A 457,558-nucleotide genomic window follows, 5' to 3' on the forward strand; every position below is an offset into this window, starting at 1 on the left:
CGGCGGCTCGACGAACATCGTGCTGCACCTGCTCGCGATCGCACGCGAGGCCGAGGTCGAGCTCACGCTCGACGACTTCAACCGCATCGGCGCGAAGGTGCCGCACATCGGCGACCTCAAGCCCTTCGGCAAGTACGTCATGAACGACGTCGACCGCCGCGGCGGCGTGCCCGTGCTCATGAAGGCGCTGCTCGACGCGGGCCTCCTGCACGGCGACGTGCTGACCGTGACCGGCAAGACCATGGCCGAGAACCTCGAGGAGCTGAACCTCCCGCCGCTCGACGGCGAGGTGCTGCGCACGCTCGACAACCCGATCCACGAGACCGGCGGCCTCACGATCCTGCACGGGTCGCTCGCACCCGAGGGCGCGGTCGTGAAGACCGCCGGGTTCGACGCGGCGACGTTCGAGGGCCCCGCGCGCGTGTTCGAGCGCGAGCGCGCCGCCATGGACGCCCTCACCGCCGGCGAGATCAAGGCGGGCGACGTCGTCGTCATCCGGTACGAGGGCCCGAAGGGCGGCCCGGGCATGCGCGAGATGCTCGCCATCACGGCCGCGATCAAGGGCGCCGGGCTCGGAAAAGATGTACTACTCTTGACGGACGGTCGATTCTCAGGCGGCACAACCGGACTGTGCATCGGCCATCTGGCACCCGAAGCGGTGGACGCAGGTCCCATCGCCTTCGTGCGCGATGGTGATCTGATACGGGTCGATATCGCAGCTCGTTCCATCGATCTACTTGTCGATGATGCCGAGCTGGCTGCCCGCCGTGAAGGCTGGGCTCCGCTTCCCCCGCGCTACACCCGAGGCGTCCTCGCGAAGTACTCCAAGCTCGTGCGCTCGGCTGCCGAAGGCGCCACAACGGGCTGAGTACTGCGCACTCCGTTCACATCGCTCATCAGAACAGGAACCGAATGACCACGGAATCCAGTCCCGTGCCGTCGCCCGCTCTCGTGCCTCCGCACGCCCCGGTGGAGATCACCGGGGCCGAGGGCGTCGTCCGCTCGCTCGAGATGCTCGGCATCACCGACGTGTTCGGACTTCCCGGCGGCGCCATCCTCCCCGTCTACGACCCGCTGCTCGACAGCAAGAAGCTGCGCCACATCCTCGTGCGCCACGAGCAGGGCGCGGGCCACGCCGCCCAGGGGTACGCCTCGTCGACCGGCAAGCTCGGCGTCGCGATCGCGACCTCCGGCCCCGGCGCGACGAACCTCGTCACCGCCATCGCCGATGCGCACATGGACTCGGTGCCGCTGCTGGCGATCACCGGCCAGGTGTTCTCGAACCTCATGGGCACCGACGCGTTCCAGGAGGCCGACATCGTCGGCATCACGATGCCGATCACCAAGCACTCCTTCCTCGTGAAGCGGGCCGAGGAGATCCCGGCGACGATCGCGGCCGCGGCCCACATCGCGTCGACCGGTCGCCCCGGACCCGTGCTCGTCGACATCACGAAGGACGCGCAGCAGGCGAAGTTCACGTTCTCCTGGCCGCCGAAGATCGACCTGCCCGGCTACCGTCCGATCACGAAGGCGCACGGCAAGCAGGTCACCGCGGCGGCCCAGCTGCTCGCCGAGGCCAAGCGCCCGGTGCTCTACGTGGGCGGCGGCGTCATCCGTTCGCGCGCGTCCGACGAGCTCCTCGAGCTCGCCGAGGCGACCGGGGCGCCCGTCGTGACGACGCTCATGGCGCGCGGCGCGTTCCCCGACTCGCACCAGCAGCACCTCGGCATGCCCGGCATGCACGGCACGGTCCCGGCCGTGATCGCGCTCCAGGAAGCCGACCTGCTCGTCGCGCTCGGCGCTCGCTTCGACGACCGCGTCACCGGCAAGGCCGCGCTGTTCGCGCCGAACGCCAAGGTCGTGCACGTCGACATCGATCCCGCGGAGATCTCGAAGATCCGCGTCGCCGACGTGCCGATCGTCGGAGACCTGAAGGACGTCCTCGTCGACCTCCGCACGGCGTACGCCGACCAGATCGCCGGCGGCGCCCCCGACATCAGCGAATGGTGGGCCACGCTCGACGGACTCCGCGCCGAGTTCCCGCTCGGGTTCTCGCCGACCACCGACGGACTGCTGGCACCGCAGCAGGTGATCCAGCGCATCGGCGAGCTCACCGGCCCGGAGGGCATCTACGCCGCGGGCGTCGGCCAGCACCAGATGTGGGCCGCGCAGTTCATCAAGTACGAGCGTCCGAACTCGTGGCTCAACTCCGGCGGCGCCGGGACCATGGGCTACGCGGTTCCCGCCGCGATGGGCGCCAAGGTCGCCGAGCCCGACCGGGTCGTGTGGGCGATCGACGGCGACGGCTGCTTCCAGATGACCAACCAGGAGCTCGCGACCTGCACGTTGAACAACATCCCGATCAAGGTCGCGATCATCAACAACTCGTCGCTCGGCATGGTGCGGCAGTGGCAGACGCTCTTCTACGACGGCCGCTACTCCAACACCGACCTGAACACGGGCCACGACAGCGTGCGGGTGCCCGACTTCGTCAAGCTCGCCGAGGCCTACGGCGCACTCGGCATCCGCGTCACGAAGGAAGACGAGATCGACGCGGCCATCACGCTCGCGCTCGAGACGAACGACCGCCCGGTCGTGATCGACTTCGTCGTCTCGGCCGACGCCATGGTGTGGCCGATGGTGCCGCAGGGTGTCTCCAACAGCTACGTCCAGTACGCCCGCGATCACTCGCCGGCCTTCAGCGAGGAGGACTGACCATGTCGACCCACGTTCTGTCCCTCCTCGTCGAGGACAAGCCCGGCCTGCTCACGCGCGTCGCGGGCCTGTTCGCCCGCCGCGGCTTCAACATCGAGTCGCTCGCGGTCGGCCACTCCGAGATCGAGGGGCTCTCCCGCATCACGGTCGTCGTCGACGTCGAGGAGCTCCCGCTCGAGCAGGTGACGAAGCAGCTGAACAAGCTCATCAACGTCATCAAGATCGTCGAGCTCGACCCCGCCCAGTCGGTGCAGCGCGAGCACCTGCTCATCAAGGTCCGCGTCGACAACTCGACCCGCTCCCAGGTGCTCGAAGCCGTCAACCTCTTCCGCGCACGCGTCGTCGACGTCTCGACCGACGCGCTCGTGATCGAGGTCACCGGCGACTCCGGCAAGACCACCGCGTTCCTCCGGGTGCTCGAGCCCTACGGCATCCGCGAGATCGCCCAGTCCGGCCTGCTTGCCATCGGGCGCGGCGGCAAATCGATCACCGAACGCGTCTTCAAGAACTGACCGACCGGATGCCGCGGCGCGCTGCCGCGGCATCCGTCACCGAACCGCACACAAGGAGAAAGACAGCATCATGGCTGAGATCTACTACGACAAGGACGCCGACCTCTCGCTCATCCAGGGCAAGAAGGTCGCCGTCATCGGCTACGGCTCGCAGGGCCACGCGCACGCGCAGAACCTCCGTGACTCCGGTGTCGAGGTCGTCATCGGCCTCAAGGAGGGCTCGAAGTCGACGCCGAAGGCCGAAGAGGCCGGCTTCCGCGTGCTCAGCGTCGCCGACGCATCCGCCTGGGCCGACGTGATCGTGATCCTCGCGCCCGACCAGTTCCAGCGCCACATCTACGCCGAGTCCGTCAAGGACAACCTCGCCGAGGGCAAGACCCTCGTCTTCGGCCACGGCTTCAACATCCGCTTCGGGTACATCGAGGCGCCCGAGGGCGTCGACGTGATCCTCGTCGCACCGAAGGCCCCCGGCCACACCGTGCGTCGCGAGTTCGTCGCCGGCCGCGGCATCCCCGACATCATCGCAGTCGAGCAGGACGCCTCGGGCACCGCTTGGGACCTCGCCAAGTCGTACGCCAAGGCCATCGGCGGCACCCGCGCCGGCGTCATCAAGACGACCTTCACCGAAGAGACCGAGACCGACCTGTTCGGCGAGCAGTCCGTGCTCTGCGGTGGCGTCTCGCAGCTCGTGCAGTACGGCTTCGAGACCCTCACCGAGGCCGGCTACCAGCCGCAGATCGCCTACTTCGAGGTGCTCCACGAGCTGAAGCTCATCGTCGACCTCATGTGGGAGGGCGGCATCGCCAAGCAGCGCTGGTCGGTCTCCGACACGGCCGAGTACGGCGACTACGTCTCCGGCCCCCGCGTCATCGACCCGAGCGTCAAGGAGAACATGAAGGCCGTGCTCGACGACATCCAGTCGGGTGCCTTCGCGAAGCGCTTCATCGCCGACCAGGACGCCGGAGCCCCCGAGTTCCTCGCGCTCCGCGCCAAGGGCGAGCAGCACCCCATCGAGGTCACCGGCCGCGAGCTGCGCGCGCTCTTCGCGTGGAACTCGTCGGACGACGACTACGTGGACGGCGAGGTCGCTCGCTGACGCGAGCGGACCTGCCGCCCTCTCCGTGACCGGTGTTCATGCCGCGCCGCGCAAGCGGCGGCGCTGACGGCGAGGTCGCTCGCTGACGCGAGCGGACCTTCCGCCCTCTCCGTGACCGGTGTTCATGCCGCGCCGCGCACGCGGCGGCGCTGACGGCGAGGTCGCTCGCTGACGCGAGTCCCACAGCACCACCCGCGAACGGCGGGGTCGGCTTCGGCCGGCCCCGCCGTTCGGCGTCCGGCCGTCGTCCCGCGTTCACACGACACTTCGGTGCAGGTCGCCGCTCGTTCATCCGCTGACGCGAGCGTGAGGGTGTGCGACGCGGAACACGCCAGGTGCGAACCCCACACACCCTGCCGACGGCCTCGGTCATCGGCATCCTCATCGCCTCCGCACTGCTCGGTGCGCTCCCACCGCAGGTCGCGCAGGCGGTCGAGCCCGCTTCGGGCGCGGCGTCCGACGTCGTCATCGACGAGCTCGCGAACGGCGACGGCGCCGACGGCGCGTTCAGCTTCTTCGAGCTGCGCAACGCGGGCGATGTCGCCGTCGACCTGCGCGGATGGAACGTGTTCCGCTGCAGCGCCGAGGGCCTGCGTGCGAATGTCGGCCGGCCGGAGGCGGTGCTGGACGACGTCCTGCTGGAGCCGGGCGAGCGCTTCACGGTCGCGCGCGTCGGCGCGCAGCTTCCCGACGGGCGCACGGCCGACGCCCGGTTCACGCAGCCCTACGATCGCAGCGGCTTCGGGCTGATCCTCGTCGGCCCCGACGGTCGCCGCATGGACGCGGTCGGCGTGTACCCGAGCGACCCCGCGCCCGTCGCGAGCGAGTGCACCGAGGGTGCGAACCTGCCCGAGACGCTCGCATTCACGTCGGCTCCGGGGGAGAGCTGGCAGCGGGTCGCGCGAACGGGCGACGTCGTCGCGGACTTCGTGCGCGCGACGGCGACGCCGGGCGGGGCGAACGTCGCACGGGCCGAGCGGCCGGTCGCGGCATCCGTTCGCATCGACGAGGTGGCCGCAGCCGGGCCTGCCGGTTCGGGCGACGACCTCGTCGAGCTGGGGAACCCGGGCGATACCGCGGTCGAGGTCGGCGGGTGGTCGGTGTTCCGCTGCACCGCCGCAGGGACGGCGTCGCGCGAGACCCGCCAGTACACGTTCCCGGCCGGACACCGGATCGCGGCGGGCGGGCGGTTCGTGATCGGCGGCCCCGGGTTCACCCGGCGTGCGGGCGAGCCCGAGCCAGACGTGCGCGCCGCGACCTCGCTTGCCGACACCACGTTCGGCGTGCTGCTGGCGGATGCCTCGGGGCGCCGCATCGATCAGGTGAGCGTCTCGAACGGGCCGGACACGGCCTGCCAGCTCGACGCCTCGAAGCTGGAGTCGGTGCTCGACGCCAGGGCGGGCGAGTCGTGGCAGCGCGTCGCCGACCCCGTGGCGGGCGGCGCCAGGTTCGTGATCGCGCCGCGGACCCCGGGCGAGGCCAACGCGACGTCGGAGCGCAGCGTCTTCCGCACCCCGTTCGCGTACGACGGTCGGCCGGGCATCGCGGTGAGCGAACTGGCCGACGACCCGAGCTCGATCGAGGGGGCGACGCAGCAGAACTTCGTGGAGCTCGGCAACTACGGCGACGCCACGGCCGATCTCAGCGGCTGGCGGCTCGTGCAGTGCGGCGTCGACGGGGCGCGCGAGCAGGCGACCCTCGTGACGATCGCCGACGGCACCCGTCTCGCGCCGGGCGAGGCATGGACCGCGGCCCTCGACGGAACGGAGGCCGCGGCATCCGCCGATGCGCGCTTCGCGACGGCGTTCGACTTCCTCGGCACGGGGGTCTGGGTCGAGGACGCCGGCGGGCGGCGGGTCGACAGCGTCGGCGTGTACCTCGCGAACGAGATGGACGAGCCGAACGAGCGCCGGAGCCCGTGCACGAAGGGGGTCTCGCTCACGACGTTCCAGCCCGATCGGCTGCGCGGCGAGACCTACCAGCGCAGTCGGTTCACCGGAACGGATGCGGGCGACTTCGTCGTCAAGGGCGCCACACCGGGAACCATCGACCGGGCGGAGTGGGTCGAGGCCGCCGTGCTCGCGCAGGAGGCCGCGGCAGGGCTCGCGGCCACGCTCGGGCGGGAGCGCGAGGACGCGGCGGTTCGGCTCGTCGGCCGGGATGCCTCCACCCGCGTCGGCCTCGACGCCTCGACCGGCGGCGGCGGCACCGCGCGGGCCCGTCGGCTCGTCGGCGACGGTGCCGGGGCGATCGTCCTCGAGGCGGCGCGCGGTGCGACCGAGGGCGGCGGGCTCGTCGAGCATCGCGCCTCGGGCGAGGTTCCGCTGCCGACGCCGGATGCGGCGACGGGTGGAGCAGCCGGCCTCGCGGCCTCCGACGACGCGTTCGCGTTCCCGTACCTCCGCCTCGTCCTCGACGCCACCGATCCGGACCTCGCCGACGGCGGCGTCGTCTCGTGGACGGGTCACGGCGCCGGTCGTGCCGAACTCGCGCTCTCGGTGCGGGACCCCGATGCCGACGTCTGGCGCAGGCTCGACGCCCGGTCGGGCGCGGACGGCTCCACGGTGACGCTGTCGGGCCGGGTGCGTGCGGGAGAGACGTCCGGAGGCCGCGTGGAGCTGCTCGTGCAGAGCGCGCCCAGGCGCGCCGATGCGGCCCGGCACGGCGCCGACGGCGCGTTCGAGGACCCGGACGACTACGACCTCGCCATCAGCCACATCACCGACACGCAGTACCTCAGCGAGGCCTACCCCGAGGTGTACGCCGACGTCGTCGGGTGGATCGCAGCCAACGCCGACTCGCGCAAGATCGCGTTCGCGACGCACACGGGCGACCTCGTGCAGAACTGGGTCGATCCTGGCCAGCGCGAGGATCGCGCCCGTCGCGAGTTCGCGGTCGCGTCGACGATGCAGGCCGTGCTCGATGACGCCGGCGTCCCGAACAGCGTGCTGCCCGGCAACCACGACAACAAGCGCGGCGCGAGCAACGACCTGTTCAACGAGTACTTCGGGCCTTCGCGATACTCGGGGCGGCCGTGGTACGCCGGGTCGATCGCCCCGGACGACAACAGCGGAAACTTCAGCACCTTCGAGCGCGACGGCGCTCGGTTCCTCATGCTCTCGCTGCCGTACGCCTACGGGGAGCGCGAACTCGACTGGGCCGAGGGCGTCGTCGCCGGGCACCCCGCGTACAACGTCATCGTCTCGACGCACGAGCATGTGACCCCCGAGCTCGCGGATGTCTCGGCCGGCCGCTCGACCGGGTCGCGCTGGCTCTCGCGGGGCGGCGAGCTCTGGAGCCGCGTGATCGCGCCGAACCGCAACGTCATCGCCGTGCTCTCGGGGCACTTCCACGGCCTCGGCCGGATCGTGACCGAGGACGCCGGAGGCCTCGACGGCCACACGGTCGTCGAGATGCTCGCCGACTATCAGGAGTTCCGCACGCACACGGGGGAGCGGGCGACCGGGTTCCAGCGGCTGCTGCAGCTCGACCTCGGCGGGGGGAGGATCTCGGTCGACACGATCTCGTCGACCCTCGACGCCGCGGCGAGCCATCCGTACGACTACGAGCAGTTCCGACCGGAGGACGGATCGGAGGGCACGCCGTCGAACTCGCGGCCGTGGCGGATCCTGGCCGACGGACTGCAGGATCGCTACACCGCCGAGGACGACGACTTCTCGGTCGACGTGACCTTCCAGTACCCGAAGCTCGTCGAGACGGAGGCGCTGCTGGTCGCCGGGTGACGGGGCGCCGGCCCGTGCGAGAACTGTGCGGGCAGCACTCTGGACGCCCCACCGGCCCGGTGGTATACAGATCCCGCACATCCGGACCAGGGGGGTCGTCATGCGCATTCGAAGGGACATCGCGGGGCTGACGGTGGGCGATCGGGCCACCGCCGAGACCGGCACGTGGCATCCGATCATGGACGCCTACGCGAGGGGCGTCGAGCGCATGAAGGCGAGGGATGCCGCCGGCCCGCCGCGACCCGATTCGTGGATGTGGGCGGCGAACACGCACGGCGTCGACCAGTTCACGCAGCGCCGCCCGGCGTGGGCGCAGTGCACGCACGCGTCGCTCTTCTTCCTGCCGTGGCACCGGGCCTACCTCGCCTGGTTCGAGCGGAGCATCCGCGACGCCTCGGGCGACGACGACTGGGCACTCCCGTACTGGGACTATTCGGCTCCGGGGTCGACGCGGCGCCTGGCGGTCGAGTTCACCGTCGAGCAGCGCACCGTCGACGGCGAGCTCGTCGACAATCCGCTGTTCTCCCCGGCCCGTGCGTCGCAGCCGATCCCCGCCGACAGCGCGGACATCGTCGAGGCGCTCGCCCAGCCGCACTACCTGCTCGAGCGCGAGCCGGGCTTCGGAGGTGCACTGCCCGACCAGTTCTTCGGCACGGTCGAGGACCGCCCGCACAACTACGTGCACATGGCGATCGGCGGGGTCATGCGCTCGCCCGCGACGGCCGGGCGCGATCCGGTGTTCTGGCTGCACCACGCGAACATCGATCGCCTCTGGGAGGTGTGGCTCTCGCTCGAGGGCTCGGTGCGCCTGACGGATGCTGCAGACACGCCACCCGAGCTGCGGTCGGCCTGGGACTCGTCGACGTTCTGGTTCGGCGACGAGCAGCGGCCGAAGACCTACGCCATGGCGGCGGTCGAGGATCTCGCGAGCGAGCCGATGGACTACGAGTATGAGTCCGTCGTGCTCGCCGACGTGCTCGCCGACGAGGTCGCCGAACGACGTGCGGCGATCATCGCCGCGCGGGGAGGGGGGCTCGGCTTGGACGAGGCGCAGAAATGGCAGCCGGTGGCCGCGACCTTCGATCTCGCGTCGGGGGAGGAACGCGAGATCCCGTTCGAGGGCGGCGGACTCTCGCTCGACGAGGCGGCCCCGACCCGGCTCATGCTCGAGCTCGCCGGCGCGACCGCGCATGAGCCGCATGCGGCGTACGACGTCGAGATCCGTTCGACGCCCGACGCCGAGGCCCATCTCGTCCGCGGCTTCTCGACGTTCGGCCTCGCCGGCACGCCCGACGACGAGGTGCGCAACTACCTCGTCGACGCCTCGCCCGTGCTGCCCGACCTGCTCGCCGAAGGATGGACCGGCGGGGCGCTCACCGTGCGGCTGCTGCCAGCGGCGGAGGCCGCGGGCGATGGCGAAGGCGAAGGCGATGGCGGCGCCGACGAGCGTGCGATCTCGGTCGCCCAGGTCACCGTGTACGTGCAGTCGCCATGAGCCTGCTGACGGGTCGCACCCTCGGATCGCGGCGCCGGACCGGTCGCTCCAACGGCACGCGGGTGGGCGATGCCCTGCCCGTGCTCTCGGGGGCGGCCTGGGCGGTGCTCCTGCTCGGCGCGTTGCCGATCCCGGGACCGCCCGGCGCGGGTTCCGGCTCGCACGGCGGGGCGCACGGGCTCGGGGCCGTCGACCCGCTCGGCTCGGCCACGGGCCCAGCGACGGACGCCGCGGCATCCGTCGCCGTCACGCCGGCGTGGATCGCGGGCTGGCTGCTCATGGTCGTCGCGATGATGTGGCCCCTGCTCGTGCCGCTCGCGAACCGCATCGCCGGCGGATCGTTCCCGAGCTGGCGGATCGGGCTCCCGATCGTCGCGATCGCCGTCTCGACCATGCTCTGGCTCGCGTTCGGGGTCGTCGCGGGCGCGTTCGCCCAGCTCGCGGCGATCCCGGCCGGCAGCCTCTGGTGGCAGCTCGCCGCGTTCACGGTCGCGGGCCTCGCGCGCTGGTCGGCCCGGCGTGCCCGACTGCTGACGCGCTGCGCCGTCACGCCGCCGATCGCGCCCGGCGGCGGTCGCGGCATCCGCACCGCCGCCCGTGCCGGGGCCGTCGAGTGGCGTCGCTGCGCGATCCTCTGCGGACCGCTCATGCTCGCGATGGTGCCGGGCCACAGCGTCGTCGTGCTCGCCGCCGCGAGCCTGTCGGTCTGGTGGGAGGCGCGCCATCCCCGTGCGTGGCGCGACCCCGTGCCGCTCGCGCTCATCGTCGTCGCCGGCATCGGCGCCGTCGGCTCGACCCTGCTGGGCGGGTGAGGGCATGGCACGGAGGGGGCCGATCGCGACGGTGTCGCTGCTCATCCAGGACGGCTCGGTCGACCTCGGCGTGATCGACGGCGAGCAGGCGCCCATCCGCGAGAACCGGGAGCTCGCCCTGCCGGATGACGCGAACGACCGCTTCCTCGACGGTCCGGCCTGCCGCAGGCTCGCGGTCGTCGACTTCGACCCCGAGACCGGGATGCCGCTGCCGCCGCCCGCCCGATTCGAGCCGACCCGCGACGGCGGCCTCGACGGGACGTACCCCGTCGACGACGCCCAAGATTCGGCCGCCGCGCTCGCCGTGAACGCGTTCGGCATCGCGTTCCGGACGATCCGCATGTTCGAGGGGCCCGACGCGCTCGGGCGCCGCGTGACGTGGGCGTTCGGCGGTGAACAGCTCCTCATCGTGCCGCGCGCGGGGGAGCGGGCGAACGCGGCGTACGACCGGAAGACGCGCAGCCTGGCGTTCTCGTCGTTCACGGGCGCGAACGGCGAACGGGTGCACACGGCGCTCAGCCGGGACATCGTCGCCCACGAGTGCGGGCATGCGCTGCTCGACGCCGTGCAGCCCTCGCTCACCGATCGGCCGACGCGCGAGTCGATCGCGATCCACGAGGCGGTCGCCGACGTGATCGCCGTGCTCATGGCCCTCGAAAGCGACCGGCTCCGCTCGAGCGTGCTCGCGCGGAGCGGCAACCGCATCGACGAGCACAACGCCTTCAGCTCCATCGCCGAGCAGTTCGGCGTGTCCAAGCCGGGCCCGGGCGGCGCCGCACGGCACGCGCTGCGCGAGCTCGCGAACGAGACGACGCTCGCCGCGCTCGCCGGGGCCGGTTCGCACGAGCTCAGTACCCTGCTCTCGGCGATCTACTACGACACGTTGCGCGAGATCTTCGAGGCGCGGTTCGCGAAGGAGCGCCGCGTGCGCCACGACGGCCGCCACCTGCGGACCGCGGCCCAGGCGGCGAACCGCGCGCTCGGCACGGCCCACCTGATCTTCCGCAGGTTCGTGCTGCGCGGCATCGATTACCTGCCGCCGGGCGACCTGGGGTTCGCGGACATCGGGCGGGCCGCCTTCGCCGCCGATCGCGCGGTCGACGGGGCGACCGGCCGCCGGGCGAGCGCCGAGGTGCGGCGGCGGCGCGACGCGTTCGCCACGCGGTTCGTCGCCCGCGGCATCGTCGGCGCGGAGGCGCAGCTGCACGGGCGCCGGCCGAGCGCCCTCGACGTGCCGCCCGCGCAGCTCGAGGTGCTCCGCGACCTCGACTACGCGGCCTACGAGTACGTCGCCGGTCACCGTCGGGCGATCGGGATTCCGGCGGGCATGCCGTTCACCGTGCTCCCGCGCATCGACGCGACGAAGCGCGTCGGGCCGGCCGACGTGGCGCCGCAGCGCGAGCTGCTCGTGAAGATCGCCTGGGACCGACCGCCGGAACCGCGCGACGACGGCGCGCGGGGGAGCGTCGTTCCGGTCGGCGCGACGGTGAGCCTGCGCTGGACCGACGGACGCTGCCTGGCCCTCGTGCGGAGCATGGCAGCCGAGCGCGGCGGCCCGGCCCGCGGGGCGGAGTCCGCCGCCGTCGAGACGCCGGTCGAGGCCCTCGGTGCGGATGCCGCGGCCGCCCACGTGCACGGTGCGCCGCCGGCCGGGCGGGCCGCCCCGGCACGTTCGACCGGCCCACGCCCGCTCACCGCGCCGCCGCCGGGCGTGGATCCGGGCGCCTTCTTCGACCTCCTCCGCGCCCGCTCGACGCTCGGCCGCGGATGACCGGATGACCGTTCACCGGTCCGCTACGGTGTCATGGTGCCGAATCAGCTGCAGGTCGAGATCGCCGTCCAGGATGTCGCGGGGGTCCGCATCGCCCTCGAGGAGGGCGCCGCCCGCGTCGAGCTCTGCCAGGCCCTCGGCCTCGGTGGGCTGACGCCGTCGGCCGGGCTGATCGAGGCGGCCGTCGCCGCATCCGCCGCCGCGTCGGCGCCGGGGTTCGTGCACGTGCTCGTGCGGCCCAGAGGCGGTGGATTCGTCTACGATGCCGACGAACTCGACACGGTCGTGCGCGACATCCGCCTGGCCCGTTCCCTCGGTGCCGGCGGCGTGGTCGTCGGCGCCCTGACCGAGAACGGAGCCCTCGACGAGGCCGCGATCGCGGCGTTCGTCGTCGCGGCCGACGGCATCGACGTGACCGTGCACCGCGCGGTCGACGCGAGTGCCGACCCCGTCGCCTCCGTGCTCGCGCTCGCGGGGCACGGCGTCCGCCGCGTGCTCACCTCGGGCGGCGGCGTCGACTGCCGCACGGGCCTGCCCGCGCTCGAGCGCATGGTCGCCGAGGTCGACGGCCGGCTCGAGATCATGTCGGGCGGCGGCGTGCACGTGACCGACATCGCCGATCTCGCCGCCGTCGGCGTCGACGCGGTGCACCTCTCGGCGAGGGGGCGCGACGAGCGCGGCGGGCCGAGCGGCCCCGGCGGAGGCGTCGACGGATTCGACGTCACGGATGCCGCGATCGTGCGCGCCGCGGTGGCGGCCGCCCGCGCGGCCTGAACCGGCGTGCGGCGCCGGAGTCGACGGTGCGGCCGGCCCTCCGCCCGTCGGTAGGCTGGACGGCATGACGCGCGAGACCGACGACGACGCCCTGCGCTGGGAGGGCGACGACGATCCGACGCTCGCACCCGGATGGAAGACGGTCGGCCCGGCCGTCGCGGCGCCGACCGGCGGGTCGGGATCCGACGCGGCATCCGTCATCCCCGAGGCCACCGAGGAGCCCGAGGCCGCCGAGGCCGCCGACGTCGATGGCGACGGCGATGGCGATGGCGACGACGGGGCGGTCTCCGACGGCGACGAGCAGACCACGGCGGCAGGCCAGACCGGCTCCGTCGAGCTCGTCGTGCTCGGCATCCTCGCGGGCGTCTACCTGCTCTACACGATCGGCTGGCTCATCACCGCGTTGCGCACCTCGGTGCCCGGCGTGAGCATCGTGAGCGATGCGATGTACGCGCTGGGGCTCTGGCTCGCCGTGCTCGCGGCGCCGAGCTGGTTCGCGCTCTCCCTGCGCGCCGGCGGGCGCCGGTCCCGCCTGGTGTGGCTCGTCGTCGGGGCCATCGTGCTCGCGCCGCTGCCGTTCATCCTGGGGGTCACCGCATGAGCACCGTTCCCGTCGCACCCGAACCCGGCGTCCCCGCATCGACGGATGCCGCAGCCGCTCCCTCCGCCGACGCCGCGACGCGCGGCCGCTCGCTGCCGACCTGGCTCGACGTGAGCCTCGCCGTGCTGTTCGGCCTCTTCTACGCGTACGACGTGTGGGAGGTCGTCGAGTCGATCGTGCAGCTCCTCGGACTGGGGCTCTCGTTCAGCGGCGGCGGCTGGGCCGTGATGATCGCGGCCCTCGTCGCGCCCCTCGTGTGCTTCGCCGCCGCGTTCGCGCTCGGCCGTCGTCGCGGGGTGCTCGCGCGCATCGCGCTCTACGTCACGGGTCTCTGCGTCTCGGCGGTGCTGTTCCTCAGCCTGACCGTGCTGCTCGGGCAGATCGGCGGGGTCGTCGTCTGACCGCCTCCCGACCGTCGTCCGACACCGTGTCCGGCCGTGCGTCGTCATACGGACGAAACACGGGTCGCGCCTGAAGTAGGCTGAGCGGGTTGCGCCCCCGACGGCGTGTGGCGCATCCCACCCAACACAGTGCTGCGCCTTCGTGCGCGCAAGACCCGAAGGAACCATTCGTGTCAAAGCCGGTCGTGCTGATCGCCGAAGAACTCTCGCCCGCCACCGTCGACGCCCTCGGGCCCGACTTCGACGTCCGCAACGTCGACGGCACCGACCGGGCGGCGCTGCTGTCCGCGCTCTCCGACGCCAACGCGATCCTGGTGCGCTCCGCGACCAAGGTCGACGCCGAGGCGATCGCCGCGGCGCCCAAGCTGAAGGTCATCGCCCGCGCGGGCGTCGGCCTCGACAATGTCGACATCAAGTCGGCGACGACCGCGGGCGTCATGGTCGTCAACGCGCCCACGTCGAACATCATCTCCGCGGCGGAGCTCACGGTCGGTCACATCCTGAGCCTCGCGCGCCACATCCCGGCGGCGCACTCTGCGCTCGCCCAGGGGGAGTGGAAGCGCTCGCACTACACCGGCACCGAGCTCTACGAGAAGACCGTGGGCATCATCGGGCTCGGCCGCATCGGCGCGCTCATCACGGCCCGCCTGCAGGCGTTCGGGGTCGAGGTCATCGCGTACGACCCCTACATCACGGCTGCTCGTGCGCAGCAGCTCGGGGTGCAGACCGTCTCGCTCGACGAACTGCTCGAGCGCAGCGACTTCATCACGATCCACATGCCGAAGACCCCCGAGACGACCGGCATGATCTCGACCGAGCAGCTCGCGAAGATGAAGCCGTCGGCCTACATCGTGAACGTCGCACGTGGCGGGCTCATCGACGAGGAGGCCCTGCACGAGGCCCTCGTCGCCGGCACGATCGCGGGCGCCGGCCTCGACGTGTTCGTCACCGAGCCGCCGCGCGAGTCGCCCCTGCTCGGCCTGCCGAACGTCATCGTCACCCCGCACCTCGGCGCGTCCACCGACGAGGCGCAGGAGAAGGCGGGCATCTCGGTCGCCAAGTCGGTGCGCCTCGCGCTCGCCGGCGAGCTCGTGCCCGACGCGGTCAACGTCGCGGGCGGCGTCATCGACCCCTACGTGCGCCCCGGCATCCCGCTCGTCGAGAAGCTCGGCCAGCTCTTCTCCGGCCTCGCGCAGGGTGCGCTCACGAGCCTCGACGTCGAGGTGCACGGCGAGCTCTCCGAGTACGACGTCAAGGTCCTGAAGCTCGCGGCCCTGAAGGGCGTGTTCACGAACGTCGTGAGCGAGTCCGTCTCGTACGTCAACGCACCGCTGCTCGCCGAGCAGCGCGGCATCGACGTGCGACTGATCGTCGACGCCGAGTCGGCCGAGTTCCGCAACGTCATCACGCTGAGCGGTGCGCTCGCCGACGGCCGCCAGGTCTCGGTGTCGGGCACGCTGACCGGCACGAAGCAGGTCGAGAAGCTCGTCGGCATCAACGGCTACGAGCTCGAGGTGCCGATCGCCGACATCCACATCGTCATGGAGTACGCCGACCGCCCCGGCATCGTCGCGGTCTACGGCCGCGAGTTCGGCGAGGCCGGCATCAACATCGCGGGCATGCAGATCGCGCGTCGCGAGGCCGGCGGCAGCGCCCTCAGCGTGCTCACGGTCGACTCTCCCGTGCCCGCCGACGTGCTCGAGCGCGTGCGCGAGGCGATCGACGCCTCGGTGTTCGTCGAGATCGACATCACCGAGTAGGCACGAGCCTCAACCACGCGGATGCCGCGTGCGACCCGATCGCGGTCGCACGCGGCATCCGTCGTCTCAGCGGGTCGGCCGGCGCGCGCCGCGTGGGCGAGGCTTGACGCCGCGCGGAGCGCGCGGGCGGGCACGGCCTGACCCGGGCGGCGGCGCGAAGGCGAGTCAGCGCCCGGTGGCGGCGAGCCGCTCGAGCAGGGCGACGAGCGCGTCCATCTGCTCGGGGCTGAAGGAGCCGGCGGTCGAGGCGTCGTCGACCGCTTCGGCGCGCAGGGCGGAGTGGTAGTACAGGCCGTCGCCGATGAGGGTGATCGCGATGGCGAGCGCCGGATCGTCGACGTGGCGGCCGAGTTCGACGAGCCAGCGCTCGCGCACCTCCTCGATGGCGCGTCCGGCATCGCGGTCGCCGCCCTGGGCGAGGCGCACGGTGGTGATGAAGCTGCGGTCGAGGGCGGTCTCGATCTCGAGCGACGACCGCACGAAGTACGCGATCGGGCCCTCGGGCGCTTGGTCGATGCGGGCGACGTCGTCGTCGACGAGGCGGTGCAGGCGCTCGATGAGGCCCGCGATGAGGGCCTGGCGCGAGCCGAAGTGGTAGAGCAGCCCGCCCTTCGAGACGCCGGCCTCGCGGGCCGTCGCGTCGAGGGTCGCGGCACGTTCGCCGTCGGCGATGATCAGCCGTTCGAAGGCGTCGAGGACCGCTTCGCGGGCGGCGGGTGGACGGCTCATGACCCCATTGTGGCGGAGAACGAGCGTGGGGCCGGTGATGACAGGCTTCGCGACATCCTGTTACTATACCAACTGGACGGTACAGTAATCGTCCCTTGACACAGAACGAGCGAACGCATGACCGAGAACACCACGACCCCCGAGCAGATCGACCGCCACGAGCCCGCAGCCCATGCGGCGACCACGTCGCGCGCCCCGCGCCGCGCCTGGTTCGCCCTCGCCGTGCTCATGCTCCCGGTGCTGCTCGTGTCGATCGACAACACGGTCCTGAGCTTCGCCCTGCCCGAGATCTCGCTCGCGCTCGAGCCGACGGCGGCGCAGCAGCTCTGGATCATCGACGCCTACCCGCTCGTGCTCGCGGGGCTGCTCGTGGCCATGGGCAGCGCGGGCGACCGCTTCGGCCGCCGCCGCATGCTGCTCATCGGCTCGGTCGGCTTCGCCCTCGTCTCGATCGGCGCGGCCTTCGCGCCGACCGCCGAGGCCCTCATCGCCGCTCGCGCCGCGCTCGGCTTCTTCGGCGCGATGCTCATGCCCTCGACGCTGTCGCTGCTGCGCACGGTCTTCACCGACCGCGAGCAGCGTCGTCTCGCGATCGCGATCTGGGCGACGGGCTTCGCCGCCGGCAGCGCATTCGGCCCGATCGTCGGCGGCCTGCTGCTCGAGCACTTCGCGTGGGGCTCCGTCTTCCTGCTCGCGGTGCCCGTGCTCGTGCCGCTCATGATCCTCGTGCCCCTGCTCATCCCCGAGAGCCGCGACCCGAACCCGGGCCGCATCGACGTCGTCAGCATCGTGCTGTCGCTCGCGGCCATGGTGCCGATCGTGTTCGGCATCAAGTCGATCGCGACCGACGGACTCGGCGGCATCGGCGTGCAGGCGATCCTGTTCGGCGCGTTCTGCGCGATCTGGTTCGTGCGGCGTCAGTTGCGGAGCGAGTCGCCGATGCTCGACGTGCGCCTCTTCACGAAGGGGTCCTTCGGCGGCGCGGTGCTCGTGAACCTGTTCAGCGTCATCGCGCTCGTCGGCTTCCTCTACTTCGTGTCGCAGCACCTGCAGCTGATCGCGGGGCTCAGCCCGGTCAGCGCCGGCCTCGCACTGCTGCCCGGCCTCATCGCGATGATCATCGCCGGCCTCGCCGTCGTGCCGGTCGCCAGGCGGGTGCGGCCGCGCGTGCTCGTGCCGATCGCGCTCTCACTGTCGGCCGCGGGCTACCTCGTGATCGCGCTGATGACGGATGCCTCGTCGATCGCCCCGATCGTGGTCGCGTTCGTGCTGCTCGGCATCGGCATCGGGGCCGCCGAGACCGTCTCGAACGAGCTCATCCTCTCGAGCGCGCCGCCCGAGAAGGCCGGCGCCGCCTCGGCGGTCTCCGAGACGGCCTACGAGCTCGGCGCGGTGCTCGGCACCGCGGTGCTCGGCAGCATCCTCGCGGCGCACTACCGGTCGGCGCTCGCGCTCCCGGCGTCGCTCACCGATGCCCAGGCGGATGCCGCGCGCGAGACGCTCGCCGGCACGACCGCGGTCGCCGGCCAGCTGCCGACCGGCGTCGCCGAAGACCTGCTGGCCTCGGCCGCCGCGGCGTTCGACGGAGGCGTGGTGCTGACCTCGCTCATCGGCGTCGGCCTCATGCTCGTCGCGGCGGTGATCGCGGCGGTCACGCTGCGCAACCCGACCGCCGCGCGCGACTGACCGACGATCGGTCGGCAGCGCGGCTCGAGGGCAGCGCGAACGGGGTCCACGACGCATCGCGTCGCGGACCCCGGATCAGTCGTCGCGCCCTCAGTACGCCGTCGAGTCGGGCGCGCTCGTCTCGTCGCGCCGGACCTGCGTGCCGGTGGCCGGATCGACGCTCGTCTGCGACGTCGAGATCGTGCGGCGGCGCCGGGCCAGCAGGACGATGCCGAGGATGACGACCAGGGCACCGGCTCCCATGAGGATGTAGCCGACCGTGCTGAGGTCGATCCAGTCGAGCGAGACCTCGACCGCGAAGGCGAGGATCGCGCCGATGACGAACAGGACGATTCCGAGTCCGATGCTCACGTGTACCTCCAACCATGCGGGGCGGCCGGATGCCGCGCCCGAGCAGGGGCCGCGAGGCCCCGTACGTCGTCAGGCTAGCCGCGTGAGCCACTACGCTGGGAGGGCTGGCGCACGAAGGGACGTTCATGGTACGCACGGTCAAGCTCGCGGTCATTCCTGGTGACGGAATCGGTCCGGAGGTGGTCTCCGAGGCGCTGAAGGCGCTCGAAGCGGCGGTGCGGGGCACCGATCTGGCCATCGAGCAGACGCCGTACTCGCTGGGAGCCGCACGCTATCTCGAGACCGGCGACGTCCTGACCGACGACGACCTCGGCGCCATCAAGCAGCACGACGCGATCCTGCTCGGCGCCGTCGGCGGCACGCCGGGCGACCCCCGCCTGGCCGGCGCGAACATCGAGCGCGGCCTGCTGCTGAAGCTCCGCTTCGAGCTCGACCACTACGTCAACCTTCGCCCGACCGTGCTGCACCCGGGCGTCGTGAGCCCGCTCTCCCACCCCGGCGAGGTCGACTTCGTCGTCGTGCGCGAGGGCACCGAGGGGCCGTACGTCGGCAACGGCGGGGCGATCCGCGCGGGCACGCCGGCCGAGGTCGCCAACGAGGTGTCGGTGAACACGGCCTACGGCGTCGAGCGCGTGGTGCGCTACGCGTTCGCGGCGGCATCCGCGCGCCCGCGCAAGAAGCTCACGCTCGTGCACAAGACCAACGTGCTCGTGTTCGCGGGCTCCCTCTGGAAGCGCACGGTCGACGCCGTCGCGGCCGAGTTCCCCGAGGTCGCCGTCGACTACCTGCACGTCGACGCGGCGACGATCTTCCTCGTCACGGATCCTGCTAGATTCGACGTCATCGTCACGGACAACCTCTTCGGCGACATCCTGACCGATCTGGCCGGCGCGATCAGCGGCGGCATCGGGCTCGCAGCCTCGGGCAACATCAACCCCGACGGCCGATTCCCCAGCATGTTCGAGCCGGTTCACGGTTCCGCACCCGACATCGCCGGGAAGGGCATCGCCGACCCCACCGCGGCGATCCTCTCCGTCGCACTCCTGCTCCGCCACCTGGGCGAAGCGGATGCCGCGGCCGGGGTCGAGCGTGCGGTCGCCGCTGACATCGCCGAGCGCGGCGACGCGACCCGTTCGACCTCCCAGGTCGGCGACGCGATCGCCGACCGCATCGGCTCACTCGACTGACTCATCGATCGAAGGACCCATCATGACGATCAACCTCCCGCTCCAGGCTCCGTCTCCCGCAGGGCTCATCTGGCAGACCGTGCGCAACGAGCAGGCGAAGTCGCCAGAGGCTCGCGCCGAGATCCTCGCCGACCCCGGCTTCGGCAACCACTTCACCGACCACATGGTCGACGTGTGCTGGTCCGAGAAGGGCGGCTGGCACCGTCCGCGCGTCACGCCCTACGGCCCGATCCCGCTCGACCCGGCCGCCGCGGTGCTGCACTACGCGCAGGAGATCTTCGAGGGCATGAAGGCCTACCGCCACGCCGACGGCTCGATCCGCACGTTCCGCCCGTACGAGAACGCGGCCCGCATGCAGCGCTCGGCCAGGCGCCTCGCGCTGCCCGAGCTGCCGAGCGAGATCTTCATCGAGTCGCTGAAGAAGCTCATCGCCGTCGACGCCGACTGGGTGCCGGGAGCGCCCGAGACGAGCCTGTACCTGCGGCCGTTCATGTTCGCGAAGGAGGCGTTCCTGGGCGTGCGTCCGGCGAAGAAGGTCGCGTACTACGTGATCGCGAGCCCCGCCGCCGCGTACTTCCCGGGCGGCGTCGCCCCCGTGAACATCTGGCTGTCGACGACCTACGCCAGGGCCGGCAAAGGCGGCACCGGTGCGGCGAAGACCGGCGGCAACTACGCGTCCAGCCTGCTGCCGCAGGCCGAGGCCTACGAGAAGGGCTGCCAGCAGGTCGCCTTCCTCGACGACGAGGGCAACCTCGAGGAGCTCGGCGGCATGAACGTCGTGATCGTCAAGCGCGACGGCACGCTCGTCACCCCCGAGTCCGACTCGATCCTCGAGGGCATCACGCGCGACTCGATCCTGCAGCTCGCGGCCGATCGCGGCCACGCGGTCGAGCGACGCCACGTGCCGATCAGCGAGTGGCGCGCCGGTGTCGAGTCCGGCGAGATCGTGGGCGCGTTCGCCTGCGGCACCGCCGCGGTGGTCGTGCCGATCGGGCGCCTGCTCGCCGACGACTTCGAGATCGTGCACGCGCACGCCGAGGCATCCGACCTCGCACTCTCGCTGCGCGAGGAGCTGACCGACATCCAGTACGGACGTCGTGAAGACCGCCACGGCTGGATGCTGCGCCTCGACGCGTGAGCGAACCCGTCATCGACGACGCGGCGGCCGGGTCCTGGCGGATCCGGCCGTTCGCGGTCGCGGACACCGAGGCGGTCGTCGCCCTCTGGCGCGCGGCCGGTCTCGTGGTGCCCTGGAACGACCCGTACCTCGACATCGCGCGCAAGCTGACGGTGCAGCCCGAGCTGTTCCTCGTGGGGGAGTCCGACGGCATGCCGATCGCGACCGCGATGATCGGCTACGACGGGCACCGCGGATGGGTGAACTACCTCGCGGTCGACGGCTCCCATCGCGGCGAGGGCCTCGGCGCGAGCCTCATGGCCGAGGCGGAGCGCCTGCTCGCCGAGCTCGGGTGTCCGAAGCTCAACCTGCAGGTGCGCTCGACGAACACCGGCGTCATCGCGTTCTACCGCAGCCTCGGCTACCAGGTCGACGAGGTGGCGAGCCTCGGCAAGCGGCTCATCCCCGACGCCTGAGGTCCCGTGTCAAGACCACCTCCGTCGGTCCCCTTTTCAGGACCACGCCCGTCATGTGCGCAATATGCAGCCATGACCGGTGTGGTCCTGAAAAGGGAGACGCGGGCACAGGGCTCGGCGAAGATGCGCGGCATGCGCGGCAGCCGCGGCGGCCCGCGGCAGCCGGGGTCGCCCGGCCGGTCGCACCGCCGCCGGTAGGCTGGTCGCATGAAGATCGCGCGCTTCTCGCATGGTGAGTCCATCTCGTTCGGCATCCTCGACGAGGAGGAGGACGAGCTCGTCGTGCTGAAGGCCGACCCCATGTACGCGGGCTACGAGCCCACGGGCCAGCGCGTCGCCCTCGCCGACGCGACCCTGCTCGCGCCGGTCATCCCGCGGTCCAAGGTCGTCGCGGTCGGGAAGAACTATCGCGAGCACGCGGCCGAGATGGGCGGCGAGGCGCCGAGCGAACCGCTGCTGTTCCTGAAGCCGAACACCTCGGTCATCGGCACGGCCGACATCATCGTGCTGCCGCAGCAGAGCGAGCAGGTCGAGCACGAGGGCGAACTCGCGGTCGTCATCGGTCGCGTCGCGAAGAACGTCTCCGAGGCGGATGCCGCGGGCGTGATCTTCGGCTACACGGTCGCGAACGACGTGACGGCGCGCGACCTGCAGCGTCGTGACGGCCAGTGGTCGCGAGCCAAGGGCTTCGACACCTTCTGCCCGCTCGGGCCGGTCATCGACACCGAGCTCGACCTCGAGGAGGGCATCATCCAGACCCGGGTGAACGGCGAGGTGCGCCAGCAGGGAGCCCTCTCCGACATGGTGCACTCGATTCCGGCGATCATCGCCTACGCGTCGAGCGTGTTCACCCTGCTGCCGGGCGACGTGATCCTCACGGGCACGCCGGCCGGGGTCGGGCCGCTCGTCGACGGCGACGTCGTCGAGGTGACGGTGTCTGGTCTGGGCACCCTCACGAACACCGCCCGCCGCATGTAGCCCAGGTCACGCCCGGCCGAGCACGCCCGCCCGGTCGGGGCGCAGGGCACGCACGGCGAGGTCGACGTCGTCGTCGTCGTTCCAGACGTGGAAGGCGACGCGTGCGCGTCCGGCGCGCCCCGACGCGGTGATGCCGGCGGCGGTGAGGGCGGCGAGGTCGTCGCCGTCGGCATCGGTCCACGTCACGATCGCGCTGTCGGACGTCGCGAGCTCGAGCCGGCGGCGGAATGCGTTTGCGAGCCCCACGTCGTGCGCCTGCACCGCGGCCATGTCGAGGGAGGCCGCCAGCTCGAGCGCCGCCTCCGCGCCCGCCCACGCGTGCCAGGCGGGGGAGACGTCGAACCGCGTGGCATCCGCCGCGAGGTGCAGCTCCGGCCCGTAGCAGGAGGTCCAGGGGTCGGCGCCCGAGTACCAGCCGGCGGTGATCGGCGTGAGTTCGGCGAGCGCGCGGTCCGAGAATGCGGCGAACGCGGCGCCGCGCGGTGCGCCGAGCCACTTGTACGCGTGGCAGATCATGAGGTCGGCCTCGAGGTCGGTGGTCGGCATCCACCCGGTCGCCTGCGTGGTGTCGAGCAGCAGGAGTGCGGCGGCTGCCCTCGCCGAGGACGTGACGGCGCCCGCGTCGACGATCTCCCCGGTCGCGGACTGCACGAGCGACGTCGAGACGAGCCACGTCGCCGGCGTGATCTCGTCGGCGAGCACGTGCAACGGCACATGGCGGACGTGGAGGTCGCCGCGCGCGAGGAACGGCGCGACGATGGACGAGAAGTCGCCCTCGACGCAGAGCACCTCGGCGCCTGCGGGTGCGGATGCCGCCGCCAGGGCGGTGAAGACCGAGGCCTGCGAGCCGGTGGCGACCTGGTCGGGGCGTGCGCCGAGGAGCGTCGCGGCGTGGCCGCGGGCGCGCTCGAGGGAGGCGGAGTATCCGGCGGCGTTCGCCGTGCCCGACGCCCAGGCGTCGAGGTCGCGGCGCACCGCGGCGCGCGTGACGTCCGCGGGCAGGCCCAGCGTGCAGGCGGCGAGGTAGCCGCGGCCGGACGGGTATCGAGCGCGTTCCTGGTGCATGCCTCCAGCCTCGGCCGCATCGAGGCATTGCGCAACGGCAACTGTGCAATCGAAGACATGCCATTGCATTATGATTCAGGCATGGCGGACGAATCCTCGATCGAAGCCCTGGCGGATGCGCTCGACCTGCAGACGGTCCGCGTGGTCGGGCGGATCCGCGAGCACGGCTCCCTGACCGCCGCAGCGGCCTCGCTCGGCTACAGCCAGCCCGCCGTGAGCCAGCAGTTGCGCCGGTTCGAGCAGCGCACGGGCATCGCCCTCGTCGAGCGGGCCGGCCGCGGCATCCGCCTCACCGAATCGGGCCGGGTGCTCGCCAGGCACGCGAACGCCGTCGCGACCGCGCTCGAGGTGGCCGCCGGCGAGCTCGCCGAGATCCGCGGGTTGCGGGCCGGCCGGGTGCGCCTGGTCGCGTTCCCGTCGGCGTCGGCCACGCTCGTGCCCAGGCTCATCGCGGGCCTCGCGGCGCGGCATCCGGGCGTGCAGGTCACCTACGTCGAGGCCGAGCCGCCGGAGGCCGTCGCGGCGGTGCGCGCCGACCGCGCCGACCTGGCCGTCACGTTCAGCTACCCGGGCGACCGCGACGACCCGCACACCGAGAGCGCGCGCGGCCTCGACGTGCGCTCGATCGGCGTCGAGCCGATGCGGCTCGTGCTGCCCGAGGCTCACCCGGCCGCCGCGGCCGAGATCGTCGACCTCGCGCAGTTGGCGGGCGAGGACTGGATCGCCGGTTGCCCCCGCTGCCGCGGCCACCTGCTCGAGCTCACGACGAAGGCCGGATTCCGCCCGCGCATCGGCTTCGAGACCGACAACTTCGTCGCCGTCGAGTCGATGGTCGCGCAGGGCCTCGGCGTCGCGCTGCTGCCCGAGCTGGCGCTGGCCGCCTCGCCGCGGCATCCGGGCGTCGTGACCCGCTCGACCGCAGGAGCCGACGTGCGCTCGCTGCATCTCGTGACCGCGCGCGGGGGAGCGCGGGTGCCGGCCGTCGCGGCCGCGATCGCCGTGCTCGAGGCGCTCGCGCCGAACGAGGTTCCCGCGCCGATCGAGACGCCCGCTCGGTACGATTGACGGGATGTCTGAGACAACCCACCCCACGACCACCGCCACCGGCAGCGACGTCCGCGTGCGCTTCTGCCCGTCGCCCACCGGTACGCCGCACGTCGGCCTCGTTCGCACGGCCCTGTTCAACTGGGCGTACGCGCGCCACACGGGCGGCACCTTCGTGTTCCGCATCGAGGACACCGACGCCGCGCGCGACAGCGAAGAGAGCTTCGACCAGATCGTCGACGCCCTCACCTGGCTCGGCCTCGACTGGGACGAGGGCGTGAACAAGGGCGGTCCGAGCGAGCCCTACCGCCAGTCGCAGCGCGGCGACATCTACCAGGACGTCATCGCCAGGCTGAAGGACGCCGGCCACCTCTACGAGTCGTTCTCGACGGCTGACGAGATCGACGCGCGCAACCTGGCGAACGGCCGCCCGAAGCAGCTCGGCTACGACAACTACGACCGCGACCTCACCGAGGAGCAGAAGGCGGCCTTCCGCGCCGAGGGCCGCGAGCCCGCGTTGCGCCTGCGCGTGCCGGAGGCCGACCTGGGCTTCGACGACCTCGTGCGCGGTCGCATCGACTTCCCGGTGGGCTCCACGATCGACTTCGTGCTGGTGCGCCCGAACGGCGCTCCGCTCTACACGCTCGTGAACCCGGTCGACGACGCGCTCATGGGCATCACCCACGTGCTCCGCGGCGAGGACATCCTGAGCTCGACGCCGCGCCAGATCGCGCTGTACCACGCGCTCATCGACATCGGCGTGACGACGTTCGTGCCGCGCTTCGGCCACCTGCCCTACGTCATGGGCGAGGGCAACAAGAAGCTCTCGAAGCGCGACCCCGAGTCGAACCTCTTCCACCACCGCGATCGCGGGTTCATCCCCGAAGGTCTGGTCAACTACCTGGCGCTGCTCGGCTGGGGCTTCTCGGCCGACCGCGACGTGTTCAGTCGCGAGGAGTTCATCGCCGCGTTCGACGTCGCGAACGTGAACCCCAACCCGGCCCGATTCGACCAGAAGAAGGCCGAGTCGATCAACGGCGACCACATCCGGCTCCTCGAGCCCGCCGACTTCGCCGCCCGCACGGTTCCCTACCTCGAGGCGGCCGGCGTGCTCACGGCTCCGCTCGAGCCGGCGCACGCCGCGATCCTCGCCGAGGCGGCGCCGCTCGTGCAGGAGCGCATCGCCCTGCTCGGCGAGGCCCCCGGCATGCTCGGCTTCCTGTTCACGGATGCCGCGAGCCTCACGATCGACGACGACGCCCTCAAGGGGCTGCCCGCCGACGCCGCCGCGGTGCTCGCCGCCTCGCGCGACGCCCTCGACCGGCTGCCCGCCGAGGAGTGGACCCACGACGCGATCGAGGAGGCCCTGCGCGGCGCCCTCATCGACGGCCTGGGCCTGAAGCCCCGCGTGGCGTTCGGCCCCGTCCGCACGGCGGTCTCGGGTCGGCGCATCTCGCCGCCGCTCTTCGAGTCGATGCAGATCCTCGGCAAGATCGACTCCCTGGCCCGGCTCGATGGACTCGCCGCGAAGCTCGGCTGAGCTCCGGTGACGGATGCCGCGGCGCTCGCCTGCGGCATCCGTCCCGCCCGTGCGACCTCCGAGCGAGAGCCCGACCGCCGCCGCGGCGACGCGCTCGGCGGGGTGAGGCCGTCTCAGTTTGGAGGCTGCCGATCCATAGGCTAAAGTCGTATCTCGGCGCGGAACACGGTTTCGAGGCCATTGGGGTATGGTGTAATTGGCAACACGGCGGTTTCTGGTTCCGTTGTTCTTGGTTCGAGTCCAGGTACCCCAGCAGTGAAAAACCCCCGGTTCGCCGGGGGTTTTCGCGTTTCCGGGGCGAGTGCGCCGATGCGCTTTCCGCGGTTGGCCCGTCCGTTACCAAAGGATGAGCACGTATCCTTTGGTAAGGTCGACGCATGGGTGACGATCGCACCGTCGGCGCGGCCTGGCCGCCCGTCGAGTCAGAGGCCCGGCCGTGGGAGCACGATCCGGAGGTCTCGGCCTCGCGGCGAGCACTGCGTCAGGCACGCGGGCCCTACGCCGCCGCCGTCCCGCCGTTCATCGCGGCCGCCGCGGTCGGGGTCTCGCCAGAGGTCGCAGCCCTGGCCGACGACGCCACCGCCGAACTGGCGAGGTTCGACGCCGAGGTCGGCATCATCGCCGCGCCGTTCACGTCGATCCTCCTGCGGTCGGAGTCCGCGTCGAGTTCCGAGGTCGAGCACCTCACCGCGAGCGCGAGGCAGGTCGGCCTGGCCGAGCTCGGCGCCGCCGCATCGGTCAATGCGCGACTCGTCGTCGCCAACGTGCGCGCCATGCAGGCGGCGCTCGACCTGTCCGACCGACTCGACGAGCCGGCCGTCATCGCGATGCACGACGCGCTGCTCCGCGACACGGCGCCGCAGTTCGTCGGCCGCTGGCGCGGCCAGCAGGTGTGGATCGGCGGGGGTTCGATCTCGCCGCACGCGGCGACGTTCGTGCCGCCGCACCACGAGCGCGTGCCGGGCCTCATGCGCGATCTCGTCGTCTTCGCCGAGCGCACCGACGTGCCCGTCCTCGTGCTGGCGGCGATCGCCCACGCCCAGTTCGAGACCATCCACCCGTTCCCCGACGGCAACGGCCGAACGGGCCGAGCCCTCCTGCAGGGCATGCTGCGCCACGGGCGCATCACCCGGAACGTCGCCGTTCCCGTCTCCGCCGGGCTGCTGCGCGACCCGGAGGCGTACTTCACCGCGCTCGGCGACTACCGCGCCGGCAGCATCGACGCGATCGTGACCGTGGTCGCCGACGCGTCGTTCGCGGCGGTCACCAACGGCCGCACGCTGGTCGGCGACATCCGCTCTGCCGGCGACCGCTGGAACGGCGCCGTTCGCGCCCGCGCCGACTCGTCGGTGCACCGCCTGCTCTCGTACCTGCAGAGCCAGCCGGTCGTGAACGCCAAGACCGTGTCCGCGGCGCTCGAGGTCACCGAGGTCACTGCGCAGAACGGCATCGATCGCCTCGTCGAGGCCGGAATCCTGAGCAAGGCGTCGGGCGGCGAGCGCAACCGGATCTGGCACGCGACCGAGATCGTCGAGGCGCTCGATCGCTTCGCGGAACGGGCGCGACGGGGCCGGCTCACGTGATGGGATGGAGCCCGGCCCTCGTGCACGTGGCGGGCGGGTCCCGTGCGACACGCGTGCGACGGGGTCGGGTTCCGGCGCGCCGTCGCCCGGGTGCTGGACATGGATCGCGACCTGATGTTCGATTGAGGGTGACCGAGGTCGTTCGCCCTACCGAGCGGCCAGGTCGGTACTGGGGGTGAGCGTGACGGAACGCAACAAGCGCAATCGCGATTTCGCGGAGACTCGAACGCCGTTGGGCGTGCTCGGCGGGTTCCTCGGGCTCGTCGTGGCGAGCGCGATGGCGGCCGCGCTCATCGTCGTGGGCGTGACACCCGCGCTCGCGACGGTCGGCATGGCCGCATCCGGAACCATCGACACGTTCGAGCGGCTGCCCGGCTACCTCAAGATCGGCGATCTCTCGCAGAAGAGCAACATCTACGCGACCCGCAGCGACGGGAGCACGGTGCTGCTCGCGTCGTTCTACGACCAGAACCGGGTCGAGGTCGGCTGGGACCAGATCAGCCGTTTCGTGAAGGACGCGACCGTCGCCGGCGAGGACCCGCGCTACTACGACCACGGCGGCGTCGACCTGCAGGGCACCATCCGCGCCGCCCTCACCACCGCGGCGGGGCGCGAGACGCAGGGCGGTTCGTCGATCGCCCAGCAGTACGTCAAGAACGTGCGCGTGCAGCAGTGCGAGCGCGAGGCCGACTCGACCGCGTTCGAGGGCATGACCGACGACGAGGTCGCGGCCCTGACCGGTGACGAGCGGTTCGCACTCGTCGAGGAGGAGCGCCTCGCCTGCTACGACAGCGCGACGGAGACGAGCATCGACCGCAAGCTGAAGGAGATGCGGCTGGCGATCGGCGTCGAGAAGCGGTACACCAAGAACGAGATCCTGCTCGGTTACCTGAACATCGCCGGATTCGGCGGCACGGTCTACGGCATCGAGGCCGCGGCCAACTACTACTTCAGTACGAGCGCGGCCAACCTCACGCTGCCGCAGGCCGCCTCGCTCATCGCGATCGTCAACAACCCCGTGAAGTTCCAGCTCGATAAGCCCGACAGCGAGACCAACGGCGCCGCCAACGGATATGCGGCCAACCGCGATCGGCGCGACTACCTGCTGCGGCAGATGGCCAAGGAGAAGAAGATCACGACCGCCGAGTACGAGGCGGCGATCGCGACGCCCATCCAGCCGAGCATCACCGAGCCGAGCACGGGCTGCCAGACCGCCGGCGGCTCGGCCTACTTCTGCGACTACGTCAAGCACATCCTGCAGAACGACCCGACGTTCGGCGACGACGACGAGGCGCGCATGCTGAACTTCCGTCGCGGCGGCTACCAGATCTACACCACCCTCGACCTCGACCTGCAGGGCGCGGCGGAGCGGGCCATCGCCGAGAACGTTCCGTCGACCTACCCCGGGTGGGACGTCGGCGGCGTCATCTCGAGCGTCGAGGTGGGCACCGGCCGCGTGCTCGCGATGGCGCAGAACAAGCAGTACAGCCAGGACCCGGTCGTCGTGAACGGCAACCCCACCTTCACCGGCATCAACTACAACACCGACTACGACTACGGCGGATCGAGCGGATTCCAGCCCGGCTCGTCGTACAAGGTCTTCACGCTCGCCGAATGGCTCGCGGAGGGCCACGCGCTCACCGAGCGCGTGAACTCGAGCCGCAAGAGCAACTGGGGCGCCTTCAACGACAGCTGCCTCGGGACCCAGTACGCCGACCCCGGATGGAACCCGCGCAACGACGCCAACGAGCCCGGCGCCAACTACAGCGCCCTCGAATCGACCATCGGATCGATCAACACCGGATTCCTCGGCATGGCGAAGCTCATCGACCAGTGCGGCATCGCGAACAAGGCGAAGGCCTTCGGCGTGCACCGGGCCGATGGCGATCCGCTCGTGCAGTACCCGTCCGCCGTGCTCGGCATCAACGAGGTCGCGCCGCTCAGCATGGCCGTCGCATTCGCGGGCATCGCGAACGACGGCGTCGCGTGCACGCCGATCGCGATCGACCGCATCGTCTCCGCTGACGGCACCGAGGTCACGCCGCCGAAGTCCACGTGCGCCGCGGCCGTCACGCCCGAGGTCGCCGGAGCGATGCACTACGCGATGTCGCGCGTGATGTCGAGCGGCACCGGTCAGGCTTCGAATTCGGCCACCGTCCCGCGGGTTCCCCTGATCGGCAAGACCGGCACCACCGACGGCGCGAAGGACACCTGGATGGTGGGTTCGAGCACGAGGGTCGCCACGGCGGTCGCCGTGGTCAGCGTGAACGGCGATGCCAATCAGCGCGGCATCTCCTTCGCGTCCGGCCAAGCGGCGACCGCCCGCCATCGCATGTGGCCGATCGTGATGTCGGCGGCGAGTGCGAAGTACGGCGGCGGTGAGTTCCGCATGGACGGCCCGGGGCCGGTCGCCCCGTTCACGTCGCCCGCGCCGTTCAACGACGTGCCCCAGTCCGTCGCGCCCACGCAAGCACCGGCTCCCGCACCGGCTCCCGCGCCGGCGCCCGACCCCGGAACGCGGACCCAGGGCGACGGCGGAGGCCGCACGCTCGAGCCGCGTGACGACGAGGGCCGCGGCAACGGGCCGAATCAGGGCGACTGACGCCGCGAGGTCGAACGCGCTCGAGCCGCGCCGGGGCGTCGCTCAGAAGTCGAGCGTGTCGCCCGGCTCGAGCCGGGCGTACTCGCCGCCCGACTGCTCGACGGCCCAGGCGAGCCGGGCGTGCGAGAGCTCCTTGCCGAACTGCGAGAGCACCATCTCGTGGGTCGCGAAGGCGCGCTTCGGCGCGACGGCGCGCACGTAGTCCATCGACTCGGAGAGCTTCATCCACGGTGCGCCTGCCGGCGCGGCGAGCACGTCGACGGCGAGGCCCTCTGGAATCGCGAACGAGTCTCCGGCGTAGGCGAACGCCTCGTTCACGATGACGCCCACGTTGTCGATGATCGGGATCGACGAGTGGATCTCCGCGTGCCGCCCGCCGAAGAAGCGCAGCCGGAACGGGCCGACCGCGACCTCGTCGCCCGCCGCGACCGTCTCGATCGGGAACTCGGATGCCGCGGCCGCGACGCCGGCGGGCCCGAACAGCCGCGCGTCGGGGTTCGCGTCGACGATGCGACGCAGCTGGTCGGGGCTCCAGTGGTCGGCGTGCTCGTGGGTGATCACGACCGCGACGGCTCCCGTGGCATCCGTGATCGGCGTGGTGTAGTTGCCCGGATCGATGAAGAGGCGGTCGCCCGAGTCCTCGATCACGAGAGCGGCATGTTCGAGTTTCGTCAGGCGCATGCCTCGAGCAAACACCGATGGGCTCGTGCGACGCAAGCCCTCGGCGGCCTGCCAGAATCTCTGCATGACCCGAAGTCCCAAGCGCGTGATCGTCGCGGTGAACCCGGCGGCCTCCTTCGGCCGGCACCGCGAGGTCGGGGCGACCGCGGTCGCGCGCCTGGCCGAGGCCGGCCACGAGGTCACGCTCCTGCAGGAGGCCAACTTCGAACTGCTCCGGCGCGAGGCCGAGCACGCCTTCGAGCGGGGCACCGACGGCCTGCTGGTCGTCGGCGGCGACGGCATGGTCTCGCTCGCCGTCAACATCGTCGCGGGCACCGGGGTGCCCTTCGGCGTGGTCGCGGCGGGCACGGGCAACGACCTCGCACGCGGACTCGGGCTCCCGTTCGATGATCCGATCGCCGGCATCGAGGCGCTGCTCGAGGCGCTCGAACGCGAACCGCGCACGATCGACGCGGGCGTGATCCGACGAGGCGACTCGGAGCCCATCCGGTTCGCCTGCATCGCCTCGGCCGGGTTCGACGCGCTCGTCAACGAGCGTGCGAACCGCATGACGAGGCCGCGCGGGCCGAGCCGGTACACGATCGCGCTCCTGCGCGAGTTGGCGACCTTCCGTCCCCGGGCCTACACGATCACGATCGACGGGGTGCGGCGGGAGCAGAAGGCGATGCTCGTCTCGGTCGCCAACGGCAGGTCGATCGGCGGCGGCATGCAGCTCGTGCCGCACGCCGACATGTCCGACGGACGGCTCGACGTGCTCATCGTGCATCCGCTCTCGCGGGCGCGCCTGATCGCGGTCTTCCCGAAGGTGTTCCGCGGTGAGCACACCGACCATCCGGCCGTCGAGTTCGTCGCCGCGCAGCGCGTGACGCTCGACGCGACCGACGTCGTGGCGTACGCCGACGGCGAGCGCGTCGGAGCGCTGCCGATCGAGGTCGAGGTCGATCCGGGGGCGCTCAGGGTCTTCGTCTGAGGGCGGATGTCCCGGACGTGCGGCGGCCCCGGCTCGATTTGGAGCGCGCGCCGAACGTGTGTCATACTCTTCAAGTTGTCAGTTCGGCCCCATCGTTTAGCGGCCTAGGACACCGCCCTCTCACGGCGGCAGCGCGGGTTCAAATCCCGCTGGGGTCACGTTTCGTCAACTTGCTGACAACACCCGGAATGCCTCCGCTTCGGCGGGGGCATTCCGTCTGTACACGTTGTCAGTTCGGCCCCATCGTTTAGCGGCCTAGGACACCGCCCTCTCACGGCGGCAGCGCGGGTTCAAATCCCGCTGGGGTCACGCATCCGACTTCCTGACAACACCCCGGAATGCCCTCGCCTCGGCGGGGGCATTCCCGTGTTTCCGGGGTACGCGCGCCTGAACGAGGCCGCACGTCCCCGACGAGTGCTCGACATTTCCTGTGCGATCGTCCAAGCGCTCGCGAGGGCCGGACGCCGGGCTTGTCGATGCCCTGCATCGTCGACGCGCGACATCCGGGGTTCGAGTCTGCGCAGCTCACCCGATAGACTCCCCGAAGCGAAGGGGAGTATCCCACGAGGCGTTCACGCGCTTCGAGCCACGATCGTCAGTACGAGTGCCGAAGACGCCGCTCCGGGCGTGGCGGCGCACCACGCGTGCACCGGGAGAGACTTTCGGGTTCCGCCATGCCCAATTCTCCCGAAAGGCCGCACGTGCTGCAGCTTCCCGCCTGGTTCGAAATCGGATCCCTCGTGGTCCTCACCCTGATCCTCGTCGCCGACCTCCTGCTCGTCGTCAAGCGACCGCATGTGCCGTCGTTCCGCGAGTCGACGCTCTGGGTCGTCTTCTACGTCGCGCTCGCGCTCATCTTCGCGCTGCTCATGTACCTGCTGGGCGATGCGGAGCACGCCGGCCAGTTCATCGCCGGCTGGCTCACGGAGTACAGCCTCTCGATCGACAACCTCTTCGTGTTCGTCATCATCATGGCCAGGTTCGCGGTGCCGAAGAAACTGCAGCAGGAGGTGCTCATGGTCGGCATCATCCTGGCCCTGATCTTCCGCGGCATCTTCATCCTGCTCGGCGCGCAGCTCATCGAGAACTTCAGCTGGATCTTCTACATCTTCGGCGTCTGGCTCGTCTACACGGCCTACCAGCAGGCGTTCGTCGAGCACGACGACGACAAGGAGAACCTCATCGTGCGCATCCTGCGCAAGCGGGTGAAGATCTCCGACGACTACGACGGCATCAAGATCCGCACGGTGATCGGCGGGCACCGGGTGTTCACGCCGATCCTCTTCGTCTTCATCGCGATCGGCACGACCGACCTGCTCTTCGCGCTCGACTCGATCCCCGCGATCTTCGGCATCACGCAGAGTCCGTTCATCGTGTTCACGGCCAACGTGTTCGCGCTCATGGGCCTGCGCCAGCTGTACTTCCTGCTCGGCGGCCTGCTCGAGCGCCTCGAGTACCTCAAGTACGGCATCGCGTTCATCCTCGCGTTCATCGGCGTGAAGCTCGTGCTGCACGCGATGCACGTCAACGAGCTGCCCTTCATCAACGGGGGAGAGCCCATCGAGTGGGCTCCCGAGATCTCCACCTGGATGTCGCTCGGCGTGATCGTCGCGGCCATGGCGGTCGCCACCGTCGCCAGCGTCATCAAGGCCAACGTCGACGCGAAGCGCCGCGGCCACACGCTGATGGAAGAGGTGCCGCACTTCACCGACGACGACGCCCGCTGACCCCGGGTCGGCGAGATGCCCCGTGTGTTGCTAGTTTTGGTGAGCGGCGCACGGGGTGCGGCGTCCCGGTCCCTACCGGTGAAGAACGGCGACGAGGAGCACCGTGTCCCCTGATGGCGAAGACGTCGTCGAGCTCGATCGCGGAGCGGCGGTGATCGCGCACAGCGCCCGGACGGATGTCGGGCGCGTGCGCAGCATGAACGAGGACGCGTTCCTCGCCGAGGCGCCCGTCTTCCTCGTGGCCGACGGCATGGGCGGCCATGCCCGTGGCGACGTGGCGAGCCGCACCGTCGTCGAGACGTTCCGCCGGCACCTGGTGCCCGGCGGCCCGTCGTCGCCAGAGCAGGTCCTCGACGCGATCCACTCGTCGAACGACGCCGTGCGCGCACTCAGCGGCGAGGGCGACGAGGGCACGGCCGTTGCCGGCACGACGCTCGCGGGCGTCGCCCTCGTCGACGCCGGCGACGGAGCCGGATTCCACTGGATGGCGTTCAACATCGGCGACTCGCGCATCTACTCCTGGAACGGGCGCACGCTCAGCCAGTTGAGCGTCGACCACTCGGCCGTGCAGGAACTCGTCGATGCCGGGCTCATCCGGCCGGAGGACGCCGAGCGGCATCCCGACCGCAACGTGATCACGCGGGCGATCGGCGCCGACGACGTCGTCGACCCCGACGTGTGGTTGATCCCGGCATCCGGCCGTCAGGTGTTCCTGATCTGCTCCGACGGACTCAGCAAGGAGGTCGACGACGAGTCGATCGCCCACGTGCTCGTCGGCGACACGGGGCACGCGGCGGGCCTGGCCGGCGAACTCGTCGATCTCGCGCTCGAGCACGGCGGCCGCGACAACGTCACGGCGATCGTCGTGGAGTCCGAACTCGGCGCGCTCGACGACGAGACGACCAAGGATCGCGCGGCCACCGTGTCGGCGGTCGAGGACACCACGCCGCGAACGAACGGAGGCGCCGGTGGCGACGTACACGACTGACCCGTCCGGCGCGCATCTGGCCGCGGTGCGGGGCGGCGTCGTGCTCATGCTGCCCGTCGCGTCCGCCGGGCTCATCGTCGACCTGTGGCCGCGGCTCGTCGAGGCCGACCCCGTGAGGTCGGTGCTCGACCGCCTCACCGTCGACGGCCTCTCGTCGACGCCGTCGTTCGGTCTCGTCGTGCGCGCCGACGACGCCGAGGCGGTGCGCGTCGTCGTGCGCGGCGGCTTCTCGGTGCGGCTCGGTGCCGAGCTCGTCACGGGCGAGGGCGTGTCGACCTGGGTCGAGCGTTCCGTCGAGGGCTCGGAGGTCGAGGTCGTGGCGACGGATGCCGCGGCGCGCCCTGCTGCAGTGACCCTGCCGATCATCGAGGGCGTCGTGTTCGCGGCGTCCGTCGGCTCGGACGCGGTCGAGGCGGTCGCTGCGGTGCCCGAGGCGGTCGTGGCCGTCGCGTCCGCGGCGAAGCCCGAGGCGGAGTCCGCGCCCGCCCCGTCGGCGCCCGCGCCAGAGCCCGAGCGGCCCGATGCGGCCGCCTCACCCGCACCGGCCCCCGTGCCGCCGGTCGCCCCGGCCGCCTGGGCGCCGCCCGTGATCGGCCACACGGCCTCCACGATCTCCGGGCCGCCGCCCGCGGAGACGCCGGCCCGCGCGTACGACGCGATCGACGATTCGACCATCGTCTCGCCGGTCGGCGGGGCATCCGCTGCGACGATCCGGCCGTCGGCCTCGTCGTCGGCGGGTTCCGAGCAGACGATCGTCCCGCTCGGCGACACGCTCACCGGAGATCACGACGGCCTCACCGTCGTCGGGGGCGACGTGCAGCGCCTGCGGGCCGAGCGCGACGCGCGCCGCGCCGAGCAGTCGGCGTCGGGGGAGCAGGGCCGGCCCGCGGCATCCGCTGCCGTCGCGTCGCCCAGACTCAGCCTGCGCATGCCCGACGGCTCGCTCGAGCCGGTGACCCACGAGGTGCTGCTGGGCCGCGCGCCGAGCGTCAGCCAGGTCTCGGGCGGACGCCTGCCGCGCGTGGTCGCGATCGGCGCGGGCGACCAGGACATCTCGCGCACCCACGTGCGCGTCACCGTCGAGGGGGACACCGTCGTGATCACCGACCTGCACTCGCGCAACGGCACGCATGTCGCGCAGCCGGGCAAGCCGCCCGTGCGCCTGCGCGCCGGCGAACCGACGCCCGTGCTCGTCGGCACCGTCGTCGACCTCGGCGGCGGCTGGACGATCCAGGTGGTCGCCTCCTGATGCGTCGCGCCACCTCGACACCGCCCGAGCTGCCGGGCTACACCCCGCAGGGCCTGCTCGGCTCCGGCGGCTTCGCCGACGTCTTCCTCTACGAGCAGCGGCTCCCGCGCCGCAAGGTCGCCGTGAAGGTGCTGCTCACCGAGGAGCTCGGTCGCGACACGCGTGCCCAGTTCGTCGCCGAGGCGAACCTGATGGCGCAGCTCTCGACGCACCCCTACATCGTCACGATCTTCCACGCGGATGTCTCCGCCGACGGCCGGCCGTACTTCGTCATGGAGTACTGCTCCGGTCCGAGCCTCGCCGAGCAGTACAAGCGGTCGCCGTTCGCCGTCGAGGACGCGCTGCGCACGGGCGTGCGCATCTCGGGTGCCGTGGCCACGGCGCACGCCGCCGGCATCCTGCACCGCGACATCAAGCCCGCGAACGTGCTCACGAACGACTACGGCTGGCCGGCGCTCACCGACTTCGGCATCTCCTCGAACCTCGACGGCGAGCTGCCGATGCACACGATGACCGTGCGGCCGGGCGACCAGGCGACCGGAACCGCCGGATCGAGCAGTACGGCCGCGGTCGGCATGAGCGTGCCGTGGTCTCCGGCGGAGATGTTCGAGGACGACCCGAGCCCCGACCCCCGCAGCGACGTCTTCTCGCTGGCGGCGACGGTGCACACGCTGCTCGCCGGGCGATCGCCGTTCGAGATCCCCGGGCGTTCGAACGGCACGCTCGACCTCATCGGCCGCATCGAGCGCGGGGCGATCACGCCCATGGATCGCACCGACCTGCCGCGCAGCCTCCAGGCGGTGCTCGCGAAGGGCATGGCGACCTCGCGCGACGACCGGTACCCGAGCGCGGTCGAGTTCGCCCGCGCCCTGCAGCGCGTCGAGCTCGAACTCGGCTATTCGGCGACCACGATCGAGGTGCCCAACCTCGCGGTCGCAGAGGAGCGCGACACCGACGACGCGGCGGATGCCACCAGGGCCCGCGCCGTGCGCACGATCGACGCGCAGGCGGCCCAGCCGACCGCGGCCCCCGGCGCTGCCGCTGCCCGCGTGGTCGTTCCGCCTCCGAGCGCACCGGCGCCCGCGGGGGCCGACGCGACCGTCGCCCGTGCGCCCCAGCCGATCGCGGCGCAACCACCGCTTCCCGACGCCACGATGGTGCGCCCGGCGCGGCCGGCGCCGGACGATGCCCGCACGGCCGGCGCGGTCGCCGGTTCCGCCTCGGCACCGGTCGACGACGGCACCATCGTGCGGCCGACCCGTGCGACGCGCGCGTCGTCGGGCTCGGCTGCCGTCGACGAGACGCGCGCCGCCGCCGCCGGGGCCGCCGAGCCGGTCGCACCGGCCGCAGTCCGTCGCTCGAAGGTCGGCCTCGTGGTCGGCATCGCCGCCGGCGCGGTCGTCGCCGTGGCGGTCGCCGTCGCCGTCGCCCTCTCCGGCACCCTGTCGGAACCGGAGGCCGAGACGCCCGCGAGCACCGCGAGCCAGGATGCCGTCGCGGAGGCGACCGTTCCCGCCCCGGAGGTCGGACCGGGCGTGCCCTCCGCCGACGGCACGAGCGTGGCGTTCGCGGTCTCGCTCGACGCGCCCGAGGACGGCGACCGGTTCCGCTGGGTCCGTTCCGACGGCAGCGGGACCGTGCAGCTCGCCGACGCGTCGCCGATCGTCGTCGACGGGGTCGCGGCGGGTCAGAAGATCTGCATCGACGTGCAGACGCAGCGCGGCAGCCGCACCTCAGAGCCGGTCACGGGGTGCACGCCATGAGGCCGCTCCAGCCGCTCAAGGTCGAGTACTGCGGCGAGTGGTACACCGTCGACGAGGGGCGCACCTTCACGATCGGCCGCGAGTCCGACCTCACGATCGACGAGAACCCGTACCTGCACCGCACGTTCCTCACCCTCTCGTCCGAGTTCGGCCTGTGGTGGCTCTCGAACGTCGGCCAACTGCTCTCGGCCACGGTGTCGGATGCCACGGGCAGCGTCCAGGCGTGGGTCGCACCGGGGGCGAAGCTGCCGCTCGTCTTCCAGCAGGTGCAGGTGCTCTTCAGCGCCGGCGCCACGACGTACGAGTTCTCGATCCACGCCGAGGAGGACTTCTACAACACGTCGCTCACGGCGACCGCGGCCGACGGTGGCACGACCATCATGCCGGTCACGCTGACCTCGAGCCAGCGACTGCTCGTGGTGGCCCTCGCCGAGCGGGTCCTCGTGCAGCCGACCGCCGGGCGCGCCACGGTGCCGACGTCGGCCGAGGCCGCAGCGCGGCTCGGCTGGAGCATGACGACCTTCAACCGCAAGCTCGACAACGTGTGCGAGAAGCTCGACCGGCTCGGCGTCGACGGGCTCCGCGGCGGTCGCGGGAAGCTCGCGACCAACCGGCGCATGCGGCTCGTCGAGTACGCCGTCGCGACGCGGCTGGTCAGCGTCGACGACCTCGCGCTGCTCGACCGGTCGGGCGCGGGAGCCGGCGACGATGCCGCCGCAGCACCCGCGATCGAGCGCGACTGATCGGACTCGAAGCGCATGCGCGCTTCCGGAGGTGCGTCTCCGTATCGCTTCGGCATCGAAGTACCATGGGAAGTCCTGCCCATTCGGGGGTGCCCGCCGTCCGTGTTAGCGTGGGCCGCGGTCCGCCGAGCGCGCGACCCCCGCCGCCCAGACCGACGGATGCAACGAGGAGTAGAGATTGGCCGGCTTCACCTCGTGGCTGCGTGAGCGCAAGACCCTGGCCTCCGCGACGGCGATCGCCGTGCTCGCGGGCGTGCCGCTGACCCTCGCCGTGCTGCACCAGGGCTTCCCGGTGACCGACCCCGACCTGCGTGCGCGCGACGTCTGGGTCACCAACGCCGAAGAGCTGCTCGCCGGTCGCCTGAACCGCCAGATCGAAGAGCTCGACGCGGCCGTCTCGACGGCCTCGAACGAGGCCGACGTCTTCCAGAACGGCGACGACGCCTTCGTCTTCGATCCGGCCATCGGCTCGATCGAGCGCATCGACCCCGCGTTCACGACCCTCGCGCAGCGCATCGACGTGCCGCCGGCCTCGAAGGTGGCCTACGGCGGCGACGTGATCGCGGTCCTCTCGCCGAAGGGCGAGCTCTGGAACGTCCCGGCCGACACCGAGCTCTTCTTCGACTGGCGGGGCACCGATCCCCTTGCGAAGCTCGGCGAAGGCGCCGAGGTCGCGGTCACCGACGCGGGCACGATCCTCGCGACGAACGTGAAGAAGTCCACGCTGATGAGCTTCGAGCGGGGCAAGGAGGCGGAGCCGCGATCCACCCCGGTCTCCGAGCTCGGCGAACACCAGCTCGCGGCCGTCGGCCAGCGGGCCGTCATCCTCGACCGCGACCGCAACGAGGTCATCGTCGACGGACGCGCGACGAAGCTGCCCGATGACGGCGTGCGCCTGCAGCAGTCGAGTGCCGAGAACGACGTGGCCTACGTCGCGACCGCCGCCGGGCTCGTGTCCGTCGGCCTCGACGACGGCGAGGTCGCGGAGCTCTCGAACGATGCCGAGGTGGGGCAGGCCGGCGCCGACGACATCGCAGCACCCGTGTGGCTGAACGGATGCGTGCACGGGGCGTGGGCCGAGACCGGGCGGTACCTCGTGCAGTGCGCCGACGACGAGGAGCCGCGCCTGCTCGACATCGAGCAGCCCACGGCCGGCGCTCGCCTCGAGTTCCGCGTCAATCGCGACGTCATCGCGCTCAACAACCTCACGAACGGCAACGCCTGGCTGGTCGACTCCGAGCTGCGGCTCGTCGACAACTGGGAGGAGGTCACGCCGCCCGAGGAGAGCGAAGACCTCGAGGGCGAGGAGAAGAGCGCCCAGCAGACGTTCGAGGACACCCTCGCCGAGCGCACCGACCAGAACCGGCCGCCCGTGGCCCGAGACGACGAGTACGGCGCACGCCCGGGTCGCACCACAGTGCTCGAGGTGCTCGAGAACGACACCGACCCCGACGGCGACGTGCTGACGATCGCCTCCACGCCCGAGATCTCCGAGGCCATGGGCCGGATCGAGTCCATCGACGGCGGTCGTGCGCTGCAGTTCTCGCCCGCTGAGGGAGCGGCCGGCACCGTCTCGTTCCGCTACACGGCCGACGACGGACGCGGCGGCGTGGCCGAGGCATCCGTCAACGTGCGCATCGTCCCGGAGGCCGAGAACGCCGCCCCGGTGTCCCTCCGCTCCGGCGCGTTGAGCGTCGAGCAGGGTCAGCAGATCTCGTACAACGTGCTCGCCGACTGGAACGATCCAGACGGCGACGACATCTACCTCGTGAATGCGTCGCCCGTCGGCGGGGACTCCGTGCGGTTCAGCCCCGACGGCTTCCTCACCTTCGAGCACAAGTCCGCCGAGCTCGGGCAGAAGGAGGTGCAGTTCACGGTCTCCGACGGCCAGACGGCCGCGACCGGCACGCTGGCGGTCGAGGTCGAGGCGGCCGGAACGCTGAACCCGGTCGGCACCCCCGACTACGTGCAGACCTTCCGCGGCACGCCGGTCGTCATCGAGCCGCTCGCGAACGACCTGACGCCGTCCGGTGCGCCGCTGGCGTTGCTCGGCGTCCAGGAGGCGCCTGCCGGAGCGAGGGTCGACGCGAACACCGAGCGCGGCACGATCACCTTCTCGACCGACACGGCCGGCGAGTACATCTTCCTCTACGACCTCGGCGCCGCCGCGAACGTCAGCGTCGGACTCATCCGCGTGCAGGTCGTCGACCCCCCTGCCGAGGTGCCGCCGCCCATCGCCGTGGCCGACACCGCGTACCTGCGGCCCGGTGAGCCCGTTTCGGTGCCCGTCCTGACGAACGACGTGTCGCCCGCCGGGCGCGTGCTCGCCGTCCAGTCGATCGACGACTCGGCGGCGGAGGGGCTCCTCTCGGTCGAGCTGATCACGAACACGGTCGCCCGTGTGAGCGCATCGGCGGCGCTCGATGAGCAGCTGCAGTTCGAGTACACCGTGTCCGACGGCATCAACACCTCGACGGCGACGGTCACCGTGGTGCCCGTGCCGCCGCTCGTGAAGCACCAGCCTCCGGTCGCGCTCGACGACAGTGCCTTCGTGCGCGCAGGCGACATCGTGACGGTTCCCGTGCTGGCGAACGACTACCATCCCGACGCATCCGAGCTCCGTCTCGCCCCAGAGCTCGACCAGACCGGCGTCCAGGGCGGATTGGCCTTCGTCGACGGCGAGTCGATCCGATTCCAGGCGCCCGACGCGGCCGGAAACCAGACGATCGTCTACACGGTCACCGATGACTTCGACCAGCTCGCCCGCGCGACCCTGACGGTCACCGTCGTCGGTCCCGAGGGCGACAACCGGCCGCCGCAGCCGCTGCCCCTGACCTCGCGGACCTTCGCCGGCTCGGCGGTGAAGATCGACGTCCCGCTCGACGGGCTCGACCCCGAGGGCGACTCCGTTCGGCTCCGCGACATCGTGAGCCCGCCCTCCTACGGCCGCATCGTCGAACGCACGAGCACGTCGTTCACCTACGAGGCGTTCGACGGGTCGAGCGGCACCGACACCTTCGCGTACGAGGTCGAGGACGCCCTCGGCGCCACCTCGACCGGCACGATCCGCATCGGCGTCATCCCTCGGCCCGCGACGCAGCTCCCGCCCAAGGCGGTCGACGACGTCATCGAGATGAAGCCCGGCCGGACCGTCGGCGTCGAGGTGCTCCTGAACGACTCCGACCCCAACGGGTACCCGCTGCGTGTCACCGCGGTGCCCGAGGTCGACGAGGGCCTCGAAGCCGAGGTCCGCGACCGGCGTCGCGTGGTCGTCACGGCACCGGAGGGCGAGGGCGCCTATACGGCGCGCTACGACATCACGAACGGCCACGGCGGCACAGATTCCGCGTACCTGCAGGTCGCGGTGAGCGAAGATGCGGTGATCGATCCGCCGACGGCGGAGGACCAGGTCATCGAGCCAGAGCAGGTGGCGTCGGGCGAGACGATCGTCATCGATCCGCTGAAGGACGCCACGAATCCCGGGGGTCTCGTCGAGGACCTCCTCGTCGCCGCCGAGGGGCCGAACGCCGATCGCGCGGACGTGGCCCCGAACGGCACGATCTCGGTCGAACCGGGCGACAAGCGGTACGCCGTCGCCTTCCGCCTCACGAACGAGCTCGACGATCTCTCGGCCATGGCCTTCATCATCGTGCCCCCGGTGCCGCAGGGCGAGGACGAACCGGTGACCGAGACCCAGCGGCCGAAGACCGAGGAGGAGCTCCAGGCCGAGGAGCGGGCGAAGTTCCCCGCACCGCACCTCAAGGACCTGGGCGAGATCATCGTGCCGATGAACGGCAGCATCGAGTGGTCGGTCGACGAGCTCGTCGAGGTGCCGTCGGGGCAGCCTGCGACGGTCCTCTCGGCCTCCGCGTCGAATGCCAGGTCCAACCCGTTCGTCGGGCCGACCGAACTGAGGTACCAGCCCGAGACCGACTTCCGCGGCCCCGCGACACTGACCTTCGAGGTCACCGACGGCAAGGGGGCCGACGACCCCGTCGGCCGCAAGGCCGTGCTCACCGTGCCCATCACGGTCGGCGACCCGAACTTCAACGACGTGCCGCCGACCTTCACGCCGGTCAGCGAGTCGATCGAGGCCGGCGAGGCACCGCGCGAGTTCGACCTGCGGCAGATGACCGACCAGCCGAATCCCGACAACATCGAGAAGGTGACGTACACGAACCTCGCGGGCGCGACCGCCGACATCAAGGCCCAGATCGTCGACGGTGCGACGCTCCAGGTCTCGGCGCCGCTCGGCGTGCAGCCCGGCACCTCCACGCGCATCACGTTCGACGTCGGGTTCAACGAGTTCAAGGTGCCCGGATACGTGGACATCAAGGTCGTGTCGTCGACCCGCGCGTTGCCGCGCGCCGTCGACGATCCGAACACCGGGCAGATCGAGATGGTCCGCAGCGACTCCAAGGTGATCGACGTGCTGGCGAACGACTTCAACCCGTTCGAGCAGGACGGGGTGCCGCTCCGCGTCATCGGCGCCGAGATCGACCAGGCGAGCGTCGGCACGAGCGCGAGCGTCACCTACACGGCGACGAACGTCACCGTGCGCACCGGTGCCGCGTTCACCGGCAACCTCAGCATCATCTACCGCATCGAGGACGGCACGAAGGACCCCGCGCGGCAGGTCCAGGGACGCATCGACGTCGTCGTGCGCGATCGGCCGGATCGGCCGAACCAGCCGACGGCGACGGCCGGCGACGGCAGTGCGAGGGTCACCTGGAACGCACCCGCGAACAACAACTCCCCGATCACGGGCTACGTGGTGACCTGGACGGGCGGCGGTTCGAAGTCGTTCGGCGCCGGTGCCGCAGGCACCGCCCAGTCGATCGACACCCTCGCGAACGGCACGTCCTACGCCTTCCAGGTCCGTGCGGTCAACGACAAGGGCACGAGCGACGCGTCGGCGGCGTCGGCCGCCGTCACGCCGTGGGGCACGCCGAGCGTGCCACGCAGCCTGAAGCTGAGCAAGGGCGGCGACGCGCCGACCACGATCCGTGCGGACTGGACCGTCCCGTCAGAGACCGGCGGCGGCGGCATCCGGTACGAGGTGAGCTTCGACGGCGGCGGCTGGCGCGACGTCGGCGGCGGCACGAGCGAGTCGTGGGGCGGCATCGGCGCAGGCAATCACACCGTCAGCGTGCGGGCGATCAACGGCGGCGGCAACCGCGGCCAGGCCGACTCCGCGACGATCTCGGTGTCCGACCCGCCCCCGCCCGTCGCCTCCGGGCGCATCGGCAAGGGACCGAGCCGCTCCTGCGACAGCGGCGGCGGCGGTTGCGCCGAGGTGCGCATCACCTGGTCCGACATGCAGCCCGGCACCTACCGCGTGTACGCGACGGCCGGCGGATCGCCGTGTTGCGGCTACCAGCAGCAGATCGCGATCGGTGCGAACGGCCAGCTGCAGCTGCAGAACCACCTCGGCATCCGCAACCAGAACATCGCGGTGCGCTTCGAGAACGTCAGCGGCGGCGTCTCGAAGACGCTCGGCGAGATCAGCGGCGCGCAGTGGAACGCCATTCCCTACAACACCTGGTGATCTCCGGATCCACCACGCAACGACCCACCAAGGAGAACCCATGGCAGTGACACAGGAGCAGGCGGCCTGGTTCGAGGACGCCTTCTCGAAGCTCGTCGACAACATCGACCAGGCGATCCTCGGCAAGCGGCCGACCATCGAGCTGGTGGTCACCGCGCTGCTCTCCGACGGCCACGTGCTGCTCGAGGACTTCCCCGGCACGGGCAAGACGGTCCTGGCGAAGGCGCTCGCGAACACGCTCGACGGCACGCATTCGCGCATCCAGTTCACCCCCGACCTGCTGCCGTCGGATGTCACGGGCGTGACGATCTTCGACCAGGGCAAGGGGCACTTCGAGTTCCACCGCGGGCCGATCTTCGCCTCGATCGTGCTCGCCGACGAGATCAACCGCGCCAGCCCGAAGACGCAGTCCTCGCTCCTCGAGGTCATGGAGGAGGGCCGGGTCACGGTCGACGGCGTCAGCTACGAGGTCGGCAGCCCGTTCATGGTGATCGCGACGCAGAACCCGGTCGAGCAGGCCGGCACCTACTCGCTGCCGGAGGCGCAGCTCGACCGCTTCCTCATCAAGACCTCGCTCGGCTATCCCGACCACGAGACCGCCGTGACGCTGCTCCTCGACTCCGCGAACCGTGCCCGTGCCTCGAAGGTCTCGCCGATCATCGCGTCGAGCTCGGTCACGACGATGGCGCAGCTCGCCTCCGAGGTGTACGTCGACGCGGCCGTGCTCGGCTACCTCAACGAGATCGTCACCGGGACCCGCGATCACAAGGACTCGGCACTCGGCGTCAGCATGCGCGGGGCGCTCGCGCTCGCACGCGCGACCAAGACGTGGGCGATCGCCCACGGCCGCACCTACGTCACGCCCGACGACGTCCGCGAGCTCGCGGTGTCCGTGCTCGCGCACCGCATCATCGTCGACCCCGAATCCGACTTCGCCGGCACGACCGCGGAAGACATCGTCGCCTCCGTCCTGGCCGACGTCGCACCGCCCGCGTACCGAGCCGCATGAGCACTGAGCCGCGCGCGCCCCGACCCCCGTCGCAGGCGCGCATCGCCGCACGGGCCGTCGGGCGTTCGCTCGCGGCATCCGCTCGGTCCGCCGGGTCCGTCACGACGGATGCGGCGCGCCGCGTCCGATCGTGGAGCGAGCCCGTCACCTCGACCGTCTCCACGGCCGGATGGCTCGTGCTCGCGTCCGCGGCGATCTCGTTCCTGATCGCCTGGGGCTTCGGCTGGATCGAGTTCGTCTTCGTCGGCGCCACGCTCCTCGCGGCGTTGCTCGTGAGCATCCCGTTCACGCTGGGCCGCATGCGCTACCGCGTCGAGGTCGCCCTGCAGCCGAGCCGGGTCGTCGCGGGCGAGCGCGCCTTCGGCCGCCTCGGCGTCGAGAACCTGAGCGACGCCGCGTCGATCCCGTCGCGCATGGAACTGCCGGTCGGGGCGGGCCTCGCCGAGTTCATCGTCCCGTCGCTGCCGGCCGGCGGCGAGCACGAGGAGCTCTTCGCCGTGCCCACGAACCGTCGCGCCGTGATCGTCGCCGGCCCCGCCGTCTCGGTCCGTGGCGACCAGTTGGGACTGCTCCGCAGGATCGTGCGCTGGACCGAGCCCGTCGAACTGTTCGTGCACCCCCGGACGGCGCGACTGAAGCCCTCGGCCGCCGGCCTCGTGCGCGACCTCGAGGGCGAGATCACGAAGACGATCACCGACAACGACATCTCGTTCCACGCGCTCCGGGCGTACCAGCCGGGCGACCCCCTGCGGAACGTGCACTGGCGCACCTCGGCGCGCACGGGCACCCTCATGGTCCGCCAGTTCGAGGAGACCAGGCGGTCGCAGCTCGTGCTGCTCCAGTCCACCGAACGTTCGCACTACGCGTCCGACGACGAGTTCGAGCTCGGCGTCTCGGTGCTCGCGTCGATCGCCGTCCAGGTGATCCGCGACTCGACGAGGGTCGACGTCCTGACGGAGGCGTCGGCGCTGCGCACCGCGACCCCGACGGTGCTGCTCGACGACATGAGTCGCATCGAGCCGGCATCCGGCGCCTACCCGTCGCTTCGCGAGTTCGCCAGGGCGGGCACGAGGCGACTCGCGCCCGCCAGCGTGGCGATCATGGTCACCGGGTCCGGGCTGCCGCTCGCGGAGTTCCGTGCAGCCGAGACCGTCTTCTCCTCCGACACCCAGGTGCTCGGCTTCCGCGTCGACGACGGCGCCGTCTCGCGCATCTCGAAGGTCGCCGGCACCACCGTCGTCACGGTCGGAGCGCTGTCCGACCTCGCCAGGCTCGTCGGGAAGGTGCGCCCGTGACCCGCATTCCGCGCTCCGCCGTGATCGATCTCGTCGTGCTGGCGGTGCTGTCGCTGCTCGCCATCGCCGGCTACGAGACGAGCTTCGGAGACCTCGACTTCCTCGTGGCCGCGGTCGCCGGCCTCGTGATCGGCATCGCCGCTGCGGTGGCAGGCACCCTCCTGCGCCTCGGCGTCCTGCCGACGGTGCTCGTCGCCCTGGCCGCGTACTTCCTGCTCGGCACGCCGTTCACGATGCCCGACCAGGCGCTGTTCCTCGTGCTCCCGAGCCTCGCGTCGCTCGCCGGACTCGCGCTGGGCGCGGTCTACGGCTGGGCCGACATCGTCACGATCGGCACGCCCGTCGAGGCGCCGTACTACCTTGCGGCGCTGCCGTACTTCGCCGCCTGGCTGGTCTCGCTCGTCGGAGCGATGCTCGTGCTCCGCTGGCTGCCGCGACGACGCACGGTCATGCGCAGCGCCGTGATCCTGATCGGGCCGGTCCTGCTCTTCCTCTCGGGCATCCTCCTCGGCACCGACGAGGCGTTCTTCGCGGGCGTGCGCGGCGTGGCGTTCGCCGTGATCGCGCTCGTCTGGCTCGCCTGGCGCCGCCAGGCCGACGTCGAGACGGATGCCGCAGGGGCCAGGCGGCTCCGTATGCAGCGACTGCGCGGCTCGGCGGTCGTCGTCGCGGGCGCCGTGGTGATCGGGGCGATCGCCGGCCTCGCGCTCACGCCGGTGTCGCAGGATCGCTTCGTGCTCCGGGAGCAGATCGTGCCGCCGTTCGACCCGCTCGAGTTCCCGAGTCCGCTCGCCGGCTTCCGCACGTACACGAAGACCCTCGCCGAGGAGCCGCTCTTCACGGTCACCGGCCTCGAGCCGGGCGACACCATCCGGCTCGCCACCATGAACGCGTACACCGGCCGGTTGTGGAACGTCGCCGGCCCCGGCGACTCCGACTCGACCGGCGGCTATGCGATCACCGGACCGACGCTGCCCGAGCCGCCCCTCGCGTCCCTCGGGAGCGACCGATCGATCGAGGTCGACGTCGAGGCGTACGACGACGTGTGGCTGCCGACGGTCGGCTACGGCACCGTGCTCGAGCTCGAGGACGCCGGCTCGTCCGACCGATCGGGCGACCTGCGCTACAACGCGGCGGCCGGTACGGCGGTGCTCACGAGCGGCGTCGCAGAGGGGGCGAGGTACCGCCTCGACTCGCGCATGCAGAAGGAGCCCGGCGACGACGCGCTCCTCGACGTGCCGGTGGCACGCGTGGAGTTGCCGTCGGTCGAGAACCTGCCGGACGTCGTCGCGGCCAAGGGCGAGGAGTACGCCGGAGACGCCGCCTCCCCGATCGAGCAGCTGCGCAACATCGAACGCGGGCTCAAGACGAACGGCTTCCTCAGCCACGGCCTCGCCTCGGACTCGGTGGCCTCCCGGGCGGGCCACGGGGCCGACCGGCTCATCGAGCTCTTCACGCGCACGCAGATGGTCGGCGACGAGGAGCAGTACGCATCGGCGATGGCGCTCATGGCTCGCCATCTCGGCTACCCGGCGCGCGTCGTGATGGGCTTCGCCCCCGAGATCTCCGAGGGCCAGGACTCCGTCGAGGTGCTCGGCGACGACGTGACGGCCTGGGTCGAGGTGCCCTTCGAGGGCGTCGGCTGGGTCTCGTTCCGTCCGACACCCGATCAGGTCGACGTGCCCCAGGAGCAGACTCCCAAGCCGAAGTCGGAGCCGCAGCCGCAGGTCCGCCAGCCGCCGCGCTCCGAGAGCGTCGAAGACGACCTGCTCTCCACCGTCGAGATCGACGACACCGACGACGACGAGCGCGATCGCCCGTTCACCGTGCCCGGCTGGGTCTGGGTCGCCCTCGCGTCCATCGGCATCCCGCTCGCGATCGTGTTCCTGCCGATGCTCTTCGTCGCGGCGGCGAAGGAGCATCGTCGTCGTCGCCGTCTCGGCCGCGACAACGAGGTCGCTGCGGCCGCGGCGTGGGACGAGCTCATCGACCGCTACGCCGAACTCGGCTTCGAACCGCCCGAGCGCGCGTCGCGGCTGCAGACGGCCCGTGCCCTCGAGCGACAGGCGGCCGATCAGGGCGTGCTGCCGGACGCGGATCCCGGAGCGCTGCGCCTGACCGCGCTCGCGGCGAGCGTCGATCGGGACGTCTTCGACGGCGAGGAGGTCGCCTCCGAGACCGTCGTGAAGCGCTGGAGCGAAGCGGATGCCGCGGCGGCCGTCGTGTCGGCGGCGGTCGGGCGCTCGCGCCGGCTCATCGCCCGCTACCGACTGCGCCGACGTCGGTAGACTGCCTGCGTGGTCCCTCCGGAGTTCATCGTTCCGCCGCCCGGGTTGATTCCCGAGGCGCCGAAGCCGGACGCGCCCGAGCCCGACGCTCAGACGCCCGACGCGGCGATCGTCGACGTGCCGGGGCCGACGGGGTACACCCGTCCGCCCGCGCAGCCGGCCGAACACGGCGACCAGACCGTTCGGGCGCTGCCAGGGCGCTCGCTGCCGACGTTCACGCCGCTGCCGAGCGGCCCGCCCGCGGCATCCCTCGCCATGCCGGCGGCGCTTCGACCCGCCGCGCCCGTGCCCGAGACCGAACCGTCGTTCAGCCTCGCCTCTGCGGCGGGCGAGACCGTCGAGATCGTCGGCCGCGCCGTCGTCGGACGCAACCCGGCGATCGACGCCGCACACGCGGGTGCCACGCCGATCGCGCTCGTGGACCCCACGCGCACGGTGTCGAAGACGCATGCGCTCATCGAGGTCCGCGAGGGGCGGATCGTGATCACCGACCTGCACTCCACGAACGGCGTCGCGGTGCAGGCCGGCGGCGGCGAACTCACCGTGCTCGACCCCGGGGCGCCCGCCGAGCTCGAGGTCGGGGCGACCGTCCGGCTGGGCGACCTCGCGCTGACGCTGCGCCGGACCCCCGGCAGCACGGTGTAGCCTGTGACCATGCGCGCCACACGACGTCTTCTCCTTCGGTGCCGCGGCGGGGCCTCGTTCTAGGCCGTTCCCGTCGCGGAGTCCGTCGTCGGCCGTTCCCTGTTTCCGAGGAAGACGAACGCATGACCAACAGCAACATCGCAACTGCACGCCCGCGCACCCTGGCCGAGAAGGTCTGGGACGCCCATCTGGTGAAGAAGGGCGAGGACGGCACGCCCGACCTCATCTACATCGACCTCCACCTCGTGCACGAGGTGACGAGCCCACAGGCCTTCGACGGCCTGCGCATGGCCGGCCGGCCGGTGCGTCGGCCCGATCTCACGATCGCGACCGAGGACCACAACACGCCGACCCTCGCGATCGACAAGCCGATCGCCGACCTCACGAGCCGCACGCAGATCGAGACGCTCCGCCGCAATGCGGCCGAGTTCGGCATCCGCCTGCACTCGCTCGGCGACAAGGAGCAGGGCATCGTCCACGTCGTGGGCCCGCAGCTCGGGCTCACGCAGCCCGGCATCACGGTCGTCTGCGGCGACTCGCACACCTCGACGCACGGTGCGTTCGGCGCGATGGCGTTCGGCATCGGCACGAGCGAGGTCGAGCACGTGATGGCCACGCAGACGCTGCCGCTGAAGGCGTTCAAGACCATGGCGATCAACGTCGAGGGCGCGCTCCGGCCCGGCGTGACCGCGAAGGACATCATCCTCGCCGTCATCGCGAAGATCGGCACGGGCGGCGGGCAGGGCTACGTGCTCGAGTATCGCGGCACGGCCATCCGAGCGCTCTCGATGGACGGCCGCATGACGATCTGCAACATGTCGATCGAGGCGGGTGCCCGAGCCGGCATGGTCGCGCCCGACCAGACGACCTTCGACTACCTCGAGGGCCGTGCGCACGCACCGCAGGGCGAGGACTGGGCCGCGGCCGTCGAGTACTGGAAGACCCTCGCCACCGACGAGGGCGCCGAGTTCGACGCCGAGGTGTTCATCGACGCCGATGCGCTCGAGCCCTTCGTCACCTGGGGCACCAACCCCGGGCAGGGCGTCTCGCTCTCCGAGAACGTTCCCGACCCGGCCGCCATCGAAGACCAGCACGAGCGCGCCGCCGCCGAGCGGGCGCTCGAGTACATGGACCTCGAGGCGGGCACGCCGCTGAAGGACATCCGCGTCGACGCGGTGTTCATGGGCTCGTGCACGAACAGCCGCATCGAAGACCTCCGCGCATTCGCCTCGATCATCAAGGGCAAGCAGAAGGCCGACGGCGTTCGCGTCATGGTCGTCCCCGGGTCCGCCCGTGTGCGACTCGAGGCCGAGGCCGAGGGCCTCGACAAGGTCTTCGAGGAGTTCGGTGCCGAATGGCGCTTCGCGGGCTGCTCGATGTGCCTCGGCATGAACCCCGACCAGCTCGCTCCCGGTGAGCGCTGCGCCTCCACCTCGAACCGCAACTTCGAGGGCCGGCAGGGCAAGGGCGGCCGCACGCACCTCGTGTCGCCGCTCGTGGCCGCGGCCACCGCCATCCGCGGCACGCTCTCGAGCCCCTGGGATCTGCAGACCGAAGGAGAGGTGCGCTGATGGAGAAGTTCACGACCGTCACGGGCATCGCGGCACCGCTGCGCCGCTCGAACGTCGACACCGACCAGATCATCCCCGCCGTCTTCCTGAAGCGCGTCACCAAGACCGGCTTCGACGACGCGCTGTTCCACGCCTGGCGTCAGGACCCCGAGTTCATCCTGAACCAGGAGGCCTACCAGGGCGCCCGGGTGCTCATCGCCGGCCCCGACTTCGGCACGGGCTCGAGCCGCGAGCACGCCGTCTGGGCCCTGCGCGACTTCGGCTTCGACGTCGTCATCAGCTCGCGCTTCGGCGACATCTTCCGCGGCAACTCGGGCAAGCAGGGCCTGCTCGCGGCGCAGGTCGCCTACGAGGACGTCGAGCGACTCTGGGAGGTCATCGAGGGCACCCCGGGAATAGCGGTGACGGTGGATCTTGTTGCTCGTACGGTCAGCGTCGGAACGCTGACGGTCCCGTTCGACATCGACGACTACACTCGGTGGAGGCTTCTCGAAGGGCTCGACGACATCGGGCTCACCCTGCGTGACGAAGCGGCGATCGCCGAATTCGAGACGCATCGAGAGGCCTGGCGGCCGAAGACACTCCCCATCCGGGAGCCGGCGGAATCAGGAACTCTGTGAACACACTCGGGCAGGATGCCAAGAACCACGCGACCGCGGTCGGACTGAGCGTCGACCGCATCACGATCAACGGCGGCAAGCCGCTGGTCGGGCGCATCGAACTGAAGGGCGCGAAGAACCTCGTCACCAAGGCGATGGTCGCAGCGATCCTCGGCGATGGGCCGAGCGTGCTGAAGGACGTGCCGAACATCAGCGACGTGCGCATCGTGCGCGGGCTGCTCGAGGTGCACGGGGTGACCGTCACCGACGGCCCGATCGAGGGCGAGCTCATCCTCGACCCGACCGCGGTCGAGACGGCGCACATCGCCGACATCGACGCGCACGCCGGGTCGAGCCGCATCCCGATCCTGTTCTGCGGCCCGCTGCTGCACCGCCTCGGCGAGGCGTTCATCCCCGACCTCGGCGGGTGCCGCATCGGCGACCGCCCCATCGACTACCACCTCGAGGTGCTGCGCAACTTCGGCGCCATCGTCGAGAAGCTCCCGAGCGGCATCCGCATGTCGGCGCCCGACGGGCTGCACGGCGCGAAGGTCGCACTGCCCTACCCCAGCGTGGGTGCGACCGAGCAGGTGCTGCTGACCGCGGTGCTCGCCGACGGCATCACCGAGCTCTCCGGTGCGGCCATCGAGCCCGAGATCATGGATCTCATCAACATCCTGCAGAAGATGGGTGCGATCATCACGGTCGACACCGACCGCGTCATCCGCATCGAGGGCGTCGAGAAGCTCAGCGGCTACACGCACCGGGCGCTCTTCGACCGCAACGAGGCTGCGAGCTGGGCCGCGGCCGCGCTCGCGACCGAGGGCGACATCTTCGTCGGCGGTGCCCGCCAGGCCGAGATGCTGACCTTCCTCAACGTCTTCCGCAAGGTCGGGGGCGACTTCGACATCGAAGAGGACGGCATCCGTTTCTTCCACCCCGGCGGCGACCTGAAGCCCGTCATCATCGAGACCGACGTGCACCCCGGCTTCATGACCGACTGGCAGCAGCCGCTCGTCGTGGCGCTGAGCAAGGCCAAGGGCGTCTCGATCGTGCACGAGACCGTGTACGAGCAGCGCTTCGGCTTCGTCGACGCCCTCGTCGAGATGGGCGCCTCGATCGAGGTGCACAAGGAGTGCCTCGGATCGGCGACGTGCCGGTTCGGCCAGCGCAACTTCAAGCACTCCGCCGTCATCTCGGGCCCGACCGAGCTGACGGGCGCCGACATCGAGGTTCCCGACCTGCGCGGCGGCTTCAGCCACCTCATCGCGGCGCTCACGGCCGACGGCCGGTCGACGGTCTCGAATGTGGGCATCATCGCGCGCGGGTACGAGAACTTCATCACGAAGCTCGAGCTCCTCGGGGCGGACTTCGAACTCGACGCATAATGGGTGAGTGCAACACGACGACCCGTCTCCCGTCCATCCTGTGAAGGCGCGTTCGGAGACCCGCCGCCCGTCGTTCTTCTGGCTGCTCGCGGTGCTGGTGCTGCCCATCATGAACCTGGCGGTGAAGTTCCGCTTCCGCCACCCAGAGCGCATGCCGCAGGCGGGTGCGTTCGTGCTCGCCCCGAACCACTACAGCGAGATCGACCCCGTCGTCATGGGCGTCGTCAGCTGGAAGCTCGGTCGTGCACCGCGGTTCATGGCCAAGGCGTCGCTGTTCAAGAACCCCGTGCTCGGCTGGCTGCTGCGCACCTCCGGGCAGATCCCGGTGGAGCGCGCCGGCAGCAAGAGCCATGCGGCGCTGCGGGCCGCAGAGGAGCTCGTCGAGAAGGGGCGCATGGTCGTGGTCTATCCCGAGGGTTCCTTGACGCGCGACCCCGACCTGTGGCCCATGCGGGGCAAGACCGGCGCCGTGCGCATCGCGCTCGAGCGCGACATCCCGATCGTGCCCGCCGCCCACTGGGGCACGCAGGAGCTCATGGGGCGCTACGGCAAGAAGCTCAGCGTCTTCCCACGCAAGACCATCGACGTGATCATCGGCGAGCCGCTCGACCTCTCGGCGTACCGGGGCAAGCCGCTCGACCAGGCTTCGCTGCTCAAGGCGACCGGCGAGCTCATGGACGCCATCGCGGCGCTGCTCGCCGAGCTGCGCGGCGAGCCGGCTCCCGCCGAGCGGTGGGATCCCACCAAGCACGGCCAGAAGGAGACGGGGCGACTCGATGGCTAGGGCGGTCAAGTCCGTTCGCGGAACGCGGGTCGCCGTGCTCGGCGCCGGCAGCTGGGGCACGACGTTCGCGAAGATCCTCGCCGACGGCGGTGCCGATGTCGTGATCTGGGCGCGCCGGCCGGAGCTCGCCAAGGAGATCCAGGAGGCCAAGCGCAACAGCGACTACCTCCAGGGCGTGAACCTCCCGTTGGGTCTGCGCGCCACGAGCCGCTTGGACGAGGCGCTCGCGGGCGCCGAGCACGTCTTCGTGTCGGTGCCCAGCCAGTCCCTGCGCGAGAACCTCATCGCGGCGGAGCCGTTCCTGCCGGCCGGCGCGACGATCGTCTCGCTCATGAAGGGCGTCGAGAAGTCGACGGGCCTGCGCATGAGCGAGGTCATCGCCGACGTCCTGCCCATCGACGCCTCGCGCATCGCCGTGATCTCGGGCCCGAACCTCGCGCTCGAGATCGCGAAGGAGCAGCCGACGGCGGCCGTCGTGTCCTCGTCGAGCCTCGAGACGGCGCAGGCCGTGGCATCCGTGGCCCGCAACCGGTACTTCCGCTCGTTCGTGAACACCGACGTCATCGGCACCGAGTTCGGCGGCGTGCTGAAGAACCTCATCGCGGTGGCCATCGGCATCGTCGACGGCGTCGGCTACGGCGAGAACACGAAGGCGTCGATCATCACGCGCGGACTCGTCGAGATGACCGACTTCGCCGTCGCCTACGGCGCCCACAACGAAACGCTCTCGGGCCTCGCGGGCCTCGGCGACCTCATCGCCACGAGCCAGTCGCCGCTGTCGCGCAACAACACCGCTGGCCGCCTGCTCGGCCAGGGCTACCACCTCGCCGACGTGGTGAACCAGATGAACCAGACCACCGAGGGCCTCGCGTCCGTCGGCCCCGTGCTCGAACTGGCACGCGCAAAGGGCGTCGAGATGCCGATCGTCGAGCAGGTGCGCCAGGTGCTCGCCGGCACGCTCGCGCCGCGCGACCTCGCCCCTCACCTCACGACCGATGACGAGCCGCAGGGCGAAAGGACGATGGATGGACAAGCTCAGGGTGGTTCTGCTCTTCGGAGGGCGTTCAAGCGAGCATTCGATCAGCTGCGCGACGGCGGGCGGAGTCCTGGGGGCGATCGATCGTGACCGCTTCGAGGTGATCCCCGTCGGGATCACCCGCGAGGGTGCCTTCGTGCTCGAGAGCGACGACCCGTCCCGCTTCGCCCTCGACCCGGGCCACCTGCCCGAGGTCGTCGACAACGGGTCGCGCGTGCGCTGGCCCGAGAGTGCGGCATCGCGCGAGCTCCGCGTGACGACGGTGTCCGCTGAGACAGGCGTCGCGGGCGAGCGTTCGCTCGGCGAGGTCGACGTCGTCTTCCCGATCCTGCACGGCCGCTTCGGGGAGGACGGCACGGTGCAGGGCCTGCTCGAGCTCGTCGGCCTGCCGTACGTCGGCAACGGCGTGCTCGCATCCGCCGTCGGCATGGACAAGCACTTCACGAAGACCGCGCTCGAAGCCGCCGGCATCCCGGTCGCGCCGTGGGTCACGCTCACGCGCGGCGCCCTCGAGCACGACGCCGAGCTGTGGAACCGCCGGGTGCGCGGCCTCGGGCTGCCGGTGTTCGTCAAGCCCGCCCGTGCCGGCTCGTCCGTCGGCGTGACGAAGGTCTCCGACTGGGCGGAGCTCGACGCGGCCCTCGAGGTCGCGTTCGCCGAAGACCGCACGGTGCTCGTCGAACAGGCCGTTCCGGGTCGCGAGATCGAGATCGCCGTGCTCGAGGGGCGTGAGGGCGTGCGCGTGAGCGTGGCCGGCGAGGTCGTCGTCACCGGCCGCGAGTTCTACGACTTCGCGGCGAAGTACCTCGACGCTCCCGGCGTCGACCTCGTCTGCCCTGCAGAACTCGGCGACGGCGAGTCGTTCGAGCTCGAGCGCATCGCCGTGCGGGCGTTCGAGGCGATCGGGGCAGAGGGCCTCGCGCGCGTCGACGTGTTCCTCGGCGACGAGGGCTTCGTCGTGAACGAGATCAACACGATGCCCGGGTTCACGCCGATCTCGATGTTCCCGACCTGCTGGCTCAACACGGGGCTCAGCTATCCCGAACTCATCGGCGAGCTCATCGACGTGGGCCACGCGCGCGGCTCGCGCTGACGCGACGCGCGGGCTTCGACGAATCGGCGCCGGGATGCACCTGCATCCCGGCGCCGTTCTCGTCTCGAGGAGCGGAGGTCGCTCAGTCGACCGGCAGGGCGTCGTCGACGGAGGTGCAGGCGCCCTCGGCCGGGATCACCGACACCGCTGTCGAGAGGTCGGAGATCACGGTGGTGCCCGAGACGACGTCGTTGTCGACGAGCACCTCGACGGCGGGCGTGCGACCGAACGTCGTGAAGAGGTAGCGGGGCGGGTCGGACTCGTCGATGACCCAATCGATGCCGTCGACGCTCACGCAGCGGTCGGTCGTCGGTCCGATCGGCGGCACCCCGCACCGCAGGAGCACGGAGGCCGGGTCGCCCCAGGCCGCGGTGCCCTGCGCGTCGGTCTCGCGCTGCGCCTGTTCCGCGACCTCGTCGGGCAGGCGCACGCTCAGCTCGGCGCAGGAGACGTCGGTCGCCTCGGGCGCGGCCTGCATGTTCACGATCGGGGTGCAGCCCGTGAGGGCGGTCGTTGCGGCCGACGCGAGCAGGGCCGGGAGGATGCCGGCGACCCGGGTACGACGGCGGCGCGACGGGATGACGGGGTGCTGAGACATCCGCTCCAGCGTACCGCGCGGGGCTCGGCGCTTCGGACGCCGGGCCAGCGGGTTCGGGCCCGGATCAGCGCTTCGGACCCCGGATCAGCAGTTCGGGCGGCAGGAGCGCTGCGACAGCGCGTCGGTCAGCACGGTCTTCAGGTCTTCGGGGCGCTCGGCCGAGTACGCGGCGCCGCCAGTGGCCTCGGCGATGAGGCGCATCGACTCGAGGTCGGTGTCCGGGCCGATGCCGACGAGCACAACGGGCACCTGCTGCCCGTCTTCGGCCATGGCGGCGAGCTCGGCGAGCAGTTGGTCGCGGCTGATGCCGTTGTCGTCCTCATTCCGCCCGTCGGTGAGCAGCAGCACCGAGTTCACCGTCTCGGGATCGTAGGCCGCGCGCACCTGCTGCACGGCGGCGAGCGTGGTGTCGTAGAGCCCGGTCGCGCCGCCGAGCCGGCCGGGCAGCGAGGCGAGCACGTCGAGCACCTGCGTGCGGTGCGCCTCGTCGGCGAGCGGCTCGATGGGGGAGAGGTCCTCCCAGTCCTGGTCGCCGACGCGGGCGGTCGAGAAGGCCCAGACGCCGACGTCGACGGCCTCGGAGAGCTGGGAGATCGTGGTCGCCGCGGCCTGCTCGAGCAGGTCGATGCGCCGGAGCCCCGTGATCGTCGGCTCCTCCATCGATCCGGACACGTCGATGACCGAGAGGATGCGCGAACGCAGGCTCACGACGCCCCACGTGCGCAGGATCGAGACCTGGGCGGATGCCGCGGCCGACCCGACCTCGGTCGCGTCGGCGATCACGCCGTCCTGCTCGAGCTCGCCACCGCCGGTGCCGTCGCGGAACCCCTCGGCGGCGAACCGGTCCGAGGCGTCCCACAGGGCGATCTTCAGGGCGTCGAGCTGCTGCGCGCGCTGCTCGAGCTCGGCGCGCCCGCCGTCGTCGTCGTCGGTCGGTTTCCCGTCGGCGCCGAGGTTCTTCGCGAGCTCGGACTCGTCGAGCATGCGGAGGAAGGGGAACTGGAGCGCGAGCGTGCCGTCGGAGGGGTAGAGCGCGAGCAGCGGCGTCGACGCGTCGTCGTGGTTGTGCATCGCGACCTGCTGCTCGCTCGCGATGGCGACGGTGCCGGGAGGGCTCACGGCGAGGGAGCCGAACGCGGCATCGACTCGCGCAGGAGCGCCGTCGCTGAGCCGGATCATCGCGTTCTGGAACTGCTTGGCCTGCCCGATCGGCGTGGCGCGCTCCATGGCCTGCAGACCGTTGAGGCTCGCGGATGAGGCTTCGGGGTCGGCGAGGAGGGCCGGCAGGTCGCCCGTGAGCACGTCGCCCCAGCTGAGCGGGCGACCGGCGAGGGCCTCGGCACCGCTCACGGGTGCGGCGAACACGACGGGGCTCGAGGCGATCGAGCGCTCGAGGGCGAGGTCTGGCACGTCTCGACCGAGCGACCGGGCGCTCGCGGCCATGCGCACCAGCCACACGGGGGAGTCGGGGATCCACGCGTCGATGTCGGAGCCGTTGCCCGAGGCGAGCAGGGCCGCGGTGTCGGCGCTGTCCTGCGCGACCACCTCGGTGAGCGAGCACGCGTCCTCGCGCGCGTCGTACTCGGCTGCGATCGCCTTGACGGGTCGGGCGATCGCCGTGTCGGCGACCACGGTGAGCGCGATGCGCTCGTCGCAGGAGGGTCCGGCGGCGAGCCAGGCGCTCAGCGAACCGCTGGCCCATGCCGTTCCCGCGCCGCCCACGAGGGCCACGCCGACCACGCCGGCGGCGATCATCATGACCACGTGGCGGTGGTGGCGGCGCGATTGCTCGCGTTCGGCTCGTTCGCTTCGTCGACTCACTGGGGCTCCATTGCGGCACGGTGAGCAACGTCTGAGCCACCGCGGTTCGGGTATCGCGGCCTGGGGGAGGCCTGTTCAGCGTACGGCAGGCGGCCAGGTTTTGTAAGCATTCGTTACTTGCCGGACATGTGCCCCGATCGGGGGACAGGCGGAAACATGCGGGAGTCGGGCTGTCCTAGGCTTGCCGCGTGTCCGTCTCACCCGACTCCGTGCCCGCCGATCGAACGGATGCCGCTCGCGACGCCGAGCCGACGCCCGACGACCCGACGACCGGCGAGGTCGGTGAGATCGCGGTGCTCCGCCGCATCCTGCCGCGCCTCGAATCCGGCAGCCACGCCCTGCTCGGACCGGGCGACGACGCGGCGCTCGTCGCGGCATCCGACGGCCGCTTCGTCGTGACGACCGACCTGCTCGTGCACGGGCCCGACTTCCGGCTCGCCTGGTCGATGCCGTTCGAGCTCGGCTGGAAGGCCGCAGCCACGAACCTGACCGACGTCGCGGCCATGGGCGCGCGGCCGACGGCGCTCGTCGTCGCGATCGCGGCTCCGCCGTCGACGCGCGTCTCGGTGCTCGAGGGCATCGCCGACGGCCTCCGCGAGGGGCTCGCGGCGCTCGCGCCCGGCGCCGGCGTGGTCGGCGGCGACCTCTCCGCCTCCGCGGTGCTCACGATCGCGGTCACCGCGTTCGGCGACCTCGAGGGTCGCGCACCCGTGCTCCGCTCCGGTGCGCGGGTCGGCGACGTGATCGCCCACGCCGGCAGGCGCGGCGACGCGGCCCGCGGTCTCGCCCTGCTGTTCGCCGAGGCGACGGATGCCGCGGGCGAGCCCGACGCGACGCTCGCCGCCGTCCTGCGCGAGCGCGAGCCCGACCTGCTTCGGGCGCAGCTCGCACCCTCCCCGCCGGTACTGGCGGGCATCATCGCGGCGGAGGCCGGAGCGACGTCGATGCTCGACGTGTCCGATGGGCTCGCGCGCGACGGGCGCCGGATCGCCGAGGCGAGCGGGGTCGCGTTCGACTTCGACTCGGCCCCGCTGGGCGACGACGTCGAAGGCGTCCGGCTCGCACTCGCGGGCGGCGAGGATCACGGCATGCTCGCGACGTTCCCCGCCGGCGGCGACATCCCGAAGCCGTTCGAGGTCATCGGTCGCGTGGTCGAGGGGGCCGGGCGCATGCTGCTCGACGGTCGCGACATCGAGGCCGATGGGTGGGACCCCTACTCGAGCTGGGACGGACGCTCGGGCTGATCGTCGTCGGCGGCCTCGCCCGACGTGGTCGCCCACCAGAGCGTGGTCTCGCCGTAGTCGCGGCGGCGCTCGAGCTCGATGCCGGCGGGCCATGCGGGTTCGGGCGAGCGCGAGCTCCGTTCGACGACGACGAGCGCGTCGGGCGAGAGCAGCGGGGCGAGCAGTTGGAGGTCCCGGGCGACCGCCCCCTCGTCGAGGTCGTACGGCGGATCGATGAACGCGAGGTCGACCCCGGCGGGAGCGGTCTCGAGGTATCCGGCGACGGGCTTCACGACCACGCGGATGCGGGCCGCGCCACGGCCGATCGCCCGCGCGACCGCGTCGGCGTTGCGCCGGCACACGTCGGCCGCCGGCTTCGCGCGTTCGACGAGCACGACCTCGGCGGCGCCGCGGCTGGCCGATTCGAGGCCGAGTGCGCCCGAGCCGGCGTAGAGGTCGAGCACGACCGCTCCGTCGATCGCGTCGCGGGCCTCGAGCGCCGAGAAGATGGCCTCGCGCACGCGGTCGCTCGTGGGCCGCGTGCCGGAGCGCGGCACAGCGAGGGACAGGGAACCGGCGGCGCCGGCGATGATGCGCGTCATGCTGCTGGCAGCATACCGGGGCGTCGCAGCTCAGCGAGGACGTGACCCCCGCGGCGTGCGCTGCCATGATGGGAGCGTGGAAGCCCCTACCTCCCGCGATCGCGTCGACCCCGTCCGCCTCGAGCCCGTCGACCAGGCCCTCATCGACCGGCTGTGGGACTTCGGCGACGCCGCGGCGAGTGCCGAGCGGTTCCGTTCCGCGGTCGACGATCGGGCCGGCTCGCCGCACGAGCGCGCCGTGATGGCGACCCAGCTCGCGCGCGCACTCGGCCTGCAGGGGCTCGACGACGAGGCGACCGCGGTGCTCGACGACGTGGCGGCGTTCTTCGAGGGCGAGGTTCCGACCGGGATCCCCTCCGAGGTGCGGGCCAGGGTCGCGATCGAGCGTGGGCGGCTGCTCGCCGCCGACCACCGTCCGGCCGAGGCGGTGCCGGAGTTCACGCTCGCGGTGCGCGAGGCGGCGCAGGCCGGGTCGGCGTTCCTCGTGCTCGACGCGCTGCACATGCTCGCGCTGAACGACGCCGGCCACGAGGAGGAGTGGGCGGCCGAGGGCATCGACCTGCTCGAGGACCGTCGCGACCCGCGCACCCTGCGCTGGGGCATCGCGCTGCACCACAACCTCGGCTGGGTCAAGCACGACGGCGGCCGGGCCGCGGCCGCACTCGTCGAGTTCGAGCGCGCGGTCGAGCTCGCCGACCGCTACGGCTCGCCGGAGCAGCAGCAGGTCGCGCGGTGGTCTGTGGGGCGCTGCCTGCGCACGCTGGGCCGCACCGACGAGGCGCTCGACCTGCAGCGCTCGCTCGCCGACCTCCGGCCCGACGACCCGTACGTGCAGGCCGAGATCGAGGCGTTGACGGCGGGGGAGCCTACGATCGAGGCATGACCGCCGACGCGCCAGACGACTCCGCCGCTGTCGGCAGGTACTCGCTCGACACACGCCTCACCGGGGCACTCGGCGGCCGCACGGCGCAGGCGATCGAGCGCGCCTTCGGCTACCGCACGGTCGGCGAGCTGCTGGGCCACTATCCGCGCCGCTACGCGCTCCGCGGCGAGCTGACGGCCCTCGCGAGCCTGCCGCTCGACGAGAACGTCACGATCGTCGCCGAGGTCATCGAGGTGCGCGAGCGGACGATGCGGTCGCGCCGAGGCTCCATCCTCGAGGTGAAGATCTCCGACGGCACGGGCATCCTCACCCTCACGTTCTTCAACCAGGCCTGGCGTTCCCGCGAACTCGTGCCCGGTGCGCGCGGCATCTTCGCCGGCAAGGTCGGCGACTACCGTGGCGCCCGTCAGCTCGCGCATCCCGACTACGAGCTCTTCGACGATGCGACGCCGACGTCGCCGACGGACCCGTCGGTCAAGCGCTGGGCCGAGGCGCCCATCCCGATCTACCCGGCCACGGGCGCACTGGCGAGCTGGCAGCTGGCGAAGGCGATCGCGCTGCTGCTCGACGGACTCGAGGCCACGGATGCCGCGGCCGACCCGATTCCCGAGACGGTGCGCGCCTCGCGCGGCCTCCTCGCGCAGCGGCGTGCCCTCGAGCTCGTGCACCGGCCGGAGGTCGAGTCCGACTGGAAGGCCGCCCGGCGAACGCTGCGCTTCACCGAGGCGCTCGTGCTGCAGACCGCGTTGCTGCAGCGGCGGGCCGAGCTCAGGGCGCACGCGACGACCGCGCGGCATCCCGCGGCCGGCGGCCTCCTCGAGCGGTTCGACGCGTCGCTGCCGTTCGAGCTCACGGGCGACCAGGTCGAGGTGGGGCAGGCGATCGCCGACGACCTGGGCGAGCCCGTGCCCATGAACCGGCTCGTGCAGGGCGAGGTCGGCTCGGGCAAGACCGTGGTCGCGCTGCGGGCGATGCTCGCGGTCGCCGACTCGGGCGGTCAGGCCGCGCTCCTCGCACCCACCGAGGTGCTCGCGGCGCAGCACCTGCGTTCGATCGTGCGCATGCTCGGCCCCGAGCTCTCGGCGACGCTCGTGCCGACCCTGCTCACGGGCCAGCTGTCCGCGGCCGAGCGGCGCAAGGCGCTGCTGCGTGCCGCGGCAGGGCAGTCGCGCATCGTCGTCGGCACGCACGCCCTCATCGGCGAGACCGTGTCGTTCGCCGACCTCGGCCTGATCGTGGTCGACGAGCAGCATCGCTTCGGGGTCGAGCAGCGCGAGGCGCTGCGGCTCAAGGGCCGGCAGCCGCCGCACGTGCTCGTGCTCACCGCCACGCCCATCCCGCGAACCGTCGCGATGACGGTGTTCGGCGATCTCGACATCTCGACGATCCGCGAACTGCCGGCGGGGCGCGCCGGCATCGAGTCGCACGTGGTGCCGCTCGCCGAGCGTCCCGGGTGGCGTTCGCGCGTGTGGGAGCGCCTGGCCGAAGAGGTCGCGGCCGGTCGGCAGGGCTTCGTGGTCTGTCCGGCGATCGAGGCGCGCGTCGTCGAAGAGGCCGATCCGGCGGGCCCCGACGCGGTCGGTTCGGAGGGCGCGGGAGCGGATGCCGCGGCACGGCCGGTCGCCTCGGTCGCCTCGGTGCTCGCCGAGCTCGCCGAGCTCCCCGCGTTCGCCGACATCCGGGTGGCCCCGCTGCACGGCCGCATGTCCGCCGATGAGAAGGATGCGACGATGCGCGCGTTCGCGGCGGGCGAGATCGACGTGCTGGTCGCGACGACGGTGATCGAGGTCGGCGTCGACGTGCCCAACGCGAGCGCCATGGTCGTGATCGACGCCGACCGCTTCGGCGTCTCGCAGCTGCACCAGCTGCGCGGTCGCGTCGGTCGCGGCGGCCTGCCCGGCCTCTGCCTGCTGGTCACGGCCGCCGAGCCCGGTTCCCTCGCACGCCAGCGGGTCGACGCCGTCGCGGCCACGCTCGACGGCTTCGAGCTCGCTCGCGTCGACCTCGAGCTCAGGCAGGAGGGCGACGTGCTCGGCGCGACCCAGTCGGGAGGGCGCTCGTCGTTGAAGCTCCTGCGAGTGGTCAGGGACGGCGACGTCATCGCCGACGCGAGGGCCATCGCCGGCGAGGTGCTCGAGGCCGATCCGGCGCTGCAGCGGCATCCGGCGCTCGCGGCCGAGGTGCGCCGCCGCCTCGACGACGATGCGACCGGATTCCTGAGCAAGGGCTGAGACTCTCCGCGACCCCTTTCGCGGTCGGCGCCGAGCACTACGCTGGTGCGTATGCAGCGGATCGCCGTCGTTCCCGGTTCTTTCGACCCCGTCACCAAGGGGCATCTCGACGTCATCGAGCGAGCGGCCGGCATCTTCGACGAACTGCATGTCGTGGTCGTGCACAACCCCGACAAGAACGCGCTGCTGCCCATCGCGCAGCGCGTCGCGCTCATCGAGCGCGCCATCGCCGACGCCGGCATCGAGGGCCGCATCGTGGTCGCCTCGTGGAGCATGGGCCTGCTCGTCGACTACTGCAGCGATGTCGGCGCCACGGTGCTCGTGAAGGGCGTGCGCTCGCAGATCGACGTCGCCTACGAGACGCCCATGGCGATCGTGAACCGCCACCTCGCGGGCGTCGAGACGGTGTTCCTGCTCCCCGACCCCGGCAACGCGCACGTGTCGAGTTCGCTCGTCCGCCAGGTCGCGGCGCTCGGCGGCGACGTCGCGCCCTACGTTCCGCCGGCCGTCGCCGAGTACCTGCACGCGGCGATGACGCCATGAGCGAGGCGTTCGCGAGTCCGGCGCCGGCCGCGCACCCCACCGCCGTGCACGACGAGGTCGACGACGCGGCATCCGTCATGTCGATCGACGAGGTGGGCGTGCTCGCCGCCCGCGTGGTCGCGAACGTCGAGACCGTGATCGCGGGCAAGCGCGACGCGATCACCGCCGCGCTGACCGTGCTGCTGGCCGAGGGGCACCTGCTCATCGAAGACGTGCCGGGCGTCGGCAAGACGATGCTGGCGAAGGCGCTCGCACGGTCGGTGGGCAGCAGCGTGAGCCGCATCCAGTTCACCCCCGACCTGCTGCCGAGCGACGTGACCGGCGTCTCGGTCTTCGACCAGGCCAGCCGGCGGTTCGAGTTCAAGCGCGGCCCGGTGTTCTCCAACATCGTCATCGGCGACGAGATCAACCGCGCGAGCCCCAAGACGCAGGCGGCGCTGCTCGAGTGCATGGAGGAGCGCCAGGTCACCGCAGACGGCACGACCTACCTGCTCGACCTGCCGTTCACGGTCGTCGCCACGCAGAACCCCGTCGAGATGGAGGGCACGTACCCGTTGCCCGAGGCGCAGCGCGACCGGTTCATGGCCCGCGTGTCGATGGGCTATCCCTCGGCGCTCGACGAACTCGCGATGCTCTCCACGCGCGAGACGTCGAGTCCGCTCGACCGCCTCGAAGAGGTCGTCACGGTCGACGAGCTGCGGGCGATGATCCGCGCCGTGCGGCACGTGTTCACCTCGCAACCGGTCAAGGAGTACGCGGTCGAACTCGCCAGGGCCACGCGCGAAGACCGCCAGCTGCGGCTCGGTGCGAGCCCGCGCGCCACGCTGCAGCTCATCCGCGCGGCCAAGGCGCACGCGGCCATGCACGGCCGCGAGTTCGTGCTACCCGACGACGTCGACGCGCTGGCGGTCGCGGTGCTCGCGCACCGGCTCGTGCCGACCAGCCGGGCCGTCGGCTCCCACGATCGCGACAGCGGCCCCCTGATCGACGCGATCGTCGGTCGCATCATCGCGCAGACGCCCGTGCCCGTCGGGAGCGCTCGAAGGAACTGATCATGGCCCGCAACCGCCTGCGCTCACTGTCGTGGCCGCGCCTCACCCGCCGTGGCATCGCGCTCATCGTGGTCGGAACCGTGCTCGTGGGCATCTCCCTCTGGTTCGATCTGCGTGACGTGCTCCTGCTCGCGTTCGTGGGCCTCGCGATGCCGGTCGTGGCGGCCGCATTCGTCGCGCTGCGGCGTCCGAGCCTCGCCGTGCAGCGCACGTTCGCGCCGGGGGTCGTCACCGCCGGCGAGGCGACGCGGGTCAGCCTCGTCGTGATGAACCGCGGCAGGCGCACCCTCGACGGCGCGCACTGGCGCGACCATGCGCCCGAGGGCACGGTCGGGCCGCCCTCCGCGCTGCTGCCCGCGCTCGGACCGCACGAGGCCGTGCTGCCGTCGGGCGACGATCGGGTCGGGGTCGAGTACCGGCTCCGGATGCCGCGACGGGGCGTGTTCCCGGTGGGGCCGCTGCGCATCGGGGTCACCGACCCGTTCGGCCTCGCGAGCGTCGAACGCGTGGCGGGTGCTGCGCACGAGGTCGTGGTCACGCCTCGTGTGACGCCGCTCGCCGAGGCGCTGGCGACCGCTGCAAGCATCGACGGCGTCGTGCACGGCCTGCAGCGTCGCACGCATCCGAACTCCGATGAGCTCATCGCCCGCGAGTACCGCTACGGCGACCCGCTGCGTCGCGTCAACTGGCCGGCCACGGCGCGCCGCGGCGAGCTCATGGTGCGCGAGGAGGAGCAGCGCGGAGATCCAGAGGCGCGCATCCTGCTCGACCTGCCAGGCGACGGTCGTCACGGTCTCGCCGTGCACCGCGAACGCGACGAGCTGGTCGACGAGCGCGTCGAGCTCGCGATCGAGGTCGCGGCGTCGATCGGCGTGCACCTGCTCGAGAGCGGGTTCCGGTTGCGCTGCACGGGCATCGCCGACCCCGAGCAGGGCCTCGTGCCGACGGCGCCCTACGGCGGCGAGTACCGCATGCCCGGCGGCGATCGCCTGCTGCTCGAGGACCTCGCGAGGGCGAATCCTCCCGTCCGTCGCGACGGCGCCCGTGGCGACGGCCGGCGGCACGAACCCGGTCGCCGCGACCACGGCAGGCGCGACGCAGGCGAACGCGATGCCGGACCCGCCTTCCGCACGCGGGGCCGCGACGCGCGCGAACCGGGGTTCGCGGTGCTCGTCGACCCGGAGCAGGCCGATGCCGCGGCACTCGTCGCGCTCCGCCCGGGATTCGAACCGGCGATCGCCTTCGTCACGGCCTCGGTGAACTCGAGCGTGCGCCGCATGCTCGAGGAGGCCGACTGGCAGGTGGTCGGCGTGCGTCGGGCCGTCGAGATCGGCGGAGCCTGGTCGGCCGTCGCCACGAAGACCACGGCGGTGCACGATGCACCCTGATGCGGCCGCGCTGACGAGGCGGGGGCGGCTCGCGCTCACGACGGCGTCGTTCCTCCTGATGGTCGTGGCGACGATGTCGCTCGGTTCGTTGATCGCCGGTGGCGGCTGGTGGTGGCTCTGCGCGTTCGTCTCGGCCGGCGTGTTCTTCGGCGGCACTGGGCTGCGCGCGCTGCGCGTGCCGTCCGGGCTCGTGCCCGTCCTCGAGGGCGTGGTGCTGGTGTTGCTGTTGACGCTGCTCTTCGGCGGGGCGACGGCGATCGCGTTCATCGTGCCGACGCCCGACACCTTCGCGCTGTTCGGCGAGCTGTTCACGGGGGCGCAGCGCACGATCGCGCAGCAGACCGTGCCGGCGGTCGCGGTGCCCGCCCTGAACTTCGCGCTCGCACTCGGCGTCGGCGCCCTCTCGATCATGCTCGACGTGCTCGTGCAGGTCGCACGGGCCCCGGCGCTCGCCGCCGTGCCGGCCTTCGTGCCCGTGCTCATCCCGGGATTCCTCGTCGAGGACGGCGCCGACATCCCGGTGCTCGTGGGCACCGCGGCCGCATACCTGCTGCTCCTGCGCGTCGACGTGCGCGTCACCCGGCGCGCGCGCATCGAGCTCGGCGACGACGAGGAGGTCGCGACCGTCGCGGCGCCGAAACGGGTGCCGGTCGCGTCGACGCTGGGCGCCTCGGTCGGGGTCGCCGTCACCGGGCTCGTCGTCGCGTCGCTGCTCACCGCCTCGACGCCGAGCATCTCGACGAGCCTGCTGCTCGGCAACGGGTCGCAGGGGGCGCTCTTCGCACGCGGCGTGAGCCCGTTCCTCGATCTGGGTCGAGACCTGCGCAGGCCGGAGCCCCGGCCCGCGTTCCGCTATCTGGCGCGCGACGGCGACCGCCCGAACTTCACGCTGCTCACGCTCGATCGGTTCGAGGGCGACGTGTGGGCCGTGACCGAGCGCCCGGTCGACGGCGACAACACGGTCGACGCGCTGGGGGCGCCGGAGGGGCTCGGCGCGGGCGTCGAGACGTCCGAGCACCCGATCGACGTGCTGGTGAGCGAGGTGCGCACGACGTGGCTCCCGCTGCCGTACCCGTCGACGCGCATCGAGGGGCTCTCGGGGTCCTGGTACTGGGACGACGGATCGCTCACGGTCCGCAGCGTCGACACGAACACCGCCGGCCAGCGGTACGAGGTGACCAGGCTCGAGGTCGAGCCCACCGCCGACCAGCTGCGAGCGGCCGGACCCTCCCGAGCGGCGGATCCGCAGTTCCTCGACCTGCCCGACGACGTGCCGACGGTCATCACCGACACGGCCGCCGAACTCGCCGGATCAGCGGCGACACCGTACGATGCCGCGGTCGCGATCCAGGCCTACCTGCGGTCGCCCGACTTCAAGTATTCGACCGAGGCGCCCGTCGAGGAGGGGTACGACGGCGGCGGATTCGAGGTCATCGCGGCGTTCCTCGAGGCCAAGAGCGGCTACTGCGTGCACTTCGCGTCGACCATGGCGGTGCTGGCGCGGGAGGCGGGCATCCCCTCGCGCATCTCGGTCGGCTACACCTCGGGGACCCCCACCACCGAGCGCGTCGACGGGGTGCAGCGGGTCGAGGTCGACTCGCACGACCTGCACGCGTGGCCCGAGCTCTACTTCGAGGGCGTCGGATGGGTGCCGTTCGAGCCGACTCCCGGTCGTGGCACGGTGCCCGAGTACTCGCGGCCGGGTGCGGGGCAGGCGCAGACCTCGGTGCTGCCCTCGGCTCCGTCGGCGACCGCCCCGGCGACGAGTCGCCCCGAACTCGATCCCGACCGCGGCCTCGCCGGGGGCGCTGGAAATCCACTGCAGGACGACGCTCCGATGCGGGCCGCCGCGCTCCTCATTGCCGTGCTCGCACTGCTCCTGCTGCCCGCCGCCCTGCGCGTGCTCCAGCGGGCGAGCCGCCGCCGACGGATCCGAACAGGCCGTGGGGCCGCGGATGCCGCGTGGGACGAGGTGCTCGCGTCCGCGAGCGACCTCGGCATCGCGGGGGCCGCGTCGACCCCGAGGGTGTTCGCCGCCTACGTCGCCGCGCGACCGGGTTTCCGCGAGGCCGAGGCGCTGGCCGCGCTCACGCGGCTGCGCGATGGCGTCGAGCGGGCGCGATACGGACCCGGCGCCTCGAGCGACGGCTCCGTCGACGCGGCGGCTGGAGCCGGCCCCGACTCGAGGGCGGCGCTGCTGGTCGACCTCGAGCTTGCCCGCCGCGCCCTGTCCGGCGACGCGAGCCGCCGCGATCGCCTGATCGCCGTGCTGATTCCCAAGTCCCTCGCAGACCGCGTTCGGCGCGTGTCCGGCGTTCGCACAGCGGACGGCGCGTAGAATCATCGTTTGTGGCCATTCAGTATTCGCCGTTCCGCGTGAACGTGCGCGACCTCCTCAACCGACCTGGTGAGATGCGCGAGCATCGGTTCCAGGTGCCGGTGCGCGAACCTCTCGGTGAGGGGCTCGTCGCCGTTCGCGAGGGGTCGGAGCTCGTTCTCGACGTGCGGCTGGAGTCCGTGCACGAGGGCATCCTCGTGTCGACGAACATCGATGCAGTTGCCGACGGCGAGTGCAGTCGATGCCTGATCGACGTGTCGCTGCCGGTCGAAGTCGAGTTCCAGGAGCTTTTCGCGTATCATTCTGGAGAAGCTTTCGAGTTTGAGGTTCAAGACGACCACGTGGATCTTGAACCGCTCATCCGAGATGCGGTGGTGTTGTCACTGCCGTTCCAGCCGGTCTGCCGGCCGGACTGCCCTGGTCTCGACCTAGAGACCGGGCTGCGACTGGCTGATCATCCTGAACTCGTCACCCCAACCGAGCACGACCCGCGATGGGCCGCGCTCGCAGGGCTGCAGGCTTCCGAAGACCAGGGCACGGATGTCGCATCCGACGCCGACCCGAAGAGAGATTGAGAGAACGTCATGGCTGTTCCGAAGCGGAAGAAGTCGCGAGCAAACACCCACGCGCGTCGTTCGCAGTGGAAGGCTGAGGCCCCCACGCTGGTGAAGACCGTCGAGAACGGCAAGGTCACGTACAGCCTGCCGCACCGCGCGAAGGTCGTCGAGGACTCCGCGGGCACCCCGCTGTTCCTCGAGTACAAGGGCCGTAAGGTCGCCGACGTCTAGTCGACGCCCCTCGCAGCAGCAACGACCGGTCGTGACGCGCACGGAGCGCACAGGGCTCGTGGAACCGAATCTCGTTGAGCTGCAGCAATTGCTGCAGGTCGAGATCGATCCCGAACTCCTGCTCCTGGCGCTCACGCACCGGTCGTTCGCGTACGAGAACGGCGCGATCCCGACCAACGAACGTCTCGAGTTCCTCGGCGATTCGATCCTCGGCCAGGCGGTCACGGTCCGGTTGTTCCGCGACCATCCCGACCTCGACGAGGGCGAGCTGGCCAAGCGTCGCGCGAGCCTCGTCTCGAGTGCGGCGCTGGCCGAGGTCGCGCGTCGGCTCGGACTCGGTCGCTACATCCGGCTCGGCCGCGGCGAGACCCTCACCGGCGGCGCAGACAAGCCGTCGATCCTCGCCGACACGGTCGAGGCCATCATCGGCGCCGTCTACCTCGACGCGGGCGGCGATGTCGCGACGGCGTTCGTGCTGAGCCTCATCACGCCGCTGATGCGGGAGCCCGAGCGGTTCGGCGCGTCGATGGACCCCAAGACGAGCCTGCAGGAGATCGCGGCCAAGCGCAGCGCCCCTCCGCCCGTCTACACGCTCACCGAGAGCGGCCCCGACCACCACAAGCACTTCGTCGCGACGGTCGTCGTCGGCACGCTGGTCGAGGCCTCCGGCGAGGGATCGAGCAAGAAGCAGGCCGAGATGGCCGCGGCGCTCGAGGCCTGGACCGCACTCACCGCGTCCTGACGTGCCCGAGCTCCCCGAGGTCGAGGTCGTTCGCGCCGGCCTGGCGCCGGCGGTGACCGGTGCGCGCATCGCCGCGGTCGACGTGCTCGACGCGCGCGCGCTCACCCGGCACGACGCGGCAGCCGGCGACTTCGAGGCGCTCACGACGGGCGCGACCATCGCCGCAGCGGTGCGTCGCGGCAAGTTCCTGTGGCTGCCGATCAGCGGCGACGGTGCGCTCGGCGACGACCGGGCGATCGTCGGGCATCTCGGCATGAGCGGCCAGATGCTGCTGCGGTCGCCCGAGCATCCCGGTGCCGATCGGCACGCGCGCGTGCGCATCCACCTCGAGCATCCGGAGCACGGCGAGCTGCGCATCGACTTCCTCGACCAGCGCACCTTCGGCTCGCTGGCCGTCGACCGCATGGTGCCGACGTCCGACGGCGCCGTCGCAGGCTTCAGCGCCGATGTCTCGGGGGAGTGGGCGACGCGCATTCCGACGCAGGTCGCCCACATCGCCCGTGATCCGCTCGATCCGGCCTTCGACGACGACCTGTTCCTCGGTCGGATGTCGCGGCGCGCGTCGGGCGTCAAGCGGGTGCTCCTCGACCAGGGGCTCGTGAGCGGCGTCGGCAACATCTACGCCGACGAGTCGTTGTGGGCGGTGCGCCTGCACGGCGAGCAGCCGGCGTCGTCCATCTCGAGGCGCCGGGCGCGCGAGCTGCTGCACGCCGTGCGCGACGTGCTCGGCAAGGCGCTCGACGAGGGCGGCACGAGCTTCGACGCGCAGTACGTGAACGTCAACGGGGCGTCCGGCTACTTCGCGCACTCGCTCAACGCCTACGGCCGGAGCGGCCTGCCCTGCCCGCGATGCGGCACGCCGATGGTGCGTGAGGCGTTCATGAACCGGTCGTCGCACCGCTGTCCGCGCTGCCAGCGCCTGCGTCGAGCTGCCAGAGCGCGCTGAGTCCGCGAACGGTGAACCCGAGGGCGACGTTGATCGCCAGCATGTGCTCGTTCTCGTCGGCGTTCCAGGTGTAGACGTCGGTGCGTTCCGGTCCGACGCGGCCGAGCAGTGCGAGGTTCGCGAGCTTCATGCGCATGCCGAGGCGGTGTCCGCGGTGCTCCTTGAGGACGATCGTGTCCCATTGGAACGCGGAGGCGGACTCCGAGGGCAGCGAGAGCTCGGTGTATCCGGCGACCCGGCCGACCTCGGAGACGGCGGCCGTCACGAGGGTCGTCCGCCGGCCGTCGAGCGCTTCGTCCTCGGTCGCGCGCACCCGTGCGCCATCCCAGGCCTCCTCGTCGAACGTCGCGGTGCCCGCCGGCGGATCGGTCGACATCGCGGCATGTGCCACCGCGAGTTCGTCGAGGAGCTGGTCGGGGGCGCGGTCGACCCAGCTGACGAGCCGGTACCCGCGCGGGTCCGACTCGTGTTCGGCGGATGCGGCCGCGAACGCCGATGCGCGTCCTTCGACGGTGAGGCCGCTCACGCGTTCGAGCTGCGCGAGCCGGAAGCCGTGGTGCACGGCGAACGCCGCGGCGGGGTCGGATGCGGGGATGGAGCCGCTGCCGTCGCGCGCCTCGAGCCGTTCGCCGGGTGCATCGAGTGCCGAGGCGGGCACGTCGGACATCGTCGTCAGGGTCGGTCGGCCGAGGTCGGCGGCCAACCGCCGCGCCGTGGCGAGCAGGGCGGTGCCGACGCCGGACCTTCGTGCGTCGGGAACCACGCCGAGCACCAGGTCGACGGTCTCGGCGCCGTCGGCGCGCTCCCACTCGCATTCGACACGGCCGACGCAGCGGTCGCCGTCCCACGCGGCGAACGCTCGCATGCCGTGATACGTCTCGTCGTTGTACCGGGGCAGCAGCTCGTACGTGTCCCAGGCGAACTTGCGATGGCCCCAGACCGACTCCTCGACGAGCGCGGCGGTCTCGGCGGCGGCCTCGAACTCGACGGACTCGGGGATGCCGAGCGTCGCGGGCACGGGCACCGGCCTGATCTCGATGGGCATCCGGACCTCCTCACATCGAGCCGCGCAGTGCGGGAACGGTGCCCCGGCGCAGCCGATCAGGCTACCGCGGGGGCTGCAGGCCGGCAACCGGGCGGATCCGGAGATGCACGGCGGGGAAGTCCGATGCACGGGCCGACCTCGACTACGCTCGTCGCAGCGCTCTCGCGAGTCGGAAGGGTGGGACGTGTACCTCAAGAGCCTGACGTTGAAGGGCTTCAAGTCCTTCGCACAGCCGACCACGTTCGCCTTCGAACAGGGCGTGACCTGCATCGTCGGCCCCAACGGCTCCGGCAAGTCCAACGTCGTCGACGCGCTCGCCTGGGTCATGGGCGAGCAGGGGGCGAAGACGCTCCGCGGCGGCAAGATGGAGGACGTCATCTTCGCGGGCACGTCGACCCGCGGCCCGCTCGGCCGTGCCGAGGTGAGCCTGACGATCGACAACTCCGACGGCGCGCTGCCGATCGAGTACAGCGAGGTGTCGATCTCCCGCACCCTGTTCCGCAACGGATCGAGCGAGTACGCCATCAACGGCGAGACGTGCCGCCTGCTCGACGTGCAGGAGCTGCTCTCCGACTCGGGCCTCGGCCGTGAGATGCACGTCATCGTCGGCCAGGGCCAGCTCGACGCGGTGCTCAGGGCCACGCCCGAAGACCGACGCGGCTTCATCGAGGAGGCCGCCGGCATCCTGAAGCACCGTCGCCGCAAGGAGAAGACGCTCCGCAAGCTCGACGCGATGCAGGCCAACCTCACGCGCCTGTCCGACCTCGCCGGCGAGATCCGGCGCCAGCTGAAGCCGCTGGGCCGACAGGCCGAGGTCGCCCGCGAGGCGGCGACCATCGCGGCCGTCGTGCGCGATGCACGGGCGCGCCTGCTCGCCGACGACGTCATCGGCCTGCGCCGCGCACTCGAGGACCACGGCCGCACCGAGCAGCAGCGACACGCCGAACGGCTCGTGCTGCAGGACCAGCTCGATCAGCGGCAGGCTCGCGTCACCGCCCTCGAGCAGTCCCATCTCGGCGACGACGTCGACACCGCGAGGTCCACGAGCTTCGCCCTCGAACAGGCTCGCACGGCGCTGCGGTCCCTCGACTCGCTCGCGAACCAGCGCATCGCGCTGCTCTCGGTCGCCGACGACGCATCGGATGCCGCTCCCACCGTGACCCGCTCGATGATCGACGATGCGCTCGCCGAGCTCGACGAGATCCGCGAGGGCATCGACGTCGCGGCGTCCGCGCTCGACGACGCGCAGCACGCGACCCACGACGCCAGGTCCGAGCTCGACGCGGTCGACGTCGAGATCTCCCGGCGCAGTGCCGAGGTGCAGGCCTACGATCTCGGCCTCTCGAAGCTCACGGGCCAGGCCGATTCCGAGGCGTCCAAGCTCGCGGCCGTCCGGGGCGAGGTGCTCCGGCACGCGAACGCCCTCGAGGCCTCCGCCGAGCGGCGCGAAGCGGCGGCGAGGGCCCTCGCCGAGGCGCAGGCCGAGGCCGAGATCGAGCAGTCCGCCGAGACCGACCTCGACGAGGCCTACGAACTCGCGCAGGCCGCCGTGTTCGAGGCCGAGGCCGAGATGGAACGACTCCGCGAAGAGCTGCACGATCGCGAACGCGAGCAGGGAGCGCTCGCGGCCCGCACGCAGGCGTTGTCCCTCGCCCTCGACCAGCGCGACGGATCCGCGGCACTCGCGGGAGCACGACTCGACGGCGTGCGGGGCCTGCTCGCCGAGTCCCTCCAGGTGCGGCCCGGATTCGAAGCGGCGGTCTCTGCCGCGCTCGGCTCGCTGAGCGATGCCGTGCTCGTCGACGACCTGGGTGCGGCGCACCGCGCGCTCCAGCACGCCGAGCAGGGCGACCTCGGCCGCGTCGCACTCGTGCTCGCCGAGCCGTCGGGCTCGGCCGCGCCGAACGGCGACCGCGTGCCGGACGGCTTCGTCGCGGCATCCGACGTGGTCACCGCTCCGGCGGGCGTGCTCGGCCTGCTCGCCGAGGTGCTCGTCGCCGACGACCTCGACGCCGTGCGCGCCGCGGAGCCGGAGCTCGCGGCACGCCCGGTTCCGGCCACCGTGATCACGCGCGATGGCACCGTCGTCGGCCGGTTCGTCGTGCGCGGCGGCACCGGGCGCAAGCAGAGCCGCATCGAGCTCCTCGCCGAACGCGATCGGGCCGCGGCCCGCCTCGACGAGGTGCGGAGCGAGATCGAACGGCGCCGCGCCGAGCTCGGCGAGCAGCGGGAGCTGCACGCGCGAGCCAAGGAGGCCGCGAAGGCCGCCCTGTCGGCGCTCCGCGAGTTCGACGCCCAGCTCGCCCAGCGCACCGAACGCCTGAACCGCGCGCGCGTGCAGGCCGAGGCGGCCGAGGCGGAGTCCGAGCGACTGCAACTCGCATCCGCGAACGCGGAGGAGCGCGTCGCCACCGCCGAAGGCGCTTCCGCCGTCACGAAGGCGGCGCTCGACGAGGCCCGTGCGGTACCGCGGCCGGTGCTCGACCCCAGTGCGCGAGACGCGGCATCCGCCCGTCTCGAGCGCGCCCGCGAGGCCGAGGTCGAGGCGAAGCTGCGGCTCGAGACCGCTCGCGAGCGCGTGCGTGCAGAGGAGGTACGCATCCGGGCGATGAAGGCCCAGCACGATGCCGAGCGGCATGCGGCGGCCGAGGCAGCCAGGCGTGCCGTGGTGCGCAGGTCGCAGCTCGAGGCCGCGACCAGCGTGGCCGCGTGGCTGCCCGCGGCCCTCGCATCGGTCGACGCCTCGGTCGGAGAGGCCGGACTCGCGCTGGGCCGTGCCGAGGCCGAGCGCTCGGCGCGCAACGAGGAGCTCCAGGCGCTCAGGCGCGACGAGAGCAGCGTGCGCGAGCGCCTGCACACCGTCACCGAAGACGTGCACGGCCTCGAGCTGCGCATCTACGAGAAGAAGCTGCAGGTCGGCAGCCTCGTCGAGCGGGCCGAGTCCGAGCTGGGACTCGAGGAGGCGGTGCTCGTGGCCGAGTACGGCCCCGACGTGCCGGTGCCCGCCGACGACGCCGACGATCCCGATGCCGAGGCACGCCCGTACCGGCGCGAGGAGCAGCAGCGCCGCTACACCGCCGCCGAACGCAAGCTCGGGCAGCTGGGGCGCGTCAACCCCCTCGCCCTCGAGGAGTTCGCCGCGCTCGAGCAGCGGCACAGGTTCCTGACCGAACAGCTCACCGACCTCGCGAACACGCGCAAGGACCTGCTGACGATCATCGAGGAGATCGACGGCAAGATGTCGACGATCTTCCGCGACGCGTTCGACGACACGCAGGAGGCGTTCACGAAGGTGTTCCCCGTGCTCTTCCCGGGCGGCGCGGGCAGCATCTCGCTGACGAACCCCGACGACATGCTCACGACGGGCATCGAGGTCGCCGTGCGGCCCGCGGGCAAGAAGATCGAGCGGCTCTCGCTGCTCTCCGGCGGCGAGCGCTCGCTCGCCGCGGTCGCGCTGCTGCTCGCCATCTTCAAGGCGCGCCCCAGCCCGTTCTACATCATGGACGAGGTCGAGGCTGCGCTCGACGATGCCAACCTCGGGCGGCTGCTGACGACCCTCGAAGACCTGCGCGAGAACAGCCAGCTCATCGTGATCACGCACCAGAAGCGCACGATGGAGATCGCCGACGCGCTCTACGGCGTCTCGATGCGCCAGGACGGCGTGTCCGCCGTCGTCGGCCAGCGCGTGCGGGAGGAGCCCGCCGCGAAGGCGAGCTGAGCGGGTTCCGCCCCGTCAGGTGAGTCGGCGATCGTCCGGCTCGACGACGCGGAACCAGCGATAGCCGTACGCCTCGAGGTGCACGTCGACGCGCCCGCGCTCGTCGAGCGGCGTCGTCGCGACGTCGAACAGGTCGGAGAGCGCGGTGTCGGGCGCCACAGGGCCGAGGTCGAGCGACACCACCGCGGGGGTCGGCGCGAAGTTGTGCACGGCGACGAATCGCCCCACATCGGCGGTGAGGCGATGGGCGAGGATCGCGTCGCCCTCCGTCGCCAGGATGTCGAGCTCGCCCCAGCCGATCTCGGGCGAGCTGCGGTACCGCACCGCGAGTCGCCTGATGAAGGAGAGCAGCGAGTCCGGGTCGTGCATCTGCGCCTCGACGTTGACGTGCTCGGGTGCGAAGCCGCCGACCGGCGGCGCGGCGACGAGCTTCGAGGGCGTGGCCCGCGAGAAGCCGCCGTTCGCACCGCTCGTCCATTGCATGGGCGTCCGCACCGCCTGACGGCCCTCCTGCTCGGCGTTCTCGCCCATGCCGATCTCCTCGCCGTAGAACAGCACGGGGGTCCCGGGCAGCGAGAAGAGCAGGCTGTAGACCATGCGGACGCGACGCGGGTCGCCGTCGAGCATCGGCGGCAGCCGGCGAACGATGCCCCGGTGGTAGACGCGCATCCACTCCTCGGGCGCGAACGCCTCGAAGACCTCCTCGCGTTCCTCCTCCGAGAGCTTGTCGAGGGTGAGTTCGTCGTGGTTGCGCACGAAATTCGCCCACTGGGCCTCCGGCTCGAGGGGCGGACGCTTCGACAGCGCCTCGACGAGGGGACGGGCGTCCTCGCGCGCCAGCGAGAGGTACAGCGCCTGCATGCCGAGGAAGTCGAACTGCATCGTGAGCTCGGCGGGGTCGCCCCTGCGACCGAAGAACTCCAGCTGCCCGTCGTACGGGAGGTTGACCTCGCCGAGGAGCACCGCCTCGCTCGAACGCCGCTGCAGGAAGCGTCGGATGTCGCGGAGGAACTCGTGCGGATCGCCGATGTCCACGCCGTCGGGCGGCTCGATGAGGAACGGCACGGCGTCGACCCTGAATCCCGAGACGCCGAGCTGCAGCCAGTACCCGATCGTCTTCGCGATCTCGTCGCGCACGGCCGGATTGGCGATGTTCAGGTCGGGCTGGTGTCGGTAGAAGCTGTGCAGGTAGTACTGGTCGGTGCGCTCGTCGAACTGCCAGATCGAGTCCTCCTCGCCGGGGAAGACGGCGTTCGGCGTCTTCGGCGGGTCGTCCCGCCAGACGTACCAGTCGCGGTGGGGCGACGTGCGGCTCCGGCGGGCGGACTTGAACCACGGATGCTTCGCCGAGGTGTGGTTCATCACGAAGTCGATGATCACCCGCATGCCGCGGTCCCGGGCGGTGCGCGTGAACTCGGCGACGTCGCCCAGCGAGCCGAGCCGAGGATCGACGCCGAAGAAGTCGGTGATGTCGTAGCCGTCGTCCCGGTCGGGCGTGGGCTGGAACGGCATCAGCCAGATGCACGTGACCCCGAGCTCGGCGAGGTGGTCGAGGCGATGCGCGAGGCCCTCGAAGTCGCCGGAGCCGTCGTCGTTCCAATCCATGTAGGTCTCGACGTCGAGGCAGTAGACGACCGCCGTCTTCCACCACAGGTCGCTGCGGTCGGTGATCTTCATCGTGCGGCCTCCTTCAGCTGGGGGAGCACCCGTTCGCCGAACGTGTCGATGAACGCGTCCTGCTTCGTGCCGACATGGTGCAGGAAGATGCGGTCGACGCCGAGCTCGGCGATGCCGGCGAGGTGGTCGAGGTGGCGACCGGTGTCGGCCGAGGCGATCAGGGTGCCCGCCACCTGCTCCGGCGTGGCATCGGCGGTACGGGCGTCGAAGTCCTGGGGCCGGTCGAGCTCCCAGGCGAGGTGCGGGGGCACGAGGCTCTGCCGCCACTGGTCGTGGGCGATCTCGATCGCCTCGTCGTCGGTGGGCGCCCAGCTCAGGTGCACCTGCACCGCGACGGGTCCCTCACCGCCGGCGTCGCGGTATGCGGCGATGAACGCACGGAGGTCCTCACGTGGCTGGTCGACGGTGATGACGCCGTCGGCCCACGCCGCGACCTCCCGGGCGGTCTCGGTGCTCACCGCCGCGGCGAGGAGCGGGGGAGGGATGTCGGGGAGGCTCCAGATGCGGGCGCGATCCACCGTGACCCGGCCGTCCACCGACACCTCCTCACCGGCGAGGAGCCGGCGGATGACGTCGACCGTCTCGGTCAGCCGCGCGTCGCGCTCCTCCTTCGACGGCCACGGATCGCCGGTGACGTGCTCGTTGATCGCCTCGCCGCTGCCGAGGGCGGCCCAGAACCGTTGCGGGTACATCTCGGCGAGCGTCGCCAGCTTCTGCGCGGCGATCGCCGGGTGGTAGCGCTGTCCGGGGGCGGTCACCACGCCCAGCGGGAACCCGGTGGACTCGAGGGCCGCGCCGAGCCAGCTCCACGCGTACCCGGAGTGCCCCTGCCTGGCGCTCCACGGTTCGAAGTGGTCGCTGCACATCGCGGCGTCGAAGCCCGCCTCCTCGGCCTGCTTCACGGCCCGGAGCAGGCGGCTGGGCGGGAGCTGTTCGTGCGAGGCGTGGAATCCCACGATCGTCATTCGCACTCCTTCCGTCATTCAGAGGCTCGCGTGCCCGGCTCCGGCGGACAACCCCTTGCCCGCGCGCCGCCCGCCGTGTACCGGGCGCTCTAGGCTGGAGGCATGGCAGAACGCGCATCCTGGTCGCTCGGCGCGGCCCTCCGTGGGGTCTTCGGGGCGAAGACCATCGACGAGGACACCTGGGACGACCTCGAGGCCGCCCTGATCCGCGCCGACTTCGGACCGGCGATCACCGAGGAGATCGTCGACCAGATCAAGGCGCAGGTCGAGCGCTTCCGCACGACCGACCCGAAGGACGTGCAGCGCATGCTCCGCGAGATCGTCGAGGAGCGGCTCGTCAAGTACGACCCGACGCTGAAGCTCACCGAGCGCCCGGCGGTCGTACTCGTCGTCGGCGTCAACGGCGTCGGCAAGACGACGACCATCGGCAAGTTCGCGCGCTTCCTCCGCACGTTCGACCGCACCGTGGTCGTCGGCGCGGCCGACACCTTCCGTGCGGCGGCAGTCGACCAGCTGGCCACGTGGGCCGGGCGGGCCGGCGTCGAGATCGTGCGCCCCGAGCGCGAAGGCCAGGACCCGGCATCCGTCGCCTTCCAGACCGTCGACCGCGCCAAGCGCGAGGGCATCGAGATCGTCATCATCGACACCGCCGGTCGCCTGCACACCAAGGGCGGGCTCATGGACGAGCTCGGCAAGATCCGCCGCGTCATCGAGAAGCAGGCCCCCATCAGCGAGGTGCTGCTCGTGCTCGACGCGACCACCGGGCAGAACGGGCTCGCGCAGGCCGAGGCGTTCATCGAGCACGGCGGGGTCACCGGCCTCGTGCTCACGAAGCTCGACGGCAGTGCGAAGGGCGGCTTCGTCCTCGCCGTGCAGGAGAAGACGGGCCTGCCGATCAAGCTCATCGGCCAGGGCGAGGGCATCAACGACCTCACCGGCTTCACCCCCCACGTCTTCGCGCAGAAACTCGTCGGCTGACGCCGGCCACACCAGAGGAGGGCGGCCCATGGCCACCGAGCACGACTACTTCGGCATCGTCGGCGACTACTGGTCCGAGATGATCGAGTACGCCGACCAGCGGGTCGAGGTCGTCCTCGAGACCGAAGACGACGAGGTGCCGATCCCGGCGCTCGACGCCGCGGCGGCCCTCGTGAGCGAGCTCGAGCTCGCCGACGACGAGGTGCGCAACGCCTTCGTCAGCCAGCTCGACTCCGGCAGCTCCCCGGCCGTGCAGTTCCTCAACGTGCTGCTCGACCCCGAGTCCGAGGTCGCCGAGGAGATCGAGGATGCGGTCGGGCGCGACTCGGGCGACCGCCAGATCGACGCGCTGCGCTCGATGACGCTCGTGCGCGTCGACCTCCGCCCCGAGCTGTTCGGCGAGGGCGAGGCGTTCGCGGAGTTCGAGTACGCGCTCGCGCCCGACGAGACCGACGAGCGGCTCATCGCGACGATCGACGTCGGCCGCGACATCGTCGACGCGCGGTTCGAGGGCTGACCCCGCTCCTCCAGGGCGCGCACGGCGAGGCTTCCGCGGTCGCTTAGAATCGAACCACCATGGCTACCTTCGGAAACCTGTCTGACCGCCTCGCCGAGACCTTCAAGAATCTCCGCACCAAGGGCAAGCTCTCTGCGGCCGACGTCGACGGCACCGTCCGCGAGATCCGGCGCGCACTCCTCGACGCCGACGTCTCGCTCGACGTGGTCAAGCAGTTCACGGCGCACGTCCGCGACCGCGCTCTCGGTGACGAGGTCAACAAGGCGCTGAACCCGGCCCAGCAGGTCGTGCAGATCGTCAACGAGGAGCTCGTCGCGATCCTCGGCGGCCAGCAGCGACGCCTGCAGTTCGCGAAGAACCCGCCGACGGTCATCATGCTCGCGGGCCTCCAGGGCGCCGGCAAGACCACGCTCGCGGGCAAGCTCGCGAAGTGGCTCGTCAAAGAGGGCCACACGCCCATGCTCGTCGCGAGCGACCTCCAGCGCCCGAACGCCGTCAACCAGCTGCAGGTCGTCGGCGGCCAGGCGGGCGTCCCGGTGTTCGCGCCCGAGCCCGGCAACGGCGTCGGCGACCCCGTGAAGGTCGCCAAGGACGGCGTCGCCCAGGCCCAGCGCGCCCAGCACGACGTCGTCATCATCGACACGGCCGGCCGCCTCGGCGTCGACGCCGAGATGATGAAGCAGGCCGCGAACATCCGCAAGGCGACGAACCCCGACGAGGTGCTCTTCGTCATCGACGCCATGATCGGCCAAGACGCGGTCACCACGGCGAAGGCCTTCCAGGAGGGCGTCGACTTCACGGGCGTCGTGCTCTCCAAGCTCGACGGCGACGCGCGCGGCGGCGCCGCGCTCTCGGTCGCCTCGGTCACCGGGCGTCCCATCATCTTCGCCTCAACGGGCGAGGGCCTCGACGACTTCGAGCCCTTCCACCCCGACCGCATGGCGAGCCGCATCCTCGACCTCGGCGACATCCTCACCCTCATCGAACAGGCGCAATCGGCCTTCGACGAAGAAGAAGCGCTGAAGGTCGCCGAGAAGCTCGCGACCGAGCAGTTCACGCTCGAGGACTTCCTCGGGCAGATGCAGCAGCTCCGCGGCGCCGGCTCGATCAAGAAGATGCTCGGCATGCTCCCCGGCGCGGGCGGCATGAAGCAGCAGCTCGAGAACTTCGACGAGCGCGAGATCGTGCGCACCGAGGCGATCATCCAGTCGATGACGCCGGCCGAGCGCAAGAACACCAAGCTCCTGAACGGCTCGCGTCGCCTGCGCATCGCGCGCGGTGCCGGCATGACCGTCACCGACGTGAACCAGCTCGTGCAGCGCTTCGAGCAGGCCGCGAAGATGATGAAGACCGTCGCGCGCGGCGGCATGCCGCAGATCCCCGGCATGGGGCCGATGCCCGGTGGCGGCGGCCACGGTGGCGGCAAGCGCCAGGCGGCCAAGGGCAAGAAGAAGTCCTCGGGCTCGCGCTCGGGCAACCCCGCGAAGCGCGCCACCGAGAACGCGGCGATCGCCGAGGGGCGGCCCGCCGGCGGTGTCCAGGCGCCCGCGGGTTCGGGATTCGGCCTCGGGGCCAAGGGCGCCGCGCCGACCCCGTCGGCCGAAGACCTCGCGAAGGTCCAGAAGCTCCTCGGACGCTGATCGGTTCACCCAGTCGGCCGCGTTCGGCGGCGGACCGGGTGAACCGGCCGATCCTCAGTCGTGTCGCGGGCGTGCCCGACCGAGGTAGTCGGCGAGCGACGGCCCCTCGAGCAGCTCGATGCGCCGGTGGGTCTGGTCGATCCGGCGCCGGATGCGGCGGCGAGGCAGGTCGTCGTGCGAGGCCGCGAACACCACGTTGCCGAGGCCCGCGTCGGCGATGACCGTGGGGGAGGCGACGGCCAGGACCTCGTCGAACCCGTCGACGAGCGTGGCGCCGACCTCGCGCGAGGTGCCGAGGCCGGCCGACGCGATGGTGTTCACGACGAGCACCCCGTCCGGTGCGAGCAGGCGGCCGAGGTCGTCGAAGAACTCGGCCGTCGAGAGGTGCTCCGGCGTGCGGCTGCCGGCGAAGAGGTCGGCGATCACGAGGTCGAACGAGGAGCCGTGCGCCACCGCTCGCCCGACGGCGGCGCGTGCGTCGTCGAACTCGAACGTGACCTCGACCGCAGGGTCGAGGGGCAGCGCGTCGAGCACGAACTCCACCAGCGCCCGGTGCAGTTCGACGACGTGGTGCACGGAGGCCGGGCGCGTCGCGCCGAGGTACCTGGCGATGGTCAGGGCGCCTGCACCGAGGTGCAGCACGCGGACGGGTTCGGCCGGCTCGCGGCATCCGTCGGCGATGGCCGCCACGAAGCGCGTGTACTCGAGCTGCAGGTCGCGGGGGTCGGCCGGATTGACGTGCGACTGGGTGACGCCGTCGATGACGAGCGAGGCGCCGCCGTTCGTGCCGCGGCCGGGCAGGAGCTCGGCGTGGACGTCGGGGGAGTCGAGTTCGAGGGGCTGCGCGTCCATGGGATCCACTCTAGGGCGGCTCGTCATATTTACTTACAGACCTGTAAGCAACGCCGTCGGCGCGGTACAGTGATGCGGGCGGCCGACTGCCGCCGTCTCAGACTGGGGAGCAGCACATCATGACCATCGGTTCGGCGGACTACCGCGACTCCGGCCTCGCCTTCGGCCCCGACTTCCTCTTCGGATCGGCCACCGCCTCGTACCAGATCGAGGGTGCGGCCACCGCAGACGGCCGCGGCCCGTCGATCTGGGACACGTTCAGCCACACGCCGGGCAAGGTCTGGAACGGCGACACGGGCGACCGTGCGTGCGACCACTACCACCGCCTCGACGAGGACCTCGACCTCATGGTGCGTCTCGGACTCGAGGCCTACCGCTTCTCGATCGCGTGGCCGCGCATCCAGCCGACCGGTCGCGGCCCCGCGAACGAGGCGGGGCTCGCGTTCTACGAGCGGCTCGTCGACGGGCTCATCGCCCGCGGCATCCGCCCGATCGCGACGCTCTACCACTGGGACCTCCCGCAGGCGCTCGAAGACGAGGGTGGCTGGGCCAACCGCGCGACCGCCGAGGCCTTCGCCGACTACGCGCGCATCCTCGGCGAGCGCCTGGGCGACCGGGTCGCCGTCTGGACCACGCTCAACGAGCCGTGGTGCTCCTCATACCTCGGCTACGGGTCCGGTGCGCACGCGCCGGGCCTCCTGGACGGTGCGAAGGCCCTCGCGGCCGTGCACCACCTGAACCTCGCGCACGGACTCGCGATCCAGGCGCTGCGTGGCGTCGTCACGAACGACCCCGGGTACTCGATCACCCTCAACCTGCACGTGATCCGGCCCTCCGGCCCGACCGGCGCCGAGGCGGCGCGACGCATCGACGGCCTCGCGAACCGCGTGTTCCTCGGCCCGCTGCTCGACGGCGAGTACCCGGCCGATGTCATCGCCGACACGGCCGACGTCACCGACTGGGCCTTCGTGAAGCCGGGCGACACCGAGCTGATCCGCCAGCCGATCAGCCTGCTCGGCGTCAACTACTACTCGACGGTGACCGTGCGCATGTGGGACGGCGAGAGCCCCCGCGTCAACGCCGACGGGCACAAGGACATGGGCGGCACGGCGTGGCCCGGCTCCGAGCAGGTCGAGTTCCTCGAGCAGCCCGGTCCGTACACCGAGATGGGCTGGAACATCGACCCCTCCGGCCTCGAGGACCTGCTCGTCTCGTTGCACGAGTCCTACCCCGAGCTGCCCCTCATGGTCACCGAGAACGGCGCCGCGTTCGCCGACGTCGTGATCGACGGGCCCGACGGCCCGGCCGTGCACGACGTCGAGCGCACCGACTACCTGCGGCGGCACTTCACCGCGGCGCACCGTGCGATCCAGCGCGGTGTCGACCTCCGCGGCTACCAGGTGTGGTCCCTCATGGACAACTTCGAGTGGGGCTACGGCTACTCCAAGCGGTTCGGCATCGTGCGCGTCGACTACGACACGTTCGAGCGACTGCCGAAGGACTCCGCACTCTGGTACGCCGAGCTCATCCGCACGCGCGCGATCCCCGACGCCCCCGTGGCGTCGGCGTCCGCGAGCGAGTGATCATCGCGGGCCGACCGGTCGACCGTTCGGCACGGCCCGCCGCCACCGGGCGGTCGGCTCAGCGGGCGGATGCCTCGGCATCCGCCTTCTGGGCGGGCACGTTGCCGCGAAGCTCCTGCGCGAGGTGGGCGACGACCGACGGGAGGTCGCCGTCGTTCGCCGCGGCGACCGCGAGCTGTCGCTGGTAGCTGCCGCCCCCGTCGAGGATGCCGCGCACGAGCTGCAGCTCGCTCGCGCACCCGAGCCGTTCGGCCACGGGCACGAGCGTCGTGACGAGGTCGCGCAGGTCGTCGGAGACGAGACGCTCGGTGCCCGCGACATCCATGATGACCTCGGCGTCGAGGCCGTAGCGCGCAGCACGCCACTTGTTCTCGCGCACGTACCAGGGCTGCAGCACGGTGAGGGTCTCGCCCTCGTCGAGGCGCGTCGACATCCACTCGACGAGGCACTGCACGAGTGCGCCGATCGCGGCGAGCTCCTCGGCCGTCGAGACGCCGTCGCAGACGCGCACCTCGACCGTGCCCCATTTCGCCGACGGGCGGATGTCCCAGCGCACCTCGCTGTAGTCCTCGATGACGCCGGTGCGCACGAGGTCGTCGACGTAGCGCTCGTAGGCGGCCCAGTCGGCGAGCGGGTACGGCAGGCCGGCGGTCGGCAGCTGCTGGAACATGAGCGCACGGTTCGAGGCGTAACCGGTGTCGACGCCCGCCCAGAACGGGCTCGAGGCCGAGAGCGCCTGCAGGTGCGGGAGGTAGGCGAGCAGGCCGTCGAGGATCGGCAGCGCCTTGGCCTGGTCTTCGATGCCGACGTGCACGTGCACGCCCCAGATCATCATGTTGCGACCCCACCAGCGCGTGCGGTCGACGAGCTTGTGGTACCTGGGCTTGTCGGTCAGGTGCTGGTCGTACCACTGGCTGAACGGGTGCGACCCGCTGCAGATGAGCTCGTACTCCCCGAGTTCGTCGACGACCGTGCGCACCTCGTCGAGTTGCCCCTGGAGGTCGGCGACGGCGTCGGCGACCCGCTCGTGCACGCCGCTGACGAGTTCGACCGTGTTCGTGAGCATCTCGGCGGTGATGCTGGGATGCGTGCCGCCTTCGCTGCGGGCGTGGAGCACGTCGAGCACCCGGTCGCCGACCGAGGCCAGCTCGCCGGTCGCACGATCGACGATCGCGATCTCCCATTCGATGCCGACGGTCGAACGCGCGGATCGGGCGAACTCGATCTGCATGGCTGGCCCCTTTCGCACGGCGCAGCGCGCACCGTCGGCCCATCATGACATGCAGAGGTGGCGATTATCCTTCCGGCGTGAAATCTGCAAGAATGGTCAGTCGAGTTCCGTAGCGCCCGACCCTCTATCCGGCGCGCAGAACTACTCAGAGCTTCCGCCGAGTGTGCACCCCACGCTCACGGCTGTCAGTTCACCCAACTCACAACATTTCAGGAGAATTGTGGCTGTCAAGATTCGTCTCAAGCGCCTCGGCAAGATCCGTGCGCCGTACTACCGCATCGTCGTCGCCGACTCGCGCACCAAGCGCGACGGTCGCGTGATCGAGGAGATCGGCAAGTACCACCCCACCGAGAACCCCTCGTTCATCGAGGTCGACTCCGAGCGCGCCCAGTACTGGCTCTCCGTCGGCGCCCAGCCGACCGAGCAGGTCGAGGCCATCCTCAAGCTCACGGGCGACTGGGGCCAGTTCAAGGGCGACAAGAACGCGGTCTCGACCGTTCAGGTTCGCGAGCCCAAGGCCGCCTTCGTCGCAGACGAGAAGAAGAAGCCTGTGCTCAAGCCCAAGGCCGAGAAGCCGGCTCCCAAGGCCGACGAGGCCGAGGTCGCAACCGACGCGGCGACGGACGAGGCGTAAGTCTTGCTCCAGTCCGCGCTCGAACACCTCGTCAAGGGGATCGTCGATCACCCTGACGACGTGAAGGTCGTCTCCGCGTCGAGCGCACGCGGCGAGGTCCTCGAGGTTCACGTGAACCCCGAGGACCTCGGTCGCGTCATCGGCCGTGCCGGTCGTACCGCGAAGTCGCTGCGCACGCTCGTCGCGGCCCTCGCCGACGGTCGTCGTGTCCGCGTCGACGTCGTCGACACCGACGACTGACGTGTCAGACGCACCTCGAACCCAGTTGCGGGTCGGTCGCCTCACCAAGGCGCACGGCCTGAAAGGCGCGATCAAGCTCGAGCTGTACACCGACGACCCCGAGCGCCGGTTCGTTCCGGGCTCGTCGTTCTCGCTGCAGGTGCCCGCCGATTCGCCGTGGCATGGCAAGCACCTCGTGCTGCGCGAGCTGCGCTGGTACAACGGCATGCCGGTCGGCTTCTTCGACGGCGTCGACGACCGCACCGCGGCCGAGGCGCTGTTGAAGGCCATCCTCTGGGTCGAGAACGTCGACCAGGAGGAGGCCGAGCCCGACGCGTGGTACGACCACCAGCTCGTGGGTCTCGCCGTCGTCCGCGACGGCCGGAAGGTCGGCGAGGTCGTGCGCGTCGACCACTTCCCCGCACAGGACCTCCTCATCGTGCGGACCCCGTCCGGCGAGGTCATGGTGCCGTTCGTGCAGGCCATCGTGCCCGAGGTCGACGTCGCCGCCGGCGTCGTCACGGTCACGCCGCCGGTCGGCCTGTTCGAGGAGATCGTCGACGACGAGCCCTCGACGGACGCGTCCGGCGAGGCCGGCGACGCCTCAGACGCCGCAGCCGAGTAGGACGCATCATGCGGATCGACATCGTCACGATCTTCCCCGAGTTCTTCTCGGTGCTCGACATCTCGCTGCTCGGCAAGGCCAGGCAGGCGGGCCTCATCGAGGTCGTGGCGCACGATCTGCGCACGTTCACGCACGACCGTCATCGCACGGTCGACGACACCCCGTACGGCGGCGGCGCCGGCATGGTCATGAAGCCCGAACCCTGGGGCGAGGCGATCGACTCGATCGTCGGCCCCGGGGCATCGGAGGCCGTGCTCGTCGTGCCGTCGCCTGCGGGTGAGCCGTTCACGCAGGCGGTCGCCCGCGAGCTCGCAGCCGAACCCCACCTCGTGTTCGCCTGCGGGCGTTACGAGGGCATCGACCAGCGGGTGACCGACCACTACGAGAGCCGCATGCGCGTGCGCCTCATCAGCCTCGGCGACTACGTGCTGAACGGCGGCGAGGTCGCCGTCATGGCCATGATCGAGGCTGCCGGCCGGCTCGTACCCGGCGTCGTCGGCAACCCCGAGAGTCTCGTCGAGGAGTCGCACGAAGACGGCCTGCTCGAGTACCCGAGCTACACCAAGCCGTCGGTCTGGCGCGACCTCGACGTGCCCCCGGTGCTGCTCTCCGGCAACCACGGCGCCGTCGCCGCGTGGCGCCGCGAGCAGCAGATCGAGCGCACACGTCGCGTACGCCCCGAGCTCCTCTCCGACTGAGCCGCGCACCGAGGTCGTTGCGGGATCGCTTCGCGTCACCGGGCGAACACCGTGCAGCACCCACGCATCCGAGGCGATCACGGCCCGCGTGAGGTCTTCTTCACGTCCCCGAAACAGACGGGTGTGCGTCGCGAAACACGCCGTTTATAACGTCGATACCGGCGGCATCGAGCGAGCACCCGCCGGAAAGCGCGGGTTGTCGATGGCCGGGCCCAGTGGCATTGACCCCCTGTCCGCACGTGACGAGCGACCCCCGCTGAGGCTCATCGCCGTGACGCACGGGTCGCCCTCCGCCGCGAACCGGAAGGCCGTGATGCGACTGGTGGACCGGGTCGCGATGGTCGAGCCCGGCATCGAGGTCGCGATCGACTTCGTCGACGCGAAGAGCGCCGACGTCGCGGCGGCCGTCGCCGCGGCGGGCGAGTCCGATGCGGTGATCGTGCCGCTCACGCTGTCCGCCGGGTACCACGTGCGAACCGGCCTCGCGTTCGGCCTGGAGCGCATCGGCGGCGGCGTCCGCCTCGCGGCCGAGCTCGGGCCCGACGACCGGCTCGTCGGCATCCTCGCCGAGCGCCTCGCCGACGCCGGCCTCGAGGACGGCGATGCGGTGCTCCTCGCCGCCGCCGGATCGAACGACCCGCGGGCGGTGCGGGAGTGCTTCGAGACCGCGCGCCGCCTCGGCCACCGCCTCGGGCGCCCCGTCACGGTCGGGTTCATCGCGTCGGCGATCCCGCGGCTGCCCGACGCGATGGAGATGATCCGCGAGGTGCACCCCGGCACGCGCATCGCGGTCGCCGCGTACGTGCTCGCCCCCGGAACCTTCTACGACGCCGCCGCCGCGATGGGCGCAGAGCTCATCACCGAGCCGCTCATCGCGCCTGGGAGGCCGGTGCCGCCCGCCCTCGTCGAGGTCGTGCTCGACCGCTACGACGCCGTCGAGGCCGAGCGGCATCACTACGCCTGACCGGCTCGTCCGCGGCATCCGAGCCCTCGTCGCCTCGTTCTGGCCGGCTGCGGCCGGTCGTCGCCGACCCCGGACGCCGGGCGACCCCCGGCGCCGGTCGGTCCGGTGACGCCCGCCGGCGCATGCCGTCCGGACGCGCTCAGACCGTGAGCGTCGGGGTGCCGTCGGGATCGGCGACGTGCGCGAGCACGTCGGCGATGCGGCCGCGGCAGCCGCCGCAGCCGGTGCCGGCGCGCGTGTCCCGGCCCACGCACTCGACGGTCGTGTTGCCGCAGGCGGCGGACTCCTCGATGCGGCCGACCGTGACGGCGTTGCACCAGCAGACCGTGGTCGCCGGTGCGAACGCGTCGGCATCGGCCGCGGGGTCGTAGTCGGGGCCGTCGAAGCGCAGCAGCAGCGAACGATCAGCCGGAAGCTCGCCGCCACGTTCGAAGAGCAGGGTGAGCTCGGCGGCCGTGCGCGGCATCCCGACGCTGACGAAGCCCGTGAGCACGCCCTCCTCGGTGACCATCTTCACGTAGCGGAGGTGCTCGGGGTCGGCCCACTGCGCGATGCGCCGGCGCGGGTGCAGCCCGTCGTCGTCCCACGGATCGCCGGAGATGTCGCCGACGGCGACGACGTCGATGTGCTCGGCCTTGAGCATGACGAGCGGGTCGCGCTCGACGGGCGTCGCGACGGCGTGCACGCGCCGTGCGGCCTCGGCGAGGAACGAACCGGCGAGCCAGGCCGCCTGTCGCCAGCCCGGGCCGATGAGGCCGGACGGCGCCCCGGGGAGCGTGCGCTGGCCGGCCAGCTCGTCGGTGCGCTCGACGACCTGCGCGCAGTCGCCGATCGCGAAGATCGCCGGGTCCGTCCATGAGGCGAGCGTCGGGTGCACGACGATGCCGGCGGCGGTTCGCAGGCCGGCGAGCACCGCGAGCTCGGTGCGTGCGCTCACGCCGCATGAGAGCACCAGCAGGTCGCCGCGGAGCTGCTTGCCGTCGGCGGTCACGAGCATGTCGAAGCGGCGCACGCCGTCGTCGTCGGTGCGGAACGCGACCGCTTCGGCGCGACTGTGCGCGATCACCTGGATGCCGGTGCGTCGCAGCGCTGTCCGCAGCACCTGGCCGCCGCCGCGGTCGAGGTTGCGGGGCATGGGGTGCGGTCCGTGGTGCACGACGCACACTTGGGCGCCGGCGTGCGCGGCCGCGAGCGCGAGCTCGAGTCCGAGCACGCCGGCACCGAGCACGATGATGCGGCGTCGCCCGCGCACGGCCTCGAGGACGCGCTCGGCGTCGGCGAGGTCGCGGAGGGCGGTGATGCCGGGCGGCAGCTCGTCGTCGTGGGCGACCAGCTGCCGCCCGTACTTCTCGAGCGAGGCGAGGTCGCGGCGGTGGCGTTCGACGCCGTCGAGGGTCGGCACGTTCGCACGTGCGCCAGTGGCGAGCACGAGACGGTCGTAGGGGAGGTCCTCGCCCGTGTCGAGGCGCACCGAGCGCGCCTCGCGATCGACCGCGGTCACGGCCACGCCGAGCAGGACCCGGGCGCCGGCCTCCTCGGCGGTCAGCCGGTCGCCGACGAGCATGGTCTCGAGGTCGGCGTTGCCGACGGCGTACTCGGCGACGAGCACGCGGTTGTAGGCCTCGACGTCCTCGCCCGCGAGCACCGTGAGCTCGACGTCGCCGCGCTGCACCCCGGGGAGGAGCTCCTCGACGAAGCGAGCACCGACCGGACCGTAGCCGACGAGGACGATCTTCAGCGGGCTCATGCGAGGACTCCGGTCTCTTCGGCCAGGCGGCGCGGCGCGGCATCCGTCACCCGGCGCACGCGCACGACGTTCGTCTTGAACTCGGGCATCGACGAGATCGGGTCGACCTCGTCGGAGGTGAGCAGGTTGGCGGCCTGGGCGTCGCCGTAGTGGAACGGCAGGAACACCGCGTCGGGCCGGATGTCGGGGGTGAGCCGCGCGCGGCAGCGCACGACGCCGCGGTGGTTGGCCACCTCGACCTCGTCGCCGTCGTCGATGCCGAGCCGCTCGGCGGTGGCCGGATGCATCGAGGCGAGCGCCTCGGGCTGCGAGGCCAGCAGCTCCGGCACCCGCCGGGTCTGCGCGCCGCTCTGGTAGTGCTCGAGCAGACGCCCGGTGACGAGGGTGATCTCATCGGATCCGGGCGCGGGACGCGCGGACTCGCGCACGGTGACGGGGACGAGGCGTGCACGGCCGTCGGCGTGCGCGAATCGGTCGGCGAACAGGCGCGGCGTGCCATGGCTGCCGCGAGGGTACGGCCAGTACGCGGCATCCCCGCGGTCGAGCATCGCGTAGTCGATGCCCGAGTAGTCGGCGATGCCGCCCTCCGACGCGAGCCGCAGCTCCTCGAACACCGTCCCGGGGTCGGTGTCGAACGCGGCCGTGCAGTCGAGGCGTCGGGCCAGCTCGTGCAGGATCCACAGCTCATCGCGCACCCCGGGCGGGGGCGTCACGGCGCGACGGCGACGGATGACGCGGCCCTCGAGCGAGGTCATGGTGCCCTCCTCCTCGGCCCACTGCGTGATCGGCAGCACGACGTCGGCCATCGCCGCCGTCTCCGAGAGGAAGAAGTCGCACACCACGAGGAGGTCGAGCCGGCCGAGGCCCTCGCGCACCTCGCGGGCGTTCGGCGACGAGACGACGAGGTTCGAGCCGTGCACCATGAGCGCCCGGACGCCGCCCTCGACGCCGAGCAGCTTCAGCAGCTCGATCGCCGGCACGCCGGGCCCAGGCAGGTCGGCGGGGTCGACGCCCCACACGCGAGCCACGTGCGCGCGCGCCTCGGGGTCGACGATCTTCCGGTATCCGGGCAGCTGGTCGCACTTCTGGCCGTGCTCGCGGCCGCCCTGCCCGTTGCCCTGCCCGGTGAGCGTGCCGTATCCGCTGCCCGCTCGCCCCGGCAGGCCGAGCAGCAACGCGAGGTTGATCGCGGCGGTCGCGGTGTCGGTGCCGTCGACGTGCTGCTCGACGCCGCGTCCGGTGAGCACGAACGTGTTGCCGCCGGAGGCGAGTCTCCGCGCGAGCCGCTTGATCGTCAGCGCGGCGACGCCCGTCACCGACTGCACGCGCTCGGGCCACCAGGCGGCGACGCTGCGACGGACCCGGTCGAAGCCGACGGTGCGGGCCTCGACGTAGTCGACGTCGACGAGGCGCTCGGCGATCACGACGTGGATGAGGCCGAGCAGCAGCGGCAGGTCGGTCCCGGGGGCCGGCTGCAGGTGCAGGCCCTTGGCGTCGTCGGTCAGCCGCGCGGTCGCGGTGCGACGCGGATCCACGACGACGAGGCCGCCCGCGGCCTGCGCCCCGGCCAAATGGCCGATGAACGGCGGCATGGTCTCGGCGACGTTCGTGCCGAGCAGCAGGATCGTGTCGGCGCCGTCGAGGTCCTCGAGCGGGAACGGCAGCCCCCGGTCGACGCCGAACGCCCGGTTGCCCGCGGCGGCCGCCGAGGACATGCAGTAGCGGCCGTTGTAGTCGATGCGGCTGGTGGCGAGCGCCAGCCTCGCGAACTTGCCGAGCAGGTACGACTTCTCGTTCGTGAGGCCGCCGCCGCCGAACACGCCCACCGCATCGGCACCGTGCTCCGAGCGGATGCCGCGGAGCGACGTCGCGACCAGGTCGAGCGCCTCGTCCCACGACGCCTCGTGCAACGCGCCGTCGGCGCCCCGCAGCAGCGGAGCGCCGAGGCGCGACGGCGAGCGCAGGAGCTCCGCCGAGGTCCACCCCTTCTTGCACAGGCCGCCCCGGTTCGTCGGGAAGTCGCGGCCCTCCACCGTCACCGGCGCGGCGTGGGCGTCGACCTGGGCGCCCGTCGCGGCATCCGTCGTGCTGCTCGTCGTGGTGAGGGTCATCGCGCACTGCAGGGCGCAGTACGGGCAGTGCGTGTCTGCGGGGCTGGTCAAGGGGACTCGATTCAGATCTTGTGGGCGCTGAGTCGACCGTTTCGCACGTACACGGCCCAGGTGAGCACGAGCAGCACGACGTAGGCCGAGATGAAGCCGATGAACGCGGCGCCGTAGCCGCCGGTCGACTGGAACGAGAGGTTCAGCGCCTGCGGGATCAGGAAGCCGCCGTACGCGCCGATCGCGGAGATCAGGCCGAGGGCCGCCGCGGCCTTGCGCTGCGTCGACACGTCGCCCGTGCCGCCGCCGCGGACGGCGAACACGACGGGGACCATGCGGTAGGTCGACCCGTTGCCGATGCCGGCCGAGGCGAAGAGCAGGAGGAAGAGGCCGAGGAACAGCCAGAAGTTGCCGAGCGGGAGGGTGGCGAGCACCGCGATCGTGACGAGGGCCATCGAGGCGAAGGCGCACATCGTGATGCGGGCGCCGCCGAAGCGGTCGGAGAGCCGGCCGCCGTACGGCCGTGCGAGCGACCCGACGAGCGCACCGAGGAACGCGAGCGGCACCGCGGCTCCGCCGATCGCGATCGCGGAGAAGTCCGGGAACTGGTCGGCGATGAGCTTCGGGAAGACGCTGGCGAAGCCGATGAACGAGCCGAACGTGCCGATGTAGAGCAGCGACAGCAGCCACAGGTGCGGCTCCTTCAGCGCCGCAGCCGAGCCCGAGAAGTCCGCCTTCGCGTTGGACAGGTTGTTCATGTACCGGGCGGCGCCGAACATCGCGACGAGGATCAGCGGGATCCAGATCCAGCCGGCCGCCGGCAGGTTGAGCGTCGCGCCCGCACCGATGGTGATCACGATCGGCACCACGAACTGCGCGACCGCGGCACCGAGGTTGCCGCCCGCGGCGTTCAGGCCGAGGGCCCAGCCCTTCTCGCGCTGCGGGTAGAAGGAGGTGATGTTCGACATGGAGCTGGCGAAGTTGCCGCCGCCGAAGCCCGCGAGCGCCGCGGCGCCGAGGAGCACCGGGAAGGGCGTGTCGGGGTTCGACACGCAGAGCACCATCGCGATGGTCGGCGCGAGCAGCAGGCCGGCGGAGATGATCGTCCAGTTGCGGCCGCCGAACTTCGGCACGAGGAACGAGTACGGGATCCGAAGGGTCGCGCCGACGAGGCTCGGGATCGAGATGAGCCAGAAGATCTCGCCCGTGGTCAGCTCGAAGCCGGCGGCGGGGAGCGCGACGGCGACGACGCTCCACAGCTGCCACACCACGAATCCGAGGAACTCGGCGAAGATCGACCAGTTGAGGTTGCGACGCGCGATCGTGCGACCCTGCGATTCCCACTGGTCGGTGTCCTCGGGGTCCCAGCCGTCGATCCAGCGGCCCGGCCTGGTGGTCAGCGCGGGAGCGGCGGTCGTCGCCGGCGCGGATGTCGCGGCGACCGGGGGAGCGGTGCTCGTGGTCTGGGTCATGGGTGCCTCCGAGGTGTCGATCACGTGGATGGAGCCTTCGACTCGAAGCTATTGAGGTCGTGTTTCCGCGGATCGGCCCGGCCGTAAACCCTGCGTCTCCACCTCCTCACCCGATCAGCGACGGGGTGTGAGGCGCAGGTCACACGTCGATGCGGTACCCCCGCTTGACCACCGTGGTGATGAGCCCCGGCACAGCGAGGGTCTGGCGCAGGCGGCTCAGGGCGACCTCGAGGGCGTGCTCGTCGTTCGTGCCGGGCAGCCCGGCGGCGAGCCGGTCGCGGGCGACCACCGAACCGCGTGCGAGCACGAGCGTGCGCAGGATCATGAGCGCGACGGGCGCGAGCGACACCCGGCGGTCCGCGACGTCGACCACGCTGCCGCGGAGGGCGAGCGGACCGTGGAGCGTCTCGAGCCGGATGACCCGCTCCGTCTCGAGGTGTTCGCAGACGAGCCGGATGAGCGCGCCCATGCGGAAGCGATCGGGCTGGATCGGCGTGATGCCGGCCGCGATGAGCGGCATCGCGGTCACGGGCCCGACGGCCGCCGCGACGACCGGACCGCGCATCGCGTCGACGAGGTCGTCGTGGCGCCCGAGCTCCTCCGCGGCGCCGAAGAGCGCGTGCACGGCCGGCGCGCTCGTGAACGTGATGGCGTCGAGGCCGCCCGTGCACGCCGCCTCGATGAGCCGCTCCACGCGGTCGTCGGCCTTGTCGACCTCGACCCATCGGTACGGCGCCACGGTGAGCACGCGGTCGTGCGCATCGCTCAACCGCTGGAGCTGCGACGCCTCGAGGAATCCGTGCAGTTGCACGGCCACCGTGAGCCCGGGCGGGTAGTTCTCGAGCACGTGGTCGATGAGCGACTCGGTCGTCTCCTGGGCGCTCATGCCCACGTCGTTGAGGCCGGCCGCGCGGATGCCGCCGCGCGCCTTCGGCCCGCGAACCAGGATCGAGGTGTCGGCGAGCGCGTCGAGCAGGTCCTCGCCGAGGCCAGCGGCGTCCGCCACCTCGAACCAGCGGCGCACGCCGTACGCGGTGGTCGCGAGCAGCACCTCGGGGCGGGCCGCGATGATCGCACGGGTGTCGGCGATCACCGGGTCGTCGGAGAGCGCATTGGTCATGCGCAGCGTCGGCGCGTGCACGACGGTCGCGCCGCGACGGGCGAGCGCATCGATGAGGTCGGCCGAGCGGCGGTCGCTCGTGACGCCGATGCGGAAGCCCACGAGCTGGTCGACGCGGAACCCGGGTGCGAACTCGAGGAGATCGGTCATCCGGCCACCGCCGCGAAGCCGGCCGCGCGCTCCATGAGCTCCGCGGCGCTCGCATCGCCGTCGTGGGCGAGCCGGACGACCTCGCCGATGACGACGACCGCGGGCGAGGCGACGCGGGCGCGCCCCGCGGTCGTGACGATGTCGGCCAGCTCGCCGATGGTCGTGCGCTGCTCGGACGAGAACCCGCGCTCGACGATCGCCACCGGCATCCCCTCGGCCATGCCCGCGCGGGCCAGCCCGGCGGTGAGCGAGGGCAGCGTGTTCACGCCCATGAGCACGACGATCGTGCCGCCGAGGCCCGCCAGGTGCTCCAGCTCGGATGCCGTGAGCGGCTGGTGCCCGGAGACGACCGTGAAGAGGTGGCTGACGCCGCGGTGCGTGAGGGGGATGCCGGCGGCCCCCGGCACCGAGATCGCGCTCGTGACCCCTGGGATCACCTCGACCGGGACACCCGCGCCGTGGCAGGCGAGCACCTCCTCGCCGCCGCGACCGAGCACGTACGGGTCGCCGCCCTTGAGTCGCACGACCCTGGAACCGGCGAGGGCGTGCTCGACGAGGAGCGCCTCGATCTCGGACTGGGGGATCGCGTGGTGGCCGGGCCGCTTGCCGACGTCGACGAGCAGGGCACCGGGCGCGAGCTCGTCGAGGCGGTCGTGGGGAGCGAGCCGGTCGTAGAGCACGACGTCGGCGGAACGGAGCGCCCGCAGCGCCGCGAGTGTGAGGAGGTCCTCCCGGCCGGGGCCGCCGCCCACGAGCGTGACGCTGCCGGTCGGGACGCCCGGCGCACCGCCCGGCGCCCCGCCGGGCGTCGCGGCGGTCACGCGTCCACCCCGCGAACGGGGATGGTCATGCCGGCCACGAGCACGGCCTCGCCGCGCTCGCGCTCCTCGGCGGTGGCCGGCCGCATCTGGCCGCGTCCGTCCGGCACCTGGGCGACCGACGGATCCGGGATGTGCGGCGCGTTCACGAACGAGCGGAACCGGCGCAGGCGCTCCGGATCGGCGAGCGTCGCCGCCCACTCGTCCTCGTAGCCGTCGACGTGTCGGTCGACGGCCCGCTCGAGCTCCTCGGCGAGGCCGAGGGAGTCGTTCACGACGACGTCGCGCACGTGGTCGAGGCCGCCCTCGATGTCCTCGATCCAGCGGGCGGTGCGCTGCAGCCGGTCGGCGGTTCGCACGTAGTACATGATGTAGCGGTCGATGTACTTCAGCAGTGTCTCGTCGTCGAGGTCGCTCGCGAGCAACTGCGCATGCGCGGGCTGGAACCCGCCGTTGCCGCCGACGTACATGTTCCATCCCTGGTCGGTCGCGATCACCCCGACGTCCTTGCCGCGCGCCTCGGCGCATTCGCGCGCGCAGCCCGAGACGCCGAACTTGAGCTTGTGCGGCGAGCGCAGGCCGCGGTAGCGCAGCTCGAGCTGCACGGCCATCGCGACGGAGTCCTGCACGCCGTACCGGCACCAGGTCGAGCCGACGCAGCTCTTCACGTTGCGGAGCGCCTTGCCGTAGGCCTGGCCAGATTCGAACCCGGCGTCGACGAGCCGCTTCCAGATGTCGGGCAGCTGGTCGAGCCTCGCACCGAAGAGGTCGATGCGCTGCCCGCCGGTGATCTTCGTGTAGAGGCCGTAGTCGGTCGCGACCTGGGCGATGACGAGGAGCTTCTCCGGCGTGATCTCGCCGGCGGGGATGCGCGGCACGACCGAGTAGGTCCCGTCCTTCTGCATGTTCGCCATGGCGCGGTCGTTCGTGTCCTGCAGGCCGCCGCGACCGCCGTCGAGGATGTACGACCCGTGCTGGGTGGCGAGGATGGACCCGACGACCGGCTTGCAGACGTCGCAGCCGCGCCCGGTGCCGAGGCGCGCGATGATCTCGTCGAACGACGTGAGCTCGAGCACCCGGATGGACTCGAAGAGCTCCTGCCGCGAGAGTTCGAAGTGCTCGCAAAGGGCACGCGAGGGCGTGATGCCCGACTTCGTGAGCTCCGCCTCGAGCAGCTTCTTCACGAGCGGCACGCACGAGCCGCACTGGGTGCCGGCGCGGGTGCAGGCCTTCAGCTCGCCCAGGTCGGTGCAGCCCTCGGCGTGCTCGGTGCCGTTCACGGCGTCGCGGATGGTGCCGGCGGCGACGTTGTTGCACGCGCACACGAGTGCGGCGGCGGGCAGTTCGTCGCCGGCCGGCGCCTCCATGCCCGAGGCCGACAGGTACGCGGCGGGCTCGGACGAGAGCTGCATGCCGAGCATCGGGCGCAGCGAGGCGTACGGCGACGCGTCGCCGACGAAGATGCCGCCGAGCAGGGTCTTCGCATCGTCGGTCATGACGAGCTTCTGGTAGAGCCCGCGGGCCGGGTCGGCGTAGACGATCTCGAGGGCCTGCTCGGTGCGGGCCAGCGCGTCGCCGAAGCTCGCGACGTCGACGCCCGAGAGCTTCAGTTTGGTCGCGTCGTCGATGGTCGTGAACTCGGCGGCGCCGCCGAGCAGGCGGTCGGCGACGACCTCGGCCATCGCGTTCGCGGGGGCGACGAGGCCGGTGCATCGGCCCTCGAAGCTCGCGACCTCGCCGATCGCCCAGATGCCGGGGGCGGATGTCGCGCACGCGCTGTCGATCGCGACGCCGCCGCGTGGCCCGAGCTCGAGTCCGAGGTCGCGGGCGAGCTCGTCGCGCGGGCTGATGCCGATCGCGAAGATCACCAGGTCGGCCTCGATGACGCGCTCGTTCGTGAGCTCGACGGCCGTGACCGCGCCGCGGTCGACGCGGACCGCGGAGGGCCTGGCGCCGAGGTGCAGGCCGATGCCCTGGCCGGAGATGATGCGCCCGAGCGCGCGCCCTGCGCCCTCGTCGAGCTGGGCCGACATGAGCCATCCGCCCGAGTGCACGACCGCGACGTGCGCGCCGAGCTCGGCCAGGCCGCCGGCCGCCTCGAGGCCGAGCAGTCCGCCTCCGGCGACGACGACGCGCGCCGGGCGTCCGTGCTGCTCGGCGAGCTGCCGAGCCTCGGCGACGAGGTTGTCGACGTCCTCGATCGTGCGGTACACGCGGGTGCTCTCAGCGCCGGGGATGGCCGGAACCGGGGCGCTCGACCCGGTCGCCAGCACGAGCTCGTCCCAGTGCAGCACCGTGCCGGCCGACGTCGTCGCGGTCTGCTGGGCGGCGTCGATCGCGTCGACCCGCTCGCCGGTGATCAGCCGCACCTGCGACGGGTCCCACATCGCGGTCGGCTGCAGCGTGAGGTCGGCCGTGCCGTCGGCGAGGCGCGCGCTGAGTGCCACGCGGTCGTAGGGCAGGTGGGGCTCGTCGCCGATCACGGTGACGCGCAGCGTGCGCTCCTCGTCGCGCATGTGCAGGCTGTCGGCGAGGCGGTGTGCGGCGGGCCCGCCGCCGACGATGACGACGTCGCGCGTGCGGATGCCGGCCGGGCTGTTCTCGGTCATGGTGCCTCCGTGGCTCGAATGCTGCCAACGTAGGGCGGGGCGGTTTCCGCCCTGTTACGTCGACGTAACCGCTCCGGCAATCGCGTCTCACGTTCGAGGCACCCGCGTGTGAGGCGGGTTTCACGTCGGGGAAACACCCGCAGTCGTGCGCGGAAACACCTGCACCGTACGTTCGGAGCCACCGAACGGGAGGAGCGCGACATGACGATCACGATCGAGGCCACGACCTGGGTTCGAGTCTGCGGGATCCGGGACCTCGAGCAGGGATGGGGCGAGGTGGCGCTGCTCGGAACCGACCAGGTCGCGCTCGTGCGGCTCGGCGACGACGAGATCTACGCGGTCGACCACCACGACCCGCACACCGGCGCTCCCGTCATGGCGCGCGGCATCACGGGATCGCGCGGCGACCGGCTCACGATCGCCTCGCCCCTGCACAAGGAGGTCTACGACCTCGTGACCGGCGAGTGCTTCACGAACGAGGCGCTCTCGCTCCGCACCTTCACGGCGCGGGTCGTCGACGGCATGGTCGAGGTCGAGGTGCTCAGCCCCGCTTCGTGAGCACGATGGGGTCGCCGTCGGTGACGGCGATCGTGTGCTCGGAGTGCGCGCCGCGCGAGCCGTCGGCGCTGCGGAGCGTCCACCCGTCGGGATCGGTGAAGATGCGGTCGGTGGTCTCGAGGAACCACGGCTCGATCGCGACGACGAGTCCCGGCTTCAGCGGCAGTCCGCGGCCCGGGCGCCCGTTGTTCGGGATGTGGGGGTCGCCGTGCATGGTGCGGCCGACGCCGTGGCCGCCGAAGTCGGTGTTGATCGAGTAGCCCTCGGACTTCGCGACCTCCGCGATCGCCCGCGAGATGTCGCCGATGCGGTTGCCCGGCCGGGCGGCGGCGATGCCGGCGTCGAGCGCGCGCTGCGTGGTGTCGATGAGGCGGAGGTCGGCCCGGCGCGGCGTGCCGACGACGATCGACAGCGCAGAGTCGGCGACCCAGCCGTTCACGGACGCGGCGAAGTCGAGGCTCAGCAGGTCGCCGTCGCGCAGCCGGTAGTCGTGGGGGAGTCCGTGCAGCACGGCGTCGTTGACCGAGGTGCAGATGACCTTGCCGAACGGGCTCGCGCCGAACGAGGGGTGGTAGTCGATGTAGCAGCTCTCGGCGCCGGCCTTGCGGATCATCTCGTGCGCGAGGGCGTCGAGCTCGAGCAGGTTCACGCCGACGGCCGCGGCCTTCGACGTCGCCTCGATGACGCTCGCGACGAAGCGCCCGGCAGCGCGCATCTCGTCGATCTCGGCGGGGGTCCTCAGTTCGATCACGGTGTTCCTCTCCTCGTCCATTCTGGCGGCTCCGCCCTGAGTGAACACCCGGCATCCGCGCACGGGCCCGCGTTATCCTGTGACCATGCTCTTCCGGCGCATCTTCTTCAGATGGATCCAGGCCGCCATGATCGTGCTGCCGGTCTGGCTCGTGGTCGGCTGGGCCGTGTTCGGCGGCGGCGGGTGGGGCACGCTGGGCCTGGTCATCACCGTACCGGTCACCTTCGTCTCGCTCGCGGTCATCGCACTGCTCACGTCGATGCGTCCGACGGTCCGCGAGACGCGAGCCGTCTCCTGGGCCGATGTCGGCATCCTCGGCGCGTGGCACGCGGCGATCATCGCGTTCGGCTTCTCCGGGCCCTCGATGGCCGCCTTCGCGGTGCTCTCGATCGCCCTCGCGCTCGTGGCCTTCTGGTACGCGATCGTGCAGCTCGTCCGCGACGGCGCCAAGCGCATGCAGGAGACGATGGCCGAGTACGAGCGGGTCGCGCAGGCCGGGGCGGTGCCCCGAACGGATGCCGGTGGCGGGCCGTCGGTGCAGCAGCCCTACGACCTCGGCGAGGTCATCGTGGTCGAGGAACGCCCGCAGCGCGACTGACGCGGCGCGCGCGTTCGCGGTCTCCGATCGCGCTCGGCGGGAGCGTCGGACAGGACTCGGCGGCGCGGCATCCGACCCGCTTTGGCGCAGCGCAGCAGAACATGGCACAATAGAGGATTGTGCCGCCGCGGGACTCTGCCTCCGGGGAGCATGCACAGCGCGAGCGATCGCGCGGGCGGCACCAGATTCTTCCATTCATTGATCCGCGTTCGACCGGTTGCGGGCGCAGAGAGCGAACCATCATGCACATCCTCGACCACGTCGACGCTGCGAGCCTGCGGTCGGACGTCCCCGACTTCCGCGCGGGCGACACCGTCAAGGTGCACGTCAACATCATCGAAGGTACGCGCTCGCGTATCCAGGTCTTCCAGGGCGTCGTCATCGGCCGTTCGGGCGAAGGCGTCCGCGAGACCTTCACGGTCCGCAAGGTCAGCTTCCAGGTCGGCGTCGAGCGCAAGTTCCCGGTGCACTCCCCGGTCATCGACCACATCGAGGTCGTCACCCGCGGTGACGTGCGTCGCGCGAAGCTCTACTACCTGCGCAAGCTCCGCGGCAAGAAGGCGAAGATCAAGGAGAAGCGCGACGCCTGATCCCGGCTTCGCGGCCCGCGCGTCGCGCGGGCCGCGGCCTTCGACCTGAGCTCCTCACCCCTACACTTGGGGTGAGGAGCTCAGGCGGTTAAATGACAGAAGAAATCAGCACCACTCGTATCGACGGCGAGAGGTCTTCGTCGAACCGCCGCAAGCGAGGGGCCCTGCTCTTCCTGCGAGATCTGCTGGTCATCTTCGTGGTGGCCGTCCTCGTCTCGTTCCTGATCAAGACCTTCCTGATCCGGTCGTTCTTCATCCCGTCGGAGTCGATGGAGATGACCCTCGTCAAGGACGACCGCATCATCGTGAACCAGCTCGTCCCCGGCGTCACGCCCCTCGAGCGCGGCGACGTCGTCGTGTTCAAGGATCCGGGCGGATGGCTGCCGGCGCGCGTCGAGCCCGAGACCCCGCCGCTCGCCGCCGCGGTCGACTGGTTCCTCGCATTCGTCGGGCTCTCGGCCCCCGACTCGAACGACCACCTCGTCAAGCGCGTGATCGGCCTGCCCGGAGATCACGTCACGTGCTGCAACGCCCTCGGCCAGATGAGCGTCAACGGCGTGCCCCTCGACGAGCCCTACGTCGTGCTGCCCGCGGGCGACACCAAGGTCTCGCGCGACGACTTCGACCAGGTGGTGCCCGAGGGCTCGCTCTGGGTCATGGGCGACAACCGGTACAACTCCAAGGACTCGCGCTACAACGCCGAGACGCCCCTCAAGGGCTTCGTGCCCATCGAGAACGTCGTCGGCCGCGCCTTCGTGGTCAGCTGGCCGGTGTCGCATTGGGCATGGCTCGGCAACTACCCCGAGACGTTCGCGGGGGTCGAAGAGGCCGCAGAGGGCGGCGACTGACGTGGCCCCGGCCGCCATCCCGAACCTCAAGGTCGAACGCGAGCTCTTCGAGTCCGGGGCGCCCGTCGTGCTCGCCTGCGACGAGGTCGGCCGCGGGGCGCTCGCGGGTCCGGTCGCGGTCGGCCTGGTCGTCATCGATCCGTCGGTGCGGCGCATGCCCACCGGTCTCCGCGACTCGAAGCTCCTCACCGAGCCCAAGCGCGAGCTCATGGCGCCGCGCGCCGGGGCGTGGGTGCGCGCCTGGGCGGTCGGCGAGGCATCCGCCGCCGAGATCGACGAGCTCGGCATCATGGCCTGCCTCGGCCTGGCTGGTGCGCGGGCGCTCACGGCGCTTCGTGCGACTGAGGAGGCCGCAGGCACCGCCGGCGAGTTGGACGACGCTCCGCTCGTGCTCGACGGCAACCACGACTGGCTGAGCCGGGCGATCGACCACCGCGCGCGCGTGAGCACCCGCATCAAGGCCGACCGCGACTGCGCGTCGGTCGCCGCGGCATCCGTGCTCGCGAAGGTCCACCGCGATCGCCTCATGCACGTGGCGCACCACGAGCTGCCCGTGTACGCATGGAACGAGAACAAGGGCTACTCCAGTCGTGCGCACTTCGACGCGATCACCGAGCACGGGCCGAGCGACCTGCACCGCCGGACCTGGCTGCACGAGCGCGCCGTCGAAGCGCCCGCGCTCTTCGACCTCGGCGTAGGATGAACCCGATGGATGACGACGAATTCGAAGACTACGACCGCGAGGTCGAGCTTGCCCTGTACCGCGAGTACCGCGACATCGTTTCGCAGTTCAAGTTCGTGGTCGAGACCGAGCGTCGCTTCTACCTCGCGAACGAGGTCGAGCTGGTTCGCCGCGACACCGAGCACGACTTCTACTTCGAACTCACGATGAAGGACGTGTGGGTCTGGGACGTCTACCGTGCCGACCGCTTCGTCAAGGCGGTGCGCGTGCTCACGTTCAAGGACGTCAACGTCGAAGAGCTCGCCACGCGGGAGTTCGAGCTGCCGAAGGAACTCGCACTCGACGAGTAGGCCGGTCCGGCAGGGGCGTTCGGCACCCGCCGGGTCGCTCCGCACCTGCCCTCCACAGGCGCGTCGGCCGCGCGTTCGTCCCTGCGCGCGCCGATCGTGAGCGAACCGTCGAGGCATCGCCACCACGCTGGTCGCGGAGGTGGTGCTGGTGGCCCACAATGCAGAACTCGGTCGGCGAGGCGAACAACTCGCGGTCGACCATCTGGAGTCACGCGGACTGCGCGTGATCGACCGCAACTGGCGGTGCACGCTCGGCGAGATCGACATCGTCGCGCGCGACGGCGACGCGACGGTGTTCATCGAGGTGAAGACTCGCACCTCGCACGACTACGGGCATCCGTTCGAGGCGATCACGCCGTCGAAGCTGTCGCGGTTGCGGCGGCTCGCGGTCGCCTGGTGCGAGGCGACGGATGCCGCGGCGCCGCGCATCCGCATCGACGCCGTCGCGGTGCTCGCCCCCGACGAGGCGCCGGCGCTCATCGAGCACCTCGAGGGCATCAGCTGATGACGGTCGCCAGAACGCACGCCGTCGCGCTGCTCGGGCTCACGGGCTCGATCGTCGAGGTCGAAGCCGACCTGTCCGCCCAGCTCCCGGGCTTCTCGATCATCGGCCTGCCCGACGCCGCCCTCGCCGAGGCCCGCGAGCGGGTGCGCGCCGCGGCCGTCAACGCCGGGTGCCCGTTGCCGCAGCGCAAGCTCACCGTGAACCTCTCGCCCGCGGCGCTGCCCAAGCACGGCTCGGGCTTCGACCTCGCGATCGCCGTCGCGTGCCTCGCGGCGGCCGGCGAGGTGTCGATCGACTCCGTCGCCCGCGTGGTGCACCTCGGAGAGCTCGGCCTCGACGGGCGGTTGCGGCCGATCGACGGCATCCTGCCGGCCGTGCTCGCCGCCGTCAGGGCCGGACATCGCACGGTCATGGTGCCTCGTGCGAACGCCGACGAGGCGTCGCTCGTGCCCGAGGTCGAGATCATCGGCGTCGTCTCGCTGCTCGACGCGGCGATCCACCACGGTGGGCGATTCGAGCCGAGCGACGTCGCAGCGGTGCCGATGGTGCGGGGCGAGCAGCCCGGCACCGCCGAGGCTTCCGGCGACCTCGCCGATGTCGCCGGCAACGCCGACGCGATCGACGCGCTGCTCGCGGCGGCCGCCGGAGGGCACCACCTCTCGATGATCGGCCCGCCCGGTGCAGGCAAGACCATGCTCGCGTCGAGGCTACCCGGCATCCTGCCCGACCTCGATGCCGATGCCGCGCTCGAAGTGTCGTGCCTGCGCTCGCTCTCGGGCCGGCCCGTCGGGTCCGGCCTGTCGTTCCGGCCGCCGTTCGAAGCCCCGCACCACACGGCGACCGCCGCGGCGATGGTCGGCGGCGGCAGCCGGCTCATCCGTCCAGGGGCCGCGGCGCGAGCGTCGCACGGCGTGCTCTTCCTCGACGAGGCGCCGGAGTTCCCGGCCGCCGTGCTCGACGTCCTGCGTCAGCCGCTCGAATCGGGCACGATCAGCATCCACCGGGCGAACGCGGTCGCGAGCTTCCCGGCTCGGTTCCAGCTCGTGATCGCGGCGAACCCGTGTCCGTGCGGGCTCGACGGCACCGCCGAGTGCACATGTCCTCCGAATCTGCGCCGCCGTTACCTCGGCCGGATCTCGGGGCCGCTGCTCGACCGCATCGACCTGCAGCTGAAGGTTCCGAGGCTCACCGCAGCGAACCTGCGCGTCGCGCGCGAGCGGCGCGGCATGACGAGTGCCGAGGCTCGGGCGAAGGTGTCGGCCGCACGCGCCGTCGCGGCGGAGCGGCTCCGCGGCACGCCGTGGCGCACCAACGCGCAGATGCCCGGTCCGTGGCTTCGTGGAGCCGGAGGGCTGCATCCCGGCGGTCGCGCCACGAAGGCGTTGGATCGTTCGCTCGAGAGGGGCGGCATCACGATGCGCGGGTACGACCGCGTGCTGAAGACGGCGTGGACCCTGGCCGACCTGGCCGGAGCGGTCGCTCCCGATGCCGGCCATGTCGGCAACGCGCTCTACTTCCGTCAGGGCATCGCACGATGAGCGCGGTGGAGCGAGCCGCGATCCACCTGCGGCAGGAGTTCATGGCGATCCGCCCCGAATCGGCGAAGGCCGATCACGAGGCCGTCGCATCCGATGGCGATACGCAGATCCTTGCCTCCGACCTGGGCGCCGACGCGTTCGCACGAGCCCTGCTCGGCACGCTCGCCGAGCCCGGCGACGGCACGCTCGGCCGCCTGGTCGACGCCCTCGGTGCGACGCGAACCGCGGATCACCTGCTCGGCCACGCCGTCGGAGACGCCGCGTCGGTCGACCGCCTCGCGGGTGAGGCCCGCGACGCGGGGGAGCAGTTGACGGCGAAGGACCTCGAGGTCGGTCTCGCGCGATGGATCCCGCGCATCGACCATGGCGCCTTCGTCCGAGGCATGGCGCAGGCGCGGCGCGTCGGAGCGGTGTTCATCTCGCCCGGCGACGCGTGCTGGCCGATCGGCATCGACGACCTGGGCGCGCACGCCCCGCTCGGGCTCTGGGTGCGCGGCGACCCGGCCCACCTCCGCCCCCGGATCCCCTCGGTCGCGCTGGTCGGGGCTCGCGCCGCGACCGCATACGGCGAGCACATGACGATGGAGCTCTCGGCAGGACTCGTCGACCGTGGGTTCGTCGTGGTGTCGGGCGGCGCCTACGGCATCGACGGCATGGCACACCGTGCCGCCCTGGCGAGCGAGGGAACGACCATCGCGTTCCTCGCGGGCGGCGTCGACCGCTTCTACCCCGTCGGACACGACGGGCTGCTGCAGCGCATCGCCGAGACCGGCGCGGTCGTCTCCGAGCTGCCATGCGGCTCCTCGCCCACGAAGTGGCGTTTCCTGCAACGCAACCGGCTCATCGCGGCGGCCAGTTCGGCCACCGTCGTGGTCGAAGCGGGTGCACGCTCCGGGTCGCTCAACACGGCAGGGCACGCGGCGGCGCTCGGGCGTCCGCTCGGTGCCCTGCCGGGCCCGGTGACGAGCCCGGCCTCTGCCGGATGCCACCGCCTGCTGCGCGAGTTCGACGCCGTGTGCGTCGTGAACGCCGACCAGATCGTCGAGTTGGCCGGTGGGCTCGAGCGATTCGCCGCCGACGGCTCCGGCCTCGCCGGAGGCACGCAGGCGGATGCGGGCGACGGAGCCGGGGCGGGCGGCCTCGAGGGCGCCTCATCCGAGGAGGTCCGGGTGCTCGACGCGCTCAGCACGCGGGCACCGCGAGACGTCGCGGACCTCGCACGGCGGAGCGGACTCACCACCGGCGAGGTCATGGCGGTGCTCGGCGTCCTCGAACTCGACGCGGTCGTCGCGCATCGGGCGGACGGCTGGATACGCCGGCGACGCGCCTCGTGACACGTCGGCGTGGTGACGGAGGCAGGCCGTAGGCTTTCGGCGGAGGTGGCCATGGTCGTACAACTCGGCAGGTATCCCGCGGCGCGGCACGTCATCGCGCACGTCAGCGACACGCACCTGCTCGACGGCGGTGCGTTGCTCGGCGGCGAGGCCGACACGGTCGGGGCCCTCGCGAGCACGGCATCGCAGCTCGCGCTCCTCGGAACGGCGCTCGATGCGATCGTCGTCACCGGCGACGTCGCCGACCTCGGAGAGCCCGACGCATACCGACGCGTGCGAGCGGTGCTCGAACCGCTCGCCGCCGCCGCAGAGGCGGAGCTCGTCTGGGTCATGGGCAACCACGACGAGCGCGACGCCTTCCGGGTCGGCCTGCTCGACGCCGACCCGGCCGGCGATGCGCCCGTCGACCACGTCGTCGACGTCGGCGGCGTCCGCGTCATCGCACTCGACTCGAGCGTTCCCGGATACCACCACGGGGCTCTCGACGGCCGCACACTGGCATGGCTCGATGCGCAACTCTCCGAGCCCGCACCATACGGCACCGTGCTCGCGCTGCACCACGCGCCCATCCCGACCCCGATCGCGCTCATGGACGTGCTCGAACTCCGAGGGCAGGACGCGCTGGCCGAGGTCGTGCGCGGCCGCGACGTCAGACTGATCCTCGGCGGCCACCTGCACTACGCGACGAACGGCAGCTTCGCGGGCATCCCGGTCGCCGTCGCAGGGGCGACCGCATACACCCTCGACGTCGCGGCTTCCGCCCGCAAGCTCGTGGGGGTCGACGGTGGGCGGTCCTTCAGCCTCGTGCACCTCTTCGACGACAGCGTCGTGACCTCGGTGGTGCCGGTCGGCCCGCACCGGGTCGTCGCGGGATTCGCCGAGGACTTCTTCGAGGAGATCGAGGCGCTCAGCCCGGCGGAGCGCCTCGAGCGCTTCTCCCGGAAACCCTCGGCTTGATCGTGCGTTCGGGCGCGTCCAGGCGTTCGTGCCGAGCAGCACAGTGCAGGCTGGGGTGGTGACGGGTCTCGACGTCGTCCTCGAGGACTACCTCGCGCACGTGAAGACGGAGCGCGGGTACTCCTTGCATACGCTCGCCGCCTACGCGTCGGATCTCGCCGACCTCCTCTCCTTCGCCGAATCGCGAGGCGTCGCCGATGCGGCCGGCATCGATCTGGCGCTCCTGCGCGACTGGCTGTGGGCGGCGACCGAGCGCGACCTCGCGCGGGCCAGCATCGCCAGGCGCGCGGCATCCGCTCGGGGGTTCACCTCGTGGCTCGCGAGGCGAGGCATCGTCGACGTCGACCAGGGAACCCGCCTGAAGGCGCCCCGGGCATTGCGCACGCTGCCCCGTGTCGTCTCGCAGACCGCGCTCGAAGGCGCCATCGCACGACTCGAGGAGCGGGCGGCCGACGGCGACCCGATCGCGGAGCGGGATGTCGCGATCGCCGAACTGCTCTACGCGTCGGCGTTGCGCGTCTCCGAGCTCGTCGGACTGGACCTGCCCGACGTCGACCGCGAACGTCGAACGGTGCGCGTGATGGGCAAGGGCTCGAAGGAGCGCGTGGTGCCCTACGGCGCGCCGGCTGCGCGGGCGATCGACCGCTATCTCGAGCACGCGCGACCGACCATCGTGGCCGCACTGGCGGCACGGCGCCCCGAGTCGGATCCGGGCGGCGCCCCGGGCCAGGCCGGTGCGGTGCGCGGTGTGCGCGAGTCGGACCGGACCGCGGTGCTGCTCGGCGCGCGCGGCGCCCGCATGGGGGTCCGGAGCGTGTACCGGCTCGTCGCCGGCATGCTCGAGGAGATTCCCGGCACCGGCCCGAGCGGACCGCACGCGCTGCGGCACACCGCGGCGACGCATCTGCTCGACGGGGGAGCCGACCTGCGCGCCGTGCAGGAGTTCCTCGGCCATGCCAGCCTCGGCACGACGCAGATCTACACGCATGTCTCGGCCGAACGCCTGAAGCAGAGCTATCGCACGGCGCATCCCCGAGCTTGAGTCGAGGCGCGGCGGCATCCTGCACCGGTTCACGGCGTCAGGTCCGATCGGCCCGTCTGGATTCACGGGCCGATCGGATCAGCCGCCCAAGCCGAGCGCCCGCACGGGCAGCCGAGGGCGGGGCGGGGGTCACCAGGGCAGCAGCACCGCTCGCGGCACCCCGCCGAGGTAGAGCATGGGCGAGACGTATTCGCCGTGAAGCCGAACGCCGAGATGCACGCACCGACGCTCGCAGTGGCCGCCAGCGGCGACCATGCCGACGACCGCTCCGGCCGCGACGGCCTCGCCCGCCGACACGCTCGCCTCGACCGGCTCGAGCGAGCTCACGAGCCCGCCGCCATGGTCGATCGAGGCGACGGGGCGCCCGGCGACCATGCCCGCGAAGGACACCACGCCGTCGGCGGGCGCTCGGACGGGTTCGCCGGCGGACGCCCGGAGGTCGACACCGCGGTGACCCGCCGCGTACGGGGTTGCGGGGGCACGGAACGGTTCCTCGACGAGGATCGGCGACGCCGTTGGCCAGATCCAGTCATCGCGCGCGAAGAGCGGGTCGGCACCCGCGATCCGACCGGCTGGGCCGGAGGCATCCGTCGCCGAGGTCGCCGGGATGGGGGAGCCCGCGGCATCCGGCGAACGTGATCGCAGGGCGTCGGCGAACGCCGCACCGCCCGCGGGCAGATCGACCGAGACCGCCAGAACCACGAAGGCGGCGAGCACGGCCGTCCGATGCAGACGGCGCGCATCGGCGCGAACGGGCGATCGGGAAGCGGGATCCGGTTTCGTCATGGCCACATGCTCGGCGATCGCGGCACGACCGACGCAGCAGTCGCGTCGGACTGCAGGGCGTCGGGACCGGCGTCGGGTTGGGGAGGATCGGTGCCGGTGCTAGACTTCCGAGAGCACCCCGCGCGTCGGGGTGACTACGCGTGCCATTTCGGCAGACGACTCCACTCGGTCCGACTTCATGCTCTCACGAGCAGGAGGCGGCGGAGCCGTGCCGGGCACCAGGGCTCCGACCGCCGGTCGGGGCGTCAACTGAGAACAAAGGAGTACGGCTCATGGCCGTCGTCACCATTCGCCAGCTGCTCGACAGCGGCGTGCACTTCGGGCACCAGACCCGCCGTTGGAACCCGAAGATGAAGCGGTTCATCTTCACCGAGCGTTCCGGCATCTACATCATCGACCTGCAGCAGTCGCTCGCCTTCATCGACAAGGCGTACGACTTCGTCCGCGAGACGGTCGCCCACGGCGGCACCGTCCTCTTCGTCGGCACGAAGAAGCAGGCTCAGGAGTCCATCGCCGAGCAGGCGACCCGCGTCGGCCAGCCCTACGTCAACCAGCGTTGGCTCGGCGGCCTCCTCACCAACTTCCAGACGGTCTCCAAGCGCCTCGCGCGCATGAAGGAGCTCGAGGAGCTCGACTTCGAAGGCACCACGAGTGGCTTCACCAAGAAGGAACTCCTCATCAAGAAGCGCGAGCTCGACAAGCTGCACAAGTCGCTCGGCGGCATCCGCAACCTGTCGAAGACGCCTTCGGCGCTCTGGGTGGTCGACACCAAGAAGGAGCACCTGGCGATCGACGAGGCCAAGAAGCTCGGCATCCCCGTCATCGGCATCCTCGACACCAACTGCGACCCCGACGAGGTCCAGTACCCGATCCCGGGCAACGACGACGCCATCCGTTCGGTCGCGCTCCTGACCCGCATCATCGCGGACGCCGCTGCCGAGGGCCTCATCGAGCGCCACCAGAAGCCCGAAGAGGCCGGCAACGTCTCCGCCGTCGAGCCGCTCGCCGAGTGGGAGCAGGAGCTCCTCCAGGCCGGTTCCGCGACGACCCCGGAGCAGGCCTCCGCCGAGACCGAGAAGGTCGCCGAGACCGAGTCAGAGGCCAAGGCCGAGGCTGCCGAGGTCGTCGAGGAGGCTGCTGCACCCGAGGCCGCCGAGGTCGTCGAAGAGGCCGCCCCCGAGGCTGCTGCCGAGTAATTCCGCCGCCCAACTCGAACTCAAAGGAGAATGCCGGAAATGGCAATCAGCATCGCCGACATCAAGGCCCTGCGCGAGCAGCTCGGCACGGGCATGGTCGACACCAAGAAGGCGCTCGAGGAAGCCGACGGCGACCTCGAGAAGGCCACGGAGATCCTCCGCCTCAAGGGCGCGAAGGGCAACGCGAAGCGTGCCGACCGCTCCACCAGCGAGGGCCTCGTCGCCGCCAAGGAGTCGCCCTCGGGCTACACCCTGATCCAGCTCGCATGCGAGACCGACTTCGTTGCGAAGAACGACAAGTTCGTCGCCCTCTCGGAGCGCGTCCTCGACGCGGTCGCCGCAGCCGGCGCCGCCGACGTCGACGCCGCCCTTGCGGCGCCGCTCGACGGCAAGACCGTCGGCGAGGTCATCGACGAGCAGGCCGCCATCCTCGGCGAGAAGGTCGCGCTCACGCGCGCCGTCACGCTGCCGGGCGACCAGTTCGCGGTCTACCTGCACAAGACCTCGAAGGACCTCCCGCCGCAGATCGGCGTGGTCGTGTCCTACTCGGGCGAAGACGCGGAGACCGCTCGTGCGATCGCACAGCACATCGCGATGTTCGACCCCACGTACCTGACTCGCGACGAGGTTCCGGCCGACGTCGTCGAGAAGGAGCGCGAGATCGTCACCGAGATCAGCCGCAACGAGGGCAAGCCCGAGGCGGCCCTGCCGAAGATCATCGAGGGTCGTCTGACTTCGTTCTTCAAGCAGGTCGCCCTGCTCGAGCAGGACTACGCGCGCGACAACAAGCAGCAGGTCCAGAAGGTCCTGGCCGACGCCGGCATCACCGTGTCGTCGTTCGCCCGCTTCAAGGCCACCGCGTAAGTCGTTGTGAAGGAGTCCGGATCGCCTCGCGATCCGGGCTCCTTTGCTGTGTCCGGGGCATCCTGGACGAGCCGTGACTGATCCGTCGCGGAAAGACCCGTGTTCCGGCACTGCGCCGCGGCACGAGAAGCACTAACTTTGACTCCCAAGGGGAAGGAACGGTCGGGGATGACGGAACGTAAGCGCAGGGTCATGCTCAAGCTCTCGGGCGAGGCGTTCGGCGGAGGCTCGCTCGGCGTGAACCCCGACGTGGTGAGCGCGCTCGCACGCGAGATCGCCGATGCCGCACGGACGGTCGAGATCGCGATCGTGGTCGGCGGCGGCAACTTCTTCCGCGGCGCTGAGCTCTCGCAGCGCGGCATGGACCGAGGGCGAGCCGACTACATGGGCATGCTCGGCACGGTCATGAACTCGCTCGCCCTGCAGGACTTCCTCGAGCAGGCCGGTGCGGAGACCCGCGTGCAGTCGGCCATCTCGATGACGCAGGTCGCGGAACCGTACATCCCGCGTCGCGCCGAGCGCCACCTCGAGAAGGGCCGTGTCGTCATCTTCGGCGCCGGCGCCGGACTCCCGTACTTCTCGACCGACACCGTCGCGGCGCAGCGCGCGCTCGAGATCGACGCCGAGGTCGTGCTCGTCGCGAAGAACGGCGTCGACGGCGTCTACTCCGACGATCCGCGGACGAACCCCGACGCGCACAAGATCGATCGGATCACGTACCAGGAGGCGCTCCAGCGCGGCCTCAAGGTGGTCGACTCGACGGCCTTCAGCCTGTGCATGGACAACGGCATGCCGATGCAGGTGTTCGGCATGGAGCCGGGCGGCAACGTCACTGCGGCGATCCTCGGTGCCGACCTCGGCACGATCGTCAGCAACAGCGAGTCCCCGGCGACTCGATAGACTGGTCCGAGCAGCGAACGAAGGAGCCCCCGTGATCGCGGATGTACTGTCCGATGCCAATGCACGCATGCAGAAGGCGGTCGAGGTCGCCAAGGACGACTTCGCGTCCGTCCGGACCGGCCGTGCCAACCCCCAGCTCTTCCAGAAGATCCTGGTGAGCTACTACGGCACCCCCACGCCGCTCGCGCAGCTCGCGTCGCTGGCGAACCCCGAGGCGCGCACGCTCGTCGTGACGCCCTACGACAAGGGCGCCATCCGCGACATCGAGCAGGCCATTCGCGACACGCCGAACCTGGGCGCGAACCCGACCAATGACGGCAACATCGTCCGCGTGACGCTTCCCGAGCTCACCGAGGAGCGTCGTCGCGAGTTCGTCAAGATCGTCAAGTCGAAGGCCGAAGACGCGAAGGTCTCGGTCCGCAACATCCGGCGCAAGGCGAAGGACGACCTCGACGCGCTCAAGGGCGAGGTCGGCGATGACGAGGTCTCGCGCGGCGAGAAGGAGCTCGAGCAGGTCACGAAGTCGAACATCGACGCGATCGACGACGCGCTCAAGCGCAAGGAAGCCGAACTCCTCGAGGTCTGAGAGAAGACGATGTCGGGCGTCCCTGAACATGACGAAACGGACGCCGGTGGGCGGGACCGCAACGCTCGTGATGAGTTCCGGTCGCAGGTGCACGCGAAGCGCGTCGATATCGAGCGGCAGTTCGAGGCGTCGAAGGCGCAGTTCGATCAGGCGCAGGAGAAGATCAACGCCCGTACCGGCCGCAACCTGATCCTCGCGATCGCCATCGGCTTGGGCTTCGGCGGCGCGCTGCTGCTCAGCCTGCTGGTGATCAAGGAGCTCTTCCTGGTCTTCGCGGTGGCCCTCGTGGCGTTCGCGAGCTACGAGCTCGCCCAGGCGCTGCGAAAGGGGCGCTTCTCCGTGCCCCGGATCCCCTCGGTCGTCGTGGCCGTCGCGGTCGTGCCGTTCGCGTACTTCGGCGGTGCGGGCGGGCAGCTCATCGCGGTGCTCGTCGCCATCGCGCTCGTCTGCATCTGGCGACTCTGCGAGCAGGTGTCCGCCAGCAGGCGGACATCCGGCACCATGCTGCTGCGGGACCTCGGCGCGAGCGCCTTCGTGCAGGGCTACGTCACCTTCCTCGCGACGTTCGCGGTGGTGCTCACCGCGGCCGACGGCGGACAATGGTGGACGCTCGCGTTCGTGATCGTCGCGATCTCGGCGGACACGGGCGCGTACGCCTCAGGACTCATGTTCGGCAAGCATCCGATGGCGCCCGTGATCAGTCCGAAGAAGACGTGGGAGGGCTTCGCGGGCGGAGCCGCCGCCAGTGTGATCGCCGGCGTGCTGCTCTCGCTCTTCATGCTCGGCAACACGTGGTGGTTCGGACTCATCTTCGGCGTCGCGATCTTCCTCACGGCGACGCTCGGCGACCTCGCCGAGTCGCTCATCAAGCGCGACCTCGGCATCAAGGACATGAGCTCGTGGCTTCCGGGCCACGGCGGATTCCTCGACCGGCTCGACTCGATCCTGCCTTCGGCGGCGGTCGCGTTCGTGGCGTTCCGCATCTTCGGGTGATGCTCGGTGATAATGGGTCGGTGGACTCCACCTTCCCCCGCACCCGAAAGCCTCAGCGCGGCTACCACACCGAGCAGGTCGACGAGTTCCTGCAGGTCGCACGCCGCGCGTACGACGGTACGCCGCTCGCAACAGATCCGCCGTTGAACTCGGAGCGCATCCGGCTCACGGCGTTCGCCCTGCAGAAGGGCGGCTACGTCACGGCCGACGTCGATGCCGCCATGGAGCGGCTCGAGGACGCCTTCGCGGTCGAGGAGCGCCAGGTCGCCGCGCGTCTGCACGGCGACGAGGTCTGGCTCGCCGAGGCGCGCACCACGGCGCAGGTGATCTCCAACCGGCTCGCGAGGCCCGAGGGGCACCGGTTCGACCGGATGAGCCCGCTCGCGCTCGGCTACCGGGTGCGCGACGTCGACAAGTTCGCCGAGAAGCTCACACGGTACTTCCGTGACGGATGGCCGATCTCGATCGACGATGTCCGGAGCGTCGTGTTCGCCACGCAGCGCGGCGGATATCGCGAATCGCAGGTCGATCTCGTGCTCGACGCCGTCGTCGATGTCATGCAGGCCGTCCGCTGAGCGGGCAGGCAGGAGGACGGCGTTCGCTCCACCGCTCGGACCTCGGATACACTCGACGAATCGTGGGCAGGCATACAGGCATCGAGCAGGGCGAGACGCCCGCGACCGCTCCTCGCACCGCCGTCGCAACGCGCGGCGCGGTCAAGCAGGGCATCACCGTCGTCTTCGCGTTCTGCGCGGCACTGAGCTTCGTCGCGATCAACCTCGTCGATCCGAATGCCGGCGCGACCGCCACCCCCGACCAGGTCGCGGGCGATCGTTTCGGCGGTGCCGCGATCCAGGCCCTCGAGGTCGACGGTGAATACACGCTCGACGCCTCGAAGGAGGGCTACGACGTCCAGGCGAAGCCCGCGTACGTCGAGCCGGCTTCCACGAGCGAGGAGAGCGGATGGGCCCCGCCCGCCGTGACGCCGGATCCCGGGTCGGCGCAGGCGTACGCCGCGACGGCCGTTGCGGCGCGCGGGTGGGCGACGACCGAGTTCGACTGCCTCGTCGCGCTCTGGAGCAAGGAATCCGGCTGGCGGGTCAACGCGTACAACGCGGGCAGCGGTGCCTACGGCATCCCGCAGGCGCTCCCGGGCTCGAAGATGGCATCGGCCGGCGCCGACTGGGAGACCAACGCGGCCACCCAGGTCGAGTGGGGCCTCGGGTACGTGCAGGGCCGGTACGGAACGCCGTGCGGCGCGTGGGCGCACTCCGAGTCCATCGGCTGGTACTGACTCCCGGGAGCCGCCCTCAGGCATCGAGCTCCCACGTCGCGCCTGCGATCCGGCCGGCGGATGCGGCATCCGACCGTAGACTTGTGGCATGCCGCGCTCGAACCGTTCCCATGGTCGCGCGGCGCGGGCCCGCGAACCGCATCCCGAACTCGACGTCGATCGCCTGAGTTCCGGCTGGCGACGCACCCAGACCCGCGACGGTCGGGAGTGGAACGTGCAGCCGGTCTCCGAGGTGCAGGCCGTGAAGCGATACGTGTGCCCGGCCTGCGGGCTGGAGGTCGCGCCCGGCGTGGCCCACCTCGTCGTCTGGCGCGCCGACGGCGTGCTCGGCGATGCGGCAGACCTCGCGGGACGTCGTCATTGGCATCAGCACTGTTGGAGGATCGGAACCAGATGAGCAATCCCGAATCGGCGCCCATCGAGATCCGTGCCGCGGTCGAACTGCCGGCCGTGCGCGAAGAGGTGCGCCTGCACACGGCCGACGGACTCACGCTCGTCGGCGAACTCTCGACGCCGGTCGACGCGGAGCCGGTCGCGACCCTCGTGACGCTGCATCCGCTGCCGACGGCCGGCGGCTTCATGGACTCGCATATCATCCGCAAGGCCGCCGCGCGACTGCCGGCGCTCGCGAACCTCGCCGTCCTGCGATTCAACACCAGGGGCACGACCTCGCCGCGGGGCACGAGCGACGGCTCGTTCGGAGAGGGCATCTCGGAGCGCGAGGATGTCGCCGCGGCGATGGCGTTCGTGGCGCAGCGCGGGCTGCCGAATCCGTGGCTCGTCGGGTGGTCGTTCGGCACGGAGCTCGCACTGAAGTACGGCCTCGAGCACGACATCGCCGGCGCCGTGCTCCTGTCCCCGCCGCTGCATCGCACCTCGGTCGAGGAACTGCGCCGCTGGAATGACGTCTCCGTGCCGGTGGTCGCCCTCATCCCCGAGTTCGACGACTACCTCAGGCCGGATGCCGCGGCCGAGCGGTTCGCGGTGGCGCCGAAGATCGCCCGCATCGACGTCGAGGGCGGCCGGCACCTGTGGGTGGGGGAGACCCAGACGCGCCGCGTGCTCGACGAGATCGTCGCGGCGGTCAACCCGGCGGCGCTGCCGTTGCCGACGACGTGGCCGCCGACGAGGGACGCCCGGAGTGGGGCGGCAACCGCCTGAGCCGTCGCGTCAGAGCTCGTTCTGGCGTGGGATGACGACCTGCTTGATGATGAGTAGGAACGACGCTGCCACGGGGATCGCGACGAGCGCGCCGAGCAGGCCGAGCAGGGTGCCTCCGGCAAGCGCAGCGATCACGACGAGGGCTCCGGGGACCTTCACGGCACGGTTCATGATGCGCGGGCTCAGCACGTATGCCTCGACCTGCATGTACACCAGGTAGTAGATCGCCGCGACGAGCGCCGTGAGCGGGGACCCGAGGCCGGGGATGAGGCAGACGAGCACGATGATGACGGATGCCGAGAGCGTGCCCACGAGCGGAACCAGCGAGAAGATGAACGCGAGGAACGCCAGCACCGCCGGGAACGGCGCTTGGATGATCGACAGGAAGATGAAGCTCGCGACGCCGTTGCAGGCCGCGAGGCCGGCCTGGCCGAGCACGTAGCGGCCGACGGACTGGGTGATCTGCTCGGTGAGGTCGGCGAACCTGGCCCGGCGGGAGGCGGGGACCAGCTGGTATGCGGTGTGCTTCATCGCGCTGAGCGATGCGGAGAAGTAGAGCGTCAGGATGAAGACGATCACGAGGGCGAAGATGCCGGCGCCGAGCGCGATCGCGACCTGCAGCACGCCACCCGCCAGTTCGCTCAGCTTCTCGGGGTTCGTGAAGAAGTCGGTGATCGCGCTGGTGACCTGATCGGTGATGTCGCGGATCGGCACCTGGGGGAACTGCTCGGAGAGCTCCTCGAGCCAGTCCTGGGACTGCACGCGATCGGCGATCGCCGGGATCTCCTCGACGAGCTGGCTGACCTGGTCGACGACGATCGGCACCACGGCGAGCACGAGGGCGGCAAGCAGCAGGCCGACGCCCGTCATGACGATGAGGATGGACGCCCAACGAGGAAGCCCCCGGCGCTCGAGCCAGCCGATGGCGGGCTCGAGGCCGAGGGCCAGGAAGAGGGCAGCGCCGACGTAGGTCAGCACGGTCGACAGGCTCGCGATCGACGAGAGGATCACGATGCCGACGCCGACGCCGAGCGTGCCGGCGAGGCCGATGCGGAACGCGTTCTGGATCTTCATCGAGCCTCGCCGACCCCGGGGCTAGCCGCGGCTCGCCGCTGCGACCTGCTCGGCCTGCGTGAGCACGCCGCGGAGGCTCTCGAAGTAGCCGGCCACCGCGTCGCGCTCGATCTTGATCTGCGAGAGGCGGTCTTCAGCATCGGCGACGAGGGCACGCGTGCGCTCCTCGCCGTCGGCGATGAGCTTTCGGGCCTGCGTGTGCGCGGCGGCGATGCGCTCGCGCGCCTCTTCGTCGGCCTTGTCGCGGAGCGTCGCGATCTCGCCGCGGACCTCGGTCTCGAGGCGCTCGGCCTCGGCGCGGCTCTCGGCGGTGCGAGCGGTCGCCTCGGCGAGCTCGATGTTGGCGTCCTCGAGGAACTTCTGCGTCTGCGAGGTCGCCTCCTGGTGGCTCGCGAGCAGCTCCTGCTCGGCCTCGTCGCGCTTCGCGGCGAGCTCGGCCTCGAGGTCGAGGTGCGCCTTCTCGATCTCGCGGCGCATGCGGTTGACCTCGTGCGTGGTCTTCTTGCGCATCGAGGTGAGCTGGTTGTCGAGGTCGATGCGCGACTGCTCCGACTCGGCGTCGAAGTCGGCGCGAGCCTGCTCCTGCTCGAGCGAGAGGTCGGCCCGCATCTGCTCGAGGTCGGCGGCGTGCTTGGCGCGAAGGCGGTCGAGTTCGCTCTGCAGCTTCACGCGTGCCAGCTCGGCCTCGCGGACGAGGTCGACGTTCGCCTGCTCGCGCTGCTGCTCGAGCTCGGCGCGGCTCGCGACCAGCTCGCGGTCGAGGTCGGTGCGCGCCTGCTCGAGTTCGTGCACGAGTGCGGCACGGCGTTCGGTGATCTCGGCTTCGAGCGAGGCACGGCCCTCGGCGGTCTCGCGCTCGAGGTCGAGACGCGACTGCTCGGTCTCGGAGGCGAGGTCGATGCGGGCCTGCTCGGTCTCCTTCGCGAGCTCGGCACGTGCGCGGTCGAGTTCGATCGCGACCTCGGCGCGGGTCTGCTCGGTCTCCTGCGTGAGGCCGGCCGCGGTCGCCCGCGCCTCGGACGCCTCGTTGTTGGCGGAGACGAGGATCTCGGACGCCTTGCGCTCGGCGGCGGCGACGGCGGCGGCCGCGTCGCGCTTGCCGCTCGAACGCAGGTCGGCCGCCTCGGTGGTGGCCGCACCGCGGATGGCCGCGGCATCCCGAGCGGCGTCGTTCCGCAGCTGCTCGCTCGACTCGTGGGCGCGGGAGACCATGTCGTCGGCTTCGGCGCGGGCGTTCTCGAGCGTGCGCGCGGCCTGCGAGCGCGCCTCGGTGAGCGTGCGCTCGGCGAGCTCGTTCGCGTCTGAACGGAGCAGGTGCACCTCGTCTTCGGCGGCGCGACGGAGCTTCTCGGCGTCGATGTCGGCCTGCGCGATGAGACGCGTCGACTGCTCCTCGGCGACGCGAAGCGTGTTCTCGAGCTTGGTGCCGAGACCCGAGAAGGTCGGGCTGCCGACCTCTTCGAGCTCTGCGCTCAGTTCATCGATGCGCGCGAGCAGGCGCTTGTTCTCCTTCGCCTGCTCGGCCAGCTGGGCGTTCGCGGTGATGATGTCACGACGAAGTCCGTTGATGTTCTTGTCGACTTCGTCTTTGTCGTATCCACGGAACACCTGCGTGAACTCGGTCTCTTCGACGGCCAATTCTTCCTCCGGGCTCTGTCCCGCGTTCGTGGGGGCTCGTGCGGGATTCAACGATTCTACGGGTGCGCGAGGGCCGGTCGGTACGGGCGGTGCAGTGCATCCTCGCGTGACCGGCCGAGTCGCGGCGGAGGCGACTCACAGGCTGATGTCGGTAGGCTTGGTTGTCTTTGTTCAATGCCGCCCAGGGCGGTACCGGAGGTAACGTGCGATTCGTCTTCGCCATCCTGGCGTTCGCCGCCGCAGCCGTGATGATCGGATTCGGCATCGCGCAGCGCACGGTGTTCCTCGAACCCGACCGTGTCTCGCTGACGTCGACGACCGAGTCGGATGCCGCCTACGTCGTCGTCGAGCCGGGAGCGCTCGCAGCGCATCCCGGCAAGCAGACCGTGACCGTCGCCGGCTCCGACATGGTGTTCCTCGCATACGGGCGACTGAGCGATGTCGAGGCCTGGATCGGGGAGGCGCCGCACGTGTCGATCACGCACGACGCCGAGGCCGATGCCCTGGTCGCGACCGATTCGCGCGACGTCGAGGGCGACGACAGCGATGACGGTGCCGCAGACGGCGAGGCCGCCGATGCGACCAGCCGGCCATCGCCGACCGAGACCCCTGCGCCAACCCCCGAGCCGACCCCCGCCGACGGCGATGCGGCCGAGGGCGATGCGACGACGGGCGACGAACTGCTCGAGGCCGTTCCGGAGAACTCGCCGGTCGGATCCGACCTGTGGCTCGACGAGCTGTCCGGCGAGCGCAGCGTCACGACGACCATCGACGTGCCCGACGACATCGCGGTGCTGATCGCCTCCGACGGCACGAACCCGGCCCCGTCGCGCCTCACGATCACCTGGCCCCTCGACAACGCGACCCCGTGGGCCGGCCCGCTGCTGCTCGGCGGCGGCATCCTCTTCCTCGTCGGCATCGCCCTCGTCATCTCGGGCTTCATGCACCATCGCCGCTCGCGAGGGCCACGCCGCAACCTGCCGAAGGGCCGAGGCCGGATGAGCGGCCCGAAGCCCGCCGAACTCCGTCGCGGCCCGATGGGCGGTGGCCGGCGCGCGATCGGGCGATCGAAGCGCGTCGCACTGGTTCCCGTGCTGCTCCTCCCGGCGCTCGCGCTCACGGGGTGCTCGCCCGACTACTGGCCGAGCTTCGACCAGCCGCCGGCAACGACGGCGCCCGCGACGACCGCACCGCCGGTCGAGCCGGCGGCGACCGACGATCCCGACGCCGAGGCGCCCGCCACCGAGCCCTTGATGCCCGCCGTGACGGTTCCGCAGATGGAGCGCATCATGGCTCGGGTGGCCGAGACCACGGCCGCCGCCGACGAGGCGCTCGACGGCGACCTCGCCGCTGACCGCTTCACGGGTCCGGCGCTCGAGGCCCGCCGCGCGAACTACGCGATCCGCACGTCCCTTCCCGATCAGCCGGGGCCGGTTCCGGTTCCCGCGACGACGCCGACGCTGATCCTGCCGCAGCAGGTCGCCGGCTGGCCGACGACCGGACGCACGGTGCTCGTCATCGAGAAGGCCTCCGACGACCCGACCGTGGCACCGACCGCGCTGTACCTGCAGCAGCCGTCTCCGCGCGAGAACTACAAGGTCGTCTACGCGATGGCGCTCGCACCCGACGCGGACGTGCCGGAGGTCGCGCCCGCGAGCATCGGCGCTCCGCTGATCTCGCCGGAGTTCAAGGGCCTCATCATGCAGCCCGACCAGGTCGGCATGGCCTATGCGGACCTCCTGCTGAAGGGCGACGAGTCCGCCTACGCCGAGTTCTTCGACCCCGAGGGCGACCTCCTGCGCGAGCAGCTCGGCGTCGCGGGGCAGCAGGTCATCCGCGACGACCTGAAGGCGACGTCGCCCACGGCGGACATCGCCTTCACGAACGCCGTCGGCGACGGCCCGACCATCGCCCTCGCGACGAACGATTCCGGTGCGCTCGTGACGGCGACCATCGAGCAGACCGAGCGGGTCACGCCGAACGACGGCGGCACGATCGGCTTCCAGGAGGGCGCGCCCGGCGCGGCGCTCTCCGGGTTCACCGGCAAGAGCGCGAAGGGCGTGCAGCGCATCATCGGCATCCAGATGGTGTTCTACGTACCCGCCGTCGGCTCAGACGAACAGATCCGACTCCTCGGGTGGTCCGAGGGACTCGTCGGCGCATCGGAGGTACCGTGACCGACCCCACCCCGCACGCAGCGCTTCGCGGCGCCGTCGACCTCTCGTCGCTCGTGCAGCGACCGCCTCAGTCCGGGGCGCCGGCCGGGGCGGCCTCCGCAGCGCCCGGCGACGGAGCGATCGTCTTCGCGACCGATGACCAGGGGTTCGCCTCGGCGCTCGAGCTCTCGCGAACGGTCCCCGTGGTCGTGGCCGTCTGGGGCTCGTGGAGCGAGCCGTCGATCGAGCTCGTCGTGACCCTCGAGCGCCTCGTTCGCGCGCGTTCCGGCCGCCTCGTGCTCGCGACGGCCGACGCGGATCGCAGCCCGCAGCTCGTACAGGCGTTCCAGGTGCAGTCGGTGCCGACGGTCGTCGCGGTCGTCGCCGGGCAGCCGGTTCCGCTCTTCGCGGGCGTCCAGCCCGACGAGGTCATCGACCAGGTCTTCGACCAGTTGCTCGAGCTGGCCTCGCAGCACGGCGTGACCGGTTCGGTCGAGCCGACGGATGCCGCGGGCGAGTCGGATTCCGAGGTGCAGGCGCCCGTCGAGCCGCCTCTGCCGCCGCTGCATCAGGAGGCGTACGACGCGATCGAGCGCGGCGACTTCGACACCGCCGCCGCGACCTACCGCAAGGCGATCGCGCAGGACCCGCGCGATCATATGGCGGTGGCCGGACTCGCGCAGGCGAACCTGCTCGGACGGCTGAGCGGCAAGACGCTCGACGCGATCCGCAACGCGGCCGCGTCGAACCCCGACGACCTGTCGGCACAGCTCGACGTCGCCGACCTCGACCTCTCCGGCGGCCACGTCGACGACGCGTTCGACCGACTGCTCACGATCTTCGTGAAGCTCGACCCCGACCAGAAGAAGCTCGTGCGCGAGCGCCTCGTCGAGCTGTTCGAGGTCGTCGGTACCGAGGATCCGCGCGTCGCGGTCGCGCGCCGGCGGCTCACGAACCTGCTGTTCTGAGCGACGCGAACCCCTGAATGACGAAGGCCCCGCCGGGACGGCGGGGCCTTCGTCGTTCACTCCAGCGTGAACCAGACGGCGCCGAGCGGCGGCAGCGTGAACTCGGCGGAGGCCGGCCGGCCCGCCCACGGCGTCTCGGTCGCGTCGACCCCGCCGAGGTTGCCGACGCCGGATCCGCCCCACTGCGCGGCATCCGAGTTCAGGACCTCGCGCCAGCGCCCGGCGACGGGCAGGCCGAGGCGGACCCGTTCGTGCGGCACGCCGGCGAAGTTCACGACGCAGAGCAGCGGCCGGCGATCGCGGTCGTAGCGCAGGAACGCGATGAGGTTCAGCTGGGCGGCGCCACCCTCGATCCACTCGAAGCCGGCCGAGTCGTCGTCGAGCTGCCACAGTGACGGCTGCTCGCGGTAGGCGCGGTTCAGGGCGCCGACGAACTCGGCGAGCTGCTTGTGGCTCGGCTGCTCGAGGATCCACCAGTCGAGGCCGCGTTCCTCGCTCCACTCGGAGAGCTGGCCGAACTCCTGGCCCATGAAGAGCAGCTGCTTGCCTGGATGCGCCCACATGAACGAGAGGTAGGCGCGCACGTTGGCGAGCTGCTGCCAGTGGTCACCCGGCATCTTGCGGATCAACGACCCCTTGCCGTGCACGACCTCGTCGTGGCTGATCGGCAGCACGAAATGCTCGCTGAACGCGTAGAGGAACGAGAACGTGAGGTCGTGGTGGTGGTGCGAACGGTACATCGGGTCCTTCGCGATGTACTGCAGGGTGTCGTGCATCCAGCCCATGTTCCACTTGTAGCCGAAGCCGAGGCCGCCGCTCGAGGTGGGCGCCGTGACCCCGGCGAACGACGTCGACTCCTCGGCGATCATGACGATGCCGGGGTTGCGCTTGTAGGCCGTCGCGGTGGCCTCCTGGAGGAAGCCGATCGCCTCGAGGTTCTCCCGCCCGCCGTGGATGTTCGGCTCCCATTCGCCGTCGTTGCGCGAGTAGTCGAGGTAGAGCATCGACGCGACGGCGTCGACCCGCAGCCCGTCGACGTGCATCTCCTCGAGCCAGAACAGGGCGTTGGCGACGAGGAAGTTGCGCACGCGCGGGTTGCCGAAGTCGAAGACGTAGGTGCCCCAGTCCTTCTGCTCGCCCCGTCGGGGGTCGGGGTGCTCGTACAGGGCCTCGCCGTCGAAGCGCGCGAGCGCCCATCCGTCCTTCGGGAAGTGGCCGGGAACCCAGTCCATGATCACGCCGTAGCCGGCCTGGTGCAGGCGGTCGATGAGGTACTTGAGGTCGTCGGGGGAGCCGAACCGACTCGTGGCCGCGAAGTACCCCGTGACCTGGTACCCCCACGAGCCGCCGAACGGATGCTCCGCCAACGGCATGAACTCGACGTGCGTGTAGCCGAGCCATCCGAGGTACTCGATCAGCTCGTCGGCGACGTCGCGGTAGCCGCGCCCCGGCCGCCACGAGCCGAGGTGCATCTCGTAGACGCTCATGGGCAGTTCGTGGGCGTTGGCGTGCGCCCGCCGGGAGAGCCACTGGCCGTCGCCCCACTCGTGCACGGTGGTCGACACGATCGAGCCGGTGGCGGGCGCGATCTCGGCCTGCCTCGCCATCGGGTCGGCCTTCATGATCCACTCGCCGGAGGAGGTGAGGATCTCGAACTTGTAGACCGTGCCGGGCTCGATGCCGGGCACGAACAGCTCCCAGACGCCGGAAGCCCCCATGCTCCGCATGGCGTGCGAGCTGCCGTCCCAGCGGTTGAACTCGCCGACGACGCGCACGGCCCGCGCGCGCGGCGCCCAGACGGTGAACGCCGTGCCGTCGAGCGAACCGGTGACGCCCCAGTGCGCCCGGTGGTGCGCGCCGAGCACCCGCCAGAGCTCCTCGTGCCGGCCCTCGCCGATGAGGTGCAGGTCGAGTTCGCCGATGCTCGGGGCGAACCGGTACGGCTCGTCGCTCGTCCAGTCGTTCTCGCCGTAGACCGCGCGGATGCGGTAGTCGCGGGGCGACTCGTCGGCGACGCCGGCCCAGATGCCGTGACCGACGTGCTGCAGGGGCAGGGCGGGGGCTCCGTCGAACACGGCCTCGACGGCGTCGGCGAGCGGACGGCGGGTGCGGATCACCGTCTGCGCCGCGGCATCCGCCCGCTCGGGAGGCGACGGGAGGGGATGCTGGCCGAGCACGGAGTGTGGGTCGGCGGAGCGGCCCTCGGCGACCGCCAGCAGCACGTCGTCGGGGACCGCCGGGCCGGTCTGCGGCACGCGCTCAGACATTCGGCACCCGCACGACGTGCAGGATGTGGGCCGGGCGCGTGAACGCGTCGAGTCGCACGTAGTTCGCGTCGCCCCACTCCCAGCGATGACCCGTCACGAGGTCTTCGACGGTGAAGCGCGCGCCGGGCGTCAGCCCGATGGTCTCGAGATCGAGGTGCACGGTGGTCTCCCTCACGGAGTGCGGGTCCACGTTCGCGATGACGATGATCGTGTCGTCGCGTCCGTCGGGCGTGAATCGGCCCTCGAGGTGCTTCGAGTACACGAGCACGGCGTCGTCGTCGCTGGCGTGGAACCTGATGTTGCGCAGCTGCCCGAGCGCGGGGTGAGCGGATCGGATGCCGTTCAGGATGCCGAGGTACAGGCCGAGCGAACGGCCCTCGGCCTCGGCGGCGGCGAAGTCACGAGGCTTGTACTCGAACTTCTCGTTGTCGATGGCCTCCTCGGCGCCGGGACGCGCGACCGACTCGAAGAGCTCGAAGCCCGAGTAGACGCCCCAGTTCGGCGCGGCGGTCGCCGCGATCGTCGCGCGCACGGTGAAGGCCGCAGGGCCGCCGAACTGCAGGTACTCCGTGAGGATGTCCGGCGTGTTCACGAAGAGGTTCGGCCGCATGAAGTCGGCGGTCTCCTGCGAGACGCTCGTGAGGAACTCCTCGAGCTCCTCCTTGGTGTTGCGCCAGGTGAAGTAGGAGTACGACTGCTGGAATCCGACCATCGCGAGCGCCTGCATCATCGAGGGCCGCGTGAAGGCCTCGGCGAGGAAGACGACGTCGGGGTCGGTCGCGTTGATCGCGCCGATGATCCGCTCCCAGAAGGCGAGCGGCTTCGTGTGCGGGTTGTCGACGCGGAAGATGCGCACGCCCTGCTTCATCCAGTGGCGGATGATGCGCTCGACCTCGGTGAAGATGCCCTCGGGATCGAGGTCGAAGTTGACCGGGTAGATGTCCTGGTACTTCTTCGGGGGGTTCTCGGCGAATCGGATGCTGCCGTCGGGCAGCACGGTGAACCACTCGGGGTGCTCGGCGACCCACGGGTGGTCGGGGGAGGCCTGCAGCGCGAGGTCGAGGGCGACCTCGATGCCGAGCGCGTTCGCACGGCGCACGAAGGCGCGGAAGTCGGCGAGGGTGCCGAGGTCGGGGTGCACGGCGTCGTGTCCGCCGGTGGTGCCGTCGGGGAGCGGGCCGCCGATCGCCCACGGCGAGCCGGGATCGCCCGGCGCCGGGTCGAGCGTGTTGTTCGGGCCCTTGCGGTTCGTCACGCCGATCGGGTGGATCGGCGGCAGGTAGAGCACGTCGAAGCCCATCGCCGCGACGCCGTCGAGTCGCTTGACCGCCGTGCGGAACGTGCCCGACTTCCAGACGCCGTTCCTCTGCCGCCTGGCGCCCTCGGACCGGGGGAAGAACTCGTACCAGGAGCCGACGCCCGCGCGCCGTCGCTCGACGAGGATCGTGTGCTCCTCCGAGTCGCTGGCGAGCAGTGCGAGCGGGCGGACCTCGAACTCGGCCAGTGCCGGGTGGTCGACGAGCGCGCGACGCTCGGCGACGGATGCCTCGGGGTCGCGCAGCTGGGCGGTGATCGCCGTCAGGCGCCTGCGCACCGCGGCGGGCCGGGACCTCTCGGCGACGGCCCGGTCGAGCAGGCGCGCGCCGATCTCGAACATGAGCTCGACATCCACGCCCGCATCGATCTTCAGCGCGGCGTCGTGACGCCACGTGCCGATCTCGTCGTCGAAGCCGGTCACGTGCCAGCGCCACTCGCCGACCTCGTCGAGGCGGACCGAGGCCTCCCACCGGTCGGTTCCGGGTGCGGTGAGCACCATGCGCTCGCGACGCTCGGCCCCGGAGGGCGCGGTGATCACGAGCATCGCCCCGACCTGGTCGTGCCCCTCGCGGAAGACGTTCGCGCGGAACGGCACGACCTCGCCGTCGAACGCCTTGGGATGCCAGTGCGGATCCGGCACGGCGGGGGAGAGCCGGGTGACGGGGATGCGACCGGCGCGAACGGTACGGGTGCTCACGTGAACGACCGTAGCGCGGAATGCCTCGCCCGAGCGCCCCGACGTTCACACATTCGACATGCACGGCACGTAGGTTGGTGCCGTGAAGCCCATTCGCAAGTTCACCGTCCGAGCCGTCGTCCCGGCCCCGCTCTCCGCACTCGAGGAGCTGGCCGCCAACCTGCGCTGGTCGTGGCACGAGCCGACCCGGCGATTGTTCGAGGCCATCGATCCCGAGCTGTGGCGCGCGTCGAACCGCGACCCGGTGACGCTGCTCGGCGAGGTCGCCCCCGAGCGGCTCGACGAGCTCGCCCGCGACGGAGGCTACGTCGAGTGGGCCGAGCGCGAACGGGCCGGCCTCCGCGAATACCTGGAGCAGCCGCGCTGGTTCCAGTCGCTCGGCGCCGACGTGCCGCGCACGATCGCGTACTTCTCGCCCGAGTTCGGCATCACCGCGGCGTTGCCGCAGTACTCGGGCGGTCTCGGCATCCTCGCGGGCGACCACCTGAAGGCGGCATCCGATCTCGGGGTGCCGCTCATCGGCGTCGGCCTGTTCTACAAGGCCGGCTACTTCTCGCAGTCGATCACCGACGACGGATGGCAGCAGGAGCGCTACCCGGTGCTCGATCCCGACGGGCTGCCGCTGTCGATGCTCCGCCACCCCGACGGGTCGCCGGTGCAGGTCACGCTCGCGCTCCCCGACGACGCCGAGCTGCACGCCCGCGTCTGGACCGCGGCGGTCGGCCGCATCACGCTGCTCATGCTCGACACCGACATCCCCGCGAACTCCGACGCGCTGCGCTCGGTGACCGACCGCCTCTACGGCGGCGGCGGCGAGCACCGACTGCTGCAGGAGCTGCTCCTCGGCGTCGGCGGCGCCCGGGCCGTGAAGCTGTACACCGAACTCGCGTCCCGCCCGGCTCCCGACGTCTTCCACATGAACGAGGGTCACGCGGGCTTCCTCGGGCTCGAGCGCATCTCGACGCACATCGGCGAGGGCCTCTCGTTCGCCGAGGCCCTGCAGGTCGTCCGCGCGGGCACCGTGTTCACGACGCACACGCCGGTTCCCGCCGGCATCGACCGCTTCGACCGCGGCCTCGTCGAGCGCTACCTCACGTCTTCGCTGCTGCCCGGCGTCGAGCTGGCCGACGCGATCGCCCTCGGCGTCGAGCCGGGGGCCGACCCGGCGACGAGCGCCTTCAACATGGCCGTCATGGGCCTCCGTCTCGCGCAGCACGCGAACGGCGTCTCGAAGCTGCACGGCGAGGTGAGCCGGCGCATGTTCGGCGACCTGTGGCCCGGGTTCGACACGGAGGAGGTGCCGATCACGTCGATCACGAACGGCGTGCACGCGCCGACCTGGACCGACCCCGCACTCCTCGCGCTCGCCGAGTCGAACCTCGGCACCGGTGACACCGAGCACGCCGACTGGCGCAGCGACGCCATCTCCGACGCTGAGTTCTGGGGCGTCAAGCGCAGCATGCGGCTGCAGCTCGTCGAGGATGCGCGGCGTCGCCTCGCGACGGCGTGGAGCGAGCAGCACGCCGGCGCCCAGCCGCCCAGGTGGGTCGGCCGCGTGCTCGACCCCGACACGCTCACGGTCGGGTTCGCGCGGCGCGTGCCGACGTACAAGCGGCTGACCCTCATGCTGCAGGACCCCGAGCGGCTGAAGTCGATCCTCACGAACCCCGACCGCCCCGTGCAGTTCGTGATCGCCGGCAAGTCGCATCCCGCCGACGACGAGGGCAAGCGCCTCATCCAGAAGCTCGTGCAGTTCGCCGCGCAGCCCGAGCTCCGCGAGCGCATCGTGTTCCTGCCCGACTACGACATGGGCATGGCCGAGCTGCTGTATCCCGGCTGCGACGTGTGGCTGAACAACCCGCTGCGCCCGCTCGAGGCGTGCGGCACCTCGGGCATGAAGGCCGCCATGAACGGGGCGCTGAACCTGTCGATCCTCGACGGCTGGTGGGCCGAGTACGAGGGCGAGGACTACGGCTGGGTGATCCCGTCGGCGGATGCCGCGGGCGACGCAGGCGAACGCGACGCGCTCGAGGCGGCATCCCTCTACGAACTGCTCGAGCATCGCGTCGCGACCCGCTACTACGAGCGCGACCACGATGGGGTGCCCGTGGAGTGGGTGCGCCGCGTGCGCACCACGCTCACCGCCCTCGCCCCCGAGCTCGGCGCCGATCGCATGGTCAAGCAGTACGTCGAGGAGCTCTACCGCCCTGCCGCCGAGCAGGCCGAGCGGGTCGCCGCCGACAACGACCGCGGGGCGAAGGAACTCGCCGCGTATCGCGATCGGGTGCGCGAGGCGTGGCCGCGCGTGCAGGTCAGGCATGTCGAGTCGGGCGGGGTCGATGCGCCGCACGTCGGCGACGAACTGCAGCTGCGCGCGCACGTCGATCTCGGCGGGCTCGCGGCCGACGACGTCGCGGTCGAGGCCGTGCACGGGCGCAGCCGCTCCGACGAGCGCATCGAGCACGCCGTGCGCACGCCGCTGACGCCCGCGGTCTCGGGAACGGATGCCGGGGCCACCGCTGCCGGTCCGCAGCTGTACACCGGCACGATCGTGCTCGACCGTGCCGGATCGTTCGGCTACACCGTGCGCGTCGTGCCGCGGCACGCGCTGCTCGCCTCGCCGGCGGAACTGGGGCTCGTCGCCGTCGCCGAGTGAGGGCGGTGCGTCGCCGTCGCCGGGTGGCGGCCGGCGGTGCGTCGTCAGCGCGCCCTGGCGATGGGCGCGTAGCGGCCTGCGGTGACGGCGAGGAGGTCGTCGGGCGCGAGTTCGAGGTCGAGTCCGCGGCGGCCGCCCGACACGTAGACGTGCTCGCAGAGGATCGCCGACTCGTCGAGCACGGTCGGCAGCGGCGTCTTCTGCCCGATGGGGCTGATGCCGCCGACGACGTACCCGGTCTTGCGCTCCGCGAGGGCTGGATCGGCCATCTCGGCGCGCTTGCCGCCGAGCGCCTGCGCGAACGCCTTCAGGTCGAGCTGCATCGCGACGGGCACGATGGCGACGCCGAGCGAGCCGTCGACCGTCGCGAGCAGTGTCTTGAACACCAGGTCGGGGTCGAGGCCGAGCTTCTCGGCGGCCTCGAGCCCGTAGGCGGCGGCGCGGGGGTCGTGCTCGTACGTGTGCGCCCGGAAGGCGACGCCCGCCCTGGTCAACGCGAGCGTCGCGGGCGTGCCCGCCGCGGCATCCGACCGCCTGGCCATCAGATGCGACCGGTGATCGCCTCGTGCGCGTCGCCGGGCGCCGCGGCGGGGACGGCACCATGGGCCGTCGGGCTCGAGGCCTCGCCCAGCGCCCGGTAGAGCAGCATCGACTGAGGCGGAACGCCGACGCGCTCGCCCGGGAGGTGCTCGCTCGACTCCGTCACCGGATGCTCGTCGGAGGAGTCCCAGAGCAGCATGTAGCCCGTGACGCCGTCGTGCTCGGGCAGCACCACCTCGGTCGGCGTCTCGTGCGCGTGCACCACGAGCAGGATGCGGTTGAACTCCTCGACCTCAGGCGTCGAGGCCGCGAGGTACTGCAGGGTGCGCTCGGCGGGGTCGTTCCAGTCGTCGATGGTCATGGTCTCGCCGTCGGCGTTGTACCAGTCCATCTGCGACGCGCTCGGCGTGGCCTCCCCGAAGACGCCGAAGCGCACGGGACGGATGGCGGGGTTGTCGCGCCGCAGGTGCACGAGCCGGCGGGACGTTGCCTCGAGCCCGGCGTCGCGGTCGTCGGCGCTCCACGACAGCCACGTCAGGTCGGAGTCCTGGCAGTACGCGTTGTTGTTGCCGCGCTGCGAGCGCCCGTACTCGTCGCCCGCGGTGAGCATCGGCACGCCGGCCGAGAGCAGCAGCGTGCCGAGGAGGTTCCGGATGCTGCGCCGACGCGCTGCGAGCACCTCGACGTCGTCGGTCTCGCCCTCGACGCCGTGGTTGTAGGAGTTGTTGCCGTCGGTGCCGTCGCGGTTCTGCTCGCCGTTGCCGAGGTTGTGCTTGACGTCGTACGCGGTGAGGTCGGCGAGCGTGAACCCGTCGTGCGCGGTGATGAAGTTGAGGCTGGCGAGCGGCCCCCGCTCGAGGCTGAAGGTGTTCGAGGAGCCGGCGAGGCGCGTGGCGAAGCGGCCGATGCCGCTGCCGGCGTCGCCGGTCTCGCGTTCGCGGCGCAGGTCGCCGAGCCAGAAGTCCCGCATGCGGTCGCGGTAGCGGTCGTTCCACTCGATGAACCCCCGCGGGAAGTTGCCGGTCTGCCAGCCGCCGGGGCCGACGTCCCACGGTTCGGCGATGAGCTTCGAGGCGCCGAGCACGGGGTCGGCGAGCATCGCCTGGAGCAGCGGGTGGTCCGGCGTGTACGCGCCGTGGTCGTCGCGGCCGAGGGTCGCGGCGAGGTCGAGGCGGAAGCCGTCGACCTGGAGCTCGTCGGCGAAGTAGCGCATCGAGTCGAGCACGAGCCGTTGCGGCTCGTCGCGGCCGAAGTCGAGCGTGTTGCCGCATCCGGTCGTGTCGACGTAGCGGCCGTGCGCATCGTGTCGGTAGTACGCGGCGTTGTCGATGCCGCGGAACGAGTAGGTCGGCCCCTCCCGGCCCTCTTCGGCGGTGTGGTTGTAGACGACGTCGAGCAGGACCTCGAGGCCCGCGTCGTGCAGGCGGCGCACCATGTCGGCGAACTCGCGTCGCACGGCGCCAGCGCCCTCGGCGCGCGCGGCGGCCGTGGCGTACGGCGCGTGCGGCGAGAAGAAGCCGAGCGTGTTGTAGCCCCAGTAGTTCGTGCGGCCCTGGCGCTTCAGCCGGTGCTCCGACAGGAAGGCCTGCACGGGCAGCAGCTCGACCGTCGTCACGCCGAGCCCCGTGAGGTACTCGATCGAGGCGTCGTGGCCGAGGCCCGCGTAGGTTCCCCGAAGGGCCTCGGGCACGGCCGGATTCAGCTTCGAGAACCCGCGCACGTGCGCCTCGTAGACGACCGTGTGGTCGAGCGGCACCCGCGGCTTCGCGGCACCGCCCCAGTCGAAGGCGTCGGAGGCGCCGGACCCGTCGCCGCCCGTGCCCGAGCCCGCACCCGTCAGCGGGTCGAGCGCGACGCCGTGCCACGAGCCGCCGCCCACGGCCGCGAGGCCCCTGGCGTACGGGTCGAGCAACGTCTGCGCCGCGTTGAACGCGTGCTCGACGCCCGATGGACCGTCGACCCGGAACCCGTAGCGCGCGCCGTGCACGAGCGCCGCCGAGGCGCCCTGCCAGACGCCGTGCTCGTCGCGCACGAGGTCGACGCGGTCGGTCGCCCAGCCGGCGTCGGCTCGATCGAAGACCTCGAGCTCGATCGCGGTCGCATTCGCCGACCACACGCGGACGCTGCCGCCGTCGGGGCCCGTGCGAACGCCGAGGTCGTGCAGGGGATCGCTCTCAGACATGCGTTCTAGAGTAGATCCACACGAGGGACGGAGGGCGCATGGCGGTCTACCTCGACCACGCGGCCACCACGCCAATGCGGCCCGAGGCGATCGAGGCCATGGTCGACGCGATGCGGCTGGTCGGCAATCCCGCCTCGATTCACAGCGCCGGCCAGCAGGCGAAGCGCGTCCTCGAGGAGTCCCGCGAGCGCATCGCCGCGACCCTCGGCGTCGACGGCATCGAGGTCGTCTTCACCGGCAACGGCACCGAGGCCGTCAACCTCGCGATCAAGGGCCTCTGGTGGAGCCGGCAGACATCCGCGCCCGACGGATCGGGCGCGCGGCGCCGCATCCTGGTCCCCGCGGGCGAGCACCACGCCACCGTCGACACGGTCGAGTGGCTGGCGACCCACGAGGGGGCCGTCGTCGACGAGGTGCCGCTCGACGAGGTCGGACGGCTGCGGCTCGACGTGCTCGAGCAGCTGCTCGACGAGCATGCGGCATCCGTCGCCCTCGTCACGATGCTCTGGGCCAACAACGAGGTCGGCACGATCCAGCCCGTCGCCGAGGTCGCGCGCCTGACGGCCGCCGCGGGCGTCCCGCTGCACGTGGACGCGGTGTCCGCGTACGGACAGGTGCCCATCGACGTGCGCGGCCTCCGCCGGGACACGCACGCGCCGCGGGGCGCCGGGCTCGTCGCGCTCAGCGTCTCGGCGCACAAGATCGGCGGACCCACCGGCATCGGCGCGCTCGTGCTCGACCGGTCGGCCGCGCTCGAACCGCTCATCCACGGCGGAGGCCAGCAGCGCAAGGTGCGCTCCGGCACGCAGGACGTCGCCGCGGCCGCGGGGTTCGCCGCCGCAGCCGAGGCCGTGCAGGCATCCCTCGGCGAGGACGCGGCACGCATGGCCGTCCTCCGCGACCGGCTCATCTCGGGCGCGCTCGCCGCAGTGCCCGGCGTGCACCTCTCGGGCGATCGCGCGGCCGAGGGCCGGCTGCCCGGCAACGTGCACCTCTCGTTCGACGGATGCGAGGGCGACTCGCTGCTGTTCCTGCTCGACGCGGCGGGGGTCGCCGTGTCGACCGGTTCGGCGTGCCAGGCCGGCGTTCCGGAGCCCTCGCACGTGCTCATGGCCATGGGGCGCACCGAGGCCGATGCGCGCGGCGCGCTGCGCATCACGCTCGGCCACGACTCGACCGACGCCGACGTCGACGCCTTCCTCGCCGCGCTGCCCGCCGCGCACGCGCAGGCCGCGAAGGCCGGGCTCGCGGCGCGCGCCACGTCGTTCGACCGCTGAGCCGCGCGCAACGCCCACCCGCCTGCCGCGGCCGGCGCCGCCCCGACGCCCGCCACGCGGCATCCGCTCAGGGGCGCCTGCCTACACTGGAGTGGTGAAGGTTCTTGCAGCGATGAGCGGTGGCGTCGACAGCGCCGTCGCAGCCGCGCGCGCCGTCGAGGCGGGGCACGAGGTCGTCGGCGTGCACCTGGCGCTCAGCCGCATGCCCGGCACCCTGCGCACGGGCAGCCGCGGCTGCTGCACCATCGAGGACTCGATGGACGCGCAGCGGGCCGCGAACGTGCTCGGCATCCCGTACTACGTGTGGGACTTCTCGGAGCGCTTCAAGGCCGACGTCGTCGACGACTTCGTGGCCGAGTACTCTGCCGGTCGCACGCCCAATCCGTGCATGCGCTGCAACGAGCGCATCAAGTTCGCCGCGCTGCTCGAGAAGGCGCTCGCCCTCGGGTTCGACGCGGTCGCCACGGGCCACTACGCGAAGATCACGACGGATGCCGCGGGCAACCGCGAGCTGCACCGTGCCAGCGCCGAGGCGAAGGACCAGAGCTACGTGCTCGGCGTGCTCACCGCCGAGCAGCTCGCACACGCCTACTTCCCGCTGGGCGACACGCCCACGAAGGCGCTCGTGCGCGCCGAGGCCGCCGAACGCGGGCTGAGCGTCGCGCAGAAGCCCGACTCGTACGACATCTGCTTCATCCCCGACGGCGACACGAAGGGCTGGCTCGCCGAGCGCGTCGGCACCGCCACGGGCGACATCGTCGACCGCACGGGCGCCGTGGTCGGCACCCACGAGGGCGCGCACGCCTACACGGTGGGCCAGCGCCGGGGCATGCGGCTCGGCACCCCCGCGGCCGACGGCAAGCCGCGCTTCGTGCTCGAGGTGCGCCCGAAGGAGAACACCGTCGTCGTCGGCCCGAAGGAGGCGCTCGCGACCGCGCTCATCGCCGGCTCACGCTTCACGTGGGCCGGGCTCGCCCCCGCGGACCCGTCGATCGAGTTCGCGTGCGAGGTGCAGATCCGCGCGCACGCCGATCCCGTGCCGGCCGTCGCGCAGGTCGTCCCCGACTCCGAGAGCACGCCCGAACTCGTCGTCACGCCCGAAATCCCGCTCGACGGCGTCGCACCCGGGCAGACCGCGGTGATCTACGTCGGCACGCGCGTGCTCGGCCAGTTCACGATCGACCGCACGGTCAGCGCGGTACCCGTCGAGGCGTAGCCGCCCGCCGTTCACCTGGCCCGGCATCCGCCGGCCCGCGTTCGGGTGCCTGCAGACCGAGCTGCGCGTTCGCGTCGGATAGCCGTCGACCGGGCCCGGTGTCAAGGCCCAGCAGTGGCGCCTGCGGCTTCACTAGATTCATCGGACGCCGCTCGACCGAGCGGCGCACCCCGAGGAGGACGACGTGACCACCCCCCGAGTTCCCGAAGAACGAAGCGCCACGCACCCCGCACCCGCCACCGCACCGCACGCACCCGTCGCACCGGCGACCACCGTGATCGAGGAGCGCCCGACCGACGCGCGCACCGCAGACCGGACCGCCGACCGCAGCGCCGACCAGCAGGAGACCGTCGCGTACCCGGCCGTCGAGACGCGTGCGAACGCCGACACCCGCGACGTCGGCACCGCCGGTGCGGGCTCCGTCGACGACCGTGATGCGCGGGCATCCGGCTCCTCCGCGGCCGACGCGCACGATGCCGCCGCGCCCTACGGCGCTGCGGCCCGGCGCGCCGTGGTCGCCCGCCAGCGGGAGGCCTTCGGCGGTGTGAAGCTCGGCTCCGCGCTGTTCGGCTGGCTGACCGCGACCGGCACCGCGGCGATCCTGACCGGAACCGTCGCCGGAGCGAGCACCGCCCTCGGCATCGACACGACGGGCCGGGCGGCCGTGCTCACGGGCGTCCCCTCGGAGAACGTCGGCTGGGTCGCCGTGGCGGTGCTCGCCGCGATCCTCCTCGCGTCGTACTGGTGCGGCGGGTACGTGGCGGCGCGCATGGCGCGGTTCAACGGCGCCGTGCAGGGGCTCGCGGTCTGGGTCTGGGCGCTCGTGATCGCGATCGTCGTGTCGCTCGTGAGCGTCATCATCGGCAGCCAGGTCGACGTGCTCGCCAACGCGAACCTCTACCCCCGCATCCAGATGAGCCCCGAGGAGTTCACGGTCGCCGGGCTCGTGATCGCGGCGATCGTGCTCGTCTCGAGCCTCGCCGGCGCCCTGCTCGGCGGCATGTCGGGCACCCGCTACCACCGCCGCGTGGACCGCGCCGGCTTCGCCGAGGAGGGCTGATCGGCACGATCGACCATCCGCACTCCGGCGAGCTCGCGTGACGCGCGAGCTCGCCGGTGCGCCCGGCGTGGAGACGGAGGCGCCGCAGCCGGTCGCGCGCTTCGCCGCCGGCGCGCCGATCACGCCCGTCTGGTGCAACACCGTGGGCGGGCTGACGTTCCGGGTGGAGCCTCGAGTGGAACTTCGGCGAGGGGCTCGAGCCCGTCTACTTCGAGGCGTACGGCGTCTCGTCCGACCCCGAGCGCATCGCCTACTACCAGGCCCTCTGGGACGCGACCTGACGCCGACGGTCGAACGGTCCGCCGCGGCATCCGCCCGCGTGGAGCACGGTGGCACGGCCGCCGACCCGGCGGCGTCGGATCACGGCCCGCGTCGGAGGTCGCTCATAGGATGATGCTGTGAGCGAGACCCCCGCCGAGACCGACGTGCCCACCGACTTCGCGACGGCCCGTGCCGAAGCCGATGCGCTCACCGCGCGCATCGAGGGCGCGCGGCTCGCCTACTACGGCGACGGCGATTCGCCGCTCTCCGATGCCGAGTACGACGCCGACTTCCACCGGCTCGAGGCGCTCGAGCGCGCGTTCCCCGAGCTCGCGGGGCAAGACAGCCCGACGCAGCAGGTGGGCGCGGCCATCGTCACGGCCGGGTTCCCCGAGCACGAGCACGCCGAACGCATGCTCAGCCTCGACAACGTCTTCTCGATCGAGGAGTTCCGCGAATGGGCCGCGAAGGCCGAGGCCGCGGCCGGGCGTCGGGTGCAATGGCTCAGCGAGCTCAAGATCGACGGGCTGGCGATCAGCCTGGCCTACCGCGGCGGTGTGCTCGAGACCGCGACCACCCGCGGCGACGGGCGCGTCGGCGAGGACATCACCGAGAACGTCGACCTGATCCCGGTGATCCCGCGTCGGCTCGAGGGCTCCGGCTACCCCGACTTCTTCGAGGTGCGTGGCGAGGTGTTCCTGCGAACGACCGATTTCGAGGCGCTCAACGAGCGGCAGCACGAGCTCCAGGCGGCGTTCGAGACCGAGTGGGTCGCGCGGGGGCGCCCGGCCGACGCGATCCCCGCCCGGTACGCCGAGTTCGCGAACGCCCGCAACACCGCGGCCGGCAGTCTCCGCCAGCGGCGCGAGAACAAGAGCGAGACCGACCTCGTGCTCATGCGCGAGCGCCTCGGGCGGCTCTCGCTCTACCTGCACGGCATCGGCGCGTGGGCGCACCCCGACGTGGCGGCCCAGTCCGAGATCTACGGCCTGCTCGCCTCATGGGGGCTGCCGGTGTCGCCGCACTCTCGCGTCTTCGGCAGTGTCGACGAGGTCGCCGACTACATCGCCGATCGAGGCGAGCACCGGCACGACGTCGAGCACGAGATCGACGGCATCGTCGTGAAGATCGACGAGCTCGAGCTGCACGACGAGCTCGGGGCGACGAGCCGCGCCCCGCGCTGGGCGATCGCCTACAAGTACCCGCCCGAAGAGGTGCACACCAAGCTGCTCGACATCGTGGTCGGCGTCGGGCGCACGGGCCGTGCGACCCCCTACGCGGTCATGGAGCCCGTCAAGGTGGCCGGCAGCACGGTGCGGCAGGCCACGCTGCACAACCAGCAGGTCGTGCGGGCGAAGGGCGTGCTCATCGGCGACACGGTCGTGCTGCGCAAGGCCGGCGACGTGATCCCCGAGATCCTCGGCGCGGTCGAGCAGCTGCGCGACGGCACCGAGGTCGAGTGGCACATGCCGGAGCTCTGCCCCGAATGCGGCACCCCGCTCCGGGCCATGAAGGAGGGCGACATCGACCTGCGCTGCCCGAATGCGAAGTCCTGCTCGGCGCAGGTGCGCGGACGCGTCGAGCACATCGGATCACGCGGGGGTCTCGACATCGAGGCGCTCGGCGAGGTCACCGCAGCAGCCCTCACCCAGCCGTCGTTCCCGGCCGACCCGCCGCTCGCGACCGAGGCGCGACTCTTCGACCTCACGCTCGACGAGCTGGTGCCCATCGAGGTCGTCGTGCGCGACGCGGAGACCGGCGAGCCCAAGCTCGACGACGCGACCGGCGAACCGGTCAAGCGCGCGCCCTTCCAGAAGGTTCGCATCACCTACCCGCCCGGCAGCGAGACGATGACGCCCGCCGAGCGCCGCTCCGCCGGCGTGAGGAAGGACCACCGCGAGGTCGGTCCGTCCGAGGCGGCGACCAAGCTCCTCGCCGAACTCGACAAGGCGAAGACGAAGCCGCTGTGGCGCCTCGTCGTCTCGCTGAACATCCGCCATGTCGGCCCCGTCGCCGCCAGGGCGCTCGCCGACTGGTTCGGCTCGCTCGAGAAGATCCGCGCGGCGACGCGCGACGAGCTGGCCGAGGTCGACGGGGTCGGCGGCATCATAGCCGACTCGCTCCTCGAGTGGTTCGAGGTCGACTGGCATCGCGAGATCGTCGACCGGTGGACCGCGGCCGGCGTGCAGTTCGCCACGCCGGGGCATCCCGGGCCGGGCGCCGCCGCGCAAGCCGACGGCGTGCTCGCCGGCCTCACGGTCGTCGCGACCGGGTCGCTCGAGGGGTTCACCCGTGAGGGCGCCCAGGAGGCGATCATCAACGCGGGGGGCAAGGCAGCGTCGAGCGTCTCCAAGAAGACCGATTTCGTCGCGGCCGGCCCCGGAGCGGGCTCGAAGCTCGCGAAGGCCGAAGAACTCGGGCTCCGGGTGCTGAATGCCGCGCAGTTCGCCATACTCGTGACACAGGGGCCCGCCGCGCTCGACGAGTGACGCGCAGGTCGACGACCGGGCAGGAGGGGCCGCAGTCGTGACGGAACGGCAGACGGGGGAGGACATGACCGAAGAGACGCGACCGAGCGCCGGAACGCCCGGACCGGGCGACGCGGCAGAGCCCACGGCGGCGCCCACGTCCGATGGCGCATCGCGTCGGGACTTCCTGAAGCTCGGCGGCGCGGCGGCTGCGGGGGCCGTCGTCGGCGCCGGCGCCGGGGCGTCCGCGGGGCTCGCCGTCGGTCACGCCCGCGGCTTCGCCGAAGGGTCCGACGAGTTCGCCGCGCTGACCCCGCGCGAGCAGGCCGGGTTCGACCACCTCGTCGTCGTCATGGGCGAGAACCGCTCCTTCGACAACCTGCTCGGCTGGCTGTACACCCCCGACGACCTGCCCGATGGACAGAGCTTCGACGGACTCGCCTTCGGCACCTACTCCAACAAGGGACTCGACGGGGCCGAGGTCCCAGCGCACGTCTACGAGGGCACGACCGACGAGATCATGGGCAGGCCCAACCCCGATCCGGGCGAGGAGTATCCGCACGTGAACACGCAGCTCTTCGGCATCGTCGACCCGTCGTCCAACTCCGACGTCGAGGTCGGCGACATGGCTGCGCCCTACAACGCCCCGAAACCCGGCGAGAAGCCGACGATGACGGGCTTCCTCGACGACTACGTCGTCAACTACGAGCGGCTGAAGAAGGGCAAGCTGCCAACGCCAGAGGAGGCCAACCAGATCATGGGGTCGTTCTCGCCCGAGATGCTCCCGGTGCTCTCGACCCTCGCCAGCAACTTCGCCGTGTACGACGCCTGGCACTGCGCAGTCCCGTCGCAGACGTTCTGCAACCGCTCGTTCTTCCACGCGTCGACGTCGCACGGCTTCGTGACGAACAAGCACGACGGCGGCTACGACAAGTGGATCGACGCCGACCCCACCCCGACCGTCTTCAACCGGCTCGAGGAGGCGGGTCTGAGCTGGCGCATCTACTTCGACGAACTCCAGCTCGTCTCGTTCACCGGCGTGCTGCACGCCCCGGTGCTCGAGCGGTACTGGCGCACCGAACGCTTCGCGACCATGGACCGGTTCTACGACGACGTCCGCACCGGAAAGCTCCCCGCATACGCGTTCATCGAGCCGCGCATGGTCTACAACCACAACGACTTCCACCCGCCGTTCGGCAAGCTCCGAGCGTCCGACCTCGACGGCACCGAGATCATCGACAGCGCGGTCTCCGACGTCCGTGCCGGCGAGTTGCTCATCCATCGCATCTACGAGGCCGTGAAGACGAGTGCGAGCCGGAGCGGGTCGAACGCGCTCAACACGCTGCTGCTCATCACCTTCGACGAGCACGGCGGCACGTACGACCACGTGCCGCCGCCGGCCGCCACGCCGCCGCATGAAGACGAGGAGCCCGGTGAGATGGGCTTCACCTTCGACCGGCTCGGATGCCGCGTGCCGGCCATCGCGGTGTCCGCCTACACGCGGGCGGGCACCGTCGTCCACGACGAGATGCATCATGGTTCGGTGATCGCCACGCTCTCGCGCCTGCACGGCCTGAAGCCGTTGACGCGTCGCGACGCCGGGGCGAACAACCTCTTCAACGCCGTCAACCTCGACGCGCCGCGGCATCCGTCGACATGGCCCTCGACGACGCCGCAGTTCCTCCCGCCGAACCCGCAGGCCACGGCGCCGCACCCGGCTCACGCGCACAAGGACAAGCCGCTGAGTCCGCCGGCGCGCGGCCTGCTCGGCATGCTGCTGGCGCGATTCGGGCGGACCGACGAGCCGGAGCCCGAGACCTACGCCGACGCGTACCGGCTGCTGCACAAGTACGGCGACGGCCTCTTCGGAGTGCAGGGGTAGGCCGACGCGCCGCACGGCCCTCCGCCGATAGAATCGAACCATCCCCACCACGAGACGACGGAGCAGCATGTCCGAAATCACTGCGGAGCAGGTCGCGCATCTCGCGAACCTCGCTCGCATCGCGCTCACCGAAGAAGAGATCGCGCACCTCACGACGGAGCTCGGCCATATCATGCAGGCCGTCGAGAAGGTCGGCGAGGTCGCGACCCCCGACGTTCCACCGACCAGCCACCCGATCCCGTTGCAGAACGTGTTCCGTGCCGACGTCGTCGGCGACGACGTGCTGACCGCCGAACAGGCTGTCGCCGGCGCGCCTGCGGCCGACGGCTCGCGGTTCGTCGTCTCGGCGATCCTGGGGGAGGAGCAGTGAGCGACCTCATCCGCCTGACCGCCGCCGAGCTCGGCGAGCGCATCGCCTCGGGCGACGTCTCGTCCGTCGAGGCCACGCGTGCCCACCTCGACCGCATCGCCGCCGTCGACGGCGCCGTGCACGCGTTCCTGCACGTCGACACCGAGGGAGCCCTCTCGGCCGCCGCCGACGTCGACCGTCGCCGTGCCGCGGGTGAGGCGTTCGGCCCCCTGGCGGGCGTGCCCATCGCCGTGAAGGACGTGCTCGTCACCGAGGGCATGCCCTCGACCGCGGGTTCGCGCATCCTCGAGGGGTGGATCCCGCCATACGACGCGACCCCCGTGCGCCTCGTGCGCGAGGCCGGCATGATCCCGCTCGGCAAGACCAACATGGACGAGTTCGCCATGGGCTCCTCCACCGAGCACTCCGCCTACGGGCCGACCCACAACCCGTGGGACCTCGACCGCATCCCCGGCGGTTCGGGCGGCGGCTCCGCGGCATCCGTCGCCGCCTTCGAGGCGCCCCTCGCGCTCGGCAGCGACACCGGCGGGTCGATCCGCCAGCCCGCGCACGTCACCGGCACGGTCGGCGTGAAGCCCACCTACGGTGCCGTGAGCCGATACGGCTCGATCGCCCTCGCCTCCTCGCTCGACCAGATCGGCCCCGTCACGCGCACGGTGCTCGACGCGGCCCTGCTGCAGGACGTGATCGCGGGCCACGACCCGCACGACTCGACCTCGATCCCCGAGGCCTGGCCGTCGATGGCCGACGCCGTGCGGCGAGCGGATGTCGCGGGCGTGCGCATCGGCGTCGTCAAGCAACTCGACTCCGACGGAGTGCAGGCCGGCGTGCGTTCGCGCTTCCACGAGGCGCTCGCGCTCCTCGAGCGCAACGGCGCCGAGATCGTCGAGATCGACGCCCCGAGCTTCGAGCATGCGATCGCCGCGTACTACCTGATCCTCCCGGCCGAGGCCTCCTCCAACCTCGCGAAGTTCGACTCGGTGCGCTTCGGCCTCCGGGTCACGCCCGAGGGCGGCGGCACGGTCGAGCAGGTCATGGCGGCCACGCGCGAGGCGGGCTTCGGCCCCGAGGTCAAGCGACGCATCATCCTCGGCACCTACGCCCTGTCGGCCGGCTACTACGACGCCTACTACGGCAGCGCCCAGAAGGTGCGCACGCTCGTGCAGCGCGACTTCGACGCCGCGTTCGCGAAGGTCGACGTGCTCGCGACGCCGACGGCTCCGACGACCGCGTTCAAGCTCGGCGAGAAGCTCGACGATCCGCTGTCGATGTACCTCAACGACGTGGCGACGATCCCGGCGAACCTCGCCGGCGTTCCCGGCATCTCGCTGCCAGCGGGTCTCGCACCCGAAGACGGCCTGCCCGTCGGCATCCAGTTCCTCGCCCCGGCACGCCAGGACGCGCGCCTCTACAACGTGGGCGGCGCGCTCGAGCGCCTGCTCGAGGCCGAGTGGGGTGCGCCGCTGCTGAGCCGCGCGCCCGACCTGTCTTCTCATGAGATGGCTGCGGCCGAGGAAGGTGCGATCTGATGGCCCGCGCGGCACTCATGGACTTCGACAAGGCGCTCGAGCTCTTCGAGCCGGTCATCGGGCTCGAGGTGCACGTCGAGTTGAACACCACGACGAAGATGTTCTCGTCGGCGCCCAACCCGGCGAACTCCGCCTTCCACGACGCGGCGCCGAACACCCTCATCACCCCCGTCTGCCTCGGCCTGCCAGGGTCGCTGCCGGTCGTGAACGCGCAGGCCATCCGCTCGTCGATCTCACTGGGCCTCGCGCTCGGCTGTGAGATCGCCGCCTCGAGCCGGTTCGCCCGCAAGAACTACTTCTACCCCGACCTCGCGAAGAACTATCAGATCTCGCAGTACGACGAGCCGATCGCCTTCGAGGGATCGGTCGAGGTCGAGCTCGAGAACGGCCGGGTCTTCCAGGTTTCGATCGAGCGCGCCCACATGGAGGAAGACGCGGGCAAGCTGACCCACGTCGGCGGTTCGACCGGCCGCATCCAGGGCGCCGAGTACTCGCTCGTCGACTACAACCGCGCCGGCGTACCGCTCGTCGAGATCGTCACGCGCCCGATCTTCGGTGCCGAGGCGGATGCCCCCGCGCTCGCGCGCGCCTACGTGTCGACCATCCGCGACATCGCGATCTCGCTCGGCATCTCAGAGGCGCGCATGGAGCGAGGGAACCTGCGCTGCGACGCGAACGTCTCGCTGCGCCCGCGCGGACAGGAGAAGCTCGGCACGCGCACCGAGACGAAGAACGTGAACTCGTTCCGCTCGATCGAGCGCGCGGTCCGCTACGAGATCCAGCGACAGGCGGCGATCCTCGCCGACGGCGGCTCGATCACGCAGGAGACCCGTCACTGGCACGAGGACACGGGCACGACGAGCGCCGGTCGTCCCAAGTCCGACGCCGACGACTACCGGTACTTCCCCGAGCCAGACCTGCTCCCGGTCGTGCCGTCGGCCGAGCTCATCGAGGAGCTGCGTGCGGCGCTGCCCGAGGCACCCGCCGCGCGCCGCCGGCGACTGAAGGCCGAGTGGGGCTTCAGCGACGACGAGTTCCAGATCGTGGCGAACTCGGGCATGCTGAACGAGCTGGCCGAGACCGTCGCGGCCGGCGCCACGCCCGCTGCCGCGCGCAAGTGGTGGACGGGTGAGATCGCCCGTCTCGCGAACGCCGCAGACCGCGATGCGACGACCCTGGTGTCGCCGGCCCACGTGGCCGAGCTCGCGGCGCTCGTCGAGGCCGGCACGCTCACCGACCGCCTGGCCCGCCAGGTGCTCGAGGGCGTCGTCGCCGGTGAGGGTTCGCCGCAGCAGATCGTCGACGCCCGCGGCCTCGCCGTCGTCTCCGACGACGGGGCGCTCATCGCGGCGATCGACCAGGCGCTGGCCTCCCAGCCCGACGTGCTGGAGAAGATCCGCGACGGCAAGGTCCAGGCGGCCGGCGCGGTCATCGGTGCGGTCATGAAGGCCATGCAGGGCAAGGCCGACGCCGCGCGCGTGCGCGAACTCGTGCTCGAGCGCGCGACCGCCGAGTAGGCGACCGGCCGGATCCCGACCTTCGGGCGGCACCGACCACGGGTCGGGCGCCGCCCGTCGTCGTCGGTGCCTGCGCCGTCCGCGCCGCGTTCGGAGCGGTCTCGACCGCGGGATCCGAAGCGCGCGTCGCGTCGCGCCGCGCTCACGCGGCAGGGCCGAGCACTCACAGCCTGTTCGAGGCTGGGAATCCTAGGCTGGTCGTCCCCTGAACGATTGGTGAGCACCATGGGTTTCCTGGATCGACTGTTCGGCGCCCCCGACTCCCGTCCCGCCCAGCCGGCGCGGCCGATTCCGTCGGCGCGGCCGTTTCCGCAGGGGCCGCCGTTTCCGCAGGCGCGGCCGCAGTCCGAAGACGAGCGCGCGATCGAGCGCTACCGCTACCTGCTGCGCACGGCGCCGCCCGAGTCGATCGAGGCCGTGCATGCCGAGGCGTTCGCGAAGCTGACACCCGAGCAGCGCGCGCAGGTCTACCGGGCACTGGCCGAGCAGGCGCCGCCGGGCGAGCGGCTCATGTCCGACGACCCGTCGTCGTTGGCCCGTGCCGCGACGCGCGCCGAGCTGCGTGCGCCGGGCACCATGGAGCGAACCTTCCGGGCGACGGATGCCGCGAACGGCCGTCCGGGCTTCGGCGGCCCGTCGTTCGGCACGGTCATGGGCGGTTCGATGCTCGGAACGGTCGTGGGCGTCGTGATGGGGTCGATGATCGCGCAGTCGTTCCTGCCCGGTCCCGACTTCGGCGGCGGCGTCGGCGATTCCGGCACGGCGGCCGACGCGTCGGGCGGTGACGTCGGAGGCGGGGACTTCGGAGGCGGGGACTTCGGAGGCGACTTCGGCTTCTGAGCCCGAGTCGGCGCATGACGGTGGCTGCGGGTAGGGTCGCCACGTGAGCAAGCAGGACGGCTCGTCGAGGCAGGTCACCACGGGGCCGGTCGACGATTCGGCGACCCCGATCCTGCATGTCGACATGGACGCGTTCTTCGTGTCGGTCGAGCTGCTCTCCAGGCCCGAGCTGCGTGGCAAGCCGGTCCTCGTGGGCGGTACTGCGGGCCGTGGCGTGGTCGCCGCGGCGAGCTACGAGGCCAGGCGCTACGGCGTGAACTCCGCCATGCCGATGTCGGTCGCGCTGCAGCGCTGCCCGAACGCGATCGTGCTGCGGGGCGACTACCCGTCCTATTCGAGGTACTCCAAGCGGGTCATGGAGATCTTCGGGCAGATCACCCCGCTCGTCGAACCGCTCTCGATCGACGAGGCGTTCCTCGACGTGTCGGGCGCCCGGCGCCTGCACGGCACGCCGGCCGAGATCGCGTGGACCATCCGCGAGCGGGTGCAGGCCGAGACCGGCCTCACATGCTCCATCGGGGTCGCCGCGACGAAGTACGTCGCGAAGGTGGCCTCCGGGCGTGCGAAGCCCGACGGCATGCTCGTGGTCCCCGCCGACGAGACGGTCGCGTTCCTGCATCCGTTGCCGGTGTCGGCGCTGTGGGGCGTCGGCCGGGTCACCGAGGAGTCGCTGCTGCGACTCGGTCTCCGCACGGTCGGCGACGTCGCGGCCACGCCGCCCGACGCGCTCGAGCGCGCGGTCGGCCCGTCGCTCGCGGCGCGGCTCACGCACCTCGCTCGCGGCGAGGATCCGCGCACGGTGCACACTTCCCGCGTCGAGAAGAGCATCGGGCACGAGCAGACCTTCGGGCACGACCTCGTCGATCCCGTCGAGATCCGCCGCGAGCTGCTGCAGCTCTCGGGCAACGTCGCGGTGCGCCTGCGCAAGGCCGGACTCGTCGCGCGAACGGTCTCGCTCAAGCTCCGATACGGCGACTTCCGCACCCTCACGCGGTCGCGCACCCTCGGGGAGCCGACGGATGTCGCGCGCCGCATCTACGACGAGGCGACGGAGGCGCTCGGCGGGCTCATCGGCGACGGCCAGCGCGTGCGGCTGATCGGCGTGCGCGCCGAGAACCTGCGCGAATCCGGATCGGGTGCGATGCTCTGGGATCCCGACGAGGAGTGGCGCGACGCCGAGCGCACGATCGATCAGGTCTCGGCGAAGTTCGGCCGGGGCGCGCTGCGTCCGGCGTCGCTCGTGCAGCGCGAGCGTGGTCGGCAGCGCGACGTGCGCCCTGCGTCCGACGGCGACCGCGATGGCCGGTCGATCGCCGAGCGCACGGGCACGAGCCGCGATGACGGCGACGGCGACACGCCATTCGATCCGACGGCCGCCGGGTGGGGCTGGTAGCCGCGCCGCCGCACCGGTAGCGTGGCCGTCATGGCTGAACTCGTGCTCGACCTTGCAGAGACCGTCTCCGGCGTCGGAGTGAAGACCTCCTACGGCGAGACGGTCGACATCGACGGCACCAAGCTCGTGCCCGTCGCACTCGGCTACTACGGCTTCGGCGCAGGCAGCGGCAGCGGCGGCTCGACCACCGACCTCCAGGGCAGTGGCGGCGGGGGCGCCGGGCTCTCCGTTCCGCTCGGCGCGTACGTCGGCGAGGCCGGGAGGGTGAGGTTCGAACCGAACGTCATCGGTCTCGTCCTCGTTGCGACGCCCTTCATCTTCGTGGTCGGACACGCGCTCAAGTCGGTGATCCGCGCGCTCAAGCGCTGACCGGGCACGTTCGCCGGCACGTCGTCGCGGGCGAGCGGGACCTCGATCGTCCGGCTGCTCGCGGCGCGCGAGCGCGCGGTGAACCGTGCGTGTACGCTGGTGCACGAACACGGGAGTCCGGTGAGCCGGGCTGAGAGGAAGGTTCTCAACCTTCGACCGTCGAACCTGATCTGGATCATGCCAGCGCAGGGAGGCATCCACATCTCAACAATCCCGTGCCGCTTTCCTTCGAACGAAAGGGCACGCCAGTGCACACGTCCACCAACCCGGCCCCCGCCGCCGCGGCATCCGGAACCTCCGTCACGTCGTCGCACCGCTTCCGCTGGCGCGTCGTCGACATCGTCGTGGCGAGCGTCATCGGCGTCGCCGTCGGCGTCATCTTCTGGGCATGGGGCGTCGTGTGGGGGCCGATCTCGGCGCCGATCGAGGCCCTGCTGCCGGGGCTGCAGGCAGCTCCCGCGGCCGTCTGGGTCATCGCGGGCGTGCTCGGCGGGCTCGTGATCCGCAAGCCGGGCGCCGCGCTCTACACCGAGCTCGTCGCCGCGGTGGTGTCCGCGCTCATCGGCAGCCAGTGGGGCGGGCTGCTCACGATCGAGTCCGGTCTCGTGCAGGGACTCGGGGCCGAGCTCGTCTTCGCGATCTTCCTCTACCGCAACTGGCGGTTCCCGGTCGCGCTGCTCGCGGGCGCCGGTGCCGGCCTCGCGATGGCGATCAACGACCTCGTGCTCTACTACGCCGGCGCAGCGCCGCTGTTCGCGACGATCTACACGATCTCGGCGGTCCTGGGCGGCGCGTTCATCGCGGGCGGGCTCTCGTGGCTCGCCGTGCGCGGGCTCGCGCGGGCCGGGGCGCTCGACCGGTTCGCCGCCGGACGCGAGCTGCGGGCGGTCTAGCCGCCGTGGGCGACGAGACGCTCGCGCCGGCCGCGTCCGTTCGGGCTCGCGGGTGGGGGTGGCGGCACGGCGGTCGTCGCAACCCGGCCGTGCAGCACGTCGACCTCGACATCCGCCCCGGCGAACGCGTGCTGCTGCTCGGCGCATCGGGCGCCGGCAAGTCCACGTTGCTGCACGGCCTGGCCGGCGTGCTCGGCGGCGACGACGACGGCGAGGCGCTCGGCGAGCTGCTCGTCGACGGCCGTCATCCGGCCGCGACGCGCGGCCGAGCCGGGCTCGTGCTGCAGGATCCCGACGCGCAGGTGGTCATGGCGCGGGTCGGCGACGATGTCGCGTTCGGGCTCGAGAACCTCGGAGTCGTGCGCGACGAGATCTGGCCGAGGGTTCGCGCCGCGCTGGACGCAGTCGGCCTGCACCTTCCGCTCGACCACGCCACGGCCGAGCTCTCCGGCGGGCAGCGGCAACGGCTCGCCCTCGCCGGCGTGCTCGCGATGCGGCCCGGGTTGATCCTGCTCGACGAGCCGACGGCGAACCTCGACCCCGACGGCGTCCGCGAGGTGCGCGACGCCGTGGCCGCGGTCGCCTCGGGGTCGGGGGCGACGCTCGTCGTCGTCGAGCACCGCATCTCGACGTGGCTTCCCGTCGTCGATCGGGTCATCGTGCTCGGCGCCGCGGGCGGCGTGCTCGCCGACGGGCGTGCCTCCGACGTGCTCGCCGAGCGAGCCGACGATCTCCGGTCCGCCGGGGTCTGGCTGCCCGACGAGGTGCCCTGGCGCGCACCCGCGCCGGCGGGCGGGCCGCGACATCCGCTGCTCGAGGCCGGTTCGCTCGACATCGGGCGCGCCACCGGCGTTCCGGTGCAGGTCGGCATCGACCTGCACGTCGACGCCGGGCGGGTCCTCGCGATCGCCGGGCCCAACGGCGTCGGCAAGTCGACCCTCGCGCTGACCCTCGCGGGCCTGCTGCCCCCCCTGGGCGGGCGGCTCGAGGCATCCGATCTCCTGAGCCGCGGCCTGCGCGCCGAACCCGGGCTCTGGCGCTCGCGTGACCTCCTCACGCGCATCGGCACGGTCTTCCAGAGCCCTGAGCACCAGTTCCTGACCGGGTCGGTCCGTGCCGAGCTCGAGGTCGGCCCGCGCGCCCTGAAGCTCGGTGAACGAGAGCGACGCGACCGCGTCGACGAGCTCCTCGACGTGCTGCGGCTCGACCACCTCGCCGGCGCGAATCCGTTCACGCTGAGCGGCGGTGAGAAGCGGCGGCTCTCGGTCGCCACCGCGATCGCCACGCGACCGCGCCTGCTCGTGCTCGACGAGCCGACCTTCGGGCAGGACGCCACGACCTGGCGGGAACTCGCGAAGCTCCTCGTCGGGCTGCGCGACGACGGGGTCGCGCTCGTCGCCGTGACGCATGACGAGGTCTTCGTCGACGCCATCGCCGACGACCGGTTCGAGCTGCGCCCGCAGCTGAACGGGCCGAAGCACGATGCGCCGGGCGCGTCGGGGTCGGCCCCGCCGGTCGGGTCGGATGCCCCCGCACGTCGAGGAGGTGCCCGACGATGAGCATCGCGAGCGTCCGGCCCGGACTTCCCCTCGCGACGGTGAATCCGGTCGCGAAGGTCGCGGCCACGGTGCCGCTCAGCATCGTGCTCATCCTCACCCTCGACGTCGTGTCGGCGACGGTCGCGATCGTCTGCGAGCTGCTCGTGTTCACGCTCGTCGGGCTCGGCAGCCTGCTCTGGTCGCCCAGAACACTGCCCGTGTGGATCGCGGCGCCGCTCACCGGCCTCAGCATGGTGCTCTACGGCGCGCCGTCCGGCGAGACCCTCTGGGACTTCGGCCTCATCCACGTCACCGAGGGCTCCGTGCAGATCGGGCTCGCCACGACGGCCCGCGTGATCGCGATCGCGTTGCCCGCCGTCGTGCTCTTCCTCACGATCGATCCCACCGACTTCGCCGACGGACTGGCCCAGACGTTGCGCCTGCCTGCGCGGTTCGTGCTCGGGGCGCTGGCCGCGCTCCGCCTGGTCGGGTCGTCGATCGACGACTGGCGCACGCTGAACCTGGCCAGGCGAGCCAGGGGCATCGCCGATCGCGGGGTGCTCATCCGCTTCCTCGGGCAGGCGTTCGCGATGCTCGTGCTCTCGATCCGCCGTGGCAGCACCCTCGCGACCGCGATGGAGGCGCGCGGCTTCGGCGCCGATGTCGAGCGCACCTGGGCCCGGCCCGCGCACTTCGGGGGCATCGAATGGCTGGTGATCGCGGTCGGATGCCTCGTCGCGGCGTTGTCGGCGACGATCGCCGTCGCGACGGGAAGCTGGAATGTCGTCTGGTCGTGATCCGGCCGGCGCGGAACGACGCGTGCCCGACGCGGCGCTGCGGGCCGTGCGTGCGGCGGTCCGCGGCATCCGGCGACCGCTCGTGCTCATCGACGGGCCGAGCGGGGCGGGCAAGTCGACCTTCGCCGACCTGCTCGTCGCCGGCTGGTCGGGCTGCGCGCCCGACGTGGTGCGCCTCGACGACGTGTACCCGGGGTGGCACGGTCTCGACCGGGCGGTGCTCGACCTCGAACGAGAGCTCGTGCGACCGTGGCTGCGCGCGACCGTCGGGCGCCGGCGGGGATGGGACTGGGAGGCGAACCGCCCGGAAGGGTTCCATCCGCTGCGGCCTGGCAACGCACTCGTGATCGAGGGCTGCGGCGCGCATGGCACCGCGCCCGGCGTGTCATCGGCCGTGCGCGTCTGGGTGGACGCACTCGTCGAGGAGCGCCGCGTCCGTGCGCTGACGAGGGACGCCGGCGCGTTCGACGCCTACTGGGACCTCTGGGACGCGCAGTGGCGCAGGTACGAGCGCCGGTTGCGCGGGACATCCGAACGCGTGCTCACGGTCCGGATGCGCTGACGTCGGGTCGCCCAGATGAGAGGCTGCGGTCGTCACTCGCGCGTAGGCACCGCGTCGCGGCGCTCGGCGGGTCAGCGGCCCTGAGACTCGACGAAGGCGCCGATCACCGCGAACGGATGGGTGAGCCGCCAGATCGGACCGGGATCGCGGATCTCCTTCGACAGCCGGAGCGGTGACGACACGGCGTCGCCGCCCGTCGAGACGGTCACCCGTCCGACGTCGCGCGCGTCGGACGAGGTGGTGAACGGATCGACGGCGACGCTCGCATCGTCGATCGACGCCCCCCACGGGGACTCCGAACGGCTCACCGTGGCGACGACATCGGAGGAGGCGCCCCACGCCGAGGACGCCGTCGCGTAGGCCGTGCCCTCGGCGATGACGGTCACGGGCGCGGCGGCCGCGTTGACCGAGGCCACGGATGCCGCCACGGCGGGGTCGAGCGTCTCGTAGTCGGGCATCAGCAGCATCACGCCGATGACGCGGCGCGGTTCGGCGGCCCCGTCGACGCGGACCTCGGTGCTGAAGACGGACGACAGCCCGGCCTGGTCTGTGTAGCTGCGCGTGATCTCGCGCACGCCGTCGTCGCCAGCGCGGTCGACGAGATCGGGCGCCGCATGAGCGCCGAGGACGGTCTTGTCCGGCTGTTCGAGCATGGCGGCCAGGCTCGGATTCGCGAGCACCAGCGCCGTGAGCTCGGCGAGCTCTTCGGCGCTGCCCACGTTCTCACTCGACAGGCCCGTGGCATCGGCGACCCGGATCGTGCCGAAGCCCTGCTCGGCGAGCCAGGCGTTGGCGCCCGCCACGTAGGCGTCGACGGATCCGAACGCCCAGCGCGCGAGCGTGTCGGCGTGGTTGTTGCTCGAGGTCAGCAGGATCGCCCTGGCGACGTCGCGTTCCGACCAGGAATCGCCGGGGGAGACCTGCACCGCGCGCGAGCCCTCGGACTCGTACCGCAGGTAGTCGGTGTAGTCGGCGGGGCCGATCTTGATCATCGGGCCCTCGCCCTCGCCCGGGGCGGGCAACGGCAGCGAATCGAGGGTCGCCAGCAGCGTCACGAGCTTCGCCGCACCGCCCATCGGCACCGCACCGCTCTCGCCCGCGGTCGCGAGCACGGTCGTCGCGTCCTCGCCGACCACGGCCAGCGCGCTCGCGCCGGCCTCTGGCAGGGCGAGCGGCGTCGACTGGGGGAGGGTCGCCGCGCCGGCGACCGTCTGGACGGAGACCTCGGGAAGCGGGCCGAGCAGCATCGCGGGGGCGTAGACGCAGATACCGAGGATCGCGATCGCACCGACGACGATGCCGAGCGCGCGAGCGGGGGAACTCATGGATTCAGCGTACTGGCGCCGACGTCACGCCCAGCCCAACTCATGCAGCCGGTCGTCGTCGATGCCGTAGAAATGCGCGATCTCGTGCACGAGCGTGACGTGGATCTCGTCGCGGAGTTCGTCTTCGTCATCGCAGATCGCGAGCAGCGGTTCGCGGTACAGGATGATGCGGTCGGGCATCTCGCCGAGCCCGTAGCGGTCGCGCTCGGTGAGTGCGTAGCCGTCGTAGAGGCCGAGCAGGTCGAGCGACCCGTCTTCCGGGCGGTCCTCGACGACGAACACGACGTTCTCGAGGCCGTCGATCATCTCGTCGGGAAGTTCATCGAGCTCGTCGACCACGAGCGCCTCGAAGGCTTCGGCATCGAGCTGCACAGACGACTCCGATCGAGACGCGATCCGCTGGAGCTGGGCCGCGCGACATGTGCGGCCGAAGGATATTGGGGTGAGTAACGGGGCTTGAACCCGCGACCTCCTGGACCACAACCAGGCGCTCTACCAACTGAGCTATACCCACCATGAACCCGACCGCTGAGCGATCAGGCAACTCGACGAGCTTACTACACCTTTGCGTCGAACTCGTTCACGACGGCCTCGGCGATGTCGTGGAGTTCGGCACTCGTGGGGCCGGGGTCGGCGACGAAGACGGCGCGACGGTAGTAGCGCAGCTCGCGGATCGACTCGAGGATGTCGGCGAGGGCGCGATGACCGCCGTTCTTCGCGGGCGACTGGAAGTACGCGCGCGGGTACCAGCGGCGGGCGAGCTCCTTGATCGAGGAGACGTCGACGTTGCGGTAGTGCAGGTGTCCGTCGAGGCGCGGCATGTACTTCGCGAGGAACGCGCGGTCGGTGCCGATGGAGTTTCCCGCGAGCGGGGCCTTCTGCTCCTCGGGGACGTGCTTGAGCACGTACTCGAGCACCTGGTACTCGGCGTCGGCGACGGTCACGCCGTTCGGGATCTCCTCGATCAGACCCGACTCGGTGTGCATGGTGCGCACGAAGTCGCCCATGTTCTCGAGCGCGCTCGCGTCGGGGCGGATCACGATGTCGAGCCCCTCGTCGACGGGGTTGAGGTCGTAATCGGTGATCACGACGGCGATCTCGACGAGCTCGTCGACCTCGAGGTCGAGGCCGGTCATCTCGCAGTCGATCCAGACCAGTCGGTCGCTCGCTGTTGCCATGCCCGCGAGTCTACCGGTGCGCTCCGACACGGCGGATGTCGCACCGTGCCGGACGCGCCCGGTGCCCTTTCTTCGGTGCCCCCGGCAGGAATCGAACCTGCGACCGTCAGATTAGAAGGCTGCTGCTCTATCCGCTGAGCTACGGGGGCCGGCGCGACAAGCTTACCGGGCTTCCGGCCGCTAGCCCTCGACGGGCACCTCGGTGTCGTCGTCGACCCGCCGGTCCGGGGCATCCGATGCGCGCTTCCTCAGCGCGAGGCCGATGAGCGGGAACAGGAGCACCGAGATCATGCCGGCTCCCACGAGCGCTGCGGCGACGCCGGTCTCGAGGTCGCCGGTGTCGGTGCCGATGCCCGTGACGGCGACGATGATCGGCAGGCCGGTCGCGCCGAAGAGCGCGGTCGCCGCCACCGTCCAGCGGTCGGCGCCGATCGGCGCGGCGAGGATCGAGGGGATGCCGCGCACCACGAGCAGCAGCACGACGAACAGGGGCACGAGCGCGAGCGTCGAGGGGTCGCCGAGCGCCTCGAGGTCGAACGTCACGCCCGTCATGATGAAGAACACCGGAACGAGGAACCCGTACCCGACCGCCTCCACCTTCGTCTCGAGCAGTCTCCGGTCGGAATCGGGTGCGCCGGAGATGAGCACGCGGAAGAGCACCCCCGCCGTGAATGCGCCGAGCAGCATGTCCAGGTCGAGCACGATGCTGAGCGCGAGCAGCGCGACGAGCACGAGCACCACGAGGCGAACGCCGAACTGGGCGCTCGTGTGCATGGTCGCCGTGATCACGACGTGCAGGCGGTCGCCGTGGCCCTTCGCCGCGGCGTAGATCGCGACGCCGGCGACGGCTGCGAACACGAGCAGCACGATCGCGGCCAGCCCAGGGGTGCGACCGGTGAGGAAGAGCGAGATCGCGAGGAGCGGGCCGAACTCGCCGATGGCACCGAGGGCGATGACGCTGATCCCGAACGGCGTCCTGAGGTCGCCCGCGTCTCGGAGGATCGGCATGACCGTGCCGAGCGCGGTCGAGGTCAGGGCGATCCCGATGAACGCGGCCGCGGGGATGTCGGGCGCGAGGAGGACGGCGATGCCGAACCCGGCGGCGAGCGAGACGATCCAGCCGATCGCGGCACGGGAGAGCGGTCGCCCGCGGATCGTCCGGAAGTCGATCTCGTTGCCGGCGAGGAAGAACAGCATCGCCAGTCCGAGGTCCGACAGCAGCTCGACGAAGTCGTCGGGGGCGATCCAGCCGAGGACCGACGGCCCGAGCACGATCCCGAGCACGATCTCGAAGACGACCAGCGGCACGGCGACCCAGACCCCGACCGCGCGCACGAGCAGCGGTGCCGCCACCGCCACCACCGGGATGAGCACCATCGTGCCGATCGAGATCTCCACGTCAACCCCCTCGCGCGGGCGGCGAGCGCCCACCCCCGCCCGATGCTATCCAACGGCCGTTCGGCGCACGCCGACGTGGTGTGCGTCGGCGGTGCTCGGCCGTCCCGGCGCGCGGAGGTCGGCCGCCGCCCGCGTAGCGCCGTCGAAACACGCTGGCGGTATCGTCGTCGCATGCGAGACCTCCAGGCGGGCATCATCGCCGAACTCAACGTCAAGCCGTCCGTCGAGCCCGCCGAGGAGGTCAGGGCCCGCGTCGAGTTCCTCAAGGACTACCTGCGCACGACCGGTGCGTCCGGTCTCGTGCTCGGCATCTCCGGAGGCCAGGACTCCTCGCTCGCCGGCCGGCTGTGCCGCATCGCGGTCGACGAGTTGGTGGCCGAGGGCCTGCCGTCGCGGTTCATCGCGGTCCGGCTGCCGTACGGCCTCCAGCACGACGAGGCGGATGCCGCGCTCGCGCTCGAATTCATCGAGCCGCAGGAGACGGTGACGTTCAACATCCGGCAGGGCGTCGACGGGCTCGCAGCGGACTTCGCGGATGCCGCCGGCACGCCGATCAGCGACTTCGGCAAGGGCAACGTCAAGGCGCGCCTGCGCATGGTCGCCCAGTACGCGCTCGCGGGCGAGGGCGGCCTGCTCGTGGTCGGCACCGATCACGCGGCCGAGGCGGTGACGGGCTTCTTCACGAAGTTCGGCGACGGCGGAGCCGACGTGCTGCCGCTCACGGGCCTGACCAAGCGCCAGGGGCGCGCACTGCTCCAGTACCTCGGGGCGCCCGATCGGCTCTACCTGAAGACGCCGACCGCCGACCTGCTCGACGGCGACCCAGGCCAGGCCGACGAGGCGAACCTCGGCCTCGAGTACGCCGACATCGACGCGTTCCTCGAGGGGGAGGAGATCGACGCCGAGATCGCCGAGCGCATCGAGGCCCGATTCCTCCAGACCAGGCACAAGCGCACCGTGCCGGTGTCGATGTTCGACGACTGGTGGCGCTGACCCGCGTCGACGCCCACCGGGACGACGATCTGCGTCGGCACCCACCCGGCAGAGCCCGAGCACGACCGAGGCCCCACCCGAATCGGGTGGGGCCTCGGTCGTGACGGTGATCCGCGCTCAGGCGCGGGCGTCGTCGAGCGGCTGATTCGTCGGCTGCGCGACGGCCTGCGTCGGCGTCGGCGCCGTGTCGCGCGCGGGTTCGGCGGGCGTTGAGATCTCGGTGGCCGATCGGTAGCGCTCGTGGTGCTGCTCGGCGACCCACGTGTCCTGCTCCTCGAGCGCGGCCTGCTCGGGCTCCTGGCGCTGGGCACGCCAGCGGACGAGGTCGTTCTGGAACTGCTTGCGCGCCCGTGCGGGATGGCGCTGCCAGTCGAGCAGTCGGTCGCGGAACTCGGCGACCGCGGGGTCGAGCTGGTAGCCGAACGTCGCCGAGGCGCGCTTCAGCTCGTGCAACTGGTGCGCAGCCCAGTTCGCCGCGACATCCGAACCGCGAATCGGCAGGAGCCGGACGTGGATGTCGGCTTGGCCGACCGTGCGATCGGCGAGCACCTGTTCCTGAGGGGTGAGCGAGTTCCAGACGGAGGCCTCGGTCGCCGCATCGACGAGCGCCGCGATGGCCGCGGTCTTGAGCTCGCGGTCGCGCTGCGCGACGATGCGCCGGACGGCGCTCGTCGCGATCCAGGCGCCGAGCAACGCCGCGACGATCACCGCGACGAAGAGCACGGCCGCCGCGAAGACGGTCGACTCCGCTTCGCTCGAGGTGAGCCATGAGATGAGATCGTTCCACCACTGCATGAGCGAAGGCTAACCGCTCGCGCGGCATCCGCTCGGGAGCCTCACCGGCGCGCCCGATGGTCGCGCGATGGTGCACCTGCCCTCGTCGACGGGTGCACCATCGCAGGTCGGTCAGCCGAGGCTCGTGCCGTGCGCGGCGAACGGCTCGATGCGCGCGATCTCGTCTTCGGTCAGCGCCGGGGCGTCGAGGGTGGCGACGTTCTGCTCGAGCTGCGCGACGCTGGACGCGCCGATCAGCGCGCTCGCGACGAGCGGCTGGCGCAGCACCCACGAGAGGGCGAGCTGGGCGATGCTCTGCCCGCGCTCGTCGGCGATCTCGGCGAGTCCCCGGACGCGCTCGAGGTAGTCGGCGCTGATGCGGTCGGGGGAGAGGAAGCGGCTGGTGGCGGCTCGCGAGTCGGCGGGCACCTGTCCGGAGATGTAGCGGTCGGTGAGCAGGCCCTGTGCGAGCGGCGAGAAGACGATGCTCGCCGCGCCGACCTCGTCGAGCACGGGGAACAGGCCCTCCTCGATGTGCCGGTCGAACATCGAGTAGCGCGGCTGGTGGATGAGCAGCGGAACGCCCTCGGCGGCCAGCGCGGCGGCTGCGGCGGCCGTCTGCTCGGGCGAGTAGTTCGAGATGCCGACGTAGAGCGCCTTGCCCTGGCGCACCGCGCTCGCGAGCGCCCCCATCGTCTCCTCGATCGGCGTCTCGGGGTCGGGACGGTGCGAGTAGAAGATGTCGACGTAGTCGAGCCCGAGACGCCCGAGGCTCTGGTCGAGCGAGGCGAGCAGGTACTTGCGCGAGCCGTGGTCGCCGTACGGGCCGGGCCACATGTCGTAGCCGGCCTTCGACGAGACGATGATCTCGTCGCGGTACGGCGCCAGGTCGGTGGCGAGGATGCGACCGAAGTTCTCCTCGGCGCTGCCGTAGGGCGGGCCGTAGTTGTTCGCGAGGTCGAAGTGGGTGATGCCGAGGTCGAATGCGCGACGCACGATCGCGCGCTGCGTGTCCAGCGGACGGTCGTGGCCGAAGTTGTGCCAGAGGCCGAGCGAGAGTGCGGGCAGCTTCAGCCCGCTGCGGCCGATTCGGTTGTACTGCATGGACTCGTAGCGTGCCGGGTCTGCCTGATAGCTCATGGGTCGACTCTATTGCGGCCCGACGACGACTCGTCCTCCCCTGCGGGCGCGCACGGTGCGGTCTGCACCGATCACGATCCGCCGCGACGTTCGGGCGTCCACTGCGGCGAGGGTTGGGGCACGCGGCATCCGGACCTGAACCGGCACGAGGCACCGGATGCCGCGCCCCGGCCTCGGCGGACCGCGCACCACTCCCGCCTCGCCGACATCCGAACACCCAGCACCCGAACACCCGACATCCGCATCACCGACCAGGAGCAGACATGACCGACAACATCACCGTGATCGGCGCCGTGGGCAGCGACCCGCGCGTGCACACCACGAGCCAGGGCCTCACGATCACCTCCTTCCGCCTCGCCTCGACGAGGCGCATCTTCGACCGGGTCAAGGGCGCGTGGGAGGACGGCGACACCAATTGGTACACGGTCTCGACCTTCCGCCAGCTCGCCAAGAACGCCGCCGTGTCCGTCCGACGCGGCGACCGGGTCGTCGTGCACGGTCGACTCCGCCTGCGCGCCTGGGAGAGCGGCGAGAAGTCCGGCACTGCGATCGAGATCGATGCCGAGTCCGTCGGGCACGACCTCACCTGGGGCACGACCTCCCTGACGAAGACCCGTGCATCCGGTTCGTCCGCGGGCGCGGATGCCGCGGTCGGCGCCTCGCCGACGGGAATCGCCGAGGGGTGGCCTGCCGATCCCTCCGACGCGGCGAACGACGCCGAGGAGCGGGCCGCGGTCGCGTTCGGCTCGGCGGGCGAGGTCGCGGGTGGCGGCGACCACGATGACGATGAGCAGGACGGCGTCGATCGCAGCGAGGCCGTTGCCGAGGAGGCGGTCGCCCTCCCGTTCTGACCCGCATCGAGCAGTCCGCTGCGCCTAGAATCGCCTTCGGATGCATTCGACGGCATCCCGATGGGGGAACGATGGCACGGCACAGCGCTTCCGCGGCCCTGGCGATCGCCGGGGCCGCGTTGTTCGTCGCCGTGCTGACCGGATGCACCAGCACGCCCTCGCCGTCGCCGAGCCCGTCGACCTCGCGCCCGGTTCCCACCGGCGAGGCGACCGCGGCGCCCGTCGGGCTGCACCAGGACCTCCCGGCCGCCGACAACCTCCCCTTCTTCGACCAGGTCAACCAGCAGGTCGTGGCGGCGAACGCCGGTGCCGGCGGGCGCGACTTCATCGACGCGCTGACGGCCGCGGGGTTCGATCGCTCGGCCATGCAGGTCACCTCCGACCAGACGACGCTCGGCGAACCCGCCGACTCCGTGCAGTTCTCGGTTCTCTTCAACGCCGAGTGCCTGGTGGGGCAGTACGGTCCGAAATCGGGCGGATACCACGGGGCGGTCAAGCCCGCGCTCGGCACCGGCGGCTGTCTCATCGGGCAGACACGACCCATAGACTGGTAGGCGACATGGCGGATTACATTTACTCGATGGTGCGCGCCCGCAAGGCGGTCGGCGACAAGGTCATTCTCGACGACGTGACGATGGCGTTCCTCCCAGGGGCCAAGATCGGCGTCGTCGGCCCGAACGGTGCCGGTAAGTCCACGATCCTCAAGATCATGGCCGGACTCGACCAGCCCTCCAACGGCGAGGCGAAGCTCACTCCCGGCTACTCGGTCGGCATCCTGATGCAGGAGCCCGTGCTCGACGAGAGCAAGACGGTGCTCGAGAACGTGCAGGAGGGCGTCGGCCCGATCAAGGCGAAGATCGACCGGTTCAACGCGATCTCGCTGGCGATGGCCGAACCCGATGCCGACTTCGACGCGCTGCTCGCCGAGATGGGCACGCTGCAGGAGGCGATCGACGCCGCCGACGCGTGGGACCTCGACTCCCAGCTCGAACAGGCGATGGACGCCCTGCGCTGCCCGCCGGGCGATGAGCAGGTCTCCGTGCTCTCGGGCGGCGAGAAGCGCCGCGTCGCGCTCTGCAAGCTGCTGCTGCAGAAGCCCGACCTGCTGCTGCTCGACGAGCCCACCAACCACCTCGACGCCGAGAGCGTGCTCTGGCTCGAGCAGCACCTCGCCAAGTACCCCGGCGCCGTGCTCGCCGTCACCCACGACCGGTACTTCCTCGACCACGTCGCCGAGTGGATCTGCGAGGTCGACCGCGGTCGCCTCTACCCCTACGAGGGCAACTACTCGACCTATCTCGAGAAGAAGCAGGAACGACTCACCGTCCAGGGCAAGAAGGACGCGAAGCTCGCGAAGCGCCTCGCCGAGGAGCTCGACTGGGTGCGCTCCAACGCGAAGGGCCGGCAGGCGAAGTCCAAGGCCCGTCTCGCACGCTACGAGGAGATGGCGACCGAGGCCGAGCGCACGCGCAAGCTCGACTTCGAGGAGATCCAGATCCCCGCGGGTCCCCGGCTCGGCGACATCGTGCTCGAGGTGAAGAACCTGAAGAAGGGCTTCGGCGAACGCACGCTCATCGACGGCCTGAGCTTCTCGCTGCCGCGCAACGGCATCGTGGGCATCATCGGCCCCAACGGCGTCGGCAAGACCACGCTGTTCAAGACGATCGTCGGTCTCGAGCCGAGCGACGCCGGCAACGTCAAGATCGGCGAGACCGTCAAGATCTCGTACGTCGACCAGTCGCGCGGCGGCATCGACCCCAACAAGTCGCTCTGGGAGGTCGTGTCCGACGGCCTCGACTACATCCAGGTCGGCAAGACCGAGGTGCCGAGCCGCGCGTACGTCTCGACGTTCGGCTTCAAGGGACCAGACCAGCAGAAGCGAGCCGGCATCCTCTCGGGTGGTGAGCGCAACCGACTGAACCTCGCGCTCACGCTCAAGCAGGGCGGCAACCTGCTGCTCCTCGACGAGCCGACCAACGACCTCGACGTCGAGACCCTGTCGAGCCTCGAGAACGCGCTGCTCGAGTTCCCCGGCTGCGCCGTGGTCATCACCCACGACCGGTGGTTCCTCGACCGCATCGCGACGCACATCCTCGCGTACGAGGGCACTGAGGAGAACCCGTCCTACTGGCACTGGTTCGAGGGCAACTTCGAGTCCTACGAGGCGAACAAGGTCGAGCGCCTCGGCCCCGACGCGGCGAAGCCGCACCGTTCGGCGTACCGCAAGCTCACGCGCGACTGATCATGCGCCTCCACGTGCCGACACCGTTGCGCTGGGGCGATCTCGACGCATACGGGCACGTCAACAACGCCCGGATGCTGAGCCTTCTCGAAGAGGCTCGCATCCAGGCGTTCTGGGTGAGCGAGTCGACGCCCGAGCACGCGGTCGGCGCATCGACGGCGGTCATCGATGCCACGCCCGGGTCGAACACGCTTTCGCTGATCGCGCGGCAGGAGGTCGAGTACCTCTCGCCGATCCCGTACCAGCGGCTGCCGCTCGACATCGAGCTCTGGATCGGCAACCTCGGAGGCGCCAGCCTCGACGTCTGCTACGAGGTGTACTCGCCGGTCGGGGTCGAGCCTCGCGTGCTCCACACCCGGGCGGCGACGACGATCGTGCTGGTCGACGCGGCATCCGAGCGTCCGCGACGCATCACCCCGCTGGAGCGCGATGCGTGGACGCCGTACGTCGAGGCGCCCATCGCGTTCCGTCGCCGCTGAGCCGATCCCGCCGCGCAGCGGGTGCACGACGACGACTCGTCGTCGCACGTCGCGTCGCGAGCCCGCGTCAGTCCTCGAGTGGGGTGTCGCTGAAGGAGCCCTCCCACACGGCGCGGCTGCCCGACTCGCCGATCTGCACGACCGTCCAGATCGCGCCGACGGCGACGCCGATCGCGACGAGCGTCAGCACGATCGACACGACCAGACCCGTGATGCGGTTCACGCCACCCGCGCTTCGCAGTGAGGCGCCCGTCTCGGCATCCGACGCTGCGGCCCGTCGGCGCGCGACGATCGTGACGACCTGCCAGGCGGCGACGAGCGCGGCGACGCCGAGCACCGCGTACAGCCATGGCACGATGTCCTCGCCCTGAGAGGTGTGCGCCTCGATGAGCGGGGCTTCGGGCACGCGCTCCTCGAGCCATTCGCCGGCTTCGACCGTCACGAGGCCGAGCGGCACCAGCAGGGCGGCCGCGACGAGGGCCGGGACCCACAGCGTGCGCCGCGCGGCGGGCCAGGCGGCGAGCACGACGAGGAGCAGGGCGACCACGGGGACCGCGATGACCACCGCATGCACGAGCAGCACATGCAACGGCAACCCCTGGAAGACGTAGTCGACGTCGTCCATCTCAGGATGCTGCGACGATGCGATCGCCCGAGACGGCCACCTCGATCGGGCTCAACGGGTCGATCGCGGGACCGTTCAGCACCTCACCGGTGGCCGCGTCGAACTGCGAGCCATGGCATGGACAGCGGAACTCGGCACCGGCGGCGGCGACGACGCATCCCTGGTGCGTGCAGATCGCGCTGAAGGCGACGACCTTGCCCGCGGTGGGCTGGGCCACGAGCGCGGGTTCGCCGTCGATCGTGGCGTCGACGCTGCCGCCGACGGGCACATCGGCGAGCGCGGCGACGTCGGCGCCCGTGGCGGGCTGGTCGGGCCCGGTGGTCTCGGCGGGGGCCTCGTTCGTCACCTCCGGTGCGCTCGACTCCGGTGACGGGGACGACGACGGGGACGACGTCGGTGACGACGGCGCGCATCCGGCGAGCACGAGGGCGCCGCCGAAGGCGCCCGTCGCTCCGAGGGTGAGGATCGTGCGTCGGGCGGGTTGCGTGACATCCGGCATGAGATCTCCTCGTTCGTTCCGCGTCGCGCGAGCATCGCGCTCCAGCCATTGTGGAACGGAACCGCGTCGTACGCGAGGGTCGCCACGCAGGAGCGGATGCCGCGTCGCCCGCGGACGGGAGTTCGAGGTCGGCTCAGTGCACGCCGGGCGCCCGCACCATGCCCTCCTGGGCGACGCTGGCCACGAGCACGCCCTCACGCGTGTAGATGCGGCCGATCGCGAGGCCGCGCCCGCCCTGCGCCGACGGCGACTCCTGGACGTAGAGCAGCCACTCGTCGACCCGGGCGTCGCGGTGCCACCACATCGCGTGGTCGAGGCTCGCGACGCGGAGCCCGGGGGTCGCCCACGGCACGCCGTGCGCGCGCAGCACGGGCTCGAGGATCGAGTAGTCGCTGGCGTACGCGAGCGCCGCGCGGTGCTGCTTCGGGTCGTCGGGCAGGCGCCCGACGGCGCGCATCCACACGGCCTGGCGCGGCACCTGCTCGCCCTCGACGCTGAGGTAGATGGGCGACGGGATGTGGCGCACGTCGAAGGCGCGCTCCGACGACCAGAACTGGGCCATCGCGTTGTCGAGGTGGCCGATGAGGTCGGCGGTCGACGGCAGCGACTCGGGGTCGGGCAGGTCGGTCGGCATGTCGACCTGGTGCTCGACGCCCTCGTCTTCGGTCTGGAACGACGCGATGAGCGAGAGGATCGGCTCGCCCTTCTGGTACGCGTGGGTGCGACGCGTCGAGAACGACCGGCCGTCGTGCAGGCGGTCGACCGAGAACGTGATCGGGTGGTCGACGTCACCGGGGCGCAGGAAGTAGCCGTGCATCGAGTGCAGTACGCGCGCCTCGCTGACCGTGTGCATGGCGGCGATGAGCGACTGCGCGAGCACCTGCCCGCCGAAGACGCGACCGAGCGGCATCCACTGCGACGGTCCGGTGAAGATGTCCTCGGTGGTCCGGGCGCCCGTGTTCGTGAGTCGAAGGGTGCTCAGCAGGCCGTCGATGGGTCCGTTCATGATCTCTCCGATGTCGCTCGAACGCGGGCCGCGACAGCCGACGCGCGTAATCGAACCGCACGCGGGCGCGCAATTGGTAGTTTAGACAGCAGATGGTCTCTCAATTCACGCTTGCCGACAGCCTCTCGCTCGGCGACCTGCACACCTACCTGCAACGCGCGGGCCGGGTCGAAGACGGGTCGGTACGACTCATCGCCGGCTCCGGGATCCTCGCGGTCTACACGGCGATCCTGTACCCCCGTGGCATCCTCGACGAAAGCCCGACCGTCCTGGGCCTGCGCACGTTCGCGCTCGTCGACACCGACGACTTCGACTCGGTCGTGCCGATGCGCTCGCTCGTCGACCGCATCGTGCGGGCCCGCGGTGACCTGGGCGAAGACGACGAGTCGCGACCGGTCACGATGTCGCGCCCGCCCGAGGTCAACACCGTCACGTGGGCGGGCATCTCCCCGCCTCGCGGCGGTTGGCGTGCCCTCGGCGAGACGGATGCCGCGACCCTCGAGTCCGCGGCCCGCGCGGGCATCGACGAGGTGGCCGCGGCGATCCCGACGGGTACGGGCGAGCAGCTCGTGCAACGGGTGCGGTCCGAGGTGTGGGGTCGTGGCGTCGACGGCGTCGAGTATCTCCCGACCGGGGCCGCGTTCGCGGCGTTCAGCCTCGGCTTCCTCGGCGAGGATCCGGTGCGCCTGTTCGAGACCGGTCCGTGGACCAGGCTCAGCTCGCGGCGCGGACACGTGCTCGTGCGCCGCAAGCCCTGGACCCTCAAGGCGTAGCCGCCGTGGGCCGGCCTGCGCGTAGCGCGCGCGCCTGCCCACGGCGAACCGACGGTGTCAGCCCTTGGCGATCGCCCGCCCGGCGGTGCGCCCCGTGAAGAGGCAACCGCCGAGGAAGGTGCCCTCGAGCGCGCGGTAGCCGTGCACGCCGCCGCCGCCGAATCCTGCCGCCTCGCCGACGGCGTAGAGGCCGGGCACGGGCGTGCCGTCGGCTCCGAGGGCCTGCGCGTCGAGGTTGGTCTGGATGCCGCCGAGGCTCTTGCGCGTGAGGATGTGCAGCTTCACCGCGATGAGCGGTCCGGCCTTCGGGTCGAGGATGCGGTGCGGCGTCGCGACGCGGATGAGCTTGTCGCCGCGGTACTTGCGGGCACCGCGCACGGCGGTCAGCTGGAGGTCCTTCGAGAACTCGTTGTCGACCTCGCGGTCACGGGCGACGATCTCGCGCTCGATGTTGGCCGTGTCGAGTTCGACCTCGGGGGAGAGCGCCCGCATGCCCTCGAGGAGCTCGTCGAGCGTGTCGGCCACCACGAAGTCGGCGCCGTGCTCCTTGAACGCCTCGACCGGGCCGGTGGCGCCCGATCCGAGGCGCTCGGCCAGGAGCTTGAGGTCCTTGCCGGTGAGGTCGGGATTCTGCTCGCTGCCCGAGAGCGCGAACTCCTTCTCGATGATCTTCTGCGTCAGCACGAACCACGTGTGCTCGTGTCCGGTCTTCTGGATGTGCTCGAGCGTGCCGAGGGTGTCGAACCCGGGGAACAGCGGCACCGGCATCCGTCGGCCTTCGGCGTCGAACCAGAGCGACGAGGGCCCGGGCAGGATGCGGATGCCGTGCATGGGCCAGACCGGATCCCAGTTCGTGATGCCCTCGGTGTAGTGCCACATGCGGTCGCCGTTGACGAGGCGCGCGCCGGCCTGCTCGGAAATGCCGAGCATGCGGCCGTCGACGTGCGCGGGCACGCCTGAGAGCATGTGCGTCGGCGGCGTGCCGAGGCGCTCGGGCCAGGCCTGGCGCACGAGGTCGTGGTTGCCGCCGATGCCGCCGGAAGCGACGATCACGGCGGGCGCGCGAAGGTCGAAGTCGCCGACGACGTCGCGGTTGCTCGACTCGCCGCGCCCCGCGGCATCCGGGGCCAGGATCGCGCCGCGCACCCCGACGACCGCGCCGGCCTCGACGATGAGCTCGTCGACGCGGTGGCGGTGCTTGAATTCGACGAGTCCGGCCGCTTCGCCCGCCTTCACGCGTGCGATGAACGGGGCGAGCACGCCGGGGCCGGTGCCCCACGTGATGTGGAAGCGCGGCACCGAGTTGCCGTGGCCGATGGCGTTGTAGCCGCCGCGCTCGGCCCATCCGACGATGGGGAAGAAGCGGACGCCCTTGCGGTGCAGCCACTCGCGCTTCTCGCCCGCGGCGAAGTCGAGGTACGCGTCGGCCCACTTGCGGCCCCATTCGTCTTCGGCGCGGTCGAAGCCGGCCGTGCCGTCCCAGTCCTGGCGCGCGAGGTCGAGCGAGTCCTTGACGCCCATGCGGCGCTGCTCGGGGGAGTCGACGAGGAACAGGCCGCCGAACGACCAGTGCGCCTGGCCGCCGAGGCTCGCCTTGGGCTCCTGGTCGACGATGAGGACGCGTCTGCCCGCATCGACGAGTTCCGCGGCGGCCACGAGGCCGGACAGGCCCGCTCCGACGACGATAGCTGCAGGTTCGGGGCGCGCGGTGGGGGATGCGGGCACTGGGGACTCCTTCGTCTCACTCACGTGCGGATCGGGTCGCCGAGGGTCGGGTCAGTCCTCGAACGTGTTCACCATCGCGAACGCCGCACGCTGAAGATAATCCCACAGAGTCTCCTCGGCGAGTGGCGGGAGCTCGAGCGCATCGACGGCGGTGCGCATGTGCGCGAGCCAACGGTCGCGCGCGTCGGGGTTCACCTTGAACCCGGCGTGCCGCATGCGCAGGCGGGGGTGCCCTCGCTGCTCGCTGTACGTTCCCGGCCCGCCCCAGTACTGCTCGAGGAACAGGAGGAGGCGCTCCTCGGCCGGGCCGAGGTCCTCCTCGGGGTACATCGGGCGCAGCACGGGGTCGTCGGCGACACCCAGGTAGAACTGGTGCACGAGGCGTTCGAAGGTCGGCCGTCCGCCAATGGTCTCGTAGAACGAGGCGCCGAGCGCCGAGCCGTGCTCGCTGCCCCGCAGCGGCACGGAAGCCGGCGGCACGGTGGAGAGCGGCACGGAGGCCGGGGGCACGGGCTGGTCGTCGGTCACGGGGTCGCTCCGGGGGTCGGCGGGTCGGTGGGAGTGGTCGGCGGCTTCGGCGCGGCCTTCGCCCGCTGCGCCTTCTTCGCCTTGGCCGTGGACGCCTTCACGTCCTCGTTGGAGAGGACGGCGCTCGGCGCGGTCCTCGGGGGCTTGGCGCCCTTGACCCGCGTCGCGCCGTCGAAGCCCGAGAGCACCACCGAGTTGAGGCTCGGCAGCTTCACGCCCATCTCGTCGACCGCGTGCTTGAGCCGCATGCGGAGCTCACGCGCGATGTCGTCCTTCGACGAGGTGCGGACCTTCATGACCACGCGGATCACCATCGCATCGTCGGAGATCGACTCGAGACCCCAGACCTCGGGACGCTCCAGCACGCGCGACCGCCACTTGCTCCCGTGCGCCATCTCGTTCGCGGTGCTCAGCAGTTGCGCCTCGACGGCGTCGATGTCGGCGTCGTAGGGCACCGCGAGGTCGACGATGACGCGCGCCCAGCCCTGCGACATGTTGCCGACGCGGAGGATCTCGCCGTTGCGCACGAACCACAGGGTGCCGTTCACGTCGCGCACCTTCGTGATGCGGATCTGCACCTCCTCGACGATGCCGGTGGCGGGCCCGAGGTCGACGACGTCGCCGACGCCCACCTGGTCTTCGACCACCATGAAGAGGCCGTTGAGCACGTCCTTCACGATGTTCTGCGCGCCGAAACCGAGGCCGGCGCCGATCGCGGCCGACAGCAGGGCGAACGAGCCGAGCACGTCGGCGTTGATGGCGTTCACCACGAGCAGTGTCGTGATGATGAACAGGGTCACGTTGATGACGTTGCGGAAGACGGAACCCAGCGTGCGGGTGCGTTGCACGACGCGGACGGCGGCGAGCGGCGAGGCCTGCAGCGCCTGCGTGTCGGTGACGTCCTGCTTGCGCTTGACCCCGGTGACGATCTGGTCGACGACCCGGTCGATCACGCTGAGGAGCACCCATCGCGCGAGCAGCGCGACGGCGACGATCACCACGACCTCGATCACGTTCCCGAGGAACAGGGGCCACGTGAGGTTCCACCACTCGATGAAGGTCGTCCAGATATCGGTCACGGGGTCGCCTCCGCTCGTGGGTCGGTTCGGGTAGGGGCCGGCGTAGGGTCCAACATCGAAGCGAGTCTACTGAGAGCCGTTTGGGAGTCAGCCGAGCGCTGCCGCGTCGCGCTCGCGCGCCCGCAGCGCACGCTCGAGTTCGTCGAGCTGCTCAGAGACGAGGCGGTGCAGCGGCGCGGGCGTGGGGTTCGCCGCGAGCCAGGCGCGCGCCGCGTCCGCGACGTCGTCGGTCACGAGCGGCCCGGGGAAGAGCCGCTTCACGATGAGGGAGGCCATCGTGAAGCTGCGCGTCGCCCAGACATCCTGGAGGATCGCGAAGTACTCCTCGAGCTTCGAGCCGAGCAGCGCCGGCGACGAGGTCCGACGCCAGCCGTCGGCGAGCGCCCGCGCGAGGTCGTTCGAGATCGAGGCGTCGGTCGCGACGCGCTGCCATGCGGCATCCTTCACCGCCTGATCGGGCCTGGCCGCGCGGGCCGTCTCTGCGAGTCGCCGCCCCTTGGCCGTGTCGTCGAGGGCGAGCGCCGCGGCGATCTCGTCGTCGATCACATCGTCGGATGCTGCGACGAGCACCGCGCGCGCGATGACGAGTTCCCAGCGCAGGTCGAGGTCGACGTCGAGGCCGTCGAGCTTGATGGACCCGTCGAGGAGGCTGCCGAGCACGTCGGCATGCGCCGCGGACGATGCGAGCTGCGTGAACGCCTTCAGGAACTGCAGCTGGGCGTCGGATGCCGGCTCGGCGAGCTCGGCGAGCGCCCACACGGCATCGCCGGCCTCTGAGGCGACGCGTTCGCGGTGCTCGTCGGCGAGGTAGCGCGAGAGCGCCGTCTCGAGGCGGGTGAGGGCGAGCCCGCGCGCCGAGGACTGGCTCTCGTGGCCGACGCTGCCGAGCACGAGACGCACGAAGTCGATCGCCGCGAACTCGGCGTCGCGCACGGCGTCCCACGCCGACCCGAGGATCACGGCGCGCGCGACGGGGTCGCCGACATCGCTCAGCCGCCCGACGGCGGTGGCGAACGAGGCGTCGTCGAGGCGGACCTTGGCGTAGGTGAGGTCGTCGTCGTTGACCAGCAGCAGGTCGGGCCGGGGGAGCCCGACAAGCTCGGGAACCGGGGTGGATGCGCCGTCGACGTCGATCTCGAAGCGGTGCGTGCGCACGAGCGGGCTCGATGCGTCGCCCGAGTGGCAGCCGAGCGCGAGGCGGTGGGGGCGGAGCGTCGGATGCGAGTTCGCCGCCGTCTGCTCGATCACGGCCGACGTGATCGTGCCAGAGACGTCGGTCTCGAGCACCGCGCGAAGCGTGTTGACGCCGGCGGTCTCGAGCCAGAGCTCCGACCATCGGGCGAGGTCGCGGCCGCTCGCACGCTCGAGTTCGTCGAGCAGGTCGCGAAGGGTCGCATTGCCGCCGGCGTTGGCGCGCAGGTACGCGCCGACGCCCTGCTGGAACGCCTCGAGTCCGACCCAGGCGACGAGCTGCTTCAGCACCGAGGCGCCCTTGTCGTACGTGATCGCGTCGAAGTTGACCTCGACGTCGCCGAGCGACTCGATGGGCGCGACGATGGGGTGCGTCGAGGGCAGCTGGTCCTGCTCGGCGGCGTACGTCTTCTCATCGCTCGCGAAGGTCGCCCAGACGCCCGTGAACTCGGTGACCTGCGAGGTCGCGAGGGTCGACGCCCAGGTCGCGAACGACTCGTTCAGCCAGAGGTCGTTCCACCAGCGCATGGTGACCGAGTCGCCGAACCACATGTGGCTGAGCTCGTGCAGCACGACGATCGCGCGCTGCTCGCGCCGAGCGTCGGAGACCCGCGACCGGAAGAGGTAGTTCTCGTTGAAGGTCACCGCGCCGACGTTTTCCATGGCGCCCCAGTTGTACTCGGGCACGAAGATCTGGTCGTACTTGCCGAACGGGTACGGCACGCCGAACGCCCGCTCGTAGAACGCGAGCCCGGCCTGCACCGTGTCGAACATCACGTCGGGCTCGGCGTACGGCGCCAGCGACGCGCGTGTGAAGACGCCGAGCGGAATGTCGCGGCCGTCGCTGCTCGTCGCGCTCCCGTGCCACGTGGCATAGGCGCCGGCGATGATCGCGACGATGTAGCTGGAGATGACCGGACCGGTCTCGAACGCCCAGACCGAGGCATCCGTCGTCGTCGAGGGGACGGGTTCGGGCGTCGGCGCATTGCTCAGCACGACCCACTGCGACGGGGCCGAGATCGTGAACCGCACCGCGGCCTTGAGGTCGGGCTGGTCGAACACCGCGTAGACCCGGTTCGCCTCGGCGACGGCGAACTCCGTGTAGAGGTAGACGGCGTCGTCGACGGGGTCGACGAAGCGGTGCAGCCCCTCGCCCGTGTTCGTGTACGCGCACGTGCTCACGACCCGCAGCTCGTTCGTCTCCGCGAGGTCGTCGAGCCCGATGCGCTGACCGTCGGATGCCGCGGCCGGGTCGATCGTGCGCCCGTTCAGCGTGATCTCGTGCACCTCGCGCGTCGTCGCCTCGATGAACGTGGCTGCGCCGGGCACCGCGGCGAACCGCACCACCGTCGTGGACGCGAACGTCGCGTCGTCGCCGGTGAGGTCGAGCTCGACCTCGTACGAGACGTCGGCGACGATCGCCGCGCGCTCCTCGGCTTCGATTCGGGTCAGATCGGCAGCGGGCATGTGCAGGGCCTCCGTGTGGTCGTTGACAGGCCAGCCTACTGACTCAGGCGCTGCCGGAACGGGGGAGCAGGCCGTGCTCGTACGCGTAGATCACGAGCTGCACGCGGTCTCGCGCATCGAGCTTGAGGAGCACGCGACCGACGTGCGTCTTCACAGTGGATTCCGAGAGCGAGAAGTCCTCGGCGATCTCGGAGTTGCTCCGACCCTCGGCGATGGCGATGAGGATCTCGTGCTCGCGGGCGGTCAACGTCGACAGCCCGGGTGCCTCCGCCCGGCCCGGGCGCGGCAGCTCGCCGGCGAACAGCTCGATCATGCGACGTGTGACGCGGGGCGCGAGGGCGGCCTCGCCGGCGTGCACCGTCCGGATCGCGCCCACCAGGTCGACGGGCCGCGCGTCCTTCAGGAGGAATCCGCTCGCTCCGGCCCGGATGGCCGCGAACGCGTACTCGTCGAGGTCGAACGTGGTCAGCACGATGACCCTGGTCGTCCGGCCGCCAGCGACGATCGCGTCGGTCGCCGCGATGCCGTCGACGCCGGGCATGCGCACGTCCATGAGGATGACGTCGACGTCGTGCGCGGCGACGAGATCGATCGCGGTGCGGCCGTCGGTCGCCTCGCCGACGACCGTGAGGTCGGGCTCGGCCTCCAGCACCATGCGGAGGCCGGTGCGGACGAGCGCCTGGTCGTCGGCGATCGCGATCCGGATGGGTCGGCCGGCGCTCATCGGGGGTCCTCCTCGACGGTCCGATCGAGCTGCGGAGGTCTGGGCGGACGCGAGACGTCGTCGCGTGAGCGGAGCTCGGCATGGAGCCGCCAGCCGCGTGCGGTACCAGGACCCGCCTCGAGGGTGCCGCCGTAGAGCGCGACGCGCTCGCGCATGCCGACGAGGCCGTGGCCCCCGCTCGCGACCGCCGGTCTCGACGCGGTGCTCGCGTCGTCGATGACGTCGACGAGCACGATGCCGTCGACGTGGGTGATGTCGACCTCGACCGCGTGGGCGGTCGCGGCGTGCCGGAGGGCGTTCGTGAGGCCCTCCTGCACGAGGCGGTAGACGGTGAGCTGCAGGTTCGGATCGGCGATCGAGGGTCCGACGGTCGTCAGCCGCACGGGCAGTCCCGCCGAACGGAAGCTCTCGACGAGCGCCGGGATGTCGGAGACGCCGGGCTGCGGTGCGAGCTCGTCCGCGGTCGCGGCCGGGTCGGCCAGGACCCCGAGCATGCGCCGCATGTCGACCAGGGCGGACCGCCCGGTCTCGGCGACGAGCCGCATCGCCTCCGCCGCGCGCTCCGGATCCCGTTCGGCGATCGCGGACGAGCCGTCGGCGAGGGTCACCATCACGGTGAGGCCGTGGGAGACGATGTCGTGCATCTCGCGCGCGATGCGCGATCGTTCGACGGCGGTCGCGAGCTGTGCCTGCTGGTCGCGTTCGCGGGCGAGGTCGTGCGCGCGTGCGATCAGGGCGTTCAGGTACCGACGTCGGTTGCCGACGGTCACGCCGATGAGCGTGGCGATCAGGAGCAGCACCGTGGACTGCGTCGCGGACGCAGGGGCGTCGCCGTCGAACGGGGCCACCGTGCCATCGGGGTGCGCCAGGACCGCGAGGTAGGACGATGCCGTCGTGATCACGACGGAGCCGGCGAAGCCGATCCAGGCGGAGCGCGTCGTGCCGTACACGGCCAGCGCGTAGAGCCCGAGCAGCATCGGGAGCACGTCGGTGGACCCGATCACGGAGCTCACGAGGCAGACGACCCACGACGCGATCACGAGCCACCACGGGCGTCGCCGACGGAACAGCAGGATCGCGGCGCCCGCCACGGCGATCGCCACGAGCTCGGCGACGGTGGACCAGGGCGATGCATCCGGCTCGCCGGCCGCGAGCACGAGGGAGCCGATGAACGCGGGCACCACGGCGACGGCCGTGATCAGCGAGTCGGTGAGCCACGGATGCCTCGCCCAGAACCGGCGGACCACCCCGGGCGGCTTCGGCAGACGCGGTTCTCCCCCGACCACCGAAACGGGGTGGTCGGGGGAGGAGGATGCGGCCGACATGCTGGCGACTCTACGCGTCCCGTCGCTTCAGCAGCGTGGCTGCGCCGGCGACGGATGCCGCGACCCAGCCGAGCACGATCAGCAGGTTGACCCACACCCCGAGCGCGTCGCCCGAGGGCCCTGCGGTCGTCGACGTGAACATGTTCATGCCGGCGCTGGAGAGCAGGTACGGGACGAGGTCCTGGGCCCACTCGGCGGGGATCATCGCGAGCACCGTCGGCAGCAGCAGGATGAGCCCGAGCACCGCGGCGATGCCGCCGGCACTGCTGCGCAGCATCGTGCCGACGCCGAGGGCGAAGACCGAGACGAGCGCGAGGTAGAGCGCTCCGCCGAGCAGCGGCAGGATGACCGCCGGGTCGGCCAGGCTCGCGGAGACGCCGTGGCCGGCGAAGACCGCCGACGAGACCCCGAACGCCGCGAGGTTGGCGACGAGGCCGACGACGAAGGTCGCGACGAACAGCACGACGGCCTTGGCCGCGAGCGCGGGAAGGCGCTTGGGCACGGCCGTGAGCGTCGAGCGGATCATGCCCGTGCTGTACTCGCCGCTGATCACGAGCACGCCGAGCACGCCCGCGACGAGCTGGCCGAAGTAGACGCCGAAGACCGAGGCCTGCAGCAGGAACTGCGCCTGCTGGTCGGCCGGCGCGGCGCCGACGTCGAGGCCGCCGCCCATGCCGCTCGCCATGCTCAACGACATGATGAGCGCCATGCCGAGCGAGATCGCGACGACGATGAGATACGACCAGGTGGTCGAACGGAGGCTGCGGAGCTTGATCCACTCCGAGCGGAGCACGCCGCCGAAGGTCAGCGAGGTGGAACGCGTGCGCTGCGCCGGGTGCGCCTGCTGCGGGGTGATCGTGGTCATCGGACGGCCTCCGTACGGTATTCGACGGCGTCGGCGGTCAGGGCCATGTAGGCCTCTTCCAGCGACGCGCTGAGGGGGGTGAGCTCGTGGATGGCGAGGCCGTTCTGCGCGGCGAGGTCGCCGATGCCGGATGCCGCGAGCCCCGTCACCTCGAGGGCACCCGCCTCGGACCGGATCACCGCGATCTCGGGAGCCGCGAGCAGGTCGGCGAGCTGGGACGCCTGCGGCGAGCGGACGAGCACCCTGGGCCGCGTGCCGCCGGCGATGATGTCGGCCACCGGGGCGTCGGCGATGATCTCGCCGCGGCCGAGCACGATGAGGTGGTCGGCGGTGAGCGCCATCTCGCTCATGAGGTGCGAGGAGAGGAAGATCGTGCGGCCCTCGGATGCGAGGTGGCGCACGAACTGCCGTACCCACAGCACGCCCTCGGGGTCGAGGCCGTTGACCGGCTCGTCGAGGATCAGCGTGGACGGGTCGCCGAGCATGGCCGCGGCGATGCCGAGGCGCTGGCCCATGCCGAGCGAGAAGCCGCCGACACGCTTGCGGGCGACGGATTCGAGACCGGTGAGCTCGATGACCTCGCGCACGCGGCTCGCGCCGATGCCGTGCGTCGCGGCCATCGCGAGCAGGTGGTTGTACGCCGTGCGGCCGGTGTGCACGGCCTTCGCGTCGAGCAGGGCGCCGACCTCGTGGAGCGGGGCGCGGTGTGCCGCGTACGGCTTGCCGTTGACGCTCACGCTCCCGGAGGTCGGGCGATCGAGCCCGACGATCATGCGCATCGTGGTCGACTTGCCGGCGCCGTTGGGTCCGAGGAATCCGGTGACCTGTCCTGGCCGGACGGTGAAACTGATGTCATTGACGGCGGTCTTCGCGCCGTAGCGCTTGACGAGCCCTTCTGCCGTGATCATGGGTCCAACGCTACGGATCCGCGACGAGCGGCGCATCCGCCTCGCGAATGGTTCGGGGCGGGGCGTGGTGGTACCGGAGTACCACCTCACCCCGCCCCGGCGGCGGCTGCGGCTATGCCTGCTGCGCGTCGCGCGCCTGCGCGACGAGGGCGCGATCGACCCCGGCGAGCCGCTCGATGACGAGGCGGCGCAGTGCCGGCACGTCGGGGTGCGCGTCGAGCCAGGCGCGGCTCGCGTCGGCGAGCCCCTGGGTGGCGAGCGGCGAGGGGTACAGGCCGTCGACGAGCTTCTCGGCGATGGCGTAGCTGCGGGACTCCCACACGGGCTCGAGCATCGCGAAGTACCGCTCGACGAAGGACCCGAGCAGCGCCGGGTCGGTCGCGCGCACGAATCCGGCGGCCGATTCGCGCACGACGGTGTTGGTCGCCGTGTCGACGTCGACGAGCGACGACCAGGCGCGCTCCTTGCCCTCGACCGTCTGGATGGCGGCGCGAGCGTGCGCGGCCGACTGCTGGCCGGTGGCCGTGTTGTCGTCGGCGAGCCGCGCGTCGATCTCGGCGTCGCCGGCGCGACCCGCGGCGACGAGCGCGATGAGCAGCCGCCATCCGAGGTCGGCGTCGATCTCGAGGCCGTCGAGCTGCAGGTCGCCGGCGTAGAGGGCCGCGAGCTCGTCGACGTGCGATCCGTGCTCGGCGATGCCCGCGAAGCTCGTCGTGAACTGGAACTGCGCGTCGCTGCCCGCCGCCGCCTCCTGGGCGAGGCGCCAGAAGCCGTCCGCGACGGCACGGAGCGCGTCGTCCTGCCGGTCGGGTGCCGTGTACGCGCCCGCGGCGAGCACCGCGTTGGCGAGCACGATGCGCAGCGTCGTCGATTCGGTCTCGCTCGCGATGTTGCCGAGCACGAGGGCGAGGTAGTCGCTCGCGCGGGTCTCGCCGTCGCGCGTGGCATCCCACACCGAGCTCCACACGAGCGCGCGCGCCAGCGGGTCCTCGATCTCGCTGAGGTTCGCGAGCGCGACGCCGTGCGAGGCGTCGTCGAGGCGGATCTTCGCGTAGGCGAGGTCGTCGTCGTTCAGGAGCACGAGCGCCGGGCGGGCGCGGCCGACGAGCTCGGCGACCTCGGTCCGCTCGCCGTCGACGTCGAGTTCGACGCGGTGCTCGCGCACGAGCTTGCCGTCGACGAGGTTGTAGAAGCCGATCGCGAGACGGTGTGGGCGGATCGTCGGGTAGTCGGCCGGTGCCGACTGCAGCACCGTGAACGCCGTGATCGTGCCGTCGCCGTCGGTCTCGATCTCGGGGCGCAGCGTGTTGACGCCGGAGGTCTCGAGCCACAGCTTCGACCACTCGGTGAGGTCGCGGCCGCTGGCGGCCTCGAGCTCGACGAGCAGGTCGGCGAGCGTCGTGTTGCCCCACTGGTGCTTCTTGAAGTACGCCGAGACGCCCGCGAAGAAGGCATCGATGCCGACCCAGGCGACGAGCTGCTTCAGCACCGAACCGCCCTTGGCGTACGTGATGCCGTCGAAGTTGACGAGCACGTCTTCGAGGTCGGTGATGTTCGCGACGATCGGGTGCGTCGAAGGCAGCTGGTCCTGGCGGTAGGCCCAGCTCTTCTCCATGGAGTTGAACGTGGTCCAGGCCTCGGTCCACTCGGTGGCCTCGGCCGTCGCGATCGTCGACGCCCACTCGGCGAACGACTCGTTCAGCCACAGGTCGTTCCACCACTTCATGGTCACGAGGTCGCCGAACCACATGTGGGCCAGCTCGTGCAGGATCGTGACGACGCGACGCTCGCGGATGGCATCCGTCACCTTCGAGCGGAAGACGTACGCCTCGGTGAAGGTGACCGCGCCGGCATTCTCCATGGCGCCCGCGTTGTACTCGGGCACGAAGAGCTGGTCGTACTTCGGGAACGGGTAGGCGATGTCGAACTTCGCCTCGAAGTACTCGAACCCCTGCTTGGTCTTCTCGAAGACGTAGTCGGCGTCGAGGTACTGCGAGAGGCTCTTGCGGCTGAACACGCCGAGCGGGATCACGCGGCCGTCGGAGCTCGTGAGCTCGTCGCGCACGACCGCGTAGGGGCCGGCGATGAGGGCCGTGATGTAGCTCGAGATGCGCTGGGTGGGCTCGAACGCCCACGTCTTCGCACCGTCGTGTGCGTCGACGGGCTCGGGTGTGGTCGAGTTCGACACGACCTCCCAGTGCGAGGGCGCCGTGACCGTGAAGCGGAACGCCGCCTTCAGGTCGGGCTGCTCGAACACGGCGAACATGCGCCGCGAGTCGGGCACCTCGAACTGGGTGTAGAGGTAGACCTCGCCGTCGACGGGGTCGACGAAGCGGTGCAGGCCCTCGCCCGTGTTCATGTAGCGGCCGTCGGCCTCGACGACGAGCTCGTTCTGCGCGGCGAGGTTCGGCAGCTGGATGCGCACGCCGTCGCTCACCTCGGCCGGGTCGAGCTCGACGCCGTTCAGCGTGATGCGGTGCACGGCCGCCGTGATGGCGTCGATGAAGGTCGAGGCGCCGACGGTGGCGTCGAACCGAACCGAGGTCGTGGTCTTGAAGACCTCGGGGCCGGTGGTCACGTCGAGCACGACGTCGTAGTCGTGCACGGTGACGAGCGCCGCGCGCTCCTCGGCTTCGGATCGGGTGAGGTTCTCTCCAGGCACGTGGGCTCCTTCGCGGATATCTGCGCGGCTCGTGGCCGCGGGCAACGCGATCCAGCCTAGCCGTCGCGTCCGCTGCGGGCACGGTGGATCGGGCCCTCGAGGAGGGCGGATGTCGCGGTCGGCCGCGTGCGCCCCGCCTCGCCCGCGAGCCCGCGCCGAGCGCGCCGGTCAGCGCTGCACGATCGAGAACACCGCGCTCACGAACGCCGGCAGCGCCGCGAGCACGGCCACGCCGAGGAGCACGCGCCCGACGAGCACGCCGGAGCGGGAGGCGCGGAGCTCGAGGAACCACGGAAGCACTCTCGGCAGCAGGAAGGCGATGAGTGCGCCCGCCGCGAGCACGACGCCGATCGGGAACAGCACGACCGCGGCGACGAGCGGCGCGAGCGGGCCGGCCCATCGGTCGCGCGACACGAGCGGGAGGCTCCGGGAGAGCCGGCCGGCCACGGCCGAGAGGAACGCGCCCTGCAGCACCGCGAGCGCGGCGAACGCGAGCACCGACAGCCAGCCGGGCCCGACGACGTCGAAGTCGAAGTTCTCGGGTCGCAGCGGGTCCACGAACGGCGCGACCCCGATCAGCAGCACCAGTCCGAAGAGCGGTCCGCCGAGTCGACCGCGCGGCAGCCACGGCTCGACGAGCAGGAAGAGCGCGGCCGACGCGAACGCGAATGGCAGCGCGCCGAAGACGAGGTAGCCGAGGGTGCCCTCGCCAGAGATCTCGCCGACGATCGCCTGCGCCTCGGTGCTGCGGCCCGTCGCCTCCGGGGAGGTCGCCGCGAGCAGGCGCATCACGAGCCGCCCGCCGGCGCCAGTGACCAGCAGCCCCGAGAGCGTGCCGACGCCCGTGAGGACGGTCGCCCACCAGGCGTACACCTGCAGCCCGGCGAGATGACGCGGCATCCATCGCGGTCGATCGGATGCCGGAGGGCGGCGTGCGGCGAGGGCGCCCGGTGTCGCCGGGGGAGCCAGCCGCTCGCCCGACCACCTCACGGTGAAGGCGATGCCGACGGCGAGCAGGACGCCGCACGCGATCATGAGCAGCATGCCGCCTCGCCCCCTCGCCTCCCTCGCCGATGCTCGCGAGCCTAGCGGCGGGGGATCGCCGCGCGCCGTCCCCAGGGAAGGGGGTGCGTCACCAGTCGGCGCGCGTGTAGTCCTTCAGGAACACGCCGGTCACGTCCTCGCCGGCCTCGCCGCGCACGATCGGGTCGTACACGCGGGCGGCGCCGTCGACGAGGTCGAGCGGGGCGTGGAACCCCTCCTCGGCGAGGCGCACCTTGGTGGGGTGCGGGCGCTCGTCGGTGATCCAGCCGGTGTCGACGCTCGTCATGAGGATGCCGTCGGCGAGCATCTCCTTCGCGCTCGTGCGCGTGAGCATGTTCATCGCGGCCTTCGCCATGTTCGTGTGCGGGTGCCCGGGCCCCTTGTAACCGCGGCTGAACACGCCCTCCATCGCCGAGACGTTCACGACGTAGGTGCGACGAGCGGGTGACGCCGCCAGCGACGCGCGCAGGCGGCTCACCAGGATGAACGGCGCCGTCGTGTTGCAGAGCTGCACCTCGAGCATCTCGAGCGGATCGACGTCCTGCACGACGGCGCTCCAGCTGTTCTCGTGGTGCAGGTCTGGCACGAGGCCTCCGGCATCGATCGCGGTGCGGTCCGCGAGCCTGGCGAGCGAGCTCGAGCCGGGCGCGAGCGCGAGGGCGGTCAGGTCGTCGGCGGTCATGGTGCCGGCGAACAGCCCGGACGAGAGCACCGGGTGGCTGGACACCGAGTCCGCGAGGGCGAGCGGGTGCGCGTCGTTCGTGTGCCCGAAGCTCACGAGCTCGGGCAGCGGCCCGTCGGGCAGCGGCGAGGACTCCGCCTCGACGAGCGGCGAGTACGACCCGGGGGAGCGGCGCACCGTCTGCGCGGCGTTGTTGATGAGGATGTCGAGCGGACCCTGCGCGGCGACGTCGTCGGCGAGCGCGATGACCTGGGCCGGGTCGCGCAGGTCGATGCCGACGATCTTCAGGCGGTGCAGCCAGTCGGCGGCGTCGGGCATGGCGGCGAACCGCCGCGCGGCATCCCGCGGGAACCTGGTCGTGATGGTGGTGTGCGCGCCGTCGCGCAGCAGCCGCAGCGCGATGTACATGCCGATCTTCGCGCGCCCGCCCGTGAGCAGGGCGCGCCTTCCCGTGAGGTCGGTGCGCGCGTCGCGCTTCGCATGGCTCATGGCCGCGCAGGTGGGGCAGAGCTGGTGGTAGAAGGCATCGACGAGCGTGTACCGCTGCTTGCAGATGTAGCAGGGACGAGCGACCTGCAGTTCGCCCGCGGTGCGCGCGTCGGTGCCGCTCACGAGGTCGGCGCCCCGGGTCTCGTCGTCGATGCGGGTCGGCGCCCCGGTCGCCGTCGCCGCGATCACGGCGCGGTCGGCGTCCTGGATCACGCGACGCTTCTCGAGCCGGCGCGCGACCTTGACCGCCTTGAACATCTTCGCCGTCGCGTGGCGCACGGTCTCGAAGTCGGGATCGTCCTGATCGAGCTCGCTGAGCGTCGCCAGCACGCGCAGGGTCGTCTCGAGATCGGCGGGGTCGATCGTGGGCGCGCTGACGGAGGCGGTGACGGCGGAGGGCATCCGCGAATTCTACGGCGTGTCGGCCGACGATCGCCTGAGAGCCCGGCCGGGCGCTGCGGGTCTGCACGCCCACATGGGCGGTCCGCGCATCGGGCCGCCGCGACATCCGCCGGAGTAGCGTGACCGCATGAGCACCAGCACCGACGCCGCAGCATCGACGGCAGACCGGTACCGCGCCTTCGCCGAGGTCGAGGCGCACGGCATGTCCGCGACCTACGAGGCCTGGGCCCGTGGCGTGGCGACGGATGCTGCGACGCAGGCGCTCATCGACGAACTCCCGCCGCGGAAGCGGCAGCCGAACCTCGTGTTCTCGGCCGCGCGCCTGCTCGGAGCCGTTCCCGGCCCGTACGCGGACTTCGCCTCGTGGCTCGCCGAGCACTGGAACGCCGTGCGCGAGGTCGCGACGACCCACGCGACGCAGACGAACGAGGCCGCCCGCTGCGCGCTGCACCTGCCCGTGCTCGCCGCCATCGAAGGGCCCATCGCGCTGCTCGAGGTCGGTGCCTCCGCAGGACTCTGCCTGTACCCGGACCGATACGGCTACCGGTACTCGGGACGTCCGCAGCTCGACCCGGTCGACGGACCGAGCGCCGTCGTGCTCGACTGCGCCGTCAGGGGCACGACGCCCGTCCCCGTGCCGACGAGCATGCCCGAGATCGTCTGGCGCGCCGGCATCGACCTCAACCCGCTCGACGTGCGATCGCAGGCGGACGTCGATTGGCTCGACGCCCTCGTCTGGCCCGAGCACGACGACCGCCGCGCCCGCCTTCGCGCGGCCACCGGGATCGCCGCCGCCTCGCCCCCGCACCTGGTCGGCGGCGACCTCAACGAACACCTCGCCGCGCTCGCCGCAGCCGCTCCGCCAGAGGCGACGCTCGTCGTGTTCCACACCGCCGTGCTCATGTACCTCGACGAGGCCGGCCGCGAACGGTTCAGGCGACAGGTCGGCGAGCTCCCCGGTCACTGGGTCTCCGTCGAGGGCAGGCGGGTCGTCCCGGGCATCCGGGTGCGCGACGACGTGCCCAACGAAAGCAGCGACCTCGTACTCGCCCTCGACGGCGTGCAACGGGCGTGGGCGCAGCCCCATGGGCGTGCGCTCACGTGGGTGCCGAATCCCTAGACTTGGCGCATGCGCATCCACATCGCGACCGATCACGCCGGCCTCGAATTCAGTCGTACGCTCGTCGACCACCTGACCAACGCCGGTCACGAGGTGCTCGACCACGGACCCGTCGAATACGACGCCCTCGACGACTACCCCGCCTTCTGCATCAACGCCGCGCTCGCCGTGGCCGCCGACCAGTCCGAGGGCGTGCACGCGCTCGGCATCGTCTTCGGCGGGTCGGGCAACGGCGAGCAGATCGCGGCGAACAAGGTGCGCGGCATCCGCGCGGCGCTCGTGTGGAGCATGGACACCGCGATCCTCGCCCGCCAGCACAACGATGCGAACGTCATCTCGATCGGCGCCCGCCAGCACACCGTCGAGGAGGCGATCCGCTACATCGACGCGTTCATCGCCGAGCCCTTCTCGGGCGACGAGCGTCACGCCCGCCGCATCGCGCAGCTCGCCGAGTACGAGACGACCGGCGACATCGCGGGCAAGGGCGTGAACCACCCGGCCGAGGCGTAGGCCGCGTGCCAGAGGGCCACTCCGTCCACCGCATCACGCGGCAGTTCGAACGCAACTTCGTCGGGCACGTCGTGCGCGCCTCGAGTCCGCAGGGCCGGTTCGCGCAGGGTGCGGCCGATCTCGACGGGCGCCGCGTGACCGACGCCCGTGCGGTCGGCAAGCAGATGTTCCTCGGCTTCGAGGGCGACCGGTGGCTGCGCGTGCACCTCGGCATGTACGGCGCGTGGGACTTCGCGGGCGACATCCTCATGGACGCCACGATCGCCTCGGCGAACGGGCGCATGGGCCAGACCAACCAGCGCGGCACGTTCCTCGACTCCGACAACCCCGATGCCGTGGTGTTCGACGCGGCGGGCGAGAACTCCATCACCTCGATCGGGGCGCCGCGCCGCACGCGCCTGCGCATGTCGGAGTCCGAGAAGGAGGGCGCCCGCCTCGAGACCTTCCCGCCGGAGCCGATCGGCCAGGTGCGGGTGCGCCTGCTCACCGAGTCGGTGTGCGCCGACCTCCGCGGGCCGACGGCCTGCGAGGTGCTCGACCCCGCCCAGGTCGAGGCGATCGTCGCGAAGCTCGGCCCCGATCCGCTGCTCGATCCCGGGCCCGACGCCGAGGAGCGCTTCACGAGCGTCGTGCGCCGCAAGCCGACGCCGATCGGACTGCTGCTCATGGACCAGAACGTCGTGGCCGGCATCGGCAACGTCTACCGCGCCGAACTCCTCTTCCGTGCACGCCTGAACCCGCACACGCCCGGCCGCCTCGTGCCCGAGGAGGTCGTGCGCGACCTCTGGCGCGACTGGGCGAAGCTGCTCGCGATCGGCGTTCAGACGGGCCAGATGATGACCATGGACGACCTCGACCCGGAGGCGTACCGCGCCGCCATGGCGAGTCGCGACGACCGGCACTGGGTCTACAAGCGCGAGGGCCAGCCCTGCCGGGTCTGCGGCACGAACATCGTGCTCGAGGAGATGGGCGCCCGCAAGCTCTACTGGTGCCCGCGGTGCCAGGCATGACGACCCGACAGGTTCCGGATGCCGCCGAGCCGCTGCTGCTCGCCGGTGCGCGCCTGCCGGGCACGCCCGAGCCCGTCGACCTGCACCTCGTCGACGGACTCGTGTCGTCGGTCCGCCCGGCGGCGGCCGGCGCCGGGTGGCGCGCCCGCCGCGTCGAGCTCGACGGACGATTCGTCGTGCCCGGACTCCACGACCGGCACGTGCACGCCTCGCAGTGGGCGATGGTGTCCCGGCGGCTCGACCTCTCGCCCGCCGAGTCGGCGGCGGAGGTCGCGGCGCTCGTCGCGGCATCCGTGACGTCGGCGGTCGCCGGTGGAGCGGGCGAGGTCATCGGCTTCGGCTATCGCGACGGCCTCTGGGCAGACCTTCCGACGCTCGCGCTGCTCGACGCGGTCTCCGGCGAGGTGCCCGTCGTGCTCGTCTCGGCCGACCTGCACGCCTGCTGGGTCAACACGGCGGCGGCACGACGCCATGGCGTGCTCGAGGCGGCCGGCACATCGGGCGTGCTGCGCGAAGACGAGTGCTTCGCGCTCGTGCGCGAGCTCGACGACATCGCCGACGACGTGCTCGACGGGTGGGTCGGCGACGCGGCCGAACGCGCGGCGGCACGCGGGGTCGTCGGCATCACCGACTACGAGATGCGCTGGAACCGCGACGACTGGGCGCGTCGGGCCTTCCGCGGCATCCGCTCGCTGCGGGTCTCGTTCGGCGTCTACACGCAGCACCTCGAGCGGGCGATCGCCGAGGGGCTGCGCACGGGCGAGGCGATCGAGGGCACCGGGGGCCTCGTGACGGTCGGCGGCTACAAGGTCATCACCGACGGTTCGCTGAACACCCGCACGGCGTGGTGCTTCGATCCGTACCCCGGGCTGGAGGGGCACGAGCACGCCTACGGACTCGCGACCGTGCCGTTCGACGAGCTCGTGCCCCTCATGCGCCGAGCCTCGGAGGCCGGACTCACACCGGCGGTGCACGCGATCGGCGACCACGCGAACGCGCGCGTCCTCGACGCGTTCGAGGCGGTCGGCAGTGCCGGGTGGCGTCGGCCGGGGTCGATCGAGCATGCGCAGCTGCTCCGGCACGACGACGTGGCCCGCTTCGCGGCGCTGGGCGTCGTCGCGAGCGTGCAGCCCGAGCACGCCATGGACGACCGCGATGTCGCCGAACGCCACTGGCCCGGCCGCACCGACCGGGCGTTCATGCTCGCCGAACTGGCCGCGGCCGGCGTCGAGCTCGCGCTCGGGTCCGACGCTCCCGTCGCGCCGCTCGATCCGTGGGTCGCGATCGCCGCCGCGGTGGGGCGCACGCGCGACGGTCGCGAGCCGTGGCATCCCGAGCAGGCCATCGGCGCCCGGATCGCCCTCGCGGCGTCGACGAACGGCGCCGGCGACACCGTGCGCGAGGGCGCCCCGGCCGACCTCGCGGTGCTCGAGCGCGACCCGTTCGCGGCCACGGCCGACGAACTGCGCACGATGCCGGTCGCCGCGACGCTGCTGGGCGGCCGGTTCACGCATTCGACGACGTCGGTCCAGTAGCGCGGCGTCTCGAGACCTCGTCCCGTCGCTCGCGGCAGCGTTCCGGGGGAAAACCCCCCTCGCGGTTCGGGCGTCCGCCGGCTGGGCCGGCGGTTCGGCGCTCGCGAGGCTTGATGCATGCTCAAGATCCGACTCCGCAGGCCCGCCGCGACGATCGGCAGCGCGATCGCGGCGCTGGCCGCCGGCGGCCTCGTCGCGCTCTCGTTCGCCGGATGCGGCATCGTCGCCCCCGGCCCGGTCGACACGATCGGCGAGGTCGACTTCGACACCCCGCTCGCGATCCCGCCGCTCGCCGAGTCGCACGTCGACGCCGACGGCACGCGCGTGTTCGCCATCGATGCCCAGGCCGGGAGCACCGAATTCGTACCGGGCGTCGCCAGCGAGACCTGGGGGTTCAACGGCAGCGTCCTGGGGCCGACCCTCGTCGCCGACCGCGGCGAGCGCGTGCGTGTCGACATCACGAACTCGCTCGACGAGCCCACGACCGTGCACTGGCACGGCATGCACCTGCCGGCGGCGATGGACGGCGGTCCGCACCAGATGATCACCCCGGGCGGCACGTTCGCGCCCGACTGGATCATCGACCAGCCGGCAGCGACGCTCTGGTACCACCCGCACCCGCACGGCGAGACCGAGTCGCACGTTGCGAAGGGCCTCGCGGGCCTGTTCCTGCTGCACGACGAGGGGGAGCGCGCGCTCGGGCTCCCGGGCCGGTACGGCGTCGACGACATCCCCGTGATCGTGCAGGACGCCGGGTTCTCGGCCGAGGGCGTGCGCGAGGACACCCAGCGCGGCTACGCCGGCGGCCTCGGCGATGAACTCCTGGTCAACGGCACGCGCGGCCCGTACCTCGAGGTCGCGAGCGAGCTCGTGCGGCTCCGGCTGCTGAACGCGTCGCCCGCGCGTACCTACGCCTTCACGTGGAGCGACGCACGCCCCGTCGAGCTCATCGCGACCGACGGCGGGCTGCTCGAGGCATCCGTCGCGCTCGACCACGTGCGGCTCTCGCCGGGCGAGCGGGCCGAGGTGCTGCTGCGCGTCGCCCCCGGGGAGCGGGTGGTGCTGCAGTCCCGCATGACGGCGGAGCTCGCCGGGCTCGAGCCCGTCGTCGCCTCGATGAACGGGGGAGCCGACGCGTTCGACGTGCTCGAGGTGCGCGCCGCCGGCGAGCTCGCGCCCGCGGCATCCGTCCCCGCGACGCTCGCCGAGATCACCGACTTCGACGTGGCCGACGTCGCGACCACCCGCTCGTTCGAGCTCGGCGACAGCTTCGAGATCAACGGCGAGGCCATGGACATGGGCCGCATCGACGAGACCGTCACGGTCGACACGCTCGAACGGTGGGTCGTCGAGAACCCGAACGCCGTGCCGCACAGCTTCCACGTGCACGACGTGCAGTTCCGCATCGCGTCGATCGACGGGGTCGCTCCGCCGCCCGAGCTCGCGGGCTGGAAGGACACGATCTTCACCGAACCCGAGACCACCTACGAACTGCTCATGCGCTTCGACGACTACGCCGACCCGAGCACGCCGTACATGTACCACTGCCACCTGCTGTGGCACGAGGATCAGGGCATGATGGGCCAGTTCGCCGTCGTCGAGCCCGGTCAGCGTGCGACGATGAGCGAAGGAACCCACCATGAGCACTGAGACCATGCCCGCCGATCCCGCCGCCACGAGCGAGGTCGCGACGACGGATGCCGCGCCGCGCCGTCGCAGCTACTGGCGCCTCTGGGCTGGCGTGCCCCGCGAGCTCGGGTTCCTCATCCTCACCATGCCGATCGCGATCTTGGGGCTCGTGGTCGTCTCGACCCTGTTCTTCACGGGCATCGGCACCATCGCGCTCGTCTTCGGTATCTTCGTCGTCGTCGCCGCGCTCGGCACGGCGCGAGGGTTCGGCGTGCTCGAGCTCGTTCGGCTGCACTGGGCCGGCCGACCGCCGATCGCGCAGCCGGTCTGGAACCGCGACGGACGTGAGAGCGGCTTCTGGCGGTCGCTCTTCGCCCCGTTCGTCGACGGGCACTACTGGCTGTACCTGCTGCACACGCTCATCATCAATCCGATCGTGAGCATCGTGACCTGGAGCCTCACGATCACGTGGGTCGCCGGCGCCGTCAGCGGCACGACGAGCTGGATGTGGCGCGGCTTCATCCCCGAGTACGACCGCGACTTCTGGCTGCACGACGTCGTGCTCGACTCCCTCTTCCCGAACAACACCTTCGCCATCGAGCCCTCGATCGGCGAGACGGTGTTCGAGTTCCTTCTCGGGCTGATCTTCCTCGCCACGCTCCCGTTCGTGTTCCGGGGCCTCACAGCGCTGCACGACGTCATCGCCCGCGGCCTGCTCGGCGCGTGGCGCAGCGAGATGCTCGAAGCCGAGGTCACGAGGCTCTCCGCGTCGCGGGGCGCGGCGGTGCAGGCCGAGGACGCGTCGCTCCGACGCCTCGAGCGCGACATCCACGACGGGCCGCAGCAGCGGCTCGTGCGCCTGCAGATGGACCTCGCGAGCATCGAGCGCGCCCTCGAGCGCGACCCCGAGGCCGCGCGGGACATGCTCGGCGAGGCTCGCGAGCAGGCCCGCGAGACGCTCGACGAGCTGCGCGCCCTGTCACGGGGATTCGCCCCGCCGATCCTCCAGGACCGCGGACTCGCGGTCGCGCTCGAATCGCTCGCCGCCCGCAGCCTGATTCCCGTCACGGTCGAGATCGAACTGCCGACGGATGCCGCGCTGCCGGCCTCCATCGAACGCAACGTCTACTTCGTGGCCGCCGAACTGCTCACGAACGCGGTGAAGCACGCCGAGGCGAGCGGACTCCGACTGCGCGTGAGCACCCGCGACACCGGTGCGACCGGGCGCTGGATCGACCTCTGGGTGACCGACAACGGACGCGGGGGCGCGTCCGCGGTGCCCGGGCACGGTCTGGCCGGGCTCGGCGAACGCATGCGCGGGCTCGACGGGGTGCTCGTGGTCGACAGCCCGGTCGGCGGGCCGACCTCGATCGGCGCGCACATCCCGTACGTCGCACTCGCGGCATCCGATCGCCCCTGAACCTCGTGGCCGCCGCTCGCCCTCGAGACGAGCGGCGGCCTCGATAGGGTTGGCGCATGACCGACCCGGCGCCGCGCCCGCTCCGTATCGTGCTCGCCGAAGACTCCGTGCTGCTGCGCGAGGGCCTCGTCCGCCTGTTCGGCGAGGCCGGCTTCGAGACCGTCGCCGCCTACGGCGACGCAGACACCCTGCTCGACGACCTCGAGCGTGCAGCCCCCGATGTCGCGGTGCTCGATGTGCGCATGCCGCCGACATTCCGCGACGAGGGCGTGCGTGCGGCGATCGAGATCCGGCGCCGGATGCCGCGGGTCGGCGTGCTGCTGCTCAGCCAGTACGTCGAGGGCACGTACGCAAACGAGCTCCTCTCGTCGGGCGAGGGCGGCATGGGCTACCTGCTGAAGGACCGGGTGGCCTCGCTCGACGAGCTGCAGGATGCCGTCGAACGCGTGAGCCAGGGCGGCACGGTGCTCGACCCGCAGGTCGTGCGCGAGTTGCTCGCGCGCCGCGGCGACCCGCTCGCGTCGCTCACCCCGCGCGAACGCGAGGTCATGGCGCTCATGGCCGAGGGCCGCACGAACGCGGGCATCGCGAAGCAGCTCTTCATCGGCGTCGGCGCCGTCGAGAAGAACGTCACCTCGATCTTCCAGAAGCTCGGCCTCGAGGACTCCGGCACCGACCACCGCCGCGTGCTCGCGGTGCTGGCCTGGCTGCAGCGCTAGGCGTCGGGCGTCGCCGGCCGAGCGTCGGGTGCCATGGCTCAGGCGTCGGGCGAGCGCCGCAGCGGGACGTGCACGCGGAGGATGTGCGTGTAGCTACGGTATCCCCACCTCATCCAGAGCACGAAGGCGACCCCGGCAAGGACCGCGCCGACGGCGAGTGCCCAGCCGGCCGAGCGCGTCGTCGCGTACACGAGGGCGCCGACCACCAGCCCGCCGATGGCGGTGTTGACGACCAGCATCACCATCATCGAGCTCGCGAAGACCTGCGAGCGGTCGCGCGTCGCGAACGGGAAGTACGTGCGATGGATGCCGGGCGCATCATCGGTCGTGCCCATCAGGAGGTACGGCTCGATGCCGGGGTCGAGGTCGACGGAGGCGCCGCGCAGCCGGTTCATCGCGAGCACGTAGGCGAGGTCCTCGGTGGCGGTATTGAACACGCGGATCTGCGTGATGATCCCGAGCAGCACGAGGAGCACCAGCACCCCGACGGCCGCGAGCCCGAACCAGCCGCGGAACCCGGTCGCGTTGCCGAGCACGCCGAGCGTCACGAGCCCCGCCGAGACGAGCGTGAGGAAGATCGCGATGCGGGTGAGCACCTCGCTCTGCGTCGTGCTGCGCGAGGCCAGCAGACTCCAGTGCTCGGTGGCCAGCATCTGCGCGCGCAACGACTTCTGCGCGTCGGTGAGCGGCGCATCGGCAGGTGGCACCGACGACGGAACGGGCCCGGGTGCGTCGGCCGTCATAGCGGCATTCTGCACCCGGGCCCGTCAGGCCGCCAGCGTCGCGTCGGCTGCGAGTCCTAGCGAACTACACCTAGGCGACGGCGACGTGCGAGGAGAGGAACCAGCGGTCCTTGTCGAGGCCGCGACGGATCTCGATCACGACGTCCTGGCTGGCCGGGTCGAGCTCGGCGAGGCCCTCGATGGCGGCGTTCACGCGCTGCGTGACGACGTCGATCTGCGCGACGACGTCGGCGATGGCCTCTTCGTAGGGCAGGAACCCGAGCTTGGGGTTCGCGCCGGCGCTCTTCTGCGCGACGGTCGCGAGGCGTCCGTCGATCGGCAGGCCGAGGGCGACGACGCGCTCGGCGGCGGTGTCCGACCACTCCTGGGCGTGGTCGACGACCGAGTCGAGCAACTCGTGCACGGCGATGAAGTTCGCGCCGCGCACATGCCAGTGCGCCTGCTTGCCGTTCACGGCGAGGGCGATGAGCTCGTGCACGACGGGCGTGAGGAACTGTGCGGCCCCGGCGGCGACGTCGGCCGTGGAACCCGTTTGCGGTGCGGTCTGGATGTCGGTCATCTGGTCCACCTCTCCTGAAGCGTGTCGTTCGTCTGTCAGATGCAACGCTACGCGTCCTGTCAGGTATTTCAAGGAAGGGAAGGCTGGGCTGATCTGGCATTCCTGTTCGCCCAGAGCGGATGCCGCGGCATCCGCCCTCGTCACCCCTGCTGTTCGGCGGGCTCGATGGCCCGGGGTCGACCGGACGCGAGGCTCAGGCCGATTCCGGCGAGCCCGCCGACGACGATGAGCACGGCCACCCAGACGGTGAGCGCATCGGGCGCGACGATCGACTGGCCCCTGAGCGCCTGCCAGGTCACCAGCGCGACGACCGCAGCCCAGACCGCGGCGACGGTCCACACGAGACCGATGCGCGTGCGAACGCTGCGGAACGCGACGACCCGACGCGACGAGAGCTCGATGAGCAGGAGGGCGAGCGGAATGAGCTGCAGCGCGTGCATGCCCACGAAGTGCGGGATCCGGAGGTCGCCGTGCTCGGTCGACCAGCCCAGCACCGCGATGCCCGGGCCGCCGTCGCCCGCACCGACGGTATGCGCGCCGATGATGTCGCCGTCGGAGGAGAGCTGCGCCTCGGTTGGCATCGTCATGAGGAACCCGAGGCCGAGGCCGACGAGGCTGATCGTCGACCCGAGGCGGATCGCGAGCGTTCGCGCCCGATCCGCGCCGGGCGTGAACCACAGCAGGATCGCCGCGACGAGGGTCGCCAGCCAGAGCACCATGATGGCCGTGCCCATGATCGACCACAGGGTCTCGTCGAGCGGGTTCGCGTTGTTGTAGTGGCTGCGGTGGCCGCGCACGACCTGCAGGGTGATGATGCCGAGCTCGAGCAGCAGCGTGACCGAGATGACGGTGCCGGCCCACCACGCCGTGCGGCGGAACCTGGTGAGCTGGCCGATGAGCCACGCCCAGGTGACCGCATAGATCATGATCGAGACGCCGAACTTCAGTGCCTTCGCCCAGATCGGCGCCCCGACGAGCTCGCGCTGGTCGAACAGGAGCCCGACGACGGATGCCACGGTCACGAGCGCGCTGGCCGCCGCGAGCGTCATGAGCGGCCGGTGCCACCTGATGCGCTGCGGCCCCTGCCAGTCGCGTGCCGGCTGCGGCCCGGCGCCTTCCTTGGTGGAGCGGACTTCGACGGACATGGCGTCTCCCCGTGACGATTCGCCCGGAATCTCGGGCACGGGGAGAACGTACGAAGGGGCGGGTGGGACCGTCAGCCGGCCGGCCCCCGGAGGATGCGGGGGAGAACCCCCGCATCGGCGGGAGTCCGGCGCCGTTCGCCCGGGAACGACGAACGCCCTGCCTGATGCGGACCGGGCAGGGCGTCGAGTGGAGGGGATGACGGGAATCGAACCCGCGTGATCAGTTTGGAAGACTGAGGCTCTACCATTGAGCTACATCCCCGTGACCCGCTTGCGGGCACTCGATCATCGTAATGCATCCTGAGCGCCCGACCGTTCACCACGGTCGTCGACTGCCGGTCAGGATCAGCGCCCGCTCGTGCAGTAGACTTTCCGGGGTCCACCCGTCTTCGTGCCGTTTCGGCGTGCCTCGGCGTGTGGGCAGACGAGTTGCGTCAACGACTCGGGGCGTAGCTCAGCTTGGCTAGAGCGCCCGCTTTGGGAGCGGGAGGTCGCAGGTTCGAATCCTGTCGCCCCGACGGGTCGTGAGACTCGACACGAACTTCCACCAAACAGGAGAGATCTTCACATGCCGACCACTTCGGTTGAGAAGCTGAGCCCCACTCGCGCCAAGCTCACCATCTCGGTGACGCCCGAGGAGCTGAAGCCCAGCATCGCCCACGCCTACGAGCACATCGCCGAGCAGGTCAACGTGCCCGGCTTCCGCAAGGGCAAGGTGCCGCCGCCCATCATCGACCAGCGCGTCGGCAAGGGCGCCGTGCTCGAGCACGCCGTGAACGAGGGCCTCGACGGCTTCTTCCGCGCCGCGGTCGCCGAGCACGAGCTCCGCCCGCTCGGCCGCCCCGAGGCCGACATCGTCGAGTGGCCCAGCGACAAGGACTTCTCGGGCGACCTGCTCCTCGCGATCGAGGTCGACGTGCGCCCCGAGATCGAGCTGCCCTCGTACGACGGCCTCGAGATCACCGTCGACTCGGTCGAGGTCGGCGACGACGAGGTCACCGAAGAGCTCGAGCGTCTCCGCACCCGCTTCGGCACGCTCGTCACCGTCGACCGCCCGGCCGCGAAGGGCGACTTCGTGACGCTCGACCTGGTCGCCACGATCGAGGGCGTCGAGGTCGACACCGCCAACGGCATCTCCTACGAGCTCGGCTCCGGCGAGTTGCTCGAGGGCATCGACGAGGCGCTCGACTCGCTCACCGCCGGCGAGACCACGACCTTCGCGTCCAAGCTGCTCGGCGGCGAGCACGAGGGCCAGACGGCCGAGATCACCGTGACCGTCGGTGCCGTCAAGGAGCGCGAGCTCCCCGCGGCCGACGACGACTTCGCGCAGATCGCCAGCGAGTTCGACACGCTCGACGAGCTCACCGCGAGCCTGACCGAGCAGGTCGCCCGCAACAAGTCGTTCGGCCAGGGCTCGCAGGCTCGCGACCTCCTCGTCGACAAGCTCCTCGAGCTCGTCGAGGTCCCCGTCGCCGACAGCGTCATCGAAGACGAGGTGCACCGACACCTCGAGGGCGAGAACCGTCTCGAAGACGACGAGCACCGCGCCGAGGTCACCGAGGCCAGCACCAAGTCCTTCAAGACCCAGATCGTGCTCGACGCGATCGCCGAGGCCGAGCAGGTCAAGGTCAGCCAGGAGGAGCTCACGCAGTACCTCGTGCAGGGTGCCGCGCAGTACGGCATGGACCCGAACGAGTTCGTGCAGATCCTGAGCCAGCAGGGCCAGATCCCCGCGATGGTCGGCGAGGTCGCCCGCAACAAGGCGCTCGCGATCGCGCTCGGCAAGGCCAAGGTCTCGGACGCCGAGGGCAAGCCCGTCGATCTCTCCGAGTTCACGGCGGTCGCCGACGACGAGGCAGCCGACGAGGCTCCCGCCGCCGACGAGGCTGCAGCCGAGGAGGCCCCGGCCCCCAAGAAGCGCGCCACCAAGAAGGCCGCTGCTGCGGAGGCCGACGCCGACGCCGACGCTCCTGCCGAAGCCGCAGCAGAAGAGAAGAAGCCGGCCCGCAAGCGCGCGCCGAAGAAGGCCGACGCCGAGTAATTCCGGCGTTCGATCACCGCAGGGCCAGACGTCTCCACGTCTGGCCCTGCGTCGTCCCACCAGGAGGAACCATGGACGACTGGCAGCAGCGCATCGACGCGATCTGGAACGATGCCTCCGGCACCCTCGTCGACGACGAGCTGATCGCCCGCATCGACGCGATCGCGGCCGAACGCGGTGACGACGACGCGCAGGCCGTGCTCGAGCGCGCCGGTGCACGCGATTCCGCGGGGCGCCCCGACGAGGCGGTGCCGCTCTACGAGCGCGCCCTGCGCCTCGGGCTCGACGACGAGAATCGCCCGCAGGCCGTGATCCAGATGGCCAGCAGCATCCGCAACCTCGGCGACAACGCGCGGGCCCTCGAGCTGCTCGAGGCCGAGCTGCGCGACCACGTCGACGCCCCCTATCGCGACGAGGTCGCCGCGTTCCTCGCGCTGGCGCTCGTGAGTGCCGGCGACGCCGGGCGCGCGGCATCCGTCGCCCTGCTCGCGCTGGCACCCCACCTGCGGCGCTACACCAGGTCGGTGACGAACTACGCTCGCGAACTGCTCGACTGATCCGGTCGGATGCCGCGGACGACCGCGGATCGGGCCGCCCTCGACGCCTGCCGCTCCGCTGTGGGCGAACCCGGCGCGACGCGGCATCCGCCGAGGGCGAACACCCGCGATCCTGCGTGTTGCACCGGATAGATTCGACACAACGCGACAACGCAGAAGGAGCGACACATGGCCGAAGCGACACCCGGCACCGGAGTTTTCGATCGACTGCTGAAGGACCGCATCATCTGGCTCGGGTCCGAGGTGCGTGACGAGAACGCCAACGAGATCGCAGCCAAGCTTTTGCTGCTGGCCGCCGAAGACCCGAAGAAGGACATCTACCTCTACGTCAACTCGCCCGGCGGGTCGATCACGGCCGGCATGGCGATCTACGACACCATGCAGTTCGTGCCGAACGACATCGTCACCGTGGGCATCGGCATGGCCGCATCGATGGGGCAGCTGCTCCTCACCGCGGGCACCAAGGGCAAGCGCTACATCACGCCGAACGCCCGCGTGCTCCTCCACCAGCCGCACGGCGGCTTCGGCGGCACCTCGAGCGACATCCAGACGCAGGCCCAGCTCATCGTCTCGATGAAGAACCGCCTCGCCGAGATCACGGCCGCGCAGACGGGCAAGTCCGTCGAGCAGATCAACGCCGACGGCGACCGCGACCGCTGGTTCACCGCGCAGGAGGCGCTCGAGTACGGCTTCGTCGACCACATCCGCGAGTCGGCCCTCGACGTCGCCGGCGGCGGCGGAACCCAGGCGTAGGCATCGAGAGAAGAGAGAACGAGCGAATGAACATCCCCGCTTTCGGTGGCACCGCCTTCAACGGCGTGCAGGCTCCCGGTTCGCGATACATCCTGCCGAGCTTCGAGGAGCGAACGGCCTACGGCTACAAGCGCCAGGACCCCTACGCCAAGCTCTTCGAGGACCGCATCATCTTCCTCGGCGTGCAGGTCGACGACGCGTCGGCCGATGACATCATGGCCCAGCTGCTGGTGCTCGAGTCGATGGATCCCGACCGCGACATCATCATGTACATCAACTCGCCCGGCGGTTCGTTCACGGCCATGACGGCGATCTACGACACGATGCAGTACATCCGGCCCGAGGTCATGACCGTCGTGCTCGGCCAGGCCGCCTCGGCCGCGGCCGTGCTCGCCGCGGCGGGCACCCCCGGCAAGCGCCTCGCGCTGCCGAACGCCCGCGTGCTGATCCACCAGCCCGCGATGGGCGAGGCCGGTCACGGCCAGGCATCGGACATCGAGATCCAGGCGGCCGAGATCCTGCGCATGCGCACGTGGCTCGAAGAGACGCTCTCGCGTCACTCGAACCGCACGCCCGAGCAGGTGAACTCGGATATCGACCGCGACAAGATCCTGTCCGCGCAGGAAGCGTTCGAGTACGGGCTCATCGACCAGGTGCTCACCTCGCGCAAGGCGCTCCCGGCGATCACGCGCTGATCGCACGGCGCCGACACGGCGCACGAAGAAGATGCCCCGGCGGGCTCGCCGGGGCATCTTCGCGTCCGCCGAACAACGGCCGGATGAAACCGGGCACCGCGTTCGCCCCGCGCGAAACGCCGGCGGGATCATTCCGGGCGCGTCTGGCCGCAGGGCGCTGATCTCGGGCTAGGCTCGGACCAGACTCGTCGACAGGGAGGGTTCGATGGCACGCATCGGAGAGAGCGCCGATCTGCTCAAGTGCTCGTTCTGCGGAAAGAGCCAGAAGCAGGTCCAGCAGCTGATCGCCGGTCCCGGCGTCTACATCTGCGACGAATGCGTCGAGCTCTGCAACGAGATCATCGAGGAGCGGCTCGCCGAGTCCGGCGAGACCGAGGCGGGGGAGTTCGAGCTCCCCAAGCCGAAGGAGATCTTCGGCTTCCTCGAGGAGTACGTCATCGGCCAGGAAGCCGCGAAGAAGGCACTTGCCGTCGCGGTCTACAACCACTACAAGCGCGTGCGGGCCAAGGCCACGCTGACGACCGCCGACCGCGCCCACGACGACGTCGAGATCGCAAAGTCGAACATCCTCCTCATCGGCCCGACCGGCTGCGGCAAGACCTACCTCGCGCAGACCCTCGCGAAGCAGCTGAACGTGCCCTTCGCCGTCGCCGATGCCACGGCGCTCACCGAGGCCGGATACGTCGGCGAGGACGTCGAGAACATCCTCCTGAAGCTCATCCAGGCGGCCGACTACGACGTCAAGCGCGCCGAGACCGGCATCATCTACATCGACGAGGTCGACAAGATCGCGCGCAAGGCCGAGAACCCTTCGATCACGAGGGATGTCTCGGGCGAGGGCGTCCAGCAGGCGCTGCTGAAGATCCTCGAGGGCACGGTCGCCTCCGTGCCGCCCCAGGGCGGGCGCAAGCATCCGCATCAGGAGTTCATCCAGATCGACACGACGAACGTGCTGTTCATCGTCGCGGGCGCGTTCTCCGGTCTCGAGAGCATCATCTCCTCGCGTGCGGGCAAGCGCGGCATCGGCTTCGGTGCTCCGCTGCACAACAAAGAGAGCGATGCACAGCTCTTCAGCGAGGTGCTGCCAGAAGACCTGCACAAGTTCGGCCTGATCCCCGAGTTCATCGGCCGGCTCCCCGTGGTCGCCACGGTCACGCCGCTCGACCGCGAGGCGCTCATGGAGATCCTCACCGAGCCGAAGAACGCCCTCGTCAAGCAGTACCAGCGCATGTTCGAGATCGACGGCGTGCAGCTCGACTTCGAGGAGGCCGCGCTCCAGGCGATCGCCGACCTCGCCGTGCTCCGCCAGACCGGTGCCCGGGGACTCCGCGCGATCATGGAGGAGGTGCTCGGGCCGATCATGTTCGAGGTGCCCTCGTCCACCGGGGTGGCCAGGGTCGTCGTGACCAAGGCGGCGGTGCTCGACAACGCGGCGCCCACGATCGTGCCGCACAAGGCGCGTCGCGCCGAGAAGTCCGCCTAACCAGGCACGACCATCTTCCACACGGTCGTCGCGGGGGTCATCGCCGCCATCACGGGCTTCGCCAGCTCGTTCGCGTTGGTCATCGCCGGGTTCGGCGCGGTGGGCGCGACCGATGCGCAGGCGGCATCCGGTCTCTTCGCGCTCTGCATCGCGACCGGAGCGACGTGCATCGTGCTGCCGATCGTGCTCCGCATGCCCATCTCGTTCGCCTGGTCGACGCCGGGCGCGGCACTGCTCGTCTCGGCGTCGGCGACGACCCAGCAGTTCGGTGCGGCGATCGGCGCGTTCCTCGTCTGCGGCGCGCTCATCGTGGTCGCCGGACTCTGGCCCGCGTTCGGGCGACTCATCACGTCGATCCCGAAGCCGCTCGCGAGCGCGATGCTCGCCGGCATCCTGTTCCCGATCTGCCTGGCGCCCGTCACGGCCACGGTGGAGCAGCCGGCGATCGCCGTGCCCATGGTGCTCGTGTGGCTGCTGCTCGCACGACTCGCGCCTCGCTGGGCCGTGCCGGCGGCCATGGCCGTCGCGGTCGTCGGCATCGCGATCATCGCGGGGCCGTCGGTGCTCGACGCGCCGACCGTGATGCCCGCGCTCGAAGTCGTGGCGCCGGTCTTCGATCCCGCGGTGATCGTGAGCCTCGGCCTGCCGCTGTTCGTCGTCACGATGGCGGGGCAGAACGTCCCGGGGTTCGCGGTGATGTCGACCTTCGGCTATGACGCGCCACCGCGTCCCGTGCTCGTGACCTCGGGCGCGGCGAGCATGGGAGCCGCTGTCTTCGGCGGCCACGCGATCAACCTCGCGGCGATCACGGCGGCGATCATGGCCGGGCCGGAATCGAACCCCGATCCGGCGAGGCGGTGGGTCGCGACCGTCTCGGCCGGCGTCTCCTATCTCGTGCTCGGCGCCGCAGCCGGACTCGCCGCCGCGATCGTGCAGGCGTCGCCGCCGATCATCATCACCGCGGTCGCCGGGCTCGCGCTGCTGGGGGCCCTGGTGGCTTCGGTGACGAGCGCGCTCGAGGGCGTCGACTCGCGCATCGCGGCGATCGGCACGTTCCTCGTGACGGCGTCCGGCGTCGCCGTGGTCGGCATCGGCTCGGCGTTCTGGGGGCTGCTCGTCGGCGGCATGCTGCTCATGTGGCTGAGGCCACGCCGCGTCCGCGTCTGAGGCCCCAGTGTCTGCTGAGGCCGTGTCGGCTCATCCTCGGCATGCTCAGCGGGTGGGTCCTCAGGCGAGGTCGTCGTCGGTGCGCGCGCCGAAGACGATCTCGTCCCAGCTCGGCATCGAGGCTCGGCCCTTCTTCGAATTCCGCGGTGCGTTCGTCGCGCCGGTCGAGGCCTTGCCGCCCCAGATGGAACGCGCGGGGCTCGTCGGCCGCTCCTCGGGAAGCTCCTCCTCGACGGACGCCTGAGGGGCCGACGAAGCCGGCTCGACGGGAAGCGGGAGCTCGGGCTGCAGATCGGCGTCCGAGGTCGCGGCCTCGCGCTCGCCTCGGCGGCGACGCAGCGCCTCGAGCAGGTCGGCCGTCTCCCCGAGCGCCTGGGCGGGCTCGTCGGCGCGCTTGATGGCCGCACGCGACGCCGCCGGGCTCGAGACCGACGTCGTCGAACGGGCGTAGGGGAGCGGCTCCAGGTGCGGCGACGTGTCGAGGGCGTTGTCGACCGGCTCCTCGAACGTGAAGGCGCCGCTGTCGAAGCGGGAGTCCTCGCTGTCCGGCCCGACGGCACGGAGACGCGGCATCAGGCCGCCCTTGAGTTCGCCCTGCTGCGACAGCGTGGTCGCCTCGGAGTTCAGTGGCTGCAGGGACTGCTTGCGCGGCTCGAAGCTCCAGCGGGCGTCGTGGTCGATGCTGTCGGCCGTGAACTCGAGCTTGACGATCCAGCCGCGCTCCTCGTCCTTCCAGCTCGCCCAGCGTTCGCCGAGGGCACCGAGCTTGGCGAGACGGTCCCGGATCGCGAGGCCGAACGTGACGGGCTCGTCGGAATCCTGCTCGATCACCGCGTGCACGGGAACCGCAAGCGCGCTCGTCACCATGTGCTCGCGCTCGGCGACGACCGGGCCCTCGAAGCGCCGGACGTAGTCGACCGACGCGCCGGTCACCTGCGCGACCTCCTCGGCCGACAGGCCCGAGCGGATCAGGGACTGGATCTCGCGCGGCGACGGCTTCGGACCGGTGTGCACTTCGGGCTGCGCCTGGCGGATCCGAGACTGCAGTACTTCGTCGATCTCGATCCGGAATCGTGCGCCATCGTCGGATGCGGCCAGCAGTGCGCCGTTCTCGACTCCGATTACTTTGAGTTCCTGCATCTCGACAAGCCCTTCCGTGCTTCTGTCTCCGCCCAAGGATGCCATGTCGATCGCGGCCACACTGGGAATACCCCGGGCGCGCCGGAAGTTGAGCAGGGCAAATGGTAGACCAGCTTCAAAGGTTTGCCAATGGCTGCGATTTGATGCAGACTATGGCCGCCGAATCTTCGGCGCTGAACGAAATGGATGGGAATGGCAACGGATTACGACGCACCACGGAAGACCGAGGACGACTCCGAGTCGATCGAGGCCCTCAAGGAGCGCGTGCCTGACAAGATGTCCGGTGTTGTCGACGTCGAAGACGCTGACAACCCCGGTGGTTTCGACCTGCCCGGTGCCGACCTCTCGGACGTCGAGCTCGACGTCGTCGTGCTGCCGCCGCAGGCGGACGAGTTCACGTGCGTGAACTGCTTCCTGGTGAAGCATCGCTCGCAGATCGATCACGAGTCCAAGCTCGGACCGATCTGCCAGGAGTGCGCTGCCTAGTCGGCGCTCTCCCCATGCTCTGGCCGTCGCGATCCATTGATCGCGGCGGCCAACTCATTTGCCCGGCGGCTGGAGACGAGCCAGTAGGGCACCGGATCCGCGGTGTCGACGATCGGAACCCGGACCAGCGTCTTCACCCATCCCCGCGTCACGAGGTACGCCCTGGCGTCGAGGCCGGTTCCCATCTCGACGCGCGAACGCGCCTCGTCGGCGGCGACGGCCTCGCCGGTCTGGCTGAGCGGAACCGTCGCGCGGCCGGCGCTCAGGGTGCCGTCGGAGACCTCGATCACGGGCGACGTCAGGGACAGTGTTCCGACGCATGCGCCGTAGAGCACGATGCCCGTGACGATGCCGGCCGCCATCGAGACCGGTGCGAGCACCAGGATGCTCGCGGGCACGAGGAGCAATGTGGCGATGTAGATCCACGGGGTCGGCCAGAGGCGTTCGCGATACACGGGCATGGGTCTATTCGATCAGACTTCTGCACTACCCTCGAACGGTGACCGATTCCGTCGAGGTGCTCATCACCGCAGACCGCGTTCCCGCCTATGCCCACGCCGGCGATGCGGGCGCCGACCTGCACGCAGCCGAAGCCCTCGTGCTCCAGCCGGGTGAGCGGGCCGCCGTCGGCACCGGCGTCGCGATCGCACTGCCCGACGGGTACGTGGGATTCGTCGTTCCGCGCTCGGGCCTGGCCTTCAAGCACGGCATCACGATCGTGAACGCGCCCGGCACGATCGACGCGGGCTACCGTGGCGAGATCAAGGTCGCATTGTTGAACACCGACACGAGCGAGCCGCACGCGATCGAGGTGGGCGACCGCATCGCCCAGCTGATCGTCATGCCGGTGAGTCGTGCGAGGTTCGTCGCAGTCGAGCGGCTCCCCGGGAGCCAGCGAGGCGAGGGGGGATTCGGCTCCACCGGTTTCGGGGAGCACAAGTCAGGAGAGAACGCGTGAGCGATATCGAGAACGTCGACGAAGTCCCCGTCGACCACCCCAAGTCCGCACCCGACGACCGAGCGTCCGAAGGGCCCTTCGACGAGTCCGAGGCGAACCCGGTTCGTCCGTACGTCGACCTCGGCGGGTTGAAGGTCCTGCCTCGCGAGGGGCTCCACGTGCGCCTCGAGGTCGAGGAGGGCACCAAGCGCGTCGTGGCGATCGGCCTCGACTACGCGAATTCGACCTTGCAGGTGCAGCCCTTCGCGGCTCCCCGCAACAGCGGCCTCTGGCACGAGATCCGGGCGCAGATCGCCGACCAGATCGCCCGCCAGGGCGGCACGACGACCGTTCGCGAGGGCACCTTCGGCCCCGAGGTGCTCGCACAGATCCCCGTCGCCGCCGCCGAGGGCCAGACCGGCCACCAGCGTCTCGCGCGGTTCATCGGCGTCGACGGTCCCCGCTGGTTCCTCCGCGGGGTCATCGCCGGCGAGGCCGCCGTCGACCCGACCGCGGCAGCGAAGGTCGAAGACCTGTTCCGCTCGATCGTGGTGGTTCGCGGTGCGACGCCCATGCCCCCTCGCGACCTGATTCCGCTCCGCATGCCGAGCACCTCGGCCGGCTCGCCCACCGCCTAGCGATGGCCGAACCCGACGCGACGCCGTCCGCCAACGACGAGCTGGCGGATGCCGCGGCCGACGATCCGACCTCGGGGGAGTTCGCCCGGCAGATGGCCGCGGCCGCCGAGCGCAGCGGCCTCGGAGCGCTCGCGCGCGACGAGAAGCTGAGCGGCGGCGACCTCCTGAGGGCGATCGGCGGCGTCCGCGGCGTGCTCGAGGCCCTGCTGCCCGGCCTGGTGTTCCTGGTCACCTACGCAGTGCTGACGAGCCTCTCCGGGTGGACCACGCAGGCCGCGCTCGTGCCGGCACTCGCGGCATCCGTCGGCCTCGCCGTCGTGTTCACGATCGTCAGGCTCGCGACCAAGGGGCAGCCGACGCAGGCGATCGCCGGCCTCATCGGCGTGCTCGCCTCGGCGGCGCTCTCGCTGTGGTCGGGCGACGCGCGTGACAACTACGTGCTCGGGTTCTTCACCAACGCGGCCTACGCGGTGGCCCTGCTCATCTCGCTGCTGGTGCGCTGGCCCGCCATCGGCACCATCGTCGGCTTCCTCATGGGCGACGGAACGGCGTGGCGCGAGGACCGACGCAAGATGCGGGCGGCGCAGTTCCTCACCATCGTCTGGATCGGGCTGTTCACGGCTCGCCTCGTGGTGCAGGTGCCGCTCTACTTCGTCGACAATGTCGCGGCGCTCGGCGTCTCCCGCCTGCTCATGGGCGTGCCGCTCTATGCGCTCGTGCTCGTCTTCTCGTGGCTCGTGGTGCGAGCCGTCTACCCGTCGTCGGCGCGCACTCCCGAGTGATACAGTTATCTCGACGTCGAGATAAATTCCGCGGTCGTGCGGAGCCTGTCGGGCACGGTGGCGCTTAGGTTACCCTTGCTGGAACAGCCCCATGTTCGACGGAGATGATGGAGTGTTGCGCGTTGTTCGCGCGGCATCCGTGAAGGAGAGGACATCGTGTCTGCAGTGAACAGTTTCGGGGCGAAGGACACGCTCCGCGTCGGCGAGGAATCCTACGAGATCTTCCGTCTCGACACGGTGCCCGGCCACGAGAAGCTTCCGTTCAGCCTCAAGGTTCTCCTCGAGAACCTGCTCCGCACCGAGGACGGTGCGAACGTGACGAAGCAGCAGATCGAGGCGCTCGGCTCCTGGGTCCCCACCGCTGATCCCGACACCGAGATCCAGTTCACGCCCGCCCGCGTGGTCATGCAGGACTTCACGGGCGTGCCGTGCATCGTCGACCTCGCCACCATGCGCGAGGCCGTCGTCGCCCTCGGCGGCGACCCGAACAAGATCAACCCGCTCTCGCCGGCCGAGATGGTCATCGACCACTCCGTCATCGCAGACCTGTTCGGCACCGAGAACGCGCTCGAGCGCAACGTCGAGATCGAGTACGAGCGCAACGGCGAGCGCTACCAGTTCCTGCGCTGGGGCCAGACGGCGTTCGACGACTTCAAGGTCGTCCCGCCGGGCACCGGCATCGTGCATCAGGTGAACATCGAGCACCTGGCCAAGGTCATCTACGACCGCACCGTCGACGGCGTGCTCCGCGCGTACCCCGACACCTGCGTCGGCACCGACTCGCACACCACGATGGTCAACGGCCTCGGCGTGCTCGGCTGGGGCGTCGGCGGCATCGAGGCCGAGGCCGCGATGCTCGGCCAGCCCGTGTCGATGCTCATCCCCAAGGTCGTCGGCTTCAAGCTCTCCGGCGCGATCCCCACGGGTGTGACCGCGACCGACGTCGTGCTCACCATCACCGACATGCTGCGCAAGCACGGCGTCGTCGGAAAGTTCGTCGAGTTCTACGGCGAGGGCGTGGCATCCGTGCCGCTCGCGAACCGCGCGACCATCGGCAACATGAGCCCCGAGTTCGGCTCGACCGCCGCGATGTTCCCGATCGACGACGTCACCCTCGACTACCTCCGCCTGACGGGCCGCAGCGAGCAGCAGGTCGCGCTCGTCGAGGCCTACGCGAAGATCCAGAAGCTCTGGCACGACGCCGACAACGAGCCCGTCTTCAGCGAGTACATGGAGCTCGACCTGTCGACGGTCGTTCCCTCGATCGCCGGCCCGAAGCGTCCGCAGGACCGCATCGAGCTCTCCGACTCGAAGTCGGCGTTCGAGAACGCCCTGCTCGACTACGCCACGGTCGAGCACGACCTCGTCGACCTCGAGGGCTCCGAGTCCTTCCCGGCCTCGGACGCCCCCGGCAACTCGCCCGAAGACGAGTACTCGCACCACCTGCACACCCACCGCAGCCACGCGCCGGCGACGGTCTCGAAGCCGACGGATGTCACGCTCGCCTCCGGCGAGAACTTCGTGCTCGACCACGGCGCCGTCGCGATCGCGGCCATCACCTCGTGCACCAACACGTCGAACCCCTCGGTCATGCTGGCCGCCGGCCTGCTCGCCCGCAATGCGGCGAAGAAGGGCCTCAAGGCCAAGCCGTGGGTCAAGACCACGCTGGCACCGGGTTCGAAGGTCGTCACCGACTACTACGAGAAGGCGGGCCTCACCGACGACCTCGAGGCGCTCGGCTTCTACACCGTCGGCTACGGCTGCACGACCTGCATCGGCAACTCCGGCCCGCTCCTCGACGAGATCTCGGCCGCGGTGAACGACTCCGACCTCGCCGTCACCGCGGTGCTCTCGGGCAACCGCAACTTCGAGGGTCGCATCAACCCCGACGTGAAGATGAACTACCTCGCGAGCCCGCCGCTCGTGATCGCGTACGCACTCGCCGGGTCGATGAACTTCGACTTCGAGGCCGATGCGCTCGGCACCGACCACGACGGCAACGACGTGTTCCTGAAGGACATCTGGCCCGACGCCGCCGAGGTGCAGCGCACGATCGACACCTCGATCGACACCGACATGTTCGTCACGCAGTATGCGAGCGTGTTCGAGGGCGACGAGCGCTGGCGCGGACTCGACACGCCCACCGGCTCGACGTTCGAGTGGAACGAGGCGTCCACGTACGTGCGCAAGCCCCCGTACTTCGACGGCATGACGATGGAGACCACCCCGGTCGCCGACATCGCCGGGGCGCGCGTGCTCGCCAAGCTCGGCGACTCGGTCACCACCGACCACATCTCGCCGGCCGGCAACATCAAGGCCGACAGCCCGGCGGGCAAGTACCTCGCCGACCACGGGGTCGAGCGCAAGGACTTCAACTCTTACGGGTCGCGCCGAGGGAACCACGAGGTCATGATCCGCGGCACGTTCGCGAACATCCGCCTGAAGAACCAGCTCCTCGACGGCGTCGAGGGCGGCTACACGCGCGACTTCACGCAGGCCGACGCGCCCCAGTCGTTCATCTACGACGCGAGCCAGAACTACCAGGCCCAGGGCACCCCGCTCGTGATCTTCGGCGGCAAGGAGTACGGTTCCGGGTCGTCGCGCGACTGGGCGGCCAAGGGCACCAGCCTCCTCGGCGTCAAGGCCGTCATCACCGAGAGCTTCGAGCGCATCCACCGCTCGAACCTCATCGGCATGGGCGTCGTGCCGCTGCAGTTCCCGGCAGGCGAGAGCTGGGCGTCGCTCGGCCTCGACGGCACCGAGGTGGTCTCCATCACGGGCCTCGAGCAGCTCAACGAGGGCGTCACGCCCAAGACCGTGCACGTCGTCGCGGCCCCGAGCGAGCACTCGCCCGCAGGCAAGCAGACCGTCGAGTTCGACGCGGTCGTTCGCATCGACACCCCAGGTGAGGCCGACTACTACCGCAACGGCGGCATCCTCCAGTACGTGCTGCGCTCGCTCGTCTGAGCTGGCGCGACCGAACGCCCGCTTCCTCATGCCGGATTGATCCGGCCCGGGGGAGCGGGCGTTCGGCGTCTCGGCACGGTGGCGTCCCGGAGACTCCGGTTCAGCGCGGCGGAACCCTCAGCGCGACTGGCGCTTCTTGTACGGCAGCGGCTGTCCCTTGACCTTGGGCGCCCGGCCCTTGCCCTTCGACGCCTTCGCCTTGCCGCCGGCCTTCGGCTTCGGGGGCGCGTTCGCGGCGTCGACCGCGGCGAGTTCCGATCGTGCGGTCGTGAGGAAGAGGGTTCCGGCCTCGGTGAGCGTGATCCGGTCGTCGTCGCGCTCGACGAGCACGGAGCCGACGGCCCGCTGCACCGAGTCGAGCGAGGTCCTCAGGGTCGACCGCGGCACTCCGAGCGAGGCTGCGGCTCGACCCAGGTGCAGCTCGGTCGCCACGACGACGTAGTGGCGGAGCAGTTCGGTGTCCATGTGGGGCCTCTCGTTCGGCCGCGAGTTCCGCGGCCGCTTCAACAGTACGACGGCGGGTCGCGATTCTCGATCCGCCCGACGGTCGACTCGCGTTCCCACCGTGCCGTCGGGGCGCCCCCGAGGCGCGTCCGAACACCTCCGTTCGACGTCGCGGCGTCGGGGTGCGCGAGGGCCGACCGCGTAGAATGACGTGATGCGCCGGTCCGTCCGGTGCTGAAGCGAAAGGTGGTCTCGATGTCCCTTCTGGAGTCGATCGGAGGTCCTCGCGACCTCGACGCTCTCTCGAAGGATCAGCTCGAGCAGCTGGCCGCCGAGATCCGCGAGTACCTGGTGCGCAACGTCGCCAAGACCGGCGGACACCTCGGCCCCAATCTCGGCGTCGTCGAACTGACGATCGCGATGCACCGGGTGTTCGATTCGCCGCGAGACGCGATCGTCTTCGACACGGGCCACCAGTCCTACGTGCACAAGCTCCTGACCGGGCGTCAGGACTTCTCCACGCTCCGTCAGGAGGGCGGACTCGCGGGCTATCCGCAGCGGTCGGAGTCCGAGCACGACATCGTCGAGAGCTCTCACGCATCGAGCTCGCTCTCGTGGGCCGATGGCATCTCGAGGGCCTTCTCGATGACCGGGCAGGACGACCGCTTCGTCGTGGCCGTCGTCGGCGACGGCGCGCTCACCGGCGGCATGACGTGGGAGGCGCTGAACAACATCAGCGACGACAATAACCGTCGCCTCGTGATCGTCGTGAACGACAACGGACGCTCGTATGCGCCGACCATCGGCGGCATGGCGCGCTTCCTCAACGGCGTGCGCACCAGGCGCAGCTATCGCAACCTCTACCTCACGAGCCAGCGCGCGTTCGATCGCCTCGGCGGTGCAGGTCGAGCGCTCTACCGGGGCGTCCGGGGCGGAACCCACGGGTTCCTCGCACGCTTCTCGAACAACGAGGCCCTCTACTCCAACCTCGACATCAAGTACATCGGTCCGGTGCACGGCCACGACGTCTCGGCGATGATCGAAGCGCTCGAGCAGGCGAAGAACTACGGCGCTCCCGTCATCGTGCACGCCATCACCGAGAAGGGGCGCGGCTACGAGCCCGCCTTGAAGGACGTCGCCGACCAGTTCCACGCGGTCGGGCAGATCGACCCCGAGACCGGCGAATCGCTCGAGACGAGCGGTGCCGCGAGCTGGACCAGCGTCTTCGGCGACAAGCTCGTCGAGCTCGCGGCCGAGAACGAGCGCATCGTGGGCATCACCGCGGCGATGCTGCGGCCCACTGGCCTGCACAAGATGGCCGAACGCTTCCCAGAGCGCGTCATCGACGTGGGCATCGCCGAGCAGCACGCCGCGACCTCCGCCGCCGGCCTCGCCTTCGGCGGCATGCATCCGGTCGTCGCGATCTATGCGACCTTCGTGAACCGCGCCTTCGACCAGGTGCTGATGGATGTCGCGCTCCACCGGGCCGGCGTCACGTTCGTGCTCGATCGTGCGGGCGTCACCGGGCCAGACGGTCCGAGCCATCACGGCGTCTGGGACCTCGCGATCCTGCAGGTGGTGCCCGGCATCAGGCTCGCGGCACCGCGCGACTCCGCCCGGCTCGAAGAGGAACTCGCTGAGGCCGTGGCCGTCGACGACGGCCCGACCGCCCTGCGCTTCCCGAAGGGCAGCGTCGGCGCGTTCTACGACGCCGTTCGGCGCACCGATGACGGTGTCGACGTGCTGCGCGAGAGCGCGAGCAAGGACGTGCTCATCGTCACCGTCGGGCCGATGGCCGGCACCGGACTCGAGGTCGCGGAGCGACTCGCCGCTCAGGGCATCGGCGCGACCGTCGTCGACCCGCGCTGGGTCGTGCCCGTGCCGCGCAGCGTGGTGAGCATGTCGGCCGAGCACCGGCTCGTCGTCTGCATCGAAGACGGCATCCGGGTCGGCGGCATCGGAACGCGCATTCGCCAGGACCTCCGCGAGGCCGGCGTCGATACGGCCGTGACCGAGGTGGGCCTTCCCGACGAGTTCCTCGACCACGCCAGTCGTGCCCAGATCCTCGAGCGCACGCAGCTGACCCCGCAGCACATCGCCCGTGACGTCATGGGCATGGTGCTGGGGTCGAAGCTGCCGCACGCGCGAGGCGTCTCGAGCGAGACGGGCGCAAGCCCGATCGTCGCAGGGGATCGCTGAGCCGAACCCCCGTCACGTACGCGAAAGGGCCGGATCCGCATTGCGGATCCGGCCCTTTCGCGGATGCGGTGCCGTTCGGCTACGCGCCCACGCCGCGCACGGGCGGGGTGTGGAACGTGCCGCCGAAGACGCGCTCGGAGGCGCCGACCCGGTCGAGGTACGGCGTGACGCCGCCCATCTGGAACGGGAACCCGGCACCGAGGATCATGCAGAGGTCGATGTCCTCGGGTACGGCGACGACGGAGTCGTCGAGCATGAGCTTGATCTCGCGAGCGAGTCCGTCTTCGAGCGCGACGAGGATCTCCTCGGCGCTGCGCGGGTTGCTCCCCCCGGCGACGATCTTGAGGGCACCCTTGTCGAAGCCCTTGACCTTGCCCTTGTCGTCCTTCTCGAGCAGCTTGCCGTATTCGGCGAGCTTGTGCAGGTTCTCGCTCCGGTAGAACCGCTCGGGGAACGCCGCGTGGTGCGTGTCGAGCACGTGCGCCCCGACCTTGAGCCCGACGAGATCGAGCAGTGCCGACGGGGCCATCGGCAGGCCGAGCGGGGCGATGGCCTTGTCGACGGTCTCGAACGACGTGCCCTCGTCGACCGCCTTCATCGCCTCGCCGAGGAGCACGGCGAGCAGTCGGTTGACGACGAAGCCGGGGGTGTCGGCCGTGATGACGGCGTTCTTGCGCAGGTTCTTGGCCGTGACCATGGCCGTCGAGAGCGTCGCCTCGTCGGTGTGCGAGGTCTTGACGACCTCGATCAATGGCATCAGCGCGACGGGCGTGAAGAAGTGGAACCCGACGAGTCGCTCGGGGTGCGCGAGCTTCGCGCCGATCTGCTCGACCGACAGCGACGACGTGTTCGTGGCGAGCACGGCCTCGGGCGAGATGAATTGCTCCACCTCGGCGAAGACGGCCTGCTTGATCTCGAGCTCCTCGAAGACGGCTTCGATGACCCAGTCGCAGTCGGCGAAGTCGGCCTTGTCGGTCGTGCCGGTGACGAGCGCCTTGAGGCGGTTCGCCTCGTCGGGGGAGATGCGACCCTTGCCGAGGAGGGTGTCGATCTCGCCCGCGATGTAGGCGACGCCCTTGTCGACGCGCTCCTGGTCGATGTCGGTGATGACGACCGGCACGCGCAGGCGGCGCACGAAGAGCAGCGCGAGCTGGCTCGCCATGTAGCCCGCTCCGAGCACGCCGACCTTGGTGACCTTCTTGGCGATGGCCTTGTCGGGAGCTCCTGCAGGGCGCTTCGTGCGCTTCTGCACGAGGTTGAACGAGTAGATCGAGGCCTGCAGCTGGTCGCCGGCGATGAGCTCGGAGAGCACCTCGTCCTCACGCTGGAAGCCCTCGGCCCGGGTGCCGGTCTTGGCCGCCTTCATGAGGTCGAGCGCGGCGTACGGAGCCTGGGGCACGGTGCCGATGCGCTTGGCGAGCGTGTCGCGGGCGATCTTGATCGCGATGTCCCATTTGGCGAGCCGCTCGAGCTTGCCGGGCTCGTTCGCCCGCTTCACCTTGATGGTGCCGTTGATCACGCCGTCGGCCCACTTCAGCGAGTCCTCGAGGTAGTTGACGGCGGGGAAGATCGCGTCGGCGATGCCGAGCTCGAAGGCATCCTGGGCCTTGAGCGTGCGGTTCTGCTTCAGCGGGTTCTCGATGACGACCTTGAGCGCATTCTCGATGCCGATCAGGTTCGGCAGGATCGTCGCGCCTCCCCATCCGGGGATGAGGCCGAGGAAGACCTCGGGCAGCGCGAGTGCGGGCGCGGAGGCGTCGACCGTGCGGTAGTCGGCGTGCAGGCCGATCTCGAGGCCGCCGCCGAGCGCGAGGCCGTTGGTGAACGCGAACGAGGGCACGCCGAGGTCGGACAGCTTCGCGAGGGCGTGGTGGCCGAGCTGCACGAACTTCTTCGCGGTCTCCTTGTCGGGGATCTCGGCGACCTTCGAGAGATCGGCGCCCGCGGCGAGGATGAACGGCTTGCCGGTGACGGCGACCGCGTCGATCTCGCCTGCGGCGGCACGCACCTTGAGCGCATCGAGCACTCCGGCGTACTCGAGCAGCGATGCCGCGCCGAGCGTGTTGGGCCGGGTGTGGTCGCGCCCGTTGTCGAGGGTCACGAGCGCGAGGGTCTTTCCCGAGGCGAGGCGGATGTCGCGCACGTAGGAGTGCGTGACGACCTCGTCGTCGCCGGCGAGGGCGACGAGCGAGTCGAAGTCGATGGTCGAGTAGTCGGTCATGCGCGCTTCTTCGCCTTCTTGTCGAAGTTCGGGTTCTCCCAGATCATCGTGCCGCCCTGGCCGAGGCCCACGCACATGCTCGTGATGCCGTAGCGCAGCTCGGGGCGCTCGGCGAACTGGCTCGCGAGCTGGTTCATGAGACGGACTCCGGATGACGCGAGCGGGTGTCCGACCGCGATGGCGCCGCCCCAAGGGTTGATGCGCGGGTCCTCGTCGTCGATGCCGTAGTGGTCCATGAAGGAGAGCACCTGCACGGCGAACGCCTCGTTCATCTCGAACAGGTCGATGTCCTCGATGGTCAGGCCCGCCTTGCGGAGCGCCTTCTCGGTGGCGGGGATCGGGCCGATGCCCATGATCTCGGGGTCGACGCCGGCGAAGGCGTAGCTGACGAGCTTCATCTTCGGGGCGAGACCGAACTCCTTCGCGGCGTCGCCGGAGGCGAGCAGCGCGGCGGTCGCCCCGTCATTGAGCCCGGAGGCGTTGCCCGCGGTGACGCGGCCGTGCGGACGGAACGGGGTCTTCAGCGCGGCGAGTCCCTCGAGGGTCGTCTCGGGGCGCATGACCTCGTCGTGCGTGGCGAGGCCCCAGCCCTGCTCGGTGCGGATCGCGACCGAGACCAGGTCCTGCTGGATCTTGCCGGCCGCGTACGCGGCCGCGGTCTTCTGCTGGCTGGCGAGGGCGAAGCGGTCGCTGCGCTCCTTGGTCAGCTGCGGGAAGCGGTCGTGGATCCGCTCTGCGGTCGCACCCATGACGAGCGCGTCCTCGCCCACGAGGCGCTCGCTGAGGAAGCGCGGGTTCGGGTCGACGCCCGAGCCCATGGGGTGGTGTCCCATGTGCTCGACGCCGCCGGCGATCGCGAGGTCGTACATGCCGAACCCGATCGAACCCGACACCATGGCGGCGGCGGTCATCGCGCCGGCGCACATGCGGTCGATCGAGAATCCCGGGACCGTCTTGGGGAGGCCCGCGAGGATCGCGGCCGTGCGTCCGAGCGTGAGGCCCTGGTCTCCGGTCTGCGTCGTCGCGGCGATCGCCACGTCGTCGATGCGGTCCTTCGGGACGTCGGGGTTGCGCTCGAGGAGTCCGACGATCGCCTTCACGACGAGGTCATCGGCCCGAGTGTTCCAATACATGCCCTTTTCACCGGCTTTGCCGAACGGAGTCCGAACTCCGTCGACGAAGACGACATCAGCTTGATGTGCCACGCTGCAGCTCACTTTCGATCTGGATTGGTTCGATCCTACGAAGCGGCCCTGCGCGGCCTGAATCGCTTGACGGTTCCTACGAAGCGGGCTTCTCGGCGTCGTCGACCGCTTGTGACGCCTCCACAAAGGCGAGGGAGATCTTCTGTGCTGTTGCCGCAATCTGCCAGGGCCGGGCGCCGATCGCTTCGAGCGCCGATCCGATCGACACCGCGTCGGATTCCGCCGGCGGGGTCCAGGCGAGCCGACGCAGGTGGTCGGGCGTCAGGAGGTTCTCGACCGGCATGGTCATCTCTTCGGCGACCTCGGTCACCGCGGCCTTCGCGAGCCGGAGCCTGGCATCGGCCTCCGGGTTGCGCATCGCCCAGGCGCGGGGCGGCGGGGGCGCGTCGTTCGGCACGCGGGTGGCCGGCAGGTCCTCGCTCGCGAGGCCCCGCTCCACGGCGGCCCACCAGCGGTCGAGCTCCCCGCGGCTCGCGCGCCCGGTGAACGCCCGGAGATCGGCGAGGCCCTTGCGCGTGCGAGGCGGGTCCTTCGTGACGGCGAGGATCGAGGCATCCGGGATCAGGCGGCCCGGCGCGACATCCGTCTCGGATGCGTACGCGTCGCGCGCGAGCCAGAGTTCGCGGGCGACCGCGAGATTGCGGGGCGAGCGGATCGCGTGGATGCCGGAGAGTCGGCGCCATGGCTCGGGGCTGGCCGCCTTCGGCTCGCGCGTGCGCACGGCCTCGAACTCCTCGGCGGCGAGCTCGGTCTTGCCGGCCTCGGCGAGCCGCTGCACCAGCCCGTCGCGCACGTCGACGAGCAGGTCGACGTCGAGTGCGGCGTAGGTGAGCCAGGACTGGGGGAGCGGCCGCGTCGACCAGTCGGCCGCGGAGTGCTCCTTCGCGAGGTGCACGCCGAGCAGCTCCTCGACGACGGCGGCGAGGCCGACCCTCGGCATGCCGAGCAGTCGGGCCGCCAGCTCGGTGTCGAAGATCCGGGAGGGGTCCAGGCCGACCTCGCGGAGGCAGGCGAGGTCCTGGCTGGCCGCATGCAGCACCCACTCGGCGTCGACGATGGCCGATTGCAGCGCGGAGAAGTCGGGGATCTGCGGCGGGTCGAAGAGGAAGGTCCCAGAGCCGCGGCGATGCATCTGGATGAGGTACGCGCGTTGGGAGTACTTGAAGCCGCTCGCCCGCTCCGCGTCGACGGCCACCGGTCCTTCGCCGTCGAGGAGACGACGGACCGCCTCGTCGAACTCGGCGGGTGTCTCGATCACCCGCAATTCATCCACGTTTCGTCCTCCGTCTTGGCAGGGCCGTCACCCCTTCGGAACGGGGAGGAAGACCTGCCAACATGCACAACAGTTCGCTCCAGCCTTCCACATGCGGGCCGATCTGCGCGTCGAGCGGCGTCCATGACGCCCTGAGCTCGATCTGCGCCCCGTCGCCCTGGCGCGCGAGTTCCCCGAATCCGGTGGAGAGGATCTTGGTCGCGGTTCCGGATGCCGCGATGTAGGCGGCGCCCCGCGCATCGAGGGCGTCGACGAGCCACGACCACGCGACATCCGCCAGGAAGGGGTCGAGCCCGATGTCGGTCTCGAGTGGAGCCTGCGCGAAGCACACGATGCGGAAGCGCCCGCCCCACGCCTCTGGTTCCATCGGGTCGTAGAGCAGCACGAGGCGTCCGGTGCCGAGGTCGGAGTCGTCGCCGTGGCCGACCTGCCCCGGCGAGACATCCGCCGAGAGGGCCATCGCGAAGGGGGCGAGCGAACCGGGCGCTGGGATCTCCTGCACGCGCAGTTCGGCACGGGGCGAGGCCGCACGCAGCGAGGCGAGTGCGGCCTCGAACTCTGGGGGAAGATGCGTCGAGGAGTCGGGCACGAGTGCAGACTAGAGTCTCCGATGGGGTGCGCAGCGGCGGCACGCCGCCCCCGGCGACACGCGCACCGCAACGGCACCTGCGGGAGGGCAGCGATGGGTCGAGGTTCGAGGACGACGACGGTGATCGGCGCGCTGATCGGGCTCGTCGCCGCGGTCGCCGCGGTGTTCGCGGCCCTCACGGCGGTGCTCACGATCGTCTTCGCGAGACGCGTCGTCACGCCCGAACCCGCCAAGCGCGGCGTCGAGCGCATCATCGGCGTCGACCTGGCGCGCTCCACGATCAGCCTCGCGGCATCCGACGAGACGCGCATGCTGGGCTCGTACGGGTTCTGGTTCGACAAGGACGCCGGCCATGCCCGTCTCGGCGACGTCCTCGACGACGACGGCCGCGTGGTGCGCCGGCGCATCGACTCCGTGGACTTCGGCCGACTCGATCGGGCGACCCACGGGCGCATGAGCGGCTGGGTGCGCATCGGCCCGTGGGAGCTCGACCGTCCGTACCAGGACGTCATCGTGCCCACGGCCCTGGGCCCGGCGCCGGCCTGGCTCGTGCCGGCGAAGGGAATCGACGCCGACGACGCGGCGCGCGCCGACTCGCGCGTCGACTCGGGCGACGACTCCGGCGACGGCTCGAACGACGCGGGCGAGGACTGGGTGATCCAGGTGCACGGGCGCGGGGCGAAGCGCCACGAGGGCCTCCGCGGCATCGAGCCCATCACCGATGCCGGGTGGACGACGCTCCTCATCAGCTACCGAAATGACGGCGAGGCGCCCGAGAGCGTCGACCGCCGCTACGGGCTCGGCGGCACCGAGTGGGCGGATGTCGAGGCGGCCGTCCGATTCGCGACCGAGCACGGAGCGCGGCGCATCGTGCTCATGGGGTGGTCGATGGGCGGATCGATCGCGCTTCAGGCGGTGCTTCGTTCGGCCGAGGTGCGTGAGCGCCTCGTCGGCGTGATCCTTGATTCCCCGGCCGTCGACTGGGTCGACATCCTGCGGTTCCAGGGCCGCGCGCTCGGCCTGCCGACCGGGCTGGGCGACGCGGTGGCGCATGTGCTCGGAGAGCCGTGGAGCGGCGGGCTCACCGGGCTCGCGGCTCCGGTCGCCGTCGAGGAGCTGGATCCCGTCGCCCGTGCCGACGAATTCGAGGTGCCGATGCTCCTGATGCACAGCGCCGACGACGGGTTCGTGCCGATCGAGGGATCTCGCCGCCTCGCCGCCGCCCGCCCCGACCTCATCAGGTTCGAGGAGTTCGCCGGCGCGAGGCACACGAAGCTGTGGAACCACGACCCCGAACGCTGGTCGCGCCTGGTGCGGGACTGGCTCGTGGACCTCGCGGCGGCTACTCGGCCGATCGAGACCGAAGCTGGCGCTTGATGCGCGCGAGCATGCCCGTCATGCCGCGCACGCGGAGCGGTGAGACCGCCTGGCCGAGGCCGATGGTCTGCGGGTAGTCGTCGGGGATCGACAGCACCTCGTCGATGCTCAGGCCGTCGATGCCCTGCACGAGGATCGACGCGAACCCGCGCGTGGTCGGCGACTCGGCCGGCGCCGTGGCGTAGAGGTGCGCGTGCCCGTCGACGACCTCGACGAAGATGTACACCGGCGACTGGCACTCGACCACGCGTTCGAGCAGGTCGGGGTGGTCGGCGTACCGCTCGGGCAGCGCAGGCAGCTCGTTCGAGAACTCGAGCAGCAGCTGCAGGCGGTCGCGAACCTCGAGTGCGAGGAAGTCGTCGCGCGTCTCGGCGAGACGCTGGGGCAGGGCGGTGGCATCCATCCCGTCCATTCTCCCATCACGTTCGCACCCGACGGCGCGCGCAGCGGCCAGGACCCGTGCCGGGGCACCGATCGTTCGCCGAGCGACGCGGATCGGAGCGGTCAGCGGGTCGGTGCGTCTCCGCGGTCGGTGCCCGTCGCGATCGGCACCCGCACCGCGCTGCCCCACTCGGTCCATGAGCCGTCGTAGTTGCGCACGTTCTCGAAGCCGAGCAGGTGCGTCAGCACGAACCAGGTGTGGCTCGAACGCTCGCCGATGCGGCAGTAGGCGATGACCTCGTCGCCGTCCTCGAGGCCGACCTCGTCGCGGTAGATGGCATCGAGTGCCGCGCGGTCCTTGAAGGTGCCGTCGCCCGCCGCAGCCCTGGCCCACGGAACGGATGCCGCGGTCGGGATGTGACCGGCGCGGAGGGCGCCCTCTTCGGGATAGGCAGGTGCGCTCGTGCGTTCGCCGGTGTACTCCTCGGGCGAGCGGACGTCGATGAGGGGATTGCCGAAGTGCGCGAGGACGTCCTCCTTGAACGCGCGGATCTCGACATCGGAACGTTCGACGACCGGGTACTCGACGGGCGTCACCGCGGTGCGCTCGGTCGTGATGTCGCGCCCCTCGGCGATCCAGAGGTCGCGGCCGCCGTCGAGCAGTCGCACGTCCTCGTGTCCGAAGAGCGTGAACACCCAGAGGGCGTAGGCAGCCCACCAGTTGTTCTTGTCGCCGTAGATGACGACGGTCGAGTCGCGGGCGATGCCCTTCGATCCGAGCAGCGCGGCGAACTGCTCGCCGTCGAGGTAGTCGCGCACGACGGGGTCGTTGAGCTCGGTGTGCCAGTCGACCTTGACCGAGCCGGGGATGTGCCCGGTCTCGTACAGCAGCACGTCCTCATCGGACTCGACCACGACGAGGCCCGGCTCGCCCAGGTGATCGGCGAGCCACTGCGTCGAGACGAGCCGTTCGGGGTGGGCGTACTCGGCGAACTTGGCGGATGCATCGAGCTCGGCGGACATCTGTACCTCCTGTGGTCGTCCGATCGGACGGGGGCGCGGGGCTGGCGGTCTAGGCTGTTGACCTGATCCACGTCGAATCTACGCGGCGTGCCCGTCGAAGAGCGCACTCCGGTCATCCGGGGCAACACTGGAGCCATTCACGCATGACCACGGCATCGAGCCAGGCCCTCATCCGTCTCATCGAGCGGAATCCGACCATCTCGGGTGCCGAGATCGCCTCGGAGCTCACACCGCCGCCGCAGTTCGAGCACGCGTCGTTCGAGTCCTACCGACCCGACGCGAACTTCGCATCGCAGCAGGCGGCGCTCGACCGACTCGGCGAGTTCGCGGCGGTGTGGCGCGCCCAGCGTCCCGGCGGGTTCTTCTCCCGCAACCGCAAGCCGAAGGCCGAGCTGCCCGGCATCTACCTCGATGGCGGGTTCGGCGTCGGCAAGACGCACCTGCTCGCGGCGCTCTGGCACATCGCACCCGGACCGAAGTACTTCGGCACGTTCATCGAGTACACCGCGCTGGTGGGCGCGCTCGGCTACGCGAACGCGGTACAGCTGCTCGCGGGTGCGCGGCTGATCTGCATCGACGAGTTCGAGCTCGACGATCCGGGCGACACCATGCTCATGACCCGCTTCCTCGGCGAGCTCATGGCCGGCGGCACGCGCGTCGCGGCCACGTCGAACACGCCGCCGAACGCGCTCGGCGAGGGGCGGTTCGCCGCGGCGGACTTCCTGCGCGAGATCCACGCGCTCTCCTCGAACTTCGAGACGCTCCGCATCGACGGCCTCGACTACCGGCGTCGCGACACCGAGGGCCGGTCGGCGACGCTCGAGACCGACGCGGAGGTCGCCGCCAAGGCGACCGCGCTCGTCGACCGCGGGCACGCGGTCTCCCTCGACTCCTTCGACGCCCTCATCGCCCACCTCGCGACCGTGCATCCGTCGAAGTACGTGAAGCTCCTCGACGGCGTCGAGATCATCGCGCTCGACGGCGTGCACGAACTCTCCGACCAGAACGCCGCACTGCGGCTCGTGGCCTTCATCGACCGCGTGTACGACGCCGAGGTGCCGATCGTCGCCAGCGGGCTCCCGCTCGACCAGGTCTTCGACGAGGACATGATGGCCGGCGGATACCGGAAGAAGTACCTCCGCGCGATGAGCCGCATGATCGCGCTGACCACGGGCGAGCTGCCCCCGCACGACTGATCACGGTCGTTTCTCCGCCGTTTCCCATCGGTTGGATGGCACCGCGAAACACGCTGTTTACGCGGGCGCGCAGCACGTAACACTCGCGAAACAGAACACGGTCCCGCACGAAACGTCCTCTCGTGAAACTTGGCGACACAGGTTCCCCGGCCTGTTTTCCCCGAGAGAGGTTCGAGATGGATCAAGGCAACACCGCGTTCCTGTTGATCATGGCGGCATTGGTGCTGCTCATGACGCCGGGACTCGCTTTCTTCTACGGCGGTCTCGTCAAGGCGAAGAGCGTCATCAGCATGATGATGATGAGCTTCGGCGCGATCGGCCTCATCGGCGTGCTGTGGGTGCTCTACGGCTACGCGATCGCGTTCCCCGGTGCTGAGGGACTCGTCGCCCCCTGGTCCATCGACTGGTCGGCCATCGGCCTCACGAGCCTGCTCGAGGTCCCCGAGGATGCCGCGTTCCCGCCGCTCGCGTTCGTGGCCTTCCAGGCGACCTTCGCGATCATCACGGTCGCGCTCATCTCGGGCGCCATCGCCGACCGCGCCAAGTTCGGCGCATGGATGATCTTCGCGGCGATCTGGGCGACCATCGTCTACTTCCCGGTAGCGAGCTGGGTCTTCAACTTCGGCCTCGCCGACGACGGTTCGTTCGCCTACGGCGGCTGGACCACGTTCGGCATGCAGGAGGCCTTCGGCGTCGGCGTCATCGACTTCGCCGGCGGCACGGCGGTGCACATCAACGCCGGTGCCGCAGCGCTCGCCCTGGCGCTCGTGCTGGGCAAGCGCGTGGGCTTCTCGAAGGGTGCGCACGTTCCCCACAACCCGCCGTTCGTGCTCCTCGGCGCCGGCCTCCTGTGGTTCGGCTGGTTCGGCTTCAACTCCGGCTCGGAGCTCGCCGCCGACGGCACCGCAGCGCTCGCCTGGGTCAACACGCTCGCCGCTCCCGCTGCGGCGCTGCTCGCCTGGCTCATCGTCGAGAAGATCAAGGACGGCAAGCCCACCTCGGTCGGTGCGGCATCCGGTGCCGTCGCGGGTCTCGTCGCGATCACCCCTGCGTGCGCAGCGCTCACGCCGGGCTGGGCGATCGTGCTCGGCCTCATCGCCGGTGCCGTCTGCGCCCTGGCGATCGACCTGAAGTTCAAGTTCGGCTTCGACGACTCGCTCGACGTCGTGGGCATCCACCTCGTCGGCGGCCTCATCGGAACGCTGTACCTCGGCTTCTTCGCCAACAACACCGGCCTCATCTACAGCGGTGACCCGACGCAGCTGATGGTCCAGGCCATCGCCGCCTTCACCGTGCTGATCTACTCGTTCGTGCTCGCCTTCGCGATCGGCTGGGTCATCCAGAAGACGATCGGCTTCCGCATCACGAACGAGGACGAGCTCGCGGGCGTCGACACCGCCGTCCACGGTGAGGACGCGTACAAGCTCGAGACCGTCTAGGGGTCCTGAAGCACCGCGAGGGCGGTGGGGTAGTGTGCGGGTGTGACTGACACCGGCCGCTTCCTCACCGCCCTTCGGCGTGCACTCCGCAGCGTCTTCGGGGGGTCGCGGGGCAGTTCGAAGACGACGGATGCCGCGGGGCGCGCGTCGGTCGCGACGGGCCTCCTGTCGCCGGGGCAGACGGGGGCCGCCGCGACGGTCGAGGTCGATCCGCGCAGCCTCCGCGGCGTCAGGCTCGCCTACTCGCCGTCGCGTGACGGACAACCCGATCCCGGCGAGATCGTGTGGACCTGGGTGCCGTACGAGGAGCGCGACGGGCGCGGCAAGGACCGCCCGGTCGTCGTGGTCGCGGCATCCGGCTCCGAGGCGTTCCTGGCCGTCCAGCTGACCAGCAAGGCCCACGACGGCTCGCAGGACTTCGTCGCGCTCGGCGCGGGCGCATGGGACTCGGCGGGTCGGCCGAGCTGGGCGAACATCGACCGGGTGTTCCGGGTGCACACGGCCGGCATGCGCCGCGAGGCCGCGTCGCTCGATGCGAAGCGGTACCTGAAGGTCGCAGAGGCGCTCGGCGCTCGCTACGGCTGGCGCTGACGACCGAGGGCCGCGGCCGGCTCGAAGGGCCGTGCGGACGGCGGCGGCGGGCGTCGAGGCATCCGGCGACCGGGCTGCTCCGGGAAGCTCGGCGCCTGCGCTGTGAAGCGCACCGTTCGCCACCGTGAAACGAAGAACGCCCCCAGTGGAGTGGGGGCGTTCGTGGGCGATGCCGGGCTCGAACCGACGACCTCTTCCGTGTGAAGGAAGCGCGCTACCAGCTGCGCCAATCGCCCATGTGGGACTCGCGGCTCACCGGGGTGACCGCGCGGATTCGATACTAGCGACGAATGCGCGCAATTGCACATCGAACGATCCGTGGCGTGTCGGCACACCTTGGAGCGTGCGCGGACCCGCTGTCAGGGGCGCCCAGAAGGCCGTCCCGGGGCTCGACACGCCCGGCTTGCAAGCCTGGATTCCGCCTGCGACCGGGCTGAACGTCGGGTGAACACTGCTCAGTTTGTGAATCGATCCGGGTATCAGTTAGAGTCTCTCTGCACGCAGAAATGCAAAGCAACGCGGATGTGGCGCAGTGGTAGCGCATCACCTTGCCAAGGTGAGGGTCGCGAGTTCGAATCTCGTCATCCGCTCTGATCAGGATCTGAGCGCAAGCATAGGTCCTGCTCTTTTGGTGGAGAACCCAGACACGGTGGATTGGCCGAGAGGCGAGGCAGCGGCCTGCAAAGCCGTATACACGGGTTCGAATCCCGTATCCACCTCCAAGCCGTGAACTTGTTCACAGCTTTGGGCGATTGGCGCAGCGGTAGCGCGCTTCCCTGACACGGAAGAGGTCACTGGTTCGATCCCAGTATCGCCCACCACGAAAACCCCCGGTTATCCGGGGGTTTTTTCGTATCCGGGGTTACGCGGGCATCATGCGGGCATCATCGGATCGAAAATGGGCATCATTCGGTGTTCGCGACGGCGGGACTGCGGGCGGTCGCAGGTGATCCGCTGGCAGCGAACTCGGCCTCGAAGATCGTCCCGATAGGTGATCGTGTGCCTTGTACCCCGCGCTGCGCGGGGGCTTACGGGGGGTAATGCCATGGCTGTGCTGATCATCGTTCTTCTGCTCGTCTCGCTCGTGCTGACCGGGGTTGGTACGTGGTACACCACCCGGCCGATGCTCGTCGAGGTCGAGCCCCAGTACTACTCGTTCCCGAATCCGAAAGACTGGAAGGTGCGCAACCTCGGCATGCTGCTGCTCGGGTCTGGGCTGCTCACAAGCACGATCGCGTCGCTACTGGGTGTGCTCGAAGCCCTGTAGGGTCAGCCCGCGCGAACGGGGTCACCTCGATGCGCTCGGCGGGCTCGGCACCTCGATGCGGTTCGGGCGGTCAGCGCCAGTCGTACCCCCGGATGGACTCGCGCAGCCCGTCCACGTCGAGGTGCGCCCACGGCGTAGCGTTCGGCTCCGTGCGCCCCGAGACCGCCCAGCCGCGCACCCCTCGGGGCTCGGGCTCATGCGGCGTACCCCCGCGCAGTACGCGCCCCGGGTCCACGTATTCGAGCAGCGCGGAGCCCATCGGCCCCGGCCCGGTGCCGAACGGGTCGGCGTGGAATGCCTCGCACGTCATGCAGAGCGACACGTCGAGGTTGCGCGGCCCCGAGCCCCCGAGCCCGCCCGGGCTCATGCTGTGCGCCGTCCATGGCGTCTGCCAGCGGGCAGCGGTCACGGTCCCGATGCCGCAGTACCCGCAGCCGCCCGTGGGGCACTCCACGGCCCGGGGCGGCATCCGGTACGCCTGCCAGCGCCCTACAGCCCGCTTCACGTCGGCCCGGTCATCCGGGCTCAGCCACGACCACGGGCGCTCGGCACATGAGGTGACCAGCGCGCCCTCGGCCAGCGATGGGGAGAATCGCGCGGCCCAGCGCCGCGCCTCGGCGCTCAGCACGTCGAGGGCCATGCGCAGATGCTCGGCGCTCAGCGAGCCCGGGACCGGCGAGCCCGCCGCCGCCATGACGTCGAGCGCGAGGGCCGCGCGATGGTTGGCGATGCTCGCAGCCCCGATGCGGGCACGCACGCCGGGGTTCGCTTCCATGAGCAGCGCGGCGAGCCCGTGGCGGTCTCGGCACTCGGCGCACGTGCGGAACTCCACCACGCGCTCGGCCACCAGATGCCCGGCGCGGGGATGGTACGTGTTCGAGGTGAACTCCTCCACCAGCCCGGAGAGCACGGCCACGCCGCACACGTGGCACGCCAGCGCCCCCTCGGGCAGCGGGTCTATCCCCACGGGGCGCACCACGGACGCCAGCAGTTCGGCCTCGGCGGCGCGCTCGGCCTCGGCTCGCTCGGCGGCTTGGCGCTCGGCTCGGGTCATGGTCTCGGGCATGGTGCTCTCGCTCTCTGTCGGTCGTGCGCTACGTCTTGGTGAGCCCTCGGAGGTAGCGGCTCGCGCTCTCGGCTTGGCGGGCGTGCAGCGCTTCACGCTCGGCCCCAGCCTCGGCGGCTTGGCGCTCCCGGACGGCTGCCAGCCGGGCGGCTCGCTCGGCCTCGGCCCGGGCTACCTCGGCGGCGTCGGCGGCGATGCGCACCCGCTCCGCGTGCTCGCGCTGCTCGGCAGCCTCGGCCACGTCGCGGCGGATGCCTGCCCGGCGGTGGCTCTCCCCGGGGTAGTTCATGCTCATGCGGCCTCCGACCACTCGATATCTGCGTCGGAGTCGGCCACCAGCGCGAGCAGCGAGGCGCGGGCGGCAGCGTCGAACCTCCCGGCGTCGCCGTGCTCGCAGAGGTGCGGGCACTCGCAGAGGATCACGGGCCGCATGGCGATGCGAGCAGCAGCAGCGGCCACCAGCCCCCGGCGGCGCTCGGCATCGGCGGCGATGCGTGCCAGCCGCTCGGCCCGCCTCCGCTGCTCGGTCACAGCCCGAGCCCGAGCCTCGGCGGCGGCGAGCCGGGCTCTCGGGTCTCGGTGCGGGCTGCTCATGGCTCAGCCGTTCACGTACGCCCGGAGCGCGTGCAACCGGGCGTCAGCGATGCGGCCCGGGCAGATGCCGTGCGCGCCTCCCGGACGCCCGAAACACCACGCGCCCGGCTCGGCGTCATGCTCGGAGCACGAGAGCGCCAGCGCCTCGGGGCTCAACAGCGAGGCGGCAATGCGGGCGCGCACCTCGGCCAGCCCGAGCCCACCCCGCTCGGTCACGGCCTCGGTCTCGGGCTCACGCTTGGCGGGCTCCCGGTAGTGCTCATAGACCGCTTCGGCTTTCTCCACGTCGAACCGCCGGGACTGGTGCGCGGCCCGAATCCGGGTTTGGTCGGAGGTGCGGTGCGGTGCGCTCATCGGGTGCCCCTCGGGGTCGTGTGGGCGAGCGCTCGGCGTGCGGCGCTCAGCGTGGCAGCCATGCGCGCCTCAGCGAGCGTGCGGGCCATGTACGCCTCGGCGGGCTTGCGCCCGGCTTCCATGGCGCGGCGTGCGGGGGTCGTGTCGGTCATCGGGGCTCACTCTCGGCTCGGGCGGCGATGCGGTCGGCAGCCTCGGCCAGCACTTCGCCCGGGTCTCGGCCCGTGCGCTCGGCCTCGCGCATGAGGAGATCCACCAGCACCGCCCGGGGCTCGCACGCGACGCGCACCTCGGCGGGCACCGTGGCCCAGAATGCGCGGTCGGGTTCGATCCGGTCCCAGTTCCCGCGCCAGTGCAGCCACTCCCCGCCGTTCACCGCGCCGGGCTCCCGTACGGGCTCGGTCTCGGTCAGCACCCAGCCGTGCGCCCGCGCCCACTCCGAGAGCAGCCGCCGCGCGTCGAGGTCGTGCGGGGCGGCGGCGATGACGGCGGCGAGGTCGGCGTGTGTGTAGTTCGCCGGGTGGAGTCGCTGCCCGTTCCCGGCCAGCACCTCCCAGCCGTGCAGCACCCGGCTCGGCTCCCCGATTCCGAGCGCGAGCTTAAGACGCTCGGGGTCGGGCGTGAACGTGTGTTCGCTCATGCGGGCACCTCCGCCCGGGCAGCGATTCCGGCAGCCTGCCACTCGGGCGGGGCCGGGTCCGGGGCGCTCATGCTCGGCCCCGTGCTCGGAACGGGCGCGGCCCGGCGTACTCGGGCTCTCGATCCTCCACGCCCAGCGCGGACGCCTCATCATCGGTCAGCAGCCCGAGCCCCCCGGAACGCACTTGCGCCCGGATCACGGCGGCAGAGTGCGGGGAGAGCCCGAGCGCGGTTCGCAGCTTCTCAGCGGTGCGCTCAGCGCTGCCCAGCGTCGAGATGAGCGAGGCCCGGGCGGAGCCACGCGGCGAGACCAGCCCCACGGTGTCTAGGTGCTCCCGCAGCGCCTCGGCCACCGCCTCAGCAGACGCCCACGCCAGCAGCGCCGAACGGAACCGTTCGATACCGACCTCGGGCACAGCCTCCACGGTGCGCTCGGCAATCTCACGCGCCAGCGCCGACAGACGCCCCGCCCACGCGCTCACCTCGGTCTCGGTCTCCTCAGCAGCCGGGGGAGCATGACGGCCCCCGTACTCGGAGCGGTCGCACAGTCGGCAGCCTGCCCGCCCGCGCTTGGTGCGGTACTCGTGCGCTGCTCCGTGGCCGCAGCCGGTGCTCTCGGTCATCCGGGGTTCCCCTCCCGTGTCGAGCGGTCCCCCCGGGCCGTGTCCCCATCCTTGCGCGCACAGGGCCGCGCACGCGAGGGTTTCGCCCACATTCCTGTAGCAAACCGCGGTTCGGACTTCCGCGAGATTCCGGGCATGTCGAGCCCCCGAGACCCCCGCCGGCGCCTGCCTCGCGCGCCCTCGGCATCACGTCCGCGCGGGCGCGCGCGAGGTGGCCTCTCCGGTGCGTGGCTGGCACGGCCTCGGTCAGCCCGTCCCGGTCACGATCTCGGCACGCGGGGCTCGGTGAAGTCCACGGGCTCCTCGGGTCGGGGCTCTGTCCGGCGCTCGACGGCTCCGCAGAGAGCGCATCCGCTCCACCCGCTCTCGGCTGGTCGGCTCCACACGTGCGGGCAGGGGTAGCGTCTCGGCTCGGTCATGCGGCGGCGTGGTGCGGCGGCAGCGGTCAGACTCTCGCGCATGGATACCCCCGGGGGTTATGGCTCTCTCGGTCACGCTACGCCGGTCAGATGGGTTCCGGCACCCCGGCGGCGGGCGCGTGGCGGCTCATGATGCCGCCCGAGTGGTCACGTGCTCACAGCCGGAGCGAGCCTGCCCGGAGCGAGGGCAGGGCCACGGCTCGTCGTGCGTGCGGCAGAAGTCCGCCAGCGCGTTCGGGATGGTCGTTACGGCCCAGTCGAGCACGGCGGCGGCGGGTCCGGCCTCGCGTGCGTGCGGGCGTGCGTCGCGTGCCTGCGTGCGTGTATGCGGGGCCAGTAATTGCCTGTCCTTGCCTGTCCTATCCTGTCCTGTGGAATCCCCCCGGATGTCCGGGCGGATGTCCGGGCGGACAACCGGGGGGACAGGGATGTCACGCGTGACGCCGGGGGGCGCGATGTGCTCGCAGGTGTCTGGCGTGCAGAGCGCGTGAACGCCGGACTTGTGCCAGCGACGACGCTTCCGTGCCTGCGAGTCGGCCTCACGGGCGAGCGCGGCGGATTCGAGGTTGGCGCGTGAGGTCTGCGTCTCGGCGAAGTCGAGCATGTGCCAGCCGTCTGGTGTCTCGGCGAGCAATGCAGCAGCCACCAGCACGGCGGCGAGGGCGTCCGTCATCCGGGGAATGCCGGACAGGTCATCGCGCGTCATCGCGCCGTCTGTCCGGTTCGAGACGCACCACGCGCCCGCCGTGACGTAGGCGGCGAGCGCGTCGGCGCTGAGACGGGCGAATCGGCGGTCGAGCAACCAGCGCTCGGGGAACCGGAAGTCAGTCATCGGCGGCCCTCTCGGCTCGCTCAGCCCTCAGCCTGCGAGGCGGTCGGCGTCGGTGGCGTCGGCGTTGGCGACGGGGACGGGGCGCAGGAGTGCGTCAACGTCGGCGACGCGCAGGCGCAGGCCTCGCGGGCCGATGCGGTAGGCGGGCAGTGCGCCGCTGGCGATGCGCGCGCGGATCGTGCCGGGATGGGCGCGCAGGCGTTCGGCGGCCTCGCGGAGCGTCAGCCATTCGCTGCCATTCACCGTGGGCGGCTCGGGGGCGCTCTGCCAGTCGGGGCGGGTTGGGTTGGGCATTGCGGCGTCCCTTCGGTCGGGGTGGGGCTTGGCCGCAACTATACGCGTGAAATGTGCGTTGACCAGCAATAAAACGCTAACCGTGGTTAGTGTGACGCGTGTTGTGCGCGCTAACCGTGGTTAGGACGCTCGATACATGCGTGGCGAGGTGCGAGTGGCGGGGCTGGCGCTCAGCAGCCGTAGGCGGCCCGCTCCCGGGCAAACAGCGAGCCCCCCGTGTGGTTGTCCACGCAGGGGGCTCGAAGCGTCACGGGGGCGCTGCGGGCTCAGGCTCCCATCCGGGCGGCGAGGTCGGCCTCGCGGCCGGTGGTATGCACGTAGCGGCGCACCATGCCCGGGCTCCGCTGCCCCTGCCGCGCCATAATCTCGGCCTCGGTCGCGCCCGCGGCGGCGTACTGGCTGGCGGCAAAGTGTCGGAGCCCGTGCCACGGCAGGTCGGGGCGTCCGGCGGTCTCGCGGGCCGGATAGAACACCTTGGCCACGGTGGACTGCCTCAGGTGCGATTCACCGTCAGCGCCCGTGAACAGCAGCGCGTCGGGGTACGCGCCGACGCGTTCGGCGAGGTGGGCGCGTAGGGCGTCGTACAGGCCCGGCACGGACGACGGCAGCGCCACGACGCGCTCACCTGCGGAGGTCTTCGGCGGCCCGACGACAGCGCCTTGCCCGGCCACGTGCACGACGCCGCGCGACACGTGCAGTTCGATCAGGCCCTCAGCCTCGCGGTAGCCGTGGATATCCTTGCGGCGCAGTTCGGACAGTTCGCCGAATCGCAGGCCGGACCACGCGGCGAGCAGCACCAGCATCCGGTAGCGCTCGGGTACGTGCTCCACGATGGTGGCCAGTTCATCGCGGGTCGGCGGGTTCACGCGCTTGCCGGTGCGGGTGCTGGCAGCGCCGCGGATCGTGCAGGGGGAGGCGTCAATCAGGCCACGGTCAACGGCGCTGCCCATGATCGCGGACAGCAGCGTGTAGGCGCGGGCCGCCTGTGTGCGCGTGCCGGACATGAGCAGCGGCGTGCGCCAATCCTCCACGACGGCGCGCGTGATGCTCGGCAGCGGCAGGTCAGCCAGCGGCGCGAGGGGCCCGGCGAGCAGCCGCCGGTACTCGGCCAGCGTGGTGGGGCGTAGGGCCTTGCCGCCAACGCTGGTGCGCCCGTCGAGCCAGCGCGTGGCGAACGCGGCGAACGGCAGGGCTCGGCGCTCATGCTCGGCTCGCTCGGTATCGGCTGACTGCCACGTGCCCGATGCGATGCGGGCTTGCACGCCGCGCAGGTACGCGCGGGCATCGCCCATGGTCTGGAACGTCGTGGGGGCGCTGTGGCGCTTGCCATCGGGGCCCATGTACGTCGCCTGATACCGGCCGGACTCGCGCTTGCGGAGAGTGCCGAACGTCTCGCGGCGCTTGGTCTGGCGGCCGGTCACGCGTGAGGCTCGGGCATCATGCGGGCATCATCTAGTTCATTCTTAGGCGCTCTAATCACCCCTAAACGATACCAGTAACCCCTGTCCTAACCCCGGTTAGACTGGGTTTTCCGCGCGCGCGTGCGCGATGTCGGCAGGTGCCCGCATACTGATTCGATCCCAGTATCGCCCACCAACACACAGCCCCGGCTCATCGAGCCGGGGCTGTCGTCGTTTCCGGAACGTCACGTTCCGGGAACGTCACCACGGCGCCGGTGCCGGGGGAGCGACGACGGTCGGCCGGTCCTTGCACGTGATGAGGTTCGACAGGTAGGGCGCGAGCCACGGCGCAGCTGCGCGCAAGCGACGTGATCGGCCCGGGCGCTGCGGCTGCGGCGAACCCGCCGCCCGCGCGCGACTACAGTTGAAGGGTTCATCTCACAACACAGGGAGTGGTTCACAGTGGTCGACGGATTCGAGCTCTTCACCGATCGATCCGTTGTCGCGATGCGCGTCAACGGCGAGCTCAAGGACCTGGCCACCACGGTGACGGATGCCGACCAGGTCGAGCCCGTCACGATCGACTCGCCCGACGGGCTCTCGATCCTCCGCCACTCGGCCGCGCACGTGCTCGCCCAGGCGGTGCAGTCGGTCAACCCCGAGGCCAAGCTCGGCATCGGGCCGCCCGTCACCGACGGCTTCTACTACGACTTCGACGTCGCCGAGGCGTTCAGCACCGACGATCTCAAGGCGCTCGACAAGGAGATGGGCCGCATCATCCGCTCCGGCCAGCGGTTCGTGCGTCGTGTCGTGACCGACGACGAGGCGCGGGCCGAACTCGCGGGCGAGCCGTACAAGCTCGAGCTGATCGGACTCAAGGGCACAGGCGGCCACGGCAAGGGCTCCGGCGACGACCACGAGTCCGTCGAGGTCGGCGCCGGCGAGCTGACGATCTACGACAACGTCGACCCGAAGAGCGGCGACGTCGTCTGGAAGGACCTCTGCCGCGGGCCGCACCTGCCGAACACCCGCATGATCGGCAACGGCTGGGCGCTGCAGCGCGTCGCCGGCGCCTACTGGCGCGGCAGCGAGAAGAACCCGCAGTTGCAGCGCATCTACGGCACCGCGTGGCCCACTAAGGACGAGCTGCGCGCCTACCAGCACCGCCTCGAGGAGGCCGCCAAGCGCGACCACCGGAAGCTCGGCAAAGACCTCGACCTGTTCTCGTTCCCCGACGAGATCGGCTCAGGCCTCTCGGTGTGGCACCCCAAGGGCGGCGTGATCCGGGGCGAGATGGAGCAGCACGCGCGACGCCGCCACATCGAGGGCGGCTACACCTACGTCTACACCCCGCACATCTCGAAGGAAGACCTCTTCCTCACCTCGAACCACCTCGTCACGTACAAGGAGGGCATGTTCCCGCCCATCGTGATGGACGAGGAGCGCGATGCCGAGGGCAACATCACCAAGCAGGGCCAGGACTACTACCTGAAGCCCATGAACTGCCCGATGCACATCCTCATCTACAAGGAGCGCGGGCGCAGCTACCGCGACCTGCCGATGCGGCTCGCCGAGAACGGCACCGTGTACCGCAACGAGCTCTCCGGCGCGCTGCACGGCCTCACCCGAGTCCGTGGATTCACGCAGGACGACTCGCACCTGTTCGTCACCCCCGAACAGCTCGAACCCGAGACCACCAGGGTCCTCGACTTCGTCGTCTCCATGCTGCGCGACTTCGGCCTCGAGGACTTCGAGCTCGAACTGTCGATGCGCGACGACGAGAAGTCCAAGTGGATCGGCTCCGACGAGTTCTGGGAGTACTCCACGAACGCGCTCCGCAACGTCGCCCTCGCGAGCGGGCTGAAGCTCACCGAGGTTCCCGGCGAGGCTGCGTTCTACGGTCCGAAGATCGACCTCAAGACCCGCGACGCGATCGGCCGCACCTGGCAGCTCTCGACCGTGCAGGTCGACCCGAACCTCCCCGAGCGGTTCGGCCTCGAGTACACCGGCTCCGATGGCGAGCGGCATCGTCCGATCATGATCCACCGGGCCCTGTTCGGCTCGATCGAGCGCTTCTTCGCGATCCTGCTCGAGCACTACGCGGGGGCGTTCCCGGTGTGGCTGGCCCCGGTGCAGGTCGTCGGCATCCCCGTCGCCGAGCAGTTCTCCGAGTACCTCGACGAGATCATCGCCAAGCTCCGCGCCAAGGGCGTCCGCGCCGAGGTCGACCACTCCGACGACCGAATGCAGAAGAAGATCCGCACGCACACCACGCAGAAGGTGCCCCTGCAGCTCATCGCCGGCGAACAGGACCGCACGGGCGGCACGGTGTCGTTCCGCTTCCGCGACGGCTCGCAGACCAACGGCGTGCCCGTCGACGACGCGGTCGACCTCATCCTCGCCGCGATCTCCGACCGCAAGCTCGTGAACACGGCCGAGGACCTCGCGTGACCGACCGCACGACGAGCCCCGAACCTGCGGACGACGCAGCGCAGGGGCTCGTCGATGCGGCGACCCTCCCGGGCGTGCCCGACGCGTTCCAGCGGCTCTGGACGCCGCACCGCATGGCCTACATCAACGCGGGTGCCGACGCGATGCGGGCCGCCTGCCCGTTCTGCGCGGCTCCCGAGAAGACCGACACCGATGGGCTCATCGTGCATCGGGGCCGTACCGCGTACGTGCTCCTGAACCTGTTCCCCTACAACTCGGGGCACCTGCTCGTGTGCCCGTACCGCCACATCGCGACCTACGACCAGGCGACGCCGGAGGAGGTCGCCGAGATCGGCGAGCTCACCCAGGTCGGCATGCGGGTGCTCCGCGAGGTGTCCCGGTGCGACGGGTTCAACATCGGCATGAACCAGGGCGCCGTGGCCGGCGCGGGCGTCGACGAGCACCTGCACCAGCATGTGGTGCCGCGGTGGGCGTCCGATGCGAACTTCTTCCCGATCATCGCGCGCACCAAGGCCCTGCCCCAGTTGCTCGGCGACGTGCGCGTGGCGATCGCCGAGGCGTGGCCGGCGACCGTCGAGTAGGCGGGCGGCCGATCTCGCGCGCGAGGCGGCGGTTCGATCGTGCAGCGGACGCTCACGGAACGGCCGCGCGCGGCATCCGCTCGACCGCGATGACCGAGCGGATGTCGCGAGTCAGCGGACCTGCGTGACCGTGAACTGCATGCGCGGGTGGGCGTAGGCCTCCTGCGACTCGACGAGCTGCAGTTCGCGCTCGCCCGACTCGTGCGTGCGCTCGAGCAGGTCGAAGACGCTCGACGTCGTGCGCGCGAGGGCGTCGGCGGCGTCGCGCGTGCGGAGGTAGTGCGCTGTGAAGAGCGCGGCGCTGACATCGCCGGAGCCGTTGGCCTTCATGGGCAGCAGGGGAGTCTGCACGATCCACGCACCGGCATCGTCGACCGCGAGCATCTCAATGGTGCCCTCCTCTCGGTCGGGGCGCTCGACGCTCGTGACGAGCACGACCGACGGGCCCGTTGCGCGCACCAGGTCGACCGACGCGAGCGTCGACTCGAGCGTGTCGGGCTGGGTGTCGGTGAGGAAGCCGAGCTCGAACTGGTTCGGGGTGATGAGGTCGGCCGCGGGCACCACGCGGTCGCGGAGCAGGACCGGAATGGCCGGCGCCACGAAGCATCCGGATTTCGCGTTGCCCATGACCGGATCGCACGCGTAGATCGCGTCGGGGTTGGTGGCCTTGACGCGGGCGACGGCGTCGAGGATGACGTCGGCGATGCCCTCGCCGCCCTGGTAGCCCGAGAGCACCGCATCGATCTGCGGGAAGGCGCCGCGTTCGTCGATGCCGGTGATGACCTCTCGCACGTCGTCTGGGCTGATCATCGGACCGCGCCATGCGCCGTAGCCCGTGTGATTGGAGAAGTTGACGGTGTAGACCGGCAGCACCTCGACGCCGATGCGCTGGAGCGGGAAGACGGCGGCGGAGTTGCCGACGTGGCCGTACGCCACCGCCGACTGGATCGAGAGAATCTTCACCGTTCGATCATCGCACCTCGGACGCGGGCGCCCGGCCCTGGAGCGAGTGCGGATCGCGCAGGGCGATCACGGCGCGCACCGAGGCGGCCAGGTCCGCGGCGAGCTTGGCCTGGTCGGCGTCGTCGAGGTCGTGCACGGTGAGCCGCAGGCGCTCGGACGGCGCCCGGTCGCCGAGGGCGAACTCGTCGCCGGGGCGGACGAGCCATCCGCGCCGCATCAGCTGCTCCGAGACGGCGCGAGCCGACGCGCCGAGCGGAACCCAGAGGTTGAGGCCGTCGGCCGGGTCGGTCGGAACGCCCTCGGCGGTGAGCCGGGCGGCGAAGGCGATGTTGCGGTCGGCGTAGTGGTCGCCGGCGCGCTCGATGCGGGCCTGCACCTCGGGGTCGGTCGCGAGCGCGTGCACGAGCCGCTGCAGCAGGTGGCTCACCCAGGTCGTTCCGGGCGTCAGGCGCATCGCGAGCCGGTCGGCGGTCTCGGGATCCGAGGCGGTGACGGCCAGGCACATGTCGGGACCGAGGAACTTCGAGACGGAACGCACGAGCGCCCAGCGCCGATGCTCGGCGCCGATGAGCGAATGATGCGGTCGGCGGGAGAGCAGCGAGTAGTGGTCGTCCTCGATGACGAGCACGTACGGATGCTCGGCCAGCACGGCGCGCAGGTCCGCCGCGCGCTGCGCCGAGAGGCTCGCTCCCGTCGGGTTCTGCGCACGCGGCGTGCAGATCACGGCGCGAACCCCCTGCTCGAGCGCGGCGCGGAGGCCGTCGACGGTCATCCCCTCGTCGTCGACGGGAACGGACACCGGACGATATCCCGCGACGCGCACGGTGTGGATGCTCGTGAGGAAGCACGGGTCCTCGAGCGCGACGGCGTCGTCGCGCGTGAGCGCCTGGGCGAGCAGCCGCTCGACCGCGTCGGCGGCGCCGCTCGTGACGGTGATGCGCATGGGGGTCGCCGGAGGCAGGTCGGTGGTGATCCACTCGCTCGCCCAGCGCTCGAGGCCCGGGTCGATGACGGGTTCGCCGTACAGCACCGGGCGGCGGGCGATGCTCGCGAGCGCGACGGACGGATCGGGGATGTACGAGGCATCGGGATTGCCGGTGCCGATGTCGCGCAGCGCCGTGTCGGCGGCGAACCCCTCCTGGGCGACGGGGGAGCTGCCGGCCACGCGCGTGCCCCCTCGGCCCAACGTGACCACGACGCCTGCGTTCGTGAGCTGCCGGTAGGCGGAGACCGCGGTGTTCCGGTTGACGCCGAGCTGCTCGGCGAGCGTGCGGACGGGCGGGAGCGCGTCGCCGGGTCGGAGGGCGCCGCGCTCGATGAGCGTGCGCAGGCTGTCGGCGATCTCGGCTGCCGAACGTCCCTCGATGTCGACGATCACGTCACCGTCCTCCTGGTTCGTCTGCGGCCGCATGGCACCCATGCTACCTTTTGGCCTAGGACAAACATCCTCTTTGTCTGAACTGCTGCGCATGTCCCCGCGCACGTCCGGAAGGATTCGAAGTGACCGTACCCGAGACGGGCTCCAGCCGCGTGAAGCGCGGCCTCGCCGAGATGCTGAAGGGCGGCGTCATCATGGACGTCGTCACCCCCGAGCAGGCCCGCATCGCCGAGGACGCCGGCGCCGTCGCAGTCATGGCCCTCGAGCGCGTGCCCGCCGACATCCGCGCCCAGGGCGGCGTCGCACGCATGAGCGACCCCGACCTCATCGAGGCGATCATCGCCGAGGTCTCGATCCCCGTCATGGCGAAGGCCCGTATCGGCCACTTCGTCGAGGCGCAGGTGCTGCAGGCCCTCGACGTCGACTACATCGACGAGTCCGAGGTGCTCTCGCCGGCCGACTTCGTGAACCACATCGACAAGTGGGCCTTCAACACGCCGTTCGTGTGCGGTGCGACGAACCTCGGTGAGGCTCTTCGCCGCATCAACGAGGGCGCGGCCATGATCCGCTCCAAGGGCGAGGCCGGCACCGGCGACGTCTCGGAGGCCACCAAGCACATCCGAAAGATCACGTCGGAGATCAACGTGCTCCGTTCGATGACGAAGGACGAGCTCTACGTCGCCGCCAAGGAGCTGCAGGCCCCTTACGACCTGGTCGTCGAGGTCGCCGAGACGGGCAAGCTTCCCGTCGTGCTCTTCACCGCCGGCGGTGTCGCGACCCCCGCGGACGCCGCGATGATGATGCAGCTCGGCGCCGACGGCGTGTTCGTGGGCTCCGGCATCTTCAAGTCGGGCAACCCCGAGGCGCGTGCCGCGGCCGTCGTCAAGGCGACCGCCTTCTACGACGACCCGTCCGTGATCGCCGAGGTCTCGCGCGGCCTCGGCGAGGCCATGGTCGGCATCAACGTCGCCGACCTCGCTGCGCCCCACCGCCTCTCCGAGCGCGGCTGGTGACGACGAACCTCAGAAGCGAGTCGCTCGACGCGGGGGATGCGGCTTCGGCCGGCCCCCGCGTCGGGGTGCTCGCCCTGCAGGGCGACTTCCGCGAGCACGCGAGGGTGCTCGCAGGCCTCGGCGCGCGGGTCTCCCTCGTGCGACGACCCGACGAGCTCGAGGCGATCGACGGCCTGGTGATCCCCGGCGGCGAGTCGAGCGTCATGGACAAGCTCTCGCGCATCTTCGGCCTGCAGCAGCCGCTCCGGGCGGCGATCGCGGCCGGGCTGCCGGTGTACGGCACCTGCGCGGGCCTCATCATGCTGGCCGACACCGTGCTCGACGCGATCGCCGGGCAGGAATCGCTCGGCGGACTCGACGTGGAGGTGCGGCGCAACGCCTTCGGTTCGCAGAACCAGTCGTTCGAGACCGTCCTCGACGTGCCCGCCCTCGGCGGCGACCCCGTGCACGCGGTGTTCATCCGCGGCCCCGTCGTCGAGTCGGTCGGTCCCGGCGCCACGCAGCTCGCCTCGCTCGCCGACGGTCGCGTCGTCGCGGTCGAGCAGGGCAACCTGCTGGGCACGAGCTTCCACCCCGAGATCACGGGGGAGCACCGTTTCCACGAGTACTTCCTCGGCAAGGTGCTGGCGCGCACCGGGGCCTGACCGTTCGGATGCCGCGGCACGGCGCCCGAACGGCGCCGGCAGGCGGCATCCAACGTGCGTCGTCGGTCGGGCATCGGACGAGCGCCCCCTGACAGGCGTCGGCGGTCGGCGCTAGCCTCGACCACGTGACCGAGTACATCGCATTGCTCCGAGGAGTGAACGTCGGCGGCATCACCGTGCGGTCCGCCGAGCTCAAGGCGCTCTTCGAATCGATGGGCTTCGCCTCCGTGCGAACGGTGCTCGCGAGCGGCAACGTCGCGTTCGAGCAGGTCGAGGCCGACGACGACGGCCGCGCCGAGACATCCGCCGCCCTGAAGGAGCGGATCGAACGCGCGCTCGGCGAGCGCTTCGGGTACGAGGCCTGGATCGTGCTGCTGACACGCGCGGAGCTCGCACGAGTGGTCGAGGCCTTCCCGTTCGACGCCGAGCGAGCCGGCTGGCACCCGTACGTGCTCTTCGGTTCGGATGCCGCGCATCTGGCGGAGCTGGCGGCGGCCTCGAGCGACCTCGACGAGGCCGATGACGTCGTGCGCGCCGGCGAGGGCGTGCTGTACTGGCACAACCGGCGCGAGCGCGGCGTCGACAGCGCCTTCGCGAAGGTCGCCGCGAAGGCCAGGTACAAGCCGACGACCACCAACCGCAACCTCCGCACCCTCGCGAAGCTCCTCCCATGAACCCGTCTCGCGTGAACCCGGCCTGAACGTGCCCTGACCTAGAATGGTGTGGCGCGAACCGGAACGCATCGGTCGCGGAGGATTCGATTCAGGAGACGCATGTCCGGGCATTCCAAGTGGGCGACGACCAAGCACAAGAAGGCGATCATCGACTCGCGCCGTGCCAAGTCGTTCGCGAAGCTCATCAAGAACATCGAAGTCGCCGCCAAGATGGGCGGAGCCGATCTGTCGGGCAACCCGACGCTGGTCGACGCCGTCCAGAAGGCGAAGAAGACCTCGGTCCCCAACGACAACATCGATCGTGCCATCAAGCGCGGCGCTGGACTCACCGGTGAGTCCGTCGACTACGCGACGATCATGTACGAGGGCTACGGCCCGAACGGCGTGGCCCTGCTCGTCGAGTGCCTCACCGACAACAAGAACCGCGCCGCCGCAGAGGTGCGCACGCTCATGAGCCGCAACGGCGGCACCATGGCCGACCCTGGTTCCGTGGCCTACAACTTCGCACGCAAGGGCGTCATCGTCGTGGCCAAGGCCGACGGCCTGACCGAAGACGACGTGCTCGGCGCAGTGCTCGACGCGGGTGCCGAAGAGGTCACCGACGAGGGCGAGACCTTCGAGGTCATCACCGAGGCATCCGACATGGTCGCCGCGCGCACCGCGCTGCAGGAGGCCGGCATCGACTACGACTCGGCCGACGCCGCGTTCGTGCCGTCGCTCAAGGTCGAGATCGACGCCGAGACCGCTCGCAAGGTGTTCCGCCTCATCGACGCGCTCGAGGACAGCGACGACGTGCAGAACATCTACAGCAACTTCGACCTCTCGGCCGAAGTGCAGGCCGAGCTCGAGTCGGACGAGTAGGCCGATCGCCGTGCGCGTGCTCGGCATCGACCCGGGGCTCACCAGATGCGGAGTGGGCGTGGTCGATGTCGAGCCCAACCGCACGGCCAGGCTCGTCGACGTCGTCGTGCTGCGCACCCCTGCCGACCTCGACACCCCGAACCGGCTCGTGCGCATCGCCGAGGGCCTCGAGGCGATCCTCGACGAGCATCGGCCGCAGGCGGTTGCGCTCGAGCGCGTCTTCGCGCGCAGCGACGTGTCGACCATCATGGGCACGGCGCAGATCTCCGGTGTCGCGATGCTGCTCGCCGCGCGGCGAAAGCTGCCCGTCGCCCTGCACACCCCGAGTGAGGTGAAGGCGGCGATCACCGGCTACGGCCGCGCCGACAAGGCGCAGGTCGGTGCCATGGTCGCCCGCATCCTGGGGCTCGGCTCGGTGCCGAAGCCGGCGGATGCCGCGGACTCGCTCGCGCTGGCGATCTGCCATGCCTGGCGAACGGGCGGTCTCGCCGGCGCTGCGGTGACCGATGCCGCGAACCCGGATGCCGCGGCGCAGGGCGCCCTCACCCCCGCGCAACGCGCATGGCTCGCCGCCGAGCGCTCCGCGACCGTGTCGGGGGCGGCCCGTAGGGTGAAGGAGTGATCTCCTCCCTCCGTGGACCAGTGCTCGTCGCCGCCGGTACCTCCCTCGTGATCGACGTCGGCGGCGTCGGCATGCAGGTGAGCACGACGCCCGCGCTCGTGCTCGCCGCTCGCGTCGGCCACGAGCTCTTCGTGCACACGACCCTCATCGTGCGCGAAGACGCACTGACTCTCTTCGGGTTCGCCACGCGCGATGAACTCGACGTCTTCGACCTGCTCATCGGCGTCACGGGGGTCGGGCCGCGCTCCGCGCTCGGGGTGCTGTCGGCGATGTCGCCGTCGCAGGTCGCCACGGCCATCGCGGCCGATGACGATGCCGCATTCCGCAAGGTCACGGGCATCGGCCCGAAGACCGCGAAGCTCATCACGGTCTCGCTGGCGGGCAAGCTCGTCGCGCCGAGCGCCGTCGACGTTCCCGTCGCGGCCGGTTCGGCGCGCGGGGTGGTCGACAGCGTGCTCGCGGCGCTCACCGGACTCGGGTGGACGGAGCGTGCAGCCGTCGAGGCCGTCGACGAGGTGATGGCCGAGGCATCCGAAGCCGATTCCGCCTCGATCCCGGCGGTGCTCCGCCTCTCGCTCGCCCGGCTGGGGCCGGCGCAGACCGCCGGGCGGTCGCGATGAGCGACGCCGTCGGCGGTGACGTCGACCTGACCGACCCGGTGCTCGCCTCCGAGGCCGAGCTCGCCTTCGAAGGCGCCCTGCGTCCGCGCAGCCTCGCCGAGTTCGTCGGCCAAACGCGTGTCCGCGGTCAGCTGCAGCTGCTGCTCACCGCGGCGACGCTGCAGCAGCGCACCCCGGACCACATCCTGCTGGCGGGTCCTCCCGGACTCGGCAAGACGACGCTCGCCATGATCGTCGCCCACGAGAGCGGCCGGCCGCTGCGCATGTCGAGCGGCCCGGCGATCCAGCATGCCGGCGACCTGGCCGCGATCCTCAGCTCCCTGGTGCCGGGCGAGGTGCTCTTCATCGACGAGATCCACCGCATGGCGCGCTCCGCCGAGGAGATGCTGTACCTCGCCATGGAGGACTTCCGCATCGACATCATGGTCGGCAAGGGGGCCGGCGCGACCTCCGTACCCCTCGATCTCGCGCCCTTCACCCTCGTCGGCGCGACGACGCGTGCCGGCCTGCTGCCGAACCCCCTGCGCGACCGCTTCGGGTTCACGGCGCATCTCGAGTTCTACGATGACGCGGAGCTCGAGCAGGTGCTCGCCCGCGCCGCCCCGATGCTCGGCCTCGACATCGATCGTGAGGCACTCGTCGAGATCTCGGGCCGATGCCGTGGCACGCCGCGCATCGCGAATCGGCTGTTGCGGCGGGTCCGCGATTATGCGCTCGTGCACACCGGTCGCGCCGACGTGCCCACCGTGCGGTCCGCGCTCGACCTCTACGACGTCGACGCCCTCGGACTCGACCGCCTCGACCGCGCCGTCATGCAGACGATCCTCACGAGGTTCGGCGGCGGCCCAGTGGGGCTGAACACCCTCGCGGTCTCGGTCGGCGAGGAGTCGGAGACGATCGAGGCGGTGGTCGAGCCCTTCCTCGTGCGCATCGGCCTCGTCACGCGCACCCCGCGCGGCCGCGTCGCCACGCCTGCGGCCTGGCGGCATTTCGGCCTCGCGCCGGGGGGCACGGCGCTTCCGATCGATGACCTATAATCCATTGAGGCTTCGTCCTCGCCGCCATCGACTTCGTGCGGTTCGCCGCACTCCGGAAGGTCCTACCCCCTCATGACGCTCGATCCGTTCACTATCATCATGCTCGCCGTCCTGGCGGTGCTGATCTTCTTCATGTTCCGCAACTCGCGCAAGCGTCAGGCCGAGGCGCAGCAGCTGCAGTCGAAGGTCCAGCCCGGTGCACGCGTCATGACGAACTTCGGCGTCTACGGCACCATCGTCTCGATCGACGAAGAAGAGAACCAGGTGCTGCTCGAGGTGTCGCCCGGCACCGTGCTGACCGTGCACCGCCAGACCGTCGCCCGCGTGGTCGAGCCCGCTGTCACCGAAGACGAGACCGAGACGCACGAAGCGCTCGAGGGCGAGCCCGAGTTCGGCGAGCGCGATGAGGCGCACACGAACGACACCCCCGGCGACACGACTCCCGACGTCAAGAAGTCGGACGACTAACCCCCACCTTCCGAGGAACGGCCCACGCCTCTTCGGCGTGGGCTCCTGCAAAGAAAGCAGAACCTGTGGCTGCACCCTCCAAGCGGTCGTCGCGTCCGGCGTCCGTTCGCAAGGCCTGGCGATCGCTCACGTGGCTCGGCGTCATCGTCGTCGGCCTCTTCGCCATCAACGCTGCCGGCGTCATCTGGGGCGGTGGTTCCTGGACGCCCAAGCTCGCGCTCGACCTCGAGGGCGGAACCCAGATCATCCTCGAGCCGCAGCTCGAGAGCGGCCAGACCGCGACCCAGGAGCAGCTCGACCAGGCGGTGTCCATCATCCGCCAGCGCGTCGACGCATCCGGAGTCGCCGAGCCCGAGATCAACACCGAGGGCTCGAACGTCGTCGTTCGCATCCCCGGTGAGCTCGACGACCAGACGCGTGCGCGCATCGAGTCGTCCGCGAAGCTCGAGCTGCGCGCGGTGCTCCTCTCCGACGCCGCGAGCAACCAGCAGATCAGCCCGACCGACGACCCGGCGGCGACCGACCCGGCCGAGGAGCTCTCCTCGACGCCGACGGCGGTTCCGACCGACGGCAGCGACCCCGCGTGGGTGACGCCCGCGCTGCAGGAGGAGTTCGACACCTTCGACTGCTCGACGCTCGACGATGCCGCGACGAACGTCGCGCCCGCAGACGAGCCCCTCGTCACCTGCGACCAGAGCCGCACGGTCAAGTACCTGCTCGGCCCGGTCGAGGCCAGCGGCGAGAACATCGTCGATGCGACCAACGGCCAGGTGCAGACCCAGACCGGTGCCAGCACCGGAACGTGGGCCGTGAACATCCAGTTCGACGACCAGGGCACGAAGGACTTCGCGTCGGTCAGCACGCGCCTCTTCGGCCTGTCCGGGCAGACGCCGCGCGACCAGTTCGCGTTCGTACTCGACGGCGCGGTCCTCACGGCGCCCTCGATGAACGGTGCGATCACCGACGGCCGCCCGCAGATCACCGGAAGCTTCACCCAGGAGTCCTCGAAGGCCCTCGCCGACCAGCTCAAGTTCGGCGCACTGCCCCTGAGCTTCAGCGTGCAGTCGTCCGAGACGATCTCGCCGACGCTCGGCACCTCGCAGCTCCAGGCGGGCCTGCTCGCGGGCCTCATCGGCCTGATCCTCGTCGTGATCTACACGCTGTTCCAATACCGGGCGCTCGGCACCGTCACGATCGCCTCGCTCGTGATCGCCGGCGTGATCACCTACCTGATGATCACGATCCTGTCGTGGCGCGAGGGCTACCGGCTCTCGCTCGCCGGCATCGCGGGTCTGATCGTGGCCATCGGTTTCACGGCGGACTCGTTCATCGTGTACTTCGAGCGCGTCCGAGACGAACTCCGCGACGGCCGACCACTCGTGGGCGCCGTCGAGGCCGGATGGAAGCGCGCATTCCGCACGGTGCTGGCATCGAAGGGCGTCAACCTCCTCGCAGCCGTCGTGCTCTTCGTGCTCGCGGTCGGCAGCGTCAAGGGCTTCGCCTACACGCTCGGTCTGACCACCATCATCGACGTCGTCGTGGTGATCCTCTTCACCCACCCGATGCTGCAGCTGCTCGCGCAGACGAAGTTCTTCTCGAGCGGCAACCCGTGGTCGGGTCTCGACCCGACCGCGCTCGGCGCCGTCTACCGAGGTCGTGCGGAGTTCCGCAAGCCCGTCGCGGTCCCCGCCGGCAAGGTGGCGTCCAGTTCGAAGGAAGCACAGCGTCGTCAGACCATCGCGGAGCGCAAGGCTGACGCGATGTCGGGCGCCGGTTCGAGTGAAGGCAAGGAGTCCTGATGGCGAGCCGTCTGACCACGTTCGGCAACGACCTCTACACGGGCAAGCGCTCGTTCAACTTCGTCGGCGGCCGCAAGAAGTGGTACATCATCGCCGCCGTCCTGATCGTGCTCTCGATCGTGGTGCCCGCCGTTCGCGGCGTGCAGTTCAGCATCGAGTTCCGCGGCGGGTCGCAGTTCCAGATCGCGGATGTCGCGAATCCCGATCCCGCGATCGCCGAAGAGGCCGTCGCGTCGGTGGTTCCCGAAGCGACCACGACCGTCCAGGTCGTCGGCCAGGACGGCATCCGCGTGCAGACCGACCAGCTCGAGCAGGCCGACTCCCTCGCGGTGAGCAAGGCACTGGCCGAGGCGTACGACGTGCCCGAATCCGAGGTGACGTCCTCGTTCATCGGCCCGAGCTGGGGAGCGGATGTCACCAGGCAGGCCCTCGTCGGCCTCGGCGCGTTCCTGCTGCTCGCGGGCATCATCATGGCGATCTACTTCCGAACCTGGAAGATGTCGCTCGCTGCGATCCTGGCGCTCATCGCCGACCTCGTGGTAACCGTGGGCCTCTATGCGGCCGTCGGGTTCGAGGTCAGTCCCGCGGCGACGATCGGTATCCTCACGATCCTCAGCTATTCGCTGTACGACACCGTCGTGGTCTTCGACAAGATCCGTGAGAACACCGCGCAGGACGGCAGCGAGTCGCGTCGAACGTTCGCCGAGTCGGTCAACCTCGCGGTGAACCAGACCCTCGTCCGCTCCATCAACACGAGCGTCGTCGCGGCCCTGCCCGTGGCCTCGATCCTGTTCATCGGTGCCGGCGCCCTCGGTGCCGACACACTGCGCGACATCTCGCTCGCGCTGCTCATCGGCATCCTCGTCGGCACCTGGTCGACGGTGTTCCTCGCCGCTCCGCTGTACTCGCAGTTGCGCGAGGGCGAGCCGGTGATCCGCCGTCACGACCAGAAGGTCCTCAAGGATCGCGAACGGGCCGGCGAATCCGCCGGTGCAGAGGCGGAGCCCGCGAACGCGTGATGTCCGCCCTCGGCGAGATCGGCATGTGCACGCCTCCGGAGCGACGATAATTGAGTTCCGGAGGTGTGCGCATGACTGAGACTGGGGTCAACTCGACCGCATCGCTGCGTCGGCTCGTGCCGCGCATCTTCTCGAAGGCCACGCCTTCAGGGGCGGTCGACACGCTGCTCCGCACGGTGCGCATGCACCATCCGAAGGCCGATCTCGCACTCGTCGAGCGGGCCTACACGGTCGCCGAGCGAGCGCACGAGGGCCAGAAGCGCAAGAGCGGCGAGCCCTACATCACGCACCCCATCGCGGTGGCGCAGATCCTCGCCGACCTCGGCATCGGTTCGAAGACGGTCGCCGCAGCACTGCTGCACGACACCGTCGAAGACACGGCGTACACGCTCGACCAGGTCCGCGCCGACTTCGGCGATGAGATCGCGATGCTCGTCGACGGCGTCACGAAACTCGACAAGGTCAAGTACGGCGACTCGACGCAGGCCGAGACCGTCCGCAAGATGATCGTCGCGATGTCCAAGGACATCCGTGTGCTGATCATCAAGCTCGCCGACCGCCTGCACAACGCGCGCACGTGGGGCTTCGTGCCCGCTGCGTCCGCGACGCGCAAGGCCACCGAGACCCTCGAGATCTACGCGCCGCTCGCGCACCGGCTCGGCATCCAGACGATCAAGTGGGAGCTCGAGGACCTCTCGTTCGCGGTGCTCTACCCGAAGCTCTACGCCGAGATCGAGAGCCTCGTCAAGCAGCGCACGCCCCAGCGCGAGGAGTTCGTGCAGCAGGTCATCGACCTCGTGAACGACGACCTCAAGAGCGCTCGCATCCGCGGCAAGGTGGCTGGGCGACCGAAGCAGTACTACTCGATCTACCAGAAGATGATCGTGCGCGGACGCGACTTCGACGAGATCTACGACCTCGTCGGCATCCGCGTGCTCGTGAACTCGGTTCGCGACTGCTACGCGGTGCTCGGTTCGATCCACGCGCGCTGGACACCGGTGCCCGGTCGCTTCAAGGATTACATCGCGACGCCGAAGTTCAATCTCTACCAGTCGCTCCACACGACCGTCATCGGGCCCAAGGGGCGTCCGGTCGAGATCCAGATCCGCACGCACGACATGCACCAGCGTGCCGAGTACGGTGTCGCCGCGCACTGGAAGTACAAGGAACGGATGGCCACCGGCCGTGCCGATTCCACGAGCACGAGCGCGAACGAGACCGACATGGCCTGGCTCGCCCACATCTCCGACTGGCAGGCCGAGACGGCGGACCCGGGGGAGTTCCTCGATTCCCTGCGGTACGAGATCGGCGCCAAGGAGGTCTACGTCTTCACGCCCAAGGGGCGCGTGATCGGACTGCCGTCGGGGGCGACGCCCGTCGACTTCGCCTACGCCGTGCACACCGAGGTCGGTCACCGCACGATGGGTGCGAAGGTGAACGGCCGTCTCGTGCCGCTCGAGAGCACGCTCGCCAGCGGCGACGTCGTCGAGGTCTTCACCTCGAAGAACCCGGATTCGGGCCCGAGCCAGGACTGGCTCGGCTTCGTGAAGAGCCCGCGTGCGCGCAACAAGATCCGGCAGTGGTTCACCAAGGAACGACGTGACGAGGCCATCGAGCAGGGACGCGATGCGATCGCCAGGGCGATGCGCAAGCAGAACCTCCCGCTCCAGAAGCTGATGAGCCAGGACTCCTTCGCCGAGGTGGCCGCCCAGCTCCGCTACGACGACGTCTCCGCGCTCTACGCCGCCGTCGGCGAGGGGCACGTCTCGACGCAGTCGGTGCTCGAGAAGGTCGTCGCGCTCGTTCGCGATGCCGACGAGGGCGACGAGCCCGAACTCCCGATCCCGACGCGTTCGCGCACCGTGCAGCGGCACTCGGATTCGGGCGTGCTCGTGCGCGGAGCTCCCGACATCCTCGTGAAGCTCGCGCGATGCTGCACGCCGGTGCCCGGCGATGCGATCGTGGGCTTCATCACGCGCGGATCCGGCGTCTCGGTGCACCAGTCGACCTGCCACAACGTGCAATCGCTGATGCGCGAACCCGAGCGCATGATCGACGTCGAGTGGGCGCCGAGCTCGAAGAGCGTGTTCCTCGTCCAGATCCAGATCGAGGCGCTCGATCGTGCCGGGCTGCTCTCCGACGTGACGCGCGTGCTCTCGGAGCACCACGTGAACATCCTCTCGGCGAGCGTGTCCACGTCGACCGACCGGCTGGCGCTCAGCCGGTTCGTCTTCGAGATGGGCGATACCACCCACCTCGATCGCGTGCTCAACGCGGTTCGCCGCATCGACGCGGTCTACGACGTCTACCGCGTCAGCGACGGCTGAGCCCGGCGGCGACCGCGCGATCGAGCCGGGCGAGCGCGCGTGCCTTGTGCGGCATGCGAGGCGTCTCCTCGAGCTTGCGTCGCACCGTCGGTTCGAGTCCGTCGTGCTCGCGGAGCAGTGAGGCGACCGCCGAGATCGTCTCGGCATCTGGCGCGAACGTATCGCGCAGCAGGTCGAACGTGGTGCGGAGGAGCGACGTGCAGCCGACCTGTCCGAACGAGACCACCTCGCCCTCGTCGAGCCGGACCTCGCGAACCGCGATGGCCGGATCGGAGATCACCGAGATCCGCGCATCGATCGGCACGCAGAACTGCGCGACGCGGGGTGGCGCGAGGCTCGCTCCATGCACCCAGGCCGCCGACATCCGTTCGATGATGAGCGCGCGAGGCGCGCTCTTCGCCACGGCCAGCGCACGGAACGCCGGGACATCGGGCTCGTCGATGGGAGCCCACGCTCCTGCGATCGCGACGAGGTCGCCGTCGATCCTGGCCGCGCAGAGCTCGGCGATCGAGAAGTCGTCGGTGCCGAGCACCGAGGAGAGTTTCACCATGTCCCCATGATCGGGCCGGTTGCCGCGCCGCATACGGGGATCGGCCCGATTGTGGACAACTCCGAAGCCGACCGGGCCGGGCGGCGCGTCGGGGATCCGTCGACGACCCGCGAGAGGCGAAGGCGAGCGCGCCGGGCGACTCGGGAACGACGATGGCCCCCGGCCACGACGCCAGGAGGCGTCATGGCCGAGGGCCACGAAGAGTGCGGGAGCCGATCAGCCGCCGACGGCCTTCAGCCAGGCGCGTCGTGCTTCGAGCGCCTCCTTGGCTTCGGCAGTGGCCCGTGCGTCGCCGGCCGCCTCTGCGGCCGCGAGGTCCGCCTCGAGCTTGGCGATCGCATCGTGGAGCTGGCCGAGCATGCCCTCGGACCGGGCCTTCTTCTCGGGGTCCTCGCGTTCCCAGCGCTCGTCTTCGAGCGAGCGCACATGGTTCTCGACCTTGCGCAGCCGGTCTTCGACGGGGCGGACCTGATCGCGGGGGACGCGACCGATCTCGTCCCATTCGCGCTGGACCTTGTTGAGCGCCGCGCGCGCCTGCTTGGGGTCCTTCTCGCCGAGGATCTTGTCGGCCTCGTCGAGCAGCGCCAGCTTGGCCGTGAGGTTCGCCTGGTACTCCTCGTCGTCGCGTGCGTCGATCTCCGCCTTGGCACCGAACAGCACGTCGCCGGCGGCCTTGAACTTCGCCCAGAGCGCGTCGTCGAGCTTCTTGCCGGCGCGGCCGGCCTGCTTCCACTCGTCGAGCAGCAGGCGGTAGTCGCCGATGCCGTCGGCACCGCGCGGGGCGAGTGCCTCGGCACGCTCGATCAGCCGCTGCTTGCGCGTGCGCACGTCGCGGTGGGAGGCGTCGAGGTCGGCGAAGAACGCCTTGCGGTGCGTCTCGATGGTCGAGCGCGCGGCCCGGAACCGCTTCCAGAGGTCGTTGGCGTCGTTCTTCGGAAGACGGGGGCCGTCCTGCTGGTGGCGCTGCCACGCGGCGAAGAGCCCGTCGAGTTCGGAGGACGTCTGCTTCCACTGCGTCTTCGCCGGATCCTGCGCTGCGAGCGCCTCGGCCTTCTCGACGATGCGCGTGCGCTCGGCGAGGGCGTCGGCGAGTGCGGCCTTGGTCTCGGCCTGCTGCTGCTCGGTCAGCTCCTTGGTGGTTCCGGAGAGCGCCTCGAGCCGCTTCGCGAGCGCCTCGAGATCGCCGACGGCGTGCGCTGAGGCGACGGACGCCTTCAGGGTCTCGACCGCCTTCGCGACATCCGCCGCGGGAGCCCCGCGCCGTGCCCGCTGCTCGAGCAGGCTCACCTGGCCGGCGAGATCTGCGTACTTTCGCTCGAAGTAGGCCAGCGCCTCTTCGGGCGTCGCGTCGGGGTACTGCCCGACTTCGCGCTCACCGTCGTTCGTGCGAACGAAGACGGTGCCCGTCTCGTCGACGCGTCCCCACGGCTGCTGTGCTGAATCGGTCACGGCCTCACCCTGTCGTGCTCTGAAGCCGCCCATCGGGCGGCATTGACGGTTCCAACCCTATTGCACCACCGGGCGGGGGTGCGGGCGAAGGTCACTCGACGGTCACCGAGGTGATGGCGACCGGAACGACCGGCGCTCCATCGGTCGCCCCGTCGACGACACCCGCGTCGATGACGCCGGCGGTGAGCTGGTCGAGCCCGCTCGTGACCTTGCCGATCACGGTGTACCCGCCGATGCCGTCCTCCGAGGGCAGGGTCGTGTCGCCGTACACGATGAAGAACTGGCTGCCCTGGCTGTAGGCGTTTCCGCCCTGCCTGGCCATGGCGATCGTGCCCGCCGGGTAGACGCCGTCGGCTGGGTCGTTCTCGATCGGACCGTAGCTGTAGCCGGGGCCGCCGGTTCCGTCGCCGTTCGGGTCGCCGCACTGGAGCACGAAGATGCCGTCCGTCGTGAGGCGATGGCATCCGACGCCGTCGTAGAACCCGGACTGGATCAGGCTGATCTCACTGGAGACGGCCTGCGGCGCGGCGGCGCCGTCGAGCTCGATGCCGAGGGGGATGTCGTTGAGCGTGAGCGTGCCGGTCCAGGTGCGATCCTCGGCGATGTCCGACGACGGCACGTCGCCGGTGTTCTCGCCCGCGGCCTCGGTCGGCGGAGCGGTCGTCGCCTCCGGGCTCGCGACGGGCTCCGGCGTGCCGGGCCCGCCGTTGAAGAAGAACAGCTGTGCGGCGGTGGCGAGCGCGAGCACCACGACGAGCGCGATGGCGGCGATCACGTTGTCGCGCGTGCGACGGCGGATCTTGCCCTCGTGCACCTGCTGCCGGGCCTGGTAGGTGCGAAGTCGCGCTCGTTCCTCGCGCGCCTGACGGTCGTTGGATACCACGCATGCTCCTTCGGGGGGACTCCTGCGAGCAGACTCTACGCAAGCGCGCGTTCCGGCACCAATCGCCCCGCCAGCATGTCGCCTCGTCTCCGCTCGCCTCGGGCGTCGGATGCCGCGGCTACGCTGGAACGCATGGTGAACACGGCGCAGGGCCTGCGTTCGGGCGCGACCCCGTTGGCCGTCCGCATGCGGCCGACGAGTCTCGACGAGGTCGCGGGCCAGCGTCACCTGCTGTCGCCCGGCTCGCCGCTCGTCGCCCTCGCTGGCGACCGCACGGGGGAGTCCGGGTCGGTCTCCGTGATCCTCTGGGGCCCGCCCGGCACGGGCAAGACCACCCTCGCGCAGGCGATCGCGCGGTCGTCGGGGCGCAAGTTCGTCGAGCTCTCGGCGGTCAGCGCCGGCGTCCGCGACGTGCGCCAGGTCATGGAGGAGGCGCGCGCCAGTCGCGACCTCTACGGCGTCTCGACCGTGCTCTTCCTCGACGAGATCCACCGATTCACGAAGGCGCAGCAGGACGCGCTGCTGCCCGGCGTCGAGAACGGGTGGGTGATCCTCGTCGCCGCCACGACCGAGAACCCCTCGTTCTCGGTGATCTCGCCCCTGCTCTCCCGGTCGCTGCTGCTGACCCTCGAACTGCTCTCCGACGACGATCTCGGGGTGCTCGTCGATCGCGCGGTCGCGGATCCCCGCGGGTTGGCCGGCCGGGTCGACCTCGAGCCCGAGGCCCGCGCCGCGATCGTCCGGCTGGCCTCCGGCGATGCGCGGCGTGCGCTCACCGCGCTCGAGGCGGCGGCGGTCGCCGCTGCCGGGGTGCTGGCCGATGCCGGGCGCGAGGCCGACGTCGGCGACGAGGAGCACGACGGCGAGGTCGAAGGCGATGGGCCGGATGCCGCAGCCCGTCCTCGTGCGGTCATCACGGCCGAACTCGTGGCCCGTGCCGTCGACCGCGCGCTGCTGCGATACGACCGCAACGGCGACGAGCACTACGACGTCATCAGCGCGTTCATCAAGTCGGTGCGGGGGAGCGACGTCGACGCCGCGCTGCACTACCTGGCTCGCATGATCGAGGCGGGCGAGGACGCCCGCTTCATCGCGCGTCGCATCATCGTCCTGGCATCCGAGGACATCGGCCTGGCCGATCCGACGGCGCTCGGCGTGGCCGTCGCGGCGGCCGACGCCGTGCAGTTCATCGGCATGCCCGAGGGGCGCATCCCGCTCGCGCAGGCGGTCGTGCACCTCGCGACCGCGCCGAAGTCGAACGCCGCGTACCTCGGCATCGACAAGGCCATCGCCGACGTCCGTGCCGGCAAGGCCGGTCGGGTGCCGAAGCACCTGCGCGACGCGCACTACCCGGGGGCCAAGCGCCTCGGCCACGGCAAGGGCTACCTCTACCCCCACGACGACCCGATCGGCGTGGTCGGCCAGGAGTACCTGCCCGACTCGCTGCGGGGGGCCGTGTACTACGAGCCGACCGAGCACGGCAACGAACGCGAGGTGTCGTCGCGCCTCGCGAAACTCCGCCGCATCGTGCGCGGCGGGTCGAAGGGTCGCTAGTCGCGCGGCGACGGCCCGCGGCATCCGTCGTGGTACGATGGTCGCTGGCCTGAAGCCTGACACTCGAGCGCGGCTGCGAGAGCGTCACCGGCGAACGGGTGCGATCTGTAGCCGATCCACCCTTGGCGAATCCCTCTGACACAGTTTCCGGCGCACGATCGCGCCGCGATTTCACTTGAGATTCTTCCGAAAGGACATTCGTGTCGAACCAGTCACGTAGCAAGACCCGCCTCTCCCGCGCCCTCGGTGTCGCCCTGACCCCGAAGGCCGCGCGCTACATGGAGAAGCGCCCCTATGCTCCCGGCGAGCACGGTCGCACCAAGCGCAAGCAGGACAGCGACTACGCCGTGCGTCTGCGCGAGAAGCAGCGTCTGCGCGCCCAGTACGGCATCCGCGAGAAGCAGCTGAAGATCGCCTACGTCGAGGCCAAGCGCACCGCAGGCCAGACCGGTGAGAACCTGGTCGAGCTGCTCGAGATGCGTCTCGACGCCCTCGTGCTGCGCGCCGGCTTCGCCCGCACCATCACGCAGGCCCGCCAGTTCGTCGTGCACCGTCACATCCTCGTCGACGGCCAGCTCGTCGACCGCCCCTCCTTCCGCGTGAAGCCGGGTCAGCTCATCCACGTCAAGGCGCGCAGCGAGGGCACCGAGCCGTTCCAGGTCGCCGCGGCCGGCGGTCACGTCGACGTGCTCCCCAAGACCCCGGGCTACCTCGAGGTCGAGCTCGACAAGCTCCAGGCGACGCTCGTCCGCCGTCCGAAGCGCGCCGAGGTCCCCGTGACCTGTGAAGTGCAGCTCGTCGTCGAGTACTACGCCGCTCGCTGATCCAGCGTTCGTCGAACAGGGGTCGCGGAGTTCTCTCCGCGGCCCCTGCGTCGTCTCCGGGCATCGGCCCGCGGCATCCGGACCCGCCACTAGACTGATGACGAAGACGCGGCGGCATGCCTGGCTGTTCGAACGCCCTGGGCCCGTCGGCACGACAAACACGCTGAGGGAGCACTTCGTGAAGAGCATTCTGTGGTTCGCGGTCGGGATCGTCGCCGGATTCGTGGTCGCGCATCAGGTGAACAAGACGTCGCAGGGCCGCGAGTTCTTCTCCTCGGTCGATGCCAAGGCCAAGGCCTTCGGTCGCGCCGTCGCCGACGGCTACCACGAGCGCGAAGCCGAACTCAGGTCCGCCGTCGACGACCTCGTCGACTGAGCCGCCGCCTTCCCTTCCTTCCACCCGGAGGCGACTCCGGCAGCAGAACCCAGAACGGAATCATGCAGACCGCAGACATCCGCCAGCGCTGGCTGGACTTCTTCGCACGCCGCGGACACACGGTCGTGCCGTCCGCCTCACTCGTCTCCGACGACCCGACGCTGCTCTTCACGGTCGCCGGCATGGTGCCGTTCGTGCCGTACCTCACGGGCATCGTGCCCGCGCCGTACCCGCGCGCGACGAGCGTGCAGAAGTGCATCCGCACGAACGACATCGAAGAGGTCGGCAAGACCCCGCGCCACGGCACGTTCTTCCAGATGAACGGCAACTTCTCGTTCGGCGACTACTTCAAGGAGGGCGCCATCTCGATGGCGTGGGAGCTGCTCACCTCCGCCGAGGACGACGGCGGGTACGGCTTCAGGCCCGAGGACCTCTGGGTGACGGTCTACGAAGACGACGACGAGGCGATCGACCTCTGGAAGAAGGTCGCCGGCCTGCCCGACGAGCGCATCCAGCGCCTCGGCAAGGACACCAACTACTGGCACACCGGCCAGCCCGGCCCGGCCGGCCCCTGCTCCGAGATCTTCTTCGACCGAGGACCCGCGTACGGCATCGACGGCGGTCCCGCGACGGATGACGACCGCTACGTCGAGATCTGGAACCTCGTGTTCATGCAGTACCTGATCGACGACGTGACGTCGAAGACGGACTTCCGCATCGTCAAGGAACTGCCCAAGAAGAACATCGACACCGGCATGGGTCTCGAACGTGTCGCCTTCATCAAGCAGGGCGTCGAGAACATGTACGAGATCGACCAGGTGCGTCCGGTGCTCGACCGTGCCGCCGAGCTCTCCGGGCGCGCGTACGGCGCGAACCACGACGACGACGTCCGCATGCGCGTCATCGCCGACCACGTGCGGTCGGCCCTCATGCTCATGAGCGACGGCGTCGCGCCGTCGAACGAGGGCCGCGGCTACATCCTCCGCCGCCTGCTGCGCCGCAGCATCCGCGCGATGCGCCTGCTCGGCGTCGAGGGCACCACGTTCCGCGAGCTGTTCGCTGCGTCGCGCGACGCCATGAAGGCCGCCTACCCCGAGGTCGAGCGCGACTACGCGCACATCGAGCAGCTGGCGCTCGGCGAGGAGGAGACGTTCCTCCGCACCCTCGCGGCGGGCACCACGATCCTCGACGGCGCGGTCGGCGAGACGAAGGCGGCGGGCAAGGCCGAGCTCGCGGGCAACACCGCGTTCCTGCTGCACGACACCTACGGATTCCCGATCGAGCTGACCCTCGAGATGGCCGAAGAGGCGGGGCTCGCGGTCGACCGCGTCGCGTTCGACGAGCTCATGACCGCGCAGCGCACGCGTGCGAAGGCCGACGCCAAGTCGAAGAAGAAGGTGCTGGCGGACCTGTCGGTGTACGCCGACTTCCGCGCGAAGGGCGAGACGGTCTTCACGGGCTACACCGAGCTCATGACGGAGTCGAACGTGCTCGGCATCCTCGTCGACGGGCACCCCGTCGCCGCGGCCGTCGCGGGCCAGACCGCCGAGGTGATCCTCGCGGAGACCTCGCTCTACGCCGAGTCCGGCGGCCAGGCGCCCGATCAGGGTCGCATCGTCGGCGACGGGTTCGAACTCCAGGTGCTCGACGTGCAGAAGCCCGTGAAGGGCCTCATCAGCCACACCGTCAAGGTGCTCTCGGGCGAGGTGGGCGTCGGCGTGCCGGCGACCTCCGTCGTCGACGAGCAGTACCGCCGCGGTGCCACGCAGGCGCACTCCGGCACGCACCTCGTGCATGCGGCCCTCCGTGAGGTGCTCGGTCCGAACGCGCACCAGTCCGGCTCCTTCAACAAGGCGGGCTACCTGCGCCTCGACTACGGCTGGAACCAGGCGCTCTCGGCCGAGACCCGCACGGAGATCGAGGAGATCTCGAACAACGCGGTGCGCGACAACCTCGAGGTCGTCACGCGCGAGCTGCCGCTCGACGAGGCCAAGGCGCTCGGCGCGATGGCGCTGTTCGGCGAGAAGTACGGCGATGTCGTGCGCGTGGTCGACATCGGCGGGCCATGGTCGCGCGAGCTCTGCGCCGGAACGCATGTGCGGTCCAGTGCCGAGATCGGCATGATCAACATCATCGGCGAGTCCTCGGTCGGCGCGTCGAACCGTCGTGTGGAGTCCCTCGTCGGCCTCGACGCGTTCCGGCGGTTCGCTGCCGAGCGCGCGCTCGTCTCCGAGCTCAGCTCGAACCTCAAGACACGTCCCGACCAGCTCGTCGAGCGCATCGGCGACCTCGTCGCGAACCTGAAGTCCGCTGAGAAGCGCATCGCGCAGTTCGAGGCCAAGGCGCTCACCGACCGCGTCCCGGCCCTCGCCGCGAACGCGGTCCGCACGGGCGACGTGCTCCTCGTGGCCGAGACGGTGGGGTCGCTCGGATCGGGCGACGAGCTGCGCTCGCTCGCGACCGCGGTGCGGGGCAAGCTCGGCGACGCGGCGTCCGTCGTCGCCCTGGCCGCCGAGGTCGGCGGCCGACCGGTCGCGATCGTCGCGACCTCTCCCGCTGCGCGCGACGCCGGTGCGAATGCCGGTGCGCTCGCGAAGACGATGGCCGGCGTGCTCGGCGGAGGCGGCGGCGGCAAGCCGGACCTCGCGCAGGGTGGCGGCAGCGACCTCTCGGCGATCCCCGCGGCACTCGACGCGGTCCGCCGCGCGTTCGCGGGCTGACCTGATGCGCTCCGGGGCCCGTCTCGGCATCGACGTCGGTCGGGCGCGCATCGGCGTCGCCCGCAGCGACGCCGGTGGGCTGCTCGCCGTGCCGATCGAGACGGTGCCCCGCGCTGCCGACGGCGATGCCGACATCCGTCGCGTCCTCGAGCTCGCCGAAGAGTACGGTGCGTTCGAGCTCATCGTCGGGCACCCGCTGTCGATGTCGGGAGCCGCGACGCCGTCGACCGACGACGCCGTCGCCTTCGCGCAGCGTCTCGCCGACCGCGGCGCCGCCGTGCGACTCGTCGACGAACGCCTCTCGACCGTGAGTGCGCAGCAGGCGCTCCGCGCATCGGGTCGGTCGACTCGCACGCAACGTCCGGTCGTCGACCAGGTCGCGGCCGTTATCATTCTGCAACACGCACTCGACAGCGAGCGCGCTTCGGGCACTCCGCCGGGGCGCCCGCTCGCTCCCGACGAAGGGCCCTCCACCCTGTGACTCAGCTCCCCCCAGAGCGCCGAGACCCCACCCCCCAACGTGCTGCCACCGACTGGCATGCGCTGCTCAACGGTGAGGCCCAGGCGGATGCCGCGCGCCGAGCGGCCGCCGCACAGCAGCCGCCGCAGCCGGCGGCCGCCGATCCGGCTCGTGCGGCCGGCGATGCGGCGCAGCCCATGACGCGTCGCGAGCTCCGCGAGCTCGAACAGCGGCAGCAGGCCCAGCTGGCTCAGCAAGCCGAGCAGGCGCAGCAGGCCCAGCAGGCCCAGCAGGCCCAGCAGGCCGAGCAGGCCGAGCAGGCCGAACGCCTCGCCGCGTCGTCGTCGCCACACGCATCGGCCGCCTCGCAGGAGGAGTCGTTCGAGCGCCTCCTGCAGCCGGTTGCCGCGGCATCGTCCCAGGCGGGGCTGCCTCAGGCCGGCACGACCTCGGCGGAGCCCGCCGTGGATCCCTTCGTCGCCTCGCGGGCCGACCGGCGCGCGAACGCGTACGACGACTACCACGAGCCGAAGCGCAAGCGTCGCGCTCCGTGGGGATGCCTCATCGGCCTGCTCATCGTGGGCGGGCTCGTGGCCGGCGCCGCCGTCTTCCTGCAGGGACCGATCACGGCCGTCATCGAACGCTTCACGCCCGCCGCAGACTACGAGGGTGCCGGCACCGGCGAGGTCGTCTTCATGATCCACGAGGGCGACACGGGCGCGAGCATCGCCGAGAACCTCGTGGCGCAGGACATCGTCGCCTCGTACGACGCCTTCTACGACCTGCTGCTCGAGCAGAGCCCGGAGCCGGAGTTCCAGCCGGGTGCGTACCAGTTGGCGAACCAGATGAGTTCGCAGGCGGCGTTGGACGCCCTCACCGACCCGGCCAACAAGCTCGAGAACACGTTCGTGATCCCCGAGGGAACGGCACTGCCCGACGCGCTCGTGGCGGCGTCCGAGGGCACCGCGATCCCGGTCGAGGAGTTGCAGGCCGCGGCGGCGGAGGCTCCGCAGTCGTACGGTCTCCCGGCAGAGGCGACGACGCTCGAGGGCTTCCTGTTCCCCGCGACCTACACGCTCGATCCCGGCGCCGACGCACGAGGCGTGCTGCAGACGCTCGTCGATCGGCAGTTCCAGGCGCTCGACGAAGCCGGGGTCGCTCCCGGCGACCGGTGGAAGACCGTCATCCTCGCGTCGATCGTGCAACGCGAGGCCGGCTCGAACACCGGCGACTTCCCCAAGATCGCGCGGGTCTTCCAGAACCGACTCGATCAGGGCATCAACCTGCAGTCGGACGCGACGGTCGCGTACGGCACGGGCAACATGCACACCGTCTGGACCACCGACGAGGAGCGCGCCGACGCGGGCAACCCCTACAACACCTATGCGAATCCCGGACTGCCCGTCGGACCGATCGGCAATCCCGGCGACGTGGCGATCAACGCAGCGATCCACCCGGCCGACGGCACCTGGCTGTTCTTCGTGCCGGTGAATCTCGCGACCGGCGAGACGGTGTTCTCCACCACCGTCGAGGAGCACGACGCGGCGGTCGCCCAGCTGCAGGAGTGGTGCGCCGCGAGCGAGGAGAATGCGGCCTACTGTGAGTGAGGCCCGAACGCGCCTCGCCGTCCTCGGCAAGCCGATCGCGCACTCCAAGAGCCCCGGTCTGCATCTCGCCGCGTACCGTCGGCTCGGCTTCGACTGGTCGTACGACCGCATCGAGGTCGACGGTGCCGGCGTCGGCGAGTTCGTGACGGGATGCGACGCCTCCTGGCGGGGCCTCTCGCTCACCATGCCGCTGAAGTACGACGTCCTGCCGGTGCTCGACGAGCTCGACGCGGTCGCGCGCATCACCGGTGCGGCCAACACGGTGCTGCTCCTCGGCGACCGCCGGCTCGGCTTCAACACCGATGTCGGCGGCATCGTGCGGTCGCTCGCCGAGGCGGGCCTCGAGCAGGCGCGAACGGCGATCGTGATCGGCGGCGGGGCGACCGCGGCATCCACGCTGGTGGCCCTCGCCGAGCTCGGCGTCGCCCACGTGCACCTGCTGCTCCGGCGGCCGGAGGCCGGCGACGCGCTCGTCGAGCTCGGCCGGTCCGTCGGCGTGCGCGTCACCCCGGCGCATATCGCCGACCTGGCATCGGCGGAGGCGGTCGACGTGGTGGTCAGCACGCTGCCGGGCGGCACCGACGCCGGCGTCGCGGTATCCGAAGATCTCGTCGGAGGAGCGCTGCTGCTCGACGTCGCCTACGCGCCGTGGCCGACGCCACTCGCCTCCCAGTGGACCGCCGCCGGCGGACGCGTCATCGACGGCAGCGGGATGCTGCTGCACCAGGCCCTGCTGCAGGTGCGCGTCTTCGTCGGCGGCGACCCGACCGCGCCCCTGCCCGACGAGGCTGCCGTGCTCGCCGTCATGCGCGAATCGCTCTGACGCGGCTGTGGAAGGATAGACGGCATGCTCCGTTGGCTCACTGCCGGAGAATCGCACGGCCCAGAGCTGGTCGCGATCCTCGAGGGTCTTCCCGCCGGTATCCCCGTTTCGCTCGATGACATCCGCGCCGATCTCGCGCGCCGCAAACTCGGTTACGGCCGTGGAGCGCGCATGAAGTTCGAGCAGGACGAGCTCGCCATCTCGGGCGGTGTGCGCCACGGCCTCAGCCTCGGCAGCCCGATCGCGGTGCGCGTCGGCAACACCGAATGGCCCAAGTGGCAGGAGGTGATGAGCCCCGAACCGATCGATCCCGCACGCCTCGGCCGCGGTCGCGGAGCCGCCCTCACGCGCCCTCGCCCGGGTCACGCCGATCTCGTCGGCATGCAGAAGTACGACTTCGACGAGGCCCGTCCGGTGCTCGAACGGGCCAGCGCACGCGAGACGGCGGCACGGGTCGCGCTCGGCGCGATCGCCCGCAGCTTCCTCTCGGAGCTCGGCATCGAGCTCGTCGCCCACACGATCGCGATCGGGCCCGTCCGCGCGCCGGATGGGCGCCCGTTGCCGCTGCCCGGCGATGTCGAGGCGCTCGACGCCGACCCGCTGCGCTGCTTCGACGCCGAGACGTCGACGCTCATGGTCGCCGAGGTCGACGCGGCCCACAAGGACGGCGACACCCTCGGCGGCGTCGTCGAGGTGCTCGCGTACGGCGTGCCGCCGGGCCTCGGCTCGCACGTGCACTGGGACCGCAGGCTCGACTCGCAGTTGGCCGCGGCGCTCATGGGCATCCAGGCGATCAAGGGCGTCGAGGTCGGCGACGGCTTCGAGACCACGCGTCGTCGGGGCTCAGCGGCCCACGACGAGCTGCACCTGGCCGACGGGCGCATCGTGCGCGCGAGCGATCGCGCCGGCGGCACCGAGGGCGGCATGTCCACGGGCACCGTCCTCCGCGTTCGCGCGGGCATGAAGCCGATCGCGACGATTCCGCACGCCCTCCCGACCGTCGACATCGCCACGGGCGAGGCCGCGGCCGCGCACCACCAGCGATCGGATGTCTGCGCCGTCCCGGCGGCCGGCGTCGTCGCCGAGGCGATGGTCGCCCTCACGCTCGCGAACGCCGTGCTCGAGAAGTTCGGCGGCGACTCCGTCGGCGAGACGCGTCGCAACCTCGAGTCCTACCTCGCGGCGATCCCCGAGGCGCTCCGCACCGAGGTCGCGTCGGCGGATGCCGCTCCGACCCGTGCCTGACGAGAACGCGCCCGCCCTGCAGCTCCCGCTCGTGCTCATCGGCCCGATGGGGGCGGGAAAGTCCCGCGTCGGGGCCAGGCTCGCGGCATCCGTCGGCGTGCCGTTCATCGACACCGACAGTCGCATCGAGGAACGACACGGGCCGATCGAGGCGATCTTCGCCCGCGAAGGCGAGGCCGGCTTCCGCGCGCTCGAACGCGTGGTCGTCGCACAGGCCCTGACCGAGCAGGCGGTCGTCTCGCTCGGCGGCGGCGCCGTGCTGCATCCCGACACGCAGGCGGACCTCGCGGATGCCGCGGTGGTCAGGCTCACGGTGTCGGCCGAGGCGGTGGCCGCGCGTCTGGTCGGCGGAAACCGCCCCCTGCTCGCCGACGGCGGGCTGGAGCGGTGGACGGCGATCCAGCTCGAACGCGAGCCGGTCTACGCCTCGCTCGCCGCCCTCGAGATCGACACGTCGCGCCGCTCGGTCGCACGAATCGTCGAACAGATCACCGAGCGCTTCGGAGGAACACGATGACCGCAGCCGCGCCCAGCACGAGCATCCGCGTCGGGGGAGAGGGCGGCTACGACGTCGTCATCGGCAACGGCGTGCTCGCCGACCTCGGCGACGCGCTCGGTCCCGCCGTCAGGAAGGTCCTGGTCGTGCATCCGGCGACGCTCGGCGCACGCGCCGCGGCGCTGCGCGAGGCGCTCTCCGACCGCTTCGAGGTGCTCCTCGCCGAGATCCCCGACGCCGAGGCCGGCAAGCGCATCGAGGTCGCCGCGTTCTGCTGGCAGGTGCTCGGGCAGGCCGACTTCACGCGCAGCGACGCGGTCGTCGGCATCGGCGGCGGTGCGGTGACCGACCTCGCCGGATTCGTCGCGGCGACGTGGCTGCGGGGCGTGCGCGTCGTGCAGGTTCCGACGACGGTGCTCGGCATGGTCGATGCCGCGGTCGGCGGCAAGACCGGCATCAACACGAACGAGGGCAAGAACCTCGTCGGCGCGTTCCACCCGCCGGCTGCCGTGCTCTGCGACCTCGACCTGCTCGACACGCTGCCGCGCAACGAGATCCTCGCAGGCTTCGCCGAGGTCGTGAAGGCCGGATTCATCCGCTACCCCGAGATCCTCGACACGATCGAGGCGGACGCGGATGCCGCGACCGATCCGACGACGCCGCAGTTCCGGCGCGTCGTCGAGCTCGCCATCCAGATGAAGGCCGACGTCGTCTCCGAGGACCTCACCGAGCAGGGGCTCCGCGAGATCCTGAACTACGGGCACACGCTCGGCCACGCGGTCGAGCACGCCGAGCGCTACCAGTGGCGGCACGGCGCCGCGATCTCGGTGGGCATGGCGTTCGCCGCCGAGCTCGGCCGCCTGTCCGGGCGACTCTCCGACGAGGTCGCCGACCGTCACCGCAGCATCCTCGAACTGCTCGGCCTGCCCACGAGCTACCCGGCCGGCCGCTGGCCGACGCTCCTCGCGACGATGCAGCGCGACAAGAAGTCGCGCGGCGGCCAGCTGCGCTTCATCGTGCTCGACGACCTCGCCAAGCCCACGGTCATGCAGGCGCCCGACCAGTCGCTGCTCTTCGCCGCGTACCAGGAGATCGGCTCCTGAGCGGCCCGCGGGGGATCCAGGGCCGTCGCGGCGCGCAGCGAGCGGATGCCGCGCCGATAGGCTTTCGGCCATGACGACGATCCTCGTGCTGAACGGCCCGAACCTCGGCCGGCTCGGCACCCGCGAACCCGAGGTGTACGGCAGCGAGACGCTCGCGGACATCGGAGCAGGGCTCGCGGCATCCGTTCCCGACGGGGTCGACATCGACCTGCGCCAGTCCGACGACGAGGCGGAGCTCATCGGGTGGATCCACGAGGCCGTCGACCATCGACTTCCGGTCGTGCTGAACCCCGCGGCGTTCACGCACTACAGCTACGCGCTCCGCGATGCGGCGGCGCAGCTGAAGCAGGCCGGCGTTCCGCTGGTCGAGGTGCACCTCACCAACCCGCACTCCCGCGAGACGTTCCGGCACACGAGCGTGATCTCCGGGGTGGCGACGGGCGTGATCGCGGGCTTCGGTGCCGACTCCTACCATCTCGCCGTCCAGGCGGTTCTGCGTTCGCTCGGGTGAGTCGACTACACTCGATCAGTCGCACACCTTCGTCGTGCGCCCGAAACTTTCCTCGAATCGAACGGAATCACCTTCATGGCAAGCACCGCTGACATCAAGAACGGCGTCGTCCTCTCCATCGACGGCCAGCTCTGGAGCGTCATCGAGTTCCAGCACGTCAAGCCGGGCAAGGGCGGCGCGTTCGTGCGCACCAAGCTCAAGAACGTCGTGTCGGGCAAGGTCGTCGACCGCACGTACAACGCTGGCGCGAAGATCGAGATCGAGAACGTCGACCGTCGCGACTTCAGCTACCTGTACGCCGACGGCGACGGCTTCGTGTTCATGGACACGTCCGACTACGACCAGATCACGGTCCCCTCGACCGTCGTCGGCGACGCCGCCAACTTCATGCTCGAGAACCAGGCCGTCACGATCGCCCTCAACAACGGCAACCCGCTCTACGTCGAGCTGCCGGCATCCGTCGTGCTCGAGATCACGTACACCGAGCCCGGCCTCCAGGGCGACCGCTCGACCGGCGGCACGAAGCCGGCGACCGTGCAGACCGGCTACGAGATCCAGGTCCCGCTGTTCCTCGAGACCGGCACCAAGGTCAAGGTCGACACCCGCGACGGCTCCTACCTCGGGCGCGTGAACGACTAGTGAGCTCCCGAACGAAGGCGCGCAAGCGCGCCCTCGACCTGCTCTACTCCGCAGACATGCGGCAGGTTCCGGTCGAGCAGCTGCTCGCGACCGAGGCCGAGCGCGCCGTCGGCGAGCCCGAGCGGCAGGCGTCCTGGCTGTACGCGCGCGAGATCGTCGACGGCATCGTCGACCACCGCGAGGAGATCGACGAGCTCATCACCACGCACTCGCGCGGATGGACCCTCGAGCGCATGCCCGCCGTCGACCGCGCCCTGCTGCGCATCGGCGCGTGGGAGATCCTCTACAACGACCAGGTGCCGGACCCCGTCGCGATCTCCGAGGCGGTCGAGGCGGCCACGGTGCTGTCGACCGACGACTCGGCCGGCTTCGTGAACGGACTGCTCGCGGCCATCTCGCACTCCAAGGGCTGATCGCGCCGATCCGACCGACGACGCGGCGACAGGCGAGGGCGCACAGGCATTTCGATGCTCGTGCGCCCGTTCGCATGAGCCCTGAGCGGGCGCGGTGGGTGCGCCGATGCGCACGTTCTCGTGCAGGCGCGCACCCGTCGTCGTCCAATCGGCGCGGGTGCAGGCCCGGAGGCACGTTCAGCGATGCCACCGACCCGGGTTCAGCGGACACCCCGACGTGCGGGGACCCGGTTCCCGATGAGATTGACGACGTCGCCTCGTGCGGCGGCCGTGGACCTTCGTCCGCGGCCCGTCACCTCCTCGGAAGGAACTCCTCGCATGTCCAGCACCACCCTCGTGAGCGGTCGCACCTCGACCGCCGCCTCCCTCGACACGATCCTCGATCGTGCCGAGGCCGCGCAGGCCGTCGTCCAGCGCTTCCTCGCACGCACCTCGGTGCCGGCCCTGCGGGTCAGTCTCGGTCTCGTGTTCCTCGTCTTCGGCGCGCTCAAGTTCCTCCCCGGCGTGAGCCCGGTCGAGGACCTCGTGTCGCGCACCTGGAACGTGCTCTCGTTCGGCGTCGTCGACGGCTCTGCAGCACTCGCGATCACCGCGACGCTCGAGGTCTTCGTCGGACTGACGCTCGTGACGGGCGTGTTCGTGCGCATCGGGCTCCTCGCCCTCGCCGGCACCTTCGTCGGCATCTTCTCGCCGCTCGTGTTCTTCGGCTCCGAGCTGTTCACCACCGCCGGTCCGACGCTCACCGCGCAGTACATCCTGAAGGACCTCGTGCTCGTCGCCGCGGCCATGGTCATCGCCGCGACCGCGCTCAAGCGCCCGATCCGCCGGTGATCGCCCTGTCGTCGATCGCCAGCAGAGGGGCCGCGCCGATCCGGTGCGGCCCTTCTGCGCGGCGAGGGCGGGGATCGTGGCTGCCGGCGCTGCCGGTACTGCCGGCGCGGCGCGTCACCCCAGCGCCTCGAGCCCGATCGGTCGGCTGATAGGCTGAGGGGGTTGGCAACCTTTAAGGCCGTCCCGTGAGGCGGAGAAGGGAGTCGGTCTGATGGCGCGCACAGTGCTCAATCACGCTGACATATCGCGGGCGCTGACCCGCATCGCTCATGAGATCCTCGAGTCCGATCGCGGCGCAGAGCATCTCGTCATCCTCGGCATCCCGACGCGCGGCACGGTCCTGGCCCGTCGCATCGCCGAACTCATCCAGCGCATCGAGCCCACCGCTCCGGTGCAGCTCGCCGGGTCGCTCGACGTGACCATGTACCGCGACGACCTCTCGCGCAGCGGCATGCGCATGCCGTCGCCCACCGAGCTGCCGCCGGGCGGCATCGACGGCCGCACCGTCGTGCTCGTCGACGACGTGCTGTACTCCGGCCGCACCATCCGCTCGGCCTTCGACGCCCTGAGCGACCTCGGACGCCCGCGCGCCGTCCGGCTCGCCGTGCTCGTCGACCGCGGCCACCGCGAGTTCCCCATCCGGGCGGACTTCGTCGGCAAGAACCTGCCGAGCGCGGCCAGCGAGCGCATCAACGTGCGCCTCGCCGAGGTCGACGGCGGCGACGACCACGTCACGATCGAGGGAGGCGCCGAATGAGGCACCTGCTCAGCACTCGCTCGCTCGCGCGCGACGAGGCGATCGCCCTGCTCGACATCGCCGAGGACATGGCGGCCGTGCAGCATCGAGAGGTGAAGAAGCTTCCGACGCTGCGCGGCAAGACCGTCGTGAACCTCTTCTTCGAGGACTCGACGCGCACGCGCATCTCGTTCGAGGCCGCCGCGAAGCGCCTCTCGGCCGACGTCATCAACTTCAGCGCCAAGGGCTCGAGCGTCTCCAAGGGCGAGAGCCTGAAGGACACCGCGCAGACCCTGCAGGCGATGGGCGCCGACGGCGTCGTGATCCGCCACCACGCCTCGGGCGCGCCCCACACGCTCGCCACCAGCGGGTGGATCGACGCCGGCGTCGTCAACGCGGGCGACGGCACCCACGAGCACCCGACGCAGGCCCTCCTCGACGCCTTCACCATGCGCAGCCGCCTGCACGGCTCCGCGAGTCGCGGCCGGGGCCTCGACGGCGTGCACGTCGTGATCGTCGGCGACATCCTGCACTCGCGCGTCGCGCGCTCGAACGTGTGGCTCCTCGCGACGCTCGGCGCCGAGGTCACGCTCGTCGCGCCCCCCACGCTCGTGCCGGTCGACACCGCCGGCTGGCCGGCATCCGTCGTCTTCGACCTCGACGAGGCGCTCGCGACGAAGCCCGACGTGGTCATGATGCTCCGCATCCAGGCGGAGCGCATGCACGGATCGTTCTTCCCGAACAGCCGCGAGTACGCCCGGACCTGGGGACTGGACGATGCCAGGTTCTCCCAGTTGCCCACGACTACGATGGTCATGCATCCCGGGCCGATGAACCGAGGGCTGGAGATCTCCGCCCTCGCGGCGGACTCAGCGCAGTCCACGGTCAGGGAGCAGGTCGCGAACGGAGTATCAGTGAGAATGGCCGCCCTGTATCTGCTGCTGTCGGGCGAGCGAGGTGACGTCCGATGACCGAGTCGTACCTCATCACGGGCGCCACGCTCGCATCGGGCGAGCGCGCCGACATCCGCATCTCCGATGGTCGCATCAGTGAGGTCGGTCGCATCGCGGATGCCGCGGGCGCGACCGTCGTCGACGCTGCGGGCCTCATCGCGCTGCCAGGTCTGGTCGACCTGCACACCCACCTCCGCGAGCCGGGCTACGAGCAGAGCGAGACCGTGCTCACGGGCACGCAGGCCGCCGCCGCCGGCGGATTCACCGCGGTCTTCGCGATGGCGAACACGTCGCCCGTCGCCGATACGGCCGGCGTCGTCGAGCAGGTCGCGAGCCTCGGCACGGCGGCCGGATACGCCACGGTGCAGCCGATCGGCGCCGTGACGGTCGGGCTCCAGGGCGAGCAGCTCGCCGAGCTCGGTGCGATGGCCCGTTCGCGCGCCGGGGTGCGCGTCTTCAGCGACGACGGCTTCTGCGTCTTCGACCCGCTGCTCATGCGCCGGGCCCTCGAGTACGTGAAGGCGTTCGACGGTGTCGTCGCCCAGCATGCGCAGGAGCCCCGCCTCACGCAGGGCGCGCAGATGAACGAGGGCGCCCTCTCAGGCGAGCTCGGCCTCGCCGGCTGGCCGGCGGTCGCCGAGGAGTCGATCATCGCGCGCGACGTGCTGCTCGCCGAGCACGTCGGCAGCCGCCTGCACGTGTGCCACGTCTCCACCGCGGGTTCGGTCGAGGTCATCCGCTGGGCCAAGGCCCGCGGCATCGACGTGACGGCCGAGGTCACGCCGCATCACCTGCTCCTGACCGAGGAGCTCGTCGCCGGGTACGACCCCCGCTACAAGGTCAACCCGCCGCTGCGCCGCGCCGAAGACGTCGAGGCGCTGCGCGCCGCCCTCGCCGACGGCACGATCGACATCGTCGCGACCGACCACGCCCCGCACCCCATCGAGGCCAAGCAGAGCGAATGGGATGCCGCCGCGAACGGCATGGTCGGCCTCGAATCGGCCCTCTCGGTCGTGCACGCCGCGGTCGTCGAGAACGGCCTGCTCGACTGGGCCGACGTCGCCCGCGTGCTCTCCTCGACGCCGGCTCGCATCGGCCGCCTGGCCGGGCAGGGCGCGGGCATCGTCGCGGGCGCGGCGCCCGAGGTGACGCTCTACGACCCGACCGCGGCATCCGAGTTCGCGCTCGACCGGCTCGCCGGCCGCAGCATCAACTCGCCGTACCTCGGCCGCACCCTGCCTGGGCGGGTCGTCGCGACGTTCCACGCCGGCTACGCGACGCTCCTCGACGGCGTCGTGCAGCCCGCCGACGAGATCGCGCGGCGTGCGGCGACCATCGGAGGTCCCCGTGGATAAGTGGATCGGCGCCCTGGTCGCATTCGTCGTCGTGGGCGGCCTGCTCTGGCTCGCCTTCCGCGCCTGGCGTGGCCGCGAGCGACGCGACGCGACCCTGTCGGCGTACCCGCTGCCCGCGCTCGAGGGCGAGGCGCTCCTCGAGACCGAGGTGCTCTACGTCGCCACGACGCCGATCGGCTCGCCGCTCGAACGACTCGCGGTGCATGGCCTCGCGTTCCGCGGCGCCGGGCGCATCGAGGTCTTCCCCGAGGGCGTCGTGCTCCGCATCGCGGGCGAGCAGCCCTCGTTCCTGCCGGCCTCCCGCATCGTGTCGGCCGGTGAGGCCACCTATGCGATCGACCGCGGGGTCGAGCCGGGCGGCCTCGTCGCCGTGAGCTGGATCGTGGACCTCAACGACGCCGAGCCCGAACAGGTCGCGCCCTACGTCGACAGCTACCTCAGAGCCCGCCACCCGGGCGACTCGGCGCGGATCATCGCCGCCGTCAACGACATCGCTGCAGCACGCACCGTGATGCAGCCCCACCATGAGAGCGAGGCCTCGGATGACTGAGACCACCACCCGCCCCCACGAGCCCGCCGTGCTCGTGCTCGAGGACGGAACCCGCTACGAGGGCCGGGCCTACGGCGCCCGCGGTCGCACCCTCGGCGAAGCCGTCTTCGCGACGGGCATGACCGGCTACCAGGAGACCCTGACCGACCCGTCGTACGCGGGCCAGATCGTCATGATGACCGCGCCGCACATCGGCAACACGGGCATGAACGACGAGGACATGGAGTCCGCCCGCATCTGGGTCTCCGGCTTCATCGTGCGCGACCCCTCCCGCGTGGTGTCGAACTTCCGCTCGCAGCGCAGCCTCGACGACGACCTCGCCTCGTCAGGCGTCGTCGGCATCAGCGGCATCGACACGCGTGCGCTGACCCGCCACCTGCGCTCGGCCGGTGCCATGCGCTCCGGCATCTTCTCGGGCGACGCATTCGCGCTCACCCACGGCGAGCAGCTCGAACTCGTGCAGACCGCGGCCGAGATGAACGGCCAGAACCTGTCCGGCGACGTCTCGACGACCGAGGCCTACGAGCTGCCGGCCACCGGCGAGCGCGTCGGATCCGTCGTGGTGCTCGACCTGGGCGTCAAGACCTCGACCCTGAACTTCCTCGCCGAGCGCGGCTTCGACGTGCACGTCGTGCCGCAGTCGATCACTGCCGACGAGGTGCTCGCCCTCGCGCCCGACGCCCTGTTCTTCTCGAACGGTCCGGGCGACCCCTCGGCATCCGATCGCCATGTCGAGATCCTCCGCAGCGCGCTGCGTGCCGGCGTGCCCTACTTCGGCATCTGCTTCGGCAACCAGCTCCTCGGCCGCGCACTCGGCTACGGCACCTACAAGCTGCCGTTCGGCCACCGCGGCATCAACCAGCCCGTGGTCGACAAGGCCACCGGGCGCGTCGAGATCACCGCGCACAACCACGGCTTCGCCGTCGACGCCCCGATCGACCGCGTCAGCGACTCGAGCGAGGGCTTCGGCCGTGTCGAGGTCAGCCACGTCGACCTCAACGACAACGTCGTCGAGGGCCTCAACTGCCTCGACATCCCCGCCTTCTCGGTGCAGTACCACCCGGAGTCCGCGGCCGGCCCGCACGACGCCAACTATCTCTTCGACCGGTTCCGCGACATGGTCATCGCGAGCAAGGAGAACCAGGCCTGATGCCCAAGCGCGACGACATCAACAGCGTCCTCGTCATCGGATCCGGTCCGATCGTCATCGGACAGGCGGCCGAGTTCGACTACTCGGGCACCCAGGCGTGCCGGGTGCTCCGCGCAGAGGGGGTCCGCGTCATCCTCGTGAACCCGAACCCCGCCACGATCATGACCGACCCCGACTTCGCCGACGCGACGTACATCGAGCCGATCACGCCCGAGATCATCGAGTCGATCATCATCAAGGAGCGCCCCGACGCCGTGCTGCCCACGCTCGGCGGCCAGACGGCCCTGAACGCGGCCATCGCCCTGCACGAGGCCGGCATCCTCGAGAAGCACGGCGTCGAGCTCATCGGCGCGAAGGTCGAGGCCATCCGCAAGGGCGAGGACCGCCAGCTCTTCAAGGACCTCGTCATCGAGGCCGGCGCCGGCGTCGCCCGCTCGCACGTGGCGAAGACCCTCGAAGACGCGAAGGTGTTCGCCGAGGATCTCGGCTACCCGCTCGTCGTCCGCCCGTCGTTCACCATGGGCGGCCTCGGCTCGGGCTTCGCGTACACCGAGGAAGAGCTCGTGCGCATCGTCACGCAGGGCCTCCACGACTCGCCCACGACCGAGGTGCTCCTCGAGGAGTCGATCCTCGGCTGGAAGGAGTACGAGCTCGAGCTCATGCGCGACACGGCCGACAACACGGTCGTGGTCTGCTCGATCGAGAACGTCGACCCCGTCGGCGTGCACACCGGCGATTCGATCACCGTCGCGCCCGCGCTGACGCTGACCGACCGCGAGTACCAGAACCTGCGCGACATCGGCATCGAGATCATCCGCCGGGTGGGCGTCGACACCGGTGGTTGCAACATCCAGTTCGCGATCGACCCGGCCGACGGCCGCGTCATCGTCATCGAGATGAACCCGCGCGTGTCTCGGTCCTCGGCCCTCGCATCGAAGGCCACCGGCTTCCCGATCGCGAAGATCGCCGCGAAGCTCGCGATCGGCTACCGCCTCGACGAGATCCCGAACGACATCACCAAGGTCACGCCGGCGAGCTTCGAGCCGACGCTCGACTACGTCGTCGTCAAGGTGCCGCGGTTCGCGTTCGAGAAGTTCCCGGCCGCCGACCCGACCCTCACGACGACCATGAAGTCCGTCGGCGAGGCGATGGCCATCGGCCGCAACTACGCGACCGCACTGCAGAAGGCGCTTCGTTCACTCGAGAAGCGAGGCTCCTCGTTCCACTGGGGCGAGGAGGCCCGCACGGCCGAGGAGCTCCTCGAGGAGTCGCGGACCCCGACCGACGGTCGCATCGTGCTCGTGCAGCAGGCGCTCCGCAAGGGCGCCTCGATCGAGCAGGCCTTCGAGGCGACGAAGATCGACCCCTGGTTCCTCGACCAGATCGTGCTCATCAACGAGGTCGCCGAGGAGGTGGCGGCCGCCGAGAACCTCGACACCGACCTGCTCCTGCTCGCGAAGGACCACGGGTTCTCCGACGCACAGATCGGCCAGCTCCGCGGGTTCGGCGAGGCCGACGCGCGCGAGGTGCGTCACATCCTCGGCATCCGACCGGTGTTCAAGACCGTCGACACGTGCGCGGGGGAGTTCCCGGCGCTCACGCCGTACCACTACTCCAGCTACGACTTCGAGACCGAGGTCGTGCCGTCGGACCGCCGCAAGGTCGTCATCCTCGGTTCCGGTCCGAACCGCATCGGCCAGGGCGTCGAGTTCGACTACTCGTGCGTGCACGCCTCGTTCGCGCTGTCGGATGCCGGCTTCGAGACGATCATGATCAACTGCAACCCCGAGACGGTCTCGACCGACTACGACACGAGCGACCGGCTCTACTTCGAACCCCTGACGCTCGAGGACGTGCTCGAGGTCATCCACGCCGAATCCCGGTCGGGTGAGCTCGTCGGCGTGGTGGTGCAGCTCGGCGGCCAGACCGCGCTCGGGCTCGCCAAGGGCCTCGAGGCGGCCGGCGTGCCGATCCTCGGCACGACCCCCGATGCGATCGACCTCGCCGAGGAGCGCGGCCTGTTCGCCGGCATCCTCGAGTCGGCGGGCCTGCTCGCGCCGCGCAACGGCACCGCGATCGAGCTCACCGGCGCCGTGCAGGTGGCCGAGGAGATCGGGTACCCGGTGCTCGTGCGCCCGAGCTACGTGCTCGGCGGCCGCGGCATGGAGATCATCTACGACTCGCCCTCGCTCGCCGACTACTTCGCGCGCATCGAGGGCCAGGGCATCGTCGGTCCGACGCATCCGCTCCTCGTCGACCGCTTCCTCGACGATGCGATCGAGATCGACGTCGACGCGCTGTACGACGGCACCGACCTCTACATCGGCGGCGTCATGGAGCACATCGAGGAGGCCGGCATCCACTCGGGCGACTCGAGCTGCACACTGCCCCCCGTCACGCTCGGCCGTGCCGAGATCGACCGGGTGCGCGTGGCCACGCGTTCGATCGCCGAGGGCATCGGCGTGAAGGGCCTGCTGAACGTGCAGTTCGCCATCGGCGCGGGCGTGCTCTACGTGCTCGAGGCGAACCCTCGCGCCAGTCGCACCGTTCCGTTCGTCTCGAAGGCGCTCGGCATCCCGCTGGCCAAGGCCGCGTCGCGGATCATGGTCGGCGCCACCGTCGCCGAACTCGTCGCCGAGGGCATGCTGCCCGCCGTCGACGGCTCACGCGTGCCGCTCGACGCGCCCGTCGCGGTGAAGGAGGCCGTGCTGCCGTTCCACCGGTTCCGCACCAAGGAGGGCCTCATCGTGGATTCGGTGCTCGGTCCCGAGATGCGTTCCACCGGTGAGGTCATGGGCATCGACCGGGACTTCCCGCGGGCGTTCGCCAAGAGCCAGCTCGCCGCGTACGGCGGCATGCCGACGGGCGGCACCGTGTTCGTCTCGGTGTCCGACCGCGACAAGCGCTCGATCATCCTCCCCGTGCTGCGCCTGCAGCAGCTGGGCTTCGAGATCGCCGCGACCGAGGGCACGGCCGAGGTGCTGCGGCGCAACGGCATCGCCGCGCGCGAGGTGCTGAAGTACAGCGACAAGTCGTCCGACGACGCCGTCTCGGTGGTCGAGCTGATCCACCGCGGCGAGGTCGCCGTCGTCGTGAACACGCCGAGCGGTCGTTCGGCGCGTGCCGACGGCTACGAGATCCGTGCGGCGGCCGTCTCGGCCGACGTCCCGCTGTTCACGACCATCGCCGAGCTGTCGGCGGCCGTCGCGTCGATCGACGCGGGCGGCGAGGCCTTCGAGGTGACCAGCCTGCAGGAGTACGCGATCCGTCGCGGGGCTTCGGCATGAACGACGTGATCCCGTTCGGCGAACGCCTCGCATCGGTCTTCGCCGCGTACGGGCGGCTGTGCGTGGGGCTCGACCCCCACGCCTCCCTCCTCGAGCGGTGGGGGCAGCCCGACTCGGCCGAGGGCCTGCGCGAGTTCGGCCTCCGTGTCATCGAGGCCGCGGCCGATCGCGTCGGCATCCTGAAGCCGCAGATCGCGTTCTTCGAACGCCACGGTGCCGCGGGCTATGCGGTGCTCGAGCGGCTGCTGGCCGAGGCGCGAGAGGCGGGGCTGCTCGTGATCGCCGACGTCAAGCGGGGCGACATCGGCTCGACGGTCGAGGCGTACGGCGAGTCCTGGCTGCGCCGCGGCTCGAGCCTCGAGGCCGACGCCATGACGATCAGCGCCTATCAGGGGCTCGGGTCGATCGAGCAGGTCATGGTCTCGGCCGAGGCCGCGGGCAAGGGCGTGTTCGTGCTGGCGGCGACCTCGAACCCCGAGGCCGCGGCGATCCAGCGCGCCGTGCTGCAGCAGTCGAGCCGGGCCGGGCACACGGTCGCCGGCGCGATCACGCAGGGCGTCATCGGCTGGAACCAGGGCCGACCGGATGCCGCGTCGAAGCCGTTCGGCTCGATCGGCGTCGTGTTCGGCGCGACCACCGACCTGCGCGCGGCCGGCGTCCCGACCGATGTCGAGCCGCCGCGCCCGGGCCTCCCGGTGCTCGCTCCCGGGTTCGGACACCAGGGCGCCGAGCCCGGCGACCTGCGCGTGCGCTTCGGCGGCTATGCCGCCGGCGTCATCGCGAACGAGTCCCGATCGCTGCTGTCCGCCGGACCCGACGGGCTCGGCGATGCGATCTCCCGACGCGCCGACGAGTACGGAGCCGCCGGTGCCTGAGTCGAACCCGAGGTCCACGCCCCCCGAGGTCGACCGGGTCGCGGCATCCCGTGCCGCGGTCGCGGCCAGGCGCGCGAGGGCGAGCGTGAAGTCCGAGATCGCCGCGGGTTCGCGCAGCCCGCTCGACGTCCTGCGCGTCGCATTCGCCGAAGCGGACTCGCCAGAGGGTCGTCTGCGCGTCACCGAGTACCTGACGTCGATCCCCGCGATCGGCGTGACGAAGTGCGCGCGGATCCTCGACGAGCTCGAGATCTCGACGGCGAAGCGACTCGGCGGCCTTGGTCGCCTGCAGCGCCGCCGCCTCCGCGAGTTCGTCGCGGGCTGGGTCGCGTCGCACGGCGGCACGGGCGATCGCCTCGTGGTGCTGGCCGGGCCGACCGCGGTGGGCAAGGGCACGGTCGCCTCCTACATCCGGCACCACCATCCCGATGTCCGGCTGTCGGTGTCGGCGACCACGCGCGCCCCGCGCCCCGGCGAGGTCGAGGGGGAGAGCTACTTCTTCGTCGACGACGCCGAGTTCGACCGCATGGTCGAGGCGGGCGAGCTGCTCGAATGGGCGACGGTCCACAATGCGTACCGCTACGGCACGCCGCGCGGCCCGGTCGAGCAGGCGATCGCGGCGGGCGACAGCGTGCTGCTCGAGATCGACATCCAGGGTGCGCGATCGGTGCGCCGTGCGATGCCCGAGGCGACGCTCGTGTTCCTGCTCCCGCCCACGTGGGACGAACTCGTGCGCCGACTCGTCGGTCGCGGCACGGAGTCCCCGGCCGAGCAGCAGCGTCGTCTCGAGACCGCGAAGGTCGAGCTCGCGGCCGTCGACGAGTTCGATCACCAGGTCGTCAACCACGACGTGCCCGAGGCCGCGCAAAAGGTCGTAGACTTGATGAGGCCCCGTTCAGGGCGGCGTTGAGCTGCCCGGGTCACGATTTTCCGGCGCACGCGAGGTGCGCACGTTCGTTTCGAAGGAGTATCTCCATGGCTGAGAAGCTGTCCGGCATCATCGACCCGCCCATCGACGACCTGCTGTCGAAGGTCGATTCCAAGTACCAGCTCGTGATCTTCGCGTCCAAGCGTGCGCGCCAGATCAACGACTACTACGCCGACCTCCACGAGGGCAGCCTGTTCGACAACGTCGGCCCTCTGGTCGACTCGTCGATCGACGACAAGCCCCTCTCGGTCGCGATGCACGAGATCAACGAAGACAAGCTGGTGCTCCGCCCGCTCGGCGAGTAAGCACGCACGGATGTCGCGGCTCAACATCGTCGTCGGCATCACCGGCGGCATCGCGGCGTACAAGGCGGTCGGCGTCGTGCGGGCCCTGGTGCTCGCCGGCCATGACGTGCACGTGGTGCCGACCGAGGGCGCGCTCCGCTTCGTCGGGCGCCCGACGCTCGAGGCGATCTCCCGCAACCCGGTGCACGCCGATCTCTACGAGGGCGTCGCCGAGGTGCGCCATGTCGCCATCGGCCAGGCGGCCGACCTCATCGTCATCGCGCCCGCGACGGCCAACACGATCGCGAAGCTGGCTGCGGGCCTTGCCGACGACCTCCTCGGCAACACGGTGCTCGCGAGCGAGGCGCCGATCGTCATCGCCCCGGCGATGCACACCGAGATGTGGCGCAACCCGGCGACGGTCGCCAACGTCGCGACGCTTCGCGAGCGCGGCGTCACGATCATCGGTCCGGCGGTCGGCCAGCTCACGGGCACCGACAGTGGTCCCGGTCGCATGGAGGAGCCCGATGCCATCGTCGCGGCGGCGCTGGCTCGCGTCGACGCGTCCGCGCCCGGCACTCGCACCGACCTCGCCGGTCGCCGCGTCGTCGTGACGGCGGGCGGTACGCGCGAGCCGCTCGATCCCGTGCGCTTCCTCGGCAACCGCTCCAGCGGCAAGCAGGGCGTCGCGATCGCCGAGGCGGCGCGCGCCAGGGGGGCCCAGGTGACCCTCATCGCGGCGAACCTCGAGGTCGCGGCGCCCGGCGGCTGCGACATCCGCTCAGTCTCGACGACTCTCGAGCTGCAGGCGGCCGTGACGGATGCCGCCAGGGGCGCAGACGTGGTGGTCATGGCGGCCGCGGTGGCCGACTACCGACCGGCCGAGGTCAGCGAGTCGAAGATCAAGAAGCAGCCGGGCGACGACGGGCTCACCCTCGAGCTCGTGCGCAACCCCGACGTCCTCGCCGGGCTCGGGCACGCGCCGCACGAGGGCACGCTCCTCGTCGGCTTCGCGGCCGAGACCGAGGCCGACGACGATCGGTTGATCGCGCTCGGCGCGGCCAAGCTCGAGGCGAAGGGCGCCGACCTGCTCGTCGTCAATCGCGTCGGCTGGGCGGAGGGCTTCGCCAGAGATGACAACCGTGTCGTCATCCTCGGCAATGAAGGTGTGCTCGCCCGTGCCGATGGCAGCAAGATGTCGGTGGCGCACGAGATCCTCGATCTCGTGGCGCCGCGCCTGCACGACCGAGCAGCTGGGTCGGGCGAGGAGCCCGCACGGCCGGGTCCCACCGGCTGACGGCGCGCCTCGCCGAAGCCCGAGCCGCACACGCATCATCGATGAAAGTAGACCCGCGACCATGAGCAAGCTTCGACTGTTCACCTCCGAATCGGTCACCGAGGGGCACCCCGACAAGATCTGCGACCAGGTCTCGGACTCGATCCTCGACGCGCTGCTGACGGTGGATCCGCACAGCCGGGTCGCGGTCGAGACCCTCGTGACGACCGGCCTGGTCCATGTCGCCGGCGAGGTCACCACGTCGGGGTACGTCGAGATCCCCGCGATCGTGCGCGAGCGGGTCACCGCGATCGGATACAACTCGTCCGACGTGTGGTTCGATGGCCGCTCCTGCGGCGTGTCCGTGTCGATCGGCGGCCAGTCGCCCGACATCGCGCAGGGCGTCGACGACGCGTTCGAGTCGCGCGAGCGCTCGAGCGAAGACCTCCTCGACAAGCAGGGAGCCGGCGACCAGGGCATCATGTTCGGCTATGCGACGCGCGAGACGCCGCAGCTCATGCCCGTGCCGATCTGGATCGCGCACCGACTCGCCGAGCGCCTCACCGAGGTCCGCAAGCGTGGAGAGCTCGACTACCTGCGCCCCGACGGCAAGACCCAGGTCACCGTCGGCTACGACGGCCAGGTTCCGCGCACGATCGAGACGGTCGTCCTCTCGACCCAGCATTCACCGAAGGTCTCCACCGACCAGCTTCGCGCCGAGGTCGAGGAGCTGGTCATCACGCCCGTGCTCGACACCGTCGAGCTGGCGCGCCCCGACCTCGACGTGCTCATCAACCCGACCGGCCGGTTCGAGATCGGCGGCCCGCAGGGCGACGCCGGTCTCACGGGCCGCAAGATCATCATCGACACCTACGGCGGCGCGAGCCGGCACGGCGGCGGCGCGTTCAGCGGCAAGGACCCGTCGAAGGTCGACCGCTCGGCCGCGTACGCCATGCGGTGGGTCGCGAAGAACGCGGTCGCGGCCGGGCTCGCCGACCGACTCGAGGTGCAGGTCGCCTACGCGATCGGCAAGGCGGCGCCGGTGGGCCTCTACGTCGAGACGTTCGGCACGGCCCACGTGCCCGAGGAGCGCATCATCTCCGCGATCCGCGAGGTGTTCGATCTGCGTCCCGCGGCGATCATCCGCGATCTCGACCTCCTGCGGCCGATCTACGCGCAGACGGCGGCATACGGCCACTTCGGGCGCGAACTCCCCGACTTCACGTGGGAGCGGCTCGACCGAGTCGACGACCTGCGCGCCACCGCCGGACTCTGACATGGCGGGCGGCTCCGTCGCCAGGGTGCTGCTCGACTCCCCGCTGCCGCAGCTCGACCAGCTCTTCGACTACCGGGTGCCCGAGCGTCTGCGCGAGCAGGCGCGTCCGGGGGTGCGGGTGCGCGCGCCGCTGCGTTCGGGCGGTCGCATCGCGAACGGCTGGCTCGTCGAGCTCGCCGACACGAGCGAGTTCGAGGGCAGGCTCAGCGACCTCGAGGATGTCGTGTCCGAGGTGCCGCTCCTCACACCCGAGGTGTGGGCGCTCGCGCGGGCAGCGGCCGATCGTGCCGCCGGCAACGCGAGCGACGTGCTGCGACTCGCGGTGCCGTCCCGGTACGTGCGGGTCGAGCGCACCTGGGCGGCGGCCGAGCCCGACCCTGGCGAGCTCCCCGTCGACGTGGCTGCCGTGCACGGTGCCGCACCGGGCACGGTCGAGGCCGGCATCGCCGCGGGCGGTCGGATGTCGCTGGCCGCCGATCCTCGTCCGGTGCGACTGTCGTCGGGCGTGTGGGTGGGCGCGTGGGCGCTGACGATGGCGCAGGCCGCCGCCCACGCCCTCGCGTCCGACCGGTCGAGCCTGCTCGTGGTGCCCGACTACCGCGACCAGGACCAGCTCGAGGCGGCACTCGCGGCGACCGTCGATGCGCGGCGGGTGCTGCGCACGGACGCCAGGCAGGCCGGCGGCGCCAGATTCAGGGCGTTCCTCGACGCGACGGGCGATGCGGCGCGCGTGATCATCGGCAACCGGTCGACCGTGTACGCGCCGGCGAGTCGCCTCGGGCTCATCGCCCTGTGGGACGACGGCGACTCGCTCATGAACGAGCAGCTCTCGCCCGGCGTGCATCCGAGGGATGCCGCGCTGATCCGCCAGGAGCAGTCGGGAGCTGCGCTGCTCGCGCTGTCGCACTCGCGCAGCGTCGAGGTGGCCCGCCTCGTCGAGATCGGCTGGGTGCACGAGATCCCGGTCGCGCGTCATGCACGGCCGCGCGTGATCGCGACCGAGCACCAGCACACCCCCGAGACGACCTCGGCGCGCATCCCCACCGCGGCGTGGCGCCAGGCGCAGGAGGCCGTGCGTTCGGGCCCGGTGCTGGTGCAGGTGGCCCGTCCGGGCAACACGCCGCAACTCGCATGCGATCGGTGCCGTGAGCCCGCCCGCTGCGCGGCGTGCGGCGGCGGGCTCGCGATCCCGAGATCCGGGGGAGCGGCGCGGTGCGTGCTCTGCGGCACCGCGGCGACGGGCTGGGCCTGCCCCACATGCGAGGGCACGCGCCTGCGCGCGGTCACGATCGGCGCCAGTCGCACGGCCGACGAACTCGGTCGGGCGTTCCCGAACACGCGGGTCGTGCTCTCCGACGGCGAGAAGCCCGTGCTCCGCGTCGGCGGCGAACCGGCGCTCGTGGTCGCGACCAGGGGCGCGGAGCCGATCGCCGACGGCGGCTATCGGGCGGTGCTGCTGCTCGACGGCGAGCGCATGCTGCTGCGCGAGTCCCTGCGAGTGGCCGAGGACTGCCTGCGCTGGTGGTCGAACGCCGCGGCGCTCGTTGCGCCAGGGTCCCCGGTGTTCCTGGTGGGTGTCGGCGGCGCGCTCTCGACCGCCCTCACGACCTGGCGTCAGGCCGACTGGGCGGGGTCCGAGCTCGCCTCGCGCCGGGCGCTGAGGTTTCCGCCCGCGGTGCGCGTGGCGAGCGTGACCGCGTCGGCCGCGCACGTCGCCGCGGCGATCGCCGCGGCCGAGTCGGCCGACGGGGTCGACGTGCTTGGGCCGGTGCCCGCTGACGACGGACTGGTCCGGGCGCTCGTGCGCTTCGACTACGGCTCCGGCCCGCGGGTGGCGAACGAGCTGCGGTCCGAGATGATCCGGGTGGCGACCGAGCGTCGCCGACCGGTCGCCGGGCGTCCGGTTCGGAGGCCGGCCGTGCTCAGGGTGCGGTTCGACGATCCCGAGGTGCCCTGAGTCGGGTCCGCGGGGCGCCCTGCGGCGGCGACGGGAGCGTCTTCGGCGACAATGGAGTGTGCAGAAGCTCCGACTCGTCTTCGCCGGTACTCCGGCGGCCGCCGTCCCCTCGCTCGAACGGCTCGCCGCGAGCGGCCACGAGGTCGTGGCGGTGGTCACCCGTCCGGCCGCGCCGCTCGGGCGCAAGCGCGTCCTGACCCCCTCGCCGGTCGCGCAGGCGGCCGAGCGGCTCGGGCTCGAGGTCATCGAGGCGGCACGACTCGATGCCGACGTCTCGGCGCGCATCGCGGCATCCGCCCCCGATCTCGGCGTCATCGTCGCCTACGGCGGCCTCGTGCGCGAGCCGCTGCTCTCGACGCCGGCGCACGGCTGGATCAACCTGCACTTCTCGTTGCTGCCGGCCTGGCGCGGTGCCGCGCCCGTGCAGCACGCGCTGATCGCGGGTGAGCACGAGACCGGTGCGGCCGTCTTCCAGCTCGTGCCCGAGCTCGACGCTGGCGCCGTGTTCGCCGAACTGCGACGGCCGGTCGAGGCGTCCGACACGGCAGGTGCCCTGCTCGACGAGCTCTCCGTCTCGGGCGCCGCCCTCCTCGAGCGGGTCGTCGACGGCATCGCCGATGGTACGGCCGAGGCCGTGCCGCAGGTAGGGACGCCCTCGTTCGCGCCGAAGCTCGGCATCGACGACGCACGGCTCGACTGGACCCGGCCGGCGGCCGAGGTGCTCGCCAGGTACCGCGGCGTCACGCCGGAGCCCGGCGCGTGGACCACGATCGACGGCCAGCGGGTGAAGGTGCTCGAGCTCGCACCGAGCGCAGACGAGGAGGCCGCCGACGGGGCGCGCCTCCGGGCGGGCGCGCTCGCGGCGAGCGGGCGACGCCTGCTCATCGGAACGGCCGATGCACCGCTCGAGGTGCGCCGGGTGCAGCCCGCGGGCCGTACCGGCATGGCGGCCGCCGACTGGTGGCGCGGATCGGGACGAGACGGGGTGGTGTCCGAATGACCGAGCAGCGAGGTCGTGCGCACGGAGGGCGCCGCCAGGAGCCCAGGGAGCCCGCGCGCATCTCGCCCGCGCGCCGAGTCGCATTCGAGGTGCTCGAGGCCGTGCGCATCGACGAGGCCTACGCCAACCTGCTCCTCCCCGCTCGCATCCGCCGGGCGAGGCTCAGCCACGCGGATGCCGCGTTCGCGACCGAGTTGACGTACGGCACGCTGCGACGGCAGGGGACGTACGATCGCGTGATCGAGCTGGCCGCCGACCGACCGGCCGACGCGATCGATCCCGCCGTGCTGAACGTGCTGCGGCTCGGCGTGCACCAGCTGCTGGCGACGAGGGTGCCGACCCACGCCGCCGTGAACGAGCAGGTCGACCTGGTGAGGACCGTCGCGCCGAAGGCCGCCGGGTTCGTCAACGCGGTGCTCCGCACGGTCTCGCGCACCGACGCCGAGGCGTGGCGCGAACTCGTCGCCGAGGCGGCCCCGAGCGAGGACGAGCGCCTCGCGCGGCTCGAGAGCCATCCGGTGTGGGTCGTCCGGGCGCTTCGCACCGCGCTCGAGCACGAGGGCCGCGGCGACGAGCTCGAGGCGCTCCTCCAGGCCGACAACTCCTCGCCGCGCGTGAACCTCGCGCTGCTGCCCGGCCTCGTCGACGAGGCCGGGCGGCTCGCGGTCGAGGGGCTCGCGGCCGACCGGTACTCGCCGATCGGCGCGACGGCGGCCGACCCGATCGCCGTCATCGAGGCCGCGGGCGGTCGCGTCCGCGTGCAGGACGAGGGCTCGCAGCTCGCCGCGCTCGCGCTCAGCCGTGCCGTCCCGGTGCGGGCGGGGGAGCGGTGGCTCGATCTCTGCTCCGGCCCGGGCGGCAAGACCGCGGTGCTCGCAGCCGAGGCCCTCGCGACCGGCGCGGTGCTCTCGGCCAACGAAGTCGTGCCGGCGAGGGCCGACCTGGTGCGCTCGGCGATCGCGGGCGTGCCGCTCGACGTCGAGGTGCACGTCGGCGACGGTCGCGAGCTCGACCCTGCGGCGTTCGGCGCCGAGGGCGGCTTCGATCGCATCCTGCTCGACGCGCCGTGCACCGGCCTCGGCGCCCTCCGGCGTCGGCCGGAGGCGCGCTGGCGCAAGCGCCCGCAGGACGTCGCCGAGCTCACGCTGCTGCAGGGCCGACTGCTCGACGCCGCGTTCGCCGCGCTCGCTCCGGGCGGCATCCTCGCCTACGTCACGTGCTCGCCGCACACGGCGGAGACCCACGGTTCCCTCGGCACCGCGCTGGCACGCTGGGGTGCGGCGGCCGAGTCGCTCGACACGGCGGCCGTCGTGCAGGCCGTGTCGCGGCATCCGCTCGACCTCGCGTCGGATGCCGCGACGGTGCAGCTCTGGCCGCACCGGCACGGCACCGACGCGATGTTCATCGCCCTGGTCCGTCGCACCGAGTCGTGACGCAGGAGCCTGACCGGCCAGCCGGCCCGTGCCTCGCTAGGCTGGCAGCATGACGACGCGGATCAACCCGAGCATCCTCGCTGCCGACTTCGTGAACCTCGAGTCCGAGCTCGCGCGCATCGCGACCGCCGACCTCGTGCACGTCGACGTCATGGACAACCACTTCGTGCCGAACCTGACCTTCGGCCCGCAGATGGTCGGCCGTCTGCAGGACGTCAGCCCGATCCCGCTCGACGTGCACCTCATGATCTCGGATGTCGATCGCTGGGGACCCGGCTACGCCGAGCTCGGTGCGTTCTCGGTCACCTTCCACGCCGAGGCGTCCGACGATCCCGTGAAGCTCGCACGCCGACTGCGCTCGATCGGCGCACGCGCGGGAGTCGCCCTGAAGCCCGGGACGGATGCCGCACCCTACCTCGAGCTGCTGCCCGAGTTCGACCAGGTGCTCATCATGACCGTCGAGCCCGGATTCGGCGGCCAGTCGTTCATGCTCGAGACGATGCCGAAGCTGCGTCGAGTCTCCGACGCGGTGCGCGCCGCGGGCCTCGACGTGTGGCTGCAGGTCGACGGCGGCATCTCGCTCGACACGATCGGCATCGCCGCAGAGGCCGGAGCCGACACGTTCGTGGCCGGCTCCGCGGTGTTCGGCGCCGAGGTTCCCGCCGAGCGCATCGCGGCGCTCCGCGACGTCGCGGCGACACATCGGCATGGGGCGTTGCCGGGCACCGGTAGTCTGAAGTCGTGAAGACATTCGACGAACTCTTCGTCGAGCTCAGCGAGAAGGCCCGCACCCGTCCAGAGGGTTCCGGCACCGTGCGCGAGCTCGATGCAGGCGTGCACGCCATCGGAAAGAAGATCGTCGAGGAAGCGGCCGAGGTGTGGATGGCCGCCGAATACCAGACCGACGACGAGGCTGCCGAGGAGATCTCGCAGCTGCTCTACCACCTGCAGGTGCTGATGCTCGCGAAGGGGCTCTCGCCCGCCGACGTGTACCGACATCTCTGATCGCGCTCCGACCCGTCAGATCCGTCGACTCGGCTGAATCGCCGCAACCAGAAGGTCAGAACATGCTTCGAATCGCCGTGCCCAACAAGGGCTCGCTGTCAGAGACCGCCGCGCAGATGCTGTGGGAGGCCGGGTACACCGGCCGCCGCGATCCGCGCGACCTGCACACCGCCGACCCCCGCAACGGGGTCGAGTTCTTCTACCTGCGTCCGCGCGACATCGCGACCTACGTCGGCTCGGGTGCGCTCGACGTCGGCATCACGGGTCGCGACCTGCTGCTCGACTCCGGCTCGGACGCCTCCGAGATCGCGCCCCTCGGGTTCGGCGACTCCACGTTCCGGTTCGCCGGACCGGCGGGCGCCTTCACGGAGCTCTCCGACCTGCAGGGCGTCCGGGTGGCGACGAGCTATCCGGGGCTCGTCGGCGGCTTCCTCGCCGGCCACGGGGTCACGTCGAAGCTCGTCAAGCTCGACGGCGCGGTGGAGTCGGCCGTGCGCCTCGGCGTTGCCGACGCGGTCGCCGACGTCGTCTCCACCGGCTCGACGCTCCGCCAGGCCGGGCTCGAGATCTTCGGCCCCGTCATCCTCGACTCAGAAGCCGTGCTCATCGGCTCCGGCGTCGACAAGGCCGGTGCCGACACCCTCCTCCGTCGCCTCCAGGGCGTGCTCGTCGCTCGCCAGTACGTCCTGCTCGACTACGACGTGCCCGTCGCGCACCTCGAGCGCGCGACCGCTGCGGCCCCCGGCTTCGAGTCACCGACCGTGTCACCGCTGCACGACCCCGAGTGGGTTGCCGTGCGGGTCATGATCCCCCGCACCGACATGAACCAGGTCATGGACGAGCTCTACGCGATCGGCGCCCGCGCGATCCTCGTGAGCGCGATCCACGCAGCGCGGTTGTGAGGCGCTCATGACGCTCGCGATCCGCGTGATCCCGTGCCTCGACGTGGCCGCCGGCCGCGTCGTCAAGGGCGTCAACTTCGAGAACCTGCGCGATGCCGGCGACCCCGTCGAACTCGCGGCCCGCTACGGCGAGCAGGGGGCCGACGAGCTCACGTTCCTCGACGTCACGGCGACCGTCGACGACCGGTCGACCACCTACGACATGGTGCAGCGGGTCGCCGAACAGGTGTTCATCCCGCTCACCGTCGGCGGCGGCATCCGTTCGAACGACGACGTCGCCCGCCTGCTCGGCCACGGTGCCGACAAGGTGGGGGTCAACAGCGCCGCGATCGCGCGCCCCGCGCTCATCGGCGAGATCGCCGACCGCTTCGGCGCGCAGGTGCTCGTGCTCTCGCTCGACGTCAAGCGCTCGGAGCGCACCGAGTCTGGCTTCGTCGTCACGACGCACGGCGGCCGCACCGAGACCGACCTCGACGCGCTCGAGTGGGCGCGCACGGCGATCGAGCTCGGCGCGGGCGAACTGCTCGTCAACTCGATCGACGCCGACGGCACGAAGGCGGGCTTCGACCTCGAGCTCGTCGCCCTCATGCACGAGCTGTCCCGCGTGCCCGTGATCGCCTCCGGCGGTGCGGGCGCGGTCGAGCACTTCGCGCCGGCCGTCGCGGTCGGCGCCGATGCGGTGCTCGCGGCATCCGTGTTCCACAATGCCGAGCTGACCATCGGCCAGGTGAAGGCCGCACTCGCGGCAGACGGGAGGGTCGTGCGATGACCGACCCAGTGCAGAGCGCGGTCGACCGGGCGATGTTCAACGGCGACGGCCTGCTGCCGGCCGTGATCCAGCAGGAGGGCACCGGCGAGGTGCTCATGCTCGGCTGGATGGACCGCGAGGCCATGCGACGCACCCTCACCGAGGGGCGCGTCACGTTCTGGTCGCGGTCGCGGCAGGAGTACTGGCGCAAGGGCGACACGTCGGGCCACGCCCAGTACGTGCGTGCCGCCGCGCTCGACTGCGACGCCGACACGCTGCTCGTGACCGTCGAGCAGATCGGCGTGGCGTGCCACACCGGAACCCGGACCTGTTTCGTGGGCGACCCGCTCGAGGTCGTCCAGGGCTTCCCGCCCGCCGACTGACGAGGAGCGCTCGCGTGCCAGCCACCACCACGTTCGACGAGTTCACGGCGCTGCTGCCAGGCCGCCGGGTCGTGCCCGTCGTGCGCGAGCTCTTCGCCGACGGGGAGACCCCGGTCGGCATCTACCGCAAGCTCGCACGCGACCGCCCCGGAACCTTCCTCCTCGAGTCGGCCGAGCAGGGCGGCATCTGGTCGCGGTACTCGTTCGTGGGCGTCTCGTCGTACGGCGTGCTCACCGAGCACGAGGGCGGCGTGCGGTGGAACGACCACGGCCTCGGCCTCGACGTCGCGCGTGCGCTCGGCGACGCGGCCGGGCTCGAGCCCCTCGCCGCGCTCGAGTCGCTCTACGAGCGGTGGCGCTCCGACGATGTGCCCGGCGCGCCGCCCCTGACCGGCGGCCTCGTCGGGTTCATCGGGTGGGAGGCGATCCGGCAGATCGAGCACCTCCCGAACCGTCCGCCGGCCGACTTCGACATGCCCGGCCAGGCGTTCTGCTTCGTCGCCGAGCTCGCGGTCATCGACCATCGCACCGGAACCGTGCAGCTCGTCGCGTCCGTGCTGAACGACGGCGTCGACGAGCCCGATGCGCTGTGGGTCGGAGCGCAGGAACGCCTCGACCGCATGCAGCGCGACCTCTCCCGCCCCTCCGAGGCCCATCTCGCGACGATCGACCTCGACGTCGTCGCCAGCCCGACGCACCGCACCGAGCAGTCCGACTTCCTCGCCGCGGTCGAGCGCTCGCGCGAGTACATCCGCGAGGGCGACGTCTTCCAGGTGGTCATCTCGCAGCGCTTCGAGCAGGAGGTCACGGCCGATCCGCTCGACGTCTACCGGGTGCTGCGTACCCTGAACCCGAGCCCCTACATGTACTTCGTGCACGTGTCGGATGCCGCGGGCGAGCCCGTGCACATCGTGGGCTCGTCGCCAGAGGCGCTCGTGAAGGTGCAGCAGGGGCGCGTGTTCACGCATCCGATCGCCGGATCGAAGCCCCGCGGTGCGACACCCGAGGCAGATGCCGAGTTCGAGGCCGAGCTCATCGCCGATCCCAAGGAGCAGGCCGAGCACCTCATGCTCGTCGACCTCGCGCGCAACGACCTGGCGAAGGTGTGCCGCGCCGGCTCGGTCGAGGTGACCGAGTTCATGCGCGTCGAGCGGTTCAGCCACATCATGCACCTCGTCTCCTCGGTCGAGGGCGACCTGTCACCGCAGGCGAACGCCGTCGACGTCTTCCGGGCGGCGTTCCCCGCCGGCACCCTGTCCGGGGCGCCGAAGCCGCGCGCGCTCGAGATCATCGACGAGCTCGAGCCCGCCCAGCGAGGCCTCTACGGCGGCGTCGTCGGGTACTTCGGCTTCGGCGGCGACGCCGACCTCGCGATCGCGATCCGCACGGCCACGATCAGCGGGGGAGTCGCGCGCGTCCAGGCCGGCGCCGGGCTCGTCGCCGACTCGGTCGCCGAATCCGAGTTCGAGGAGTCGCGCAACAAGGCCGCGGCGCCCCTGCGGGCGGTCGCCATCGCGAATGCGCTCCGGAGCATCCCGTGACCGGCTCGCGGCTCAAGTCGCTCACCCTCCTCGTCGGCCTCGTCGGCGCCGGACTGGTGCTGCTCTCGTGGAGCCAGACCTGGTTCGAGCTCCGCATCGTCGACCCGGTGACGCAGGGCGGCGGCGATCCGATCGAGGTCGGCGGCAGCATCGCCTCGCCCGCCCTCGCGGCGCTCGGCCTCGCCGGGCTCGCGCTCGTCGCGGCGCTCGCGATCGCGGGCCCCGTCATCCGCGTGGTGCTCGCCGTGATCCAGTTCCTGCTCGGCGGCTCGATCGTGCTCGCGAGCTCGATCGCCCTCGGCGCTCCCGTGAAGGCGGTGGCTCCGGCGGTGACGGATGCCACGGGCGTCGCGGGATCCGGGCCGACGGCGGCGCTCGTGGCATCCGTCGACGCGACCGCCTGGCCGTGGGTCGCGGTCGCGGGCGGGGTGCTCGTCGTGCTCGCGGGCCTCGCGGCGCTCGTGACCGGCGGGCGCTGGCCCGGCTCGTCGCGACGCTACTCGACCACGCGGCTCGCCGATGCAGGCCATGGAGCCGAAGGCGACGCGGACGCCTCCGCCGCCGGCGCCGCGGTTGCGGACGCCGAGCGCGCACTGCCCCAGACCGACGCCCGCCGCCGGGCCTCGGATCGCGCCGTCGACGCCTGGGACGAGCTGAGCCGAGGCGACGACCCCACCGACGGATCCGACGAGACCGACGCGCCGACCGGCGATTCCGTCGACCGGCACGGCGAGACCGCCGAGCGATCCCGCGAAGATGACACGGCCCGCGACGGGCGTGAGAGCCCGACCGAACCCAGCCGCTAGACTTGCGGCGAACCCCCAGCACGAAGGAGCAACATGAGCACTGAGACCGCAGACCCCGGCCACGGACACTCGCCCGCGGCGTGGATCGCCGTCATCATCATGCTCGTCGGCTTCACGGTGGGCACCTTCGCGTTCTGGTTCGAGCTCGCGTGGCTCGTCTGGGCCTCGGCCGGCATCGTCGTCATCGGCCTGGTCGTCGGCTGGCTCCTCGCCCGGGCCGGCTACGGCGTCGGGGGCGACAAGGTCGCCGCGAAAGCCCACTGACGCGTGCTCGCCGACCTGACGGCGAACTCCGTCGCCGACGCTCTCGCGCGCCGTGAACGCAGGCCGCTCGACGTCGTCGAGCGTGCTGCGCTCGACCGCGCCCCCGCGCTCGACGCGCTGCGGGCACTGCGCCCCGCCGAGCACGTGAAGGTGATCGCCGAGATCAAGCGCGCGAGCCCTTCGCGCGGTGCGCTCGCGAGCATCGACGACCCCGCCGAGCTGGCGCGCACGTACGAGCTCGGCGGTGCGAGCGCCATCAGCGTCCTCACCGAGGGGCGCAAGTTCAAGGGCTCGCTCGAAGACCTCGAGAACGTCCGTGCAGCTGTGGCGATCCCGGTGCTGCGCAAGGACTTCATCGCGACGCCTTACCAGGTGTTCGAGGCGCGCGCAGCCGGTGCCGACCTGGTGCTGCTCATCGTGGCCGCGCTCGACGACGCGACGCTGCGCGAGCTGCACGAGCTCATCGGCTCGCTCGGCATGACGGCGCTCGTCGAGACGCACTCCGCCGACGAACTCGAACGGGCGAAGGCGCTCGGCGCGCGCCTGATCGGCGTCAACGCCCGCGACCTCTCGACGTTCGAGCTCGATCGCGACCTCTTCGGCCGGCTCGCCGACCGATTCCCCTCAGATGCCATCCGCGTCGCCGAGTCCGCGGTGCTCTCCGCGGCGGATGTCGCGCACTACCGTGCGTCAGGGGCCGACGCCGTCCTCGTGGGCGAGGCGCTCGTGACGGGCGACCCGATGGCCAACCTCTCAGCTTTCCTGGCGGTGTGACATGGCGCTCAGAGCGCAGACCGGTCCGTACTTCGGCGATTTCGGTGGGCGCTTCGTGCCCGAATCCCTCATCGCCGCCCTCGATCAGCTCGGCGAGGCCTACGACCTCGCCAAGCTCGATCCGACGTTCGCCGAGGAGCTCGCCGAGCTCGGTCGCAGCTACACGGGCCGACCCTCGATCATCACCGAGGTGCCGCGCTTCGCGAAGCACGCCGGCGGCGCGCGCGTCATCCTGAAGCGCGAAGACCTGAACCACACGGGCTCGCACAAGATCAACAACGTCCTCGGCCAGGCGCTGCTCACCAAGCGCATCGGCAAGTCGCGCGTGATCGCCGAGACGGGTGCGGGCCAGCACGGCGTCGCCACGGCGACGGCCGCCGCGCTCTTCGACCTCGAGTGCACGATCTACATGGGCGAGGTCGACACCGAACGCCAGGCCCTCAACGTGGCGCGCATGCGCCTGCTCGGTGCCGAGGTCATCGCGGTGAAGACCGGCTCGCGCACCCTGAAGGACGCGATCAACGACGCCATGCGCGACTGGGTCACGAACGTCGAGACGACCAACTACATCTTCGGCACGGTCGCGGGTCCGCACCCGTTCCCCGAGATGGTTCGCGACTTCCAGAAGATCATCGGCGAGGAGGCGCGCCAGCAGGTGCTCGACCTCACTGGGGCGCTGCCCACGGCGATCGCCGCGTGCGTCGGCGGCGGGTCGAACGCCATCGGCCTCTTCCACGCGTTCCTCGACGACGCCGACGTGAAGATCTACGGCTTCGAAGCCGGCGGAGAGGGCGTCGACACGCCGCGGCACGCCGCGACGATCACGAAGGGCCGCCCGGGCGTGCTCCACGGCGCCCGCAGCTACCTGCTCCAGGACGACGACGGCCAGACGATCGAGTCGCACTCGATCTCGGCGGGCCTCGACTACCCGGGCGTCGGCCCCGAGCACTCCTGGCTCTCCGCGATCGGCCGGGCCGAGTACCGGCCCGTGACCGACGACGCGGCCATGCAGGCGCTGCGCCTGCTCACGCGCACCGAGGGCATCATCCCCGCGATCGAGTCCGCGCACGCCCTCGCGGGTGCGCTCCAGCTCGGCCTCGAGCTCGGGCCCGAGGCCACCATCCTCGTGAACCTCTCCGGGCGCGGTGACAAGGACATGGACACGGCGGCCAAGTACTTCGAGCTCTACGACCAGGAGGACGCCACGTGAGAACGGTCGCCCCCGTCATCCGTCGCCGCAACGACGACGCCAACGGCGCACTCATCGGGTACCTCCCCGTCGGATTCCCCACGCTCGACGAGAGCGTCGAGGCAGCCGTCGCGCTCGTCGAGAACGGCGTCGACGTGCTCGAGCTCGGTTTGCCCTACTCGGATCCCGTCATGGACGGCCCCGTGATCCAGGCTGCAACGCAGCAGGCGCTGGCCAACGGCTTCCGGCTGTCGCACGGCTTCGAGGCCGTGCGTCGCGTCACGGAGCGCGTGGATGCCCCGGTGCTGCTGATGACCTATTGGAACCCCGTCGTGCAGTACGGCGTCGACCGGTTCGCCGACGACCTCGCCGCGGCCGGGGGAGCGGGCCTCATCACGCCCGACCTCATCCCCGACGAGGGCGCCGACTGGATCGCCGCCTCGGAGCGCACCGGGCTCGACCGGGTCTTCCTCGCGGCGCCGACCTCGACCGACGAGCGCCTCGTGCGCACCGTCGAGGCCAGCCGTGGGTTCGTCTACGCGGTCTCGACCATGGGCATCACGGGCGCTCGCGCCGACGTCGATGCGGCGGCGCGAACGCTCGTCGACCGTCTCGGCGCAGCCGGTGCCGAGGCGAGCTGCGTCGGCGTCGGCATCTCGACGGCCGATCAGGTCGCCGAAGTGCTCGCGTACGCGCAGGGCGCGATCGTCGGTTCCGCACTGGTGAGGGCACTGGCCGAGGGCGGTGTCACGGCCGCCGGAGCGCTGGCCGCCGACCTCGCGCGCGGCACGCGTTCCGAGTGAAGTACGCTGACTGAGGCCCGAGTGGCCGAAGCCCCAGACGAAAGGCAGCAGTCCGCGTGATCGCACCGCTGAGCATCCCGAGCCCGTCCCCCGAGTGGCAGTCGTTCCAGGTGGGGCCGTTCACGATCCACATGTATGCGATCTGCATCCTCGTCGGCATCATCCTGGCCGTCATCATCACGTCGCGCCGACTGACCAAGCGTGGCGCCGAGCCCGGCGTCGTGATCGACATCGCCCTCTGGGCTGTGCCGCTCGGCATCATCGGCGCCAGGATCTACCACGTCCTCACGCACCCGAACGACTACTTCTTCGAGGGCGCGAACGTCTGGAATCCCTTCGCACCGGGTGCGGTCTGGAACATCTGGGAGGGCGGCAACGCCATCTACGGCGCCCTCATCGGCGGCGCGGTCGGTGTCCTGATCGGCTGCCGCTTCACCGGCATCCGCTTCCTGTCGTTCGCCGACGCCCTCGCACCCGGCCTCCTGCTCGCGCAGGCCGCAGGCCGGCTCGGCAACTGGTTCAACCACGAGCTCTTCGGGGCGCCGACCGACCTGCCGTGGGGCCTCGAGATCTCCTCCGACAACGCCGCGTTCCCGGCCGGCCTCGCGGAGGGCACGCTGTTCCACCCCACGTTCCTCTACGAGATCATCTGGAACCTCGCGGGTGTCGTGGCCATCCTGCTCCTCGAGCGCGCCTTCAACATGCGCTGGGGTCGCGCCTTCGCCGTGTACCTCATCTGGTACGGCCTCGGTCGTGCGTTCCTCGAGTCGATCAGGCTCGACCCGAGCGAGATGTTCCTCGGCATCCGGGTCAACGTCTGGGCCTCGTTCGGCGCGATCCTCGTGGGCGTCATCCTGCTCATCGTGCAGTACCGCCGTCACACCGGTTCCGAGGTCACGCCCTACGTTCCCGGCCGTGAATGGAAGGGGCCCGACGCTGCGCTAGACTCGGACGAAACTGAGTCCGACTCCGACTCTCTCGACAACGAGGTCGGGAGTGAGAACATCGAGGGCGAGACCGCGGCCACAAGCACGCACAGGTCCACCACCCCCTAGGCCTTCCGCCTTCGTTCTCCGAAGCGACGCCGCACCTAGCGTCGCCATTCTCTCCGCTGGGCCGACGTCGTCCCCCGCTGCCACCTAGTAGATGAGGACGGTCACACGTGTCGCTCACTCCACCCTTCGCGAGGTTCGGTTCGATCCCCGCAGCCCAGGGCATGTACGACCCCGCCGCCGAGAAAGACGCCTGCGGGCTCGCCATGGTCGCCACGCTCCGTGGCACCGCAGGGCATGACATCATCGCGACGGCGCTCGAGGCGCTGCGCCACCTCGAGCACCGCGGCGCCATCGGCTCCGACGCGGGCACCGGCGACGGCGCCGGCATCATCACGCAGATCCCCGACGCGTTCCTCCGCGCGGTCGTCGACGTCGAGCTGCCCGCAGAGGGCTCCTATGCCGTCGGCAACGCGTTCCTGCCGATCGACCCGAGCCTGCGGTCGAAGATCAAGCAGGGCCTCCGCGCGATCGCCGTGTCCGAGGGTCTCGACATCATCGCCTGGCGCGAGGTGCCCGTGCGCCCCGAAGAGCTCGGCACGCTCGCCCGAGCGGCGATGCCCGCCGTCCACCAGCTCTTCGTGCAGTCGGCATCGGTCGACGAGAAGGGACGCCGGCTCTCCGGCATCGCGCTCGACCGCCTCGCCTTCCGCCTGCGCAAGCGAGCCGAGCGCGAGCTCGAGCTCTACTTCATGTCGCTGTCGTGCCGCACCATCGTCTACAAGGGCATGGTCACGACCCTGCAGCTCGAGCCGTTCTACCCCGACCTCTCCGACGAGCGGTTCGCGTCGAAGCTCGCGCTGGTGCACTCGCGGTACTCCACGAACACGTTCCCGTCGTGGCCGCTCGCACAGCCGTTCCGCATGATCGCGCACAACGGCGAGATCAACACGATCCAGGGCAACCGCAACTGGATGCGCGCGCGCCAGTCGCAGCTCGAGTCCGAGCTGCTCGGCGACCTCGACCCGATCCTGCCGATCGTGACGCCCGGCGCGAGCGACTCCGCCTCGTTCGACGAGGTCGTCGAGCTGCTCACCCTCGCGGGCCGCAGCCTGCCGCACGCGATCATGATGATGGTGCCGGAGGCCTGGGAGAACCAGACCGAGATCTCGCCCGAACGCCGCGCGTTCTACGAGTACCACTCGATGCTCATGGAGCCGTGGGACGGCCCCGCCGCGATCGTCTTCACCGACGGCTCGCTCGTCGGCGCGACGCTCGACCGCAACGGGCTCCGCCCCGGCCGCTACGTCGTCACCGACGACGGCCTCGTCGTGCTCGCCAGCGAGATCGGCGTGCTCGAGGTGGCGTCCTCGAAGGTCGTGCGAAAGGGGCGCCTGCAGCCCGGGCGCATGTTCCTCGTCGACACCGAGGCCGGCCGCCTGATCGAGGACGACGAGATCAAGGCCGACCTCGCCGCATCCGCTCCCTGGGGCGAATGGCTCGACTCCGGCCGCATCCGCCTCGCGGAGCTGCCCGAGCGCGAGCACATCGTGCACCCGCCGGCATCGGTCAACCGTCGCCAGCGCACGTTCGGCTACACCGAGGAGGAGGTGAAGATCCTGCTCGCGCCGATGGCGCGCACGGGAGCCGAGCCGCTCGGGGCCATGGGCTCCGACACGCCGGTCGCGGTGCTCTCGCAGCGCCCGCGCCTGCTCTTCGACTACTTCACGCAGCAGTTCGCGCAGGTCACGAACCCGCCGCTCGACTCCATCCGCGAAGCGGTCGTCACCTCGCTCGGCACGTCGCTGGGCCCAGAGCACAACCTGCTCGCCCAGGGTCCCGACCACGCGCGCCAGGTCTCGCTCGACTTCCCCGTGATCGACAACGACGAGCTCGCGAAGATCGTGCACATCGATCCTCGCGACGGCGGCGCCCGCACGACCAAGACGCTGAAGGGCCTCTACCGGGTCGACGACGGCCCGGAGGCCATGCGTGCGCGCCTCGACGAGCTCTGCGTCGAGGCCGACCAGGCGATCGCCGACGGCGCCCGCTTCGTCGTGCTGAGCGACCGCGACTCGACGGCCGAACTCGCGCCGATCCCGTCGCTGCTCATGCTCTCGGCTGTGCACCACCACCTGATCCGCTCGGAGACCCGCATGGAGGTCGGCCTCGTGGTCGAGGCCGGCGACGTCCGCGAGGTGCACCACGTCGCGCTGCTCGTCGGGTTCGGCGCCAGCGCCGTCAACCCGTACCTCGCCATGGAGACCTGCGAAGACCTGGTGCGCGCCGGCGTCATCACGGGCGTCACGCCCGAGAAGGCCGTTCGCAACGTCATCTACGCGCTCGGCAAGGGCGTGCTGAAGATCATGTCCAAGATGGGCATCTCGACCATCTCGTCGTACGCGGGCGCGCAGGCCTTCGAGGCCGTCGGCCTCGCGCAGGACTTCATCGCCGAGTACTTCACGGGCACGGTCTCGAAGCTGGGCGGCGTCGGCATCGATGTCGTGGCGGCCGAGAACCTCGCGCGCCATCGCGCGGCCTACCCCGAGGACGCCGCGGTGCGCGCGCACGAGCGGCTCTCGACGGGCGGCGAGTACCAGTGGCGCCGTGACGGCTCGCCGCACCTCTTCAACCCCGAGACGGTCTTCCGCCTCCAGCACTCGACGCGCAACCGCCGCTACGACGTGTTCCGCGAGTACACCGCGCTCGTCGACTCCCAGGCCGAAGAGCTGATGACCCTCCGCGGGCTGTTCGCGCTCCGCAGCGGAACGCGACCGGCCGTGCCGATCGACGAGGTGGAGTCGGTCGAGTCCATCGTGAAGCGCTTCTCGACGGGTGCGATGAGCTACGGCTCGATCTCCAAGGAGGCGCACGAGTCGCTCGCGATCGCGATGAACCGGCTCGGCGCGAAGTCGAACACCGGCGAGGGCGGCGAGGACGTCGACCGACTCCTCGACCCCGAGCGCCGCAGCGCGATCAAGCAGGTCGCGTCCGGGCGATTCGGCGTCACGAGCATGTACCTCACGCATGCCGACGACATCCAGATCAAGCTCGCACAGGGTGCGAAGCCCGGCGAGGGCGGTCAGCTGCCTCCGACCAAGGTCTACCCCTGGGTCGCCCGCACGAGGCACGCGACCGCGGGCGTCGGCCTCATCTCGCCGCCGCCGCACCACGACATCTACTCGATCGAAGACCTCAAGCAGCTCATCTTCGACCTGAAGCGCGCGAATCCCGAGGCGCGCGTGCACGTCAAGCTCGTGAGCCAGTCGGGCATCGGCGCGGTCGCGGCGGGAACCGCCAAGGCGCTGGCCGACGTGATCCTCGTGTCCGGCCACGACGGCGGAACGGGCGCGAGCCCGCTCAACTCGCTGAAGCACGCCGGCACGCCCTGGGAACTCGGCCTGGCCGAGACACAGCAGACGCTGATGCTGAACGCCATGCGCGATCGCGTCGTCGTGCAGGTCGACGGCCAGTTGAAGACCGGCCGCGACGTGATCATCGGCGCGCTGCTCGGCGCCGAGGAGTTCGGCTTCGCCACGGCTCCGCTCGTCGTGCAGGGCTGCGTCATGATGCGCGTCTGCCACCTCGACACCTGCCCGGTCGGCGTCGCCACCCAGAACCCCGAGCTGCGCAAGCGGTTCACGGGCAAGCCAGAGTTCGTCGTGAACTTCTTCGAGTTCATCGCCCAGGAGGTGCGCGAGTACCTCGCCGAGCTCGGCTACCGCTCGATCGACGAGATCGTCGGCCGCCGAGAGCTGCTCGACATCGACCGGGCGGTCGACCACTGGAAGGCATCCGGCCTCGACCTGACGCCGGTGCTCGTCGGCCCCGACTTCTCGGACTCCGACCCGCGTCGCAACCTCCGCACGCAGGATCACGAGCTCGACAAGCACTTCGACAACGAACTGATCAGTCGCAGCGCCGCCGTGCTCGAGGGCGGCGGAACCGTCGAGATCGAACTGCCCGTCAAGAACACCGAGCGCGCCGTCGGCACGATGCTCGGCCACCAGGTCACGGTCCGCCATGGCGAGCACGGCCTGCCGACCGGCTCGATCGACGTCACGCTCACCGGCTCCGCCGGCCAGAGCCTCGGCGCGTTCCTGCCCAGCGGCATCACCCTCCGCCTCGAGGGCGACTCGAACGACTACGTCGGCAAGGGGCTCTCCGGCGGCCAGATCGTCGTGCGTCCGGCCCGCGACAGCGGATTCGCCGCCGAGCGCAACGTCATCGCCGGCAACGTGATCGGCTACGGCGCGACGCGCGGCAGCATGTTCATCCGCGGCATCGTCGGCGAGCGGTTCCTCGTGCGCAACTCCGGAGCGACCGCGGTGGTCGAGGGCGTGGGCGACCATGCGCTCGAGTACATGACCGGCGGGCTCGCGCTCATCCTGGGCGACACGGGGCGCAACCTCGGCGCCGGAATGTCCGGCGGCACGGCATACGTGCTCGGGCTCCGCTCCGAGCGCGTCAACATCGAGTCGCTGAAGACCGGCGAGCTCGAGCTGCACCCGCTCGGCAGCGCCGATCGCGAGATCGTCCGCGACCTGCTCGAGCAGCACGTCGCCAACACCGATTCGACCGTGGCCGCGGACCTGCTCGCAGCAGGAGACGCCGCGTTCGAACGCTTCACCAAGGTGCTGCCGCGCGACTACGCCGCAGTGCTCCGAACCCGCCAGAGCGCGGTCGACGAGGGGCTCGACCCCGACGGCGACGTGGTCTGGACTCGAATCCTGGAGGTGACCGGTGGCTGACTCCGAACTGGTCTCGACCCGAGCTCTGCTCATGAACCACCTGGAGGCGACCCGTGGCTGACCCGAAGGGCTTTCTGAAGGTCACCGAGCGCGAGCTGCCCAAGCGGCGTCCCGTGCCGGTGCGCATCATGGACTTCAAGGAGGTCTACGAGCAGGGCGATCCCGCCCAGCTGCGTCGTCAGGCCGGCCGCTGCATGGACTGCGGCATCCCGTTCTGCCATCAGGGCTGCCCGCTCGGCAACCTGATCCCCGAGTGGAACGACCTCATGTTCCGCGGCGAGGGCCGCGCGGCGATCGAGCGCCTGCACGCGACGAACAACTTCCCCGAGTTCACGGGTCGGCTGTGCCCGGCCCCCTGCGAGTCTGCCTGCGTGCTCGGCATCAACCAGCCCGCGGTCACCATCAAGCAGGTCGAGGTCTCGATCATCGACCAGGCCTTCGGCAGCGGCTGGGTGCAGCCCCAGCCCCCCGGGCGGCTCACGGGCAAGACGGTCGCCGTCGTCGGGTCCGGTCCCGCCGGGCTCGCGGCCGCTCAGCAGCTGACGCGGGCGGGACACACGGTCGCGGTCTACGAGCGCGACGACCGCATCGGCGGCCTGCTGCGCTACGGCATCCCCGACTTCAAGATGGAGAAGAAGCACATCGACCTGCGCATCGCGCAGATGACGGCCGAGGGCACCCGCTTCCGCGCGGGCGTCGACATCGGCGTGGACATCACGTGGGCCCAGCTCCGCGAGCGCTACGACGCCGTCGTGGTCGCCACCGGCGCGATGGTGCCGCGCGATCTCCCGATCCCTGGCCGTGAACTGCCCGGCGTGCACTTCGCCATGGAGTACCTCACGCAGTCCAACCGGGCGGTGGCAGGCGACCAGGTCTACGACCAGATCACGGCCGAGGGCAAGCACGTGATCGTGCTCGGCGGCGGCGACACCGGTGCGGACTGCATCGGCACCGCGCACCGCCAGGGCGCCCTCTCGGTCACGAACCTCGCGATCGGCAAGCAGCCGGGCGAGGCTCGGCCCGAGCACCAGCCGTGGCCGATGCATCCGACCCTCTTCGAGATGCAGAGCGCGCACGAGGAGGGCGGCGAGCGCCAGTACCTCGCCTCGACCGTCGAGTTCCTCTCGAACGAGAACGGCGAGCTTCGGGCGATCCGCATCGCCGAGACCGAGTTCGTCGACGGGCGCCGCGTGCCCAAGGCCGGCACGGAGCGCGATCTCCCCGCCGACCTCGTGCTGCTCGCCCTCGGATTCACCGGGCCGGAGACGGCCATGACCGACGACCAGCTCGAGCTGCCCGCCGACGCGCGTGGCAACTTCGCGCGCGGCGCCGACTACGCGACCTCGCTCCCCGGCGTGTTCGTGGCCGGTGACGCGGGGCGCGGGCAGTCGCTCATCGTGTGGGCCATCGCCGAAGGGCGTGCTGCGGCATCCGCCGTCGACCGGTACCTTGAAGGCAAGACCGACCTGCCGAGTCCTGTGCCGGCGACCGCTCGCGCGTTCGCCATCTGACCACGACGCGTCGACGGCGCGTCACCCGAAAACAACCCCCCGCGCGCAGGCGCGGAGACAGCTTGGAGCAGAACCACATGAGACGAGCGAAGATCGTCGCCACCCTCGGGCCGGCGACATCGAGCTACGAGCAGATCCGGGCGATCATCGATGCGGGCGTCGACGTCGCGCGGATGAACCTCAGCCACGGCAGCTACGACGTGCACGAGGGCGTCTACCAGAACGTGCGGAAGGCCGCCAACGACAGCGGCAAGGCCGTGGCGGTACTGGTCGACCTCCAGGGCCCGAAGATCCGCCTCGGCAAGTTCGCCGACGGCCCCCACGAGCTCGCCGAGGGCGACATCTTCAAGATCACGACCGAAGACGTCGTCGGCACGAAGGAGCTCGTCGGCACGACCTTCAAGGGCCTGCCCCAAGACGTGAAGGCCGGTGACTTCCTCCTCATCGACGACGGCAAGGTGCGCGTCGAGGTCGTCGAGACCGATGGCGTCGTGGTCACCACGAAGGTCATCGTCGCCGGCCCCGTCTCGAACAACAAGGGCATCAACCTCCCGGGCGTCGCGGTCAACGTGCCTGCGCTCTCCGAGAAGGACGAGGCGGACCTGCGCTGGGGCCTCGAGCTCGGCGCCGACCTCATCGCGCTCTCGTTCGTCCGCAACGCGGCCGACATCGAGCGCGTGCACGAGATCATGGACGAGGTCGGCCGCCGCGTCCCCGTCGTCGCGAAGATCGAGAAGCCGCAGGCCGTCGACGCGCTCGAGGAGATCACCGAGGCGTTCGACGCGATCATGGTCGCCCGTGGCGACCTCGGCGTCGAGCTGCCGCTCGAGGCCGTGCCGATCGTGCAGAAGCGCGCCGTCGAGATCGCGCGCCGCCTGGCGAAGCCGGTCATCGTCGCGACGCAGATGCTCGAGTCGATGATCCACAGCCCTGTGCCGACGCGCGCCGAGACCTCCGACGTCGCGAACGCGATCCTCGACGGTGCCGACGCGGTCATGCTCTCCGGCGAGACCAGCGTGGGGGAGTACCCGGTCATCACGGTGCAGACGATGGCCCGCATCGTCGAGTCCACCGAGAAGCACGGCCTCGAGCGCATCGCGCCGCTCGGCACCAAGCCGCGCACCCAGGCCGGCGCGATCACCCTCGCCGCCGTCGAGGTCGCCGACTTCGTCGAGGCGAAGTACCTCTGCGTGTTCACCGAATCCGGTGAGACGGTGCGCCGCATGTCGCGACTGCGCTCCGACATCCCCATCCTCGCGTTCACGCCCGACCCCGCGATCCGTCGCCGCATGGCGCTGAACTGGGGCGTCGAGTCCTTCGTCGTCGAGCGCGTGACGCACACCGACCAGATGGTCGGCCAGGTCGACGAGGCGCTCGGCCGTACCGGCCGCGCGGCGAAGGGCGAGAAGGTCGTCATCATCTCCGGGTCCCCTCCCGGAATCCCGGGCACCACGAACGACGTGCGTGTGCACGTCGTCGGCGAGGTGCTCTAGCACCTCGGCTCGACGGCCCGGCCGCTCCCTCGGAGCGCCCGGGCCGTCGTCGATTCCGGAGCCGTGCGGTCGCCGCGCGACCGTGCACGTGCTCGTCGCACACGCCGTGACGATGATGCGTGCGCACACCGGCATCGACGTGCGAAGATCGCTTCATGCGGGACCGGGTGTCGACTGGATCCGACGCGGCGGAGCGCCGCGAGCGGCGCGGGCCGAAGCGGCCGACGACGACGCTCGCCGAGCGGTGGACGAACGTCGACGGCGTCGACGTGTTCTTCCGCGAGTCGCCCGAACCTCCGTCCGGCGCGCCGGTCATGATGCACGTCCACGGATTCGGCCTGTCCGGCCGGTACCTCCTGCCCACCGCCGAACGACTGGCCGGCGACTTCCACACGCTCGTGCCCGACCTGCCCGGGTTCGGGCGCAGCGGCAAGGCGGCCACCGCACTCGACGTGCCCGACCTGGCGCACGCCGCGGCCAGGTTCCTCGACGATCGGGGCATCGAGCGCGTGACGCTGGTCGGCAACTCGATGGGATGCCCGGTCATCTGCGAGTTCGCCCACCACTACCCCGATCGCATCGAGCGGGCGGTGCTCGTGTCGCCGGCCGGCGGCATCTTCAACCAGCCGCTCCGGCGCGCGATGGGGCAGATCAGCCGTGACGGCACCCGGGAACCGCCGCGGCTGATGCGCGTGGTGACCCCCGACTACCTCCGCTTCGGCGTGCCGAGCACCGTGCGCATGTTCAAGGCGCTCACCCGGTACCCGTCACTCGAGCGCATGCTCGCGCTCCGCATCCCGACGCTCGCAGTGCTCGGCGACCGCGACCCCCTGATGCCTGGTCCAGAGCGCGTGCGCTACGTGGCGGAACAGACCGACAACCACATCCTGATCGTGCAGATCGAGGGCGCGGCGCATGCGATCAACTTCAGCCACTCCGGTGAGCTCGCCCACCTGATCAGGCTGTTCATGGCCGATCGGCCGATCGTGGACGACCCGAACTCGCCGGGGCACGCGCGGCTGTACGAGATCCACCGCGGCTCGCAGCATCCGCCGATCAGCGAGTCGTGATCGAGCGTCGTCTGCACGAGCCGATCGTCGCGTCGCGCGAGGGTCATCGGGTGGTGCCGGTGGTGGGGGTCGAACCCACACGCCCTTTCGGGCAAAGCATTTTGAGTGCTCCGCGTCTGCCATTCCGCCACACCGGCCAGAGGCCTCGCTCAGAATACCGTAGGCTTTCCTCCGTGACAGACACGGAACACACCCAGTCGGCCCCGCGCCGCGTCGTCGTGGCAGAGGACGAGTCGCTGATCCGACTCGACATCGTCGAGATCCTCCGTGACAACGGCTTCGAGGTCGTCGGAGAGGCCGGTGACGGCGAGACCGCGGTCCAGCTCGCCACCGAGCTCCGCCCCGACCTCGTCATCATGGACGTGAAGATGCCCCAGCTCGACGGCATCTCGGCCGCCGAGCGCCTCTCGAAGGGCCACATCGCCCCGGTGGTGCTGCTCACGGCGTTCAGCCAGAAGGAGCTCGTCGAGCGGGCCAGCGAGGCGGGCGCGCTCGCCTACGTCGTGAAGCCCTTCACGCCGAACGACCTGCTGCCGGCGATCGAGATCGCGCTCGCGCGCTACGCCCAGATCATCGCGCTCGAGGCCGAGGTCGGCGACCTCGTCGAGCGCTTCGAGACGCGCAAGCTCGTCGACCGGGCCAAGGGCCTCCTCAACGAGAAGATGGGCCTCACCGAGCCAGAGGCGTTCCGGTGGATCCAGAAGGCGTCGATGGATCGCCGCCTCACCATGAAGGACGTCTCGCAGGCCATCATCGAGCAGCTGGCCGCGAAGAAGTAGACCGCCCGTACGAACGACGGATGCCGCGACGAGACGCCTCGTCGCGGCATCCGTCGTTTCCGGCATCGTGAGCGCTGCTCTGCCCTCTCGCGACGGTCGGCCGGTGAAGCACTGTCGGCGGCCGCTTGTAGGCTTGGCAGGTGCCAGACGCAGACAAGCCCACCCTTCTCGTGATCGACGGCCACTCGTTGGCATTCCGGGCGTTCTACGCACTTCCGGTCGACAGCTTCACCACGCGCGACGGGCAGCACACGAACGCCATCCACGGGTTCCTCTCGATGCTGCTCCTGCTGCTCGCGAACGAGAACCCGACGCACCTCGCGGTCGCGTTCGACATGTCGCGCGCCTCCTTCCGCACGCGCGAGTACCCCGAGTACAAGGGCACCAGAGGCGAGACGCCGGCGGAGTTCAAGGGCCAGGTGCCGCTGCTCCAGGAGGCGCTGCAGGCCATGGGCATCACGACCCTCGAGAAGGAGGACTTCGAGGCCGACGACATCCTCGCGACGCTCGCGGCGCGCGGTCGCGCCGACGGCTATCGGGTGCTCCTCGTCTCGGGCGACCGCGACACGATCCAGCTCGTGAACGACGACGTCACCCTGCTCTACCCGAACACCCAGGGCGTCTCGCAGCTCAAGCGCTACGACCCCGCGGCGGTCACCGAGCGCTACGGCATCCGGCCCGAGCAGTACCCCGATGTCGCGGCCCTCGTCGGCGAATCCAGCGACAACCTGATCGGCATCTCGAAGGTCGGCGAGAAGACCGCCGTGAAGTGGCTCGGCCTGTACGGCGATCTCGACGGCATCCTCGAGCACGCCGACGAGATCAAGGGCGTCGTCGGCCAGAACCTGCGCGACCAGCGTGAGAACGCGGTGCGCAACCGCCGTCTGAACCGGCTGGTGACCGATGTCGAGCTCGACGTCGAGCTCGATTCCCTCGAGGCGAAGCCGATCGTGCTCGACGAGGTGCGACCGCTGTTCGAGCGACTCGAGTTCCGCACGCTGCTCGAGCGGCTGGCGAAGCTCGTCGGCGCTCCGGCGGCGGGGGGAGCGGGTGCGGCACCTGCCGAGGCCGAGGCGCCCGCGGCGGCCGCACCGCAGGCCCCCGCCTCGCAGGCGCTCACGGGTGATGCGCTGGCCGACTGGCTCGAGCGTGCGGTTGCCGCTGAGCCGGCCGGTCTCGGCCTCAGCCTCGACGTGCTCGACGGCGTCGTCATCGGCGCCGGCGTCGCCACCGCGAGCGAGAGCGTGCGTCTGTCATGGCGCGCCGGCGACGAGACCGTCGCGCCGTTCGACCGATGGCTGGCGAGCGACGCGCCCAAGATCATGACCGACGCGAAGAGCCAGCTGAAGGCCATCGCGAGGTCCGGCCTCGACGTCGACGGGCTCGTGCTCGACACGCTCGTGGCCGGCTGGCTGCTCCGCCCGAACCTCACCGAGCGCTCGCTCGCCGACCTGGTCGATGTGCATCTCGGCGAGACCCTTCCGCAGGCAGATCCCTCGCTCCTGGTTCCCGAGGAAGGTTCCGATGCCGGAGCACCCGAGTTCGCCTGGTACACGCTCCGACTGGCGCCCATCATCCTCCGGGCGCTGCCCGAGCAGACGCGTGGCCTGCTCGCCGATGTCGAGATGCCGCTCGTCTCGGTGCTCGCGGCCATGGAGCTGCGCGGCGTCACCGTCGACCACGGCGAGCTGTCCGCGCTCTCGTCGGAGTTGGGCGACCGTGCAGCGGCACTCGCCGCCGCCGCGTACGCCGAGATCGGGCGCGAGGTGAACCTCGGCTCGCCGAAGCAGTTGCAGGAGGTGCTCTTCGACCAGCTCGGCATGCCGAAGACACGTGCGACGAAGACCGGCTACACGACCGACGCGAGCGCGTTGGCCGACCTGCAGGAGTCGAACCCGCACCCGTTCCTCGGCTACCTGCTCGAGCACCGCGATGCGACCAAGCTCCGGCAGATCGTGGAGTCGCTCGACAAGTCGATCGCCGCCGACCGGCGCATCCACACCTCCTACGGCCAGATCGGCGCCGCGACCGGGCGCATGTCCTCGAACGACCCGAACCTGCAGAACATCCCGACGCGCACCGAAGACGGCCGACGCATCCGCAAGGCGTTCCGGCACGGCGACGAGTACGTCGAGCTGATGACGGCCGACTACTCGCAGATCGAGATGCGCATCATGGCGCACCTCTCCGGCGACCCCGGGCTCATCGAGGCGTTCAACGCCGGCGAAGACCTGCACCGCTTCGTGGGTGCCCGCGTGTTCTCGGTCGACCCGGCCGACGTCACGCCGCTCATGCGCACGAAGGTCAAGGCCATGTCGTACGGTCTGGCCTACGGGCTCAGCGCGTTCGGCCTCTCCAAGCAGTTGCGCATCGATCGCGCCGAGGCGACCCAGCTCATGAAGGAGTACTTCGAGCGGTTCGGCGCGGTGCGCGACTACCTGCGCGGCGTCGTCGAGCAGGCGCGCATCGACGGGTACACCGAGACGATCTTCGGTCGTCGCCGTCCGTTCCCCGACCTGACGAGCCCGAACCGCGTGCACCGCGAGAATGCGGAGCGCGCGGCGCTCAACTCGCCGATCCAGGGTTCGGCGGCCGACATCATGAAGATCGCCATGACCACGGTCGAGGCCGAGCTCGCCGCGCGCGGCATGTCGAGCCGCATGCTGCTCACGGTGCACGACGAGCTCATCTTCGAGGTCGCCGACGGCGAGTCCGAGACGCTCGAGACGGTCGTGCGCGACCGCATGGCCACGGCCGCCGACCTGCTCGTGCCGCTCGACGTCTCGGTCGGACGCGGGCGCGACTGGGAGCACGCGGCGCACTGATCCGCGCCCGCACCGTCGGTGCGCGGTGAGGAAAGGGCACGGTGCGGTGACCGGCGAAGCAGCCCGTGCGACCGAGTGCACGCCCGGTGCGGTGTCCTAGGCTCGGACCCATGGCATCGAGCGACCAGCGCACCCCGACCGAGATCGACCGAATCGCGGAGGAGTGGGTCGACACCATCGTCGACCTGAGCCCGACGCTCGGAACCTACATCGGGCGCAGGGACGCCGACTCGCGGTTCGGCGATTATTCGCCCGAGGGCATCGACGGGGTGCTCGACGCCAAGCGACGCACCATCGCCCAGCTCGACGCGGCGACGCCCGTCGACGAGGTCGACATGGTCACGCTGGCCGACCTCCGATCGGAGCTCGCGCTCGATGTGGAGGCGCACGAGGCGGGCCTGCCGTTCCGCGACCTCAACGTGATCGCCAGCCCGGCGCAGGAGCTGCGCGAGGTGTTCGACCTGATGGCGACGGACGACGCCGACGACTGGTCGACGATCTCCACGCGACTCGGCGCCCTCCCCGCGGCCGTCGACGGCTACATCCGCACGCTGCGGCTCGGCATCGAACGGGGCACAGTGCCCGCGAAGCGCCAGGTGCGCGAGGTGGCCGCGCAGGCGCGCAAGCTCGAACGTGGCGACGGGTTCTTCTCCGAGTTCGTGGGAGGCGCACCCGACAGCCTGCCCCCGGCACTCCGCGCCGATCTCGACACGCGGGCGGACGGCGCCGGCGAGGCGTACGGGCGACTCGCGGCATTCCTGGAGCGCGACCTGCTCCCCGCTGCGGGCGACGCCGACGCGGTCGGTCGGGAGCTCTACGCGCTGCAGTCGCGGCACTTCCTCGGCGCGGTCATCGATCTCGACGAGACCTACGAGTGGGGCATCGAGGAACTCGCGCGCATGGTCGCCGAGCAGGAGGCCGTCGCCCGGGAGATCTCGCCGGGGGCATCCGTCGCCGAGGCGATCGCGTTCCTCGACGGCGACGAGAGCCGGAAGCTCCACGGCACCGACGCCCTGCAGCGCTGGATGCAGGAGGTCAGCGACCGGGCGGTGTCCGAGCTCGGCGCCACCCAGTTCGACATCCCAGAGCAGATCCGGACGCTCGAGTGCATGATCGCGCCGACGCAGTCCGGCGGCATCTACTACACGGGCCCGAGCGACGACTTCAGCCGTCCCGGGCGCATGTGGTGGTCGGTGCCAGAGGGCGTGACCGAGTTCGACACGTGGCGCGAGCTCACGACCGTGTACCACGAGGGCGTTCCGGGGCACCACCTGCAGATCGGCCAGGCGGTCGTGAATCGCGCGAAGCTGAACACCTGGCGTCGCCAACTCGCCGGTTCGTCGGGTCATGCCGAAGGGTGGGCGCTCTACGCCGAGCGACTCATGCAGGACCTCGGCTACCTCGACGACCCGGCCGACCGGCTCGGCATGCTCGACGGGCAGCGCATGCGTGCGGCCCGCGTGGTGCTCGACATCGGCGTGCACCTCGGCAAGCAGCGCCCCGACGGCGAGGGCGTCTGGACCGGCGACTACGCGTTCGAGTTCCTCGGGGCGAACGTGAACATGAACCAGGGCTTCGTGGACTTCGAGGTCAACCGCTACCTGGGGTGGCCGGGTCAGGCTCCGTCGTACAAGGTCGGCCAGCGCATCTGGGAGCAGCTGCGCGACGATGCGAAGCGACGCGAGGGCGCGGAGTTCGACATCAAGGAGTTCCACCGACGTGCGCTCGACCTCGGGGGAGTCGGGCTCGACACGCTGCGCAGGAGCCTGCTCGGCTGAACGTGCAGCGGTGCGACGCGCCCGGCTTGCCGTGCCCGCTCCGAGTCCGCTAGGATAGATTGTCACTTCTGTGACGATCCTGTCCGCATGCCCATCGCGGAACCAACACAACGCTCTCTCGCGCGATGGGCTCGATTCTGTCCTTTACGGAGCATTCACTACATGACAACCGCAACGACCAAGGCACCCAAGCAGGTCGCTATCAACGACATCGGATCTGCTGACGATTTCCTCGCCGCGGTCGAGAAGACTTTGAAGTTCTTCAACGACGGCGACCTCATCGAGGGTACCGTCGTGAAGATCGACCGCGACGAGGTGCTCCTCGACGTCGGCTACAAGACCGAGGGTGTCATCCCCTCGCGTGAGCTTTCCATCAAGCACGATGTCGACCCCAGCGAGGTCGTCGGCGTCGGCGACACCGTCGAGGCGCTCGTCCTCCAGAAGGAGGACAAGGAAGGCCGCCTCATCCTGTCCAAGAAGCGTGCGCAGTACGAGCGCGCGTGGGGCGACGTGGAGAAGATCAAGGAAGCCGATGGCGTCGTGACCGGTACGGTCATCGAGGTCGTCAAGGGCGGCCTGATCGTCGACATCGGTCTCCGCGGCTTCCTCCCGGCGTCGCTCATCGAGCTCCGCCGCGTGCGCGACCTCACGCCGTACCTCGGCCAGGAGATCGAGGCGAAGATCCTCGAGCTCGACAAGAACCGCAACAACGTCGTGCTCTCGCGCCGCGCGCTTCTCGAGCAGACGCAGTCCGAGTCGCGTTCGACCTTCCTCGCCAACCTGCACCCGGGCCAGATCCGCAAGGGTGTCATCTCGTCGATCGTCAACTTCGGTGCGTTCGTCGACCTGGGTGGCGTCGACGGTCTCGTGCACGTCTCCGAGCTCTCGTGGAAGCACATCGAGCACGCCAGCGAGGTCGTCGAGGTCGGCCAGGAGGTCACCGTCGAGGTGCTCTCCGTCGAGCTCGACCGCGAGCGCGTCTCGCTGTCGCTCAAGGCGACGCAGGAGGACCCGTGGCAGGTGTTCGCCCGTACCCACGCGATCGGCCAGGTCGCACCGGGTAAGGTCACCAAGCTCGTTCCGTTCGGCGCGTTCGTTCGTGTCGCAGACGGCATCGAGGGCCTCGTGCACATCTCGGAGCTGTCCGGCAAGCACGTCGAGCTCGCAGAGCAGGTCGTGTCGGTCGGCGAAGAGGTCTTCGTCAAGGTCATCGACATCGACCTCGAGCGTCGTCGCATCTCCCTCTCGCTGAAGCAGGCGAACGAGGGCGTCGACCCCGAGGGCACCGAGTTCGACCCGGCGCTCTACGGCATGCTCACGGAGTACGACGAGCAGGGCAACTACAAGTACCCGGAGGGCTTCGACCCCGAGACCAACGAGTGGCGTGAAGGCTTCGAGGCCCAGCGCGAGAAGTGGGAGCAGGACTACGCTGCCGCTCAGGAGCGTTGGGAAGCGCACAAGAAGCAGGTCGCCTCGGCGAACGCTGCTGCTGCTTCCGACGACTCGTTCGGTGCGGGCACCGCTTCGTACTCGAGCGAGACGGCCGGCGCGGGTACCCTCGCCGACGACGCTTCGCTCGCTGCGCTGCGCGAGAAGCTGTCGAGCAACTAGTTCGGATTCGTTCCGTACACGGAAGGCCGGTCCCCTCGGGGGCCGGCCTTCCGGCGTTCCACGGCCCGGTGCCGCCTCGCTAGAGTGGAGGCGTGTATCTGATCGGCCTCACCGGCGGCATCGCCTCAGGAAAGTCCACGGTCGCCAGGCGACTCTACGAGCACGGTGCCGTGCATATCGACGCCGACCATCTGGCCAGGCGGGTCGTCGAGCCCGGTACGCCGGCACTGGCGGCGATCGTCGATCGGTTCGGCAGCGGAGTGCTCCACCCCGACGGCACGCTCGACCGTGCGAAGCTCGGCGAGCTCGTGTTCAACGACGACGAGTCGCGGGCCGATCTGAACGCGATCGTGCATCCCGCGGTGCGCGAGCTCTCGGGCAGGCTCTTCGCGAAAGCCGAGGAGGCCGACCCCGACGCGATCGTCGTCTACGACGTGCCGCTGCTCGTCGAGGCATCCGTCGATCACCCCTTCGACCTGATCGTGGTGACGAGCGCCCCCCGCCGCACCCAGCTGAGGCGCCTCGTCGAGGAACGCGGCCTCGACCCGATGCAGGCAGCGGCGAGAGTCGACGCCCAGGTCGCGAACACCGAGCGCCTCGCCGTCGCCGACGTCGTGATCGACACCGACGGGTCGCTCGCGCACACGATGAGCCAGGCCGACGCGCTCTGGTTCCGAATCCTCGACGAGCGCGCTGCTCGCGCGTAGACCACTGTCGTGCCGCGCACCTGAGATCGGCTGTTCCGGCCGTCGTGTCAGAGGTCGAACCTAGACTGGAAGCATGCAGGCCACCCGATCCGTCCGACCGTTCGAGGTCGTCAGCGAGTACGTGCCGAGCGGCGACCAGCCGGCGGCGATCGCCGAACTCGCGGGGCGCATCAACGCCGGCGAGACCGACGTCGTCCTGCTCGGCGCCACGGGCACCGGCAAGTCGGCGACGACGGCATGGCTCATCGAGCAGGTGCAGCGCCCGACCCTCGTGCTCGCGCACAACAAGACGCTCGCGGCCCAGCTGGCGAACGAGTTCCGCGAACTCATGCCGAACAACGCCATCGAGTACTTCGTCTCGTACTACGACTACTACCAGCCAGAGGCCTACGTGCCGCAGACCGACACCTTTATCGAGAAGGACTCCTCGGTCAATGCCGAGGTCGAGCGGCTACGGCACTCGACCACGAACTCGCTGCTGAGCCGGCGCGACGTGGTCGTCGTGTCGACCGTCTCGTGCATCTACGGTCTCGGCACGCCCGAAGAATACCTCAAGGCGATGATGCCGCTGCAGGTCGGTCAGCAGGTCGACCGCGACTGGCTCATCCGCAAGTTCGTCTCCATGCAGTACCAGCGCAACGACGTCGAGTTCTCGCGCGGCACGTTCCGCGTGCGCGGCGACACGATCGAGATCATTCCGGTGTACGAAGAGCTCGCGATCCGCATCGAGATGTTCGGCGACGAGATCGAGGCGCTGTACAGCCTGCATCCACTGACAGGCCAGGTCGTGGCCAAGCTCGATGCCGTGCCCGTGTTCCCCGGCTCGCACTACGTCGCGAGCACCGACGTCATGCAGCGCGCCATCGGCACGATCCGCATCGAACTCGAGCAGCGCCTCGCGGAGCTCGAGCGCGAGGGCAAGCTGCTCGAGGCGCAGCGCCTGCGCATGCGCACGACGTTCGACCTCGAGATGATGGAGCAGATCGGCTTCTGCTCGGGCATCGAGAACTACTCGCGTCACATCGACGGCCGCGCCCCGGGGGAGGCCCCGCACTGCCTCCTCGACTACTTCGCCGACGACTTCCTCGTCGTCATCGACGAGTCGCACGTGACGGTTCCGCAGATCGGCGCGATGTACGAGGGCGACTCCTCGCGCAAGCGAACCCTGGTCGAGCACGGGTTCCGGTTGCCGAGCGCCCTCGACAACCGGCCGCTGAAGTGGAACGAGTTCAAGAATCGAGTGGGCCAGGCCGTCTATCTCTCGGCGACCCCCGGCCGCTACGAGATGGGCATCGCCGACGGCGTGGTCGAGCAGATCATCCGACCGACGGGGCTCGTCGACCCGCAGATCGTCGTGAAGCCGTCCAAGGGGCAGATCGACGACCTCCTCGAAGAGATCCGGGTCCGCGCCGACCGCGACGAGCGCGTGCTCGTCACGACGCTGACGAAGCGCATGGCCGAGGAACTCACCGACTACCTCACCGAGGCCGGGGTCCGGGTTCGCTACCTGCACTCGGATGTCGACACGCTGCGCCGGGTCGAGCTGCTGACCGAGTTGCGGGCCGGCGTCTACGACGTCCTCGTCGGCATCAACCTGCTGCGGGAGGGCCTCGACCTGCCCGAGGTATCGCTCGTGGCGATCCTCGACGCCGACAAGGAGGGGTTCCTGCGCTCCTCGACGTCGTTGATCCAGACGATCGGCCGCGCGGCTCGAAACGTCTCGGGCGAGGTGCACATGTACGCCGACGTGCTCACCGATTCGATGAACGCCGCGATCGATGAGACCGAGCGGCGCCGTGAGCGCCAGATCGAGTACAACCGGGTCAACGGCATCGATCCGCAGCCGTTGCGCAAGCGCATCGCCGACATCACCCAACTGCTCGCTCGCGAAGAGGCCGACACGGCCGCCCTCCTCGCCGGTCGCGACTCGCGCAAGAAGGCTCCGGTTCCGAACCTCCGGCGTCAGGGCATCGCCGCCGAGGGCGCGAACGACCTCGAGGAACTCATCCGCGACCTGAACGACCAGATGCTCGTCGCCGCCGGCGAGCTGAAGTTCGAGCTCGCGGCCCGCCTCCGCGACGAGGTCTCCGAGCTGAAACGGGAGCTCCGTCAGATGGAGAAAGCCGGGCACCTCGCCTGAATCGAACATATGTTCGCTGAGAGCGCGTGCCCTCACGGCGTTCGTGTCGGTGGGTCTGCCTAGACTCGAAGAGTGCCTGTTTCACGTCTCGATGCCCATTCGCACCTGAGTGTCCGCGGTGCCCGCGTTCACAACCTCCGAGACGTCGACGTCGAGATCCCACGCGACGCGATGGTGGTCTTCACCGGCCTCTCGGGGTCTGGCAAGTCGTCGCTCGCGTTCGACACGATCTTCGCCGAAGGCCAGCGGCGCTACGTCGAGTCCCTCTCGGCGTACGCGAGGCAGTTCCTCGGGCAGGTCGATCGTCCCGACGTCGACTTCATCGAGGGCCTCAGCCCCGCCGTCTCGATCGACCAGAAGTCGACGAACCGCAACCCGCGTTCGACCGTCGGCACGATCACCGAGATCTACGACTACATGAGGCTGCTGTGGGCCCGCATCGGCGTGCCGCACTGCCCCGTCTGCGGTGAGCGGATCCAGCGTCAGACCGTCCAGCAGATCGCCGACCAGCTGATGCAGCTCGACGACGGCGTGCGCTTCCAGGTCCTGAGCCCGGTCGTCTCGCAGAAGAAGGGCGAGTTCGTCGATTTGTTCCGCGAACTGGCCGCCGGCGGCTACTCGCGCGCGGTAGTCGACGGCGAGCTCATCCGCCTCGACGAGCCGCCGACGCTGAAGAAGCAGGTCAAGCACGACATCTCAGTGGTCGTCGACCGGCTCGTGGCCGGGCCCGACGTGCTGGGTCGTCTGACCGACTCGCTCGAGACGGCGCTTCGCCTGACCGATGGCCTGGTGCAGATCAACTACGTCGACGAGACCGGCCCAGACGCCTGGGACATGTTCTCCGAGAAGCTCTCGTGCCCGAACCAGCACCCCATCCAGCTGACCGAGATCGAGCCTCGGACCTTCTCGTTCAACGCGCCGTTCGGCGCATGCCCCGAGTGCTCGGGGCTCGGCACGCGCATGGCCGTCGACGAGCAGCTGCTGCTCGGCGATCCATCCCTGAGCATCGCCGAGGGCGTCATCATCCCCTGGACCTCCCAGGGCAAGAGCCTCTACAACTACTACGAGAAACTGCTCGTCGGGCTCGCACGCGACCTCGGGTTCTCGCTCGACACCCCCTGGGAGGAGCTCGACGAGGCCGCCCGCGATGCCGTGCTCCGAGGCGACAACTTCGAGGTCAAGGTGAAGTGGCGCAACCGCTACGGCCGCGAGATGAGCTACACGTCGGGCTTCGAGGGCGTCGTGCCCTACATCGAGCGCCAGTACCTCCAGGCAGAGACCGACGCGCAGCGCGTGCGGTGGTCGGAGTACCTGCGAGAGGTGCCGTGTCCGGTCTGCAAGGGCAAGCGCCTCAAGCCCGAGGTGCTCTCGGTGCTCATCCACGACGCGAGCATCGCGGATGTCGGGCTCCTGAGCCTGACCGACGCGCGCTCGTTCATGGACCGCCTCGAGCTCACCGACCGCGAGCAGGCGATCGCCGCGCAGGTGCTGCGCGAGATCAAACTCCGGCTCGACTTCCTCATCCGCGTCGGGCTCAGCTACCTCGACCTCTCGCGGGCAGCGGCGACCCTCTCCGGCGGCGAGGCGCAGCGCATCCGACTCGCGACGCAGATCGGTTCCGGACTCACCGGCGTGCTCTACGTGCTCGACGAGCCGAGCATCGGCCTCCACCAGCGCGACAACCGACGTCTGATCGACACGCTCATCGCGCTGCGCGACCTCGGCAACACGCTCATCGTGGTCGAGCACGACGAGGACACCATCCGCACTGCCGACTGGATCGTCGACATCGGCCCGGGTGCCGGAGTCAACGGCGGCACCGTCGTGCACTCGGGCAGCTACGGCGACCTGTTGAAGAACACGCGCTCGCTGACCGGTGACTACCTCTCGGGCCGCAAGGAGATCGCGATCCCCGAGCGTCGACGCCAGATCGACCCCGAACGCATGATCTCGGTGCAGGGCGCCGAGGCGAACAACCTCCGCGGCGTCGACGTGGACTTCCCGCTCGGCGTGTTCACGGCGGTGACCGGAGTGAGCGGTTCGGGCAAGTCCTCGCTCGTCAACGACATCCTGTACCGAGTGCTCGCCAACCGTCTCAACGGCGCGCGCAAGCTGCCCGGCCGTCACCGTCGCGTGACCGGGCTCGACCAGCTCGACAAGGTCGTGCACGTCGACCAGGCGCCGATCGGTCGCACCCCGCGCTCCAACCCGGCGACCTACACGGGCGTGTTCGACCGCGTCCGCACATTGTTCTCCGAGACCAACGAGGCGAAGGCGCGTGGTTACCTGCCCGGGCGGTTCAGCTTCAACGTCAAGGGCGGTCGATGCGAGGCGTGCTCGGGCGACGGCACGATCAAGATCGAGATGAACTTCCTGCCCGACGTCTACGTGGCATGCGAGGTCTGCGGCGGCCAGCGCTACAACCGCGAGACCCTGCAGGTGCACTACAAGGGCAAGAACATCGCCGAGGTGCTCCAGATGCCGATCAGCGAGGCCGCGGAGTTCTTCGAGCCGATCTCGGCGATCCATCGCTACCTCAAGACCTTGGTCGACGTGGGCCTCGGCTACGTGCAGCTCGGGCAGAGCGCGACCACGCTCTCGGGCGGCGAGGCTCAGCGCGTCAAGCTCGCGACCGAGCTGCAGCGTCGGTCCAACGGCCGCAGCGTGTACGTGCTCGACGAGCCCACCACTGGCCTGCACTTCGAGGACGTGCGAAAACTCCTGAAGGTGCTCGGCAAGCTCGTCGACAAGGGCAACACGGTGATCGTCATCGAGCACAGCCTCGACGTGATCAAGTCCGCCGACTGGATCATCGACCTCGGCCCCGAGGGCGGTTCCGGCGGCGGTCAGATCGTCGCCACCGGCACGCCCGAGCAGGTCGCCGCGGTCTCCGAGAGCCACACCGGGTACTTCCTGCGTGAGATCTTCGACGTCGCGCGAGCGGGCGTCGAAGTCGCCAGCTGACCATGAGCGACGCGCTCGCCTACCGCCCGAAGGCGGGGGAGATCCCGACCGCGCCGGGCGTCTACCGATTCCGCGACGACGACCGCCGCGTGCTCTACGTCGGCAAGGCCAAGAACCTGCGCGCGCGGCTCTCGAACTACTTCGCCCCGTTGCGCACCCTGCACGAGCGCACGCGCCGCATGGTGACGACCGCGACCTCGGTCGAATGGACGGTCGTCGGCAACGACGTCGAGGCGCTGCAGCTCGAGTACACGTGGATCAAGGAGTTCGATCCGCCGTTCAACGTGAAGTACCGCGACGACAAGTCGTACCCGTACCTCGCGGTGACGCTCGCCGACGAGGCGCCGCGCGCGATCGTCACGCGCCGCAGCGGCATCCCCGGCGCACGGTACTTCGGGCCGTACCCGAAGGTGTGGGCCGTCAACGAGACCCTCGAGCTGCTCCTGAAACTGTTCCCGATCCGAACCTGCAAGGACTCCGACTACCGGCGCGCGATGGCCACCGGCCGGCCGTGCTTCGCCGGCCAGATCGGTCGATGCTTCGGTCCGTGTTCAGGGCAGGTCGGCATCGAGGAGCACCGCGCCAACGTGGAGCGCTTCGTCTCGTTCATGACGAACCAGGATCGCCGCATCGTCGACGAGCTCTCGCAGCAGATGCACGAGGCATCCGCCGCCTTCGAGTACGAGACCGCCGCGCGCAGGCGCGACCAACTGCAGGCGGCGACCGAGTTCTTCGAGAAGAGCGCGGTCGTGCTCCGCGACGACGTCGACGTCGACGTGTTCGGCATCGACCACGACGAACTCGCCGCAGCCGTGCAGATCTTCGTCGTCCGCGGCGGTCGGGTGCGCGGTGTCCACTCATGGACCGTCGACAAGGAGCTCGACGTGCCCATCGGCGACCTCGTCGACTCGGTCGTGCAGAACGCCTATGGCGGGCAGCTCTCCCCGCCGCGCGAGGTCGTGGTGCCCGAGCTGCCCGACGACGCCGCGGCGCTCGAGACCTGGCTCACCGATCGGGCAGGGCGCAAGGTGCGCCTGCGGGCCGCGCAGCGCGGCGACAAGGCGGCGTTGCTCGCAACGGCCACGCAGAATGCGAAGCAGTCGCTCATGCTCTACAAGACGAGGCGCAGCGCCGACTTCACGACGCGTTCACGCGCACTCGAGGACATCCAGGAGGCGCTCGGCATGGCGGATGCCCCGCTGCGCATCGAGTGCTTCGACGTGTCCCACCTGAGCGGCACGAACATCGTCGCCTCCATGGTCGTCTTCGAAGACGGCCTGCCCCGCAAAGACGAGTACCGGCGGTTCACGATCCCCGAGTCGACCGACGACACCGACTCGATCCACCAGGTGCTGAGCCGGCGGCTCGCGTACCTCGCGGCGCCGACCGAGCGCGCTGGCGCCGATGGCGCAGACGGCGCAGAGGGTGCTGACGGTGCACGCGACGCCGAGGTGGTCGACGGCACGCGCCGTTCGAAGTTCTCGTATCGGCCGAACCTGCTCGTGGTCGACGGCGGCGAGCCGCAGGTCGCGGCCGCGGCGAGGGCGCTCGCGGAGTCCGGTGTCGAGGGCATCTACCTCTGCGGCATCGCGAAGCGCCTCGAGGAGATCTGGACCCCCGACGCCGACTATCCCGTGATCCTGCCGCGCAACAGCGATGCGCTGTTCCTGTTCCAGCGCGTGCGCGACGAGGCGCACCGGTTCGCGATCACGCATCAACGGCAGCGCCGCAAGCGCGACATCTCCTCGGTGCTCGCCGAGATCCCCGGCCTCGGCCCCACCAGGATCAAGACGCTGCTACGGCACTTCGGTTCCGTGAAGCGCCTGCGCGCGGCATCCGTCGACGAGATCGGCAGTGTCGACGGCTTCGGCCCGACGCTCGCGGCCGTGGTGCACGAGGAGCTTCGCGCCGGTGCCGCAGCCCAACCCCGCTAGGCTTGGTTCTCGACGTGCGGGAAGGGGAACCGAGGCGATGGCAACCGAGGTCGAGCAGGAGATGCTCATCGTCACCGGGATGTCGGGGGCCGGTCGTTCGACCGTCGGCAACGCCCTCGAAGACCTCGGCTGGTACGTGGTCGACAATCTCCCGCCGCAGATGCTGCGGCCGCTGGTCGAGCTCGTGGAGCGCGCCGGCGCCTCGCTGCCGCGCATCGCCGCCGTGGTCGACATCCGCGGCCGCGACTTCTTCGCCGAGCTCCGCGAGATCATCCAGGCGCTCCGCACGGGCGTGAACGTGCGCGTCGTGTTCCTCGACGCGACCGACTCGGTGCTCGTGCGTCGTTTCGAGGCGGTGCGTCGCCCGCACCCCCTGCAGGGCAACGGCACGCTGCTCGACGGCATCGGGGCCGAGCGTTCTCGACTGGCCGAGCTCCGCGAGGCCGCCGACCTGGTGATCGACACGTCCGAGCTCAACATCCACCAGCTCGCGAACCTCATCACCGACAGCTTCGCCGAGGCGGGCCGGGCGGGCGTCCGCGTCACGCTGCTGAGCTTCGGCTTCAAGTACGGGCTGCCGACCGACGCCGACCTCGTCGCCGACGCCCGGTTCCTGCCGAACCCGTTCTGGATCGGCGAGCTGCGCAACCTCACGGGCGAGGATCCCGCGGTCTCCGACTACGTGCTGCGTCAGCCCGGTGCGCAGGAGTTCGTCGACGCCTACGTGAAGGCGCTCGAGCCGGTGCTGAGCGGCTACCGGCGCGAGAACAAGGGCCACGCGACGATCGCCGTCGGCTGCACCGGCGGCAAGCACCGTTCGGTGGCGATGGTCCGCGAGCTCGCCGCTCGGCTCGCCGCGTTCCCCGACCTCGCCGTCAGCGTCCGGCACCGCGACCTCGGGCGCGAGTGACCGTTCGACTTGTCCATGACGCGTGGGGCGCCGTTCCCGCGTATCCACCCAAAGGAAGGATCACGAGGTGGCATTGACCGCGGATGTGAAAGAAGAACTGGCCCGCGTCGAGGTCTCGAAGACGAGCGTCCGCGCGGCCGAGCTGGCCTCCGTGCTCCGGTTCGCCGGTGGCCTGCACATCATCTCCGGTCGCATCGCGATCGAGGCCGAACTGGATTCCCCGACGACCGCCAAGCGCGTGACGCGCGACCTGGGCGAGCTCTACGGCGTGCGGCCGGATGTCTCGGTCATCGCGCCCTCCGGCATCCGCCGCTCGAACCAGTTCCTGCTCCGCGTGCTCGACGGCGGTGAGACGCTCGCTCGCCAGACCGGCCTGCTCGACGCGCGTCGCCGGCCGGTGCGCGGCCTGCCGAACAAGCTCACGACGGGATCGCGCGACGAGGTCGCCGCGGTCTGGCGCGGAGCGTTCCTCGCACACGGCAGCCTGACCGACCCCGGTCGGTCAGCCGCGCTCGAGATCACCTGCCCAGGCAACGAGACGGCCATGGCCCTCGTCGGTGCGGCGGGCCGGCTCGGCATCTCGGCGAAGGCCCGCGAGGTGCGCGGCGTGCACCGCGTCGTCATCCGCGACGGCGAGGCCATCAGCGCCATGCTCTCGCTCATGGGCGCGAGCGGCACCGTGCGCAACTGGGAGGAACTGCGGCAGCGCCGCGAGGTGCGTGCGACGGCGAACCGCCTGGTGAACTTCGACGACGCGAACCTGCGTCGGTCGGCGCAGGCCGCGGTCGCCGCGTGCGCCCGCGTCGAGCGTGCGATGGAACTGCTCGGCGACGACATCCCGCAGCACCTGAAGTACGCCGGCGAACTGCGTCTCGCCCACCGCGAATCGAGCCTCGACGAACTCGGCCACCACGCCGACCCGCCCATGACGAAGGACGCCGTCGCCGGTCGCATCCGCCGCCTGCTCGCGATGGCCGACAACCGTGCCGCGGCGCTCGGGGTGCCAGGCACCGAGGCGAGCCTTCCGGCCGACCTCGACGACGTCTAGACCCGTCCGGTCCGGATCGACGGATGCCGCGGCATCCGTCGATCCGTCGACCCTGCAGCCGGGTGTCATCGAACGTCAACCCCGGCCCGCCCTTCCCGGCAGCGGGCATAGACTCGAATGCGCAGCCGCGGAACACCGGGCAGAGGCCCGGAACGCCCGGCATCTGACAAGGAGAAGCAATGGCTGACTACACCCTCCCCGATCTCGCCTACGACTACTCGGCGCTCGAGCCGGCGATCAGCGGCACCATCATGGAGCTGCACCACTCGAAGCACCACCAGGCGTACGTGACCGGTGCGAACACCGCCCTCGCGCAGCTCGCCGAGGCGCGCGAGACGGGCAACCTCGCCAACGTGAACAAGCTCGAGAAGGACCTCGCGTTCAACCTCGGCGGTCACATCAACCACTCGATCTTCTGGACCAACCTCTCGCCGAACGGCGGCGACAAGCCCACGGGCGAGCTCGCGGCGGCCATCGACGACCAGTTCGGTTCGTTCGACGCCTTCCAGGCGCACTTCACCGCCACCGCGCTCGGCGTGCAGGGCTCCGGATGGGCCGTGCTCGCCTGGGACTCGCTCGGCCAGCGCCTGATCATCGTGCAGTTCTTCGACCAGCAGGGCAACCTGCCGGCCGGCATCGTGCCGCTGCTCATGCTCGACGTGTGGGAGCACGCCTACTACCTCGACTACCGCAATGTGCGCGCCGACTACGTCAAGGCGTTCTGGACGATCGCCGACTGGGACAACGTACAGAAGCGCTTCGCGGCAGCAAACGAGAAGACCTCAGGGCTGCTGCTACTGTCGTAAACGTGACGGTGTCCTCGGGCATCGTCCGAGGACACCGCCGTCCGATCATTCCCAAAAATCGCGCGCTCGCGCACCGTCAATTCAGGAGAGATCCGTGTCTGTAAAGATCGGCATCAACGGCTTCGGCCGCATCGGCCGCAACTATTTCCGTGCTGCCCTCGCCCAGGGAGCAGATCTCGAGATCGTCGCGGTCAACGACCTCACCGACAACAAGACGCTCGCACACCTGCTGAAGTACGACTCGATCACGGGTCGCCTGGACGCGACGGTCGAGTACGACGACGACAACATCATCGTCAACGGCACCGCGATCAAGGCCTTCGCGGAGCGCGACCCCGCCAACCTCCCGTGGGGCGAGCTCGGCGTCGACATCGTCATCGAGTCGACCGGCTTCTTCACGAAGGCCGCCGCCGCCCGCAAGCACATCGAGGCCGGCGCCAAGAAGGTGCTCATCTCCGCTCCCGCGACCGACGAGGACGCCACGTTCGTCATCGGCGTCAACGAGCACGAGTACGACCCCGAGAAGCACCACATCATCTCGAACGCGTCGTGCACCACGAACTGCCTCGCGCCGCTCGCCAAGGTGTTCAACGACACCTTCGGCATCGAGCACGGCCTGATGACCACGGTGCACGCCTACACGGCCGACCAGAACCTGCAGGACGGACCGCACAGCGACCTCCGTCGTGCCCGCGCCGCAGCCATCAACATCGTCCCGACGTCGACCGGTGCGGCCAAGGCCATCGGTCTCGTGCTGCCCGAGCTCGTCGGCAAGCTCGACGGCTTCGCGCTGCGCGTGCCGGTGCCCACCGGCTCGATCACCGACCTCACCGTCACCACCAAGACCCCGGTCACGGTCGACGAGGTCAAGGCCGCCTACAAGGCTGCTGCCGAGGGCCCCCTCAAGGGCATCCTCAAGTACACCGAAGACGACATCGTGTCGAGCGACATCGTCACCGACCCGCACTCGTCGATCTTCGACGCCGGCCTCGTGCGCGTCATCGGCAACCAGGTGAAGCTCTCGAGCTGGTACGACAACGAGTGGGGCTACTCCAACCGTCTCGTCGACCTGACCGAGTACGTCGCCGAACGTCTCTGAATCGCGTCATCGTGACACTGCGAACGATCGAGAGCCTCGGTTCGCTCGCCGGCACGCGCATCGTCGTCCGTTGTGACCTCAACGTTCCTCTCAAGGACGGGGTCATCACGGACGACGGGCGCGTTCGGGCGTCGCTGCCGACACTCACCGCGTTGACCGATCAGGGAGCGCGCGTGATCGTCGTCTCCCACCTCGGCCGGCCCGAAGGCGCCCCCGACGCGAAGTACAGCCTCGCCCCGGTCGCCGCCCGCCTCGGCGAACTCGTCGACGTCCCGGTCGCGTTCGCGACCGACACCGTCGGCGCCGACGCGACCGCCAAGGTCGAGGACCTCGCCGACGGCGAGATCCTCGTGCTCGAGAACCTGCGGTTCAACCCGGGGGAGACCTCGAAGAACGAGGCCGAGCGCACCGCGTTCGCGGGCGAGCTCGCCGCCTTCGCCGACAAGGTCGTTTCCGACGGCTTCGGCGTCGTGCACCGCAAGCAGGCCAGCGTCTTCGAGCTCGAGGAACTCCGCCCGAGCGCGGCCGGCCTGCTCATCGCCACCGAGCTCGACGTGCTCGACCGCCTCACCGAGAATCCCGAGCGCCCGTACGCGGTCGTGCTCGGCGGATCGAAGGTGTCCGACAAGCTCGGCGTCATCGCGCACCTGCTCCCACGGGTCGACACGCTGCTCATCGGCGGCGGCATGCTCTTCACCTTCCTCGCAGCGCAGGGCCACAAGGTCGGCTCGAGCCTGCTCGAGGCCGACCAGATCGAGACCGTGAAGGGCTACCTGGCCGAGGCCGCCGAGCGCGGCGTCTCGATCGTGCTGCCGACGGATGTCGTCGTCGCGGCGTCGTTCTCGGCCGAGTCGGAGCACGTGGTGGCTGCCGCCGACGCCATCGAGGAGACGCCGTTCGGATCATCCGGACTCGGCCTCGACATCGGCCCCGAGACCGCGGCCGCCTTCGCCGAGTACATCCGCTCGTCGAAGACGGTGTTCTGGAACGGCCCGATGGGCGTGTTCGAGCTCGCACCCTTCGCCGCAGGCACCCGCGCCGTGGCGCAGGCGCTCACCGAGGTCGACGGCCTCAGCGTCGTCGGCGGCGGCGACTCGGCAGCCGCGGTCCGACAGCTCGGATTCTCGGACGACCAATTCGGTCACATCTCGACGGGCGGCGGCGCGAGCCTCGAGTTCCTCGAGGGCAAGAAGCTCCCCGGACTGGAGGTCCTCGGATGGTAGGCAAGCGCACCCCGTTCATCGCAGGCAACTGGAAGATGAACCTCGACCACCTGCAGGCGGTCGCGTTCACGCAGAAGCTGGCGTGGTCGCTGAAGGACGCGAAGCACGACCCGGCAGACGCCGAGGTCGCGGTCTTCCCGCCGTTCACCGACATCCGTTCCGTGCAGACGCTCATCGCGGCCGACAACCTGCCCATCGCCTACGGCGCGCAGGATGTCTCGGCTCACGACTCGGGCGCCTACACGGGTGAGATCTCGGGCGCGTTCCTCGCGAAGCTCGAATGCGCGTACGTGATCATCGGCCACTCCGAGCGGCGCACGCTGCACGGCGAGACCGATGCCGACGTCAACGCCAAGGTGCTCGCGGCACACCGCCACGGAATCGTGCCCGTGCTCTGCGTCGGCGAGACGGCAGAAGACCTCGAGGCGCACGGCCCGAGCGCCGTGCCCGTGGCCCAGCTGAAGGCGGCGCTCGAGGGCGTCGACGGCTCGAAGGGCCTCGTCATCGCCTACGAGCCCGTCTGGGCCATCGGATCCGGACAGGCGGCGACCCCGCAGCAGGCCGAGCAGGTCTGCGAGGCGCTCCGCGGCGTGCTGCGCGAACTCTTCGGCGAAGACGTCGCCAGCTCGACGCGCGTGCTCTACGGCGGCTCGGTCAAGGCTGCGAACATCGCGTCGTTCCTGCGCGAGCCGAACGTCGACGGCGCACTCGTCGGCGGCGCGAGCCTCGACATCGACGAGTTCTCGAGCATCGTCCGCTTCAAGAAGCACGTCGGAGCCTGACTCAGGCAGCCGTGGGCCGGAGACGCGTGTCTCCGGCCCACGGCTTTCCGTCCGGCTATACTCGTATATCGGCACAGACCCCCCTGTCGTGCCCGGAAAGGTTCACCGTGGAGATTCTCCAGGTCGTCCTGCAGGTGCTGCTCGGTATCACGAGCCTCCTGCTGACGCTGCTCATCCTGCTGCACAAGGGCCGCGGTGGCGGTCTGTCCGACATGTTCGGCGGTGGCGTCACCTCCAGCCTCGGTGCGTCGGGCGTTGCTGAGCGCAACCTCAACCGGATCACCGTGATCCTGGGCCTCGTCTGGGTGACGTGCATCGTCATCCTCGGCCTGATCACGAAGTTCGACTCGGGAATCTGAGCGCATGGCTTCCGGAAACAGTGCCATCCGCGGATCCCGCGTCGGCGCCGGCCCCATGGGCGAACAGGATCGCGGCTTCCACGCCGACCGCGTCGCCGTGAGCTACTGGGACGCCCAGGGCAACGAGACCGTCCGATACTTCGCCGCGAGCCTGCCCGAAGAGGAGATCCCCGAGACCATCGACAGCCCGTCCACGGGGCTGCCGGCCGGTCGCGACAAGGAGAACCCGCCGTCGGTCTCGAAGCTCGAGCCGTACAAGACGCACCTCGCCTACGTGAAGGAACGCCGCAGCGACGAGGAAGCCGCTGCGCTCCTCGAAGAGGCACTGACGCAGCTCCGTGCGCGTCGCGGACAGGCGCCCAAGGCCTAGCCGCGACCGGGGCATCGGCGGCTCAGCTCGGTCGACGGCGCACCTGATAGCGCAGGTGCAGCACGCGGTTGCCGGGGATCACCACGTCGGCGTCGTCGAGCAGCTGCTGTGCGTCGACTGAGCCGAAGTACCGCTTGCCGGTGCCGAGCACGACGGGCACGACGTCCATGCGCACCTCGTCGACGAGTCCCGCGGCGAGCACCTGACCGCCGACGTCACCAGCGGCGACCTCGATGACGCGGTCGCCCGCGAGCTCCTTGGCCTTCGCCATGGCCGCCTCGATGCCGTCGACGAAATGGAACGGCGCCTCAGGGTCCCAGCCCGGAGGGTTCGGCCGATGCGTCACGACGACCACGTGCGCGACACCGCCTGGAGGTGTTCCGTCCCAGCCGTCGGTCAGGTCGAAGACGTGACGGCCGACGATCGTCACCCCGATCTCGTCCCAGTACGGCCGGGTGTAGTCGTAGGACGTCTGCGTCACCTTCAACGCGCCGCTCTCGTCCAACGGGACGTCACCGCTGAGCAGCCATTCGAACAGGGGTCCTGGTTGGTCGTCGTCGTCCGCGATGAAGCCGTCGACCGACACCGAGCTGTTCATGACCACCTTGCCCACGGCGCTCTCCTCTGTCCTGGGTGGCCCGCACCAAGGAGTCGTGTGCGGAGCGGGCACACCAAGTACACCACTTGGGCGCTCATCGCGTCCCGAGATCCCCGTCGCCGTTCCGGCCCGGACGGCGAAGCGCCGGGAGACAGCGCGGATGCGAAGACGGGGCGAGCCGCATGGCTCGCCCCGTCTTCGTGTGTCTGCTCGGCGTCAGTAGTCGCGCGCGATGAGGCCCTCGGGAACCTCTGCCGCGGCATCCGAGTCCACGAAGAACACGGTGCGACGTCGGCCCTTGATGCCCGCGACGGGCACCTCGTCGCGACTGGCGCCCGCGAGCGCGAGTCCGAGGGCCGACGCCTTGTCGGCACCCGACAGCACGAACCAGATGCGCTGGGAGGCGTTGATCACCGGCCGTGTGAGGCTGAGACGCTCGGGCGGCGGCTTGGGGGAGTTGCGCACGGCGATGACGGATCGATCGGTGACCTGGATGCCGGAGCGATGCGGGAACAACGAGGCGATGTGGCCGTCGGGACCGACGCCGAGGAAGGTGATGTCGAACGCGGGCGCGTCGGCCCCGTCGACACCGTGCGCGGCGAGCTCGGCAGCGAATGCGATCGCCGCCTCGTCGAGCGTCAGGTCTCCGTCGGATGCCGGGAACCGGTGCACGTTCTCGTCGGGCAGGTCGAGGTCGTCGAGCAGCGCACGATCGGCGATCCAGTCGTTGCGCTCCTCGCTGTCGGCCGGAACCCACCGCTCGTCGCCCCACCAGAAGTGCACGCGCGACCAGTCGATGCTCGTGCGGGCGGGGGAGGAGGCGATCGACTCGAGCACCGCGCCGGCCATGGACCCGCCGGTCAGCACGACGTGCGCGAGCGGCTGGTCGTCGAGGATGTCGAGCATCTTCGTGATGAACCGTGCCGCCACCGAGCTCGCCAGCGAACCCTTGTCGGGGTGCACCAGTACGCGGCGTTCATTCGTCATGCGGTGGCTCCCTCGGCCGACGGTTCGCTGAGCAGCGCGAGGCCGCTCCTGATCACCTCACCGTACAGCTCATCGGGGTCGAGTCGGCGGAGTTCGTCAGCGAGGCAGTCGCGGAGCGTGCGGCGCGGCAGTGCCACGTCGTGCAGCGGCTGGCCGGGCTGGCGCAGCGTGGCGACCCCCGGCACGTCGCGGATGAGCTCGATCGGTCCGGTCTCGCGCTGGAGCGTGACGCCGTGGATGCCGTGCGAGCCCTCGGAGACATCCGTCAGCACGAAGTCGGTCGGCGCATCGAGCTGCATGCGGAGCCACGCGGCCAGGAGCGTCGTCGAGGGCGAATCGATCGCACCCGTGACGTGCACCTCGGTGACCGGTGCGTACGGCGGCTGGTCGAGCACCGCGGCCAGCTGGGCGCGCCACAGGGTGAGACGCGTCCACGCGAAGTCGGCATCGCCTGGCGTGTAGCTGTCGACGAGGGCGCGGAGCGCCGCCTGCGGGTCGGGCTGGCTCGAGGCATCCGTGATGCGACGCTGGGCGATGCGACCGAGCGGCGACGTACCCGGCACCGCGGGGGCCGCACCCGGCCACCAGGTCACGACGGGCGCATCGGGCAGCAGGAGCGCCATGACGAGGCTCTCCTCGTCGTGGGCGACGGGGCCGTGCGCGCGCAGCACGATGACCTCGCTCGCGCCAGCGTCGCCGCCGACTCGGATCTCCGCGTCGAGGCGGGGCTCGACGCCGTCGGCCTCATCGGGGTCGACCGAGACCACGATGACGCGCATCGGGTGCTCGCGCGAGGCGTCGTTCGCCGCCTCGATCGCCTCCTCCTCGACGCCGGGCGTCGTGGCGATGACGAGGGTCAGCACGCGTCCGAGCGCGACGACGCCGTTCTCCTCGCGGATCTTGACGAGCGACTTCGAGACCTTGCTGGTGGTGGTGGCGGGCAGGTCGACGATCACGGGCGCCTCCAGGTTCGTCCGTCGCGGGCGAGCAGGGCGTCGGCGGATGCCGGCCCCCACGTGCCGGGGCGGTACTGCTCGGGTTGGCCCTGCGTGGACCAGAACTCCTCGATCGGGTCGAGGATCTTCCAGGAGAGCTCGACCTCCTCTTGGCGGGGGAACAGCGGCGGGTCGCCGAGCAGCACGTCGAGGATGAGCCGCTCGTACGCCTCGGGGCTCGCCTCGGTGAAGGCGTGGCCGTAGCCGAAGTCCATGGTCACGTCGCGCACCTGCATGCCGGCGCCAGGGACCTTCGAGCCGAATCGGATCGTCACGCCCTCGTCGGGCTGTACGCGGATGACGAGCGCGTTCTCGCCGAGCTGCGACGTCTGGCTATCGGCGAAGAGCTGTTGCGGCGCGCGCTTGAAGACCACGGCGATCTCGGTCACGCGGCGCCCGAGGCGCTTGCCCGCCCGCAGGTAGAACGGCACGCCGGCCCAGCGGCGGGTGCCGATGGTCAGCTTCATGGCCGCGTACGTCTCGGTGAGCGACTCAGGGTTCATGCCGTCCTCGTCGAGGAAGCCGATGACCTCCTCGCCGCCCTGCCATCCGCCCGCGTACTGCCCGCGCGCGGTGCCGGTGGCGAGATCCTCCGGCAGTCGCACCGCCGCGAGGATCTTCTCCTTCTCGGCGCGCAGGTCGGCGGCCTCGAAGGAGATCGGCTCCTCCATCGCGGTGAGCGCGAGGAGCTGCAACAGGTGGTTCTGGATGACGTCGCGCGCCGCGCCGATGCCGTCGTAGTACCCTGCACGACCACCGACGCCGATGTCCTCGGCCATGGTGATCTGCACGTGGTCGACGTAGTTCGCATTCCAGATGGGCTCGTAGAGCTGGTTCGCGAAGCGCAGGGCGAGGATGTTCTGAACGGTCTCCTTGCCCAGGTAGTGGTCGATGCGGAACACCGAGTCGGGCGGGAAGACCGAGGCCACGACGTCGTTCAGCTCGCGCGCCGTCTTCAGGTCGGAGCCGAACGGCTTCTCGATGACGACGCGGCGCCACTGGCCGTCCTTCTGCTCGGTGAGCCCGGAGCGCTTGAGCTGCTCCGTCACGAGCGGGAACGACTTCGGCGGGATCGAGAGGTAGAACGCGTGGTTGCCCATCGTTCCGCGCTCGGCGTCGAGGTCGGCGACGACGCCGCGGAGGCGATCGAACGCGGCGTCGTCGTCGAAGTCGCCCTGGACGAAGCGGATGCCTCGGGCGAGCTGCTTCCAGACGTCTTCACGGAACTCGGTGCGGGCGTACTGCCGCACCGAGTCGTGCACGACCTTCTCGAAGTCCTGGTCCTGCCAGTCGCGGCGGGCGAAGCCCACGAGCGCGAATCCGGGAGGGAGCAGGCCTCGGTTTGCGAGGTCGTACACGGCCGGCATCAGCTTCTTGCGCGACAGGTCGCCCGTCACGCCGAAGATGATGAGGCTCGAAGGACCGGCGATGCGATTGAGCCGGTAGTCCTTCGGGGACCGCAGCGGGTTGTGCGCAGCGGAGATGGTTGCCGGAGGCATGTGGACCCTTCCTGGATCAGCCGATGGCGTCGAAGAGCGCCGCGACGTTCGTCGCAGGATCGGTGAGGGTGAGCGTGAGCACCGGGCGACCGTGGTCGGCCAGCACGCTCGAGTCACCCGACGCCTGTGCGGCGATGAGCTGGCCGAAGGTGAACGGGCGCTCGGGGATCGAGAGGTCCTCTGCGACCGCCTGGGTGACCTGGAGGAACACGCCGACGGCGGGGCCGCCCTTGTGGAACTGGCCGGTCGAGTGCAGGAAGCGGGGGCCCCATCCGAAGGTGACCGGACGGCCGGCGCGTGCGGCGAGGCGTGCCCGGAGCTCTTCGAGCTCGGGGTGCGCGACGCGGTCGACGTAGGCCTGCACCGAGAGGTAGCCGTTCTCGGGCAGCTCCTCGAGCAGCACCTCGATCGCGGACTCGAGGTCGCTCGACGCGCCGATGACCTCGGGCGTGCCGCGCACCTCGATGCCGGCGGCGACGAACGCCGCGGGCGTGGGCTCGGGGCGTGCGTCGAGCAGGCCGCGAGCGGCGATCTTCGCGGACTCGACGTCGGGCTGGTCGAAGGGGTTGATGCCGAGCAGCCGACCGGCGACGGCGGTGGCGTACTCCCAGACGAGGAGCTGCGCGCCGAGCGTGCCGGAGACGCGGATCTCGTCGGTGCCGTCGTCGACGAGCTGCTCGAGGCCGGCGTCGCTGACGACGCGCACGACCTGGAGGTCGGCGAGATCGCCGGAGAGCTCGGGAGCGCCCGTCTCGAGGACGACGGGCAGGATGCCGGTGCCCTCCTTGCCCGTCGACTCGGCGATCAGCTGCTCGGCCCAGTCGGCGAACCCGACGATGTGCGTGCCGTCGGCGACGATCGCGAGCTTGTCGCGGCGCGGCGTCGTGGCGGCGATGGCCGCACCGAGCACGAGTCCGGGGTTCTCGGGGGAGTCGACGGCGAGTGCGAGCTCGATGCTCTCGGCCTCGTCGAGGATCTCGGCGATGTCGACGCCCGCGAGTCCGGACGGCACGAGGCCGAACGCGGTGAGCGCGGAGTAGCGCCCGCCGACGTTCGGGTCGGCGTTGAACACGCGGTAGCCCGCGGCACGCGCCGACTCGTCGAGGGGCGAACCGGGATCGGTGACGATCACGATGCGGGAGACGGGGTCGATGCCGGCCTCGGTGAAGGCCTGCTCGTACACGCGACGCTGGCTGTCGGTCTCGACGGTCGATCCGGACTTCGACGAGACGACGAGCGCCGACTCCGCGAGGCGGTCGGCGAGTGCCGCGCGAACCTGGCCGGGCTCGGTGGAGTCGAGCACGGTCAGCTCGACGCCGGCGGTGCGCGTGATGACCTCGGGCGCGAGCGAGGAGCCGCCCATGCCCGCGAGCACGATGTGACGGACGCCCTCGGCGTGGAGCTGCGCGCGCAGTGCCTCGATCTCGGGCACCAGCGGACGGGAGATGGCGACGGCCTCGGTCCACCCGAGGCGCTTCGACGACTCCTCTTCGGCGGCGGGGCCCCAGAGCGAGCCGTCCTGGGCGGTGATGCCGCTCGCGAGCAGCTCGGTCACGAGGCCGGGGACGGTCGACCGGACGGCCTCGGCGGCGGCGCCGCTGACGGCGATGCGGAAGCTCATCGCGCCGACTCCAGCGCGCCCCGGACCGTGTCGAGCAGCTCGTGCCACGAGACGATGAACTTCTCGACGCCCTCGCGCTCGAGGAGTGCCGTCACGTCGTCGTAGGAGACGCCGACCGCGGCGAGGGCGTCGAGCACCTCGGCGGCGGATGCGTAGGCGCCGGTGATGCTGTCGCCCTCGATCACGCCGTGGTCGAAGGTGGCCTCGAGGGTCTTCTCGGGCATGGTGTTCACGACGCCCTGCGCGACGAGTCCGGTCACGTAGAGCGTGTCGGGCAGCGCCGGGTCCTTGACGCCCGTCGACGCCCACAGCGGGCGCTGGCGGTTCGCGCCGGCCTCGAGGAGCGCGGTGGCACGCTCGCCGCCGAACTCCTGCTCGAACAGCTCGTAGGCGAGCTGGGCGTTGGCGACGCCGGCCTTGGACTTGAGGGCGAGCGCCTCGTCGGTGCCGATCGCCTCGAGGCGCTTGTCGATCTCGGTGTCGACGCGCGACACGAAGAACGATGCCACCGAGTGGATGGTCGAGAGGTCGATGCCGGCCTCCTTCGCGATCTCGAGGCCCGCGAGGTAGGCCGCGATGACGGCGCGGTAGCGGTCGAGGCTGAAGATCAGCGTCACGTTCACGCTGATGCCCGCGCCGATCGCGGCCGTGATGGCGTCGAGGCCCTCGACCGTGGCCGGGATCTTGATCATCGCGTTGGGGCGGTCGACCTTGGCCCAGAGCGCCTTCGCCGAGGCGATGGTGCCGTCGGTGTCGTGCGCGAGGTCGGGGGCGACCTCGATCGACACGCGGCCGTCGTAGCCCTTGCTCGCGTCGTAGACCGGGCGGAAGATGTCGGATGCGGCGCGCACGTCGTCGGTCGTGATCTCGAACACGGCGGTGTCGACGTCGGCTCCGGCGGCGGCCAGGGCTGCGACCTGGTCCGCGTACGCGGCGCCGTTCGTGAGCGCCCCGGCGAAGATCGTGGGGTTCGTGGTGACGCCGACGACGTTGCGCTCGGCGATCAGCTTCTCGAGCCCGCCCGAGGCGATGCGCTCGCGCGACAGGTCGTCGAGCCAGATGCTGACGCCTGCGGCGGACAGGTCTGCGGTGGGGGTGGTGGTGCTCATGGTTCTCAGATCTCCTTCGTGTTCGCGTCAGGCCGACGCGAGCGATTCCTTGGCGGCGGCGACGACGGCTTCGGTCGTGATGCCGAACTCGCGGAAGAGCGTCTTGTAGTCGGCGGAGGCGCCGAAGTGCTCGATGGACACGCTGCGACCGCGGTCGCCGACGTAGCGGCCCCAGCTGAGCGCGACACCGGCCTCGACCGAGACGCGGGCGGTGACGGCGGCAGGCAGCACGGACTCGCGGTACGCGGCATCCTGCTCCTCGAACCACTCGAGGCTCGGCGCCGAGACGACGCGCGCCTGGATGCCGTCGGCGGCGAGCTGCTCGCGGGCCGCGACGGCCAGCTGCACCTCGGAGCCGGTCGCGATGAGGATCACGTCGGGCGTGCCCGATGCCGCATCCGCGAGCACGTACGCGCCCTTCGCGACGCCGTCGGTCGAGGCGAACACGTCGCCGGATGCCTCGCCCTCGCCGCGTGCGAACACCGGGATGTTCTGGCGGGTCAGCGCGATGCCGACGGGCGCGTCGCGGCGCTTGAGGATCTCGAGCCACGCGGCGGCCGTCTCGTTCGCGTCGGCGGGGCGCACGACCGTGAAGCCGGGGATCGCGCGGAGCGTCGCGAGCTGCTCGATCGGCTGGTGGGTCGGACCGTCTTCGCCGAGGGCGACGGAGTCGTGCGTCCAGACGAAGATCGAGGGCACCTTCATGAGCGCGGCCAGACGCACCGCGGGGCGCATGTAGTCGCTGAAGATCAGGAACGTGCCGCCGAACGGGCGCGTCTTGCCGTGCAGGACGATGCCGTTGATGATCGCGCCCATGGCGTGCTCGCGGATGCCGAAGTGCAGCACACGGCCGTAGGGGTTGCCCGAGAACTCGTGCGTCGACCACTCGGCCGGGATGAACGAGGCGGCGCCGTTGATGGTCGTGAGGTTCGACTCGGCGAGGTCGGCCGACCCGCCCCAGAACTCGGGAAGCTGCGCGGCGAGCGCGTTGATGACCTTGCCGCTCGCGGCACGTGTGGACACCTCGGTGCCGCCCTCGAACGCGGGCAGCACGTCGGCGATGCCCTCTGGCAGGTCGCCGGCCTCGAGCCGGTCGAGGAGCTGCTTGCGCTCGGGGTTCGCGGCGGCCCATGCGTCGAAGGACACCTGCCACTCGGCCTTGGCCGCGGCGCCGCGCTCGTGCGCACCGCGGGTGTGCTCGATGACGTCTTCGGCGACGACGAAGGTCGCCTCGGGGTCGAAGCCGAGCACCTCCTTCGTCGCGGCGAGCTCGGAGGCGCCGAGCGCCGAGCCGTGGATCTTGCCGGAGTTCTGCTTGCCGGGCGAGGGCCATCCGATGATCGTCTTGAGGATGATGATCGAGGGCTTCGAGGTCTCGCCCTTCGCCGCCTCGATGGCGTCGTTCAGCTCGGCCACGTCTTCGACGTACTGCCCGGTCTTCTTCCAGTCGACGGTCTGCACGTGCCAGCCGTAGGCCTCGTAGCGCTCGGCGACGTTCTCGGTGAAGGCGATGTTCGTGTCGTCCTCGATCGAGATCTGGTTGGAGTCGTAGATCACGACGAGGTTGCCGAGCTGCTGGTGGCCGGCGAGCGAGGACGCCTCGCTCGTGATGCCCTCCTGCAGGTCGCCGTCACCGGCGATCACGTACACGTGGTGGTCGAACGGGCTCGTGCCCGCCGCGGCATCCGGGTCGAACAGGCCGCGCTCGAAGCGCGAGGCGTAGGCGAAGCCGACGGCCGAGGCGAGGCCCTGGCCGAGCGGACCCGTGGTGATCTCGACGCCGTCGGTGTGGCCGTACTCGGGGTGGCCGGGGGTCTTCGAACCCCACGTGCGGAGCGACTTGAGGTCGTCGAGCTCGAGGCCGTCGCCGGCCAGGTAGAGCTGCACGTACTGGGTCAGCGAGCTGTGCCCAGCCGAGAGGATGAAGCGGTCGCGGCCGAGCCACTGGTGGTCGGCGGGGTCGCGGCGCATGACCTTCTGGAACAGCAGGTACGCGGCGGGGGCGAGGCTCATGGCCGTGCCGGGGTGGCCGTTGCCGACCTTCTCGACGGCGTCGGCCGCCAGGATCCGTGCGGTGTCGACAGCGCGATCGTCGATGGTCTCCCAGTTCAGGTGAGTCACGAGTGGAGTGTTCCTTCCGATGGTGAGCGGCCCCGAGATTCTCGGTCGGCCAGGGAAATCGCTGCGGCGACGTTGCCCGCCTGCGCGCACGAGCACACTTCGCGGAAGTGTGTGGGTCGTGAACAACGCGGGGAGGCCCGCATGCTCAAAGTATATGGAAAGGCTCAGTTTCGCGGACGTGACAGTGGGTTCACGGGTTCGAGAACATCGTGTGAGGTCGCGTCGAACGCGGAAACGGCCGGGGCCGGGTCGCGGATGCCGATGACGCCGCATGACATAGAATGCCGTGTGGGCCGCGTCGTGTTCGTCGCGCCCGCGCGGAAGAGGAGCGATGCAGGCAGCAGTTGAGACGCGGCAAGCGACGACCGAGCCGACCCTGAAGCGCAAGCTCGCGGCGTACCTGGCGCTGACGAAGCCGCGCGTGATCGAGCTGCTGCTCGTGGTCACCGCGCCGACGATGATCCTCGCCCAGAACGGCTTGCCGAGCCTCTGGCTCATGGTCGCGACCCTGATCGGCGGCGCCATGAGCGCGGGTTCGGCCGGCGCATTCAACTGCTACATCGACCGCGACATCGATCGCGTCATGAAGCGAACGCAGGGGCGCCCGCTCGTCACGGGCGAGCTTTCCGATCGCGAGGCCCTCGTGTTCGCCTACGGCCTCGGCATCGCGTCCATCGTGTGGCTCGGCGTGTTCACGAACTGGGTCGCCGCGGCGCTCTCGCTCGCCGCGATCCTGCTGTACGTCGTCTTCTACAGCCTGATCCTCAAGCGCCGCACGGCGCAGAACATCGTGTGGGGCGGCATCGCCGGCTGCATGCCCGTGCTCATCGGCTGGGCCGCCGTCACGGGCGACCTGAGCTGGCCGCCGTTCATCCTGTTCCTGATCATCTTCCTGTGGACGCCGCCGCACTACTGGCCGCTCTCGATGAAGTACAAGGACGACTACGCGGCCGCCGGCGTGCCGATGCTCGCGGTCGTGCGCGGTCGCGCCCAGGTCGGCCTGCAGGTCATCCTCTACGCATGGGCGACCGTCGCGTGCTCGCTGCTGCTGATCCCCGTGGCCGGCATGGGCCTGCTCTACTCGAGCGTCGCGCTCGTCACGGGCGTGTGGTTCATCTACGAGACGCACCGCCTGTACAACCTCGCGATCCGCCACGTGCAGGTCTCGCCGATGCGCGTCTTCCACGGCTCGATCGCGTACCTGACGCTCATCTTCCTCGCGGTCGGCATCGATCCGCTGCTGCCGTTCTGATCCGGCTGCGGTCCTGAGGCGGTCGGATGTCCCGGCCGACTGATCCCGTCGATCGGATGTCGCGTCAGCCCTCGTCGCCGATGATCACGTCGTCGTCGTGGGCGGCGTAGAACGCCGACTGCCGCCGCATGATCTCTGCCATGCCGGCGGAGCGGTCGACCCCGTAGGCGGTGCCCGGGAAGTCGAGGGTGCGCTGCACCGCCCAGATCTCGTCGTGTCGGTCTGGACCGAACAGCTGCGCGGGGGTGCCGACGGCGACCCACCCGATGGGAACCACCGCGCCGGGCTCGAGCGTCGTGTTCACCTGGACGACGGCGTTCACGCGCACCTCGGCGCCCGCGCCGACGACCGCGCCGGGGAACAGGGCTGCGCCGGTGGCGATGAACGCGTCGTCGCCGATCGTGGCCCCGCTGACGTGGGCGTGCGGCCCGATCATGACGTGTGAGCCGACGATGGCGGGATGGTCGTGCCGACCGCGGATCACGGCGTGCTCGAGCACGACGGTCTCCGCTCCGATGCGCACCCGGCCGTCCTCGGCCGTGAGCACGGCGCCGTGCAGGATGCGCGCACCTGCCTCGATGACGACGTCGCCCGAGACGATCGCGCCGGGCGCCACCGTGGCCGCGGGGGAGATGCGCGGTTCGCGGCCACGATGACGGACGAGCATCAGCGCGTGGCGGCCTCGACCGGCGAGGCGGCCGTCGCGGCATCCGCCGTCACCGGCCGCTTCAAGTGCAGGATCACGACGGTCATGGTCGCGGCCGTCAGCGCGGCGAGCACCATGTGGATGCCGACCGCGAGCGGCGGCAGGCCGTTGCGCGCCTGGTAGAGGCCGACGGCGATCTGCACGAGTTCGACGGCGAGCAGCACGATCGCCCAGCGGAGCGTCGGCAGTTTCAGCGTCGCGGCGCCGATCACGAGCGCGATCGTCAGGGCGAACATCGCGTAGCCGGGCCACGCGTGCACGTGCTCGAGCAACTCGGCGTTGAAGCCGTTGCGACCCGCCGCGGCATCGCCCGAGTGGGGGCCCGCGCCGGTCGTGAGGACGCCGAACACGATCGAGATCGCGAGCACGGCGCTCGTGGCATGCGCGAGCGCGAGGTACCAGCCGGGCACGGCGCGTTCGCGAGGACCGGGCGCGGAGTCCATGCGCGCGAGGAACGCGGCCGCCACGCAGACGAGCAGCAGCGATGACACGTAGTGGAAGCCCACGATGAACGGGTTGAGGCCGGTCCACACCGTGATGCCGCCGACGATCGCCTGCGCGACGATGCCCGCGCCGACGATGAAGGACAGCGTGAACAGGTCCCGGCGCTCGGCGCGGATGCGCCAGACGAGGATGAACAGGACCAGCGCGACGATGCCCACGACGCCGGTCATGAGCCGGTTGCCGAACTCGATCAGAGAGTGGTAGCTGAGCTCCTCGGTCGGCACGAGCGAGTCGGCCGTGCAGGTGGGCCACGTGGGGCACCCGAGGCCGGATCCGGTGAGGCGCACGGCACCGCCGGTGGCGATGATCGTCGTCTGCGCGAGGAACGAGAGCCACGCGAAGAAGCGGATGCGGCGGTCGACGCGGTCGGGGAGCCACGCGATGAAGCGGTTCACGCTGGGGGTCCTGCTCCGGGTCTGCTGTGCTGGCGCTGGGAGTACGGACCAGGCGGCGGCGCGACCCTATAGACTTGGTGGGTTGGAGACCGCGAGGCGCGCGAGATCGCGCGAGGCGGGTACCCACACATCTTAGGTTCGCATTGACGCCACCCGCACATCATCACCATCTCCAAGAGCGCCTCGACTCACGGGAGGCGATGGGCCGGACTGATAGCCGGTTGCACGGGAGGAGAAGAGGGAGAGCATGACGGACGTACTGATCGACCGGCCGGAACTCGAAGGACTCGGAACGTACGAGTTCGGATGGGCCGACTCCGACGCGGCTGGGGCCTCGGCCCGACGCGGAATCTCGCCGGAGGTCGTCGCCGACATCTCCGCGCTGAAGTCGGAGCCCGAATGGATGCTGCAGCGACGCCAGCGCGCCCTGCAGCTCTTCGAGCGCAAGCCGATGCCAACGTGGGGCGCGGATCTCTCCGAGATCGACTTCGACAACATCAAGTACTTCGTGCGCTCGACCGAGAAGCAGGCCCAGACCTGGGAAGACCTGCCCGATGACATCAAGAACACGTACGAGAAGCTCGGCATCCCCGAGGCGGAGCGCCAGCGCCTCGTCGCCGGCGTCGCCGCGCAGTACGAGTCCGAGGTGGTCTACCACCAGATCAACGAAGAGCTCGAGCGCCAGGGCGTCATCTTCATGGACACCGACACCGCGCTGAAGGAGCACCCCGAGTTCTTCGAGGAGTACTTCGGCACCGTGATCCCGGCCGGCGACAACAAGTTCGCCGCGCTGAACACGGCCGTATGGTCGGGCGGCTCGTTCGTCTACGTCCCGCCGGGCGTGCACGTCGAGATCCCGCTGCAGGCCTACTTCCGCATCAACACCGAGAACATGGGCCAGTTCGAGCGCACGCTGATCATCGCCGACGAGGACAGCTACGTGCACTACATCGAGGGCTGCACGGCCCCGATCTACAAGTCCGACTCGCTGCACTCGGCCGTCGTCGAGATCATCGTGAAGAAGAACGCCCGCGTTCGCTACACGACGATCCAGAACTGGTCGAACAACGTCTACAACCTCGTCACCAAGCGGGCCACCGCAGCCGAGGGCGCCACCATGGAGTGGGTCGACGGCAACATCGGCTCCAAGGTCACCATGAAGTACCCGTCGATCTTCCTCATGGGCGAGCACGCCAAGGGCGAGACGCTCTCGGTCGCCTTCGCCGGCCCCGGCCAGCACCAGGACGCCGGCGCGAAGATGATCCACATGGCGCCGTACACGCAGTCGTCGATCGTCTCGAAGTCGATCGCCCGCGGGGGAGGCCGAGCCGGCTACCGCGGCGAGGTGCGCATCGACGCGAACGCGCACCACTCGGCGAACAGCGTCGTGTGCGACGCCCTGCTCGTCGACACGATCTCGCGCTCCGACACCTACCCGGCCATCGACATCCGCGTCGACGACGTGAAGCTCGGTCACGAGGCGACGGTGTCGAAGGTCAGCGAGGAGCAGCTCTTCTACCTCATGAGCCGCGGCATCGACGAGACCGAGGCCATGTCGATGATCGTGCGCGGCTTCATCGAGCCGATCGCACGCGAGCTCCCCATGGAGTACGCGATGGAACTCAACAAGCTCATCGAGATGGGCATGGAAGGATCGGTGGGCTAGCAGTGACCGCCCAGATGACCAGCACAGCACAGCGTTCATCTCCTATGGCCACTCCCGGACAGCACGGCCTCGTCGCGCATTCCGACGGCGCCTTCGTGCCCGTGCAGACGCGCTCCGAGCGGTTCCGCTCGGTGAACGTCGAGGACTTCGAGCCGGTCAACGGCCGCGAGCACGAGTGGAAGCTCTCCCCGGTCGCGGCGTTCGCCGACCTCACGGGCGGCGAGCTCGACGGGTCGCGCCTGACGATCGAGACGACGGATGTCGCGGGCGTCGCGTTCTCCTACATCCCTCGCGACGATGCGCGCATCGGCGCGGCGGGCACGCCTGAGGATCGCGCGAGCGCGAACGCCTGGTCGGCGTTCGGCGAGGCACTCCTCGTCTCCGTCACCGGCGAAGACGAGAAGGTCGCGTTCGTGACCCGCGCCGAACTCCGCGACCGGCCGCGCGCCGCGCACACCGTCATCGAGGCGGCGCCGAACAGCCGGGGCTTCGTGGTGCTCGCCGGCACGGGCAGCGCCCGTCTCAGCGAGAACGTCGAGATCATCGTCGGCGACGGAGCCTCGCTCACGGTCGTCTCGCTGCAGGAATGGGACGACGAGGCCGTCCACCTCTCGAGCCAGTTCGCGCGCCTCGGCCGCGACTCGTTCCTGAAGCACATCGTGGTCTCCCTCGGCGGCAAGGTCGTCCGGGTGAACCCGTCGACCCACCTCGCGGAGCAGGGTGCCGACATCGAGTCGCTCGGCCTCTACTTCGCCGACGCCGGTCAGCACCTCGAGCAGCAGGTCTTCGTGCACCACGACGCACCGCACACGAAGAGCCGCGTGACCTACAAGGGCGCGCTGCAGGGTGCTGGCGCGCGCACCGTCTGGATCGGCGACGTGCTCATCGGCAACGCCGCGGTCGGCACCGACAGCTACGAGCAGAACCGCAACCTCGTGCTCACCGAGGGCACCCGCGCCGACTCGGTGCCGAACCTCGAGATCGAGACGGGCGACATCGAGGGCGCCGGGCACGCGAGTGCCACGGGCCGCTTCGACGACGAGCAGCTCTTCTACCTCATGGCGCGCGGCATCCGAGAAGACGAGGCACGTCGTCTCGTCGTGCGAGGCTTCCTCACCGACATCGTGCAGAAGATCGGCTCGGCCGACCTCGAGGCCCGCCTCACGGCGGCGATCGAGGCCGAACTGGAAGGTCGCTGACGTGGCATCCGTTCGTGTCTGCTCCGTGGGCGACCTCGCCGAGAACGAGGCGTCGCGCTTCGTGCTCGAGGGCGTGCCGATCGCCGTCGTCAAGGACTCCGCCGGCCAGGTCTTCGCCATCGGCGACACCTGCACCCACGGTGACATCTCCCTCGCCGAGGGCTTCGTCGAGGACGACACGCTCGAGTGCTGGGCGCACGGCTCGAAGTTCTCGCTGAAGACCGGCAAGCCGCTCACGCTCCCCGCCTACGAACCCGTGCCCGTCTACCAGGTGGAGATCACCGACGGCGACGTGCACATCGACCCCGCGGTCACCCTGGCCGTCTGAATCAGTTTCCGGCCCGCGCGGCCGACAATCGAAAGAGAACCCCCATCACCATGTCCGTGCTCGAGATCAAGAACCTGCACGTCAACGTCGAGACCGACCAGGGAACCCGCGAGATCCTCCGCGGTGTCGACCTCGTCATCAACGAGGGCGAGATCCACGCCATCATGGGCCCGAACGGCTCCGGCAAGTCGACGCTCGCCTACACGATCGCCGGCCACCCGAAGTACACCGTCGTCGAGGGCGAGATCCTCCTCGACGGCGAGAACGTGCTCGAGATGAGCGTCGACGAGCGTGCGCGCGTCGGCATCTTCCTGGCCATGCAGTACCCCGTCGAGATCCCCGGGGTCACGGTCACCAACTTCCTCCGCACCGCGAAGACCGCGATCGACGGCGAGGCGCCGTCGGTGCGCACGTGGGTCAAGGACGTGCGCGAGTCGATGAAGAACCTCAAGATGGACAAGGCCTTCGCCGAGCGCAACGTCAACGAGGGCTTCTCGGGCGGCGAGAAGAAGCGCAACGAGATCCTGCAGCTCGAGCTGCTGAAGCCGAAGTTCGCGGTGCTCGACGAGACCGACTCCGGCCTCGACGTCGACGCGCTGAAGATCGTGTCCGAGGGCGTCAACCGCGCCAAGGCGAACACCGGCCTCGGTGTCCTGCTCATCACGCACTACACGCGCATCCTCCGGTACATCAAGCCCGACTTCGTGCACGTGTTCGTCGCCGGCCGCATCGCCGAGCAGGGCGGCCCCGAGCTCGCCGACCGTCTCGAGGAAGAGGGCTACGACCGCTACCAGGTCGCCGAGTCGGCGGCCGAGTAGGCGCGAGTAGAATCCGATCATGGCCACCTCACTCGCTCCTGAGCGCTACGACGAGGTCGAAGAGGCGCTGAAAGACGTCGTCGACCCCGAGCTCGGCGTCAACGTCGTCGATCTCGGCCTCATCTACGACCTCGGATGGGATGACGAGAACAACGCGCTCATCATCCACATGACGCTCACGAGCGCCGGATGCCCGCTCACCGACGTGCTCGAAGAGCAGACCGCCGAGGCGCTCGACGGCGTCGTGGAGGCGTTCCGCATCAACTGGGTGTGGATGCCGCCGTGGGGCCCCGAGCGCATCACCGACGACGGCCGCGACATGATGCGCGCGCTCGGCTTCGCGATCTGAGCCGCAGCGCCACGACCATTCCGGATGCCCCGTGCAGCACGCCTGCACGGGGCATCCGTCGTCTCGGGTGATCCACGGGCACGGGGCGTCCGCGGTTCCCCCTCGGCTGAGACCGTCAGCCCTCAGCCGAGGCCGCGTCTCGCGAGGAGCGGTCCGATCGACGCCTCCCGACCGAGCAGCGAGCGAATCGACTCCCGCGGGTCGCGTGAGCCGCCCGGACCGAGGATCTCCCGACGGAAGCGGTCGCCGTTCGCCCGTGTGGCCCCGCCGTTGACCTCGAACCAGGCCATGATGTCGGCGCCGGGCACCTCGCTCCAGATGTACGAGTAGTAGCCCGCGTCGTACCCCCCCGGCGAAGACGTGGGCGAAGTACGTGCTCGCATAGCGCGGTGGCACGAGGGGGTGCGCGAGACCGATCTCCACGAGCGCGGCCTGCTCGAACGCCGCGACGACGTCGACGCCGTGGGGCGCGTCCTCGGCGACGGGGCCCGATCCGGCCGCGATCCGGTGCCACGCCTGGTCGAGGGCCGCGGCGGCGAGGTACTCGGCGGTCGAGAACCCCGACTCGATGCCGGCGGTGGCCCGCAGACGATCTTGGAGCTGCTGCGGCATCCGCTCGCCCGTCTCGTGGTGCACGGCGAAGCTCGCCATCACCTCGGGGCGGAGCAGCCAGAGCTCGTTCACCTGGCTGGGCAGCTCGACGAAGTCGCGGAAGACGCGCGTGCCGGCATGCGACGGGAACCGCACCCGCGCGAGCAGTCCGTGCAGGGCATGGCCGAACTCGTGGAAGAGGGTTCCGGCCTCGTCGAAGGTGAGCAGCGTGGGCTCGCCTGGAGCGGGCTTCGGGATGTTCAGGTTGTTGACGACCACGGGGAGTCGCCCAGTCATGTCGGACTGCTCGAAGAGCGAGCTCATCCACGCACCCCCGCGCTTGGAATCGCGCGTGTACGCATCGAGGAGGTACAGGCCGACGGGGTCGCCGTCGTGTTCGAACACCTCGTACACCCGGGTGTCGGGGTGATAGCCGATCAGGTCGGGCCGGGCCTCGAAGGTGAGCCCGTAGAGCAGGTTCGCGGCATGGAAGACGCCGTCGACGAGCACGCGCTCGAACTCGAGGTACTGCCGCACCTCGGCGGGGTCGAGCGCATCGCGCTCCGCGGCGACCTGGTCGGCGAGGAAGGCCCAGTCGGATGCCGCGACCTCGCGCGCGCCGACGGACGCCGCCCTCGCCGAGAGCTGTTCGCGCTCGCGTTCGACGTTGCGCATCGCGGGCCCCGTGAGCTCGGCGAGGAGCGTGGCGACGGCCTCGGGGGAGCCGGCCGTCTGCCCTGCGGTCACGGCGGCGGCGTGCGAGTCGAATCCGAGCAGCGCCGCTCGCTCGGCGCGCAACCGCACGATCTCGAGCAGGATCGCCCTGGTGTCGTGGTCGCCGCCGTGGCGCCCGCGATCGCGCGAGGCGGTGAGCAGGGCGTCGCGCGTCGCGGGGTTCGCGAGGGTGGCGAGCGCCGGCTGGCCGGTCGGCAGGACGAGCGTCACGAGCCAGCCCTCGAGTCCGCGGGATGCCGCGGCCTCGCGCGCGGCCGACGCCGCGCCCTCGTCGAGACCGGCGACGTCGTCGGGCTCGACGAGGTGCAGGGCGAGGTCGTTCGTGTCGGCGAGCAGGTGCTGCTGGAACGCGGTCGTGAGCACCGAGAGGCGCTGGTTCTGCTCACCCAGGCGCGCACGACTGCCCTCGTCGAGTGCGGCACCGGCGAGCACCGCGTCGTGGTGGGCGCGCTCGACGAGGTACCGCTCATCGGGGTCGAGACCGAGCACGTCGAGTCGTTCGAAGAGCGACTGCACCCGGGCGAAGACACGCTGATCGAGGCGGATCGCATCGCGATGGGCTGCGAGAAGCGGGGCGAAGCGTGCATCGATCGCCTCGATCTCATCGTTCGTGTCGGCCGAGCTCGCGTTCTCGAACACGGCGAGCACGCGCTCGAGTGCGAGGCCCGCCCGCTCCAGCGGCAGCATCGTGTTGGCGAAGGTCGGTTCGTCGGGATCGCTCGCGACGGCCTCCACCGCCGCACGCTGCTCGGCCATCGTCGTCTCGAGCGCCTCGGCGTAGTGATCGTGCCGGATGAGGGCGAACAACGGCAGGCCGTAGGGGAGCGGGCTCGGTTCGAGGAGCGGGTTCGTCACGTCGTCCATCCGCCGACCATATCGGCCTAAAGTCGAAGGATGACCAGCACCACACCGCATGACGCGGCCCCCAGAGACGTCTACACGCACGGCCACCACGAGAGCGTGCTCCGCTCGCACACCTGGCGCACGGTCGAGAACTCCGCGGCGTACCTCGTGGCGCATCTGCGCGAGGGGCTCGACGTGCTGGACCTCGGCAGCGGACCGGGCACCATCACGATCGACCTCGCCCGCCGGGTCCGTCCCGGACACGTGATCGGCGTCGACGCGTCGGCCGACATCGTCGCCCAGGCGAACGGACTCGCAGCGAGTTCAGCCGTCGACAACGTGGAGTTCCGCGTCGGGGACGCGTACGCGCTCGAGTTCGAGGACGACTCGTTCGACGTCGTGCACGCGCACCAGGTCATGCAGCACCTCCTGCATCCGGTCGATGCGCTGCGCGAACTGCGCCGCGTGCTCCGTCCCGGCGGCGTGCTCGCGGTTCGCGATGTCGACTACGGCGGCGTGCTCACCGCGCCCGCCAGCGATGCACTCACGCGCTGGCTGGAGCTCTACCATGCGGTGCACGCATGGAACGGCGGCGAAGCCGACGCCGGCCGGCACCTCAAGGCGTGGGTGCGCGAAGCAGGATTCACCGACGTGACGGCGACGGGCTCCGTGTGGGTGTTCGCCTCGGACGCCGAACGCGAATGGTGGGGCGAGTCCTGGGCGTTGCGGGCGACCGAGTCGGCATTCGCCGTGCACGCGATCGAGTCCGGCAACTCGAACACCGGCGAACTGCAGCGGATCTCCGCCGGCTGGCTCGCCTGGGTGTCCGACCCGGACGGGTGGATGCTGATGCCGCACGGAGAGGTCATCGCGCGGGCGTGAGCGTGACCGCCCCCGTCACCAGTCTTCGTCGGCGTCGCCCTCGGTGCCGGGCTCGGCGACTCCGGCGAGCGTGACCCGGGTTCCGTCGTCGAGCTCGGCGATCGGTCGGCCCTCGAGCCACGTGAGGGTCCAATGACCTGCGCCGTCGCCTCGTCGAGCCTCGACCGCGACGATCTGTTCGCGCAGCTCGGGCGGAACCGAGACCGGCGGCTGCGCACCGAGCGCCCAACGGGTTCCGAGCTGCATCAGGCGTGCATCTCGTAGGTGACCCAGCTGGTCCGCGTCGCGACCTCGTCGTAGATGCGCTGGGCGGCGGCGTTGTCGGCCGCAGTGATCCACGAGACCCCGCCGGAACCGACCTCGGCCGCACGCGCATGCACGAACTCGATGAGCTCGCGGCCGAGGCCCGCGCCGCGCGCCCCCTCGTCGACGTACAGGTCGTCGAGGTGCATGCCCCGCGTCGCCGAGAGGCTGTCGGGCACGACGCGGAAATGCGCGAGACCGACCGGCTTGCCCGCGTCGTCGACCGCGAGCGCGGCCTGCAGCGGGTCGTGCTCGTCGCTGATCCAGTTCCAGACGATGAGCGCCTTGGCGTCGTCGAGCTCGGTCTCGTAGAACCGGCAGTACGCCTCGAACAGCGGCAACCAGCCGAAGAAGTCGTCTTCGGCTGCGAGTCGGATCTCGTATGTCATGTGGCCCCCTATGCCTCCGGCGTTTCGAGTTCGATGTCACGGACCTCGAATTCGTCGGCTTCGACGAACTCGAGCTCTGCGATGCGCCCCACCGCACGCAGGTCCGATGCGACGGCCGTGAGCAGTGCCACGGTCGCTGCGGGTGCGGCGATCACCGCACGGGTCACCGGCGTCTTCTGCGACGCCTTCGCGGCGGTCTTCGCGCGACGGATGCCGGTGAGTGCGAGGCTCGAGATGACGAGCAGCTCGGTGCCCGCCTCGCCGCGAGCCGCGAGTTCGTCGAGGGTGGGCCAGGCCGCGTGGTGCACCGAGCCCTCGTTCGACCAGCTCCAGACCTCTTCGGTCGCGAACGGGATCACCGGGGCGAACAGGCGCAGCAGCACCGCGAGCGCGGTCTTCAGCGCAGCGACGGCCGAAGCCTGCTCGGCGCTCGGCTCTCCGTAGGCGCGCTCCTTGACGAGCTCGAGGTAGTCGTCGCAGAAGGTCCAGAAGAAAGTCTCGGACAGTTCGAGCGCGCGAGCGTGGTCGTACGACTCGAGCGACTTCGTGGCCTTCGCGACCACCTCGGCGAGCTCGGCGAGCATGCTCCGGTCGACGGGCTCCGTGACCGCGGCATCCGCAGCGCCCTCGAACCCGAGGATGAACTTCGCCGCGTTCAGCACCTTGATGGCGAGGCGTCGGCCGATCTTCACCTGGGTCGGGTTCTGCGGGTCGAACGACGCGTCGGTGCCGAGCCGCGAGGATGCGGCCCAGTACCGCACGGCGTCGGAGCCGTGCTGCTCGAGCAGGCCGGCCGGGGTCACGACGTTGCCCTTCGACTTGGACATCTTCTTGCGGTCGGGGTCGACGATGAAGCCCGAGATCGCCGCGTTCTTCCAGGGTGCCGTGCCGTGCTCGAGCTCGGCACGGAGCGTCGAGCTGAACAGCCAGGTGCGGATGATGTCCTGACCCTGGGGGCGCAGCGAGTACGGGTAGACGAGGTCGAACAGTTCGGGGTCGCGCTCCCAGCCGCCCGCGAGCTGCGGGGTCAGCGACGAGGTCGCCCAGGTGTCCATGACGTCGTGCTCGCCGATGAAGCCGCCGGGTGCACCACGCTGGGCCTCGTCGAACCCGGGTGCGGGCGCCGACGAGGGGTCGACGGGAAGGATGTCGCGCGTGGCGACGATCGGCTCGTCGAACTTCGGGTCGCCGGCCTCGTCGAGGGGGTACCAGACGGGGATCGGCACGCCGAAGAAGCGCTGGCGCGACACGAGCCAGTCGCCGGACAGGCCGCCGACCCAGTTCTCGTAGCGCACGCGCATGAAGTCGGGGTGCCAGTCGATGCCGCGGCCGTGCTCGAGCAGGCGCTCCTTGAGACCGGCGTCGCGGGCGCCGTTGCTGATGTACCACTGGCGGGTCGAGACGATCTCGAGCGGGCGGTCGCCCTTCTCGAAGAACTTCACCGGGTGGGTGATCGCCTTGGGCTCGCCGAGCAGGTCGCCGGATGCGCGCAGCAGGTCGACGACGGCCGCCTTGGCCGAGAACGCCGTCTTGCCGGCGATCTCGGCGAACGCGGCACGGCCGGCCTCGCTCGTGATGGCCTCGGGCGCCTCGGCGATGATGCGGCCGTCGAAGCCCACGATCGCGCGGTTCGGCAGGTCGAGCTCGCGCCACCACACGACGTCGGTGACGTCGCCGAAGGTGCAGATCATGGCGATGCCGGTGCCCTTGTCCTTCTGGGCGAGGTGGTGGGCCAGCACGGGCACCTCGACGCCGAACACGGGCGAGGTCACGGTCGTGCCGAAGAGCGGCTGGTAGCGCTCGTCGTCGGGGTGCGCGACGAGTGCGACGCAGGCCGCGATGAGCTCGGGGCGGCTCGTCTCGATCTCGATCGTGCCGCTGTCGGTGCGGTGGAACGACACGCGGTGGTAGTGACCGGGCTGCTCGCGGTCCTCGAGTTCGGCCTGGGCGACGGCCGTGCGGAACGTGACGTCCCACAGGGTGGGCGCGAGGGCCTGGTAGGCCTCGCCGCGCTCGACGTTGCGCACGAAGGCGAGCTGGGAGGTGAAGATCGCCTCGTCGGCGATCGTGCGGTAGCTCTGCTTCCAGTCGACCGAGAGGCCGAGCGTGCGCCAGAGCGCCTCGAACTGCTTCTCGTCTTCGACGGTGAGGCGCTCGCACAGCTCGATGAAGTTGCGGCGGCTGATCGGCTTCTGGTCTGCGGCCTTCGTCGACTTGCCGTCGCCGCCCTCGAAGGGGGGAACGAAGTCGGGCTCGTAGGGCAGCGTCGGGTCGCAGCGGACGCCGTAGTAGTTCTGGACGCGGCGCTCGGTGGGCAGGCCGTTGTCGTCCCAGCCCATCGGGTAGAAGACCTTGCGGCCGCGCATGCGCTGGAAGCGCGCCATGACGTCGGTGTGCGTGTACGAGAACACGTGGCCGATGTGCAGCGAGCCGGAGGCGGTGGGCGGAGGCGTGTCGATCGAGTAGATCGTCTCGCGCGTGGCGTCTGCGCGGGGGAAGGTGTAGACCCCGTCGCGCTCCCACGCGTCGGCCCAGACCGTCTCGAGCCCTTCGAGGGCGGGCTTGTCGGGGATGCGCGACGTGTCGGTCATGATGCTCCGGTTCGATATCGGCGGCACCGAGTCAATGGTGAGGTGCCTGAATGTGCGACGCTCAAGCCTAGCGGAACGCGGCTGGACCCTCGGATCACGGGATTCGCGGAGAGTCCCTGATGAGCGCCGCGGTGACCTCGTGCTGCGGCGCGGTGAACACCCGCTCGGCGTCACCGTGCTCGATGACCCGGCCGTTGCGCATGACCGCGACGGTGTCGCTCATGTGGCGGATCACGCCCAGGTCGTGCGAGATGAAGAGCATCGCGAGGCCGTGCACGCGCTGCAGCTCGTCGAACAGGTCGAGCACGCGCGCCTGCACGGTCGCGTCGAGCGCCGAGACCGGCTCGTCGCAGACGAGCACGTCGGGTGATCCCGCCAGGGCCCGGGCGATGGCGACGCGCTGACGCTGGCCTCCCGACAGGGCGAGCGGATGCCGCGAGGCGGCGTCCACGGGAACGTGCACCTGGTCGAGCAGCGCCGTGACCGCGGCATTCGACACCTCGCGCTGCCCGGCGACGAGGGCGTCGCGGAGGATGCGACCCACGTTCCACCGCGGATCGAAGGATCCGAACGCGTCCTGGTAGACGGCCGCGATGCGCGACCGGCGGGTGCGGCGATCGCGCTCGGGCAACGGCGTCCAGGGTTCCCCGGCGAGGCGAACCTCGCCCGCGTCGGGTGCGGTCAGGCCGAGGGCCAGGCGTGCGAGCGTGGTCTTGCCCGAGCCCGATTCGCCGACGAGGCCGAGCGTGCGGCCCGGGTCGACCCGGAACGAGACCTCCTGCACCGCATGCGTGGTGCCGCCGCCGGCGCGGAACGACTTCGAGAGGCCGACGCCCTCGATGGCCGGCGGGCGTGCCGGACCGGACCGCGGTGGGCGCGGCGGATCGGACTCGGGTTCTGCCGGGGCTGCGGCCTGACGGTCGCGGACGACGAGCCGGGCTCCCCGCGGCACGTCGGTCGGCACGGCGTCGATGAGTGCACGGGTGACCGGATGCCGCGGCGCACCGAGGATCTCGGCCGTCGGCCCGGTCTCGACCACCGCTCCGTCGTCGAGCACGACCACCGTGTCGGCGATGCGGGAGACGACGGCGAGGTCGTGGCTGATGAGCAGCACGCCGGTGCCGCGCGCGCGGGCCTCGTCGAGCAGGGCGAGCACCCGGGCCTGCACGCCGACGTCGAGCGCGGTCGTCGGTTCGTCGGCGATGAGCAGCGGCGGATCGAGGGCGAGCGCCGAGGCGATCAGCGCGCGCTGGCGCATTCCGCCCGAGAGCTCGCCCGAGCGCCGGTCGACGGTGAGCGACGGATGCGGCATGCCGACGAGCTCGAGCAGCTCGATCGCCCTGGTCCGTGCCGCCGCGTGCGACATCCGCCGGTGGATCCGGAGCGGGTCGCCGATCTCGCGGCCGATGCTGCGGAGCGGGTCGAGCGACACGAGGGCGTCCTGCAGCACGAGCCCGGCGCCGACCCCGCGCGTGCGGCGCCACTCGCGCTCGCTCGCGCCGCGGCGATCGGCTCCCGCGACGACGAGTCGATCGGCCCGCACCGAGGCGCCGGCTCCTGCGAGTCCGAGCAGCGCCCTGGCCGTGACGCTCTTGCCCGAGCCCGACTCGCCGACGATCGCGACGCAGGTTCCGGCCTCGACCATGAGGTCGACGCCGCGCACCACGTCGCGGCCCGCGCCGAATGAGACGGACAGGCCGCGGACCTCGAGCACGGGGGCGGTCATCGGCGCGCCCCGTCCCGTGCGGCGAGCGCCCGACCGAGCACGGTCGTCGTGATGGTCGTGAGCACGATCATCAGGCCGGGGAAGACGGTGAGCCACCATGCGGTCGTGATGTACGTGCGTCCGGCCGCGAGCATGGCGCCCCATTCCGGTGCGGGCGGCTGCGCGCCGAGGCCGAGGTAGCTGAGCGCCGAGGCCCACACGACGGCCTGCCCGATGCCGAGCGTGGCGAGCACGACGATCGGGGCGAGCGCGTTCGGCAGGATGTGCCTGGCGAGGATCCGCCACCGGCCGTGCCCGAGCACGCGGGCGGCCTCGACGAAACCCGACGAACGCACGGTCACGAGCTCGCCGCGGATGATGCGCGCGTACCCCGGTGCGGTCGAGAGCCCGACGGCGATGGTCGCGGTCACGGGGCCGGGCCCCCAGAGCACGATGACGAGCAGTGCCAGGAGGATGCCGGGGAAGGCGAAGAGCACCTCGTTCACCCGGCCGACGACGAAGTCGAGCACGCGCCCGCCGAGGCCCGCGAGGGCGCCGAGCAGCAGGCCGAGGGCCAACCCGATCGCGGTGGCGCTGACGCCGATGAGGAGCGAGGTTCCGGTGCCCTCGACCACACGGCTGTAGACGTCGCGCCCTGACTCGTCGGTGCCGAACCAGTGCGCGGTCGAGGGCGGCTCGAACGCATCGCGCGGCGCGATCGCGGTGGGGTCGGCCGTCTGCAGCAGGCCGGGCGCGATGGTCGCCACCACGAGGAACGCGACGAACGCGAAGGCCGCGACCGTGCCGGCGCGCGGCGGCCGGGGCAGCGTGCGCCCCGAGACGGCGCGGTTCGAGAGTTCGAGATCGCTCATGCGCGCTCCTCGAGGGAGATGCGCGGGTCCACCGCGCGGGAGACGAGGTCGGTCAGCACCGTCATCGTCACGTACACGAGCGCGACGACCAGCACGACGCCGATGACCACGGGCACGTCGCGCAGCTCGGTCGCGCGCAGCAGGGTGCGGCCGAGGCCGGGCCTGGCGAAGATGGTCTCGACGACGACGGCGCCCGAGATGAGGTACCCGATCGCCCAGCCCGAGAGGTTGACGGCGGGCAGGGCTGCGTGCCGCAGTGCGTGGCGAAGTCGGATGCCGGCCGCGGTCTCGCCGCGAGCGAGCGCCGACGTCGTGAACGGCTGCTCGAGCGCCTCGAGCATCTGCTCGCGCATGAGCTGCGCGAGGAAGCCGGCGAGCGGCACCGCGAGGGTGAGCACCGGGAGCACGAGGCCGGAGGGCGAGCCGTTGGCGACCGGCGGCAGCCAGCCGAGCGACGTCGAGAACACGGCGATGAGCACGGTCGCGAGCCAGAAATGGGGGAGTGCCGCCGCCGTCAGCTCGATGCCGGCGGCGATCGCCCGCCCGATGCGGCCGGCCGAGGTGGACCACAGCGCGAGTCCGATCGCGAACGCCCAGGCGACGACGAGGGCGAGCAGCGCGAGCGTCAGCGTGCCGAGCAGCTGTCCGGCGATGAGGTCGGCGACCGGCGTCTTCAGCGCGTAGGAGTCGCCGAGGTCGCCCGACACGAGTCGAACGAGCATCGAGAGGTACTGCACCGCGAGCGGTTGGTCGAGCCCGTAGTCGGCGCGCACCCGGTCGAGTGCCTCCTGGGAGGCCTGCGATCCCGGTCCGCCGAGGATCGCCTGCGCGGGGTCGCCCGGCACGAGGTGCACCGCGAAGAACGTGAGGGTCGCGACCGCCCAGAGCACGAACACCGCTCCGGCGAGTCGCAGTGCGACCCGCCGGAGCGTTCGGCTTCGTGGCATCCGCTCAGTCTGCCAGCCAGGCGTCGGCGAAGGTCGGCGTCGACACGGTCGGCATCGCACGCACGCCCTGGAGCTTCGGCGAGTGAAGGAAGTGGTTCTGCTGGTCGTAGAGCGGCAGCGCGTAGAACCCGCCGAGGATGATCTGCTGCGCCTGCTCGTACAGCGCCGCCCGCGCGTCGGGGTCGGACTCGGATGCCGCGTCGGTGAGCAGCGCGTCGAGCTCGGGGTCGTTCAGCTGGGCGAGGTTGGCGAAGTAGCCGCTCGGCGCCGGCGTGATGGAGTCGGAGTGGTAGAGGATCCGCAGCACGTCGGGGCCGACCTTCGTGTACGGGGCGCTGACGGCCTCGTACTCGTTCGTGAAGAGCGCGCCGTACCAGCCGGAGAGGTCGAGCGGCTCGAGCTGCACGTCGAAGCCGGCCTCCTTCGCGGTCGCCTGGATCTGCTCGAAGAGCGACTGCTCGGCGGGGATCGACTGGTTCGTCGAGACGGGGAAGCGCACGGTCAGGGGCACGCCGTCCTTCACGCGGATGCCGCGGTCGTCGCGCTCGGACCAACCGGCCTCGTCGAGCAGGGCGTTCGCCTCGCCGAGGTCGGTGACGAACAGCGAATCGTCGGAGTAGGCGAGAGGCTCGACGCTGGAGAGCACGGAGGAGGAGCGCTCGGCGGTGCCGAAGAAGAGCGCGTCGATGCCGTCGTTCACGTCGGCCGCGCGGATGAACGCCTCGCGCACGCGCACGTCGTCGAACGGCGCCTGCCCGGAGTTCAGCTCGATGCGGTTCGATGCGCCGGGGCGCGGGGCGTCGATCTCGACGAGCTCGCCGGACTGCTCCGCCTGGTCGAGGGTGTCGGGCTGGGCGTTGTCGATGATGTCGACCTCACCCGCCTGCAGCGCCGCGTAGCGCGAGGCGGAGTCGGGGATGAAGCGCCACTCGATGCCGTCGAGGTAGGCGGCGCCGTCGTGCGCGCGGTCGGCCGGACCGGTGGTGAAGTCGTCGTTGCGCACGAGCGAGACGTGATCCTGCGGAACCCACTCGTCGACGATGAACGGGCCGGTGCCGATGGGCGCGAGGCAGTTCTCCTCCATGCCGCGGGCGATGCCGGCGGGGGACTCGATGGCGTTCCAGGGCTGGGTCAGCGACTCGAGCAGGGCGCTGTCGGGCGCGCTGAGGTGGAATCGGGCGACCGTGTCGCTCACGACCTCGACCGAGTCGACCTTGCCGAGGGCGAGGTAGCCGGTCGAGGACTGCGTGTCGGGGTTCTTCAGGTGCTCGACGTTGACCTTCACGGCCTCGGCGTCGAACGGCGTGCCGTCGGTGAACTCGACGTCGTCGCGCAGCGTGAAGTCCCACGTCAGCCCGTCGTCGCTCGACGTCCACCCGGTCGCCAGCCACGGGATGACCTCGCCCGATGCGTCGAGCGAGACGAGCGACTCGAGGAACTGCCCGGCGATGAGCGCCTGCGGGTAGTTGCCGCCGACGTGCGGGTCGAGGCAGCTGGGCTCGCCGTCGCCCGAGGCGTAGACGAGGGTGCCGCCGGTGACGGGATCGCCGGATGCCTCGGGCGAGTCGCCCGCCGGCGTGCAGCCTGCGAGCACGAGCGCGCTCGCCGCCGCGAGGGCGGCGACGGGCAGGATGCGGATGGTTCGACGCGACGTCATGCGGACGTGACTCCTCTGGGTGATGCGGAGGGGGAACGGATGCTGCGGGGGAGGCGGACGACCGGTTTCGGTACTGAGTCCATAATGAGTCTATGACGGATTCCGACGACCGCGGCACGAACGCCCGAACCGAGGCGCCGCGGTCGCGGGGCGGCCGTCCGCGCGCGTCATCGCGGCGCACGCTCGAGGATGCCGCGAGCGAGCTGTTCCTCGAGCAGGGCTATGCGGGCACGACGATCGACCAGATCGCACAGCGTGCCGGCGTCGGCCGCAACACGTTCTTCAACTACTTCGCCGCGAAGTCCGACCTGCTCTGGCTCGACGTCGACGACACGATCGCGGCCCTGCCCGGGATCCTCGACGCCACGCCAGTGGGGATCGACCCCTCGGCCGCGCTCGAGCATGCCGTCACGGCGCTCGCGGCGCGGCATCCGCATGGCGCGGTTCCGATCGCGCTGAGCCAGCGCGAGCCGATGGCCACGCACGACGAATTCCTTGCGGCGGGACTCAGCCGCTTCCTCCTCGTCGCCCATGCCCTCGCCGGGTTCCTCGCCGCCCGCGCCGACGATGGGGTCGACGCGACGATCGTCCGGGTGGCCGCGAACGCCGTGACCGCGGCCGCGGCGACGGCCGCGGGAGCATGGGCGCTCGCCGGCGTCGAGCGGGGCGACCTCGCCGCCGACGTCGGTCGCGCGATCGCGCCGGTGTGCCGCGGCTTCGCGCCGCAGCTCGACCCGAAGCCGCCGGCCTGAGCCCGGCACCTGGCGCGCGGGCGCGCTCACCTCCGGCGGAGTGGCCCATCGCGACGCTGCGACGCGTACAATCGTGGAATCGACATCGATCCGGCCATCACCGGGGAGTCTTCGGAAGAACGCGAACGGATGCCTCGGCCGCCGCTCGTCACTAGAGCCGAACGGGTCGGCCCGTCACAGCCGTTCGAGAGGTCGCGCGACTCCGTTCGCGCGACAAGCGAGGTGGTACCGCGGCGGAGGCTCGACGAGCAGACGGCGTCCTCGTGGAAGCATCCGTCACCCAAGGAGCCCGCGTGTACCCGCGTACCCCCGACGAGAACGGCGTCGCCCCGTCGCCCGACTTCCCCGCAGGCGAGCGCGACGTGCTCGCGTACTGGAATGCCGACGGCACGTTCCAGGCGTCGATCGACCAGCGCGAGGGATCGCCGGAGTGGGTCTTCTACGACGGCCCCCCGTTCGCGAACGGCCTGCCGCACTACGGCCACCTCCTCACCGGCTACGCGAAGGACGTCTTCCCGCGGTTCCAGACCATGCGCGGCAAGCAGGTGCACCGCCGCTTCGGCTGGGACACCCACGGCCTGCCCGCCGAGCTCGAGGCCGAGCGCCAGCTCGGCATCACCGACAAGGTGCAGATCGAGGAGATGGGCATCGCGGCCTTCAACGAGGCCGCGCGTTCGTCCGTGCTCCGGTACACCAAGGAGTGGCAGGAGTACGTCACGCGTTCGGCGCGCTGGGTCGACTTCGACAACGACTACAAGACGCTCGACACGACCTACATGGAATCCGTGATCTGGGCGTTCAAGCAGCTGCACGAGAAGGGCCTCGCCTACGAGGGCCACCGCGTGTTGCCGTACTGCTGGCGCGACCAGACGCCGCTCTCGAACCACGAACTCCGCATGGACGACGACGTCTACAAGATGCGTCAGGACCAGACCGTCACCGTGACGTTCCCGCTCACCGGCGCCAAGGCCGAGTCGCTCGGCCTCACCGCCGTGCGCGCCCTCGCCTGGACGACGACCCCCTGGACCCTTCCCACGAACTTCGCCCTCGCCGTCGGACCCGACATCGAGTACGCCGTCGTCCCCGCGGGCCCGAACGGCACGCCCGACGCGACGGTGCTGCGCGAGAAGGCCGAAGGCGGGGCCTCCGACACCGAGGTCCTCGGTGCCGAGTACCTCATCGCCGAAGACCTGCTCGCGGGCTACGCGAAGGACCTCGGCTACGAGTCGGCCGCCGACGCGCGGGCCGCGATCTCGCGCACCGTTCGCGGTGCGGAACTCGAGGGCGTCACCTACGACCGGCTCTTCGACTACTACGCCGACGTCCAGGAGTACGGGCTGCAGAACGCCTGGCAGATCCTCGTCGCCGACTACGTCACCACGGAAGACGGCACCGGCATCGTGCACCAGGCGCCCGCCTACGGCGAAGAGGACCAGAAGGTCGGCGAGGCCGCCGGCATCCCGGTCATCCTCTCCCTCGACGAGGGCGGCCGCTTCAAGGCCGAGGTGACGGATGTCGCGGGCGAGCTGTGGAGCGACGCGAACAAGCCGCTCACGCAGCTGCTCAAGGCCGAGGGGCGCCTGCTGCGCCAGGCGAGCTACGAGCACTCGTACCCGCACTGCTGGCGCTGCCGCAACCCGCTGATCTACAAGGCGGTCTCGAGCTGGTTCATCCGGGTCCCCGAGTTCCGCGACCGCATGGGCGAGCTGAACCAGGAGATCACCTGGGTCCCCGAGAACGTCAAGGACGGACAGTTCGGCAAGTGGGTGGCCGGCGCGCGCGACTGGTCGGTCAGCCGCAACCGCTACTTCGGCTCGCCGATCCCCGTCTGGAAGAGCGACGACCCCGAGTCCCCGCGCGTCGACGTGTACGGCTCGCTCGAGGAGATCGAGCGCGACTTCGGACGCCTGCCGCTGAACGCGGCGGGCGAGCCCGACCTGCACCGGCCGTACATCGACGACCTGACGCGACCGAACCCCGACGACCCCACCGGCCGTTCGACGATGCGTCGCATCCCCGACGTGCTCGACGTGTGGTTCGACTCCGGCTCGATGCCGTTCGCGCAGGTGCACTACCCGTTCGAGAACCGCGAGTGGTTCGACACGCACCACCCCGCCGACTTCATCGTCGAGTACATCGGCCAGACCCGCGGCTGGTTCTACGTCATGCACGTGCTGTCGACTGCGCTGTTCGACCGCCCTGCGTACAAGAACGTCATCAGCCACGGCATCGTGCTCGGCAGCGACGGGCAGAAGATGTCCAAGTCGCTGCGCAACTACCCCGACGTGTCCGAGGTCTTCGATCGCGACGGCTCCGACGCGATGCGCTGGTTCCTGATGTCGAGCTCGGTGCTGCGCGGCGGCAACCTCATCGTCACCGAGGAGGGCATCCGCGAGGGCGTCCGCCAGGTGATGCTGCCGCTCTGGAGCACGTGGTACTTCTTCTCGCTCTACGCCAACACCGCGCGCGAGGGCGGTTACGAGGCATCCGCTCGCACCACGTCGACCGACGTGCTCGACCGGTACCTGTTCGCGAAGCTGCGCGACCTCGTCGCCGAGGTGACCGCCGACCTCGAGAACCTCGACTCGACCCTCGCGTCCGCGAAGCTCCGCGACTTCGCCGACGTGCTCACGAACTGGTACGTGCGTCGTTCGCGCGACCGGTTCTGGGCGGGCGTCGCCGAAGACACGACCGAGAGTGAGGCGTTCGACACCCTGTACACGGTGCTCGAGACGTTCACGCGCCTCGCTGCGCCACTGCTGCCGCTCACGTCCGAGCAGGTCTGGCGCGGGCTCACCGGGGGTCGCAGCGTGCACCTGACCGACTGGCCCGATGCCGCGCAGTTCCCCGCCGACGACGCGCTCGTCGCCGCCATGGACGCCGTCCGCGAGATCAGCGGCTCGGTGCTCGCGCTCCGCAAGCAGGCCGGTCGCCGCGTGCGGCTTCCGCTCGCCTCGCTCACGGTCGTGACGACGGATGCCGCGGCGCTGGCGCCCTTTGAGGCGATCCTGCGCGACGAACTGAACGTCAAGTCGGTCTCGCTCGTCGAGCTCGACGCCTCGAGCGCCGAGGCCTACGGCGTGACCAAGCGGCTCAGCGTCAATGCCCGCGCGGCCGGGCCCCGCCTGGGCAAGACCGTGCAGCAGGCGATCCAGGCGGCCCGCTCGGGCGACTGGACGGTCGACGGCGAAGTGGTCGTCGCCGGCGGCATCGCGCTCGAGGCCGGCGAGTACGACCTCGTGCTCGAGGCCGGGGGAGCCGGCGAGGGCTCGCGCGCGCTCGCGCTCCTCGCCGACGGCGGCTTCGCGATCCTCGACACCGCGACCACGCCAGAGCTCGAGTCCGAGGGCATCGCCCGCGACCTGGTCCGTGCCGTGCAGGAGGCCCGCAAGGGCGCAGGGCTCGAGGTGGGCGACCGCATCGCCCTGACGCTGACGCTCGACGCCGCATCACTCGCGGCGGCCGAGACCCACCGCGACCTCATCACGGGGGAGACCCTCGCCGTCTCGCTCGCGCTCGTCGAGCTCGACGACGTCGCGGCCGCGGAGATCGCCCCCCTCGCCGGAGGCACGAAGGCGGCCATCGGATTGGAGCAGGCATGACCGACGCACCCGACCAGATCCCCGAGCCCGAAGAGGGCGCCGCCGAGAGCCGGGCCGAGCAGGCCGAGGCCTTCGACGAGTTCGACGCCGACGCGCGCGACGCGGCCGACGCCGTCTACGCGGCGCTCCTCGAGCGCGTCGGCGAAGGCGCCCCGCGTCCGCGGCTCGAACCGACGAGGCGGGCCGTCGAGCTGCTCGGCGACCCGCACCGCTCGGCGCCCGTGATCCACCTCACCGGCACCAACGGCAAGACCTCGACGAGCCGGATGATCGAGAGCCTGCTGCGCGCCTCCGGGCTGCGCACCGGCCTCCTCACGAGCCCGCACCTCGAACGGTTCACCGAGCGCATCCGCATCGACGGCGAGTCGGTGCGCGATGAGGTGCTGGCCCGCAACTGGGAGGAGATCGAGCCGTTCATCGCGATCGTCGACGCCGAGCTCGAGGGCGCCGGCGAGTCGCCGCTGACGTTCTTCGAGGCGTTCACGGTGCTCGCCTTCGCCTGCTTCGCCGACGCACCCGTCGACGTCATGGTGCTCGAGGTCGGCATGGGCGGCGAGTGGGACTCCACGAACGTCGCCGACGGCCAGGTCGCCGTCATCACGCCCATCGACCTCGACCACCAGAGCAGGCTCGGCAACGACGTCGTCGAGATCGCGCGCACGAAGTCGGGCATCATCAAGCCGTCGGCGTCCGTCGTCAGCGCGCGGCAGCACGACGACGTGCTGAAGGTGCTCGAGAACGCCGCCGACCTCACCGAGTCGACGCTCGCCGTCGAGGACGACGCGTTCGCGGTCATCTCCACGACGGTCGCGGTCGGCGGGCAGCTCGTCTCGATCCGGGGACTCGCCGGGTCGTACCACGACATCGCGCTGCCGCTCTTCGGCAGCCACCAGGCCCAGAACGCGGCCGTCGCGGTCGCCGCCGTCGAGGCGTTCATCGGCAGCGGCAGCGTCCGGCTCGCCGATGAGGTCGTGGAGACCGGCCTGGGAGCCGTCACGTCGCCCGGCCGACTGCAGATCGTCGGCTCGGGCCCGACCGTGATCGTCGACGCCGCGCACAACCCGCACGGCGCCAGGTCGCTCGTGGCCTCGCTCGGCGAGGCGTTCGACTTCGACGAGCTCGTGGTCGTGCTCGGCGTGCTCGGCGACAAGGACGCGGCCGGCATCGTCGAGGTGCTCGCCGGCCTCGACGCGCGGTTCATCGTCACGAACCCCGACTCCGATCGGGCCACCGACGCCGACGCCCTCGCGGGCATCGTCGCCGACAAGGTGGGCGCCGAGCGCGTCACCGTGCTCGAACGGCTCGACGACGCCCTCGACGAGGCGCGCGACTGGGCGACCGATGGCGAGAAGCGCGCCGTCGTCGTCACCGGTTCGGTCGTGCTCGTCGGCGACGCGATCGCGATCGCCGCCGATCGCGGATGGAACGAGCGATGAGCGACCTCCCCGTCGACCCCTCGGCGCCGGGCGACGAGTCGCCGGCCGGGGCGCAGACGGCGGCCGCGGCATCCGCCCCTCGATCCGTGCGCGCCAGCCTCGCGTCGATCGTGCTCGGATTCGAGCTGATCGTGGTGTTCCTCGCGAGCCTGGTGATCTGGGGCCTCACGCCCGACGACGGCGGTGCGTTCGGACTGCCCCGCTGGGCCTCGCTCGTCGCCGGTGGCGTCGTCCTCGTCCTCATGATCGCCACGATCGGCCTGCTGCGCCACCGCTGGGCGTACGCGCTCGGCTGGGTCGTGCAGGCGCTCATCCTCCTCGCCGGCCTCCTGAACCCCGGGATGTTCTTCATCGGAGCACTCTTCGGCGGCATCTGGGCCTACTGCATGATCGTCGGCGAACGCATCGACCGAGAGAAGGCGGCCGCAGTGGTCGCCTCCCGAACAGAACAGGAACACGAATGACCACCGCAATCGAAGAGACCCTCGTCCTCGTCAAGCCCGACGGTGTCGCCCGCAACCTGACCGGCGAGATCCTGCGCCGCATCGAGGCCAAGGGGTACTCGCTGGTCGACATCCGCCTCGTGCAGGCCGATCGCGAGCTCCTCGCGAAGCACTACGCCGAGCACGAGGGCAAGCCGTTCTACGAGCCGCTCGTCGAGTTCATGGAGTCCGGCCCGGTCGTCGCGATCCGCGTCGCCGGCAACCGCGTGATCGAGGGCTTCCGCTCGCTCGCCGGCACCACCGACCCGACCACGGCCGCCCCAGGCACCATCCGCGGCGACTTCGGCCGCGACTGGGGCCTCAAGGTGCAGCAGAACCTCGTGCACGGCTCCGACTCGGTCGAGTCCGCCGAGCGCGAGCTGTCGCTCTGGTTCGCCTGACCCTCGACCCGGCCTGCCTGATCGGCCGCGGATGACGGATGCCGCGTCGACGCACCTCGTGCCGACGCGGCATCCGTCATTCCGCCAGGCGTTCAGCGCAGAACCGGTATCGGCCCGACCTGTTCGGCGCGGACTCCCGCGGGATCAGCGCCAGAAGTTCTGCAGGTCGATGATGACGCGCGGGATCGCGTTCATCTGCGCCTGGGCGATGAGGATCACGACGGCGTAGCAGACGACCGTGATGACGGGGATCCAGCCGTACCACCCGGCGGCGAGCCGCTGCACACGTGCCGATACGGGAATATGCCCCGCACGGAGGTTGTGCAGGGTCACGAGCCAGAAGGCCGGAATCGTCACGGCCCACGTGAGCATGCACCAGGGGCAGAGCACGTCGAGCACGTAGACGCTCTGGAAGATCAGCCAGCCGACGAAGGCCAGTGCGCCGGCGACGCCGACGTTGAAGGCGATCCAGAACCAGCGCGAGAACGTCGCACCGGCCAGCAGCGCCACGCCGACGGTGATCACCACCGGCCAGGCCATCATGCCGATGAAGGGATTCGGGAACCCGAAGACCGAGCCCTGCCACGATGCGAGGTTCGTGCTGCAGCCCACGAGCACGCCGACGTTGCAGTTCGGGATGTGGCCCGGATCCTCGAGGGTGAGCACCTTCTCGAGGGAGAGTTCCCATGCCGCGAGGAGCCCGAGCGCTCCGAGGACGATGAGGCTGATGGCGAGCCCGATGGGCTTCGGGCGAGCGGGGGCATCCGACATGTGTCGATTCTCACATGGCGAATCGGACGGTTCGTCGCCGGTCGTGCGATAATCGAGGAAGTCGACCGGGCCCCGCCCGGAAACGGCGACAGACGAACTTCCCGGATGCCGCGCATCCGATTGAGCGGTGAGACGCACCGCAAGACGTGGCGACAAGGCAAACCTGCCGGTCGCCGGTGACGAGAATTGACGGTTCTGCGCACGACGCGGAGCCGCACGAGAGAGTACGGAAGGGATGGCGCGGCCGTCCCGACCGGTGTAGGAGTGCACCAGAGATGGTGGAAGGCAACGAGCACCAGACGAACCGATCCGATCCGAAGGGCGCGCCCAAGCGGCGCGGTGGCCTGTTCGGCGGTCGACGCGGCCGTGGTCGCGGCGCCCAGCAGGCGCCCGAGGCGCAGGTCGCGACCCCAGAGGTCGACGAGGCCGTCACCCGGCCGACCGAGGCCTCGGTCGAGGCTCCGGCGCCGGTGGCCGCCGCCGAGCACCACGCGGGTCGCCACGTGGCGTCCTCCGAGGAGGCCGGCCAGGACGCCCCGGCCGACGCGAACGATGCCGCGGTCGTCGACGAGACCGAGGAGGCCGCTCCCGTGGACTCGCCGATCCCGTCGAACCTCACGACCACATCGCTGATCTTCCACGCGCCGCCCGTGCTCGTGACGTCCGACCGCCCCGAGCGGCCCGAACGCGGCGAGCGGCCCGAACGGGGCGACCGGCCCGAACGCGGCGACCGGCCCGAACGCGGCGAGTTCGCCGGGGGAGACCGCGACGACGAGGGGTCGAGCGTCCGACGCCGCACCCGACGCCGCACGGGCGAGGAGCCGCGGTCGACCGGCGACCAGCCGGCCAACACGGTCGTCAAGGTGCGCACGCCGCGCGAGCCCGAGCTCATCACCGAGCCGCAGCGCGTGAAGGGATCCACCCGCCTCGAGGCGAAGAAGCAGCGCCGCCGCGACGGCCGCGACGCCGGTCGCCGGCGCACGATCATCACCGAGTCCGAGTTCCTCGCCCGCCGCGAGTCCGTCGACCGCTCGATGATCGTGCGGGAGAAGAGCGGCCGCATCCAGATCGGCGTGCTCGAGGACGGCGTGCTCGTCGAGCACTACGTCGCGCGCAATCAGGACGCCTCGCTCATCGGCAACGTCTACCTCGGCCGCGTCCAGAACGTGCTGCCGAGCATGGAGGCCGCGTTCGTCGACATCGGCCGCGGCCGAAACGCCGTGCTGTACTCGGGCGAGGTCGACTGGGACGCCGCGGCCGAGAACGGCGAGAAGAACCAGCCGCGCCGCATCGAGCTCGCGCTCAAGCCCGGCGACCGCGTCCTCGTGCAGGTCACGAAGGACCCCGTCGGCCACAAGGGCGCGCGCCTGACGAGCCAGATCTCCCTGCCTGGCCGCTACCTCGTGTACGTGCCGAACGGCTCCATGAACGGCATCAGCCGCAAGCTCCCCGACACCGAGCGCGCTCGCCTGAAGAAGATCCTCAAGGAGGTGCTGCCCGAGAACCAGGGCGTGATCGTGCGCACCGCCGCCGAGGGCGCCACCGAGGAGCAGCTCACCCTCGACGTCAACCGCCTGCTCGCGCAGTGGGCCGACATCTCGACCCAGCTCGAGAAGGCGCAGGCGCCGTCGCTCCTGCACTCGGAGCCCGACCTGCTCATCAAGATCGTCCGCGACGTCTTCAACGAGGACTTCCAGAAGATGATCATCGAGGGCGATGAGGCGCGCGGCACGATCGAGCGCTACCTCAGGGCGGTCGCGCCCGACCTCCTCGAGCGCGTCGAGGCCTACGACGGCGACCGCGACTCGTTCGACGCGTTCCGCATCAGCGAGCAGATCGAGAAGGCGCTCGACCGCAAGGTCTGGCTGCCGTCCGGTGGATCCCTCGTCATCGACCGCACCGAGGCGATGACCGTCGTCGACGTCAACACGGGCAAGTTCGTCGGCTCCGGCGGCAACCTCGAGGAGACGGTCACGAAGAACAACCTCGAGGCCGCTGAAGAGATCGTGCGCCAGCTTCGCCTGCGCGACATCGGCGGCATCATCGTCGTCGACTTCATCGACATGGTGCTCGAGTCCAACCGCGACCTCGTGCTGCGGCGACTCATCGAGTGCCTGTCGCGCGACCGCACGAAGCACCAGGTCGCCGAGGTCACCTCGCTCGGACTCGTGCAGATGACCCGCAAGAAGCTGGGCCTCGGCCTCCTCGAGACCTTCAGCGAGCCGTGCGAGGTCTGCGCGGGTCGCGGCATCGTCGTGCACCACGAGCCGATCTTCAAGCATCGCGGCACCGGCGCCCCGCAGCAGCAGCAGCAGCCCGAGCGTCGTCGCGGCGGACGGAGCGGCGCGCCGAACACGGGCGGCGGCAACACGGGCGGCAACGGCGGCGGCCAGCACTCGACGCCGACCGAGCCCAAGGCGCACACCGGAACCCACGCCATCACCGAAGACGTCAAGCACGCCCTCGCGCAGATCGCGGCCTCGACGATCCCGCACGCCGAGCACCACGAGGGCGAGGCGCCGGTCCCCGCGACCGACGGTGCATCCACGACCGCGCCGGCCGCCGAGTCGAAGGCCGGCGACGAGCCCGCGAGTGGCGCCCGTCAGGGCCGACGTCGTGGCCGTGGTCGGCGCGCATCGCGCGAGCAGACCTCCGCTGCGGCATCCGAGCCCACGGGTTCGCCGGCGACGACCGCCGAGGCGACATCGGATGCCGGAGCCGACGCCGCACCCGCGGCGCCTGCGCCCTCGACGCCCGAGCACGTCGTGCCCGACACCGCGACGATCGAGCGTCCGGCGGCAGAGGCGGAGCCGATCGCCGCCGTGGCCGCGATCCTCGACCTGCCGGTGGTCGCCGCTCCGCGCACCCGCCCCGAGCCTGCGGCTGACACCGCCGACCTGCTCGACTCGGTGCTCGACGCGCTGCCGGCTCCGAAGAAGGCGGGCGAGGGGCGTTCGCGCAGTCGTCGCGTCTCGACGGCGGCGCTCTCGCCCGCGGGCGGCGCTCCGGTCATCACGCGCGCCGACGGCTCAGGCGCCGACGCGCCCGATGGCGACGAGCACGCAGCCGGCTGAGTCCGGTTCGAACGGAACGGGTCCGGGTCGACGTCAGTCGGTCCGGGCCCGTCGTCGTTCACGTCGTTCACGCGGCGTCACGCGCAGCCCGCTCGCAGCGAGCCGACGCACGAGCTCGCGGGGCTCGACGGGCTCAGCACCGGCGGCGACGAGTTCGTCGAAGCGCTCGACGGGCACGTCGTAGTGGTCGAGGTCGAAGGCACGCGAGGGGAGCCCGGCCGAATCGGCGAACGCCCTGAGCTCGGCGATCGACTCGTCGCTGACCAGGTGCGCCCACACCGTGCCGTGCTTCGGCCAGAGCGGCGTGTCGATGAGCACGGTCATGCAGAAGATCCTAGGCGGGCGCACGCGCGACGCGCCGGTGGCCGCTCGTTTGACCGAGTCGCATCCATCCGGTAAACTCGACCGTTGGTGCCGCCGCTTATCACGGTGCGCCCCCATGCAGTTCGACTGCAACGTTTTCTGGCATGACCCTCCTTCCCGCTGGGGTCCCGCGCAGTGACACCCCATCAGACAGTCGGAACCCCCGTGGTTCCCCAGAGATAGGTACGAGTAGTGGTTTACGCAGTAGTGCGCGCCGGCGGTCGGCAGGAGAAGGTCGAAGTTGGCACCATCGTGACGATGGACCGCATCAAGGCTGACAAGGACGGCAACGTCCAGCTCGCCGCGGTGCTCCTCGTCGACGGCGAGAACATCACCTCCGACGCCAAGTCGCTTGCCAAGGTCACGGTCACGGCCGAGGTTCTCAACGACCTCCGCGGCCCGAAGATCGTGATCCAGAAGTTCAAGAACAAGACCGGCTACAAGAAGCGCCAGGGCCACCGTCAGGAGCTCACGCGCGTCAAGGTCACCGGCATCAAGTAGCAGCAGCGGCTCGCAAGGAGAATCAGACATGGCACACAAAAAGGGAGCGAGCTCCACTCGCAACGGTCGTGACTCGAACGCGCAGCGCCTCGGCGTGAAGCGCTTCGGCGGCCAGGTCGTCAGCGCGGGCGAGATCCTCGTTCGTCAGCGCGGCACCCACTTCCACCCGGGCGCGGGTGTCGGTCGCGGTGGCGACGACACGCTGTTCGCACTCGAGGCAGGCTCGGTGCAGTTCGGCACCAAGGGCGGCCGCAAGGTGGTCAACATCGTGGCGGCCGGCGAATAGTCGACCGACAGGTTTTCGTGAGGGCGGGCTTCGGCTCGCCCTCACGTGTTTCTAGAGAAAGGCACGTCGCATGGTCAGCTTCGTCGATGAGGTGACGCTGTTCGTGCGCGCCGGACACGGCGGCAACGGATGCGTCTCGGTTCGCCGGGAGAAGTTCAAGCCGCTCGCAGGGCCCGACGGCGGCAACGGCGGTGGCGGTGGCGACATCACCCTCGTCGCCGACCCGCAGGTCACCACCCTGCTCGCCTACCACGGCCGTCCGCACCGCTCCAGCGGCAACGGTCAGCCCGGCATGGGCGACCACCGCGCGGGTGCGGCGGGTGAGCCGCTCGAGCTCCCCGTGCCGGTCGGCACGGTCGTCAAGGACGCCGACGGCACCGAGCTGATCGACCTCACCGAGCCGGGCATGCGCTTCGTCGTCGCCCCCGGCGGGCAGGGCGGCCTCGGCAACGCATCGCTGGCGACGAACAAGCGCAAGGCCCCCGGCTTCGCGCTGCTCGGAACGCTCGGCTACGAGGGCGAGGTCAAGCTCGAGCTGAAGTCCATCGCGGATGTCGCACTCGTCGGGTTCCCTTCGGCCGGCAAGTCCAGCCTCATCGCTGCGATGTCGGCGGCACGGCCGAAGATCGCCGACTACCCGTTCACGACACTGCATCCGAACCTCGGCGTCGTCGAGGCGGGCGACCACCGCTTCACGGTCGCCGACGTGCCCGGGCTCATCGAGGGCGCGAGCGAGGGCAAGGGCCTGGGGCTCGAGTTCCTGCGCCACGTCGAGCGCTGCTCGGCACTGCTGCACGTCATCGACTGTGCGACGCTCGAGCCCGGCCGCGACCCGCTCAGCGACCTCGACGTGATCCTGGCCGAGCTCGCCGCCTACCCGGTGCCCGAGGGCCAGACTCCGCTCCTCGAGCGTCCGCAGCTCGTCGCCCTCAACAAGATCGACGTGCCAGAGGCACGCGACCTCGCCGACCTCGTCAAGCCCGACTTCGAGGCCCGCGGATTCACGGTGTTCGAGATCTCGACGGTCAGCCACGAGGGCCTCCGCCAGCTCGGCTTCGCGCTCGGCTCGCTCGTCGATGAAGAGCGCAAGGCCGCCGCGGCGGCAGCCGTCGTCGAGGGCCCGCGCATCGTCATGCGCCCGAAGCCCGTGAACGAGGTCGACTACGTCGTCAAGCCCGAGGGCGGCAGCTACGGCACCATCTACCGGGTGCTCGGCGGCAAGCCCGAACGCTGGGTGCAGCAGACCGACTTCACGAATGACGAGGCCGTCGGCTTCCTGGCCGACCGCCTGGCCCGCCTCGGCGTCGAGGACGCCCTCGTGCGTGCAGGTGCGGTCGCCGGCTCGACCGTCGTCATCGGCCCCGGCACCGGCGTCGTGTTCGACTGGGAGCCCACGCTCACCTCGACGGCCGAGCTCATCACGGCGCCGCGAGGCACCGACGTGCGCCTCGACGAGAACCGTCGGGCCACCCGCGCAGAGCGTCGAAGCGACTACCACGAGCGCATGGATGCCAAGGCCGAGGCGCGTGCCGAGCTCGACCGCGAGCGCGAAGCCGGCCTCTGGGCCGACGACGCCGAGTCCGGAGAGCCCGTCTCGCCCATCGAGTCGGTCGACGCCGCGGCGCCGACCACCGCGTCGGAGGCGGAGGACGACCGGTGACGGTTCGCTCGCGCGCCGACATCCCGACGGCACAGCGCATCGTCGTCAAGGTCGGCTCCTCGTCGATCAGCGGTGAGAACGCCGGGCAGATCGCCCCGCTGGTCGACGCGCTCGCGGCCGCGCACGAGCGCGGCACCGAGGTCGTGCTCGTCTCCTCGGGGGCCATCGCCACGGGCATGCCGTACCTGAAGCTCGACGAGCGCCCCACGGATCTCGCGACGCAGCAGGCCGCGGCATCCGTGGGCCAGAACCTCCTGGTCGTTCGCTACCAGGACGCGCTCGACCGGTACGGCATCATCGCCGGCCAGGTGCTGCTCACCGCGGGCGACCTCGAGAACGTGACGCCCCGGTCGAACGCGCAGCGTGCCATGGACCGGCTGCTCGCGCTGCGCATCCTGCCGATCGTGAACGAGAACGACACCGTCGCGACGCACGAGATCCGGTTCGGCGACAACGACCGCCTCGCCGCGCTCGTCGCCGAACTGATCGGCGCCGACCTGCTCGTGCTCCTCTCCGACGTCGACGCGCTCTACACGAGGCCGCCGCACCTCGACGGCGCCGAGCGCATCGATCACGTGCCGTTCGGCGACGAGCTCGCGGGCATCGAGATCGGCTCGATCGGTCGTGCCGGGGTCGGCACCGGGGGAGCGGAGACCAAGGTCTCGGCCGCCCGCATCGCCGCCGGATCCGGAGCCGCCGTGCTCATCACCGCGACGACGCTCGTCGCCGACGCCCTGGCCGGTGCGCACATCGGCACCTGGTTCGACGCGGCCCCCGAGACGCCGGCCGGGGCCCTCGAACGTCACACGGCCGACGTGGCGGCACCGCTCGCCTAGGCTTGGCCCATGGACCAGCCCGACCTCGACGCGACCGTGATCGATGCCCGGCTCGCCGCCGCGAAAGAGGCGTCGTATCGCCTCGCCCGCGCGACGACCGCCGAGAAGGACGCCGCCCTCGAGCGCATCGCATCCGACCTCCGTGCTCGGGCGGCCGAGGTGATCGAGGCCAACGCGCTCGACCTCGAGGCGGGGCGCGGGGCCGGCCTCAGCACCGGGCTCCTCGACCGCCTCGCGCTCGACGTTCCGCGCATCGACGCCCTCGCCGATGCCGTGCTCGACGTCATCGGCCTCACCGATCCCGTCGGCGAGACCCTCACGGGCCGCACGCTTCCGAGCGGCGTCCGCATCGATCAGGTGCGCGTGCCGCTGGGCGTGGTCGGCGCCATCTACGAGGCGCGTCCGAACGTCACGATCGACATCGCCGTGCTCGCGCTGAAGAGCGGCAACGCCGTCGTGCTGCGGGGCGGCACCGCTGCCGAGCAGACCAATCGGGTGCTCGTCGACGTGCTGCGCGGGGCACTCGACGCCGTCGGCCTGCCGTCCGAGGCGGTGCAGACCGTCGACGACTTCGGTCGGGCGGGGGCGCGCCACCTCATGCAGGCCCGGGACTACGTCGACGTGCTCATTCCGCGGGGGAGTGCCGGCCTCATCCGTGCCGTCGTCGACGAGGCGCGCGTGCCCGTCATCGAGACCGGCGCGGGCGTCGTGCACATGTTCCTCGATGCATCGGCGCCCGAGCAGTGGGCCATCGAGCTCGTGCACAACGCGAAGGTGCAGCGCCCGAGCGTCTGCAACGCCCTCGAGACCCTGCTCGTGCACCAGGACGCCGCCGGGCGGCTGCTGCCCGCCGTGCTCGACCGCCTGGTCGACGCCGGGGTCACCATCCACGCCGACGAGCGGACGCGAGCGATCCGCCCCGACTCGCTGCCCGTCACCGACGAGGACTTCGCCACCGAGCACATGAGCCTCGACATCTCCGTCGCCGTCGTCGACTCCCTCGATGACGCGCTGGAGCACATCCGGCGCTTCTCGACGAAGCACACCGAGTCGATCGTCACGAACGACCTCTCGAACGCCGAGCGGTTCCTCAACGAGGTCGACTCGGCGGCCGTCATGGTGAACGCGTCGACGCGCTTCACCGATGGGGCGGAGTTCGGCTTCGGCGCCGAGGTCGGCATCTCGACCCAGAAGCTGCACGCGCGGGGCCCGATGGGCCTGCCCGAGCTCACGAGCACGAAGTGGATCGTGCGGGGCGCCGGGCATGTGCGCGCGTGACCTCGCCGACGCGACCTCGCTAGACTGGCACGAGCAACACTGCAGGCTTCGAAAGGAACACGAATGAGCGTCACGAGCACGGTGCTGACCGGCATCCTCACCTCCGAGTCAGTCCACGCGCGCGAACTGCCGATCGAATCCTGGGCCTACGGACTCATCGCGCTGATCATCTTCGCGGTGCTCGCATTCGTGACCGCGTCGTACCGCGACGTCGCCAACCGCCACCGTGCGAAGGCCGAGGCCTATGCCGCGCGCCACGGCGCAGAGCACGGCGGGCACTGAGCGAGGTCTGCGCACCGTGACCGGAGGTGAGCAGCGCCGACCCCGAGTCGGCGTGATGGGCGGCACGTTCGATCCCATCCACCATGGTCACCTCGTCGCAGCCAGCGAGGTCGCGCAGTCGCTCGGGCTCGATGAGGTCGTGTTCGTGCCGACCGGGCAGCCGAGCTACAAGTCGAATGTCACGCAGGCCGAGCATCGGTACCTGATGACCGTCATCGCGACCGCATCGAACCCGCGCTTCACGGTGAGCCGGGTCGACATCGACCGCGCGAAGCCGACGTTCACGATCGACACCCTTCGAGATCTCCGACGAGAGCGTGCCGACGCCGACCTGTACTTCATCACCGGTGCAGACGCGATCGCGCAGATCCTGTCCTGGAAGGATGTCGCGGAGTTGTGGGACCTCGCACATTTCGTGGCTGTGAGTCGGCCGGGACATGTGCTCTCCGTTAGCGGATTGCCGGAGCAAGACGTAAGCTTGCTCGAAGTCCCGGCACTGGCGATCTCATCGACCGACTGCCGGGAACGGGTGCGCCGGGGTTTCCCGGTGTGGTACTTGGTGCCTGATGGGGTCGTCCAGTACATCTCCAAGCACCATCTCTATCGGAGTGTCGCATGACGTCGTCGCAGGAACCACAGCTGACGCGCCGCGAGATGCGCGAGCGCGAACGCCTGCAGGAGCAGGCCACCATTCCGCCGACCCCGATTCCCGAGTCGCAGCCCCAGGCATCGCCGATTCCGCAGCCGCCCGCGGTTCCCGTGACGCCGGCTCCCGCACCGGCGCAGGTTCCCGTGACGCCGGCTCCCGCACCGGCGCAGGTTCCCGCGTACAGCGCTCCCGCATCGGCCGTCGGGGCCGCGCGCCCCGCCCCGGGCGCACCGTATGGCGGCGCGACGCAGGCGGCTCCGCTCTTCCCGGCGCCCGCGCAGCAGCCGGCCGCTCCTCCGTCGGCATTCGCCCCAGCCCCGGCCGTTCCGCCCGCAGCGCAGGCTCCGGCTCCCACGTCGTTCCCGGGCGCAGCGCAGGCTGCTCCAGCAGTGCAGGCGCCGGCGTCCCAGGCCTCGCCGTCCCAGCCCTCGCCGCAGCAGCCCTCCGCCGCGCGTCAGAGCGCGACACCGGAGCGCACGCTCACCCGCCGCGAGCTGCGCGCGATGCTCGGCTCCGACGCTCCGGCCGACGCCGATGAGCTCGACGATCTCGATCAGGAGATCGCCGGCGCTTCGGCCATGGACGCCCCGCGTCCTCCGGCGGCATTCGCACCGGGCCCCGCGCCGCAGGGCTTCCCGTCACCGCAGCCGTCGACCTCGCCGCCCGAGCCGCCGACGCGCCAGCCCCTGCCGCACCAGGCCGAAGCCGCCGCCTTCGCCGAGCAGCCGTCCGCCCCATCGAAGCCGGTCGGCCACTGGACCGCGCAGCTCGACGCCCCGGTCGAGCAGCCGCAGCCGTACGACCAGATGCTCTCGCGCGGCGGTGTCGGCCGAGGCGTGCCGACCACGACGAACGCCCTCATCCTCCCGTCGCTGCCCGATCACGCCGGCATCCCGGCGCCGCTCGCGAACAACGGCAACGGCGAGGTCATCGTCACCGGGTCCATCGACCTTCCGCGCAGCTACGGCGCCACCGGCGTGCACCCGAGCCAGATCGACTCGTCAGAGGTCGACCGGCTCTTCGACCAGGTCGAGGACGGCGCCGGCGTCGGGGCCCCCGTGTCGGCCACCAGGGCCATCAGCACCCAGAGCGCGAGCAAGGCCGTCGTCGCCCCGCCCTCGAAGGAGGGCATGAACGTGCCCCTCGTCCTCGCCGTGACGGCAGGTGTGCTCGCCCTCGGTGTCGTCGGCACGCTCGTCGTGGGCGCCCTCACGGGCCTCTTCTGATTTCGAATCCGCATCAACGACCGGAAATGAGCGAATGACCGCATCCGACCAGGCACTCGACGCCCTCGCCCGCGCGGCCCGCGCGGCAGATTCCAAGGGCGGTGACGACCTCGTCGCGCTCGATGTCTCCGGACCCCTGCCGTTCACCGACGTGTTCCTCCTCGTGAACGGAAACTCCGAGCGCAACGTCATCGCGATCGCCGACGAGGTCGAGGACACCCTGCGCGAGGCCGGCGTCGCGACGCTCCGTCGCGAGGGCCACAGCACGGGCCGATGGATCCTGCTCGACTTCGGCGATCTCGTCGTGCACGTCTTCCACCCCGAAGATCGCCTCTACTACGGTCTCGAGCGGCTGTGGCTGGACTGCCCGGCGGTGCCGGTGGCACCCCTTCTGGCCGGCTGAACGGGCGCCCAGTCGACCGAGAATCCCTCAATTTCATTTGGGACCGGGGGCTGGTGTAAGCTCAAACCATCGCCTGAAACACGGCGAGAACGGGTCAGTGAGAACTGATACGGGTCTGTGGCGCAGCTGGTAGCGCACCTGCATGGCATGCAGGGGGTCAGGGGTTCGAGTCCCCTCAGATCCACCACGAAGCCCCGATGAACGCGAGTTCATCGGGGCTTTTCCCGTCTCAAGACGGTCGGGCGATCGGATCGGTCGGTGTGGACGCTCGAGCCGTCGCGACGCGTCCAGTCCGCCTCGCGTCGAGCACGGGCCCAGATGCGGACCCCTCGGGGCTTCCTGCTTCACACCGACGCTCGGAGCGGGCAGAATCGCTCCGACGGCGTGCAGCGACGCCGGAGAGGCGGAAGTGCATGGATCGCGTGCGGACCGAACGTGGGCTCGACCGCCTCGTGAACTTCTCGGACGCGACGGTCGCGATCGCGATCACGCTGCTGATCCTGCCGCTCGTCGATCTCGCGGGCGAGATCGACGGCGAGTCCTTCGGCACCTTCGCCGCCGAGAACGTGGGGGCGTTCGTCGCCTTCATCGTGACGTTCGCCGTGATCGGGCGGTTCTGGCTCATCCACCACCGGGTGTTCGAGTTCGTGCGCGACTACTCGGTCGGGCTCATCTGGGGCAACATGCTCTGGCTGGCGAGCATCGTCTTCCTCCCGTTCGCGGCGAACGCGATCTCGGCGCCCACGGACGACGACGGCAGCTTCGATGCGCTCTACATCGCCACGATGTTCGTGACCACGGGGGCGATGCTCCTCATGGACCTCGTGCTGCGGCGGCATCCGGACCTGCTCGTCGAGGGTGCGCGCGATGAGATCGATCTCAGCCGCTCGGTCGGCGTGTTGGTCGTGCTGGTCGTCGCGGGCGTGCTCGCCTACCTCGTGCCCGTCGTCGGCATGCTGTGGGTGCTGCTCCTCTTCGCAGCTCCGCTCGTGTCCGCACTTGCCCGGCGGCTGTTCCCGGCACTTCGTCGAACCGGCGAATCGACCCGATGAGCGGATGCCGCTGCACGGCGCGGTTCCTTGACCCCCCTTGGGGCGCGGCCCACAATTGGGTGTTGGACAACGCAGGGGAGCAGGGGAGAGCATGAGCGACGTGAACACTCGTCCGATCTACGGCCAAGAGGATCCGCTCGGAGTTCACGCTCCCGAAGAGGTCGAGTCGGGCGCGCCCGACGGCGACGTCGAGCCCGAGTCCGCGCCGGCCGATCCCGAGCGTCGCTCGTGGAGCCGCGACCTCCGCTTCATGCTCGTCGTGCTCGCCGCCATCGCGGCGCTGTTCCTCGCGTTCGCGCTGCTCATCGCCTTCAGCCCGACGGGCGCCGCGATCAGCGCCCTGGCCGTCATCGCCGCACCGATCGCGACGATGGTCGCCGCGTACTACGGCATCTCGCTCGCGCTCAGGCAGGTCGCCGACGCCCGCAACGCCGCGGTCGCCGCTGAGGCCCGTGCTCGCGCTGCCGAGGCGAGCGCGCACGAGTCCGACGCCTGGGCAGCACAGATGGAGTCCGGGCTGCGCGTCGCGGTGTCGAAGCTGAAGGGCGCCGGCGTCAGCACGAGCGACGTCGAGCGCGCCGCGGGTACGCCCGACGAGTTCTTCTGAGCGACGCGATCGCGCCGCTCGCGCCGGGCTCGAGCCTGAGCTCGGGCTGACCACGGTCGAGCGGTGCGGTCGCCGGTCGAGCATCGGCGCTACGGGCGCCAGATGTCGAGCGACTGCGCCGGCGGCCGACCGTCGAACTCGGCGAGGATCAGGTGCGATCTCGTCGAGAGCACGCCGGGCATCACGTGGATGTCGCGCAGGATCGCCTGGCTCAGCTGCTCGTGATCGGGTGCGCTGACCGTCAGCATCAGGTCGATGTCGCCCGAAACGGCCTGCACCTTCTCGACGAAGGGCAGCTCGGCGAGGCGCGCGGCGACGGACTCCCATGCGGTGTCGGGGGCGATGCGCACGACGACGAGCGCCGAGATGCGCAGCCCGATCGACGTGCGATCGATCTTCGCCCCGAAGCCGGTGATCACGCCGCGTTCGACGAGGTGCTGCACGCGGTTGTGCGCGGCCGTGCGGGAGATGTGCACGCGCTCGGCCAGCGTGCGCACCGAGAGGCGGCCGTCGCGGCTCAGCTCCGCGACGATCCGGCGATCGATGCTGTCGATCGCCTCGCCATGGTGTGCCGCATGCTCGGTCATCATCGTCCTCGGTGCTCACGCTCAGCGTACCGGCGACGAGCCCGATGCAGGGAGACCCGCATGGGGGCATGCCTCACGATTCGCGGCAACCACGGCCAGACGGCGGCGACGCCGGCGAGCCAGGCCCGCGCGACGCGGCGGGCGCGCGGGGTCCACCGGAACCCGAAGGCCTCGCGAAGCGCCGGCGGCAGCAGCTCGGCCGTGACCAGGCGAACCGGCGGGAGCAGGACCGAGAGCCCGCGCAGGGCATCGGATGTCGAGAGCAGCGTGCGTGCGACCTGACGGGCCTCGTCGGTCACGCGCAGCGTGCCGAGGCGGGCGTTCCACCAGGCGTCGAACTCGGCCCTGGTCTCCGGCCATCCCTCGCGGGTGCCCTGCAGCCGGAACCCGAGCGGCGCGTACCCGCGGACGATGGCGTCGGCATCCGTCGCCTGGAGCGGCCCGTAGACGCGCTCGTGGATGTCGAGGGCCACGGCGAGGAGCGTCGAGGCCACCCACCGCTGCGCATCGGCGTCGAACGCGCTGTAAGCGGCGTTCGACGCGCCGGGGGCATCGACGCCCTGGGTGCCGACGCCGCCCCGAACCGGCGCATGGCGGGCGTTCACCCGGCGCACCGCGGCCGCGGCGATCTCGGCGTCGCCGAACCCGACGGCGTAGACGTAGTCGAGCGTGCCGATCAGTCGATCGAGCGGCCGCGAGGCGAAGTCGCTGTGGCGGGCGACCCCTCGGGCGACCCGGGGATCGGCCAGTTGCAGGAGGATCGCGGCGGCACCGCCGAGGAGCAGGACGGCCTCCGCGCCGTGAGCGCGGAACACCGCGCGTTCATCCTGGGCGTCCATACCCCATCAGTACCAGTTCACGGCTTCCGAGTGGGCCCATGCGGCGCACGGGCTCCCGTAGCGCGCGGAGATGTAGGACAGGCCCCACTCGATCTGGGTCGCCGCGTTCGTGCGCCAGTCGGCGCCTGCCGAGGCCATCTTGCTGCCGGGCAGCGACTGGGGGATCCCGTACGCGCCGCTCGAGGCGTTGTACGCATCGGCCCGCCAGCTGGACTCGCGCATCCAGAGCAGGTACAGGCACTGGTACTGCCCGTCGCCCCAGCCGTACCTCGCGACGGCGGCGGCCGCGTACGCCTGGGCGGCGGCAGGATCCACGACGACGCCCGGCGGGGGAGCGGCGGTGCGCCCGCCGCCCTCGGAACCCGCCGCGGCTGCGGCGGCCTCGGCGGCCGCGGCTGCAGCCGCCTCTCGGGCCGCGCGCTCGCGCGCCTCCTGCTCGCCGATGCGGAATCGGCGCTCGACGTCGACGGAGCGATCCCGGAGGCTCGCGAGCTGGGCGTAGAGGGTGTCGAGGGCGGACTGCTGCTCCGCGACGCGCGCCTGTGCGGCGTCGTGCGCCGCTTCGGCCGCGGCGGCCGCCTCGACGGCCTCGGCCGCGAGCCTGGTGCGTTCGGCTTCAGCGCGGTCCGCCTGGTCGCGAATGGATGCGGCGTCGGCCTCGGCGGCTTCAGCCCGCGCGGCGACGCCGCCGATCACGGTGGTCAGCTGCGCCGCACGCGAGAGGCCCATGAGCAGTCGCGTCGAGGCGTCGCCGTCGAGGAGCAGCCGCAGGCCGATGTCCGCTCCACCGGTTCGCGCCAGCACGGCGCCGGCCCGGCCGAACGCGGCGGTCGCCGCCTCGGCTTCGGCCTCGGCCGCCGAAGCCTGGTCCGCGAGCGTCGATGCCCGTGCTGCGGCATCCGCCCTCGCCTGCTCCGCGAGCGCCGATTCGGCCGCTGCGGTCACGGCGGCATCGCCGAGCCGGCCGGCTTCGGCCTCGAGTTCGTCGACGAACGCCGTGATCCGCGTCGCCTCGGCCTCGCTCGCCCCGACCTCGGCCTTCGCGGCCTCGACCTCGTCCCACGTGGGGTAGTCCTCGGCGCTCGCGCCGCCCGCGGGCGCGAGGACGATCGCGACGATGAGCGCCACGACGGCGAACCCCCTGAGCCTGCGCACGAACACCCCCTTCGAGCCCGGCGAGTCTACCCAGCGTCCGCACGGTCTGCGGGTGGACACGCAGCGTAGACTCCCTCGGATGCGCACCCGGCTCCTCCTCGGCACCGCGGCAGCGCTGGCCATCTCGCTCCTCTCCGGATGCTCCGGCACGGCGACCGGGACCGAATCGAAGCCGAGTCCGACCAGATCGGCGACCCCCACGCCGACCCCGGTCGATCCCGTGGCCGAGTTCGTCTCGTCGCGGATGTCGCACATGAGCGTCGAGCAGAAGGCCGCCGCGCTGCTCATGCTGCACGCGCCGGGGCTCGACCCTGCGCCGCTCCGCGCCTCCCTCGATCAGGGCGTCTCCGGCCTCATCCTCATGGGCGACAACGTGCCGGCCGCGCCCGACCAACTGGACGCCCTCGTCGGCGCGGCGCAGGTCGATGCCGAACTGCCTGCACTCGTCGCGATCGACGAGGAGGGCGGCGACGTGCAGCGGCTTCCCTGGGACACCGTGCCGGGGGCCGAGGCGCTGGTGCCGGCGCCGCCGCGCTCGACGACCGACGCGTTCGCGGCGCGCGCGGCCATCCTCGACGCTTCGGGCGTGAACCTGAACTTCGGCATCGTGGCGGATGTCACGGCCGACCCGGACTCGTTCATCGCGTCGCGCGTGCTCGGCACCGACCCGGCGGCGTCGGGCGAGCGGGTCGCCGCGGCCGTGAGCGGCGAGCACGGCACCGTGTTCAGCACGTTGAAGCACTTCCCCGGACATGGTGCGGCGCCCGGCGACTCGCATTCGAGCGTGCCGAGCGCACCGCTCACGATCGACGAGTGGCGCGCCGGCCCGGCGATCCCGTTCCAGGAGGGCATCGACGCCGGTGCCGAGCTCGTGATGACGGGGCACCTCGCATACCCGGCGGTCGATGCGCTGCCCGCCTCGCTCTCGCCCGAGTGGCACCGGATCCTGCGCGACGAGCTCGGCTTCGACGGCGTGGTCGTGACCGACGACATGCTCATGCTCGGCGACAACGGACTGCCCGAATACGCCGACCCGAACGAGAACGCGGTCCGCGCCGTGGCGTCCGGAGCGGACCTGCTCCTCTACGTGCTGCCGGCCGACCCGGCCAGCGCGGGAATCTCCGTCGACGGGCTCGTCGGCGCGATCTCCGCGGCCGTGTCGTCGGGCCGGATCCCGCAGGCTCGGCTCGACGACGCGGTCGAGCGGGTGCTCACGCTCCGGCGGAACCTCGTCGAAGGAATTTCCTGAATCGCGGAATACCCCACGATTTACATGCGTTCGCATTGATGTGGCGCGCATGCCACGCCGACATCGAATACGGAGAACCACATGACGAACACCGCCACCGGCATCGAGATCCCCGGCTACCGCGCCGGCACCTGGGTCATCGACCCCACCCACAGCGAGGTCGCCTTCAGCATCCGCCACATCATGATCAGCAAGGTCAAGGGCAAGTTCGAGCGCTTCGACGCCACCTTCGTGACCACCGAGAACCCGCTCGACTCGACCGTCACCGCATCGGCCGAGGTCGCGTCGGTGAACACGAACGAGCCGAACCGCGACGCGCACCTGCGCACCGGTGACTTCTTCGAGGCCGAGACCCACCCGACGATCGACTTCGTCTCGACGGGCGTTCGCCTCGAGGGCGGCGACTTCAAGGTGGATGGCGACCTCACCATCCGCGGCATCACGAAGCCCGTCACGTTCGACTTCGAGTTCGGCGGCTTCGGCGGCGACCCCTACGGCAACTACAAGGCCGGCGCCACCGCGAAGACCGTGATCAACCGCGAGGACTTCGGCCTGCTCTACAACGCGGCCCTCGAGACCGGCGGCGTGCTGCTCGGCGACAAGGTGACCATCACGCTCGAGCTGCAGGCGGCCCTGCAGCAGTAGGTTCCACCACCTCGATGACGGGCGGTCGCTTCGGCGGCCGCCCTTCGTCGTCGCACGGCCGCGGGGTTGGCGGCCGCGGGGTTGGCGGGTGCGTCAGCCTGCCGATGGGGCGCCGACCCGGGTCACCTCGCCCAGCGAGGTCGACCAGAAGGCGGCCCACCGGGCGAATGCCGGCAGGAACTCGGCGAGATCGACGTCATCGCCGAAGGGCGAGACCTCGATCGTCGTCGTGCCGCGGCGTTCGGGGGAGCGGCGCCACGTGCCGACGACCTCGCCGTCGGCGACGAGGATCGGGAGGAACAGCCCGTTCTTTCCGGGCACGACACGTTGGACGTCGTCGGGGGCGCAGAACGCCGTGCGATCGGGATAGCCGAGGAAGTACTCGTCGAACGGCGCGAGCACATGACGGCTCGGTCCGTCTGCACCAGGTGCGGATGCGGCATCCGCGACCCCGAGACGATCGTCCGCCATCTCGACGAGGGCATCGCCCGCGGCCGCACGCGCCGTGCGCGCCTGGGCCAGCGTCAACCCGGACCACCAGGCGAAGTCCCGCACCGTGACCGGCCCGTGCCCCCTCGCGTAGCCCACCAGGAGCCTCGCCAGCGCGTCGTCAGGATCGTCGGGATCGCCCGAGCGCGCAGGCGACCACTCGTCGAGCAGCACGAACCGTTGCCGGGCCCGCGTGTCGATCGGCCCGCAGCACAGCAGGCCCTCGATCGCGAGGCGCCAGATGAGGTGGTAGCCGCGCTGGCCGGCGATCGGGATGCCCGCGGCCTCCCAGGCAGCCTGCAGCTCGTCGCGTGAGGCCGAACGGCCTCCCTCGAGGTCTCGGATCGCGATCGCACGCGCCGCGGCGTGCACCTGGTCGTCGATGCCCTCGTCGCGATGGGTCTTCGCCGCCCGCTGCATGAGCCGCGCCGACGTCAGGCCGAGGATCGGCCGGAGCATCTCGGGTGCGACGAAATGCAGCGTGCCGCGCATCGGCCACGATCGCAGCAGCGACCGGTCGTCGATCGCGGCGTCGATCGTCGGCTCCTGCGAACCCGGCACGCGCGCGCCGAGCACCCATTTCGCCGCCGCGAGATCCTGCGCCTGCACGCACACCAGGCGCTCGACCACCTCACGAGGCGACCCGAGGCCGCCGGCGAGCCCCTGGGCGGCCAGCCGTGCAGACCGGAGGGCGATGGTCGCAGCGTCGCCCGGGACATCCGTCGTCATGCTGCGAGTCTGCCGCGCCCCGCCGACATCGGCGACGAGCCGGCCCGACGAACGATAGACTGGGCGGCTGTGCCACGTCGGCACGATCCCACCCCCACACCTGCCGGAGGCTTCCTGTGCTCGCCGTTCACGATCTCGAGATCCGCGTCGGCGCACGCGTCCTGATGGAGCACGTGAACTTCCGCGTTTCCGACGGCGACAAGATCGGCCTCGTCGGCCGCAACGGCGCCGGCAAGACGACGCTCACGAAGACGCTCGCCGGCGAGACCCTGCCGACCGACGGCCGCATCGACCGCTCCGGCGAGATCGGCTACCTCCCGCAGGACCCTCGCTCCGGCGACCCCGAGATGCTCGCTCGCACGCGCATCCTCGACGCACGCGGCCTCGGCTCGATCGTGCTCGACATGCACGAGGCGTCGATCAACATGGGCAGTGCCGATCCCGTGGTCGCCGAGAAGGCGATGAAGAAGTACGGCAACCTCACCGACCGCTTCAACGCGCTGGGCGGATACGCCGCCGAGGCGGAGGCCGCGTCGATCGCGTCGAACCTGAACCTGCCGGATCGCATCCTCGACCAGCCCCTGAAGACCCTCTCGGGCGGCCAGCGCCGCCGCATCGAGCTCGCGCGAATCCTCTTCTCCGACGCCGGCACGATGATCCTCGACGAGCCGACGAACCACCTCGACGCCGACTCGGTCGTCTGGCTCCGCGAGTTCCTCAAGGGCTACAAGGGCGGCGTCATCGTCATCTCGCACGACGTCGTGCTGGTCGACGAGGTCGTCAACCGCGTGTTCTACCTCGACGCGAACCGCTCGATCATCGACATCTACAACATGGGCTGGAAGCACTACCAGCGCCAGCGCGCCGCCGACGAGGAGCGGCGCAAGAAGGAGCGCGCCAACGCCGAGAAGAAGGCCGGCGTCCTGCAGATGCAGGCCGCCCGCTTCGGCGCGAAGGCGTCCAAGGCCGCGGCCGCGCACCAGATGGTGGCCCGTGCCGAGAAGCTCCTCGCGGGCCTCGACGAGGTGCGCGCCGTCGACCGGGTGGCCAAACTCCGGTTCCCGACGCCCGCGCCCTGCGGCCGCACGCCCATCACCGCGAGCGACCTGTCGAAGAGCTACGGCTCGCTCGAGATCTTCACGGCCGTCGACCTCGCGATCGACCGTGGCTCGAAGGTCGTCATCATCGGGTTCAACGGTGCGGGCAAGACGACCCTGCTCCGCATCCTCGCGGGCGTCGACCAACCCGACACGGGAACGGTCGAGGCCGGGCACGGCCTGCGAGTGGGCTACTACGCCCAGGAGCACGAGACCATCGACGTCAAGCGCAGCGTGCTCGAGAACATGGTGAGCTCGTCGCCGAACCTCACCGAGACCGAGGCCCGCAAGGTGCTGGGCTCGTTCCTGTTCACGGGCGACGACGTGCACAAGGCAGCCGGCGTGCTCTCCGGCGGCGAGAAGACGCGACTGGCACTCGCGATGATCGTCGTGTCAGGCGCGAACGTGCTGCTCCTCGACGAGCCCACGAACAACCTCGACCCCGCCAGCCGCGCCGAGATCCTCGACGCGCTCGCCCACTACGAGGGCTCCGTCGTGCTCGTCTCGCACGACCCCGGCGCGGTCGAGGCGCTGAACCCCGAGCGCGTGCTCATCATGCCCGACGGCACCGAAGACCACTGGAACGCCGACTACCAGGAGCTCATCGAGCTGGCTTAACGCCGATCCAGCACGCCGTCCTCGAGATCGGCGTCGGAGTCGCGCCGCTGCGTGCGGTTCACCTGGCGCTGCACCGGACGGCTGCGGTCGAGGTGCGTTCCGGATGCCTCGGCGAGCGCCTTGCGTTCCCGGTTCGCCGCCCAGGCGAGGCCGATGAACCCCATGATCGCGAACACGAACCACTGCAGCGCGTACGACAGGTGCGGTCCCTCGTCGCGGAGCGGTCGCGTGGCCGCGATGGGCGGCTCCGCGGCATCCGCTCCGGACTGCACGAGCAGCCCGTACGCGCCCGTGTAGGTCGGCTCGTCGAGTCGGCCGGCGAGCTCGTCGAGGTCGATCGTGGCGAACTCGTCGCCGGCCGAGGTGCGGCCGTTGATCTGACCCTCGCCCGCCTTCAGGCGCGCCTCGACGTCGACGCGGCCGGCCGGGGGAGCCGCGTACTCGCTCGGACGTCCGTCCGAACCCTGCGCGACCCACCCGCGATCGACGACGAACACGGTGCCGTCGACGAGGAGCATGGGCGTCAGCACCTCGAAGCCGCTGCCGCCCTGGCCGGGGCGGTTGCGCACGACGACCTCCTCGTCGGCGAGGTACTCGCCCGACAGGGCGACGACCTGCCAGCGCTGGTCGACATCGAACCCGTCGAGCGCGGGGAGCGCCTCGGCGACCGGCATCGCCTGGGCGTCGTAGTTCGCGTCGATGCGGGCGATCTCGGCGCGCGCCTCGGCCCGGCGGGCGAACTGCCACATGCCGAGCGCGCAGCACACGATCGCGAACACCACGACGAGAGCCAGGTAGCCCGCCCAGCGTCGCGATCTCAGGAAGGACCAGTCGCTCACGAGTCGACCTCGGCCGCCTCGTCGAGCTCGCCGGCGAAGGCGTCGACCCGAACAGGGAACGACCGCGCCTCGAGGAAGCCGCGCAGGTAGTCGACGTGCTCATCGCACGCGAGCCAGGTCTTCCACCGTTCGCCCGTGTGGATGCGCGGGTTCTGCCAGTCGATGCGCCAGGCGGCGGCCTCATGGCACGCCGCGCGCGAGCAGACCGCGCCATCGGGCTGCATGCCGCCGATCATGCGGCGTTCCGATCGTCGTCGCCACGCGGCATCCGCTCGGAACCGTCGGCGTTCGTCTCACCGCTCGGCGCGTCGCCCTCGGAACCCGCCTGCGCAGCAGGGTCGGGGGTCGGAGATCCGGTCGTGGAACCTGCGCCGGACACGGGCACGATGGTGCCGGGTCGCTCGACGGCTCCGCCGAGACCGGGCCCGCTGACGTTCGCGAGCACGACCGCGATGTAGGGCAGCACGATCGCACCGACCGCGCAGACCACGAGCCACCAGCCCTGCACGAACAGCATCGCGAAGATGCACAGCAGCCTGATCGCCATGGCGATCGAGTACTTGATCATGCGCGAACGCCGCTCCGCCTCGGGGGAGGGCGGCAGGCTCGTGATCGATTGCTGCTTCATCAATGTCGTCGCAGTCCGGTGCGGCGCTCCTCTCCCTCAAGCCTACGTCTCCCGGCGCCGGACGGCGGCCCTGAGAGGGGCGATGGCACGCGGATCGGACGAGCGGATGCCGCGGCCGGGCGTCAGCGGGATCCGGGCGCGGCATGCGGCCCTCACTATGCTGAGACGGGCTCGCCTCGAGACCGCAGATCGCCCCGTGAATGGAGTCACCGCATGACCACGCCCCGCACCGTCCTCGTCACCGGCGGAAACCGCGGCATCGGGTTCGCCATCGCCCGCGAGTTCGTCGCCCAAGGACACCGCGTCGCCGTCACGGCCCGCTCGGGCGAGGGCCCCGAGGGAACCCTCACCGTGCGCGCCGACGTGACCGACGCGGCATCCGTCGACCGTGCCTTCGACGAGGTGGAGGCCGCATACGGCCCGGTCGAGGTCGTCGTCGCCAACGCCGGCATCACGCGCGACACCCTGCTGCTGCGCATGAGCGAAGAGGACTTCACGAGCGTCATCGACACCAACCTGACCGGCGCGTTCCGCGTGGTCAAGCGCGCGTCGAAGGGCATGCTCAAGGCCCGCTTCGGCCGTGTGGTCTTCATCTCGAGCGTCGTCGGCCTCTACGGCTCGCCCGGCCAGATCAACTACTCGGCGTCGAAGGCGGCCCTCGTCGGCATGGCGCGATCGCTCACGCGCGAACTCGGTGCCCGCAACATCACCGCGAACGTCGTCGCCCCCGGGTTCATCGAGACCGACATGACCGACGAACTCCCCGAGGCCCAGCAGGCCGAGTACAAGAAGAACATCCCGCTCGGCCGCTTCGCGTCGCCCGACGAGGTCGCGCGCGTCGTCGCCTGGCTCGCCGGCGACGACGCCGGATACATCTCGGGCGCCGTGATCCCGGTCGACGGCGGCCTCGGCATGGGGCACTGACCCGTTCGGGAGCCCCACGAACGACGAAGGCCGCGGCGCGCCGAATGGTGCCCGCGGCCTTCGTCGTGCGGCTCGACGCGAAACGCCGATGCGCTCGTCGGCCTACGCGTACGCGTTCGCCTCGGCGCGCGTGCGCCTCGACGACGCCGATCGCGTCAGCCGCGCAGGCCGAGCAGCGCGAGGACCTGCCCGAGATCGGGCGTCGTGATCGCGACATCGGCCTGCGCGCGCACGACCGGCTTGGCGCAGAACGCGACGCCCAGTCCGGCCTTCGCGAGCATGCGGAGGTCGTTCGCACCGTCGCCCACCGCGACGGTGTACGCCATCGGCACGGATGCCGCGGCAGCCCACTCCTCGAGCGCCACGGCCTTCGCCTCGGCGTCGATGATCGGCCCGTCGACGCGCCCGGTGAGGCGGCCGTGCTCGATCTCGAGCCGGTTGGCCCGGCAGAAGTCGAGACCGAGACGCTCGGCGAGCGGATCGAGCAGTTCGTGGAACCCGCCGGAGACCACGCCGACGACCCCGCCTGCGGCATGCACGCCGTCGATGAGCTCCTGCACGCCGGGCGTCGGAGTCATGCGCGTGCGCGCGAACGCGAGGTCGTCTTCGCCGAGGCCCGCGAGCGTCGCGACGCGTTCGCGCAGGCTCGCGGCGAAGTCGAGCTCGCCGCGCATCGCGCGCTCGGTCACCTCGGCGACGAGCGGCAGGCTGCCCGCTGCTTCGGCGAGCAGCTCGATGGCCTCCTCGCGGATGAGGGTGGAATCGGCGTCGAGCACGACGAGCGGGCCGCCGAGGCGGCCGGGTGCGCCTGCGCTCACGCCCCGCCCGCCCGAACCCGCGACCCCTTGCCGACGACCGTGATGCCGCTGTCGGTGACGATGAACCCGCGGGCGAGGTCTTCGGCGCGGTCGACGCCGATGCGCGCGCCCGCCTCGACGACGACCTCCTTGTCGAGGATCGCCCGCTGCACGGTCGCGCCGGCGTCGATGCGCGCCCGGTCGAACAGGATCGAGTCGGCGACGTGCGCGCCCGAGCCCACCACCGCCCACGGGCCGAGCACGCTGCGTTCGACGTGCGCGCCCGAGATCACCGAGCCGAGCGAGACGATCGAGTCGATGACGGTGCCGAGGGTGCCGCGCGCGTCGCGCGTGAACTTCGCGGGCGGCGAGTTCAACTGCTGGCTGAAGATCGGCCACTCGCGGTTGTACAGGTTGAAGATCGGCATCACCGAGATGAGGTCCTGGTGCGCCTCGAAGAACGAGTCGATCGTTCCGACATCCCGCCAGTAGTACCGATCGCGGTCGGTCGAGCCCGGCACGTCGTTGCGGTTGAGGTCGTAGACGCCGGCCGCACCCTGGGCCACGAACGCCGGGATGATGTCGCCGCCCATGTCGTGGCTGGAGTCGGTGAGCTCGCCGTCGCGGAGCACCGCGTCGATGAGCGCGTCGGCGTTGAACACGTAGTTGCCCATCGAGGCGAGAACCTCGCCGGGGGAGTCGGGCAGGCCGACCGGGTCGGACGGCTTCTCGAGGAAGCGGTGGATGTGCTCGGGATTGTTCGGGTCGACCTCGATGACCCCGAACTGGTCGGCGAGCGAGATGGGCTGGCGGATCGCCGCGACCGTGGCCGCCGCGCCAGACGCGATGTGCGCGTCGATCATCTGGCTGAAGTCCATGCGGTACACGTGGTCGGCGCCGACGACCACGATGATGTCGGGCTGCTCGTCGTAGATGAGGTTGAGGCTCTGCAGGATCGCGTCGGCCGAGCCCGAGAACCAGCGCTTGCCGAGCCGCTGCTGCGCGGGCACCGAAGCCACGTAGGAGTTCAGCAGGCCGTTCATGCGCCACGTCTGGGAGACGTGGCGGTCGAGGCTGTGCGACTTGTACTGCGTGAGCACGACGATCTGGCGCAAGCCCGAGTTCAGCAGGTTCGACAGGGCGAAGTCGATCAGCCGGTACTGCCCGCCGAACGGCACCGCGGGCTTCGCCCGGTCTTCGGTGAGTGGCATGAGTCGCTTGCCCTCGCCGCCTGCGAGAACGATGCCGAATACCTTGCGCGTGACCATGCCCCAAGCGTAGTCAGCAGCGGGCCTGTTGCGGGCCCCGAGTCCGCACATGTCGGATGCCGCTGCGCTAGCGTGTGCAGCATGCGCGTCGACCTGCTCACCCGTGAATATCCGCCCGAGATCTACGGGGGAGCCGGCGTGCACGTCGCCGAGCTCGTCCGGGCCCTCCGACGGGACATCGACGTCGTCGTGCGCGCGTTCGGCGCACCGCGCGATGAAGCGGAGACGCACGGCTACGCGACGCCGGAGGCCTTCGATGGCTGCAACGCCGCGGTCGGCACCATGGGCGTCGACCTGCTCATGGCAGCGGATGCCGCGGGCGCCGACCTCGTGCACTCCCACACCTGGTACGCGAACTTCGCGGGCTTCACCGCCAAGAAGCTGCACGGCATCCCGCATGTGGTGACGGCGCACAGCCTCGAACCGCTCCGGCCATGGAAGGCGGAGCAGCTCGGCGGCGGCTACCGGCTCTCATCCTGGGTCGAGCGCACCGCATTCGAGGACGCCGACGCCGTGATCGCCGTCAGCGACGGCATGCGCCGCGACATCCTGCGCGCCTACCCGGCGATCGATCCCGCGAAGGTCGAGGTCGTCTACAACGGCATCGACCTCGACGACTGGAAGCCGAACCCCGACGCCGGCCTCGCCCGCACCCTCGGGGTCGACCCCGATCGTCCGTCGATCATCTTCGTCGGACGCATCACGCGGCAGAAGGGCCTGCCCTACCTGCTGCGAGCGGCACGACTGCTCCCGCCCGGGGTGCAGCTCGTGCTCTGCGCCGGTGCACCCGACACGGCCGAGATCATGGCGGAGGTCACCGCACTCGTCGACGAGCTCCGCGCCGAGCGCGACGGCGTCGTGTGGATCGACCGCCACCTGCCGAGAGCCGAGCTCACCGCGCTGCTCACCGCGGCGACCGCCTTCGTCTGCCCGTCGATCTACGAACCGCTCGGCATCGTGAACCTCGAGGCCATGGCCTGCGGCGCGCCGGTCGTCGGCACGGCGACCGGCGGCATCCCCGAGGTCGTCGACGACGGGGTCACCGGCGTGCTCGTGCCGATCGACCAGGCCGACGACGGCACCGGGACGCCGACCGACCCCGACCGCTACGTCGCCGATCTCGCCGCGGCCCTCACCCGGGTCGTCGCCGACCCCGCTCGCGCCGCCGAGATGGGCGCCGCGGGCCGACTCCGCGCGGAGCATCACTTCGGGTGGGACGCGATCGCGGTGCGCACGCGCGAGGTCTACGGTCGGGTGCTCGCTCGATGAGCCCGGTGTCGGTCCCGATCAACGCGTCGCGGTGCGTCGCGAACGCCCGGTGCGCGCTTCGAGGGTGCACGCGCCCGATAGCATGGTGAACATGGCGAGTACGGTGCTGCAGTTCCGGGATGTTTCGGTCGTTCGCGACGGCAATTCGATCCTCGATTCCGTGACCTGGAGCGTCGGTTCCGACGAACGCTGGGTCGTTCTCGGGCCGAACGGCGCCGGCAAGACCACGCTGCTGCAGATCGCGGCGGCGGCGATGCACCCTACCAGCGGCGAGGCGGCCGTCCTCGAGGAGAAGCTCGGCAAGGCCGACGTCTTCGAGCTCCGCCCGATGATCGGCTTCGCCTCGACGGCCATGGCCCGCAAGATCCCGCGCAACGAGACCGTCATCGACGCGGTGCTCACCGCCGCGTACTCGGTCACGGGTCGCTGGAACGAGGAGTACGAAGAGATCGACGTGCGTCGCGCGCAGCGCGTGCTCTCCGAGTGGGGCCTCGAGGGCTTCGCCGACCGCCGGTTCGGCAGCCTCTCCGACGGCGAGCAGAAGCGCGTGCAGATCGCTCGGTCGGTCATGACCGACCCCGAGCTGCTCCTCCTCGACGAGCCGGCCGCGAGCCTCGACCTCGGGGCTCGCGAAGAACTCGTCGGCCTGCTCGGCGGGTACGCCTCGTCGTCGGCGTCGCCCGCGATCGTCATGGTCACGCACCACGTCGAGGAGATCCCCAACGGGTTCACGCACGCGCTGCTGCTCGCGAAGGGCGGGGTCGTCGCCGCGGGTCCGCTCGCCGAGGCGCTCACGAGCGAGACGCTCACGAACGCGTTCGGCATCCCGATCGAGCTCAGCGAGGCCAACGGCCGCTACACGGCGCGCGCCAGCTGACCTTCATCCGCTCGCGCTTCTGCTAGAATCGTTAGCTGGCCCCCTTTGGCCACGATGCTTTCCTGCCGTGCTGCACACGTCGCCGGCGGGATTCACGAGAAAAATCCGATCAGCAAGGAAGTCACCATGAAGACCGACATCCACCCCGAGTACGCTGCCGTCGTCTTCCGCGACCTCGCCTCGGGCGCAACGTTCCTCACCCGTTCGACGGTGTCGAGCGACAAGACCATCGAGCTCGACGGCGAGACCTACCCGGTCATCGACGTCGAGATCTCGTCGGAGTCGCACCCGTTCTACACGGGCAAGCAGCGCATCATGGACTCGGCCGGCCGCGTCGAGAAGTTCAACCAGCGCTTCAAGAACTTCGGCAAGTAACTCCGCACGGAGCCCGGCCGAACGAAGGGGCGGTCGACCACGGTCGACCGCCCCTTCGTCATGCCCGGCGCTGGCAGGTTCGGTCGCCGGACGTGCCCGGTCGGCCCACGGCCTGGGCTCAGGCTCGCGAGCCGGCGGGAGCCGGCACGCGTGCGCACGCCGGAGCGAGCCGGTTCAGCGGACGGGCCAGGCCCCCGACGTCGTGAACTCGGGCTCGCCGTTCCTTCGCCGCCAGGCCTGGTAGCTCTCGGCCTGCTCACGGCTCCAGCCGACCTGCCGCTCGTGCAGTTCGACGAGCGCGATGGCAGCGAGCTCGGGGTACGTGCGTGCGATGGCCTGGGCGACCCGCCCTGCGGCCACGGCGTCGGCACCGGCGTCGTGGGCATCGTCGAGGCGGACCCCGTAGTGCTCGCAGGTCGCCGTGAGCGTTCGCTTGCCGCGCCGGTAGCGGTCGACGGCCTTGTCGATGACGAGCGGGTCGATGACGGCATCGGGACCGGGAAGGCCGACGAGTCCGTATCGCCCGGCCTCCCGCGCGAGCACCGTGAGGTCGTAGGCCGCGTTGTACGCGACGATCGGCAGGCGCCGAGCTGCCGCATCCGCCAGCGCCGCGATGATCTCGGCGACCGCCGTCGGGGCGGCCGCTCCCTCGAGGCGCGCACGTTCGGTGCTGATGCCGTGGATGAGCGATGCGGCCGTGGGGATCTCGACGCCGGGGTCGACGATCCACTGACGACGCTCGAGCTCGGTGCCGTCGGAGCCGATCACGCCGACGTGGGCGGTGACGATGCGGCACGTGTCGACGTCGATGCCCGTGGTCTCGAGGTCGAAGACGGCGAGGGTGTCGGCCCAGCTGGCGGCGTTCGCGGAATCCATGTTGGAAGGCTACGGTCGCGCACCGACATCGACGGGGGAGTGCGGCGCGTGTCCCGCGATCTGGATCCCGCCGGCGGACCGCCGACACCCGATCGACCGGATCAGTGGCCCTGGAACCGGCGACGACGGATGCGGCCGGTGCCTGTGGACACCGACGGACGCCCAGCCGCAGCGCCGTAGACTGTCGAGGTCATGATCGCCTCCCCGTACGCCGAGCAGCTCGCTCGCATCCCCGTCAGCGAGCACCGACTCGACGTCGACGGCACCGAGACCTCCTGGTGGGAGTACGGCCCCGCCGATGCGCCCGTACTCGTGCTCGTGCACGGCTTCCGCGGCGACCACCACGGCCTCGAGCCGGTCGTCGCGCAGCTGCCGGGGTTCCGCATCATCTCGCCCGACCTCCCGGGGTTCGGCGCCTCCGGCACGTTCGCCTCCGGCGCGCACGACCTCGACGCCTACACCGAGTGGCTCGGCGCATTCATCCGGGCCGTCGGCATCGACGGCCCGTACACGCTGCTCGGCCACTCGTTCGGCTCGATCGTCACGTCGGCCGCGGTCGCCCGGGGCCTCGCGCCCGAGCGCCTCATCCTCGTGAACCCGATCGGCGCCCCGGCGCTCGAGGGCCCGCGTGGCGTCATGACCAGGCTCGCGGTGCTCTACTACCGAGCGGCCGCCGCGCTGCCCGAGCGTCCGGGCTTCGCCCTGCTCCGCAACGGCGCCATCGTGCGCGTCATGAGCGTGACCATGGCCAAGACGAAGTCCAAGGCGCTGCGGCGCTGGATCCACGACCAGCACGACACCTACTTCTCGGCGTTCGGCACCCGCGACTCGGTGCTCGAGGGTTTCACGACCTCGGTGAGCCACGACGTCAGCGAGGTCGCCGCCGACATCCACGTGCCGACGCTGCTCATCGCCGCCGAGCGCGACGACGTCACCCCGTTGTCGGCGCAGCACCGCCTCGTGACGCTGTTCCCCGACGCGCGACTCGAGGTGATCCCCGAGGTGGGGCACCTCATCCACTACGAGACCCCATCGGCCGCCGCTGCGATGATCCTCGCCTTCCTCGGGTCGGACCACCTCGACTCAGAGGCTCGCGCGTGAAGGTCGTCGTCGACTGCCGCTACACCCGCATCGGGCGACACGACGGCATCAGCCGCTTCACCGCGGGCATCGTCACGGAGCTCGCCAAGCGGCATCCGCTCACCATGCTCGTGAGCGACCATCGGCAGCTCGAGATGCTGCCCGACCTGCCGTGGCAGCTCGTGAGCTCGCCGACGAGCATCCGCGAACCCCTGGTGGCCCTGCAGGTTCGACGCCTGCAACCCGACATCGTCTTCTCGCCCATGCAGACCATGGGCTCGTGGGGCCGCGACTACAAGCTGCTGCTGACCCTCCACGACCTGATCTACTACGAGAATCCCACCCCGCCGCGCGACCTGCCGTGGGCGGTGCGCGTGCTCTGGCGGCTCTACCACCTGGCGTGGTGGCCGCAGCGGCTCCTGCTCGACCGTGCCGACGCGGTCGTCACGGTCTCAGAGACGACCGCGGGGCTCATCCGCGAGCACGAGCTCACGTCACGCCCCGTCACGGTCGTGCCGAACGCCGCCGACGACCTCGCGGTGCCCCAGCTGCCCCGCGTGCGTCCTGCCGGCCATCGACTCGTGTACATGGGTTCGTACATGCCGTACAAGAACGTCGACACGCTCGTTCGGGCGGTCGGCGCGCTGCCGGAGCACGAGCTGCACCTGCTCAGCAAGATCGGCCGCGACGAACGTGCACGCCTCACCAGGCTCGCCCCGCAAGCGCGCCTCGTCTTCCACAACGGCGTGAGCGACGCCGAGTACGCCGAGTTGCTCGGCGGCGCGAGCGCGCTCGTGCATGCCTCGCGCGCCGAGGGGTTCGGCATCCCGCTCGTCGAGGCCATGCGCCTCGGCACCCCGGTCGTCGTCAGCGACATCCCGATCTTCCGCGAGATCGGCGGCGAGGCGGCCATGTACTTCGACGCCGATTCCCCTGAATCGCTCGTCGCGGCGCTCTGGGCGCTCGAGCGCGGCGACGAGTGGGAACGCCGGTCGGCGGCATCCGTCGAGGTCGCCGCGAAGTACACGTGGGCGGCGTCGGCCGATCGACTGCTCGAGCTCATCCGCCGCACGGCGGCACCCGGGTCGCGCGGCCGACGACGATCACGACGCCGGCGCTAGGCGCGCGGTCCGACTCGGCGTGGCGAAGACCGCGTCAGCGCGAGTCCTCGCCCGGCAGGCGCTTCACAGCAGCGCGTCGAGGGCCGGCGGTCAGTCCGCAGGGTCCGCCGCGGCATCCGGCCACACGAGCGTCAACTCGGCGCCGTCGGCGATGACGTCGTGCACCGAGCCGTTGCCGATCACGTAGTCGGCCGTCGGAAGGGTCCAGCCGCTGAGGTCGAGCATGAGCGCGTGGATCACCCCGCCGTGCGTCACCACGATCACGTCGCCACCGGGATGGGCTGCCGCGATCTCGACGAGCGCAGCCCGTGCACGCCCGATCACGGCCGCCCTCGGTTCGAGTCCGTCGACGATGGCCGCCTGCGCCTCGACTGCGGCGCGGCCGCCGTGGTCGAGCCCCTCGAGCACGCCGTAGCTGCGTTCGGCGAGCGCCGCGACCTGCACGGGTTCGGGCAGGTCGAGCTCGGCGGCGATGATCTCCGCGGTCTCGGCGGCCCGCGAGAGCGTGCTCGCGTAGATGCCGCTCCAGGTGATGTCGACGAGCGCGGAGGCCGCGTCGACCGCCTGCGCACGCCCCGCGTCGTTCAACGGGATGTCGGTCGCGCCCTGGATGCGGCGCTGCACGTTCCAGTCGGTCTCGCCATGGCGCACGAGGGCGATCCGGGTCGTCGAAGCGGCAGCGGAGGTGGCGGGCGTCATGGTGCCACTCTGGCAGACCTCCGGGCGCGATGACGTCGCCGCCCGGCCAGCCGGACGGCCGCCCGCCCTCAGGCGATGAGGGCGTCGACGAAGGCGGTCAGCGTCTCGCTCGTGCCGGCGTCGACCTTGACCGCGGCGCGGCTGTCGCCCTTGGTGATGCCGCGGTTGACGACCACGATGGGCATGCGCCGCCGTCGCGCCAACTCGATGAGGCGCATGCCGGAGTTCACGACGAGCGAGGAGCCGGCGACGAGCAGCACATCGGACCCGCGCACGATGGACGCCGCCGCGTCGAACACCTCGACCGGCACGAACTCGCCGAAGAAGACCACGTCGGGCTTCAGGATGCCGCCGCACACGGTGCACTCGGGGATGACGAGCGACGAGGCGTCCTCGACCTCGACGTCGCCGTCGGGGTTCGTGCGGATCGCCCCCTCGATGTCGAGGGCGGGGTTCAGGGCGGCGAGCCGATCTGCGATCGCCTCGCGGGCGAACTGCTGCCCGCATGTGAGGCAGATCACGCGGTCCATTCCACCGTGGAGCTCGACCACACGTCGGCTGCCCGCCTTGCGGTGGAGGCCGTCGACGTTCTGGGTGACGAGCCCGTTGACGAGCCCGGCCGCTTCGAGCGCGGCGAGGGCGCGATGGCCGTCGTTCGGCCGCGCGGCGCCGAACGCGCGCCAGCCGAGATGGCTGCCAGCCCAGTAGCGCTTGCGGGCGTCGGCCGACGCGAGGAACGCCTGGAACGTCATCGGGGTGCGCACCGGGGCGCCCTCACCGCGGTAGTCGGGGATTCCCGAGTCCGTGCTGAGTCCTGCGCCGGTGAGCACCGCGAGGCGTGCTCCGCGAAGCACGTCGATGGCGCGGTCGAGTGTCGCGTCGCCGCGAACGGGGATTTCGAGGTCCGAGGTCATCGGTTCTCCCTTCGAATCGTCTGATTCTATTCGCGTCGGTTTTCGGGATTGTTTCGGGGACTGGCAGGCTGGAAGAACCATGCACATCGAACGAGTCAGCGATGCGGCATCCGATGGCGTCGCAGACTACGCGAACCTGACGGATGTCTCGTTGCGCAGCGCGCACGAACCCGCGAACGGCCTGTACATCGCCGAGTCCGCGAAGGTGATCACTCGGGCGATCCGTGCGGGGCACCGTCCCCGGTCGGTGCTCATGGAGGAGAAGTGGCTGGCCGGCCTCGAGGCCGCGCTCGAGCCGTTCGACGTGCCAGTGCACCTCGCCGATGCCGACCAGCTCGAGGCGATCACGGGCTACCGCGTGCATCGCGGAGCCCTCGCCGCCTTCGAGCGCCCCGAGCTGCCCGATCCGGCGACGCTCCTCGCGGGCGCGCGCCGCGTCGTCGTGCTCGAGGACATCGTCGACCACACGAACGTCGGGGCGATCTTCCGCTCGGTGGCCGCGCTCGGCGCCGACGCGGTGTTCGTCACGCCGCGCTGCGCCGACCCGCTCTATCGGCGGAGCGTGCGGGTGAGCATGGGCACCGTCTTCCAGGTGCCGTGGACCCGCCTGCCCGAGTGGGGCGACGCGGTCGACCTGCTGCACGGCGTCGGATTCACCATCGCCGCGCTGGCCCTCGCGGATCGCGCGGTGACCCTGCAGGAGCTCGCCGCCGACGCGCCCGAGCGTCTCGCGCTGGTGTTCGGCGCCGAGGGCGACGGGCTCAGCCGCACCGCGCTCGAGGCCGCCGACCGGGTCGTGCGGATCCCGATGGCGCACGGCGTGGACTCGCTGAACGTCGCAGCCGCGGCCGCGGTGGTGCTCTACGCGCTGCCGGCGGCCCAGACATCCGACGACGCGGATGGCGCCCATGGCTGAGCCGCAGGCCGACCCCAGGCCGAGCGCGCGCGTCTACCGCCGGCGGCGCATCGTCGTCTTCACGGCGCTGGCGGTGCTGCTCGCGCTGTTGACCACCGCAGGCGTCTACACGTCGAACACGCTCGGCGCGCCCATCCCGACGGCTGCGCCCCAGGTCGACGACCCGGAGCCGGTCGCGGCGGCCGCACAGCAGCTCGCGCTGCCCGGCTTCGGTGCCTACGCGGTGGGTGCGGTCGGGTTCGACGGACTCCTCGCCGCGGGCAACGACCAGGCGCCGATGGCGCTCGCGAGCATCACGAAGGTGATCACGGCGCTCACGGTGCTGGCCGAGCATCCGATTCCCGAGGGCGAGAACGGCCCCGACATCGCGTACACCGACGCCGACGTCGACATCTATTGGGACATGGTCGCCCAGAACGGCTCGGTGGCGCCCGTCGAGGCGGGTGCGACGCTCTCGCTGAAGGAGAGCCTCGAGGCCCTGCTCATCCCGTCGGGCAACAACTACGGCATCTCGATCTCGAACTGGGCGTTCGGCTCCGAGGCGGCCCTGGCCGAGAAGGCCAACGCCTGGCTCGCCGACCACGGCCTCGCGAACACCCATGTCGTCGACTCGAGCGGCATCTCCGACGACAACGTCGGCACGGCGGCCGACATGGTCCGCCTCGGCGAGATCGCCCTCGAGGACCCGACGATCGCGGCCATCGTCGCGTCGAAGAGCGTCGAGATCCCCGAGATCGGCACGCTGAAGAACTCGAACAAGCTGCTCGGCACCCACGGCATCGACGGCATGAAGACCGGCACGACGGATGACGCGGCGAACCTGCTCTTCACGGCCGACTATGCCGTCGGCTCATCGACCGTCACGGTCGTCGGCGTGCTGCTCGGCGGCGAGAGCCACGACGTGATCGATGCGGCCATCGCCGCCATGCTCGATTCGGTCGTGCCGGGATTCCACGAGGTCGCGCCGCTCGAGGCCAACCAGGTGCTCGCCGAGTACGACACGCCATGGGGAGGGACGGCGAGGGCCAGGACCGCGACCGGGGCGACGCTCGTGGTCTGGAACGACACGCCCGTCGACGTCGAGGTGCACGCCGAGCCGGTGACGCTCGCCGACCGCGGCGACGAGGTCGGCACCGCGATCGTGCGCGCGGGCTCGCAGGAGATCACGGTTCCGCTCGTGCTCGACGCGACGCTCACCGACCCCGGGGCGTGGTGGCGCCTCACCAACCCCGGTGCGCTCGACGAGCAGTCGGCTCAGTCCGAGACCGAGTAGGGTCCGGCATCCGGTCGCTTCGCCGTGATCTGGTCGCCGGAGGACTGGTGTCGCACGCGCCGCAGCACCCACGGCACGAGGTACTCGCGCGCCCAGGAGAAGTCCTCGACGCGCGCCTGACGCCAGGTCGACGCCGGAACCGGTTCGGGGTTCGACGGTTCGAGGTCGTTCTCGACGTTGAGCGCCTCGAGCACCATGCGCGCGACGGTGTGATGGCCGAGGGCGTTCAGGTGCAAACGGTCGGGCGCCCACATGCGCATGTCCTGGATCTCGGTGAGCGCCCACTGGTCTGCCACGATGCAGTCGTACTTCTTCGCGACGATGCGCAGGTTCTCGTTGTAGATCGCGACCTTGCCGCGGATGCCCCGGAACACGTTCGAGAATCCGACGTCGACGCCCGTGAAGATCACGATCGTGGCGTGATCGCGTGCGAGCCGGTCGATCGCGTACTCGAAGCGTGCGGCGATCTCGTCGGGGTCGGTGCCGGGCCGGATCACGTCGTTGCCGCCGGCCGAGATCGTGATCAGGTCGGGCCGGAGCGCGAGGGCCGGCTCGACCTGCTCGTCGATGATCTGCCGGATGAGCTTGCCGCGCACCGCGAGGTTCGCGTAGGCGAAGTCCTCCGTGCCCGTGCCGAGCACCTCGGCGACGCGGTCGGCCCAGCCACGGTTGCCGCCGGGAACGGTGGGCTCCGGGTCGCCGATGCCCTCGGTGAACGAGTCGCCGATCGCGACGTACCTGGACCAGGGGTGCTGCTGCGTGACCATTCCTCCATTCTGCCGAACCTCCGGCGACCACGCTCACCGCCGGTCGGGGCAACTCCGGTTCGAGGATGTCGGCAGCCTCGACTACCCTCGAATCCAGTGAGCACAGCGACCCCCTCCGGCCCCCAGCCGGGCACCTCGGCCGCCGAACATCTCTCCCCGTCGTTCCCAGAACGTGCGGCATGGGGCACGGCGAGCAAGCTTCGGGCCTGGCAGGCCGAGGCGCTCGAGCAGTACCTCGGCGAGCTTCCACGCGACTTCCTCGCCGCCGCGACGCCGGGCGCCGGCAAGACCACGTTCGCGCTGAGGCTCGCGGCCGAGCTCCGCTCGCGTCGCATCATCGACCGCATCACGGTCGTGGCCCCCACCGACCACCTGAAGCGCCAGTGGGCGGATGCCGCGGCGCGCGCCGGCATCCGGCTCGACCCCGGGTTCCGAAACGCCCACGGCAGCATCGCGCGGCACTTCCACGGCGTCGCCGTCACGTACGCGCAGGTCGCGATGCGGCCGGCACTGCACCGTGAGCTCACCCTCTCCGGTCGAACCCTCGTGATCCTCGACGAGGTGCACCACGGCGGCGACGCGCTCTCGTGGGGCGACGCGATCCGCGAGGCGTTCGAGCCAGCCACGAAGCGCCTCTCGCTCACCGGGACCCCGTTCCGCTCCGACACCGCGCCGATCCCGTTCGTGCAGTACGAGCAGGACGCCCACGGGGTGCGCCTCTCGCAGACCGACTACGCCTACGGCTATGGCCGGGCCCTCGCCGACGGCGTCGTCCGACCGGTGCTGTTCATGGTCTACGCGGGCCACATGCGCTGGCGCACCAAGGCCGGCGACGAGATGGAGGCCCGGCTCGGCGAGGACAACACCAAGGACATCACCTCCTCGGCGTGGCGCACCGCGCTCGAGCCCACGGGCGAGTGGATCCCCGCGGTGCTCGCCGCCGCCGACCGGCGCCTCACCGAGGTGCGGCACGGCATCCCCGACGCCGGCGGGCTCGTCATCGCGACCGACCAGACCGTCGCCCGCGCCTACGCCAAGATCCTCGAGGGCATCTGCGGCGAACCCGTCACGGTCGTGCTCTCCGACGAGAAGGAGGCGAGCGCGCGCATCGAGGAGTTCTCCGAGAACACGCGGCGCTGGATGGTCGCCGTTCGCATGGTGTCCGAGGGCGTCGACGTGCCCCGCCTCGCGGTCGGGGTCTACGCGACGAGCAGCTCCACGCCATTGTTCTTCGCGCAGGCCATCGGGCGTTTCGTGCGCGCCCGCCGGCGTGGTGAGACGGCATCCGTGTTCCTGCCGAACGTGCCGATCCTGATGGCGCTCGCGTCGCAGATGGAGCTCGAACGCGACCACGCGCTCGACCGCCGTGGCGGCGACGACGCCGACGACGACGGGCTCGACGACAGCCTGCTCGAGTCGGCGAACCGCGAGGAGCGCGCGTCAGAGGAGCTCGAGCTCGGCACCTGGCAGGCCATCGAGTCGGATGCCTCGTTCGACCGCGTGCTCTACGACGGCACCGAGTTCGGCACGCTCGCCGAACCAGGCAGCGACGAGGAGTACGACTTCATCGGCATTCCCGGCCTGCTCGAGCCCGACCAGGTCTCCGAGCTGCTGCGGCACCGACAGGCGCGCCAGTCTCGACGCGCGGGCGAACGGCGCAAGAACATCGTCGAGGAGGCGAACCCCGAACCCGTCGCGCTGTACCGCACGCTCAAGGAGCAGCGCGCACTGCTGAACAGCCTGGTCGGGCTGTGGGCGAGGCACACCGGCGAGGCGCACTCGCTCGTGCATGCCGAGCTCCGGCGGCTCTGCGGCGGCCCCGCGGTCGCCCAGGCAACGGTCACGCAGCTGCAGGCCCGCATCGAGCTGCTGCGCCGGCGCCTCGGGCGCAGCTGACCCGCCTGCGCGGGGGATAGGTGCACGGGCCGCCGTCTGCCAGCATGGCGGACATGGACCGCACCACGCGCGTGCTCACGGTCGCGATCATCGTCTCGTTCATCGCGTTCCTCGACGGCGCCGTCATCAACGTCGCACTGCCGTCGATCGCCGATGAGCTCGGCGGCGGTCTCGCCCTGCAGCAGTGGGCCGTCGACGCCTACCTGCTGACACTCGGATCGCTGATCCTGCTCGCCGGCTCGCTCTCGGACTCGTTCGGACGACTGCGGATCATCCGCATCGGGCTCTGGGGCTTCGGCGCGACATCCGTGCTCTGCGCGATCGCGCCGACGGGGGAGTTCCTCGTCATCGCCCGCGCGCTGCAGGGCGCCGCTGGCGCGCTGCTCGTGCCGAGCTCGCTCGCGCTCATCATCGCGACGTTCGCTCCGTCCGAGCAGGGCAGGGCGATCGGCCGCTGGACCGCGTGGACGACCGCGGCCTTCCTCGTTGGTCCGCTCCTCGGCGGGGTGCTCGTCGACCTCGCGTCGTGGCGCCTCGTGTTCTGGATCAACATCCTGCCGATCGCGGTCGCCCTGCTCCTGGCCCGCCGGCTCGGGCACGACGCGCCCCGCACCGAACCCGCGCACATCGACTGGCTCGGAGCCGGGCTCGGCGTCGTCGGCCTCGGCGGCACCGTGTTCGCGCTCATCGAGCAGGGTCGCCACGGCTGGACGTCACCGGTGGTGGCCGTGCCGCTCGTGGTGGGATTCGTCGCGCTCGTGCTGTTCGTGCTGCAGGAGCGCCGCTCCCCGCATCCGATGCTGCCGCTCGAGCTCTTCAGCCGTCGCAACTTCGCCGCAGGCAACCTGGCGACCGTGTTCGTCTACGCCGCGTTCTCGCTCGGTCCGTTCGCGATGACGATCTTCCTGCAGCAGTCCGGCGGGTTCAGCGCCACGATGGCCGGCCTCGCGACCCTCCCGCCGACGATCATGCTCGTGCTCCTCGGGTCGCGGTTCGGCGAGCTGGCGAGCCGCGTGGGGCCGCGCGTCTTCATGACCGCCGGGCCGATCATCGTGGGCGTCGGATACCTGCTGACCCTCGCAGTGCGGGCCGAGCTCGTGTACTGGTGGCAGTTCCTGCCCGGCATCCTCGTGATCGGGCTCGGAATGGCGATGACCGTGGCGCCGCTGACCGCGACGATCCTCGGAGCGGTCGACCCGGTGCACGCCGGCATCGGTTCGGCCGTGAACAACGCGGTCGCGCGCATCGCCGGTCTCGTGGCGATCGCGAGCATCAGCGTCATCGCCGGATCGCAGCTGGATGTCGCGGGGTACCGCCGCACGGCCGCGGCGGTCGCCGTGATGCTCGTGATCGGCGGCCTGGTGTCGTGGCTCGGCATCCGGAATCCGAAGGCCGAGCGCGTCGAAGGGGCCGCACCGCCGACGGCCGCATGACCGGTCGCCCCGTCGTCCGGCCGTCATGTGGGCGGGCGTCGGCGCGAGGCCTCGTATGATTCGGGAATGGATCGCTCTGCGAGCGGTCCGGCAACCCGACCCGATGGAGGCACCGCCCATGGCCGAGAAGCCCGAACTCGATCGCGTCGATCGCGCACTGCTCCAGGCCCTGTCGACGAACGCACGTGCGTCCGGAGCCGCCCTCGCGGCCGAGGTCGGCGTCGCCGAGTCGACCGTGTCGCTGCGCCTGCGCCGGCTGCAGAGCCTCGGCACCGTGCGCGGCTACCGGGTCGAGGTCGACCTGGCGTCGCTCGGCGTCTCGCTGCAGGCCCTCATCGCGATCCGGCTCGTCAAGCACGACCGGGCCGAGATCGACGCGTTCCGCCAGCAGGTGCCGCACCTCCCGGGCGTGCTGTCGGTCTACCACATGGCCGGCGCCGAGGACTACCTGCTGCACGTCGCCGCTCGAGACGCCGAAGAGCTGCGCGAGTTCGTGCTCGCGCACCTGACGGGCCACCCCGCCGTCGCGCACACCGAGACGAACCTCATCTTCGAGCACGTCGACGGGGACGGCTGGAACAAGCTCGTCGGCTGAACGATCGGTCGACGCCGCTCACCCGGCGCCGTTCGGCGCTCCGAAATGCTGTCAATCGCGCGGAATCACGCCGATCGCACGCGACCTCCCGATAGCGTGAACGACGGCCGCGACGCGGCCGTGCGATGGCGCGGGACCCGGCGCCGTCGAGCCTCCCGCGCGCACGTGACGACGAGGAGCCCCGCATGACCGACCAGACGCCGCACGGCTCGGCCTCCGACCGCACCCGATGGCGGCGCTACCTCGCCGCAGAGCGCGCCGAGGGCGCGGTCTACCGGGAGCTCGCCGCCCGCCGCGAGGGCGAGGAGCGCGCGATCCTGCTCGCCCTGGCCGCCGCAGAGGGCCGGCACGAGGCGCACTGGCTCGCACTGCTCGGCGGCGACGACGCCGGTGTCCCTCGCGCCGACCTGCGCACCCGCCTCCTCGCCTCGCTGGCCCGTCGCTTCGGTTCCATCTTCGTGCTCGCGCTCGCTCAGCGCGCCGAGGCCCGCTCGCCGTACGCGACCGACCCCGACGCGACGCCCGCGATGGCGGCCGACGAGCGCATCCACGGCGAGGTCGTGCGCGGCCTCGCCTCCCGTGGTCGCCGCCGCCTCGCCGGCACCTTCCGTGCAGCGGTGTTCGGCGCGAACGACGGCCTCGTCTCGAACCTCGCGCTCGTGCTGGGCATCGGCGCGACGGGCGTCGCACCGGGCGTCGTCCTCTTCACGGGCATCGCCGGCCTCCTCGCCGGTGCGCTCTCGATGGGCGCCGGCGAGTACGTCTCGGTGCGGTCGCAGCGCGAGCTGCTCGAGGCATCCGCCCCCGACCCGACCGCACGCGAGGCGCTGCCCCATCTCGACGTCGACGCGAACGAGCTCGCGCTGGTGTACCGCGCCCGCGGCATGCAGGAGCAGGAAGCGGTCGAGCACGCCGCTCTCGTCGTCGCCCGAGTGCAGGCGGTCGAGGATGCCCACACGCCGACCGACGCGCTGTCGGTCGTCGAGCACGACGACGAAGCCGTCGGAACGGGACTCGCCGCCGCGCTCTCGAGCTTCTGCTTCTTCGCCTCCGGTGCGCTCATCCCGGTGCTGCCGTACCTCTTCGGCATGACCGGCCCCGCCGCCATCATCACGGCGACGGTGCTCGTGAGCATCGCCCTGCTCGCGACCGGCGCGACCGTGGGCCTCCTGTCGGGTGCGTCGCCCTTCAAGCGCGCCGTGCGCCAGCTCGCGATCGGCCTCGGCGCCGCCGCCGTCACCTACGTGCTGGGCCTTGCGTTCGGCACGTCGATCTCCTAGGAGCCGCATGCTCCTCGCACACCAGCCGAGCGGCCGGCTCGGCACCCCGGAGGACGCCGCGCGACTCGTGCGGTTCCTCGCCTCGGAGGAGGGGCGCTGGGTGACGGGGCAGCTCGTGCACAGCGACGGCGGCTTCTCGGTCTGACGTTCTGTTCGGCAGGGCTGGCGGTCGTCCGAGCCCGGCGGCGCCTCGGGCGAGCGGCGCCTCGGGCGAGCGGCGCCTCGGGCGGGCGGATGTCTCAGGCCGGCGCCGTGACGAAGTCGATGAGCTCCTCGACGCGGGCGAGCAGCGCGGGTTCGAGGTCGCCGTAAGCGCGAACCTGCCCGAGGATCCGCTGCCAGGCCCTGGCGATGTCGGCCTGCTCGGCGTGCGGCCAGCCGAAGGCCTCGCACACGCCGTGCTTCCATTCGGTGCCGCGCGGGATGACCGGCCACGCCTCGCGCCCGATGCGGGCGGGCTTCACGGCCTGCCACACGTCGATGTACGGGTGCCCGACGACGAGGACGTTCGCGCCGTGCGGTCCGCGCCTGACGGCGTCGGCGATGCGCTGCTCCTTCGAGCCCGGCACGAGGTGGTCGACGAGGATCCCGGCGCGACGTCCCGGCCCCGGCTCGAAGTCGTCGAGCTGCCGGGCGAGCACGTCGACGCCCTCGAGGTATTCGACGACGACGCCCTCGATGCGGAGGTCGGCGCCCCACACCTTCTCGACGAGCTCGGCGTCGTGCCGGCCCTCGACGAAGATGCGGCTCGGCAGTGCGACCTTCGCCGGCGCGTTCTCGACCACGAACGAGCCGGATGCGGTGCGCAACCGCCCCGTGGGTGCCTTCGGCTTGGGTCGAACGAGCTGCACGGCCTCGCCGTCGACGAGGAACCCGTGCCCCAGCGGGAACATCCGGGTCTTGCCGAAGCGATCCTCGAGGGTCACGTGCTGCGCGTTCACGGCGACCACGGCACCGCAGTACCCGTCGGCGGCGAGTTCGACGACGAGGTCGCGCTCGGCTTCGACGGTGGGGATCACGCGTCGTCCGCGCGCCTTCCAGTCGCCGGCGAGCACGTCGTCGCCGTAGCGGTCCGGTCCGTTCTGGGCATGGGTCGAGGTCGGCACCGGATGAGGCTAACGGAAGTCGCGGGAACGCAAGGGCGCCGACACGGTGAGCCGTTCGAACCGGTCGGCGACGAGGTTCACGACGCCCTGGTCGGACCGCTCGAGCATGCCGCGCACGATCATCGCCGGAGCCTCCCTCGCGACCCTGCGGTAGCGCTGCCAGACGCCGACCCCGGCGATCACGTTGACCGTGCCCGATTCGTCTTCGAGGTTCATGAACGTGATGCCGCTCGCGGTCGCCGGCCGTTGGCGGTGCGTCACGACCCCCGCGACCTCGATGCGGCGTCCGTTCTCGGCCTCGACGAGCCGGTCGACGCGCACCACCCCGCGTTCGTCGAGGCGTTCGCGCACATGCCGCATGGGGTGGTCGTCGGGCGAGATGCCCGTGGCCCACAGGTCGTACACGACCTGCTCGGCGGGGGAGAGGATCGGCAGCAGCGGCGGCTGCACCACGACGACCGAGCCCTCGAGGAACTCCTCTCGGTCCTGCGCGGCCTCGCCGGCGAGCCAGAGCGCCTGGCGGCGCCCGAGCAGGAAGCCCGCGAACGCGCCCGCTGCGGCGAGCGCCTCGAGCTGCTCGGTCGAGAGGCCGGCCCGGCGCGAGACATCCGCCATGTCCCGGTACGGGCCTCTCGCCTCCCGCTCGGCGACGATGCGCTCGGCGACCTCGAGGCCGATCGACGAGACGTCGGCGAGGCCGAGGCGCACCGCGAACGCGCCGTCGCGGCGGTGCTCCGCCGAGCGATCCGGTGCCTCGCGCACGAACTTGCCGACGGGCGGCTGCACGGCATCGGCGCAGGAGGGCATGCCGGTCGGCTCGCGACATCCGTCGTCCTCGACCGCGACCGGAGCCCCTGACGCACCCGCGTCGCCCCGCAGCGGCTCGAGCCCCGCATGCGCTCCCGACCGCAGGATGTCGGGCCGGCGAACCTCGACGCCGTGCCGACGGGCGTCGGCCGTGAGGGTCTGCGGCGAGTAGAAGCCCATGGGCTGGGCTCGCAGGAGCGCCGCGAGGAACGCAGCGGGGTGATGCAGCTTCAGCCACGAGCTCGCGTAGACGAGCAGGCCGAAGCTCAGCGCATGGCTCTCGGCGAAGCCGAAGTTCGCGAACGCCTCGATCTTGGCGTAGATGGAATCGGCGACCTCGAGGTCGATGCCGTTCTCGGCCATGCCGGCGTAGAGCTTCGCGCGCAGCCGGTCGATCTTCTCGACGCCGCGCTTGGAGCCCATGGCGCGGCGGAGCAGGTCGGCGTCGGCCGCGCTGCAGTTGCCGACCGCGACCGCCATCTGCATGAGCTGCTCCTGGAAGAGCGGCACCCCGAGCGTTCGCTCGAGCACGGGTTCGAGCTTGGGATGCAGGTAGCTGACCTTCTCCTCGCCCGTACGGCGACGGATGTAGGGGTGCACCGCTCCGCCCTGCACCGGCCCGGGGCGGATGAGCGCGATCTCGACGACGAGGTCGTAGAAGCGACGGGGCTGCAACCGGGGGAGCGTGCCCATCTGCGCGCGGGACTCGACCTGGAACACGCCGATCGAATCGGCGCGACAGAGCATGTCGTAGACCGCCGCCTCCTCTTTGGGGATCGTCGCGAGCTCCCACGTCTCGCCGGTGTGCTCGCGCACGAGGTCGAACGTGTACTGCAGCGCGGCGAGCATGCCGAGGCCGAGCAGGTCGAACTTCACGAGGCCCATCCAGGCGCAGTCGTCCTTGTCCCACTGCAGCACCGTGCGGTGCTCCTTGCGGGCGTGCTCGATGGGGCACACCTCGCCGACGGGGCGATCGGTGAGCACCATGCCGCCCGAATGGATGCCGAGGTGGCGCGGGAAGGTCAGCAACTGCTCGGCGAGCTCGACGACCGGGGCAGGGATGTCGTGGTCGTCGGTGTTCACCACGGCACCCCAGCGCTCGACCTGGCGGGTCCAGGCGTCCTGCTGCCCGGTCGAGAAGCCGAGCGCCTTGGCCATGTCGCGCACCGCGGCCTTGGGGCGGTAGCTGATGACGTTCGCGACCTGGGCGGCGTTCATGCGCCCGTACTTCTCGTAGACGTACTGGATGATCTCCTCGCGCCGGTCGGAGTCGAAGTCCACGTCGATGTCGGGCTCCTCGTCGCGCAGCGCCGAGAGGAAGCGCTCGAACGGCAGGTCGTAGAAGATCGAGTCGACCGCGGTGATGTCCAGCACGAAGCAGACCGCCGAGTTGGCCGCCGATCCGCGGCCCTGGCACAGGATGCCGCGGCTGCGGGCCTCGCGCACGAGGTCGTGCACGATGAGGAAGTAGCCGGGGAAGTCCTTCAGCTCGATGACGTCGAGCTCGCGCGCGAGGCGCTCGCGCACATGCTCGGGCATGCCGGGATACCGCCGCTCGGCGCCGGCCCACACGAGCTCGCGCAGCCAGCTCATGGGCGTGTGCCCTTCTGGCACCTCCTGCTTCGGCAGGCGGGGCCTGGCGCTCCGCAGCGTGAACCCGAGCTCGGCCGCGAGCGTCGCCGACCGCGCGACCGCACCGGGGTAGCGGGCGAACCGCTCGGCCATCTCGGCGCCCGAGCGCAGGTGGAGGCCGTCGGATGCCGGCAGCCACCCGTCGAGCTCGTCGAGGCTGCGCCTGGCGCGCACCGCGGCGAGCGCCGACGCGAGCCGATGCTCGCCCGGCGTGGCGTAGTGCACGGCGTTCGTCGCGAGCAGCGGCAACCGGGCGCGTTCGGCGAGCCCGGCGAGCAGGTCGTTGTTCTGCTGGTCGAGCGGATGCCCGTGATCGAACAGCTCGACGACGACGTGGTCGCGCCCGAAGAGGGCGACCAGCCGGTCGAGCTCGCGCCACGCGGCATCCGCACCACCGCTCGCGAGCGCGCGACGAACCATGCCCTTGCGGCATCCGGTGGGGATGATCCATTCGTCGGCGGAATGCTCGGCGAGCGCCTCGAGCGAGTACACCGGTCGCCCCTTCTCGCCGCCCGCGAGCTGCCCCTCGGTGATCGCGCTCGCGAGGCGGTGGTAGCCCTCCTGCTGCCTGGCGAGCACGAGCAGGTGCTCGCCCTCCGGGTCGGCTGCCCCCATCTGCGGTTCGGAGAGCCCGAGCGAGAGCTCCGCGCCGAACACCGTCTCGAGCCCGGGGAAGCTCTCGGCGGCCTCGGCGAAGCGCACGACGCCGTAGAAGCCGTCGTGGTCGGTGAGCGCGAGACCCGTGAGGCCGAGTCGGTGCGCCTCCTCGACGAGATGCTCCGGCGAGGAGGCGCCATCGAGGAAGCTGTACGTCGAGTGCGCGTGCAGCTCGGCATACGGCACGACCGGCCCGCTCGGCGCCTCGAGTCCTTCGGATGGACGGTACGGATGCCGCTTGCGACTGAACGCCGGCCCGTCGCCGCCGTCGGCGATGAGCTTCGGGGCTCCGGGTCGCTGCCGATCCGAGAGCTTGCGCTCGAGCTCCGACCACGGGATGCCCGGGTTGTTCCAGCCCATCAGCCGCCGCCCATCAGTCGTACCTCGCTTCGGCCCACCAGCCGTCGCCGTCGCGCACGAGCAGCCAGGCGCAGCCGTCGTCGTCGACGATCTGGAAGCGGTGCACGCGCTTGGCGGCGGCAGGGTCCCACCAGCGCTCGACGACGGGCCACGGGCCCGCCCAGGCGCGCACGGGCGTGGCCCCGAACCCGTCGGCGCGGCGCGGCGCGCCTGCCGCGTCTGCGGCCCCGCCGATCGCGTCACCGACGGCGAACCGCTCGGGCACCGCGGAGATCACCCCGCGGGCATCGATCGCGACCTCCGCCCCTCGCGCATCGAGCAGCGCGACGGGCCGGCGTTCCCGGAACACGCTCGCGGGAGCGAGCGTCGGCAGGCTGCCCGGCCACGGCGCGTCGTTCGCGCGCTCGGGCGGGCGGTCGCCCCACGGCACGAGCACCTGCCGGTCGGCGAGCATGCGGCCGCCGCCGACCGATGCGGTCACGACGGCGTCGTGGCCGAGCATGCTCTGCACGCGCGTGAGCCCGTGGTGCACGCGCTCGTCGGGCCCCCCGCCCCAGAGCCCCTCTTCGTGGTTGCCCGTGGAGTCGATGCGCTCGGGGATGACGCGCAGCCGCACGATCGGCGAGGCGAGGCCCGCATCGGCCATGCCGGCGCCCTGCAGCTGCCAGCGCACCCGGTCGATGACGTCGGCCGGCGTGAACCAGCGCGGATGCAGCCAGCTGCGGCTCGAGCGTCCGCCGCGCTCGTCGTCGATCTCGATGCGCAGGCCGGTGCACACGAGCCGCACGTCGCGCATGCGCTGGATGAACCCCTCCGCCCCCACGCGGAAGGCGAATGCGAGCTGGTCGATGCGGTCGAGCGGCGGCTCGAAGTGCTGCTCGACCTCGAACTCGGGCGGGGGAGTGCGCGCGAGCACGCGGGCCTGCTCGCGGCCCGCGGCCCGATCGTGGGCGAAGGCGCCCGCCGCGCCGAACCGGCGGCGCACGTCGACGTCGGGCAGCGCGGCGAACTCGCCGAGCGTGCGCACGCCGAGCCGGTTCAGCAGGGTCGTCGTGCGCTGGTCGGTCACGAGCCCGACGGGCAGCGGCGCGATGAAGGCGGCGGATGCCCCCGGCTCGACGATCTCGACCCCGTCGCCGCCCGCCGTGCTCGCCGCACCGGCATCACCCTCCGCGCCGCCCGCGGCCTGCGCCGCCCCAGCCGCCCGTGCCGCCTGCTCGGCCGCGAACGGCCCGTCGGCGATGCCGACCCGTGCGCCCGGGATGCCGAGCCCGACGAGGGTCGCGAGCAGCGCGGATGCCGCGGCCCCCTCGCTGCCGTAGTACCGGGCCGGCCCGCGGGCCCGCATCGCGAGGGTGCCCGGCCGCACGACCTGCACCCCGGGAACGGCCTGCTCGACCTGGCGCACGACGGGCTCGAACCTGCGCACGTCGAGTTCGACGTCGTAGTCGCGCACCGCGAGGTGCGGGCAGCGCAGCTGCGCCTCGCGGAGCTTCAGCCCGCGCACGACCCCGAACGCGCGCGCCGCGGCCGAGGAGGCGAACACGAGCCCGCGTTCGATGAGCGCGATCGGCTCGCCCTCGTCGAGTCCGAGGTCCGTGCAGACGGCGCGGATCGGCCAGTCGGGGCACCACAGCACGATCGTGCGACCGGGTTCGGCGTTCATCCGGCCCTCCGGCGTGGTTCGCCGACGAGCCCGAGCGGAGGGATCGCGCGCAGCGACGCCACGCGCCCCGACGTCGCGGTGAGTCCTGGGCTCGTCTGCGCCGCGGGCGCCGGGACCGGCAGCACCGGCGCCGTCAGCACCGGGGCGAACTCCAACGACCGCCCCGGCAGGTGCATGCGGGAGCCGGCGCGACGCACGAATTCGCCCCGGCCGGCCACGTTCACGACGACCTCGCGGTCGAGGAGATGCCCGTGCCCGCGCTCGATGCCGTGCCACTCGCTCGCCTCGAGCCCGAGTCGGGCGTCGCTGCCGGGCCACGCCCCGGCCACGAGCAGCGTGGCGCCCCGCTGGCGGAGCCTGGCCTGCAGGCGACTCGCCTCGGCGGGGGAGACCCGCCCGCCCGGACGCACGGCGACGATCGGGATCACGTCGGCGAGCGCCGCGGCGACCGCGAGCCACTGGTCGCCCGGATCGGGCACGAGCGCGAGCCGGTCGAGCTCGATGCCGAATCTCGCGGCGGCCTCGATGCCGAACTCGGGCATGCCGATGATCGCGGCCCAGCGTCCGTCGGCGCTCGACCCGGCGAGCAGCGCCATGAGGAGGGTCATCGATCCCTCGACCTGCACGACCGTGCCCTCGCGGAGCGTGCCGCCAGGGAGCACGTCGGCGAAGGCCGGATGCGTCGGCACGGCCCTCGTGTCGAGGCGCGTGCCCTGCATGCCGCGGATGCGCGCCTGCAGCTCCTCGACGCGCGCAGCACGAGGCGGTGCGTCGGAGAGGGGAGCGGTCATGGTCACCGCTCCAGTTTCGAACACATGTTCGAATGTGGCAAGTCGGGTGCGCCGAACGTCCGCGCCCGGAGATGCCCGCGGACGACACGAAGGCGATCCGCCCCGCGGCCGGATCGCGCGCACCTGGACGCACACGAAGACGCACCCGGAAATGCAAGAAGGCCCGGATCGAAACCGATCCGGGCCTTCTCGACACAAGCGTGCGCGAGGGGGGACTTGAACCCCCACGCCCGTTAGGGCACTAGCACCTCAAGCTAGCGCGTCTGCCATTTCCGCCACCCGCGCTTGTGTCTGCCTTGCGATCTCTCGCTCGGCAACGAGATAGAACACTATCACGCTTCTGAGCGCGCCTTCGACCACGACCACGTCCGCGACGGCCCCGAAGCCCCCTCCGGCGGAACGAAACGCCGATCAGCCGAATGTTCCGGAATTCAGAAGTCGTCGTGTCGCGGCATCCGTCGCCTCGATCGAGCCCTGCGGCTACGGTGAAGGGCATGGCCGAGACATCCGCACCGCTGCCCGAGCCCCGCGACACCACCGAGCCCGGGGGCGAACACGAACTCGAGGAGACCGCGCGCATCGCACGCGACCTGATCCGGTTCGACACCTCGAACTACGGCGAGGGCAAGGCGAAGGGCGAGCGCGAGGCCGCCGAGTACGTCGAGGCGCACCTGAGGTCCCTCGGCCTGGAGCCGCAGCTGTTCGAGCCCGAGCCGCGCCGCACGAGCGTCGTGGCCCGTGTGCCCGGCCGCAACCCAGACAAGCCCGCGCTCGTGCTGCACGGCCACCTCGACGTGGTGCCGGCCGACGCCCGCAACTGGAGCGTCGACCCGTTCGCGGGAGAGATCCGCGACGGCATGCTGTGGGGCCGCGGGGCGGTCGACATGAAGGACATGGACGCCATGATGCTCACGGCGCTCGGCGACATCCTGCGGTCCGGCCGCCTGCCCGAGCGCGAGATCGTCGTCGCGTACTTCGCCGACGAGGAGGCCGGCGGCGGTGTGGGCGCGAGCCGGCTCGTCGACGACCACCCCGAGCTCTTCGCCGGCGCCACCGAGGCCATCAGCGAGGTCGGCGGGTACTCGATCACGGTCGGCGGCACGCGCGCGTACCTGCTGCAGACGGGGGAGAAGTCCCTGCTCTGGGTGCGTCTCGTCGCCCACGGCAGGGCCGCCCACGGGTCGCGACTCATCCGCGACAACGCGATCACGAAGCTCGCGGGCGCCATCGCCCGCATCGGCTCGACCGAATGGCCGGTGCGGCTCACCGACACGACGCGCGAACTCCTGGGCGAGGTCGCGAACGTGCTCGGCGTCGACCCCGAACAGGTCTCGCCCGACGAGCTCGCCCTCGCCACGGGTTCCGCCTCGGGATTCATCACGGCGACCCTGCGCACGACCTCGAATCCCACGGGGCTCGAGGCCGGCTACAAGCACAACGTGATCCCCGACCGCGCCGAGGCGCTCGTCGACATCCGCACGCTGCCCGGCGAGGAGGACGCGGTGCTCGCCGAGATCGCGCGCATCGCGGGCGAGGACATCGAGATCCAGATCGTGCACCGGGACGTGGGGCTCGAATCGCCGACCTCCGGCGCACTCGTCGACGCGGTGCACGCGGCGATCCACGCGCACGATCCCGGTGCCCCCGTCTTCCCGTACCTGCTCTCGGGAGGCACGGACAACAAGTCGCTCAGCCGACTCGGCATCCGGGGCTACGGCTTCGCCCCGCTGCGGCTGCCGGAGGGGCTCGACTTCCCGGCGATGTTCCACGGCGTCGACGAGCGGGTGCCGCTGGACGCGCTAGTCTTCGGGAGGCAGGTCCTGCGCGACCTCCTCCTCGACTACTGACGGTCCACGCGAGCTCCGGGCCTCCGGAGAGGAAAGGCGGCCCAGCCACGTGATCGAAGCGCTCATCCTCGGATTCGTCCAGGGACTCACCGAGTTCCTCCCCATCTCCTCGAGCGCCCACCTGCGCATCCTCGGCGAGTTCCTGCCCGGAGCCCAAGACCCCGGGGCCGCGTTCACCGCGATCACCCAGCTCGGCACCGAGACGGCCGTCGTCGTCTTCTTCTGGCGGGACATCGTGCGCATCATCTCGCACTGGTTCGGCTCGTTCACGGGCCGCGTGCCGCGCAACGACCCCGATGCGCGCATGGGCTGGCTCATCATCATCGGCTCGCTCCCGATCGTCGTGCTCGGCCTGCTCTTCCAGGACCAGATCGAGACCACGTTCCGCTCGCTCTGGATCGTCGCGACCATGCTCGTCGTGTTCGGCCTGATCCTGGGGCTCGCCGACTGGGCGGGTGCCAAGCGCCGCAAGCTCGACGACCTCACGGTCGGGCACGGCGTGATCTTCGGCTTCGCGCAGGCGCTCGCGCTCATCCCCGGCGTCTCCCGCTCGGGCGGCACGATCACCGCCGGACTGTTCCTCGGGTACGAGCGCGCGGCCGCCGCCAGGTACGCGTTCCTCCTCGCGATCCCGGCGGTCTTCGGCAGCGGGCTCTACCAGCTCGCCAAGAGCCTCGGCGAGCCGTCGGTCTACAGCCTCGTCGAGACGGCCGCGGCCACGGTGGTCGCGTTCGGCGTCGGCCTCGCCGTGATCGCGTTCTTCATGAGCTACATCTCGAAGCGCAGCTTCCTGCCGTTCGTGATCTACCGGGTGCTGCTCGGCGGCACGCTGTTCGTGCTGCTCGGCATGGGCGTCATCCAGCCCTGACCGAGCGCGGCCGATCGCCGGCCGCGGCATGCGTCGTCAGTGGCGCATCGGTGCAATATCGGCGACGGATGCCGCGAGCCCGCGTCGAGAGCCGGCTCAGGCGTCGCGGGGGCGCCAGGGCTCGTCGCGCGGCCCCTCGCCGCGAGGCGGCTCGCCGCGACCGTCGGGCCCGTCGCCACGACGCCGGAGGTAGCGCTCGAACTCCTGCGCGATGGCCTCGCCGCTCGCCTCCGGGGCGTCGACGGCGTCGCGCGCCTGCTCGAGCTGCGTGATGTAGCCGGCCATGTCCTCGTCTTCGGCAGCGAGCGCGTCGACGCCGGACTCCCACGTCTTCGCCTCGTCCTCGAGGGTTCCGCGGGGGATGCTGAGGCCGGTGAGCTCCTCGACCTTGCCGAGCAGGGCGAGCACCGCCTTGGGGGAGGGCGCGTTGTGCACGTAGTGCGGCACCGACGCCCAGAGCGAGATCGTGGGGATGCCGGCGCGCTCGGCGAAGTCGGCGAGCACGCTGAGGATGCCGACCGGCCCCTCGTACGTCGAGCGCTCGAGGCCGAGGCGGTCGCGCAGCTCGCGGTTCTCGCTCGACGCGAAGACCGACAGCGGCCGTGTGTGCGGGGCGTCGGCCAGCATCGCGCCGAGCAGGATCACGCCCTCGATGTCGGCGGCGAGCGCCTGATCGACGAGTTCGGCGGCGAAGCTCTTCCAGCTGCGGGCGGGTTCGGCGCCGAGCAGCACGTGCAGCGTGTCCGCACCGGGGCCGGTCACGCGCTCGTCGTCGTCGACGGGCAGCAGGTCGTCGGATGCCGCGACGAGCGACGCGGTCGGGGCCGTCGGCCCGCGCAGCACGGCCCCGGGCCACTCGATGCGGCGCGACCCGTCGTCGCCCTGCACGATGCTCGGGCGGGTGAACTGGTAGTCGAAGTACAGCTCGGGATCGACGGCGGCGATCTCGACGAGCCCCAGGCGTGCCGAGAGCAGCTTCGCGGCGCCCGTCGCCGCCTCGCCCGCGTCGTTCCACCCCTCGAAGGCGACGACCAGCAGTCTGCCGCCCTCGAATCCGGCCGCCTGATTCACGCTCGGTGCCCCGCTCTCCGGCCCGGATCGCCCGGGTCACCTCCCACAATAGGCCGTGCCCGTAGACTTGACGGTTGTGACCACTCGCCTTCCCGCCGCCGTCCTCTGGGACATGGACGGCACGATCGTCGACACCGAGCCCTACTGGATGGCGGCCGAAGAGGAACTGGTCGGGTCCTACGGCGGCACCTGGACCCACGACGACGCGATGCGACTCGTCGGCAGCGGTCTCTGGGAGTCCGCCCGCATCTTCCAGGAGCACGGCGTCGACCTCGATGCCGACGAGATCGTCGCGTGGCTCACCCGCCGCGTGCGCGAGCAGCTCGACGAGTTCGGACTGCCGTGGCGGCCGGGCGCCCGCGAACTGCTCGAAGCCCTGCGAGCGGCATCCGTTCCCGCCGCGCTCGTGACGATGTCGGTGCGCTCGATGGCCGACGACGTCATCAGGGCGATCCCGTTCCACGCGTTCGACGCGATCGTCACGGGCGACTCGGTGGCGAATGCGAAGCCGCACCCCGAGCCCTACCTGGTGGCCGCCGCCGAGCTCGGCGTCGACATCGCCGACTGCGTCGCCTTCGAGGACTCGCCGACCGGCGTCGCCTCGGCTGCGGCATCGGGCGCGATCACGGTCGGCGTGCCCAACATCCTCTCGCTCGACGACACACCCGCGACGGTGCTCTGGTCGAGCCTCGACGGACGAACGGTGGCCGATGTCGCCGCCCTCGTCCACACACGAAAGGCGAGCGCATGAGCGAGTCCCGCGGCGAACGCAGCGGCCCCTTCCAGGTCGGCGACCGCGTGCAGCTGACCGGCCCGAAGGGCCGCATGCACACGATCACGCTCGAGCCGGGCAAGATGTTCCACTCGCACAAGGGCCTCATCGCCCACGACGAGATCATCGGCCTGCCCGACGGCTCGGTCGTCGCGAACCAGGTCGGCATCGAGTACCTCGCCCTTCGGCCGCTGCTCAGCGACTTCGTCATGTCGATGCCGCGCGGTGCCGCCATCGTCTACCCGAAGGACGCCGCGCAGATCCTCGCGCAGGCCGACATCTTCCCGGGTGCGACGGTCGTCGAGGCCGGCGTCGGCTCCGGAGCGCTCTCGCTCTGGCTGCTCCGCGCGATCGGCCCCGAGGGGTGGCTGCACTCGTTCGAACGCCGCGACGACTTCGCCGGCGTCGCGCGCGGCAACGTGGCGACGTTCCACGGCGCCGACCCCGAGAACTGGACCATCACGCTCGGAGACCTCGCCGAGGCGCTGCCCGACGTCGCGCCCGAGGCATCCGTCGACCGCGTCGTGCTCGACATGCTCGCGCCGTGGGAGTGCCTCGGCGCCGTCTCGACCTCGCTCAAGCCGGGCGGCGTGCTGCTCTGCTACATCGCCACGGTCACCCAGCTCTCGCGCGTCGCCGAGGCGATCCGCGCCACGGGGGAGTACACCGAGCCGCAGTCGTCCGAGACGATGGTGCGCGGCTGGCACGTGCAGGGCCTCGCCGTGCGCCCCGATCACCGCATGATCGCCCACACGGGCTTCCTGCTCACCGCGCGCCGCCTCGCACCCGACACCGTGCTCCCAGAGCTCAAGCGGCGCCCGTCGAAGACCGACTTCAGCGACGAGGACGTCGAGCTCTGGACGCCGGGCGCCCTCGGCGAGCGCACCGTCAGCGACAAGGCGCTGCGAAAGCGCGTCAGGGCAGCGGATGCCGCGGCCACGCGCTCGCGCGAAGGCGCGGGCCCCGACGACGCCGCGCCCGAACCATCAGGCGAAGCCGAGTAGGCTTTCACCGCCCCAACGCGACCCCACCATGAATCGAGGATCAGTGCGCTCGTCACTCGCGCTCATCGCCACCGCCGGCCTCGTCGCCGTCGCCCTCTCGGGCTGCGCCTCCGCGGCGCCCGCACCCGACGCGACCCCCGGAGACTCGTCCGCGACGGTCGAGGTGACCGGCACGTTCGGCGAGGAGCCGAAGGTCTCCTTCCCGACGCCGCTCGCGCCGGAGGAGACCCAGTGCACCGAGATCATCGAGGGCACGGGGCCGCTGCTGACCGAAGGGCAGATGGCACTCGTCGGCCTCGGCGTCTACAACGGCGCGACCGGTGACGAGATCCAGGTCACCGGCTTCGGCGACGACGACGCAGTGCCGCTGAACGTGAACGCCTCGGCGACCATGCCCGGCATCGCGAAGGGTCTGACCTGCGCACGCGAAGGGTCTCGCGTCGTCGTGGTCGTGCCCGAGAAGGACGCGTTCGGCCCCAACGGCAACCCGTCGGTCGGCGTCGAGCCGGGCGACAGCATCGTGTTCGTGGTCGACGTGCGTGAGGCCTTCCCCTCCCGTGCCGACGGCACGCCCCGCCTGACCCGCGACGGGTTCCCGGCCGTGGTGCTCGCACCCGACGGACGCCCCGGCATCACCGTCCCGCAGAGCGACCCGCCGAAGTCCCTCCAGCAGGAGACCCTGCTCGAAGGTTCCGGCGAGGTCGTCGAAGACGGCGACACCGTCGTCGTGAACTACACCGGCGTGCTGTGGGACGAGGGCACCGTGTTCGACTCCAGCTGGGAGAAGGGCACGCCAGCGACCTTCGTCGTCGGCGAGGGCGGCCAGGTGATCCCTGGCTTCTCGTCCGCGATCGTCGGCCAGAAGGTCGGTTCGCAGATCGGCGTCATCATCCCGCCGTCCGAGGGCTACGGCGAGCAGGGCAGCAGCGGCGGCGTGCCCGCGAACGCGACCCTCTTCTTCGTCATCGACATCCTGGGCGTGGTCTGACGCCTGGGCTCGCTCCGTTCCGGCGACCGGTCCCTTCGGCGTGGGTAAGATCGCTCCTGTGACCGGCGCCGAGCGAAGAGACGTGAAGATCCCGGTCGAAGACCGCCTGTTCAGCCTCGTCCTCGCCCTGCTCGCGACCGAGACCGGCCTGCTGAAGGCCGAGATCCTCTCGACCGTGCGAGGGTACGCCGAACGGTACGACCCGCACGGCGGCAACGCGAACCTCGAGCGGCAGTTCGAGCGCGACAAGGACGAGGTGCGCGAGCTCGGCATCCCGCTCGAGACCGTGGAGTCGCCCGATCGCCCCGGCGACAACCAGGCCCTGCGGTACCGCATCCCGAAGGGCCAGTACGACCTGCCGGACGAGGTGCGGTTCACGCCAGACGAACTCGCCCTGCTCGCCCTCGCCGGCGAGGTCTGGCGCGGCGCCTCGCTCTCCGAGGACTCGCGGCGTGCGCTCACGAAGATCCGCGGACTCGGCATCGAGCCGCGCGAACCGGTCATCGGCTACGCACCGCGCCTCCGCGTGCGCGACGCCGCCTTCGAGCCCCTGCGAACCGCACTCGATCGCCGCCAGCGCGTGCGGTTCGCGTACCTGAAGCCCGGCGAGACCGCTCCGCGCGAGCGCCGGGTCGATCCGTACGCCGTCGTCCTGCACGAGGGCCGTTGGCACCTGCACGGCCGCGACGTGGACGCCGACGGACTGCGCACCTTCCTGCTCTCGCGCATCGTCGGCGAGGTCGAGGTCGTGGCCGGTGCCGCCTTCGCACCGCCCGCCGAGGGCGTGCAGGACCGCATCCTGGCCGAGCTCGAGGAGCTGCGCCTCAGCAACGTCGCCGACCTCGCGGTCACGGCGGGCACCGATGCCGAGGTGCGGCTCGGCAAGCGGGCCGTCGTGGGCGACGAGGACGCCGGCGTGATCCGCCTGCACTTCACAGATGTCGCCGTGTTCGCCGACGAGCTCGCGGCATACGGACCCGAGGTGCGCGTGCTGGGGCCCGCCGACCTCCGCGACGCGGTGCGCGACCGCTTGCGCCTCGTCGCCGACGCGCATGCGCAGAAGACCGGAGGAGCCTGATGGCCCAGCGACGAGCGCCGCTGCGCGCACCCGACAAACTCGTGTTCCTCCTCTCGCTCGTGCCGTACCTCATCGAGCAGCAGGTGGTCACCGTCTCCGAGGCGGCCGCACACTTCGGGTCCACCGACGACCAGATCCGCGACGCGGTGCGGCTGATCGCGATGTCCGGCCTCCCGGGCGACACGGGCACGTACCAGTCGAACGACCTCTTCGACATCGACTGGGACGCCTTCGAGGAGCACGACGAGATCGTGATCGTCCACCACGTGGCCATCGACGAGGCTCCGCGTCTCGCGGCGCGCGAGGCGGCGGCGCTCATCGCGGGCCTGCAGTACCTCGCCGCGCTGCCCGAGAACGCCGACAGCACTGCGCTCGCGTCGCTCATGGCCAAGCTCCGCGCCGGCGCGTCGGCGACGCCCTCTGGCCTCGCGATCGCCGAGCCTGCAGCAGATGCCTCGCTCGCGCTCATCCGACGTGCGATCACGGGCGGCCGCCAGCTCGAGTTCGACTACCTCAACGCCCGCGGCGAGGCAGGGCGCCGTCGCAGCGACCCGCTGCGCATCGTCTCGCAGGACGCCGACTGGTACCTGCAGGCCTACTGCCACACGCGTGACGACGTGCGCAACTTCCGCGTCGACCGCATGAGCGAGCTCGAGGTGCTCGACCTGCCGGTGGGCGACCACGGCGACCTCGACGTGCCCGAGACGCTCTTCCAGGGATCCTCGTCCGACCTCGACGTGGTCGTCGACGTCGCCGCGGAGGCGCTCCCGCTGCTCGCCGACTACCTCGCCGACTCGTCGACGCAGGAGGTCGACGGGCGCCTCAGGGTGACGCTCCGGCTCGCGCACGTGCACGGGCTGAAGCGTCTCGTCGCGGGGCTGCCGGGGCTCGTCACGGTCGTGGCTCCGGCCGACGCGCGGCAGGTCGTGGCAGAGTGGGCCGCGTCGGGACTTCAGGGCTACGACGACGTATCCGTCCCGTGAGCGCGAGCGCCCACGACCCGACCCGTTAGACTGACCTCCACATCCCCGTCAGAATTGGACGCCGCATGTTCGCAAACCTCACCGGATGGCACTTCCTGATCATCCTGGTCATCATCCTGCTACTCTTCGGCGCGCCCAAGCTCCCGGCGCTCGCGCGGAGCCTCGGGCAGTCGATGAAGATCCTCAAGTCCGAGGTGCGCGACCCTGACGCCGACGTCAAGGCCGACGCCGCCGACGGCACGTCCACGGGCAACGACGCTGCGAGCACCGGCACGAACACGGCCGACGGCACTGCGAAGAAGCCCGATTCCTCCTCTGGCGCCTGACGCATGACCGCGACGACGGCGCGCGGTGAGAAGAACCGCGAGCGGCGGATGTCGCTCGGGGCGCACCTGATCGAACTGCGCAAGCGTCTGTTCATCGCGGCGATCGCGATCGTGGTCGGCGGCATCGCGGGGTGGATCCTCACGGAGCTCTTCATCTGGGACGCGATCCAGGAACCCGTGGTCAGCGTCGCCAAGGCGCAGGCCGAGGCCTACGCCGCCGCCCACCCCGGCGAAGAGGTCCCGAAGGTCGCCAGCATCGTCTTCCCGACGATCTCGAGCGCGTTCGACCTGCGCCTGCAGCTGGCGTTCACGATCGGCCTGGTGATCTCCAGCCCGGTCTGGCTCTACCAGATCTTCGCCTTCCTCGTACCGGGGCTGAACACGCGCGAGCGCCGGTTCACGCTCGGGTTCTTCCTCTCGGCGATCCCGTTGTTCCTCGCCGGCTGCGCCGCAGGCTGGTTCGTGCTGCCGAACATCGTGAAGCTCATGACGAGCTTCGTGCCCGAGGGCGGCGAGAGCCTGCTCACGGCCAAGGAGTACCTCGACTTCGTGCAGAAGCTCGTGATCGCCATCGGCGTCGCGTTCGTGCTTCCGGTGTTCATCGTGCTGTTGAACTTCGCGGGCGTCATCAGCGCCGCGTCGATCATCAAGTCGTGGCGCGTCGCGATCCTCGTGATCGTGCTCTTCACAGCCATCGCCACGCCGTCCGCCGACATCGTCTCGATGTTCATGCTCGCGATCCCCATGATCGGGCTGTACTTCCTCGCCTGGTTCATCGCGCACCTGCATGATCGCCGTGTCGAACGCCGCAACGCCGAGGAGTTCGACTCGGCTGTCTAGGCTGAAGGGGTGATGAGCCTTTCGCCGGCGGAACGGTATGCGATGTCGCGCGAGCAGCGCCGGCGTCCGCGACTCCAGGATTTCGCGGCATCCCAGCGATTCGACCTCGATCCCTTCCAACGTGCCGCCTGCGGGGCGCTCGACGAGGGCCGGAGCGTGCTCGTGGCCGCGCCGACGGGGGCGGGCAAGACCGTGGTGGCCGAGTTCGCCGTCTTCCTCGCGATGCAGCAGACCGGCGCGAAGGTGTTCTACACGACGCCGATCAAGGCGCTGTCGAACCAGAAGTACCAGGAGTTCGTCGAGGCGTGGGGTCCAGACGACGTCGGCCTGCTCACGGGCGACACGAACATCAACTCGAATGCGCGCATCGTGGTGATGACCACCGAGGTGCTCCGCAACATGCTCTACGCCGGCTCGCCGACGCTCGATCGGCTGGCGTACGTCGTCATGGACGAGGTGCACTACCTCGCCGACCGGTTCCGCGGGGCGGTATGGGAGGAGGTCATCATCCACCTCCCCGAAGACGTGCGGCTCGTCGCCCTGAGCGCCACGGTCTCCAACGCCGAGGAGTTCGGCGACTGGCTGCAGGCGGTGCGCGGTGACACCGACGTCGTCGTCTCCGAGGACCGGCCGGTTCCGCTCGAGCAGCACGTCCTCGTCAAGGCGAAGCTCGTCGACCTCTTCGACTCGTCCGGCAAGGGCGCGACCAACCGGGTCAATCCCGAGCTGATGCAACTGGCTCGTGCCGGCGGCCGCTCCATCTCGTCGCGCTCGGCCCGCGGGCGGCGCGGCGGCGATCGCGGTCGCTACCACCACGGCGGCGGGCAGGGCACCGGGCGCATCGACCGCCCCGAGGTCGTCGAGCTCCTGCACGGCAAGCACCTGCTTCCCGCGATCTTCTTCATCTTCTCGCGCGTCGGCTGCGATCAGGCGGTTCGCCAGGTGCTCCGCTCCGGCATCCGGCTGACCGAGTCGGCCGAGCGCGACGAGATCCGGGCCATCGTCGAGTCGCGGGTGCAGATGCTCCGCGACGAGGACCTGGCCGTGCTGGGCTACTGGGACTGGCTCGAGGGCCTGCAGCGCGGCGTCGCGGCACACCACGCGGGAATGCTGCCGGCATTCAAGGAGGTCGTCGAGGAGCTCTTCCAGCGCAAGCTCCTGAAGGCCGTCTTCGCGACCGAGACCCTGGCGCTCGGCGTGAACATGCCGGCCCGCTCGGTCGTGCTCGAGAAGCTCGAGAAGTTCAACGGCGAGGCGCGCGTGCCGATCACGCCGGGGGAGTACACGCAGCTCACGGGCCGCGCCGGCCGTCGAGGCATCGACGTCGAGGGCCACTCGGTGATCCAGTGGGTCGACGGGCTCGACCCCGAGGCGGTGGCCGCGCTCGCATCCCGTCGCAGCTATCCGATGAACTCGAGCTTCAAGCCGACGTACAACATGGCGGTGAACCTCGTCGACCAGTTCGGGCGCGAGCGAACCCGGCAGATCCTCGAGCTCTCGTTCGCCCAGTTCCAGGCCGACCGTGCCGTCGTCGACCTCGCCCGCACCCTGCGCAAGCAGGAGGAGTCGATGTCGGGCTACGAGCAGGCCATGGCGTGCCACCTCGGCGATTTCGGCGAGTACGCGGCGATCCGTCGGCGCATCAGCGACCTCGAGCGCCAGAACTCGAAGGGCAACTCGACGCACGCCCAGCGCGAGCGGCTGCAGCGCGACCTCGGCGATGCCCGCAAGCAGATGCGCGCCCACCCCTGCCACGGATGCGCCGAGCGTGAGCAGCATGCGCGCTGGGCCGAGCGCTGGTGGCGGTTGCACCGCGATCACGAGCAGCTCTCGCGCCAGATCCAGTCCCGCACCGGGCAGATCGCGAAGCGGTTCGACCGGGTCGCCGACGTGCTCGAGCAGCTCGGCTACCTCGAGCGCACGAGCGACGGCGGCATGGTGTCGACGCCGGCCGGCCGCATCCTGAAGCGCATCTACGGCGAGCGAGACCTGCTGGTGGCCGAGTGCCTGCGGCAGGGCCTGTGGAACGGACTCGACGTGCCGTCCGTGGCGGCCATGGCCGTCTCGATCGTCTACGAGCCGCGTCGCGACGACCACGGCGAGCAGTTCCGCCTGCCGCGCGGCCGGTTCCGCGAGGCCTTCGAACGCACGACGGATGTCTGGAGCGAGCTCGACGACCTCGAACGCGACCATCGGCTCGACGGCAGCGAGGTGCCATCGCCGGCCCTCGCGATGGCGATGCACGCCTGGGCGAGCGGGGCGGGCCTCGGCGCCGTGCTGAGCGACATCGACCTCGCGGCGGGCGACTTCGTGCGGGTCGCGAAGCAGGTCGTCGACCTGCTCGACCAGATCTCGATCGTGGCCGATGCCGAGCTCGGCGTCACGGCACGCGCGGCGATCGACGCGGTCCGCCGCGGCGTCGTCGCTTACGGGTCCGCGGGCTGATCACGCCCTGCCGGTCGCCTAGGCTGATCTGGTGCCCGCCCCGAGACCGCTGATGCCCCTGTGGGCGGCCCTGCTCGTCGCGATCGCCGGCGGACTGATCTACGACCTCGGGTTTCCAGGCGTCTCGTGGTGGCCGCTCGCGTTCGTCGGCATCGCACTGGCCCTCCTGAGCCTGATCGGCCGGTCGGCCTGGGGCGCGCTGCTCGTCGGCTTCGCGTTCGGCATGGCCTTCTACCTCCAGCAGGTGTCGTGGACGGCGCTCTACCTCGGCCCGGTTCCGTGGCTCGCGCTCTCGGTGCTGGAGTCCGCGTTCGTCGCGGGCGGCGCCGTGCTCATCACGCTCGCCTATCGCTGGGTTCCACGGGCGAGCGATGCCCGCTGGGTGCGCCTGATCGTCCTTCCGGCGCTCGTGGCGGGCCTCTGGTGCCTGCGCGAGGCCGTCGTCGGCTCGTTCCCGTACGGCGGCTTCCCATGGGGTCGCGCGGCGTTGAGCCAGTCCGAGAGCCCCTTCGCCGAGGTCGTCTCGTGGGCCGGCAGCACTGGTCTCGGATTCGTCATGGTGTTCCTCGTCGCCGCGATCATCGAATGGGTGCGTGCGCGTGGGTGGCGCGACCTCCGCACGGCGATCCCGGTCGTCGCGGTCGCGCTCGTCGCGATGCTCGTGCCCCAGTGGCAGACGACGGATGCCGGAACGATCCGCGTGGCCAGCGTGCAGGGCAACGGCCCGGCGGGCTACTTCGACGAGCGGGAGCAGGGCGACGTGCTCCTCGCCCAGCTCGAGGCCACGGAGCCAGTGCTCGACGAGCCCGGCATCGACGTGCTGCTGTGGCCAGAGGGCGGCTCCGACATCGACCCGCTCCGCTCCGATCGCGTGGCGGGCGTCTTCGACCGCCTGAGCGACGAGATCGGTGCGCCCGTGCTGCTGAACACCGTCACCGTCGAGGGCGACGACGAGGCGAGTGCGCAGTACTTCAACACGTCGATGCTCTGGCGTTCGGGCGAGGGCGCGGTCGCGACGTACGACAAGCGGCATCCGGTGCCGTTCGGCGAGTACATTCCCGATCGTGACTTCTGGTACTCGCTCGCGCCCGACCTCATCGGCCTCGTGCAGCGCGGCTACACGCCGGGCACGAACCCACCGGTCTTCGATCTCGGCGACGCGACCACAGGCCTCGCGATCTGCTTCGACGTCATCTACGACGACTTGATCTGGGAGGGCGTCGACGACGGCGCCCAGGTCTTCATGTTCCAGACGAACAACGCCGACTTCCGAGGCACCGACGAGAATGAGCAGCAGTTGGCGATCGCCCGCCTGCGCGCGATCGAGACGGGCCGGTCGGTCGTGAACATCTCGACGGTCGGCACGAGCCAGGTGATCGACCCGGCGGGCCGAACGATCGACTCGCTGCCCGCCTACGAGCAGGGGGCCATGGTGACGGATGTCGCGCTTCGCGACGGCCGCACGCCGGCCGTCTTCCTCGGGGCGGCCGTGCCCCTGCTCGTCGTCGGCGGCGCCGCGCTCGGCCTCATCGGCGCGGGCCTGCTCGCGCGGCGACGCGACCGCTCGCGCGCCTGACGCGCAATCGCAAGACGACGCCGCGGAGACCACGAACGCCGCCTCCGAATCGGAGGCGGCGTCGATGGATGGTGCAGCGCGGTTACGCGCTCTGCTTCTGCCCGCGGCGTGCGCGAAGGAACGTCAGGCGCTCCTCGAGCAGCTCTTCGAGCTCGGCGCGGGTACGGCGCTCGAGCAGCATGTCCCAGTGGGTTCGAGCGACCTTCTCGCCCGAACGGTCGATCTCGACCGGCTTGGAGTCGACGAGGAGCACTGCCGAAGCGCCGCAGTTGCGGCACTCCCACTCCTCGGGGGTCTCTGCTTCGGTCGAGAAGATCATGACCGTCTCGTGGTTGCATGCCTCGCAGCGATACCTGTACTCCGCGCGGTCGGCGAAGATCACGCCGTCTTCACTCTGCAGGCTCTGAGCGCCGATGCGCATGCCTCGTAGGCTCCGGTCCGCCATGGCGTACTCCTCTCGATCGTCTATAGGTATAAACGATCAAGCTGTGCATTCCCCTTCCGGAGGCTGGGTGAATCCCGGGGAATTCTCAGTTTCACTGGGCGATGACCTCGACGGCGAGGTCGGCCCGGTCGCTGACCAGTCCGTCGATTCCAAGCGCGATCAGGCGTTTCATGTCAGCCGGATCGTTCACCGTCCAGACGTGCACCTCCGCGCCGGCGCGGTGCACGCGCTCCACGAATCGACGCGAGACGATGCGCACCGGGCCGAAGCGTTCGGGCACCTGCAGCGCCACGGCACCCCGGAGCGCACGACGCACCAGGCCGGCCGAACCGAGCCACGTCGCGAGCAGCGCGCCGATGACGCCGGCCTGCCCCGTCGAGGTCACGACGCCGGGGATGAGCTCGGCGAGCCGCCGGCGACGGGCATCCGAGAAGCTCGTCAGGAGCACGCGATCCGCCGCCGCGGCTGTCCGGATCACCTCGACGACGGGCAGCACCGCCTCGGCGGCCTTCACGTCGATGTTGAAGCGCGCCTCCGGAAAGGCCGCGAGCGCCTCGGCGAGCGAACTGAAGGTCTGCCCGGCGCCGAGCTCGATGGCCGCGAGCTCGGCCATCGAGAGGTCGGCGACCGACGCGGACCTGCCGGCGATGCGATCGATGGTGTCGTCGTGGGCGATGACCACGACGCCGTCGCGCGTGAGGCGTACGTCGGTCTCGAGGTATCCGGCGCCGGCGGCGAGGGCGTGCTCGAACGCGAGCAGCGTGTTCTCGGGCGCAACGACGGCGAGCCCCCGATGTGCGAGGACCCGCGGTCGCGGCGGATCGAGGTAGCGCGAGGCCACCGGGATCAGATGCGGGCCGTCGGCGCCGTCCCGGCATCGCCACCGGTGCCGGGCGCGGTCGGCGGCGTGAACGCCTTGCCGATGCCCTTGAGCGCCTCGGTCAGCTCGCTCGGGATGATCCAGAGCTTGTTGGCCTGCCCCTCTGCCAGCTGCGGCAGCATCTGCAGGTACTGGTACCCGAGCAGCTTGGGGTCGGGGTCGCCCTTGTGGATGGCGTCGAAGACCGTGAGGATCGCCTCGGCCTCACCCTGGGCGCGGAGCACCGCGGCCTTCGCGTCACCCTCGGCCTGGAGGATCGCGGCCTGCCGCTGGCCCTCTGCCGTGAGGATGGCGGACTGCTTCGTTCCCTCGGCGGTGAGGATCAGCGCTCGACGGTCACGCTCGGCGCGCATCTGCTTCTCCATCGAGTCCTGGATGGAGAGGGGCGGGTCGATCGCCTTGAGCTCGACACGCGAGACGCGGATGCCCCACTTGCCGGTCGCCTCGTCGAGCACGACGCGCAGCTGGCCGTTGATGTTGTCGCGTGAGGTGAGCGCCTCTTCGAGGTTCAGGCCGCCGACCACGTTTCGCAGCGTCGTCGTCGTCAACTGCTCGACCGCCCCGAGGTAGTTCGCGATCTCGTACGTCGCGGCCCTGGCATCGGTCACCTGGAAGTACACGACCGTATCGATCGAGACGACGAGGTTGTCTTCGGTGATCACCGGCTGCGGCGGGAACGAGACCACCGTCTCGCGCATGTCCACGAGCGGCCGCAGCCGGTCGATGAACGGCACGAGGATGTTCAGTCCCGGCGCGAGCGTCTTGTGGTAGCGGCCGAGCCGTTCGACCACGCCCGAATACGCCTGCGGGATGATCCGGATCGATCGTGCGAGCACGACGATCACGAAGATGACGATCGCGACGACGATGACCGTCGTGATCACCGATGCGACATTCACAGGGGGGTGCTCCTCTCGAGCGGCACGACGACGGCCGTCGCGCCGTCGATGCCCGTGACGAGCACTCGCTCGCCGACCGCGACATCGACCTGTTCGGTGATGGGGGAGAGGCGCGCCGTCCACACCTCGCCGTTCTGCAGGCGCACCTGGCCACCTGCGGGGCTCACGGTGCGCACGACATTGCCGTCGACGCCGATGAGCGCGTCGATGTTGCTCCTGGCCGGGTCGGCGCCGCGTTGCAGCGCCCGGAGCAGCGAGGGCCTCAGCGTGAGGATGAGCCCGACGGCGACCACCGCGGCGACCACGAACTGGGCCCACCACGGAATGCCGAACAGCCCGGACAGCAGTCCGGCGACGCTGCCGAGCGCGAGCATCAGGAAGGTCATCTCGAGGGTGAACACCTCGATCGTCGCGAAGACGAGGATGAGCACCAACCATGCGATCCACGCGTACTGGGTGAGCACATCCACTTCGTTCTCCTTCGCACGGGCCCCACTTCGAAACTAGCAGGGCGGGGGATGCCGCGGGGGAGTTGATATCCTCGGTGCGGCGCAACGCCGCGGGCCGTCCGGTCCGATCAGACCTGCCCGAGGAGACTCGAACGTGACCAACCCACTCGCCCCCGGATCCCTGACCGGCAAGGTCGCCCTCGTGACGGGCTCCTCGCGCGGCATCGGCGCCGACACCGTCCGCTACCTCGCCGAGGCCGGCGCGGCCGTCGTCGTGAACTACCGAAGCAAGGCGCCGCGCGCCGAGAAGGTCGTGGCCGAGATCACGGCGGCCGGCGGCCGCGCGATCGCCGTCGGGGCAGACCTCACCGACGCGGCATCCGTCACCGACATGTTCGAGCAGGCGGTCGCCGCGTTCGGCCCCGTCGACGTGCTCGTGCTGAATGCCTCCGGCGGCATGGAGACCGGCATGGGCGAGGACTACGCCATGCGACTGAACCGCGACGCGCAGGTGAACGTCGTCGACAACGCGCTGCCGCACCTCGCCGACGGCGCCCGCATCGTCTTCGTCACGAGCCACCAGGCGCACTTCATCCGCACGACGCCGACCATGCCCGAGTACGTGCCGGTCGCGCTGTCAAAGCGGGCCGGCGAAGACGCACTGCGCGCGAAGCTCCCCGAGCTCGAGGCCGCCGGCGTCGAGTTCGTGGTCGTCTCGGGCGACATGATCGAGGGCACCATCACGGCGACCCTGCTCGAGCGCGCGAATCCCGGCGCGATCGCCGCGCGCAAGTCCGACGCCGGCCGCCTGTACAACGTCTCCGAGTTCGCCGCCGAGGTCGCCGCCGCAGCGGTCGACCCGATCCCGGCCGACAACACGCGCTACGTGGGCGACACCTCCGGATTCGCCCCCGAGGCCTGAGCACCTGCGGTTCGCGGAACCGCACGCGCCAACGGCACTGGGCCGGTCGGGAAACCGACCGGCCCAGTGCCGTTCACTGACGAGATGCGCTCAGTCGCGGCATCCGTTCGCGCGATGCTCGGGCGCCTCAGACGGTGGCGCCCTTGCCGAAGGTGAACGCGCGCACGATCTGCACGATGCCGAGGATGATCAGGCTGATGCCCGTGATGACGAAGAGCACGATCGCGCCCCAGATCGGCGAGAAGAGCAGCACGATGCCGGCGATGAGGCTCAGGATGCCGAAGAAGATCGCCCAGCCGCGCGAGGGGGCGTCGCCCGACTGCACCAGCGCGACGATGCCCTCGACGATCCACACGACGCCGACGACGATGCCCAGGAGCACGGCGAGCACCTCGGCCGTCGCGGCGATGTTCGCGAACGCGACGATCGCCGCGATCACGAACACGATGCCGAGGATGATGTCGAGCGCTCTCGCACCGCCGGAGATGCCCCGCGAGAAGATGCCGAGTCCGACGTAGGCGAGGCCCGCGATGAGGAAGTAGATCGCCAACAGCACGGTCAGCACGCCGGCCGCGTCCTTCGGCCAGAACGTGATGAAGACGCCGATGATGAGGGCGACCGCACCCGAGACGCCGAGCGTCGTGCGCACCGTGTTGATGGCCGATTTCGACATGTTCTCTGAATTGAGCGAGAAGGCCGCGAAGACTGCGGGCTGTGGCGACGACATGAGGAGGTCCTTTCCTGGACGACAGTTGAGGCAGGCTCAGCGTATTCCCAGATCCGCGCCGGTGCGGGGACGTGACGGCGAGTCTCGTCGATTGACGCGACGTGACGCCGACCGTGCCCGCCCGTGCGACCTCAGGCGGCCCGGGCCCGATGTGGCAGGATCGGGCATGTGACGAGCGGTTCCGGGAACGACCAGCGGCTGCGCGATCTCGCGCTGCTGCGAACCGTGCACGACCGCATCGATCGCGAATACGCGAAGCCCCTCAACGTCGAGGAGCTCGCACGCGGCATCAACATGTCGGCCGGGCACTTCAGCCGCCAGTTCAAGCTCGCATACGGCGAATCCGTCTACAGCTATCTCATGACCCGGCGCATCGAACGCGCGATGGCCCTGCTGCGCCGCGGCGACCTCACGGTGACCGAGGTCTGCTTCGAGGTCGGCTGCTCCTCGCTCGGCACCTTCAGCACCCGGTTCACCGAGCTCGTCGGCGTGCCGCCGAGCGTGTACCGCCAGCAGCCGGACGGCATCTTCGAGGGCGTGCCCTCCGTGCTCGCGAAGCGCGTCGCGAGACCGGTCAGGAATCGAGAAGCGCAGCCCGTCCGCCGCAAGTAGCGTGGCGATATGGACATCACGATTCAGTACACGTTCCTGCCGCACACCGATGCCGAGGAGTCGCTCCGGTTCTATCGGGACACGCTCGGGTTCGAGGTGCGCAACGACGTCGGCTACGAGCAGATGCGGTGGATCACCGTGGGGCCTGCGGGCCAGCCGGAGACGTCGATCGTGCTCACGCCGCCGACGCCCGACCCGGGAACGACCGATGCGGAGCGCCGCACCGTCGCCGAGATGATGGCCAAGGGCACCTACGCGAGCATCGTGCTGGCGACGACGGACGTCGACGGCGCGTTCGAGCAGGTCGTCGCGAGTGGCGCGGAGGTCGCGCAGGAGCCGATCGACCAGCCATACGGCGTGCGCGATTGCGCGTTCCGCGACCCCGCGGGGAACATGGTCCGCATCCAGCAGCCCAGCTGACGAAGCGGATGCCGCGGCATCCGTCGTCCAGCGCGCGAACAGACCGAAGACCGAACCGACAGAACAGATAGAACAGATAGAACCGGAGGAAGAGGACCATGACCGACACCGAGACCACCAAGAAGGAACCCTCGCACCAGGCGTTCAGCGCCGTCGAGAAGGCCGCCATGAAGGCCGCCGCCGTCGAAGCGAAGAAGGCAGCGCGCAAGGCGTCCGCCGAGGAGAAGGCCGCGGAAGCGCTGGCCGACTGCCTGGCCAGCATCGAGGCGATGGACGGCGACGACCGGGCCGCCGCCGAGAAGATCCACGCGATCGTGCTCGAGCACGCGCCGGAGCTCAGCGCGCGCACCTGGTACGGAATGCCCGCCTACGCGGGAGCCGACGGCAAGGCGGTCGTCTTCTTCCAGCCGGCCGGCAAGTTCAAGGCGCGGTACGCCACGCTCGGGTTCAACGACGGTGCGGCGCTCGACGACGGCACGATGTGGGCGACGTCGTTCGCGATCACGAAGATCTCGGCCGCCGACGAGAAGCTGATCGTCTCGCTCGTCAAGCGCTCGGTCGGCTGAGGCCGCGCGACGCGGCGCGGCATCCGATCACCACCCGAGGGTGAACGACGGATGCCGCGACGACGACGTCTGCGCGCGCCCTCCCTCGGGGTGCTTGTCGATAGCCTGACGGAGCAGAAGCCCGCCACCGACTGACCCGGGGACCAGCCATGTGGGAGCAGAACATCGACCCGATCGGCCAGTTGTGGTTGTCGGCCGTCACCGCCATCATCCCGATCCTCGTGTTCCTGCTCTGCCTCGTCGTTTTCAAGATGAAGGGCATCACCGCAGGAATCATCGCGGTCGGACTGCAGGTGCTCATCGCGATCTGGCCGTTCGGCATGCCCATCGGCTCGATCGCCGGCGCGGGCCTGCTCGGCGTGCTCACCGCGGTCTGGCCGATCGCCTACATCATCGTCATGGCCGTGTGGCTCTACAAGCTCACCGTCGCGAGCGGGCGCTTCGACGTCATCCGCTCGAGCATCGCCGGGATCTCGCCCGACCAGCGGGTGCAGGTGCTCCTCATCAGCTTCGGGTTCGGCGCATTCCTCGAGGGGGCCGCCGGCTTCGGCGTGCCGATCGCGATCTGCGCCGCATTGCTCGTGCAGCTGGGGTTCGGACCCGTGAAGGCCGCGATGCTCTCGCTCGTCGCGAACGTCGCCGCAGGCGCGTACGGCGCGATCGGGATTCCGGTGATCGTCGGCGCCCAGGTCGGCGGCGTCGACCTCGCGGCCCTGTCGTTCGACATGGTGCTGGTGCTGCAGCTCCTCACGTTCGCGACGCCGTTCATCCTCGTGATGATCCTCGACGGCGCGCGGGGCTTCCGCGAGACGCTGCCGATGACGGTCGCCGTGAGTCTCGTGTAAGCATCGCGCAGGCCGGCATCCTGATCTCGCTCGGACCGGAACTCGCCGATCTGCTGCCCGGCCTGCTCGCCATGGTCACGGTCTTCCTCGTCGGGCGTGTGTGGAAGCCGAAGCACGTCTACCGCGAGGACGGGGGAGAGGCCCCCGAACCCGAGCGGGAGGACTTCGGCAGTGTCGTCGTCGCCTGGAGCCCGTTCTACATCCTCACCGGCGTGATCCTCGTCTGGAGCATCCCGCAGTTCAAGGCGCTCTTCGCGCCGGACGGTCCGCTGGCGTGGCTCGTCGTCAACGTGCCGATCCCTGGCATCACCGGCGTCGTCGTTCCGGATGGTGCGAGCGAGCCGGTGAGCACCGTGTGGGCGTTCACGCCGGGGAACGCCACGGGAACGGCGATCTTCATCGCCGTGCTGATCTCGTTCTTCACGACACCGCAGTTGAAGGCGAAGGACCTCTGGGAGCAGTTGCTCGCGACGATCCACGACCTCTGGCAGCCGATCGTGCTCATCGCACTGATCCTCGTGGTCGCGAACATCGCGAACTACTCCGGCGGGTCGGCGAGCATCGGCAACGCCCTGGCCGGCGTCGGCTCGATCTTCCCGCTGTTCTCGCCGATCATCGGCTGGTTCGGGGTGTTCGTCACCGGATCGGTCGTGAACAACAACACGCTGTTCGCGCAGCTGCAGTCCGTCACCGCGCAGAAGATCGGCGTCGACCCGACGCAGCTCGTCGCGGCGAACACCGCCGGCGGCACGGTGGCCAAGCTCGTGTCGCCGCAGTCCATCGCGATCGCGGCAGGTGCCGTGGGCCTCATCGGCCGCGAGAGCGAGATCCTGCGGGCGTCGATCAAGATGAGTCTGGGCATGCTCGCCTTCATCTGCGTCTGGGTGTTCCTGCTGTCCTTGGTCGTGCACTGACCCCTGAAGGTCGCCTCGTGCCGCAGAATCGAAACCGATGACCGAAGAGCAGCGCCCGCCCGAGCACGTGCTGACCGGCGGGAACATGGAGCCGGTCGTCAGGGCCGGCGACACGGTGCGGCGCGTCGCCGGGCCGTGGACCCCGGCCGTGCAGGTCTTCCTGGCGCGGCTTGCTGCCGGGGGAGTGGGGGAGGCGCCGCATCCGCTCGGCATCGATGACTCGGGTCGCGAGGTGCTGACCTACCTGCACGGGATGATCCTCGACGACGCTCCTCGAGCGGTGCGATGGTCGCAGGTGATGCTCGTGCAGGCGGCCTCGCTGCTGCGCCTCGGGTGCGTGACCTCTCGTACCTCGCCTACCGGCTCGTGCCGTTCGCCGAGGACGCCATCGATGACAGCGCCATGTCTCCCGACGAACGGATCGCGCGCCTTCACCGGCTCATCGATGCCTACGGCATCTCCTTCGACGCGTCGACGGTGCTTCGCGTCGCCGCCGACCGGCTCGTCGAGCTCGCCGAGTTCACGGATGTGCGTGCTGCCGAGACCGGGAGAACCGATCTGCCCGAGCATGCGGCCATGTACCGCAGGGATGCCGTGCGCCTGCTCGAGTCAGGCATGACGCAGGGGCATGCGAGCGCGCAGGGACCAACCGGCGAACAGGACGGCCAGCAGGATCACGATCACGCCCAATGGAACATGGAGCGCGGTCAAGGATCGGAACCCGGCGAACGCCTGTAACGACATGACCGCCAGCAGGCCGATCGTGGCCGCGATCGACCACCTCGGCGCCCGCCCGAGTCGTCGCGCAAGGACCGCAGCGACGATGCTCGCCATCACGGCGATCCCGGCGATCGTGGCCAGCTCACGGTGTGCCGCGAACGCCCAGTGCATCCCGCCCATGAAGAGGCCTGCAAGCACGGACTGGGTGAACATGAGCACGGCGGTCGCGACCAGGCAGATGCGCAGCAACCCATCGGGCCATCGGCGCGCGTCGCGTCGTGCTTCGTCAGAATGTGTCATAGCGTGAATCTATCCATTAGATCCACATGGATCAATTGCATTTGGATCTAATTAGGGGAGAATCGAGTCATGGACGAAGACCGGGCACAGATCTCGATCGAGGTCGGCGTCCTGCTGAACCAGGTCCACTCGGTGGCGACCGAACGCCTGAACGCGGCGCTCCAGCCGATGAGCCTGACGAGCCGACATGCTGCGGTGATGTTCCTGATCCGCGACGGCGTCGAGACGCAACGAGATCTCGTCAGGCGCCTGAACACCGACAAGACGGGAATGGTCCGGATGATCGACGATCTCGATCGGCTCGGATACGTCTCGAGAACACCGTCAACGAGCGACCGTCGCGTGACGATACTGAAATTGACGGGCGACGGTGAACATGCGTTGCGCGAGGCGCAGCAACATACACGGCAGGTCGCCGACGACGTGTTCCGCTCCGTCGGTTCACCTGAACTGATCGAACTCCGGTCGATCCTGAGCGGCGTGATGGGGCGAGAAACACCGCCTGGCCAGGCCGATCACGGCCAATCCGAATAGCGCCGATAATGCACATTATGTCCGATCGTAATTCCAGAACTTGCAGGAAATGCAGGATCTGGAGAATCGGCTAACCACTTCCCCGGGCTCGCAAATTAGCCATGACCAGGAGAAATCCGATCTCAATCAGATCCTGCGGACACGTTTGCTCCAACGCTGGTCCACACGTCGTCTGGATCTAGATTTGCCTCCTGATCTGCTTTTCCGTATCCCATGATTGCGATTTCTGCAGGAATCCTGCAATATTTGCAGGCAAGGCGGTGATGTCCAATGGCGGGTGCTGATGGCGGCGGGACGCTGTCATTCCTGTCCGTTCCCGGGGCAGGACCGGACCCTGACGCATTCCTCGAAGAGGTCCTCGACGCGTGGGCTGCCTCGTTGCGCTCGCGCGGGATCAAAGCGGGCTACGTTCGCACGAGTCGTTCTGTGGTGTTCCGACTTTGCGACTCGGCTGGCAAGTTCCCGTGGGAGTGGAGCATCGGAGACGCGAGCGACTGGTTCGACCACCTTCGCTCGGTTCGCGGTTTGGCGCAGTCGACGCTGCGCGCGTATCAAGGCATGATCGAGGCCTTCTGCGACTTCGCGACGAGTCCGGCGTACGACTGGAGCGTGCGATCTGCTCAGATGTTTGGTGAGGTCTTCTCGCAGGTCGTCAACGAGTTCAACCGGATCACACACTCCCAGACCAACGAGGCCAAGCCCGAGAAGCGGGCATTCACCGAGGACGAGCTCCAGCAGCTGTTCGACCTCCTCGACGTGGAGTACGTGCGTGTACTCCAGTCCGGACGCAGCGGCGCGCTGACCGTGCTTCGGGACGCCGCGGCCTGCAAGATCGCGTACGGGTGGGGGCTTCGCGTCACCGAGGTCCGGCGCCTGCAGATCGTCGATTTCTCCGCGAATGCCCGTACGCCCTACTTCGGCGATTTCGGCAACCTGCACGTGCGATTCGGGAAAGCGAAGGCCGGCCAAGTGTTCAAGCCGCGCAACGTGTTGACGGTGTGGCAATGGGCCGCTGAGGTCGCAGAGGACTGGACGAACAACGTCCTCCCCCGCTACGGCGAACCGTTGACCGATCTGTTTCCCACCAACACCGGCAGCGTGGTGTCGGGAAACCATCTCTGGCAGCGGGTCAGCGATTGCGTGGACGAGCTCGGCTTTCCGCCCGGGCTCGACTTTCACTCCCTGCGCCGTTCGTACGCGACGCATCTGCTCACGTCGTACCGATACGACATCATATTCATCCAGATGCAGCTCGGACATGAGCACGCAGCGACAACGTCGATCTACACCCTCCCAGCGGCCGATTTTCAGATCGCCGAGCTCGCTCGAGTGCACCGTGAAACGCTCGAGGCGACCGGCACCGCGGTGTCCCTGCCGAAGCGAAAGCTCAGGCTTCCGCCGCGACCGCCGCTTCCACCGAACCGCAAGAAGAGACGGGGCGCATCATGAGACGCGAGATCGAGTACCAGTGGCGCATCCGCGAGCTGATGGCCCGGCAGCACATCACCAGCAGCACGCAGCTGGTCGAACCGCTCCGCGAGCGGGGAATCACGTTGTCGGCCTCGCAGGTCTACCGGCTCGTCGCGCAAGATCCGGAACGGATCGCGTTCAAGGTCCTCGTGGCGCTGTGCGACATCCTGCACTGCGAGGTGAACGACCTGGTCACCTTCACCGCGACCGACGCACGCACCATTCGTCAGAAGCGGGTCGCAAACGGTGATCCAGGAGTCCCCGACCTGCGGAACTACCGACCCGTTCGTGCTCGCGTCACCCGAGACGATGGCTAGGCCCCGCGAGTTCGGCCGGGTCCGCCCAGCCACACTGAACTCGCTCACACCGCCTGGGCCACGCGGAAGGCCACGAAGCGAGGGCGACAAGCATTGTGATCGGTGCGGACGCATGAGCGCCAAGATCCGCACCCATTGGCCAGACGGCGCGATCTGCGGTATCTGCTTCACCGAGGCGACACACACGTACGGGGTCTGCCCGGGCTGCGGTGACGACCGCCTGCTGCCGGGCCGCGACGAGCATGGCAGACCGATGTGTCGCGACTGCGCCGGCATCACGACCAGCATGACCTGCGAAAAGTGCGGCGTCGAAGCCGAGCGATTCCGCAAGGGCCAATGCGCCCGATGCGTGATCGAGGCCGACCTCACCCAGCTACTCAAGCCCACCACTCCCCCAGACCTTCGCATCAAACGGCTGACCCAAGTCCTCGTCGAGTCCGCACGGCCTGAGAGCATTTACACCTGGATGCGCGGGGCGAAGGCCCACGAGCTGCTCAGGAAGATCGGCGACCGAGACCTCGAGCTCACCCCCGAGGCGTTCAACGCCCTGCCGAGCAGCCACTCGGTGGATCACCTCCGTGAAATCCTCATCCACAACCGCCTCATGGTGGCCCCCGCCGATCGGCACCTCGCGATCTTCGAACGCTGGGTCGACACCCGCCTACGCGAGCTACAGCCCCACCCCGATGTGGCATCAATCATCGAGCAGTACGCCCGGTGGCATCACTTGAACCGACTGCGCGGACGCGTCGGCCTAGCGAACATGGACATCGCCTGTCGCAACGCGCGACAGCAGATCACCGAGGCCGGCAAGTTCCTCATCTGGGTCGAAGAGGCCCGCCAGCGGACCGTCACCACGTTCCGCCAGGAGGACATCGACGCTTACCTCGATGGTGCGGTCACCACGCGTTTCCAGATCAAGCACTTCATCGGATGGTTCGCCCGAGGCCGCGGCGGTTCACGAAAACTCTACGTCCCGCCCCGCAAAGCGATCACTTTGCCCGCGCTCACGCAGGCGCAACGCGTCCAAACGATCCGCAACGCAGTCGAGTTCCAGCAGGTCGCGCTCAGCACAAGAGTCGCTGCGCTCATCCATCTGCTGTGGGCCACACCGCTTAGTCGCATCGTTAGGCTCACAACGGACCAGCTCGAGCTACGTCCCGACGCCATGTTCATCCGCCTCGGATCGAACCCCAGCGAGATCCCCGAACCCCTCGCGCCCATGTTCTGGCAACAGCTCCAGGACCGTGACGGACTCACCACGAACACCGGCACCGACTGGCTCTTCCCCGGCTACCGGGCCGGCCGGCACTTGTCAGTTCCCACGCTGCAGCAGCGGCTCAACACGTTGGGTATCGACCCGCAGCGCACCCGGAACACGACATTGAAGCAGCTCACCGCCCTCATTGACGTGGCATCGCTTTCCGACCTGCTCGGATACTCACCAAAGACCCTCGCTCAGCATGCCGAACGTTCCGGATCCCACATGGCCCGCTACGTCGACGCGAAACAACACGCACACGGCAACTGACCATTGGAGAATCCGCCCGCAAGGGATCCCGAATGGCACCACATCGACGCAAGTGGTCTCCTCTAAACCCAGTAGCGTTCCCGTGATGAACGTCCGCGTGTTTCGCCCAGCAGTGCCCGATGGGTTTGAGTGGGTCTTCCCGGTCGATCCGGGCGACTTCGAGGTGTTCTGGACGCTCTCCGAGCGGCAGCCTGGGAGTCCTTGGGAGCCGATCCAGATGCGTTTGCTGAAGGAAGATGAGCACGGGCTGCCATGGCGCCGTTCGGAAATGCCCTGGCTAGGTAGGCATGTGCTCATCCTTCGCGGGGAAGCGATTGAGGCTGTCGGGCCGCTCCTCGCCCCGCACGGCGAGATGCTGCCTCTGGAGTGTGATGAGGCCCGACTGGTGGTGTTTAGCGCTCCCCAAGTGGCGAAGGCGCTCGAGGAAAGCCAATCTGAAATCGTCCGTTTTACATCCGGACGAATCATGGATATCCGCCGCCATGTCTTCAATATGGGTGCGCTCGCGGGGAATAGCGCGTTCAAACTTGCTGAGCTTCCCCGAGGTGATCTCTTCCTCCGAGGCGACTTGGTCGAGGCGATTCGAGCGACGGGCCTCACCAGTGGCACAGAATTCCGGCTGATTCACGATGCAGACGCAGCGGCGGCTCAGTAGGGGGTCCTTCATCGAGCCCGCTTGTCGAGTGTTATCCGCTTGCGCCGAGCAGCTTCTCCGCGAGCCTTAGGTGTGCGCTTCGTGAGGCTTCAGCGGCACCCCAGGTGGTTCTCGTTCCAAGCGTGACAACCGCTTCGCCATCAGGAGAGCGGACGTCGAGCGCGTAGTAATGCCAGCCCCAGATCTTCTGTGAGGTGAGCGCGACTGCGTCGATCCCGGTCACCTCGCTCAGGGCGACAAGCTCGACGCCGTCGTCGACCCACGCCCCCAGCTTTCCTGGCTGAACTGTCAGGGCGACGATGCCGTGCACGGAAGCGAGACGCCCGTACTGAACCGCAGCACTCAGATCACCTGCTCGCAGGCGCGCCACCGCGCGGCGCGCTTCCCGACTGGTCGCGAACCCGATCACGCTGCCCAGGAGGACGCCCCCAACGCAGACGAAGGCGCCCACCACCATGACCGAAACGAGTTCGGAGGTAGCGGACGGGGATCCCGACGAGGCGCGAGCGACGAGCGGGATGAGCATGGCTGCGATGGCGGACGCTCCGACGCCCCAGACGCCGAGAAGTCGTCGAGTTGCTCGATTTGCCCCAGACCTGACTTCAATGGTCACGTGCACACCCCTCTTTCCGCGTCAGTCGTGCCCGCGACGCCGCCAGATGACCATAACTGGTCCGCGTCTGGACCGGGGTCGTGTAGTCGGCAGGCGACGCCAGTTGCCGATCCCGTTTCGGACGCCCCTTGCATCCAAGGCAGACTTGCCCTTGTGGGATACCCAATGACGAGACTCATCGAAGCAATCTCGTGGAACGGGCTCGACGTCGAACTGATTCTCTTCGGGATCTGGCCGGCACGACGCCCAGAGGCGAACCCGCACCTCGCCGCTCAACCCGTCCCGAACTCCCTTCGCACCTACGCGATGGAGGACCTGGATGATCATCTTCCAAGTCGCGACTGCTTCGAATACGACCTGGTATTCGAGGCAGTGCCAGATGATCTCGAATCGACGGTGACGGCTTGGCTACAAGCCGCCATCGCAGCTGGAGCCGAGATCGCGTGGTTTGCCTTCGAGGGGTCCTTTCACTTCGAACACGTACTCACGCCAGATGTAGCTAGCCACGTCTATGCGATTGCGGATTCAACTGGAGTTCATCTGGGCCTCGATGACGACATGAGGAACAGCACAAACTGGGTTCTTGAGCTGACAGCTACCCGAGAACGAACCGCCTTCTAGCTCCAATGGATGACGCCCGTTTAGAGGATCGGTCAGCGCACCACCCTGCGCCCAGCGGGGCCGCCCTTGTAGCCGCCCTCGCGAAGAACATGCCCCGATCGCTCGGCGAGGCGGCTGACGATCAGCGCCCGCCGGCCGACCATCCATTCGGCCGTCACCGAGTCCCACTCCTGCTCGGACGGCACGTAAAGGACGAGAGGCTGGACGCCCCACCCGGCATCGAAGACAAAGCCACGGGACCCCTCCCAGTAGATGACTTCTTCCTTCCATCGACTTTCGACTTCGAACGTCATGTCTTCGCCCGGATGCACAGACGAAGGGTAGCGCCGTCTGCTCGGTTCGCGGTCGTCCAACCACCGCCCGCAGCCGGATCCTCTCCTGGTTAGGAGGTCGATTCCTGCCGCGATCGCTCGAGCTCGAGAAGCGACTCTGTCGCGGTCGCTGTTCGCTCAACCGCATCCCGAATCGCTCGAACAGCACCCGTGATACTGATTGCGGCGAGAACGAAGACAACGATGAGTCCAGCGAAAAGAAGCTCCATGCGATCACGCTAACGACCGATCGCTCTTTCCGCGCAACGCCGCAAAGGGATCGGCGTGCGAGACATTCTCGGATCGCTTGGATGGAGTTCAGCCGGTCCGGGAAAGCGTTCCGATTTCCACACCCGCTTCGTCGAAGAACGTGAGGGAATCGCCTCGCACGATGGCGGTGGAGCGCTGGTTGAGCCATTGGTCGACGCTCGGACAGCCGACCAGTGTCTGGACTCCATCACTGAATACGATCGAAGCACCGGTGAAGGTCCAGTTGAGGTCGCCGAACCCGTTGCAGCCATCGCTGCCTCCCGCCGTGCCGTCCGCGTCGATGATGATGTATGGCTCTCCCTGCCCGGTGCCAGGCACCACTACACCCCAGGTTCCGATGAATTCAGATGCCGTTGTGGATGCCTCGGGGGTCACGATCGACGGGTCGGTGCTGAGCGGAGAGGTCGACGTAGTTTGGGACGGAGTCGGTTGCCTCGATTCATCGGCTCTCTGGGCTCCTGCATCGCAGGCAGTGAGAGCAACAGACGCGGACAGCAACATGCCCGCAATCATCAGCAGACGCGACGTTCGTCTCATCCGGTCAGCGTATGGGACAGGTCTGTGCCGCGATGGCGGATCGACTATCGGGCAGTGGGGTGGCATTGAGTGCTGCGAGCGGGCCATTCCTCGCTGCGTCCACAACATCCGCCAGCCTGTAGCCTCCGTGGGTGCTATTTGTTGCGCCACTCATCCTTCTTTTTCTGCTCGTCATGCTTGGGACTCTGATCTTCCTGGTGGTCTGGACCATCAATCTGGCCCGTCGACGGGGTCGATCGCAGGTTTTGAAGACGATTGGGGTCTGGGTTGTCTCCGGCGCCCTCGTCGTGGCGGCATTGGTCGCTTGGAACCAGGCTTTCGGACGCTCGCCGATCGCTGCTAGCGCGGAGGAAGTGGCCGGCGTATGGCGGGACGAATCAGCGGAGTCAACCTCGACGATTGACCTTCGGTCTGATGGTTCTGCGCACGTGGTGGGAATCCCGGCGGCGGCGGTATTCGAAGAAGCACTCGGGACGCGTGACCTAGATCTGCCGGCGAGGTTCTCTGGCGAGGGAACCTGGGACGCCACATCGGACCTCTCCATAAAGATCGTCTGTGAAAGCGGAGAAACCATCACGCTCCTCGGAGAGGCCGTTCAGAGTTCGACGGGGACTTTATATCTCCGCTTCATGGCGGGCGATCCGGATGCATTCACGTACGACCGAGAATTCAGCCGCATCGACTCCGGTTCGACATCTGAAACCGATCTCTCTTCCGACCCTGCGTGCTGATGAGCCACCGCTAAGGGATCGGTGATCGGACGGCCGCAACCGGATCGTCGAGGAGCGAGACTGTACTCGTGGAACCGGTCATCATCTTGGGCACTGAAAGCGAAGGGGTGTCCGTCGTCGATGTCGGCGGACTGCACGGCAGCGCACCAGACCGAGCGCTTGTGCAAGTGAGCGCAAATGGCCTGAGGGCTACTCGGTGGGTTGTTGAGTACCCCGACTTCCGCGGCCTGGTGAAGTACTTCACTGACTTGGAACGACGGTGGCGCGGCTGGTCGGGAACGAAGACGTGGATCTCCCTCGAGGGAGATCTCGCATTCACGGCCACTCACTCTGGGTCTCACGTGGACTTCTCCGTGAGCGTCGAATCACCCTTGGCCTGGAAGGTTCAGGTCGAACTGAGCATCGGTGCCGGCGAGGATCTTTCTGCCGCGCGGGCCGAGGTTGCACGCCTCTTCGAGAGATGAAATCACGTCGCGTAGGTGCGCGAATGGGCCTTTGCAGATCTCGATGACGGCTCCCGATAGCGGCCGCACTAGCCGATCCTCCACCGCGCTACGAGGCGCTGCTCCGAGCTTCGTCGCGTTCAGTCGATGCTGCAACTTGCCACCTCGGTCCTGGGAGACTCTTAGAGTGACCCCCGACGTCAATGCCATGGTGATTCGTGTCATTACCAATGTGTTTGATGGGAACTTCGTCACCAAGGACCTCACTTACGACGATCCCAGATGGATACATGGTGTCGAGGTGGTCAGCCGCACCCGTGAGGATCGCGCAGTAAGAATCAGAGTTGGCCGGGTCTGGATGGATGCCTTCATTCCTGAACTGGGCGTTGGAGCGGCCCATGTCGACGAAGACGATGATGTTGTTTATCAGGAGGAGGAGCTGACGAAGCTCTGCCGCGCTTTGCGTGCCTATCTTGACGGAGGAGGTCACCTGAGAAAGCGGCGTCGATTATTCGGACGGTGTAGCACGCCTGAACTGGCGATTGAGGTTGACGGCTTCGAATGGCGCTTCGGCAGAAGGTCCTGGATGTGGGCCAGGGAGATGTAGCTGCCGCCTCGGCTATGCGTACGACTGTGCTGCCCCGACGGAGGCCCTGAACGGACGGCTAATGGCGCGCGACCTTTGCAAGAGCGCGTCTCGCTTCGTCTCCGACCAGCCATCGGAAGTCGACCTCGACCTCCTCCTCGGCATGTGGTGTTTTCTCACCAGCCTGCGCGGCAGTCAGCCAGTACTTTCCTGTGGCAGTACACGAGAAAGCCGACTCGGGTCCCGAGCGATCGCGGTTGTAGCTGAACGCTCCGGAGGTATCAACGATCCATTCTTCAACGTCGACCCAGCCGGTTGTTTCGCGCGCGATGCGCCAGGGCCGGTCACTACTCCAGGAAAGGCCGCCGCGACCAGAAATATGGAACAGCGTGTATGCCCGGACTTCACCGTTCCAAGACAATTCGCCGACGGTCTCATCGAACGTCAAGGCCCCTGAGTCAGCCCCTGCGGTCGGCATGACAATGACCCTAGCTGACGTGCTCGTCACAGTCCGTAAGCGCCCGCAAGACGGTCGGTCTGCGCATCGAGGTGGGTGGGTCCGGCTTAGGTTGCCATGTCGTGTGCGTTTGACCCGCCCGGTGAAAATGCCCGCGCGGGTGCCTGATACGCGACAGGGGTAACTGTCTCGAATCCCTTACGATTCGAGACGTCTCGCAACGAGCGCGTGAGCGCGTTGGCGAGGTCGGGCTCCCAACGGACCAGCGATTCTCATAACCATGTGTCATAACCCTGTGCTTAGATCCTGGTACTCACCGTCTGTTTCGAGACACCTGGAGCCCCATGACAAAACTGATCGGATACGCGCGGGTGTCGACTCGACCACAGTCAACCGAACGACAAGAAGCAGACCTCCTGGCAGCAGGCGTCCGGCGCGACGACCTCTATATCGATCAGGGCGTCTCAGGTGCTCGCGCCTCACGGCCGCAATTCGATCGCGCGGTCAAAGCACTCGAGGCCGGCGACACGCTCGTCATTACAACCCTGGATCGACTCGGACGATCAACGCAGAACATGCTCGAGTTCGCGCGGCAGCTGCGGGAGCGGGGCGCGGGACTTCGCGTCTTGAACCTCGGCGGGGGCGATGTCGACACATCGACTCCGATGGGATCGATGCTGTTCACGATCATGGCCGCGCTCGCGCAGATGGAACACGACATCAAACGCGAGCGGATCGTGGATTCGATCAGCAAGCGCCGCGAGGCTGGGAAAGACCTCGGCGGTCGCCCGCGCCGCGTTACCGACAGCCAGATACGAAACGCCGTACGCCTGGTCGAAGGCGGCGAACCCGCGGCTCAGGTCGTCCGCGATCTCGGAATGTCCCGAGCAACGTTCTACAGACGATCTCGCGCCCTCTCTGACTAGACTCGGCCGCGATTCGGGGCGACGGGTGCGAGCTTCATAGCGCAACGGCATGCAGCCGACCCGAATTCCCGCGGCACCCGCGCCCGTCGCAGCGGCGGTGCCCGCCATAACCGCTTCGAGCGCGAGCGAGCTTTGTGGAAAAACGGTTAAGGGACTTCACCATCAGTAAATGCCCTATCTGCAGAAAATGCAGGAATCCTGCATAAATTGCAGGATCTCTAACGCGCGATCTGAGCAGCTCCTGCCCGCGAGTGGATCCGCCCGCGGGCAGGCACTATGCGCTAACCAGCTGAGTCGCTGACGGGTGGGAAGGTCCAGGTCCCGTCGAGGATCTCTTTGCGTGGGCGGTACATGCGTACGGCGTAGTTCCAGCCGTCCATGATTGGGATCGTGTTGGGCAGGTTACCGTTGCCGAATCTGATCGTGGTGGAGCCATCGTCATTCTTCACCGCGGTCACACTGTTGATGCTGTAGCTGCCCTGGTCGTTCTTCTCGAAGAAGCCGGCTTTGTTGTAGACCGAGATCGACCAGAACGCATCCACTGGCACATCGCCGACGGTCAGTTCATAGGTGCCGACCGGCAGGTTCGGCTCGATCGTCGCGTATCTCGCTTCCTCGTCAGGGAGACCGCCCCACCCGTTCGCTGTCGCGATCAGGTGGAGCACCGGGTCGACCTCGCTGCGCTTTCCGAAGCCATGGGCGAACTTCGTCAGGTGACGGGAGAGTGTCAGCAGTGCGTCGCGGACGGTGTCGAAGGAGTCCTTGTCGTAATCGGGCATCGAGAAGTCCTCCGTGGAGGAGGTGTCGACCTCCAGCCCGTCCTGCAGGGCGTTGACTGCCGCAACGTCCGCCGGATCCGACGGGTCGACCAGGATGCGGGATGCCACGAGTACCCATGGGGTGTCGAACTCGCTAGTCGTCAGCTCGTACGTGCCTCCTGAATGGAACACCCGGTTGATGTAGTGGTCTTCGTTGACCACCATCACGGACATGTAGCGGTCTCCCGCGTCCGGCAGCGTGAGTGTGGCACCGTCGCGGATGTCCACGACGGCGAGACTGTAGAGCGTGTCGCGGTTCTGGCGGATCACCCGCTGGTCGTCGATCGAACCCGGCTCACGATCGTGATGCCACCGGTTGGCACCGCCTGCCCTCTCGGCCAAGCTCGCGAACATGCGGTCCGTCTCCGCGCGAGGGAAGTTCTCCACAGTCACAGCAATCGCATCAGCCATCAGCTCTCCGTCCCACCCACATCATGCCCACAACCACTCAAGCGGCGCCAGACACGCGGTCGCAATCCAGACCGCTGACCGAAAGCCGGTCCGTGAACGCTCGAGTGTCGCGGCTTCAAACACCGTTACTCAATCCGTGCCCGGAAGGGATCCCTGGGCGGGCCGGTTGAACGAGCAGCTCGCATTCTTGGTTGTGTCCGCTGGGTCACGATGTCGCTGCGAACGGGCAACGATTGAGCGACGTTCTTTCGTACCGCAACACTTGTCATCTGCCCTGCCGGAGGATGCGATGGTGATGGGAAAGACGAAGCAGATGCCCAGGGACAAATCGAGCCGGCACAACCCACGACGTCTGATTGGGACTTGCGCTGGCGCACTCACTGTCCTTGGCGCATGGGGCCTTTCTGGCTGCAGTCCGACAGTTCCTGACGCTGGCGACGAGTCGCAGGCCGAGCGGGTCGTGACCGGGCTCGTCGACGGCTGGGACGGCCCGGCACTGGATCTGATGAACGACAGCCCGGCGATCGGTTGGCTCAGCGATGACGAGTTCGGTGTGGTCACGATAGGAAGCAGCAGCTGCCCAGTCGTGGCCGAGCGCGTGCAGGTCCTCGCCTCGGATGAACTGCAGATTGATTTTGGCCCATCGCCACACGACCCATGCACCGCTGACGCGGCGGCAACGACACACGTCTTCGAACTGCCTTCGACGGTTGACGGCCGGCCGGTCACCGTCCGGATTCAATATGAGGACGGCACAAAGCATCTCCTCGAGCTCCGATAGCGGATCCTTCAGCGCCACCCGTTGATGAGAGCCCGGATGGTGCGCTCGTAAGCGGTCCGTTCGAACCGGAGCGTGAGTTTCGGCCCATCCAGGCTGATCTCGTTCGTCACGCGGTCTTGGAAGGCGATATCGCTCCACTCGACGAATTGCTGACCGACTTCGACGCGCGCACTGATCGCGCCGCACCAGATATCGCCACACCTGCCGCAGAACAAGATGGCGGTTCGTCCGTCAGGAAACCGCACCGATTCTTCCTCCGCGCCGACGTCGCTGGAAAGCAGAGCATGCAGGCTGGCGGCGACGCCGGCGTCGTACTGGTTCGTTTCGTACATGAGCGGGCGCTGGTCATCGCGGGGATCACCGTATGCGACCCGGTCACGAAGGGAACGCCCATCAACGAGCCAATCGCGGAACCGGATTACCGTGCGGATCTTGGTCCGTCTCGGCCACCGTCCCCCGATGCATTCCTCAGCAGCCTCAGTCCAAGCCGAAGTGAGCACCGACATTTCATGCTTGGGAGGCGGTGGCTGCATGACGGAAGCGTAACCGCCCCTCGGCGATGGCCAACACCGTGGCCCGTAGCGGTTCGGTCGACACGGTGCCCAGAGCACAAGCGGATGGCGACGCGGTCACAACTGCATGACGATCCAGATGCGGACCTTCGGTCACCTTCTGCGTTCGAAACAATGTGGCGTGCCGTTCGAAGGGAGTCCCGGTGATCAGTCCGCTGCGTGAGGTGCAATGGCCGCCTGAGCAGGCCTACCAGCACAAGGCCCGTGTACTGCGCGGGTGGGTGATCGCACTGGCCGTCACCGTCGCGGTTGGAACGCTGATTCTCGGCGGACTGATCGTTCGACTGTCCTCCACCACACCCTTTCCAGTCGTCGTTTCGTCGCCACGCGACTGCCGGCTCAGCGAGGATGCCTACGCACCAAAGCTGTACATCGCCGCAGACCTAGCCGCGATGTCCGACGGGTCACTCATGAACGCATCCCCAATCAATCCGCGCGACCGGGGAGTGGCTGCCGTCGGCGTCGTCTCTTCACTGCCGCCTCTCTCAGCGCTCGACGATGCCGAGATCATGCACATCGCCCACGAAGCCGAACAGAACGAAACCTGGTTCGGTGACGACGAGGTGACCGGGGTCCTCGTCGCGGTCGTTGACACCGGAGGGCAGACAAGCGGTCACCTACAGGGACTGAGAACGACGTGGGCCCTCGGGGAACCCGCTGTCCAGCAAGATCTCCCGCTCGGTGTCAAGTTCACACCCACGACCTGCACAGTGACTACAACGGGATGACGTCCACGCCGTCTCTGTCCTTGGCCAACCTCACTCGCGTGGATCGCTGGCGCCCGTTTACCGGTCCCCCAGCGGTGCTCACGCTCGCGCGGGGAACCTGGAGTGCAACCAGCCGCCCGCGATTCCCGTAAGACCCGCCCGCGATCGTGTCCGGGTGACGGGGGGCGGATTCTGGTGATCGACGCAACAGAGTAGGTCGTTTCAGGCTATCCGAGTGCTGTTGCCGGGGCGCGGTGTTCTTGTCTCAGGCGGCGTGCCGGGGTGTCGTAGTCGAGGGTCTTCCGTGGGCGGTGGTTGATCTCGTTGACGACGCGGGTGACGTGTGCGGTCGAGTGTTGGGCGAGGTTCGTGCCTTTCGGGAAGTATTGACGGAGGAGTCCGTTGAAGTTCTCGTTCGCGCCGCGTTGCCAGGGGCTGGCGCGTTCAGCGAAGTAGATCGGGATACCGGTCGCGGCCGTGAGGGCTTCGTGGCTGGACATCTCCACGCCCTGGTCCCAGGTCAGGGAACGCTTCAGATGCGCAGGCAGGGTCGCGAACGCGCCGATCACGGCATGGTTCACGGACGCGGCAGTGTGGTCCTTCGGCAGGTTGATGACCATCCCGTACTGGGTCTTCCGTTCACGTAAGGTGACCATCGCGGAAACGGATCCGACCCCGACGATCAGGTCGCCTTCCCAGTGCCCGGCGACCTGTTTCGTCTCGATCTCCGCGGGACGTTGGTCGATCATCGTCATGTTCCGGATCCTCGAGCCTTGTCCGGTGCGGGTGCGCCACCGGGTCTTCCGGATCCGCCGACCGGTGCGCAGCTTGATCGCGTACCGCTGATGCAGTCCGCCGGGTTCTCGGAGAAGCAGGGCACGGTAGATGGTCTCGTGACAGACGTGCATGCTCGGCTCGTCGGGGTAGGTCTTGCGGAGCCATCCGGCGATCTCCTCGGGTGACCAGCACCGGTTCAGCTTGCGTTGCACGAGCAACCGCAGCGGCAGATTCGCGACCAGTCTTGGGGTCTTCGGGCGTGCGCGTTGCCGGCGCGCGTCAAGGTCCGCGGTGCGGGGCAGGTAGTTCCCGGCCGCGTCGGTGTGCCGGCGGAGTTCCCGGCTGATCGTCGACGGGTGCCGGCCGAGCTGCCTGCCGATCTGACGTATCGAACACCCCAACCGCAGCAGGTCCGCGATCTGTACCCGCTCCCGACCGGTCAGGTACCGTCCGCTCGATGGCCGTGGCGGGGTGAGTGAGGGGATGAGGAAGTTGTTCTGTTTGCGGATCCGGGTTCCGACGGGACGCGACATACCCAGGATTCTGCAAGCGTCCACGTTGCTGACGCCCTCACGCATCAACTGCCAGTACCGGTCGACCCGTTCCCGACGACGTCTCGTGGCATCGGTTTCGCCGAGCATCGCGTCGACCAACCCTGCCGACGCATGCAACGCGTCACGGTGCGCGGCAGTCGCCGCGTTCCGTTTGCGGCGTTCCGTGGCCTGCCGTTCTCGTTCGAAGGCCTCGGCCCGATGCGGCGTCAGCCGCAGCACTCGGATGGATCGCGTCAAGCTCACCCCGCTCGAGCGGAGTTCCCCGAAGCGGCGCTGGATCCACCGGTAGCCCGTGGAACGAGCCACGCCCACCGCCCGGCACGCGGCATCGCAATCCGCGCCACCCTCGAACGCAGCCCAGAACACCTGCTCCCGTGACGGATCCACCCGCAGATGATGGCGCCCATCACGCCCGACCAGCGCTTCCCAGTCCGGCAACCGACTCGAACGGAACCCAAGCGCATCGACCGCGTCACCGGCACTCAGCCCGCCACGACGGAGCTGGACATACCGGTCGCGAAGGAACCGATACCCGACCTCCTTATTGATCCCCGCCATCCGGGCGGATCCTTTGAGTCCATGACCCTGCCCTATCGCAGAGAGAAACCGCACAGCCGCAGGAGAAGAGAACGACAACACCACGAGCAACAACCTCCAAGAAGGGGTGTTGCATCGATCAATAGAATCCGGGGGGGCCCTAAACGCTTCAGACCCGAGCTTTGTGGAAAAACGGTTAAGGGACTTCACCATCAAAATCTTCTCGTCCTGCAGAAAACCCACTTGACCGGGAGTTCAGCGCCGTGGAGGTCGCCCGTCCGAAAGTCCGCCGCGCGTCGACGCACTCGGAGGTGCAGGATGGACGGAGACGGCCGAAGACGACACGCACCGGGGGCGACATGACCGATTCAGAGCATCACGAGCACCGGGTGACCAACCGCCGCTATGACGAGCTCAAAGCCGAGTACTGCCGGCGGTGCGGCTTGCCCGTCTCACCCGGCGAAGCTCACGAGCACGACGACGAGGCCTCGGCCGACCGCGACTGACCGTCATCGACGAGCGTGGCTGGCCCTCCGATTCGCGCCCGGTCCGTCAGGACCAGAACTCCGTGAGCCGCGGAGCGAGCGCCACGCCCTGGTCGTGGCCGGCCCGCGCCGCCGGCGGTCGCAGGGCGGGATTCATCCCCGCCGGGCCGAACAGGTGTTCGAGATCGTCGCCAGGGAAGATCGTCTCGACACCGCTCCCCCGCGCATGGAGTTCCGCGATCTGGGTCTCGAGGTGCAGGCCCCAGGCCATCGGGGTCCGCGTCCTCCCGCTGAACGGCGAGAGCACCAGCACGCGCGCGCAACCGGCGGCGAGGTCGGCATTCTCGGCATTGGATCGGTAGCCCCCGTCGATGTACTGCGCGCGGCCGATGCGGTACGCGGAACCGCTCGAGCAACTGGCGGCCACGGCATCGGCGAGGTCGACGCCGCTGCTGCGGTCGAACACCACCGGTTCGCCGGTTCCGGCATCGACGGCCGTGATGAGGATCCGCTGTCCAGGCCAGCTCCCGCTCGGCAGTCGGGAGGCGACGGTCGCACGCCATCGTTCCTGGACGGACTCGTCGGATGCCGCGGCGAGGGCGATCGCCGCGGCACCCATCCGGCGGCGCAGGTCCGCCGGACCCTCGGCGGCTTCGATGATGCGGCGCGTCCGCTCCATGTGCTCGATGACCGAGGTCGCGGAGGCACGCCCGCCGGATGTTCCGGCCGGACCTGCCGGCGCGTGCGGCGGAGCGCTGTCGAGGATGTCGGCCAGCAGGCGGGTCGGGCTCGCGCCGGTGATCTGGGCCGCCGCCGTCGATCCGGCTGACGTGCCGACGATCAGGTCGGCCGCGGTCACGTCCAGCCCTGCCTCGAAGAGGCCGGCGACGACGCCGATGAGCCAGGCGTTGCCGGTCGACCCGCCGCCACCGAGGACCAGCGCGGTGCGGGGGTGTTGTTGCGACAGGTCGAGAGCGGTCGCGTGCGTGATGTTCGAGCGAGAGGAGTTCATCGTCGGGGCTTTCTGAGCGGAGATGCAGCGCTCCCCCGCGACGGCTACGTCAGTCGCGAGATCGTGAACTCGAAGGAGCGCCCAGAGTGGACTGTGCGTGCATCGGGCTCACCTCCTCGGATCGTGTCACGTTCGACGAGTACGTTACCCGCTCGAGCGCGACCTTGCGACCTCAGCTCGGGGGCGTGAAGTCCCGTGCGACCTCGATGAGGATGCGCGTGCCGTAGCCCGTCGCGCCCTTCGAACGCCAGGCGTCATCGGCGTCGGACTGCATGGTTCCGGCGATGTCGAGATGGGCCCATGCAGTGTCGCCGACGAACTCCGCGAGGAACAGGCCGGCCGTCGCTGCGCCGGCCGATGCCCCGCCGAGGTTCGAGATGTCCGCGACATCCGAATCGAGCTGCTTGCGGTACTTGCGTTCGAGCGGCAGCTGCCATGCGGGCTCGTCGGTCGCGTCGGCGGCGGCCTTGACGCGGTCGACGAGGGACTGGCTGGTTCCGAACAGGGCCGCGGTCGACGGCCCGAGCGCCATGAGCGCCGCACCGGTGAGCGTCGCGATGTCGATGATCGCGTCGACGCCCGCCTCGGTGGCGAGCACGAGGCCGTCCATCATGACGAGACGCCCCTCGGCATCCGTGTTCTTGACCTCGACGGTCCTGCCTCCGCGCGCCGTGAGCACGTCGCCGAGCTTGTACGCCGAGCCAGACGGCATGTTGTCGGTGCACATGAGCCACCCGGAGACGGCGGCCGATGCGCCGAGATCCCGCAGGGCGGTGAAGGCCGCGAGCACCGACGCCGCGCCGCCCATGTCCATCTTCATGAGCAGGTGCATGGGGTCCGACGGCTTCAGGCTGATGCCGCCCGAGTCGTACATGATGCCCTTGCCGACAAGCCCGAGATGCCCGGTCGGCTCCCCCACTGGCGCAAAGCGGAGCACGATGAGCCTGGGCTCCTCGGCGCTGCCGGCGTTCACGCCGAGCAGACCGCCGCACCCCATCTCGATGAGCTCCTGCTTGTCGAAGGCCTCGACATCGAACCCGAACCGCTCGCCGAGGGCCGTCGCGACATCCGCCATGTCGGTCGCCGTGAGGTGGCTCGGCGGCGTGTTCGCGAGGTCGCGGGCGATCGCGGTCGCCCGCGCGGTCACGAGGCCCTGGGCGATGCCGTCGGATGCCGCGGCCGCGTCGACGCCGTCGAGCAGCAGTTCGACCGAGGCGAGCTTCGGCTCCCGTGCGGTGGCCCTGAGGGCGTCGTAGCGGTAGCGCGCGAGCAGCGCACCCTCGGTGAGCGCACGCGCAGCGGATGTCGCGTCGACGCCGCCGATCGAGGGCACCCTCAGGCCGATGCGCGTCGCCTTCGGCACGGCTCGAACGAACGCGGCCGCGGCATCGCGCAGCCGGTTCTCGGATGTCTCGGAAGCCGGGCCCGTGCCGATGACGACGAGCAGCGTCGCCTCCGCGCCCACGAGCACGAGCGACGTGCCGCTCTTCGCCTCGAACCCGGCGCGCGCCAGGGCATTCCGGTCGACGGGCACGCCTTCGGGCAGGTCGCCGTCGGTGTGCACGAGCACGCCGATGGCCTCGAGCGCGCCGGCACCGAGCTCGGTCACCGCCACCACCTCGACGGCATCGGATGCCGTGAGCGACGGGATCGCCGAGAATCCTGCGGGGATGAGCTTGTTCGGGCTGCGGGTCATCGTGCTGCCTCCGTCGTCTCCGCGCCCGCGGATGCGGACGCCTCGGTGTTGATCGCCTCGGTGTTGATCGCCGCGGTGTTGATCGCCGCGGTGTTGATCGGCTCGGTGCCGTTCTCGGGATCGACGACCTCGTCGATCGGATCGTCGTCGTCTGGCTCGAGCTTCTCGGGCAGGTCGCCCTTGCGCACCCCGGGCATCCGCGTCGCGGGAACGATCGCGAGCAGGGCGAGCAGCGCGAGGCCGAGCAGCGAGAGCTGCAGGGCGTGCAAGCGCGCCTCCTCGTTGATCTCGACCGCTGCCGCGATCTCCGCGTCGGTCGCCGATGTGCCGGCGAGGTCGCTCTCGACCTGCTCGTTGGTGCGGAAGTCGGCCTCGTTGATGTTCACCTCGCTGATCAGCTCCTGGCTGATCTCGGGATGCTCGACCGCCGACGACGCGAGCGTCGACGCGAGGATGCCGACGGCGAACGCGGTCGCGACCGCGATGCCGACCGATCCGGAGAGGTTGTGCACGAGGCCACGCCACGCGCCCACATCGCCGGCGAGCTGCTTCGGTGCCGCGGAGAGCAGCGTGTTGAACACGAGGGCGACGATCGATCCCTGTCCGAGGCCGAGCAGGATCAGGCCGATCACGACGAAGGCCTGCCCCCAGTCGCCGCGCACCGTGAACGCCAGCAGGGTGAGGGCGAGTGCGACGACGATGAATCCCGCGGTCGCGAGCACGCGCGGCGCGAACCTGCCGTAGAGGTAGGCGACGAAGGTCGAAGCAAGGAAGATCGAGAGCGTGTACGGGATGATCGAGAACGACGTCTCGATGCCGCTGAGTCCCTGCACGACCTGCATGTAGAGCGGGATCAGGAAGTTCGCCGCGGTTCCGACGAACAGCATGATCGCCATGCACGCGGTGACCGCGCGTTCCGACCCCGTGGCCAGCACCCGCAGGTCGAAGATGCGCGGTCGCCCCGCGCTCCCCCGCCGTCGCAGCCAGAGGAAGAACACCTGCCCGACAACGAGGCCGAACACGATGAGCAGCGGAGCGGGCGACACGCCGAGCACGTCGAACGGCGCCTGCGTCGTGGCATCCCACACGCCCCAGGTGTTCAGCCCCGAGAACCCGAAGCTCAACAGCACGATCGACACGGCGGCGATCGCGGCGCCCACCCAGTCGATGGTCAGGCCTGGCTGACTCGGCACCTTCTTGAGTCCGAAGCTCAGCAGCAGGTTGACGGCGCCGAGGGCGACCATGAGCGCGAACGACCAGCGCCAGCCGATCGTCGTCGCGAACGAGCCGGCGATGAGCAGGGCCAGCACGCCTGCGGCGGGGATCGCGGCCGCGAGGAGCCCGATCGCCTTCGCCTGCTGGTCGCCGTGGTAGTTCGTCGCGATGAACACCGTGAGCGCGGGTGCGATGAGTGCGATGACCGCGCCCGACGACGCCTGCGCGATGAACAGCATCGCCGGGCTCTGCGAGAGCGCGACCCCTGCCATCGCGAGCGCGTGGATGCCGACGGCGATCTGGAACACGCCGCGCGTGCCGAACCTCGCACCGATCTTCGCGCCGAGCAGGATGAACGCCGCCATCGCGAACGTTCCGGCCGTGATGGCCGTGCCGACCGACGATGCCGCCGTGTCGAGATCCGTCGTGATGCCGGCCATCGAGACCGTCAGGGCGTTCACGGCGAACGACGCCTGGATCTGCGTGAGCACCACGACGATCAATGGCAGCCACGGCGCGTTGGCCTTGACCGCCGGCTCCCCCGCCGCAACCGCTCCGACCCGCTCGCTCGACCCCATCACGCACTCCATCCCCGACTGACGCAGCCCACTCCCAATGGGAATGGGCGCTCATCGACGACAGTACTGCCCCGCCCCCGGGGCACGGAACAGGCAACGCTGCGGCGTCCCCACCGCGGCGCCCGGCATGGGTCATTCAGTCGATGCCAGCATGGACACGCCGCAACCCATTCCTGGAACGCATCATTGTCATGCGTTGCGCGCGTGCATGACGCCCGGTAGCGACGGCTGCCGCGCGCACCGCGGTCAACGGTCGGTCGGCATCCCCAGTTCGTTGAGCGGCGTGTCGATCGCTCGTTCCGGCAGACGGTCGGCGGTCGGGCACTCGAGCATCGAGTTCGGCGTCGAGTGGTCGATGCGGTGCTCTCCCATCGCGTGCCCGCAGAGCGGACACGGTCGAGCAGCGATCGGCGTGGGATCCTCGGGCCTGTCGTCGACCGCTGGCGATCCGCCGAACGCGGGCGTGAGCGCTCGATCCATGCGGTCGAAGAATCGAGTGAACGAGTTTCCGGTCTTGCCCTCAGGCGGGCTCGTCAGCGTGCGCACCATGCGCGGATGCTACGCCTGCCCGATCCCCGCCGCCAGCACCACGGGACATCCGTTCTACGCTGGAATCATGACGACACGCGAGCCCCTGAACCGACCGGTCACGATCATCACCGGCGGCAGCCGGGGCATCGGCGCCGCGATCGCCGTGCGACTCGCCGCCGAGGGCCACGACCTCGTGCTCACGTACCGAGACCGGATCGCCGACGCCGAGTCCGTGAAGGCCGAGTGCGAGGCGGCCGGTGCGCAGGTCCTGCTGGTCCAGGTCGACATGGACGATCTGGATGCCGCGGCGCAGGTCGTCCCGGCCGCGATCGAGCGGTTCGGCACGGTCACCGGCCTCGTGAACAATGCGGGCATCACGGCGCGCATCGGACCGTTCCTCGACGCGCCCATCGAGGAGACCGAGCGGGTCTTCCGCATCAACGTGCTGGCCCCGACCCTGCTCACCCAGGCAGCGGTCGCGCACATGGCCACCGATCGCGGCGGCGCCGGCGGCGCCATCGTGAACATCTCCTCGGGCGCGGCGACGAGCGGCTCGCCGAACACGTACGTCACCTACGCCATGAGCAAGGCGGCGCTGAACGCCCTGACGATCGGGGCGTCGAAGGAGTTCGGCCCGGTCGGCGTGCGCGTCAACACGGTCTCGCCCGGCACCACCCGCACCGAGATCCACGCGGCGGCCGGCCGACCCGACGCCCCCGACGAGCGCGCGCCCGGCATCCCGATGCGTCGGCCTGGCGAGGTGCACGAGATCGCGGGCGCGGTCGTCTACCTGCTGTCCGACGATGCGTCGTACACCTCGGGCGCCGACATCCGCGTCGCCGGCGGCAACTGACCCAGGCGGCCCCACGCGCACTCGGCCACGTGGCCGAGAGCACCACGGAACGGCGGATGCGCGCATCCGCCGTTCCTGTTTCGTTCGCCCGGTCGCGACATCCGTTCGTCGCGACCGAGGACCGTCAGTGCTCGCCGAACCCGCTCTGCACGAGTGCCGCGATCGCGTCGACCGCGGCGCCGCCCTCGGGGTCCTCGCTCGCGATCTCGATCGACGCGCCCTTCGTGAGCCCGAGCGACATGATCGCGAGCAGGCTCTTCGCGTCGGTGCCGTTCACGGTGACGCGCTGGCCGAACGTGCTGGCGAGCTTCACGAGCTCGGCGGCGGGCCGTGCGTGCAGCCCGTCGGCGTTCGTGATGGTCGCGCGCCTGACGTGCCCGACGCCGGCATCCGCCGTGCTCGTGTCGGGCGGTGCGTCGGATGCGGGTGTGTCGGCGTCGCGAGGTGCGCTCGCGTCATCCGGCGCACCGGAGTCGCTGCCGGTGCCCGTGTTCGCCGACCGCGCCGCCGCGACCACCGCGTCGAGCGGCTCGCCGGACTCGGCGGCCACGGCTGCCGCCACACCGCCCTCGACGAGCGGCGCGTCGGCGATCGCGACGCGGTCGCGCACGTCGTCGTCGAGGAAGTCGAGCGCGGTCTCGGTCGTGAGGATCGCCGAACCCAGGTCGCAGAGCACGACGACGCCCGCACCGGAATCCGCCTCGCCGATGGCCGCCGTGACGCGGTCGAAGCTCGTGCCGATGCGCCCGTCACCCGTTCCGCCCGCGGCGACGAGCGCAACGGACGGCGCCATCTGCGCGGCGAGTTCGACGAGCCCCTCGGCGATCTTCGCCGAGTGCGAGACGAACACGAGCCCGATGCGCTGCTGCCCGCCCACCTCAGGCACCGGTCGAGTCGGACGCGGCATCGGCGGCGGCCCGGAGGAGCAGGGCCGTCGACTGCGCACCGGGATCGCGGTGGCCGGCCGAGCGCTCGCCGAGGTAGCTGGCACGGCCCTTGCGGGCGACGAGCGGCTCGGTCGCGAGCGCACCGGCCTCGGCCGCATCGGCGGCGGCCGCGAGCACGGCCGTGGCGTCGGCGCCGGATGCCGCGGCCGCCGTCGCGGCGTCGACCGCCGGCGTCCACGCGTCGATCATCGTCTTGTCGCCCGACTCGGCCTTGCCCCGAGAGACCACGCCGTCGCGAGCCGCCGTGAGGAGCCGGGCGATCGCCTCGCCGTCGAGCGAGGACTCCGAACCGGCCGAGGCCGCGGCCTTGAGATAGGCCGTGCCGTACAGCGGACCGGCGGCCCCGCCCACCGTCGAGATGAGCGTCATCGCGACGAGCTTGAGCACGTCGCCCGGGGTCGAACCCGCCGCGAGGTCGTCGAGCTTGGGAATCACGGCCGTGAAGCCGCGATCGAGGTTCTCGCCGTGGTCGCCGTCGCCGATGTCGCGATCGAGTCGGATCAGCTCGACCCGGTGCTCGGCGACGACGTCGGCGCTTCGCCTGACCCAATCGACCGCCCAGGTGATGTCCAGTCCCACGCGCTTACCGCCCCCATCGCAACGCGGCTGTCTGCACCGGCGCATCCCACAGCTGAACCAACTCGTCGTCGAGCTTCAGCAGCGTGATCGACATCCCCTGCATCTCGAGTGCCGTGATGTAGTTGCCGACGAGCGAGCGCTCGACCGCGATGCCGCGCTCGCGCAGCACCTCGTCGGCACGACGATAGGCCAGGTACAGCTCGACCTGCGGCGTGCCGCCCATGCCGTTGACGAACAGCAGCACGCGGTCGCCCTCGCCGAACGGCAGGTCCGAGAGGATCGGCTCAAGCAACCGGTCGACCAGGCGATCCGCCGGCTCGAGGCCGACGCGCTCGCGACCGGGCTCGCCGTGGATGCCGATGCCGATCTCGATCTCGTCGTCGCCGAGGTCGAAGCTCGGCTCACCCGCGTGCGGTACGACGCAGGCCGTGAGGGCCAGGCCCATCGACCGCGCGTTCGCATTCACGCGCTCCGCGAGGTCGGCGACCTCGTCGAGCGAGTCGCCCCGCTCGGCCGCCGCACCCGCGATCTTCTCGACGAGCACCGTGCCGGCGACGCCCCGTCGCCCGGCGGTGTAGAGCGAGTCCTTGACGGCCACGTCGTCGTCGGTGACGACCGCCCGCACGGTGATGCCGTCCATCGCCGCGAGCTCGGCCGCGGTCTCGAAGTTCAACACGTCGCCGGTGTAGTTCTTGACGATGTGCAGCACGCCGGCCCCGCCGTCGACCGCCTTGGTCGCCGCGAGGATGGGATCGGGCGTCGGCGACGTGAACACGGCGCCGGGCACGGCCGCGTCGAGCATGCCGAAGCCGACGTAGCCGGCGTGCAGGGGCTCGTGGCCGCTGCCGCCACCGCTGACGATGCCGACCTTGCCGGCGATCGGCGCGTCGGCGCGGACCACATGCACGGGGTCGAGTTCGACCCGCACCAGATCCGCGTGGGCCCGTCCGAATCCGGCGACCGATTCCTCGACCACCCGCTTCGGGTCGTTGATGATCTTCTTCACGCTCATCCTTCCCCCGGGCTGCAGGATGCCGAGCGACCATGCATCGGCCCCGACGCAGCACTCCCGTCGCAAACCTACGCCAGCAGACGACCGGCGTGGAAGAGGGTTCTCCAACTCCCGCGCGGCCATTCCCCCCACAGGTGCCGCGGGGATATGGTGACACTGCGGCCGCAAGGATGCGGCGCACGCGAAGGGGGTAGCTATGAATCTCGGGATCATCTTCCTTTCGGAGATGGTGGGCACGGCGATGCTGGTCCTGCTCGGTTGCGGTGTCGTGGCGAATGTCGCGCTCGCGAAGAACAAGGGCCACAACGGCGGGTTCCTGATGGTGAACATCGGCTGGGGCCTCGCGGTCTTCGCCGGCGTCATCGTCTCGTATGCATCCGGCGCTCACCTGAACCCGGCTGTCACGCTCGGCCTCACGGCGAACTTCCTCGGCAAGGGAGAGACCGAGTTCGTTCCGGGCATCCCGATCGACGGTGCGTCGATCTTCACCTACATCAGCGCGCAGTTCGTCGGTGCCTTCATCGGTGCCATCTTCTGCTGGCTCGCGTACAAGCAGCACTTCGACGAGGAGCCGGAGGCCGCCAACAAGCTCGGCGTGTTCTCGACCGGCCCTGCGATCCGCTCCTACGGGTGGAACCTCGTGACCGAGATCATCGGCACGTTCGTGCTGGTGTTCGTCATCCTCGGGTTCTCGTACGGCGGCACGCCCGCCGAGCTCGGCGCGATTCCCGTGGCATTCCTCGTGATCGCGATCGGCGCCTCCCTCGGTGGCCCGACCGGCTATGCGATCAACCCCGCGCGCGACCTCGGTCCGCGCATCGCCCACGCGCTGCTGCCCATCAAGGGCAAGGGCGGCAGCGACTGGTCGTACTCGTGGGTCCCGGTGGTCGGTCCGATCGCCGGCGGCCTCCTCGCAGGATGGGCCGCGCTCGCCCTCCTGCCCGTACTCGGCTGAGCGAACGTGCCCGCGCACGACTGAGCGGGCACCGGCGGCCGGCCCGCGCCGACTCGGCGCGGGCCCCCGATCAATGAATGGCGCGCCTCGCGCTGCGAGGGCGCAGACAGAGAGGAAGTCATGGCCGACTACATCCTGGCGATCGACCAGGGAACCACGAGCAGCCGCTCGATCATCTTCGACAAGAAGGGGTCGGTCATCGCGACCGGGCAGCTCGAGCACGAGCAGATCTTCCCCAAGGCGGGCTGGGTCGAGCACGACCCGATGGAGATCTGGCACAACACGCGCGAGGTGATCGGCCAGGCGCTCGGCAAGGCCGACCTCACCCGGCACGACATCGCCGCGATCGGCATCACCAACCAGCGCGAGACCGCCGTCGTATGGGACAAGAACACGGGTGAGCCCGTGTACAACGCGATCGTCTGGCAGGACACGCGCACCCAGTCGATCGTCGACCGCCTCGCGGCCGACGGCGGCGTCGAGCGGTTCAAGCAGATCGTCGGCCTGCCGCTGGCGACGTACTTCTCGGGCACCAAGATCGTGTGGATCCTCGAGAACGTGCCCGGTGCGCGCGAGAAGGCCGAGGCCGGAGACCTGCTCTTCGGCACGACCGACACCTGGGTGCTCTGGAACCTCACCGGCGGTCACGAGGGCGGCGTGCACGCCACGGACGTCACGAACGCGAGCAGGACGCTCTTCATGGACCTCGAGACCCTCGAGTGGCGAGACGACATCCTCGAGGCGTTCGGGGTTCCGAAGTCGATGCTCCCCGAGATCCGCTCCTCGTCCGAGGTCTACGGCACCGCCGAACCGTCGAGCCTCCTCCGCGAGGTCCCCGTCGCCGGCATCCTGGGCGACCAGCAGGCCGCCACCTTCGGCCAGGCCGCGTTCGACGCCGGCGAGTCGAAGAACACCTACGGCACCGGCAACTTCCTCATCTTCAACACCGACACGGAGATCGTGCACTCGAAGAACGGGCTGCTCACGACGCTCGGGTACAAGCTCGGCGACCAGCCGGCGCACTACGCGCTCGAGGGCTCGATCGCGGTCACGGGTTCGCTGATCCAGTGGCTGCGCGACAACCTCGGCCTCATCTCGAGCGCCCCAGAGGTCGAGGAGCTCGCGAAGACCGTCGACGACAACGGCGGCGCCTACTTCGTGCCGGCGTTCTCGGGCCTGTTCGCGCCGTACTGGCGACCTGACGCCCGCGGCGCCCTGGTCGGGCTGACCCGCTACGTGAACAAGGGGCACATCGCTCGAGCGGCGCTCGAGGCCACGGCGTTCCAGACACGCGAAGTGCTCGAAGCGGTGAACGCCGATTCGGGCGTGGACCTCACCGAGCTCAAGGTCGACGGCGGCATGATCGCGAACAACACGCTCATGCAGTTCCAGGCCGACATCCTCGGCGTCCCCGTGGTCCGACCGGTGGTCGCCGAGACCACAGCGCTCGGCGCCGCGTACGCCGCCGGACTCGCGGTCGGCTTCTGGTCGGATCTCGACGAGCTCCGCGCCAACTGGCAGGAGGACTCGCGCTGGGAGCCGAAGATGGAGCCCGAGGAGCGCGATCGCCAGATCCGCCTCTGGAAGAAGGCCGTCACGAAGACGTTCGACTGGGTCGACGACGACGTGACGTGACCCGAACCCTCGTCATCGAACCGAGCACGGGCCCCGCGGATGCCGCGGGGCCCGTGCCGCGCGTCGAGGTGCCTCGATCGTGCTCAGCGCTTGGTCGCGGCCACCCACTCGTCGAGCTTGCGCGCGGCCGCCCCGCTGTCGATGGTCTCGGCGGCGACCGCCATCTGCTCGGCGAACCGGTCGAGGATCGACCGCTGCACCTGCGCGGGATCCTGTGCGAGCGCGTACGAGACGAGGCCCGCTGCGGTGTTCAGCACCACGATGTCGCGAACGGGGCCCTGCTCCCCCGCGAGCACCCGGTGCACGACCTCGGCGTTGAAGGCCGCGTCGCCGCCGGCGAGCTGCGCGATCTTCGCACGGGGGATCCCGAGATCGCGCGGGTCGAGGTCGTGCTCCTTCACGGTGCCGCGCGAGACCTCCCACACGTGGCTGTGGCCGGTGGTGGTGAGCTCGTCGAGTCCGTCGTCGCCGCGGAACACGAGCGCCGTTGCTCCACGCGTCTGGAACACGCCGACGATCAGCGGAACCCGGTCGAGGTGCGCGACCCCGACGGCGGATGCCTCGGGCCGGGCAGGGTTGCAGAGCGGGCCGAGGAAGTTGAACACGGTGGGAACGCCCAGCTGTGCGCGCACGGCGCCCGCGTGCCGGAATCCGGGGTGGAACGCGGAGGCGAACGCGAAGGTGATGCCCGCCTCGTCGAGCACTGCGCCGACCCGCTCGGCCGGGAGCGTGAGGTCGATGCCGAGTGCGGCGAGCACGTCGGAGGATCCGGAGGCCGAGCTGGCAGCGCGGTTGCCGTGCTTGATCACCGGGACGCCGGATGCCGCGGCCACCACGGAGGCCATGGTCGAGACGTTCACCGTGCCGAACCGGTCTCCCCCGGTGCCGACGATGTCCAGCGCCATGGGATCCACATCGAGCGGAATCGCGTGCTCGAGCACCGCATCCCGGAAGCCGACGACCTCGTCGACCGTCTCCCCCTTGGCGCGGAGCGCCACGAGGAACGCCGCGAGCTGCGCCTCGGTCGCCGCCCCCGTCATGACCTGCTCCATGCACCAGGCGGCATCCGACACGCTCAGGTCTTCTCCTGCGAGGAGGGCGGTCAGGATCGCGGGCCAGGTCTGTTCGGCGGACATGTTGACGATACTAGCCACCGGATTCAAGGCTGATTCACGGGCCGCTCCCACCCTGAGTTAGGGTAACCTAACCGGGATCAGGGCGACACGAGTCCCGAGGATGACGAAAACTCAGTGCTGATTTCAGCCATAATGGTCATCGTGACGAGCACCTCAGTGACTTTCCAGGCGAGCGCGCCGGTAATCAAACGACCGAACACCGTAGCGGTGGGAACGATCGTCTGGCTCGGCAGCGAAGTCATGTTCTTCGCTGGCCTCTTCGCGATCTACTTCACGCTCCGGTCGATGTCGCCCGAGCTGTGGGCGGCGCAGGCCGACGTGCTGAACTTCCCGTTCTCGCTGACGAACACGATCATCCTCGTGCTCTCGTCGGTGACCTGCCAGTTCGGCGTGTTCGCGGCCGAGCGCATGCAGCCGTACGCAACCGGCTGGAAGCCGACCCAGTGGGGCATGGTCGAGTGGTTCTTCCTCACCTTCGCCATGGGCGCGGTCTTCGTCTCCGGCCAGGTCTGGGAGTACGCGACGCTCGTCTCCGAGGGCATCGCGCTCGACTCCGACTCCTACGGGTCGGCCTTCTACCTCACCACCGGCTTCCACGGCCTGCACGTGACCGGCGGTCTCATCGCGTTCCTCCTCGTCATCGGCCGTGTCTTCGCGGTCAAGAACTTCGGCCACAAGGAGGCCACGAGCGCGATCGTCGTGTCCTACTACTGGCACTTCGTCGACGTCGTCTGGATCGGCCTGTTCCTGGTCATCTACGTCCTCAAATAATCGGCAGCAGGAGCGCCCACCCAGCATGCACGCGAACAGGAAGAACCCCATGAACCGCCAGAAGCGACGCACAGGCCGCCGGCACCCGCTCGCCACGGTCGCACTGCTCGCGATCGGCCTCATCTTCACGGGTGGCGCCTACGCCGCCCTGAGCGCGGGAACGACCGCGCAGGCCGAGACCGATCTCACGTCGCAGCAGACCATCGACGAGGGCAAGAAGCTCTTCCAGGCGAACTGCGCGACCTGCCACGGTCTCTCCGCCCAGGGCACCGAGACCGGTCCGAGCCTCATCGGCGTCGGCGCCGCATCGGTCGACTTCCAGGTCGGCACGGGCCGCATGCCCATGCAGATGCAGGGCCCTCAGGCCCAGGTCAAGCCGGTCCAGTTCACCGACGAGCAGATCCAGCAGCTGGCCGCGTTCGTCGCCTCGCTCGGCCCCGGCCCGTCGATCCCGCCCGCGCACCTCGTCGACGGCGGCGGTGACGCCGCGAATGGTGCGGAGCTCTTCCGCATCAACTGCGCGATGTGCCACAACGTCGCCGGCGCAGGTGGCGCGCTCACCGAGGGCAAGTTCGCCCCGGCGCTCACCGAGACCAGCGGCGTGCACATCTACGAGGCGATGGTCACCGGACCGCAGAACATGCCGGTCTTCAGCGACCTCAACATCTCGCCCGAAGACAAGCGCGACATCATCACGTACCTGAAGTACGTGCAGGACAACCGGTCTCCCGGTGGATTCGAGCTCGGCTCGCTCGGCCCCGTCGCCGAGGGCCTGTTCATCTGGATCTTCGGTCTCGGCGCGATCGTCGCGATCACCGTGTGGATCACGGCGAAGTCCAACTAAGCGCACGTCGGTACCGAAGTACCTGAAGAAGGAGAACCATGGCCCAGGACGACCACAGCGGAGCTGAGCTCACCGCTGCCGACTCGTCGCATGCCGCGCACGAATCCGATGCCTCCCCGGGCACCGCGCTGATCGTTCAGGACGCATTCGCGAACCCCGGATTCCCGCCGCATCGCCCCCGTGTGACCGACGAAGACCCCAAGCGGGAGAAGCGCGCACAGCGCACGGTGTACACACTCTTCTACCTGTCGCTCCTCGGGAGCCTCTGGGCGGTCGCCGCGTACATGCTCTTCCCGATGGAGTCGAACAACGTCGGCGACGTTCGACTGAACAACCTCTTCATCGGACTCGGTGCCGCGCTCGCACTGCTCGCGCTCGGCATCGGCATCGTTCACTGGGGCAAGGCGGTCATGGTCGACGTCGAGCTCGTCGACGAGCGCCACCCGGTCGGCGGATCCCCCGAGACGCAGGCCGCCGCCGCCAAGGTGTTCACCGACGCCGACCGCGAGTCCGGCTTCACGCGCCGCGCCGTGATCCGGAACAGCCTCATCGGCGCGCTCGTCGTGTTCCCCCTTCCCGCAGTCGTGCTCTTCCGCGGCTTCGCCCCGCAGGACCAGCTGCCGGTGCCGCTGCTCAGCCACACCATGTGGCGCAAGGGCACGCGCCTCGCCCTCGACCCGAGCGGCGTGGCGATCAAGGCCTCCGACGTCACCATCGGCAGCGCGTTCCACGTCATCCCCGAGGGCCTCGCCGAGCTCGAGCACGGCAAGCTCGAGGAGAAGGCCAAGGCCGCCGTCCTCCTCATGCGCCTCGACCCGAGCGAGCTGAACCAGCTCCCCGAGCGAGCCGACTGGTCGTACGACGGCATCGTCGCGTACTCCAAGATCTGCACGCACGTCGGTTGCCCCGTCGCGCTCTACGAGCAGCACACGCACCACCTGCTCTGCCCGTGCCACCAGTCGCAGTTCGACGTGGCGAACCACTGCGAGGTCATCTTCGGACCGGCCAAGCGACCGCTGCCGCAGCTGCCGATCGCGATCGACGACGAGGGCTACCTCATCGCGCAGAGCGACTTCACCGAACCCGTCGGCCCGAGCTTCTGGGAGCGTCATTGAGCACCGCATCGCCCACCACGGACACGCAGAAGCGATCGTTCACGACCGCCGCGGCCGTCTATGTGAACGAACGCACGAGCGTCGCCGGCTTCATCAAGGAACTCGGCCGCAAGGCGTTCCCCGACCACTGGTCGTTCCTCCTCGGTGAGATCGCGCTCTTCTCCTTCGTCGTCGTACTCATCTCGGGCACGTTCCTGACGTTCTTCTTCCAGGCCTCGATGGCCGAGGTGCACTACGACGGCTCGTACGTGCCCCTGAAGGGCGTCGAGATGTCCGTGGCCATGGCGTCGACGCTCGACATCTCGTTCGACATCCGCGGCGGGCTCTTCGTCCGCCAGATGCACCACTGGGCGGCCCTGCTCTTCGTGGCTGCGATCGGCCTGCACATGCTGCGCATCTACTTCACGGGTGCGTTCCGCAAGCCGCGCGAGTTCAACTGGGTGATCGGCTTCACGCTCTTCATCCTCGCGATGGCCGAGGGCTTCACCGGCTACTCGCTCCCCGACGACCTGCTCTCCGGCAACGGCCTCCGCATCATCGACGGCCTCGTCAAGGGAATCCCGCTGGTCGGCACCTGGATCTCGTTCCTGCTCTTCGGCGGCGAGTTCCCGGGCACCCAGATCGTCGGACGCCTGTACACGCTGCACATCATGCTGCTGCCCGCGTTGGTCATCGCGTTCATCGCGCTGCACCTCGTGTTCGTCGTCGTGCACAAGCACACGCAGTATGCGGCCCCCGGCAAGACGCAGCTGAACGCGGTCGGCCCGCCCGTGCTCCCCGTGTACGCCGCGAAGGCCGGTGGATTCTTCTTCATCATCTTCGGCGTCATCGCGCTCATCGCCTCGCTGTTCACGATCAACCCGATCTGGAACTACGGCCCCTACGACCCGTCGCCCGTGTCGGCTGGTACGCAGCCCGACTGGTACATCGGCTTCGCCGACGGCGCGCTCCGACTCATCCCGCCGGGATGGGAGTTCGTCTGGCTGGACCGCACGTGGTCGTTCAACATCCTCGTGCCGCTCATCGCGATCGGGATCTTCATCGTCCTGGTGCTCATCTACCCCTTCATCGAGGCGTGGATCACCGGCGACAAGCGCGAGCACCACATCGCGGACCGTCCCCGCAATGCACCGACCCGCACCGCGATCGGCGCCGCCGGCGTCACGTTCTACGCGGGCCTCTGGGCCGCTGCGAGCTCGGACATCCTCGCGACGCACTTCTCGCTGACGATGGAGGGTGTGATCCACGCACTCCAGGCCGTGGTGATCCTCGGACCGTTCATCGCGTTCTTCATCACGAAGCGCGTCTGCATCGCGCTGCAGAAGAAGGATCGCGAGATCGCTCTGCACGGGTTCGAGTCGGGTCGAATCGTGCGCCTTCCGGGTGGCGAGTTCATCGAGGTGCACGAACAGCTCGACGAATACGACCGCTGGCGCCTCGTGAGCTTCGACACGTACCAGCCGCTGATGATCCGCCCGAACGCTCGCGGCAAGATCACCGTCGGCCAGCGCTTCCGTGCGTCGCTCTCGCGGTGGTTCTTCGAGGACCGCATCGAGCCCATCACCAAGGGCGAGCTCGAGTCCGGCCACGACGGCCACCACTGATCCATCCACTCAACAGTTCGGGCACCGTGACCATGTCGTTCGATACGACGTGGTTCCGGTGCCCGAACTGTTTCTCAGCGCTCTCATCGGTCGATTCGCTGGTGATCGGATGCGAGAACGGTCATCGCTTCGATGTCGCGCGCCAAGGCACGGTCACGCTCCTTCCACCGCGCGCTCCACGCACGATCGGCGACGATCACGCGATGCTCACGGCTCGGGCGGCGCTGCTCGACTCCTCCCTGTACGGTCCGATCTGCGAAACGGTCGCCGATCTTGCAACCCCGGCCCCGAGGCTTCCGGCAGAATCCGCGGATGCTACCGCCGACGGACCCCGCCTCGTCGACTTCGGATGCGGCACGGGCTACTACGCCGCGCAGGTCGCCGCGCGCGTCTCCGCCTCCTCCGTGCTCCTCACGGACCGCTCCCCCATCGCCGTCCGCATGGCGACCCGAAGCATCCCGGGCGCGACCGGCGTCGTCCTCGACATCTGGCGCCCACTGCCGCTCCGCGATGCGTCCGCCGATCTCGCGCTCAACATCTTCGCCCCGCGCAACCCCGTTGAGTACGCGCGCGTCGTCCGTCCCGGCGGCGTCCTCGTCGTCGTGGTCCCACGCGAGGGCCATCTCGCGGAGCTCCGACGCGACGGCTCGGTCCTGACCGTGCCGGCAGACAAGGAACGGCTCGTCGCCGAGTCGCTCGGCGCCGCCGGCTTCGCGGTCGCCGCTCGTGAACACGTCGAGTACGCGGCATCCGTCACGGCGGACCAGCGCGCACACCTCGTCGCAATGGGGCCGTCGGCACACCACTCGCGTGAAGCCACGATGGATGCCCTGAGCGACGACGACTCCCCCAGCGCCCACGGATCAGCGCAACAGGTCACCGTCTCGGTCGACGTTCTGACGTTCCGACGAGAGATCGCCTCGGCATCGGCCTGATCGGCCCACGCCCCGCCGCACGTTTCCGGCCCCTCTCGGCACGGTGCCGCACAATGGGCCGCGCTCGTCGCAGGACGGCCGCTCGCGGTCTGCGACGCCATGGCTTCCCTCACACCCTCGCACGCGGTCCGAAGGCCTCAGGGGCCCCCAGCAGCGCTCCGGAGGTGCGCCCAGGCATTCCTTTTCCGCCCTTGCGCAGCAGGAACGGCGTCGTCCGCGAGCTCGCGGACGATCCAAGGCGCGGAGCGCGAGTGCCTGACAGAACAAAATGGCCCCGACACAAGCGTGTCGGGGCCATTTCAGAGATTCGGGTCAGCGTGCGAAGTTGCCGCGGTAGTACTCGTAGACCCAGCCCACGAGGCTGATGACGCCGATGCCGACGGCGATGAACGAGATCCAGAAGCCGACCGCGAGGCCGAGGAACAGCAGTGCGGCCGAACCCGCGAGCATGATCGGCCACCAGCTCCAGGGGCTGAAGAAGCCGAGCTCGGGGTCGCCGTCGTCGATGTTGGCGTCGAGACGGTCTTCGGGAAGCTCAGCGCCCTGCGCCTTGTGCACCCGTCCGAGGTAGAACGCGATGAACGCGGCCAGGACGGCGCTCAGCGAGATGGCGACCAGGCCGACCCACTCCACACCGGGCTCGAGGTCATCGACTGCGGTCCACGCGATGTACACCGCGGCCGCGGCCGCGAAGAATCCCGCGAGGATCCAGAAGAGAACGACGTTCGCGCGCATCTACTTGACTTCCTTCGTCTCTGCGTCGAATACCGGCGCGTCGGGTGCGTCCTTGCCCGGCCCGATGCCGACGGGGATGCCGGCTTCGGGGTGGTTGAGGTCGAACGCAGGCGACTCCGAGCGGATGCGCGGGATCGAGGTGAAGTTGTGACGAGGCGGCGGGCAGCTGGTCGCCCACTCGAGCGAGCGGCCGTAGCCCCACGGGTCGTTCACCGTGACCTTCGGCGCCCGACGAGCGGTGATGTAGACGTTCAGGAAGAACGGGATCAGCGAGATCGCGAGGATCGCGGAACCGATCGTCGACAGCTGGTTCATCCAGGTGATGTTGTCTTCAGGCAGGTACGAGTAGTACCGGCGGGGCATCGCGACGACTCCGAGCCAGTGCTGGATGAGGAACGTCGTGTGGAAGCCGATGAAGAGCAGCCAGAAGTGCCACTTGCCGAGCGACTCGTTCAGCATCTTGCCGGTCCACTTGGGCCACCAGAAGTAGAAGCCGGCGAACATCGCGAACACGACGGTGCCGAAGACCACGTAGTGGAAGTGCGCGACCACGAAGTACGTGTCGGACACGGCGAAGTCCAGCGGCGGCGAGGCGAGGATCACGCCGGTGAGACCACCGAACACGAAGGTGATGAGGAAGCCGACCGACCAGACGAGCGGCGTCTCGAACGTGATGGACCCACGCCACATCGTGCCGATCCAGTTGAAGATCTTCACACCCGTTGGAACCGCGATGAGCATCGTCATCAGCGAGAAGAACGGCAGGAGGACCGAACCGGTGACGTACATGTGGTGCGCCCAGACCGTGACCGAGAGTGCGGCGATCGCGATGGTCGCGTACACGAGGGTGGTGTATCCGAAGATCGGCTTGCGGCTGAACACCGGGAAGATCTCGGAGACGATGCCGAAGAACGGCAGCGCGATGATGTAGACCTCGGGGTGTCCGAAGAACCAGAAGAGGTGCTGCCACAGGATGACGCCGCCGTTGGCGGGGTCGTAGATGTGGGCGTCGAACACGCGGTCGGCGGCTGCGGCGAGCATGGCCGCCGCCAGCACGGGGAACGCCATCAGCACGAGGATCGAGGTCACGAGGGTGTTCCACGTGAAGATCGGCATGCGGAACATGGTCATACCGGGCGCGCGCATCGTGATGATCGTGGTGATGAAGTTCACCGCGCCGAGGATCGTGCCGAAGCCGGAGAGGCCGAGGCCGAGCATCCAGAGATTGCCGCCCACGCCTGGTGAGAAGGTCGTCGAGGCCAGCGGCTGATACGCGAACCAGCCGAACGAGGCCGCGCCCTGCGGGGTGAAGAACCCGGCGACCGCCATCAGCGAACCGAACGCGAACATCCAGAAGGCGAAGGCGTTCAGGCGCGGGAAGGCGACGTCAGGGGCGCCGATCTGCAGCGGCATGAGCACGTTCGCGAATCCCGCGAAGAGCGGCGTCGCGAACATCAGGAGCATGATCGTGCCGTGCATGGTGAACAGCTGGTTGTACTGCTCGCGAGTCTGCACGATCTCGAGGCCGGGCTCGAAGAGCTGGGCGCGGATGATGAGTGCCATCACGCCGGCGATGCAGAAGAAGACGAACGAGGTGATCAGGTACATGTACCCGATGACCTTGTGGTCGGTCGAGGTGATCCACTTGACGAGGATGTTGCCCTTGCGCTCGACCTTCGAGGCCCCGAAGGGAAGGCTGCTCGACTGCGGCCGAGCCGGTGCGGTCGTGGTGCTCATTCGCCTTCGTGCTCCTCTTTCAGTTCGGGCGCGCCCGTTCCGGGCAGGTTCTGGTTGCGGTCGTACTCGTTGGAGAGCTGACCCTCCTGGCCGAGATCGCGCAACGAGTCGATGTACTCCTCGTACTCCGCCTCGGAGACGACCTTCACGTTGAAGAGCATGAGCGAGTGGTACTCGCCGCAGAGCTCGGCGCACTTGCCCTCGTAGGTGCCCTCACGTTCGGGGACGAACGACATGTAGTTGGTCTTGCCCGGGAACATGTCCTTCTTGTAGAGGAAGTCCACGACCCAGAACGAGTGGATCACGTCGCGCGACTCGAGCTCGATCTCGACGTTCTTGCCGACCGGCAGGTAGAGCGTGGGGATCTCGGACTCGACGAGCGAACCGTCTGCGCCCTCATCGTCGAGCTGGCCCTGGATGCCGGGCGAGTAGACGTCCTCGTTCACGTAGTTGAAGTCCCACGCCCACTGCTTGGCGATGACCTCGACCTGGACGTCGATGTCGTCTGCGGCGAACCGCTTCTCGATCTCGGCCTGGTCACGTGCGGTGAAGGCGAAGAAGCCGAGCACGAGGATCAGGGGCACGATCGTGTAGAACACCTCGATCGGCATGTTGTAGCGCAGCTGCACGGGGAGGCCGGTCTGGCCCTTGCGGCGACGGTAGGCGATGACCGCCCAGATCGTCAGACCCCAGGTGATGACACCGACGATGAGCAGCACGATCCACGACGTGACCCACAGGCCCGAGACGCGCTCGGTGTGGTTCGTGACGGGAGGCTGCCCCTCCTCGAAGCCCGGCAGGAATCCGTTCAGCTGAGCCGTCGTGCACCCTGCGAGTACGAGGCTGAGCGACGCTGCGATCGGGATTGCAGCCCATCGGAGACGGCGATTGTGGCGCACCGGTGACCTTTCGGGAGACTCGAAGGCGCTTCACAGCGAAGCGCATGATCGTGGAACAGCCTACTCCGACTCAGCCCCGCCAGTGTGCATGTCAGGGCCGTTTCGGGCCTCTCTCGGCGCGGAATTCCGGCACCATCGGCGCAAAGAAAGAAGGGAGGCTGCCAATGGCAGCCTCCCTTCGCTCAGTTCGGATCGATCCTCAGTGGAACGAATCACCGCATGCGCAGCTGCCTTCGGCGTTCGGGTTGTCGATCGTGAAGCCCTGCTTCTGGATCGTGTCCTCGAAGTCGATCGAGGCGCCGTCGAGGTACGGCACGCTCATCTTGTCGACGATGACCTCGACGCCGTCGAAGTCGACGACCGCGTCACCCTCGAGCAGACGCTCGTCGAAGTACAGCTGGTAGATGAGCCCCGAGCAGCCGCCGGGCTGCACTGCGACGCGGAGTCGCAGGTCGTCGCGGCCCTCCTGCGTGAGGAGGCTCCGCACCTTGTCGGCTGCGGGGTCGCTCAGCTTCACGCCGTGCGTCGTTTCGGTGATCGTGTCGCTCATGTCTCTCCTCGGTGCGTCGAAGAACGCCTCATGTTCAGTGGAAGTCTAACCCGGTGCGCTGCGAGATGGCCCGGAATCAGGATGCTCCGCTCCCCCGTGCGTCGAGGCGCGCGAGCAGCAGCGCCTCGCTGAGGAGCGCACGCTTGAAGACGCCGAGGTGCAGCGACTCGTTCGGGCTGTGCGCGCGCGAGTCGGGGTCCTCGACGCCGGTCACGAGGATCTGCGCGCCGGGGAACTCCTCGACGAGCTCGGCGATGAACGGGATCGACCCGCCCACGCCGATGTCCACCGGAGGCCTGCCCCAGGCATCCGTCATCGCAGCCCGCGTGTCCTCGACCGCCCAGCCGCTCGTGTCCACGAGGAACGCCTGGCCGAGGTCGACGCCCTCGAAGCCGAGCTGCACGCCGAAGGGCGCGTGCGCCTCGAGGTGCACGCGGATCGCCTCGAACGCCTCCGAGGCGTCCTGACCCGGCGCGATGCGCGCACTGACCCGCACGAGCACCTCTGGTACGAGCGTGTTCGAGGCGTTCGCGACATCCGGTGCGTCGATGCCCGTGATCGTGACGGACGGCTTGGCCCAGATGCGCGAGAGGATCGCGCCGTCGCCGATGGGCGTGACGCCGTCGAGGAGTCCGGTCTCGGCCCTGAGCTGGGCCTCGTCGTAGGCCGGCGGGTCGAGGTCGGCGCTCGCGAGGCCGTCGACGGCCACGGACCCGTCCTCCGTCCAGATCGTGTCGAGCAGGCGGATGGCCGCGAGCATGGCGTCAGGCACCGCGCCGCCGTACATCCCGGAGTGCGAGGCGTGCGCGAGCGTGCGGATGCGCACGTTGAAGGCCACCGCGCCTCGCAGCGCGACCGTGATGGCCGGCGTCTCGAGGTCCCAGTTGCCGGAGTCGGCGACGACGATCGCGTCGGCGGCGAGCAGGTCGCGATTGTCGCGGAGGAAGTTCGCGAACGAGCGCGACGCCCACTCCTCCTCGCCCTCGATGAAGACGGCGATGCCGAGGTCGAAGTCTCCCGCAGCCTCGGCGAAGGCGCGGATCGCGCCGACATGGGCCATCACGCCGGCCTTGTCGTCGGCCGCACCTCGTCCGTAGAGCCGATCGCCGCGCTGCGTCGGCTCGAACGGCGAGGTCTCCCAGTCGTCCTCCTTGCCGGGGGGCTGCACGTCGTGGTGCGCGTAGAGCAGCACGGTCGGGCGGCCGTTGCGTGCCGGGCGGCTCGCGACCACGGCCGGCTGGCCGAGCTCCGATCCGTCTTCGACGGCGGACCGGCGGATGTCGACGAGATCGAACACGCCGGTGTCGCGGAGCAGGGCCGCGACCGCCTCCGCACTCTGCGCGACGTGGGCGGGGTCGAACGCCGGCCATGACACGGAGGGGATTCGCACGAGGTTCGAGAGATCCGCGACGGTCGAGGGGAAGCCGACGTCGACGGCGTCGCGGATCGCGGCGACGATCTCGCGTGCGCGGGAGGAATCGTGATCGGTGGGATGGGGCTCGGTCATGCCGGTAATCTTAAGGGGAACCGATTCGAGGGATCCCCGTGGCCAACAACCCCACTGACAACGATCAGCCGAGCGCCGAGACGCTCGAAGAGACGCAGGCGCGACTCAAGTCCGGCGGCAAGGGCGCACCGACGCCCAGCCGCGCCCAGCAGGAGGCCGCCCGCAAGCGGCCGCTCGTGCCCGACGACCGCAAGGAAGCGAAGAAGGCGGCACGTGCGAAGGAGGCCGAGGCCCGCGACCGTGCGCGCGTCGGCATGGCGGCGGGCGACGAGCGGTACCTCCCCCTGCGCGACCGCGGTCCGCAGAAGAAGTTCGTGCGCGACTACGTCGATGCGCGCTTCAGCATCGGCGAGATCCTGATCCCCGTGATGTTCGCCGTCATCATCCTGACGTTCATCCCCAGCACCGAGGTGCAGGCGATCGGCATCATCGCCCTGTGGTCGTTCTTCCTCATCGCGGTGGTCGACGTGATCATCCTCGGTGCGGTGCTCACCCGCAAGCTCCGGCAGCGGTACGGCGACAAGGTCGAGAAGGTGCGCTGGTACGCGGCGATGCGAGCCCTCCAGCTGCGCATGCTGCGCCTCCCGAAGCCGCAGGTCAAGCGCGGTCAGTACCCGAGCTGACGACTCTCTGAACGACGAACGACGGCCGGCGGCGGATGCCCCGGCCGTCGTTCGTCGTTCAGGTGCCGCGGTCGACCGATGCCGCAGTCGACCGGAGCACGCTCCGCAGCCGCGTGGTCGTCAGTCGCGCCGGAATGCGCCGCCGCGAATGAGCGGCACCCGCGTCTCCTCGTCGGTGAGCGAACCATGCTGGCCGATCATCGCCTCGGCCTGTCGATTGGCCTCGCGGCTGTCGTAGTACGCGATGCCCGCACGGGCGGCCACGAGGATGTCGCCGATGCGCGGGCGCACCTCATCGGCGACCGTTCCGTACACGCCGGCCTCGATCGCCTCGTCGCGCGAGAGCACCCATGCCCGATGTCCCTCGGCGGCACCCCAGCGTTCGAGCGCGGCGGCTCGCTCCCCCGGACCGAGCTCGGGCTCGAGGTACACGGACAGGAATCGCGGTTCTCCGCCGAGGTGACGGACGCCATCGACGAGTGCGGGATCCGAATCCACGAACACGTGGCGGTGGGCTGGGACATCGACGACCCCGTGGTCGGCGGTGACGAGCATGCCGGCGGTACGCGGCATCCGCTGCTCGAAGGACGCGATCTCGCCGTCGAGCTGTTCGAGCAGGCCCAGCCAGCGATCGGATTCCCAGCCGTGCGCATGCGACGCCTGGTCGAGCTCGGGCACGTAGAGGTAGACGAGGCGCTGGTCGCCGCCTCGCAGCAGGTCGAGTGCCGCTGCGAACCGATCACCGAGCGAGGCCGCGGCGCGGTACTCGGCGCCGCGCAGCACGGCCCTGGTGAACCCGGAGTCGGCGTAGCGCGCGGCGCCGATCGCGAAGGTCTCGACGCCCTCGGCGGATGCCCGCTCGAAGACGGTCTCGCATCGCTGCCAGGTCTCGGGCACCATCGCGGCGTCCCAGCCGCTGAGCTGGTTGACGAGGCGGTCGTTCGCCTCGTCGAGGGCGCGGTACCCGACCAGCCCGTGCTCGCCGGGAAGCCTCCCGGTCGTCAGGCTCGCGAGTGCGGCGGCCGTCGTCGAGGGCAGCACCGTGCGGATCACGTCGCGCTTCGCCATGCGCGACGAGAGGAACCGGGCGTGGCCGGCGCGCGCCTGCAGGTTGGCGGCCCCGAGCCCGTCGACGAGGACGACGACGGCGCCGGATGCCGCGGGCAGCCCGAATGCGTTCCCGCCACCCGTGAGGCTCGCGAGCGAACTGCCCATCACGCCGGTGAGGCGCGGAACGGCGTCGGCGGGCACCGGTAGCATGGCAGGCATCGCGCCCAGTCTCGCACAGGCAGGGCGCGCCCTTCGTTCCCGGCGTGCACCCCACGTCGCCAGCAGCAGAGAACACGGATGACCCGAGCCAAGAACCCGCCCGCTGAAGATCCGATCGTCGAGCGCATCGAAGACGTCGACGTCGCCACCGAGATGCAGGGCTCGTTCCTCGAGTACGCCTACTCCGTGATCTACTCGCGCGCGCTGCCCGACGCGCGCGACGGACTCAAGCCCGTGCAGCGACGCATCCTCTTCGGCATGAACGAGATGGGCCTCCGCCCCGACCGCGGGCACGTCAAGTCCTCGCGCGTCGTCGGCGAGGTCATGGGCAAGTACCACCCGCACGGCGACACCGCGATCTACGACACCCTCGTGCGCATGGCCCAGGCGTTCACCCTGCGCGTGCCGCTCGTCGACGGGCACGGCAACTTCGGCTCGCTCGACGACGGCCCCGCGGCATCCCGATACACCGAGGCCCGCCTCACCGCCGCCGCGATCGCCATGAACGACGGCCTCGACGAGGACGTCGTCGACTTCGTGCCGAACTACGACAACCAGTTCATGCAGCCCGCCGTGCTGCCGGCCGCGTACCCGAACCTGCTGGTCAACGGTGCGAGCGGCATCGCCGTCGGCATGGCCACGAACATGGCCCCGCACAACCTCATCGAGGTCGTGTCCGCGGCCAGGCACCTCATCGCCAATCCCGATGCGACGCTCGACGACCTCATGGAGTTCGTCCCCGCTCCCGACCTGCCCTCCGGCGG

Annotated in this window: 416 protein-coding genes, 14 tRNA genes, 2 pseudogenes and 1 riboswitch (2 of these 433 cut by a window edge); of the genes and pseudogenes, 290 read left to right on the plus strand and 142 right to left on the minus strand. The window is 70.4% G+C overall.

What is annotated here, in order from left to right:
* The 12 genes from ilvD to serA all read left to right on the plus strand — a co-directional run.
* Positions 1-868: the 3' portion of a dihydroxy-acid dehydratase gene (gene ilvD, locus ABIC29_RS06675; RefSeq protein WP_116081424.1), read on the plus strand. Its footprint begins 827 nt before the window's first position; the window shows 868 of its 1,695 coding nt (coding positions 828-1,695); its start codon lies beyond the left edge, outside the window; it ends in the stop codon at positions 866-868.
* A 44-nt stretch (positions 869-912) separates the two neighbouring features.
* Complete coding sequence (locus ABIC29_RS06680) at positions 913-2,715, plus strand: acetolactate synthase large subunit (protein ID WP_354243785.1); 1,803 nt, start codon at positions 913-915, stop codon at positions 2,713-2,715.
* Positions 2,716-2,717: 2 nt separating this feature from the next.
* On the plus strand, positions 2,718-3,227 hold the full coding sequence (gene ilvN, locus ABIC29_RS06685) for an acetolactate synthase small subunit (protein WP_116081426.1): 510 nt from the start codon (positions 2,718-2,720) through the stop codon (positions 3,225-3,227).
* A 70-nt stretch (positions 3,228-3,297) separates the two neighbouring features.
* Positions 3,298-4,323, plus strand: a complete 1,026-nt coding sequence (gene ilvC / locus ABIC29_RS06690) for a ketol-acid reductoisomerase (protein WP_354243788.1) — start codon at positions 3,298-3,300, stop codon at positions 4,321-4,323.
* 335 nt (positions 4,324-4,658) lie between these two features.
* On the plus strand, positions 4,659-8,066 hold the full coding sequence (locus ABIC29_RS06695; protein WP_354243791.1) for a lamin tail domain-containing protein: 3,408 nt from the start codon (positions 4,659-4,661) through the stop codon (positions 8,064-8,066).
* 100 nt (positions 8,067-8,166) lie between these two features.
* On the plus strand, positions 8,167-9,561 hold the full coding sequence (locus ABIC29_RS06700; protein ID WP_354243794.1) for a tyrosinase family protein: 1,395 nt from the start codon (positions 8,167-8,169) through the stop codon (positions 9,559-9,561).
* Positions 9,558-10,373: a copper chaperone gene (locus tag ABIC29_RS06705; RefSeq protein WP_354243797.1), complete on the plus strand. Its 816-nt coding sequence runs from the start codon at positions 9,558-9,560 to the stop codon at positions 10,371-10,373. Before ABIC29_RS06700 ends, ABIC29_RS06705 begins: the two co-directional genes overlap by 4 nt.
* Before the next feature lie 4 nt (positions 10,374-10,377).
* The gene (locus tag ABIC29_RS06710) at positions 10,378-12,144 is read left to right on the plus strand and encodes a gluzincin family metallopeptidase (protein ID WP_354243799.1); all 1,767 of its coding nucleotides are present in this window, start codon (positions 10,378-10,380) and stop codon (positions 12,142-12,144) included.
* 33 nt (positions 12,145-12,177) lie between these two features.
* On the plus strand, positions 12,178-12,918 hold the full coding sequence (locus ABIC29_RS06715) for a copper homeostasis protein CutC (RefSeq protein WP_354243802.1): 741 nt from the start codon (positions 12,178-12,180) through the stop codon (positions 12,916-12,918).
* 64 nt (positions 12,919-12,982) lie between these two features.
* A complete protein-coding gene (locus ABIC29_RS06720; RefSeq protein WP_354243804.1) occupies positions 12,983-13,519 on the plus strand; it encodes a DNA polymerase III subunit gamma/tau in 537 nt (178 codons plus the stop codon).
* On the plus strand, positions 13,516-13,920 hold the full coding sequence (locus ABIC29_RS06725) for a bacitracin resistance protein (protein WP_116081434.1): 405 nt from the start codon (positions 13,516-13,518) through the stop codon (positions 13,918-13,920). Before ABIC29_RS06720 ends, ABIC29_RS06725 begins: the two co-directional genes overlap by 4 nt.
* A gap of 170 nt (positions 13,921-14,090) precedes the next feature.
* On the plus strand, positions 14,091-15,680 hold the full coding sequence (gene serA, locus ABIC29_RS06730) for a phosphoglycerate dehydrogenase (protein WP_116081435.1): 1,590 nt from the start codon (positions 14,091-14,093) through the stop codon (positions 15,678-15,680).
* A 165-nt stretch (positions 15,681-15,845) separates the two neighbouring features.
* On the opposite strand, the gene ABIC29_RS06735 is transcribed toward serA, so the two are convergent.
* Positions 15,846-16,409: a TetR/AcrR family transcriptional regulator gene (locus ABIC29_RS06735; protein WP_116081436.1), complete on the minus strand. Its 564-nt coding sequence runs from the start codon at positions 16,407-16,409 to the stop codon at positions 15,846-15,848.
* A 117-nt stretch (positions 16,410-16,526) separates the two neighbouring features.
* Here ABIC29_RS06735 and ABIC29_RS06740 point away from each other — a divergent pair, with 117 nt between their 5' ends.
* Positions 16,527-18,095 carry an MFS transporter gene (locus ABIC29_RS06740; RefSeq protein WP_116081437.1) on the plus strand — a complete coding sequence of 523 codons (1,569 nt, stop codon included), beginning with the start codon at positions 16,527-16,529 and terminating at the stop codon, positions 18,093-18,095.
* Between the two features lie 90 nt (positions 18,096-18,185).
* On the opposite strand, the gene ABIC29_RS06745 is transcribed toward ABIC29_RS06740, so the two are convergent.
* Entirely contained in the window at positions 18,186-18,446 is a 261-nt protein-coding gene (locus ABIC29_RS06745) for a DUF6458 family protein (RefSeq protein WP_116081438.1), read from the minus strand.
* Positions 18,447-18,571: 125 nt separating this feature from the next.
* Here ABIC29_RS06745 and ABIC29_RS06750 point away from each other — a divergent pair, with 125 nt between their 5' ends.
* The 4 genes from ABIC29_RS06750 to ABIC29_RS06765 all read left to right on the plus strand — a co-directional run bounded on the left by ABIC29_RS06750 (position 18,572) and on the right by ABIC29_RS06765 (position 22,204).
* Entirely contained in the window at positions 18,572-19,633 is a 1,062-nt protein-coding gene (locus ABIC29_RS06750; protein ID WP_354243808.1) for a 3-isopropylmalate dehydrogenase, read from the plus strand.
* A 22-nt stretch (positions 19,634-19,655) separates the two neighbouring features.
* Positions 19,656-20,771 carry a branched-chain amino acid aminotransferase gene (locus tag ABIC29_RS06755; protein ID WP_116081440.1) on the plus strand — a complete coding sequence of 372 codons (1,116 nt, stop codon included), beginning with the start codon at positions 19,656-19,658 and terminating at the stop codon, positions 20,769-20,771.
* Positions 20,768-21,226: a GNAT family acetyltransferase gene (locus tag ABIC29_RS06760; protein WP_354243811.1), complete on the plus strand. Its 459-nt coding sequence runs from the start codon at positions 20,768-20,770 to the stop codon at positions 21,224-21,226. The genes ABIC29_RS06755 and ABIC29_RS06760 overlap by 4 nt, the downstream gene beginning before the upstream one ends.
* A gap of 207 nt (positions 21,227-21,433) precedes the next feature.
* Positions 21,434-22,204 carry a fumarylacetoacetate hydrolase family protein gene (locus ABIC29_RS06765; RefSeq protein ID WP_116081441.1) on the plus strand — a complete coding sequence of 257 codons (771 nt, stop codon included), beginning with the start codon at positions 21,434-21,436 and terminating at the stop codon, positions 22,202-22,204.
* A gap of 6 nt (positions 22,205-22,210) precedes the next feature.
* On the opposite strand, the gene ABIC29_RS06770 is transcribed toward ABIC29_RS06765, so the two are convergent.
* Positions 22,211-23,269 carry an aminotransferase class V-fold PLP-dependent enzyme gene (locus ABIC29_RS06770; RefSeq protein ID WP_116081442.1) on the minus strand — a complete coding sequence of 353 codons (1,059 nt, stop codon included), beginning with the start codon at positions 23,267-23,269 and terminating at the stop codon, positions 22,211-22,213.
* A gap of 81 nt (positions 23,270-23,350) precedes the next feature.
* Here ABIC29_RS06770 and ABIC29_RS06775 point away from each other — a divergent pair, with 81 nt between their 5' ends.
* The 5 genes from ABIC29_RS06775 to ABIC29_RS06795 all read left to right on the plus strand — a co-directional run bounded on the left by ABIC29_RS06775 (position 23,351) and on the right by ABIC29_RS06795 (position 30,038).
* Entirely contained in the window at positions 23,351-24,334 is a 984-nt protein-coding gene (locus ABIC29_RS06775) for a LysR substrate-binding domain-containing protein (protein WP_354243815.1), read from the plus strand.
* A gap of 4 nt (positions 24,335-24,338) precedes the next feature.
* Positions 24,339-25,853: a glutamate--tRNA ligase gene (gene gltX / locus ABIC29_RS06780; protein WP_116081444.1), complete on the plus strand. Its 1,515-nt coding sequence runs from the start codon at positions 24,339-24,341 to the stop codon at positions 25,851-25,853.
* Between the two features lie 181 nt (positions 25,854-26,034).
* Positions 26,035-26,106, plus strand: a tRNA-Gln gene (locus ABIC29_RS06785).
* Between the two features lie 124 nt (positions 26,107-26,230).
* Positions 26,231-27,436, plus strand: a complete 1,206-nt coding sequence (locus tag ABIC29_RS06790) for a Fic family protein (protein ID WP_354243818.1) — start codon at positions 26,231-26,233, stop codon at positions 27,434-27,436.
* A gap of 181 nt (positions 27,437-27,617) precedes the next feature.
* Positions 27,618-30,038 carry a transglycosylase domain-containing protein gene (locus ABIC29_RS06795; RefSeq protein WP_147309158.1) on the plus strand — a complete coding sequence of 807 codons (2,421 nt, stop codon included), beginning with the start codon at positions 27,618-27,620 and terminating at the stop codon, positions 30,036-30,038.
* Between the two features lie 42 nt (positions 30,039-30,080).
* Here ABIC29_RS06795 and ABIC29_RS06800 read toward each other — a convergent pair whose 3' ends face one another.
* The gene (locus ABIC29_RS06800) at positions 30,081-30,719 is read right to left on the minus strand and encodes an MBL fold metallo-hydrolase (protein ID WP_116081447.1); all 639 of its coding nucleotides are present in this window, start codon (positions 30,717-30,719) and stop codon (positions 30,081-30,083) included.
* Between the two features lie 64 nt (positions 30,720-30,783).
* On the opposite strand from ABIC29_RS06800, the gene ABIC29_RS06805 reads away from it, so the two are divergent.
* The 19 genes from ABIC29_RS06805 to ABIC29_RS06895 all read left to right on the plus strand — a co-directional run bounded on the left by ABIC29_RS06805 (position 30,784) and on the right by ABIC29_RS06895 (position 55,415).
* On the plus strand, positions 30,784-31,689 hold the full coding sequence (locus tag ABIC29_RS06805; RefSeq protein WP_116082506.1) for a diacylglycerol/lipid kinase family protein: 906 nt from the start codon (positions 30,784-30,786) through the stop codon (positions 31,687-31,689).
* Positions 31,690-31,774: 85 nt separating this feature from the next.
* Positions 31,775-31,847, plus strand: a tRNA-Glu gene (locus ABIC29_RS06810).
* 78 nt (positions 31,848-31,925) lie between these two features.
* A tRNA-Glu gene (locus tag ABIC29_RS06815) sits at positions 31,926-31,998 on the plus strand.
* A gap of 365 nt (positions 31,999-32,363) precedes the next feature.
* The gene (locus ABIC29_RS06820) at positions 32,364-33,416 is read left to right on the plus strand and encodes a TerC/Alx family metal homeostasis membrane protein (RefSeq protein WP_116081448.1); all 1,053 of its coding nucleotides are present in this window, start codon (positions 32,364-32,366) and stop codon (positions 33,414-33,416) included.
* Positions 33,417-33,519: 103 nt separating this feature from the next.
* The gene (locus tag ABIC29_RS06825) at positions 33,520-34,404 is read left to right on the plus strand and encodes a PP2C family protein-serine/threonine phosphatase (protein WP_354243822.1); all 885 of its coding nucleotides are present in this window, start codon (positions 33,520-33,522) and stop codon (positions 34,402-34,404) included.
* A complete protein-coding gene (locus ABIC29_RS06830) occupies positions 34,385-35,653 on the plus strand; it encodes an FHA domain-containing protein (protein WP_116081449.1) in 1,269 nt (422 codons plus the stop codon). Before ABIC29_RS06825 ends, ABIC29_RS06830 begins: the two co-directional genes overlap by 20 nt.
* Positions 35,653-37,416 carry a serine/threonine-protein kinase gene (locus ABIC29_RS06835; RefSeq protein ID WP_354243826.1) on the plus strand — a complete coding sequence of 588 codons (1,764 nt, stop codon included), beginning with the start codon at positions 35,653-35,655 and terminating at the stop codon, positions 37,414-37,416. The genes ABIC29_RS06830 and ABIC29_RS06835 overlap by 1 nt, the downstream gene beginning before the upstream one ends.
* Entirely contained in the window at positions 37,413-38,159 is a 747-nt protein-coding gene (locus ABIC29_RS06840) for an FHA domain-containing protein (protein ID WP_116082511.1), read from the plus strand. The genes ABIC29_RS06835 and ABIC29_RS06840 overlap by 4 nt, the downstream gene beginning before the upstream one ends.
* A 178-nt stretch (positions 38,160-38,337) precedes the next feature.
* Positions 38,338-43,707 carry an Ig-like domain-containing protein gene (locus ABIC29_RS06845; protein WP_116081451.1) on the plus strand — a complete coding sequence of 1,790 codons (5,370 nt, stop codon included), beginning with the start codon at positions 38,338-38,340 and terminating at the stop codon, positions 43,705-43,707.
* 40 nt (positions 43,708-43,747) lie between these two features.
* Positions 43,748-44,716 carry an AAA family ATPase gene (locus ABIC29_RS06850; RefSeq protein WP_199471380.1) on the plus strand — a complete coding sequence of 323 codons (969 nt, stop codon included), beginning with the start codon at positions 43,748-43,750 and terminating at the stop codon, positions 44,714-44,716.
* Complete coding sequence (locus ABIC29_RS06855; RefSeq protein ID WP_354243830.1) at positions 44,713-46,011, plus strand: DUF58 domain-containing protein; 1,299 nt, start codon at positions 44,713-44,715, stop codon at positions 46,009-46,011. Before ABIC29_RS06850 ends, ABIC29_RS06855 begins: the two co-directional genes overlap by 4 nt.
* Entirely contained in the window at positions 46,008-48,299 is a 2,292-nt protein-coding gene (locus ABIC29_RS06860; protein WP_354243833.1) for a transglutaminaseTgpA domain-containing protein, read from the plus strand. The genes ABIC29_RS06855 and ABIC29_RS06860 overlap by 4 nt, the downstream gene beginning before the upstream one ends.
* A gap of 9 nt (positions 48,300-48,308) precedes the next feature.
* Positions 48,309-48,944: an FHA domain-containing protein gene (locus ABIC29_RS06865; protein ID WP_116081454.1), complete on the plus strand. Its 636-nt coding sequence runs from the start codon at positions 48,309-48,311 to the stop codon at positions 48,942-48,944.
* Positions 48,945-49,066: 122 nt separating this feature from the next.
* Positions 49,067-50,515, plus strand: a complete 1,449-nt coding sequence (leuC, locus tag ABIC29_RS06870) for a 3-isopropylmalate dehydratase large subunit (protein WP_354243836.1) — start codon at positions 49,067-49,069, stop codon at positions 50,513-50,515.
* Positions 50,515-51,135 carry a 3-isopropylmalate dehydratase small subunit gene (leuD, locus tag ABIC29_RS06875; RefSeq protein WP_116081456.1) on the plus strand — a complete coding sequence of 207 codons (621 nt, stop codon included), beginning with the start codon at positions 50,515-50,517 and terminating at the stop codon, positions 51,133-51,135. Before leuC ends, leuD begins: the two co-directional genes overlap by 1 nt.
* Entirely contained in the window at positions 51,132-52,502 is a 1,371-nt protein-coding gene (murA, locus tag ABIC29_RS06880; protein WP_116081457.1) for a UDP-N-acetylglucosamine 1-carboxyvinyltransferase, read from the plus strand. The genes leuD and murA overlap by 4 nt, the downstream gene beginning before the upstream one ends.
* Positions 52,503-52,542: 40 nt before the next feature.
* Positions 52,543-53,286 carry a lysophospholipid acyltransferase family protein gene (locus tag ABIC29_RS06885; RefSeq protein ID WP_354243840.1) on the plus strand — a complete coding sequence of 248 codons (744 nt, stop codon included), beginning with the start codon at positions 52,543-52,545 and terminating at the stop codon, positions 53,284-53,286.
* Positions 53,279-54,412 carry an NAD(P)H-dependent glycerol-3-phosphate dehydrogenase gene (locus tag ABIC29_RS06890; protein ID WP_116081458.1) on the plus strand — a complete coding sequence of 378 codons (1,134 nt, stop codon included), beginning with the start codon at positions 53,279-53,281 and terminating at the stop codon, positions 54,410-54,412. The genes ABIC29_RS06885 and ABIC29_RS06890 overlap by 8 nt, the downstream gene beginning before the upstream one ends.
* On the plus strand, positions 54,312-55,415 hold the full coding sequence (locus ABIC29_RS06895; RefSeq protein ID WP_116081459.1) for a D-alanine--D-alanine ligase family protein: 1,104 nt from the start codon (positions 54,312-54,314) through the stop codon (positions 55,413-55,415). Before ABIC29_RS06890 ends, ABIC29_RS06895 begins: the two co-directional genes overlap by 101 nt.
* Positions 55,416-55,497: 82 nt before the next feature.
* Here the strand turns inward: ABIC29_RS06895 and ABIC29_RS06900 are convergent, their stop codons facing one another.
* Positions 55,498-56,013 (minus strand): DUF3515 family protein, encoded by a 516-nt coding sequence (locus ABIC29_RS06900; RefSeq protein ID WP_116081460.1) that lies wholly within the window; start codon positions 56,011-56,013, stop codon positions 55,498-55,500.
* Positions 56,014-56,097: 84 nt separating this feature from the next.
* Positions 56,098-57,834, minus strand: coding sequence for a VWA domain-containing protein (locus tag ABIC29_RS06905; protein WP_147309159.1), 1,737 nt, complete (start codon positions 57,832-57,834; stop codon positions 56,098-56,100).
* 209 nt (positions 57,835-58,043) lie between these two features.
* Here ABIC29_RS06905 and thiL point away from each other — a divergent pair, with 209 nt between their 5' ends.
* Entirely contained in the window at positions 58,044-59,078 is a 1,035-nt protein-coding gene (thiL, locus tag ABIC29_RS06910; RefSeq protein ID WP_199471522.1) for a thiamine-phosphate kinase, read from the plus strand.
* Here thiL and ABIC29_RS06915 read toward each other — a convergent pair.
* Entirely contained in the window at positions 59,048-59,659 is a 612-nt protein-coding gene (locus ABIC29_RS06915) for an RsmD family RNA methyltransferase (RefSeq protein ID WP_354243845.1), read from the minus strand. The genes thiL and ABIC29_RS06915 overlap by 31 nt on opposite strands.
* A 76-nt stretch (positions 59,660-59,735) precedes the next feature.
* Between ABIC29_RS06915 and ABIC29_RS06920 the strand changes: the two genes are divergently transcribed.
* From ABIC29_RS06920 to mutM, 10 genes are all read left to right on the plus strand, one after another.
* On the plus strand, positions 59,736-60,542 hold the full coding sequence (locus ABIC29_RS06920; RefSeq protein WP_116081463.1) for a tetratricopeptide repeat protein: 807 nt from the start codon (positions 59,736-59,738) through the stop codon (positions 60,540-60,542).
* Entirely contained in the window at positions 60,539-62,773 is a 2,235-nt protein-coding gene (locus ABIC29_RS06925) for an ATP-dependent DNA helicase RecG (protein WP_354243848.1), read from the plus strand. The genes ABIC29_RS06920 and ABIC29_RS06925 overlap by 4 nt, the downstream gene beginning before the upstream one ends.
* A 51-nt stretch (positions 62,774-62,824) precedes the next feature.
* A complete protein-coding gene (gene coaD, locus ABIC29_RS06930; RefSeq protein WP_116081465.1) occupies positions 62,825-63,316 on the plus strand; it encodes a pantetheine-phosphate adenylyltransferase in 492 nt (163 codons plus the stop codon).
* A gap of 77 nt (positions 63,317-63,393) precedes the next feature.
* Positions 63,394-64,368: an AAA family ATPase gene (locus ABIC29_RS06935; RefSeq protein ID WP_116082522.1), complete on the plus strand. Its 975-nt coding sequence runs from the start codon at positions 63,394-63,396 to the stop codon at positions 64,366-64,368.
* A 2-nt stretch (positions 64,369-64,370) separates the two neighbouring features.
* Positions 64,371-65,756 (plus strand): DUF58 domain-containing protein, encoded by a 1,386-nt coding sequence (locus ABIC29_RS06940; RefSeq protein ID WP_354243851.1) that lies wholly within the window; start codon positions 64,371-64,373, stop codon positions 65,754-65,756.
* Positions 65,746-68,094 carry a transglutaminase TgpA family protein gene (locus ABIC29_RS06945; RefSeq protein ID WP_354243853.1) on the plus strand — a complete coding sequence of 783 codons (2,349 nt, stop codon included), beginning with the start codon at positions 65,746-65,748 and terminating at the stop codon, positions 68,092-68,094. The genes ABIC29_RS06940 and ABIC29_RS06945 overlap by 11 nt, the downstream gene beginning before the upstream one ends.
* A gap of 74 nt (positions 68,095-68,168) precedes the next feature.
* Positions 68,169-68,669, plus strand: coding sequence for a YceD family protein (locus ABIC29_RS06950; RefSeq protein WP_116081468.1), 501 nt, complete (start codon positions 68,169-68,171; stop codon positions 68,667-68,669).
* A 9-nt stretch (positions 68,670-68,678) separates the two neighbouring features.
* The gene (gene rpmF, locus ABIC29_RS06955) at positions 68,679-68,882 is read left to right on the plus strand and encodes a 50S ribosomal protein L32 (RefSeq protein WP_055857210.1); all 204 of its coding nucleotides are present in this window, start codon (positions 68,679-68,681) and stop codon (positions 68,880-68,882) included.
* A gap of 31 nt (positions 68,883-68,913) precedes the next feature.
* Entirely contained in the window at positions 68,914-69,624 is a 711-nt protein-coding gene (rnc, locus tag ABIC29_RS06960) for a ribonuclease III (RefSeq protein ID WP_502915451.1), read from the plus strand.
* A gap of 1 nt (position 69,625) precedes the next feature.
* Positions 69,626-70,570, plus strand: a complete 945-nt coding sequence (gene mutM, locus ABIC29_RS06965) for a bifunctional DNA-formamidopyrimidine glycosylase/DNA-(apurinic or apyrimidinic site) lyase (RefSeq protein ID WP_354243856.1) — start codon at positions 69,626-69,628, stop codon at positions 70,568-70,570.
* Here mutM and ABIC29_RS06970 read toward each other — a convergent pair.
* Positions 70,503-71,615 carry a GNAT family N-acetyltransferase gene (locus ABIC29_RS06970; protein ID WP_354243859.1) on the minus strand — a complete coding sequence of 371 codons (1,113 nt, stop codon included), beginning with the start codon at positions 71,613-71,615 and terminating at the stop codon, positions 70,503-70,505. The two genes, mutM and ABIC29_RS06970, sit on opposite strands and share 68 nt — an antisense overlap.
* A 184-nt stretch (positions 71,616-71,799) precedes the next feature.
* On the opposite strand from ABIC29_RS06970, the gene smc reads away from it, so the two are divergent.
* Positions 71,800-75,333, plus strand: coding sequence for a chromosome segregation protein SMC (gene smc / locus ABIC29_RS06975; protein WP_354243863.1), 3,534 nt, complete (start codon positions 71,800-71,802; stop codon positions 75,331-75,333).
* Positions 75,334-75,348: 15 nt separating this feature from the next.
* On the opposite strand, the gene ABIC29_RS06980 is transcribed toward smc, so the two are convergent.
* Together ABIC29_RS06980 and ABIC29_RS06985 are read right to left on the minus strand one after the other, a co-directional pair.
* Positions 75,349-77,010: an alpha-amylase family protein gene (locus ABIC29_RS06980; RefSeq protein WP_354243866.1), complete on the minus strand. Its 1,662-nt coding sequence runs from the start codon at positions 77,008-77,010 to the stop codon at positions 75,349-75,351.
* A complete protein-coding gene (locus ABIC29_RS06985) occupies positions 77,007-77,975 on the minus strand; it encodes a TIGR03885 family FMN-dependent LLM class oxidoreductase (RefSeq protein ID WP_354243869.1) in 969 nt (322 codons plus the stop codon). Before ABIC29_RS06985 ends, ABIC29_RS06980 begins: the two co-directional genes overlap by 4 nt.
* Positions 77,976-78,077: 102 nt before the next feature.
* On the opposite strand from ABIC29_RS06985, the gene ftsY reads away from it, so the two are divergent.
* Genes ftsY through ffh form a run of 3 tightly spaced genes read left to right on the plus strand, consistent with a single transcriptional unit; the run spans position 78,078 to position 81,110 of the window.
* Positions 78,078-78,953 carry a signal recognition particle-docking protein FtsY gene (gene ftsY / locus ABIC29_RS06990; RefSeq protein WP_354243872.1) on the plus strand — a complete coding sequence of 292 codons (876 nt, stop codon included), beginning with the start codon at positions 78,078-78,080 and terminating at the stop codon, positions 78,951-78,953.
* A gap of 28 nt (positions 78,954-78,981) precedes the next feature.
* Positions 78,982-79,470, plus strand: a complete 489-nt coding sequence (locus ABIC29_RS06995) for a DUF2004 domain-containing protein (RefSeq protein ID WP_354243875.1) — start codon at positions 78,982-78,984, stop codon at positions 79,468-79,470.
* Between the two features lie 59 nt (positions 79,471-79,529).
* Positions 79,530-81,110, plus strand: a complete 1,581-nt coding sequence (ffh, locus tag ABIC29_RS07000) for a signal recognition particle protein (RefSeq protein WP_354243878.1) — start codon at positions 79,530-79,532, stop codon at positions 81,108-81,110.
* Between the two features lie 54 nt (positions 81,111-81,164).
* Here ffh and ABIC29_RS07005 read toward each other — a convergent pair whose 3' ends face one another.
* Positions 81,165-81,962, minus strand: a complete 798-nt coding sequence (locus ABIC29_RS07005) for a spermidine synthase (protein ID WP_116081478.1) — start codon at positions 81,960-81,962, stop codon at positions 81,165-81,167.
* 119 nt (positions 81,963-82,081) lie between these two features.
* Here ABIC29_RS07005 and ABIC29_RS07010 point away from each other — a divergent pair, with 119 nt between their 5' ends.
* Entirely contained in the window at positions 82,082-83,545 is a 1,464-nt protein-coding gene (locus tag ABIC29_RS07010; protein ID WP_116081479.1) for a GH1 family beta-glucosidase, read from the plus strand.
* Between the two features lie 58 nt (positions 83,546-83,603).
* Here the strand turns inward: ABIC29_RS07010 and ABIC29_RS07015 are convergent, their stop codons facing one another.
* Complete coding sequence (locus tag ABIC29_RS07015; RefSeq protein WP_116081480.1) at positions 83,604-84,776, minus strand: glutamate--cysteine ligase; 1,173 nt, start codon at positions 84,774-84,776, stop codon at positions 83,604-83,606.
* A gap of 220 nt (positions 84,777-84,996) precedes the next feature.
* Between ABIC29_RS07015 and rpsP the strand changes: the two genes are divergently transcribed.
* The 5 genes from rpsP to ABIC29_RS07040 all read left to right on the plus strand — a co-directional run bounded on the left by rpsP (position 84,997) and on the right by ABIC29_RS07040 (position 87,916).
* A complete protein-coding gene (gene rpsP / locus ABIC29_RS07020) occupies positions 84,997-85,410 on the plus strand; it encodes a 30S ribosomal protein S16 (RefSeq protein ID WP_116081481.1) in 414 nt (137 codons plus the stop codon).
* Between the two features lie 3 nt (positions 85,411-85,413).
* Positions 85,414-85,650 carry an RNA-binding protein gene (locus ABIC29_RS07025; RefSeq protein WP_116081482.1) on the plus strand — a complete coding sequence of 79 codons (237 nt, stop codon included), beginning with the start codon at positions 85,414-85,416 and terminating at the stop codon, positions 85,648-85,650.
* Position 85,651: 1 nt separating this feature from the next.
* Entirely contained in the window at positions 85,652-86,254 is a 603-nt protein-coding gene (rimM, locus tag ABIC29_RS07030; protein ID WP_116081483.1) for a ribosome maturation factor RimM, read from the plus strand.
* Between the two features lie 8 nt (positions 86,255-86,262).
* Complete coding sequence (trmD, locus tag ABIC29_RS07035) at positions 86,263-86,952, plus strand: tRNA (guanosine(37)-N1)-methyltransferase TrmD (RefSeq protein ID WP_116081484.1); 690 nt, start codon at positions 86,263-86,265, stop codon at positions 86,950-86,952.
* A 271-nt stretch (positions 86,953-87,223) separates the two neighbouring features.
* Positions 87,224-87,916 carry a sirohydrochlorin chelatase gene (locus tag ABIC29_RS07040; protein WP_158551792.1) on the plus strand — a complete coding sequence of 231 codons (693 nt, stop codon included), beginning with the start codon at positions 87,224-87,226 and terminating at the stop codon, positions 87,914-87,916.
* 139 nt (positions 87,917-88,055) lie between these two features.
* Here ABIC29_RS07040 and ABIC29_RS07045 read toward each other — a convergent pair whose 3' ends face one another.
* The 6 genes from ABIC29_RS07045 to nirB form a co-directional block, all read right to left on the minus strand.
* Positions 88,056-89,663, minus strand: a complete 1,608-nt coding sequence (locus tag ABIC29_RS07045; protein WP_116081486.1) for an NAD(P)/FAD-dependent oxidoreductase — start codon at positions 89,661-89,663, stop codon at positions 88,056-88,058.
* A complete protein-coding gene (locus tag ABIC29_RS07050; RefSeq protein WP_354243886.1) occupies positions 89,660-91,825 on the minus strand; it encodes a molybdopterin oxidoreductase family protein in 2,166 nt (721 codons plus the stop codon). Before ABIC29_RS07050 ends, ABIC29_RS07045 begins: the two co-directional genes overlap by 4 nt.
* Before the next feature lie 11 nt (positions 91,826-91,836).
* A complete protein-coding gene (locus ABIC29_RS07055; RefSeq protein WP_354243889.1) occupies positions 91,837-93,237 on the minus strand; it encodes an MFS transporter in 1,401 nt (466 codons plus the stop codon).
* Between the two features lie 139 nt (positions 93,238-93,376).
* A complete protein-coding gene (locus tag ABIC29_RS07060) occupies positions 93,377-94,507 on the minus strand; it encodes a uroporphyrinogen-III synthase (protein ID WP_354243892.1) in 1,131 nt (376 codons plus the stop codon).
* Positions 94,504-95,328 (minus strand): uroporphyrinogen-III C-methyltransferase, encoded by an 825-nt coding sequence (cobA, locus tag ABIC29_RS07065; RefSeq protein ID WP_354243895.1) that lies wholly within the window; start codon positions 95,326-95,328, stop codon positions 94,504-94,506. Before cobA ends, ABIC29_RS07060 begins: the two co-directional genes overlap by 4 nt.
* The gene (nirB, locus tag ABIC29_RS07070; RefSeq protein WP_354243898.1) at positions 95,325-97,934 is read right to left on the minus strand and encodes a nitrite reductase large subunit NirB; all 2,610 of its coding nucleotides are present in this window, start codon (positions 97,932-97,934) and stop codon (positions 95,325-95,327) included. The genes cobA and nirB overlap by 4 nt, the downstream gene beginning before the upstream one ends.
* Before the next feature lie 201 nt (positions 97,935-98,135).
* Between nirB and nirD the strand changes: the two genes are divergently transcribed.
* Positions 98,136-98,492 carry a nitrite reductase small subunit NirD gene (gene nirD, locus ABIC29_RS07075; protein WP_354243900.1) on the plus strand — a complete coding sequence of 119 codons (357 nt, stop codon included), beginning with the start codon at positions 98,136-98,138 and terminating at the stop codon, positions 98,490-98,492.
* Here nirD and map read toward each other — a convergent pair.
* Complete coding sequence (gene map, locus ABIC29_RS07080) at positions 98,476-99,243, minus strand: type I methionyl aminopeptidase (protein WP_354243903.1); 768 nt, start codon at positions 99,241-99,243, stop codon at positions 98,476-98,478. The two genes, nirD and map, sit on opposite strands and share 17 nt — an antisense overlap.
* 85 nt (positions 99,244-99,328) lie before the next feature.
* Here map and ABIC29_RS07085 point away from each other — a divergent pair, with 85 nt between their 5' ends.
* The 10 genes from ABIC29_RS07085 to ABIC29_RS07130 all read left to right on the plus strand — a co-directional run bounded on the left by ABIC29_RS07085 (position 99,329) and on the right by ABIC29_RS07130 (position 107,687).
* Positions 99,329-99,841: a hypothetical protein gene (locus ABIC29_RS07085; RefSeq protein ID WP_147309160.1), complete on the plus strand. Its 513-nt coding sequence runs from the start codon at positions 99,329-99,331 to the stop codon at positions 99,839-99,841.
* A 242-nt stretch (positions 99,842-100,083) separates the two neighbouring features.
* Entirely contained in the window at positions 100,084-100,431 is a 348-nt protein-coding gene (gene rplS / locus ABIC29_RS07090; RefSeq protein ID WP_055857282.1) for a 50S ribosomal protein L19, read from the plus strand.
* A 92-nt stretch (positions 100,432-100,523) separates the two neighbouring features.
* Entirely contained in the window at positions 100,524-101,279 is a 756-nt protein-coding gene (lepB, locus tag ABIC29_RS07095) for a signal peptidase I (RefSeq protein WP_116081493.1), read from the plus strand.
* A 1-nt stretch (position 101,280) separates the two neighbouring features.
* Positions 101,281-101,982, plus strand: a complete 702-nt coding sequence (rnhB, locus tag ABIC29_RS07100; protein ID WP_354243908.1) for a ribonuclease HII — start codon at positions 101,281-101,283, stop codon at positions 101,980-101,982.
* Positions 101,983-101,987: 5 nt separating this feature from the next.
* Positions 101,988-102,311 carry a DUF2469 family protein gene (locus tag ABIC29_RS07105; protein WP_116082533.1) on the plus strand — a complete coding sequence of 108 codons (324 nt, stop codon included), beginning with the start codon at positions 101,988-101,990 and terminating at the stop codon, positions 102,309-102,311.
* A gap of 139 nt (positions 102,312-102,450) precedes the next feature.
* Positions 102,451-102,816 (plus strand): YraN family protein, encoded by a 366-nt coding sequence (locus ABIC29_RS07110; protein WP_502915452.1) that lies wholly within the window; start codon positions 102,451-102,453, stop codon positions 102,814-102,816.
* A complete protein-coding gene (locus ABIC29_RS07115; RefSeq protein ID WP_354243911.1) occupies positions 102,816-104,354 on the plus strand; it encodes a YifB family Mg chelatase-like AAA ATPase in 1,539 nt (512 codons plus the stop codon). Before ABIC29_RS07110 ends, ABIC29_RS07115 begins: the two co-directional genes overlap by 1 nt.
* The gene (gene dprA / locus ABIC29_RS07120; RefSeq protein ID WP_354243913.1) at positions 104,351-105,688 is read left to right on the plus strand and encodes a DNA-processing protein DprA; all 1,338 of its coding nucleotides are present in this window, start codon (positions 104,351-104,353) and stop codon (positions 105,686-105,688) included. The genes ABIC29_RS07115 and dprA overlap by 4 nt, the downstream gene beginning before the upstream one ends.
* Positions 105,689-105,739: 51 nt before the next feature.
* Positions 105,740-106,645 (plus strand): metallophosphoesterase, encoded by a 906-nt coding sequence (locus ABIC29_RS07125; RefSeq protein WP_116081495.1) that lies wholly within the window; start codon positions 105,740-105,742, stop codon positions 106,643-106,645.
* Between the two features lie 58 nt (positions 106,646-106,703).
* Positions 106,704-107,687 carry a tyrosine recombinase XerC gene (locus ABIC29_RS07130; protein ID WP_354243916.1) on the plus strand — a complete coding sequence of 328 codons (984 nt, stop codon included), beginning with the start codon at positions 106,704-106,706 and terminating at the stop codon, positions 107,685-107,687.
* Between the two features lie 129 nt (positions 107,688-107,816).
* On the opposite strand, the gene ABIC29_RS07135 is transcribed toward ABIC29_RS07130, so the two are convergent.
* The gene (locus tag ABIC29_RS07135; RefSeq protein WP_116081497.1) at positions 107,817-108,473 is read right to left on the minus strand and encodes a M23 family metallopeptidase; all 657 of its coding nucleotides are present in this window, start codon (positions 108,471-108,473) and stop codon (positions 107,817-107,819) included.
* 272 nt (positions 108,474-108,745) lie between these two features.
* Between ABIC29_RS07135 and rpsB the strand changes: the two genes are divergently transcribed.
* The 9 genes from rpsB to ABIC29_RS07180 all read left to right on the plus strand — a co-directional run bounded on the left by rpsB (position 108,746) and on the right by ABIC29_RS07180 (position 115,467).
* Positions 108,746-109,669 (plus strand): 30S ribosomal protein S2, encoded by a 924-nt coding sequence (gene rpsB, locus ABIC29_RS07140; RefSeq protein ID WP_116081498.1) that lies wholly within the window; start codon positions 108,746-108,748, stop codon positions 109,667-109,669.
* A 39-nt stretch (positions 109,670-109,708) separates the two neighbouring features.
* The gene (gene tsf, locus ABIC29_RS07145; protein WP_116081499.1) at positions 109,709-110,533 is read left to right on the plus strand and encodes a translation elongation factor Ts; all 825 of its coding nucleotides are present in this window, start codon (positions 109,709-109,711) and stop codon (positions 110,531-110,533) included.
* 168 nt (positions 110,534-110,701) lie between these two features.
* Positions 110,702-111,433 (plus strand): UMP kinase, encoded by a 732-nt coding sequence (gene pyrH / locus ABIC29_RS07150; RefSeq protein ID WP_116081500.1) that lies wholly within the window; start codon positions 110,702-110,704, stop codon positions 111,431-111,433.
* Positions 111,434-111,464: 31 nt separating this feature from the next.
* Positions 111,465-112,019, plus strand: a complete 555-nt coding sequence (frr, locus tag ABIC29_RS07155; RefSeq protein WP_116081501.1) for a ribosome recycling factor — start codon at positions 111,465-111,467, stop codon at positions 112,017-112,019.
* Positions 112,020-112,106: 87 nt separating this feature from the next.
* Positions 112,107-113,012, plus strand: coding sequence for a phosphatidate cytidylyltransferase (locus ABIC29_RS07160; RefSeq protein WP_354243921.1), 906 nt, complete (start codon positions 112,107-112,109; stop codon positions 113,010-113,012).
* Between the two features lie 20 nt (positions 113,013-113,032).
* The gene (locus tag ABIC29_RS07165) at positions 113,033-113,587 is read left to right on the plus strand and encodes a DivIVA domain-containing protein (RefSeq protein WP_354243924.1); all 555 of its coding nucleotides are present in this window, start codon (positions 113,033-113,035) and stop codon (positions 113,585-113,587) included.
* 62 nt (positions 113,588-113,649) lie between these two features.
* Positions 113,650-114,306: an aggregation-promoting factor C-terminal-like domain-containing protein gene (locus tag ABIC29_RS07170; protein WP_354243927.1), complete on the plus strand. Its 657-nt coding sequence runs from the start codon at positions 113,650-113,652 to the stop codon at positions 114,304-114,306.
* An 88-nt stretch (positions 114,307-114,394) separates the two neighbouring features.
* Complete coding sequence (locus ABIC29_RS07175) at positions 114,395-114,703, plus strand: Rv1322 family protein (protein WP_354243930.1); 309 nt, start codon at positions 114,395-114,397, stop codon at positions 114,701-114,703.
* Positions 114,700-115,467 carry an alpha/beta hydrolase gene (locus ABIC29_RS07180; protein WP_116081504.1) on the plus strand — a complete coding sequence of 256 codons (768 nt, stop codon included), beginning with the start codon at positions 114,700-114,702 and terminating at the stop codon, positions 115,465-115,467. The genes ABIC29_RS07175 and ABIC29_RS07180 overlap by 4 nt, the downstream gene beginning before the upstream one ends.
* 9 nt (positions 115,468-115,476) lie before the next feature.
* Here the strand turns inward: ABIC29_RS07180 and ABIC29_RS07185 are convergent, their stop codons facing one another.
* On the minus strand, positions 115,477-116,541 hold the full coding sequence (locus ABIC29_RS07185; RefSeq protein WP_116081505.1) for an AI-2E family transporter: 1,065 nt from the start codon (positions 116,539-116,541) through the stop codon (positions 115,477-115,479).
* 21 nt (positions 116,542-116,562) lie between these two features.
* A complete protein-coding gene (locus tag ABIC29_RS07190; protein ID WP_116081506.1) occupies positions 116,563-118,179 on the minus strand; it encodes a coiled-coil domain-containing protein in 1,617 nt (538 codons plus the stop codon).
* 203 nt (positions 118,180-118,382) lie between these two features.
* On the opposite strand from ABIC29_RS07190, the gene ABIC29_RS07195 reads away from it, so the two are divergent.
* On the plus strand, positions 118,383-120,356 hold the full coding sequence (locus ABIC29_RS07195) for a DUF8094 domain-containing protein (RefSeq protein ID WP_354243935.1): 1,974 nt from the start codon (positions 118,383-118,385) through the stop codon (positions 120,354-120,356).
* A complete protein-coding gene (locus ABIC29_RS07200; protein WP_354243938.1) occupies positions 120,353-121,303 on the plus strand; it encodes a tetratricopeptide repeat protein in 951 nt (316 codons plus the stop codon). Before ABIC29_RS07195 ends, ABIC29_RS07200 begins: the two co-directional genes overlap by 4 nt.
* 56 nt (positions 121,304-121,359) lie before the next feature.
* On the opposite strand, the gene glgB is transcribed toward ABIC29_RS07200, so the two are convergent.
* Positions 121,360-123,570 carry a 1,4-alpha-glucan branching protein GlgB gene (glgB, locus tag ABIC29_RS07205; protein ID WP_354243941.1) on the minus strand — a complete coding sequence of 737 codons (2,211 nt, stop codon included), beginning with the start codon at positions 123,568-123,570 and terminating at the stop codon, positions 121,360-121,362.
* Complete coding sequence (locus ABIC29_RS07210; RefSeq protein WP_354243944.1) at positions 123,563-125,584, minus strand: maltotransferase domain-containing protein; 2,022 nt, start codon at positions 125,582-125,584, stop codon at positions 123,563-123,565. Before ABIC29_RS07210 ends, glgB begins: the two co-directional genes overlap by 8 nt.
* An 82-nt stretch (positions 125,585-125,666) precedes the next feature.
* Between ABIC29_RS07210 and glgP the strand changes: the two genes are divergently transcribed.
* Positions 125,667-128,240 carry an alpha-glucan family phosphorylase gene (glgP, locus tag ABIC29_RS07215; RefSeq protein ID WP_116081511.1) on the plus strand — a complete coding sequence of 858 codons (2,574 nt, stop codon included), beginning with the start codon at positions 125,667-125,669 and terminating at the stop codon, positions 128,238-128,240.
* A 44-nt stretch (positions 128,241-128,284) separates the two neighbouring features.
* Here the strand turns inward: glgP and ybaK are convergent, their stop codons facing one another.
* Together ybaK and glgX are read right to left on the minus strand one after the other, a co-directional pair.
* A complete protein-coding gene (gene ybaK / locus ABIC29_RS07220; protein WP_354243947.1) occupies positions 128,285-128,782 on the minus strand; it encodes a Cys-tRNA(Pro) deacylase in 498 nt (165 codons plus the stop codon).
* Positions 128,782-130,962 carry a glycogen debranching protein GlgX gene (glgX, locus tag ABIC29_RS07225; RefSeq protein ID WP_116081513.1) on the minus strand — a complete coding sequence of 727 codons (2,181 nt, stop codon included), beginning with the start codon at positions 130,960-130,962 and terminating at the stop codon, positions 128,782-128,784. The genes ybaK and glgX overlap by 1 nt, the downstream gene beginning before the upstream one ends.
* A gap of 38 nt (positions 130,963-131,000) precedes the next feature.
* On the opposite strand from glgX, the gene ABIC29_RS07230 reads away from it, so the two are divergent.
* From ABIC29_RS07230 to ABIC29_RS07300, 15 genes are all read left to right on the plus strand, one after another.
* Complete coding sequence (locus tag ABIC29_RS07230) at positions 131,001-132,239, plus strand: cysteine desulfurase family protein (RefSeq protein WP_116081514.1); 1,239 nt, start codon at positions 131,001-131,003, stop codon at positions 132,237-132,239.
* A gap of 94 nt (positions 132,240-132,333) precedes the next feature.
* Entirely contained in the window at positions 132,334-133,455 is a 1,122-nt protein-coding gene (gene mnmA / locus ABIC29_RS07235; protein WP_354243951.1) for a tRNA 2-thiouridine(34) synthase MnmA, read from the plus strand.
* 184 nt (positions 133,456-133,639) lie between these two features.
* On the plus strand, positions 133,640-134,515 hold the full coding sequence (locus tag ABIC29_RS07240) for a hypothetical protein (protein ID WP_147309161.1): 876 nt from the start codon (positions 133,640-133,642) through the stop codon (positions 134,513-134,515).
* 398 nt (positions 134,516-134,913) lie between these two features.
* Positions 134,914-137,265, plus strand: a complete 2,352-nt coding sequence (ligA, locus tag ABIC29_RS07245) for an NAD-dependent DNA ligase LigA (RefSeq protein WP_354243954.1) — start codon at positions 134,914-134,916, stop codon at positions 137,263-137,265.
* 64 nt (positions 137,266-137,329) lie between these two features.
* Positions 137,330-139,126: an alkaline phosphatase family protein gene (locus tag ABIC29_RS07250; protein ID WP_116081517.1), complete on the plus strand. Its 1,797-nt coding sequence runs from the start codon at positions 137,330-137,332 to the stop codon at positions 139,124-139,126.
* A gap of 67 nt (positions 139,127-139,193) precedes the next feature.
* Positions 139,194-139,496, plus strand: coding sequence for an Asp-tRNA(Asn)/Glu-tRNA(Gln) amidotransferase subunit GatC (gene gatC, locus ABIC29_RS07255; protein ID WP_354243957.1), 303 nt, complete (start codon positions 139,194-139,196; stop codon positions 139,494-139,496).
* Positions 139,493-141,025, plus strand: a complete 1,533-nt coding sequence (gene gatA, locus ABIC29_RS07260) for an Asp-tRNA(Asn)/Glu-tRNA(Gln) amidotransferase subunit GatA (RefSeq protein WP_116081519.1) — start codon at positions 139,493-139,495, stop codon at positions 141,023-141,025. Before gatC ends, gatA begins: the two co-directional genes overlap by 4 nt.
* Positions 141,025-142,542, plus strand: a complete 1,518-nt coding sequence (gatB, locus tag ABIC29_RS07265) for an Asp-tRNA(Asn)/Glu-tRNA(Gln) amidotransferase subunit GatB (protein WP_354243960.1) — start codon at positions 141,025-141,027, stop codon at positions 142,540-142,542. Before gatA ends, gatB begins: the two co-directional genes overlap by 1 nt.
* A gap of 225 nt (positions 142,543-142,767) precedes the next feature.
* The gene (locus ABIC29_RS07270; protein WP_116081521.1) at positions 142,768-143,382 is read left to right on the plus strand and encodes a hypothetical protein; all 615 of its coding nucleotides are present in this window, start codon (positions 142,768-142,770) and stop codon (positions 143,380-143,382) included.
* Positions 143,383-143,425: 43 nt separating this feature from the next.
* Positions 143,426-144,775 (plus strand): DNA polymerase IV, encoded by a 1,350-nt coding sequence (locus ABIC29_RS07275; RefSeq protein WP_354243962.1) that lies wholly within the window; start codon positions 143,426-143,428, stop codon positions 144,773-144,775.
* A 30-nt stretch (positions 144,776-144,805) separates the two neighbouring features.
* On the plus strand, positions 144,806-145,144 hold the full coding sequence (locus ABIC29_RS07280; protein WP_116081523.1) for a hypothetical protein: 339 nt from the start codon (positions 144,806-144,808) through the stop codon (positions 145,142-145,144).
* Between the two features lie 108 nt (positions 145,145-145,252).
* Positions 145,253-145,353: riboswitch (TPP riboswitch) on the plus strand.
* A 39-nt stretch (positions 145,354-145,392) separates the two neighbouring features.
* Entirely contained in the window at positions 145,393-146,037 is a 645-nt protein-coding gene (locus ABIC29_RS07285) for an ECF transporter S component (protein ID WP_116081524.1), read from the plus strand.
* 5 nt (positions 146,038-146,042) lie between these two features.
* Positions 146,043-147,596 carry an ABC transporter ATP-binding protein gene (locus tag ABIC29_RS07290; protein WP_354243965.1) on the plus strand — a complete coding sequence of 518 codons (1,554 nt, stop codon included), beginning with the start codon at positions 146,043-146,045 and terminating at the stop codon, positions 147,594-147,596.
* Positions 147,593-148,372, plus strand: coding sequence for an energy-coupling factor transporter transmembrane component T family protein (locus tag ABIC29_RS07295; RefSeq protein ID WP_116081525.1), 780 nt, complete (start codon positions 147,593-147,595; stop codon positions 148,370-148,372). Before ABIC29_RS07290 ends, ABIC29_RS07295 begins: the two co-directional genes overlap by 4 nt.
* Positions 148,373-148,394: 22 nt before the next feature.
* Positions 148,395-148,934, plus strand: a complete 540-nt coding sequence (locus tag ABIC29_RS07300) for a nucleoside/nucleotide kinase family protein (protein ID WP_116081526.1) — start codon at positions 148,395-148,397, stop codon at positions 148,932-148,934.
* A 71-nt stretch (positions 148,935-149,005) separates the two neighbouring features.
* Here the strand turns inward: ABIC29_RS07300 and ABIC29_RS07305 are convergent, their stop codons facing one another.
* The 6 genes from ABIC29_RS07305 to ABIC29_RS07330 form a co-directional block, all read right to left on the minus strand.
* Positions 149,006-150,259: a D-alanyl-D-alanine carboxypeptidase family protein gene (locus ABIC29_RS07305; RefSeq protein WP_116081527.1), complete on the minus strand. Its 1,254-nt coding sequence runs from the start codon at positions 150,257-150,259 to the stop codon at positions 149,006-149,008.
* Positions 150,260-150,283: 24 nt separating this feature from the next.
* Positions 150,284-150,631: a metallopeptidase family protein gene (locus tag ABIC29_RS07310; RefSeq protein ID WP_354243970.1), complete on the minus strand. Its 348-nt coding sequence runs from the start codon at positions 150,629-150,631 to the stop codon at positions 150,284-150,286.
* Positions 150,632-150,697: 66 nt separating this feature from the next.
* A tRNA-His gene (locus tag ABIC29_RS07315) sits at positions 150,698-150,773 on the minus strand.
* Positions 150,774-150,816: 43 nt separating this feature from the next.
* Positions 150,817-151,437 (minus strand): oligoribonuclease, encoded by a 621-nt coding sequence (gene orn, locus ABIC29_RS07320; RefSeq protein WP_354243973.1) that lies wholly within the window; start codon positions 151,435-151,437, stop codon positions 150,817-150,819.
* Between the two features lie 76 nt (positions 151,438-151,513).
* Positions 151,514-151,586: transfer RNA gene (locus ABIC29_RS07325), tRNA-Arg, on the minus strand.
* Between the two features lie 31 nt (positions 151,587-151,617).
* Positions 151,618-152,835, minus strand: coding sequence for a cation:proton antiporter (locus ABIC29_RS07330; RefSeq protein ID WP_116081530.1), 1,218 nt, complete (start codon positions 152,833-152,835; stop codon positions 151,618-151,620).
* Between the two features lie 171 nt (positions 152,836-153,006).
* On the opposite strand from ABIC29_RS07330, the gene nadE reads away from it, so the two are divergent.
* The gene (gene nadE, locus ABIC29_RS07335) at positions 153,007-153,828 is read left to right on the plus strand and encodes an NAD(+) synthase (RefSeq protein WP_116081531.1); all 822 of its coding nucleotides are present in this window, start codon (positions 153,007-153,009) and stop codon (positions 153,826-153,828) included.
* Positions 153,829-153,945: 117 nt separating this feature from the next.
* On the opposite strand, the gene ABIC29_RS07340 is transcribed toward nadE, so the two are convergent.
* On the minus strand, positions 153,946-154,623 hold the full coding sequence (locus tag ABIC29_RS07340; protein ID WP_116081532.1) for a hypothetical protein: 678 nt from the start codon (positions 154,621-154,623) through the stop codon (positions 153,946-153,948).
* A gap of 111 nt (positions 154,624-154,734) precedes the next feature.
* Positions 154,735-155,742 carry an aldo/keto reductase gene (locus tag ABIC29_RS07345; protein ID WP_116081533.1) on the minus strand — a complete coding sequence of 336 codons (1,008 nt, stop codon included), beginning with the start codon at positions 155,740-155,742 and terminating at the stop codon, positions 154,735-154,737.
* 263 nt (positions 155,743-156,005) lie between these two features.
* Between ABIC29_RS07345 and ssb the strand changes: the two genes are divergently transcribed.
* The 4 genes from ssb (at position 156,006) to ABIC29_RS07365 (ending at position 159,314) form a co-directional block, all read left to right on the plus strand.
* Positions 156,006-156,593 carry a single-stranded DNA-binding protein gene (ssb, locus tag ABIC29_RS07350; RefSeq protein ID WP_354243979.1) on the plus strand — a complete coding sequence of 196 codons (588 nt, stop codon included), beginning with the start codon at positions 156,006-156,008 and terminating at the stop codon, positions 156,591-156,593.
* Between the two features lie 71 nt (positions 156,594-156,664).
* Positions 156,665-157,147, plus strand: a complete 483-nt coding sequence (locus ABIC29_RS07355) for a DUF6993 domain-containing protein (RefSeq protein ID WP_354243982.1) — start codon at positions 156,665-156,667, stop codon at positions 157,145-157,147.
* 5 nt (positions 157,148-157,152) lie between these two features.
* Positions 157,153-158,835: an energy-dependent translational throttle protein EttA gene (gene ettA, locus ABIC29_RS07360; RefSeq protein WP_116081536.1), complete on the plus strand. Its 1,683-nt coding sequence runs from the start codon at positions 157,153-157,155 to the stop codon at positions 158,833-158,835.
* A gap of 2 nt (positions 158,836-158,837) precedes the next feature.
* Positions 158,838-159,314: an acyl-CoA thioesterase gene (locus ABIC29_RS07365; RefSeq protein ID WP_116081537.1), complete on the plus strand. Its 477-nt coding sequence runs from the start codon at positions 158,838-158,840 to the stop codon at positions 159,312-159,314.
* 67 nt (positions 159,315-159,381) lie between these two features.
* On the opposite strand, the gene ABIC29_RS07370 is transcribed toward ABIC29_RS07365, so the two are convergent.
* The 3 genes from ABIC29_RS07370 to ABIC29_RS07380 form a co-directional block, all read right to left on the minus strand.
* Positions 159,382-159,939: a hypothetical protein gene (locus ABIC29_RS07370; protein WP_354243986.1), complete on the minus strand. Its 558-nt coding sequence runs from the start codon at positions 159,937-159,939 to the stop codon at positions 159,382-159,384.
* 1 nt (position 159,940) lies between these two features.
* Positions 159,941-160,438: a Rieske (2Fe-2S) protein gene (locus ABIC29_RS07375; protein ID WP_354243988.1), complete on the minus strand. Its 498-nt coding sequence runs from the start codon at positions 160,436-160,438 to the stop codon at positions 159,941-159,943.
* 133 nt (positions 160,439-160,571) lie between these two features.
* Positions 160,572-161,444 (minus strand): acyl-CoA thioesterase, encoded by an 873-nt coding sequence (locus tag ABIC29_RS07380; protein WP_116081540.1) that lies wholly within the window; start codon positions 161,442-161,444, stop codon positions 160,572-160,574.
* Positions 161,445-161,536: 92 nt separating this feature from the next.
* On the opposite strand from ABIC29_RS07380, the gene ABIC29_RS07385 reads away from it, so the two are divergent.
* Positions 161,537-162,217 carry a DUF8185 domain-containing protein gene (locus ABIC29_RS07385; RefSeq protein WP_116081541.1) on the plus strand — a complete coding sequence of 227 codons (681 nt, stop codon included), beginning with the start codon at positions 161,537-161,539 and terminating at the stop codon, positions 162,215-162,217.
* A gap of 57 nt (positions 162,218-162,274) precedes the next feature.
* Here the strand turns inward: ABIC29_RS07385 and ABIC29_RS07390 are convergent, their stop codons facing one another.
* The 11 genes from ABIC29_RS07390 to ABIC29_RS07440 form a co-directional block, all read right to left on the minus strand.
* Positions 162,275-163,942 (minus strand): FAD-binding dehydrogenase, encoded by a 1,668-nt coding sequence (locus ABIC29_RS07390; protein WP_354243991.1) that lies wholly within the window; start codon positions 163,940-163,942, stop codon positions 162,275-162,277.
* A 51-nt stretch (positions 163,943-163,993) separates the two neighbouring features.
* The gene (locus ABIC29_RS07395; RefSeq protein ID WP_354244623.1) at positions 163,994-164,401 is read right to left on the minus strand and encodes a globin; all 408 of its coding nucleotides are present in this window, start codon (positions 164,399-164,401) and stop codon (positions 163,994-163,996) included.
* Positions 164,402-164,466: 65 nt separating this feature from the next.
* Positions 164,467-165,549 carry a mechanosensitive ion channel family protein gene (locus ABIC29_RS07400; protein ID WP_502915453.1) on the minus strand — a complete coding sequence of 361 codons (1,083 nt, stop codon included), beginning with the start codon at positions 165,547-165,549 and terminating at the stop codon, positions 164,467-164,469.
* An 87-nt stretch (positions 165,550-165,636) separates the two neighbouring features.
* Positions 165,637-168,207, minus strand: a complete 2,571-nt coding sequence (gene pepN, locus ABIC29_RS07405; RefSeq protein WP_354243993.1) for an aminopeptidase N — start codon at positions 168,205-168,207, stop codon at positions 165,637-165,639.
* A gap of 43 nt (positions 168,208-168,250) precedes the next feature.
* Positions 168,251-168,931, minus strand: a complete 681-nt coding sequence (locus ABIC29_RS07410) for a response regulator (protein ID WP_354243995.1) — start codon at positions 168,929-168,931, stop codon at positions 168,251-168,253.
* The gene (locus ABIC29_RS07415) at positions 168,928-170,256 is read right to left on the minus strand and encodes a sensor histidine kinase (protein ID WP_354243997.1); all 1,329 of its coding nucleotides are present in this window, start codon (positions 170,254-170,256) and stop codon (positions 168,928-168,930) included. Before ABIC29_RS07415 ends, ABIC29_RS07410 begins: the two co-directional genes overlap by 4 nt.
* A 10-nt stretch (positions 170,257-170,266) precedes the next feature.
* On the minus strand, positions 170,267-171,121 hold the full coding sequence (locus tag ABIC29_RS07420) for an ABC transporter permease (RefSeq protein WP_116081546.1): 855 nt from the start codon (positions 171,119-171,121) through the stop codon (positions 170,267-170,269).
* Positions 171,118-172,029, minus strand: a complete 912-nt coding sequence (locus ABIC29_RS07425) for an ABC transporter ATP-binding protein (protein ID WP_116081547.1) — start codon at positions 172,027-172,029, stop codon at positions 171,118-171,120. Before ABIC29_RS07425 ends, ABIC29_RS07420 begins: the two co-directional genes overlap by 4 nt.
* Before the next feature lie 112 nt (positions 172,030-172,141).
* Positions 172,142-174,691: an aminopeptidase N gene (pepN, locus tag ABIC29_RS07430; protein ID WP_116081548.1), complete on the minus strand. Its 2,550-nt coding sequence runs from the start codon at positions 174,689-174,691 to the stop codon at positions 172,142-172,144.
* 168 nt (positions 174,692-174,859) lie between these two features.
* Complete coding sequence (locus ABIC29_RS07435; RefSeq protein WP_116081549.1) at positions 174,860-175,735, minus strand: hypothetical protein; 876 nt, start codon at positions 175,733-175,735, stop codon at positions 174,860-174,862.
* Between the two features lie 88 nt (positions 175,736-175,823).
* The gene (locus tag ABIC29_RS07440; RefSeq protein WP_116081550.1) at positions 175,824-177,308 is read right to left on the minus strand and encodes an SDR family NAD(P)-dependent oxidoreductase; all 1,485 of its coding nucleotides are present in this window, start codon (positions 177,306-177,308) and stop codon (positions 175,824-175,826) included.
* A gap of 127 nt (positions 177,309-177,435) precedes the next feature.
* Here ABIC29_RS07440 and ABIC29_RS07445 point away from each other — a divergent pair, with 127 nt between their 5' ends.
* The 7 genes from ABIC29_RS07445 (at position 177,436) to ABIC29_RS07475 (ending at position 185,251) form a co-directional block, all read left to right on the plus strand.
* The gene (locus ABIC29_RS07445) at positions 177,436-178,428 is read left to right on the plus strand and encodes a DUF2332 domain-containing protein (RefSeq protein ID WP_116081551.1); all 993 of its coding nucleotides are present in this window, start codon (positions 177,436-177,438) and stop codon (positions 178,426-178,428) included.
* Positions 178,429-178,437: 9 nt separating this feature from the next.
* On the plus strand, positions 178,438-178,938 hold the full coding sequence (locus tag ABIC29_RS07450) for a ribose-5-phosphate isomerase (RefSeq protein ID WP_116081552.1): 501 nt from the start codon (positions 178,438-178,440) through the stop codon (positions 178,936-178,938).
* 5 nt (positions 178,939-178,943) lie between these two features.
* Positions 178,944-179,948 carry an Fpg/Nei family DNA glycosylase gene (locus tag ABIC29_RS07455; protein WP_354244002.1) on the plus strand — a complete coding sequence of 335 codons (1,005 nt, stop codon included), beginning with the start codon at positions 178,944-178,946 and terminating at the stop codon, positions 179,946-179,948.
* A complete protein-coding gene (locus tag ABIC29_RS07460; protein WP_354244005.1) occupies positions 179,945-181,483 on the plus strand; it encodes an amidohydrolase in 1,539 nt (512 codons plus the stop codon). Before ABIC29_RS07455 ends, ABIC29_RS07460 begins: the two co-directional genes overlap by 4 nt.
* 117 nt (positions 181,484-181,600) lie before the next feature.
* On the plus strand, positions 181,601-183,133 hold the full coding sequence (locus ABIC29_RS07465; RefSeq protein ID WP_354244008.1) for a multicopper oxidase family protein: 1,533 nt from the start codon (positions 181,601-181,603) through the stop codon (positions 183,131-183,133).
* Entirely contained in the window at positions 183,123-184,532 is a 1,410-nt protein-coding gene (locus tag ABIC29_RS07470; protein ID WP_354244011.1) for a sensor histidine kinase, read from the plus strand. The genes ABIC29_RS07465 and ABIC29_RS07470 overlap by 11 nt, the downstream gene beginning before the upstream one ends.
* Before the next feature lie 56 nt (positions 184,533-184,588).
* The gene (locus ABIC29_RS07475) at positions 184,589-185,251 is read left to right on the plus strand and encodes a response regulator transcription factor (RefSeq protein ID WP_116081556.1); all 663 of its coding nucleotides are present in this window, start codon (positions 184,589-184,591) and stop codon (positions 185,249-185,251) included.
* 38 nt (positions 185,252-185,289) lie between these two features.
* On the opposite strand, the gene ABIC29_RS07480 is transcribed toward ABIC29_RS07475, so the two are convergent.
* From ABIC29_RS07480 to ABIC29_RS07495, 4 genes are all read right to left on the minus strand, one after another.
* Positions 185,290-185,994, minus strand: a complete 705-nt coding sequence (locus ABIC29_RS07480) for a hypothetical protein (protein ID WP_354244014.1) — start codon at positions 185,992-185,994, stop codon at positions 185,290-185,292.
* A 70-nt stretch (positions 185,995-186,064) separates the two neighbouring features.
* The gene (locus tag ABIC29_RS07485) at positions 186,065-186,553 is read right to left on the minus strand and encodes a Dps family protein (protein WP_354244017.1); all 489 of its coding nucleotides are present in this window, start codon (positions 186,551-186,553) and stop codon (positions 186,065-186,067) included.
* A gap of 140 nt (positions 186,554-186,693) precedes the next feature.
* Positions 186,694-187,698 carry a hypothetical protein gene (locus ABIC29_RS07490; protein WP_354244020.1) on the minus strand — a complete coding sequence of 335 codons (1,005 nt, stop codon included), beginning with the start codon at positions 187,696-187,698 and terminating at the stop codon, positions 186,694-186,696.
* A gap of 188 nt (positions 187,699-187,886) precedes the next feature.
* Positions 187,887-187,960 (minus strand) — tRNA-Gly (locus ABIC29_RS07495).
* Positions 187,961-188,141: 181 nt separating this feature from the next.
* On the opposite strand from ABIC29_RS07495, the gene ABIC29_RS07500 reads away from it, so the two are divergent.
* From ABIC29_RS07500 to ABIC29_RS07530, 7 genes are all read left to right on the plus strand, one after another.
* Positions 188,142-188,216, plus strand: a tRNA-Pro gene (locus ABIC29_RS07500).
* A 50-nt stretch (positions 188,217-188,266) separates the two neighbouring features.
* On the plus strand, positions 188,267-189,739 hold the full coding sequence (gene tig, locus ABIC29_RS07505) for a trigger factor (protein ID WP_116081558.1): 1,473 nt from the start codon (positions 188,267-188,269) through the stop codon (positions 189,737-189,739).
* 71 nt (positions 189,740-189,810) lie between these two features.
* Positions 189,811-190,296 (plus strand): tetratricopeptide repeat protein, encoded by a 486-nt coding sequence (locus tag ABIC29_RS07510; RefSeq protein ID WP_116081559.1) that lies wholly within the window; start codon positions 189,811-189,813, stop codon positions 190,294-190,296.
* Positions 190,297-190,428: 132 nt separating this feature from the next.
* Entirely contained in the window at positions 190,429-191,049 is a 621-nt protein-coding gene (locus ABIC29_RS07515; RefSeq protein ID WP_255353515.1) for an ATP-dependent Clp protease proteolytic subunit, read from the plus strand.
* A gap of 26 nt (positions 191,050-191,075) precedes the next feature.
* Positions 191,076-191,744, plus strand: a complete 669-nt coding sequence (locus ABIC29_RS07520; RefSeq protein WP_055857474.1) for an ATP-dependent Clp protease proteolytic subunit — start codon at positions 191,076-191,078, stop codon at positions 191,742-191,744.
* A gap of 205 nt (positions 191,745-191,949) precedes the next feature.
* Positions 191,950-193,227 (plus strand): ATP-dependent Clp protease ATP-binding subunit ClpX, encoded by a 1,278-nt coding sequence (gene clpX / locus ABIC29_RS07525; protein WP_116081560.1) that lies wholly within the window; start codon positions 191,950-191,952, stop codon positions 193,225-193,227.
* Positions 193,228-193,302: 75 nt separating this feature from the next.
* Positions 193,303-194,394 carry a benzoate/H(+) symporter BenE family transporter gene (locus ABIC29_RS07530; RefSeq protein ID WP_354244025.1) on the plus strand — a complete coding sequence of 364 codons (1,092 nt, stop codon included), beginning with the start codon at positions 193,303-193,305 and terminating at the stop codon, positions 194,392-194,394.
* A gap of 60 nt (positions 194,395-194,454) precedes the next feature.
* Here the strand turns inward: ABIC29_RS07530 and sepH are convergent, their stop codons facing one another.
* A complete protein-coding gene (sepH, locus tag ABIC29_RS07535; RefSeq protein ID WP_116081562.1) occupies positions 194,455-195,534 on the minus strand; it encodes a septation protein SepH in 1,080 nt (359 codons plus the stop codon).
* Between the two features lie 192 nt (positions 195,535-195,726).
* Here sepH and ABIC29_RS07540 point away from each other — a divergent pair, with 192 nt between their 5' ends.
* On the plus strand, positions 195,727-196,020 hold the full coding sequence (locus ABIC29_RS07540; protein WP_055857482.1) for a DUF4193 domain-containing protein: 294 nt from the start codon (positions 195,727-195,729) through the stop codon (positions 196,018-196,020).
* Here ABIC29_RS07540 and ABIC29_RS07545 read toward each other — a convergent pair.
* Complete coding sequence (locus ABIC29_RS07545) at positions 196,017-196,481, minus strand: DUF3093 domain-containing protein (RefSeq protein WP_116081563.1); 465 nt, start codon at positions 196,479-196,481, stop codon at positions 196,017-196,019. The genes ABIC29_RS07540 and ABIC29_RS07545 overlap by 4 nt on opposite strands.
* A gap of 38 nt (positions 196,482-196,519) precedes the next feature.
* Between ABIC29_RS07545 and dut the strand changes: the two genes are divergently transcribed.
* The 4 genes from dut to acnA all read left to right on the plus strand — a co-directional run bounded on the left by dut (position 196,520) and on the right by acnA (position 201,344).
* On the plus strand, positions 196,520-196,978 hold the full coding sequence (gene dut / locus ABIC29_RS07550; protein WP_354244030.1) for a dUTP diphosphatase: 459 nt from the start codon (positions 196,520-196,522) through the stop codon (positions 196,976-196,978).
* Positions 196,975-197,595 (plus strand): DUF3710 domain-containing protein, encoded by a 621-nt coding sequence (locus tag ABIC29_RS07555; protein WP_116081565.1) that lies wholly within the window; start codon positions 196,975-196,977, stop codon positions 197,593-197,595. Before dut ends, ABIC29_RS07555 begins: the two co-directional genes overlap by 4 nt.
* 2 nt (positions 197,596-197,597) lie before the next feature.
* Positions 197,598-198,377, plus strand: a complete 780-nt coding sequence (locus ABIC29_RS07560; RefSeq protein WP_354244033.1) for a DUF3159 domain-containing protein — start codon at positions 197,598-197,600, stop codon at positions 198,375-198,377.
* Between the two features lie 156 nt (positions 198,378-198,533).
* Positions 198,534-201,344 (plus strand): aconitate hydratase AcnA, encoded by a 2,811-nt coding sequence (gene acnA, locus ABIC29_RS07565; RefSeq protein ID WP_116081567.1) that lies wholly within the window; start codon positions 198,534-198,536, stop codon positions 201,342-201,344.
* A 117-nt stretch (positions 201,345-201,461) separates the two neighbouring features.
* Here acnA and ABIC29_RS07570 read toward each other — a convergent pair whose 3' ends face one another.
* Positions 201,462-201,809, minus strand: a complete 348-nt coding sequence (locus tag ABIC29_RS07570) for a LysR family transcriptional regulator (RefSeq protein WP_116081568.1) — start codon at positions 201,807-201,809, stop codon at positions 201,462-201,464.
* Positions 201,810-202,043: 234 nt separating this feature from the next.
* Here ABIC29_RS07570 and dxs point away from each other — a divergent pair, with 234 nt between their 5' ends.
* Positions 202,044-203,987, plus strand: a complete 1,944-nt coding sequence (gene dxs / locus ABIC29_RS07575; protein WP_116082563.1) for a 1-deoxy-D-xylulose-5-phosphate synthase — start codon at positions 202,044-202,046, stop codon at positions 203,985-203,987.
* Between the two features lie 79 nt (positions 203,988-204,066).
* Here the strand turns inward: dxs and ABIC29_RS07580 are convergent, their stop codons facing one another.
* The 4 genes from ABIC29_RS07580 to ABIC29_RS07595 form a co-directional block, all read right to left on the minus strand.
* Positions 204,067-206,208 carry a 3-hydroxyacyl-CoA dehydrogenase NAD-binding domain-containing protein gene (locus ABIC29_RS07580; RefSeq protein WP_354244038.1) on the minus strand — a complete coding sequence of 714 codons (2,142 nt, stop codon included), beginning with the start codon at positions 206,206-206,208 and terminating at the stop codon, positions 204,067-204,069.
* The gene (locus tag ABIC29_RS07585) at positions 206,205-207,413 is read right to left on the minus strand and encodes a thiolase family protein (RefSeq protein ID WP_116081570.1); all 1,209 of its coding nucleotides are present in this window, start codon (positions 207,411-207,413) and stop codon (positions 206,205-206,207) included. The genes ABIC29_RS07580 and ABIC29_RS07585 overlap by 4 nt, the downstream gene beginning before the upstream one ends.
* 76 nt (positions 207,414-207,489) lie before the next feature.
* Positions 207,490-208,671, minus strand: a complete 1,182-nt coding sequence (locus ABIC29_RS07590; protein WP_502915454.1) for a ribonuclease D — start codon at positions 208,669-208,671, stop codon at positions 207,490-207,492.
* Positions 208,672-208,678: 7 nt separating this feature from the next.
* Positions 208,679-209,275 (minus strand): DUF3000 domain-containing protein, encoded by a 597-nt coding sequence (locus ABIC29_RS07595; RefSeq protein WP_116081572.1) that lies wholly within the window; start codon positions 209,273-209,275, stop codon positions 208,679-208,681.
* 120 nt (positions 209,276-209,395) lie between these two features.
* Between ABIC29_RS07595 and ABIC29_RS07600 the strand changes: the two genes are divergently transcribed.
* On the plus strand, positions 209,396-210,652 hold the full coding sequence (locus ABIC29_RS07600) for an alpha/beta hydrolase family protein (protein WP_354244043.1): 1,257 nt from the start codon (positions 209,396-209,398) through the stop codon (positions 210,650-210,652).
* On the opposite strand, the gene ABIC29_RS07605 is transcribed toward ABIC29_RS07600, so the two are convergent.
* Entirely contained in the window at positions 210,618-211,055 is a 438-nt protein-coding gene (locus ABIC29_RS07605) for a SufE family protein (RefSeq protein WP_116081574.1), read from the minus strand. The genes ABIC29_RS07600 and ABIC29_RS07605 overlap by 35 nt on opposite strands.
* Positions 211,056-211,156: 101 nt before the next feature.
* On the minus strand, positions 211,157-212,056 hold the full coding sequence (locus ABIC29_RS07610; protein ID WP_116081575.1) for a sulfurtransferase: 900 nt from the start codon (positions 212,054-212,056) through the stop codon (positions 211,157-211,159).
* Between the two features lie 143 nt (positions 212,057-212,199).
* Between ABIC29_RS07610 and zapE the strand changes: the two genes are divergently transcribed.
* The 3 genes from zapE to ABIC29_RS07625 all read left to right on the plus strand — a co-directional run bounded on the left by zapE (position 212,200) and on the right by ABIC29_RS07625 (position 215,282).
* On the plus strand, positions 212,200-213,252 hold the full coding sequence (zapE, locus tag ABIC29_RS07615; RefSeq protein WP_116081576.1) for a cell division protein ZapE: 1,053 nt from the start codon (positions 212,200-212,202) through the stop codon (positions 213,250-213,252).
* Between the two features lie 176 nt (positions 213,253-213,428).
* On the plus strand, positions 213,429-214,691 hold the full coding sequence (locus tag ABIC29_RS07620) for an ammonium transporter (RefSeq protein ID WP_116081577.1): 1,263 nt from the start codon (positions 213,429-213,431) through the stop codon (positions 214,689-214,691).
* Positions 214,692-214,733: 42 nt separating this feature from the next.
* Positions 214,734-215,282, plus strand: a complete 549-nt coding sequence (locus ABIC29_RS07625; protein ID WP_354244048.1) for a type II toxin-antitoxin system PemK/MazF family toxin — start codon at positions 214,734-214,736, stop codon at positions 215,280-215,282.
* Positions 215,283-215,445: 163 nt separating this feature from the next.
* Here the strand turns inward: ABIC29_RS07625 and ABIC29_RS07630 are convergent.
* A tRNA-Val gene (locus ABIC29_RS07630) sits at positions 215,446-215,518 on the minus strand.
* 282 nt (positions 215,519-215,800) lie between these two features.
* Between ABIC29_RS07630 and ABIC29_RS07635 the strand changes: the two genes are divergently transcribed.
* The 4 genes from ABIC29_RS07635 (at position 215,801) to ABIC29_RS07650 (ending at position 216,549) form a co-directional block, all read left to right on the plus strand.
* A tRNA-Gly gene (locus ABIC29_RS07635) sits at positions 215,801-215,872 on the plus strand.
* 58 nt (positions 215,873-215,930) lie between these two features.
* Positions 215,931-216,004, plus strand: a tRNA-Cys gene (locus tag ABIC29_RS07640).
* A 24-nt stretch (positions 216,005-216,028) separates the two neighbouring features.
* Positions 216,029-216,103 (plus strand) — tRNA-Val (locus ABIC29_RS07645).
* A gap of 224 nt (positions 216,104-216,327) precedes the next feature.
* Positions 216,328-216,549 (plus strand): hypothetical protein, encoded by a 222-nt coding sequence (locus ABIC29_RS07650; protein WP_354244051.1) that lies wholly within the window; start codon positions 216,328-216,330, stop codon positions 216,547-216,549.
* A 70-nt stretch (positions 216,550-216,619) separates the two neighbouring features.
* On the opposite strand, the gene ABIC29_RS07655 is transcribed toward ABIC29_RS07650, so the two are convergent.
* The 10 genes from ABIC29_RS07655 to ABIC29_RS07700 all read right to left on the minus strand — a co-directional run bounded on the left by ABIC29_RS07655 (position 216,620) and on the right by ABIC29_RS07700 (position 222,791).
* Positions 216,620-217,615: a hypothetical protein gene (locus ABIC29_RS07655; RefSeq protein WP_354244054.1), complete on the minus strand. Its 996-nt coding sequence runs from the start codon at positions 217,613-217,615 to the stop codon at positions 216,620-216,622.
* 28 nt (positions 217,616-217,643) lie between these two features.
* Positions 217,644-217,910: a hypothetical protein gene (locus ABIC29_RS07660; protein ID WP_354244057.1), complete on the minus strand. Its 267-nt coding sequence runs from the start codon at positions 217,908-217,910 to the stop codon at positions 217,644-217,646.
* The gene (locus ABIC29_RS07665; protein ID WP_354244060.1) at positions 217,907-218,146 is read right to left on the minus strand and encodes a hypothetical protein; all 240 of its coding nucleotides are present in this window, start codon (positions 218,144-218,146) and stop codon (positions 217,907-217,909) included. The genes ABIC29_RS07660 and ABIC29_RS07665 overlap by 4 nt, the downstream gene beginning before the upstream one ends.
* Before the next feature lie 66 nt (positions 218,147-218,212).
* Complete coding sequence (locus ABIC29_RS07670; RefSeq protein WP_354244063.1) at positions 218,213-218,563, minus strand: hypothetical protein; 351 nt, start codon at positions 218,561-218,563, stop codon at positions 218,213-218,215.
* Entirely contained in the window at positions 218,560-218,715 is a 156-nt protein-coding gene (locus ABIC29_RS07675) for a hypothetical protein (protein WP_354244066.1), read from the minus strand. Before ABIC29_RS07675 ends, ABIC29_RS07670 begins: the two co-directional genes overlap by 4 nt.
* Positions 218,712-219,203, minus strand: coding sequence for a hypothetical protein (locus ABIC29_RS07680; protein WP_354244069.1), 492 nt, complete (start codon positions 219,201-219,203; stop codon positions 218,712-218,714). The genes ABIC29_RS07675 and ABIC29_RS07680 overlap by 4 nt, the downstream gene beginning before the upstream one ends.
* 67 nt (positions 219,204-219,270) lie before the next feature.
* Positions 219,271-219,825, minus strand: coding sequence for a hypothetical protein (locus ABIC29_RS07685; RefSeq protein WP_354244072.1), 555 nt, complete (start codon positions 219,823-219,825; stop codon positions 219,271-219,273).
* Between the two features lie 546 nt (positions 219,826-220,371).
* On the minus strand, positions 220,372-221,076 hold the full coding sequence (locus ABIC29_RS07690; protein ID WP_354244075.1) for a hypothetical protein: 705 nt from the start codon (positions 221,074-221,076) through the stop codon (positions 220,372-220,374).
* Between the two features lie 27 nt (positions 221,077-221,103).
* On the minus strand, positions 221,104-221,370 hold the full coding sequence (locus tag ABIC29_RS07695; protein WP_354244078.1) for a helix-turn-helix domain-containing protein: 267 nt from the start codon (positions 221,368-221,370) through the stop codon (positions 221,104-221,106).
* 266 nt (positions 221,371-221,636) lie between these two features.
* Positions 221,637-222,791, minus strand: a complete 1,155-nt coding sequence (locus tag ABIC29_RS07700; protein ID WP_354244080.1) for a site-specific integrase — start codon at positions 222,789-222,791, stop codon at positions 221,637-221,639.
* Positions 222,792-223,277: 486 nt separating this feature from the next.
* Between ABIC29_RS07700 and thrS the strand changes: the two genes are divergently transcribed.
* Together thrS and ABIC29_RS07710 are read left to right on the plus strand one after the other, a co-directional pair.
* Complete coding sequence (thrS, locus tag ABIC29_RS07705; RefSeq protein ID WP_354244627.1) at positions 223,278-225,221, plus strand: threonine--tRNA ligase; 1,944 nt, start codon at positions 223,278-223,280, stop codon at positions 225,219-225,221.
* The gene (locus tag ABIC29_RS07710; protein ID WP_116081580.1) at positions 225,218-225,802 is read left to right on the plus strand and encodes an HIT family protein; all 585 of its coding nucleotides are present in this window, start codon (positions 225,218-225,220) and stop codon (positions 225,800-225,802) included. The genes thrS and ABIC29_RS07710 overlap by 4 nt, the downstream gene beginning before the upstream one ends.
* A gap of 111 nt (positions 225,803-225,913) precedes the next feature.
* Here the strand turns inward: ABIC29_RS07710 and pdxY are convergent, their stop codons facing one another.
* Positions 225,914-226,765: a pyridoxal kinase PdxY gene (gene pdxY, locus ABIC29_RS07715; RefSeq protein ID WP_354244084.1), complete on the minus strand. Its 852-nt coding sequence runs from the start codon at positions 226,763-226,765 to the stop codon at positions 225,914-225,916.
* A gap of 7 nt (positions 226,766-226,772) precedes the next feature.
* Positions 226,773-228,185, minus strand: coding sequence for an aminotransferase class I/II-fold pyridoxal phosphate-dependent enzyme (locus ABIC29_RS07720; RefSeq protein WP_502915455.1), 1,413 nt, complete (start codon positions 228,183-228,185; stop codon positions 226,773-226,775).
* 80 nt (positions 228,186-228,265) lie between these two features.
* Here ABIC29_RS07720 and pdxS point away from each other — a divergent pair, with 80 nt between their 5' ends.
* The 11 genes from pdxS (at position 228,266) to ABIC29_RS07775 (ending at position 239,227) form a co-directional block, all read left to right on the plus strand.
* The gene (gene pdxS / locus ABIC29_RS07725) at positions 228,266-229,156 is read left to right on the plus strand and encodes a pyridoxal 5'-phosphate synthase lyase subunit PdxS (protein ID WP_116081582.1); all 891 of its coding nucleotides are present in this window, start codon (positions 228,266-228,268) and stop codon (positions 229,154-229,156) included.
* Positions 229,153-229,800 carry a pyridoxal 5'-phosphate synthase glutaminase subunit PdxT gene (gene pdxT, locus ABIC29_RS07730; protein ID WP_354244089.1) on the plus strand — a complete coding sequence of 216 codons (648 nt, stop codon included), beginning with the start codon at positions 229,153-229,155 and terminating at the stop codon, positions 229,798-229,800. Before pdxS ends, pdxT begins: the two co-directional genes overlap by 4 nt.
* Before the next feature lie 125 nt (positions 229,801-229,925).
* Complete coding sequence (locus ABIC29_RS07735; RefSeq protein ID WP_116081584.1) at positions 229,926-230,474, plus strand: DUF1697 domain-containing protein; 549 nt, start codon at positions 229,926-229,928, stop codon at positions 230,472-230,474.
* Positions 230,475-230,573: 99 nt separating this feature from the next.
* On the plus strand, positions 230,574-231,335 hold the full coding sequence (locus ABIC29_RS07740) for a YebC/PmpR family DNA-binding transcriptional regulator (RefSeq protein WP_116081585.1): 762 nt from the start codon (positions 230,574-230,576) through the stop codon (positions 231,333-231,335).
* A gap of 10 nt (positions 231,336-231,345) precedes the next feature.
* On the plus strand, positions 231,346-231,957 hold the full coding sequence (gene ruvC / locus ABIC29_RS07745; RefSeq protein ID WP_354244092.1) for a crossover junction endodeoxyribonuclease RuvC: 612 nt from the start codon (positions 231,346-231,348) through the stop codon (positions 231,955-231,957).
* A complete protein-coding gene (gene ruvA, locus ABIC29_RS07750) occupies positions 231,954-232,577 on the plus strand; it encodes a Holliday junction branch migration protein RuvA (RefSeq protein ID WP_116081586.1) in 624 nt (207 codons plus the stop codon). The genes ruvC and ruvA overlap by 4 nt, the downstream gene beginning before the upstream one ends.
* Positions 232,574-233,614, plus strand: coding sequence for a Holliday junction branch migration DNA helicase RuvB (gene ruvB, locus ABIC29_RS07755; protein ID WP_116081587.1), 1,041 nt, complete (start codon positions 232,574-232,576; stop codon positions 233,612-233,614). Before ruvA ends, ruvB begins: the two co-directional genes overlap by 4 nt.
* A gap of 99 nt (positions 233,615-233,713) precedes the next feature.
* The gene (yajC, locus tag ABIC29_RS07760; RefSeq protein ID WP_354244095.1) at positions 233,714-234,082 is read left to right on the plus strand and encodes a preprotein translocase subunit YajC; all 369 of its coding nucleotides are present in this window, start codon (positions 233,714-233,716) and stop codon (positions 234,080-234,082) included.
* Between the two features lie 65 nt (positions 234,083-234,147).
* Positions 234,148-235,881: a protein translocase subunit SecD gene (gene secD, locus ABIC29_RS07765; RefSeq protein WP_116081589.1), complete on the plus strand. Its 1,734-nt coding sequence runs from the start codon at positions 234,148-234,150 to the stop codon at positions 235,879-235,881.
* The gene (gene secF / locus ABIC29_RS07770; protein WP_116081590.1) at positions 235,881-236,900 is read left to right on the plus strand and encodes a protein translocase subunit SecF; all 1,020 of its coding nucleotides are present in this window, start codon (positions 235,881-235,883) and stop codon (positions 236,898-236,900) included. Before secD ends, secF begins: the two co-directional genes overlap by 1 nt.
* Positions 236,901-236,971: 71 nt before the next feature.
* Positions 236,972-239,227, plus strand: a complete 2,256-nt coding sequence (locus tag ABIC29_RS07775; RefSeq protein WP_116081591.1) for a RelA/SpoT family protein — start codon at positions 236,972-236,974, stop codon at positions 239,225-239,227.
* On the opposite strand, the gene ABIC29_RS07780 is transcribed toward ABIC29_RS07775, so the two are convergent.
* The 3 genes from ABIC29_RS07780 to ABIC29_RS07790 all read right to left on the minus strand — a co-directional run bounded on the left by ABIC29_RS07780 (position 239,214) and on the right by ABIC29_RS07790 (position 242,109).
* On the minus strand, positions 239,214-239,777 hold the full coding sequence (locus ABIC29_RS07780; RefSeq protein ID WP_116081592.1) for a hypothetical protein: 564 nt from the start codon (positions 239,775-239,777) through the stop codon (positions 239,214-239,216). The two genes, ABIC29_RS07775 and ABIC29_RS07780, sit on opposite strands and share 14 nt — an antisense overlap.
* 216 nt (positions 239,778-239,993) lie before the next feature.
* The gene (locus ABIC29_RS07785; RefSeq protein ID WP_354244100.1) at positions 239,994-241,226 is read right to left on the minus strand and encodes a DUF349 domain-containing protein; all 1,233 of its coding nucleotides are present in this window, start codon (positions 241,224-241,226) and stop codon (positions 239,994-239,996) included.
* Positions 241,227-241,317: 91 nt separating this feature from the next.
* Positions 241,318-242,109, minus strand: coding sequence for a peptidylprolyl isomerase (locus ABIC29_RS07790; protein WP_116081594.1), 792 nt, complete (start codon positions 242,107-242,109; stop codon positions 241,318-241,320).
* 132 nt (positions 242,110-242,241) lie between these two features.
* Between ABIC29_RS07790 and ABIC29_RS07795 the strand changes: the two genes are divergently transcribed.
* The 44 genes from ABIC29_RS07795 to ABIC29_RS08010 all read left to right on the plus strand — a co-directional run bounded on the left by ABIC29_RS07795 (position 242,242) and on the right by ABIC29_RS08010 (position 291,003).
* Entirely contained in the window at positions 242,242-243,663 is a 1,422-nt protein-coding gene (locus tag ABIC29_RS07795; protein ID WP_354244103.1) for a replication-associated recombination protein A, read from the plus strand.
* A gap of 200 nt (positions 243,664-243,863) precedes the next feature.
* Positions 243,864-244,487, plus strand: coding sequence for a 30S ribosomal protein S4 (rpsD, locus tag ABIC29_RS07800; protein WP_055857549.1), 624 nt, complete (start codon positions 243,864-243,866; stop codon positions 244,485-244,487).
* Positions 244,488-244,665: 178 nt separating this feature from the next.
* The gene (locus tag ABIC29_RS07805) at positions 244,666-244,863 is read left to right on the plus strand and encodes a hypothetical protein (protein WP_116082572.1); all 198 of its coding nucleotides are present in this window, start codon (positions 244,666-244,668) and stop codon (positions 244,861-244,863) included.
* Positions 244,864-244,925: 62 nt separating this feature from the next.
* Positions 244,926-247,583: an alanine--tRNA ligase gene (gene alaS, locus ABIC29_RS07810; protein ID WP_116081596.1), complete on the plus strand. Its 2,658-nt coding sequence runs from the start codon at positions 244,926-244,928 to the stop codon at positions 247,581-247,583.
* A 4-nt stretch (positions 247,584-247,587) separates the two neighbouring features.
* Positions 247,588-248,064 (plus strand): Holliday junction resolvase RuvX, encoded by a 477-nt coding sequence (ruvX, locus tag ABIC29_RS07815; protein ID WP_116081597.1) that lies wholly within the window; start codon positions 247,588-247,590, stop codon positions 248,062-248,064.
* Positions 248,061-249,650, plus strand: a complete 1,590-nt coding sequence (mltG, locus tag ABIC29_RS07820) for an endolytic transglycosylase MltG (RefSeq protein ID WP_354244108.1) — start codon at positions 248,061-248,063, stop codon at positions 249,648-249,650. Before ruvX ends, mltG begins: the two co-directional genes overlap by 4 nt.
* A complete protein-coding gene (locus ABIC29_RS07825) occupies positions 249,643-250,473 on the plus strand; it encodes a shikimate dehydrogenase (protein ID WP_354244111.1) in 831 nt (276 codons plus the stop codon). Before mltG ends, ABIC29_RS07825 begins: the two co-directional genes overlap by 8 nt.
* A 24-nt stretch (positions 250,474-250,497) precedes the next feature.
* A complete protein-coding gene (gene aroC / locus ABIC29_RS07830; RefSeq protein WP_354244113.1) occupies positions 250,498-251,718 on the plus strand; it encodes a chorismate synthase in 1,221 nt (406 codons plus the stop codon).
* The gene (locus ABIC29_RS07835; RefSeq protein WP_116081601.1) at positions 251,696-252,235 is read left to right on the plus strand and encodes a shikimate kinase; all 540 of its coding nucleotides are present in this window, start codon (positions 251,696-251,698) and stop codon (positions 252,233-252,235) included. The genes aroC and ABIC29_RS07835 overlap by 23 nt, the downstream gene beginning before the upstream one ends.
* Complete coding sequence (gene aroB, locus ABIC29_RS07840; RefSeq protein ID WP_116081602.1) at positions 252,232-253,317, plus strand: 3-dehydroquinate synthase; 1,086 nt, start codon at positions 252,232-252,234, stop codon at positions 253,315-253,317. Before ABIC29_RS07835 ends, aroB begins: the two co-directional genes overlap by 4 nt.
* Before the next feature lie 70 nt (positions 253,318-253,387).
* Positions 253,388-253,828, plus strand: a complete 441-nt coding sequence (locus ABIC29_RS07845; RefSeq protein ID WP_116081603.1) for a type II 3-dehydroquinate dehydratase — start codon at positions 253,388-253,390, stop codon at positions 253,826-253,828.
* Positions 253,829-253,903: 75 nt separating this feature from the next.
* Positions 253,904-254,467 (plus strand): elongation factor P, encoded by a 564-nt coding sequence (gene efp / locus ABIC29_RS07850; protein WP_116081604.1) that lies wholly within the window; start codon positions 253,904-253,906, stop codon positions 254,465-254,467.
* Positions 254,467-254,880 (plus strand): transcription antitermination factor NusB, encoded by a 414-nt coding sequence (gene nusB / locus ABIC29_RS07855; RefSeq protein ID WP_116081605.1) that lies wholly within the window; start codon positions 254,467-254,469, stop codon positions 254,878-254,880. The genes efp and nusB overlap by 1 nt, the downstream gene beginning before the upstream one ends.
* 318 nt (positions 254,881-255,198) lie before the next feature.
* Positions 255,199-255,711, plus strand: coding sequence for a DoxX family membrane protein (locus ABIC29_RS07860; protein ID WP_116081606.1), 513 nt, complete (start codon positions 255,199-255,201; stop codon positions 255,709-255,711).
* A 208-nt stretch (positions 255,712-255,919) separates the two neighbouring features.
* Positions 255,920-256,468: a bifunctional pyr operon transcriptional regulator/uracil phosphoribosyltransferase PyrR gene (pyrR, locus tag ABIC29_RS07865; protein ID WP_116081607.1), complete on the plus strand. Its 549-nt coding sequence runs from the start codon at positions 255,920-255,922 to the stop codon at positions 256,466-256,468.
* On the plus strand, positions 256,465-257,418 hold the full coding sequence (locus ABIC29_RS07870; protein ID WP_354244119.1) for an aspartate carbamoyltransferase catalytic subunit: 954 nt from the start codon (positions 256,465-256,467) through the stop codon (positions 257,416-257,418). Before pyrR ends, ABIC29_RS07870 begins: the two co-directional genes overlap by 4 nt.
* A complete protein-coding gene (locus tag ABIC29_RS07875) occupies positions 257,415-258,755 on the plus strand; it encodes a dihydroorotase (protein WP_354244122.1) in 1,341 nt (446 codons plus the stop codon). The genes ABIC29_RS07870 and ABIC29_RS07875 overlap by 4 nt, the downstream gene beginning before the upstream one ends.
* The gene (locus ABIC29_RS07880) at positions 258,748-259,305 is read left to right on the plus strand and encodes a PH-like domain-containing protein (protein ID WP_116081610.1); all 558 of its coding nucleotides are present in this window, start codon (positions 258,748-258,750) and stop codon (positions 259,303-259,305) included. The genes ABIC29_RS07875 and ABIC29_RS07880 overlap by 8 nt, the downstream gene beginning before the upstream one ends.
* Entirely contained in the window at positions 259,298-260,455 is a 1,158-nt protein-coding gene (gene carA, locus ABIC29_RS07885; protein ID WP_199471416.1) for a glutamine-hydrolyzing carbamoyl-phosphate synthase small subunit, read from the plus strand. Before ABIC29_RS07880 ends, carA begins: the two co-directional genes overlap by 8 nt.
* Positions 260,455-263,742, plus strand: a complete 3,288-nt coding sequence (gene carB / locus ABIC29_RS07890; RefSeq protein ID WP_354244126.1) for a carbamoyl-phosphate synthase large subunit — start codon at positions 260,455-260,457, stop codon at positions 263,740-263,742. Before carA ends, carB begins: the two co-directional genes overlap by 1 nt.
* Positions 263,739-264,617 (plus strand): orotidine-5'-phosphate decarboxylase, encoded by an 879-nt coding sequence (gene pyrF, locus ABIC29_RS07895; RefSeq protein WP_116081613.1) that lies wholly within the window; start codon positions 263,739-263,741, stop codon positions 264,615-264,617. The genes carB and pyrF overlap by 4 nt, the downstream gene beginning before the upstream one ends.
* Positions 264,610-265,527, plus strand: coding sequence for a guanylate kinase (gmk, locus tag ABIC29_RS07900; RefSeq protein ID WP_354244129.1), 918 nt, complete (start codon positions 264,610-264,612; stop codon positions 265,525-265,527). Before pyrF ends, gmk begins: the two co-directional genes overlap by 8 nt.
* A gap of 65 nt (positions 265,528-265,592) precedes the next feature.
* A complete protein-coding gene (gene rpoZ / locus ABIC29_RS07905) occupies positions 265,593-265,850 on the plus strand; it encodes a DNA-directed RNA polymerase subunit omega (protein WP_055857586.1) in 258 nt (85 codons plus the stop codon).
* A gap of 10 nt (positions 265,851-265,860) precedes the next feature.
* The gene (coaBC, locus tag ABIC29_RS07910; protein WP_116081615.1) at positions 265,861-267,126 is read left to right on the plus strand and encodes a bifunctional phosphopantothenoylcysteine decarboxylase/phosphopantothenate--cysteine ligase CoaBC; all 1,266 of its coding nucleotides are present in this window, start codon (positions 265,861-265,863) and stop codon (positions 267,124-267,126) included.
* A gap of 61 nt (positions 267,127-267,187) precedes the next feature.
* Positions 267,188-268,381 (plus strand): methionine adenosyltransferase, encoded by a 1,194-nt coding sequence (gene metK / locus ABIC29_RS07915; RefSeq protein WP_116081616.1) that lies wholly within the window; start codon positions 267,188-267,190, stop codon positions 268,379-268,381.
* Position 268,382: 1 nt separating this feature from the next.
* The gene (locus ABIC29_RS07920) at positions 268,383-270,338 is read left to right on the plus strand and encodes a primosomal protein N' family DNA-binding protein (protein WP_354244134.1); all 1,956 of its coding nucleotides are present in this window, start codon (positions 268,383-268,385) and stop codon (positions 270,336-270,338) included.
* A 58-nt stretch (positions 270,339-270,396) separates the two neighbouring features.
* Positions 270,397-271,338, plus strand: a complete 942-nt coding sequence (gene fmt, locus ABIC29_RS07925) for a methionyl-tRNA formyltransferase (protein ID WP_354244137.1) — start codon at positions 270,397-270,399, stop codon at positions 271,336-271,338.
* Positions 271,335-272,771, plus strand: a complete 1,437-nt coding sequence (locus ABIC29_RS07930; protein ID WP_354244140.1) for a transcription antitermination factor NusB — start codon at positions 271,335-271,337, stop codon at positions 272,769-272,771. Before fmt ends, ABIC29_RS07930 begins: the two co-directional genes overlap by 4 nt.
* Before the next feature lie 49 nt (positions 272,772-272,820).
* Positions 272,821-273,516, plus strand: a complete 696-nt coding sequence (gene rpe, locus ABIC29_RS07935) for a ribulose-phosphate 3-epimerase (RefSeq protein WP_116081620.1) — start codon at positions 272,821-272,823, stop codon at positions 273,514-273,516.
* Entirely contained in the window at positions 273,513-273,776 is a 264-nt protein-coding gene (locus ABIC29_RS07940) for a phosphoribosyl-ATP diphosphatase (RefSeq protein WP_055857598.1), read from the plus strand. Before rpe ends, ABIC29_RS07940 begins: the two co-directional genes overlap by 4 nt.
* A 62-nt stretch (positions 273,777-273,838) precedes the next feature.
* On the plus strand, positions 273,839-274,678 hold the full coding sequence (gene hisG / locus ABIC29_RS07945) for an ATP phosphoribosyltransferase (protein ID WP_055857600.1): 840 nt from the start codon (positions 273,839-273,841) through the stop codon (positions 274,676-274,678).
* Positions 274,679-274,685: 7 nt separating this feature from the next.
* Positions 274,686-275,447 carry an imidazole glycerol phosphate synthase subunit HisF gene (gene hisF / locus ABIC29_RS07950; protein ID WP_116081621.1) on the plus strand — a complete coding sequence of 254 codons (762 nt, stop codon included), beginning with the start codon at positions 274,686-274,688 and terminating at the stop codon, positions 275,445-275,447.
* Complete coding sequence (hisI, locus tag ABIC29_RS07955) at positions 275,444-275,809, plus strand: phosphoribosyl-AMP cyclohydrolase (protein ID WP_116081622.1); 366 nt, start codon at positions 275,444-275,446, stop codon at positions 275,807-275,809. Before hisF ends, hisI begins: the two co-directional genes overlap by 4 nt.
* Before the next feature lie 14 nt (positions 275,810-275,823).
* Positions 275,824-277,350, plus strand: coding sequence for an anthranilate synthase component I (locus tag ABIC29_RS07960; protein WP_116081623.1), 1,527 nt, complete (start codon positions 275,824-275,826; stop codon positions 277,348-277,350).
* Positions 277,347-278,156: a Trp biosynthesis-associated membrane protein gene (locus tag ABIC29_RS07965; RefSeq protein WP_354244146.1), complete on the plus strand. Its 810-nt coding sequence runs from the start codon at positions 277,347-277,349 to the stop codon at positions 278,154-278,156. Before ABIC29_RS07960 ends, ABIC29_RS07965 begins: the two co-directional genes overlap by 4 nt.
* A gap of 33 nt (positions 278,157-278,189) precedes the next feature.
* Positions 278,190-278,420: a DUF6704 family protein gene (locus ABIC29_RS07970; protein ID WP_116081625.1), complete on the plus strand. Its 231-nt coding sequence runs from the start codon at positions 278,190-278,192 to the stop codon at positions 278,418-278,420.
* 3 nt (positions 278,421-278,423) lie between these two features.
* Positions 278,424-279,194, plus strand: coding sequence for an indole-3-glycerol phosphate synthase TrpC (gene trpC / locus ABIC29_RS07975; RefSeq protein WP_116081626.1), 771 nt, complete (start codon positions 278,424-278,426; stop codon positions 279,192-279,194).
* A gap of 1 nt (position 279,195) precedes the next feature.
* Complete coding sequence (gene trpB, locus ABIC29_RS07980) at positions 279,196-280,404, plus strand: tryptophan synthase subunit beta (RefSeq protein ID WP_354244149.1); 1,209 nt, start codon at positions 279,196-279,198, stop codon at positions 280,402-280,404.
* On the plus strand, positions 280,401-281,186 hold the full coding sequence (gene trpA / locus ABIC29_RS07985; RefSeq protein ID WP_354244151.1) for a tryptophan synthase subunit alpha: 786 nt from the start codon (positions 280,401-280,403) through the stop codon (positions 281,184-281,186). The genes trpB and trpA overlap by 4 nt, the downstream gene beginning before the upstream one ends.
* Before the next feature lie 56 nt (positions 281,187-281,242).
* The gene (lgt, locus tag ABIC29_RS07990) at positions 281,243-282,241 is read left to right on the plus strand and encodes a prolipoprotein diacylglyceryl transferase (protein WP_116081629.1); all 999 of its coding nucleotides are present in this window, start codon (positions 281,243-281,245) and stop codon (positions 282,239-282,241) included.
* A gap of 161 nt (positions 282,242-282,402) precedes the next feature.
* Positions 282,403-286,929, plus strand: a complete 4,527-nt coding sequence (gene gltB / locus ABIC29_RS07995; RefSeq protein WP_116081630.1) for a glutamate synthase large subunit — start codon at positions 282,403-282,405, stop codon at positions 286,927-286,929.
* A gap of 53 nt (positions 286,930-286,982) precedes the next feature.
* On the plus strand, positions 286,983-288,440 hold the full coding sequence (locus ABIC29_RS08000) for a glutamate synthase subunit beta (protein WP_116081631.1): 1,458 nt from the start codon (positions 286,983-286,985) through the stop codon (positions 288,438-288,440).
* A gap of 77 nt (positions 288,441-288,517) precedes the next feature.
* A complete protein-coding gene (gene pyk / locus ABIC29_RS08005) occupies positions 288,518-289,933 on the plus strand; it encodes a pyruvate kinase (RefSeq protein WP_116081632.1) in 1,416 nt (471 codons plus the stop codon).
* A 155-nt stretch (positions 289,934-290,088) separates the two neighbouring features.
* A complete protein-coding gene (locus ABIC29_RS08010) occupies positions 290,089-291,003 on the plus strand; it encodes an alpha/beta fold hydrolase (protein ID WP_116082574.1) in 915 nt (304 codons plus the stop codon).
* A gap of 51 nt (positions 291,004-291,054) precedes the next feature.
* Here the strand turns inward: ABIC29_RS08010 and ABIC29_RS08015 are convergent.
* A tRNA-Leu gene (locus tag ABIC29_RS08015) sits at positions 291,055-291,140 on the minus strand.
* Positions 291,141-291,176: 36 nt separating this feature from the next.
* Here ABIC29_RS08015 and ABIC29_RS08020 point away from each other — a divergent pair.
* The 16 genes from ABIC29_RS08020 (at position 291,177) to ABIC29_RS08095 (ending at position 312,338) form a co-directional block, all read left to right on the plus strand.
* Complete coding sequence (locus tag ABIC29_RS08020; RefSeq protein WP_116081633.1) at positions 291,177-291,782, plus strand: ANTAR domain-containing response regulator; 606 nt, start codon at positions 291,177-291,179, stop codon at positions 291,780-291,782.
* A gap of 140 nt (positions 291,783-291,922) precedes the next feature.
* Positions 291,923-294,607, plus strand: a complete 2,685-nt coding sequence (gene polA, locus ABIC29_RS08025) for a DNA polymerase I (RefSeq protein WP_354244157.1) — start codon at positions 291,923-291,925, stop codon at positions 294,605-294,607.
* Positions 294,608-294,717: 110 nt separating this feature from the next.
* On the plus strand, positions 294,718-296,385 hold the full coding sequence (locus ABIC29_RS08030) for a DUF885 domain-containing protein (RefSeq protein ID WP_354244160.1): 1,668 nt from the start codon (positions 294,718-294,720) through the stop codon (positions 296,383-296,385).
* A 162-nt stretch (positions 296,386-296,547) separates the two neighbouring features.
* A complete protein-coding gene (gene rpsA / locus ABIC29_RS08035) occupies positions 296,548-297,996 on the plus strand; it encodes a 30S ribosomal protein S1 (protein ID WP_116081636.1) in 1,449 nt (482 codons plus the stop codon).
* A 92-nt stretch (positions 297,997-298,088) separates the two neighbouring features.
* Entirely contained in the window at positions 298,089-298,703 is a 615-nt protein-coding gene (gene coaE / locus ABIC29_RS08040; RefSeq protein ID WP_116081637.1) for a dephospho-CoA kinase, read from the plus strand.
* A gap of 73 nt (positions 298,704-298,776) precedes the next feature.
* Positions 298,777-300,843 (plus strand): excinuclease ABC subunit UvrB, encoded by a 2,067-nt coding sequence (uvrB, locus tag ABIC29_RS08045; protein ID WP_116081638.1) that lies wholly within the window; start codon positions 298,777-298,779, stop codon positions 300,841-300,843.
* Positions 300,844-300,915: 72 nt separating this feature from the next.
* Positions 300,916-303,807: an excinuclease ABC subunit UvrA gene (gene uvrA, locus ABIC29_RS08050; protein ID WP_354244165.1), complete on the plus strand. Its 2,892-nt coding sequence runs from the start codon at positions 300,916-300,918 to the stop codon at positions 303,805-303,807.
* Between the two features lie 2 nt (positions 303,808-303,809).
* Entirely contained in the window at positions 303,810-305,741 is a 1,932-nt protein-coding gene (gene uvrC, locus ABIC29_RS08055) for an excinuclease ABC subunit UvrC (RefSeq protein WP_354244168.1), read from the plus strand.
* 37 nt (positions 305,742-305,778) lie between these two features.
* Positions 305,779-306,651, plus strand: a complete 873-nt coding sequence (rapZ, locus tag ABIC29_RS08060) for an RNase adapter RapZ (RefSeq protein ID WP_116081641.1) — start codon at positions 305,779-305,781, stop codon at positions 306,649-306,651.
* Positions 306,652-306,718: 67 nt separating this feature from the next.
* Positions 306,719-307,699 (plus strand): DNA-binding protein WhiA, encoded by a 981-nt coding sequence (gene whiA, locus ABIC29_RS08065; RefSeq protein WP_354244171.1) that lies wholly within the window; start codon positions 306,719-306,721, stop codon positions 307,697-307,699.
* A 179-nt stretch (positions 307,700-307,878) separates the two neighbouring features.
* Positions 307,879-308,505 carry a superoxide dismutase gene (locus tag ABIC29_RS08070; protein WP_116081643.1) on the plus strand — a complete coding sequence of 209 codons (627 nt, stop codon included), beginning with the start codon at positions 307,879-307,881 and terminating at the stop codon, positions 308,503-308,505.
* 94 nt (positions 308,506-308,599) lie between these two features.
* Complete coding sequence (gene gap / locus ABIC29_RS08075) at positions 308,600-309,604, plus strand: type I glyceraldehyde-3-phosphate dehydrogenase (protein ID WP_116081644.1); 1,005 nt, start codon at positions 308,600-308,602, stop codon at positions 309,602-309,604.
* A gap of 11 nt (positions 309,605-309,615) precedes the next feature.
* Complete coding sequence (locus ABIC29_RS08080) at positions 309,616-310,827, plus strand: phosphoglycerate kinase (protein WP_354244176.1); 1,212 nt, start codon at positions 309,616-309,618, stop codon at positions 310,825-310,827.
* Entirely contained in the window at positions 310,821-311,609 is a 789-nt protein-coding gene (gene tpiA, locus ABIC29_RS08085; RefSeq protein WP_116081646.1) for a triose-phosphate isomerase, read from the plus strand. Before ABIC29_RS08080 ends, tpiA begins: the two co-directional genes overlap by 7 nt.
* Positions 311,610-311,716: 107 nt before the next feature.
* A complete protein-coding gene (secG, locus tag ABIC29_RS08090; protein WP_055857657.1) occupies positions 311,717-311,968 on the plus strand; it encodes a preprotein translocase subunit SecG in 252 nt (83 codons plus the stop codon).
* Between the two features lie 4 nt (positions 311,969-311,972).
* Positions 311,973-312,338 carry an RNA polymerase-binding protein RbpA gene (locus tag ABIC29_RS08095; protein ID WP_116081647.1) on the plus strand — a complete coding sequence of 122 codons (366 nt, stop codon included), beginning with the start codon at positions 311,973-311,975 and terminating at the stop codon, positions 312,336-312,338.
* 22 nt (positions 312,339-312,360) lie between these two features.
* On the opposite strand, the gene ABIC29_RS08100 is transcribed toward ABIC29_RS08095, so the two are convergent.
* From ABIC29_RS08100 to tkt, 7 genes are all read right to left on the minus strand, one after another.
* Positions 312,361-312,951, minus strand: coding sequence for a dihydrofolate reductase family protein (locus ABIC29_RS08100; protein WP_354244180.1), 591 nt, complete (start codon positions 312,949-312,951; stop codon positions 312,361-312,363).
* A 201-nt stretch (positions 312,952-313,152) separates the two neighbouring features.
* Entirely contained in the window at positions 313,153-313,923 is a 771-nt protein-coding gene (pgl, locus tag ABIC29_RS08105) for a 6-phosphogluconolactonase (protein WP_116081649.1), read from the minus strand.
* On the minus strand, positions 313,920-314,879 hold the full coding sequence (locus tag ABIC29_RS08110) for a glucose-6-phosphate dehydrogenase assembly protein OpcA (protein WP_354244183.1): 960 nt from the start codon (positions 314,877-314,879) through the stop codon (positions 313,920-313,922). The genes pgl and ABIC29_RS08110 overlap by 4 nt, the downstream gene beginning before the upstream one ends.
* Positions 314,876-316,417, minus strand: a complete 1,542-nt coding sequence (zwf, locus tag ABIC29_RS08115; protein ID WP_055857665.1) for a glucose-6-phosphate dehydrogenase — start codon at positions 316,415-316,417, stop codon at positions 314,876-314,878. The genes ABIC29_RS08110 and zwf overlap by 4 nt, the downstream gene beginning before the upstream one ends.
* A 16-nt stretch (positions 316,418-316,433) precedes the next feature.
* Positions 316,434-318,038 carry a phosphoglucose isomerase-related protein gene (locus ABIC29_RS08120; protein ID WP_354244186.1) on the minus strand — a complete coding sequence of 535 codons (1,605 nt, stop codon included), beginning with the start codon at positions 318,036-318,038 and terminating at the stop codon, positions 316,434-316,436.
* Positions 318,035-319,147, minus strand: a complete 1,113-nt coding sequence (gene tal / locus ABIC29_RS08125) for a transaldolase (protein WP_354244189.1) — start codon at positions 319,145-319,147, stop codon at positions 318,035-318,037. The genes ABIC29_RS08120 and tal overlap by 4 nt, the downstream gene beginning before the upstream one ends.
* A 27-nt stretch (positions 319,148-319,174) precedes the next feature.
* Positions 319,175-321,268 carry a transketolase gene (gene tkt / locus ABIC29_RS08130; RefSeq protein WP_354244192.1) on the minus strand — a complete coding sequence of 698 codons (2,094 nt, stop codon included), beginning with the start codon at positions 321,266-321,268 and terminating at the stop codon, positions 319,175-319,177.
* 331 nt (positions 321,269-321,599) lie between these two features.
* On the opposite strand from tkt, the gene ABIC29_RS08135 reads away from it, so the two are divergent.
* Positions 321,600-322,520, plus strand: a complete 921-nt coding sequence (locus ABIC29_RS08135) for a heme o synthase (RefSeq protein WP_354244195.1) — start codon at positions 321,600-321,602, stop codon at positions 322,518-322,520.
* A 64-nt stretch (positions 322,521-322,584) separates the two neighbouring features.
* Here the strand turns inward: ABIC29_RS08135 and ABIC29_RS08140 are convergent, their stop codons facing one another.
* Both ABIC29_RS08140 and ABIC29_RS08145 read right to left on the minus strand, forming a co-directional pair.
* Positions 322,585-323,187 carry a gamma carbonic anhydrase family protein gene (locus ABIC29_RS08140; RefSeq protein ID WP_354244198.1) on the minus strand — a complete coding sequence of 201 codons (603 nt, stop codon included), beginning with the start codon at positions 323,185-323,187 and terminating at the stop codon, positions 322,585-322,587.
* Entirely contained in the window at positions 323,187-324,125 is a 939-nt protein-coding gene (locus ABIC29_RS08145; protein ID WP_354244200.1) for a COX15/CtaA family protein, read from the minus strand. Before ABIC29_RS08145 ends, ABIC29_RS08140 begins: the two co-directional genes overlap by 1 nt.
* A gap of 247 nt (positions 324,126-324,372) precedes the next feature.
* Between ABIC29_RS08145 and sufB the strand changes: the two genes are divergently transcribed.
* From sufB to ABIC29_RS08170, 5 genes are read left to right on the plus strand one after another with little or no spacing between them, the layout of a single operon-like run.
* A complete protein-coding gene (gene sufB, locus ABIC29_RS08150) occupies positions 324,373-325,791 on the plus strand; it encodes a Fe-S cluster assembly protein SufB (RefSeq protein ID WP_116081656.1) in 1,419 nt (472 codons plus the stop codon).
* Positions 325,792-325,835: 44 nt separating this feature from the next.
* Entirely contained in the window at positions 325,836-326,990 is a 1,155-nt protein-coding gene (gene sufD, locus ABIC29_RS08155) for a Fe-S cluster assembly protein SufD (RefSeq protein ID WP_354244202.1), read from the plus strand.
* Between the two features lies 1 nt (position 326,991).
* Positions 326,992-327,318, plus strand: a complete 327-nt coding sequence (locus ABIC29_RS08160; protein WP_116081657.1) for a non-heme iron oxygenase ferredoxin subunit — start codon at positions 326,992-326,994, stop codon at positions 327,316-327,318.
* Positions 327,319-327,368: 50 nt separating this feature from the next.
* Positions 327,369-328,136 (plus strand): Fe-S cluster assembly ATPase SufC, encoded by a 768-nt coding sequence (sufC, locus tag ABIC29_RS08165; RefSeq protein ID WP_354244205.1) that lies wholly within the window; start codon positions 327,369-327,371, stop codon positions 328,134-328,136.
* 19 nt (positions 328,137-328,155) lie between these two features.
* On the plus strand, positions 328,156-328,485 hold the full coding sequence (locus tag ABIC29_RS08170; RefSeq protein ID WP_055857683.1) for a metal-sulfur cluster assembly factor: 330 nt from the start codon (positions 328,156-328,158) through the stop codon (positions 328,483-328,485).
* Between the two features lie 122 nt (positions 328,486-328,607).
* Here the strand turns inward: ABIC29_RS08170 and ABIC29_RS08175 are convergent.
* Positions 328,608-330,726: pseudogene (locus ABIC29_RS08175) on the minus strand (M3 family metallopeptidase).
* Between ABIC29_RS08175 and ABIC29_RS08180 the strand changes: the two are divergent.
* Complete coding sequence (locus ABIC29_RS08180) at positions 330,706-331,536, plus strand: methyltransferase domain-containing protein (RefSeq protein ID WP_116081660.1); 831 nt, start codon at positions 330,706-330,708, stop codon at positions 331,534-331,536. The pseudogene ABIC29_RS08175 and the gene ABIC29_RS08180 overlap by 21 nt on opposite strands.
* Positions 331,537-331,551: 15 nt before the next feature.
* Here ABIC29_RS08180 and ABIC29_RS08185 read toward each other — a convergent pair whose 3' ends face one another.
* The 7 genes from ABIC29_RS08185 to ABIC29_RS08215 form a co-directional block, all read right to left on the minus strand.
* Positions 331,552-331,782 (minus strand): hypothetical protein, encoded by a 231-nt coding sequence (locus tag ABIC29_RS08185; RefSeq protein ID WP_116081661.1) that lies wholly within the window; start codon positions 331,780-331,782, stop codon positions 331,552-331,554.
* Entirely contained in the window at positions 331,782-332,228 is a 447-nt protein-coding gene (locus ABIC29_RS08190) for a GNAT family N-acetyltransferase (RefSeq protein ID WP_354244209.1), read from the minus strand. Before ABIC29_RS08190 ends, ABIC29_RS08185 begins: the two co-directional genes overlap by 1 nt.
* Before the next feature lie 8 nt (positions 332,229-332,236).
* Positions 332,237-334,819, minus strand: coding sequence for a valine--tRNA ligase (gene valS, locus ABIC29_RS08195; protein ID WP_354244211.1), 2,583 nt, complete (start codon positions 334,817-334,819; stop codon positions 332,237-332,239).
* A gap of 94 nt (positions 334,820-334,913) precedes the next feature.
* Positions 334,914-336,545 (minus strand): ATP-binding cassette domain-containing protein, encoded by a 1,632-nt coding sequence (locus ABIC29_RS08200; RefSeq protein ID WP_354244213.1) that lies wholly within the window; start codon positions 336,543-336,545, stop codon positions 334,914-334,916.
* The gene (locus ABIC29_RS08205) at positions 336,542-337,396 is read right to left on the minus strand and encodes an ABC transporter permease (protein WP_116081665.1); all 855 of its coding nucleotides are present in this window, start codon (positions 337,394-337,396) and stop codon (positions 336,542-336,544) included. Before ABIC29_RS08205 ends, ABIC29_RS08200 begins: the two co-directional genes overlap by 4 nt.
* Complete coding sequence (locus ABIC29_RS08210) at positions 337,393-338,343, minus strand: ABC transporter permease (protein ID WP_116081666.1); 951 nt, start codon at positions 338,341-338,343, stop codon at positions 337,393-337,395. The genes ABIC29_RS08205 and ABIC29_RS08210 overlap by 4 nt, the downstream gene beginning before the upstream one ends.
* A 4-nt stretch (positions 338,344-338,347) precedes the next feature.
* Entirely contained in the window at positions 338,348-340,000 is a 1,653-nt protein-coding gene (locus tag ABIC29_RS08215; protein WP_354244216.1) for an ABC transporter substrate-binding protein, read from the minus strand.
* 92 nt (positions 340,001-340,092) lie between these two features.
* On the opposite strand from ABIC29_RS08215, the gene ABIC29_RS08220 reads away from it, so the two are divergent.
* The 5 genes from ABIC29_RS08220 to ndk all read left to right on the plus strand — a co-directional run bounded on the left by ABIC29_RS08220 (position 340,093) and on the right by ndk (position 346,673).
* The gene (locus tag ABIC29_RS08220) at positions 340,093-340,752 is read left to right on the plus strand and encodes a TetR/AcrR family transcriptional regulator (protein ID WP_116081668.1); all 660 of its coding nucleotides are present in this window, start codon (positions 340,093-340,095) and stop codon (positions 340,750-340,752) included.
* Positions 340,753-341,045: 293 nt separating this feature from the next.
* Positions 341,046-344,354, plus strand: coding sequence for an isoleucine--tRNA ligase (gene ileS / locus ABIC29_RS08225; protein WP_354244219.1), 3,309 nt, complete (start codon positions 341,046-341,048; stop codon positions 344,352-344,354).
* Positions 344,351-345,790 (plus strand): bifunctional folylpolyglutamate synthase/dihydrofolate synthase, encoded by a 1,440-nt coding sequence (locus ABIC29_RS08230; protein ID WP_354244222.1) that lies wholly within the window; start codon positions 344,351-344,353, stop codon positions 345,788-345,790. The genes ileS and ABIC29_RS08230 overlap by 4 nt, the downstream gene beginning before the upstream one ends.
* Positions 345,787-346,254, plus strand: a complete 468-nt coding sequence (locus tag ABIC29_RS08235; RefSeq protein WP_158551795.1) for a DUF4233 domain-containing protein — start codon at positions 345,787-345,789, stop codon at positions 346,252-346,254. Before ABIC29_RS08230 ends, ABIC29_RS08235 begins: the two co-directional genes overlap by 4 nt.
* The gene (ndk, locus tag ABIC29_RS08240; protein WP_067876282.1) at positions 346,251-346,673 is read left to right on the plus strand and encodes a nucleoside-diphosphate kinase; all 423 of its coding nucleotides are present in this window, start codon (positions 346,251-346,253) and stop codon (positions 346,671-346,673) included. The genes ABIC29_RS08235 and ndk overlap by 4 nt, the downstream gene beginning before the upstream one ends.
* Positions 346,674-346,817: 144 nt before the next feature.
* Here ndk and ABIC29_RS08245 read toward each other — a convergent pair whose 3' ends face one another.
* Entirely contained in the window at positions 346,818-347,444 is a 627-nt protein-coding gene (locus tag ABIC29_RS08245; protein WP_116081672.1) for a vitamin K epoxide reductase family protein, read from the minus strand.
* Positions 347,445-347,719: 275 nt separating this feature from the next.
* On the opposite strand from ABIC29_RS08245, the gene ABIC29_RS08250 reads away from it, so the two are divergent.
* Positions 347,720-350,518 (plus strand): Rne/Rng family ribonuclease, encoded by a 2,799-nt coding sequence (locus ABIC29_RS08250; protein ID WP_354244226.1) that lies wholly within the window; start codon positions 347,720-347,722, stop codon positions 350,516-350,518.
* A 33-nt stretch (positions 350,519-350,551) separates the two neighbouring features.
* Here the strand turns inward: ABIC29_RS08250 and ABIC29_RS08255 are convergent, their stop codons facing one another.
* Positions 350,552-350,842, minus strand: coding sequence for a DUF4031 domain-containing protein (locus ABIC29_RS08255; protein ID WP_116081674.1), 291 nt, complete (start codon positions 350,840-350,842; stop codon positions 350,552-350,554).
* A 231-nt stretch (positions 350,843-351,073) separates the two neighbouring features.
* On the opposite strand from ABIC29_RS08255, the gene rplU reads away from it, so the two are divergent.
* From rplU to ABIC29_RS08315, 12 genes are all read left to right on the plus strand, one after another.
* Positions 351,074-351,382 (plus strand): 50S ribosomal protein L21, encoded by a 309-nt coding sequence (rplU, locus tag ABIC29_RS08260; RefSeq protein ID WP_074401007.1) that lies wholly within the window; start codon positions 351,074-351,076, stop codon positions 351,380-351,382.
* Positions 351,383-351,410: 28 nt separating this feature from the next.
* On the plus strand, positions 351,411-351,668 hold the full coding sequence (gene rpmA, locus ABIC29_RS08265; RefSeq protein ID WP_055857715.1) for a 50S ribosomal protein L27: 258 nt from the start codon (positions 351,411-351,413) through the stop codon (positions 351,666-351,668).
* Positions 351,669-351,738: 70 nt separating this feature from the next.
* Positions 351,739-353,328, plus strand: a complete 1,590-nt coding sequence (gene obgE, locus ABIC29_RS08270; protein WP_116081675.1) for a GTPase ObgE — start codon at positions 351,739-351,741, stop codon at positions 353,326-353,328.
* On the plus strand, positions 353,325-354,164 hold the full coding sequence (proB, locus tag ABIC29_RS08275; protein WP_354244231.1) for a glutamate 5-kinase: 840 nt from the start codon (positions 353,325-353,327) through the stop codon (positions 354,162-354,164). Before obgE ends, proB begins: the two co-directional genes overlap by 4 nt.
* A 9-nt stretch (positions 354,165-354,173) precedes the next feature.
* Positions 354,174-355,442 (plus strand): glutamate-5-semialdehyde dehydrogenase, encoded by a 1,269-nt coding sequence (locus ABIC29_RS08280; protein WP_116081677.1) that lies wholly within the window; start codon positions 354,174-354,176, stop codon positions 355,440-355,442.
* A gap of 63 nt (positions 355,443-355,505) precedes the next feature.
* Positions 355,506-355,724, plus strand: coding sequence for a hypothetical protein (locus ABIC29_RS08285; protein ID WP_354244234.1), 219 nt, complete (start codon positions 355,506-355,508; stop codon positions 355,722-355,724).
* 55 nt (positions 355,725-355,779) lie between these two features.
* Positions 355,780-356,343 carry a nicotinate-nucleotide adenylyltransferase gene (nadD, locus tag ABIC29_RS08290; RefSeq protein ID WP_502915466.1) on the plus strand — a complete coding sequence of 188 codons (564 nt, stop codon included), beginning with the start codon at positions 355,780-355,782 and terminating at the stop codon, positions 356,341-356,343.
* Positions 356,340-357,599, plus strand: a complete 1,260-nt coding sequence (locus ABIC29_RS08295) for a hypothetical protein (protein WP_354244237.1) — start codon at positions 356,340-356,342, stop codon at positions 357,597-357,599. The genes nadD and ABIC29_RS08295 overlap by 4 nt, the downstream gene beginning before the upstream one ends.
* Before the next feature lie 34 nt (positions 357,600-357,633).
* Positions 357,634-358,002: a ribosome silencing factor gene (gene rsfS / locus ABIC29_RS08300; RefSeq protein WP_116081680.1), complete on the plus strand. Its 369-nt coding sequence runs from the start codon at positions 357,634-357,636 to the stop codon at positions 358,000-358,002.
* Between the two features lie 111 nt (positions 358,003-358,113).
* Positions 358,114-358,189, plus strand: a tRNA-Ala gene (locus ABIC29_RS08305).
* 226 nt (positions 358,190-358,415) lie between these two features.
* Positions 358,416-359,054, plus strand: coding sequence for a TMEM175 family protein (locus ABIC29_RS08310; RefSeq protein ID WP_354244240.1), 639 nt, complete (start codon positions 358,416-358,418; stop codon positions 359,052-359,054).
* 100 nt (positions 359,055-359,154) lie between these two features.
* Complete coding sequence (locus ABIC29_RS08315; RefSeq protein WP_147309162.1) at positions 359,155-359,661, plus strand: hypothetical protein; 507 nt, start codon at positions 359,155-359,157, stop codon at positions 359,659-359,661.
* A gap of 89 nt (positions 359,662-359,750) precedes the next feature.
* Here the strand turns inward: ABIC29_RS08315 and ABIC29_RS08320 are convergent, their stop codons facing one another.
* The 3 genes from ABIC29_RS08320 to ABIC29_RS08330 are packed head-to-tail and all read right to left on the minus strand — an operon-like array spanning position 359,751 to position 362,242.
* Positions 359,751-360,248: an Lrp/AsnC family transcriptional regulator gene (locus ABIC29_RS08320; RefSeq protein WP_116081683.1), complete on the minus strand. Its 498-nt coding sequence runs from the start codon at positions 360,246-360,248 to the stop codon at positions 359,751-359,753.
* A complete protein-coding gene (locus ABIC29_RS08325; protein WP_354244244.1) occupies positions 360,248-361,087 on the minus strand; it encodes an oxygenase MpaB family protein in 840 nt (279 codons plus the stop codon). The genes ABIC29_RS08320 and ABIC29_RS08325 overlap by 1 nt, the downstream gene beginning before the upstream one ends.
* Before the next feature lie 6 nt (positions 361,088-361,093).
* The gene (locus ABIC29_RS08330) at positions 361,094-362,242 is read right to left on the minus strand and encodes an aggregation-promoting factor C-terminal-like domain-containing protein (RefSeq protein ID WP_158551796.1); all 1,149 of its coding nucleotides are present in this window, start codon (positions 362,240-362,242) and stop codon (positions 361,094-361,096) included.
* A gap of 79 nt (positions 362,243-362,321) precedes the next feature.
* Between ABIC29_RS08330 and ABIC29_RS08335 the strand changes: the two genes are divergently transcribed.
* Together ABIC29_RS08335 and ABIC29_RS08340 are read left to right on the plus strand one after the other, a co-directional pair.
* The gene (locus ABIC29_RS08335) at positions 362,322-363,491 is read left to right on the plus strand and encodes a glycoside hydrolase family 3 N-terminal domain-containing protein (RefSeq protein ID WP_354244247.1); all 1,170 of its coding nucleotides are present in this window, start codon (positions 362,322-362,324) and stop codon (positions 363,489-363,491) included.
* An 81-nt stretch (positions 363,492-363,572) separates the two neighbouring features.
* Positions 363,573-364,136 carry a YceI family protein gene (locus tag ABIC29_RS08340; protein ID WP_116081688.1) on the plus strand — a complete coding sequence of 188 codons (564 nt, stop codon included), beginning with the start codon at positions 363,573-363,575 and terminating at the stop codon, positions 364,134-364,136.
* A 93-nt stretch (positions 364,137-364,229) separates the two neighbouring features.
* On the opposite strand, the gene ABIC29_RS08345 is transcribed toward ABIC29_RS08340, so the two are convergent.
* The gene (locus tag ABIC29_RS08345; RefSeq protein WP_354244251.1) at positions 364,230-365,354 is read right to left on the minus strand and encodes a winged helix DNA-binding domain-containing protein; all 1,125 of its coding nucleotides are present in this window, start codon (positions 365,352-365,354) and stop codon (positions 364,230-364,232) included.
* Positions 365,355-365,470: 116 nt separating this feature from the next.
* Between ABIC29_RS08345 and ABIC29_RS08350 the strand changes: the two genes are divergently transcribed.
* Positions 365,471-367,069: an ABC-F family ATP-binding cassette domain-containing protein gene (locus ABIC29_RS08350; RefSeq protein WP_116081690.1), complete on the plus strand. Its 1,599-nt coding sequence runs from the start codon at positions 365,471-365,473 to the stop codon at positions 367,067-367,069.
* On the opposite strand, the gene ABIC29_RS08355 is transcribed toward ABIC29_RS08350, so the two are convergent.
* The 3 genes from ABIC29_RS08355 to ABIC29_RS08365 are packed head-to-tail and all read right to left on the minus strand — an operon-like array spanning position 367,066 to position 368,536.
* Positions 367,066-367,908, minus strand: coding sequence for an SURF1 family cytochrome oxidase biogenesis protein (locus ABIC29_RS08355; RefSeq protein WP_116081691.1), 843 nt, complete (start codon positions 367,906-367,908; stop codon positions 367,066-367,068). The genes ABIC29_RS08350 and ABIC29_RS08355 overlap by 4 nt on opposite strands.
* On the minus strand, positions 367,905-368,144 hold the full coding sequence (locus tag ABIC29_RS08360) for a hypothetical protein (RefSeq protein WP_116081692.1): 240 nt from the start codon (positions 368,142-368,144) through the stop codon (positions 367,905-367,907). The genes ABIC29_RS08355 and ABIC29_RS08360 overlap by 4 nt, the downstream gene beginning before the upstream one ends.
* Positions 368,141-368,536, minus strand: a complete 396-nt coding sequence (locus tag ABIC29_RS08365) for a DUF3099 domain-containing protein (protein WP_116081693.1) — start codon at positions 368,534-368,536, stop codon at positions 368,141-368,143. Before ABIC29_RS08365 ends, ABIC29_RS08360 begins: the two co-directional genes overlap by 4 nt.
* 213 nt (positions 368,537-368,749) lie before the next feature.
* Between ABIC29_RS08365 and ABIC29_RS08370 the strand changes: the two genes are divergently transcribed.
* Complete coding sequence (locus ABIC29_RS08370; RefSeq protein ID WP_116081694.1) at positions 368,750-369,460, plus strand: beta-ketoacyl-ACP reductase; 711 nt, start codon at positions 368,750-368,752, stop codon at positions 369,458-369,460.
* A gap of 155 nt (positions 369,461-369,615) precedes the next feature.
* Here ABIC29_RS08370 and serB read toward each other — a convergent pair whose 3' ends face one another.
* On the minus strand, positions 369,616-370,278 hold the full coding sequence (serB, locus tag ABIC29_RS08375; protein WP_354244256.1) for a phosphoserine phosphatase SerB: 663 nt from the start codon (positions 370,276-370,278) through the stop codon (positions 369,616-369,618).
* The gene (locus ABIC29_RS08380) at positions 370,275-371,525 is read right to left on the minus strand and encodes a glucose-1-phosphate adenylyltransferase (RefSeq protein WP_116081696.1); all 1,251 of its coding nucleotides are present in this window, start codon (positions 371,523-371,525) and stop codon (positions 370,275-370,277) included. The genes serB and ABIC29_RS08380 overlap by 4 nt, the downstream gene beginning before the upstream one ends.
* 81 nt (positions 371,526-371,606) lie before the next feature.
* On the opposite strand from ABIC29_RS08380, the gene glgA reads away from it, so the two are divergent.
* The 3 genes from glgA to ABIC29_RS08395 all read left to right on the plus strand — a co-directional run bounded on the left by glgA (position 371,607) and on the right by ABIC29_RS08395 (position 374,046).
* Positions 371,607-372,794, plus strand: a complete 1,188-nt coding sequence (gene glgA / locus ABIC29_RS08385; RefSeq protein WP_354244259.1) for a glycogen synthase — start codon at positions 371,607-371,609, stop codon at positions 372,792-372,794.
* A gap of 91 nt (positions 372,795-372,885) precedes the next feature.
* Positions 372,886-373,671 (plus strand): ABC transporter ATP-binding protein, encoded by a 786-nt coding sequence (locus ABIC29_RS08390; protein ID WP_116082582.1) that lies wholly within the window; start codon positions 372,886-372,888, stop codon positions 373,669-373,671.
* Between the two features lie 126 nt (positions 373,672-373,797).
* Positions 373,798-374,046 carry a type B 50S ribosomal protein L31 gene (locus ABIC29_RS08395; protein ID WP_055857778.1) on the plus strand — a complete coding sequence of 83 codons (249 nt, stop codon included), beginning with the start codon at positions 373,798-373,800 and terminating at the stop codon, positions 374,044-374,046.
* 174 nt (positions 374,047-374,220) lie between these two features.
* On the opposite strand, the gene ABIC29_RS08400 is transcribed toward ABIC29_RS08395, so the two are convergent.
* Positions 374,221-374,922 carry an exonuclease domain-containing protein gene (locus ABIC29_RS08400; protein ID WP_116081698.1) on the minus strand — a complete coding sequence of 234 codons (702 nt, stop codon included), beginning with the start codon at positions 374,920-374,922 and terminating at the stop codon, positions 374,221-374,223.
* Positions 374,923-375,114: 192 nt separating this feature from the next.
* Between ABIC29_RS08400 and ABIC29_RS08405 the strand changes: the two genes are divergently transcribed.
* The gene (locus ABIC29_RS08405) at positions 375,115-376,023 is read left to right on the plus strand and encodes an alpha/beta fold hydrolase (RefSeq protein WP_116081699.1); all 909 of its coding nucleotides are present in this window, start codon (positions 375,115-375,117) and stop codon (positions 376,021-376,023) included.
* Entirely contained in the window at positions 376,020-377,123 is a 1,104-nt protein-coding gene (locus tag ABIC29_RS08410; protein ID WP_354244262.1) for a glycosyltransferase family 4 protein, read from the plus strand. The genes ABIC29_RS08405 and ABIC29_RS08410 overlap by 4 nt, the downstream gene beginning before the upstream one ends.
* Before the next feature lie 90 nt (positions 377,124-377,213).
* Here ABIC29_RS08410 and ABIC29_RS08415 read toward each other — a convergent pair whose 3' ends face one another.
* A complete protein-coding gene (locus ABIC29_RS08415; RefSeq protein WP_116081701.1) occupies positions 377,214-377,822 on the minus strand; it encodes a histidine phosphatase family protein in 609 nt (202 codons plus the stop codon).
* A gap of 68 nt (positions 377,823-377,890) precedes the next feature.
* Positions 377,891-378,736 (minus strand): Sir2 family NAD-dependent protein deacetylase, encoded by an 846-nt coding sequence (locus ABIC29_RS08420; RefSeq protein ID WP_354244265.1) that lies wholly within the window; start codon positions 378,734-378,736, stop codon positions 377,891-377,893.
* A 79-nt stretch (positions 378,737-378,815) separates the two neighbouring features.
* Here ABIC29_RS08420 and ABIC29_RS08425 point away from each other — a divergent pair, with 79 nt between their 5' ends.
* Entirely contained in the window at positions 378,816-379,652 is an 837-nt protein-coding gene (locus ABIC29_RS08425; protein WP_116081703.1) for a TrmH family RNA methyltransferase, read from the plus strand.
* Complete coding sequence (locus ABIC29_RS08430) at positions 379,645-380,925, plus strand: D-alanyl-D-alanine carboxypeptidase family protein (RefSeq protein ID WP_354244268.1); 1,281 nt, start codon at positions 379,645-379,647, stop codon at positions 380,923-380,925. The genes ABIC29_RS08425 and ABIC29_RS08430 overlap by 8 nt, the downstream gene beginning before the upstream one ends.
* On the opposite strand, the gene ABIC29_RS08435 is transcribed toward ABIC29_RS08430, so the two are convergent.
* Positions 380,907-381,692, minus strand: a complete 786-nt coding sequence (locus ABIC29_RS08435) for an SGNH/GDSL hydrolase family protein (RefSeq protein WP_116081705.1) — start codon at positions 381,690-381,692, stop codon at positions 380,907-380,909. The two genes, ABIC29_RS08430 and ABIC29_RS08435, sit on opposite strands and share 19 nt — an antisense overlap.
* A 96-nt stretch (positions 381,693-381,788) precedes the next feature.
* Between ABIC29_RS08435 and ABIC29_RS08440 the strand changes: the two genes are divergently transcribed.
* From ABIC29_RS08440 to ABIC29_RS08460, 5 genes are all read left to right on the plus strand, one after another.
* Positions 381,789-383,588: a DEAD/DEAH box helicase gene (locus tag ABIC29_RS08440; protein ID WP_354244271.1), complete on the plus strand. Its 1,800-nt coding sequence runs from the start codon at positions 381,789-381,791 to the stop codon at positions 383,586-383,588.
* 53 nt (positions 383,589-383,641) lie between these two features.
* Positions 383,642-385,021: an MFS transporter gene (locus ABIC29_RS08445; protein WP_354244274.1), complete on the plus strand. Its 1,380-nt coding sequence runs from the start codon at positions 383,642-383,644 to the stop codon at positions 385,019-385,021.
* Positions 385,022-385,139: 118 nt separating this feature from the next.
* Entirely contained in the window at positions 385,140-385,616 is a 477-nt protein-coding gene (locus tag ABIC29_RS08450) for an Lrp/AsnC family transcriptional regulator (RefSeq protein WP_055857799.1), read from the plus strand.
* Between the two features lie 185 nt (positions 385,617-385,801).
* Positions 385,802-386,896, plus strand: a complete 1,095-nt coding sequence (locus ABIC29_RS08455) for a VIT1/CCC1 transporter family protein (RefSeq protein ID WP_354244277.1) — start codon at positions 385,802-385,804, stop codon at positions 386,894-386,896.
* 7 nt (positions 386,897-386,903) lie between these two features.
* The gene (locus ABIC29_RS08460) at positions 386,904-387,041 is read left to right on the plus strand and encodes an SDR family oxidoreductase (RefSeq protein ID WP_354244280.1); all 138 of its coding nucleotides are present in this window, start codon (positions 386,904-386,906) and stop codon (positions 387,039-387,041) included.
* A gap of 94 nt (positions 387,042-387,135) precedes the next feature.
* On the opposite strand, the gene ABIC29_RS08465 is transcribed toward ABIC29_RS08460, so the two are convergent.
* The 5 genes from ABIC29_RS08465 to ABIC29_RS08485 all read right to left on the minus strand — a co-directional run bounded on the left by ABIC29_RS08465 (position 387,136) and on the right by ABIC29_RS08485 (position 394,200).
* Complete coding sequence (locus ABIC29_RS08465) at positions 387,136-388,002, minus strand: DUF3097 domain-containing protein (protein WP_354244283.1); 867 nt, start codon at positions 388,000-388,002, stop codon at positions 387,136-387,138.
* A 9-nt stretch (positions 388,003-388,011) separates the two neighbouring features.
* Complete coding sequence (locus tag ABIC29_RS08470; RefSeq protein ID WP_354244286.1) at positions 388,012-391,458, minus strand: error-prone DNA polymerase; 3,447 nt, start codon at positions 391,456-391,458, stop codon at positions 388,012-388,014.
* Positions 391,459-391,471: 13 nt separating this feature from the next.
* A complete protein-coding gene (locus ABIC29_RS08475) occupies positions 391,472-393,124 on the minus strand; it encodes a DNA polymerase Y family protein (protein WP_116081711.1) in 1,653 nt (550 codons plus the stop codon).
* On the minus strand, positions 393,121-393,915 hold the full coding sequence (gene imuA', locus ABIC29_RS08480; RefSeq protein WP_116081712.1) for a DnaE2-dependent mutagenesis accessory factor ImuA': 795 nt from the start codon (positions 393,913-393,915) through the stop codon (positions 393,121-393,123). The genes ABIC29_RS08475 and imuA' overlap by 4 nt, the downstream gene beginning before the upstream one ends.
* Positions 393,916-394,116: 201 nt before the next feature.
* Positions 394,117-394,200: transfer RNA gene (locus tag ABIC29_RS08485), tRNA-Leu, on the minus strand.
* Positions 394,201-394,409: 209 nt separating this feature from the next.
* Between ABIC29_RS08485 and ABIC29_RS08490 the strand changes: the two genes are divergently transcribed.
* Complete coding sequence (locus ABIC29_RS08490; protein WP_116081713.1) at positions 394,410-395,762, plus strand: M20/M25/M40 family metallo-hydrolase; 1,353 nt, start codon at positions 394,410-394,412, stop codon at positions 395,760-395,762.
* Positions 395,763-395,811: 49 nt separating this feature from the next.
* Entirely contained in the window at positions 395,812-396,630 is an 819-nt protein-coding gene (locus ABIC29_RS08495) for an undecaprenyl-diphosphate phosphatase (RefSeq protein ID WP_116081714.1), read from the plus strand.
* A gap of 96 nt (positions 396,631-396,726) precedes the next feature.
* Here ABIC29_RS08495 and ABIC29_RS08500 read toward each other — a convergent pair whose 3' ends face one another.
* A complete protein-coding gene (locus ABIC29_RS08500) occupies positions 396,727-397,701 on the minus strand; it encodes a PAC2 family protein (RefSeq protein WP_354244292.1) in 975 nt (324 codons plus the stop codon).
* A 76-nt stretch (positions 397,702-397,777) separates the two neighbouring features.
* Between ABIC29_RS08500 and ABIC29_RS08505 the strand changes: the two genes are divergently transcribed.
* From ABIC29_RS08505 to lnt, 9 genes are all read left to right on the plus strand, one after another.
* On the plus strand, positions 397,778-398,452 hold the full coding sequence (locus tag ABIC29_RS08505; protein ID WP_116081715.1) for an HAD family hydrolase: 675 nt from the start codon (positions 397,778-397,780) through the stop codon (positions 398,450-398,452).
* The gene (locus tag ABIC29_RS08510; RefSeq protein WP_116081716.1) at positions 398,449-399,477 is read left to right on the plus strand and encodes a tRNA (adenine-N1)-methyltransferase; all 1,029 of its coding nucleotides are present in this window, start codon (positions 398,449-398,451) and stop codon (positions 399,475-399,477) included. Before ABIC29_RS08505 ends, ABIC29_RS08510 begins: the two co-directional genes overlap by 4 nt.
* A gap of 43 nt (positions 399,478-399,520) precedes the next feature.
* The gene (locus ABIC29_RS08515) at positions 399,521-400,465 is read left to right on the plus strand and encodes an FKBP-type peptidyl-prolyl cis-trans isomerase (protein WP_116081717.1); all 945 of its coding nucleotides are present in this window, start codon (positions 399,521-399,523) and stop codon (positions 400,463-400,465) included.
* A gap of 58 nt (positions 400,466-400,523) precedes the next feature.
* Positions 400,524-401,543, plus strand: coding sequence for a helix-turn-helix transcriptional regulator (locus ABIC29_RS08520; RefSeq protein WP_354244297.1), 1,020 nt, complete (start codon positions 400,524-400,526; stop codon positions 401,541-401,543).
* Positions 401,543-402,526: a helix-turn-helix transcriptional regulator gene (locus ABIC29_RS08525; protein WP_116081719.1), complete on the plus strand. Its 984-nt coding sequence runs from the start codon at positions 401,543-401,545 to the stop codon at positions 402,524-402,526. The genes ABIC29_RS08520 and ABIC29_RS08525 overlap by 1 nt, the downstream gene beginning before the upstream one ends.
* Before the next feature lie 65 nt (positions 402,527-402,591).
* On the plus strand, positions 402,592-402,852 hold the full coding sequence (gene tatA / locus ABIC29_RS08530; RefSeq protein WP_116081720.1) for a twin-arginine translocase TatA/TatE family subunit: 261 nt from the start codon (positions 402,592-402,594) through the stop codon (positions 402,850-402,852).
* Positions 402,853-402,900: 48 nt separating this feature from the next.
* Complete coding sequence (gene tatC / locus ABIC29_RS08535) at positions 402,901-403,692, plus strand: twin-arginine translocase subunit TatC (RefSeq protein ID WP_116082587.1); 792 nt, start codon at positions 402,901-402,903, stop codon at positions 403,690-403,692.
* A 12-nt stretch (positions 403,693-403,704) separates the two neighbouring features.
* Positions 403,705-406,137, plus strand: coding sequence for a DEAD/DEAH box helicase (locus ABIC29_RS08540; protein WP_116081721.1), 2,433 nt, complete (start codon positions 403,705-403,707; stop codon positions 406,135-406,137).
* Between the two features lie 31 nt (positions 406,138-406,168).
* Positions 406,169-407,713 carry an apolipoprotein N-acyltransferase gene (gene lnt, locus ABIC29_RS08545; RefSeq protein WP_354244304.1) on the plus strand — a complete coding sequence of 515 codons (1,545 nt, stop codon included), beginning with the start codon at positions 406,169-406,171 and terminating at the stop codon, positions 407,711-407,713.
* Between the two features lie 82 nt (positions 407,714-407,795).
* On the opposite strand, the gene ABIC29_RS08550 is transcribed toward lnt, so the two are convergent.
* The 4 genes from ABIC29_RS08550 to ABIC29_RS08565 all read right to left on the minus strand — a co-directional run bounded on the left by ABIC29_RS08550 (position 407,796) and on the right by ABIC29_RS08565 (position 410,407).
* Positions 407,796-408,158 (minus strand): RNA polymerase-binding protein RbpA, encoded by a 363-nt coding sequence (locus ABIC29_RS08550; protein WP_055857832.1) that lies wholly within the window; start codon positions 408,156-408,158, stop codon positions 407,796-407,798.
* A 91-nt stretch (positions 408,159-408,249) separates the two neighbouring features.
* Positions 408,250-408,999: a glycerophosphodiester phosphodiesterase family protein gene (locus tag ABIC29_RS08555; protein WP_116081723.1), complete on the minus strand. Its 750-nt coding sequence runs from the start codon at positions 408,997-408,999 to the stop codon at positions 408,250-408,252.
* A gap of 5 nt (positions 409,000-409,004) precedes the next feature.
* The gene (locus tag ABIC29_RS08560; protein ID WP_116081724.1) at positions 409,005-409,937 is read right to left on the minus strand and encodes an SPFH domain-containing protein; all 933 of its coding nucleotides are present in this window, start codon (positions 409,935-409,937) and stop codon (positions 409,005-409,007) included.
* Positions 409,934-410,407: an NfeD family protein gene (locus ABIC29_RS08565; RefSeq protein WP_116081725.1), complete on the minus strand. Its 474-nt coding sequence runs from the start codon at positions 410,405-410,407 to the stop codon at positions 409,934-409,936. Before ABIC29_RS08565 ends, ABIC29_RS08560 begins: the two co-directional genes overlap by 4 nt.
* A gap of 133 nt (positions 410,408-410,540) precedes the next feature.
* Here ABIC29_RS08565 and ABIC29_RS08570 point away from each other — a divergent pair, with 133 nt between their 5' ends.
* Complete coding sequence (locus tag ABIC29_RS08570) at positions 410,541-411,308, plus strand: SDR family oxidoreductase (RefSeq protein WP_354244309.1); 768 nt, start codon at positions 410,541-410,543, stop codon at positions 411,306-411,308.
* Between the two features lie 127 nt (positions 411,309-411,435).
* Here the strand turns inward: ABIC29_RS08570 and ABIC29_RS08575 are convergent, their stop codons facing one another.
* A complete protein-coding gene (locus ABIC29_RS08575) occupies positions 411,436-411,981 on the minus strand; it encodes an HdeD family acid-resistance protein (RefSeq protein ID WP_116082589.1) in 546 nt (181 codons plus the stop codon).
* A 222-nt stretch (positions 411,982-412,203) separates the two neighbouring features.
* Between ABIC29_RS08575 and ABIC29_RS08580 the strand changes: the two genes are divergently transcribed.
* The 11 genes from ABIC29_RS08580 to ABIC29_RS08630 all read left to right on the plus strand — a co-directional run bounded on the left by ABIC29_RS08580 (position 412,204) and on the right by ABIC29_RS08630 (position 420,919).
* Complete coding sequence (locus ABIC29_RS08580; RefSeq protein WP_354244313.1) at positions 412,204-412,647, plus strand: helix-turn-helix transcriptional regulator; 444 nt, start codon at positions 412,204-412,206, stop codon at positions 412,645-412,647.
* 9 nt (positions 412,648-412,656) lie between these two features.
* Positions 412,657-413,067 (plus strand): VOC family protein, encoded by a 411-nt coding sequence (locus ABIC29_RS08585; protein ID WP_116081728.1) that lies wholly within the window; start codon positions 412,657-412,659, stop codon positions 413,065-413,067.
* A gap of 98 nt (positions 413,068-413,165) precedes the next feature.
* A complete protein-coding gene (locus tag ABIC29_RS08590) occupies positions 413,166-413,633 on the plus strand; it encodes an iron chaperone (protein ID WP_116081729.1) in 468 nt (155 codons plus the stop codon).
* 149 nt (positions 413,634-413,782) lie between these two features.
* Positions 413,783-414,478 carry an L-lactate permease gene (locus ABIC29_RS08595; protein WP_354244317.1) on the plus strand — a complete coding sequence of 232 codons (696 nt, stop codon included), beginning with the start codon at positions 413,783-413,785 and terminating at the stop codon, positions 414,476-414,478.
* Positions 414,479-414,531: 53 nt separating this feature from the next.
* Positions 414,532-415,392 carry an L-lactate permease gene (locus ABIC29_RS08600; RefSeq protein ID WP_502915468.1) on the plus strand — a complete coding sequence of 287 codons (861 nt, stop codon included), beginning with the start codon at positions 414,532-414,534 and terminating at the stop codon, positions 415,390-415,392.
* Positions 415,393-415,758: 366 nt separating this feature from the next.
* Positions 415,759-416,130, plus strand: a complete 372-nt coding sequence (locus tag ABIC29_RS08605) for a hypothetical protein (protein WP_354244319.1) — start codon at positions 415,759-415,761, stop codon at positions 416,128-416,130.
* A gap of 351 nt (positions 416,131-416,481) precedes the next feature.
* Positions 416,482-416,946, plus strand: coding sequence for a MarR family winged helix-turn-helix transcriptional regulator (locus ABIC29_RS08610; RefSeq protein WP_354244322.1), 465 nt, complete (start codon positions 416,482-416,484; stop codon positions 416,944-416,946).
* Between the two features lie 270 nt (positions 416,947-417,216).
* The gene (locus ABIC29_RS08615) at positions 417,217-418,395 is read left to right on the plus strand and encodes a tyrosine-type recombinase/integrase (protein WP_354244325.1); all 1,179 of its coding nucleotides are present in this window, start codon (positions 417,217-417,219) and stop codon (positions 418,393-418,395) included.
* Complete coding sequence (locus tag ABIC29_RS08620; RefSeq protein ID WP_354244328.1) at positions 418,392-418,733, plus strand: helix-turn-helix domain-containing protein; 342 nt, start codon at positions 418,392-418,394, stop codon at positions 418,731-418,733. Before ABIC29_RS08615 ends, ABIC29_RS08620 begins: the two co-directional genes overlap by 4 nt.
* Positions 418,734-418,845: 112 nt before the next feature.
* Positions 418,846-420,264 carry a site-specific integrase gene (locus ABIC29_RS08625; RefSeq protein ID WP_354244331.1) on the plus strand — a complete coding sequence of 473 codons (1,419 nt, stop codon included), beginning with the start codon at positions 418,846-418,848 and terminating at the stop codon, positions 420,262-420,264.
* Positions 420,265-420,349: 85 nt separating this feature from the next.
* Positions 420,350-420,919 (plus strand): hypothetical protein, encoded by a 570-nt coding sequence (locus ABIC29_RS08630; protein WP_354244334.1) that lies wholly within the window; start codon positions 420,350-420,352, stop codon positions 420,917-420,919.
* Between the two features lie 31 nt (positions 420,920-420,950).
* Here the strand turns inward: ABIC29_RS08630 and ABIC29_RS08635 are convergent, their stop codons facing one another.
* Positions 420,951-421,532, minus strand: a complete 582-nt coding sequence (locus ABIC29_RS08635; protein ID WP_354244336.1) for a hypothetical protein — start codon at positions 421,530-421,532, stop codon at positions 420,951-420,953.
* Positions 421,533-421,697: 165 nt separating this feature from the next.
* On the opposite strand from ABIC29_RS08635, the gene ABIC29_RS08640 reads away from it, so the two are divergent.
* The gene (locus ABIC29_RS08640) at positions 421,698-422,153 is read left to right on the plus strand and encodes a hypothetical protein (protein WP_354244339.1); all 456 of its coding nucleotides are present in this window, start codon (positions 421,698-421,700) and stop codon (positions 422,151-422,153) included.
* 32 nt (positions 422,154-422,185) lie between these two features.
* On the opposite strand, the gene ABIC29_RS08645 is transcribed toward ABIC29_RS08640, so the two are convergent.
* Together ABIC29_RS08645 and ABIC29_RS08650 are read right to left on the minus strand one after the other, a co-directional pair.
* On the minus strand, positions 422,186-422,464 hold the full coding sequence (locus ABIC29_RS08645) for a hypothetical protein (protein WP_354244342.1): 279 nt from the start codon (positions 422,462-422,464) through the stop codon (positions 422,186-422,188).
* 318 nt (positions 422,465-422,782) lie between these two features.
* Positions 422,783-423,271 carry an META domain-containing protein gene (locus ABIC29_RS08650; RefSeq protein WP_354244345.1) on the minus strand — a complete coding sequence of 163 codons (489 nt, stop codon included), beginning with the start codon at positions 423,269-423,271 and terminating at the stop codon, positions 422,783-422,785.
* A 131-nt stretch (positions 423,272-423,402) separates the two neighbouring features.
* Between ABIC29_RS08650 and ABIC29_RS08655 the strand changes: the two genes are divergently transcribed.
* From ABIC29_RS08655 to ABIC29_RS08665, 3 genes are all read left to right on the plus strand, one after another.
* Entirely contained in the window at positions 423,403-424,002 is a 600-nt protein-coding gene (locus ABIC29_RS08655; protein ID WP_354244348.1) for a hypothetical protein, read from the plus strand.
* Between the two features lie 68 nt (positions 424,003-424,070).
* The gene (locus ABIC29_RS08660; protein WP_354244351.1) at positions 424,071-424,466 is read left to right on the plus strand and encodes a DUF6228 family protein; all 396 of its coding nucleotides are present in this window, start codon (positions 424,071-424,073) and stop codon (positions 424,464-424,466) included.
* Between the two features lie 166 nt (positions 424,467-424,632).
* The gene (locus ABIC29_RS08665) at positions 424,633-425,052 is read left to right on the plus strand and encodes a hypothetical protein (protein WP_354244354.1); all 420 of its coding nucleotides are present in this window, start codon (positions 424,633-424,635) and stop codon (positions 425,050-425,052) included.
* A gap of 58 nt (positions 425,053-425,110) precedes the next feature.
* Here the strand turns inward: ABIC29_RS08665 and ABIC29_RS08670 are convergent, their stop codons facing one another.
* Positions 425,111-425,509: a hypothetical protein gene (locus ABIC29_RS08670; RefSeq protein WP_354244357.1), complete on the minus strand. Its 399-nt coding sequence runs from the start codon at positions 425,507-425,509 to the stop codon at positions 425,111-425,113.
* A gap of 323 nt (positions 425,510-425,832) precedes the next feature.
* Here ABIC29_RS08670 and ABIC29_RS08675 point away from each other — a divergent pair, with 323 nt between their 5' ends.
* The gene (locus ABIC29_RS08675) at positions 425,833-426,414 is read left to right on the plus strand and encodes a recombinase family protein (protein ID WP_354244360.1); all 582 of its coding nucleotides are present in this window, start codon (positions 425,833-425,835) and stop codon (positions 426,412-426,414) included.
* A gap of 281 nt (positions 426,415-426,695) precedes the next feature.
* On the opposite strand, the gene ABIC29_RS08680 is transcribed toward ABIC29_RS08675, so the two are convergent.
* Positions 426,696-427,643, minus strand: coding sequence for a DUF1214 domain-containing protein (locus tag ABIC29_RS08680; protein ID WP_354244363.1), 948 nt, complete (start codon positions 427,641-427,643; stop codon positions 426,696-426,698).
* Positions 427,644-428,103: 460 nt separating this feature from the next.
* Between ABIC29_RS08680 and ABIC29_RS08685 the strand changes: the two genes are divergently transcribed.
* Positions 428,104-428,424 (plus strand): hypothetical protein, encoded by a 321-nt coding sequence (locus tag ABIC29_RS08685; protein WP_354244366.1) that lies wholly within the window; start codon positions 428,104-428,106, stop codon positions 428,422-428,424.
* 8 nt (positions 428,425-428,432) lie between these two features.
* Here ABIC29_RS08685 and ABIC29_RS08690 read toward each other — a convergent pair whose 3' ends face one another.
* A complete protein-coding gene (locus tag ABIC29_RS08690) occupies positions 428,433-428,756 on the minus strand; it encodes a hypothetical protein (protein WP_354244369.1) in 324 nt (107 codons plus the stop codon).
* 383 nt (positions 428,757-429,139) lie between these two features.
* Between ABIC29_RS08690 and ABIC29_RS08695 the strand changes: the two genes are divergently transcribed.
* Positions 429,140-429,724, plus strand: coding sequence for a hypothetical protein (locus ABIC29_RS08695; RefSeq protein WP_354244372.1), 585 nt, complete (start codon positions 429,140-429,142; stop codon positions 429,722-429,724).
* A gap of 206 nt (positions 429,725-429,930) precedes the next feature.
* On the opposite strand, the gene ABIC29_RS08700 is transcribed toward ABIC29_RS08695, so the two are convergent.
* Positions 429,931-431,121 carry an IS30 family transposase gene (locus tag ABIC29_RS08700; protein ID WP_502915469.1) on the minus strand — a complete coding sequence of 397 codons (1,191 nt, stop codon included), beginning with the start codon at positions 431,119-431,121 and terminating at the stop codon, positions 429,931-429,933.
* 809 nt (positions 431,122-431,930) lie between these two features.
* Here ABIC29_RS08700 and ABIC29_RS08705 point away from each other — a divergent pair.
* Positions 431,931-432,077 carry a hypothetical protein gene (locus ABIC29_RS08705; RefSeq protein ID WP_158551799.1) on the plus strand — a complete coding sequence of 49 codons (147 nt, stop codon included), beginning with the start codon at positions 431,931-431,933 and terminating at the stop codon, positions 432,075-432,077.
* A 46-nt stretch (positions 432,078-432,123) separates the two neighbouring features.
* Here ABIC29_RS08705 and ABIC29_RS08710 read toward each other — a convergent pair whose 3' ends face one another.
* The 4 genes from ABIC29_RS08710 to ABIC29_RS08725 all read right to left on the minus strand — a co-directional run bounded on the left by ABIC29_RS08710 (position 432,124) and on the right by ABIC29_RS08725 (position 437,106).
* Positions 432,124-433,068 carry a patatin-like phospholipase family protein gene (locus ABIC29_RS08710; protein WP_116081734.1) on the minus strand — a complete coding sequence of 315 codons (945 nt, stop codon included), beginning with the start codon at positions 433,066-433,068 and terminating at the stop codon, positions 432,124-432,126.
* A 172-nt stretch (positions 433,069-433,240) separates the two neighbouring features.
* On the minus strand, positions 433,241-434,764 hold the full coding sequence (locus ABIC29_RS08715; RefSeq protein WP_354244379.1) for a leucyl aminopeptidase: 1,524 nt from the start codon (positions 434,762-434,764) through the stop codon (positions 433,241-433,243).
* Positions 434,761-436,557, minus strand: coding sequence for an MFS transporter (locus ABIC29_RS08720; RefSeq protein ID WP_354244382.1), 1,797 nt, complete (start codon positions 436,555-436,557; stop codon positions 434,761-434,763). Before ABIC29_RS08720 ends, ABIC29_RS08715 begins: the two co-directional genes overlap by 4 nt.
* A 246-nt stretch (positions 436,558-436,803) precedes the next feature.
* Positions 436,804-437,106 (minus strand): hypothetical protein, encoded by a 303-nt coding sequence (locus tag ABIC29_RS08725; protein WP_116081737.1) that lies wholly within the window; start codon positions 437,104-437,106, stop codon positions 436,804-436,806.
* Positions 437,107-437,173: 67 nt separating this feature from the next.
* Here ABIC29_RS08725 and ABIC29_RS08730 point away from each other — a divergent pair, with 67 nt between their 5' ends.
* Positions 437,174-437,941 (plus strand): SDR family NAD(P)-dependent oxidoreductase, encoded by a 768-nt coding sequence (locus ABIC29_RS08730; protein ID WP_354244385.1) that lies wholly within the window; start codon positions 437,174-437,176, stop codon positions 437,939-437,941.
* 124 nt (positions 437,942-438,065) lie between these two features.
* Here the strand turns inward: ABIC29_RS08730 and dhaM are convergent, their stop codons facing one another.
* Genes dhaM through dhaK form a run of 3 tightly spaced genes read right to left on the minus strand, consistent with a single transcriptional unit; the run spans position 438,066 to position 440,473 of the window.
* Entirely contained in the window at positions 438,066-438,827 is a 762-nt protein-coding gene (dhaM, locus tag ABIC29_RS08735) for a dihydroxyacetone kinase phosphoryl donor subunit DhaM (RefSeq protein ID WP_354244388.1), read from the minus strand.
* Positions 438,820-439,467, minus strand: coding sequence for a dihydroxyacetone kinase subunit DhaL (gene dhaL, locus ABIC29_RS08740; protein WP_354244391.1), 648 nt, complete (start codon positions 439,465-439,467; stop codon positions 438,820-438,822). The genes dhaM and dhaL overlap by 8 nt, the downstream gene beginning before the upstream one ends.
* Positions 439,468-439,471: 4 nt before the next feature.
* The gene (gene dhaK / locus ABIC29_RS08745; protein ID WP_116081745.1) at positions 439,472-440,473 is read right to left on the minus strand and encodes a dihydroxyacetone kinase subunit DhaK; all 1,002 of its coding nucleotides are present in this window, start codon (positions 440,471-440,473) and stop codon (positions 439,472-439,474) included.
* A 202-nt stretch (positions 440,474-440,675) separates the two neighbouring features.
* Between dhaK and ABIC29_RS08750 the strand changes: the two genes are divergently transcribed.
* Together ABIC29_RS08750 and glpK are read left to right on the plus strand one after the other, a co-directional pair.
* Positions 440,676-441,434 carry an MIP/aquaporin family protein gene (locus ABIC29_RS08750; protein ID WP_116081748.1) on the plus strand — a complete coding sequence of 253 codons (759 nt, stop codon included), beginning with the start codon at positions 440,676-440,678 and terminating at the stop codon, positions 441,432-441,434.
* 120 nt (positions 441,435-441,554) lie between these two features.
* Positions 441,555-443,069, plus strand: coding sequence for a glycerol kinase GlpK (glpK, locus tag ABIC29_RS08755; protein WP_116081750.1), 1,515 nt, complete (start codon positions 441,555-441,557; stop codon positions 443,067-443,069).
* 83 nt (positions 443,070-443,152) lie between these two features.
* Here glpK and trpD read toward each other — a convergent pair whose 3' ends face one another.
* Positions 443,153-444,205, minus strand: a complete 1,053-nt coding sequence (trpD, locus tag ABIC29_RS08760; protein WP_116081752.1) for an anthranilate phosphoribosyltransferase — start codon at positions 444,203-444,205, stop codon at positions 443,153-443,155.
* Positions 444,206-444,337: 132 nt separating this feature from the next.
* Between trpD and ctaE the strand changes: the two genes are divergently transcribed.
* The 6 genes and pseudogenes from ctaE to ABIC29_RS08790 all read left to right on the plus strand — a co-directional run bounded on the left by ctaE (position 444,338) and on the right by ABIC29_RS08790 (position 449,474).
* Positions 444,338-444,976 carry an aa3-type cytochrome oxidase subunit III gene (ctaE, locus tag ABIC29_RS08765; protein WP_116081754.1) on the plus strand — a complete coding sequence of 213 codons (639 nt, stop codon included), beginning with the start codon at positions 444,338-444,340 and terminating at the stop codon, positions 444,974-444,976.
* Between the two features lie 49 nt (positions 444,977-445,025).
* Entirely contained in the window at positions 445,026-445,820 is a 795-nt protein-coding gene (qcrC, locus tag ABIC29_RS08770; protein WP_116081756.1) for a cytochrome bc1 complex diheme cytochrome c subunit, read from the plus strand.
* A 38-nt stretch (positions 445,821-445,858) separates the two neighbouring features.
* Complete coding sequence (qcrA, locus tag ABIC29_RS08775; RefSeq protein WP_116081759.1) at positions 445,859-446,935, plus strand: cytochrome bc1 complex Rieske iron-sulfur subunit; 1,077 nt, start codon at positions 445,859-445,861, stop codon at positions 446,933-446,935.
* Positions 446,932-448,539, plus strand: a complete 1,608-nt coding sequence (qcrB, locus tag ABIC29_RS08780; RefSeq protein ID WP_116081763.1) for a cytochrome bc1 complex cytochrome b subunit — start codon at positions 446,932-446,934, stop codon at positions 448,537-448,539. Before qcrA ends, qcrB begins: the two co-directional genes overlap by 4 nt.
* Positions 448,540-448,571: 32 nt before the next feature.
* Positions 448,572-448,694 (plus strand): annotated as a pseudogene (locus ABIC29_RS08785) (putative RNA methyltransferase); the annotation flags it as partial.
* Between the two features lie 48 nt (positions 448,695-448,742).
* Complete coding sequence (locus tag ABIC29_RS08790) at positions 448,743-449,474, plus strand: methyltransferase domain-containing protein (protein WP_158551800.1); 732 nt, start codon at positions 448,743-448,745, stop codon at positions 449,472-449,474.
* 312 nt (positions 449,475-449,786) lie between these two features.
* Here the strand turns inward: ABIC29_RS08790 and ABIC29_RS08795 are convergent, their stop codons facing one another.
* The 5 genes from ABIC29_RS08795 to ABIC29_RS08815 form a co-directional block, all read right to left on the minus strand.
* On the minus strand, positions 449,787-450,209 hold the full coding sequence (locus ABIC29_RS08795; protein WP_116081768.1) for a cytochrome c oxidase subunit 4: 423 nt from the start codon (positions 450,207-450,209) through the stop codon (positions 449,787-449,789).
* Positions 450,210-451,946: an aa3-type cytochrome oxidase subunit I gene (gene ctaD / locus ABIC29_RS08800; RefSeq protein WP_055857888.1), complete on the minus strand. Its 1,737-nt coding sequence runs from the start codon at positions 451,944-451,946 to the stop codon at positions 450,210-450,212.
* Positions 451,943-452,845 carry an aa3-type cytochrome oxidase subunit II gene (gene ctaC, locus ABIC29_RS08805; protein ID WP_116081771.1) on the minus strand — a complete coding sequence of 301 codons (903 nt, stop codon included), beginning with the start codon at positions 452,843-452,845 and terminating at the stop codon, positions 451,943-451,945. The genes ctaD and ctaC overlap by 4 nt, the downstream gene beginning before the upstream one ends.
* Before the next feature lie 199 nt (positions 452,846-453,044).
* Positions 453,045-453,395 carry an iron-sulfur cluster insertion protein ErpA gene (gene erpA / locus ABIC29_RS08810; protein WP_116081773.1) on the minus strand — a complete coding sequence of 117 codons (351 nt, stop codon included), beginning with the start codon at positions 453,393-453,395 and terminating at the stop codon, positions 453,045-453,047.
* 76 nt (positions 453,396-453,471) lie between these two features.
* Positions 453,472-454,902, minus strand: a complete 1,431-nt coding sequence (locus ABIC29_RS08815; protein WP_116081775.1) for a dipeptidase — start codon at positions 454,900-454,902, stop codon at positions 453,472-453,474.
* A 38-nt stretch (positions 454,903-454,940) separates the two neighbouring features.
* Between ABIC29_RS08815 and ABIC29_RS08820 the strand changes: the two genes are divergently transcribed.
* Positions 454,941-455,525: a DUF3043 domain-containing protein gene (locus ABIC29_RS08820; RefSeq protein ID WP_354244400.1), complete on the plus strand. Its 585-nt coding sequence runs from the start codon at positions 454,941-454,943 to the stop codon at positions 455,523-455,525.
* A gap of 120 nt (positions 455,526-455,645) precedes the next feature.
* Here ABIC29_RS08820 and ABIC29_RS08825 read toward each other — a convergent pair whose 3' ends face one another.
* Entirely contained in the window at positions 455,646-456,794 is a 1,149-nt protein-coding gene (locus tag ABIC29_RS08825; protein ID WP_116081780.1) for an alkaline phosphatase family protein, read from the minus strand.
* Positions 456,795-456,872: 78 nt separating this feature from the next.
* Here ABIC29_RS08825 and ABIC29_RS08830 point away from each other — a divergent pair, with 78 nt between their 5' ends.
* Positions 456,873-457,558 carry the 5' portion of a DNA gyrase/topoisomerase IV subunit A gene (locus tag ABIC29_RS08830; RefSeq protein ID WP_116081783.1) on the plus strand. It continues 1,789 nt past the right edge of the window, so 686 of the gene's 2,475 nt are visible here — the first part of the coding sequence; its start codon is at positions 456,873-456,875; the stop codon falls past the right edge of the window.

This window comes from Agromyces sp. PvR057 (assembly GCF_040547485.1).
GTDB lineage: Bacteria > Actinomycetota > Actinomycetes > Actinomycetales > Microbacteriaceae > Agromyces.

What these genes read in the sequence shown, in the direction of transcription:
- ABIC29_RS06680 (WP_354243785.1), top strand. Translation starts at nt 913, where the DNA reads ATGACCACGGAATCCAGTCCCGTGCCGTCGCCCGCTCTCGTGCCTCCG.
- ilvN (WP_116081426.1), top strand. Translation starts at nt 2,718, where the DNA reads ATGTCGACCCACGTTCTGTCCCTCCTCGTCGAGGACAAGCCCGGCCTG.
- ilvC (WP_354243788.1), top strand. Translation starts at nt 3,298, where the DNA reads ATGGCTGAGATCTACTACGACAAGGACGCCGACCTCTCGCTCATCCAG.
- ABIC29_RS06700 (WP_354243794.1), top strand. Translation starts at nt 8,167, where the DNA reads ATGCGCATTCGAAGGGACATCGCGGGGCTGACGGTGGGCGATCGGGCC.
- ABIC29_RS06705 (WP_354243797.1), top strand. Translation starts at nt 9,558, where the DNA reads ATGAGCCTGCTGACGGGTCGCACCCTCGGATCGCGGCGCCGGACCGGT.
- ABIC29_RS06710 (WP_354243799.1), top strand. Translation starts at nt 10,378, where the DNA reads ATGGCACGGAGGGGGCCGATCGCGACGGTGTCGCTGCTCATCCAGGAC.
- ABIC29_RS06715 (WP_354243802.1), top strand. Translation starts at nt 12,178, where the DNA reads ATGGTGCCGAATCAGCTGCAGGTCGAGATCGCCGTCCAGGATGTCGCG.
- ABIC29_RS06720 (WP_354243804.1), top strand. Translation starts at nt 12,983, where the DNA reads ATGACGCGCGAGACCGACGACGACGCCCTGCGCTGGGAGGGCGACGAC.
- ABIC29_RS06725 (WP_116081434.1), top strand. Translation starts at nt 13,516, where the DNA reads ATGAGCACCGTTCCCGTCGCACCCGAACCCGGCGTCCCCGCATCGACG.
- ABIC29_RS06735 (WP_116081436.1), bottom strand. Translation starts at nt 16,409, where the DNA reads ATGAGCCGTCCACCCGCCGCCCGCGAAGCGGTCCTCGACGCCTTCGAA.
- ABIC29_RS06740 (WP_116081437.1), top strand. Translation starts at nt 16,527, where the DNA reads ATGACCGAGAACACCACGACCCCCGAGCAGATCGACCGCCACGAGCCC.
- ABIC29_RS06750 (WP_354243808.1), top strand. Translation starts at nt 18,572, where the DNA reads ATGGTACGCACGGTCAAGCTCGCGGTCATTCCTGGTGACGGAATCGGT.
- ABIC29_RS06755 (WP_116081440.1), top strand. Translation starts at nt 19,656, where the DNA reads ATGACGATCAACCTCCCGCTCCAGGCTCCGTCTCCCGCAGGGCTCATC.
- ABIC29_RS06765 (WP_116081441.1), top strand. Translation starts at nt 21,434, where the DNA reads ATGAAGATCGCGCGCTTCTCGCATGGTGAGTCCATCTCGTTCGGCATC.
- ABIC29_RS06770 (WP_116081442.1), bottom strand. Translation starts at nt 23,269, where the DNA reads ATGCACCAGGAACGCGCTCGATACCCGTCCGGCCGCGGCTACCTCGCC.
- ABIC29_RS06775 (WP_354243815.1), top strand. Translation starts at nt 23,351, where the DNA reads ATGGCGGACGAATCCTCGATCGAAGCCCTGGCGGATGCGCTCGACCTG.
- gltX (WP_116081444.1), top strand. Translation starts at nt 24,339, where the DNA reads ATGTCTGAGACAACCCACCCCACGACCACCGCCACCGGCAGCGACGTC.
- ABIC29_RS06790 (WP_354243818.1), top strand. Translation starts at nt 26,231, where the DNA reads ATGGGTGACGATCGCACCGTCGGCGCGGCCTGGCCGCCCGTCGAGTCA.
- ABIC29_RS06800 (WP_116081447.1), bottom strand. Translation starts at nt 30,719, where the DNA reads ATGCGCCTGACGAAACTCGAACATGCCGCTCTCGTGATCGAGGACTCG.
- ABIC29_RS06805 (WP_116082506.1), top strand. Translation starts at nt 30,784, where the DNA reads ATGACCCGAAGTCCCAAGCGCGTGATCGTCGCGGTGAACCCGGCGGCC.
- ABIC29_RS06820 (WP_116081448.1), top strand. Translation starts at nt 32,364, where the DNA reads ATGCCCAATTCTCCCGAAAGGCCGCACGTGCTGCAGCTTCCCGCCTGG.
- ABIC29_RS06835 (WP_354243826.1), top strand. Translation starts at nt 35,653, where the DNA reads ATGCGTCGCGCCACCTCGACACCGCCCGAGCTGCCGGGCTACACCCCG.
- ABIC29_RS06840 (WP_116082511.1), top strand. Translation starts at nt 37,413, where the DNA reads ATGAGGCCGCTCCAGCCGCTCAAGGTCGAGTACTGCGGCGAGTGGTAC.
- ABIC29_RS06850 (WP_199471380.1), top strand. Translation starts at nt 43,748, where the DNA reads ATGGCAGTGACACAGGAGCAGGCGGCCTGGTTCGAGGACGCCTTCTCG.
- ABIC29_RS06855 (WP_354243830.1), top strand. Translation starts at nt 44,713, where the DNA reads ATGAGCACTGAGCCGCGCGCGCCCCGACCCCCGTCGCAGGCGCGCATC.
- leuC (WP_354243836.1), top strand. Translation starts at nt 49,067, where the DNA reads ATGACCAACAGCAACATCGCAACTGCACGCCCGCGCACCCTGGCCGAG.
- leuD (WP_116081456.1), top strand. Translation starts at nt 50,515, where the DNA reads ATGGAGAAGTTCACGACCGTCACGGGCATCGCGGCACCGCTGCGCCGC.
- ABIC29_RS06890 (WP_116081458.1), top strand. Translation starts at nt 53,279, where the DNA reads ATGGCTAGGGCGGTCAAGTCCGTTCGCGGAACGCGGGTCGCCGTGCTC.
- ABIC29_RS06895 (WP_116081459.1), top strand. Translation starts at nt 54,312, where the DNA reads ATGGACAAGCTCAGGGTGGTTCTGCTCTTCGGAGGGCGTTCAAGCGAG.
- ABIC29_RS06900 (WP_116081460.1), bottom strand. Translation starts at nt 56,013, where the DNA reads ATGTCTCAGCACCCCGTCATCCCGTCGCGCCGCCGTCGTACCCGGGTC.
- ABIC29_RS06915 (WP_354243845.1), bottom strand. Translation starts at nt 59,659, where the DNA reads ATGACGCGCATCATCGCCGGCGCCGCCGGTTCCCTGTCCCTCGCTGTG.
- ABIC29_RS06925 (WP_354243848.1), top strand. Translation starts at nt 60,539, where the DNA reads ATGACCGCCGACGCGCCAGACGACTCCGCCGCTGTCGGCAGGTACTCG.
- coaD (WP_116081465.1), top strand. Translation starts at nt 62,825, where the DNA reads ATGCAGCGGATCGCCGTCGTTCCCGGTTCTTTCGACCCCGTCACCAAG.
- ABIC29_RS06935 (WP_116082522.1), top strand. Translation starts at nt 63,394, where the DNA reads ATGTCGATCGACGAGGTGGGCGTGCTCGCCGCCCGCGTGGTCGCGAAC.
- ABIC29_RS06940 (WP_354243851.1), top strand. Translation starts at nt 64,371, where the DNA reads ATGGCCCGCAACCGCCTGCGCTCACTGTCGTGGCCGCGCCTCACCCGC.
- ABIC29_RS06945 (WP_354243853.1), top strand. Translation starts at nt 65,746, where the DNA reads ATGCACCCTGATGCGGCCGCGCTGACGAGGCGGGGGCGGCTCGCGCTC.
- ABIC29_RS06950 (WP_116081468.1), top strand. Translation starts at nt 68,169, where the DNA reads ATGCGCGAGCATCGGTTCCAGGTGCCGGTGCGCGAACCTCTCGGTGAG.
- rpmF (WP_055857210.1), top strand. Translation starts at nt 68,679, where the DNA reads ATGGCTGTTCCGAAGCGGAAGAAGTCGCGAGCAAACACCCACGCGCGT.
- ABIC29_RS06970 (WP_354243859.1), bottom strand. Translation starts at nt 71,615, where the DNA reads ATGCCCATCGAGATCAGGCCGGTGCCCGTGCCCGCGACGCTCGGCATC.
- ABIC29_RS06980 (WP_354243866.1), bottom strand. Translation starts at nt 77,010, where the DNA reads ATGAAGATCACCGACCGCAGCGACCTGTGGTGGAAGACGGCGGTCGTC.
- ABIC29_RS06985 (WP_354243869.1), bottom strand. Translation starts at nt 77,975, where the DNA reads ATGACGATCGTGGGATTCCACGCCTCGCACGAACAGCTCCCGCCCAGC.
- ftsY (WP_354243872.1), top strand. Translation starts at nt 78,078, where the DNA reads ATGGCAGAACGCGCATCCTGGTCGCTCGGCGCGGCCCTCCGTGGGGTC.
- ABIC29_RS06995 (WP_354243875.1), top strand. Translation starts at nt 78,982, where the DNA reads ATGGCCACCGAGCACGACTACTTCGGCATCGTCGGCGACTACTGGTCC.
- ffh (WP_354243878.1), top strand. Translation starts at nt 79,530, where the DNA reads ATGGCTACCTTCGGAAACCTGTCTGACCGCCTCGCCGAGACCTTCAAG.
- ABIC29_RS07005 (WP_116081478.1), bottom strand. Translation starts at nt 81,962, where the DNA reads ATGGACGCGCAGCCCCTCGAACTCGACTCCCCCGACGTCCACGCCGAG.
- ABIC29_RS07010 (WP_116081479.1), top strand. Translation starts at nt 82,082, where the DNA reads ATGACCATCGGTTCGGCGGACTACCGCGACTCCGGCCTCGCCTTCGGC.
- ABIC29_RS07015 (WP_116081480.1), bottom strand. Translation starts at nt 84,776, where the DNA reads ATGCAGATCGAGTTCGCCCGATCCGCGCGTTCGACCGTCGGCATCGAA.
- trmD (WP_116081484.1), top strand. Translation starts at nt 86,263, where the DNA reads ATGCGGATCGACATCGTCACGATCTTCCCCGAGTTCTTCTCGGTGCTC.
- ABIC29_RS07045 (WP_116081486.1), bottom strand. Translation starts at nt 89,663, where the DNA reads ATGAGCCCGCTGAAGATCGTCCTCGTCGGCTACGGTCCGGTCGGTGCT.
- ABIC29_RS07055 (WP_354243889.1), bottom strand. Translation starts at nt 93,237, where the DNA reads ATGACCCAGACCACGAGCACCGCTCCCCCGGTCGCCGCGACATCCGCG.
- ABIC29_RS07060 (WP_354243892.1), bottom strand. Translation starts at nt 94,507, where the DNA reads ATGACCGATCTCCTCGAGTTCGCACCCGGGTTCCGCGTCGACCAGCTC.
- nirB (WP_354243898.1), bottom strand. Translation starts at nt 97,934, where the DNA reads ATGACCGAGAACAGCCCGGCCGGCATCCGCACGCGCGACGTCGTCATC.
- nirD (WP_354243900.1), top strand. Translation starts at nt 98,136, where the DNA reads ATGACGATCACGATCGAGGCCACGACCTGGGTTCGAGTCTGCGGGATC.
- ABIC29_RS07085 (WP_147309160.1), top strand. Translation starts at nt 99,329, where the DNA reads ATGCTCTTCCGGCGCATCTTCTTCAGATGGATCCAGGCCGCCATGATC.
- rplS (WP_055857282.1), top strand. Translation starts at nt 100,084, where the DNA reads ATGCACATCCTCGACCACGTCGACGCTGCGAGCCTGCGGTCGGACGTC.
- lepB (WP_116081493.1), top strand. Translation starts at nt 100,524, where the DNA reads ATGACAGAAGAAATCAGCACCACTCGTATCGACGGCGAGAGGTCTTCG.
- ABIC29_RS07105 (WP_116082533.1), top strand. Translation starts at nt 101,988, where the DNA reads ATGGATGACGACGAATTCGAAGACTACGACCGCGAGGTCGAGCTTGCC.
- ABIC29_RS07115 (WP_354243911.1), top strand. Translation starts at nt 102,816, where the DNA reads ATGACGGTCGCCAGAACGCACGCCGTCGCGCTGCTCGGGCTCACGGGC.
- dprA (WP_354243913.1), top strand. Translation starts at nt 104,351, where the DNA reads ATGAGCGCGGTGGAGCGAGCCGCGATCCACCTGCGGCAGGAGTTCATG.
- ABIC29_RS07125 (WP_116081495.1), top strand. Translation starts at nt 105,740, where the DNA reads ATGGTCGTACAACTCGGCAGGTATCCCGCGGCGCGGCACGTCATCGCG.
- ABIC29_RS07135 (WP_116081497.1), bottom strand. Translation starts at nt 108,473, where the DNA reads ATGACGAAACCGGATCCCGCTTCCCGATCGCCCGTTCGCGCCGATGCG.
- rpsB (WP_116081498.1), top strand. Translation starts at nt 108,746, where the DNA reads ATGGCCGTCGTCACCATTCGCCAGCTGCTCGACAGCGGCGTGCACTTC.
- tsf (WP_116081499.1), top strand. Translation starts at nt 109,709, where the DNA reads ATGGCAATCAGCATCGCCGACATCAAGGCCCTGCGCGAGCAGCTCGGC.
- pyrH (WP_116081500.1), top strand. Translation starts at nt 110,702, where the DNA reads ATGACGGAACGTAAGCGCAGGGTCATGCTCAAGCTCTCGGGCGAGGCG.
- ABIC29_RS07175 (WP_354243930.1), top strand. Translation starts at nt 114,395, where the DNA reads ATGCCGCGCTCGAACCGTTCCCATGGTCGCGCGGCGCGGGCCCGCGAA.
- ABIC29_RS07180 (WP_116081504.1), top strand. Translation starts at nt 114,700, where the DNA reads ATGAGCAATCCCGAATCGGCGCCCATCGAGATCCGTGCCGCGGTCGAA.
- ABIC29_RS07185 (WP_116081505.1), bottom strand. Translation starts at nt 116,541, where the DNA reads ATGAAGATCCAGAACGCGTTCCGCATCGGCCTCGCCGGCACGCTCGGC.
- glgB (WP_354243941.1), bottom strand. Translation starts at nt 123,570, where the DNA reads ATGTCTGAGCGCGTGCCGCAGACCGGCCCGGCGGTCCCCGACGACGTG.
- ybaK (WP_354243947.1), bottom strand. Translation starts at nt 128,782, where the DNA reads ATGGCCAGGCGGTCGGATGCCGCGGCGGGCACGCCCGCGACGCTCGCG.
- glgX (WP_116081513.1), bottom strand. Translation starts at nt 130,962, where the DNA reads ATGTCTGAGAGCGATCCCCTGCACGACCTCGGCGTTCGCACGGGCCCC.
- ABIC29_RS07230 (WP_116081514.1), top strand. Translation starts at nt 131,001, where the DNA reads ATGGCGGTCTACCTCGACCACGCGGCCACCACGCCAATGCGGCCCGAG.
- ABIC29_RS07250 (WP_116081517.1), top strand. Translation starts at nt 137,330, where the DNA reads ATGACCGAAGAGACGCGACCGAGCGCCGGAACGCCCGGACCGGGCGAC.
- gatC (WP_354243957.1), top strand. Translation starts at nt 139,194, where the DNA reads ATGTCCGAAATCACTGCGGAGCAGGTCGCGCATCTCGCGAACCTCGCT.
- gatB (WP_354243960.1), top strand. Translation starts at nt 141,025, where the DNA reads ATGGCCCGCGCGGCACTCATGGACTTCGACAAGGCGCTCGAGCTCTTC.
- ABIC29_RS07270 (WP_116081521.1), top strand. Translation starts at nt 142,768, where the DNA reads ATGGGTTTCCTGGATCGACTGTTCGGCGCCCCCGACTCCCGTCCCGCC.
- ABIC29_RS07280 (WP_116081523.1), top strand. Translation starts at nt 144,806, where the DNA reads ATGGCTGAACTCGTGCTCGACCTTGCAGAGACCGTCTCCGGCGTCGGA.
- ABIC29_RS07295 (WP_116081525.1), top strand. Translation starts at nt 147,593, where the DNA reads ATGAGCATCGCGAGCGTCCGGCCCGGACTTCCCCTCGCGACGGTGAAT.
- ABIC29_RS07305 (WP_116081527.1), bottom strand. Translation starts at nt 150,259, where the DNA reads ATGAGTTCCCCCGCTCGCGCGCTCGGCATCGTCGTCGGTGCGATCGCG.
- orn (WP_354243973.1), bottom strand. Translation starts at nt 151,437, where the DNA reads ATGGCAACAGCGAGCGACCGACTGGTCTGGATCGACTGCGAGATGACC.
- nadE (WP_116081531.1), top strand. Translation starts at nt 153,007, where the DNA reads ATGCGAGACCTCCAGGCGGGCATCATCGCCGAACTCAACGTCAAGCCG.
- ABIC29_RS07340 (WP_116081532.1), bottom strand. Translation starts at nt 154,623, where the DNA reads ATGCAGTGGTGGAACGATCTCATCTCATGGCTCACCTCGAGCGAAGCG.
- ABIC29_RS07345 (WP_116081533.1), bottom strand. Translation starts at nt 155,742, where the DNA reads ATGAGCTATCAGGCAGACCCGGCACGCTACGAGTCCATGCAGTACAAC.
- ssb (WP_354243979.1), top strand. Translation starts at nt 156,006, where the DNA reads ATGACCGACAACATCACCGTGATCGGCGCCGTGGGCAGCGACCCGCGC.
- ABIC29_RS07355 (WP_354243982.1), top strand. Translation starts at nt 156,665, where the DNA reads ATGGCACGGCACAGCGCTTCCGCGGCCCTGGCGATCGCCGGGGCCGCG.
- ettA (WP_116081536.1), top strand. Translation starts at nt 157,153, where the DNA reads ATGGCGGATTACATTTACTCGATGGTGCGCGCCCGCAAGGCGGTCGGC.
- ABIC29_RS07365 (WP_116081537.1), top strand. Translation starts at nt 158,838, where the DNA reads ATGCGCCTCCACGTGCCGACACCGTTGCGCTGGGGCGATCTCGACGCA.
- ABIC29_RS07370 (WP_354243986.1), bottom strand. Translation starts at nt 159,939, where the DNA reads ATGGACGACGTCGACTACGTCTTCCAGGGGTTGCCGTTGCATGTGCTG.
- ABIC29_RS07375 (WP_354243988.1), bottom strand. Translation starts at nt 160,438, where the DNA reads ATGCCGGATGTCACGCAACCCGCCCGACGCACGATCCTCACCCTCGGA.
- ABIC29_RS07380 (WP_116081540.1), bottom strand. Translation starts at nt 161,444, where the DNA reads ATGAACGGACCCATCGACGGCCTGCTGAGCACCCTTCGACTCACGAAC.
- ABIC29_RS07385 (WP_116081541.1), top strand. Translation starts at nt 161,537, where the DNA reads ATGGTCTCTCAATTCACGCTTGCCGACAGCCTCTCGCTCGGCGACCTG.
- pepN (WP_354243993.1), bottom strand. Translation starts at nt 168,207, where the DNA reads ATGCCCGCTGCCGATCTGACCCGAATCGAAGCCGAGGAGCGCGCGGCG.
- ABIC29_RS07410 (WP_354243995.1), bottom strand. Translation starts at nt 168,931, where the DNA reads ATGAGCGCCGGCCGACCCATCCGGATCGCGATCGCCGACGACCAGGCG.
- ABIC29_RS07415 (WP_354243997.1), bottom strand. Translation starts at nt 170,256, where the DNA reads ATGTCGGCCGCATCCTCCTCCCCCGACCACCCCGTTTCGGTGGTCGGG.
- ABIC29_RS07420 (WP_116081546.1), bottom strand. Translation starts at nt 171,121, where the DNA reads ATGACCACGATCACCCCGCAGCAGGCGCACCCGGCGCAGCGCACGCGT.
- ABIC29_RS07425 (WP_116081547.1), bottom strand. Translation starts at nt 172,029, where the DNA reads ATGATCACGGCAGAAGGGCTCGTCAAGCGCTACGGCGCGAAGACCGCC.
- ABIC29_RS07435 (WP_116081549.1), bottom strand. Translation starts at nt 175,735, where the DNA reads ATGCTGCTCATGATCGCGTGCGGCGTCCTGCTCGCCGTCGGCATCGCC.
- ABIC29_RS07440 (WP_116081550.1), bottom strand. Translation starts at nt 177,308, where the DNA reads ATGCCCTCCGCCGTCACCGCCTCCGTCAGCGCGCCCACGATCGACCCC.
- ABIC29_RS07445 (WP_116081551.1), top strand. Translation starts at nt 177,436, where the DNA reads ATGAGCACCAGCACCGACGCCGCAGCATCGACGGCAGACCGGTACCGC.
- ABIC29_RS07450 (WP_116081552.1), top strand. Translation starts at nt 178,438, where the DNA reads ATGCGCATCCACATCGCGACCGATCACGCCGGCCTCGAATTCAGTCGT.
- ABIC29_RS07460 (WP_354244005.1), top strand. Translation starts at nt 179,945, where the DNA reads ATGACGACCCGACAGGTTCCGGATGCCGCCGAGCCGCTGCTGCTCGCC.
- ABIC29_RS07465 (WP_354244008.1), top strand. Translation starts at nt 181,601, where the DNA reads ATGCTCAAGATCCGACTCCGCAGGCCCGCCGCGACGATCGGCAGCGCG.
- ABIC29_RS07470 (WP_354244011.1), top strand. Translation starts at nt 183,123, where the DNA reads ATGAGCACTGAGACCATGCCCGCCGATCCCGCCGCCACGAGCGAGGTC.
- ABIC29_RS07475 (WP_116081556.1), top strand. Translation starts at nt 184,589, where the DNA reads ATGACCGACCCGGCGCCGCGCCCGCTCCGTATCGTGCTCGCCGAAGAC.
- ABIC29_RS07480 (WP_354244014.1), bottom strand. Translation starts at nt 185,994, where the DNA reads ATGACGGCCGACGCACCCGGGCCCGTTCCGTCGTCGGTGCCACCTGCC.
- ABIC29_RS07485 (WP_354244017.1), bottom strand. Translation starts at nt 186,553, where the DNA reads ATGACCGACATCCAGACCGCACCGCAAACGGGTTCCACGGCCGACGTC.
- ABIC29_RS07490 (WP_354244020.1), bottom strand. Translation starts at nt 187,698, where the DNA reads ATGTCCGTCGAAGTCCGCTCCACCAAGGAAGGCGCCGGGCCGCAGCCG.
- tig (WP_116081558.1), top strand. Translation starts at nt 188,267, where the DNA reads ATGCCGACCACTTCGGTTGAGAAGCTGAGCCCCACTCGCGCCAAGCTC.
- ABIC29_RS07510 (WP_116081559.1), top strand. Translation starts at nt 189,811, where the DNA reads ATGGACGACTGGCAGCAGCGCATCGACGCGATCTGGAACGATGCCTCC.
- ABIC29_RS07520 (WP_055857474.1), top strand. Translation starts at nt 191,076, where the DNA reads ATGAACATCCCCGCTTTCGGTGGCACCGCCTTCAACGGCGTGCAGGCT.
- clpX (WP_116081560.1), top strand. Translation starts at nt 191,950, where the DNA reads ATGGCACGCATCGGAGAGAGCGCCGATCTGCTCAAGTGCTCGTTCTGC.
- sepH (WP_116081562.1), bottom strand. Translation starts at nt 195,534, where the DNA reads ATGCAGGAACTCAAAGTAATCGGAGTCGAGAACGGCGCACTGCTGGCC.
- ABIC29_RS07540 (WP_055857482.1), top strand. Translation starts at nt 195,727, where the DNA reads ATGGCAACGGATTACGACGCACCACGGAAGACCGAGGACGACTCCGAG.
- ABIC29_RS07545 (WP_116081563.1), bottom strand. Translation starts at nt 196,481, where the DNA reads ATGCCCGTGTATCGCGAACGCCTCTGGCCGACCCCGTGGATCTACATC.
- ABIC29_RS07560 (WP_354244033.1), top strand. Translation starts at nt 197,598, where the DNA reads ATGGCCGAACCCGACGCGACGCCGTCCGCCAACGACGAGCTGGCGGAT.
- ABIC29_RS07570 (WP_116081568.1), bottom strand. Translation starts at nt 201,809, where the DNA reads ATGGACACCGAACTGCTCCGCCACTACGTCGTCGTGGCGACCGAGCTG.
- dxs (WP_116082563.1), top strand. Translation starts at nt 202,044, where the DNA reads ATGTCCCTTCTGGAGTCGATCGGAGGTCCTCGCGACCTCGACGCTCTC.
- ABIC29_RS07580 (WP_354244038.1), bottom strand. Translation starts at nt 206,208, where the DNA reads ATGACCGACTACTCGACCATCGACTTCGACTCGCTCGTCGCCCTCGCC.
- ABIC29_RS07605 (WP_116081574.1), bottom strand. Translation starts at nt 211,055, where the DNA reads ATGGATGCCACCGCCCTGCCCCAGCGTCTCGCCGAGACGCGCGACGAC.
- ABIC29_RS07610 (WP_116081575.1), bottom strand. Translation starts at nt 212,056, where the DNA reads ATGTCCGCCGAGCTCGATGCATCCGCCAAGTTCGCCGAGTACGCCCAC.
- zapE (WP_116081576.1), top strand. Translation starts at nt 212,200, where the DNA reads ATGACCACGGCATCGAGCCAGGCCCTCATCCGTCTCATCGAGCGGAAT.
- ABIC29_RS07620 (WP_116081577.1), top strand. Translation starts at nt 213,429, where the DNA reads ATGGATCAAGGCAACACCGCGTTCCTGTTGATCATGGCGGCATTGGTG.
- ABIC29_RS07650 (WP_354244051.1), top strand. Translation starts at nt 216,328, where the DNA reads ATGGCTGTGCTGATCATCGTTCTTCTGCTCGTCTCGCTCGTGCTGACC.
- ABIC29_RS07655 (WP_354244054.1), bottom strand. Translation starts at nt 217,615, where the DNA reads ATGCCCGAGACCATGACCCGAGCCGAGCGCCAAGCCGCCGAGCGAGCC.
- ABIC29_RS07660 (WP_354244057.1), bottom strand. Translation starts at nt 217,910, where the DNA reads ATGAGCATGAACTACCCCGGGGAGAGCCACCGCCGGGCAGGCATCCGC.
- ABIC29_RS07670 (WP_354244063.1), bottom strand. Translation starts at nt 218,563, where the DNA reads ATGAGCGCACCGCACCGCACCTCCGACCAAACCCGGATTCGGGCCGCG.
- ABIC29_RS07675 (WP_354244066.1), bottom strand. Translation starts at nt 218,715, where the DNA reads ATGACCGACACGACCCCCGCACGCCGCGCCATGGAAGCCGGGCGCAAG.
- ABIC29_RS07680 (WP_354244069.1), bottom strand. Translation starts at nt 219,203, where the DNA reads ATGAGCGAACACACGTTCACGCCCGACCCCGAGCGTCTTAAGCTCGCG.
- ABIC29_RS07685 (WP_354244072.1), bottom strand. Translation starts at nt 219,825, where the DNA reads ATGACCGAGAGCACCGGCTGCGGCCACGGAGCAGCGCACGAGTACCGC.
- ABIC29_RS07690 (WP_354244075.1), bottom strand. Translation starts at nt 221,076, where the DNA reads ATGACTGACTTCCGGTTCCCCGAGCGCTGGTTGCTCGACCGCCGATTC.
- ABIC29_RS07695 (WP_354244078.1), bottom strand. Translation starts at nt 221,370, where the DNA reads ATGCCCAACCCAACCCGCCCCGACTGGCAGAGCGCCCCCGAGCCGCCC.
- thrS (WP_354244627.1), top strand. Translation starts at nt 223,278, where the DNA reads ATGCGCGTCAACGGCGAGCTCAAGGACCTGGCCACCACGGTGACGGAT.
- ABIC29_RS07720 (WP_502915455.1), bottom strand. Translation starts at nt 228,185, where the DNA reads ATGGGTGCCATGCGGCCGCAGACGAACCAGGAGGACGGTGACGTGATC.
- ABIC29_RS07740 (WP_116081585.1), top strand. Translation starts at nt 230,574, where the DNA reads ATGTCCGGGCATTCCAAGTGGGCGACGACCAAGCACAAGAAGGCGATC.
- ruvB (WP_116081587.1), top strand. Translation starts at nt 232,574, where the DNA reads ATGAGCGACGCCGTCGGCGGTGACGTCGACCTGACCGACCCGGTGCTC.
- yajC (WP_354244095.1), top strand. Translation starts at nt 233,714, where the DNA reads ATGCTCGCCGTCCTGGCGGTGCTGATCTTCTTCATGTTCCGCAACTCG.
- secF (WP_116081590.1), top strand. Translation starts at nt 235,881, where the DNA reads ATGGCGAGCCGTCTGACCACGTTCGGCAACGACCTCTACACGGGCAAG.
- ABIC29_RS07775 (WP_116081591.1), top strand. Translation starts at nt 236,972, where the DNA reads ATGACTGAGACTGGGGTCAACTCGACCGCATCGCTGCGTCGGCTCGTG.
- ABIC29_RS07780 (WP_116081592.1), bottom strand. Translation starts at nt 239,777, where the DNA reads ATGGTGAAACTCTCCTCGGTGCTCGGCACCGACGACTTCTCGATCGCC.
- ABIC29_RS07795 (WP_354244103.1), top strand. Translation starts at nt 242,242, where the DNA reads ATGGTGAACACGGCGCAGGGCCTGCGTTCGGGCGCGACCCCGTTGGCC.
- alaS (WP_116081596.1), top strand. Translation starts at nt 244,926, where the DNA reads ATGCAGACCGCAGACATCCGCCAGCGCTGGCTGGACTTCTTCGCACGC.
- ruvX (WP_116081597.1), top strand. Translation starts at nt 247,588, where the DNA reads ATGCGCTCCGGGGCCCGTCTCGGCATCGACGTCGGTCGGGCGCGCATC.
- aroC (WP_354244113.1), top strand. Translation starts at nt 250,498, where the DNA reads ATGCTCCGTTGGCTCACTGCCGGAGAATCGCACGGCCCAGAGCTGGTC.
- ABIC29_RS07835 (WP_116081601.1), top strand. Translation starts at nt 251,696, where the DNA reads ATGCCGCTCCGACCCGTGCCTGACGAGAACGCGCCCGCCCTGCAGCTC.
- aroB (WP_116081602.1), top strand. Translation starts at nt 252,232, where the DNA reads ATGACCGCAGCCGCGCCCAGCACGAGCATCCGCGTCGGGGGAGAGGGC.
- ABIC29_RS07845 (WP_116081603.1), top strand. Translation starts at nt 253,388, where the DNA reads ATGACGACGATCCTCGTGCTGAACGGCCCGAACCTCGGCCGGCTCGGC.
- efp (WP_116081604.1), top strand. Translation starts at nt 253,904, where the DNA reads ATGGCAAGCACCGCTGACATCAAGAACGGCGTCGTCCTCTCCATCGAC.
- ABIC29_RS07860 (WP_116081606.1), top strand. Translation starts at nt 255,199, where the DNA reads ATGTCCAGCACCACCCTCGTGAGCGGTCGCACCTCGACCGCCGCCTCC.
- ABIC29_RS07870 (WP_354244119.1), top strand. Translation starts at nt 256,465, where the DNA reads ATGAGGCACCTGCTCAGCACTCGCTCGCTCGCGCGCGACGAGGCGATC.
- ABIC29_RS07875 (WP_354244122.1), top strand. Translation starts at nt 257,415, where the DNA reads ATGACCGAGTCGTACCTCATCACGGGCGCCACGCTCGCATCGGGCGAG.
- carA (WP_199471416.1), top strand. Translation starts at nt 259,298, where the DNA reads ATGACTGAGACCACCACCCGCCCCCACGAGCCCGCCGTGCTCGTGCTC.
- carB (WP_354244126.1), top strand. Translation starts at nt 260,455, where the DNA reads ATGCCCAAGCGCGACGACATCAACAGCGTCCTCGTCATCGGATCCGGT.
- pyrF (WP_116081613.1), top strand. Translation starts at nt 263,739, where the DNA reads ATGAACGACGTGATCCCGTTCGGCGAACGCCTCGCATCGGTCTTCGCC.
- rpoZ (WP_055857586.1), top strand. Translation starts at nt 265,593, where the DNA reads ATGGCTGAGAAGCTGTCCGGCATCATCGACCCGCCCATCGACGACCTG.
- coaBC (WP_116081615.1), top strand. Translation starts at nt 265,861, where the DNA reads ATGTCGCGGCTCAACATCGTCGTCGGCATCACCGGCGGCATCGCGGCG.
- metK (WP_116081616.1), top strand. Translation starts at nt 267,188, where the DNA reads ATGAGCAAGCTTCGACTGTTCACCTCCGAATCGGTCACCGAGGGGCAC.
- ABIC29_RS07920 (WP_354244134.1), top strand. Translation starts at nt 268,383, where the DNA reads ATGGCGGGCGGCTCCGTCGCCAGGGTGCTGCTCGACTCCCCGCTGCCG.
- ABIC29_RS07930 (WP_354244140.1), top strand. Translation starts at nt 271,335, where the DNA reads ATGACCGAGCAGCGAGGTCGTGCGCACGGAGGGCGCCGCCAGGAGCCC.
- rpe (WP_116081620.1), top strand. Translation starts at nt 272,821, where the DNA reads ATGACGACGCGGATCAACCCGAGCATCCTCGCTGCCGACTTCGTGAAC.
- hisG (WP_055857600.1), top strand. Translation starts at nt 273,839, where the DNA reads ATGCTTCGAATCGCCGTGCCCAACAAGGGCTCGCTGTCAGAGACCGCC.
- hisF (WP_116081621.1), top strand. Translation starts at nt 274,686, where the DNA reads ATGACGCTCGCGATCCGCGTGATCCCGTGCCTCGACGTGGCCGCCGGC.
- hisI (WP_116081622.1), top strand. Translation starts at nt 275,444, where the DNA reads ATGACCGACCCAGTGCAGAGCGCGGTCGACCGGGCGATGTTCAACGGC.
- ABIC29_RS07970 (WP_116081625.1), top strand. Translation starts at nt 278,190, where the DNA reads ATGAGCACTGAGACCGCAGACCCCGGCCACGGACACTCGCCCGCGGCG.
- trpB (WP_354244149.1), top strand. Translation starts at nt 279,196, where the DNA reads ATGGCGCTCAGAGCGCAGACCGGTCCGTACTTCGGCGATTTCGGTGGG.
- gltB (WP_116081630.1), top strand. Translation starts at nt 282,403, where the DNA reads ATGTACGACCCCGCCGCCGAGAAAGACGCCTGCGGGCTCGCCATGGTC.
- pyk (WP_116081632.1), top strand. Translation starts at nt 288,518, where the DNA reads ATGAGACGAGCGAAGATCGTCGCCACCCTCGGGCCGGCGACATCGAGC.
- ABIC29_RS08010 (WP_116082574.1), top strand. Translation starts at nt 290,089, where the DNA reads ATGCGGGACCGGGTGTCGACTGGATCCGACGCGGCGGAGCGCCGCGAG.
- ABIC29_RS08030 (WP_354244160.1), top strand. Translation starts at nt 294,718, where the DNA reads ATGGCATCGAGCGACCAGCGCACCCCGACCGAGATCGACCGAATCGCG.
- rpsA (WP_116081636.1), top strand. Translation starts at nt 296,548, where the DNA reads ATGACAACCGCAACGACCAAGGCACCCAAGCAGGTCGCTATCAACGAC.
- uvrB (WP_116081638.1), top strand. Translation starts at nt 298,777, where the DNA reads ATGCAGGCCACCCGATCCGTCCGACCGTTCGAGGTCGTCAGCGAGTAC.
- uvrC (WP_354244168.1), top strand. Translation starts at nt 303,810, where the DNA reads ATGAGCGACGCGCTCGCCTACCGCCCGAAGGCGGGGGAGATCCCGACC.
- rapZ (WP_116081641.1), top strand. Translation starts at nt 305,779, where the DNA reads ATGGCAACCGAGGTCGAGCAGGAGATGCTCATCGTCACCGGGATGTCG.
- ABIC29_RS08070 (WP_116081643.1), top strand. Translation starts at nt 307,879, where the DNA reads ATGGCTGACTACACCCTCCCCGATCTCGCCTACGACTACTCGGCGCTC.
- tpiA (WP_116081646.1), top strand. Translation starts at nt 310,821, where the DNA reads ATGGTAGGCAAGCGCACCCCGTTCATCGCAGGCAACTGGAAGATGAAC.
- ABIC29_RS08095 (WP_116081647.1), top strand. Translation starts at nt 311,973, where the DNA reads ATGGCTTCCGGAAACAGTGCCATCCGCGGATCCCGCGTCGGCGCCGGC.
- pgl (WP_116081649.1), bottom strand. Translation starts at nt 313,923, where the DNA reads ATGACGAATGAACGCCGCGTACTGGTGCACCCCGACAAGGGTTCGCTG.
- zwf (WP_055857665.1), bottom strand. Translation starts at nt 316,417, where the DNA reads ATGCCTCCGGCAACCATCTCCGCTGCGCACAACCCGCTGCGGTCCCCG.
- ABIC29_RS08120 (WP_354244186.1), bottom strand. Translation starts at nt 318,038, where the DNA reads ATGAGCTTCCGCATCGCCGTCAGCGGCGCCGCCGCCGAGGCCGTCCGG.
- tal (WP_354244189.1), bottom strand. Translation starts at nt 319,147, where the DNA reads ATGAGCACCACCACCCCCACCGCAGACCTGTCCGCCGCAGGCGTCAGC.
- ABIC29_RS08135 (WP_354244195.1), top strand. Translation starts at nt 321,600, where the DNA reads ATGCAGGCAGCAGTTGAGACGCGGCAAGCGACGACCGAGCCGACCCTG.
- ABIC29_RS08140 (WP_354244198.1), bottom strand. Translation starts at nt 323,187, where the DNA reads ATGCTCGTCCGTCATCGTGGCCGCGAACCGCGCATCTCCCCCGCGGCC.
- sufB (WP_116081656.1), top strand. Translation starts at nt 324,373, where the DNA reads ATGACGGACGTACTGATCGACCGGCCGGAACTCGAAGGACTCGGAACG.
- sufD (WP_354244202.1), top strand. Translation starts at nt 325,836, where the DNA reads ATGGCCACTCCCGGACAGCACGGCCTCGTCGCGCATTCCGACGGCGCC.
- sufC (WP_354244205.1), top strand. Translation starts at nt 327,369, where the DNA reads ATGTCCGTGCTCGAGATCAAGAACCTGCACGTCAACGTCGAGACCGAC.
- ABIC29_RS08170 (WP_055857683.1), top strand. Translation starts at nt 328,156, where the DNA reads ATGGCCACCTCACTCGCTCCTGAGCGCTACGACGAGGTCGAAGAGGCG.
- ABIC29_RS08180 (WP_116081660.1), top strand. Translation starts at nt 330,706, where the DNA reads ATGACCAGCACCACACCGCATGACGCGGCCCCCAGAGACGTCTACACG.
- ABIC29_RS08185 (WP_116081661.1), bottom strand. Translation starts at nt 331,782, where the DNA reads ATGCAGCTCGGAACCCGTTGGGCGCTCGGTGCGCAGCCGCCGGTCTCG.
- ABIC29_RS08190 (WP_354244209.1), bottom strand. Translation starts at nt 332,228, where the DNA reads ATGACATACGAGATCCGACTCGCAGCCGAAGACGACTTCTTCGGCTGG.
- valS (WP_354244211.1), bottom strand. Translation starts at nt 334,819, where the DNA reads ATGACCGACACGTCGCGCATCCCCGACAAGCCCGCCCTCGAAGGGCTC.
- ABIC29_RS08200 (WP_354244213.1), bottom strand. Translation starts at nt 336,545, where the DNA reads ATGACCGCCCCCGTGCTCGAGGTCCGCGGCCTGTCCGTCTCATTCGGC.
- ABIC29_RS08205 (WP_116081665.1), bottom strand. Translation starts at nt 337,396, where the DNA reads ATGAGCGATCTCGAACTCTCGAACCGCGCCGTCTCGGGGCGCACGCTG.
- ABIC29_RS08210 (WP_116081666.1), bottom strand. Translation starts at nt 338,343, where the DNA reads ATGCCACGAAGCCGAACGCTCCGGCGGGTCGCACTGCGACTCGCCGGA.
- ABIC29_RS08215 (WP_354244216.1), bottom strand. Translation starts at nt 340,000, where the DNA reads ATGACGTCGCGTCGAACCATCCGCATCCTGCCCGTCGCCGCCCTCGCG.
- ABIC29_RS08220 (WP_116081668.1), top strand. Translation starts at nt 340,093, where the DNA reads ATGACGGATTCCGACGACCGCGGCACGAACGCCCGAACCGAGGCGCCG.
- ABIC29_RS08230 (WP_354244222.1), top strand. Translation starts at nt 344,351, where the DNA reads ATGACCGACGCACCCGACCAGATCCCCGAGCCCGAAGAGGGCGCCGCC.
- ABIC29_RS08235 (WP_158551795.1), top strand. Translation starts at nt 345,787, where the DNA reads ATGAGCGACCTCCCCGTCGACCCCTCGGCGCCGGGCGACGAGTCGCCG.
- ndk (WP_067876282.1), top strand. Translation starts at nt 346,251, where the DNA reads ATGACCACCGCAATCGAAGAGACCCTCGTCCTCGTCAAGCCCGACGGT.
- ABIC29_RS08245 (WP_116081672.1), bottom strand. Translation starts at nt 347,444, where the DNA reads ATGTCGGATGCCCCCGCTCGCCCGAAGCCCATCGGGCTCGCCATCAGC.
- ABIC29_RS08250 (WP_354244226.1), top strand. Translation starts at nt 347,720, where the DNA reads ATGGTGGAAGGCAACGAGCACCAGACGAACCGATCCGATCCGAAGGGC.
- ABIC29_RS08255 (WP_116081674.1), bottom strand. Translation starts at nt 350,842, where the DNA reads ATGACCGTGCTCATCGACACGCCGCTCTGGCCGAAGCACGGCACGGTG.
- rpmA (WP_055857715.1), top strand. Translation starts at nt 351,411, where the DNA reads ATGGCACACAAAAAGGGAGCGAGCTCCACTCGCAACGGTCGTGACTCG.
- obgE (WP_116081675.1), top strand. Translation starts at nt 351,739, where the DNA reads ATGGTCAGCTTCGTCGATGAGGTGACGCTGTTCGTGCGCGCCGGACAC.
- ABIC29_RS08280 (WP_116081677.1), top strand. Translation starts at nt 354,174, where the DNA reads ATGGACCAGCCCGACCTCGACGCGACCGTGATCGATGCCCGGCTCGCC.
- ABIC29_RS08285 (WP_354244234.1), top strand. Translation starts at nt 355,506, where the DNA reads ATGAGCGTCACGAGCACGGTGCTGACCGGCATCCTCACCTCCGAGTCA.
- nadD (WP_502915466.1), top strand. Translation starts at nt 355,780, where the DNA reads ATGGGCGGCACGTTCGATCCCATCCACCATGGTCACCTCGTCGCAGCC.
- ABIC29_RS08295 (WP_354244237.1), top strand. Translation starts at nt 356,340, where the DNA reads ATGACGTCGTCGCAGGAACCACAGCTGACGCGCCGCGAGATGCGCGAG.
- rsfS (WP_116081680.1), top strand. Translation starts at nt 357,634, where the DNA reads ATGACCGCATCCGACCAGGCACTCGACGCCCTCGCCCGCGCGGCCCGC.
- ABIC29_RS08310 (WP_354244240.1), top strand. Translation starts at nt 358,416, where the DNA reads ATGGATCGCGTGCGGACCGAACGTGGGCTCGACCGCCTCGTGAACTTC.
- ABIC29_RS08320 (WP_116081683.1), bottom strand. Translation starts at nt 360,248, where the DNA reads ATGACCGAGCATGCGGCACACCATGGCGAGGCGATCGACAGCATCGAT.
- ABIC29_RS08325 (WP_354244244.1), bottom strand. Translation starts at nt 361,087, where the DNA reads ATGGACGCCCAGGATGAACGCGCGGTGTTCCGCGCTCACGGCGCGGAG.
- ABIC29_RS08335 (WP_354244247.1), top strand. Translation starts at nt 362,322, where the DNA reads ATGCGCACCCGGCTCCTCCTCGGCACCGCGGCAGCGCTGGCCATCTCG.
- ABIC29_RS08340 (WP_116081688.1), top strand. Translation starts at nt 363,573, where the DNA reads ATGACGAACACCGCCACCGGCATCGAGATCCCCGGCTACCGCGCCGGC.
- ABIC29_RS08345 (WP_354244251.1), bottom strand. Translation starts at nt 365,354, where the DNA reads ATGACGACGGATGTCCCGGGCGACGCTGCGACCATCGCCCTCCGGTCT.
- ABIC29_RS08360 (WP_116081692.1), bottom strand. Translation starts at nt 368,144, where the DNA reads ATGATCGGCGGCATGCAGCCCGATGGCGCGGTCTGCTCGCGCGCGGCG.
- ABIC29_RS08365 (WP_116081693.1), bottom strand. Translation starts at nt 368,536, where the DNA reads ATGAAGCAGCAATCGATCACGAGCCTGCCGCCCTCCCCCGAGGCGGAG.
- ABIC29_RS08370 (WP_116081694.1), top strand. Translation starts at nt 368,750, where the DNA reads ATGACCACGCCCCGCACCGTCCTCGTCACCGGCGGAAACCGCGGCATC.
- ABIC29_RS08380 (WP_116081696.1), bottom strand. Translation starts at nt 371,525, where the DNA reads ATGGTCACGCGCAAGGTATTCGGCATCGTTCTCGCAGGCGGCGAGGGC.
- glgA (WP_354244259.1), top strand. Translation starts at nt 371,607, where the DNA reads ATGCGCGTCGACCTGCTCACCCGTGAATATCCGCCCGAGATCTACGGG.
- ABIC29_RS08390 (WP_116082582.1), top strand. Translation starts at nt 372,886, where the DNA reads ATGGCGAGTACGGTGCTGCAGTTCCGGGATGTTTCGGTCGTTCGCGAC.
- ABIC29_RS08395 (WP_055857778.1), top strand. Translation starts at nt 373,798, where the DNA reads ATGAAGACCGACATCCACCCCGAGTACGCTGCCGTCGTCTTCCGCGAC.
- ABIC29_RS08400 (WP_116081698.1), bottom strand. Translation starts at nt 374,922, where the DNA reads ATGGATTCCGCGAACGCCGCCAGCTGGGCCGACACCCTCGCCGTCTTC.
- ABIC29_RS08405 (WP_116081699.1), top strand. Translation starts at nt 375,115, where the DNA reads ATGATCGCCTCCCCGTACGCCGAGCAGCTCGCTCGCATCCCCGTCAGC.
- ABIC29_RS08415 (WP_116081701.1), bottom strand. Translation starts at nt 377,822, where the DNA reads ATGACGCCCGCCACCTCCGCTGCCGCTTCGACGACCCGGATCGCCCTC.
- ABIC29_RS08420 (WP_354244265.1), bottom strand. Translation starts at nt 378,736, where the DNA reads ATGACCTCGGACCTCGAAATCCCCGTTCGCGGCGACGCGACACTCGAC.
- ABIC29_RS08425 (WP_116081703.1), top strand. Translation starts at nt 378,816, where the DNA reads ATGCACATCGAACGAGTCAGCGATGCGGCATCCGATGGCGTCGCAGAC.
- ABIC29_RS08430 (WP_354244268.1), top strand. Translation starts at nt 379,645, where the DNA reads ATGGCTGAGCCGCAGGCCGACCCCAGGCCGAGCGCGCGCGTCTACCGC.
- ABIC29_RS08435 (WP_116081705.1), bottom strand. Translation starts at nt 381,692, where the DNA reads ATGGTCACGCAGCAGCACCCCTGGTCCAGGTACGTCGCGATCGGCGAC.
- ABIC29_RS08445 (WP_354244274.1), top strand. Translation starts at nt 383,642, where the DNA reads ATGGACCGCACCACGCGCGTGCTCACGGTCGCGATCATCGTCTCGTTC.
- ABIC29_RS08450 (WP_055857799.1), top strand. Translation starts at nt 385,140, where the DNA reads ATGGCCGAGAAGCCCGAACTCGATCGCGTCGATCGCGCACTGCTCCAG.
- ABIC29_RS08455 (WP_354244277.1), top strand. Translation starts at nt 385,802, where the DNA reads ATGACCGACCAGACGCCGCACGGCTCGGCCTCCGACCGCACCCGATGG.
- ABIC29_RS08460 (WP_354244280.1), top strand. Translation starts at nt 386,904, where the DNA reads ATGCTCCTCGCACACCAGCCGAGCGGCCGGCTCGGCACCCCGGAGGAC.
- ABIC29_RS08470 (WP_354244286.1), bottom strand. Translation starts at nt 391,458, where the DNA reads ATGGGCTGGAACAACCCGGGCATCCCGTGGTCGGAGCTCGAGCGCAAG.
- ABIC29_RS08475 (WP_116081711.1), bottom strand. Translation starts at nt 393,124, where the DNA reads ATGAACGCCGAACCCGGTCGCACGATCGTGCTGTGGTGCCCCGACTGG.
- imuA' (WP_116081712.1), bottom strand. Translation starts at nt 393,915, where the DNA reads ATGACCGCTCCCCTCTCCGACGCACCGCCTCGTGCTGCGCGCGTCGAG.
- ABIC29_RS08490 (WP_116081713.1), top strand. Translation starts at nt 394,410, where the DNA reads ATGGCCGAGACATCCGCACCGCTGCCCGAGCCCCGCGACACCACCGAG.
- ABIC29_RS08510 (WP_116081716.1), top strand. Translation starts at nt 398,449, where the DNA reads ATGAGCGAGTCCCGCGGCGAACGCAGCGGCCCCTTCCAGGTCGGCGAC.
- ABIC29_RS08525 (WP_116081719.1), top strand. Translation starts at nt 401,543, where the DNA reads ATGGCCCAGCGACGAGCGCCGCTGCGCGCACCCGACAAACTCGTGTTC.
- tatA (WP_116081720.1), top strand. Translation starts at nt 402,592, where the DNA reads ATGTTCGCAAACCTCACCGGATGGCACTTCCTGATCATCCTGGTCATC.
- tatC (WP_116082587.1), top strand. Translation starts at nt 402,901, where the DNA reads ATGTCGCTCGGGGCGCACCTGATCGAACTGCGCAAGCGTCTGTTCATC.
- ABIC29_RS08540 (WP_116081721.1), top strand. Translation starts at nt 403,705, where the DNA reads ATGAGCCTTTCGCCGGCGGAACGGTATGCGATGTCGCGCGAGCAGCGC.
- ABIC29_RS08550 (WP_055857832.1), bottom strand. Translation starts at nt 408,158, where the DNA reads ATGGCGGACCGGAGCCTACGAGGCATGCGCATCGGCGCTCAGAGCCTG.
- ABIC29_RS08575 (WP_116082589.1), bottom strand. Translation starts at nt 411,981, where the DNA reads ATGTCGAAATCGGCCATCAACACGGTGCGCACGACGCTCGGCGTCTCG.
- ABIC29_RS08585 (WP_116081728.1), top strand. Translation starts at nt 412,657, where the DNA reads ATGGACATCACGATTCAGTACACGTTCCTGCCGCACACCGATGCCGAG.
- ABIC29_RS08590 (WP_116081729.1), top strand. Translation starts at nt 413,166, where the DNA reads ATGACCGACACCGAGACCACCAAGAAGGAACCCTCGCACCAGGCGTTC.
- ABIC29_RS08595 (WP_354244317.1), top strand. Translation starts at nt 413,783, where the DNA reads ATGTGGGAGCAGAACATCGACCCGATCGGCCAGTTGTGGTTGTCGGCC.
- ABIC29_RS08610 (WP_354244322.1), top strand. Translation starts at nt 416,482, where the DNA reads ATGGACGAAGACCGGGCACAGATCTCGATCGAGGTCGGCGTCCTGCTG.
- ABIC29_RS08615 (WP_354244325.1), top strand. Translation starts at nt 417,217, where the DNA reads ATGGCGGGTGCTGATGGCGGCGGGACGCTGTCATTCCTGTCCGTTCCC.
- ABIC29_RS08620 (WP_354244328.1), top strand. Translation starts at nt 418,392, where the DNA reads ATGAGACGCGAGATCGAGTACCAGTGGCGCATCCGCGAGCTGATGGCC.
- ABIC29_RS08625 (WP_354244331.1), top strand. Translation starts at nt 418,846, where the DNA reads ATGAGCGCCAAGATCCGCACCCATTGGCCAGACGGCGCGATCTGCGGT.
- ABIC29_RS08630 (WP_354244334.1), top strand. Translation starts at nt 420,350, where the DNA reads ATGAACGTCCGCGTGTTTCGCCCAGCAGTGCCCGATGGGTTTGAGTGG.
- ABIC29_RS08640 (WP_354244339.1), top strand. Translation starts at nt 421,698, where the DNA reads ATGACGAGACTCATCGAAGCAATCTCGTGGAACGGGCTCGACGTCGAA.
- ABIC29_RS08650 (WP_354244345.1), bottom strand. Translation starts at nt 423,271, where the DNA reads ATGAGACGAACGTCGCGTCTGCTGATGATTGCGGGCATGTTGCTGTCC.
- ABIC29_RS08670 (WP_354244357.1), bottom strand. Translation starts at nt 425,509, where the DNA reads ATGCCGACCGCAGGGGCTGACTCAGGGGCCTTGACGTTCGATGAGACC.
- ABIC29_RS08675 (WP_354244360.1), top strand. Translation starts at nt 425,833, where the DNA reads ATGACAAAACTGATCGGATACGCGCGGGTGTCGACTCGACCACAGTCA.
- ABIC29_RS08680 (WP_354244363.1), bottom strand. Translation starts at nt 427,643, where the DNA reads ATGGCTGATGCGATTGCTGTGACTGTGGAGAACTTCCCTCGCGCGGAG.
- ABIC29_RS08690 (WP_354244369.1), bottom strand. Translation starts at nt 428,756, where the DNA reads ATGTACGAAACGAACCAGTACGACGCCGGCGTCGCCGCCAGCCTGCAT.
- ABIC29_RS08700 (WP_502915469.1), bottom strand. Translation starts at nt 431,121, where the DNA reads ATGCTCGGCGAAACCGATGCCACGAGACGTCGTCGGGAACGGGTCGAC.
- ABIC29_RS08705 (WP_158551799.1), top strand. Translation starts at nt 431,931, where the DNA reads ATGACCGATTCAGAGCATCACGAGCACCGGGTGACCAACCGCCGCTAT.
- ABIC29_RS08710 (WP_116081734.1), bottom strand. Translation starts at nt 433,068, where the DNA reads ATGAACTCCTCTCGCTCGAACATCACGCACGCGACCGCTCTCGACCTG.
- ABIC29_RS08715 (WP_354244379.1), bottom strand. Translation starts at nt 434,764, where the DNA reads ATGACCCGCAGCCCGAACAAGCTCATCCCCGCAGGATTCTCGGCGATC.
- ABIC29_RS08720 (WP_354244382.1), bottom strand. Translation starts at nt 436,557, where the DNA reads ATGGGGTCGAGCGAGCGGGTCGGAGCGGTTGCGGCGGGGGAGCCGGCG.
- ABIC29_RS08725 (WP_116081737.1), bottom strand. Translation starts at nt 437,106, where the DNA reads ATGGTGCGCACGCTGACGAGCCCGCCTGAGGGCAAGACCGGAAACTCG.
- ABIC29_RS08730 (WP_354244385.1), top strand. Translation starts at nt 437,174, where the DNA reads ATGACGACACGCGAGCCCCTGAACCGACCGGTCACGATCATCACCGGC.
- ABIC29_RS08750 (WP_116081748.1), top strand. Translation starts at nt 440,676, where the DNA reads ATGAATCTCGGGATCATCTTCCTTTCGGAGATGGTGGGCACGGCGATG.
- glpK (WP_116081750.1), top strand. Translation starts at nt 441,555, where the DNA reads ATGGCCGACTACATCCTGGCGATCGACCAGGGAACCACGAGCAGCCGC.
- trpD (WP_116081752.1), bottom strand. Translation starts at nt 444,205, where the DNA reads ATGTCCGCCGAACAGACCTGGCCCGCGATCCTGACCGCCCTCCTCGCA.
- ctaE (WP_116081754.1), top strand. Translation starts at nt 444,338, where the DNA reads ATGGTCATCGTGACGAGCACCTCAGTGACTTTCCAGGCGAGCGCGCCG.
- qcrC (WP_116081756.1), top strand. Translation starts at nt 445,026, where the DNA reads ATGAACCGCCAGAAGCGACGCACAGGCCGCCGGCACCCGCTCGCCACG.
- qcrA (WP_116081759.1), top strand. Translation starts at nt 445,859, where the DNA reads ATGGCCCAGGACGACCACAGCGGAGCTGAGCTCACCGCTGCCGACTCG.
- ABIC29_RS08790 (WP_158551800.1), top strand. Translation starts at nt 448,743, where the DNA reads ATGCTCACGGCTCGGGCGGCGCTGCTCGACTCCTCCCTGTACGGTCCG.
- ABIC29_RS08795 (WP_116081768.1), bottom strand. Translation starts at nt 450,209, where the DNA reads ATGCGCGCGAACGTCGTTCTCTTCTGGATCCTCGCGGGATTCTTCGCG.
- ctaD (WP_055857888.1), bottom strand. Translation starts at nt 451,946, where the DNA reads ATGAGCACCACGACCGCACCGGCTCGGCCGCAGTCGAGCAGCCTTCCC.
- erpA (WP_116081773.1), bottom strand. Translation starts at nt 453,395, where the DNA reads ATGAGCGACACGATCACCGAAACGACGCACGGCGTGAAGCTGAGCGAC.
- ABIC29_RS08815 (WP_116081775.1), bottom strand. Translation starts at nt 454,902, where the DNA reads ATGACCGAGCCCCATCCCACCGATCACGATTCCTCCCGCGCACGCGAG.
- ABIC29_RS08825 (WP_116081780.1), bottom strand. Translation starts at nt 456,794, where the DNA reads ATGCCTGCCATGCTACCGGTGCCCGCCGACGCCGTTCCGCGCCTCACC.